At 58.5% G+C, this 455,547-nt stretch carries 427 protein-coding genes, 6 tRNA genes, 2 pseudogenes and 1 other annotated feature (2 of these 436 running past the window's edge); of the genes and pseudogenes, 245 read left to right on the top strand and 190 right to left on the bottom strand.

The annotated features are described in order from the left end of the window. Positions 1-1,297, top strand: partial view of a fimbrial adhesin EcpD gene (ecpD, locus tag ACJ8MK_RS03650; protein WP_442517505.1) — the 3' portion only. 338 nt of this gene lie to the left of the window's left edge; 1,297 of the gene's 1,635 nt are visible here — the last part of the coding sequence; the start codon falls outside the window, past its left edge; the stop codon is at positions 1,295-1,297. Positions 1,298-1,315: 18 nt separating this feature from the next. Then, positions 1,316-1,975, top strand: coding sequence for a hypothetical protein (locus tag ACJ8MK_RS03645; protein WP_442517605.1), 660 nt, complete (start codon positions 1,316-1,318; stop codon positions 1,973-1,975). Here ACJ8MK_RS03645 and ACJ8MK_RS03640 read toward each other — a convergent pair. Then, positions 1,972-3,438, bottom strand: coding sequence for a sensor histidine kinase (locus tag ACJ8MK_RS03640; RefSeq protein ID WP_049196265.1), 1,467 nt, complete (start codon positions 3,436-3,438; stop codon positions 1,972-1,974). The genes ACJ8MK_RS03645 and ACJ8MK_RS03640 overlap by 4 nt on opposite strands. 3 nt (positions 3,439-3,441) lie before the next feature. After that, positions 3,442-4,155 (bottom strand): response regulator transcription factor, encoded by a 714-nt coding sequence (locus ACJ8MK_RS03635; protein WP_033646834.1) that lies wholly within the window; start codon positions 4,153-4,155, stop codon positions 3,442-3,444. 150 nt (positions 4,156-4,305) lie between these two features. Here ACJ8MK_RS03635 and ACJ8MK_RS03630 point away from each other — a divergent pair, with 150 nt between their 5' ends. From ACJ8MK_RS03630 to ACJ8MK_RS03615, 4 genes are all read left to right on the top strand, one after another. Next, a complete protein-coding gene (locus ACJ8MK_RS03630) occupies positions 4,306-4,917 on the top strand; it encodes a cytochrome b/b6 domain-containing protein (protein WP_033646833.1) in 612 nt (203 codons plus the stop codon). 10 nt (positions 4,918-4,927) lie between these two features. Further along, the gene (locus ACJ8MK_RS03625) at positions 4,928-5,704 is read left to right on the top strand and encodes a molybdopterin-dependent oxidoreductase (protein WP_442517504.1); all 777 of its coding nucleotides are present in this window, start codon (positions 4,928-4,930) and stop codon (positions 5,702-5,704) included. A 59-nt stretch (positions 5,705-5,763) separates the two neighbouring features. Further along, positions 5,764-6,054 carry a pentapeptide MXKDX repeat protein gene (locus tag ACJ8MK_RS03620; RefSeq protein WP_442517503.1) on the top strand — a complete coding sequence of 97 codons (291 nt, stop codon included), beginning with the start codon at positions 5,764-5,766 and terminating at the stop codon, positions 6,052-6,054. Between the two features lie 65 nt (positions 6,055-6,119). Then, complete coding sequence (locus ACJ8MK_RS03615; protein ID WP_033637683.1) at positions 6,120-6,590, top strand: YkgB family protein; 471 nt, start codon at positions 6,120-6,122, stop codon at positions 6,588-6,590. Positions 6,591-6,634: 44 nt separating this feature from the next. On the opposite strand, the gene ACJ8MK_RS03610 is transcribed toward ACJ8MK_RS03615, so the two are convergent. After that, a complete protein-coding gene (locus ACJ8MK_RS03610) occupies positions 6,635-8,674 on the bottom strand; it encodes a choline transporter (RefSeq protein ID WP_004939112.1) in 2,040 nt (679 codons plus the stop codon). A gap of 399 nt (positions 8,675-9,073) precedes the next feature. Between ACJ8MK_RS03610 and betI the strand changes: the two genes are divergently transcribed. From betI to betA, 3 genes are all read left to right on the top strand, one after another. Beyond that, a complete protein-coding gene (betI, locus tag ACJ8MK_RS03605; RefSeq protein ID WP_004939107.1) occupies positions 9,074-9,676 on the top strand; it encodes a transcriptional regulator BetI in 603 nt (200 codons plus the stop codon). Between the two features lie 14 nt (positions 9,677-9,690). Beyond that, on the top strand, positions 9,691-11,163 hold the full coding sequence (gene betB, locus ACJ8MK_RS03600; protein ID WP_033653381.1) for a betaine-aldehyde dehydrogenase: 1,473 nt from the start codon (positions 9,691-9,693) through the stop codon (positions 11,161-11,163). A 137-nt stretch (positions 11,164-11,300) separates the two neighbouring features. After that, positions 11,301-12,968: a choline dehydrogenase gene (gene betA / locus ACJ8MK_RS03595; RefSeq protein ID WP_033646828.1), complete on the top strand. Its 1,668-nt coding sequence runs from the start codon at positions 11,301-11,303 to the stop codon at positions 12,966-12,968. A 109-nt stretch (positions 12,969-13,077) separates the two neighbouring features. Here betA and ACJ8MK_RS03590 read toward each other — a convergent pair whose 3' ends face one another. The 3 genes from ACJ8MK_RS03590 to ACJ8MK_RS03580 form a co-directional block, all read right to left on the bottom strand. Beyond that, complete coding sequence (locus tag ACJ8MK_RS03590; protein WP_442517502.1) at positions 13,078-14,703, bottom strand: FMN-binding glutamate synthase family protein; 1,626 nt, start codon at positions 14,701-14,703, stop codon at positions 13,078-13,080. A gap of 186 nt (positions 14,704-14,889) precedes the next feature. Beyond that, positions 14,890-15,480, bottom strand: coding sequence for a LuxR family transcriptional regulator (locus tag ACJ8MK_RS03585; protein WP_004939094.1), 591 nt, complete (start codon positions 15,478-15,480; stop codon positions 14,890-14,892). 21 nt (positions 15,481-15,501) lie between these two features. Beyond that, positions 15,502-16,218: an EAL domain-containing protein gene (locus ACJ8MK_RS03580; RefSeq protein ID WP_033637688.1), complete on the bottom strand. Its 717-nt coding sequence runs from the start codon at positions 16,216-16,218 to the stop codon at positions 15,502-15,504. A 512-nt stretch (positions 16,219-16,730) separates the two neighbouring features. Here ACJ8MK_RS03580 and ACJ8MK_RS03575 point away from each other — a divergent pair. Genes ACJ8MK_RS03575 through ACJ8MK_RS03560 form a run of 4 tightly spaced genes read left to right on the top strand, consistent with a single transcriptional unit; the run spans position 16,731 to position 21,697 of the window. Then, a complete protein-coding gene (locus ACJ8MK_RS03575) occupies positions 16,731-17,273 on the top strand; it encodes a fimbrial protein (protein ID WP_033647475.1) in 543 nt (180 codons plus the stop codon). A gap of 48 nt (positions 17,274-17,321) precedes the next feature. Then, on the top strand, positions 17,322-18,008 hold the full coding sequence (locus tag ACJ8MK_RS03570; RefSeq protein WP_033646826.1) for a fimbrial biogenesis chaperone: 687 nt from the start codon (positions 17,322-17,324) through the stop codon (positions 18,006-18,008). A 12-nt stretch (positions 18,009-18,020) separates the two neighbouring features. Next, positions 18,021-20,615 (top strand): fimbria/pilus outer membrane usher protein, encoded by a 2,595-nt coding sequence (locus ACJ8MK_RS03565; protein WP_033646825.1) that lies wholly within the window; start codon positions 18,021-18,023, stop codon positions 20,613-20,615. A gap of 14 nt (positions 20,616-20,629) precedes the next feature. After that, the gene (locus tag ACJ8MK_RS03560; RefSeq protein ID WP_033647471.1) at positions 20,630-21,697 is read left to right on the top strand and encodes a fimbrial protein; all 1,068 of its coding nucleotides are present in this window, start codon (positions 20,630-20,632) and stop codon (positions 21,695-21,697) included. A gap of 73 nt (positions 21,698-21,770) precedes the next feature. On the opposite strand, the gene ACJ8MK_RS03555 is transcribed toward ACJ8MK_RS03560, so the two are convergent. The 5 genes from ACJ8MK_RS03555 to ACJ8MK_RS03535 all read right to left on the bottom strand — a co-directional run bounded on the left by ACJ8MK_RS03555 (position 21,771) and on the right by ACJ8MK_RS03535 (position 27,502). Next, a complete protein-coding gene (locus ACJ8MK_RS03555; RefSeq protein WP_033646824.1) occupies positions 21,771-22,229 on the bottom strand; it encodes a helix-turn-helix domain-containing protein in 459 nt (152 codons plus the stop codon). 206 nt (positions 22,230-22,435) lie between these two features. Further along, positions 22,436-24,016: a malate:quinone oxidoreductase gene (locus ACJ8MK_RS03550; RefSeq protein WP_033637693.1), complete on the bottom strand. Its 1,581-nt coding sequence runs from the start codon at positions 24,014-24,016 to the stop codon at positions 22,436-22,438. A gap of 461 nt (positions 24,017-24,477) precedes the next feature. Then, positions 24,478-25,905, bottom strand: coding sequence for an alkaline phosphatase (gene phoA / locus ACJ8MK_RS03545; RefSeq protein ID WP_033646822.1), 1,428 nt, complete (start codon positions 25,903-25,905; stop codon positions 24,478-24,480). A gap of 131 nt (positions 25,906-26,036) precedes the next feature. Beyond that, on the bottom strand, positions 26,037-26,744 hold the full coding sequence (locus tag ACJ8MK_RS03540; RefSeq protein ID WP_060425565.1) for a glutathione S-transferase N-terminal domain-containing protein: 708 nt from the start codon (positions 26,742-26,744) through the stop codon (positions 26,037-26,039). Positions 26,745-26,818: 74 nt separating this feature from the next. Further along, on the bottom strand, positions 26,819-27,502 hold the full coding sequence (locus ACJ8MK_RS03535) for an ArsR/SmtB family transcription factor (protein ID WP_442517501.1): 684 nt from the start codon (positions 27,500-27,502) through the stop codon (positions 26,819-26,821). 175 nt (positions 27,503-27,677) lie between these two features. Between ACJ8MK_RS03535 and ACJ8MK_RS03530 the strand changes: the two genes are divergently transcribed. Beyond that, a complete protein-coding gene (locus ACJ8MK_RS03530) occupies positions 27,678-28,025 on the top strand; it encodes an antibiotic biosynthesis monooxygenase family protein (protein ID WP_442517500.1) in 348 nt (115 codons plus the stop codon). Positions 28,026-28,056: 31 nt separating this feature from the next. Here the strand turns inward: ACJ8MK_RS03530 and ACJ8MK_RS03525 are convergent, their stop codons facing one another. After that, entirely contained in the window at positions 28,057-28,788 is a 732-nt protein-coding gene (locus tag ACJ8MK_RS03525) for an isochorismatase family protein (protein WP_033637699.1), read from the bottom strand. A gap of 132 nt (positions 28,789-28,920) precedes the next feature. On the opposite strand from ACJ8MK_RS03525, the gene ACJ8MK_RS03520 reads away from it, so the two are divergent. After that, the gene (locus ACJ8MK_RS03520; RefSeq protein WP_033637701.1) at positions 28,921-29,817 is read left to right on the top strand and encodes a LysR family transcriptional regulator; all 897 of its coding nucleotides are present in this window, start codon (positions 28,921-28,923) and stop codon (positions 29,815-29,817) included. Between the two features lie 167 nt (positions 29,818-29,984). Further along, positions 29,985-30,482 (top strand): AAA family ATPase, encoded by a 498-nt coding sequence (locus ACJ8MK_RS03515; RefSeq protein ID WP_033653370.1) that lies wholly within the window; start codon positions 29,985-29,987, stop codon positions 30,480-30,482. Between the two features lie 118 nt (positions 30,483-30,600). Here ACJ8MK_RS03515 and cynS read toward each other — a convergent pair whose 3' ends face one another. Together cynS and ACJ8MK_RS03505 are read right to left on the bottom strand one after the other, a co-directional pair. Beyond that, the gene (gene cynS, locus ACJ8MK_RS03510) at positions 30,601-31,071 is read right to left on the bottom strand and encodes a cyanase (protein ID WP_033637703.1); all 471 of its coding nucleotides are present in this window, start codon (positions 31,069-31,071) and stop codon (positions 30,601-30,603) included. Between the two features lie 19 nt (positions 31,072-31,090). Continuing rightward, on the bottom strand, positions 31,091-31,744 hold the full coding sequence (locus ACJ8MK_RS03505) for a carbonic anhydrase (protein ID WP_101427959.1): 654 nt from the start codon (positions 31,742-31,744) through the stop codon (positions 31,091-31,093). A 114-nt stretch (positions 31,745-31,858) separates the two neighbouring features. On the opposite strand from ACJ8MK_RS03505, the gene cynR reads away from it, so the two are divergent. Continuing rightward, a complete protein-coding gene (cynR, locus tag ACJ8MK_RS03500) occupies positions 31,859-32,758 on the top strand; it encodes a transcriptional regulator CynR (protein ID WP_039566852.1) in 900 nt (299 codons plus the stop codon). A 22-nt stretch (positions 32,759-32,780) separates the two neighbouring features. Here cynR and ACJ8MK_RS03495 read toward each other — a convergent pair whose 3' ends face one another. Continuing rightward, positions 32,781-34,085 carry an MFS transporter gene (locus ACJ8MK_RS03495; protein ID WP_047568534.1) on the bottom strand — a complete coding sequence of 435 codons (1,305 nt, stop codon included), beginning with the start codon at positions 34,083-34,085 and terminating at the stop codon, positions 32,781-32,783. A gap of 677 nt (positions 34,086-34,762) precedes the next feature. On the opposite strand from ACJ8MK_RS03495, the gene ACJ8MK_RS03490 reads away from it, so the two are divergent. Continuing rightward, positions 34,763-36,355: an ABC-F family ATPase gene (locus tag ACJ8MK_RS03490; protein WP_033637709.1), complete on the top strand. Its 1,593-nt coding sequence runs from the start codon at positions 34,763-34,765 to the stop codon at positions 36,353-36,355. A gap of 51 nt (positions 36,356-36,406) precedes the next feature. On the opposite strand, the gene moeB is transcribed toward ACJ8MK_RS03490, so the two are convergent. Continuing rightward, positions 36,407-37,162: a molybdopterin-synthase adenylyltransferase MoeB gene (gene moeB / locus ACJ8MK_RS03485; RefSeq protein WP_442517499.1), complete on the bottom strand. Its 756-nt coding sequence runs from the start codon at positions 37,160-37,162 to the stop codon at positions 36,407-36,409. A 2-nt stretch (positions 37,163-37,164) separates the two neighbouring features. After that, positions 37,165-38,403: a molybdopterin molybdotransferase MoeA gene (gene moeA / locus ACJ8MK_RS03480; RefSeq protein WP_253337097.1), complete on the bottom strand. Its 1,239-nt coding sequence runs from the start codon at positions 38,401-38,403 to the stop codon at positions 37,165-37,167. A gap of 157 nt (positions 38,404-38,560) precedes the next feature. Between moeA and ACJ8MK_RS03475 the strand changes: the two genes are divergently transcribed. The 8 genes from ACJ8MK_RS03475 to ACJ8MK_RS03440 all read left to right on the top strand — a co-directional run bounded on the left by ACJ8MK_RS03475 (position 38,561) and on the right by ACJ8MK_RS03440 (position 46,418). Then, complete coding sequence (locus ACJ8MK_RS03475) at positions 38,561-39,097, top strand: DUF924 family protein (RefSeq protein WP_234721159.1); 537 nt, start codon at positions 38,561-38,563, stop codon at positions 39,095-39,097. A 357-nt stretch (positions 39,098-39,454) separates the two neighbouring features. Then, on the top strand, positions 39,455-40,411 hold the full coding sequence (locus ACJ8MK_RS03470) for an isoaspartyl peptidase/L-asparaginase family protein (protein WP_033654974.1): 957 nt from the start codon (positions 39,455-39,457) through the stop codon (positions 40,409-40,411). Positions 40,412-40,430: 19 nt separating this feature from the next. Continuing rightward, positions 40,431-42,308 (top strand): dipeptide ABC transporter ATP-binding protein, encoded by a 1,878-nt coding sequence (locus ACJ8MK_RS03465; RefSeq protein WP_253337095.1) that lies wholly within the window; start codon positions 40,431-40,433, stop codon positions 42,306-42,308. A gap of 23 nt (positions 42,309-42,331) precedes the next feature. Further along, positions 42,332-43,867, top strand: coding sequence for a glutathione ABC transporter substrate-binding protein GsiB (gene gsiB, locus ACJ8MK_RS03460; RefSeq protein ID WP_033646792.1), 1,536 nt, complete (start codon positions 42,332-42,334; stop codon positions 43,865-43,867). 52 nt (positions 43,868-43,919) lie between these two features. Then, complete coding sequence (gsiC, locus tag ACJ8MK_RS03455; RefSeq protein WP_038880960.1) at positions 43,920-44,840, top strand: glutathione ABC transporter permease GsiC; 921 nt, start codon at positions 43,920-43,922, stop codon at positions 44,838-44,840. A 9-nt stretch (positions 44,841-44,849) separates the two neighbouring features. Beyond that, a complete protein-coding gene (gsiD, locus tag ACJ8MK_RS03450; protein WP_442517498.1) occupies positions 44,850-45,758 on the top strand; it encodes a glutathione ABC transporter permease GsiD in 909 nt (302 codons plus the stop codon). Positions 45,759-45,864: 106 nt separating this feature from the next. Continuing rightward, positions 45,865-46,101 carry a type II toxin-antitoxin system CcdA family antitoxin gene (locus ACJ8MK_RS03445; protein WP_039566839.1) on the top strand — a complete coding sequence of 79 codons (237 nt, stop codon included), beginning with the start codon at positions 45,865-45,867 and terminating at the stop codon, positions 46,099-46,101. A gap of 2 nt (positions 46,102-46,103) precedes the next feature. Then, positions 46,104-46,418: a CcdB family protein gene (locus ACJ8MK_RS03440; protein WP_019454426.1), complete on the top strand. Its 315-nt coding sequence runs from the start codon at positions 46,104-46,106 to the stop codon at positions 46,416-46,418. A gap of 39 nt (positions 46,419-46,457) precedes the next feature. Here ACJ8MK_RS03440 and fghA read toward each other — a convergent pair whose 3' ends face one another. From fghA to ptrR, 3 genes are read right to left on the bottom strand one after another with little or no spacing between them, the layout of a single operon-like run. Then, positions 46,458-47,300 (bottom strand): S-formylglutathione hydrolase, encoded by an 843-nt coding sequence (fghA, locus tag ACJ8MK_RS03435; RefSeq protein WP_041034184.1) that lies wholly within the window; start codon positions 47,298-47,300, stop codon positions 46,458-46,460. 14 nt (positions 47,301-47,314) lie between these two features. Beyond that, positions 47,315-48,439: an S-(hydroxymethyl)glutathione dehydrogenase/class III alcohol dehydrogenase gene (locus tag ACJ8MK_RS03430; RefSeq protein WP_033637718.1), complete on the bottom strand. Its 1,125-nt coding sequence runs from the start codon at positions 48,437-48,439 to the stop codon at positions 47,315-47,317. A 29-nt stretch (positions 48,440-48,468) separates the two neighbouring features. Further along, complete coding sequence (gene ptrR, locus ACJ8MK_RS03425; protein ID WP_033654969.1) at positions 48,469-49,389, bottom strand: putrescine utilization regulator PtrR; 921 nt, start codon at positions 49,387-49,389, stop codon at positions 48,469-48,471. A 105-nt stretch (positions 49,390-49,494) separates the two neighbouring features. Here ptrR and ACJ8MK_RS03420 point away from each other — a divergent pair, with 105 nt between their 5' ends. The 7 genes from ACJ8MK_RS03420 (at position 49,495) to mglC (ending at position 57,866) form a co-directional block, all read left to right on the top strand. Then, positions 49,495-50,652 (top strand): YbfB/YjiJ family MFS transporter, encoded by a 1,158-nt coding sequence (locus ACJ8MK_RS03420; protein ID WP_033654978.1) that lies wholly within the window; start codon positions 49,495-49,497, stop codon positions 50,650-50,652. A 244-nt stretch (positions 50,653-50,896) separates the two neighbouring features. Next, positions 50,897-51,562 (top strand): GTP cyclohydrolase I FolE, encoded by a 666-nt coding sequence (gene folE / locus ACJ8MK_RS03415; protein ID WP_004938969.1) that lies wholly within the window; start codon positions 50,897-50,899, stop codon positions 51,560-51,562. A gap of 79 nt (positions 51,563-51,641) precedes the next feature. After that, a complete protein-coding gene (gene yeiB / locus ACJ8MK_RS03410; protein ID WP_060421502.1) occupies positions 51,642-52,814 on the top strand; it encodes a DUF418 domain-containing protein YeiB in 1,173 nt (390 codons plus the stop codon). Between the two features lie 127 nt (positions 52,815-52,941). Further along, complete coding sequence (gene galS, locus ACJ8MK_RS03405; RefSeq protein WP_033646782.1) at positions 52,942-53,979, top strand: HTH-type transcriptional regulator GalS; 1,038 nt, start codon at positions 52,942-52,944, stop codon at positions 53,977-53,979. A 264-nt stretch (positions 53,980-54,243) separates the two neighbouring features. Next, positions 54,244-55,236 carry a galactose/glucose ABC transporter substrate-binding protein MglB gene (mglB, locus tag ACJ8MK_RS03400; RefSeq protein ID WP_039566832.1) on the top strand — a complete coding sequence of 331 codons (993 nt, stop codon included), beginning with the start codon at positions 54,244-54,246 and terminating at the stop codon, positions 55,234-55,236. Between the two features lie 99 nt (positions 55,237-55,335). Next, positions 55,336-56,844 carry a galactose/methyl galactoside ABC transporter ATP-binding protein MglA gene (gene mglA / locus ACJ8MK_RS03395; protein WP_033637724.1) on the top strand — a complete coding sequence of 503 codons (1,509 nt, stop codon included), beginning with the start codon at positions 55,336-55,338 and terminating at the stop codon, positions 56,842-56,844. A gap of 11 nt (positions 56,845-56,855) precedes the next feature. Continuing rightward, entirely contained in the window at positions 56,856-57,866 is a 1,011-nt protein-coding gene (gene mglC / locus ACJ8MK_RS03390; RefSeq protein WP_004938953.1) for a galactose/methyl galactoside ABC transporter permease MglC, read from the top strand. A gap of 66 nt (positions 57,867-57,932) precedes the next feature. Here the strand turns inward: mglC and sanA are convergent, their stop codons facing one another. The 8 genes from sanA to metG form a co-directional block, all read right to left on the bottom strand. After that, positions 57,933-58,676, bottom strand: coding sequence for an outer membrane permeability protein SanA (gene sanA, locus ACJ8MK_RS03385; protein WP_039566829.1), 744 nt, complete (start codon positions 58,674-58,676; stop codon positions 57,933-57,935). A 169-nt stretch (positions 58,677-58,845) separates the two neighbouring features. Further along, positions 58,846-60,543 (bottom strand): NAD-dependent malic enzyme, encoded by a 1,698-nt coding sequence (locus tag ACJ8MK_RS03380; RefSeq protein WP_033637726.1) that lies wholly within the window; start codon positions 60,541-60,543, stop codon positions 58,846-58,848. 221 nt (positions 60,544-60,764) lie between these two features. Then, complete coding sequence (gene cdd / locus ACJ8MK_RS03375) at positions 60,765-61,649, bottom strand: cytidine deaminase (RefSeq protein ID WP_049233460.1); 885 nt, start codon at positions 61,647-61,649, stop codon at positions 60,765-60,767. 137 nt (positions 61,650-61,786) lie between these two features. Further along, entirely contained in the window at positions 61,787-62,482 is a 696-nt protein-coding gene (locus ACJ8MK_RS03370) for a CidB/LrgB family autolysis modulator (protein WP_033646779.1), read from the bottom strand. After that, positions 62,479-62,886 (bottom strand): CidA/LrgA family protein, encoded by a 408-nt coding sequence (locus tag ACJ8MK_RS03365; RefSeq protein WP_033654965.1) that lies wholly within the window; start codon positions 62,884-62,886, stop codon positions 62,479-62,481. Before ACJ8MK_RS03365 ends, ACJ8MK_RS03370 begins: the two co-directional genes overlap by 4 nt. Before the next feature lie 138 nt (positions 62,887-63,024). Further along, a complete protein-coding gene (locus ACJ8MK_RS03360) occupies positions 63,025-64,239 on the bottom strand; it encodes an MFS transporter (RefSeq protein ID WP_033646776.1) in 1,215 nt (404 codons plus the stop codon). 130 nt (positions 64,240-64,369) lie between these two features. Continuing rightward, positions 64,370-65,437: a sugar ABC transporter substrate-binding protein gene (locus ACJ8MK_RS03355; protein ID WP_442517497.1), complete on the bottom strand. Its 1,068-nt coding sequence runs from the start codon at positions 65,435-65,437 to the stop codon at positions 64,370-64,372. Positions 65,438-65,659: 222 nt separating this feature from the next. Beyond that, positions 65,660-67,687, bottom strand: coding sequence for a methionine--tRNA ligase (gene metG, locus ACJ8MK_RS03350; protein ID WP_442517496.1), 2,028 nt, complete (start codon positions 67,685-67,687; stop codon positions 65,660-65,662). 159 nt (positions 67,688-67,846) lie between these two features. Here metG and apbC point away from each other — a divergent pair, with 159 nt between their 5' ends. Next, positions 67,847-68,959: an iron-sulfur cluster carrier protein ApbC gene (gene apbC, locus ACJ8MK_RS03345; protein WP_033637733.1), complete on the top strand. Its 1,113-nt coding sequence runs from the start codon at positions 67,847-67,849 to the stop codon at positions 68,957-68,959. A 45-nt stretch (positions 68,960-69,004) separates the two neighbouring features. On the opposite strand, the gene ACJ8MK_RS03340 is transcribed toward apbC, so the two are convergent. Continuing rightward, positions 69,005-69,634 carry a phosphatase PAP2 family protein gene (locus ACJ8MK_RS03340; RefSeq protein ID WP_060428326.1) on the bottom strand — a complete coding sequence of 210 codons (630 nt, stop codon included), beginning with the start codon at positions 69,632-69,634 and terminating at the stop codon, positions 69,005-69,007. Positions 69,635-69,865: 231 nt separating this feature from the next. Between ACJ8MK_RS03340 and udk the strand changes: the two genes are divergently transcribed. The 4 genes from udk (at position 69,866) to dcuC (ending at position 74,620) form a co-directional block, all read left to right on the top strand. Beyond that, entirely contained in the window at positions 69,866-70,507 is a 642-nt protein-coding gene (gene udk / locus ACJ8MK_RS03335) for a uridine kinase (protein ID WP_004938922.1), read from the top strand. Between the two features lie 126 nt (positions 70,508-70,633). Next, on the top strand, positions 70,634-71,215 hold the full coding sequence (dcd, locus tag ACJ8MK_RS03330) for a dCTP deaminase (protein WP_004938917.1): 582 nt from the start codon (positions 70,634-70,636) through the stop codon (positions 71,213-71,215). A 44-nt stretch (positions 71,216-71,259) separates the two neighbouring features. Next, positions 71,260-73,092: an outer membrane assembly protein AsmA gene (gene asmA, locus ACJ8MK_RS03325; protein WP_442517495.1), complete on the top strand. Its 1,833-nt coding sequence runs from the start codon at positions 71,260-71,262 to the stop codon at positions 73,090-73,092. Between the two features lie 175 nt (positions 73,093-73,267). Continuing rightward, positions 73,268-74,620 carry an anaerobic C4-dicarboxylate transporter DcuC gene (dcuC, locus tag ACJ8MK_RS03320; protein ID WP_033637736.1) on the top strand — a complete coding sequence of 451 codons (1,353 nt, stop codon included), beginning with the start codon at positions 73,268-73,270 and terminating at the stop codon, positions 74,618-74,620. Positions 74,621-74,651: 31 nt separating this feature from the next. Here the strand turns inward: dcuC and ACJ8MK_RS03315 are convergent, their stop codons facing one another. Beyond that, positions 74,652-76,235, bottom strand: coding sequence for a TerC family protein (locus tag ACJ8MK_RS03315; protein ID WP_033637737.1), 1,584 nt, complete (start codon positions 76,233-76,235; stop codon positions 74,652-74,654). A 609-nt stretch (positions 76,236-76,844) separates the two neighbouring features. Between ACJ8MK_RS03315 and galU the strand changes: the two genes are divergently transcribed. Together galU and ACJ8MK_RS03305 are read left to right on the top strand one after the other, a co-directional pair. Further along, positions 76,845-77,741 carry a UTP--glucose-1-phosphate uridylyltransferase GalU gene (gene galU / locus ACJ8MK_RS03310; RefSeq protein ID WP_033638708.1) on the top strand — a complete coding sequence of 299 codons (897 nt, stop codon included), beginning with the start codon at positions 76,845-76,847 and terminating at the stop codon, positions 77,739-77,741. Positions 77,742-77,794: 53 nt separating this feature from the next. Then, a complete protein-coding gene (locus ACJ8MK_RS03305; protein ID WP_033637738.1) occupies positions 77,795-78,688 on the top strand; it encodes a UTP--glucose-1-phosphate uridylyltransferase in 894 nt (297 codons plus the stop codon). A 201-nt stretch (positions 78,689-78,889) separates the two neighbouring features. On the opposite strand, the gene ACJ8MK_RS03300 is transcribed toward ACJ8MK_RS03305, so the two are convergent. Then, a complete protein-coding gene (locus ACJ8MK_RS03300; RefSeq protein ID WP_162091248.1) occupies positions 78,890-79,201 on the bottom strand; it encodes a hypothetical protein in 312 nt (103 codons plus the stop codon). Between ACJ8MK_RS03300 and ACJ8MK_RS03295 the strand changes: the two genes are divergently transcribed. The 16 genes from ACJ8MK_RS03295 to ACJ8MK_RS03220 all read left to right on the top strand — a co-directional run bounded on the left by ACJ8MK_RS03295 (position 79,137) and on the right by ACJ8MK_RS03220 (position 99,233). Beyond that, entirely contained in the window at positions 79,137-80,273 is a 1,137-nt protein-coding gene (locus tag ACJ8MK_RS03295; RefSeq protein WP_033637739.1) for a polysaccharide export protein, read from the top strand. The genes ACJ8MK_RS03300 and ACJ8MK_RS03295 overlap by 65 nt on opposite strands. Positions 80,274-80,287: 14 nt before the next feature. Next, the gene (locus ACJ8MK_RS03290; RefSeq protein ID WP_103773825.1) at positions 80,288-80,722 is read left to right on the top strand and encodes an arsenate reductase/protein-tyrosine-phosphatase family protein; all 435 of its coding nucleotides are present in this window, start codon (positions 80,288-80,290) and stop codon (positions 80,720-80,722) included. Between the two features lie 12 nt (positions 80,723-80,734). Then, positions 80,735-82,882 carry a tyrosine-protein kinase Wzc gene (gene wzc / locus ACJ8MK_RS03285; RefSeq protein WP_033637741.1) on the top strand — a complete coding sequence of 716 codons (2,148 nt, stop codon included), beginning with the start codon at positions 80,735-80,737 and terminating at the stop codon, positions 82,880-82,882. A gap of 88 nt (positions 82,883-82,970) precedes the next feature. After that, positions 82,971-83,660, top strand: coding sequence for an acylneuraminate cytidylyltransferase family protein (locus tag ACJ8MK_RS03280; protein WP_033637742.1), 690 nt, complete (start codon positions 82,971-82,973; stop codon positions 83,658-83,660). Positions 83,661-83,663: 3 nt separating this feature from the next. Then, complete coding sequence (locus tag ACJ8MK_RS03275; protein ID WP_033637743.1) at positions 83,664-85,904, top strand: N-acetylneuraminate synthase family protein; 2,241 nt, start codon at positions 83,664-83,666, stop codon at positions 85,902-85,904. After that, the gene (locus ACJ8MK_RS03270) at positions 85,905-87,143 is read left to right on the top strand and encodes an oligosaccharide flippase family protein (protein ID WP_039566814.1); all 1,239 of its coding nucleotides are present in this window, start codon (positions 85,905-85,907) and stop codon (positions 87,141-87,143) included. Beyond that, complete coding sequence (locus ACJ8MK_RS03265; protein WP_071998120.1) at positions 87,140-87,646, top strand: acyltransferase; 507 nt, start codon at positions 87,140-87,142, stop codon at positions 87,644-87,646. Before ACJ8MK_RS03270 ends, ACJ8MK_RS03265 begins: the two co-directional genes overlap by 4 nt. Positions 87,647-87,693: 47 nt before the next feature. After that, positions 87,694-88,710 (top strand): hypothetical protein, encoded by a 1,017-nt coding sequence (locus ACJ8MK_RS03260; protein WP_033646768.1) that lies wholly within the window; start codon positions 87,694-87,696, stop codon positions 88,708-88,710. Between the two features lie 28 nt (positions 88,711-88,738). Next, positions 88,739-89,878 carry a glycosyltransferase family 4 protein gene (locus ACJ8MK_RS03255; protein ID WP_103772482.1) on the top strand — a complete coding sequence of 380 codons (1,140 nt, stop codon included), beginning with the start codon at positions 88,739-88,741 and terminating at the stop codon, positions 89,876-89,878. After that, positions 89,878-91,212, top strand: a complete 1,335-nt coding sequence (locus tag ACJ8MK_RS03250; protein WP_033646766.1) for an O-antigen ligase family protein — start codon at positions 89,878-89,880, stop codon at positions 91,210-91,212. Before ACJ8MK_RS03255 ends, ACJ8MK_RS03250 begins: the two co-directional genes overlap by 1 nt. Before the next feature lie 31 nt (positions 91,213-91,243). Continuing rightward, positions 91,244-92,305: a glycosyltransferase family 4 protein gene (locus ACJ8MK_RS03245; RefSeq protein WP_103772481.1), complete on the top strand. Its 1,062-nt coding sequence runs from the start codon at positions 91,244-91,246 to the stop codon at positions 92,303-92,305. Next, complete coding sequence (locus ACJ8MK_RS03240; protein ID WP_103830112.1) at positions 92,302-93,366, top strand: glycosyltransferase family 4 protein; 1,065 nt, start codon at positions 92,302-92,304, stop codon at positions 93,364-93,366. Before ACJ8MK_RS03245 ends, ACJ8MK_RS03240 begins: the two co-directional genes overlap by 4 nt. A gap of 68 nt (positions 93,367-93,434) precedes the next feature. Then, positions 93,435-94,850 carry a mannose-1-phosphate guanylyltransferase/mannose-6-phosphate isomerase gene (locus ACJ8MK_RS03235; protein WP_033637751.1) on the top strand — a complete coding sequence of 472 codons (1,416 nt, stop codon included), beginning with the start codon at positions 93,435-93,437 and terminating at the stop codon, positions 94,848-94,850. 63 nt (positions 94,851-94,913) lie between these two features. Next, positions 94,914-96,287, top strand: coding sequence for a phosphomannomutase CpsG (gene cpsG / locus ACJ8MK_RS03230; RefSeq protein ID WP_103798767.1), 1,374 nt, complete (start codon positions 94,914-94,916; stop codon positions 96,285-96,287). Positions 96,288-96,414: 127 nt separating this feature from the next. Beyond that, positions 96,415-97,809, top strand: coding sequence for an undecaprenyl-phosphate glucose phosphotransferase (wcaJ, locus tag ACJ8MK_RS03225; protein ID WP_033638709.1), 1,395 nt, complete (start codon positions 96,415-96,417; stop codon positions 97,807-97,809). 98 nt (positions 97,810-97,907) lie between these two features. Beyond that, positions 97,908-99,233: a cellulase family glycosylhydrolase gene (locus ACJ8MK_RS03220; protein WP_060387819.1), complete on the top strand. Its 1,326-nt coding sequence runs from the start codon at positions 97,908-97,910 to the stop codon at positions 99,231-99,233. A gap of 206 nt (positions 99,234-99,439) precedes the next feature. On the opposite strand, the gene ACJ8MK_RS03215 is transcribed toward ACJ8MK_RS03220, so the two are convergent. Next, positions 99,440-102,430 (bottom strand): beta strand repeat-containing protein, encoded by a 2,991-nt coding sequence (locus tag ACJ8MK_RS03215; RefSeq protein ID WP_033646762.1) that lies wholly within the window; start codon positions 102,428-102,430, stop codon positions 99,440-99,442. A 636-nt stretch (positions 102,431-103,066) separates the two neighbouring features. On the opposite strand from ACJ8MK_RS03215, the gene ACJ8MK_RS03210 reads away from it, so the two are divergent. From ACJ8MK_RS03210 to galE, 4 genes are all read left to right on the top strand, one after another. Then, positions 103,067-104,839, top strand: coding sequence for a type I secretion system permease/ATPase (locus ACJ8MK_RS03210; protein WP_033637754.1), 1,773 nt, complete (start codon positions 103,067-103,069; stop codon positions 104,837-104,839). Between the two features lie 52 nt (positions 104,840-104,891). After that, positions 104,892-106,223, top strand: coding sequence for an HlyD family type I secretion periplasmic adaptor subunit (locus ACJ8MK_RS03205; protein WP_033637755.1), 1,332 nt, complete (start codon positions 104,892-104,894; stop codon positions 106,221-106,223). 2 nt (positions 106,224-106,225) lie between these two features. Next, positions 106,226-107,602: a TolC family outer membrane protein gene (locus tag ACJ8MK_RS03200; protein ID WP_016928415.1), complete on the top strand. Its 1,377-nt coding sequence runs from the start codon at positions 106,226-106,228 to the stop codon at positions 107,600-107,602. 405 nt (positions 107,603-108,007) lie between these two features. Then, positions 108,008-109,024 carry a UDP-glucose 4-epimerase GalE gene (galE, locus tag ACJ8MK_RS03195; RefSeq protein ID WP_086579354.1) on the top strand — a complete coding sequence of 339 codons (1,017 nt, stop codon included), beginning with the start codon at positions 108,008-108,010 and terminating at the stop codon, positions 109,022-109,024. Positions 109,025-109,084: 60 nt separating this feature from the next. On the opposite strand, the gene ACJ8MK_RS03190 is transcribed toward galE, so the two are convergent. Genes ACJ8MK_RS03190 through ACJ8MK_RS03170 form a run of 5 tightly spaced genes read right to left on the bottom strand, consistent with a single transcriptional unit; the run spans position 109,085 to position 114,862 of the window. After that, positions 109,085-110,224 (bottom strand): glycosyltransferase family 4 protein, encoded by a 1,140-nt coding sequence (locus tag ACJ8MK_RS03190; protein ID WP_442517494.1) that lies wholly within the window; start codon positions 110,222-110,224, stop codon positions 109,085-109,087. 30 nt (positions 110,225-110,254) lie between these two features. Next, entirely contained in the window at positions 110,255-111,343 is a 1,089-nt protein-coding gene (locus ACJ8MK_RS03185; protein WP_079656377.1) for a glycosyltransferase, read from the bottom strand. A gap of 6 nt (positions 111,344-111,349) precedes the next feature. After that, positions 111,350-112,243, bottom strand: a complete 894-nt coding sequence (locus ACJ8MK_RS03180; RefSeq protein ID WP_133160027.1) for a glycosyltransferase family 2 protein — start codon at positions 112,241-112,243, stop codon at positions 111,350-111,352. A gap of 50 nt (positions 112,244-112,293) precedes the next feature. Beyond that, positions 112,294-113,565 (bottom strand): oligosaccharide flippase family protein, encoded by a 1,272-nt coding sequence (locus ACJ8MK_RS03175; protein WP_079656378.1) that lies wholly within the window; start codon positions 113,563-113,565, stop codon positions 112,294-112,296. Continuing rightward, on the bottom strand, positions 113,546-114,862 hold the full coding sequence (locus tag ACJ8MK_RS03170) for a hypothetical protein (protein WP_230122067.1): 1,317 nt from the start codon (positions 114,860-114,862) through the stop codon (positions 113,546-113,548). The genes ACJ8MK_RS03175 and ACJ8MK_RS03170 overlap by 20 nt, the downstream gene beginning before the upstream one ends. 265 nt (positions 114,863-115,127) lie before the next feature. Between ACJ8MK_RS03170 and gndA the strand changes: the two genes are divergently transcribed. Next, positions 115,128-116,534 carry an NADP-dependent phosphogluconate dehydrogenase gene (gene gndA / locus ACJ8MK_RS03165; RefSeq protein WP_004938815.1) on the top strand — a complete coding sequence of 469 codons (1,407 nt, stop codon included), beginning with the start codon at positions 115,128-115,130 and terminating at the stop codon, positions 116,532-116,534. A 74-nt stretch (positions 116,535-116,608) separates the two neighbouring features. Here the strand turns inward: gndA and hisIE are convergent, their stop codons facing one another. The 9 genes from hisIE to hisL form a co-directional block, all read right to left on the bottom strand. Next, a complete protein-coding gene (gene hisIE / locus ACJ8MK_RS03160) occupies positions 116,609-117,229 on the bottom strand; it encodes a bifunctional phosphoribosyl-AMP cyclohydrolase/phosphoribosyl-ATP diphosphatase HisIE (RefSeq protein WP_033654609.1) in 621 nt (206 codons plus the stop codon). Continuing rightward, positions 117,223-117,999 carry an imidazole glycerol phosphate synthase subunit HisF gene (gene hisF, locus ACJ8MK_RS03155; RefSeq protein ID WP_033637764.1) on the bottom strand — a complete coding sequence of 259 codons (777 nt, stop codon included), beginning with the start codon at positions 117,997-117,999 and terminating at the stop codon, positions 117,223-117,225. Before hisF ends, hisIE begins: the two co-directional genes overlap by 7 nt. After that, positions 117,981-118,718: a 1-(5-phosphoribosyl)-5-[(5-phosphoribosylamino)methylideneamino]imidazole-4-carboxamide isomerase gene (gene hisA / locus ACJ8MK_RS03150; protein ID WP_033654610.1), complete on the bottom strand. Its 738-nt coding sequence runs from the start codon at positions 118,716-118,718 to the stop codon at positions 117,981-117,983. The genes hisF and hisA overlap by 19 nt, the downstream gene beginning before the upstream one ends. A 5-nt stretch (positions 118,719-118,723) precedes the next feature. Continuing rightward, positions 118,724-119,314: an imidazole glycerol phosphate synthase subunit HisH gene (gene hisH / locus ACJ8MK_RS03145; RefSeq protein WP_033637766.1), complete on the bottom strand. Its 591-nt coding sequence runs from the start codon at positions 119,312-119,314 to the stop codon at positions 118,724-118,726. Beyond that, complete coding sequence (gene hisB, locus ACJ8MK_RS03140; protein ID WP_033637767.1) at positions 119,314-120,381, bottom strand: bifunctional histidinol-phosphatase/imidazoleglycerol-phosphate dehydratase HisB; 1,068 nt, start codon at positions 120,379-120,381, stop codon at positions 119,314-119,316. The genes hisH and hisB overlap by 1 nt, the downstream gene beginning before the upstream one ends. Continuing rightward, the gene (gene hisC / locus ACJ8MK_RS03135; RefSeq protein ID WP_041034253.1) at positions 120,378-121,466 is read right to left on the bottom strand and encodes a histidinol-phosphate transaminase; all 1,089 of its coding nucleotides are present in this window, start codon (positions 121,464-121,466) and stop codon (positions 120,378-120,380) included. Before hisC ends, hisB begins: the two co-directional genes overlap by 4 nt. Next, positions 121,463-122,770, bottom strand: coding sequence for a histidinol dehydrogenase (hisD, locus tag ACJ8MK_RS03130; protein ID WP_103773830.1), 1,308 nt, complete (start codon positions 122,768-122,770; stop codon positions 121,463-121,465). The genes hisC and hisD overlap by 4 nt, the downstream gene beginning before the upstream one ends. A gap of 4 nt (positions 122,771-122,774) precedes the next feature. Next, a complete protein-coding gene (gene hisG, locus ACJ8MK_RS03125; protein ID WP_033637770.1) occupies positions 122,775-123,674 on the bottom strand; it encodes an ATP phosphoribosyltransferase in 900 nt (299 codons plus the stop codon). Positions 123,675-123,743: 69 nt separating this feature from the next. Then, positions 123,744-123,870 (bottom strand) — a sequence feature (His leader region). Continuing rightward, positions 123,846-123,893: a his operon leader peptide gene (gene hisL, locus ACJ8MK_RS03120; RefSeq protein ID WP_100396937.1), complete on the bottom strand. Its 48-nt coding sequence runs from the start codon at positions 123,891-123,893 to the stop codon at positions 123,846-123,848. It overlaps the preceding feature by 25 nt. 229 nt (positions 123,894-124,122) lie before the next feature. On the opposite strand from hisL, the gene ACJ8MK_RS03115 reads away from it, so the two are divergent. Beyond that, positions 124,123-124,947 carry an SDR family oxidoreductase gene (locus ACJ8MK_RS03115; protein WP_033654614.1) on the top strand — a complete coding sequence of 275 codons (825 nt, stop codon included), beginning with the start codon at positions 124,123-124,125 and terminating at the stop codon, positions 124,945-124,947. Here ACJ8MK_RS03115 and ACJ8MK_RS03110 read toward each other — a convergent pair. Next, positions 124,940-125,869 carry a LysR family transcriptional regulator gene (locus tag ACJ8MK_RS03110; protein ID WP_060429813.1) on the bottom strand — a complete coding sequence of 310 codons (930 nt, stop codon included), beginning with the start codon at positions 125,867-125,869 and terminating at the stop codon, positions 124,940-124,942. The genes ACJ8MK_RS03115 and ACJ8MK_RS03110 overlap by 8 nt on opposite strands. Before the next feature lie 249 nt (positions 125,870-126,118). On the opposite strand from ACJ8MK_RS03110, the gene speB reads away from it, so the two are divergent. The 3 genes from speB to ACJ8MK_RS03095 all read left to right on the top strand — a co-directional run bounded on the left by speB (position 126,119) and on the right by ACJ8MK_RS03095 (position 129,425). Then, the gene (speB, locus tag ACJ8MK_RS03105; protein ID WP_103772466.1) at positions 126,119-127,051 is read left to right on the top strand and encodes an agmatinase; all 933 of its coding nucleotides are present in this window, start codon (positions 126,119-126,121) and stop codon (positions 127,049-127,051) included. A gap of 76 nt (positions 127,052-127,127) precedes the next feature. After that, positions 127,128-128,513, top strand: coding sequence for a sodium:solute symporter (locus tag ACJ8MK_RS03100; RefSeq protein WP_442517493.1), 1,386 nt, complete (start codon positions 127,128-127,130; stop codon positions 128,511-128,513). 99 nt (positions 128,514-128,612) lie between these two features. Then, positions 128,613-129,425, top strand: a complete 813-nt coding sequence (locus ACJ8MK_RS03095; RefSeq protein ID WP_442517492.1) for a nitrilase-related carbon-nitrogen hydrolase — start codon at positions 128,613-128,615, stop codon at positions 129,423-129,425. Positions 129,426-129,488: 63 nt separating this feature from the next. Here ACJ8MK_RS03095 and corA read toward each other — a convergent pair whose 3' ends face one another. After that, positions 129,489-130,472: a magnesium/cobalt transporter CorA gene (gene corA / locus ACJ8MK_RS03090; protein WP_033637778.1), complete on the bottom strand. Its 984-nt coding sequence runs from the start codon at positions 130,470-130,472 to the stop codon at positions 129,489-129,491. Positions 130,473-130,483: 11 nt separating this feature from the next. Continuing rightward, positions 130,484-130,903, bottom strand: coding sequence for a GNAT family N-acetyltransferase (locus ACJ8MK_RS03085; protein ID WP_060419837.1), 420 nt, complete (start codon positions 130,901-130,903; stop codon positions 130,484-130,486). A gap of 131 nt (positions 130,904-131,034) precedes the next feature. Between ACJ8MK_RS03085 and ACJ8MK_RS03080 the strand changes: the two genes are divergently transcribed. Beyond that, positions 131,035-132,135: a PQQ-dependent sugar dehydrogenase gene (locus tag ACJ8MK_RS03080; RefSeq protein ID WP_161764254.1), complete on the top strand. Its 1,101-nt coding sequence runs from the start codon at positions 131,035-131,037 to the stop codon at positions 132,133-132,135. 13 nt (positions 132,136-132,148) lie between these two features. Here ACJ8MK_RS03080 and ACJ8MK_RS03075 read toward each other — a convergent pair whose 3' ends face one another. Continuing rightward, the gene (locus ACJ8MK_RS03075; protein ID WP_033637781.1) at positions 132,149-132,769 is read right to left on the bottom strand and encodes a glutathione S-transferase family protein; all 621 of its coding nucleotides are present in this window, start codon (positions 132,767-132,769) and stop codon (positions 132,149-132,151) included. An 89-nt stretch (positions 132,770-132,858) separates the two neighbouring features. Further along, the gene (locus tag ACJ8MK_RS03070; protein ID WP_033646717.1) at positions 132,859-133,515 is read right to left on the bottom strand and encodes an HAD family hydrolase; all 657 of its coding nucleotides are present in this window, start codon (positions 133,513-133,515) and stop codon (positions 132,859-132,861) included. Between the two features lie 288 nt (positions 133,516-133,803). Between ACJ8MK_RS03070 and ACJ8MK_RS03065 the strand changes: the two genes are divergently transcribed. Then, the gene (locus tag ACJ8MK_RS03065) at positions 133,804-134,826 is read left to right on the top strand and encodes an isopenicillin N synthase family dioxygenase (RefSeq protein ID WP_440481318.1); all 1,023 of its coding nucleotides are present in this window, start codon (positions 133,804-133,806) and stop codon (positions 134,824-134,826) included. Positions 134,827-134,885: 59 nt separating this feature from the next. Here the strand turns inward: ACJ8MK_RS03065 and ACJ8MK_RS03060 are convergent, their stop codons facing one another. Both ACJ8MK_RS03060 and ACJ8MK_RS03055 read right to left on the bottom strand, forming a co-directional pair. Then, positions 134,886-136,031, bottom strand: coding sequence for a trans-sulfuration enzyme family protein (locus ACJ8MK_RS03060; RefSeq protein WP_033637784.1), 1,146 nt, complete (start codon positions 136,029-136,031; stop codon positions 134,886-134,888). Positions 136,032-136,043: 12 nt separating this feature from the next. Continuing rightward, positions 136,044-137,411 (bottom strand): pyridoxal-phosphate dependent enzyme, encoded by a 1,368-nt coding sequence (locus tag ACJ8MK_RS03055; RefSeq protein WP_442517491.1) that lies wholly within the window; start codon positions 137,409-137,411, stop codon positions 136,044-136,046. A 466-nt stretch (positions 137,412-137,877) separates the two neighbouring features. Here ACJ8MK_RS03055 and ACJ8MK_RS03050 point away from each other — a divergent pair, with 466 nt between their 5' ends. After that, on the top strand, positions 137,878-139,083 hold the full coding sequence (locus ACJ8MK_RS03050; protein WP_033637786.1) for a serine hydrolase: 1,206 nt from the start codon (positions 137,878-137,880) through the stop codon (positions 139,081-139,083). Between the two features lie 98 nt (positions 139,084-139,181). Here the strand turns inward: ACJ8MK_RS03050 and ACJ8MK_RS03045 are convergent, their stop codons facing one another. From ACJ8MK_RS03045 to ACJ8MK_RS03035, 3 genes are all read right to left on the bottom strand, one after another. Next, positions 139,182-139,673, bottom strand: coding sequence for a fimbrial protein (locus ACJ8MK_RS03045; protein ID WP_223181936.1), 492 nt, complete (start codon positions 139,671-139,673; stop codon positions 139,182-139,184). 19 nt (positions 139,674-139,692) lie between these two features. Continuing rightward, positions 139,693-140,610 carry a fimbrial protein gene (locus ACJ8MK_RS03040; protein WP_103830106.1) on the bottom strand — a complete coding sequence of 306 codons (918 nt, stop codon included), beginning with the start codon at positions 140,608-140,610 and terminating at the stop codon, positions 139,693-139,695. Positions 140,611-140,743: 133 nt separating this feature from the next. Continuing rightward, positions 140,744-141,073, bottom strand: a complete 330-nt coding sequence (locus tag ACJ8MK_RS03035) for a hypothetical protein (protein WP_033646709.1) — start codon at positions 141,071-141,073, stop codon at positions 140,744-140,746. A 665-nt stretch (positions 141,074-141,738) separates the two neighbouring features. Between ACJ8MK_RS03035 and ACJ8MK_RS03030 the strand changes: the two genes are divergently transcribed. The 9 genes from ACJ8MK_RS03030 (at position 141,739) to ACJ8MK_RS02990 (ending at position 150,111) form a co-directional block, all read left to right on the top strand. Continuing rightward, positions 141,739-142,260 carry a fimbrial protein gene (locus ACJ8MK_RS03030; RefSeq protein WP_025302212.1) on the top strand — a complete coding sequence of 174 codons (522 nt, stop codon included), beginning with the start codon at positions 141,739-141,741 and terminating at the stop codon, positions 142,258-142,260. A 78-nt stretch (positions 142,261-142,338) separates the two neighbouring features. Beyond that, complete coding sequence (locus tag ACJ8MK_RS03025) at positions 142,339-142,875, top strand: fimbrial protein (protein ID WP_033654626.1); 537 nt, start codon at positions 142,339-142,341, stop codon at positions 142,873-142,875. A 46-nt stretch (positions 142,876-142,921) separates the two neighbouring features. Further along, complete coding sequence (locus tag ACJ8MK_RS03020) at positions 142,922-145,456, top strand: outer membrane usher protein (protein ID WP_442517490.1); 2,535 nt, start codon at positions 142,922-142,924, stop codon at positions 145,454-145,456. Between the two features lie 81 nt (positions 145,457-145,537). Further along, entirely contained in the window at positions 145,538-146,302 is a 765-nt protein-coding gene (locus ACJ8MK_RS03015; protein WP_101455797.1) for a fimbria/pilus periplasmic chaperone, read from the top strand. Positions 146,303-146,373: 71 nt separating this feature from the next. Then, positions 146,374-147,012: a fimbrial protein gene (locus ACJ8MK_RS03010; protein WP_060421603.1), complete on the top strand. Its 639-nt coding sequence runs from the start codon at positions 146,374-146,376 to the stop codon at positions 147,010-147,012. Between the two features lie 50 nt (positions 147,013-147,062). After that, positions 147,063-147,617, top strand: a complete 555-nt coding sequence (locus tag ACJ8MK_RS03005; protein WP_033646700.1) for a fimbrial protein — start codon at positions 147,063-147,065, stop codon at positions 147,615-147,617. A gap of 24 nt (positions 147,618-147,641) precedes the next feature. Further along, entirely contained in the window at positions 147,642-148,064 is a 423-nt protein-coding gene (locus ACJ8MK_RS03000; protein WP_047568423.1) for a hypothetical protein, read from the top strand. Next, positions 148,061-149,449 (top strand): FKBP-type peptidyl-prolyl cis-trans isomerase N-terminal domain-containing protein, encoded by a 1,389-nt coding sequence (locus ACJ8MK_RS02995; RefSeq protein ID WP_442517489.1) that lies wholly within the window; start codon positions 148,061-148,063, stop codon positions 149,447-149,449. The genes ACJ8MK_RS03000 and ACJ8MK_RS02995 overlap by 4 nt, the downstream gene beginning before the upstream one ends. Beyond that, on the top strand, positions 149,446-150,111 hold the full coding sequence (locus ACJ8MK_RS02990; protein ID WP_041034282.1) for a response regulator transcription factor: 666 nt from the start codon (positions 149,446-149,448) through the stop codon (positions 150,109-150,111). Before ACJ8MK_RS02995 ends, ACJ8MK_RS02990 begins: the two co-directional genes overlap by 4 nt. 54 nt (positions 150,112-150,165) lie before the next feature. On the opposite strand, the gene ACJ8MK_RS02985 is transcribed toward ACJ8MK_RS02990, so the two are convergent. The 4 genes from ACJ8MK_RS02985 to deoC all read right to left on the bottom strand — a co-directional run bounded on the left by ACJ8MK_RS02985 (position 150,166) and on the right by deoC (position 155,501). Further along, positions 150,166-151,533 carry an L-serine ammonia-lyase gene (locus tag ACJ8MK_RS02985; protein WP_033646691.1) on the bottom strand — a complete coding sequence of 456 codons (1,368 nt, stop codon included), beginning with the start codon at positions 151,531-151,533 and terminating at the stop codon, positions 150,166-150,168. A 92-nt stretch (positions 151,534-151,625) separates the two neighbouring features. Further along, positions 151,626-152,924: an HAAAP family serine/threonine permease gene (locus tag ACJ8MK_RS02980; RefSeq protein ID WP_004938697.1), complete on the bottom strand. Its 1,299-nt coding sequence runs from the start codon at positions 152,922-152,924 to the stop codon at positions 151,626-151,628. Positions 152,925-153,903: 979 nt separating this feature from the next. Then, positions 153,904-154,668 (bottom strand): DNA-binding transcriptional repressor DeoR, encoded by a 765-nt coding sequence (gene deoR, locus ACJ8MK_RS02975; protein ID WP_033637797.1) that lies wholly within the window; start codon positions 154,666-154,668, stop codon positions 153,904-153,906. 152 nt (positions 154,669-154,820) lie between these two features. Then, entirely contained in the window at positions 154,821-155,501 is a 681-nt protein-coding gene (deoC, locus tag ACJ8MK_RS02970; protein WP_033637798.1) for a deoxyribose-phosphate aldolase, read from the bottom strand. A gap of 212 nt (positions 155,502-155,713) precedes the next feature. Between deoC and ACJ8MK_RS02965 the strand changes: the two genes are divergently transcribed. After that, on the top strand, positions 155,714-156,550 hold the full coding sequence (locus ACJ8MK_RS02965) for a hypothetical protein (protein ID WP_342135601.1): 837 nt from the start codon (positions 155,714-155,716) through the stop codon (positions 156,548-156,550). A 37-nt stretch (positions 156,551-156,587) separates the two neighbouring features. Here the strand turns inward: ACJ8MK_RS02965 and ybjG are convergent, their stop codons facing one another. Then, positions 156,588-157,193: an undecaprenyl-diphosphate phosphatase gene (gene ybjG, locus ACJ8MK_RS02960; RefSeq protein ID WP_033637800.1), complete on the bottom strand. Its 606-nt coding sequence runs from the start codon at positions 157,191-157,193 to the stop codon at positions 156,588-156,590. 5 nt (positions 157,194-157,198) lie between these two features. Continuing rightward, entirely contained in the window at positions 157,199-157,933 is a 735-nt protein-coding gene (locus ACJ8MK_RS02955) for a phosphatase PAP2 family protein (protein ID WP_060438905.1), read from the bottom strand. A gap of 147 nt (positions 157,934-158,080) precedes the next feature. On the opposite strand from ACJ8MK_RS02955, the gene ACJ8MK_RS02950 reads away from it, so the two are divergent. Both ACJ8MK_RS02950 and eco read left to right on the top strand, forming a co-directional pair. Then, positions 158,081-158,926: a 5'-methylthioadenosine/S-adenosylhomocysteine nucleosidase gene (locus ACJ8MK_RS02950; protein WP_442517604.1), complete on the top strand. Its 846-nt coding sequence runs from the start codon at positions 158,081-158,083 to the stop codon at positions 158,924-158,926. Positions 158,927-159,068: 142 nt separating this feature from the next. Further along, positions 159,069-159,581, top strand: a complete 513-nt coding sequence (gene eco, locus ACJ8MK_RS02945) for a serine protease inhibitor ecotin (RefSeq protein WP_033637803.1) — start codon at positions 159,069-159,071, stop codon at positions 159,579-159,581. Positions 159,582-159,636: 55 nt separating this feature from the next. On the opposite strand, the gene ACJ8MK_RS02940 is transcribed toward eco, so the two are convergent. Beyond that, complete coding sequence (locus ACJ8MK_RS02940) at positions 159,637-160,542, bottom strand: LysR family transcriptional regulator (RefSeq protein WP_442517488.1); 906 nt, start codon at positions 160,540-160,542, stop codon at positions 159,637-159,639. A 58-nt stretch (positions 160,543-160,600) separates the two neighbouring features. Between ACJ8MK_RS02940 and ACJ8MK_RS02935 the strand changes: the two genes are divergently transcribed. The 6 genes from ACJ8MK_RS02935 (at position 160,601) to ACJ8MK_RS02910 (ending at position 166,658) form a co-directional block, all read left to right on the top strand. Further along, positions 160,601-161,770 (top strand): four-carbon acid sugar kinase family protein, encoded by a 1,170-nt coding sequence (locus tag ACJ8MK_RS02935; RefSeq protein WP_442517487.1) that lies wholly within the window; start codon positions 160,601-160,603, stop codon positions 161,768-161,770. Beyond that, positions 161,767-162,768, top strand: coding sequence for a 4-hydroxythreonine-4-phosphate dehydrogenase PdxA (pdxA, locus tag ACJ8MK_RS02930; protein ID WP_442517486.1), 1,002 nt, complete (start codon positions 161,767-161,769; stop codon positions 162,766-162,768). The genes ACJ8MK_RS02935 and pdxA overlap by 4 nt, the downstream gene beginning before the upstream one ends. A 32-nt stretch (positions 162,769-162,800) precedes the next feature. Beyond that, positions 162,801-163,493, top strand: coding sequence for a 4-hydroxythreonine-4-phosphate dehydrogenase (locus tag ACJ8MK_RS02925; RefSeq protein WP_049234288.1), 693 nt, complete (start codon positions 162,801-162,803; stop codon positions 163,491-163,493). A 184-nt stretch (positions 163,494-163,677) separates the two neighbouring features. Further along, the gene (locus ACJ8MK_RS02920) at positions 163,678-164,028 is read left to right on the top strand and encodes a hypothetical protein (protein WP_133160401.1); all 351 of its coding nucleotides are present in this window, start codon (positions 163,678-163,680) and stop codon (positions 164,026-164,028) included. A 378-nt stretch (positions 164,029-164,406) separates the two neighbouring features. Further along, positions 164,407-165,888 carry a hypothetical protein gene (locus tag ACJ8MK_RS02915; RefSeq protein ID WP_049213128.1) on the top strand — a complete coding sequence of 494 codons (1,482 nt, stop codon included), beginning with the start codon at positions 164,407-164,409 and terminating at the stop codon, positions 165,886-165,888. Next, entirely contained in the window at positions 165,885-166,658 is a 774-nt protein-coding gene (locus ACJ8MK_RS02910) for an ankyrin repeat domain-containing protein (protein WP_049213127.1), read from the top strand. Before ACJ8MK_RS02915 ends, ACJ8MK_RS02910 begins: the two co-directional genes overlap by 4 nt. Positions 166,659-166,707: 49 nt before the next feature. Here ACJ8MK_RS02910 and sigJ read toward each other — a convergent pair whose 3' ends face one another. The 6 genes from sigJ to ACJ8MK_RS02880 all read right to left on the bottom strand — a co-directional run bounded on the left by sigJ (position 166,708) and on the right by ACJ8MK_RS02880 (position 171,705). After that, a complete protein-coding gene (gene sigJ / locus ACJ8MK_RS02905) occupies positions 166,708-167,604 on the bottom strand; it encodes an RNA polymerase sigma factor SigJ (RefSeq protein WP_049213126.1) in 897 nt (298 codons plus the stop codon). A gap of 1 nt (position 167,605) precedes the next feature. Further along, entirely contained in the window at positions 167,606-168,046 is a 441-nt protein-coding gene (locus ACJ8MK_RS02900; protein ID WP_049213125.1) for a carboxymuconolactone decarboxylase family protein, read from the bottom strand. 231 nt (positions 168,047-168,277) lie between these two features. Beyond that, entirely contained in the window at positions 168,278-169,312 is a 1,035-nt protein-coding gene (locus tag ACJ8MK_RS02895; protein WP_406903472.1) for a phage integrase, read from the bottom strand. Positions 169,313-169,411: 99 nt separating this feature from the next. Then, positions 169,412-170,089 carry a hypothetical protein gene (locus tag ACJ8MK_RS02890; protein ID WP_406903474.1) on the bottom strand — a complete coding sequence of 226 codons (678 nt, stop codon included), beginning with the start codon at positions 170,087-170,089 and terminating at the stop codon, positions 169,412-169,414. Continuing rightward, the gene (locus ACJ8MK_RS02885) at positions 170,089-171,120 is read right to left on the bottom strand and encodes a hypothetical protein (RefSeq protein WP_406903476.1); all 1,032 of its coding nucleotides are present in this window, start codon (positions 171,118-171,120) and stop codon (positions 170,089-170,091) included. Before ACJ8MK_RS02885 ends, ACJ8MK_RS02890 begins: the two co-directional genes overlap by 1 nt. 21 nt (positions 171,121-171,141) lie before the next feature. Then, complete coding sequence (locus ACJ8MK_RS02880; RefSeq protein WP_442517485.1) at positions 171,142-171,705, bottom strand: phage repressor protein CI; 564 nt, start codon at positions 171,703-171,705, stop codon at positions 171,142-171,144. Positions 171,706-171,832: 127 nt separating this feature from the next. Here ACJ8MK_RS02880 and ACJ8MK_RS02875 point away from each other — a divergent pair, with 127 nt between their 5' ends. From ACJ8MK_RS02875 to ACJ8MK_RS02845, 7 genes are all read left to right on the top strand, one after another. After that, on the top strand, positions 171,833-172,054 hold the full coding sequence (locus ACJ8MK_RS02875; protein ID WP_100396482.1) for a regulator: 222 nt from the start codon (positions 171,833-171,835) through the stop codon (positions 172,052-172,054). A 32-nt stretch (positions 172,055-172,086) separates the two neighbouring features. Beyond that, entirely contained in the window at positions 172,087-172,596 is a 510-nt protein-coding gene (locus ACJ8MK_RS02870) for a phage regulatory CII family protein (RefSeq protein ID WP_079451006.1), read from the top strand. Between the two features lie 9 nt (positions 172,597-172,605). Then, a complete protein-coding gene (locus tag ACJ8MK_RS02865) occupies positions 172,606-172,809 on the top strand; it encodes a phage filamentation protein Fil family protein (protein ID WP_406903479.1) in 204 nt (67 codons plus the stop codon). Between the two features lie 2 nt (positions 172,810-172,811). Beyond that, the gene (locus tag ACJ8MK_RS02860) at positions 172,812-173,231 is read left to right on the top strand and encodes a hypothetical protein (protein WP_060437281.1); all 420 of its coding nucleotides are present in this window, start codon (positions 172,812-172,814) and stop codon (positions 173,229-173,231) included. A 2-nt stretch (positions 173,232-173,233) separates the two neighbouring features. Continuing rightward, positions 173,234-173,683 (top strand): hypothetical protein, encoded by a 450-nt coding sequence (locus ACJ8MK_RS02855; protein WP_237726285.1) that lies wholly within the window; start codon positions 173,234-173,236, stop codon positions 173,681-173,683. A gap of 78 nt (positions 173,684-173,761) precedes the next feature. Beyond that, a complete protein-coding gene (locus ACJ8MK_RS02850) occupies positions 173,762-174,001 on the top strand; it encodes a DUF2732 family protein (RefSeq protein WP_161764261.1) in 240 nt (79 codons plus the stop codon). 97 nt (positions 174,002-174,098) lie between these two features. After that, positions 174,099-176,150: a replication endonuclease gene (locus tag ACJ8MK_RS02845; RefSeq protein WP_442517484.1), complete on the top strand. Its 2,052-nt coding sequence runs from the start codon at positions 174,099-174,101 to the stop codon at positions 176,148-176,150. Positions 176,151-176,429: 279 nt separating this feature from the next. Here the strand turns inward: ACJ8MK_RS02845 and ACJ8MK_RS02840 are convergent, their stop codons facing one another. The 3 genes from ACJ8MK_RS02840 to ACJ8MK_RS02830 are packed head-to-tail and all read right to left on the bottom strand — an operon-like array spanning position 176,430 to position 179,580. Continuing rightward, positions 176,430-176,756, bottom strand: coding sequence for an ogr/Delta-like zinc finger family protein (locus tag ACJ8MK_RS02840; RefSeq protein ID WP_192973994.1), 327 nt, complete (start codon positions 176,754-176,756; stop codon positions 176,430-176,432). Continuing rightward, a complete protein-coding gene (locus ACJ8MK_RS02835) occupies positions 176,753-177,802 on the bottom strand; it encodes a phage portal protein (protein ID WP_126171501.1) in 1,050 nt (349 codons plus the stop codon). The genes ACJ8MK_RS02840 and ACJ8MK_RS02835 overlap by 4 nt, the downstream gene beginning before the upstream one ends. Continuing rightward, positions 177,799-179,580, bottom strand: coding sequence for a terminase large subunit domain-containing protein (locus tag ACJ8MK_RS02830; RefSeq protein ID WP_442517483.1), 1,782 nt, complete (start codon positions 179,578-179,580; stop codon positions 177,799-177,801). The genes ACJ8MK_RS02835 and ACJ8MK_RS02830 overlap by 4 nt, the downstream gene beginning before the upstream one ends. A 165-nt stretch (positions 179,581-179,745) precedes the next feature. On the opposite strand from ACJ8MK_RS02830, the gene ACJ8MK_RS02825 reads away from it, so the two are divergent. The 24 genes and pseudogenes from ACJ8MK_RS02825 to ACJ8MK_RS02710 all read left to right on the top strand — a co-directional run bounded on the left by ACJ8MK_RS02825 (position 179,746) and on the right by ACJ8MK_RS02710 (position 199,485). Then, a complete protein-coding gene (locus tag ACJ8MK_RS02825; RefSeq protein ID WP_442517482.1) occupies positions 179,746-180,585 on the top strand; it encodes a GPO family capsid scaffolding protein in 840 nt (279 codons plus the stop codon). A 48-nt stretch (positions 180,586-180,633) separates the two neighbouring features. Continuing rightward, complete coding sequence (locus ACJ8MK_RS02820) at positions 180,634-181,650, top strand: phage major capsid protein, P2 family (RefSeq protein ID WP_160204515.1); 1,017 nt, start codon at positions 180,634-180,636, stop codon at positions 181,648-181,650. A 5-nt stretch (positions 181,651-181,655) separates the two neighbouring features. Next, entirely contained in the window at positions 181,656-182,360 is a 705-nt protein-coding gene (gene gpM / locus ACJ8MK_RS02815; RefSeq protein ID WP_342095642.1) for a phage terminase small subunit, read from the top strand. Positions 182,361-182,459: 99 nt separating this feature from the next. Further along, the gene (locus tag ACJ8MK_RS02810) at positions 182,460-182,912 is read left to right on the top strand and encodes a head completion/stabilization protein (RefSeq protein ID WP_442517481.1); all 453 of its coding nucleotides are present in this window, start codon (positions 182,460-182,462) and stop codon (positions 182,910-182,912) included. Beyond that, positions 182,909-183,412 carry a phage tail protein gene (locus ACJ8MK_RS02805; RefSeq protein WP_060423271.1) on the top strand — a complete coding sequence of 168 codons (504 nt, stop codon included), beginning with the start codon at positions 182,909-182,911 and terminating at the stop codon, positions 183,410-183,412. The genes ACJ8MK_RS02810 and ACJ8MK_RS02805 overlap by 4 nt, the downstream gene beginning before the upstream one ends. Next, on the top strand, positions 183,409-184,119 hold the full coding sequence (locus tag ACJ8MK_RS02800; RefSeq protein WP_161764264.1) for a hypothetical protein: 711 nt from the start codon (positions 183,409-183,411) through the stop codon (positions 184,117-184,119). The genes ACJ8MK_RS02805 and ACJ8MK_RS02800 overlap by 4 nt, the downstream gene beginning before the upstream one ends. Further along, positions 184,116-185,240 carry a DUF2586 domain-containing protein gene (locus ACJ8MK_RS02795; RefSeq protein WP_164070534.1) on the top strand — a complete coding sequence of 375 codons (1,125 nt, stop codon included), beginning with the start codon at positions 184,116-184,118 and terminating at the stop codon, positions 185,238-185,240. Before ACJ8MK_RS02800 ends, ACJ8MK_RS02795 begins: the two co-directional genes overlap by 4 nt. Next, the gene (locus ACJ8MK_RS02790; protein WP_047730038.1) at positions 185,237-185,692 is read left to right on the top strand and encodes a DUF2597 family protein; all 456 of its coding nucleotides are present in this window, start codon (positions 185,237-185,239) and stop codon (positions 185,690-185,692) included. Before ACJ8MK_RS02795 ends, ACJ8MK_RS02790 begins: the two co-directional genes overlap by 4 nt. Before the next feature lie 9 nt (positions 185,693-185,701). After that, a complete protein-coding gene (locus ACJ8MK_RS02785; RefSeq protein WP_073528772.1) occupies positions 185,702-186,004 on the top strand; it encodes a phage holin family protein in 303 nt (100 codons plus the stop codon). Further along, the gene (locus ACJ8MK_RS02780) at positions 185,991-186,332 is read left to right on the top strand and encodes a M15 family metallopeptidase (protein WP_442517480.1); all 342 of its coding nucleotides are present in this window, start codon (positions 185,991-185,993) and stop codon (positions 186,330-186,332) included. The genes ACJ8MK_RS02785 and ACJ8MK_RS02780 overlap by 14 nt, the downstream gene beginning before the upstream one ends. Then, positions 186,332-186,676, top strand: coding sequence for a hypothetical protein (locus tag ACJ8MK_RS02775; protein ID WP_060437265.1), 345 nt, complete (start codon positions 186,332-186,334; stop codon positions 186,674-186,676). The genes ACJ8MK_RS02780 and ACJ8MK_RS02775 overlap by 1 nt, the downstream gene beginning before the upstream one ends. Before the next feature lie 147 nt (positions 186,677-186,823). Next, entirely contained in the window at positions 186,824-187,093 is a 270-nt protein-coding gene (locus ACJ8MK_RS02770; protein ID WP_123061536.1) for a putative phage tail assembly chaperone, read from the top strand. Positions 187,094-187,101: 8 nt separating this feature from the next. Continuing rightward, the gene (locus tag ACJ8MK_RS02765; RefSeq protein ID WP_071845368.1) at positions 187,102-187,281 is read left to right on the top strand and encodes a DUF6890 family protein; all 180 of its coding nucleotides are present in this window, start codon (positions 187,102-187,104) and stop codon (positions 187,279-187,281) included. Further along, a complete protein-coding gene (locus ACJ8MK_RS02760; RefSeq protein WP_262942357.1) occupies positions 187,281-189,812 on the top strand; it encodes a phage tail tape measure protein in 2,532 nt (843 codons plus the stop codon). Before ACJ8MK_RS02765 ends, ACJ8MK_RS02760 begins: the two co-directional genes overlap by 1 nt. Beyond that, a complete protein-coding gene (locus ACJ8MK_RS02755; RefSeq protein ID WP_047730045.1) occupies positions 189,812-190,159 on the top strand; it encodes a DUF2590 family protein in 348 nt (115 codons plus the stop codon). Before ACJ8MK_RS02760 ends, ACJ8MK_RS02755 begins: the two co-directional genes overlap by 1 nt. Next, positions 190,137-191,321, top strand: a complete 1,185-nt coding sequence (locus tag ACJ8MK_RS02750; RefSeq protein ID WP_442517479.1) for a baseplate J/gp47 family protein — start codon at positions 190,137-190,139, stop codon at positions 191,319-191,321. Before ACJ8MK_RS02755 ends, ACJ8MK_RS02750 begins: the two co-directional genes overlap by 23 nt. After that, on the top strand, positions 191,314-191,919 hold the full coding sequence (locus tag ACJ8MK_RS02745) for a phage tail protein (protein WP_047730047.1): 606 nt from the start codon (positions 191,314-191,316) through the stop codon (positions 191,917-191,919). The genes ACJ8MK_RS02750 and ACJ8MK_RS02745 overlap by 8 nt, the downstream gene beginning before the upstream one ends. A 5-nt stretch (positions 191,920-191,924) precedes the next feature. Continuing rightward, positions 191,925-192,878, top strand: a pseudogene (locus ACJ8MK_RS02740) (phage tail-collar fiber domain-containing protein); the annotation flags it as partial. A gap of 33 nt (positions 192,879-192,911) precedes the next feature. After that, on the top strand, positions 192,912-195,077 hold the full coding sequence (locus tag ACJ8MK_RS02735; protein WP_442517603.1) for a tail fiber protein: 2,166 nt from the start codon (positions 192,912-192,914) through the stop codon (positions 195,075-195,077). Then, positions 195,077-195,823 carry a hypothetical protein gene (locus ACJ8MK_RS02730; protein WP_442517478.1) on the top strand — a complete coding sequence of 249 codons (747 nt, stop codon included), beginning with the start codon at positions 195,077-195,079 and terminating at the stop codon, positions 195,821-195,823. The genes ACJ8MK_RS02735 and ACJ8MK_RS02730 overlap by 1 nt, the downstream gene beginning before the upstream one ends. Continuing rightward, positions 195,798-196,358, top strand: coding sequence for a baseplate complex protein (locus tag ACJ8MK_RS02725; protein ID WP_442517477.1), 561 nt, complete (start codon positions 195,798-195,800; stop codon positions 196,356-196,358). Before ACJ8MK_RS02730 ends, ACJ8MK_RS02725 begins: the two co-directional genes overlap by 26 nt. Beyond that, positions 196,355-198,010, top strand: a complete 1,656-nt coding sequence (locus ACJ8MK_RS02720; protein ID WP_342095648.1) for a hypothetical protein — start codon at positions 196,355-196,357, stop codon at positions 198,008-198,010. Before ACJ8MK_RS02725 ends, ACJ8MK_RS02720 begins: the two co-directional genes overlap by 4 nt. A 687-nt stretch (positions 198,011-198,697) precedes the next feature. Continuing rightward, positions 198,698-198,982 carry a biofilm development regulator YmgB/AriR family protein gene (locus ACJ8MK_RS02715; protein WP_234213086.1) on the top strand — a complete coding sequence of 95 codons (285 nt, stop codon included), beginning with the start codon at positions 198,698-198,700 and terminating at the stop codon, positions 198,980-198,982. A gap of 194 nt (positions 198,983-199,176) precedes the next feature. Continuing rightward, positions 199,177-199,485, top strand: coding sequence for a hypothetical protein (locus ACJ8MK_RS02710; protein ID WP_442517476.1), 309 nt, complete (start codon positions 199,177-199,179; stop codon positions 199,483-199,485). Between the two features lie 136 nt (positions 199,486-199,621). On the opposite strand, the gene ACJ8MK_RS02705 is transcribed toward ACJ8MK_RS02710, so the two are convergent. Then, positions 199,622-200,641, bottom strand: coding sequence for a hypothetical protein (locus ACJ8MK_RS02705; protein WP_342095649.1), 1,020 nt, complete (start codon positions 200,639-200,641; stop codon positions 199,622-199,624). 335 nt (positions 200,642-200,976) lie between these two features. Next, the gene (locus ACJ8MK_RS02700) at positions 200,977-202,665 is read right to left on the bottom strand and encodes an aspartate:alanine antiporter (protein WP_004938680.1); all 1,689 of its coding nucleotides are present in this window, start codon (positions 202,663-202,665) and stop codon (positions 200,977-200,979) included. Positions 202,666-202,959: 294 nt separating this feature from the next. On the opposite strand from ACJ8MK_RS02700, the gene ACJ8MK_RS02695 reads away from it, so the two are divergent. Further along, positions 202,960-203,349 (top strand): inner membrane protein YbjM, encoded by a 390-nt coding sequence (locus ACJ8MK_RS02695; protein WP_033637808.1) that lies wholly within the window; start codon positions 202,960-202,962, stop codon positions 203,347-203,349. A gap of 45 nt (positions 203,350-203,394) precedes the next feature. Here ACJ8MK_RS02695 and ACJ8MK_RS02690 read toward each other — a convergent pair whose 3' ends face one another. Then, a complete protein-coding gene (locus ACJ8MK_RS02690) occupies positions 203,395-203,658 on the bottom strand; it encodes a GrxA family glutaredoxin (RefSeq protein ID WP_004938676.1) in 264 nt (87 codons plus the stop codon). 230 nt (positions 203,659-203,888) lie between these two features. Between ACJ8MK_RS02690 and ACJ8MK_RS02685 the strand changes: the two genes are divergently transcribed. The 9 genes from ACJ8MK_RS02685 to rlmC all read left to right on the top strand — a co-directional run bounded on the left by ACJ8MK_RS02685 (position 203,889) and on the right by rlmC (position 212,145). After that, complete coding sequence (locus ACJ8MK_RS02685; RefSeq protein ID WP_033646672.1) at positions 203,889-204,191, top strand: YbjC family protein; 303 nt, start codon at positions 203,889-203,891, stop codon at positions 204,189-204,191. Positions 204,192-204,245: 54 nt separating this feature from the next. Continuing rightward, a complete protein-coding gene (gene rimK, locus ACJ8MK_RS02680; protein WP_033637810.1) occupies positions 204,246-205,148 on the top strand; it encodes a 30S ribosomal protein S6--L-glutamate ligase in 903 nt (300 codons plus the stop codon). A 135-nt stretch (positions 205,149-205,283) separates the two neighbouring features. After that, positions 205,284-205,763, top strand: coding sequence for a YbjN domain-containing protein (locus ACJ8MK_RS02675; protein ID WP_004938666.1), 480 nt, complete (start codon positions 205,284-205,286; stop codon positions 205,761-205,763). 406 nt (positions 205,764-206,169) lie between these two features. Next, positions 206,170-207,279 (top strand): spermidine/putrescine ABC transporter substrate-binding protein PotF, encoded by a 1,110-nt coding sequence (potF, locus tag ACJ8MK_RS02670; RefSeq protein WP_033637811.1) that lies wholly within the window; start codon positions 206,170-206,172, stop codon positions 207,277-207,279. A 122-nt stretch (positions 207,280-207,401) separates the two neighbouring features. Continuing rightward, positions 207,402-208,535, top strand: a complete 1,134-nt coding sequence (potG, locus tag ACJ8MK_RS02665) for a putrescine ABC transporter ATP-binding subunit PotG (RefSeq protein ID WP_033637812.1) — start codon at positions 207,402-207,404, stop codon at positions 208,533-208,535. A 24-nt stretch (positions 208,536-208,559) separates the two neighbouring features. After that, positions 208,560-209,522, top strand: coding sequence for a putrescine ABC transporter permease PotH (potH, locus tag ACJ8MK_RS02660; protein ID WP_033646669.1), 963 nt, complete (start codon positions 208,560-208,562; stop codon positions 209,520-209,522). Next, positions 209,519-210,364 carry a putrescine ABC transporter permease PotI gene (potI, locus tag ACJ8MK_RS02655; RefSeq protein ID WP_016928360.1) on the top strand — a complete coding sequence of 282 codons (846 nt, stop codon included), beginning with the start codon at positions 209,519-209,521 and terminating at the stop codon, positions 210,362-210,364. The genes potH and potI overlap by 4 nt, the downstream gene beginning before the upstream one ends. 104 nt (positions 210,365-210,468) lie before the next feature. Beyond that, complete coding sequence (locus ACJ8MK_RS02650; RefSeq protein WP_048321404.1) at positions 210,469-210,948, top strand: YbjO family protein; 480 nt, start codon at positions 210,469-210,471, stop codon at positions 210,946-210,948. A 69-nt stretch (positions 210,949-211,017) separates the two neighbouring features. Further along, positions 211,018-212,145, top strand: a complete 1,128-nt coding sequence (gene rlmC / locus ACJ8MK_RS02645) for a 23S rRNA (uracil(747)-C(5))-methyltransferase RlmC (protein WP_442517475.1) — start codon at positions 211,018-211,020, stop codon at positions 212,143-212,145. On the opposite strand, the gene ACJ8MK_RS02640 is transcribed toward rlmC, so the two are convergent. From ACJ8MK_RS02640 to ACJ8MK_RS02605, 8 genes are all read right to left on the bottom strand, one after another. Continuing rightward, positions 212,142-212,426, bottom strand: a complete 285-nt coding sequence (locus ACJ8MK_RS02640) for a type II toxin-antitoxin system RelE family toxin (protein WP_033654647.1) — start codon at positions 212,424-212,426, stop codon at positions 212,142-212,144. The two genes, rlmC and ACJ8MK_RS02640, sit on opposite strands and share 4 nt — an antisense overlap. Next, positions 212,416-212,667, bottom strand: coding sequence for a type II toxin-antitoxin system Phd/YefM family antitoxin (locus tag ACJ8MK_RS02635; RefSeq protein ID WP_004928423.1), 252 nt, complete (start codon positions 212,665-212,667; stop codon positions 212,416-212,418). The genes ACJ8MK_RS02640 and ACJ8MK_RS02635 overlap by 11 nt, the downstream gene beginning before the upstream one ends. A gap of 101 nt (positions 212,668-212,768) precedes the next feature. Then, positions 212,769-213,503 carry an arginine ABC transporter substrate-binding protein gene (gene artJ / locus ACJ8MK_RS02630; RefSeq protein WP_033637816.1) on the bottom strand — a complete coding sequence of 245 codons (735 nt, stop codon included), beginning with the start codon at positions 213,501-213,503 and terminating at the stop codon, positions 212,769-212,771. Between the two features lie 199 nt (positions 213,504-213,702). Continuing rightward, positions 213,703-214,371 (bottom strand): arginine ABC transporter permease ArtM, encoded by a 669-nt coding sequence (gene artM, locus ACJ8MK_RS02625; protein ID WP_033637817.1) that lies wholly within the window; start codon positions 214,369-214,371, stop codon positions 213,703-213,705. Beyond that, a complete protein-coding gene (gene artQ, locus ACJ8MK_RS02620; protein ID WP_033637818.1) occupies positions 214,371-215,087 on the bottom strand; it encodes an arginine ABC transporter permease ArtQ in 717 nt (238 codons plus the stop codon). The genes artM and artQ overlap by 1 nt, the downstream gene beginning before the upstream one ends. Positions 215,088-215,096: 9 nt before the next feature. Continuing rightward, entirely contained in the window at positions 215,097-215,828 is a 732-nt protein-coding gene (gene artJ, locus ACJ8MK_RS02615; RefSeq protein WP_033637819.1) for an arginine ABC transporter substrate-binding protein, read from the bottom strand. 32 nt (positions 215,829-215,860) lie between these two features. Next, a complete protein-coding gene (artP, locus tag ACJ8MK_RS02610) occupies positions 215,861-216,589 on the bottom strand; it encodes an arginine ABC transporter ATP-binding protein ArtP (RefSeq protein WP_016928352.1) in 729 nt (242 codons plus the stop codon). 264 nt (positions 216,590-216,853) lie between these two features. Further along, complete coding sequence (locus ACJ8MK_RS02605; RefSeq protein WP_033637821.1) at positions 216,854-217,396, bottom strand: lipoprotein; 543 nt, start codon at positions 217,394-217,396, stop codon at positions 216,854-216,856. Positions 217,397-217,555: 159 nt separating this feature from the next. Between ACJ8MK_RS02605 and ACJ8MK_RS02600 the strand changes: the two genes are divergently transcribed. Next, positions 217,556-217,879 (top strand): heavy metal-binding domain-containing protein, encoded by a 324-nt coding sequence (locus tag ACJ8MK_RS02600; protein ID WP_004928400.1) that lies wholly within the window; start codon positions 217,556-217,558, stop codon positions 217,877-217,879. A gap of 119 nt (positions 217,880-217,998) precedes the next feature. Continuing rightward, on the top strand, positions 217,999-218,835 hold the full coding sequence (locus ACJ8MK_RS02595; RefSeq protein WP_060419785.1) for an N-acetylmuramoyl-L-alanine amidase: 837 nt from the start codon (positions 217,999-218,001) through the stop codon (positions 218,833-218,835). On the opposite strand, the gene ACJ8MK_RS02590 is transcribed toward ACJ8MK_RS02595, so the two are convergent. After that, a complete protein-coding gene (locus ACJ8MK_RS02590) occupies positions 218,836-219,846 on the bottom strand; it encodes an NAD-dependent epimerase/dehydratase family protein (protein WP_033646660.1) in 1,011 nt (336 codons plus the stop codon). It lies immediately after the preceding gene. 158 nt (positions 219,847-220,004) lie between these two features. Further along, the gene (locus ACJ8MK_RS02585) at positions 220,005-221,444 is read right to left on the bottom strand and encodes a DUF2867 domain-containing protein (protein WP_334282443.1); all 1,440 of its coding nucleotides are present in this window, start codon (positions 221,442-221,444) and stop codon (positions 220,005-220,007) included. Between the two features lie 150 nt (positions 221,445-221,594). On the opposite strand from ACJ8MK_RS02585, the gene ACJ8MK_RS02580 reads away from it, so the two are divergent. Next, complete coding sequence (locus tag ACJ8MK_RS02580; protein ID WP_033654657.1) at positions 221,595-221,942, top strand: DUF1294 domain-containing protein; 348 nt, start codon at positions 221,595-221,597, stop codon at positions 221,940-221,942. On the opposite strand, the gene ACJ8MK_RS02575 is transcribed toward ACJ8MK_RS02580, so the two are convergent. Beyond that, positions 221,943-222,770, bottom strand: a complete 828-nt coding sequence (locus tag ACJ8MK_RS02575) for a MurR/RpiR family transcriptional regulator (protein ID WP_103798749.1) — start codon at positions 222,768-222,770, stop codon at positions 221,943-221,945. 167 nt (positions 222,771-222,937) lie between these two features. On the opposite strand from ACJ8MK_RS02575, the gene ACJ8MK_RS02570 reads away from it, so the two are divergent. Together ACJ8MK_RS02570 and ACJ8MK_RS02565 are read left to right on the top strand one after the other, a co-directional pair. Then, positions 222,938-224,494: a PTS transporter subunit EIIC gene (locus tag ACJ8MK_RS02570; RefSeq protein WP_442517474.1), complete on the top strand. Its 1,557-nt coding sequence runs from the start codon at positions 222,938-222,940 to the stop codon at positions 224,492-224,494. Then, on the top strand, positions 224,491-225,186 hold the full coding sequence (locus tag ACJ8MK_RS02565) for an N-acetylmannosamine-6-phosphate 2-epimerase (protein WP_033646654.1): 696 nt from the start codon (positions 224,491-224,493) through the stop codon (positions 225,184-225,186). Before ACJ8MK_RS02570 ends, ACJ8MK_RS02565 begins: the two co-directional genes overlap by 4 nt. Positions 225,187-225,216: 30 nt before the next feature. Here the strand turns inward: ACJ8MK_RS02565 and ltaE are convergent, their stop codons facing one another. From ltaE to ACJ8MK_RS02540, 5 genes are all read right to left on the bottom strand, one after another. After that, a complete protein-coding gene (gene ltaE, locus ACJ8MK_RS02560; RefSeq protein ID WP_197806589.1) occupies positions 225,217-226,233 on the bottom strand; it encodes a low-specificity L-threonine aldolase in 1,017 nt (338 codons plus the stop codon). A gap of 76 nt (positions 226,234-226,309) precedes the next feature. Beyond that, positions 226,310-228,031, bottom strand: coding sequence for a ubiquinone-dependent pyruvate dehydrogenase (gene poxB / locus ACJ8MK_RS02555; protein WP_089187069.1), 1,722 nt, complete (start codon positions 228,029-228,031; stop codon positions 226,310-226,312). A gap of 199 nt (positions 228,032-228,230) precedes the next feature. Further along, the gene (hcr, locus tag ACJ8MK_RS02550; RefSeq protein WP_442517473.1) at positions 228,231-229,232 is read right to left on the bottom strand and encodes an NADH oxidoreductase; all 1,002 of its coding nucleotides are present in this window, start codon (positions 229,230-229,232) and stop codon (positions 228,231-228,233) included. 56 nt (positions 229,233-229,288) lie between these two features. Beyond that, complete coding sequence (hcp, locus tag ACJ8MK_RS02545; RefSeq protein ID WP_442517472.1) at positions 229,289-230,938, bottom strand: hydroxylamine reductase; 1,650 nt, start codon at positions 230,936-230,938, stop codon at positions 229,289-229,291. 180 nt (positions 230,939-231,118) lie between these two features. Then, on the bottom strand, positions 231,119-232,015 hold the full coding sequence (locus tag ACJ8MK_RS02540) for a lysine exporter LysO family protein (RefSeq protein ID WP_004928363.1): 897 nt from the start codon (positions 232,013-232,015) through the stop codon (positions 231,119-231,121). A 187-nt stretch (positions 232,016-232,202) separates the two neighbouring features. Here ACJ8MK_RS02540 and ACJ8MK_RS02535 point away from each other — a divergent pair, with 187 nt between their 5' ends. Further along, entirely contained in the window at positions 232,203-233,861 is a 1,659-nt protein-coding gene (locus tag ACJ8MK_RS02535; RefSeq protein ID WP_033637834.1) for an ATP-dependent endonuclease, read from the top strand. Between the two features lie 17 nt (positions 233,862-233,878). Here the strand turns inward: ACJ8MK_RS02535 and ACJ8MK_RS02530 are convergent, their stop codons facing one another. Continuing rightward, on the bottom strand, positions 233,879-234,832 hold the full coding sequence (locus tag ACJ8MK_RS02530; RefSeq protein ID WP_060428369.1) for a VirK/YbjX family protein: 954 nt from the start codon (positions 234,830-234,832) through the stop codon (positions 233,879-233,881). Positions 234,833-235,026: 194 nt separating this feature from the next. On the opposite strand from ACJ8MK_RS02530, the gene macA reads away from it, so the two are divergent. Next, positions 235,027-236,142, top strand: coding sequence for a macrolide transporter subunit MacA (gene macA, locus ACJ8MK_RS02525; protein ID WP_033637836.1), 1,116 nt, complete (start codon positions 235,027-235,029; stop codon positions 236,140-236,142). Beyond that, positions 236,142-238,088, top strand: a complete 1,947-nt coding sequence (gene macB / locus ACJ8MK_RS02520; RefSeq protein ID WP_442517471.1) for a macrolide ABC transporter ATP-binding protein/permease MacB — start codon at positions 236,142-236,144, stop codon at positions 238,086-238,088. Before macA ends, macB begins: the two co-directional genes overlap by 1 nt. 87 nt (positions 238,089-238,175) lie before the next feature. Here the strand turns inward: macB and cspD are convergent, their stop codons facing one another. Then, on the bottom strand, positions 238,176-238,397 hold the full coding sequence (gene cspD, locus ACJ8MK_RS02515) for a cold shock-like protein CspD (RefSeq protein ID WP_004928349.1): 222 nt from the start codon (positions 238,395-238,397) through the stop codon (positions 238,176-238,178). Between the two features lie 355 nt (positions 238,398-238,752). Here cspD and clpS point away from each other — a divergent pair, with 355 nt between their 5' ends. Together clpS and clpA are read left to right on the top strand one after the other, a co-directional pair. Beyond that, on the top strand, positions 238,753-239,073 hold the full coding sequence (gene clpS / locus ACJ8MK_RS02510; protein ID WP_004928347.1) for an ATP-dependent Clp protease adapter ClpS: 321 nt from the start codon (positions 238,753-238,755) through the stop codon (positions 239,071-239,073). Between the two features lie 27 nt (positions 239,074-239,100). Continuing rightward, positions 239,101-241,380, top strand: a complete 2,280-nt coding sequence (clpA, locus tag ACJ8MK_RS02505; RefSeq protein WP_025302261.1) for an ATP-dependent Clp protease ATP-binding subunit ClpA — start codon at positions 239,101-239,103, stop codon at positions 241,378-241,380. Positions 241,381-241,585: 205 nt separating this feature from the next. Here clpA and infA read toward each other — a convergent pair whose 3' ends face one another. From infA to trxB, 5 genes are all read right to left on the bottom strand, one after another. Next, positions 241,586-241,804 carry a translation initiation factor IF-1 gene (gene infA, locus ACJ8MK_RS02500; RefSeq protein ID WP_002211347.1) on the bottom strand — a complete coding sequence of 73 codons (219 nt, stop codon included), beginning with the start codon at positions 241,802-241,804 and terminating at the stop codon, positions 241,586-241,588. Positions 241,805-241,909: 105 nt separating this feature from the next. Beyond that, positions 241,910-242,635 carry a leucyl/phenylalanyl-tRNA--protein transferase gene (aat, locus tag ACJ8MK_RS02495; RefSeq protein ID WP_442517470.1) on the bottom strand — a complete coding sequence of 242 codons (726 nt, stop codon included), beginning with the start codon at positions 242,633-242,635 and terminating at the stop codon, positions 241,910-241,912. Positions 242,636-242,664: 29 nt separating this feature from the next. After that, positions 242,665-244,404 (bottom strand): heme ABC transporter ATP-binding protein/permease CydC, encoded by a 1,740-nt coding sequence (gene cydC, locus ACJ8MK_RS02490; RefSeq protein WP_442517469.1) that lies wholly within the window; start codon positions 244,402-244,404, stop codon positions 242,665-242,667. A 2-nt stretch (positions 244,405-244,406) separates the two neighbouring features. Further along, positions 244,407-246,173 carry a heme ABC transporter permease/ATP-binding protein CydD gene (gene cydD, locus ACJ8MK_RS02485; protein WP_164134100.1) on the bottom strand — a complete coding sequence of 589 codons (1,767 nt, stop codon included), beginning with the start codon at positions 246,171-246,173 and terminating at the stop codon, positions 244,407-244,409. 240 nt (positions 246,174-246,413) lie between these two features. After that, the gene (gene trxB / locus ACJ8MK_RS02480; RefSeq protein ID WP_103830087.1) at positions 246,414-247,385 is read right to left on the bottom strand and encodes a thioredoxin-disulfide reductase; all 972 of its coding nucleotides are present in this window, start codon (positions 247,383-247,385) and stop codon (positions 246,414-246,416) included. A 654-nt stretch (positions 247,386-248,039) separates the two neighbouring features. Between trxB and lrp the strand changes: the two genes are divergently transcribed. From lrp to serS, 5 genes are all read left to right on the top strand, one after another. After that, positions 248,040-248,534 (top strand): leucine-responsive transcriptional regulator Lrp, encoded by a 495-nt coding sequence (lrp, locus tag ACJ8MK_RS02475; protein WP_004928318.1) that lies wholly within the window; start codon positions 248,040-248,042, stop codon positions 248,532-248,534. A gap of 120 nt (positions 248,535-248,654) precedes the next feature. After that, positions 248,655-252,305 carry a DNA translocase FtsK 4TM domain-containing protein gene (locus ACJ8MK_RS02470; protein ID WP_342098526.1) on the top strand — a complete coding sequence of 1,217 codons (3,651 nt, stop codon included), beginning with the start codon at positions 248,655-248,657 and terminating at the stop codon, positions 252,303-252,305. Between the two features lie 198 nt (positions 252,306-252,503). After that, positions 252,504-253,115, top strand: coding sequence for an outer membrane lipoprotein chaperone LolA (lolA, locus tag ACJ8MK_RS02465; RefSeq protein WP_019454555.1), 612 nt, complete (start codon positions 252,504-252,506; stop codon positions 253,113-253,115). Positions 253,116-253,182: 67 nt separating this feature from the next. Beyond that, the gene (locus ACJ8MK_RS02460) at positions 253,183-254,469 is read left to right on the top strand and encodes a replication-associated recombination protein A (RefSeq protein ID WP_049212668.1); all 1,287 of its coding nucleotides are present in this window, start codon (positions 253,183-253,185) and stop codon (positions 254,467-254,469) included. A 109-nt stretch (positions 254,470-254,578) separates the two neighbouring features. Next, a complete protein-coding gene (gene serS, locus ACJ8MK_RS02455; RefSeq protein WP_033637847.1) occupies positions 254,579-255,871 on the top strand; it encodes a serine--tRNA ligase in 1,293 nt (430 codons plus the stop codon). A 51-nt stretch (positions 255,872-255,922) separates the two neighbouring features. Here the strand turns inward: serS and ACJ8MK_RS02450 are convergent, their stop codons facing one another. After that, complete coding sequence (locus tag ACJ8MK_RS02450; protein ID WP_060419734.1) at positions 255,923-256,288, bottom strand: DUF1801 domain-containing protein; 366 nt, start codon at positions 256,286-256,288, stop codon at positions 255,923-255,925. Between the two features lie 163 nt (positions 256,289-256,451). On the opposite strand from ACJ8MK_RS02450, the gene ACJ8MK_RS02445 reads away from it, so the two are divergent. Continuing rightward, positions 256,452-257,603: an MFS transporter gene (locus tag ACJ8MK_RS02445; protein ID WP_033637849.1), complete on the top strand. Its 1,152-nt coding sequence runs from the start codon at positions 256,452-256,454 to the stop codon at positions 257,601-257,603. Between the two features lie 48 nt (positions 257,604-257,651). Here the strand turns inward: ACJ8MK_RS02445 and pflA are convergent, their stop codons facing one another. The 4 genes from pflA to ycaO form a co-directional block, all read right to left on the bottom strand. Further along, the gene (gene pflA / locus ACJ8MK_RS02440; RefSeq protein ID WP_033637850.1) at positions 257,652-258,392 is read right to left on the bottom strand and encodes a pyruvate formate lyase 1-activating protein; all 741 of its coding nucleotides are present in this window, start codon (positions 258,390-258,392) and stop codon (positions 257,652-257,654) included. Positions 258,393-258,671: 279 nt separating this feature from the next. Beyond that, the gene (gene pflB, locus ACJ8MK_RS02435) at positions 258,672-260,954 is read right to left on the bottom strand and encodes a formate C-acetyltransferase (protein WP_004928286.1); all 2,283 of its coding nucleotides are present in this window, start codon (positions 260,952-260,954) and stop codon (positions 258,672-258,674) included. Between the two features lie 54 nt (positions 260,955-261,008). After that, positions 261,009-261,869 (bottom strand): formate transporter FocA, encoded by an 861-nt coding sequence (gene focA, locus ACJ8MK_RS02430; RefSeq protein ID WP_019454548.1) that lies wholly within the window; start codon positions 261,867-261,869, stop codon positions 261,009-261,011. Positions 261,870-262,329: 460 nt separating this feature from the next. Then, positions 262,330-264,093, bottom strand: a complete 1,764-nt coding sequence (gene ycaO / locus ACJ8MK_RS02425) for a 30S ribosomal protein S12 methylthiotransferase accessory factor YcaO (RefSeq protein ID WP_193169094.1) — start codon at positions 264,091-264,093, stop codon at positions 262,330-262,332. A gap of 148 nt (positions 264,094-264,241) precedes the next feature. Between ycaO and ansB the strand changes: the two genes are divergently transcribed. The 9 genes from ansB to lpxK all read left to right on the top strand — a co-directional run bounded on the left by ansB (position 264,242) and on the right by lpxK (position 276,549). Next, positions 264,242-265,288: an L-asparaginase 2 gene (ansB, locus tag ACJ8MK_RS02420; RefSeq protein WP_060429855.1), complete on the top strand. Its 1,047-nt coding sequence runs from the start codon at positions 264,242-264,244 to the stop codon at positions 265,286-265,288. A gap of 302 nt (positions 265,289-265,590) precedes the next feature. Next, positions 265,591-266,676 carry a 3-phosphoserine/phosphohydroxythreonine transaminase gene (gene serC, locus ACJ8MK_RS02415; protein WP_033637853.1) on the top strand — a complete coding sequence of 362 codons (1,086 nt, stop codon included), beginning with the start codon at positions 265,591-265,593 and terminating at the stop codon, positions 266,674-266,676. Between the two features lie 114 nt (positions 266,677-266,790). Continuing rightward, complete coding sequence (aroA, locus tag ACJ8MK_RS02410; protein WP_033637854.1) at positions 266,791-268,077, top strand: 3-phosphoshikimate 1-carboxyvinyltransferase; 1,287 nt, start codon at positions 266,791-266,793, stop codon at positions 268,075-268,077. Between the two features lie 266 nt (positions 268,078-268,343). Beyond that, positions 268,344-269,033, top strand: a complete 690-nt coding sequence (gene cmk, locus ACJ8MK_RS02405; RefSeq protein ID WP_004928270.1) for a (d)CMP kinase — start codon at positions 268,344-268,346, stop codon at positions 269,031-269,033. Between the two features lie 184 nt (positions 269,034-269,217). Continuing rightward, on the top strand, positions 269,218-270,891 hold the full coding sequence (rpsA, locus tag ACJ8MK_RS02400; protein WP_004928267.1) for a 30S ribosomal protein S1: 1,674 nt from the start codon (positions 269,218-269,220) through the stop codon (positions 270,889-270,891). Positions 270,892-270,953: 62 nt separating this feature from the next. After that, positions 270,954-271,238: an integration host factor subunit beta gene (gene ihfB / locus ACJ8MK_RS02395; RefSeq protein WP_004928264.1), complete on the top strand. Its 285-nt coding sequence runs from the start codon at positions 270,954-270,956 to the stop codon at positions 271,236-271,238. A gap of 276 nt (positions 271,239-271,514) precedes the next feature. Beyond that, positions 271,515-273,785, top strand: a complete 2,271-nt coding sequence (locus ACJ8MK_RS02390; protein ID WP_080431148.1) for a ComEC family protein — start codon at positions 271,515-271,517, stop codon at positions 273,783-273,785. Between the two features lie 35 nt (positions 273,786-273,820). Beyond that, positions 273,821-275,569 (top strand): lipid A ABC transporter ATP-binding protein/permease MsbA, encoded by a 1,749-nt coding sequence (gene msbA / locus ACJ8MK_RS02385; protein WP_442517468.1) that lies wholly within the window; start codon positions 273,821-273,823, stop codon positions 275,567-275,569. Further along, positions 275,569-276,549 (top strand): tetraacyldisaccharide 4'-kinase, encoded by a 981-nt coding sequence (lpxK, locus tag ACJ8MK_RS02380; RefSeq protein WP_041034430.1) that lies wholly within the window; start codon positions 275,569-275,571, stop codon positions 276,547-276,549. The genes msbA and lpxK overlap by 1 nt, the downstream gene beginning before the upstream one ends. A gap of 2 nt (positions 276,550-276,551) precedes the next feature. Here the strand turns inward: lpxK and hglS are convergent, their stop codons facing one another. Then, positions 276,552-277,958, bottom strand: coding sequence for a 2-oxoadipate dioxygenase/decarboxylase HglS (hglS, locus tag ACJ8MK_RS02375; RefSeq protein WP_049213666.1), 1,407 nt, complete (start codon positions 277,956-277,958; stop codon positions 276,552-276,554). 525 nt (positions 277,959-278,483) lie between these two features. On the opposite strand from hglS, the gene cspE reads away from it, so the two are divergent. The 6 genes from cspE (at position 278,484) to ACJ8MK_RS02345 (ending at position 282,748) form a co-directional block, all read left to right on the top strand. After that, on the top strand, positions 278,484-278,693 hold the full coding sequence (gene cspE / locus ACJ8MK_RS02370; protein WP_019454537.1) for a transcription antiterminator/RNA stability regulator CspE: 210 nt from the start codon (positions 278,484-278,486) through the stop codon (positions 278,691-278,693). Between the two features lie 221 nt (positions 278,694-278,914). Further along, positions 278,915-279,136 (top strand): cold-shock protein, encoded by a 222-nt coding sequence (locus ACJ8MK_RS02365; RefSeq protein ID WP_004928241.1) that lies wholly within the window; start codon positions 278,915-278,917, stop codon positions 279,134-279,136. 113 nt (positions 279,137-279,249) lie between these two features. Beyond that, positions 279,250-280,476, top strand: a complete 1,227-nt coding sequence (locus tag ACJ8MK_RS02360; protein WP_033646612.1) for a winged helix-turn-helix domain-containing protein — start codon at positions 279,250-279,252, stop codon at positions 280,474-280,476. 296 nt (positions 280,477-280,772) lie between these two features. Beyond that, positions 280,773-280,955 carry a Trm112 family protein gene (locus ACJ8MK_RS02355; RefSeq protein WP_004928237.1) on the top strand — a complete coding sequence of 61 codons (183 nt, stop codon included), beginning with the start codon at positions 280,773-280,775 and terminating at the stop codon, positions 280,953-280,955. After that, positions 280,952-281,701, top strand: coding sequence for a 3-deoxy-manno-octulosonate cytidylyltransferase (gene kdsB, locus ACJ8MK_RS02350; protein WP_049195847.1), 750 nt, complete (start codon positions 280,952-280,954; stop codon positions 281,699-281,701). The genes ACJ8MK_RS02355 and kdsB overlap by 4 nt, the downstream gene beginning before the upstream one ends. Before the next feature lie 150 nt (positions 281,702-281,851). Beyond that, positions 281,852-282,748, top strand: coding sequence for a YcbJ family phosphotransferase (locus ACJ8MK_RS02345; protein WP_440481230.1), 897 nt, complete (start codon positions 281,852-281,854; stop codon positions 282,746-282,748). A 7-nt stretch (positions 282,749-282,755) separates the two neighbouring features. On the opposite strand, the gene elyC is transcribed toward ACJ8MK_RS02345, so the two are convergent. Beyond that, on the bottom strand, positions 282,756-283,529 hold the full coding sequence (elyC, locus tag ACJ8MK_RS02340) for an envelope biogenesis factor ElyC (RefSeq protein ID WP_033654239.1): 774 nt from the start codon (positions 283,527-283,529) through the stop codon (positions 282,756-282,758). A gap of 152 nt (positions 283,530-283,681) precedes the next feature. Between elyC and cmoM the strand changes: the two genes are divergently transcribed. From cmoM to ACJ8MK_RS02305, 7 genes and pseudogenes are all read left to right on the top strand, one after another. After that, positions 283,682-284,467, top strand: coding sequence for a tRNA uridine 5-oxyacetic acid(34) methyltransferase CmoM (cmoM, locus tag ACJ8MK_RS02335; RefSeq protein WP_033646604.1), 786 nt, complete (start codon positions 283,682-283,684; stop codon positions 284,465-284,467). Continuing rightward, the gene (gene mukF / locus ACJ8MK_RS02330) at positions 284,464-285,786 is read left to right on the top strand and encodes a chromosome partition protein MukF (RefSeq protein ID WP_004928228.1); all 1,323 of its coding nucleotides are present in this window, start codon (positions 284,464-284,466) and stop codon (positions 285,784-285,786) included. Before cmoM ends, mukF begins: the two co-directional genes overlap by 4 nt. Then, positions 285,767-286,495, top strand: a complete 729-nt coding sequence (mukE, locus tag ACJ8MK_RS02325) for a chromosome partition protein MukE (RefSeq protein ID WP_033637863.1) — start codon at positions 285,767-285,769, stop codon at positions 286,493-286,495. Before mukF ends, mukE begins: the two co-directional genes overlap by 20 nt. After that, the gene (mukB, locus tag ACJ8MK_RS02320; RefSeq protein ID WP_442517467.1) at positions 286,492-290,940 is read left to right on the top strand and encodes a chromosome partition protein MukB; all 4,449 of its coding nucleotides are present in this window, start codon (positions 286,492-286,494) and stop codon (positions 290,938-290,940) included. The genes mukE and mukB overlap by 4 nt, the downstream gene beginning before the upstream one ends. Before the next feature lie 220 nt (positions 290,941-291,160). Then, positions 291,161-292,969, top strand: a pseudogene (gene ldtD / locus ACJ8MK_RS02315) (L,D-transpeptidase). 180 nt (positions 292,970-293,149) lie between these two features. Continuing rightward, positions 293,150-293,698 (top strand): YcbK family protein, encoded by a 549-nt coding sequence (locus tag ACJ8MK_RS02310; protein WP_033637866.1) that lies wholly within the window; start codon positions 293,150-293,152, stop codon positions 293,696-293,698. A 64-nt stretch (positions 293,699-293,762) separates the two neighbouring features. Beyond that, the gene (locus ACJ8MK_RS02305) at positions 293,763-294,410 is read left to right on the top strand and encodes an MBL fold metallo-hydrolase (protein WP_033646596.1); all 648 of its coding nucleotides are present in this window, start codon (positions 293,763-293,765) and stop codon (positions 294,408-294,410) included. Between the two features lie 76 nt (positions 294,411-294,486). Here ACJ8MK_RS02305 and ACJ8MK_RS02300 read toward each other — a convergent pair whose 3' ends face one another. The 5 genes from ACJ8MK_RS02300 to ACJ8MK_RS02280 all read right to left on the bottom strand — a co-directional run bounded on the left by ACJ8MK_RS02300 (position 294,487) and on the right by ACJ8MK_RS02280 (position 302,126). Then, the gene (locus ACJ8MK_RS02300; protein ID WP_039566691.1) at positions 294,487-295,677 is read right to left on the bottom strand and encodes an amino acid aminotransferase; all 1,191 of its coding nucleotides are present in this window, start codon (positions 295,675-295,677) and stop codon (positions 294,487-294,489) included. Between the two features lie 244 nt (positions 295,678-295,921). Further along, a complete protein-coding gene (ompC, locus tag ACJ8MK_RS02295) occupies positions 295,922-297,049 on the bottom strand; it encodes a porin OmpC (protein ID WP_043147158.1) in 1,128 nt (375 codons plus the stop codon). 301 nt (positions 297,050-297,350) lie between these two features. Then, complete coding sequence (asnS, locus tag ACJ8MK_RS02290) at positions 297,351-298,751, bottom strand: asparagine--tRNA ligase (RefSeq protein WP_033637870.1); 1,401 nt, start codon at positions 298,749-298,751, stop codon at positions 297,351-297,353. Positions 298,752-298,964: 213 nt separating this feature from the next. Next, positions 298,965-300,170: a nicotinate phosphoribosyltransferase gene (pncB, locus tag ACJ8MK_RS02285; protein WP_033654234.1), complete on the bottom strand. Its 1,206-nt coding sequence runs from the start codon at positions 300,168-300,170 to the stop codon at positions 298,965-298,967. A gap of 255 nt (positions 300,171-300,425) precedes the next feature. Continuing rightward, a complete protein-coding gene (locus ACJ8MK_RS02280) occupies positions 300,426-302,126 on the bottom strand; it encodes a GGDEF domain-containing protein (RefSeq protein ID WP_442517466.1) in 1,701 nt (566 codons plus the stop codon). A 336-nt stretch (positions 302,127-302,462) separates the two neighbouring features. Between ACJ8MK_RS02280 and pepN the strand changes: the two genes are divergently transcribed. Further along, the gene (gene pepN, locus ACJ8MK_RS02275) at positions 302,463-305,081 is read left to right on the top strand and encodes an aminopeptidase N (RefSeq protein ID WP_308333141.1); all 2,619 of its coding nucleotides are present in this window, start codon (positions 302,463-302,465) and stop codon (positions 305,079-305,081) included. Positions 305,082-305,137: 56 nt separating this feature from the next. Here the strand turns inward: pepN and ssuB are convergent, their stop codons facing one another. From ssuB to ssuE, 5 genes are read right to left on the bottom strand one after another with little or no spacing between them, the layout of a single operon-like run. Beyond that, a complete protein-coding gene (gene ssuB, locus ACJ8MK_RS02270; RefSeq protein ID WP_033637874.1) occupies positions 305,138-305,911 on the bottom strand; it encodes an aliphatic sulfonates ABC transporter ATP-binding protein in 774 nt (257 codons plus the stop codon). Beyond that, on the bottom strand, positions 305,908-306,702 hold the full coding sequence (gene ssuC / locus ACJ8MK_RS02265; RefSeq protein WP_033646585.1) for an aliphatic sulfonate ABC transporter permease SsuC: 795 nt from the start codon (positions 306,700-306,702) through the stop codon (positions 305,908-305,910). The genes ssuB and ssuC overlap by 4 nt, the downstream gene beginning before the upstream one ends. 11 nt (positions 306,703-306,713) lie before the next feature. Next, positions 306,714-307,862, bottom strand: coding sequence for an FMNH2-dependent alkanesulfonate monooxygenase (ssuD, locus tag ACJ8MK_RS02260; protein WP_049195838.1), 1,149 nt, complete (start codon positions 307,860-307,862; stop codon positions 306,714-306,716). A gap of 20 nt (positions 307,863-307,882) precedes the next feature. Beyond that, a complete protein-coding gene (locus tag ACJ8MK_RS02255; RefSeq protein ID WP_049195836.1) occupies positions 307,883-308,848 on the bottom strand; it encodes a sulfonate ABC transporter substrate-binding protein in 966 nt (321 codons plus the stop codon). A 24-nt stretch (positions 308,849-308,872) separates the two neighbouring features. Next, positions 308,873-309,451 carry an NADPH-dependent FMN reductase gene (gene ssuE / locus ACJ8MK_RS02250; RefSeq protein ID WP_033654227.1) on the bottom strand — a complete coding sequence of 193 codons (579 nt, stop codon included), beginning with the start codon at positions 309,449-309,451 and terminating at the stop codon, positions 308,873-308,875. A 258-nt stretch (positions 309,452-309,709) separates the two neighbouring features. Between ssuE and pyrD the strand changes: the two genes are divergently transcribed. Together pyrD and ACJ8MK_RS02240 are read left to right on the top strand one after the other, a co-directional pair. Further along, positions 309,710-310,720, top strand: a complete 1,011-nt coding sequence (gene pyrD / locus ACJ8MK_RS02245; RefSeq protein ID WP_047568298.1) for a quinone-dependent dihydroorotate dehydrogenase — start codon at positions 309,710-309,712, stop codon at positions 310,718-310,720. A 176-nt stretch (positions 310,721-310,896) separates the two neighbouring features. Then, entirely contained in the window at positions 310,897-311,445 is a 549-nt protein-coding gene (locus tag ACJ8MK_RS02240; RefSeq protein ID WP_033637882.1) for a cell division protein ZapC, read from the top strand. Between the two features lie 6 nt (positions 311,446-311,451). Here ACJ8MK_RS02240 and ACJ8MK_RS02235 read toward each other — a convergent pair whose 3' ends face one another. Next, positions 311,452-312,555 (bottom strand): YcbX family protein, encoded by a 1,104-nt coding sequence (locus ACJ8MK_RS02235; protein WP_049213679.1) that lies wholly within the window; start codon positions 312,553-312,555, stop codon positions 311,452-311,454. A 103-nt stretch (positions 312,556-312,658) separates the two neighbouring features. On the opposite strand from ACJ8MK_RS02235, the gene rlmKL reads away from it, so the two are divergent. From rlmKL to rmf, 6 genes are all read left to right on the top strand, one after another. Next, positions 312,659-314,785 carry a bifunctional 23S rRNA (guanine(2069)-N(7))-methyltransferase RlmK/23S rRNA (guanine(2445)-N(2))-methyltransferase RlmL gene (gene rlmKL, locus ACJ8MK_RS02230; protein WP_103798941.1) on the top strand — a complete coding sequence of 709 codons (2,127 nt, stop codon included), beginning with the start codon at positions 312,659-312,661 and terminating at the stop codon, positions 314,783-314,785. 5 nt (positions 314,786-314,790) lie between these two features. Beyond that, positions 314,791-316,695: an ABC transporter ATP-binding protein gene (locus tag ACJ8MK_RS02225; protein WP_033637886.1), complete on the top strand. Its 1,905-nt coding sequence runs from the start codon at positions 314,791-314,793 to the stop codon at positions 316,693-316,695. Between the two features lie 73 nt (positions 316,696-316,768). Beyond that, positions 316,769-318,085, top strand: coding sequence for a membrane integrity-associated transporter subunit PqiA (gene pqiA / locus ACJ8MK_RS02220; RefSeq protein WP_071883795.1), 1,317 nt, complete (start codon positions 316,769-316,771; stop codon positions 318,083-318,085). After that, positions 318,072-319,718 (top strand): intermembrane transport protein PqiB, encoded by a 1,647-nt coding sequence (gene pqiB / locus ACJ8MK_RS02215; protein ID WP_442517465.1) that lies wholly within the window; start codon positions 318,072-318,074, stop codon positions 319,716-319,718. Before pqiA ends, pqiB begins: the two co-directional genes overlap by 14 nt. Further along, positions 319,715-320,275 carry a membrane integrity-associated transporter subunit PqiC gene (gene pqiC, locus ACJ8MK_RS02210; protein ID WP_033654223.1) on the top strand — a complete coding sequence of 187 codons (561 nt, stop codon included), beginning with the start codon at positions 319,715-319,717 and terminating at the stop codon, positions 320,273-320,275. Before pqiB ends, pqiC begins: the two co-directional genes overlap by 4 nt. Positions 320,276-320,545: 270 nt before the next feature. After that, positions 320,546-320,716: a ribosome modulation factor gene (gene rmf / locus ACJ8MK_RS02205; protein ID WP_004928150.1), complete on the top strand. Its 171-nt coding sequence runs from the start codon at positions 320,546-320,548 to the stop codon at positions 320,714-320,716. A gap of 63 nt (positions 320,717-320,779) precedes the next feature. On the opposite strand, the gene fabF (ACJ8MK_RS02200) is transcribed toward rmf, so the two are convergent. The 4 genes from fabF (ACJ8MK_RS02200) to ACJ8MK_RS02185 form a co-directional block, all read right to left on the bottom strand. Continuing rightward, positions 320,780-322,057 carry a beta-ketoacyl-ACP synthase II gene (gene fabF / locus ACJ8MK_RS02200; RefSeq protein WP_033654222.1) on the bottom strand — a complete coding sequence of 426 codons (1,278 nt, stop codon included), beginning with the start codon at positions 322,055-322,057 and terminating at the stop codon, positions 320,780-320,782. Further along, complete coding sequence (locus ACJ8MK_RS02195; protein ID WP_033637890.1) at positions 322,054-322,581, bottom strand: winged helix-turn-helix transcriptional regulator; 528 nt, start codon at positions 322,579-322,581, stop codon at positions 322,054-322,056. Before ACJ8MK_RS02195 ends, fabF (ACJ8MK_RS02200) begins: the two co-directional genes overlap by 4 nt. A 316-nt stretch (positions 322,582-322,897) precedes the next feature. Then, positions 322,898-323,416: a bifunctional 3-hydroxydecanoyl-ACP dehydratase/trans-2-decenoyl-ACP isomerase gene (gene fabA, locus ACJ8MK_RS02190; RefSeq protein ID WP_004928144.1), complete on the bottom strand. Its 519-nt coding sequence runs from the start codon at positions 323,414-323,416 to the stop codon at positions 322,898-322,900. 68 nt (positions 323,417-323,484) lie between these two features. Next, complete coding sequence (locus ACJ8MK_RS02185) at positions 323,485-325,233, bottom strand: AAA family ATPase (RefSeq protein ID WP_033646573.1); 1,749 nt, start codon at positions 325,231-325,233, stop codon at positions 323,485-323,487. A 210-nt stretch (positions 325,234-325,443) separates the two neighbouring features. Between ACJ8MK_RS02185 and matP the strand changes: the two genes are divergently transcribed. Beyond that, a complete protein-coding gene (gene matP / locus ACJ8MK_RS02180; protein ID WP_004928138.1) occupies positions 325,444-325,902 on the top strand; it encodes a macrodomain Ter protein MatP in 459 nt (152 codons plus the stop codon). Positions 325,903-325,990: 88 nt separating this feature from the next. Here the strand turns inward: matP and ompA are convergent, their stop codons facing one another. After that, positions 325,991-327,070 (bottom strand): porin OmpA, encoded by a 1,080-nt coding sequence (gene ompA / locus ACJ8MK_RS02175; protein ID WP_033638719.1) that lies wholly within the window; start codon positions 327,068-327,070, stop codon positions 325,991-325,993. 357 nt (positions 327,071-327,427) lie between these two features. Beyond that, on the bottom strand, positions 327,428-327,934 hold the full coding sequence (sulA, locus tag ACJ8MK_RS02170) for an SOS-induced cell division inhibitor SulA (RefSeq protein WP_033654220.1): 507 nt from the start codon (positions 327,932-327,934) through the stop codon (positions 327,428-327,430). Between the two features lie 229 nt (positions 327,935-328,163). Between sulA and ACJ8MK_RS02165 the strand changes: the two genes are divergently transcribed. Next, positions 328,164-328,820 carry a TfoX/Sxy family DNA transformation protein gene (locus tag ACJ8MK_RS02165; RefSeq protein WP_033646570.1) on the top strand — a complete coding sequence of 219 codons (657 nt, stop codon included), beginning with the start codon at positions 328,164-328,166 and terminating at the stop codon, positions 328,818-328,820. Positions 328,821-328,824: 4 nt separating this feature from the next. Here ACJ8MK_RS02165 and yccS read toward each other — a convergent pair whose 3' ends face one another. Together yccS and ACJ8MK_RS02155 are read right to left on the bottom strand one after the other, a co-directional pair. Continuing rightward, positions 328,825-330,960 (bottom strand): YccS family putative transporter, encoded by a 2,136-nt coding sequence (gene yccS / locus ACJ8MK_RS02160; protein WP_033646568.1) that lies wholly within the window; start codon positions 330,958-330,960, stop codon positions 328,825-328,827. Positions 330,961-330,986: 26 nt separating this feature from the next. Then, positions 330,987-331,439, bottom strand: coding sequence for a YccF domain-containing protein (locus tag ACJ8MK_RS02155; RefSeq protein WP_033637896.1), 453 nt, complete (start codon positions 331,437-331,439; stop codon positions 330,987-330,989). Between the two features lie 166 nt (positions 331,440-331,605). On the opposite strand from ACJ8MK_RS02155, the gene helD reads away from it, so the two are divergent. Further along, on the top strand, positions 331,606-333,660 hold the full coding sequence (gene helD, locus ACJ8MK_RS02150; RefSeq protein ID WP_033637897.1) for a DNA helicase IV: 2,055 nt from the start codon (positions 331,606-331,608) through the stop codon (positions 333,658-333,660). 32 nt (positions 333,661-333,692) lie between these two features. Here the strand turns inward: helD and ACJ8MK_RS02145 are convergent, their stop codons facing one another. Next, positions 333,693-334,151, bottom strand: a complete 459-nt coding sequence (locus tag ACJ8MK_RS02145) for a methylglyoxal synthase (protein WP_015377363.1) — start codon at positions 334,149-334,151, stop codon at positions 333,693-333,695. 123 nt (positions 334,152-334,274) lie between these two features. Beyond that, positions 334,275-334,940 carry a DUF2057 family protein gene (locus ACJ8MK_RS02140; RefSeq protein WP_049235528.1) on the bottom strand — a complete coding sequence of 222 codons (666 nt, stop codon included), beginning with the start codon at positions 334,938-334,940 and terminating at the stop codon, positions 334,275-334,277. A gap of 255 nt (positions 334,941-335,195) precedes the next feature. Between ACJ8MK_RS02140 and ACJ8MK_RS02135 the strand changes: the two genes are divergently transcribed. Then, positions 335,196-335,609, top strand: a complete 414-nt coding sequence (locus ACJ8MK_RS02135) for a CoA-binding protein (protein ID WP_033637899.1) — start codon at positions 335,196-335,198, stop codon at positions 335,607-335,609. Positions 335,610-335,666: 57 nt separating this feature from the next. Here ACJ8MK_RS02135 and hspQ read toward each other — a convergent pair whose 3' ends face one another. Next, a complete protein-coding gene (gene hspQ / locus ACJ8MK_RS02130) occupies positions 335,667-335,984 on the bottom strand; it encodes a heat shock protein HspQ (protein WP_033637900.1) in 318 nt (105 codons plus the stop codon). Between the two features lie 60 nt (positions 335,985-336,044). Then, complete coding sequence (rlmI, locus tag ACJ8MK_RS02125; RefSeq protein WP_033637902.1) at positions 336,045-337,229, bottom strand: 23S rRNA (cytosine(1962)-C(5))-methyltransferase RlmI; 1,185 nt, start codon at positions 337,227-337,229, stop codon at positions 336,045-336,047. Between the two features lie 379 nt (positions 337,230-337,608). On the opposite strand from rlmI, the gene ACJ8MK_RS02120 reads away from it, so the two are divergent. The 3 genes from ACJ8MK_RS02120 (at position 337,609) to yccX (ending at position 339,782) form a co-directional block, all read left to right on the top strand. Then, a complete protein-coding gene (locus ACJ8MK_RS02120; protein ID WP_442517464.1) occupies positions 337,609-337,989 on the top strand; it encodes a hypothetical protein in 381 nt (126 codons plus the stop codon). A gap of 394 nt (positions 337,990-338,383) precedes the next feature. Then, positions 338,384-339,346 carry an acyltransferase family protein gene (locus ACJ8MK_RS02115; protein WP_060445613.1) on the top strand — a complete coding sequence of 321 codons (963 nt, stop codon included), beginning with the start codon at positions 338,384-338,386 and terminating at the stop codon, positions 339,344-339,346. A gap of 157 nt (positions 339,347-339,503) precedes the next feature. After that, a complete protein-coding gene (gene yccX / locus ACJ8MK_RS02110; RefSeq protein WP_033646563.1) occupies positions 339,504-339,782 on the top strand; it encodes an acylphosphatase in 279 nt (92 codons plus the stop codon). Positions 339,783-339,816: 34 nt separating this feature from the next. On the opposite strand, the gene tusE is transcribed toward yccX, so the two are convergent. Together tusE and yccA are read right to left on the bottom strand one after the other, a co-directional pair. After that, a complete protein-coding gene (tusE, locus tag ACJ8MK_RS02105) occupies positions 339,817-340,146 on the bottom strand; it encodes a sulfurtransferase TusE (protein ID WP_004928095.1) in 330 nt (109 codons plus the stop codon). Between the two features lie 111 nt (positions 340,147-340,257). After that, positions 340,258-340,917 (bottom strand): FtsH protease modulator YccA, encoded by a 660-nt coding sequence (yccA, locus tag ACJ8MK_RS02100; RefSeq protein ID WP_004928091.1) that lies wholly within the window; start codon positions 340,915-340,917, stop codon positions 340,258-340,260. 230 nt (positions 340,918-341,147) lie between these two features. On the opposite strand from yccA, the gene ACJ8MK_RS02095 reads away from it, so the two are divergent. Together ACJ8MK_RS02095 and ACJ8MK_RS02090 are read left to right on the top strand one after the other, a co-directional pair. Continuing rightward, a tRNA-Ser gene (locus ACJ8MK_RS02095) sits at positions 341,148-341,235 on the top strand. 227 nt (positions 341,236-341,462) lie between these two features. Then, a complete protein-coding gene (locus tag ACJ8MK_RS02090) occupies positions 341,463-341,678 on the top strand; it encodes a hypothetical protein (RefSeq protein ID WP_016928277.1) in 216 nt (71 codons plus the stop codon). Between the two features lie 93 nt (positions 341,679-341,771). On the opposite strand, the gene ACJ8MK_RS02085 is transcribed toward ACJ8MK_RS02090, so the two are convergent. Together ACJ8MK_RS02085 and ACJ8MK_RS02080 are read right to left on the bottom strand one after the other, a co-directional pair. Then, positions 341,772-342,254 carry a hypothetical protein gene (locus ACJ8MK_RS02085; protein WP_442517463.1) on the bottom strand — a complete coding sequence of 161 codons (483 nt, stop codon included), beginning with the start codon at positions 342,252-342,254 and terminating at the stop codon, positions 341,772-341,774. Next, a complete protein-coding gene (locus ACJ8MK_RS02080) occupies positions 342,255-343,052 on the bottom strand; it encodes a winged helix-turn-helix domain-containing protein (RefSeq protein ID WP_051917629.1) in 798 nt (265 codons plus the stop codon). A 403-nt stretch (positions 343,053-343,455) separates the two neighbouring features. Between ACJ8MK_RS02080 and ACJ8MK_RS02075 the strand changes: the two genes are divergently transcribed. From ACJ8MK_RS02075 to ACJ8MK_RS02055, 5 genes are all read left to right on the top strand, one after another. Beyond that, entirely contained in the window at positions 343,456-344,067 is a 612-nt protein-coding gene (locus ACJ8MK_RS02075) for a response regulator transcription factor (protein WP_442517462.1), read from the top strand. A 181-nt stretch (positions 344,068-344,248) separates the two neighbouring features. Beyond that, positions 344,249-344,833: a fimbrial protein gene (locus ACJ8MK_RS02070; protein WP_442517461.1), complete on the top strand. Its 585-nt coding sequence runs from the start codon at positions 344,249-344,251 to the stop codon at positions 344,831-344,833. Between the two features lie 49 nt (positions 344,834-344,882). Next, positions 344,883-345,578, top strand: coding sequence for a fimbrial biogenesis chaperone (locus ACJ8MK_RS02065; RefSeq protein ID WP_033637911.1), 696 nt, complete (start codon positions 344,883-344,885; stop codon positions 345,576-345,578). A 15-nt stretch (positions 345,579-345,593) separates the two neighbouring features. Then, entirely contained in the window at positions 345,594-348,086 is a 2,493-nt protein-coding gene (locus ACJ8MK_RS02060; protein WP_103772764.1) for a fimbria/pilus outer membrane usher protein, read from the top strand. A gap of 18 nt (positions 348,087-348,104) precedes the next feature. Further along, complete coding sequence (locus tag ACJ8MK_RS02055; RefSeq protein ID WP_049212751.1) at positions 348,105-349,175, top strand: fimbrial protein; 1,071 nt, start codon at positions 348,105-348,107, stop codon at positions 349,173-349,175. Positions 349,176-349,223: 48 nt separating this feature from the next. On the opposite strand, the gene ACJ8MK_RS02050 is transcribed toward ACJ8MK_RS02055, so the two are convergent. Then, on the bottom strand, positions 349,224-349,484 hold the full coding sequence (locus ACJ8MK_RS02050) for a DUF1471 domain-containing protein (RefSeq protein ID WP_033637916.1): 261 nt from the start codon (positions 349,482-349,484) through the stop codon (positions 349,224-349,226). A 150-nt stretch (positions 349,485-349,634) separates the two neighbouring features. Between ACJ8MK_RS02050 and ACJ8MK_RS02045 the strand changes: the two genes are divergently transcribed. Further along, positions 349,635-350,564 (top strand): LysR substrate-binding domain-containing protein, encoded by a 930-nt coding sequence (locus ACJ8MK_RS02045; RefSeq protein WP_103772763.1) that lies wholly within the window; start codon positions 349,635-349,637, stop codon positions 350,562-350,564. 7 nt (positions 350,565-350,571) lie between these two features. Here ACJ8MK_RS02045 and soxR read toward each other — a convergent pair whose 3' ends face one another. After that, entirely contained in the window at positions 350,572-351,042 is a 471-nt protein-coding gene (soxR, locus tag ACJ8MK_RS02040; RefSeq protein WP_033637918.1) for a redox-sensitive transcriptional activator SoxR, read from the bottom strand. 144 nt (positions 351,043-351,186) lie between these two features. Between soxR and ACJ8MK_RS02035 the strand changes: the two genes are divergently transcribed. From ACJ8MK_RS02035 to ACJ8MK_RS02025, 3 genes are read left to right on the top strand one after another with little or no spacing between them, the layout of a single operon-like run. Next, entirely contained in the window at positions 351,187-351,615 is a 429-nt protein-coding gene (locus ACJ8MK_RS02035) for a DoxX family protein (protein WP_033654208.1), read from the top strand. Then, positions 351,612-352,697, top strand: coding sequence for an efflux RND transporter periplasmic adaptor subunit (locus ACJ8MK_RS02030; protein ID WP_033646555.1), 1,086 nt, complete (start codon positions 351,612-351,614; stop codon positions 352,695-352,697). The genes ACJ8MK_RS02035 and ACJ8MK_RS02030 overlap by 4 nt, the downstream gene beginning before the upstream one ends. Before the next feature lie 10 nt (positions 352,698-352,707). After that, positions 352,708-355,788 carry a MexW/MexI family multidrug efflux RND transporter permease subunit gene (locus ACJ8MK_RS02025; protein ID WP_442517460.1) on the top strand — a complete coding sequence of 1,027 codons (3,081 nt, stop codon included), beginning with the start codon at positions 352,708-352,710 and terminating at the stop codon, positions 355,786-355,788. 49 nt (positions 355,789-355,837) lie between these two features. On the opposite strand, the gene ACJ8MK_RS02020 is transcribed toward ACJ8MK_RS02025, so the two are convergent. From ACJ8MK_RS02020 to ACJ8MK_RS02000, 5 genes are all read right to left on the bottom strand, one after another. Further along, a complete protein-coding gene (locus ACJ8MK_RS02020) occupies positions 355,838-356,638 on the bottom strand; it encodes a DNA/RNA non-specific endonuclease (RefSeq protein ID WP_015377376.1) in 801 nt (266 codons plus the stop codon). Between the two features lie 152 nt (positions 356,639-356,790). Further along, on the bottom strand, positions 356,791-358,251 hold the full coding sequence (locus ACJ8MK_RS02015; protein ID WP_033654205.1) for a TrkH family potassium uptake protein: 1,461 nt from the start codon (positions 358,249-358,251) through the stop codon (positions 356,791-356,793). Between the two features lie 117 nt (positions 358,252-358,368). Then, positions 358,369-358,683: a hypothetical protein gene (locus ACJ8MK_RS02010; RefSeq protein WP_033646551.1), complete on the bottom strand. Its 315-nt coding sequence runs from the start codon at positions 358,681-358,683 to the stop codon at positions 358,369-358,371. 236 nt (positions 358,684-358,919) lie between these two features. Then, the gene (gene wrbA / locus ACJ8MK_RS02005) at positions 358,920-359,519 is read right to left on the bottom strand and encodes an NAD(P)H:quinone oxidoreductase (protein WP_442517459.1); all 600 of its coding nucleotides are present in this window, start codon (positions 359,517-359,519) and stop codon (positions 358,920-358,922) included. 158 nt (positions 359,520-359,677) lie between these two features. Then, a complete protein-coding gene (locus tag ACJ8MK_RS02000) occupies positions 359,678-360,253 on the bottom strand; it encodes a helix-turn-helix domain-containing protein (RefSeq protein ID WP_060445610.1) in 576 nt (191 codons plus the stop codon). A gap of 67 nt (positions 360,254-360,320) precedes the next feature. Between ACJ8MK_RS02000 and ACJ8MK_RS01995 the strand changes: the two genes are divergently transcribed. Then, positions 360,321-361,244, top strand: coding sequence for a DMT family transporter (locus tag ACJ8MK_RS01995; protein WP_033637926.1), 924 nt, complete (start codon positions 360,321-360,323; stop codon positions 361,242-361,244). A 50-nt stretch (positions 361,245-361,294) separates the two neighbouring features. On the opposite strand, the gene cycA is transcribed toward ACJ8MK_RS01995, so the two are convergent. Further along, positions 361,295-362,695, bottom strand: a complete 1,401-nt coding sequence (cycA, locus tag ACJ8MK_RS01990) for a D-serine/D-alanine/glycine transporter (RefSeq protein WP_033637927.1) — start codon at positions 362,693-362,695, stop codon at positions 361,295-361,297. Positions 362,696-363,044: 349 nt separating this feature from the next. Here cycA and ACJ8MK_RS01985 point away from each other — a divergent pair. Then, positions 363,045-363,120: transfer RNA gene (locus ACJ8MK_RS01985), tRNA-Lys, on the top strand. A gap of 220 nt (positions 363,121-363,340) precedes the next feature. On the opposite strand, the gene ACJ8MK_RS01980 is transcribed toward ACJ8MK_RS01985, so the two are convergent. Then, entirely contained in the window at positions 363,341-363,844 is a 504-nt protein-coding gene (locus ACJ8MK_RS01980; protein ID WP_060456891.1) for a DedA family protein, read from the bottom strand. Between the two features lie 74 nt (positions 363,845-363,918). Continuing rightward, positions 363,919-365,232: an MFS transporter gene (locus tag ACJ8MK_RS01975; RefSeq protein ID WP_033646546.1), complete on the bottom strand. Its 1,314-nt coding sequence runs from the start codon at positions 365,230-365,232 to the stop codon at positions 363,919-363,921. A gap of 383 nt (positions 365,233-365,615) precedes the next feature. On the opposite strand from ACJ8MK_RS01975, the gene ACJ8MK_RS01970 reads away from it, so the two are divergent. Next, entirely contained in the window at positions 365,616-365,918 is a 303-nt protein-coding gene (locus tag ACJ8MK_RS01970) for a putative quinol monooxygenase (protein WP_033637930.1), read from the top strand. A 111-nt stretch (positions 365,919-366,029) separates the two neighbouring features. On the opposite strand, the gene ACJ8MK_RS01965 is transcribed toward ACJ8MK_RS01970, so the two are convergent. The 7 genes from ACJ8MK_RS01965 to ACJ8MK_RS01935 all read right to left on the bottom strand — a co-directional run bounded on the left by ACJ8MK_RS01965 (position 366,030) and on the right by ACJ8MK_RS01935 (position 373,122). After that, positions 366,030-366,590: a hypothetical protein gene (locus ACJ8MK_RS01965; RefSeq protein WP_033654200.1), complete on the bottom strand. Its 561-nt coding sequence runs from the start codon at positions 366,588-366,590 to the stop codon at positions 366,030-366,032. Further along, the gene (locus tag ACJ8MK_RS01960; RefSeq protein WP_193169153.1) at positions 366,574-367,140 is read right to left on the bottom strand and encodes a GNAT family N-acetyltransferase; all 567 of its coding nucleotides are present in this window, start codon (positions 367,138-367,140) and stop codon (positions 366,574-366,576) included. The genes ACJ8MK_RS01965 and ACJ8MK_RS01960 overlap by 17 nt, the downstream gene beginning before the upstream one ends. Positions 367,141-367,263: 123 nt before the next feature. Continuing rightward, positions 367,264-367,983: an enoyl-CoA hydratase-related protein gene (locus ACJ8MK_RS01955; RefSeq protein ID WP_442517458.1), complete on the bottom strand. Its 720-nt coding sequence runs from the start codon at positions 367,981-367,983 to the stop codon at positions 367,264-367,266. Beyond that, a complete protein-coding gene (locus ACJ8MK_RS01950) occupies positions 367,976-369,148 on the bottom strand; it encodes an MFS transporter (protein WP_442517457.1) in 1,173 nt (390 codons plus the stop codon). Before ACJ8MK_RS01950 ends, ACJ8MK_RS01955 begins: the two co-directional genes overlap by 8 nt. After that, positions 369,145-370,356, bottom strand: coding sequence for a 5-aminolevulinate synthase (gene hemA / locus ACJ8MK_RS01945; RefSeq protein WP_033637936.1), 1,212 nt, complete (start codon positions 370,354-370,356; stop codon positions 369,145-369,147). Before hemA ends, ACJ8MK_RS01950 begins: the two co-directional genes overlap by 4 nt. A 15-nt stretch (positions 370,357-370,371) precedes the next feature. Beyond that, positions 370,372-371,583, bottom strand: coding sequence for an acetyl-CoA C-acyltransferase (locus ACJ8MK_RS01940; RefSeq protein ID WP_060429047.1), 1,212 nt, complete (start codon positions 371,581-371,583; stop codon positions 370,372-370,374). 9 nt (positions 371,584-371,592) lie between these two features. Further along, positions 371,593-373,122 carry a 3-hydroxyacyl-CoA dehydrogenase NAD-binding domain-containing protein gene (locus ACJ8MK_RS01935; RefSeq protein WP_334282463.1) on the bottom strand — a complete coding sequence of 510 codons (1,530 nt, stop codon included), beginning with the start codon at positions 373,120-373,122 and terminating at the stop codon, positions 371,593-371,595. A gap of 335 nt (positions 373,123-373,457) precedes the next feature. Here ACJ8MK_RS01935 and ACJ8MK_RS01930 point away from each other — a divergent pair, with 335 nt between their 5' ends. From ACJ8MK_RS01930 to ACJ8MK_RS01920, 3 genes are all read left to right on the top strand, one after another. Further along, a complete protein-coding gene (locus ACJ8MK_RS01930) occupies positions 373,458-374,174 on the top strand; it encodes a LuxR family transcriptional regulator (protein ID WP_033637939.1) in 717 nt (238 codons plus the stop codon). 181 nt (positions 374,175-374,355) lie between these two features. Then, complete coding sequence (locus ACJ8MK_RS01925) at positions 374,356-374,784, top strand: universal stress protein (protein WP_033637941.1); 429 nt, start codon at positions 374,356-374,358, stop codon at positions 374,782-374,784. A 177-nt stretch (positions 374,785-374,961) separates the two neighbouring features. Then, entirely contained in the window at positions 374,962-375,642 is a 681-nt protein-coding gene (locus ACJ8MK_RS01920) for a hypothetical protein (protein ID WP_033637942.1), read from the top strand. Positions 375,643-375,687: 45 nt separating this feature from the next. On the opposite strand, the gene ACJ8MK_RS01915 is transcribed toward ACJ8MK_RS01920, so the two are convergent. The 5 genes from ACJ8MK_RS01915 to ACJ8MK_RS01895 form a co-directional block, all read right to left on the bottom strand. After that, positions 375,688-376,701 carry an Ldh family oxidoreductase gene (locus ACJ8MK_RS01915; RefSeq protein ID WP_033654194.1) on the bottom strand — a complete coding sequence of 338 codons (1,014 nt, stop codon included), beginning with the start codon at positions 376,699-376,701 and terminating at the stop codon, positions 375,688-375,690. A 19-nt stretch (positions 376,702-376,720) separates the two neighbouring features. Beyond that, positions 376,721-378,286, bottom strand: a complete 1,566-nt coding sequence (locus ACJ8MK_RS01910) for an APC family permease (protein WP_033646537.1) — start codon at positions 378,284-378,286, stop codon at positions 376,721-376,723. Between the two features lie 44 nt (positions 378,287-378,330). Beyond that, positions 378,331-379,947 (bottom strand): aldehyde dehydrogenase (NADP(+)), encoded by a 1,617-nt coding sequence (locus ACJ8MK_RS01905; protein WP_442517456.1) that lies wholly within the window; start codon positions 379,945-379,947, stop codon positions 378,331-378,333. A 54-nt stretch (positions 379,948-380,001) separates the two neighbouring features. Then, a complete protein-coding gene (locus ACJ8MK_RS01900) occupies positions 380,002-380,922 on the bottom strand; it encodes a dihydrodipicolinate synthase family protein (protein WP_033654192.1) in 921 nt (306 codons plus the stop codon). Between the two features lie 208 nt (positions 380,923-381,130). Then, the gene (locus tag ACJ8MK_RS01895; protein WP_033637947.1) at positions 381,131-381,985 is read right to left on the bottom strand and encodes an AraC family transcriptional regulator; all 855 of its coding nucleotides are present in this window, start codon (positions 381,983-381,985) and stop codon (positions 381,131-381,133) included. A 389-nt stretch (positions 381,986-382,374) separates the two neighbouring features. Between ACJ8MK_RS01895 and ACJ8MK_RS01890 the strand changes: the two genes are divergently transcribed. Genes ACJ8MK_RS01890 through ACJ8MK_RS01875 form a run of 4 tightly spaced genes read left to right on the top strand, consistent with a single transcriptional unit; the run spans position 382,375 to position 385,964 of the window. Further along, entirely contained in the window at positions 382,375-383,322 is a 948-nt protein-coding gene (locus ACJ8MK_RS01890; RefSeq protein WP_033654191.1) for a 4-hydroxyproline epimerase, read from the top strand. After that, positions 383,322-384,446 carry an NAD(P)/FAD-dependent oxidoreductase gene (locus tag ACJ8MK_RS01885; protein WP_039566646.1) on the top strand — a complete coding sequence of 375 codons (1,125 nt, stop codon included), beginning with the start codon at positions 383,322-383,324 and terminating at the stop codon, positions 384,444-384,446. The genes ACJ8MK_RS01890 and ACJ8MK_RS01885 overlap by 1 nt, the downstream gene beginning before the upstream one ends. Then, complete coding sequence (locus ACJ8MK_RS01880) at positions 384,443-384,703, top strand: (2Fe-2S)-binding protein (protein WP_033637952.1); 261 nt, start codon at positions 384,443-384,445, stop codon at positions 384,701-384,703. The genes ACJ8MK_RS01885 and ACJ8MK_RS01880 overlap by 4 nt, the downstream gene beginning before the upstream one ends. After that, the gene (locus ACJ8MK_RS01875; RefSeq protein ID WP_060424879.1) at positions 384,696-385,964 is read left to right on the top strand and encodes an NAD(P)/FAD-dependent oxidoreductase; all 1,269 of its coding nucleotides are present in this window, start codon (positions 384,696-384,698) and stop codon (positions 385,962-385,964) included. The genes ACJ8MK_RS01880 and ACJ8MK_RS01875 overlap by 8 nt, the downstream gene beginning before the upstream one ends. Positions 385,965-386,005: 41 nt before the next feature. Here ACJ8MK_RS01875 and ACJ8MK_RS01870 read toward each other — a convergent pair whose 3' ends face one another. Then, positions 386,006-386,365, bottom strand: coding sequence for a hypothetical protein (locus ACJ8MK_RS01870; RefSeq protein ID WP_033637955.1), 360 nt, complete (start codon positions 386,363-386,365; stop codon positions 386,006-386,008). A gap of 544 nt (positions 386,366-386,909) precedes the next feature. Here ACJ8MK_RS01870 and ACJ8MK_RS01865 point away from each other — a divergent pair. Together ACJ8MK_RS01865 and ACJ8MK_RS01860 are read left to right on the top strand one after the other, a co-directional pair. After that, positions 386,910-387,224 carry a hypothetical protein gene (locus tag ACJ8MK_RS01865; RefSeq protein ID WP_033637956.1) on the top strand — a complete coding sequence of 105 codons (315 nt, stop codon included), beginning with the start codon at positions 386,910-386,912 and terminating at the stop codon, positions 387,222-387,224. Between the two features lie 171 nt (positions 387,225-387,395). Continuing rightward, a complete protein-coding gene (locus ACJ8MK_RS01860) occupies positions 387,396-387,827 on the top strand; it encodes a hypothetical protein (protein ID WP_033654185.1) in 432 nt (143 codons plus the stop codon). Positions 387,828-387,845: 18 nt separating this feature from the next. Here ACJ8MK_RS01860 and ACJ8MK_RS01855 read toward each other — a convergent pair whose 3' ends face one another. Both ACJ8MK_RS01855 and ACJ8MK_RS01850 read right to left on the bottom strand, forming a co-directional pair. Then, positions 387,846-388,187 (bottom strand): GlpM family protein, encoded by a 342-nt coding sequence (locus ACJ8MK_RS01855; RefSeq protein WP_033637958.1) that lies wholly within the window; start codon positions 388,185-388,187, stop codon positions 387,846-387,848. Positions 388,188-388,308: 121 nt separating this feature from the next. Next, positions 388,309-388,533 carry a DUF2594 family protein gene (locus tag ACJ8MK_RS01850; protein WP_004927950.1) on the bottom strand — a complete coding sequence of 75 codons (225 nt, stop codon included), beginning with the start codon at positions 388,531-388,533 and terminating at the stop codon, positions 388,309-388,311. Between the two features lie 703 nt (positions 388,534-389,236). Between ACJ8MK_RS01850 and uvrY the strand changes: the two genes are divergently transcribed. From uvrY to ACJ8MK_RS01820, 6 genes are all read left to right on the top strand, one after another. Continuing rightward, positions 389,237-389,893, top strand: a complete 657-nt coding sequence (gene uvrY / locus ACJ8MK_RS01845; RefSeq protein WP_004927947.1) for a UvrY/SirA/GacA family response regulator transcription factor — start codon at positions 389,237-389,239, stop codon at positions 389,891-389,893. Continuing rightward, a complete protein-coding gene (uvrC, locus tag ACJ8MK_RS01840; RefSeq protein WP_033637959.1) occupies positions 389,886-391,718 on the top strand; it encodes an excinuclease ABC subunit UvrC in 1,833 nt (610 codons plus the stop codon). Before uvrY ends, uvrC begins: the two co-directional genes overlap by 8 nt. Positions 391,719-391,776: 58 nt before the next feature. Next, the gene (gene pgsA / locus ACJ8MK_RS01835; RefSeq protein ID WP_033637960.1) at positions 391,777-392,325 is read left to right on the top strand and encodes a CDP-diacylglycerol--glycerol-3-phosphate 3-phosphatidyltransferase; all 549 of its coding nucleotides are present in this window, start codon (positions 391,777-391,779) and stop codon (positions 392,323-392,325) included. 144 nt (positions 392,326-392,469) lie between these two features. Continuing rightward, a tRNA-Gly gene (locus ACJ8MK_RS01830) sits at positions 392,470-392,545 on the top strand. A gap of 674 nt (positions 392,546-393,219) precedes the next feature. Beyond that, positions 393,220-393,293: transfer RNA gene (locus tag ACJ8MK_RS01825), tRNA-Cys, on the top strand. A gap of 10 nt (positions 393,294-393,303) precedes the next feature. Continuing rightward, positions 393,304-393,389, top strand: a tRNA-Leu gene (locus ACJ8MK_RS01820). Between the two features lie 178 nt (positions 393,390-393,567). Here the strand turns inward: ACJ8MK_RS01820 and ACJ8MK_RS01815 are convergent. After that, positions 393,568-394,908: an anaerobic C4-dicarboxylate transporter gene (locus ACJ8MK_RS01815; RefSeq protein ID WP_033646470.1), complete on the bottom strand. Its 1,341-nt coding sequence runs from the start codon at positions 394,906-394,908 to the stop codon at positions 393,568-393,570. A 231-nt stretch (positions 394,909-395,139) separates the two neighbouring features. Between ACJ8MK_RS01815 and ACJ8MK_RS01810 the strand changes: the two genes are divergently transcribed. From ACJ8MK_RS01810 to ACJ8MK_RS01800, 3 genes are all read left to right on the top strand, one after another. Further along, the gene (locus ACJ8MK_RS01810) at positions 395,140-395,592 is read left to right on the top strand and encodes a PaaI family thioesterase (RefSeq protein WP_074026547.1); all 453 of its coding nucleotides are present in this window, start codon (positions 395,140-395,142) and stop codon (positions 395,590-395,592) included. A gap of 141 nt (positions 395,593-395,733) precedes the next feature. Then, positions 395,734-396,015, top strand: coding sequence for a hypothetical protein (locus tag ACJ8MK_RS01805; protein WP_033638003.1), 282 nt, complete (start codon positions 395,734-395,736; stop codon positions 396,013-396,015). Next, positions 395,981-396,532, top strand: a complete 552-nt coding sequence (locus ACJ8MK_RS01800) for a hypothetical protein (RefSeq protein WP_033638004.1) — start codon at positions 395,981-395,983, stop codon at positions 396,530-396,532. The genes ACJ8MK_RS01805 and ACJ8MK_RS01800 overlap by 35 nt, the downstream gene beginning before the upstream one ends. A gap of 67 nt (positions 396,533-396,599) precedes the next feature. Here the strand turns inward: ACJ8MK_RS01800 and ACJ8MK_RS01795 are convergent, their stop codons facing one another. The 6 genes from ACJ8MK_RS01795 to ACJ8MK_RS01770 all read right to left on the bottom strand — a co-directional run bounded on the left by ACJ8MK_RS01795 (position 396,600) and on the right by ACJ8MK_RS01770 (position 403,645). Continuing rightward, positions 396,600-396,869, bottom strand: coding sequence for a hypothetical protein (locus ACJ8MK_RS01795; RefSeq protein WP_033646469.1), 270 nt, complete (start codon positions 396,867-396,869; stop codon positions 396,600-396,602). A gap of 91 nt (positions 396,870-396,960) precedes the next feature. Continuing rightward, positions 396,961-397,098: a hypothetical protein gene (locus ACJ8MK_RS01790; protein ID WP_162062229.1), complete on the bottom strand. Its 138-nt coding sequence runs from the start codon at positions 397,096-397,098 to the stop codon at positions 396,961-396,963. A 140-nt stretch (positions 397,099-397,238) separates the two neighbouring features. Beyond that, a complete protein-coding gene (proP, locus tag ACJ8MK_RS01785) occupies positions 397,239-398,741 on the bottom strand; it encodes a glycine betaine/L-proline transporter ProP (RefSeq protein ID WP_033638006.1) in 1,503 nt (500 codons plus the stop codon). 417 nt (positions 398,742-399,158) lie between these two features. Then, positions 399,159-400,526 (bottom strand): TolC family protein, encoded by a 1,368-nt coding sequence (locus ACJ8MK_RS01780; protein ID WP_442517455.1) that lies wholly within the window; start codon positions 400,524-400,526, stop codon positions 399,159-399,161. A 3-nt stretch (positions 400,527-400,529) separates the two neighbouring features. Continuing rightward, positions 400,530-402,467, bottom strand: a complete 1,938-nt coding sequence (locus ACJ8MK_RS01775; protein ID WP_033646466.1) for a MacB family efflux pump subunit — start codon at positions 402,465-402,467, stop codon at positions 400,530-400,532. Continuing rightward, positions 402,464-403,645, bottom strand: a complete 1,182-nt coding sequence (locus ACJ8MK_RS01770) for an efflux RND transporter periplasmic adaptor subunit (protein WP_442517602.1) — start codon at positions 403,643-403,645, stop codon at positions 402,464-402,466. Before ACJ8MK_RS01770 ends, ACJ8MK_RS01775 begins: the two co-directional genes overlap by 4 nt. A 239-nt stretch (positions 403,646-403,884) precedes the next feature. Here ACJ8MK_RS01770 and cho point away from each other — a divergent pair, with 239 nt between their 5' ends. From cho to ACJ8MK_RS01745, 5 genes are all read left to right on the top strand, one after another. After that, complete coding sequence (gene cho / locus ACJ8MK_RS01765) at positions 403,885-404,733, top strand: excinuclease Cho (RefSeq protein ID WP_049213179.1); 849 nt, start codon at positions 403,885-403,887, stop codon at positions 404,731-404,733. 112 nt (positions 404,734-404,845) lie between these two features. Then, positions 404,846-404,942: transfer RNA gene (locus ACJ8MK_RS01760), tRNA-OTHER, on the top strand. A 185-nt stretch (positions 404,943-405,127) separates the two neighbouring features. Then, positions 405,128-405,427, top strand: coding sequence for a sigma-S stabilization anti-adapter protein IraP (locus tag ACJ8MK_RS01755; RefSeq protein ID WP_016928230.1), 300 nt, complete (start codon positions 405,128-405,130; stop codon positions 405,425-405,427). A 123-nt stretch (positions 405,428-405,550) separates the two neighbouring features. Continuing rightward, positions 405,551-406,054, top strand: a complete 504-nt coding sequence (locus ACJ8MK_RS01750) for a YlaC family protein (protein WP_033638009.1) — start codon at positions 405,551-405,553, stop codon at positions 406,052-406,054. 69 nt (positions 406,055-406,123) lie between these two features. Beyond that, positions 406,124-406,255: a hypothetical protein gene (locus ACJ8MK_RS01745; RefSeq protein ID WP_015377413.1), complete on the top strand. Its 132-nt coding sequence runs from the start codon at positions 406,124-406,126 to the stop codon at positions 406,253-406,255. A gap of 62 nt (positions 406,256-406,317) precedes the next feature. Here ACJ8MK_RS01745 and ACJ8MK_RS01740 read toward each other — a convergent pair whose 3' ends face one another. The 5 genes from ACJ8MK_RS01740 to mdoC all read right to left on the bottom strand — a co-directional run bounded on the left by ACJ8MK_RS01740 (position 406,318) and on the right by mdoC (position 411,588). Then, positions 406,318-406,446, bottom strand: coding sequence for a hypothetical protein (locus tag ACJ8MK_RS01740; RefSeq protein ID WP_033638010.1), 129 nt, complete (start codon positions 406,444-406,446; stop codon positions 406,318-406,320). A 249-nt stretch (positions 406,447-406,695) separates the two neighbouring features. Continuing rightward, positions 406,696-408,417, bottom strand: a complete 1,722-nt coding sequence (locus ACJ8MK_RS01735) for a potassium/proton antiporter (RefSeq protein ID WP_033638011.1) — start codon at positions 408,415-408,417, stop codon at positions 406,696-406,698. A gap of 283 nt (positions 408,418-408,700) precedes the next feature. Then, the gene (locus ACJ8MK_RS01730; protein ID WP_033638012.1) at positions 408,701-408,925 is read right to left on the bottom strand and encodes a hypothetical protein; all 225 of its coding nucleotides are present in this window, start codon (positions 408,923-408,925) and stop codon (positions 408,701-408,703) included. A gap of 301 nt (positions 408,926-409,226) precedes the next feature. Further along, the gene (locus ACJ8MK_RS01725; RefSeq protein ID WP_033646465.1) at positions 409,227-410,243 is read right to left on the bottom strand and encodes an acyltransferase family protein; all 1,017 of its coding nucleotides are present in this window, start codon (positions 410,241-410,243) and stop codon (positions 409,227-409,229) included. Between the two features lie 214 nt (positions 410,244-410,457). Continuing rightward, on the bottom strand, positions 410,458-411,588 hold the full coding sequence (gene mdoC, locus ACJ8MK_RS01720) for a glucans biosynthesis protein MdoC (protein ID WP_103798677.1): 1,131 nt from the start codon (positions 411,586-411,588) through the stop codon (positions 410,458-410,460). 259 nt (positions 411,589-411,847) lie between these two features. Here mdoC and mdoG point away from each other — a divergent pair, with 259 nt between their 5' ends. The 3 genes from mdoG (at position 411,848) to ACJ8MK_RS01705 (ending at position 416,377) form a co-directional block, all read left to right on the top strand. After that, positions 411,848-413,416 (top strand): glucans biosynthesis protein MdoG, encoded by a 1,569-nt coding sequence (gene mdoG, locus ACJ8MK_RS01715; RefSeq protein ID WP_170310366.1) that lies wholly within the window; start codon positions 411,848-411,850, stop codon positions 413,414-413,416. Further along, positions 413,409-415,967 carry a glucans biosynthesis glucosyltransferase MdoH gene (mdoH, locus tag ACJ8MK_RS01710; RefSeq protein WP_033638017.1) on the top strand — a complete coding sequence of 853 codons (2,559 nt, stop codon included), beginning with the start codon at positions 413,409-413,411 and terminating at the stop codon, positions 415,965-415,967. The genes mdoG and mdoH overlap by 8 nt, the downstream gene beginning before the upstream one ends. A 164-nt stretch (positions 415,968-416,131) precedes the next feature. Then, a complete protein-coding gene (locus ACJ8MK_RS01705; protein ID WP_033638018.1) occupies positions 416,132-416,377 on the top strand; it encodes a YceK/YidQ family lipoprotein in 246 nt (81 codons plus the stop codon). 6 nt (positions 416,378-416,383) lie between these two features. On the opposite strand, the gene ACJ8MK_RS01700 is transcribed toward ACJ8MK_RS01705, so the two are convergent. Together ACJ8MK_RS01700 and ACJ8MK_RS01695 are read right to left on the bottom strand one after the other, a co-directional pair. Further along, a complete protein-coding gene (locus ACJ8MK_RS01700; RefSeq protein ID WP_074026545.1) occupies positions 416,384-416,929 on the bottom strand; it encodes a GNAT family N-acetyltransferase in 546 nt (181 codons plus the stop codon). A gap of 33 nt (positions 416,930-416,962) precedes the next feature. Continuing rightward, entirely contained in the window at positions 416,963-417,340 is a 378-nt protein-coding gene (locus ACJ8MK_RS01695) for a MysB family protein (RefSeq protein ID WP_033638020.1), read from the bottom strand. 210 nt (positions 417,341-417,550) lie between these two features. Between ACJ8MK_RS01695 and leuA the strand changes: the two genes are divergently transcribed. Further along, positions 417,551-419,239: a 2-isopropylmalate synthase gene (leuA, locus tag ACJ8MK_RS01690; protein WP_440481249.1), complete on the top strand. Its 1,689-nt coding sequence runs from the start codon at positions 417,551-417,553 to the stop codon at positions 419,237-419,239. Here leuA and ACJ8MK_RS01685 read toward each other — a convergent pair. Continuing rightward, positions 419,190-419,990, bottom strand: a complete 801-nt coding sequence (locus tag ACJ8MK_RS01685) for an AraC family transcriptional regulator (protein WP_079656420.1) — start codon at positions 419,988-419,990, stop codon at positions 419,190-419,192. The genes leuA and ACJ8MK_RS01685 overlap by 50 nt on opposite strands. A gap of 135 nt (positions 419,991-420,125) precedes the next feature. Between ACJ8MK_RS01685 and ACJ8MK_RS01680 the strand changes: the two genes are divergently transcribed. The 4 genes from ACJ8MK_RS01680 to ACJ8MK_RS01665 are packed head-to-tail and all read left to right on the top strand — an operon-like array spanning position 420,126 to position 421,686. Next, entirely contained in the window at positions 420,126-420,443 is a 318-nt protein-coding gene (locus ACJ8MK_RS01680) for an ArsR/SmtB family transcription factor (protein ID WP_033638023.1), read from the top strand. Beyond that, positions 420,433-420,867, top strand: a complete 435-nt coding sequence (locus ACJ8MK_RS01675; RefSeq protein ID WP_440481250.1) for a YeeE/YedE family protein — start codon at positions 420,433-420,435, stop codon at positions 420,865-420,867. The genes ACJ8MK_RS01680 and ACJ8MK_RS01675 overlap by 11 nt, the downstream gene beginning before the upstream one ends. Position 420,868: 1 nt before the next feature. After that, positions 420,869-421,297, top strand: coding sequence for a DUF6691 family protein (locus ACJ8MK_RS01670; RefSeq protein ID WP_442517454.1), 429 nt, complete (start codon positions 420,869-420,871; stop codon positions 421,295-421,297). Continuing rightward, a complete protein-coding gene (locus tag ACJ8MK_RS01665) occupies positions 421,288-421,686 on the top strand; it encodes a VOC family protein (protein WP_440481251.1) in 399 nt (132 codons plus the stop codon). The genes ACJ8MK_RS01670 and ACJ8MK_RS01665 overlap by 10 nt, the downstream gene beginning before the upstream one ends. A 51-nt stretch (positions 421,687-421,737) precedes the next feature. Here ACJ8MK_RS01665 and ACJ8MK_RS01660 read toward each other — a convergent pair whose 3' ends face one another. From ACJ8MK_RS01660 to ACJ8MK_RS01645, 4 genes are all read right to left on the bottom strand, one after another. Continuing rightward, a complete protein-coding gene (locus ACJ8MK_RS01660) occupies positions 421,738-423,291 on the bottom strand; it encodes a peptide MFS transporter (protein ID WP_033638027.1) in 1,554 nt (517 codons plus the stop codon). 473 nt (positions 423,292-423,764) lie between these two features. Then, the gene (gene mdtG, locus ACJ8MK_RS01655) at positions 423,765-425,003 is read right to left on the bottom strand and encodes a multidrug efflux MFS transporter MdtG (protein WP_442517453.1); all 1,239 of its coding nucleotides are present in this window, start codon (positions 425,001-425,003) and stop codon (positions 423,765-423,767) included. A gap of 201 nt (positions 425,004-425,204) precedes the next feature. Next, positions 425,205-425,489 (bottom strand): YciI family protein, encoded by a 285-nt coding sequence (locus ACJ8MK_RS01650; protein WP_033655070.1) that lies wholly within the window; start codon positions 425,487-425,489, stop codon positions 425,205-425,207. A gap of 101 nt (positions 425,490-425,590) precedes the next feature. Continuing rightward, the gene (locus ACJ8MK_RS01645) at positions 425,591-426,511 is read right to left on the bottom strand and encodes a Kdo(2)-lipid IV(A) acyltransferase (protein WP_033638030.1); all 921 of its coding nucleotides are present in this window, start codon (positions 426,509-426,511) and stop codon (positions 425,591-425,593) included. A 261-nt stretch (positions 426,512-426,772) separates the two neighbouring features. Between ACJ8MK_RS01645 and ACJ8MK_RS01640 the strand changes: the two genes are divergently transcribed. Both ACJ8MK_RS01640 and trhO read left to right on the top strand, forming a co-directional pair. Beyond that, complete coding sequence (locus tag ACJ8MK_RS01640) at positions 426,773-426,931, top strand: histidine kinase (protein ID WP_442517452.1); 159 nt, start codon at positions 426,773-426,775, stop codon at positions 426,929-426,931. A 119-nt stretch (positions 426,932-427,050) separates the two neighbouring features. Then, a complete protein-coding gene (gene trhO / locus ACJ8MK_RS01635; protein ID WP_033646457.1) occupies positions 427,051-428,118 on the top strand; it encodes an oxygen-dependent tRNA uridine(34) hydroxylase TrhO in 1,068 nt (355 codons plus the stop codon). 45 nt (positions 428,119-428,163) lie between these two features. Here trhO and ACJ8MK_RS01630 read toward each other — a convergent pair whose 3' ends face one another. Continuing rightward, entirely contained in the window at positions 428,164-428,742 is a 579-nt protein-coding gene (locus ACJ8MK_RS01630; protein WP_016928208.1) for a YceI family protein, read from the bottom strand. A gap of 23 nt (positions 428,743-428,765) precedes the next feature. Further along, positions 428,766-429,320 (bottom strand): cytochrome b, encoded by a 555-nt coding sequence (locus tag ACJ8MK_RS01625; RefSeq protein ID WP_004927830.1) that lies wholly within the window; start codon positions 429,318-429,320, stop codon positions 428,766-428,768. A gap of 442 nt (positions 429,321-429,762) precedes the next feature. Between ACJ8MK_RS01625 and ACJ8MK_RS01620 the strand changes: the two genes are divergently transcribed. Then, the gene (locus ACJ8MK_RS01620) at positions 429,763-430,821 is read left to right on the top strand and encodes an AI-2E family transporter (RefSeq protein WP_033646455.1); all 1,059 of its coding nucleotides are present in this window, start codon (positions 429,763-429,765) and stop codon (positions 430,819-430,821) included. Here the strand turns inward: ACJ8MK_RS01620 and ACJ8MK_RS01615 are convergent. The 8 genes from ACJ8MK_RS01615 to pyrC all read right to left on the bottom strand — a co-directional run bounded on the left by ACJ8MK_RS01615 (position 430,769) and on the right by pyrC (position 436,342). Next, the gene (locus ACJ8MK_RS01615) at positions 430,769-431,773 is read right to left on the bottom strand and encodes a zinc-dependent alcohol dehydrogenase family protein (protein ID WP_164104791.1); all 1,005 of its coding nucleotides are present in this window, start codon (positions 431,771-431,773) and stop codon (positions 430,769-430,771) included. The two genes, ACJ8MK_RS01620 and ACJ8MK_RS01615, sit on opposite strands and share 53 nt — an antisense overlap. 3 nt (positions 431,774-431,776) lie before the next feature. After that, positions 431,777-431,893 (bottom strand): DUF2770 family protein, encoded by a 117-nt coding sequence (locus ACJ8MK_RS01610; RefSeq protein ID WP_033638034.1) that lies wholly within the window; start codon positions 431,891-431,893, stop codon positions 431,777-431,779. Between the two features lie 122 nt (positions 431,894-432,015). After that, positions 432,016-432,642: a LuxR C-terminal-related transcriptional regulator gene (locus tag ACJ8MK_RS01605; protein ID WP_033655066.1), complete on the bottom strand. Its 627-nt coding sequence runs from the start codon at positions 432,640-432,642 to the stop codon at positions 432,016-432,018. Positions 432,643-432,858: 216 nt separating this feature from the next. Beyond that, positions 432,859-433,974: an N-methyl-L-tryptophan oxidase gene (gene solA / locus ACJ8MK_RS01600; RefSeq protein WP_442517451.1), complete on the bottom strand. Its 1,116-nt coding sequence runs from the start codon at positions 433,972-433,974 to the stop codon at positions 432,859-432,861. Positions 433,975-434,115: 141 nt separating this feature from the next. Next, complete coding sequence (gene bssS / locus ACJ8MK_RS01595; protein ID WP_004927812.1) at positions 434,116-434,370, bottom strand: biofilm formation regulator BssS; 255 nt, start codon at positions 434,368-434,370, stop codon at positions 434,116-434,118. A gap of 201 nt (positions 434,371-434,571) precedes the next feature. After that, positions 434,572-434,850 (bottom strand): hypothetical protein, encoded by a 279-nt coding sequence (locus tag ACJ8MK_RS01590; RefSeq protein ID WP_033646451.1) that lies wholly within the window; start codon positions 434,848-434,850, stop codon positions 434,572-434,574. 130 nt (positions 434,851-434,980) lie between these two features. Continuing rightward, the gene (gene dinI / locus ACJ8MK_RS01585) at positions 434,981-435,220 is read right to left on the bottom strand and encodes a DNA damage-inducible protein I (protein WP_033638037.1); all 240 of its coding nucleotides are present in this window, start codon (positions 435,218-435,220) and stop codon (positions 434,981-434,983) included. A 75-nt stretch (positions 435,221-435,295) separates the two neighbouring features. Then, entirely contained in the window at positions 435,296-436,342 is a 1,047-nt protein-coding gene (gene pyrC / locus ACJ8MK_RS01580) for a dihydroorotase (RefSeq protein ID WP_047568077.1), read from the bottom strand. Positions 436,343-436,555: 213 nt separating this feature from the next. On the opposite strand from pyrC, the gene ACJ8MK_RS01575 reads away from it, so the two are divergent. Beyond that, positions 436,556-436,843, top strand: coding sequence for a putative quinol monooxygenase (locus tag ACJ8MK_RS01575; RefSeq protein ID WP_033647446.1), 288 nt, complete (start codon positions 436,556-436,558; stop codon positions 436,841-436,843). Between the two features lie 63 nt (positions 436,844-436,906). On the opposite strand, the gene rne is transcribed toward ACJ8MK_RS01575, so the two are convergent. Then, positions 436,907-440,266 (bottom strand): ribonuclease E, encoded by a 3,360-nt coding sequence (gene rne, locus ACJ8MK_RS01570; protein WP_442517450.1) that lies wholly within the window; start codon positions 440,264-440,266, stop codon positions 436,907-436,909. A gap of 552 nt (positions 440,267-440,818) precedes the next feature. Here rne and rluC point away from each other — a divergent pair. After that, positions 440,819-441,778: a 23S rRNA pseudouridine(955/2504/2580) synthase RluC gene (gene rluC, locus ACJ8MK_RS01565; RefSeq protein ID WP_033646448.1), complete on the top strand. Its 960-nt coding sequence runs from the start codon at positions 440,819-440,821 to the stop codon at positions 441,776-441,778. Between the two features lie 6 nt (positions 441,779-441,784). Here the strand turns inward: rluC and ACJ8MK_RS01560 are convergent, their stop codons facing one another. Next, entirely contained in the window at positions 441,785-442,366 is a 582-nt protein-coding gene (locus ACJ8MK_RS01560; RefSeq protein WP_052475412.1) for a Maf family protein, read from the bottom strand. Between the two features lie 141 nt (positions 442,367-442,507). Between ACJ8MK_RS01560 and yceD the strand changes: the two genes are divergently transcribed. From yceD to ptsG, 14 genes are all read left to right on the top strand, one after another. After that, the gene (gene yceD / locus ACJ8MK_RS01555; RefSeq protein WP_004927780.1) at positions 442,508-443,029 is read left to right on the top strand and encodes a 23S rRNA accumulation protein YceD; all 522 of its coding nucleotides are present in this window, start codon (positions 442,508-442,510) and stop codon (positions 443,027-443,029) included. 16 nt (positions 443,030-443,045) lie between these two features. Continuing rightward, positions 443,046-443,213, top strand: coding sequence for a 50S ribosomal protein L32 (rpmF, locus tag ACJ8MK_RS01550; protein ID WP_004927778.1), 168 nt, complete (start codon positions 443,046-443,048; stop codon positions 443,211-443,213). 11 nt (positions 443,214-443,224) lie between these two features. After that, positions 443,225-444,259 (top strand): phosphate acyltransferase PlsX, encoded by a 1,035-nt coding sequence (plsX, locus tag ACJ8MK_RS01545; RefSeq protein ID WP_071883797.1) that lies wholly within the window; start codon positions 443,225-443,227, stop codon positions 444,257-444,259. A gap of 6 nt (positions 444,260-444,265) precedes the next feature. After that, positions 444,266-445,219 (top strand): beta-ketoacyl-ACP synthase III, encoded by a 954-nt coding sequence (locus ACJ8MK_RS01540; protein WP_060418432.1) that lies wholly within the window; start codon positions 444,266-444,268, stop codon positions 445,217-445,219. A gap of 18 nt (positions 445,220-445,237) precedes the next feature. Next, positions 445,238-446,167 (top strand): ACP S-malonyltransferase, encoded by a 930-nt coding sequence (gene fabD / locus ACJ8MK_RS01535; protein WP_015377451.1) that lies wholly within the window; start codon positions 445,238-445,240, stop codon positions 446,165-446,167. A gap of 11 nt (positions 446,168-446,178) precedes the next feature. Continuing rightward, positions 446,179-446,913 carry a 3-oxoacyl-ACP reductase FabG gene (fabG, locus tag ACJ8MK_RS01530; protein ID WP_016928193.1) on the top strand — a complete coding sequence of 245 codons (735 nt, stop codon included), beginning with the start codon at positions 446,179-446,181 and terminating at the stop codon, positions 446,911-446,913. A 154-nt stretch (positions 446,914-447,067) separates the two neighbouring features. Then, positions 447,068-447,304, top strand: coding sequence for an acyl carrier protein (gene acpP / locus ACJ8MK_RS01525; protein ID WP_004719003.1), 237 nt, complete (start codon positions 447,068-447,070; stop codon positions 447,302-447,304). An 82-nt stretch (positions 447,305-447,386) separates the two neighbouring features. Then, positions 447,387-448,628, top strand: a complete 1,242-nt coding sequence (gene fabF / locus ACJ8MK_RS01520; protein WP_033638042.1) for a beta-ketoacyl-ACP synthase II — start codon at positions 447,387-447,389, stop codon at positions 448,626-448,628. Between the two features lie 145 nt (positions 448,629-448,773). Next, positions 448,774-449,571, top strand: coding sequence for an aminodeoxychorismate lyase (pabC, locus tag ACJ8MK_RS01515; RefSeq protein ID WP_015377453.1), 798 nt, complete (start codon positions 448,774-448,776; stop codon positions 449,569-449,571). 13 nt (positions 449,572-449,584) lie between these two features. Further along, positions 449,585-450,610, top strand: a complete 1,026-nt coding sequence (mltG, locus tag ACJ8MK_RS01510; protein ID WP_033646443.1) for an endolytic transglycosylase MltG — start codon at positions 449,585-449,587, stop codon at positions 450,608-450,610. Next, positions 450,600-451,238 (top strand): dTMP kinase, encoded by a 639-nt coding sequence (gene tmk, locus ACJ8MK_RS01505; protein WP_033646442.1) that lies wholly within the window; start codon positions 450,600-450,602, stop codon positions 451,236-451,238. Before mltG ends, tmk begins: the two co-directional genes overlap by 11 nt. Beyond that, entirely contained in the window at positions 451,238-452,245 is a 1,008-nt protein-coding gene (gene holB / locus ACJ8MK_RS01500; RefSeq protein ID WP_033655059.1) for a DNA polymerase III subunit delta', read from the top strand. Before tmk ends, holB begins: the two co-directional genes overlap by 1 nt. A gap of 19 nt (positions 452,246-452,264) precedes the next feature. Next, entirely contained in the window at positions 452,265-453,041 is a 777-nt protein-coding gene (locus ACJ8MK_RS01495; protein ID WP_016928186.1) for a metal-dependent hydrolase, read from the top strand. Positions 453,042-453,384: 343 nt separating this feature from the next. Then, complete coding sequence (gene ptsG, locus ACJ8MK_RS01490) at positions 453,385-454,818, top strand: PTS glucose transporter subunit IIBC (protein ID WP_016928184.1); 1,434 nt, start codon at positions 453,385-453,387, stop codon at positions 454,816-454,818. A gap of 56 nt (positions 454,819-454,874) precedes the next feature. Here ptsG and ACJ8MK_RS01485 read toward each other — a convergent pair whose 3' ends face one another. Then, positions 454,875-455,240, bottom strand: a complete 366-nt coding sequence (locus ACJ8MK_RS01485) for a DUF4180 domain-containing protein (protein WP_033655058.1) — start codon at positions 455,238-455,240, stop codon at positions 454,875-454,877. Beyond that, a protein-coding gene (mntR, locus tag ACJ8MK_RS01480) for a manganese-binding transcriptional regulator MntR (protein WP_060429075.1) crosses the window boundary here: on the bottom strand, positions 455,237-455,547 show its 3' portion. The gene runs 178 nt beyond the window's last position; 311 of the gene's 489 nt are visible here — the last part of the coding sequence; its start codon lies off the right edge, out of view; the stop codon is at positions 455,237-455,239. Before mntR ends, ACJ8MK_RS01485 begins: the two co-directional genes overlap by 4 nt.

The raw sequence follows: 455,547 nt of genomic DNA, 5'->3' as shown, positions 1-455,547 counted from the left end.
TTGCATCAACTGGTATGCCGGTTGCAATATGGATACCAGCTTGATTCTGCCGCAGACCACCGACGAAAAGGGATTTTACGGCGCCGTGGTCACGCCAGGCGGCGCAAAATGGATGCACGGCATGATGTCGCCGAGCTTCTATCAGTATCTGAAGCAGATGGCGGCGGGTGACGCTTTCAGCATGCAGATCAACGGTTGCCAAACGTCGGTGGCTTACGATGCCGCGGCCGGCGGCCGCTGCCAGGATCAGGCCAGCGGCAGCTGGTACAAGCGCACCGTCACGCACAGCAAGGCCGCCCACCTGCGCTTTATCAATACCAACGCCGTATCGGAGGTGTTCGTCAACAGCGATGGGGTGCCGATCATCGGCGAGGGCAATGCCGATTGCAAGAACCAGACTATCGGCGCCCGCTCGGGCATCATGTGCAAGATGGTCAGCTATGATTTGCAGACCGACGGCAGCGTCAGCAATACCTCGATTCATGTTTTCCCGGCGATTAACCATGCGGCGCTGTCATCCGCGGTGAACGCCGCCGATCTGCAGTTCAGTCTGAACGGCAACACCTGGAAAAACACGTCGGGCACCGGCAGCTACTATACCTTTAACGAGCTGAAGAGCAGCAATGCCGTCTATGTGTTCTTCTCCAGTAACTTCTTCAAACAGATGGTCGCGCTGGGGATTTCCGACAGCGGCACCCGCGATCTGATCAATTTCCGTTTTCAGAACACCACCTCGCCGGAGTCGGGATGGTATGAGTTTTCCACCTCAAACCAGCTGATTATCAAGCCGCGCGATTTCAGCATCAGCATTATTTCCGATGATTATGACAACAGCCCACATCGTGAAGGTTATGTCGGCCCGGCGGAGCTGGCGCTGGAGTTCGGCTACCTGGTGACTACCAGCGGCAAAACCGCCGCCGATCAGGTGAGGGTGATGGCGACCGGGCCGACTCGGGCGATCAACGGGGTGAACTATTGCCTCTTTTCTTCCGCGGATAACAGTACCCAGGTGCCGTTTCCCGCCACCCTCGGCATCACCACCAGCACCAACGGCCAGCAGAGCTTCGCCGCCGGCTGCGATGGCCAGTGGCACGACATGACCAATGCGCTCTGGAGCAGCACCCCGTGGAATGATATTTCCGGCGAAGTGGGGGTGCTGAACAAGACTCGCGTGACCTTTAGTATTCCGATGAATAATCCGATCTCGCTGAAAACCGTCGACGGCAACGGTTGGTACGGCGACGTCAGCGCCGCCGGTGAAATTCATGTCGAAGCCACCTGGCGCAACATCAATTGAGGGCAGAGCGTGAAACTTATGCTGATAGGGTTGCTGTGTTTGTCCTTCCCCTTTACTGCCGCTGCAATCAATGTCGGTACCCTGACGTTTGCCATGGATCAGGATCGCTCATTCACCGCCAAGCGGGTGTTGAATAACAACCGCAGCGCGCGTCTGTATCAGGTGAGCATTCGCGCCATCGATCGGCCGGGAGAGCGCGAGGTACGCAGCCGGCCGGCGGACGGCGAGCTGCTTTTCGCACCGCGCCAGCTGACGCTGCAGGCCGGGCAGGCGGAGTACTACAAGTTTTTCTACCGCGGGCCGCAGGATAATCGCGAGCGTTATTACCGGGTGTCATTTCGCGAAGTGCCGACCCGATTGTTCGAGCCGGGGCCGCGTCGGGGCGCCGGCGTCAACCTGGAGCCGATCGTGGTGATGGACACCATTCTGGTGGTGCGCCCGCGTCAGGTAAACTTTGCCTATCGGCTCGATACCCAGCGCGGTACGCTCACCAACACCGGCAACACCTACTTCAAGTTCCTGCTCAAGCCGGGCTGCAACAGCACGGATGAAGAGGGCGTCACCGAATACCTGCGCCCCGGCGATACGCTGACCCATGCCGGTATTCGGCTGAAGGGGCAGAAATTCATTATCTATAACGACAAGTTTATTAGCGTCGATCGCAACTGCCTCGATTAACGCGGCGGAATGGCAAAGCGGAAGCAGGCGCCGCTTTGCGCTTGTTCGATCAGCTGAATATCGCTGTCGTGCAGCTGCAAAATGCGCCGCACGATCATCAGGCCCAGTCCGCCGGAAGGGCGCCGGGCGCCGCTCAGGACAGACGGGCGCACGAACAGATCGGCGCGCAGCGTCTGCGGAATACCGGGGCCGCTGTCGCTGACCTGCACCATCACCCGATCGTCCTGCCGCCACAGCCGCACGCCGATGTCGCCGCCGGGCGGCGTATGGCGAATGGCGTTGTCCAACAGGTTGGTCAGCACCCGCTCAATCATGCTGAGATCGGCGAACACCGGCGGAATGCCGGGGGGAATGTCGGCGTGCAGCCGCTGGTTGCGCGCCTCCGCCGCCAGTTCGAACTTTTGGAACACGTCCTGCAACAGCTCGCTGAGGGAGAAGGGTTCTTTCTGCGGTTTCACCACGCCGTACTCCAGCCGCGCCAGCTCGAACAGCTCCTGCGCCAGCTTGCCCACCTTGCGGCTCTGCGCCAGCGCGATCTCCAGGTAGCGCTGCCGATCGGCTTCGCTCAGGGTGGCGGCTTTGACCGACAGCGTCTCCAGATAGCCGTGCAGCGAGGTGAGCGGGGTGCGCAGATCGTGCGAGACGTTGGCGATGAACTCGCGCCGCAGCCGATCCTGCTGCGCCAGCGTTTGCCACTGTTCGGCAAGGCGCTGCGCCATGCGGTGGAAGGCCTGCTGCAGCTGGCTGACTTCGTCGCGCCCGGCCCTGACCGCCGGCAGCGATGCGTAGGCCTGCACCGCCTCGATGCCGCCGCTGTCCAGCGCGCTGACCTGCCGGGTCAGGCGACGGATAGGGCGCGTCACCCAATAAAACGCCAAACCGCCGGCCAGCAGGCTGAACAGCACCATCAGCCCGGAGGTCCACAGCGCCATCCTGACCGCCGAGTTGAACTGGGCGTTGCTGGCCAGCGCCGTGTACTCTTCGCCGAGCAGCACCACGTACAGATAGCCTTCGATCCGGCCATCAACCTTTAGCGGCGCGACGCTGAACACCTTGCGCCCGTCCGCGCTGCGCGGATCGTCGCCATACACCGGCATCGGCGCGCCACCGAGCAGCGCCTGCAGCGGTGGCAGCGCGACCCGCTGCCGCTTCAGATGCCCGGCCGGCGCGGCGTTGCCGATAATCGTGCCCTGTTTGTCGAGCAGGTAAACCTCAACGCTGGGATTCACCGCCATCAGTTGATCGAACAGGGTATGCACCGCCTGCGGATCCGGCCCGTTCACCCCCAGCAGCGGGTTGCTGTCGGCAATATGCTGCGCCAGGTTGCCGGACAGGCGCTGGATCACCGCCTGGCTATATTGGGTGCTGCTGCGCACCTGCATCCAGCCGGAAAAGGCGCAGCCGATGACGATCAGCAGCGCGAAGATCAGCGTGAGGCGTTGCGCTAACGTAAGGTTTTTCATGGCTCACTCTTGCGGCGCGGCCGCGAATTTATAGCCCATGCCCCACACCGTGAGGATGCGCTCGGGTTCCGCCGGGTTGCGCTCTATCTTGATGCGCAGCCGGTTGATATGGGTGTTGACGGTGTGCTCATACCCCTCGTGCTGATAGCCCCAGACCTGATTCAACAGGCTCAGGCGCGAGAACACCTGACCCGGGTGGCGGGCAAAAAAGTACAGCAGGTCGAATTCGCGCGGCGTCAGCTCGACCGGCTGCTGGTGCAGGTGCACTTCGCGGGCGATGGGATCGATAGTCAGATCGTTGAAACTGAGCACGCCGGCGTCCATGCGCAGGTTGCGGCTCATCGCTTCCTGGCGGCGGAACAGCGCCTTGACCCGCGCCACCAGCTCCAGCATGGAGAAGGGCTTGGCCAGATAGTCGTCGGCGCCCAGTTCCAGCCCCAGCACGCGGTGTACCTCGCTGGAGCGCGCGCTGATGATGATGATCGGCGTGTAGCGCGTCATGGTGCGCGCCCGGCGGCAAATTTCCAATCCGTCCACGCCCGGCAGCATCAGATCGAGGATGAGGGCGTCCCAGCCGCCCTGTTCCAGCATCGCCATGCCCTGGTTGCCGTCGGCGGCGTGGCTGATGGCGTAACCCTCGTCGCGCAGATGCAGCTGCAGCAGTTCGGCGATGTCGCCGTCGTCCTCGACGATCAAAATTCGTTTTGGCTTGTCCATTCTCATTACCGCTGATTGCCCGTTTCTCTCTGAAGTCTACACAACCCCCACCGGCGGAGTTATCACATTTTATTTAACTTTGCGTGAGGTCTTGGGGAACAAATCCGGGGAATACTCGGCTCATCGCCTCATTGGTCGCCAGGAGTTCGCATGAGCCTCATTCTCACCCCGGAACAACGACAGACGGTGCATCCGCTGTGGCTGCGGTTGACGCACTGGCTGAATGCGCTGGCGATGCTGATCATGGTGACCAGCGGCTGGCGCATCTACAACGCCTCGCCGCTGTTCAACTTCAGCTTTCTCAATGAGCTGACGCTCGGCGGCTGGCTGGGCGGCGCGCTGCAGTGGCACTTCGCCGGCATGTGGCTGTTCGGCGTCAACGGGCTGTGCTACCTGCTGATCAACCTGGCCAGCGGGCGTTTCAAACGCAAATATTGGCCGCTCAGCCCACGGCAGTTTCTCGCCGATATAGGCGCCGCGCTGCGCGGCAGGCTGCAACACGCCGACCTGCGCCACTACAACATGGTGCAGCGCGTGGCCTATCTGTCGGTGATGATCCTCGGCGTGTTGAGCGCGCTGTCCGGGCTGGTGCTGTGGAAATCGGTGCAGTTTCCGCTGCTGCGCACGCTGCTCGGCGGCTATGAGGCAGCGCGCTATATCCACTTTTTTGCCATGTCGGCGCTGGTGGCCTTCGTCGCGATTCACCTGGTGATGGTGGCGCTGGTGCCCCGGACGCTGCTGGCCATGCTGCGCGGACGCTAAGGAGTGAATGATGGAAAAGGATAAACAGATCATGACGATCGGTGAAGGGCAGGCGATCGTCAAAGAAGCGCAGCGGCTGTTGAGCGCGTCATCCCGCCGCCGCTTTCTGCGCAATGGCCTGACGCTGGGCGGCATCGCCATGCTCACCGGCTGCGATCTCAGCGACAACGCCAACGTCGAACAGGCGCTTAGCCGCATGTCGCGCTTCAACGATCGGGTGCAGGGCTGGCTATTCGACGGCGAGCGCCTGGCGCCGGTCTACCCGGAATCGATGATCACCCGGCCGTTCCCGTTCAACGCTTTCTACGCCGAGGAGGACGCGCCGGACATCAACGGCGACGACTACCGGCTGGATGTGGCCGGACTGGTGCAGGACAAACGCGCCTGGAGCCTGCCGCAGCTGCACCGGATGGCGCAGGTCAGCCAGGTGACGCGCCATATCTGTGTCGAGGGCTGGAGCGCCATCGGCAAGTGGGGCGGCGTGCCGTTCGCGACCTTCCTCAAGGCGATTGGCGCGGATCTGAGCGCCCGCTACGTCAGCTTCAAATGCGCCGACGACTACTACACCAGCATCGACATGGCCACCGCGCTGCATCCGCAGACGATTATCGCGCTGACTTATGACGGCCAGATCTTGCCGCGCAAGTACGGCTACCCGATGAAGCTGCGCATGCCGACCAAGCTGGGCTACAAGAACCCGAAACACATTCAGGTGATCGAGGTCACCAACCGCTTCCCGGGCGGTTACTGGGAAGACCAGGGCTACAACTGGTTTGGCGGCAGCTGAGGCGGCCGCCGGCCATTCTCCGGCACTCCGGTGCCTTTGACATGACGGAAGGAAATACCATGAAAAAGTTACTCGCAATGATGATGTGCAGCGCGCTGATGCTGGGCGTAGCCGGCGCCAACGCCGCTGATGGCATGAGCAAAGACACGATGAAAAAGGACGGCATGAGCCAGATGTCGCACGACGGCATGGCGAAAGATGGGATGAAGAAAGAGTGCATGGGCAAGGACTGCATGAAGAAAGACAAGATGGGCAAAGACGCCATGAAAAAGGATGGCATGGCGAAAGACGGTATGGCCAAAGACGGCATGAAGAAAGACGAAATGAAGAAGGACGCGATGGGGCACTAAGCCGCCACACTCCGCGGCCGCCAGCGGGTGATCCGCGGCGGCCGCGGGCAACATAAGGAGAGAGGATGATGCTGGCGACATGGCTGCGGCGCTTTCAGCGCTCGAACGGGGACGTTATCTTTATGCGCGCGGCGCTGGTGGTGATCTTCGCCGCCTTCGGCTACGCCAAATGGTTTGATTACGAGGCGCAGGGGCTGGTGCCGCTGATCGGCAACAGCCCGCTGCTGAGCTGGATGCATCAGGCGTTCGGCATCCGCGGCGCCAGCTATGCGCTGGGCGTCGCCGAGTGGAGCTTCGGTTTGCTGCTGCTGGCGGGATTCTGGTCGCGGCGGCTGGGGTTGCTGGGGGCGATCGGTTCGACGGTGACCTACCTGACTACGCTGACGCTGATCTTTTCCACGCCGGGTGCCTGGGAGCCTTCCGCCGGCGGTTTTCCGGCCATGGCCGGCGCCACCAGCTTTTTGATCAAGGATCTGGTGTTGCTGGCCGGTTCCCTGGTGCTGCTGAAAGCCGATTTGCCGGCCGAGCAGGCATAAAAAAGGGCGTAGCCTGGCTACGCCCTCTGGTTATTGATCGACCGTCACATATCCGGGAAGGTCAGGGTGCCCCCCGGCGCTTCGCGATGAATGTGCAGGAAGTTCAGGTGCTTCTCGTACTGGTCGAGGATATCGCCAATCACCTGTTCCTTGCTGTAGTCCATCAGGTCGTTGCCCTGGGTGCCTTCCATCAGGAAGGTTTCTAGCCGGTAGTAGTGCGATTTACCGGAGCGGGCGCGATAGGTGAAGCCCGGCACCGAGTAGCGCATCGGCCAGATCTGATAGATAAAGTTCTGTTCCTCGCCCAGGTGCACCAGCAGCTCCAGGTGGTTCAGGCGCTCGTCTTCGGTCGGCGGCACTTCGCTGAACTCCACTTTCGCACCGCGCAGCTCCAGCTCGCGCGCCACGTCCTGCATTGCCGGGCGGCAGACTTTATCCAACATTTTCTGCGTGTACTGGGTGCCCGGGTAGTTCATCACCCGCGACAGGCGCTGTTTCCAGTTGAGCACGTCGTGGCTGGAGACCGGCACCGGCGCCAGGGTGCTGAGCGCGCTGGCCTTGCGGTAGTCTTCCACCCGCAGCGATTTATACAGCCCGGCCATCACGAAGAAGATCACGAAGCTGAACGGCAGGCCCATGATCACCGTGGTTTTCTGCAGCGCCGGCACGCCGTCGGTCATCAGCATGCCGATGGTCAGCAGGCCGATGGCCACCGACCAGAAAATCCGCAGCCAGTTTGGCGCATCATTATTGATGTCGGCCAGGCGCGAGGTGAAGTTGCCCAGCACCAGCGAGCCGGAGTCCGCCGAGGTGACGTAGAACAACAGGCCGGTGATGGTGGCCACCGAGGCGCTGAAGGTGAAGCCGGGGTATTGCGCCAGCAGGCTGTAGAAGCCGCGCTCCGGGAACTGCATCACTTCCTGCGCAAACTCGGCGTTGCCGTGAATGATCTGGTACAGCGCGCTGTTGCCGAAGATAGACAGCCACAGCAGGGTGAACACGAACGGAATGATCAGCGTGCCGACCACGAACTGGCGAATGGTGCGCCCGCGCGAGATGCGCGCCAGGAACAGGCCGACGAACGGCGACCACGCCACCCACCAGGCCCAGAAGAACAGCGTCCAGTTGTTCATCCACTCCACCGGCCGATCGAAGGCGAAGCTGTTGAGCGTCATGCCCATAAAGCGGTTGACGTAATCGCCGACGTTGAGCACCAGCGCATTGAGCAGGAACTCGGTGTCGCCGAAGAACAGCACGAACAGGATCAGGCCCAGCGCCAGCAGCACGTTCAGCTCGGACAGGATGCGGATGCCCTTGTTGACGCCCGAGGTGACCGAGATGGTGGCCATGATCACCGACAGCAGGATCAGCGAGCCCTGCACCGTCAGGTTTTCCGGGATCTCGAACAGCACCTTGAGGCCGTAGTTGAGCTGCACCACGCCGATGCCCAGCGTGGTGGCGATGCCGAAGATGGTGCCGAGCACCGCGGCGATGTCCACGCTGTGGCCGATCGGGCCATTGATGCGCTTACCGAAGATCGGGTACAGCGCCGAGCGGATGGTCAGCGGCAGATTGTAGCGATAGCTGAAGTAGCCGAGGGCGATGCCCATCAGCGCATACATCGACCAGCCGGTCAGGCCGTAGTGGAACAGCGTCCAGACCATCGCCTGGCGCGCGGCCTCCAGCGTTTGCGCGTCGCCTTCCGGCGGCATCATGTACTGGGTCACCGGCTCGGCGACCGAGAAGAACATCAGGTCGATGCCGATGCCGGCGGCGAACAGCATCGCCGCCCAGCTCATCAGGCTGAACTCCGGCTTGGACTGCTCCGGCCCGAGCTTGATCGAACCGAAGCGCGAAGCGGCGATAAACACCACGAACACGATGTACAGCGTCGCCGCCAGCAGGTAGTACCAACCGAAGGTGGTCGACACCCAATTCAGCGTGCGGGTGATCCACTGCCCGGAGAAGTCGGTGAAAAAGATGGTCATCAGCGAGAAGGCCAGGATCAGCCCCGCCGAGGTGAAGAAAACCACAGGGTTGAGGCGGTCCTGCTGCGGTTTGGAGGAGGTTTCGCGTGTTGTCATCGTCATCCTCTGAACTGAGTAAAATCGTGCCGCTCCGCATTTCGGGGCGCGTTGGCGCCGCCGGAAAACGGGCGAATGAAGGCTGCGGCCACCCCATCAGGAGGGCCTGAGTAACGCCGCTTTCGCCTGTTAACGAAGCGCCGGCGCGCTTCGCGGCGGGAACCGCTTACAGCCACTGATTTTGGTCAGATTCGTTAATTACCTCACAAAAATCAGCCAGTTCCACAACCAGATAGTACAAATTTTTAACCAGGCGGCAATAAAATATATGCAATTTTTATTGAACGTTCAATCAAAAAAAAGTTTAATAGTCCCCATGATGACCTGAATCACGGGCGAAACGGCAGTGAAATTTGCCCGCTGAGATAAGGCCGAAGTCGGTTTTGTGAGAGTCGAAATATGCCAAAGGTAGGAATGCAGCCAATCAGAAGGCAGCAGTTGATTGATGCCACGCTCGCCGCGGTAAACGAAGTGGGAATGCATGACGCCACCATCGCGCAGATCGCGCGGCGGGCCGGCGTTTCCAACGGCATCATCAGCCATTATTTCAAGGATAAGAACGGCCTGCTGGAAGCCACGATGCGCTATCTGATCAGCCATCTGGGTGAGGCGGTGAAGCTGCGTTTGCAGGCGCTGACCGATAACAGCCCGGCGGCGCGGCTGCAGGCGATCGTCGCCGGCAACTTCGACGACAGCCAGATCAACAGCGCGGCGATGAAGACCTGGCTGGCCTTTTGGGCCAGCAGTCTGCACCAACCGCAGCTCAACCGGCTGCAGCAGGTGAACGGCCGCCGGCTCTATTCCAACCTGTGCGCCGAGTTTCGCCGAGTCATGCCGCAGCCGCAGGCGCGGTTGGCGGCCAAGGGGCTGGCGGCGCTGATCGACGGACTGTGGCTACGCAGCGCGCTGCGCGGCTCGGCGTTCAATCAGGCGCAGGCGCTGGCGCTCACGACCGAATACATCACGTTCCAACTCCGGGGGCAGACGCCGCCCGGAGGATAACTCAAGGAGATCCTATGTCCCGTTTTGGCTTGCAGAAGCTCTATATTCATGGCGCCTATGTAGACAGCACCGCTGGAAAAACCTTCAACGCCATCAACCCGGCGAACGGCGAAGTTCTGGCAGAAGTCCAGGCCGCCGGCGCTGAAGACGTCGATCGTGCAGTGGCCAGCGCGGCCAGCGGGCAGAAGGTGTGGGCGGCGATGACGGCGATGGCGCGTTCGCGCATCCTGCGCCGCGCGGTGGATATTCTGCGCGAGCGCAACGATGAGCTGGCGGCGCTGGAAACGCTGGATACCGGCAAAGCGATGTCGGAAACCACCGCGGTGGACATCGTCACCGGCGCCGACGTGCTGGAGTATTACGCCGGCCTGATCCCGGCCATTGAAGGCGAACAGATCCCGCTGCGCGAAACCTCATTCGTCTACACCCGCCGCGAACCGCTGGGCGTGGTGGCCGGCATCGGCGCCTGGAACTACCCGATTCAAATCGCGCTGTGGAAGTCCGCGCCGGCGCTGGCGGCGGGCAACGCGATGATCTTCAAGCCGAGCGAAGTCACCTCGCTGACGGCGTTGAAGCTGGCGGAAATTTACACCGAAGCCGGCCTGCCGGACGGCGTCTTCAACGTGGTGACCGGCAGCGGCGCGGAAGTTGGGCAGTACCTGACTGACCATCCGGGCATCGCCAAAGTCTCTTTCACCGGCGGGGTGAAAACCGGCAAGAAGGTGATGGCCAACGCGTCGGGGTCGACGCTGAAAGAAGTCACCATGGAGCTGGGCGGTAAGTCGCCGCTGATTATCTTCGACGACGCCGATCTGGATCGCGCCGCCGATATCGCCATGATGGCCAACTTCTACAGCTCCGGCCAGGTGTGCACCAACGGCACCCGCGTCTTCGTGCCGGCGGCGCTGCAGGCGCAGTTTGAGGCGAAAATCCTCGAGCGCGTGAAGCGCATTCGCCTCGGCGATCCGACCGATCCGCAGACCAACTTCGGGCCGCTGGTCAGCTTCGCGCACATGGAATCGGTGCTGCGCTTTATCGAAAGCGGCAAGAACAGCGGCGCGCGCCTGCTGTGCGGCGGCGAACGCGTCACCCACGGCGAATTCGGCAAGGGCGCTTACGTGGCGCCGACGGTATTCAGCGACTGCCGCGACGACATGGAAATCGTGCGCGAGGAGATCTTCGGGCCGGTGATGAGCATTCTCAGCTACCAGAGCGAAGAGGAAGTGGTGCGCCGCGCCAACGATACCACCTTCGGCCTGGCCGCGGGCGTGGTGACCAACGATCTGGCGCGCGCGCACCGCGTGATCCACCAGCTGGAAGCCGGCATTTGCTGGATCAACACCTGGGGCGAGTCGGCGGCGGAAATGCCGGTCGGCGGCTACAAGCAGTCCGGCGTTGGCCGCGAGAACGGCCTGACTACGCTGGAACACTACACCCAGATCAAATCGGTGCAGGTTGAGCTGGGCGAATACGCCTCGGTATTCTGATCTTCCCGCCGTCTTTCGAGCCGCAGCCGCGTTGGCTGCGGCCGACAATCTCTAGAGAGCCAAAATACACCGCCTGTTGCCGAGTCGCGCTTCGCGTCTTTGCCTGACCAGGCCTCTATAAAGTAAGGAGATAATGAATGGAATTTGACTACATCATTATCGGTGCCGGTTCCGCCGGCAACGTGTTAGCCACCCGATTGACCGAAGACGCCGACGTCAGCGTCCTGCTGCTGGAAGCCGGCGGCCCGGATTACCGGATGGATTTCCGTACCCAGATGCCGGCCGCGCTGGCGTTTCCGCTGCAGGGCCGCCGCTATAACTGGGCGTATGAGACCGATCCTGAGCCGCACATGAACAATCGCCGGATGGAATGCGGCCGCGGCAAAGGGCTGGGCGGTTCGTCCCTGATCAACGGTATGTGTTACATTCGCGGCAACGCGATGGACTTCGATAACTGGGCCAAGGCGCCGGGTCTGGAAGACTGGACCTATCTGGACTGCCTGCCGTATTTCCGCAAGGCGGAAACCCGCGATATCGGCCCGAACGACTATCACGGCGGCGAGGGCCCGGTGAGCGTCACCACGCCGAAAGCCGGTAACAACGAACTGTTCCACGCTATGGTGGAAGCCGGCGTGCAGGCGGGTTACCCGCGCACCGACGATCTGAACGGTTACCAACAAGAAGGCTTCGGCCCGATGGATCGCACCGTGACGCCGAAAGGGCGCCGCGCCAGCACCGCCCGCGGCTATCTGGATCAGGCGCGTTCGCGGCCGAACCTGAAGATCGTCACCCATGCGCTGACCGACCACATTGTGTTCGACGGCAAGCGTGCGGTGGGCGTCAACTATTTGCAGGGCGACAGCAATCAGCTGACCCACGCCAAAGCGCGGCGCGAAGTGCTGCTTTGCGCCGGCGCCATCGCCTCGCCGCAGATCCTGCAGCGTTCGGGCGTCGGCCCGGCGGCGCTGCTGAACAGCCTGGATATCAAGGTGGTGCACGATCTGCCGGGCGTCGGGGAAAACCTGCAGGATCACCTGGAGATGTACCTGCAGTACGCCTGTAAGAAACCGGTGTCGCTGTACCCGGCGCTGCAATGGTTCAACCAGCCGAAGATCGGCGCGGAATGGCTGTTCAACGGTACCGGCGTTGGCGCCAGCAACCAGTTCGAGGCCGGCGGCTTCATCCGCAGCCGCGCAGAATTCGCCTGGCCGAACATTCAGTATCACTTCCTGCCGGTGGCGATTAACTACAACGGCAGCAACGCGGTGAAAGAGCACGGCTTCCAGGCGCACGTCGGCTCAATGCGTTCGCCGAGCCGCGGCCGGGTGCAGGTGAAGTCGAAAGATCCGCGCCAGCACCCGAGCATTCTGTTCAACTACATGTCGACCGAACAGGATTGGCAGGAGTTCCGCGACGCTATTCGCATCACGCGCGAGATCATGGCGCAGCCGGCTTTGGACGAATACCGCGGCCGCGAGATAAGCCCGGGGCCGGAAGTGCAGACCGACGAGCAGCTGGACGCCTTCGTGCGCGAGCACGCCGAAACCGCCTTCCACCCGTCCTGCTCGTGCAAGATGGGCGAGGATGAGATGGCGGTGGTCGACGGCCAGGGCCGGGTGCACGGCATGGAAGGATTGCGGGTGGTGGATGCGTCAATCATGCCGCTGATCATCACCGGCAACCTGAACGCCACCACCATCATGATCGCCGAGAAGTTAGCCGATCGCATTCGCCAGCGCGCGCCGCTGCCGCGCAGCACCGCCGACTATTACGTCGCCGGCGATGCGCCGGTGCGCAAACAGTAACCGACACGCCCTCTCGCCGTTGAGGGGGAGGGCCGCCGTAGCAAGCAACCCCTCTCCATATGCTCTTCCCCAAGGCGAGGGGGCAACTCTCTTTTTATTCCTTATCCCATCATGCCGCCGGCAGCGAGATCGCCTGATCGAAACTGGTGGGCGTCGCCATGCGCCACATGCGGGCGTAGAACTCGCTTTTGATCTCCGGTTGCAGCAGCGCGCCCGGCTCCAGGTAGTAATAGATATCGGCGTACACCTTGATCTCGGTCGGCGTGATGCGGCGCAGCATATGGTGCGAGGTCAGCTGCTCCGGGCGGCTGACGCCGGCCGCCGCCAACATGTCCGCCAGCGCTTTCACCGTATTTTGATGGAAGTGGTAGACGCGTTCCGCCTTGTTCTGCACCACCAGCGCCTTTTGCCGCAGCGGATCTTGCGTCGCTACGCCGGTTGGGCAGTGGTTGGTGTGGCAGCTCTGCGACTGGATGCAGCCGACGGCGAACATAAAGCCGCGTGCCGAGTTCACCCAGTCGGCGCCGAGCACCAGCACGCTGGCGATGTCGAACGCGCTGATGATCTTGCCGCTGGCGCCTACCTTGATCTGGTCGCGCAGGCCGCAGCCTACCAGCGTGTTATGCACGAACAGCAGCCCTTCGCGCAGCGGCATGCCCATATAGTTGGAAAGCTCAAGCGGCGCGGCGCCGGTGCCGCCTTCCTTGCCGTCCACCACGATGAAATCCGGCAGGATGCGGGTGTGCAGCATCGCCTTGACGATGGCGACGAACTCCCACGGGTGGCCGATGCACAGCTTGAAACCGACCGGTTTGCCGCCTGACAGCTCGCGCAGCTGTTGGATGAAATGCATCATTTCCAGCGGGGTGGTGAAGGCGCTGTGCGACGCCGGCGAGATGCAATCGACCCCTTCCGGCACGCCGCGGGTGGCGGCGATTTCCGCATCCACCTTTTTCGCCGGCAGAATGCCGCCGTGGCCGGGTTTGGCGCCCTGGCTGAGCTTGATTTCAATCATTTTCACCTGCGGGCTTTGCGCCTGTTCGGCAAAGCGCCGCGGATCGAAATGGCCGTCGGCGGTGCGGCAGCCGAAATAGCCGCTGCCCAGCTCCCACACCAGATCGCCGTTGTTTTCGCGGTGATAGCGGCTGATGCTGCCCTCGCCGGTGTCGTGGTAGAAATTGCCCTTGGCCGCGCCGAGGTTGAGCGCGCGAATGGCGTTGGCGGAGAGCGCGCCGAAACTCATGGCAGAAATGTTGAAGATCGACGCGGAGTAAGGCTGGCGGCAGTCGGCGCCGCCGATGGTGATGCGGAAACTGGTCGGGTCGGCGGCTTCCACCGGCCGCATGGAGTGGCCGATGCACTCATAGCCGGTTTGGTAGACGTCCAGCAGGGTGCCGAACGGTTTGTCGCCCATCTCGTTTTTCGCCCGGCGATACACCAGCGTGCGCTGGGTGCGCGAAAACGGGATCTCTTCATTATCCTGCTCGAGGAAATACTGGCGCAGTTCCGGGCGGATGAACTCGAAGAAGAAGCGCATGCGGCCGATGATCGGGTAGTTGCGGCAGATGGCGTGGCGCTGCTGGGTGAGATCGTAGATACCCAACACCATCAGGCAACCGCAGGCCAGGGCCGGCAGCCAGAACCACGGATAGTTGTGCATCATGATCAAGAAAGCCAGGGTGAGCAAGATGCTCAGTACAAAGCAGGTATAGCGGCTGAATAAGGACGACTTCATAACATCTCCTGATGTTTATTTTAATCCACACGACATGACTCACGGATAATCCGTGTGCGAATCGTAGCCAACAGGAGGAGATGTTGTGTGTCTGTTGCTGCTTTGTCGCCGGTTGTTACATTAATTTAACGCAGCGGCAGGGGAGACGGGTTGCCGCGCGGCGTACCGCGCAACAAGCCAGGATGTTTATTTGCCGGCGACGAAGATGGTGCTCATGCTGCGCAGCCGCAGCTTTTTCATCGCGCTGTATTTTTGCGAGAAGATGGTTTTTGGGTGCGTGCCGCGCTTTTCCGCAATGTGCAGCAGGCTGTCGCCGCGCAGCAGATTGAAGATCACGTCGCTTTCCGCCGGGCTGAGCTCGCGGGTTTTCTGCACTCTGATGCCGCCCGGCTCCTTGCTTTCCAGCAGCCGCTGGATTTTTTCCTGCAGCGAATAAAGCGGAATGCGGGTAGAGACCAACTCAACGGAAATTCCCAGGATCGACAGCAGTTTCACCACGCGCTCGTCGTCGTAGAACACCAACAGGCGCGTTTTGCTGTTGTACTGCTGGTGCAGGGACACCAGGCTTTCGATCACGTTAACGCTCTGCTCCAGGTTTTGCGAGGTGAAAATCAGCGCGATATCGTGCTTGGTGATCTTCTCTGCTTTGGCGCCGCCGTGCATGAAATCGGAAAACAGGCGGATATCGTACGCGCCGTAGTGTTTCTTCAGCAGCACCGACAGGCCAACATAGCTGTACTTACACTCACTAATCACAAGAACGTTGTTTTTAGACATAGGGCAAACACCAATACCGAGTTAAAAGTATTCAGCTGTAAGAAGCGAGTTCAAATCCTTGATGCTGGATTCCTTCCACAGCTTTCCCTGCAGTGCGTAATATGGCATTTCATCCAGCCATTTCTTGTGTTCGGGAGTTTCAACTCCTTCGATAATTACCTTGTAATGATTAAGGTAAAAGAAGCGCAGTAATGCGCGCATCAAGCCCTCGCCGCCGGACTTTTTCATGAAGTCCCAGAGCAGAAAACGGTCGAGCTTAACGAAGCGGAACTGGCTGTTGTACAACGCGGAAAAACCCGCATAGCCAGAACCAAAATCATCGAGCCAAAATGAATAACTATTCAATGACGGATCGCCGTGCACGCGATCTTTCACCAGCCGGGTTGAATTCTCGCTGATCTCGAAATGAATACAGCGCATGGCATTAATTCTTTCGGCAAAGTGAGTATTCGCCAGCGATTGCAGAGAATAATCGTCAACATTCAAAGTGGCTATCACTTGGTTTTCATGAAACCAGTGTTTGTATTTATCGATCAGATTGATCTGATCCATCAAAATCTCAATCCGGGTGGCGCTATCGGCGTGGCGAAAGAACTGTTCAGGAGAAAAATGAGCGTATTCGCTATTAAACGTAAAGCGAGACAGACATTCAACGGCCAGCAATTGTCCCGATTTCGCGAACATTGGCTGAAAAACATAATTAATGCCGTTATTTTTCTCTCTGAAAGAACCGCTCATTTCCCAATCCTTGGATTGATATTTAACTTGTTGATTTTAAATGATTAAAAAGAAAGTTACTCCAGGTTTATTGGTAAATTTCTTATTTAAAGCGCCAGAATGGCCGAAGCGTGTCGACAGACCATTTAACGTGTAATTCGTGCCAAAGTCCAAATGTCGCAATCTGTTACTAAATGTAAATATTCGGGATAATATGCTGATTTTCAGGCCTTAATGCAAAATCTTGAACTCTGCAGCTTTCCCAAACACAGATTATTCCTATTCATATGAATCGTCAACATCGATCGATAGGTATTCGCCGATAGTTTATTCCTATCAAGAGGGGCCTTATGAATGTTTTAAACGATTTAACATTAAGAATATGCTTAGTCTATATTTCGTCCGGCAATGAGTTCATCGAGGCAACGCTCCTTTTCAGCAAGGGAGTGCTATCGCTGAGTGTATGCTCAGTGGCGGCAATATATATAAGCCCGCCACTGAATCGATTATTTTATTGTTCTATGGAGCTGGAAATGAAAAAAGTATTATTGCCTTTGGCTGCCCTGGTATTGTCTGCAACTGCTTCCAACGCAATGGCAGCAAACGGCACTGTTAAATTCACCGGTGAAATCAAACAGTCTACCTGCCAGGTAACTAGCGATACTCAGAATAAAGAAGTTTACCTGGGTACTTACCCAACTTCTGCTTTCCCAACCGTGGGTTCTAAATCCGCTTCTAAAGCTTTCCAGATCTCTCTGGAAAAATGTGATGCCGGTGATTACAGCCTGCGTTTCGACGGTAACACCGTTGCCGGCAACCCAGACCTGCTGTCCGTAAGCAACGTTGGCGGCACCGGCGCTGCAGCTACCGGCGTGGGTATCGAAATCACCGATAACAACGGCAAGCCATTCGCTATCGGCGACGGTTCCAACATCAACGACGACGTAGCGAAAGTCACCATCGCTGCTGACGGTAAAGCGACCTTCAACCTGCAGGCTCGTTACCGTTCATTCGACAGCAACGTAACTGCAGGTCTGGCTAACGCCACCAGCCCGTTCACTATCGAATACAAATAATCGTCTTTCAGGACACACACGGCCAAGGATGGCCCGTAGAGGAAACCGATGAAAAAGTTCTTTGCTGCTCTGCTGATGCTGGGCACCTTTAACAGCTACGCCGGTATCCAGGTAGATGCCACTCGCGTGATCTATAAAGGCGACGACAAATCCGCCTCTCTGCCGATTCATAACGATGCTTCAGAAGCTTATATGGTGCAGACCTGGCTGGACACCGGTGACAGAAACCAAGTGCCGAAAAATCTGCCTGTCGTTGTCGTTCCACCGATTCTGAAATTGGACGCTGCCAAAACTGCAGTTCTGCGCTTTATCTATTCCGGTAATGGCTTACCTCAGGATAAAGAAACCCTGCTGTGGATTAACGTGCAGGAAATTCCGCCGGCGCCGAAGCAAGAAAACGTGCTGCAGGTTGCGGTGCGTACTCGAATCAAACTTTTTTACCGGCCGGTGGCGTTGAAAACGACGCTGGACGAGCAAGTACAAAACTTGCGTTGGCAGCGTGAAGGTTCACGTCTGCAAGTGATTAACGATGGCCCGCTGCATATTACCTTTGGGGCGCTGCATTTGAAAAACAGCGCGGGCAAGACCGTGGATGTGGACGCCAACATGGTGAGCCCGAAAGATCGCTTATCGATCAGCATCCCGGCGGGCGTCAGCGTCGGCAACAAGATTGCTTTCAGTTATATCAACGATTTTGGCGGTAGAACGGAAGTCAAGGACGTTCCAGTACAATAAGAGAGACAGGGAATGGCAAATCAACGAAAAGTAGCAGGCGGAACGACGCGGCTGACACAGCTGATCCGAATTGCAATCATTGCCGCCAGTGCGCCGATGTTCTGGAGTGAAGCGGCGCTGGCAGAGTTTAACATGTCGTTTATTCACGGCGATGAAAACCTGAGCAACGCGGAAGCGGTCGCTCAGGGCGATGCTTTGCAACCGGGCGTTTACCCATTCGACATCTACGTCAACCTGACTCAGGTCGATCATAAGGATGTTACTTTTCGTCAGGTTAAAGGCCAGACCGCGTCTCAACCCTGCCTGAAAGTTGAAGACCTGCGCAACTACGGCATCAAACTGCCGGAAACGCTGCAGGCCGGCAGCTGCGTTGATCTGCCTGCGTTGGTTAAAGACGCCACTGTCAGCTATGACGCGGCGGTGCAGCAGATCAACATTTCCGTACCTCAGACCATGATGGATCTGAGCGCTATCGGCGCGATCCCGCCAAGCATGTACGATGAAGGCATCAACGCGCTGTTCGCCAACTATAACTTCAACTACAACAAGAACAGCTATCGCAAAGATGACGCTGACGACAGCGAGTACATGTTCCTCGCGTTGAACAGCGGCCTTAACCTGGGCAGATGGCGCCTGCGCAACAACTCCACCTGGGACAAACAGAGTGGCAGCAGCAGCAACTGGACCAACGTCTCTTCCTGGGCCGAGACCGACATCGTGCCATGGCGCAGCCGTTTGGTGATGGGGCAGGCGAGCACCAACAACAGCGTGTTCAACAGCTTCCAGTTCCGCGGGGTACAACTCTCCAGCGTTGACGACATGCTGCCGGACAGCCTGCGCGGTTATGCGCCGGTGGTGCGCGGCGTGGCGGCGACCAACGCCCGCGTCGAGATTCGCCAGAACGGTTACGTCATCTACAGTACCAACGTCGCGCCGGGTCCTTTCGAGATCCACGACGTCTATCCGCATACCAACAACGGTGACCTGCAGGTGACCGTCAACGAGGCCGACGGTTCGCACAAAACGTTCAGCGTCGCCTACTCTTCCGTGGCCAACATGCTGCGCGAAGGCATTTGGAACTTCCAGCTGACCGCCGGTAAATACCATAACGGTAACGGTGGCTATCAGCCGAAGCTGATTCAGGGTACTGCGGCATACGGCATGAACTATGGCCTGACGCCGTTCGGCGGCGCCATCATTGCCGAGCACTACCGTTCCGCTGCCGTGGGTATCGGTAAGAGCCTGGGATCGTGGGGTGCCATCTCCGTGGACGGTTCGATCTCCGATACCGAGCTGGCGAACGGCGATCGCAAGCAGGGGCAGAGCTTCCGTTTCCTGTACTCCAAATCGCTCAACCAGATGGGCACCAACTTCCAGTTGGCGGGCTATCGCTATGCGACTTCCGGTTACTATGATCTCAGCGATGCGGTCCAGGAGCGCAACAGCTGGCGCAACGGCATTTATGCCAATGATTACTGGGATCCGAACGATTTGCAGCCGGGCCAGCCTTCCTGGAGCAACAACCAGAAACGTACCCGATACACCGCGCGTTACGGCAACAAGCGTGAACGCGTCGAGCTGTCGCTCAGCCAGCAGCTGTGGGCGGGGGCCAGCCTGTACGCCAACGTGAGCCATCAGAACTACTGGGGCGTATCCGGTAACGATCGTACGATTCAGCTGGGTTACAACGACGGCTTCAAGCGCATTTCCTACGGCGTTTATCTACAGGATACGCGCGGCCAGTACGGCTATTCCGATCGCAGCGTGAACTTCACGATGTCGATCCCGTTGGATTGGGGCCAGAGCAACAATTCGACCACTGCCAACTTCAGCGCGGCGCACAGCAAACAGAGCGGCGACAGCTACTCGACCGGCATCAGCGGCACCATGCTGGACGATCGTCGCATGAACTATTCGGTTTCCACCGGGCATACGCAGTCCTCCGGTCAGAGCAGCAACCTGAACCTGGGCTACAGCAGCAGCATCGGTAACATCGACGGTAGCTATGCCTACAGCTCGAAATACCGTCAGGAAGGGGTGGGCCTCTCCGGCGGCCTGCTGGTGCACTCCGGCGGCGCGACGCTGACGCAGCCGTTGCAGAACACTATCTTGCTGGTGGAAGCGAAAGACGCCAAAGGCGTGCGTCTGGAAAACCAGCCGGGCGTGACCATCGATCGCTTCGGTTATGCGGTTGTGCCGTCGGCCAACCCGTACCGCTACAACTATGTGGCGCTGCGCACCGAAGATTTCGGCCCGGGCCTGGATGTGCCGGTGGCCAGTAAGCAAGTGGTGCCGACCGAGAAATCGGTGGTGAAGGTGAGTTTCGATACCTTCAAGGGCGTCAGCCTGCTGATTCATGCTCGTCTGGGTGACAACGGTTATCCGGCCATCGGCGCCGGCGTGTTCAACGAGTCCGGCCGCAACAGCGGCACCGTGGGCCTGGAAGGCGCAACCTATGTTTCCGGCGTGAAAGCGGGTGAGAAACTGACGATCAAATGGGGGCCGAAAGCCGACCAGCAATGCGTACTGCCGATCCCGGCGGACGTGGGCGATAAACAAGCGGCCATGGGATATCAGGAACTGACCCTGCAATGCCAAAAACTGTAAGGTACACCATGAACTTGAGCAAATTAGCACGTAACACACTTCTGTCGGTGGTGGGGCTGGCGGGGTTGGCGATGGCGCAACAGGCGGCGGCGATGCAGTGCCGTTTCGGCAACTCGACCGGCAGTAGCAGGCCAACCGGCAGCGTGACGCAGGATATCGACGTCGGCCGCCCGATCGTGTTGGCTGCCAGCGACTTTGTTAAAGGCAACCTGATTTGGCGTTCGCAGAACTTTACCTCCACCTTTACCTGCTGGGATACCGACAACTACCCGCGTGGAGAGAACGCTTACATCTATTGGAACCCGCAGAACTCGTTCGGCGCACTGGATAAGTCGTTGGAGATTGGGGTGTCGATCAACGGGCGTGATTATGATGCGATCAACCTGAAGCAAAGTTCCAACCGGCCGACGGGCCCTGATTTGGGGCCGGGTACCAAACCGGGCAGTAATAGAAGGAAAGCCGATCCTCAGGCGGTGACCGCCACTTATTCGGTGTATATCAAAGCCACCGGGGTGAAACCGCCGGCGGGTAACTTCCCGCCGCTGGCGCGCGCTTCGCTGTTCCAGATCGATGGTGAGTTGGGCCTGAACGCCACCAAAGACAGCAACTTTAACGCTTATATCAAAGGTTTGGACAAGATCCGCGTGATCCAGTGCAATCCGCAGATCACCGTGTTGGCCAACAACGGCGCCAGCGTCGATTTCGGTGTGTTGACGACGTCCAGCGCCAAAACCGGCACTATCGCCAAGCAGGTGCCGTTCGATATCAAGGCGACCTTGAGCGGCGGCGAGTGTGCCGGCCAGTCTCTGCAGGCCAGTTTCAGCAGCACCAACGCCGATCCGTCAGATAACACGCAGATCCTGCCGACCACCAAACCGGGCGTGGCGATCTTCCTGACTCAGCAACGCGACACCAACAAAACGCCGATCCCACTGCAAACCAACGTGGATTTCGGCGGCGTGCTGCAGGATAAGCAGAACGAAGTGAAAGAGACCTTTATCGCGAACCTGAAGTGGTTGACCAATACGCCGAAGACCGGGGTGTTCAACGCCACCGCCAACGTTGACGTCACCTTCAAATAATCCGGTGTCGCTTCAATTAAAAAGGGTTCAGTTCGCGAGAACTGAACCCTTTTTACGTGTTATGCCGCGTTTATCAGCGCAGCCCCATCCAGGTGGTGCAAACGCCTTCCGGCGGTTTGCCTGCATACCAACGAGGCAGCGTGGGGGCATCGTGGCGTGGCTCGGCCTCCACTTCCACCGGCTGCGCCGGCCATTCCGCCACGTCCCAGCGGGTGGTGCGGCGATACACCGCCGGGGTTTTGCCGAACTGTTTCTTGAAGGCGCGTGAGAACGAAGGCTGAGAATCGAAATGGTATTGCAGGGCGATATCCAGGATCGGGCGCGGGGTGGAGCGCAGCGCCTGCGCCGCCTGCGACAGGCGCCGCTCGCGGATATAGCTGCCGAGCGCGTGGCCGGTGGTGCTGCGGAACATGCGCTGCAGGTGCCATTTGGAGTAGCCCGACTTGGCGGCGACGTTATCCAGCAGCAGCGGCTGGTCCAGATGAGTTTCAATCCAGTCTAGTAAATCGTGAATGATATTGACGCGATCCATGGTTTTAGTTCTCCCGCAAAAACGACATTCAGGTCACAGTGACTTAGCTTAATTATCCAAGAATATACTTTGATAATAGGCGCGAGTGCGCCGTTACGCAAGGGTAAACCGGGGGGAAAAAGGTGACCAAAAATGCTCTTTGAATCGCAGGGGGATAAAAGAAAGGCCGCATAAAGCGGCCTTTCCAGCAGGAAACGAGTGGAAAATCAGTTGGTTTCCGGTTTCACTTCAATGTAGTTCAGACCCAGCACGCTGCTGGTGTAGCCGCGGATCTTGTTGGTCATCTCGATATCGCCGTTCAGCTTGTGGCCGTAGGACGGGATGATCTCTTTCAGTTTGCTCTGCCATTCCGGCGTCGCCACTTTGTCTTTGAACACGGTTTCCATCAGGTGCAGCATGATCGGCGCAGCGGTGGAAGCGCCCGGTGACGCGCCCAGCAGAGCGGCGATGCTGCCGTCTTCAGAGCTGACGACTTCGGTGCCGAACTGCAGCACTCCGCCTTTATCCGCGTCTTTCTTGATGATCTGCACGCGCTGGCCTGCGGTCCACAGCTTCCAGTCTTCCTGCTTGGCGTCCGGGAAGTACTCTTTCAGCGCGGCGAAGCGATCGTCGTCGTTCATCATCAGCTGGCCGACCAGGTATTTCACCAGATCGAAGTTATCCAGACCGACGTGGGTCATCGGCATCAGGTTCGAGGTGCTCAGCGAGTGCAGCAGATCGAACAGCGAACCGTTCTTCAGGAACTTGCTGGAGAAGGTGGCGAATGGCCCGAACAGCAGCACGCGCTTGCCGTCCAGCATGCGGGTATCCAGGTGCGGCACGGACATCGGCGGCGAACCTACGCTGGCCAGGCCATACACTTTGGCCAGGTGCTGGTTGGCGATCGCCGGGTTGGTGGTGACCAGGAACTGGCCGCCGACCGGGAAGCCGCCGTAGCCGTCGGCTTCAGGGATGCCGGATTTCTGCAGCAGGGTCAGGGAGGCGCCGCCTGCGCCGATGAACACGAACTTGGCGTTAACGGTGGTTTCTTTACCGTCGCGGTTCAGATCGGCAACGGTCACGCTCCAGGTCTGATCGGCGTTGCGCTTGATGTCGCGCACTTCGTGGCTCAGGTTCAGCTTGAACTTGTCGCTGGTGCTCAGCGCGTCAACCAGCTGATGGGTGATCACGCCGAAGTTGACGTCGGTACCCAGCGGCATGCGGGTCGCGGCGATTTTCTGCGCCGGATCGCGGCCGTTCATCACCAGTGGCGCCCACTGTTTGATTTGCGCAGGATCTTCGGAGTATTCCATGCCGCGGAACAGGGTGCTGTGCTGCAGCGCCGCGTAGCGTTTACGCAGGAAGTTGACGTTGTCGTCGCCCCACACGAAGCTCATGTGCGGCACGCTGTTAATGAAGGATTTCGGATCTTTCAGGACATTGTTTTTCACCTGATAAGACCAGAACTGGCGAGAGATTTCGAAAGACTCGTTGACCTTCACCGCCTTGCTGATGTCGATGGTGCCATCGGCTTTTTCCGGCGTGTAGTTCATTTCGCTGAAGGCGGAGTGGCCGGTGCCGGCGTTGTTCCAGCCGTTGGAGCTCTCTTCCGCCACGCCGTTCATGCGCTCGTACATGTCGATGGTCCAGGTCGGCTCCAGCTCATGCAGATAGGTGCCCAAGGTGGCGCTCATAATGCCGCCGCCGATCAACACCACGTCGACGGTTTTATTCTTCTCTTCAGCCGCTGCCTGCTGCGTAACGCTAAACAGGCTGAGGCTGAAAATCAGGACGAGTAATTTTCTCATTGAATTAAATCTCTTGTGTGTAAATTCTACTCATTGCAGGTGAAAGAATTTAGCGGGAGTTACCCTGGAAAATAGTGAAGCCGACCGCCCGGCGTGAGCCGATAGGCAGCGATAATGCCTTTTTGTTAATAGGGTTTTTAACGAAAAGTGAACTATTGCAGGCCGTCCGGATGCAAATTGATCGGTTCACGTTACTGGAGGGGTATTATTGTTTGCGAGAATGTTAAAAACTACTTTTGTAACTAAAAAAAATGAATATAAGCAAAAATAGGCCGGTTGCTGTCGCAGGAATAAACAGAGAGGGGAGTAAGGCCATATAACCGCGTTATTTTCAGGGGCTAATTGTCGCGTAATTAAACGTTATTTCGTTATCACACAATAATTGCGGTTAAATTGCAAATACGCATCGGTAACCAATAATAAACGGCCGCCGTTGCGGGCGGCCAGGATTCACATGGCGGTTACTTGATGCCCATCGCATCGCGCATGGTGAAGAACAGATCGGTCTGATCGGTCAACCCCACCACGTTGGCGGCGTGCGGGCCGTAGGCCGCGACGCGCAGCTGGGTGCCGGTGTGCCCCTGCGATTCCTCTTCCGAGTTGCCGTAGCTGAGGGTCATCGGCGCGCCGTCTTTGGTGGTCAGTGTCTGGGTCAGGCCCGGCGCTTTGGCGTCGGCGGCGACGATCTGGCTGGAGTGCGCGTGGTCGGCGGTGACGATCACCAGCGTGTTGCCGTCGGCGCGGGCGAAGGCCAGCGCTTTTTGCACCGCCTCGTCCAGATCGACGGTCTCACCAATCTGCCCGCACGGGTTGGCGGCGTGATCCTGCTTATCGATCGACGCGCCCTCTACCTGCAGGAAGAAGCCGTTCGGGTTGTCTTTCAGCAGCGCGATCGCTTTTTCGGTCATCGCCGCCAGCGTTGGCGTGGCCGCGGTGCGCGCCGGGTTGTTTTCGCAGGTCACCGCCGGTTTGTCGAGGTTGCCGTGATAGCTGGCTTTCGGCCCCAGCCAGCGCACCGGCATGTTGCCGTCGGCGAACAGGCCCAGCAGCGGTTTTTGCTGATTGGCCAGGGTAACGGCCTGCAGTTCATCCGCGTTGCTCACCCACTGATAACCTTGCGCCGCCGCTTGATCTTTCAGCGATTTTCCTTGCCATTCGCCGCTTTTCGCCAGTTGGTTGAAGGATTTCGCGCCGCCGCCCAGCGTGACGTCGGCACGGGTTTTCAGCAACTGCTCGGTGATGGAACCGCGGCCGCCGTTTTCCAGCGCGTTAGCGGCGCATTTCTCGCTGGTTTCCTCCGGGCCGTAGCATTTGCGCGAGGTAACGTGCGACACCAGCGCCGCCGGCGTGGCGTCCTGCAGTTCGGCGGTGGAGACGTTGCCGGTGGCCTTGCCGGCCGCCTTGGCGATCTCCAGCAGCGTCGGCTGGTCTTTGCCGTTCACGTCCACGCCGAGCGCGCCGTTATAGGTTTTCACCCCGGTGGCCCAGGCGGTGGCGGAAGCGGCGGAGTCGGTCACGTAATCCGGTTTGTGGGTTTTCTTGTCCAGCGAGTAGTGGGTGTATTGCCCGGTCAGCGGCAGGGCGTCGATGCCCTTGAAGTAACCGCCTGCGCCCTCGGCATAGTTGCGGGCGGCGGTGATCTCGGAATCTCCCATGCCGTCGCCAATCAGCAGGATCACGTTTTTCACCGTTTTGTCCGACAGCGACGCCTTCAGCGCGGCGGTCTGATCGCCGGCCAGACGACGGGCGCCGCCCGGTTCGGTGAGGGTGCCGCGCGCGGCGCGCTCGGTCAGGCCATCGGCATTGGCCGAGGTTTCCGCCGCGATGGCGGAGGAACAGAGCAGGGCGGACAGCACGGCGCCGGCGATCAGGGATACAGCAGGTTGCATGGGGCAAGCTCCTTGTCGTAATACAACAATGTAAATAACATCAAATTGTTACGTAAGGAGAGTAGAGCAGAGGGATGACAATTTTATGACAGCGGAATGCGGGACGGCCCGGCGGCCATCCCGTTTGACGATCAGGCCGCGCGCGCCGGTATAGTGAGCCCACGCTGCACCGCCGGCCGCGCCAGACCGCGCTCCAGCCACTGCGCGACGCGGGGGAAACTGTCGAACTCTACCAGTTCGCGCGCCTCATAGAAGCCGATCAGGTTGCGCACCCAGCCCAGCAGCGAGATATCGGCGATGGTGTAGTCCGAGCCCATGATCCAGTCGCGGCCTTCCAGGCGCGTTTCCAGCACGCCGAGCAGGCGTTTCGATTCGTTTTTGTAGCGCTCCAGCGGCCGCTTATCTTCATACTCGCGCCCGGCGAATTTGTGGAAGAAACCGAGCTGGCCGAACATCGGGCCGACGGCGGCCATCTGGAAGAACACCCACTGAATGGTTTCGTAACGCTGCGCCGGATCCTGCGGCAGGAAACGGCCGCTCTTTTCCGCCAGGTAGAGCAGAATGGCGCCGGATTCGAACAGCGGCAGCGGCCGGCCGCCGGGGCCGTCGGGATCGATGATCGCCGGGATCTTGCCGTTCGGGTTCAGCGCCAGGAATTCCGGCGTCCAGGTTTCGTTGTTGCCGATGTCGATCAGGTGCGCTTCATAGGGCAGGCCGATCTCTTCCAGCATGATGGACACTTTGACGCCGTTCGGCGTCGGCAGGGAATAGAGCTGCAGCCTTTCAGGATGCTGAGCCGGCCAGCGTTTGACGATCGGGAATTGGGTGGAATCGAGCATGGAAACTCCTCGGATTGGCGGGGTGGCTTAAGCGTACCCCTTGAGTATTGCAGTAAAACTACCCCGCCGCCGGGTTACACCGTGAGCTCAAAATGTGCTGCCAGCGCTTTTTTACCGGCAGGGGTCAGCTGCAACTCGCGGCTGTCGAGCCGGCGGACGATCCAGCCGCGGTGGATAAAGGCGGCCAACAGCGCGGCACCCAGCGCGCCACCGAGGTGAGAGCGGCGTTCGCTCCAGTCCAGGCAGCCGCAGGCGAAGCGGCGGCGGGTGGGGGCGGGGGAGCAATCGACGCCCAGCCGCGCCAGCGCGGCCTGACCGGCGTCGCTTAAGCGGTAGTCTTCCTCACCGCTCAGCCAGTTCAGCGCATGCAGCCGATCGTGCAGTTTCACCGCCACCTCGCCCGCCATATGGTCGTAGCAGGTGCGGGCATATTGCAGCGTGGTGGGCGTGCTGCTTTTCACCGACGGGCGCGGCACGCCCGCCAGCGCCATCAGGCCTTCCAGCGCTTCGGCCACCGGTTGCCCGGCCAGCCGAAAATAGCGGTAGCGCCCCTGTTTGACGCAGGCGATCAGCCGCTGCTCCAGCAGTTTCGCCAGATGTGCGCTGGCGGTGGACGGGGCGACCTCGACCGCCGCGCTGAGCTCGGTGGCGGTGTAGGCTCGCCCATCCATCAACAGGCACAGCATGCGCGCCCGGGTGCGGTCGGCGATGGCGGCGCTCAGCGCCGCCAAACGATCTTCTAAGTTGATGTTATGCATACTTCGAGGTTAGACGAAGTATGACTGCGCGTCCATTGCTAACCTGTGGCTGTCGCATTCTGGTGCTGTGCGTCTGTGTTCGCTGGATATTGATAAGCGGGCGTTGGAATCGGTGCGGTGGCGCCCTTCCTGCAATGCGCGCGTACCTGAGTTTTACCGTTGAGAGGAGACGATAATGATCGCCGTGATTTTTGAACTGCAGGCCGCCGACGGGCAGCGTGATACCTATCTGGCGTTGGCGACGGAGCTGAAGCCGCTGCTGGCGCAGATCGACGGATTCATCTCCATCGAGCGCTTTCAAAGCCTGGCCGATCCTGCGCGCCTGCTGTCGCTCTCCTTCTGGCGCGACGAGGCGGCGGTGCAGCAGTGGCGCAATCTCGAGCAGCACCGGGCGGCGCAGGCGCGCGGACGTGGCGAGGTGCTGGCGCAGTATCGGCTGCGGGTGGCGGAGGTGGTGCGGGACTACGGGCTGGAGAGTCGCGACCAGGCGCCGCAAGATAGCCGTTGTTATCACCGCACCTGAAGAAAGCCCGCCGGCGGCGGGCTTTCGTCCGTTATTTCGCTTCGCTGCCCACCTTCATTGCCCCGGCGTAGCTGGCGCCCATCCCCCAGGCGGCGCCGTGGTCGCGGGCGATCTGCAATACGCCTCCCGCCGTGGCTTTGCGGCTCCAGTCCTGCTGCCATTCCAGCATCAACGCCACCCAGTTGATGGGCGTGGCGCCCGCCTGTACCAGACGCTGCATGGCGTTGTTTTGGCTGTCTGGCGTAATGTCGCCGGTGACGTCCGACAGGATATAAACCTCATAACCCTCGCCCAGGGCGGACAGCGCCGGCAGCATCACGCAGCTGGCGGTCCACAGCCCGCCGATGATGATTTTCTTGCGGCCGGATTGTTTGATCAGATCCACCACGCGCCGATCCTGCCAGACGTTGATGGCGGTGCGGTCGTATACCTGCAGGTCCGGGCGTGCCTGCGTCACCTGCTGGAATACCGGCCCGGCGAAGCTTTTGGCGTTGGCTGAGGCCAGAATGGTCGGCACGTTGAACACCTTGGCGGCCTTGGCGATGCCGGCGGCGTTATTGACCAGGTTGGTTTGATCGATAGAGGAAATGGTCATGCCGAACATGTCCTGCAGATCGACCAACAGCAACAGGCTGTTCTCGGCGGTCAGCGGCTGCACATAACCCGCCTGGCGGCTGTCGGCGGCGGGGGATTGCGCCAGCGCGGCGACGGGGGCGGCGGCTGCGCTCAGGCCGAGCATCAGGGCGAACAGGGTCTTTTTCATTATTAACTCCATGATTATCAGTAGATTAAATTCACCTCTCACTCAGGGAGGCGGTTGAATAAAGTCTACTGAGGTTGTTGAAGTTAATAATCTGTGTTTTATTGAATTTATAATTAACTATCAGGACATAATATGGACGTGCTACTGACGATGCGCGCCTTTCGTCGCGTGGTTGAGCGCAACAGTTTTTATAAGGCGGCGGAGGATCTGGCGATCACGCCGGCGGCGTTGAGCAAGCAGATTAAGCAGTTGGAAAACCGGTTGGGGACGCTGTTGCTGGTGCGTACTACCCGTAGCATGAGCCTGACCGAAGCCGGGCAGCTCTATTACCAGGAAGCCTGTCGGTTGCTCGGCGAGTTCGACGCGCTGGAGCAGACGGTTGCCGCCAGCGCGCAGCAGGTCTCCGGCACGCTGCGGGTCAATGCGCCGCTTTCGTTCGGCCTGACGGTGTTGTCGCCACTGCTGCCGCCGTTTATGCAACGTTACCCGCAGCTGCAGGTGGAGCTGACGCTCGACGACAGGGTATTGGACGTGGTGGCGGCCGGTTTCGATATTTCCTTGCGCATTCGCCGACGGCTGCCGGATTCTTCCCTCAGCGCCCGGGCGCTGGGTGAAGTGCACCAGCGAATTTGCGCCGCGCCCGGCTATTTGGCGCAGCACGGCGTGCCGCAAACGCCGAATGAATTGCAGCGACACAGCTGTCTGGCCTATTCCCTGGCGGAAAGGCCGGGGCAGTGGCAGTTCACCGCCGGCGAGGAGAGCCTGAGCGTGACGTTCACTCCCCGGTTGATCGCCAACAACAGCCTGATGCTGCGGGATATGCTGGTGGCGGGACTGGGCATCGGTTCGCTGCCGTCGTTCGTGGCGGATCCCGAAATCGCCGCCGGCAGGCTGGTGCGGCTGTTCCCTGAACAGATTGCCGACGTGCATCAGGTTTTTGCGGTTTACCCGACGCGCCGGCATGTGCAGCAGAAAGTGAGTTTATTCACCGAGTTTGTGCGAGAACAGGGATTGATGACGGCGAATTGACAACGGCGCACGATTGTCATATTCATTAGCTATGAAAAAATCCTACCGTCCATTCGCGCAAATTATTATCACCCTTCTCCAAAGGGTGGGATAGCGCGTGTGTCGCCAATAAAAACCCGCCGGCAGGCGGGTTTTTTATCCCCTTCCGGCAACGACCGGAGAGCGTCATGAAAACCTACCCTGCAGTTTTACACCTGATGTGCGGCAAGGCCGGCGCAGGCAAATCGACGCTGGCGCAGCGTTTGGCGCAGCAACCGCAAACGCTGTTGCTGGTCGAAGATGCGTGGCTGGCGACGCTGTATGAACAGGAGATGACCAGCCTGCAAGACTATGCGCGCTGTTCCGACCGGTTGCGGCGGGCGCTGGGCGGGCACCTCGTTCAGCTGCTGCGCGGCGGCTGGTCCGTGGCGCTCGATTTCCCGATGAATACGCCGGACAGGCGGCGCTGGGCCAAAGCGTTGGCGGAGGAGGCCGGCGTTGCGCACTGTCTGCATTTTCTCGACGTCAGCCATGCGCAGTGCCTGAGCCGGATAACGCTGAGAAACGCGCGCGGCGAGCACCCGTTTACACTGAGCGAAGCGGAGTTTGAGCGCCTGGCGCAGTACTTTGTTCCCCCGGCGGAAGAGGAAGGGATGACAGTCTTGCGTTATGGCGAACAGGACTGAAAACCGGCGCCATAACGGCGCCGGCAACAACAGGGTTAGGCTTCGGCGTTAAACGCGTTGTGGAAGGCGACTTCCGCGCACGGCAGCGCGCCCTGGAAGGCGATGGCGCGGAAGTAGATTAGAAAGGCTTGGTCGGCAGGTATTTGCCGTCCAGGGTGATCACCGCGCGTTCGCCGCCTTCCGGATCGGCCACCTTCTTGATATCCAGCTTGAAGTTGATGGCGCTGATGATGCCGTCGCCGAACTGCTCGTGCACCAGCGCTTTCAGCGTGGAGCCGTAAACCTGCAGCATTTCATAGAAGCGATAAATGGTCGGATCGGTCGGCACGCCGCCGGGAATGCTGCCGCGCAACGGGATGGTTTGCAGCAGCTGTACCGCCTCTTCGTCCAGCCCGAGCTTGGCCGCCACGGTGCGTGCCGCTTGTTCCGGCAACGCATGCTGCCCCAGCAGCGCGGCGGTGACGAACGCCAGGCTGAGTCCGGTGCCCTCAGCCAGCGCGTCGAAAGTCAGGTTATGGCGGATCTTGGCGGCCATGATGGTGTCGGTGAGCGCTGCGCGCGGGGCGGCGTTGTGCAGAGAGTGTGTCATGTTAGCTCCTTTTGTTGACTTAAAAACGGGCGAGCGCCGGGGTGGCGGTCACCTCGGGATGGGTGGCGAGCGGCACGAAGCGGCGGGTTTCGCCGTCCAGCGCGTCGATAGCGCCGCTGGCGATGTCATAGACCCAACCGTGCAGCGTCAGGCGTCCCTGATCCAGCGCCAGGGCGACGGAAGGGTGCGTTTTGATGTTGTTGAGCTGGGCGATGACGTTTTCGCGCACCATCGATGCGACCCGCGCCTCTTTGGAAGCGTGCGGATAAGCCTGATTGACCGCCTTCGCGGAATCGGCGTAACGCAGCCAGCCAGCGACCGTGGGCAGGTGGTCCAGACACTGGCAGGTGGCGATGGCGGTCATTGCGCCGCAGTCGGAATGGCCGCAGATCACGATATCTTCCACGCCCAGCGCGGCGACGGCGTACTCGACCGAGGCGGTAACCCCGCCGGGTTCGGGGCCGAAAGAAGGCACGATGTTGCCGGCATTGCGGATCACGAACAGATCGCCCGGCTCGCGCTGGGTGACAAGCTCCGGCACCAGACGGCTGTCGGAACATGAGATAAACAGGGTGCGCGGGTTTTGGCGGGTCGCCAACTGCTGAAACAGCGCCGTGCGTTCAACAAAGGCTTCGCGCTGGAACTTCAGGAAGCCTTCAATCACCTCTTTCATCCGTTTCTCCATTGGGTGTCGTTATGCGATGGCGGCATGATGAACGCTTCTGGCTATAGGGTCTAAGACCCATTTATAATGCCAGCTATAGGTTTTAATAATAGCTGGGGCGTTATGCTGCTGCGACACATCCGTTATTTTCTGGCCGTTGCCGAACAGGGCAACTTCACCCGCGCCGCCGAAGCGCTGCACGTCTCGCAACCGACGCTGTCGCAACAGATCAAGCAGCTGGAAGACACATTGGGAGCGCCGCTGTTCGATCGCAGCGGCAGAGCCGTGCGCCTGACCGACGCCGGTGAGGCGTGGATGCGCTATGCGCGCTTGGCGCTGCAGGATCTGGATGCCGGCGCGCGGGCGATCCATGACGTGGCGACGCTGGCGCGCGGCCATTTGCGGCTGGCGATGACCCCCACGTTCACCGCCTATCTGGTGGGGCCGGCGGTCGATGCCTTCTACCGCCGCTATCCGGGGATTACGCTGAGCATTGAAGAGATGGCGCAAGAGCGAATGGAGGCGCTGCTGGCGCAGGATAGGCTGGATCTGGGCATTGCCTTCGAGATGGCGCAGTCGGCGGAGGTGGAAGCGGCGCCGTTGTTCAATGAGTCGCTGGAGCTGATGGTCGGCACCGATCATCCCTTGGCATCTCATCGCCGGCCGCTGACGCTGGCGGAGTGGCAACATCTGCCGCTGGCCTTGCTGAGCGGCGACTTCGCCACGCGCCAGTTTATCGATCGCTACTGCACGCAGCTGGGTTTCCGGCCGCAGGTGGCGGTGGAGGCCAATGCGCTGGGCGCCATCGTCGAGATCGTGCGGCGCGGGCAGCTCGCCACGCTGCTGCCGGCCGCCATTGCGCGCGAGAACCGGCAGTTGAAAAAAGTGGCTTTGGCCAACGCCATGCCGGTGCGGCAGGCGGTATGGCTGCAGCGTAAAGGCGCTTACCGCAGCGCCGCCGCGCAGGCGTTTATCGCCCTCTTGCAGGAACAGGGCATTACGCCGGCGCCGGGCAGCCGATAGCCGCACGGCCCGGCAGCAGGCGCTATTCTTTATGACGTTCGCGGAACAGCAGAGTGGCGATCAGGCTGACGGTCAACATGCCGGTGACGTACCACGCCGGCGCCATCGGATTGCCGCTGACGTCCAGCAGCCAGGTGACGACCAACTGCGCCGATCCGCCGAACAGCGTCACGCCAAAGGCGTAGATCATCGAGGTGCCGGTGGCGCGCACGTGGCGCGGCAGCGCCGAGACGATCAGCATAGTGCTGGCCAGCATGTTGATGCCCAGTGCGCCGATCAGCAGGATGCGGAAAACGATCGCCAGCCACAGGGTTTGCGTGGCGCTGAGGAACCAGAAGGTCGGGTAAATCAGGATCAGTGCTGCAAAGATTGAGAACAGCAGCGGCCTTTTGTAGTTCTGCACCCGATCGACGTAACGGCCTGCGCAATAGACCGCGATGATCTGTACCACAGAGGCGATACAGCTGAACAGGTAGGCGGTCGGGCCGGCGATGTGATAGGTCTGCATCATGTAGGTCGGCATATACAGCAGCACCACGTAGACCATCACGGTGCCGGACATGATGATCAATACGCCCAGCAACAGATCTTTGGCATGATTGCTCACCAGATCCCATACCGGATTCAGCGGCGGCCGCGCGTGAGCCGGCGCCTCTCCACTGTAGGTCTCTTCCAGATGTTTGCGAATATAGATGCCGACGGGAATGATCAACAAACCGATGATGAACGGCACGCGCCAGCCCCAGGCATACAGTGCCTGCTCCGGCAGAAAATAGGTGAGCGCCAGGCCTAAAGAGGCGCCAAGCAGGGCGCTGATGCCCTGGCTTATCGCCTGCCAGCTGACGAAGAAGCCGCGTTGGTTGGCCCCTGCCGACTCCAGCAGCAGCGTGGTGGCCGAGCCCACTTCACCGCCGGCGGCAAACCCCTGAATCAGGCGGCCAACCACGATCAGCACCGGCGCCAGAACGCCGATTTGCGCATGGGTGGGCGCGAAGGCGATCAGCGCGGTACCGACGCCCATCAGCACGATGGTCATCAGCATGGCGGCCTTGCGGCCGACCCGATCGGCATAGGCACCCAGCACCATGCTGCCCAGCGGGCGCATGATAAAGCCGACGCCGAACACCGCCACCGACATCAACAAGGAGCCGTAGGCGCTGTCGCTGGGAAAATAGAGTTTGCCGATAATGGCGGCAAAGAAGCTGTAGACGGTGAAGTCGAAAATCTCCAGGCCGTTGCCCAGGCTGGCGCCGACAATGACTTTGTAATTTACCGCGCCCTTCTGCGCCGTTTGGCTTTTGGGCAATGCGTTTTCAGCAGTGTTCATCGTTGTCTCTCGCGATAGGTGGACGGTGTGTTGTTATTATTTTCTGGCCGGGGTGGCGTTATCCGGGGCGGCGATAACCGAGCCCCGAAACGCCAACAAAACGGCAACGTCACGTTTACATATACTTGTATGTACAATCATATGCAATATGAGAGTAGTTAGCGGGATAACGGTGGTTTGATTTTCACATCTTTCTGTATTTAATTGTTTTTATTTGATTTTTTCTTCAGCTGGAACGAATGTGCCATGTCGATTTAGTGAGCTGTAACGCATTAATCCTCTAAAAAACCTTGGTATTTAAGAAGGCGGTCACAAAATGTCGCGTATAGCAGAATGTGTGGCGATAGTCGGAAAAAACTAGAATTAAATAGAGACGTATTGGCTGTATTAATGATTTTCATAAGGTGAACAGATACGATTTATTCGTGCCTGGGGCAGTTCTGAGGAGAATAAATGTCATTTTTAAGTTTAATTAATATATTTGGCGAATTGGTTTCAAATATTGTACGGCTTGCTGCGTGAAATCTCGCCGTGAATTTTATCGGTGTTATTCAACCCAACTATGACTCATTCGTCGTCACCGCTCAAAATGTCACCAAAACTTCCCGCGATCTCTTAACCCCGTTGTGGCATAATGCGCGCCAAATCACATTCCCTATGTATAAAGAGCGAGCGCTGTGTTAAGCACCAACAACATCACCATGCAGTTCGGCAGCAAGCCGTTGTTTGAAAACATCTCTGTTAAATTCGGCGGCGGCAACCGTTATGGCCTGATCGGCGCCAACGGCTGCGGCAAGTCCACCTTTATGAAAATCCTCGGCGGCGATTTGGCGCCGACCGGCGGCAACGTGTTCCTCGATCCGAACGAGCGCCTGGGTAAACTGCGTCAGGATCAGTTCGCCTTCGAACAGTACAGCGTGCTGGACACCGTGATCATGGGCCATACCGAGCTGTGGGCGGTGAAGGAAGAGCGCGACCGCATCTACGCCATGGCGGAGATGAGCGAAGAAGACGGCTATAAAGTGGCCGATCTGGAAGTCGCCTACGGCGAGATGGACGGTTACACCGCCGAAGCGCGCGCCGGCGAACTGCTGCTTGGCGTCGGCATTCCGGTGGAACAGCACTATGGCCCGATGAGCGAAATCGCGCCGGGCTGGAAGCTGCGCGTGTTGCTGGCGCAGGCGCTGTTCTCCGATCCGGAAATCCTGCTGCTCGACGAACCGACCAACAACCTGGACATCGATACCATTCGCTGGCTGGAGCAGGTGCTGAACGAACGCAACAGCACCATGATCATCATCTCGCACGACCGTCACTTCCTGAACATGGTCTGCACCCACATGGCGGATCTGGACTACGGCGAACTGCGCGTTTATCCTGGCAACTACGACGAATACATGACCGCCGCCACCCAGGCGCGTGAACGTCTGCTGGCCGACAACGCCAAGAAGAAGGCGCAGATCAACGAGCTGCAATCGTTCGTCAGCCGTTTCAGCGCCAACGCCTCCAAATCCAAGCAGGCCACCTCGCGCGCCCGCCAGATCGACAAGATCCAGTTGGAAGAAGTGAAGGCCTCCAGCCGCCAGAACCCGTTCATCCGTTTCGATCAGGACAAGAAGCTGTTCCGTAACGCGCTGGAAGTGGAAGCGCTCACCAAGGGCTTCGACAACGGCCCGCTGTTCAGCAAGCTGAACCTGATGGTGGAAGTGGGTGAGAAGGTTGCGGTGCTGGGTGCCAACGGCATCGGTAAAACCACCCTGCTGAAAACGCTGGTGGGCGACGCGCAGCCGGACAGCGGCACCGTGAAGTGGTCGGAAAACGCCCGTATCGGTTACTACGCGCAGGATCACGAATACGAGTTCGACGATACCCTGACCGTGTTCGACTGGATGAGCCAGTGGAAGCAGGAAAAAGACGACGAGCAGGCGGTGCGCAGCGTGCTGGGCCGTTTACTGTTCAGCCAGGACGACATCAAGAAGAAAGTGAAGGTGCTGTCCGGCGGTGAGAAGGGCCGCATGTTGTTCGGCAAGCTGATGATGCAGCGCCCGAATATTCTGGTGATGGACGAACCGACCAACCACCTGGATATGGAATCCATTGAATCGCTGAACATGGCGCTGGAGATGTACGAAGGCACGCTGATCTTCGTCTCCCACGACCGTGAGTTCGTCAGCTCGCTGGCGACGCGCATTCTGGAAATCACCCCGAACAAGGTGATCGACTTTACCGGCAACTACGAAGACTATCTGCGCAGCCAGGGCATCGTGTAACCCTCGCGGCAACGCATCAGGGCGGGAATTATCCCGCCCTTTTTTTATCCGTCATTCCTCGCCGCACACCTCGCAGTGCGGATCCTTCGGCAGCTTCATCTCGCGGAACTGCATGCTCATCGCATCGAACATCAACAGCTTGCCGCGCAGCGGCTGACCATAGTCGGCCAGCAGCTTGATGGCTTCCATCGCCTGCAGGGTGCCGATAGTGCCGACCAGCGGCGCCATCACGCCCGCTTCGACGCAGGTGAGGGCGCTGTCGCTGAACAGCCGGCTCAGGCAGCGGTAGCAGGGCTCGCCCGGCTGATAGGTGAACACGCTGAGCTGGCCTTCCATGCGGATCGCCGCGCCGGAAACCAGCGGCCTCTGCTGCGCGTGGCACAGGCGATTCAGGGCATCGCGCGCCGCCACGTTGTCGGTGCAGTCCAGCACCAGATCGCAGGCGGCGATTTCTGCTGCGACCGCGTCATCTTCCAAACGGCCGTCGATCGCGTCGATGTGGATATGCGGGTTGATGGCGCTTAGTTCCTGCCTGGCGGAGGCGACCTTGCTCTGGCCGATGCGATCGTCGCGGTGCAGGATCTGGCGCTGCAGGTTGGAGAGCGAGACGGTGTCGAAATCCACCAGCACCAGATGGCCGACGCCGGCCGCTGCCAGATATGGCGCGGCGGCGCAGCCCAGCCCGCCCAGCCCGGCGATCAGCACGCGGGCTGCCTTCAGCTTCTCCTGGCCGTCGAAGTCAAAGCCGCGCAGCACGATCTGGCGGTTGTAGCGCAGCGCTTCGGCGTCGGTCAATTCCGGCAGCATGCTCAGCTCCTCAGCAGGGCGTTGAACGGCTCGATCTCCACCGTTTCGCCTACCGCCACCGAACCGCGTTCGCGCTCCAGCACGATGAAGCAGTTGCCCTGGCTGTAAGAGCTGAAGACGTGCGAGCCCTGGTGGCCGGTGGTGCTGACCTCCAGTTCGCCCGCGGCGTTGCTGCTGAACACGCCGCGCTGGAAATCGAGGCGGCCCGGCGATTTCTTCAACGGGGTCAGCGCCCGTGCGCGCAGGCGCGGCGGCAGGCGCCAGTCGCTGTGGCCGGCCAGCTTCGCCAGCAGCGGTTGCACCAGTTGGTAGAAGGTCAGGGCGGCGGAAACCGGGTTGCCCGGCAGGCCGCAGAACCAGGCGTGGCCCAGTTTGCCGAAGGCGAAGGGTTTGCCGGGTTTGATCGCCAGCTTCCAGAAGCTGACCTGGCCCAGTTCGTCGAGCATTTGTTTGGTGTAGTCGGCCTCGCCGACCGAAACGCCGCCGCTGCTGATGACCACGTCGGCCTGGCTGTCTGCCCGTTCGAAAGCGGCGCGCAGCGCATCGCGATCGTCGCGGATAATGCCGAGATCGAGCACCTCGCAGCCCAGCTGTTCCAGCATCAGGCGCACCGCGAAGCGGTTGGTGTCGTAGATTTGGCCCGCCTGCAGCGGCTGGCCGACCGGCTGCAGTTCGTCGCCGGTGGAGAACACCGCCACCTTCAGCTTACGCATCACCTGCACCTCGGCGACGCCAAGCGAAGCCAGCAGCGGCAGCTGCGCGGCGCCCAGCTTCACGCCGGCCGGCAACACGCTCGCGCCGCGGCGAATGTCTTCACCCGCCAGACGGATATTCTGTCCGGCTTCAACCGGCGCGGTAAAACGCACGCCTTGGTCGCTCACCTCGGCCAGCTCCTGCATCACTACCGCGTCCGCCCCGGCCGGGATCGGCGCGCCGGTCATGATGCGCACGCAGCTGTTGGCTGGCCATTGGCCGTCGAACGGCGCACCGGCGAAGGCCTTACCGGCGACCGGCAGCGGCGCATCGGCCGCCAGATCGGCGAGGCGCAGCGCATAGCCGTCCATCGCCGAGTTGGCGAACGGCGGCACGTCGAGCGGCGAGACCACCGGCGCGGCGGTGATGCGGCCGGCGGCGGCGGTCAGGGCGACGGATTCGGTCTGCTGCAGCGGGGCGATCTGCCCGAGCATTTTTTCCAGCGCTTGCTCCAGGGAAATGAGATCGGAAGTATGGCAATGATCCATAAAGGGAACTCCGTAATCAGGGTGCGCTAAAATAGCGACAAAGTGCGGGTATTATGGCAGAGAACGCCGGGGGGGAGAACGGGTTATGCCCGCCATCTTTCGCACTGCGGCGCTGGGGCGATCGGGTATAAACTGCGTAAAACAGAGGAGAATCATGATGTATAAACAGGTTATCGACTTCTGGTTCGACGAGATCGAACCGATCATGTGGTTCAAAAAGGACGACGATTTCGATCGTCTGCTGCACAGCCGTTTCGGCGAAATCTGGCGCGCGGCGGCGGCGGGGGAGTTGGCGCACTGGCGCGACACCATCGAGGGGCGCCTGGCGGAGGTGATCGTGCTCGATCAGTTCAGCCGCAACCTGTTCCGCGGCACGCCGCAGTCGTTCGCCTGCGACGGCATGGCGCTGATCCTGGCGCAGGAGGCGATCCGCAGCGGCGAGTGCGAACGGCTGAGCCGCGAGCAGCGCGGTTTCCTTTATCTGCCGTTCATGCATTCGGAATCGCCGCTAATCCACCAGCAGGCGCTGGTGATGTACACCGAGCTCAATAACGGCGACCAGCTGGAGTTCGAGCTTCGGCACAAGGCGATCATCGATCGTTTCGGCCGCTACCCGCATCGCAATGCGATATTGGGGCGCACCAGCACGCCGGAAGAAGAGGCTTTTTTACAGCAGCCCGGATCGGGTTTTTAATCTCGGATCATCTGCGCCCGGCCGGGGAAAAAACAGCAGGCCGGGCGCCGCAATAAGCGTTATTCAGCGCGAACGTTTATTTCCTTACGCCATGCCGCTATTTCCGCACGCGGAATTACCAATAATCTCGGCCGTACGATCGGCGGTTTACGGCTTTTTATAACCTGCTGTTTTTATTCCAATAAGCTATTTCAAGGTGCGAAACGGTCTAAGCGGACTACGCTAAAAGCGGGACGTGGACGTTATGCTGTACTTCCACTGTAGGACTAAATAGAGTCGAAAAAGACTGAATAATAATGATACCGCGCTCAGCTTATTCGCTGCGCAACGGCGGGATTAACACAGGGTGTCAGGCAAATGAGCAAACCAGTGATTGCCATTCATGGCGGCGCGGGCGCAATTACCCGGGCGGCGCTGAGTGCGGAAAAAGAACGGCAGTATATCCAGGCGCTGTCCGAGATCGTGACCGCCGGGCAGGCGATACTGGCCCAGGGCGGCAGCGCGCTGGACGCGGTGACCGAAGCGGTGCGGCTGCTCGAAGAGTGCCCGCTGTTCAACGCCGGCAAAGGCTCGGTGTTTACCCATCAGGGCACTCACGAACTGGACGCCTGCGTGATGGACGGCCGCACCTGCGATGCCGGCGCCGTCGCCGGCGTCAGCCGCATCCGCAACCCGGTGCTGGCGGCGCGCGCGGTGCTGGAAAACAGCGAACACGTGCTGTTTGCCGCCGAAGGCGCCGAGAAGTTTGCCGCCGCCCACGGCCTGGAAATGGTTACCCCTGACTTCTTCTTTACCCAAGAACGTTTCGATCAGCTGCACCGCGCCCAGGCGGAGCAGGGCCGGGTATTGCTCGATCACGACGGCGCGGCGCAGGCCGGCGATCCGCTCGATCCCGATCGCAAATTCGGCACCGTCGGCGCGGTGGCGCTGGATGCGCTGGGCAACCTCGCCGCCGCCACTTCGACCGGCGGTATGACCAACAAGCAGGCCGGGCGGGTAGGCGACACGCCGATTATCGGCGCCGGCTGCTATGCCAACAACGCCACCGTGGCGGTTTCCAGCACCGGCACCGGCGAAATCTTCATGCGCGGCGTGGCGGCCTATGACGTCTCCGCCCTGATCGAATACGGCGATCTGAGCCTGCAGGCGGCCAGCGATCGGGTGGTGATGGAGAAGCTGCCGGCCCTCGGTGGCAGCGGCGGCATGATCGCCGTCGATCGCCACGGCAATATCGCGCTGCCGTTCAACTGCGAGGGGATGTATCGCGGTTTTGGCTATGTCGGCGATGCGCCGTCCGTCGGGATTTACCGCTAAGCGTTCACCGGGAGGGTGCATGACCGACGTTTTACTTCGACCCGCCGCCAGCGGCGGGCCGTCATTGCCGCCGCAGCGGGTGCTGACGGTGCGCGATCTGAGCATCAGCTTTCCTCAACCGGACGGCGCCGTAGAAGCGGTGCGCAACCTGTCGTTCGATCTCGATCGCGGAGAGACGCTGGCGATCGTCGGTGAGTCCGGCTCCGGCAAATCGGTCACTTCGCTGGGGCTAATGCGGTTGGTGGAGCAGGGCGGCGGGCGCATCGTCAGCGGCGCCATGACGCTGCGCCGGCGCGACGGCGCGCTGCTCGATCTGGCGCAGGCCTCGCAGAGCACGCTGCGCACGGTGCGCGGCGCCGACATGGCGATGATCTTCCAGGAGCCGATGACCTCGCTCAACCCGGTATTTCCGGTCGGCGAGCAGATCGCCGAATCGCTGCGCCTGCATCAGGGCATGGATCGCCGCAGCGCGCGCCAGGAGGCGCTGCGCATGCTCGATCTGGTGCGTATTCCGGAGGCCAAAGAGGTGCTGGGGCGCTACCCGCACCAGCTTTCCGGCGGCATGCGCCAGCGGGTGATGATCGCCATGGCGCTCTCCTGCAAGCCGGCGCTGCTGATCGCCGATGAACCCACCACCGCCCTCGACGTCACCATTCAGGCGCAGATCCTGCAGCTGATCCGCGTGCTGCAACGGGAGATGCAGATGGGGGTGATCTTCATTACTCACGACATGGGCGTGGTGGCGGAGATAGCCGATCGGGTGCTGGTGATGCGCCGCGGCGAGCAGGTGGAACAAAATCGGGTGCGCGAGCTGTTTGCCGCGCCGCAGCAGGCCTATACCCGGGCGCTGTTGGCGGCGGTGCCGAAGCTGGGGGCGATGGCCGATCGGCCGTTGCCGGCGAAGTTTCCGTTGCCGGGCGGCGAGGGGGATACGGCGCCGCAGGATACCGTGCCGCCCGGTGCCGCGCCGATCCTGCAGGTGGAGCATCTGGTTACGCGCTTTGATCTGCGCGGCGGGTTGTTCAATCGGGTCACTCGCCGGGTGCACGCAGTGGAAAACGTCAGTTTCGATCTTTACCCCGGCGAGACACTGGGGCTGGTGGGCGAGTCCGGCTGCGGCAAGTCCACCACCGGGCGCTCTTTGCTGAAGCTGGTGGACAGCCAGAGCGGCACCATCACCTTCGCCGGGCGGCGGATAGATCAGTTGAAGGGGCCGGCCCTGCAGCACCTGCGGCGCGATATTCAGTTCATTTTTCAGGATCCATACGCTTCGCTTGATCCGCGTCTGACGGTCGGTTTTTCCATCATGGAGCCGCTGCTGGTGCACAACGTGATGCGCGGCCGCGAGGCGGAGCAACGGGTGGCCTGGCTGCTGGAGCGCGTCGGCCTGCTGCCGGAGCATGCGCGCCGCTACCCGCACGAATTTTCCGGCGGCCAGCGCCAGCGCATCTGCATCGCGCGCGCGCTGGCGCTGAACCCGAAAGTGGTGATCGCCGACGAGGCGGTGTCGGCGCTGGACGTGTCGATTCAGGCGCAGATCGTCAATCTGCTGCTCGACCTGCAGCGCGAGTTCGGCATCGCTTTTCTGTTTATTTCACACGACATGGCGGTGGTGGAGCGCATCAGCCACCGGGTGGCGGTGATGTACCTCGGGCAGATCGTCGAGATCGGCCCACGGCAGGCGGTGTTCGACAATCCGCAGCACCCTTACACCCGCAAATTGATGGCTGCGGTGCCGGTGGCCGATCCCGCCCACGCCCACAAACGGCAGCCGCTGCCGGCCGATGAGATCCCGAGCCCGGTGCGCGCGCTGGGCGATGAACCCGTTACCGCACCGCTGGTGCAGGTTGGCGCCGGGCACTTTGTCGCCCGCCACCCGATCGCCGGTGCTTTTTAAAGACCTCAGGAGAGACAAGCGACATGAAGCACACATTCAAACGCAATGCGCTGTTGGCCGCCGTACTGCTGGCGGCGGGAACCGGCCCGGTCTGGGCGGCGAAGGACGCGGTGATCGCCGTGGCCTCCAACTTCACCACCCTCGATCCTTACGACGCCAACGATACGCTGTCGCAGGCGGTGGCCAAGTCTTTCTATCAGGGGCTGTTCGGCTTCGACAAGGACATGAAGCTGGTGAACGTGCTGGCGGACAGCTATGAGGTCAGCAAAGACGGCCTGACCTACACCGTCAAACTGCACCAGGGGATTAAATTCCACGACGGTACCGCGTTCAACGCCGAGGCGGTGAAGGTAAACCTCGATCGCGCCAGCAACCCGGACAGCCACCTCAAGCGCTACAACCTGTTCAAGATGATCGACAAAACCGAAGCGGTGGACGCCAATACGGTGAAGATCGTGCTGAAAGCGCCGTTCTCGGCGTTCGTCAACAACCTGGCGCACCCGGCGGCGGCGATCATCTCGCCGGCGGCGCTGAAGCAATACGGCAAGGAGATCGGTTTCCACCCGGTCGGCACCGGGCCGTATCAATTCGTCACCTGGAACCAGACCGATTTCGTCAAGGTGAAGAAGTTCGACGGCTACTGGCAGCCGGGGCTGCCGAAGCTCGACAGCATCACCTGGCGCCCGGTGGTGGATAACAACACCCGCGCGGCGATGCTGCAAACCGGCGAGGCGACCTTCGCCTTCCCGATCCCTTACGAGCAGGCCAAGGTGCTGGAAGGCAACGCCAAGCTGGACGTGGTGGCCGCGCCGTCGATCCTGCAGCGTTACATCAGCATGAACGTCACTCAGAAGCCGTTCGACAACCCGAAGGTGCGCCAGGCGCTGAACTATGCCATCAACAAGGACGCGCTGATCAAAGTGGCGTTCGCCGGCTACGCGGTGCCGGCGGAAGGGCCGGTGCCGCCGGCCATTGACTTCGCCGCCCGCTATAAGCCGTGGCCGTACGATCCGGCCAAGGCGCGCGAGCTGCTGAAAGAGGCCGGCTACCCGAACGGCTTCACCACCACGCTGTGGTCTTCCCACAACCACAGCACCGCGCAGAAGGTGCTGCAGTTCACCCAGCAGCAGCTGGCGCAGGTGGGGGTGAAAGTGACGGTGACGGCGATGGATGCCGGGCAGCGTGCGGCGCAGGTGGAGAGCGTCGGGGTGAAGGACACCGGCGTGCGGCTGTTCTACACCGGCTGGTCGGCCTCGACCGGGGAAGCGGACTGGGCGCTGTCGCCGCTGTTCTCCACCCAGGCGGCGCCGCCGAAGCAGTTCAACACCGCGTTCTACAGCAACCCGCAGGTGGATAAGGATCTGACCGACGCGCTGGCGACCACCGATCGCGCCGAGAAGCAGAAGCTGTATCAGGACGCGCAGGATCGCATTTGGGCCGATGCGCCCTGGATCTTCCTGGCGACCGAACGTCTGTTGTCGGCCAACAGCAAACAGCTGAGCGGTTTCTACGTGATGCCGGATACCTCGTTCAACTTTGATAACGCCGATCTGAAATAAGGCGCCCATCCCCGCCTGCGGCCAAGCGTCGGCGGGCGGGGGAAGGAATGAGATGCTCAATTATTTTCTGAAACGACTGCTGGGTCTGATCCCGACGCTGCTGATCGTGGCGGTGCTGGTGTTCCTGTTCGTCCACCTGCTGCCGGGCGATCCGGCGCGGCTGGCGGCGGGGCCGGAGGCCGACGAGGCGGTGGTGCAGCTGGTGCGCAAGGATTTGGGGCTGGATAAGCCGCTGCCGCAGCAGTTCGCACACTTCTTCGTCAACGCGCTGCGGGGCGACTTCGGCATCTCGATGGTGTCCAAGCGCCCGGTGAGCGAAGAGATTGCCTCGCGCTTTATGCCGACCTTTTGGCTGACCGTCACCAGCATGCTGTGGGCGGTGGCGTTCGGCCTGGCGATCGGCGTGGTGTCGGCGGTGTGGCGCAACCGCTGGCCGGATCGCCTCGGCATGACGCTGGCGGTGTCGGGGATCTCGTTCCCGGCCTTTGCGCTCGGCATGCTGCTGATGCAGGTGTTCTCGGTCGAACTGGGGTGGCTGCCGACGGTGGGCGCCGACAGCTGGCGACACTACATTCTGCCTTCGATCACCCTGGGGGCGGCGGTGGCAGCGGTGATGGCGCGTTTCACCCGCGCTTCGTTCGTCGAGGTGCTGCAGGAAGACTACATGCGCACCGCGCGCGCCAAGGGCGTGCGGGAAAGCGTGGTGGTGATGAAACACGGCCTGCGCAACGCGATGATCCCGGTGGTGACCATGATGGGGCTGCAGTTCGGCTTCCTGCTCGGCGGTTCGATCGTGGTGGAGAAGGTGTTCAACTGGCCGGGATTGGGGCGGTTGCTGGTGGACTCGGTGGAGATGCGCGATTACCCGGTGATCCAGGCCGAGGTGCTGCTGTTCTCGCTGGAATTCATCCTGATCAACCTGCTGGTGGATATGCTGTACGCGGCGATCAACCCGGCGATTCGTTATCAATGAGGACGCGGCATGATTAAGCATTGGCGGCGCAACGCCGCACTGAAGGCGATGCCGCTTATCGATCCCAACGCGGTACGCACGCCGTGGAGCGAGTTTTGGCGGCGTTTTCGCCGCCAGCGGGCGGCGCTGGTCGCCGGTCTGTTGGTGCTGCTGCTGATTGCGGCGGCGCTGCTGGCGCCTTATCTGGCACCGTTCGATGCGGAAAACTATTTCGATTACGATCGGCTGAACGAGGGGCCTTCGCTGATGCACTGGCTGGGCGTGGATTCTCTCGGGCGCGATATCTTCAGCCGCATCCTGATGGGCACGCGCATTTCGCTGGCGGCCGGGGTGTTCTCGGTGCTGGCGGGCGGGGCGATCGGCACCCTGCTGGGGCTGCTGGCCGGCTACTATGAGGGCTGGTGGGATCGCCTCATCATGCGCGTCTGCGACGTGCTGTTCGCGTTTCCCGGTATTCTGCTGGCGATCGGCGTGGTGGCGATCATGGGCAGCGGCATGGCCAACGTGATCGTCGCGGTGGCGATCTTCAGCATTCCGGCCTTCGCCCGCCTGGTGCGCGGCAATACGCTGGTGCTGAAGCACCTGACCTATATCGAATCGGCGCGCAGCATCGGCGCCTCGGACTGGACCATCATCCTGCGGCACATTCTGCCGGGCACTCTGTCTTCGATCGTGGTCTATTTTACCCTGCGCATCGGCACCTCGATCATCACCGCCGCCAGCCTGTCGTTTCTGGGCCTGGGCGCCCAGCCGCCGACGCCGGAGTGGGGGGCGATGCTCAACGAGGCGCGCGCCGATATGGTGATCGCGCCGCACGTGGCGATCTTCCCCAGTCTGGCGATATTCATTACCGTGCTGGCGTTCAACCTGTTGGGCGACGGACTGCGCGACGCGCTCGATCCTAAGCTGAAGGGATGATGCTTTAACGTATGGCGCATATTTGAACGGGCTCAAATGACGTCTCAATGCTACTATCGTTCAATAAACCGTGTTGTTTGCACGAAAATGAGTGAGAGAGGTGCCGATGCCAGTAAAACAACGAACGACGCAAAGTGTGACCATGACGGTGGAACGCAGTTTGTTGAGCCGTGCGCGTGAGGCGGGGATTAATCTCAGCGCGACGCTAACTGCTGCTTTAGATGCTGAGTTACGTCAGCATGAGAGGATAAAATGGCAGGAAGAAAACCGAGAGGCGCTTGAAGCGCTTAACCGATTTAATGATGAGCATGGTTGCTTTAGCGACGAATACAGGACGTTTTAGCGATGCAATTTACGGTGTATGCGAATAGGGGGAACAGCGCGGTTTATCCCCTGCTGCTTGATGTGACGAGCGATATCATTGGGCAATTAAATCGTCGAGTTGTGATCCCTTTGTTGCCCGTTGAAAAATACCCTGGGAGTACGCGACCGGAACGCTTGATCCCGTTGATCAGATTGATTGATGACAACGAGTACGCCGTGATGACATATGAAATGGCCAGCATCCCGGTTCGGGCTTTGGGGGCCGAGTTTTGTGATGTTTCCCAGTATCGGACCAGGATAAAAGCCGCCATCGACTTTCTTCTTGACGGTATTTGAAGAAATCCGGGCGCTTTAATAACCGCCCGGATTTTTTTATCAGCGGAACAGGTGCTCGGCGTGGAAGCGCAGGTGATCTTCCACGAAGGTGGCGATGGTGAAGTAGCTGTGATCGTACCCCGGCTGAATGCGCAGCGTCAGCGGCCAGTCGCGCTGGCGCGCCAGCTCCGCCAACCGCGCCGGCTGCAGCTGGTCGGCCAGGAACTGGTCGTCGTCGCCCTGGTCGATAAGGACCGGCATTTTTTCCGCGCCGCTGGCCAGCAGATGGCAGCTGTCGTACTGCAGCCACTGGCTTTCGTCGCTGCCCAGATAGGCGGTGAACGCCTTGCGGCCCCACGGCACCTGGCACGGGTTAACGATCGGCGCGAACGCCGATACCGAGCGGAAGCGCTGCGGATTGCGAAACGCCATCATCAGCGCGCCGTGGCCGCCCATCGAGTGGCCGAAGATCGACTGACGACCGCTGACGCTGAAGTGCTGTTCGATCAGCGCCGGCAGTTCGGCGCTGATGTAGTCGTACATGCGGAAGTGGCGATCCCACGGCGCCTGGGTGGCGTTCAGGTAGAACCCGGCGCCCTGGCCCAGATCGTAGCCTTCGTCGTTCGGCACTTCGTCGCCACGCGGGCTGGTGTCCGGCATCACCAGCACCAGGCCCAGCTCGGCGGCGATGCGCTGCGCGCCGGCTTTCAACGTGAAGTTCTCGTCGTTGCAGGTCAGCCCCGACAGCCAGTACAGCACCGGCGGCGGGTTGTCATCGCGCGGCGGCGGCAGGTAGATGCTGAATGTCATGTTGCAATTCAGGCTCTGCGCCGCGTGGCGATAGCGCTGCTGCCAGCCGCCGAACATGCGGTGCTCTTCGAGAAGTTCCAATGACAACGTCATCTCTGCCTCCTGGCTTATTGGTCGAAGTGGATGACGGAACGGATCGATTTGCCTTCGTGCATCAAATCGAACGCTTCGTTGATCTGCTCCAGCCCCATGGTATGGGTGATAAAGTCGTTCAGCGCGAATTCACCGTCCAGATAGCGTTCGACGATGCCCGGCAGCTGCGAACGGCCCTTGACGCCGCCGAACGCCGAACCGCGCCAGACGCGGCCGGTGACCAGCTGGAACGGACGGGTCGAGATCTCTTCGCCAGCGCCCGCGACGCCGATGATCACCGATTCGCCCCAGCCCTTGTGGCAGCACTCCAGCGCGGAACGCATCACGTTGACGTTGCCGATGCACTCGAAGGAGAAGTCGACGCCGCCGTCGGTCAGCTCGACGATCACGTCCTGAATCGGCTTGTCATAGTCTTTCGGGTTGATCAGATCGGTAGCGCCCAGTTTGCGCGCCAGATCGAACTTGCTGGTGTTGATGTCGATGCCGATGATGCGGCCCGCGCCGGCCATCTGCGCGCCGATGATCGCCGACAGGCCGATGCCGCCCAGGCCGAAGATTGCCACGGTGTCGCCCGGCTGCACTTTGGCGGTGTTCATCACCGCGCCCATGCCGGTGGTCACGCCGCAGCCCAGCAGGCACACTTCTTCCAGCGGCGCTTCCTTGTTGATTTTCGCCAGTGAGATTTCCGGCACCACGGTGTACTCGGAGAAGGTGGACGTGCCCATGTAGTGGAAGATCGGCTTGCCATCTTTGAAGAAGCGGGTGGTGCCGTCCGGCATCAGCCCTTTGCCCTGGGTGGCGCGGATCGCCTGGCACAGGTTGGTTTTGCCGGATTTACAGAATTTGCACTCGCCGCACTCCGGGGTGTAGAGCGGGATCACGTGATCGCCGACCGCCACGCTGGTGACGCCTTCACCGACCGCTTCCACCACGCCGCCGCCCTCGTGGCCGAGGATCGCCGGGAACACGCCTTCCGGATCTTTGCCGGACAGGGTGTAGGCGTCGGTGTGACAAACGCCGGTGGCGACGATCCGCACCAGCACTTCGCCTTTTTGCGGTGGCATCAGCTCGACTTCTTCGATCTTCAGCGGCTGGTTCGGGCCCCAGGCAACGGCGGCGCGGGTTTTGATCATCTCCATCATAGTCTCCTCAGTGGTTTTCTTTTAAATCAGGCGATATCGACAACGTCTGATAAATCGTTGGGGGTGCTTTCATCAACAGCGGCGGTTTCCGTCTGTTCAATAATCAACTCTTTCAGCGCGCGCACGTTCGGGCCGAACGCGTCGCGGCGCCACAGCAGCCAGGTGGCGGTGTCGGCCACGTCCGGCGGCAGGGGGTGAACCCGGACCCGCTCATGGCCCGGCAGCAGGCTGAGCACCGAATGCGGGATCATCGCCAGCCCGGCGCCGCTGGCGACGCAGGCCAGCATGGCGTGATAGGACTGGATCTCCATAATCTGCCCCGGCCGCGCGCCTTCGCGCTTGAACCAGGCCTCCAGCCGCAGGCGGTAGGAGCAGCTGGCGCGAAAGGCGAACAGCGTTTCGCCGTTGGCGTCTTTGGCGCTGTGGATCGGCGCGTGATCGAGACAGGAGATCACCACCATATGTTCAGGATAGGCGATACAGCCGTTCAACTCGTCATAGGGCACCGGGCCGTCGACCAGCGCCGCGGCCAGCGTGCCGGCGCGCACCCGATCGGCGATTTCGCCGGAGGTGCCGGTGGTCAGCGACAGCGAAACCTGCGAGAAGCGCTGGTGGTAAGCCGCCAGCAGCGAGGGCAGGCGGGTGGCGGCGGTGCTCTCCATCGAGCCGAGGGCGAAGTTGCCCGCCGGTTCGCCGGCGTGGGTGATGCTCATCGCCTCGTCGCTCAGCGCCAGGATGCGGTTGGCGTAGCACAGAAAGTTATGGCCCATCGGCGACAGGCGCAGGCGCTGTTTTTCGCGGATAAACAGATCGGCGCCCAGCTCCTGCTCGAGCTGTCGCAGCCGGGTGGTCAAATTCGACGGCACGCGGTGCAGCTGCTCGGCGGCGCGGGCGACCGAGCCGGTTTCCGCTACGCAGCAGAACATGCGAAGCTGGGTCAGATCCATAATATTCTCGTTTCGTGATGAACTTGATTAGTATTATTCAGTTTTTGTGAGTTTAATACTGCGGCATGATACTGGCAACTTTCTTTTAACCTTTTGGATGCCGATATGGCTTTACGTATTGCCTTGAGCGGTTTTGCCGCGCTGATCGTTGCGATGGGCATTGGCCGCTTCGCTTTCACCCCCCAGGTGCCGCTGATGATCGCGGAACATCAGTTCACCCTGACCGGTGCCGGGCTGGTGGCGGCGATCAACTATTTGGGCTATCTGTGCGGCGCCTACGACGCGATGCGCGCCACGCGCCACGTCGAGCGGCGCCTGTGGCTTGGCGTGTGGGGCGCGGTGGCGCTGACGCTGCTGTCGGCGCTGGCGCAGGATGAATGGACGCACGGCGCGCTGCGCTTCGTCATCGGCTGGGCCAGCGGCTGGGCGATGGTGCTGGTGGCGGCCTGGACCAATGAGCGGTTGGCGCACTACGGCCGGCCGGCGCTGAGCGCGGCGGTGTTCGCCGGGCCGGGCGCCGGTATCTTCCTCAGCGGCATGCTGGCGGTGGGCATCAACACGCTGGGGCTGACGGCGGCGCAGGCCTGGCTGGTGTATGGCGTGCCGGCGCTGGCGTTGGTGGGGGCGATTAGCGCCTTTCTGCCGCGCAGCGGCGAGCTGCATCGCCCGGACGTGGCCCCGGAGCCGCTGCTGCTGACGCCGGCGCTCAAACGCCTGGTGTGGAGCTACAGCCTGGCCGGGTTCGGCTACATCCTGCCGGCGACGTTCTTGTCGCAGATGGCGGCGGCGCGTTTTCCCGGCAGCCTGTTCGCGCAGTTCGTCTGGCCGGTGTTCGGCGGCGCGGCGGTGCTGGGGATCGTTATCGGCATTTTGACCCGCCATCGGCTCACTACCCAGACCCGGTTGGCGATCACGCTGTGGATACAGGCGCTGGGCGTGCTGAGCGCCGAAGTGGTGCCGGGCGTGGCCGGCCTGGCGCTCGGGGCGTTGCTGACCGGCGGCGGCTTCCTCTGCGTGGTGCAGCTCGCCCTTCAGCACGGCCGTGAACTGGCGCCGCGCCATGCGCGTTACATGGCCGGATTGCTGACCACCGGTTATGCGATCGGCCAACTGGTCGGGCCGATGCTGTCGGCGCTGTCGACCGCCTTGACCCATCGGCTGGAGCCGGCGCTGTACGTGGCGGTGGCGGCGCTGTTGGTGGCCGGTGCGCTGGTGGTGAATACCCCGGCGCGGCGGTTGGCGCAAAAAACGGCGATGCGGTGATTGAAATCCATACAAAAAGCGTGGAATCCCGCAGCCGGCCTGATTGTGCTAAATGCGAATATTTCACCTGCGGATGAAGCACAATCACTGGATAATCGCCGCGCTCTCATCTACAGTGGGGGCAAAATCTTGACCGGGTTCACGTTATCCACCACGAAAACTCTGCCGTCACGAGAGCAAGCAATTCGCCGGCCGCACGCCCTACCAGGCCGCCGGCGGGTTCCGTCCGCAGGAGAACAAATACATGACATCATTAAGTAAAGAAGCCGCGCTGGTGCATGCGGCGCTGGAAGAGCGTGGTCTGGAGACGCCGCTGCGCGGGGAAGTGCTGGATCGCGAAACGCGCAAGCGCCGCATCAAAGAGCACATGACCGAAATCATGCAGCTGCTGAACCTCGATCTGTCCGATGACAGCCTGGCGGAGACGCCACATCGCATCGCCAAAATGTATGTCGACGAGATCTTCTCCGGGCTGGACTACGCCAACTTCCCGAAAATCACCGTTATCGAGAACAAGATGAAGGTGGATGAGATGGTGACGGTGCGCGATATCACGCTGACCAGCACCTGCGAACACCACTTCGTGACCATCGACGGCAAGGCCACCGTGGCCTATATCCCGAAAGACTCGGTGATCGGCCTGTCGAAGATCAACCGCATCGTGCAGTTCTTCTCCCAGCGTCCGCAGGTGCAAGAGCGCCTGACCCAGCAGATCCTGGTGGCGCTGCAGACCCTGCTCGGCACCAATAACGTGGCGGTATCGATCGATGCGGTCCATTATTGTGTCAAGGCGCGCGGCATCCGCGACGCGACCAGCGCCACCACCACCACTTCGTTGGGGGGGCTGTTCAAGTCCAGCCAGAATACCCGCCAGGAGTTCCTGCGCGCGGTGCGTCATCACCAGGGGTGATGGCGTTGCGGGGCGACCCGCACGACGACAACAGGCGCCTGCGGGCGCCTTTTTCATGAGCGGAAGACAGCGATAAAAAATGAACAGTCATCCTCTGCCGCGCATCGCCACGCTGGACTGCGTGCGCGGCATCGCCATCCTCGGCATTTTATTGCTGAACATCAGCGCCTTCGGCTTGCCGAAGGCCGCCTACCTCAACCCGGCCTATTTGGGCATGCCGTCATCGCGCGACGCCTGGACCTGGGCGCTGCTCGATCTGTTCGCCCAGGCCAAGTTCCTGGCGATGTTCGCGCTGCTGTTCGGCGCCGGGCTGCAAATGCTGCTGCGGCGCGGCAAAAGCTGGATCCGCGCGCGGCTGTCGTGGCTGCTGCTGTTCGGCCTTGCGCACGCCATCTTCCTGTGGGACGGCGACATTCTGCTGGCCTACGGGCTGATCGGCCTGGTGTGCTGGCGCATGATCCGCGAAGCCAAAGAAACCTTCCAACTGCTGAAAACCGGCGTGGTGCTGTATTTGATCGGCGTGGCGGTGCTGCTGTTGCTCGGTTTTATCTCGCACGGTGAGCCGGGCAGCTTCTGGCAGCCGGGCGCGGCGGAGCTGCAGTACGAGAAGTTCTGGAAGCTGCAGGGCGGTTTCGAAGCCTGGCGCAGCCGCGCCGATCTGCTCTCGTCCAGCCTGCTGGCCATCGGCGCGCAGTATGGCTGGGAGCTGGCGGGGCTGATGCTGTTCGGCGCCGGGTTGATGCGCAGCGGCTGGCTGCGCGGCAGTTATTCCTCCGGTTATTATTTGCGGCAGGCGGCGTGGCTGCTGCCGCTTTCGGTGCTGATCCAGCTGCCGGCGGTGGCGCTGCAATGGCAGGTGCATTGGGACTATCGCTGGAGCGGTTTCCTGCTGCAGGTGCCGCGCGAGCTGGGCGCCCCGCTGCAGGCGATGGGCTATCTGGCGCTGTGTTACGGTTTCTGGCCCGCGCTGTCGCGCATGCGCATCGCCCACTGGCTGACCCTGGTGGGGCGCATGGCGTTGAGCAACTACCTGCTGCAAACGCTGATCTGCACCACGCTGTTTTATCGCTTTGGCCTCTATGAGCAGTTCGACCGGCTGCAGCTGTTGGCGTTCGTGCCGCTGGTCTGGCTGGCCAACCTGGCGTTTTCCGCACTGTGGCTGCGTTATTTCGAACAGGGGCCGATGGAGTGGCTGTGGCGCAAGCTGACGCAGCTGGCCGCCGGCGAAGCGGAACCCAAAACGCTGAAGTGAGCGCCTGCCGGCAGGTTAAAAAAATGTATGTAAACGTTTTCTTTCCTGTGACGTAATTCACGCAGAGCAGCGGGCCAATCGGGGTAGGATAGCGCCACCGGCCACTACCCAGATTTCAGGATCCCGCATGCCTCCAGTTCATCCGATCACCATCCGCGACGTGGCGAAACGCGCCGGGGTCTCCGTGGCGACCGTCTCCCGCGTGCTGAACCACAGCGCGCTGACCAGCAAGGAGACGCGCGAGCAGGTGCTGCAGGCGGTGGCGGAGCTGGGCTATCGCCCCAACGCCAACGCGCAGGCGCTGGCGACCCAAAGCAGCGATACCCTGGGCGTGGTGGTGATGGACGTCTCCGATCCGTTCTTCGGCGCGCTGGTGAAAGCGGTAGACACGGTGGCGCAGAAACACCACAAATACCTGCTGATCGGCAACAGCTATCATCAGGCGGACAAAGAGCGCCACGCGATCGAAGTGCTGATTCGCCAGCGCTGTAACGCCCTGATTGTTCACGCCAAAGCCCTGAGCGACGCCGAGCTGATCGGCTTTCTGGAGCAGGTGCCGGGCATGGTGCTGATCAACCGGATTATTCCCGGCTATGAGCCGCGCTGCGTCGGGCTGGATAACGTCTGCGGCGCGGAAATGGCGATGCGTCTTTTGCTGTCGCAGGGCCATCGGCGCATCGGCTATCTGGGCTCCAATCACCCGATCGAAGACGGGCCGCTGCGCCAGCAGGGCTATGCGCAGGCGATGGCCGCCGCCGGGCTGGCCACGCCCGACAACTGGCGCGCCTACGGTTCGCCGGATCTGCAGGGCGGCGAGGCGGCGATGGTGGAGCTGCTGGGGCGTAACTTACAGCTGAGCGCGGTGTTCGCCTACAACGACGCCATGGCCGCCGGCGCCATGGCGGTGCTGAAAGAAAACGGTATCACGGTGCCGCAGCATTTCTCGCTGATCGGCTTCGACGACATCCCCATCGCACGTTACACCAGCCCCAAGCTTACCACGGTGCGCTACCCGATCGTCTCGATGGCCACGCTGGCCACCGAGTTGGCGTTGCAGGGCGCGGCAGGCCTGACGGAGCCGCAGGCCGCTCATCTGTTCATGCCGACGCTGGTGCGGCGCCATTCTGTCGCCCCCTGGCAAAGTGAGGCGACGGTCACTCTCTGACGATTTAATCTTGTGTAACCGTTTTCAATCTGTGAGAAAATTCACAGAATATTAACATCACGCCGTCTATGCTCTAGGCGTTTTCCGGCGCAAAGGCCCTTGCCGCTGCAACCTTTATCTCGCGCTGACACAGCATTTCTCGGAAATAACAAAATCCACGGACGGCAGGTGTTGAGTGGAAATCGCCTGGCCTGGGGTGTGCGCACTGCCGGTGACCATTGGCTCAAAGACGAGTAATACCCTACACAGAACCGGAGACTGACAATGAATAAGAAGGTTTTCACCCTGGCCGCCATGGCCGCAGCCATGATGTTTGGCGCCGCAGCCCATGCTGACACCCGTATTGGCGTCACGATTTACAAGTACGACGACAACTTCATGTCGGTGGTGCGCAAGGCGATAGAGAAGGACGCCAAGGCTTCACCGGACGTCACCCTGCTGATGAATGACTCGCAGAACGACCAGTCCAAGCAGAACGATCAGATCGACGTGCTGCTGGCCAAGGGCGTGAAAGCGCTGGCGATCAACCTGGTCGACCCGGCCGCGGCGCCGGTGGTTATCGATAAGGCGCGCGCAAACGATATCCCGGTGGTGTTCTACAACAAAGAACCTTCCCGCAAGGCGTTGGACAGCTATGACAAGGCGTATTACGTCGGCACCGACTCCAAAGAATCCGGCGTGATCCAGGGCGAGCTGATCGCCAAACACTGGCAAGCCAACCCGGCCTGGGATCTGAACAAAGACGGCCAGATCCAGTTCGTGCTGCTGAAAGGCGAGCCGGGCCACCCGGATGCCGAAGCGCGCACCACCTACGTGGTGAAAACGCTGAACGAGAAAGGCATCAAGACCCAGCAGCTACAGATGGATACCGCGATGTGGGATACCGCGCAGGCGAAAGACAAGATGGACGCCTGGCTCTCCGGCCCGAACGCCAACAAGATTGAAGTGGTGATCGCCAACAACGACGCCATGGCGATGGGCGCGGTGGAAGCGCTGAAGGCGCATAACAAGACCACTATCCCGGTATTTGGCGTCGATGCCTTGCCTGAGGCGCTGGCGCTGGTGAAATCCGGCGCGATGGCGGGCACGGTGCTGAACGACGCCGACAACCAGGCGAAAGCCACCTTCGAGCTGGCGAAGAACCTGGCGGCGGGCAAACCGGCCACCGAAGGCACCCAATATAAAATCGAAAATAAAGTCGTGCGTATTCCTTACGTCGGCGTAGATAAAGACAACCTGTCTCAGTTTGTTAAATAAGAATTGAGATCCCGCTAAGACCCCGCCTGCGGCGCCAACACCAGGAATACCGCCGGCGGGGATGTTTACGACTGCAAGACAGTTAAGCCAGGTGTATTTATGGCCGATAGCTCACGCGAATTTCTGCTGGAAATGACGGATATCTGTAAGTCATTTCCCGGCGTCAAAGCCTTGGACAATGTCAATTTACGCGTCCGCCCGCACTCGATTCACGCCCTGATGGGGGAGAACGGCGCGGGTAAATCGACGTTGCTGAAATGCCTGTTCGGCATTTACAAAAAAGACAGCGGCAGCATTGTGTTTCAGGGCCGGGAGATCGATTTCAAGAGTTCGAAGGAAGCGCTGGAGCACGGCGTTTCCATGGTGCACCAGGAGCTGAACCTGGTGCTGCAGCGCACCGTGATGGACAACATGTGGCTGGGGCGCTATCCGACCAAAGGCCTGTTCGTCGATCAGGAAAAAATGCTCAAAGACACCCAGGCGATCTTCGACGAGCTGGATATCGACATCAACCCGCGCGAAAAGGTGGGCAACCTGTCGGTGTCGCAGATGCAGATGATCGAGATCGCCAAGGCATTTTCCTACGACGCCAAAATCGTCATCATGGATGAACCGACCTCCTCGCTGACGGAGAAAGAGGTCAATCACCTGTTCACCATTATCCGCAAGCTGAAAGAGCGCGGCTGCGGCATCGTTTATATCTCGCACAAGATGGAAGAGATCTTCCAGCTGTGCGACGAGATAACGGTGCTGCGCGACGGGCAATGGATCGCCACCCAACCGCTGGAAGGGCTGGATATGGACAAGATCATCGCCATGATGGTCGGCCGTTCGCTCAGCCAGCGCTTCCCCGACAGGCAGAACACGCCGGGTGAGGTGATCCTCGAGGTGAAAAACCTGACGTCGCTGCGTCAACCCTCGATCCGCGATGTGTCCTTCGATCTGCATCAAGGCGAGATCCTCGGCATCGCCGGGCTGGTGGGCGCCAAACGCACCGATATCGTCGAGACGCTGTTCGGCATTCGCGAAAAGGTGGCGGGCACCATCAAGCTGCACGGCAAAGCGATCGATAACCATAGCGCCAACGAAGCGATCAACCACGGTTTTGCGCTGGTGACCGAAGAGCGCCGATCCACCGGGATTTACGCCTACCTCGACGTGGGCTTCAACTCGCTGATCTCCAATATCCGCAATTATAAAAACAAGCTCGGCCTGCTGGATAACGCGCGGATGAAGAGCGACACCCAGTGGGTGATCGACGCCATGCGGGTGAAAACGCCGGGGCATCACACCCATATCGGCTCGCTGTCCGGCGGCAATCAGCAGAAGGTGATCATCGGCCGCTGGCTGCTGACGCAGCCGGAGATCCTGATGCTGGATGAACCGACGCGCGGCATCGACGTGGGCGCCAAGTTCGAGATTTATCAGCTGATGACCGAACTGGCGAAGAAGGGCAAGGGGATCATTATCGTCTCGTCCGAAATGCCGGAGCTTTTGGGGATCACCGACCGTATTTTGGTGATGAGCAATGGTCAGGTTGCGGGCATCGTTAACACCAAACAGACCTCGCAAAATGAAATCTTACGTCTCGCCTCCCTGCACCTTTAAGGATCGGAATTATGAACGCGCTAAATAAAAAAACCTTATTTACCTATTTCAAGGAAGGCGGCATTTACGTGGTGTTGCTGGTGCTGTTGGCCATCATCATCATTCAGGATCCTACCTTCCTCAGCCTGATGAACCTGAGCAACATCCTGACGCAGTCTTCGGTGCGCATCATCATCGCGCTGGGCGTGGCGGGGCTGATCGTGACCCAGGGCACCGACCTGTCCGCCGGGCGGCAGGTGGGGCTGGCGGCGGTGGTGGCGGCCACGCTGCTGCAGTCGATGGATAACGTCAACAAGGTGTTCCCGCACATGGAAACCTGGTCGATTCCCCTGGTTATCCTGCTGGTGTGTGCGGTCGGCGCGGTGATCGGCCTGGTTAACGGCCTGATTATCGCCTATCTCAACGTGACGCCGTTCATCACCACCCTGGGCACCATGATCATCGTCTACGGCATCAACTCGCTGTATTACGACTCGGTCGGCGCTTCGCCGGTGGCGGGCTTCGATCCGAAGTTCTCCACCTTTGCCCAGGGCTTCTTGCGCTTCGGCGACTTTAAGCTGTCGTACATTACCTTCTATGCGCTGATCGCCATCATATTCGTCTGGATCCTGTGGACCAAGACCCGCTTCGGCAAGAACATTTTCGCCATCGGCGGCAACCCGGAAGCGGCCAAGGTGTCCGGGGTCAACGTGCCGCTGAACCTGATCATGATCTATGCGCTGTCCGGCGTGTTCTACGCCTTCGGCGGCCTGCTGGAAGCGGGGCGCATCGGCAGCGCCACCAATAACCTCGGCTTTATGTACGAGCTGGACGCCATCGCCGCCTGCGTGGTGGGGGGCGTCTCCTTCGCCGGCGGGGTGGGTACGGTGTGGGGCGTGGTGACCGGGGTGATCATCTTCACCGTCATCAACTACGGCCTGACCTATATCGGCATCAACCCGTACTGGCAGTACATCATCAAGGGCAGCATCATCATCTTCGCCGTGGCGCTGGACTCGTTGAAATACGCCAAGAAGAAGTAGATTTACCGCAGTACAGACGACAAGGCCGGCAAAATATGCCGGCCTTTCTGTTGGGCGTTTGCCGCGTCAGGGCTGTTTGGCTTTTTGCTTCTCTTCTTTCAGCTTGTGCTCCAGCTCCACCAACTGTTCCGGCGAAACGGCGGGATAGCCCTGGGCGTCTTCCGGCACGGTGTGCATGGCGGAGATCGGGATCAGCGGGCCGAGGAAGCGCGGTTCGCGCTTGAGGATATAGAGATCGGTCAGTGCGCCCAGGCGGGCGAAGATCTCGCGGGCGCGCACCGTCATCATGTCTTTCGGCGACGGCACCGCGTAGCACTGCGCCTGAATGCCCATGTGCAGGGCGATGAACAGCGCGCGCTCGCAGTGGAAGCGCTGGGTGATGATGATGAAATCGTTGGTGTCGAACACCTTGCGGGTGCGCACGATGGAGTCCAGGGTGCGGAAGCCGGCGTAGTCCAGCACGATATCGCTCGGCGCCACGCCGGCGGCGATCAGATCGCGGCGCATGGTCATCGGCTCATTATAGCTTTGCTGGGCGTTGTCGCCGCTCAGCAGCAGGTATTTCACCTTGCCGCTGTTATAGGCGTTGATCGCCCCCTGAATGCGGTAACGGTAGTACTGGTTGATCACCCCGGTGCGGTAATACTTGGCGGTGCCGAGCACCACGCCGACCTGGCGGTGCGGCAATGCCTGCAGTTCGTCGTAGACGTAAGGCGCGGTTTTCCAGCTGATCCAGCGATCGAGCGCAATAGCCGAACCCATCAACACCGCAATGATGATGAACAGGCTGATGATCAGGCGTTTCCACATGTTGTTGCCTTACGCGCGCCGGGCTGAAAAAGATGGATCAAGGCTACTTTACCTGACCGACCTACGCAAGACGCGAACCGCCTGAAGCACGCGCGCCGCCGCATTTTTCGGCGTTTTTGCCGCACAAAAAAGCCCGGCGGAGCCGGGCTGGGTCATTTCAGCGCGCCATTCAGAACGAGGTGCGCTTGTAGCTGCGGTACTGCGGCCGCCAGAAGTTGTGTTCGATGGCTTTCGACAGCGCATCTTCGGAGGTGACGATCGCCACGCCCTGCAGCTGCGCGGCTTTACCCACTTCCATGGCGATGCACTTCGACACGCCCTGAATATCGTCGATATTCGGCAGCAGTGCGCCGTGGCCGTCGGTGGCCAGCGGCGAGCAGTCCGCCAGCGCGCGGCTGGCGGCCATCAGCATGGCGTCGGTGACGCGGGTGGCGCCGGAGGCCAGCACGCCGAGGCCGATCCCGGGGAAGATATAGGAGTTGTTGCACTGGGCGATCGGGTACAGCTGATCTTTATAGCTCACCGGCGCGAACGGGCTGCCGGTCGCCACCAGGGCGGCGCCGTCGGTCCAGTTGATGATGTCTTCCGGACGGGCTTCCACGCGCGAGGTCGGGTTGGACAGCGGCATCACGATAGGGCGTTCACAGTGCTTGTGCATCTCGCGGATCAGCTCTTCGGTAAACAGCCCCGGCTGGCCGGACACGCCGATCAGAATGGTCGGCTTGGCGTTGCGCACCACGTCCAGCAGCGAGATGGCGTCGCTGGCGGTTTCCCAGCCGGCCAGGTTGTCGCTCTTCTGCACCAGCTTGCTCTGGAAGTCGAGCAGGTTCGGCAGTTTGTCGGTCAGCAGGCCGAAGCGGTCGACCATGAACACGCGGGCGCGCGCTTCGTCTTCGCTCAACCCTTCGGACTTCATCTGCGCGATGATCTGCTCGGCGATGCCGCAGCCGGCGGAACCGGCGCCGAGGAAGGTGACGGTCTGATCGCGCAGCTGGCTGCCGGCGGCGCGGCTGGCGGCGATCAGGCTGCCGAGGGTCACCGCGGCGGTGCCCTGGATGTCATCGTTGAAGCAGCAGATCTCATCGCGGTAGCGATTCAACAGCGGGGTGGCGTTGTTCTGCGCGAAGTCTTCGAACTGCAGCAGCACGTTCGGCCAGCGGCGTTTGACCGCCTGAATAAACTCTTCGACGAAGGCGTGGTACTCCTCGCCGGAGATGCGCGGATGGCGCCAGCCCATGTACAGCGGATCGTTGAGGCGCTGCGGGTTGTTGGTGCCGACGTCCAGCACTACCGGCAGGGTGTAGGCCGGGCTGATGCCGCCGCAGGCGGTGTACAGCGACAGCTTGCCGATAGGAATGCCCATGCCGCCGATGCCCTGATCGCCCAGGCCGAGAATGCGCTCGCCGTCGGTGACCACGATCACCTTGACGTTCTGCTTGGTGGCGTTTTGCAGCATGTCATCGATGCGATCGCGGTTTGGATAGGAGATGAACAGCCCGCGCGCGCGGCGATAGATATCGGAGAAGTGCTCGCAGGCCTCGCCGACGGTCGGGGTGTAGATGATCGGCATCATCTCGCTCAGGTGCGAGTCCAGCAGGCGGTAGAACAGGGTTTCGTTGGTGTCCTGGATGTTGCGCAGGTAGATGTGCTTGTCGTTATCGTTCTTGAAATCCTGATACTGACGGTAGGCGCGTTCCACCTGTTCTTCGATGGTTTCCACCGCTTCCGGCAGCAGGCCGTGCAGGTTGAAGTGGCTACGTTCTTCCTCGGTGAAAGCGCTGCCTTTGTTCAGCAGCGGAAATTCCAGCAGAATCGGGCCGGCGTAAGGGATGTAGAGCGGGCGTTTGCTTTCGTATTCTAGTTCCATCAGTTTTACTCTTCACGTATCAGATAACTTTATTGCCGACGATCCTAAGAGATAAAGAGCAGATGTACAGCATTTGTTGCCAGATGATGAACCAGGTTGGCGTAATTATCGACAATCAAATGATTTTTTAACTAAAGAAAGTGTCTCCGGCGGCGTCGGGGCATTGTATTTGGCGGGCGGGGCTGTTAGCGGCGGAACCGGATGGCTCCGCCGTTGAGCGCTTAGAACGCGGCGCGGCTGACGTTTTGGCAGCCCAGCGCCGCCAGGGTGACGCGGGTGGCGTCCCATTGGCTGATGATCGCCTCCTGCGGTTCGGCCAGCACGGCGCGGCGGATGTTCAGGCAGTCGCCGCCGGAGAGGTTCAGCAGGATCAGCGCGGCCTGCAGCGGCGGCAGGCTCGGGTTGAAGGCGGCGTTTTCCGCATAGCGGCCGGCGTAGATGATGCCGTCCGCCGTTTCCAGCGCCACGCCGCTGTGGGCGTTGCTGTACGGCGCGTGGCTTCGGTTGGCTGCCGCCAGCGCCGCTTGTGCCAGCGCATCGTTCAGCGCCAGCTGATGGCCATGATCGACCTCGTCCATCAGCAGCGAGGCGACATCCAGATCTTTCGGGCCGAAGGCGTCCGGCAGATAGTCCGCCAGCGTGGCCGGCGCGCGGCCCGGCAGACGGATCTGCAGCTCGCCGCCGCTGTTCAGTTCATTCATAAACTGGCGGCAATGGCCGCACGGCGTGTAGTTGACGGTGACCGAGGCCAGCGCTTTTTCGCCGCGCAGCCAGGCGTGCGTTACCGCACTCTGTTCCGCATGCACGGATTGCTGCAGCGGCGCGCCGCTGAATTCCATATTGGCGCCGAAATAGAGGTTGCCGCTTTGCCCGCGCGCGATGGCGCCGACGTGGAAGTGCGATATCGGGGTTAACGAGCAGGCCGCCGCCAGCGGCAGCAGCGCGAATGCCAGCGCATCATCGTCCAGCCCGCAGCCTGTGCGGATCGCCGCCGCTTGCTCGGCCGTGAACATCGCCGGAAAGTCAGGCGCGTCCAGATAGGGCTGCAGGGCGGATTGCAGTGTCGCGGGCAGTGCGCTGAACGCGGTGTGAAAACGCGGATGCATAGAAAGTCTCTCTACAGGTTAACGGGATAACATTCTAGGCAGGCCAGAGACATTAAAGTGTGATTAATATCTCTTAATTGATGAAATTAGTGCAATGAGATACATAAATGCGAGATGTATCGCAAGTTTCACCCTGTTCAACTAAACAGGTGCAGCAGCACCGGGAACAGGAACGGTGCCAGCAGCGAGGTGATGATGCCGCAGATCACCAGCGCCAGCGAGCCGAAAGCGCCTTCCTGGTAGTCCATCTCCGCGCAGCGTGCGGTGCCCAGCGCGTGGGACGCGGTGCCCATCGCCAGGCCGCGCGCCGAGTGGGTGGTGATTTTCAACAGGTTGAACAGCGTATGGCCGAACACGGCGCCGAGGATACCGACGAAAATGACGCAGACCGCGCTGATCGCCGGAATGCCGCCGAGCGAGTCCGCGACGGCCATGGCGATCGGCGTAGTGACCGATTTCGGCAGGATAGAGGCGGCGATTTCCGGCGTGGCGCCCAGCCACAGGGCGATGGCGCCGCCGCTGATCATGGCGGTCAGGCTGCCGATGAAGCACACCGCGATAATCGACTTCCAGCGCGCGCGGATCTGGTGCAACTGCTCATACAGCGGGAAGGCCAGTGCGACGACCGCCGGCTGCAGCAGATCGTTGAGGATTTTGCTGCCCAGGAAGTAACGCTCATAGGGGATGCCGGTGAGCAGCAGCAGCGGGATGATCACCGCCATGGAAACCAGCAGCGGGTTGAGCAGCGGCATATTCAGCTTGCGCGCCAGCCAGCGCGCGGCGAAATAGACCGCCAGCGTCAGCGGCAGCGACCACCAGATTTCATGGATCATGAGTTACCCTCCGTGTCGTCGGGTTTGCCGGCGATGCGGCGCTCGCGATGAAAATAATGTGAGGTATAGCCGACCACCACCAGCACCATCAGCGTACTGATCAGGCAAGAGATAACCAGCGGGCCCAGATGCGCGACGATCTGGTCGTAGTATTTCATCACCCCGACGCCGATCGGCACGAACAGCAGCACCATGTAGCGGATCAGCAGATGGCAGCCGGGTTTAACCCATTTGGCCGGCATAATCTGGGTAGAGAGCAGGGCGAACAGCAGCAGCATGCCGAGGATGCTGCCGGGAATGGCGAACGGCAGCAGCGCCGCCAGCGCGTTGCCGACGAACAGACAAAGGTAGATGAGGAGCAGAGCCCTTAGGTATTTCCAGCATAGTGTGAGCACGTTGGCCATTGTCTTTTCCCGTTTAACCGATGCATTCATCATACAATTAAACTGTGAGCCATGCCACAGATCGCGCCATGAATTCTCGCTATGGGCGCCATGCCCGATCGGCGGGTTGACAGCCCGGAATGGCCGCTACGCGCGGATTCAGCGCGCGTCTTCGGCGGTTGCCGCAGCCTGTTCTGCCAGCCGATGGCCAAGGAAGAAAAACAGCAGGCTAAGCAGCGCGCAAACGATCAACATCACGAACATCAACGGCGGCGCGGCATAGCTGAGCAGCATACCGCTCAGAACCGGGTTGATGGCGCCGCCCAGCGCGCTGAGGTTTTGCACGCCATAGTAGCTGCCTTTCAGATGCGGCGGCGCGATAAAGTCGATGAACATGTATTCCACCGGAATGACGATGATTTCGCCGAGGGTAAACACCGCCATCGCCACCATCCACAGCCAGACCGCCTGGCCGGCCATCATGAAACCGAGCAGCCCGACGATGAAAAACAGCGTGCCCAGCACCAGCCAGCGCAGCATGTTTTCCTGGCGCATGCCGCGGCTGAGCAAGTATTGCAGGGCGATAACGATGCCGGCGTTGACGATCATTACCAGCCCGATGATTTTGTAGGCGAACTCGGCGCTGGAGACGGTGATCAGGTACTGCGACAGATAGCCGGTGAACTGACCGAACACCACGGCGCCCAGGGTGCTGCCGAGAGTGAAGTAGATAAGCCGCCGATCGCTGCGCAGGATAGTCACCGTCTGGCGGAAGTTGGGGAGCGCCGCCGGTGCGGCGGCGGTTGGCGCCGGGCGCTGTTCCCGGCCGCGCAAGCGCAGGCTCAGCGCAGCCACCGTCGCCAGCGCCAACCCGCCTGACAGATAAAACGGCAGCAGCGGGCTAAGCCCGGCCACCAGCACGCCGAGCGCAGAGCCGATCGCCCAGCCGACGTTGACCAACGTATAGTTGATAGAGAAAGCCTTGATGCGCTGCTCGACCGGCAGCCAGTCGGCGAAGCAGGCCTTGATGGTGATACTCAGCACCGAATAGCAGGTATGCAGGATCGCCAGCACCACGATGACGCCGCCGGGGCGCGGGATCCAGGGAATGGCGAAGAAGCTCAGCGCAAACAAGACAATCGACAGCAGGATCAGGCGGTTTTTGCTGAATTTGTCCACCAGATAGCCGCCGTACAGGCTGGCAAGGATGCCGAGGGTCAGGCTGACGCCCAGGATCACGCCCACGCTCTTCGGCAGCAGATGGAAATGCTCGGTGAGGTAGATGGTGATGAACGGCAGCGTCACGCCGCGGCCGATGGTCAACACCAGCGAACTGGCCAGCAGTACGTTGATCAGCGAGGGGAATCCCTTCATTCGAAGCCTGTTTATGCATACAGTTATGGGCGATGCAGATAACATAGCGTATTTTGGCGAGGACGGAAGGGGAAAGCCGATAATTAGGTTAAAAACAGAGGCTGCGTCGCCAGCCTCGTCAAAAACAGCACTATTTACCGTGTTCGGCCTGCAGCGTGGCGAACCACGGCTGGACGAAATCGCTGCTGCTGCCCCAGCCGGGGATGATTTTCGCCAGCCCGGCGACGTTGACCGGCCCCGGCTGCGCCAGCAGCAGCGCTTGCGGAATGACCGTCGCTTTGAACTGATAGCTGTCCGGCGTGCTTTCCCCGGCGATCTTGTTGGCCACCAGGCGCAGGTTGATCGCGCCGATAAGTTTCGGATCCACCGCCACGCTGACCTGCCACGGGCTGCCGGCTTCGCGCATCAGCTGCAAGTCCTGGTTGGAGATATCGATGCTGTACAGCTTGATTTCGGTGCGGCCGTTCTCTTTCAGCGCCTTGTAAGCGCCTTGGGTAAAGGCATCCCAGGTGCCCCAGATGGCGTCAATCTTGCCTTTCGGGTATTTCGCCAGCACCGCGCCCACCTTGTTGGCGGTATCGCCCTGCACGTCGGAGGAGACCGCGCCGATCGATTCCAGCTCGTGAATGCCCGGATGCTGTTTCAGCAGCTGCTGATAGGCGGCCTGGCGGCGTTCCATCGGCGGGAAGCCGGCCACCCAGAGTTTGATGATGTTGGCCTGGCCGTTGAAATCCTTCACCAGCTGGCCGAAGGAGGCGTTGGCCAGCGAAGCGTCGTCCTGCTGCGAGACGGTGACGCCGGGAACGCTGCCGCTGACGTCGGTATCGAAAGCCGCGACGGCGATGCCGGCCGCCGCGATGCGTTTGACCAGCTCGGTGGAATAGGGGGCTCGCCCCTGCGAGAGAATGATGCCGTCATATTTCTGGCTGATAGCCTGGTTGACGAAGTCCTGGAAGCGCGCGTCGTCGCCGTTGCTGAGGAAAGTGTCTACCTTGAAGCCCAGCTTGCGCCCTTCCTGAATGGCGCCCGCCAAGAATTGCGTGGTGTTGTCGTCGGAGCCGAGATTGCGGATCACCGCGATGCGCACCGGCCCCTGATGCTGAGCGATGGCGGCCGGCACGGCGGCATTTTCCGCCGCCTGCAGCGGCAGGGCAGCCAGCAGGCTGAGGGCGAGCAGCGAAGTCTTGAGGTTTGTCATTATTATAGGCTCCAAAAAAGCGGGTAAAGGGTCCCGGTGAAGGTCTGTTATAGCAGTCTTTCTGTCTGGACGTCTATTTGTTGTTGCTGAGCATCATAGCGGGATACGGCGGGCGAGGGAATCAGAGCGGTTATGACGTTTTCTTACTGTTTATAACCTTGGGTTTGAGGCATTAAAAAAGGGCCGAGCAAGCTCGACCCTTGATGTAACGCGCCGGCGCGGTTACTTGACCTGCATGCCGGGCTGCGCGCCGCTGTCCGGGCTCAGCAGGAAGATCTCTTTCCCGCCGGGGCCTGCCGCCATCACCATGCCTTCCGAAACGCCGAAACGCATTTTGCGCGGCGCCAGGTTGGCGACCATGATGGTCAGGCGGCCTTCCAGCGCTTTCGGATCCGGGTAAGCGGAGCGAATGCCGGAGAAGATCTGGCGCGATTCGCCGCCCAGATCCAGCTGCAGTTTCAGCAGTTTGTCGGAGCCTTCGACAAAGTCGGCGCTCTTGATCAGGGCGATGCGCATGTCCACCTTGGCGAAGTCGTCGAAGGTGATGGTTTCCTGAATAGGATCATCGGCCAATGGACCGGTCACCGGTTTGGCGGCGGCCATGTCTTCCTTCGAGGCGTTGACCATCTCGCTGACCTTGTCCAGATCGATGCGGTTGAACAGCGCTTTGAAGGCGTTCACCTGATGACCCAGCAGCGGTTGCGGGATTGCGTCCCAGCTCAGCTCGGCGTTGAGGAACGCTTCGGCGCGCTCGGTCAGCGAAGGCAGCACCGGCTTCAGGTAAGTCATCAGCACGCGGAACAGGTTGATGCCCATCGAGCAGATGGCCTGCAGATCGGCGTCGCGGCCTTCTTCCTTCGCCACCACCCAAGGTGCCTGCTCATCCACGTAACGGTTGGCCAGATCGGCCAGCGCCATGATTTCGCGGATCGCGCGGCTGAACTCGCGGCCGGCGTAAGCTTCAGCGATGCTCTGCGCCGCGTCGACGAAGGTCTGGTACAGCGCCGGATCGGCCAGGCTGTCGGCCAGCTTGCCGCCGAAGCGCTTGTTGATAAAGCCGGCGTTGCGCGACGCCAGATTCACCACCTTGTTGACGATATCGGCGTTTACGCGCTGCACGAAGTCTTCCAGATTGAGATCGATGTCATCAATGCGTGAAGAGAGCTTGGCGGCGTAGTAATAGCGCAGGCAGTCGGCGTCCAGATGCTGCAGGTAGGTGCCGGCCTTGATGAAGGTGCCGCGCGATTTGGACATTTTGGCGCCGTTCACCGTCACGTAGCCGTGCACGAACAGGTTGGTCGGTTTGCGGAAGTTGCTGCCTTCCAGCATCGCCGGCCAGAACAGGCTGTGGAAGTAGACGATGTCCTTGCCGATAAAGTGATACAGCTCGGTGGTGGAGTCTTTGCGCCAGAACTCGTCGAAGTCCAGATCGCCGCGCTTGTCGCACAGGTTCTTGAAGGAGCCCATGTAGCCGATCGGCGCGTCCAGCCAGACGTAGAAGTATTTGCCCGGCGCATCCGGGATCTCGAAGCCGAAGTAAGGCGCATCGCGGGAGATGTCCCACTGCTGCAGGCCGGATTCGAACCACTCCTGCATTTTGTTCGCCACCTGCTCTTGCAGCGCGCCGGAGCGCGTCCACGCCTGCAGCATTTCGCTGAAGGCCGGCAGGTCGAAGAAGAAGTGCTCGGAGTCGCGCATCACCGGCGTCGCGCCGGAAACCACGGACTTCGGATCGATCAGCTCCGTCGGGCTGTAGGTGGCGCCGCACACTTCACAGTTGTCGCCGTACTGATCCGGCGATTTGCATTTCGGGCAGGTGCCTTTCACGAAACGGTCCGGCAGGAACATGCCTTTCTCCGGATCGTACAGCTGAGAAATGGTGCGGTTCTTGATAAAACCGTTTTCTTTCAGGCGGCTGTAAATCAGGGTGGACAGCTCGTGGTTTTCATCGCTATGGGTCGAATGGTAGTTGTCATAGCTGATGCCAAAGCCGGCGAAATCCTGTTGGTGCTCCTGGCTCATCTCCGCGATCATTTCTTCCGGTTTCACGCCCAGCTGCTGCGCTTTCAGCATGATCGGCGTGCCGTGCGCGTCGTCCGCGCAGATGAAATGCACTTCGTGGCCGCGCATTCGTTGGTAACGCACCCAGATATCCGCCTGGATGTGCTCGAGCATGTGGCCGAGATGGATGGAACCATTTGCGTACGGTAGCGCGCACGTCACCAATAATTTTTTCGCGACTTGAGCCATAGTGAGAACTTGCTTTCTGTAATGAATAAAAGGGCCTTCGATGTTAACCGATCGCGCCCTTCGCTGCTAGGGCGGTTTCTTGCAGGTTATATGCGTCAGCGGCAGCGCAGTTCTGATATGCTTAGCCGGAAGCTACCCATTCAAAATCAAGGAGCCGGGATGAACGCAAAATCCCCTGAGCAGACCAACCCCGAAGTTCTGCGCGCCCTGGTGACCGGTGTACTGGCCGCCTTTGAACACCCGACGTTGAAAAACAACCTGACCGCATTGAAGGCCATTCATCACTGCGCGTTGCTGGACGATGTGCTGCATATCGAACTGACGATGCCGTTTGCCTGGCAGAGCGGTTTTGAGGCGCTGCAGGCGAGCGTCGGCCCCGAATTGCTGCGCGTGACCGGCGCTTCCGCCATCGACTGGAAGCTGAAACACGACATCACGACGCTGAAACGCGCCAACGGCCAGGCCGGCATCAAAGGCGTGCGCAACATCGTCGCCGTCAGCTCCGGCAAAGGTGGGGTGGGCAAATCCAGCACCGCCGTCAACCTGGCGCTGGCGCTGGCCGCCGAGGGTGCCAAGGTTGGCATTCTGGACGCCGACATTTACGGCCCGTCGATCCCCAACATGCTGGGCACCGAACATGAGCGGCCGACTTCACCGGACGGTCAGCACATGGCGCCAATCATGGCGCACGGCCTGGCGACCAACTCCATCGGCTATCTGGTGACCGACGACAACGCCATGGTGTGGCGCGGCCCGATGGCCAGCAAGGCGCTGATGCAGCTGCTGCAGGATACGCTGTGGCCGGATCTGGATTATCTGGTGCTGGATATGCCGCCGGGCACCGGCGACATCCAGCTGACGCTGTCGCAGAATATTCCGGTAACCGGCGCGCTGGTGGTCACCACGCCGCAGGATATCGCCTTGCTGGATGCCGCTAAGGGCATCGTGATGTTCGAGAAAGTGCATGTGCCGGTGCTGGGCATCGTGGAGAACATGAGCGTGCATATCTGCAGCAACTGCGGCCACCATGAGCCGATCTTCGGCACCGGCGGCGCCGAGAAGCTGGTGCAGAAATACCACAGCCGCCTGCTGGGGCAGATGCCGCTCCATATCTCGCTGCGCGAAGACCTGGATCGCGGTACGCCGACGGTGATCAGCCGCCCGGACAGCGAATTCGCCGAGAGGTATCGTCAACTTGCCGGCCGCGTGGCCGCGCAGATGTATTGGCAGGGCGAGGCGATCCCGACGGAGATCGCGTTCCGCGCGCTGTAATCTGCCTATCGCACTGCAAGAACCCGGCTTAAACGCCGGGTTTTTTTATGGGATGCGGGCAGGGTTGTGCAAATCTGCCCGGGTATAAGGGCGTTCGATCTGCGCCAGCGTTTTGGCGATATGCTCCAGCAATCCCTGGGTGGGGGCCGGCTGCCGCTGCCCCATCAGCGCCAATGGCAAGGCCAGCGCGATGGCGAAGTGCGGCCAGGAAAGATGCGGGCGCGCTTTGTTCCGCTGCAACCGCAGGAACAGTGCGCTGGCCAGGTAGCCTAAAATCAGCCCGCTGATCACCTCTGATACCGAGTGCACGCGAATTTCCAGCCGCGACACGCCGATGGCGAAAGGCAATATCCACCCGGTCAGCAAAGCGATGCTGCGTATCGGGTGGGAAAAGCGGCCGGTCAACGTCCAGAGCAGTGGCGGCCAGATGCTGGCCGCGAGGGCTGAATGGCCGCTGAATCCGGTGAAATCATAGCGCTCGCTGCCGATGCCCCAGCCCATAAAGGCCAGTTTGGACAGGCAGACCACCCCGCCGGTGAATCCGAAGATCAGCGCCCACTGCCAACCCGCCGCGCGGGTGGCGGGAGACATGAGCAGCAATAAAAACAGAATCAGCGCGCAGGGCAGCAGCAGCATGCTGTCGCCGAAAAAAGTCAGAAAATACCAATCCAGCACATCAATCTCCGATGAAAGGGGGGCGGGGAGCAAAAGTCAGCGCCGAGGAGTGTAACCCGTTACGGCGCGTTGCCCTAGCCGCGAGATTCTTAAAATGCCGCGTGCCCGTGGCGTGGCAGCCCGAATTCGCCCGCCGCCGCGCAATATACAGTGGCGCAATCCCCGGCGACTCCCTATAATTGTCGCGTTTTAGTTCCCCCCTTCACATTACGAAATCAGGTCTTTAATTTTATGACTGACAATCCGCATCAGTGCGTCATTATTGGTATAGCTGGCGCATCTGCCTCCGGAAAAAGCCTTATCGCCAGCACGTTGTACCGCGAACTCCGCGAGCAGGTCGGCGATGAGCACATCGGCGTTATTCCAGAAGACAGTTACTATAAAGACCAGACTCACCTGACCATGGAAGAACGGGTCAAAACCAACTATGACCACCCGAGCGCCATGGATCACAACCTGCTGTTCCAGCATCTGCAAATGCTGAAAGCCGGCAAGGCGATCGAGCTGCCGCTGTACAGCTACACCGAGCACACGCGCAAGAAAGAAACCGTCCATCTCGAACCTAAAAAAGTGATCATTCTGGAAGGCATCTTGCTGCTGACGGATATCCGCCTGCGCCAGGAGATGAACTTCTCGATCTTTGTCGACACGCCGCTCGATATCTGCCTGATGCGCCGCATGAAGCGCGACGTCAATGAGCGCGGCCGCTCGATGGATTCGGTGATGGCGCAATACCAGAAAACCGTGCGCCCGATGTTCCTGCAGTTTATCGAACCTTCCAAACAATACGCCGATATCATCGTCCCGCGCGGCGGCAAAAACCGCATCGCGATCGATATTCTGAAAGCCAAAATCAGCCAATTCTTTGAATAATGCCGCTTACATGGCCGGAAATGCGCATTTCCGGCCGGCGGCCAACTATTTGCACCCCGGCGTAGACCTTTCGCCCGTTGTGTGGCAATTTTTGTTTAGTTACGCGTTTTGATGGAGAAGAAAGACATGAGACTGTGCGACCGCGATATAGAAGCCTGGCTGGATAGCGAGAAACTGGTGATTTCCCCGCGCCCGCCGCTCGAACGCATCAACGGGGCCACAGTAGATGTCCGTTTGGGCAATCAGTTCCGCGTGTTCCGCGGCCATACCGCGCCTTTTATCGATCTTAGCGGGCCGAAAGACGAAGTCAGCGCCGCGCTGGATCGCGTGATGAGCGACGAGATTGTCCTGCCGGAAGGCGAGGCGTTCTTCCTTCATCCCGGTGAACTGGCCCTGGCGGTGACCTTCGAATCCGTGACGCTGCCGAACGATCTCGTGGGCTGGCTCGACGGCCGCTCTTCTCTGGCGCGTCTGGGGCTGATGGTGCACGTGACCGCGCACCGTATCGATCCGGGCTGGCACGGGCGCATCGTGCTGGAGTTTTACAACTCCGGCAAGTTGCCGCTGGCGCTGCGGCCGGGGATGTTGATTGGCGCCTTGAGCTTTGAGCCGTTGTCCGGCCCGGCGGCCCGGCCATACAACAGCCGGCAGGACGCAAAATATCGCGATCAGCAGGGCGCAGTAGCCAGTCGAATCGACAAGGACTAACGGCGCGGGATGCACCGTCGGTGTGGCGCTGACAAGAGGGTGGCATGAGAAGATTACTGACGACATTGGCGATTTTACTGGTGGTCGTGGTGGCGGGGATGTCCGCGCTGGTACTGCTGGTCAATCCGAATGATTTTCGCGGTTACATGGTCAAAAAGGTCGAGCAGAAGAGCGGCTACCAGCTGACGCTCGAAGGCGACCTGCGTTGGCATATCTGGCCGCAGCTCAGCATTTTGGCCGGGCGCATGACGCTGACCGCGCCGGGCGCCAAGGCGCCGGTGGTGAGCGCGGAAAACATGCGCCTTGACGTCAAACTGTTGCCGCTGCTGTCGCATCAGCTGTTTGTGAAACAGGTGATGTTGAAAAACGCCGTCATTCGCCTCACCCCCGACAGTGAAGAGCACTCGCAAGTGGACGCCCCGATTGCGCCGGCCGGCAGCGGCGCTGATGCGGCAGACGCGGCCTGGAAATTCGATATCGATAACCTGCGCGTCGTGGACAGCCTGTTGATTTGGCAGCGCGCCGACAACGAGCAAATCAATGTCCGGGACATCAATCTTACCCTGCAGCAAACGGAGAAACGGCAGGCGCGGCTGGACATCTCCAGCCGGGTCAACCGCGATCAGCGCGACCTGGCCTTCAGCATGGCGGCCGATATCGATCTGCAGCAGTTCCCGCACCAGATCGGTGCCAAGGTGACCCAGTTCAATTACCAATTGGCGGGGGCAGATATTCCGAACGGCGGTATTCAAGGCGAGGGCAATGCTCAGGTGGTCTATCAGCAGACGCCGGCGCAAATTGCCGTCAGCCAGCTGAACGTCAGTGCCAATAACAGCCAGTTGACCGGCGATATCAGCGCCAGCCTGGGGGCGGTGCCCGGCTATGTGGTGAACCTGAATTCGGCTAATCTCGATCTCGACGCGCTTTCCGGTTGGCAATCCAGCACCAATACCGCCGAGCAGCCCGCCGTGACCGCCGCGCCGGTGATCGCCAGCCAGGTTGACGATCGGCAGCAGAACCTGGAAGCGCTGCGCGATTTCAATGCACAGCTGAATCTGCAGGCGGCGCAGTTGACCTACCGCGGTATGAACGTTACCCAGTTGGCCGTCGCGGCGGATAATCAACGCGGCCTGCTGACGCTGCATAAACTTGCCGGGCAATTGGCCGGCGGCGATTTTTCCTTGCCGGGAACGCTCGACGCTCGCGGCAATAAACCGGTGATAAACGTGCAGCCGACCCTGAACCAGGTTGAGCTCGGCACGGTGCTCAAAGCCTTCGACATGCCGCAGATGCTGACCGGCAAATTCAGCATGAAAGGAGATTTGACCGGCGATCGCCTTTCTTCACAGTCATTTGAGCACCGTTGGCGCGGTACGGCGCAGTTGGCAATGCAGGATGCGCAGTTGCACGGCCTGAACATTCAGCAATTGATCCAACAGGCGGTGGCGCGCAATGATAACAGCGTGCGCGGGCAAGACAGCTATCAGCGCTATACCGAAGTCAAAAGCGTCTCGGCGCGGGCCAGCCTGAGCCAGGGCACTGTCAAGCTCAGCAGCCTGACGGCGGATTCGCCTTTGCTGGCGCTGACCGGCGCCGGCAGTATCGATATGCCGGGAAAACAGTGCGATATGGCGCTTAACGTGCGCGTTACAGGCGGCTGGCAAGGGCGCGGCGAACTGATCGAGCAACTGCAAAAAACGCCGATCCCGCTGCGGGTTTACGGGCCGTGGCAACAGCTGAATTACCAACTGCAGGTCGATCAGGTGCTGCGTAAAACGCTGCAGGATCGGGCTAAAGATGCGCTGAACAAATGGGCTGAAAAGAACAAGGATTCGCGCGAAGGCCAGGATCTGAAGAAGCTGCTCGACAAGCTGTAATCCCTCCTGACGCGGGCCGTTTTACGGCTCGCGTCAATATCGGTGTTTCCCGCGATAATTTCCCTCCGTTACCTTGATGAAGGTCATGAAGACTCACGCTCGATTTGTGCAGAGTAAGAGCATATTTTGCTATGACTATGCGCCTGAGCGCGAAAACATAACGAGTTGAGGAAACATGATAGAGCTTCTTATTGGCGCGGCGGTGGCGGCGGGCGTGGGCCGTTACATCATCAAAGGATATTCCGCCACCGGTGTCTTGATGGTGGGCGGGTTACTGCTGCTTGGCATCAGCGCCCTGATGGGGAAAACGCTGTTGCCGTCCGGCGCCGCGTCTACCGGCTGGCGCGCGACCGATATTATCGAATACGTCAAGATCTTGCTGATGAGCCGCGGCGGCGATCTGGGCATGATGATCATGATGCTGTGCGGTTTCGCCGCCTACATGACGCATATCGGCGCCAACGACGTGGTCGTCAAGCTGGCCTCGCGCCCGTTGCAGATGATCAACTCGCCTTATCTGCTGATGGTGGCGGCCTATTTTGTCGCTTGCCTGATGTCATTGGCGGTCTCTTCCGCCACTGGTCTCGGCGTATTGCTGATGGCGACGCTGTTCCCATTGATGGTGAACGTTGGTATCAGCCGCGGGGCGGCGGCGGCCATTTGCGCTTCGCCGGCGGCGATTATCCTGGCGCCGACCTCCGGCGACGTGGTGCTGGCGGCCAAGGCGGCGGAGATGCCGCTCGTGGACTTCGCGTTCAAAACCACGCTGCCTATCTCGATTGCCGCCATCGTCTGCATGGCCGTGGCGCACTTTTTCTGGCAGCGTTATCTCGACAGGAAAAGTGATGAACAGCATCACATCGTGGACGTCAGCGAAATCAAAACGCATGCGCCGGGGTTTTACGCGATACTGCCGTTTACGCCGATCCTCGGCGTGCTGATCTTCGACGGCAAATGGGGGCCGGAGCTGCACATCATTACCGTGCTGGTAGGGTGCATACTGTTGGCGGCCGCGATCGAGTTCGTGCGCAGCTTCAGCGCCAAACAGGTATTCAGCGGCCTGGAAGTGGCGTATCGCGGCATGGCGGACGCATTCGCCAGCGTGGTGATGCTGTTGGTGGCCGCGGGCGTCTTCGCGCAGGGGTTGAGCACCGTCGGCTTTATCAGCGGATTGATCGGGTTGGCGCAGTCGTTCGGCACCGGCGGTTTGATCATGATGCTGGTGTTGGTGGTGATCACCATGCTGGCGGCCATGACCACCGGCTCCGGCAATGCGCCGTTCTATGCGTTTGTCGAACTGATCCCGAAACTGGCGGCGCAGATGGGCGTGAATCCGGCCTACCTGGTGATCCCGATGCTGCAGGCGTCTAATCTCGGCCGTACGCTGTCGCCGGTCTCCGGTGTGGTGGTGGCGGTCTCCGGCATGGCGAAAATCTCGCCGTTCGACGTGGTGAAGCGCACTTCGGTGCCGGTGATTGTCGGGCTGGTGGTGGTGATCGTGGCGACGGAGCTGCTGGTTCCCCAGTAACACAAAGGCCGGGCAATGCCCGGCCTCAATGTTACACCTCGTAGTCCTCCGCTGGAGGAGGCGGGGTGATCTTCACTTTCAGAATGCGGTGGCTGTTGACCTCCAACGGCTCGAACAGGTAGTCACCGATCCTGATTTGTTCGCCTTCTTGCGGCACGCGCTGGCTGTGTTCCATCAATAGCCCCGCCAGCGTGTGGTATTCGCGCTTTTCTTCCAGCGGCATCGGCAGGTACAACACCAGATCTTCCAGCGGCATATAGCCGTTGGCGATCCAGCTGCCGTCCTCGTTTTGCTGAATGTCGTGGCGTGCGTCCACCTCTTCGCCGGCCTCCGGCAGGTTGCCGGCGATGGTTTCCATCACGTCCGTCAGGGTGACGACGCCTTCGACGGAGCCGAACTCATCGACCACAAAGGCAAAGTGCGTCTGCGCCTGGCGGAATTGTTCCAGGGCGCTTAACAGCGTGAGCTGTTCCGGGAAGATCAACGGTTGGCGTATCAGCGCACGCAGATCCAGCGGCGCCTGCGCCAGCTGCTGTTTGAGGACGTCGATGGTGTGGATCACGCCCAACGGCTCATCGCTGGCGCTGCTTTCTACCACCACGATGCGCGTGTGCTGATTACGCTCCAGCAACTGCGTCAGCTTTTCCTGCGGATCGTTCAGCTCAAGGTATTCGACGTCGTGACGCGAGGTCATGATGCTGCTGACGGTGCGCTGCGCCATGCCCAACACGCGTTCGATCATGCGCCGCTCTTGCTGGTTGAAGATCTCGCCGTTTTCGCTGTCGCTGTCCGCCAGCAGGTTGGCGGAATGGCTGTCGACCTCCGCTTCTTCATGTTTACCACTCAGCATGCGCAGTACCGCCTCGGCGGTGCGCTCGCGCAGTGGCCGCACCTTCGACAGGAAGCGCCGGCGGTTGAACTGGGCCAGTTGGTTCAAAGCTTCGATCATCACCGAGAAGCCGATCGCCGCGTAGAGGTAACCTTTCGGAATGTGATAGCCGAAGCCCTCCGCCACCAGGCTGAAACCGATCATCAGCAGGAAGCTCAGGCATAGAATAACGATAGTCGGGTGAGCGTTGACGAAACGCGTCAGCGGTTTGCTGGCCAGCAGCATCAGGCCGATGGCGATACAGACCGCGATCATCATCACCGCCAGGTGATCGACCATCCCAACGGCGGTGATCACCGAGTCGAGCGAGAAAACGGCGTCCAGCACCACGATCTGCGCCACCACCAGCCAGAAACGTGCGCCTTTGCGCGCGCCGTGCTGCTCTTCATCCTTGCCTTCCAGCCGCTCGTTCAGCTCCATGGTGGCCTTGAACAGCAGAAATATCCCGCCGACCAGCATGATCAGATCGCGGCCGCTGAAGGGGTGCTCCGCGACGATGAACATCGGTTTGGTCAGCGTCGCCAGCCACGAGATGGAGGCGAGCAGCGCCAGACGCATGACCAGCGCCAGCAACAGACCGACGACACGGGCCTTATCTCTTTGTTGTTTTGGTAGTTTGTCCGCCAGAATGGCGATGAAGACAAGGTTGTCTATACCCAGCACGATTTCCAGCACGACCAACGTGGCCAGGCCGGCCCAAATTGTTGGATCAGCGATCCATTCCATACGCCCAATTTCACCTGTAAGTTCTACGGCTTATGCCGCTCGGGAATGATGGGCGTTGAGGCGGCAAAATTCAACTTTAATCGGGAGGACGTGGATCAGAACAGGAGGATTGCCGCAAACATCGATCGGCGCCGAGTGGCCAACGGAGCCAGGGGCCGGAGGGCGCAAATATCTTCCGGGATGTATGCGCTCAGAAAAGAAACGCCTTATTAAATTTATTTAAATCAAAACATTAAAACAATTTTCCTTGACTATGATTCTTATCGGTATCAGGCATGAGTAGTCTTATTCTGAAAACGGCTGGCTGGGGGGATCTAAGGCTTGTATCACTTAGACATTAGTATAAGAATCTTAGTCATATAACGGCAGTAACTAGCATTGTTTGGTTATAAAGGCACCGGTTTTTTTACTTTTTTGTGAACGGCATGGCAGTTCAAACGAAGAATGAGAGCCGTTTTGCATAAAAATTGTTTGGCTCATGCAATGACGTGGTGGATACGTCATAACAGTACTTTGGTAGCTGCAAGCCAAGGGCGGTAGCGTGCCCGATTGAATCCCTTTGTTCACGCTGCGCAGGTGAATGCAGCGCTACGATGAATTGGAATGAAAATGCAAACAAGACTCAAGGCAGTGATCCCCGTTGCGGGGTTGGGAACCCGTATGTTGCCGGCGACCAAGGCGATTCCTAAAGAAATGTTGCCCGTGGTCGATAAGCCCTTAATCCAGTACATTGTTGCTGAATGCGTGGCGGCGGGGATTAAAGATATCGTATTGGTTACGCACTCATCGAAAAACGCGATTGAAAACCATTTTGACACTTCGTTTGAGCTGGAGGCCATGCTCGAAGCGCGTGTGAAACGCCAGCTCCTGAGCGAAGTGCAAAGTATTTGCCCGCCGGACGTCACCGTGATGCAGGTGCGTCAGGGACAGGCGAAAGGGTTGGGGCATGCGGTGCTGTGCGCCAAGCCAATGGTGGGTGATTCTCCTTTCGTTGTGCTGTTGCCCGATGTTTTATTGGATGATTCTACGGCGGATTTGCGTAAGGAAAATCTGGCTAAAATGATCCAGCGTTTTGGTGATACGGGTTACAGCCAAATCATGGTTGAACCGGTGCCGGAACAAGATGTGTCCAAATACGGTGTGGTAGATTGCGCTGGCGCGACGATCGCGGCAGGAGAAAGCGCGCCGATGACGGCGGTGGTTGAGAAGCCGGCCCGCGAGGATGCGCCTTCCAATCTGGCCGTCGTCGGCCGATATGTGCTTGCCGCCGATATTTGGCCGTTACTTGAGAAAACCCCTCCCGGCGCGGGCGATGAGATTCAACTGACCGATGCGATTGCGATGTTGATGGATGAGCAAACGGTGGAAGCATTCCACATGAGCGGCAAGTCCCACGATTGCGGCGACAAGTTTGGCTATATGAAGGCGTTTGTGCAGTATGGTCTGCGTCACGGTACGGAAGGTGAGAATTTCAGCCGCTGGTTGAAGCAGACGTTAGGAAAGTAACAGGTTGTCGCCACCGCGGCTGAAAGCGATCACGAGATTGAATGAGGTCTACCATGACGAAGTTGAAAGCGGTTATTCCCGTTGCCGGATTGGGCATGCGTATGCTGCCGGCGACCAAAGCGATTCCGAAAGAGATGTTGCCAATCGTTGATAAGCCGTTGATTCAATACATTGTCAACGAATGCGTCGCGGCGGGGATTAAAGAGATCATCCTGGTGACGCATTCTTCCAAGAACGCCATTGAAAACCATTTCGATACCTCATTCGAGCTGGAGGCGATGTTGGAGGCGCGCGTGAAACGGCAATTGCTGGATGAGGTGCAGTCGATAACGCCAAAAGGCGTGACGCTGATGCACATTCGCCAAGGGCAGCCGAAAGGACTGGGGCATGCCGTTCTCTGCGCTAAGCCGTTGGTCGGTGATTCTCCGTTTGTCGTGCTGTTGCCGGACATCTTGCTGGATGACGCGAAAGCCGATTTGAAGAAAGACAACCTGCCACACATGATTGCGCGCTTTGAGCAGACCGGTCTGAGCCAGGTTTTGGTGCAAAAGGCAGACGAACACGTACTGCACGATTATTCCGTGGTGGAGTGTGAGGCCAGCAGCCTGGCTCCTGGCGAAAGTGCTCGTATCACATCAATTATCGAAAAACCGGCGCCGGAAACCAAGTTGGAATCCAACTACTCGGCGGTGGGGCGCTATGTCTTGTCTGCAGATATTTGGCCGCTGCTGGAGACCACGGAACCGGGAGCCTGGGGGCGCATTCAACTGACCGATGCGATAGCAGAATTGTTGAAACGCAAACCGGTAGAGGCGACAGAGCTGGTGGGGGAATCGTTCAACTGCGGCGAAAAACTGGGTTACCTGCGCGCTTTTGTCACTTATGGCTTGCGTCACCCGACCCAAGGCAAAGCGTTCCGCGAGTGGGCTGAACGGCTGTCGCTTTGAGTAAAACTTATCGCTTCTCTCGATGAGGGCCGTTGCCATCATGGCGGGAGAAGCTAGAATAGTTGTTGAATTTTGGGGAATTTCACTGTTCCAATTTTTATTTTAGTATACATTCTACTGCGAGTAGCCAAGTTGCTATGGCGAGAGAATTTTATGCGTATGGCCGTCTGATTCTGACAAGTCGCTGTTATTTTTAAAAAATTAAAGCTTTAAACTTGCCTCCGCACTGATTTTTACCGGTGCCGGGCATTTCAGTTTATTTACCTCGCTCATAATAGCTTTGCTCTTATCAACGGCAGATAAACGTTCTTGATAATTGCAAACAGAGCTTATGTTTTGAGACGGCACAGCAAGCGACAGACAGTTTGATAAGGTTACAGAGACGCTGCCACGGTTGGCGCGCATAGTAGCTTTGCAGATACATTTACCTGAAAGTGATGATAATTTGATGGCAAAACGACAATTGAAAGTGATATCGCTATTGATATCGATCAGCGTAATCAGTGGATGCACCGTGTTTCCTGGAACCCATTTATCGACCAGCGGAAAAGAAGTCGTAAAACAAGAAGATGCTGACTTCGATATCGATAAGATGGTTAACATTTACCCGATGACACCGAAGTTGTTGGACTCGATGCGTCCGACAAAGGTGGTTGCTCAGCCGAATGCGCAGTTGGACGCATCGCTGCGCACGTATGAATACCGGATCGGGGTAGGTGACGTCCTTAATGTCACCGTTTGGGACCATCCAGAATTGACCACGCCTGCGGGCCAATACCGCAGCGCCAGCGACACAGGCAACTGGGTACACTCCGACGGCACGATTTTCTATCCTTATATCGGTAAGGTTAACGTGGTGGGTAAAACCGTTACCCAAATTCGCGATCAGATCGCCTCCCGTTTGGCTCAGTACATCGAAAGCCCGCAGGTTGACGTTAATATCGCCGCTTTCCGCTCGCAAAAAGCTTACGTGACGGGCGAAGTTACCAAATCCGGGCAGCAGCCTATCACCAACGTACCTTTGACGGTGATGGATGCGATCAACGCCGCCGGCGGGCTGACGGAGAATGCCGACTGGCGCAACATCATCCTGACCCACAACGGCAAAGAACAGCGTCTTTCATTGCAGCAATTGATGCAGAATGGGGATTTGACTCAGAACCATCTGCTCTATCCTGGGGATATTCTGTATATTCCGCGCAACGACGATCTTAAAGTGTTCGTCATGGGTGAAGTTAAAACCCCATCGACGCTAAAAATGGATCGCAGCGGCATGACGCTGACGGAAGCGCTGGGCAATTCTCAGGGGATAAGCCAAGCTGCGGCAGATGCGACCGGTGTCTTCGTTATCCGCCCACTGCACGGAACACAGGGCGACAAACTGGCTAATATTTATCAGCTCAACATGTCCGATGCGACAGCATTGGTGATGGGGGCTGAATTCCATCTGCAACCGTATGACATTGTTTACGTGACGGCAGCGCCTATCGCGCGTTGGAACCGCCTGATCGTTCAGCTGGCACCAACCATCGATAGCTTCAACAATCTCACGGAAGGCTCACTGCGTATCCGTAATTGGCCGTAGTAGGGAGGCTAGCCATGTTTGATTCTATCTTGGTTGTCTGCGTAGGTAATATTTGCCGCTCCCCTACGGGGGAGCGTCTCTTGAAGCAGCATCTGCCGAACAAAGAGATCGCTTCCGCAGGCATCGGTGCCTTGGTTGGCAAAACCGCGGATAAGAGCGCTATTTCCATTGCGGAAAAACATCAGCTGTCGTTAGAAGGGCATGAAGCCAGGCAGTTGACGAAAGAAATGTGCCGGGAATATTCATTAATTCTGGTTATGGAGAAAGGGCATATTGATGCTGTTTGCCGCTTGGCGCCGGAGGTCAGAGGCAAAACCATGCTTTTCGCCCATTGGTTGGGGCAGAAAGAAATTCCCGATCCTTACAGAAAGAGCGCCGAAGCGTTTGAGTTTGTTTACCGCCTTCTTGATGATGCAGCCCAAAAATGGGCCCAGGCATTAAATCGTTAACCAGAGATTACAATGACTGATAATACGAAACCAGGCTTATCAACAGCCAATAATCATGATGAGATTGATCTAAGTCGCTTGCTGGGAACTTTAATTGATCACCGCTGGCTCATCATCGGGATTACAGCGTTATTCTCTGTTGCCGGTATCATTTATTCCCTGTTCGCCACGCCTATATATCAAGCTGACGCCATGGTTCAGGTTGAGCAAAACGTCGGGAACTCGTTGGTCAACGACCTATCTCAAATGCTGCCTAACAGTCAGCCGGGTTCTTCCACGGAGATTGAACTGATCAAGTCACGCATGGTGACGGGTAAGACTGTCGATGATCTGAATCTTGAAACGGTGGTGCAGCAGAAGTACTTCCCGATTTTTGGCCGCGGCTGGGCTCGTTTGACGGGTACCGAACCTGCCAAAATTGCGCTGTCCCGTCTCAATGTGCCTGCCAACTCTGACGATGTTGAGTTGGAATTGACCGTGATTGATGCCCAGCAATATGTGCTGAGCAACAACGGCACCGAGATTATCAAGGGGAAAGTTGGCGCGCTGGAGAGTGGCCATGGGATTTCTTTGCTGGTTAGCGAAATTTCGGCGGAGCCAGGCACTGTCTTTGAAATCGCCAAGTTGCCGCGTTTGGTGGCGACCAACAATCTGCTGGATGCTTTGACGGTTGAAGACAAAGGTAAAGACACCGGCGTGCTGGCGTTGAGTCTGGTCGGGGATGATCCTGTCTTGGTGCGAAACATTCTTGACAGCATCAGCAAAAATTACCTGTTGCAGAACGTCGAACGTAAATCGGAAGAGGCGGCTAAAAGTCTGGACTTCCTGAAAGATCAGTTGCCTGAAGTTCGTAGTTCTTTGGATAGTGCCGAAGATAAACTCAACCGTTTCCGTCAGGCGAATGATTCTGTCGATTTGTCCCTTGAAGCGAAGTCTGTTTTGGACACGATTGTGGGGGTTGAGGCTCAACTGAACGAGCTGACGTTCAAAGAGGCGGAAATTTCCAAGCTTTATACCAAAGAGCACCCGGCTTATCGTGCATTGATGGAAAAACGCGCCACGTTGCAACAAGAAAAAGATAAGCTGAACAAGCGCGTTAGCGTTATGCCGAAGACCCAGCAGGAAATCTTGCGTTTGACCCGTGATGTACAGGCTGGGCAAGAGATCTACATGCAGTTGCTGAATAAACAGCAAGAACTGGGCATCACCAAGGCAAGCACAGTCGGTAACGTACGTATTGTGGATCCTGCCGTTACGCAGCCTCGTCCGGTTAAACCGCAAAAAACCATTATCGTTCTGATAGTCACGTTGCTAGGCGGTCTATTCTCCACCGGTTTCGTTTTGCTTAAAACCATGCTGCATCGCGGCATCGAAAGTCCGGAACAGTTGGAACAGCAGGGGATCAACGTTTACGCGAGTATTCCGCTGTCCGAATGGCAGCAAAAGAGCGACCGCGAGACCATGCTGTCCGGCAAGCGCAGCAGTAACAGGAGTTACACCCTACTTGCCGTGGGCAACCCGGCGGACTTGGCGATTGAAGCCGTCAGAAGCTTGCGTACCAGTCTGCATTTTGCCTCGCTGGAAGCCAAAAATAACGTTCTGATGATTTCCGGTGCCAGCCCAAGCATCGGTAAAACGTTTGTCAGCATTAACCTGGCGGCGGTGATCGCCCAGGCGGGTCAGCGCATTTTGGTCGTTGACGCCGATATGCGCAAAGGTTATGCCCACTCGTTGTTGAACTGTGAATTGGGATTGGGGTTGTCTGACGTGTTGTCCGGCCAGGCGTCGGCGCAGCAAGCGATCAAGCAAACATCGATCGAGAATCTCAGCTTTATCTCGCGCGGCAAGATTCCTCCGAACCCATCGGAGTTGTTGATGCACAACCGCCTGACAGAGTTCCTGGAATGGGCGGGCAAAGAGTATGACATCGTGTTGGTCGATACCCCACCGATCCTGGCGGTAACGGATGCCGCTATTGTGGCGCGCAATGTCGGCACGACGCTGTTGGTTGCACGTTACGGCGTGAACTCGCTGAAAGAGATTGAGGTGAGTATTCGTCGCTTCGAACAAAATGGCATGGAAATTAAAGGTATTATCCTTAACGCCGTTGAAAATAAATCGGGTAGCGCCTACGGCTACTACGCTTACGAATATAAATAAACTCCCTTCTATGTAAAAGCTCCTCATTATGAGGAGCTTTCTGATTCATTCAAAAGTAATGCATAAAATCCAATTTCGGAGAGAATAAATGAGTAATCTTGCAATTATTCCGGCAAGGGGTGGGTCGAAAGGTATTCCCAAAAAAAATATTAAAGAAATTGCAGGTAAACCATTAATCGCTTGGAGCATAGAGCAGGCATTAAATTCTTCGAGTATTGATCGTGTTATTGTTTCTACAGATTGTGAAGATATCGCTGCCGTAGCCAGAGAATATGGCGCGGAAGTCCCGTTCATGCGTCCGGCCCATCTGGCGAACGATACCGCTGCGACTGAGCCCGCGCTTTTGCATACGCTGGAGTGGTTGGCTGAACATGAGAGTTACCACCCTGAGTATACCGTCCTGTTGCAGGCTACTTCTCCTGTTCGCAAAGATGATGCGATTGATTCTGCAATCAGAAAGATTATTGAAAAGAAAGCCGATTCACTGCTGAGCGTATGTGAGTTTTGGCATTTCTTGTGGGAAAATGAAGATAATCCGAAAGCCTATTACGACTACTTAAACCGTCCGCGTCGGCAAGATATTAAGCCTGAAAATATCAAACTTAAAGAAAATGGTTCAATTTACGTTACGAAAAGCGAAATTCTCCTCAGTACCGGTAATCGTCTTGGTGGCAAAGTTGTAGCGCATAAGATGTCGGAAGAGGAAAGCTTTGAAATTGACACCATGCTGGACTGGGCGGTTGTTGAAGTAATTTTGAAAAATTGGAGTGGGAGATAATTTATGTTAATTCAGAAAAAAATATCTGACTTTTTAGTGTTTGAAACCGAATCAATCATTAAAGCCTTAGAAAAAATCAACTCGAATAAAAAGCGCATTATTTTTGTTGTCACTGAAGACGGCAAGCTGTGCGGTTCTTTCTCAGACGGTGATTTCCGTCGTTGGATCACTAACGGCGACTTCGATCTGAGCCGCGAAATGTCGGAAGTGATGAATCAGAACGTCCGCTATAAAAAAGTGGATGCGCCACGCAATGAGATTGAATCGCTGTTTTCGAATGGCGTTGACGTTCTGCCGCTGGTTGATGATTATCGTCGTTTGGTCGCCGTTGCGCTGCAAAGCGAAAAAGGCCTGACGATTGGCAAACACACTATCACGGAAACCTCGCCGACTTACATTATTGCTGAAATTGGCAACAACCATAATGGCGATATTAAGCTGGCTAAGCATCTGGTTGACCTGGCGGTTGACGCTGGCGCCGATTGCGTCAAGTTCCAAATGCGCGATCTGAGCTCTTTGTATAAGGGCGGCAACGATAAAGACAAATCCGCCGATCTTGGCGCACAGTACACGCTGGATCTGCTGAGAAAATTCCAGCTCAGCAATGAAGAACTGATTGAAGTGTTCGATTATTGCAAGGAGAAGGGGCTGACCCCGCTGTGTACTCCTTGGGATCTGAAGAGCCTGGAAGTGTTGGAAAACTACGGCATGGAAGGTTATAAGGTCGCTTCCGCTGACTTCACTAACCACGAAATGTTGGCCGCGTTGGCCGCTACGGGCAAACCGCTGATTTGTTCTACCGGTATGTGCAGCGAAGCAGAAATCAAAAGCTCGGTAGACTTCTTGAAATCGAAAGGTGCCGAGTTTGTGATCCTGCATTGCAACTCTACGTATCCGACGCCGTTCAAAGACGTCAACCTGGCCTATATCAAACGTCTGCAGCAGGTGACGGGTTGCTTGGTCGGCTATTCTGGCCATGAGCGTGGCATTTCAGTGCCGATCGCCGTGACCGCGCTGGGCGCAAGAGTAATCGAAAAACACTTCACCATCGACAAATCCATGGAAGGCAACGACCACAAGGTGTCGTTGTTACCCCCTGAGTTCAAAGAGATGGTCGTACGTATCCGCGAAGTTGAAGAGTCCATGGGCAACGCCGGCGAACGTACTATCACCCAAGGGGAAATGATCAACCGCGAAACTCTGGCAAAAAGTTTGATTATCAATCGCGATCTGAAAAAAGGTGAAATCATCACTCGCGAGATGGTTGAAGTGAAGAGTCCGGGGCAGGGTCTGCAGCCTCTTTATCTGGAGCAATTGGTCGGTAAGAAAGCCAATCGTGACCACGAAAAAGGCGGGTATTTCTATGAGTCGGATCTAAATGATGTGGCGATAGAAGCCAAGGACTATGATTTCAATCGTCCGTTCGGCATTCCAGTGCGCTACCACGATTACGGCAAGTTGAAGAATAAATCCAATCTGGACTTCGTCGAGTTCCATCTGAGCTATCAGGATATGGAACTCGATTTGACAGAATTCTTCTCCGGCGCTGAAAATATCGGTTTTGCGGTACATAGCCCCGAGCTGTTCGCCAACGATCATATTTTGGATCTGGCGACGGATGATCCCGTTTATCTTGCTCATTCGATCAAACAGCTGCAGCGTGTCTGCGATGTGACTCGCGCGTTGAAGCAATATTTCCCGAAAACTGAGCGTCCGGTCATCGTGGTGAATGCAGGCGGTTTCAATACCACCGGTTTCTTGCCAAAAGAATCACGTCAGGCGATGTACGAACGCATTGGCGCCGCTCTGGGTGAAATCAATCAAGAAGGCGTTGAAATCATCATCCAGACGATGCCTCCGTTCCCATGGCACTTTGGTGGTCAAAGCTACCATAACCTGTTTGTCGATCCGGACGAGATTAAAGCGTTCTGTGAGAAATACGGCTACCGCATCTGCTATGACACGTCGCATTCCATGATGGCTTGTAATTACTACCAATGGGATCTTCATGAGTTTACCCAGAAGGTCGGCCCTTACACCGCACATATGCATATTGTTGATGCTTTGGGAGTGGATGGTGAAGGGGTACAGATCGGTAAAGGCGATGTGAACTTTGACGAGCTGGCTGATGATCTGCGGCGTCATGCGCCGGGAGCGCAGTTTATTCCTGAAGTGTGGCAGGGGCACAAAAACCAAGGGGAAGGGTTCTGGCATGCGCTTAACTTCCTGGAAAAGTATCTGTAAATGAGTAAAGCCATTATGGGGGCTGCGGCCTTGTCGGTAGGGGACATTCTCGGCAAGGTCATCGGCTTCATCATATTGCCTTATTTGACAGCACACCTAGGCGCGTCGGGGTACGGCGCGCTGACTCTTTATTTGTCCGTTATTCAGATCTTGATCATTTTCATTTCGTTCAGTGGTCAAGGTCTGTTGCCGGTCAAATACATGCAGGAGGGGGAAGGGAGCTCCCTGGTGTTCCGCAGAGATAACATCGCCTTGGCTTTCGCGTCGAGCGCGCTACTGGTGGCTATATTCTACATTGTCACACTGGTCGCCAAGATCTCTGTTTCTTTCAGCGACGGTTTTCTGGTTGTTTTGGCATCTCTGGCGCAGGCGCTGAACTTTATCAATTTATCGCATTTGCGCATTAGTCAGACCTATAAAGTTGCCGCTATCGGCCAATTTTTGCTTTCCGCATTCAACGTTTTATTCACTATCGCTCTTTTTGAAATGATAGCGTCGACGCCAGGACAACGTTTGATAGCGATCGCGGCATCATTTTTCAGCATTCAGCTGGCCTACGAGTTCTTTGTTTACAGAAAAATAGCGGTTGAACGCAGCGTGCTCCAACCGTTGCGTAAGCGTTATAAGGAAATCATTAGCTACGGGGTATCCCTATTGCCACATCATGGCAGTTATTGGATTAAATCCTCGGTGGATAGATTCTTCATAGCGCATTACATGAGTACGGCGGTAGTCGGGGTTTATGGCTTGGCGTTTCAGCTAACCTCTATCGTTATGCTCTTTTTCGGCGTAATCAACCAGGCGTTCCAACCTTTCATTTATCGCAAGCTTAAAGCGAACGATTTTAGAGGGGTCGAGCTCATTCAATATGGTTACACAGCTCTGGTTATCGTTTCGTGCATTATTTACTTCTTTATTTTGCCATTTGCTTTCCCGTATCTGTTTAATGCTGAGTTCAATCGCGCCATTTATTACTTCAACATTCTTTTGCCTGGAACTGCATTTTTATCGATTTATTATATTTTTACGCACTCACTGTTTTACTATCGTAAAAATAAATTAATCTCAATTATTACCATGGGTTCGATGATAACGCATTTGATTGGTATATTTGTCATCACCATGACAGAAATCAAAGTTGAGTATTTCTGCCTGGTTTATGCAATTTCTAGTTTTTATGCGTGTGCAGTGACTTTTTATTGTGGCAAGCGACAGATCAGTATTGAGAGGAAAAGATGATAGCAAGTCTTAAACGATGGTTGCGAAACTTACGTAAGCAGCGTTATCGTTCAAAAGTTATCAGAATGGCTGAAAGATGTGGTCAAGATCCGAAAATTAACTTTTTAACTATCGTTAATAATAAAACCCGACTTGGTGATAACTTTAACTCCAATGGTTTGACGGTGGTTGGAAAGGGCGGTGTTACTATCGGTGATAATTTCCACTGTGGTTTTGGTTGTGTATTGATCACAGAAAATCACAATCATCATGGGAATGCGATTCCCTACGATAACACTTATGTGATTAAGGATACGCATATCGGGGATAATGTTTGGCTTGGGATCAATGTGATTGTTCTGCCCGGGGTTTCCATTGGGGAAGGGGCCATTATCCAAGCCGGCAGCGTGGTGGTTAAAGATATAGAGCCCTACGCTATAGCCGGCGGCCATCCAGCGAAACCCTTTTCGCAACGCGATGTTGCTCACTATCTGCAGCTTAAGGCTGAAGGCAAATTTCATTGAACGGCAGTTATACATTCATGCCCGTAGCTTAATCGGATATTAGAAATATGAGTAAATACATTGCGTATATTGAGTCACCGCTTCAGGCTTTTAATCTCATTGAGTATCTTGATGCGAAGAACATTGTGCTCGATCTGCTGATTGTCAATAAGCGTTCGGCCAATTCTGCGTTGAATCACGGGCAGATTGTTTATCTGTTGAACATGATTAAGCATCGCTCCCTGGAAACCATTGATGTTGAAGGGAAACTGGGTAATGCTTTTGATATTAAACGGCAATTGAAGAGTGTAACATCGGTGGTGAGTGCGAAGGAAACTGTCACTTTGATTGCCGGTGAGTATCGCGCGAGGGTTTTTTGGATTTTAGCGCATAAATATTCGAGAAGAAATGTGGTCCTGCTGGATGATGGTACGGCAACGCTCAGAATTAAACGCTACAATAATCTCACTGCTCGGGGCGTCGTGAAGTCGGTTTTCCTCAAGTCACTTGGTATGACCAATAATGAGAGAGAAAAAATAACCTTTTTCTCTGTTTATGACATCGAAGGTAATGTTTCAAAAAGAGATGTGGTCGTTAAGCACAGTTACCAAAATTTTAAGGCTAAACTGGCCAGTCTTCCTGATGGAAAGAACAGGGTCTTCATTATAGGTACGCCGCTTTATGAGGCAGGGGTAACGTCTGTTGATGATATTGACTTGACGCTAAGAATGATAAATGACTTAAAGTCAAATCAGATGGGTGCCGAGCTTGTTTATATTCCCCACCGCCGCGAGCGTGAAGAGAAAATAGATGAAATCAGAAAGTCTGTAGAGGTCCGTCGGTTGGATTTTCCCTTTGAGGTTTATCCCATTGTGGCTGGTGAAAACGTCAGTTGTATAGCCGGATTTTATTCATCATTGTATGACAATCTCGTAAAAATATATGATGAAAAAATTAAAATAATCGCTTACGTTCTTGATGAGAAAGTTTTATCGCCAGAGTGGAGTGGATTTGTTAACGCGATTTATAAAAACTATGAGAGTTATGAAAACGCGGATATTACGCTGATTAAAAACAAATTTTAATTTTATAAATTTACCGTGGTGATGGAAAATGAAGATTGCTTTAATTAACACACTTTATGCTCCTTATAAAATCGGTGGTGCTGAAGTATCAGTTCAGTTGTTGGCTGAAAGCCTGCAACGAGCCGGGCATGAAGTTGGTGTGTTTTGTCTTCATGAATTTGATGAGATAAAATATGACACTCTTAATGGCGTTCATATTGCTTATTTACCTCTCAAAAATATGTACTGGCCATTTCAGGCTTCTTCGGCAAGCAAATTAAAGAAAGCGGTGTGGCATCTGCTTGATTCTTATAATCCATTTATGGCTCGTGCCATGCGTAAGGAGCTGCGCAAATTTTCTCCGGATGTGGTGCATACCAACAACCTCAGCGGTTTTTCCGTCGCAGCGTGGCGAGTGGCCAAGAAGCTGGGGGCGCGCGTGGTACACACGACTCGCGATTATTATCTATTCCATCCGAACGGCACGTTGTTTAAACATGGTCAAAATATGGACGTACAGTCGCCTGCAGTGCGCATCGCATCTTTTCTGAAGAAAAAAGCCAGTCAGCGCGTAGACGTTTTTGTTGGCATAAGTAAATATATTTCCGCCTTGCATCGGGAAAATGGATTTGCGCGCAACGCGGTACATACGCATATCTACAACCCTGTCGCCGCGATAGAGTATGTACCGACCGTCAACGAAAAGGTCAGGATCGGTTTTGTCGGTCGCCTCACCGAAGACAAAGGTTTTGATGAGTTTTGTGCTCTGGCAAAACAGGCCAGCGGCGATCCGCAGGTTGCATTCTACGCCGCCGGCAGATTCAATGGTGACGCCGCTGGCGAGAAGTTGAAGGTGTTAGCGTTGGAGGCAGGTATTCATTTGCTTGGCTTTATCAAGATTGAAGAGTTTATGACGCAGGTTGACGCCGTTGTTCTACCAACGCGATGGAATGAGCCCTTTGGGCGAACCGTTGCGGAATCGGCCATCTCTGGTAAGGTTGTGTATACGCCTTTCAATGGCGGAGTGGCAGAAATCGCAGCTTTTTATGATAATATTTTCGAGCTAAAAGATTTTTCTGTCGCCAGTGTGGTTAGCGTCGTGAGAGAAAATAACAACAAACCGCGTCGTTCGTTTTTTGAACTAGAAAAAATAACCGATGCTTATGAGAGCGTGTATAGAGGGTCATAATGAGGGTATCGACAAAGTCGTTGGTTGTTTTTCTTTTGCTGATGTACATGACATTGCTCTCATTGAATGGCGTTGTGACCGTCGCTGCGTATATGTCGACCAGGGCACTTTTATTATATAAAGACTTTTTTGCCATGGCAGTGCCGGTTTTCGTCCTAATCTTGCTTTTTGCGCGTAACCCTAACGTGTCAAAACAGTGTAGAAGCGTAATGATCTTTTTCCTGTCGATGGTGATCTTCTCGTTAGTTTATGTACTTTTAAGTATGATCACCGGCAGGTTTGATTTCTTCCGCTCTATCGTTCAGTTTCGCTTAGAGTTACTGACATTCGGTTCTTTTTTCTTTGCCGCCGTTTTACTTCTTTTTGAATATAATGAGCGTGTCGAGATTGTTAATAAAATCATTAAGTACTATATTTTCTTTGCCGTATTGAATGCGCTCTTTGCGGTTGCCGAATCCAGTTTGGCAGGCCTGCTTTATGCGCTAATCGGTTTTGACCCTGGCCCACAGTTGACACAGTTTGGTAAAGAATATGGTCTTCTGTTACGCACCATTCAGGGGCAATTACGTGCTTTTGGTCTGCTCACCGGGCCATTCAGCCTCAGTGAATATCTGTTTTTTGCACTGGTATTATCGCCTTATGTAAGCGAAAAAAATCGCAAGAAATATATTCTTCTCATTATGGTTGGGATCGCATTTTCAACATCGAAAACGGCGATTATCATGGCACTGCTTTATATCATGTTCCTGATGCTGAGACGCTTTTTCTCTCAACGTTTTAGTCTGAATTCAGTCACTATGGTAACGATGGTCTTGTCACTGTTCTTTTATATTACGACGACCAATTACAGTATTTATGAGATGATATTCCCGAAGGAGAATGCTTACGCGGAGAACAGCATTTTACTTCGTACGGTCAATATAGAAGCCGTGCGAGCTGACAGTGAGTATTCGCCATTTATCGGTGCTGGGTACGCTGTGAATGGCAACGCGGTGGTTGGTGATGACAATACGAACTCAATCCCGCTTGATAGTATGTATATCTACATGTTGTCGAATTACGGTAATGTTGGCATTATCCTTCTGGTTATTGTCGCTACGTTAATTCTTGGCATTCTTTATCAGCGTACTCGTCTTGGCCTTAATCCCAGTGTTTACCTATACTGGATGATCTCGCTTTCGATGAATTTCGTTTATAATAACCCGTTGACAAACTATCCAGGCTATATATTCGCAATCATAATATCGATTTTGTTATTATCGATTAGAACGCCGGAGACGGGTTCCGTGAGTCGCTCAAGAAAAAATGTAGGTTATGTTCAATCGCTACATTGACACGGTATTATTTAAAATTGCGAGGTAATTAATGATTTATGTCAATGCGCGATTCTTAACGCAGGATTTGACAGGGGTTCAGCGGTTCGCTCAGGAAATATGCCTTGCGCTGAGTAAGATTAGGCATGATGTCGTTTTTGTCTCGCCACCTAACATTATTCACCACGATATCGCGTCGCAATTGAATGTTCAGGTGGTGGGTAAGAAAAGCGGTCACTTTTGGGAGCAGGTAGAGCTTCCTGCTTTTTTAAAGAAAAATAAAAGCCCACTTCTAATAAATCTTTGCAATACGGCTCCGATCTTTTATCGTAATAAAATTGTTACTCATCACGATGTTATATATAAACGCTATCCGCAAAGTTACTCTGCAAAGTTTCGTTTCGTTTATAATAACTTTGTTCCCCTGATGTTGCGTCACAGTAAGGCGTTGATTACAGTTAGCGAATTTTCTAAAAAAGAAATTAGCCAGGCGTTTGACTACCCATTAAATAATATTTACGTAATCTATAATGCGGTGTCCGAGCAGTTTAAACCCATAGCGTCGGCATCCAATACAGAGCGCCCTTATTTATTGGCCGTTTCGTCTCCAAATTATCATAAGAACTTTCATGGTCTGATTGCCGCTTTCTCTCAAATGGCAAACGGCCAGGAAGTGACACTGAAAATCATTGGGGCCGCCAACAAGAACTTCGCGGATGTTGGGTTTTCGACGGAAGGAACTGCAACGAACGATAACATACAGTTTTTGGGGCGTGTGAGCGATCAACAGCTTGTAGAACTCTATTCTCATGCTCGCGCCTTTGTGTTCCCCTCTTTATATGAAGGGTTCGGCATTCCTCCGTTAGAAGCGCAGGCTTGTGGTTGTGCGGTAGTAGCGTCCAATCGGGCTTCTATGCCCGAGGTATTGTCGAAGAGTGCATTGTACTTTGATCCGGAAAACATCCTGGAAATGAAACAGGCACTGGAGCGGATTATGCAGGATGAAGCGTTGCGCCAAATTTTAATCGCTGAGGGATTTACGAATGTCAAACGTTTCGATTGGATGCGTTCGGCAGCAGCGTTGAGCGAGATAATGACGAGATCTATGCAATGAAAAAAAAAGTGCTGCATGTCGCCGAGACAGTGAAGGGTGGCGTCGCTACGGTAATTAGACAACTTGTACAGCAAAATGATGAATTTGATTTTTACTGTGTGTTGCCCGATAGTCAATACCGTGAGATTGGCGCTTTCCCCGCAGAAAAAATGAAGGTATTTACGCGGACAGGGAGAAATATTTCTTCGTTTATCTCTTTGGCTATTAACTATATCCAGATGGTGCGTAAAGAAAAACCGGATGTCATTCACGTCCACAGTACTTTTGCGGGGGTTGTTTGCCGGCTGTTAACGCCATTGGTAAGAATGACATGCAGGCCTAAAATTATTTATTGTCCGCATGCTTTTTCTTTCCTGATGGACACATCAGAAAAGAAAAAGAAGGTTTATGCCAAGATAGAAAAAATTCTGCAAAAGAATACCGATGTTATCATCTGTACCAGCGAATATGAGAAACGAACGGCACTGATGGCCGGATTGAGTCCTGATAATTTGACTGTGGTGTATAATGGCGTTGAACCCCCTGTAACGCTGTCGGATGATACCAATCCTTATCGCCAAGATAAAATAAATATATTGTTTGTCGGCCGTTTTGATTATCAAAAAGGATTTGATTTGGTTCAGCGGATTGCCGACGAATTGGATGACAGATTTCTAATCACGATCGTCGGTGGCAATGTGCACGCAAAAGAGCAACCGGCGCCACATGCCCGGATGGATTTTAAAGGTTGGTTGACTTCGGCAGAGATGGCGCCTTATTTCACCTACGCCGACGTGTTGTTGATGCCAAGCCGATGGGAGTCGTTCGGTCTGGTCGCCGTTGAAGCTGAAAGCTATGGGTTGCCCGTTGTCGCCAGCCGCTGCAGTTCATTGCCGGAGGTGGTGAGCGAAGGCGTTACGGGGTATCTGTTTACGACCAATCAGACCGATGAGGCCGTTGAGATATTGAAAGCTCGCGACCAACGCGATTGGAGTGCAATGAAAGTTGACTGTGTCGATTTCTACAATGCTAATTTTACTTCAGAAAAAATGATATCCAATACTTATCGTCATTACAGATAATCGATACATCCGTTTTTTGGAATGAAAATAATTTTTTTACTATTTATATTTAATCGGTGAGAGTAAAAATGAGTAACCTTTATCCTGTTATTATGGCTGGGGGAACAGGGAGTCGCCTGTGGCCGCTTTCTCGTGAATTATTCCCCAAACAGTTCTTAGCGCTGTGCAATGAATTTTCCATGTTGCAAACGACAGTCATGCGGCTTAAAGGGTTAGAGATTATTAATCCTCTTGTTATATGTAACGAAGAGCATCGTTTTATCGTGGCCGAACAACTGCGCCAAATCACGCGTTTATCGCATAATATTATTCTGGAGCCGGTAGGGCGTAATACGGCGCCGGCGATTGCGCTTGCCGCTTTGCAGGCGGTTTCCAGCGGTGACGATCCGCTTATGTTGGTATTGGCCGCGGATCACGTCATTCAGGACGAAGCGATTTTCCGCGATGCGGTCAATCAGGCAATTCCCTATGCTGAAGCGGGAAAACTGGCTACTTTCGGCATCGTTCCGACGGGCCCGGAAACGGGCTATGGGTATATTCAAAAAGGTACCAGCGTCGACGGTTCCAGTATCTGCGGCGTTTCGCGCTTTGTCGAAAAGCCTAATCTTGAAACGGCGCAGCAGTATCTGGCCAGCGGCGACTATCTCTGGAATAGCGGTATGTTTTTGTTCAAAGCCAGCCGTTACCTGGAAGAATTAGGCCGTTTCCGCCCAGATATTCTGGACGCGTGCAAGCAGTCGCTTGCGCATTTGACCCCCGATATGGACTTTATCCGCGTTGACCGAGATGCATTCATTGCCTGCCCGGATGAGTCTGTCGATTATGCCGTGATGGAACAGACTGCCGATGCTGTCGTCGTACCCCTGGATGCGGGATGGAATGACGTTGGATCATGGTCTGCGTTGTGGGAAATCAGTGAAAAAGACACAAAAGGGAACTCTACTTTCGGTGATGTTCTTGAGCATAACTGTTCAAATAACTATATTCGCGCGGAGCATAAATTGGTGGCCGCTGTCGGGGTGACCAATTTGGTTGTGGTTGAAACCAAAGATGCCGTGTTGATTGCCGATAAAGATAACGTCCAAGACGTAAAAGAAATCGTCAACCAACTGAAGCGACAAAAGCGTTCCGAAAGCAAACAGCACCGTGAAGTTTATCGTCCGTGGGGCAAACATGATGCGATTGCGCAGGGCGATCGCTTCCAGGTGCGCCGCATTACTGTAAAGCCAGGCGAGAAATTGTCCTTGCAGATGCACCATCATCGTTCGGAACACTGGGTGGTGGTGTCAGGCACTGCCAAAGTGCATACCAATGGTAAAATGCAACTGATCAGTGAAAACGAATCCGTTTATATCCCTCTTGGGGTCGAACATTCTCTCGAAAACCCGGGAAAAATCCCGCTGGATTTGATTGAGATTCAGTCGGGTGCCTATTTGGGAGAAGACGATATCGTGCGAATCGGCGACTCCGCTCAGCATAATTAATCATTTTGGTGCGGTGGATATTTGAGCCGCATCACTGTATTTACGTTTGGTAAGGATCTCAACATGTCTCAATCATTGACTTGTTTCAAAGCATACGACATTCGCGGGCAGCTGGGTGAAGAGCTGAACAACGATATTGCCTATCGTGTCGGCCGTGCATATGGGGAGTTTTTGCAACCTAAAAGCGTTGTCGTCGGGGGAGACATCCGTTTGACCAGCGAGGAACTGAAACTCGCGTTGGCGGAAGGGCTGCGCGATGCCGGGGTTAATGTTCTGGATATTGGCGTCAGTGGGACGGAAGAAATTTATTTTGCCACTTTCCACTTAGGTCTCGATGGCGGCATAGAAGTGACGGCCAGTCATAATCCTATGGATTACAACGGAATGAAGCTGGTGCGTAGCCAGGCTAAACCGATCAGCGGCGATACCGGTTTGCGTGATATTCAGCGTTTGGCAGAAGATAATAACTTCGCTGCGGTGGATCCGACCCGACGCGGCAGCTACGAAACAATATCGATTGAAAAAGAATATGTGGATCATCTGTTGAGCTATGTGAATACGGTTAACTTCAAACCGTTGAAGCTGGTCGTCAACTCCGGCAACGGCGCTGCAGGTCACGTTATCGATGCTGTCGAATCGCGTTTCAAGCAGCTTCAGGTGCCGGTTGAATTTATCAAGGTTCACCACCAGCCTGACGGCAATTTCCCCAACGGTATCCCTAACCCGCTGCTGCCGGAGTGTCGGGAAGATACGGCGCAAGCAGTGCGTGCGCACAAGGCGGATATGGGAATCGCGTTTGACGGTGATTTCGATCGCTGCTTCTTGTTCGATGAACACGGCGGATTCATTGAAGGTTACTATATCGTTGGCTTGTTGGCGGAGGCGTTCCTGGAGAAAGACGCTGGGGCGAAGATCATTCATGACCCGCGCTTGAGCTGGAACACCATCGACGTGGTCAAGCAGGCAGGCGGGGTGCCGGTGATGTCGAAAACGGGCCATGCATTCATTAAAGAGCGTATGCGCCTGGAAGATGCCGTTTACGGTGGTGAGATGAGCGCCCACCATTACTTCCGCGACTTTTCATATTGCGACAGCGGCATGATCCCATGGTTGTTGGTTGCTGAGTTGCTGTGCATTAAAAACAAGACGCTCGGGGAGTTGGTCGGGGATCGAATGATCGCTTATCCAGCATCGGGTGAAATTAACAGCAAACTGCAAGATCCAAAAGCTGCAATTGAAAGAGTACTCAATCGCTATCAGCCTTCGGCACTGGAATTTGACACGACCGATGGCATTAGTCTGGAATTTGCAGACTGGCGATTTAATTTACGTAGCTCAAATACTGAGCCGGTGGTGCGTTTGAATGTCGAATCACGAGCCAATCCTGCACTGATGCAGCAAAAAACAGAGGAAATACTGGCCTTGCTTCGACGCTGATCTCTGGTTTTAAAGCTATATTTTAATGCTGGGCGAGCGGTATATGCCCAGCGTTGTGAAGCGATATAGGTACCAGAGAAAACTAACAAAAGGCATCTATACTATGATAGTTAATAGGCAGTTATCTATGAACGGTTTCCGTCGGGGCGTGTTGCATACTAATGCGTCTCTTACTTCAATGCTTCAGCGCTTCTCTGATATTTTCGTTATCTTTAGCGGGCTGTACTTGTCTTGCCTAATCTCCGGTGCCGCATTTAGCGTGCAACACTGGATTATGGTATTAATATCGATCGTTATCTTCCAAATGATTGGTGGGATTACTGACTTTTATCGTTCGTGGCGTGGTGTGCGTGCGGGGCTGGAGATCCAGCTCATTTTGCAAAACTGGTCGCTGAGCCTGCTGTTGACCTCAGGAACGGTGGCGTTGATAAATGTCTTCAATAACGAGTATTCCGTCTATATCCAATGGTATCTGCTGGTCTGCTGCGGTTTGGTCATTACGCGCAGCGTGATCCGGCTGCTCTTGGGATACATGCGCAATATTGGCTTCAATACCCGTAATGTGGCCATCATGGGCGCGATGCCCGTCGGTATTCGTCTGGCAGAATCTTTACGTGACGCGCACTGGATGGGATTTAAAGTGTTGGGCATTTACGACAACGATAATTCTCCGTTGAACAGCAAAATCGAACGCTGCGGCGACTTGTCTCAGCTCGTGAGCGACGCGAAAAGTGGGCGTATCGATAGGGTCTATATCGCAATGTCGATGGAGCAGGAAAAATTGATCAAAGATACGATCGCGGATCTTTCTGATACGACCTGCTCAGTGATGCTGATCCCGGATATCTTTACGTTCAACATATTACAGTCGCGATCGGAAGAGATTAATGGCGTTCCCGTCGTTTCGTTATTCGATACGCCAATGAGCGGGATTAATCAGGTAATTAAGCGTATTGAAGACATCATTCTGTCAATATTTATTTTGCTGTTCATTTCTCCGGTTCTGTTGCTGATCGCCTGCATGGTCAAATTTACCTCTTCCGGGCCCATCATTTTCAAACAAAGGCGTTATGGCATGGATGGCAAGGCCATCGAGGTATGGAAATTCCGCTCGATGACCGTGATGGAAGATGGCGATAAAGTCGTTCAAGCGAAAAAAGGGGACGCGCGCCTGACGCCGGTCGGCTCCTTCTTGCGTCGTACCTCTCTGGATGAATTGCCGCAATTTGTCAATGTACTGAAAGGCGACATGTCGATTGTAGGCCCAAGGCCGCATGCCGTGGCACATAATGAACAGTATAGAAAGTTGATCAACGGCTATATGCTGCGCCATAAAATGAAGCCGGGTATCACGGGGTGGGCGCAGATCAACGGTTGGCGTGGCGAGACGGATACGTTGGAAAAAATGCAAAAGCGCGTTGAGTTCGATCTCGACTACATCCGTAACTGGAGCGTTTGGTTGGACATTAAAATCGTCTTCCTGACCATTTTCAAGGGATTCATTAATAAAGCGGCGTATTAGATTTTCTTTAAGGATGTCGCGCCTGGGAAATGTGGATTTCCTGATCTCTGGGGATGTTGAGACAGTTCATTTTTCTTTTAAAACTGGAGGTCGGTCAGATGTTGACTAAAACAAACCGTAAACTGAGGTGCTGGAAGGGGGCGGCTTCATCGCTGGCCCTCGCATTGCCGCTGATGTTTATCAGTGCGAACGCGTTGGCTTTCGAAGTCGGGGTTCATGCGCATTTTCGCTGGTACCCCAACGATCCGGATAAATATTTGGATCTGATTAAGCGTTACGGTTTCACGTCGTATCGAGCGGATTTTCCCTGGAGCGGATTGGAACAGCAAAAAGGGCAGTATGTCATAACCGGCAATATGCAAAAGGCCGACCAAGCGTTTAACGATGCCCAGGCAAAATTTGGTCTGAATGGGTTATTAGTATTGGCGTACGGTAACAAACTCTACGATCCATCGGGTTATCCAACGACGCCTGAAGCCATTCAGGCTTTTGCCAACTACGCGTATTGGACGGCCTCCAAATATAAAGGCAAGATCAAGTATTACGAGATCTGGAACGAATGGACGAATGCCACTGCGATTAAGCCGAAGCCGCGCACGCCACCGCCGCCGGAGATTTTCGTCGCGTTGGTGAAAGCTACGGCTGCTGCGGTTCGAAAGGCCGATCCCAACGCAATTGTCATTACGGGAACGGCCAACCCAACAGGAACCCGCGATCCTTCCTGGGTTGATAACATCGTTAAACTCGGCGTGTTGAATTACGTCGATGGTTTCTCCATCCACCCTTACTCCTATGGCAACGATAATTACGCTATACGGGCCCCTGAGGGGAACCTCGGCGTCGTGGATAAATTCGAGGCCCGGCTTGCAAAGGCAGCAGGTAAGACGGTGCCGATTTATATCACGGAAATCGGCGTGCCAACCTATGACGGTAAAGGCGGGTTATCAAAAGATGTGGCTGCGCAATATGTGGTGAAATATACTTTCCTGGCCAAATCGCGGCCCTTTATCAAAGGGATATGGTGGTACGATTTGCTCGATGATGGAGACAACCCGAAAATCAATGAACATCGATTTGGGCTGCTGACGAGAAACGGTCAACCGAAGCCGTCGATGCTGGCTTTAAGTAAGGTCGCAGATGTTGCGCGATCGTATTCCGTTGAGAAATACCAAGTGCTGCCGGGCGGTAAAATTTCCATCGCATTGAAAGGGAATAATCAACATGCGATGCTATTCTGGCAGGAAAAACCGGTGGCTAAGCCTGCCAGCGGTATTTCTTCAGGCTTGCGCAGTTTTATGGCGAGTGAGGCGCCGCAAAACCAAAGTGCTACGCCGCTCAAAGAGGTTCAGGGGAATACGGCTGCGCCCGATGGCGATGTACCGGTAATGATGCGCTCCAGTGCTCCGATTGCCTCGCCCTGGTAGGCAGGCTGTGAGTAAAAAACCGCAAGCTTATTAAGCTTGCGGTTTTTTTTTGTCCAGCGTCATAAGCGGCTTGCTGCTTCGTCATTCGCCTGCATTTGCCGCCTATAAAAAAGCCAGCCGGCATAGCCGGCTGGCATCAGTATATAACTGCCGTTCTCCATGCGGCCCTGAATAAATAATCAGGGCGCTTGGTGAAGGCGTTACGCTTACGCGTAGTGCAGCGTATCCACCAATTGCTGGTGGTTTTGCCCAGTCAGGTATACCACGGTATCGTTGAGGTCCAGCGAGTGGTTATCGTTGTTGTCGATAATCACGTAAGAGCTGGCAGTGTTACCGCCACCGCTGAATACAACGGATGCCACACCTACTTTTGACGTCAGCGAGTTGCTGCTATCCAGGCCAAGAATACCGCCCAGCAGGCCGATAACGCCATTGGTCAAACCGCCCACCAGTGTCCCCAACAATGCATCCAACGTGTCGGCAGAACGCGTACCGTAGTTCGCTACCGCGGTGCCGCTGGCGTCATCGGAGATAGTCAGGCCGCCATGGTTCACGTCGACAATCGAGTCCTTGAGGCTATTAAAGTCCTTGATGGTCACACCCGCCTGCGTGTTACTGGCCTTGATGTCGTAGGTGTTGGCACCTGCGCCGCCGGTCAGCGTGGTGTTGCCAATCACGCCCAGAGTATCGGCAGCACTGGAACCTTCTACGGTCATTTGGTAACCGTTCAGGCCCAACGCCGTCAACACCGGTGCCAACAGGTTGGTGGTGACAACGCTCAGCGGCAGAATGTTCAGCAACTGAATGATGATACCGTCACCGGTACCGCCATGGCTGGAGTCGAGATTCAGCCCCGCGGTATTGGTGGACGCATTGATATCACGCACGTTGCTGAAACCGCTGCCCACCGTCAGATCCAGCGCGTGATCACCGGTCACGTTGATGGTCTGAACCTGCGCATTGGTACCGGCCAATGACAGAATATTGTCAAAGCTGCCGGTACCGCCCGAGGCCACGTTCACCGTACTCAATGCAGTACCGCCAATCAGGCTGCTGCTGCTGTTGAGGGTGATGGCACCGGCGTTCACATTGGCGGAACTCACCGCATCGAAGTTGATGTCGAAGTGATTGGTGGCGTTCTGGACAAAGGTAAAGTTCAGCGTGCTGGCAGCGGTCGCGTCCCCTTTCACTGCCAACTGCGCGGCGTTGCCGCCGGCGGCGTTGATGACGTTGACGTTAGCCAGACCGGAGACCACAAACCCCTGAGTGCCGAGATTGGTGGCCGCTGCGTTCTGCGTAACCGTGCCGCCGGTGGTGCCTTCGACCGTGGACGTGCCGTTGGTCAGGCCAAAGTCAAAGGTGTTGTTTGGCGTGGTCACGCTGGTGGTAGTCGGTGAACCGATCAGCGGCGTCGTAATCAGCGTGCCGACGGACTTGCCGATATAGCCGGTCAGGTCGATCTGCTCGAAGTTCGAGAAGTTGTTGGCGTTGCTGGTCACGGTGCTGGTACGAACGCCCAGGGCGTTTTGGTTGGTCACCACGGTTTTGGTGATGAAGTTGGCGGAGATGGAGTCCGTACCCGCGCCGCCATTAGCGGAGATGCCGGCGCCGACGGTGTTGGCTGCGCCGGTTGCCGCATTCCCCGCCCATTTCAGCGAGTCGTTGCCGTTGCCAAGGTTAAAGTCGCCGGTGCCCGTGGCGATATTGGCCGTCGACGTTACGATGACATCATCATTCCCGGAACTGGCGTTCAGAATCACGTTGCCATTGTTAACGGTAATATCGACACCAGGGTTAACCCCGTTGTCAGACAGGTTGACCGTTGCTGCACTGGTGCCGTTGATGGTCAGATTCGCCAGGTGGTCGGCGAACTTCAGGTTCACGATGCTGGCGGCATTGGCGTTCAGTTGCACATCCGTCAACACTGCCGTTTCGGCATTGCTAATTTGGTGAGATGCGCCAGTGTTGACGGTGCCCGTCGCGTTGCCGCCGGCGGCCGTTGCCGTCAGAGACGCCGCGGTTTTGTACAGCAGGCTGGTACCGATATCGTATTCGAAGCCATGCTGCTGAGTGACGGTGGCACTGTCAGTGGCGACGGAGCTGCGCAGGTCGTTGATAATAGCCTGCGTGATGGCCGTTTTGCTCCCCAGCGCACCATAGCTGGCTAATTGCGCAGCGGTGGCGGCGGTGCCATGCACCAGGGTAAAGATATGCTGAACAAAATCATCGCCAGTCAATTGAGCGCCTTTCTTTTGCGACTCTGCTGAATTGATCAGGGTAGTGATGACCTGTGCATAAGTTTTACCGGCAAACAGTTCTTTGCTCCAGGTGTCCAGCCCGCGGGCATCGACGCCACGGCCAGGAATTGCCAGGAAGGCCGCTGCGACTTGTTCTTGATAGTTCAGAGCCGGCAGTTCACCCGGTTGCCACACGTGTGTCGCCGCCTGGAAGTGCTGTTGGGCCGTGGTATCGCCGGCGGCAACGGTGCCCTTCAGTGCTGCGATCACTTGAGCTACGACGTCGCCGCGAGTCGAGCCGCCACTCAGCAAGGCGAGATAGCTGCTGCTTTCGGCCGAAGTTGGTGCGCGTTCATAGCTGTTTTGGAAGATGGCGTTGATGAAATCGCTATCGCTTAACGTTTTCAGCGGGCTGTTGTTCACGAAGGTTTGTGCGACCGCCGCCAGCGTTTTGCTGCCCTGCGCCAATACGGTTCCCCAGTAGGTAATGCCGTCCTGAGTTTGCGTTAAGCCCACGACATGGAAAACACCCTGAACGTCAGCTGCGCCGGCCGACGATGCGGCTGTCGCGACAGGGAACAGGGTTTTTTCGACTTGAGCTTCGAAATTGCTCTGTGCTGTCAGCAGCGTTGAATCAAAACCGCTGTAGCTAAGTACGTCGTTAATCACCTTGGCAACAACGGATGCCGTGGTGGGGTTGCCCGCTAAAAGATCGGCAAGCACGCTGCTGCTGGGGGCACTGCCGTTCACTGCGGTGTAGACCTTGGTTACGATTTGAGAAGCCGTCAGACCGTTCAGGCTTGAGGTGCCGGTAATGAATTTTTGCGCAACTTGCTCCAGAGAAAGTGCAGAAGTTTCAATTTTCTGCGAGTAGTAATCTAACGCCGCGGTATCAATATTCTTTCCAGAGATTGCAAGGAAAAAAGCAGCCGCTTTTTGCTGTGCTACTAATGTGGCCATACGTTACCCCTTTGGATGTACCCATTTTCTACGGACATAAGAAAGATGTGACCGGCCCCCCATAGCCGTGCCAGGAAGAGGTTTGGTCAGATTTTTTAGTATTAAAGCTTGTGAAAACAACGGCATATAAAAATGACATACTAATGCCAATTGTTGCTTTCACGTTTTAATCAAAGGAGCTGATGAGATTTTTGTCAAGGCTATAGGATTTTTTTTATTTCTATTGTTTTGGTTTTTCTATAACTAATTGTGTTGTCAATTAATCCCGCGTTTTTGTCGCAGTTGATTAATATTTTTTATGAGTGCAATGATTTTGGTTGTTTTTTTAACGGTGGGGATTATTAGATTTCTAATTATTTCCAGTGGTGGCGGTGTGACTTTGCCGGGGCGTGGGAAAGGGGGGCGGTGTCCTGTCATTCAGGTTTAGATAACTTTTTGCTTTATATTGGTTTTTTTTTGAATTTTTGAGGAATGTTTTTTTCGTCTGCCGCCTTGCTGGAATTCCAAATGTGTATCTATAGTTAATGAAAAAGCAGCTGCAGTCTTGAGCATGTTTGGGGGCTTTTTTTGTGAGGTTAATCTCATAAAAATCAATGCGGATTTTGACTGACAGTGCACATGATGTAAGGGCAGAAAGTGAATCAATTTATACCGCGCAATGAAATTGCGGATGTTATACGGACTCGCAGCAAGGTTTTCTGGACCGTTGGCATATTTACCGCATTTATTAATTTATTAATGCTAGTTCCTTCTATCTATATGCTCCAGGTTTATGACCGGGTGCTTCCTTCTCGCAATGAAATCACGCTGTTGATGCTGACGCTGATCATGCTGGGCATGTTCGGCATGATGTCGCTGTTGGAATACGTGCGCAGCATGGTGGTGATCCGCATCGGCAGCCAGCTGGATATGCGGCTCAACACGCGAGTCTATACCGCGGCCTACGAGGCGAATCTGAAAAACGGCTCGTCTGATGCCGGCCAGATGCTGAGCGATTTGACCAATCTGCGCCAATTCCTCACCGGCAGCGCGCTGTTCGCCTTCTTTGATGCGCCGTGGTTTCCAATCTATCTGTTGGTGATATTCCTCTTTAACCCTTGGTTGGGGCTTTTCGCTCTGGTCGGTGCGCTGTTGCTGATCGCATTGGCGGTGATCAACGAAATGGTGTCGAAAAAGCCGCTGGCGGAAGCCAGCAAGCTGTCGATTATGTCCGGGACGCTGGCCAGCACCAATTTGCGCAATGCCGAAGTGATCGAAGCTTTGGGGATGTTGCCCAACCTGAAACGCCGGTGGTTCGGTCTGCACCAGCGGTTCTTGAACAGTCAGCGCATCGCCAGCGAACGCGCATCGCGGGTCACGTCGATCACCAAGTTTGTGCGCATGTCGCTGCAATCATTGGTGCTGGGGCTGGGGGGCTGGCTGGCGATCGATGGGCACATCACGCCCGGTATGATGATCGCCGGTTCCATTCTGATGGGGCGAACCCTGGCGCCGATTGAGCAGGTTATTAACGTCTGGAAGAGCTACAGCGCGGCGAAGCTTTCTTATGGCCGGTTGGTCAAGCTGCTGGAAACGCATCCGCAACGGGGTACCGGCATGTCCTTGCCGCGCCCGGAAGGGGTGCTGGCCGTAGAAGGCGTCACCGCCACGCCGCCGGGATCCCAAGGCGATGCGGTATTGCATAACGTGAGTTTTGCCATCCAGCCCGGTGACGTGCTGGGGATCATTGGCCCGAGCGCGTCGGGGAAATCGACGCTGGCGCGTTTGCTGGTCGGCATTTGGCCGGTCAGCGAAGGGATTGTTCGGTTGGATAATGCCGACATCTATCAGTGGAACAAGGATGAGTTGGGGCCGTATATCGGCTATCTGCCACAGGACATTGAGCTGTTTGCCGGGACTATCGCCGAGAATATCGCCCGCTTTAACGATATTGACTCAGAGAAAGTCATTGAAGCCGCCAAGCTGGCCGGCGTGCACGAACTGATCCTGCGTTTCCCTAACGGCTACGATTCGGTGCTCGGCAACGGTGGCGCTGGGCTTTCCGGTGGACAGAAACAGCGTATCGGCCTGGCGCGCGCATTGTATGGCGACCCTTCGCTGGTGGTATTGGATGAGCCTAACTCCAACCTGGATGATGCGGGCGAGAAAGCGTTGAACCAGGCCATTATGTTCCTCAAGCAACGTAATAAAACGGTGGTTCTGATTACCCATCGCACCAATTTGCTGTCGATGACCAGCAAGCTGTTGCTCCTGGTAAATGGCAACGTCAACGCATTCGGCCCGACTCAACAAGTGCTTCAGGCGTTAGCCAATGCGCAAAAAGCGCAGGCGCAACCGCCTCAGCAAGCGGTGAGGGCGGTAAATTCCGAGCCGGATGAAGGCAATATCCCGAAAACGCAAATTAATTAAGCCGTGAATTGCCTGACGGCTTTATTGCCGTCCGCAGTTTAAAGGAGTTGGTATGTCGACGCACATTGGCGAGCCGCAAGACTCGTATATTGAAGAGATCCCGCAGGATGAACGGCGGTTTACCCGGATGGGCTGGCTGGTCGTGGGAATTGGTCTGTTCGGATTTTTGGCCTGGGCAGCGTTCGCGCCTCTGGATAAAGGGGTGGCATCGCCGGGATCGGTAACCGTTTCCGGCAACCGCAAAACGGTGCAGGCCCCGGCCAGCGGCATCATCAAGAATATCGCGGTGAAAGACGGCGACAAGGTGAAAGCCGGAGAAGTCCTGGTGCAGTTGAGCCAGGTGCAGGCACAGGCGCAGGTCGATTCCCTGCGCGACCAGTACTACACCACGCTGGCCACCGAAGGGCGTTTACTCGCCGAGCGCGACGGTCTGAGCAACGTCACTTTTTCCCCTATTTTTGCCCAGATCAAAACTCAGCCGCGCGTGGCTGAAATCATCGCGTTGCAAACGCAGCTGTTCGCCTCCCGCCGGCAGGGGCTGCAAAGTGAAATTGATGGTTATAAGCAGTCGATGGACGGGATTCGTTTCCAATTGAAAGGCCTGCAGGATTCGCGCGCCAACAAGCAGATTCAACTTTCCAGCCTGCGTGAGCAGATGAACAGCATGAAGCAACTGGCGGCGGACGGCTACCTGCCGCGCAACCGCTACCTGGAAGTGCAGCGTCAGTTTGCCGAGGTGAACAGCAGCATCGATGAAACCGTCGGGCGGATTGGCCAGCTGCAAAAGCAGCTGCAGGAATCTCAGCAGCGTATCGACCAGCGTTTCGCCGACTATCAGCGCGAGGTCAGAACGCAACTGGCGCAAACCCAAATGGACGCCAGCGAGTTTCGCAATAAGCTGCAAATGGCCGATTTCGATCTGGGCAACACTGCCATCACCTCACCGGTGGACGGCACCGTGGTCGGATTGAATATCTTCACTCAGGGGGGCGTCGTGGGAGCGGGTGACCACCTGATGGACGTTGTACCCAGCCAGGCGACATTGGTGGTGGATTCTCGCCTCAAAGTCGACCTGATCGACAAGGTGTACAACGGGTTGCCGGTGGATCTGATGTTTACCGCCTTCAACCAAAACAAAACCCCGAAAATTCCGGGAACGGTCACGTTGGTTTCCGCCGATCGCCTGGTCGACAAAGCCAACGGCGAGCCTTACTACCAGATGCAGGTCACGGTCTCGCCGGAGGGCATGAAGATGCTCAGTGGCGAGGACATCAAGCCGGGGATGCCGGTGGAGGTGTTCGTGAAAACGGGGTCGCGCTCGCTGCTGAGCTATCTGTTTAAACCTATTTTGGATCGCGCTCATACTTCATTAACCGAGGAATAATTTTGATTCAATCAAAACGACAGGCTGCCGGTCTGGTTATCGGCACCCTTTTGTTTGCGATATCTGCGCCGGTTTATTCGATAGGGATTTTAGACGCATATTCGCTGGCATTAGAAAAGGACCCGACTTTCCGGGCGGCTATAAAAGAGAAAGAAGCGGGAGATGAGAACGAAAACATCGGCAGGGCGGGGCTGCTGCCGAAAGTGTCGCTGAACTATCAGAATTCGCCGCGCAACTGGCAGACGCAAAAATATCCGCAGAGCGACTTTTTCGGCAATGTTTCGGAGGTCACCCGGCGGCAGCAATATCGCAGTTATTCCAGTTCGATCACGCTGACGCAGCCGCTGTTCGATTATGAAGCGTACGCGCGCTACAAAGCCGGCGTCGCGCAGACGATGATGTCGGACGAGCGCTATCGCGGTAAGTTGCTGGATCTTGCGGTTAGGGTGATTAACGCCTATGTCGAAGTCGCCTATTCCAAGGATCAAATCGCGTTGGCCGAAGCGCAAAAGGCGGCTTACAAGGAACAGCTGACCTTGAACGATCGCCTGATGAGCGCCGGTGAAGGCACCATTACCGACGTATCGGAAACCCAGGCGCGCTACAGCCTGGCCGAAGCGCAGGTCATCGAAGCGCGCGATGCGCTGGATGCCGCGCAGCGCGAATTGGAAGTGATTATCGGCATGCCGCTGAACCAGCTGGATGAATTGCAGGTGTTGCGGCCGGGCAAGTTCAAGGTGGCGCCGCTGATCCCGTCCAAGTTTGAAGAGTGGCAAAAGATCGCGCTGGAGAATAACCCGGTGCTGGCCGCCTCGCGTCATGGCGTGGATGCCGCCAAGTATGACGTTGAAAGGAATCGGGCGGGCTTTATGCCGCAGGTTCAGCTGTATGCTTCGCATTCGGAAAACGACTCCAGCAGCGATAACACGGTTAACCAGAAATATCGCACCGACAGCATCGGCGTGCAGGTCAGCATGCCTATTTATTCCGGCGGCGGCGTTTCGGCGTCGACCCGGCAGGCGGCGGCGCGCTATGGCCAGGCGATGTATGAGATGGATGCGCAGACGGGCACCACGCTCAACGATCTGCGCAAGCAGTACAATCTGTGCATCAGCAGCCGCGCCAAGGTGGCGGCCTATGAGTTGGCGGTACAATCGGCCACCACACAGGTGACGGCGACCCGGCAAAGCGTGCTGGCCGGGCAACGTGTCAACGTTGACGTGCTCAACGCCGAACAGCAGCTCTATAGTGCCCAGCGCGATCTGGCCTCCGCCAAGTACGCCTACATCAAGTCGTGGATTACCTTGCTGAGCGACTCCGGTACGTTGGATGAAAAAGATGTTATGCGGGTAGCGCAGTATTTTGCCCGCAGTCGCTAGCAACATATTCACTATAAGCATTAATCTGAAAGAGCAGCGTTGAGCTGCTCTTTTTCGATGGATGTGCCCTTTCATCACGCGACGCTATTTGATTAGTGGAGCGGTTCTCCTTGCCTGAAGAGGCGTCTATGCCCCAAACGCCATTGATAGGGAACGGCTTGTCCCTTTGGGTGTCGAATCGTGTGCGATATAGCGTTAAAGCAAGAAAATGGCCGAGGGAGAGTGTTGCACCTGACCCCATCGGGCAAGGCTGTGGGCTGCCGTTTTCTCTTCATGCATGAACCATTGAGCTGTATTATGCGTATCGAAATCAATGGATGGCCTGCTTAAACGTCCTACGAAAAAACGGCCTTCTTATAGAACGAGTAACTAGGCTTTGATGCTGTCGAAGCGTAAGGGGGGGATATGGCAATTTTAGTTACCGGTGGCGCTGGTTATATTGGATCTCACACTGTGTTATCGCTGCTGGAGCGCGGTGAAGAGGTAGTGGTGTTGGACAATCTGTCGAACTCGTCAGCGGAATCTTTACACCGCGTAGAGAAACTGACGGGAAAAGCCGCCGTGTTTTACCAAGGCGATGTTCAGGATGCTGAATGCCTGCATCGCATCTTTGCAGCGCACACGATTACCGCTGTGATCCACTTCGCCGGCCTTAAGGCCGTTGGGGAATCTACGCGTAAACCGCTGGAATACTACCAGAATAATGTTACCGGAACGCTGGTGTTACTGGACGCCATGCGCCGTGCCGGCGTGCATGATTTCATCTTCAGTTCCTCCGCCACTGTCTATGGCGCCAATTCGCCGGTGCCCTATGTGGAGACGACACCGATCGGCGGGACAACCAGCCCTTATGGCACGTCCAAGCTGATGGTGGAGCAGATCCTGCAAGATTTCGCTAAGGCTGAACCGCAATTTTCGATTATTGCCTTGCGTTACTTCAATCCGGTGGGGGCTCACGAGTCCGGACTCATTGGCGAAGATCCTAACGGTATCCCCAACAACTTGCTGCCTTACATCTCACAGGTGGCTATCGGCAAGTTGGAAAAGCTGGGCATTTTCGGCGGAGATTATCCGACGAAGGACGGCACGGGAGAGCGCGATTACATCCATGTCATGGATTTGGCTGAAGGCCACCTGAAAGCCATGGATCATTTGCCGAAGATCAACGGATTCAAGGCTTATAACCTGGGGGCTGGCGTAGGACACTCGGTGCTGGCGATGGTTCAGGCGTTTGAAAAAGCGTCCGGCGTAACTATCCCTTACCAAATATTACCTCGCCGTGACGGCGATCTGCCTGCTTTCTGGGCGAACGCCGATCTGGCTTATCAGGAGTTGGGTTGGAAAGTCAGTCGGGGTATCGATGACATGATGCGTGATACCTGGAACTGGCAGAAGAAAAATCCTAAGGGTTACCGTGACTGATTGTCTCCGGTATCACGACCTGAATGATGCCGACCGGCATCATTCAGGTTTGGCTTGACATCACCGAGTTTGAGGAATCTCCAGCAACTCCAATAGACGATTATTGACTTTATTTGCGTCAAACCTTTCTTGGGCCAATTGATAACTGGCAAGCCCCATATCCGTTATCTTTTGTGGGTTTTCGATCAATTCGCACATCTTTTCCGCTAGCTCAGCATGTGACCAGCGTTTGACTAAATAACCGTTAACGCCTTGAACTACTGTTTCCCGACAACCCGGCACATCCGTGCTTAAAACGGCACGTCCCATGGCCATGGCTTCCTGAGTACTACGCGGGATCCCTTCGCGATAGTAGGAAGGTAAAACGAAAACGCTGGACTTCGCAATCCATTCTGCCACGTTTGATACATGGCCTGGGGCGATGATGATATCGTCTTCAATTAAATTATTCAGGCATTTTCCTGTTAGGCTACCTGGGTTTTGCGTATCTATCGCGCCTAACATATAGAAACGAGTTTCTGGGTATTTGGCTTTAACTATTTTTGCGGCGGCGACGTATTCGTGAACCCCTTTTTCGGCCAACAAACGGGCGATAAAGATGAAGGAAACGGGGGACGTCGGAGGAGGCGTGAAAGGATAGTCAGCCAGATTCAAACCGATACCGCCTAAGACATGTGCCTGCTTGACGTTGATTTTGCAGTTAACCAGCAGATCATGACGATCGTCAGGATTCAGAAGAATGAGCGCATCAAGGCTTGGGAAGATACAACGGTAGAGCATGACCTGAATCTTTTTCAAAAGCCTTACTTTCCTGCTCACACCTTGCGGCTGTTCTGTAAATAGGTAGCCCAAACCTTCCAGCATTGCGTAACGTTTTTTAACGCCCGCCATGACTGCTGCCAAAGTGCCAAATATGCTGGGTTTAGAAAAGTAGGAAAAAACCAGGTCGGGAGCTAAACGCTTTAACTGTTTGCTAAGCGTATAGGTATCCAGGAAATCTTTTAGCGGATTGAGGCCTGTCCGGCTGAATTTATAGTCAACCGGGATCGCTCCTAGATTTGTAACCTGCATGCGGGTGTTGTCATCATAATCCAGAGCCAGGGCGTAAACCGTATGCCCCTGCTGGTGCAATGACTTTATCAGATCGGCCCTAAAGCCAACCACACAATTTGCTGCTGTACCTATTAGTGCTATTTTCATAAAAACCTTATCAATATACCGCCAAAGCCATTAATTATTGTTTTTTAGCTCTGTATAAATACATTCCCACTGTGTAACTATTTCATCTAAAGCGTATTTTTCTTTGACACGACGTCGAGCATGCTGACCTAAATGTCGTCTATCTTGCAAGGACATCCTTTCTATCGAAGCCATGGCATTGGCGAGCGCTTCAGGGTCTTTGATCGGAACCAGCAAACCATTCTCGCCCGTATTGCCGATGATTTCTCCGGGGCCGCCGCTATTGGTGACCACGACAGGAAGTTCAGAAGCCATCGCTTCAGCGACGACCAAGCCATATCCTTCCCATTCCGATGACAAGACAAAACCATCCACCTGGCGATACAGTTGCTCAATATCATTACGAACGCCAAGAAATTCAATGCGTTTTTCCAATCCGGCCTGTTCAACCTGTCGTTGTAAAGCTTCAAGCAATGGGCCTTGGCCGGCGATCAGTAGTTGGCTGTCTGAGAGTTTGCCAAAGGCTGCAATCAGCGTTGGGTAATCTTTCTGTTCGACCAGACGCCCGACGGCCAGCCAGCGGAAAGGGTGCTCTAACGAGGAGCTGTGTGCTTTCCCTGGGCTGAATTTGGCAGTATCAATGCCATTGGGAATGGTACGAGTATTGCGAGCCTTGAAAACACGTTCGCCAATAAACCGGCGTGTGGCCGCTTCGCTGATCGTTGTGTTCAACTGGCTGAGTGGGTTGGTCAGCCGATATGCCCAATCGCGAATTTTTCCGCCTTCATGAGTGTTGTGCGCTGTGCAAACTAATTTCAAAGAAGGCGTGAACAACCGCACCAGGCGAGCCAATAGGTTCGCGTGCACCATATGGCTGTGTACGACATCCGGCCGAGTGCGCAAAAGTTCCTTGCGCAAGCGGAGCAGTGCGAGCGGCAAGTCTTTACCTGAACGCATGCCCAGATCATGGAGTGGAATGCCGGCGGTGGCCAGTCGATCGACAAATACTGCAGATGTCGGTGGTATCAATGAGATCAGGCGTACTTGATGGCCGCGCTCGGCCAATTTCTCGAGCAGCGTGACAACTTGATATTCGGCGCCGCCGATCTCAAGACCGGTGATCACGTAGTCTATACGCATCGCTGTTTACCCTTGGCGCTGACGATAAGAAATGAATAACTTCTTGATCAGAGAATGCGGTAACCAACTGATCGTCCATAAAGCTATTTTTAACTTGTCGCCGAGCGGAGCATTTTTTAACGATTGGCGTGCCGTCGCACGCTGTCGGTTAAGCAAGCTATAGGTAACATGCGCCAAACGTATCCGGCGAAACTCCTCGGGATGATCGCGCTGCAGCCGCTCGCCGAAATCGGCCAGCGCCATTTCAGCCAGTTGCTGGTGGTCGGCGGCTTTGCTGATTTGCGATGAAAAATGCGTCAAGCGCACTGTGGCATCGTTGGAAACCCGAACCAACGGCCGATCATACGAAGGAATACCGAATTTCTCCGCAACTTTCCACCACAGCAGGTGTTCGCCACCGGCGCGATTTTCAGGATAGCGTAAGCCGGTACCTAAAAATTGTTCACGATCAAAAACGGGCGTGAAATCGCCGGTAATGGTTTTGTTTACGTAGTCATCGAAAGTGATCAGACGAAATTCTTCTTTCTGATTTTGCTTGCTGACGGCAAATTGATACACCGGATACGCCGACGTTTCAGGTTCGGGTAGACGTGTGGCCAAATACTCAGCCGTACCGGGTTCGAGCGTATCGTCATCGTCAAGCATCAAGACCCAAGGGGAGCTAGCCAACGCTAAGCCTTGCATGCGAGCGGGGCCAGGGCCGCCGTTGACGGGCATTCGATGAAAGATCAGGTCGTCTATAGCAAGTTCCGGCTGCGCTGTCGTGGACGCGTCGTCAACCACTATGATTTGTATCTTGTTGTGCCTACTCCTTTCGGTCACAACGGAATCCACTGCGCGTGCGAGCAGATCTGGGCGGTTATAGGTAGTTATAACTACGCTTAGGGCAAAGTTACTCAAACTGGCTTCCTTCACAATCGAGAATAAAGCAATGACTCATGACTATCCTGTTACTGTCGGTGCCGCAATCGGGCAAGTGTAGGTGTTTGTGGCGCGACACCTGACGGTTTTCGACAGAATAAAAAAAGCAATAAGGAAAACATGGTTATCTCTGCAACCAAGAAGGCGATAGTCATGCCCAACCCGCCTAATGTAGGAACCAGGAGGAAGGCAAGCAGGCAGATAATCGCTATATTGATCATCATGACCCGGCTGGCAACTTGCTCTTTACCGCCAGGAATAAACCACAATATGGCCAACGCCATGCTGCAAATGCGTAAAGGGACAACCCATACCAAAATGCTTAATAGCTCAATAGCATCCTGATAGCCGGGGCCGAAGATGGTATTCACCAGCCAACCGGCTAGCCAGACGGTCAGCAGAGCGAAGGCGACCGTTACGGTGAACAACGCTCCCAGTGCGAGGGTAACAACCCGTTTTGCGGTATGCGTCGAGTCGGATTGCAGTCTGACCAGATGGGGAAACGCAGCATTCAGAACGGGGGCAGCTAAACCGCTCGCAGCTCGAACCAGTTTTTCGGCGGGTACAAAGGCGCCAACCGTACGAGCTCCACCCAATAATCCCAGTAGGGTAGAAGCGATCGACCCCATGATGCTTTGAGCCCCTTTGTATAAAAAGAGTTCCCAGCTTTCACGCAGAACGGTAACGGCGCCGCGAAAGCTGATGCGACCTAAACCAGTGGAGCGCATCATCAGCAAGGTTGGAAGTAGGGTGTTAATGATGCCCACAGTAGCTTGAATCATGAGTACACGTTGAGCATGTTGTGGTGAGGACACCAGCAAAATGGTAAATAAAAGCCCCGTGCTGCGTAAGCCTAAATCCAGCAATGCCGGCAAAACCAGTTTTTCGATCCCGACGTAGTACCATAATGGTGTAAAACCGAACGCCAGAATGAATAGCGATATCCACACGAACCAATGGTGAGGGATCGTCGTGGCACCGGATCCTGTCAGGATCAGGACGGCTACGGCGACACCAACGGCCATACTGAGCAGCAGTTTGGCAAACAACACATTGCTTACCAACTGTGCCAGTTGTTGCTTGTTTTCTCTGATCTTGACAACGGTACGCGCGGCGCTGAAGTTGAAGCCGAATTCAACAAACACCGAGGCTGTCAGAGAGATGCCTAGCGCATAAAGCACTTGCCCGTAGTTTTGTTGGCCTAGCGCGCGAGCCAGTACGGGCAATTCGATAAGCGGAATGAACAACCCGCCTATTTGTGCCAGCATTAACCAAAAGGTATTAGTCGCGACGCGGGACATGGCATATCACAATAGAAATTGCGGTTAAAACGATGGCCCATTCGGTTAACTCATTGCTGAGAGGGTGGAAACATCCCATGAACAAGAACAGAGCCAGCACCGATAAGGGACTCAACATAGACTCGAAACGTTCGACAAAAAGCTCCCGCTTTTCGAAGACGAATTTCAGACCGTAATAGAGAGGAGTCAAAATAAACAGCAGGTAGCCGATGAACGATAAAACGCCCTCATCAGCCAATAACTGAAGATAGGTCATGTGAATCACGCTGTCGGTGCCAAAATCATCGACCCGGGTGCTGCCAAAACCGCCTCCCCATGGGAATTTATCTACGGTTTGCTGCCACCCTGTGTGCAGCATTTGCAAACGTATACTGTTGTCGCCTTTGACCAAACGGTCTGCCGTCGTTTCTTTTGGCGCGGCCAAAGTTTCTTCGAGAGTATGACTAATACTGAGATTGGCCGTATCGGGATGATCGCTCGTTTGCTTCTCCATCAATTGAACAAGCAGTTTGTCATAATCTCCTGAAACCCAGCCCAGGAGTACGGGCTGAATAAGTGAGAACGACAGCAAGGTCACGACTATCAGGCTAAAATGACCGCGCACAGGCTGGGTTTGCACGCGAGCAAAGAAGGCAATCATTGCCAGGGCACCCCATACTAACGCCAGCCACAGCATAGAGGTGCGGCTACCGTCGAGCGCCATAACAAGCACTGCGCCGAATGCTAACAGCACATTGATAAAATTGGCTTTTTTTAAGCAACGCCAAACAGCAAAAGGCCATACAAAGGCGCCGATTTTCCAAATGACACCGGGCCAACTGGCGAGCCACCCCATGCGTCCGTCGCCTAAAATCACCAGCGTGTCAAGTTGGCGGAAGAGCGCCAAAAGTATCAGCGGCACCAATGAAATGACGAGTGTGATGCTAAGCGCCTTTTCAAGCAAAGCGGATGAGAGGGGGGAAATTAGCAACAGGCAGAGAAGTGCAAACATGAAAGCGACGTATTTCGCCAAAGTATATAGCCCTGTGCCGTGATTCATCACCGCCGCTATAGCTATGCCTGCCATAAACAGCACCCAGCCTATCATCATGGGCTTGTAGTTGCGTAGGTTGCTCAGCCGTGCGCGAACCGTTTGCGCCGGCGAAAGAGGTGAGGCCATCAATGAGCTGGCAACCGCAGCGGACAGCAACATCAACTGGATGAGCCAATTAAAATTGCCGCCAATATAAATCTTAATTGTTCCCAACATTGAGAACACGATGAAAATAATAGAGAAAATGCAGGAAATGACGCGCACTTTTGCCCCCAACTGTGATTTAACTGCGAGATTGTACAGGATCCGTGCTCGTCATCAATAAACCTTCACCTTCAACACGTAATCTTCCTGCATTTTTTAGTGACTTCAGTAGCTGTGCTTGACTGTTTTGGCAGCATTCTTTGCCAACCGTCTATCGCACCAATCACTACCCACACGAGGCAATCCTGAGTTAACATGTGTGCCACATCACAAAACCTGCTGGCCGACGTTGCCGGCGGGGTCATCCTCAGACAGGAGTTCCTAAATGTCCAAGCAACAAATCGGCGTTGTCGGCATGGCGGTAATGGGCCGCAACCTCGCGCTGAACATCGAGAGCCGTGGTTACACCGTTTCCATTTTCAACCGTTCTGGCGACAAAACTGACGAAGTGATCGCTGAGAACCCGGGCAAGAATCTGGCGCCGTATTATACCGTTGAAGAGTTTGTCGAATCGCTGGAAAAACCGCGCCGCATCCTGCTGATGGTGAAAGCGGGCGAAGCAACGGATAAAACCATTGCCTCGCTGACTCCGCACCTGGACAAGGGCGATATCCTGATCGACGGCGGCAACACCTACTATCAGGACACCATCCGTCGTAACCGCGAACTGTCCGACCAGGGCTTCAACTTCATCGGTACCGGCGTTTCCGGCGGTGAAGAGGGCGCGCTGAAAGGGCCTTCCATCATGCCTGGCGGCCAGAAAGAAGCTTACGAGCTGGTGGCGCCGATCCTGGAGAAAATCGCTGCGGTTGCCGAAGGCGAGCCTTGCGTGACCTACATCGGCGCAGACGGCGCCGGCCACTATGTGAAAATGGTGCACAACGGCATCGAATACGGCGACATGCAGCTGATTGCCGAAGCCTATTCCCTGCTGAAGCAGGCGCTGAACCTGAGCAACGAGCAACTGGCCGAAACCTTCGCCGAGTGGAACAAGGGCGAACTGAACAGCTACCTGATCGACATCACCAAAGACATCTTCACCAAGAAAGACGAAGAGGGTAAATACCTGGTCGATGTGATCCTGGACGAAGCCGCCAACAAAGGCACCGGCAAGTGGACCAGCCAGAGCTCTCTGGATCTGGGCGAACCTCTGTCGCTGATCACCGAGTCGGTGTTTGCGCGCTACCTGTCCTCGCTGAAAGACCAGCGCGTTGCCGCGTCTAAAGTGCTGACCGGCCCGAAAGTGGCGCCGTTCACCGGCGACAAAGCCGAATTCATCGAGAAAGTGCGTCGCGCGCTGTATCTGGGCAAGATCGTGTCCTACGCGCAGGGCTTCTCTCAGCTGAAAGCCGCGTCTAAAGAAAACAACTGGGATCTGCACTACGGCGAAATCGCCAAGATCTTCCGCGCCGGCTGCATCATCCGCGCCCAGTTCCTGCAGAAGATCACCGACGCTTACGCGGCGGATGCCGATATCGCCAACCTGCTGCTGGCGCCATACTTCAAGCAAATCGCCGACGAGTACCAGCAGGCGCTGCGTGACGTGGTGGCCTATGCCGTGCAGAACGGTATTCCTACGCCGACCTTCTCCGCTGCGATCGCCTACTACGACAGCTACCGCTCCGCGGTGCTGCCGGCGAACCTGATCCAGGCGCAGCGCGACTACTTCGGTGCGCACACCTATAAACGCATCGACAAGGAAGGCGTGTTCCATACCGAATGGATGGAATAAGCCCGCCCGTTGAGCGATAAAAAAAGCCGCCGAGGTTAACGCCCGGCGGCTTTTTTATTGGGCGCGAGTTAGCGTCACGCTTTTTTCTGATGCCGCTCGCGCAGCCGGCCGATCACCACGCTCAGGTCCAGATCCTGGTCCTGCAGCAGCACCAGCAGGTGATAGATCAGATCCGAGGCCTCGTTGGTCAGCTCTTCGCGATCGTTGACCGTGGCGGCCAGCGCGGTTTCCACGCCTTCTTCCCCGACCTTCTGCGCAATGCGCTTGGTGCCGCTGGCATACAGGCTGGCAGTGTACGAGCTGTCCGGGCTGGCGTGCTTGCGCTCCGCCAACAGCTGCTCCAGCTGATAGAGGAACGTCCAGTCGCTGGCGGCCGGGTGGAAGCAGCTGCTGTTGCCGAGGTGGCAGGTCGGGCCGATCGGGTTGGCCAATACCAGCAGCGTGTCGTTATCGCAGTCCGGCGTGATGCTGACCACCTTGAGGAAGTGGCCGGAGCTTTCACCCTTGGTCCACAGGCGCTGCTTGGTGCGCGAGAAGAAGGTGACGTTGCCGCTCTGCTCGGTGGCCGCCAGCGCTTCCGGCGTCATGTAACCCAGCATCAGCACTTCGCCGGAAACGGCGTGCTGCACGATGGCCGGCATCAGGCCGTCGGTTTTTTCCCAGTCCAGCTGGTTGTTCTGTTGTTCTGTCAGCACACGCGAATCTCCACGCCTTGTTCAACCAGGAACCTTTTCAGCTCGCCGATATTGATGATTTGTTTGTGGAACACCGACGCCGCCAGCGCGCCGTCGACGTCCGCATCGCGGAACGCTTCCAGGAAGTGCTCCATGGTGCCCGCGCCGCCCGAGGCGATCAGCGGCACCTTGCAGGCCTCGCGCACCCGGCGCAGCTGCTGCAGATCGTAACCGTTGCGCACGCCGTCCTGGTTCATCATGTTCAGCACGATCTCACCGGCGCCGCGGCGCTGCACTTCCTGTACCCAGTCGAGGGTTTCCCACTGGGTGATGCGGGTGCGGCTCTCGTCGCCGGTATATTGGTTGACGTGATACTTGCCGGTTTCACTGTCGAACCAGGTGTCGATGCCCACGACGATGCACTGCACGCCGAAGCGTTCCGCCAGGCGGCTAATCAGCTCGGGATCGGCCAGCGCCGGCGAGTTGATCGAAATCTTGTCGGCGCCGAAAGACAGGATCTGGCTGGCGTCCTCGGCGCTTTTAATGCCGCCGGCGACGCAGAACGGAATATCAATCACCTCCGCCACGCGCGATACCCAGCTTTTGTCCACCACCCGGCCGTCGCTCGAGGCGGTGATATCGTAAAACACCAGCTCGTCCGCACCTTCTTGCGCATAGCGCTGCGCCAGCGGCACGATGTCGCCGATGATTTCGTGGTTGCGGAACTGCACGCCTTTCACCACTTGCCCGTCTTTAACATCCAGGCACGGGATTATCCGTTTTGCCAGCATGCGATCGCCTCCTCAACGCTAAATTTACCTTCCAGCAGGGCGCGCCCCACGATCACGCCGGCAACGCCGCTGCCGCGCAGCTGGGCGATGTCGTCCAGATTGCCGATGCCGCCCGAGGCCTGGAAGGCCACCTGCGGATAGCGGCGGCTGATCGCCTGATACAGCGCCACGTTGGAACCGGCCAGCGTGCCGTCGCGCGAAATGTCGGTGCACAGCACGTGCTTCAGCCCGTAGGGCAGGAACTGCTCCACCACCTGTTCCAGCGTGGCGTCGGAATCCTCCTGCCAGCCGCTGATGGCCACGCGTTTCACGCCCTGCGCGTCGATGCGCACGTCCAGCGCCAGCACCAGCGCGTCGGCGCCGTAGCGCTCGAACCAGCTCTGCACCAATTGCGGCTGTTTCACCGCGGTGGAGCCGATCACCACGCGCGTGGCACCGGCCTCCAGCAGGGCGCTGACGTCTTGCTCGTTGCGGATGCCGCCGCCGACCTGCACCGGCACATTAACCCCCGCCAGCAGTTTGCGCAGCAGCGGGATCTGGCGCGCCGCCGGATCCTTGGCGCCGGTCAGATCGACCAGGTGCAGCGCCTGCGCGCCCTGTTGTTGATAGTCCTGCAGGCGTAACAGCGGATCGTTGCCGTAGTCGCGCTGTTGGCCGTAATCGCCCTGATGCAAACGCACCACGTTGCCGTCGATCAAATCCAAAGCCGGAATAATCATGCTGCCTACATCTCCAGAAAGTTTTTCAACAGTTGCGCGCCGGCCGCTCCAGAACGTTCTGGATGAAACTGCACGCCGAAGAAGTTGTCTTTTTGCACGGCGGCGGTGAAGGGCTCGCCGTAGTTCGCCTGGGCGATGGTGCTGGGGCATATCGGCATCGCATAGCTGTGAACGAAATAGAAGTAGGCGCCGTCATCGATGCCGCGGAACAGATGGTGGCCCGCCTGCGCGGACACCTGGTTCCAGCCCATGTGCGGCAGCGGCAGGCCAAAGTCGGTCATCTGCTTGACCGGCGTATCGATGAGGCCGAGCGTGGTCACGCCGCCGTTCTCTTCGCTGCTGGCCGCCAGCAGCTGCATGCCGAGGCAGATGCCCAGCACCGGCTGCGTGCAGGCCTTGATCAGCTCGATCAGATCGCGCTCGCGCAGTTGATCCATCGCCGCCTGCGCGGTGCCGACGCCTGGCAGGAACAACTTGTCGGCGCGCAGCACGATCTCCGGATCGCGGCTCACCTCCGGCTGGTAACCCAGGCGCCGCACCGCGTAGGTGACGGAGGCCAGGTTGGCGCAGCCGGTATCCAAAATCACCACGTTCATCACAGCACTCCTTTCGAGCTCGGCAGGGTATTGCCCTCGACGCGGATCGCCTGGCGCAGCGTGCGGCCAAACACTTTGAACAGGCTCTCGACCCGGTGGTGGTCGTTTTTGCCCTTGGTCTTCAGGTGCAGCGTGCAGCCCATGGTGTAAGAGAGCGAACGGAAGAAGTGCTCGACCATTTCGGTGCTGAGATCGCCGACGCGCTGATAGTTGAACTCGGCCTTGTATTCCAGGTGCGGGCGGCCGGAAATATCCAGCGCGCAGCGCGCTAGGCACTCGTCCATCGGCAGCACGAAGCCGAAGCGGGCGATGCCGCGCTTGTCGCCAAGCGCCTTGTTCAGCGCTTCACCCAGCGCCAGACCGGTGTCTTCCACCGTGTGGTGATCGTCGATATACAGATCGCCTTTGACGTCGATCTCCATGCGGAAGCCACCGTGGGTGGCGATCTGATCCAGCATGTGATCGAAGAAGCCGACGCCGGTTTTGATCTTGCTGCCGCCTTCGCGATCCAGCCAGACGTTGACGTCGATCTGCGTCTCTTTGGTCACGCGGTTAACCCGCGCGTGGCGGTCGCGCAGGGTCAGCTGGCGCACGATCTCTTTCCAGCCCAGCACGCCGCGCTGGTAGCGCAGCCCCTGGATGCCCATGTTTTCCGCCAGCTGCACGTCGGTCGGCCGATCGCCGATCACGTAGCTGTGGGCGGCATTCAGCACGCCGGGTTCGAGGTAGCCCTTCACCAGCGCGGTTTTCGGCTTGCGGCAGTCGCAGTTGTCCGCCGGCAGGTGCGGGCAGATCAGCACATCGGCGAACTGAATGCCCTGCGAGCTGAGGATCTGCATCATCAGGTTGTGCGGCGGATCGAAGGTTTCCTGCGGGAAACTGGCGGTGCCGAGCCCATCCTGATTGGTGATCATCACCAGCTGATACCCCGCCTGTTGCAGCGCCAGCAGGGAAGGGATCACGTCCGGCTCGAGCGCCAGCTTGTCCAGGCGGTCAACCTGGAAATCTTCCGGTGGCTCGGCGATCAGCGTGCCGTCACGATCGATAAAGAGGATTTTTTGGCTCACATTGGCTCCTGGCGAGTCTGGTTGGCGCCGGGCAGGGCGGACAAGGCGTCCACCACGCGTTGACATTCGTCGCGGGTGCCTATGGTGATGCGCAGGCAGCCGGACAACCCGGGCTGTTTGTTTTGGTCTCGTAAGATAATGCCCTGATCCCACAAGCTTTTAAACACATTACTTGAGGCGGTGAAGCGGGCCAGCAGGTAATTGCTGTCGCTGGCGAAAACCTGCTCGACGCAGGCGCATTTTTCCAGCTGTTGCTGCAGCCAGCTGCGGGTGGCGGCGATGTCGGTGACGCGCTGACGCATGGTGCGGATACCTTCTTCGCTCAGCGCCTGCGCGGCGATATCCGCCACCGGCGTCGAGAGCGGGTAAGGCGCGATCACCTTCAGCAGCAGGGCGATCAGATCTTCGTTGGCGAGCGTAAAGCCGCAGCGCAGGCCGGCCAGCGCAAAGGCCTTCGACAGCGTGCGCAGGATAGCCAGATGCGGATAGTCGCTCAGCCACCCGGCCACCGAGGCCTGCGGGCAAAACTCGATATAAGCTTCGTCCACCGCGACGATCGCCTTGCCTTTGGCCAGCTCCAGCAGGTTGCGCAGCGAGTCCGGGTCGATCAGGTTGCCGGTCGGGTTGTTCGGGCTGCAGACGTAGATCAGCTTCACGTTGTCCATGCTGTCTGCGATGGCCGGCAGATCCAGCTGCCAGTCCTCTTTGGCGGCCACGGTGCGGCGCTCCACGCCGAAAGTTTCGGCGCTGACGGCGTACATGCCGTAGGTCGGCGGGCAGAACAGAATGGCGTCTTTACCCGGCTCGCAGAAGGCGCGGATCAGCAGTTCGATGCCTTCATCGGCGCCGCGGCTGACCAGCACCTGCTCTTTCTTCACCCCGGCGTAGGCGGCGTAGCGTTCGATTACCTGCGCCGGCTGGCACTCCGGATAGCGGTTGAAGGTTTGCGCGGTCAGCTGGAACTCGGGCGCGATCGGGTATTCGTTGGCGTTCAGCCATACGTCGCCCTTACCGCCGAGGCGGCGCGCCGATTGATAAGGGGTCAGCTCGCGAACGTTGGCGCGCGCCAGTTTTTCGATGCTCATGCTTGCTCCTTCAGGGCGGCGACGCGCAGGGTCACGGCGTTCTTGTGGGCGATCAGCTGCTCGGCGGCGGCCAGCGTCTCGATGGTGGCGGCCAGGTTGCTGAAGCCCTGCGGCGTCAGCTCCTGCACCGTCATGCGTTTTTGAAAATCGGCCAACCCCAGGCTGGAGCAGGTGGCGGTGTAGCCGTAGGTCGGCAGCACGTGGTTGGTGCCGGAGGCGTAATCGCCGGCGGACTCCGGCGACCAGTCGCCGAGGAACACTGAGCCGGCGCTGGTGATGCCGTCCACCAGCTCGCGCGCATTGCGGGTCTGAATGATCAGGTGCTCCGGGCCGTAGCGGTTGCTGATGGTCACGCACTCTGGCAGATCGCGCGCCACGATCAGGCGGCTGCTCGCCAGCGCCTGGCGGGCGGTCTCGGCGCGCGGCAGCTCGGCCAGCTGGCTTTCCACCGCTTCGGCCACCGCCTGCGCCATCGCCGCGTCCGGCGTCAGCAGGATCACCTGCGAATCCGGGCCGTGTTCGGCCTGCGACAGCAGATCGGAAGCGACGAATGCCGGGGTGGCGCCGGCATCGGCGATCACCAGCACCTCCGAAGGGCCGGCCGGCATGTCGATAGCCGCGCCGTCGAGACGCTGGCTGACCTGCCGCTTGGCTTCGGTCACGAAGGCGTTGCCCGGCCCGAAGATCTTCGCCACGCGCGGCACGCTTTCGGTGCCGAACGCCAGGGCGGCGATCGCCTGCGCGCCCCCGACCTGAAACACTTCCTGCACGCCGCACAGCTGTGCCGCATACAGGATCTCATCGGCGATCGGCGGCGGCGAGCACAGCACCACCCGGCGGCAACCGGCGATGCGCGCCGGCGTCGCCAGCATCAGCACGGTGGAGAACAGCGGCGCCGACCCGCCGGGAATATACAGGCCCACCGAGTCGATTGGGCGGGTCACCTGCTGGCAGCGCACGCCCGGCTGCGTTTCGACGTCCACCGCCGGCAGTCGCTGCGCGTTGTGAAAGGTGTCCACGTTGGCGACGGCCACCGCCATCGCCTGTTTGATGTCATCGCCCAGCCGCGCGCTGGCGGCGGCGATCTGCTCGGCGCTGACGCGCAGCGCGGCGACTTCCGCCTTGTCGAAGCGGGCGCTATAGTCGCGCAGCGCCCGATCGCCGTTGGCCTTCACGTTGTCGAGGATCTCGCTCACCGTGCGGGTGATGCTGTCGGAAGCGGCGATTGCCGGGCGCATCAGCAGCTCGGCCTGGCGTTCGGCGCTGCACGTTGCCCAGTCGATCGGCGTGTTGAAGGTCGACATGGCGTTACTCCATCATCTTTTCAATCGGCAGCACCAGAATCGAGCTGGCGCCGAGCGCTTTCAGTTTTTCCATGGTTTCCCAGAACAGGGTTTCGCTGCTCACCATGTGCATCGCCACGCGGTTCTGCGCGCCGGCCAGCGGCAGGATGGTCGGGCGTTCGGCGCCCGGCAGCAGCGCGACGATCTCGTCCAGCTTCTCGCTCGGCGCGTGCAGCATGATGTATTTGGATTCACGCGCCTGGATCACGCCCTGAATGCGGGTCATCAGGCGGTCGATCAGCTGCTGTTTGGCTTCCGGCATTTCGCCGTCGCGCTGGATCAGGCAGGCCTTGGAGCGGTAGATCACCTCCACCTCGCGCAGGCCGTTGGCCTCCAGCGTGGCGCCGGTAGAGACCAGATCGCAGATGGCGTCGGCCAGGCCGGCGCGCGGCGCCACTTCCACCGAACCGTTCAGCAGGCAAGATTTGAAGCGCACGCCCTGCTTGTCGAGGTATTGCTTCAGCAGGTGCGGGTAAGAGGTAGCGATGCGGGCGTCCTGCAGGCTTTGCGGGCCGGCGTATTCGGCGTCGAGCGGGGTGGCCAGCGACAGGCGGCAGCCGCCGAAATCGAGGCGGCGCAGGGTGAAGTAACGCGGGTCTTCGCCCTGAGCGCGGCGGCTGAGCAACTCTTCTTCCAGCACGTTTTCGCCGATGATGCCCAGATCGACCACGCCGTCCATCACCAGGCCCGGAATGTCGTCGTCGCGCACGCGCAGGATATCGATCGGCATGTTTTCCGCGAAGGCGATCAGGCGCTGCTGCTGCAGGTTGATCTTGATGCCGCAGCGCGCCAGCAGTTCCTGGGATTCCTCGCTCAGGCGGCCCGACTTCTGCATTGCGATCCGTAAACGTGTCTTGTCCAGCATGGTAACCTCTGTTTAATCTGTAATTTTATGAATTTGTTGTAAAAATATTCTTTCTGTCTGTCCGAAGCCAAAAAAAAACCCTCGGAAGAAATCTTCCGAGGGCTCTCTCTTGCGTTCTGCGCGCCACTGGAAGATTAACAAACCGTCTTCCAGCACACATCGCCTGAAAGACTAGTCAGGGTGATGGTGATGATGGTGGTTGAACTGAACGCGTGTCATGGTGTTTTTCTCTAATCAAAAGCCGGTAAAAACCGTATGCCAATTAAGCTAAACTATCCGCTGTCCACCGCGCAACCCTTTTTTAACGTCATAAATTTAATTTATTGAAACAGGTTAGGTTATTAGCCACACACGGCTTTACCTAACCTTAAGCCGGGCAGATTGTATCGCCGTGCACAGTGGCGTAGCCTTAGGGGTAGGGCGCTGCGATCTTCAGGAGAGGAAGAGGATGAAAAAGGTAGCCATTATTGGTTTGGGTTGGCTGGGCATGCCGTTGGCGCTGTCGCTGATGGGGCGCGGGTATGACGTGGTCGGCAGCAAAACCACGCCGGACGGCGTCGAGGCCGCGCGCATGAGCGGCATCGAATGCTATCAACTGGAGCTGACGCCGGAGCTGGAGTGCGATCCGGACGATCTGGAATCGCTGCTGCGCGTGGATGCGCTGGTGGTGACGCTGCCCGCACGGCGCACCGTCGAAGGCAGCGAGAACTATTTCAATGCGGTGCGCATGCTGGTGGACAGCGCGATGGCCTTCGGCGTGCCGCGGGTGATCTTTACCAGTTCCACCTCGGTGTACGGCGAAACCGCCGGCACGCTGCGCGAAGAGTCGCCGCTGCGGCCGGTCTCGCCGTCGGGCCGGGTGCTGGCCGAGCTGGAGCGCTGGCTGCATGAATTGCCGAATACCTCAGTGGACATTCTGCGGCTGGCGGGGCTGGTGGGCGCCGACCGCCACCCCGGCCGCTTCCTGGCGGGCAAACTCGACGTGAAGGGCGGTTCGCAGGGGGTGAATCTGGTGCATCAGGACGACGTCATCGCCGCCATCCAACTGCTGCTGAAGCTGCCGAAGGGCGGCCATGTGTACAATCTGTGCGCGCCGCATCATCCGGCCAAACGCGAATTTTATCCGGCGCTGGCCGAGCAGCTGCACCTGGAGCCGCCGCAGTTCGCCGACGAAGCGGAGCAGGATGAGCGGCTGGTGGATGGCAACCGCATCTGCAACGAGCTGGGTTTTGAGTATCAGTATCCCGATCCGGCGCGCATGCCGGTCAGCTAACGTCCGTCAGGCCCCGCGCATGCGGGGCTTTTTTTTCGCCGGCGCGCGCCAAATCCTCCAGCAGCGCGTTCAACGCCTCGTCGGGCTGAACGGGGCGGCTGACCAGGCTGAGCGTGGCGCGGTATGAGAGCGCCGCGCCGCCCAGTTGCCGCAGCAGCCCCTGTTCCACCCAGCGTGCCGCGTAGTGGGTGGGCAGATAGCCGAGACAGGTGCCGCTCAGCACCAGATGGGCGACGCTTTCCATATGGTGGGCCACCGCCGCCAGGTGAGGCGGCGCGATCGGGCACAGCTGCTGCGCCAGCAGGTAGCCGCGCTTGACCCAGCGCGCGTTTTCAATCTGCTCGCGCTCCGGTTCTTCCACCGCGAACAGCGGGTGATCCGCGCTGCAGTAGATAGCCTGCGTCTCCTCCAGCCACGGCTGATAACGCAACGCCTCCAGCTGCTGGCCAAAGTAGCCGATGCCCAGATCGAGCTGCCGGTGCAGCAGCCCTTGCTCAATCTCGTTCGGCGAACAGATGCGGCACTGCAATTGCACGTCCTGGTGGCGGCGCTGGAAGTGTTTGATGGCCTGGCTGAACGGATTGCCTGGCAGCGAAACCAGATTATCCACCAGACCGATCTGCAGATCGCCGGTCAGCAGGCCGTTCAGCGACTGGCTGACTCGGGTGAAGTCGCGGGCGGCGTTGAACAGCGAGCGGCAGGCGATCAGCATGCGTTCGCCCTTGGGCGTCAGCCGGAAGCCGGAGCGGCCGCGCTGGCACAGGCGAAAACCCAGCCGGGTTTCCAGCGAGGCCAGGTGAGTGCTGATGGTGGACTGGTTCATCAGCAGCGCTTCCTGCGCGGCGCTGACACCCTGAGCTTCCGCCACCGCGACGAATACCCGCAGCAGTTTCAGATCGATATCGCTTAGGTTGGTGAGCATCGTCCCCTCCGCAGAACGTCGGCCGGTTAACCCATTTTTAACATCGAGAAAATAGGTGCGGCGCTGAAGATATGGCCTCCCTTATGGCATGAAGTTGAAATAAAAATCAATACTTCAATAGGTTAGTTGCATCGCGTTTTTCGATGTTTACATGCAAAAGCGGGAATGGTAGCCGGGGTGGCCAGCGGGGTAGTCTGCGAATGTTGCTCAAATGTTTCAATTCATCGCAGATCAAGACAAGGAAACGCCATGCTGAACCAACCCCAAAGCGGTAACGATATGCCGCGCTTTGCCGGTATCCCCACCATGATGCGCCTGCCCGCCGCCGAACAGGCGCGCGGTCTGGATGCCGCCTTTGTCGGCATTCCGCTGGATATCGGCACCTCCAACCGCAGCGGCACCCGCTATGGCCCGCGCCAGATCCGCCAGGAATCGGTGATGATCCGCCCCTACAACATGGGCACCGGCTCCGCCCCGTTCGAACGGCTGCAGGTGGCCGATCTGGGGGATGTCGCCATCAACCCTTACAGCCTGGCGGACAGCGTGCAGCGCATCGAGGCGGCTTACCACGAGATCCTGGCGCACGGCTGCATGCCGTTGACGCTCGGCGGCGACCACACGCTGACGCTGCCGGTGCTGCGCGCCGTCGCCCGTCGACATGGCCCGGTCGGGCTGATCCACGTCGATGCGCATTCCGACACCAACGAGGAGATGTTCGGTGAACAGCTGGCGCACGGCACCACCTTCCGCCGCGCGTTCGAGGAAGGGTTGCTGGCGCCGGAAAAAGTGGTGCAGATCGGCCTGCGCGGCAGCGGCTATGCGGCGGACGATTTCGACTGGTCGCGCCGTCAGGGCTTTCACGTGGTGCCGGCCGAGGCCTGCTGGCACCGATCGCTGACGCCGCTGATGGCGGAGATCCGCGAACAGATGGGCGATGCGCCGGTTTACCTCAGCTTCGATATCGACGGGCTGGATCCGGCCTTCGCGCCGGGCACCGGCACGCCGGAGGTCGGCGGGCTGTCGGTCTGGCAGGGGCTGGAGATCGTGCGCGGCTGCCACGGGCTGAACCTGGTGGGCGGCGATGTGGTGGAAGTGTCGCCGCCTTACGATCGCTCCGGCAACACGGCGCTGCTGGCGGCCAACCTGCTGTTTGAAATGTTGTGCGTGCTGCCGGCCCGCTGAGGCGGCGCACTGACCCTACCGGCGGAGCGGTTGCGTCGGGGCCCCTGATAACAATAACAACGGAGTGGAGGTACCCATGAATCTCGATCTGCTGGTCGTGGTGTTTTACTTTCTGGTGATAGGCGCGGTGGGGTGGATGGGCATTCGCCGCGCCAATTCCAAAGAGGCGTATCTGGTCGCCGGGCGCAACCTGGGGCCGGGGCTGTATCTGGGCACGCTGTCGGCGGTGGTGCTCGGCGGCGCGTCGACCATCGGCAGCGTCAAGCTCGGCTACACCTACGGCATCTCCGGCGTCTGGCTGTGCGGCGCGCTGGGGCTGGGCATCGTGGTGTTGAGCCTGGTGCTGGCCAAGCCGCTGCTCAAGCTGAAGCTGTATACCGTCAGCCAGGTGTTGTCGCGGCGCTATCATCCGGCGGCGCGGGTTACCAGCGGCGCGATCATGCTGGCGTATGATCTGATGGTGGCGGTGACTTCGATCATCGCCATCGGCAGCGTGATGCAGGTGATGTTCGGCCTGTCGTTCAGCGCGTCTATCCTGCTCGGCGGCGGGCTGGTGGTGCTGTATTCGACGCTGGGGGGCATGTGGTCGCTGACGCTGACCGACATCATTCAGTTCATCATCATGACCGTCGGCATGATGCTGGTGCTGATGCCGATGAGCATCGTCAAGGCCGGCGGTTGGGAGGCGTTCACCAGCCTGCTGCCCGCCGGTTATTACCAGCTGTCGTCGATCGGGCTGGACACCATTCTGGTATTTTTCCTGATCTACTTCTTCGGCATTCTGATCGGCCAGGACATCTGGCAGCGGGTGTTTACCGCCCGCAGCGCCAACGTGGCGCGCTTCGCCGGGCTGGGGGCGGGCGTCTACTGCGTGCTGTACGGCGTAACCGGCGCGCTGATCGGCATGGCCGGCAAGATCGTGCTGCCGGCGCTCAGCAACACCGACGGCGCCTTCGCCGCTATCGCGCAGGCGGTGTTGCCGGTCGGCGTCAGCGGGCTGGTGGCCGCCGCGGCGTTGGCGGCGCTGATGTCCACCGCCAGCGCCTGCCTGCTGGCCTCTTCCACCATCGCGCTGGAGGACGTATTGCCGGCCATCCGGCGCAAACCTTCCGGCGGGTTGGCCGCCGGGCGCTTCACCACGCTCCTCATGGGCGCGGTCATGCTGGGGCTGGCATTCGTGGTGCGCGACGTGCTGGCGGCGCTGACCCTGGCTTACAACCTGTTGGTGGGCGGCATGCTGATCCCGCTGGTGGGGGCGATCTTCTGGCCGCGCGCCACCAGCGCCGGCGCCATCGCCAGCATGCTGACCGGCAGCCTGTGCGTGGTGGGGCTGATGGTCTGGCACGGCATCGACGCCAACAGCCCAATCTACGGCGGCCTGCTGGGCGGCGGCGTCGCCTTCGTGCTGGGCAGCCTGTTGAGCCGCCCGGCAGCGCAGCTGCAGACCCAAACCGAGCGCTGAAACGTACTGAGCTTTTATCGCGGCGCCTTTGCTGCTTTACTGGAGGGCGGGGCGCACGGCTCCCGAATGGGTTTAACGGCGGTCGTAAGGAGATTGGGAGTGAAGGAAATAATCAGCGTCGCATGCTGCCAGTTAGCGTTGCGGGTCGGGGAAGCGGAACATAATCGGGCGCTGTCCGCCCAGGCTATCCGCCGGGCGGCGCAGCGCGGTGCCAACGTCATCGTGCTGCCGGAGTTGGTGAACAGCGGCTACGTGCTGCGCGATAAGGCGGAGGCGCGGGCGTTGGCCGAGGCTGAAGACGGGCCTAGCCTCAGCCTGTGGGGAGCACTGGCGCGCGAGTTGGATGTGGCGATCGTCGCCGGTTTCTGCGAGCGCCTGCCCGATGGCGAGGTGGCCAACAGCGCGGCATTGATCGATGCGCAGGGGGTGAGGGCGATTTATCGCAAAGCGCACCTGTGGCATGAAGAGAGCACCATCTTTACCGCCGGCGATCGGCCGCCGCCGGTCATCGAGACCCGCTTCGGCCGATTGGCGATGATGATCTGTTACGATCTCGAATTCCCTGAGTGGGTACGGCTGCCGGCGCTGGCCGGCGCTCAGCTGTTGTGCGCGCCGGTCAACTGGCCGCTGGCGCCGCGCCCGCAGGGCGAACGGCCGGCGGAGATGGTGAAGGCGCAAGCCAACGCCGCCGTCAATCGGCTGTTCATCGCAGTGTGCGATCGTTGCGAAACGGAGCGCGGCGTTGCGTGGATCGGCGGCTCGGTGATCGTCGACGCCGACGGCTATCCATTGACGCAGAGCCTGGCAGGCGAAGGCATGGTGCTGGCATCGATGGATATCGGCTCGGCCGATGACAAGCACATCGGCCGCCACAATCACGTGCATCGCGATCGGCGGCCGATGCTGTATTGAAGCGGCGGGGCGGGCTGCCCCGCAGAGGGTTTTTGCCGGCGGGAAAACCCGTTGTTTTGGCGCTTACAGCCAGCCCGATTTCTTCAGCTTCTGATACAGGAAAATGCAGCCGACGGCGGTCACCCCCAGCGTGGCGTGATAGGCCCACGGGAACTTCAGCTCCGGCATGTCGGCGAAGTTCATGCCGTACAGGCTGAAGATCACCGTCGGGATGGCCAAAATCGCCCCCCAGCCCGCCAGGCGTTTCACCACTTCGTTCTGTTTGACCGTCACCAGCGCCAGGTTGACGTGCATGGCGTTGGTCAGCATTTCGCGCATGTCGTCGATATTGCTGACCACCTGATGCGCGTGATCCTGCACATCACGCACATAGGCGCGCAGCTCTTTCGGGATCACCTCTTCGTGCAGGCGGATCAGCTGGTTGCAGATTTCATCCATCGGCAACGCGGCGTTGCGCAGCGCCAACAGGTGGCGGCGCAGGGTATAGACGTTCTCGATCGCCGCCTGATCGAACTCCGACTGAAACATGTTGGCTTCGATATTCTCGATGGTGCTCTCGAAGCGCGTCACCACGCTGCGGTAGTTGTCCACCACGAAGTCCAACACCGAATAGAGGGCGAAGCCCGGCCCGCGGCACATCTGCTTGCGGTTCTCCTCCGCCTTGGCGCGGATCGGCGCGTAGCTGGGCGAGGCGCCGTGGCGCACCGTCACCAGAAAATTTTTGCCGACGAAGAAATGGGTTTCGCCGTATTCGATTTCGTCGTTCTCGCCCCACTGCGCGGTTTTCACCACGATGAACAGCGAGTCGCCATAGGTTTCCAGCTTCGGCCGCTGGTGCGCGCACAGCGCGTCTTCGATCGCCAGATCGTGCAGGCCGAACTCTTCCTGCACCTTGCGCATAAACGCCGGCTCCGGCTGCCGCAGCCCCAGCCAGATGAAGGTATCCGGCTGTTTGACCACCTCGCTGATATCGTCGATAGTCACTTCGCCCAGCCGTTGGCCGGCTTTGTACGCCACACAGTTCACCACCATGCTTTTGCTGTCCATCCGTCCATCCATTAATCAGTCAGGGTTTTGGTAAGAAAATAACACTCATGTTCCACCGGATACTCTTTCAGCGTCATTTGCAGCTGATAGCCGAGCTTTTCGTAGAACGGCCGCGCCTGGAAGCTGAAGGTATCCAGGCGAGCGTAGCGGCAGCCGCGCGCCTGCGCCTCGCGTTCGGCGGCGCGCATCAACCGGCCGCCGAGGCCGCTGCCGCGCTGGGAATCCGCCACCCACAGCCATTCGACGCTCAGCCAGTTGCCCCAGGTTTCGGCGGTCAGCCCGCCGATCACCGTGCCGGCCTCGTCTCGCGCATAGACGCTGAGCGGCTTGCGGTGACGGGCATCGATATGCGGCAGGTTGTAAGCGCGCAGGCCTTGCCTGATCGCATCGAGGGTGTCTTCGTCAATCGCGTCGGTAACGGTAATGTCCATGATTCCTCCTGGGTGATGGGTTAACTTAAGCACACTGCGGCTAAAAGGCAACCTGTTGAAATGTAATGCAAACGACCGCGCCCGCTGAGTGGGCTACACTAAACGGGTCATTTCACCCCCAGGAGGATGCCATGCCCCGATTGACTTTGCTGGCCGGTTTGCTGCTGTGCAGCGGCCTGCTGCACGCCGCGCCGACGGTCAGCCAACTGCAGGACGGCCTGGAACACCCGTGGTCGCTGGCCTTTTTGCCGGCGGAACAAGGCTTGCTTATCACCGAGCGGCCCGGCCGGCTGCGGCTGTGGCAGCAGGGCAAAGGCCTGTCGCCGCCGATCGCCGGCGTGCCGCAGGTTTACGCCGAGGGGCAGGGCGGCCTGCTGGAGGTGTTGCCGGCCCCCGACTTCGCCGCCAGCCGCCGGGTGTACCTCAGCTTCGCCGAACCAGGCGAGGGCGGCAAAGCCGGCACGGCGGTCGGCTACGGCCGTTTGAGCGAAGACGGCGCGCGGCTGGAAAACTTCAAGGTGATCTTCCGCCAGCTGCCCAAGCTGTCGGTCGGCAATCACTTCGGCGGCAAGCTGGCGTTCGACAGGCAGGGCTACCTGTTTATCGCGCTGGGCGAAAACAACCAGCGGCCGACGGCGCAGGAGACCGACAAGCTGCAGGGCAAGCTGGTGCGACTGACCGCCGAAGGCGCGGTGCCGTCGGACAACCCCTGGGTCGGCCAGGCCGGCAAACGGCCGGAGGTTTGGTCCTACGGCCACCGCAATCCGCAAGGGCTGGCGCTGAACCCGTGGAGCGGCGCGATTTGGGAACACGAGCACGGCCCGCGCGGCGGCGATGAGCTCAACCTCCCGCTGCCGGGTAAAAACTACGGCTGGCCGCTGGCCACCTACGGCATCAACTATTCCGGCCAGCCGATCCCCGAGGCCAAAGGGGAACGGGTGCCTGGCACCGAACAGCCGCTGCACTATTGGCGGGTATCGCCCGGCCTCAGCGGCATGGCGTTTTATGACGGGCAGCGCTTCCCCGCCTGGCGGCACTCGCTGTTCATCGGCGCGCTGGCGCAAAAGGAACTGATTCGCCTGACGTTGGAAGGCGACAAGGTGGTGGCGGAAGAGCGGCTGCTGGGCGATCGCGGCGAGCGCATTCGCGAGGTGCGCAGCGGGCCGGATGGTTATCTGTATCTGCTGACGGACGAGCGGGACGGCAAGCTGCTGAAGGTCGGGGCGTCGTAACGCCCCGCAGCGATCAGGTGAGTTCGCTCATCACGCCGCGCTGATAGGCCGGGCGGGCGCGCAGCTGTTGATACCAGCGCTCCATGTTCGGCCGCGGGCGGCGGGCGATCGGCATTTCGAACCAGGCGTAGGCGAAGCTGCCGAGCGGGATATCGCCGAAGCCGAACGCGTCGCCGGAGAGGTAAGGCTGGCGCGCCAGCGTCTGTTCGATGACGTCGAAGTGCTTTTCCAGCGTGGCGATCGCCGCTTCGATTTTCGCCATGTCGCGCAATTCCGGCGCGGTGCGGATCAGGCCCCAAAAGACGATGGTGAAGGCCGGGACGATGGTTGAGGTGGTCCAGTCCATCCACTTCTCGGCGGCGGCGCGCGCCTGCAGATCTTGCGGATAGAACGTCGCGTCGCCGAATTTCGCCGCCAGATAGCGCACGATGGTGTTGGATTCCCACAGCACGAAGTCATCGTCCTGCAGCAGCGGCACCAGGCCGTTCGGGTTCAGCGCGCGGTAACTCTCTTCGTTCACCTTGCCGAACGCGCCGCCGGCGTTGATGTGGGTATAGCTCAGCCCCAGTTCGGCGGCGCACCACAGCACCTTCCTGACGTTGTTCGAATTCTCACGGCCCCAAATGGTCAGCATTGCGCAACTCCGTTAGTGGATTAAGGACCCTCTATACCTACGCCACAAAACGCTATTTGTCACACCGCAGGGCACTTTTTGCCTGCCGCTCAGCGTTCCCAGCGGCACACTTCCCAGCCGTGCTCCGCCGCCAGCGCGCTCAGTTCGCTGTCGGGGTTGATCACCGTGGCGCTGTCGACGAATTGCAGCATCGCTTTATCGTTGAGGGAGTCGCTGTAGCCGTGGCTGTGTTCGAATTTCAGGTGCGGATGCTGCGCCAGCCAGCGTTGCAGGCGGATCACCTTGCCCTGTTGATAGGTCATGGTGCCGTAGGTGTTGCCGGTGAAGCGGCCGTCGCTGATTTCCACGCCGATCGCCAGCGCATCGTCGGCGCCGAGCTGTTCGGCGATCGGCGCCACCAGATGCTCGCCGGTGGCGGAAATCACCAGAATGCAGTCGCCGCGCTCGCGGTGCCACTGCAGGCGTTCACGGGCGGCGGGATAGACGCGCGGCAGGATATCGCGCCGGATGTAACGCTGTACCCAGCCGGCCACGGTTTGCACGCTCAGGCCGGCCAGCGGCGCCAGCGTGGCCTGCATGTAGTCCTCCATCGACAGCTTGCCCTGATAATAAAGCTGCATCAGCTGCTGCTCCTGCAGCTCCAGCTCCGCCGGCGCGAAGCCCTGGCCGACCAGCCAGCGGATCCACAGGCTGGCGCTGTCATCGTCAATCAGGGTTTCATCCAGGTCGAATAAGGCTAAATCCATCAGTATTTCTCCGGCAGGCAGGGTATGAGGTCGTTTACAGGATAGCGGATAGCGCCCGTCGCCAGCCAGCGGCGTCGGCGAAATTGCGCAGAGCATAAGAAACATTGATGACGGTTTTGCGACAGTTTGTTGAACGTTTGCATAACTTAGAATGCAACAATATTGGCCACCCCGGCGAGCGCGGTGATAACTATGGAACAAATGCAGCTACCCGGTAGGGAGTGAAAATGTTGATTATTCGCCTGTATGGCAGCCCGATCGTGATTGGGGAAGAAGAGGAACCGCATGATGACGCATCTGACGACGCTGAAGACGCTGCCGTTGCTGGATCTTTCGCTGCTTGACGGCGATGCGCGCCAGCGGCGCGCCTTTCTTGACGATCTGCGCGCGGCGGCCCGCGACGTCGGCTTTTTCTATCTGCGCGGGCACGGCGTGGACAGTGCGCTGAATGCGCGGCTGCAGCAGGGCGCGCGGCAATTTTTCGCGCTGCCGGAAGCCGACAAGCTGGCGGTGCAGATGGTGCATTCGCCGCACTTTCGCGGTTACAACCGGGCGGCGGCAGAGCTCACGCGCGGCCAGCCGGACTGGCGCGAGCAGTTCGATATCGGTGCCGAACGCCCGGCGCTGACGCTATCTGACGACACCCCGCGCTGGGCGCGTCTGCAGGGGCCAAACCAGTGGCCGGCGGCGCTGCCGACGCTGAAACCGCTGCTGCTGCAGTGGCAACAGGCGATGACCGCCATGTCGCTGCGGCTGTTGCGCGCTTTCGCTTTGGCGCTGTCGTTGCCGGAGCAGGCTTTCGATCGCTTGTATGGCGATAAGCCCAACGAGCACATCAAACTGATTCGCTATCCGGGGCGGGACGCTACCGCCAGCGCACAGGGCGTCGGCGCGCACAAGGATTCCGGTTTTCTCAGCTTCCTGCTGCAGGACGAGCAAAAAGGGTTGCAGGTGGAGGTGAGCGAAGGGCGGTGGCTTGACGCCCAGCCGCGTGAAGACACCTTCGTGGTGAACATCGGCGAGCTGCTGGAACTGGCGACCAACGGCTATCTGCGCGCCACTGTGCACCGGGTGGAAACGCCGCCGGCGGGGCGCGACAGGCTGTCGATCGCTTTTTTCCTCGGCGCGCGCTTGGACGCGGTGGTGCCGCTGTATCAACTGCCGCCGCCGCTGGCGGCGCAGGCGCGCGGCCCGGCCAGCGATCCGCTCAACCCGCTGCTGCGCGACGTGGGGTATAACTACCTGAAAGGCCGCATCCGTTCCCACCCCGATGTGGCGCAGCGCTTTTATCGGGACGTCATCGGCGTCTGAATAGCGGGCACAAAAAAGCCCGGCGCGCCGGCCGGGCTGATGGCGCTTGATGCAGGCGATTATTCCGCCAGCGCCTGCTGCAGATCGGCGATCAGATCTTCCACATCCTCAATCCCCACCGACAGGCGCACCAGCTGCGGCGTGATGCCGGTTGCCAGGCGCTGTTCCAGCGGAATGGAGGCGTGCGTCATGCTGAACGGCTGGCTGATCAGGCTTTCCACGCCGCCCAGGCTTTCCGCCAGGGTGAACAGGCGCGAGCGCTTGATGACCCGGCGCGCATAGGCGTCGTCGCCTTTCAGCCGCACCGAGATCATGCCGCCGAAGCGCGTCATCTGGCGCGCCGCCAGCGCGTGCTGCGGATGGCTAGGCAGGCCGGGATAGTAGACGTTTTCCACCTGCGGCTGGCTCTCCAGCCACTGGGCGATGCGCAGCGCGCTGTCGCTGTGGCGCTGCATGCGCAGTGCCAGGGTGCGAATGCCGCGCAGCGTCAGGAAGCTGCTGAACGGATCGAGAATGCCGCCGACCGCGTTTTGCAGGAAACCGAGCTGTTCCGCCAGCGCCGGGTTATCCCCCACCGCCGCGACGCCGGCCACCACGTCGGAGTGGCCGTTGAGGTATTTGGTGGCGGAGTGCACCACCACGTCAAAGCCCAGATCCAGCGGGCGCTGCAGATACGGCGAGGCGAAGGTATTGTCCGCCACGCTGATGAGCCCATGCTTTTTGGCGATCGCGGCAATGGCGCTCAGATCCGCCAGCTTCAGCAGCGGGTTGGTCGGGGTCTCTACCCAGATCATTTTGGTGTCCGGCTCGATCGCCTGCTCCAGCCCGGCGAGATCCGCCGGCGACACGTAGGTGACGCGCAGGCCGGCGGTGCGGCTGCGCACTTTTTCCAGCAGGCGATAGGTGCCGCCGTACAGATCGTCTACTGCGATCAGGTGGCTGTCCTTATCGAGCAGCTCCAGCACCGTGGAGCAGGCCGCCAGGCCGGAGGCGAAGGCGTAGCCGCGGCTGCCGCCCTCCAGTTCGGCGATGGCGCTTTCCAGCGCGGTGCGCGTAGGGTTGGCGCTGCGGGAGTATTCGTAGCCGGTATGCTCGCCCGGCGCCGGTTGGGCGTAGGTGGAGGTGGCGTAAATTGCCGGCATCACGGCGCCGGTGGCGTCCGGGGTGTAACCGGCGTGAACGGTCAACGTATCAAACTTGGCCATAATGGATCCTTATTAACGTAATTTTTGGCGCCAGGCGTTAAGCACGTCTGTGCGGGTAATCAGGCCGAGGAAGCGCTCGCCGTCGAGCACCACCGCGACGTGGCCATGGTTGAAGGTGGCCTGCAATTCGTCGTAGCCGGCTTCCTTTTGCAGCGTATGGACCTGCTTGGTCATCGCGCTGCCGGCCGGCAGGCTGAAGTGGGCGGCGTCGGCCTGGACGGCGTTCAGCAGATCCCACTCATCGATCAGGCCGACCACCCGATCGCCTTCCAGCACCGGCAGCTGCGAGATGTCGTACAGCCGCATGCGGGCGTGCACGATCGCCAGCGTGTCGTCCGGCGCGGCGGAGACGGCGGCACCTTCGTCGTGGCGGTAGGCGATCAGATCGCGCAGATCGCCATGCTGCGGCTTGCTCAGCAGGCCCTGTTCCAGCATCCAGTGGTCGTTATACATTTTAGACAGGTATTTGTTGCCGCTGTCGCAGACGAAGGTCACCACCCGCTTGGCTTCGGTCTGTGCGCGGCAGTAACGCAGCGCGGCGGCCAGCAGGGTGCCGGTGGACGATCCCGCCAGCACGCCTTCCTTGCGCAGCAGATCGCGCGCGGTGGTGAAGGCTTCGGCGTCGCCGATGCGGTAAGCGTGGCGGACCTGGTCAAAGTCGCTGAGCGGCGGGACGAAGTCTTCGCCGATGCCTTCCACCAGCCAACTGCCCGCTTCGCCGATGTGGCCGCTGTCGAGGTAGTCCGCCAGGATCGAGCCAGCAGGGTCGGCCAGCACAAATTCCGTCTGCGGCGAAACCTCGGCGAAATAGCGGCTCAACCCGCCCAGCGTGCCGCCGGAGCCGACGCCAACCACGATAGCGTCCACGTCATGCTCCATCTGCCGCCACAGTTCGGGCGCGGTGGTGGTGGTATGGGCCGCCGGATTGGCCGGGTTGTTGAACTGATCGATATAAAAGGCGCCGGGGATCTCCCCGGCCAGGTGTTTGGCGTAATCCTGATAGTAAGCCGGATGCCCCTTGCCGACGTCCGAGCGGGTCAGCAGCACTTCCACGCCCAGCGCGCGCAGGTGGAAGATCTTCTCGCGGCTCATCTTGTCCGGCACCACCAGCAGCAGCTTATAGCCTTTCAGCGCCGCCACCAGCGCCAGCCCCAGGCCGGTATTGCCGGCGGTGGCTTCGATGATGGTGCCGCCCGGCTGCAGCTTGCCGTCGCGCTCGGCCTGTTCGATCATCGACAGCGCCACGCGGTCTTTGATCGAACCGCCGGGGTTTTGATTCTCCAGCTTGACGAACAGCCGGCACGGGCCGGTATCGAACCGGGTCAGTTCCAGCATCGGGGTATTGCCAATCATCTCGATGACGGAATGGGGGATCGCCATGACTCATCTCCAGGATTATTCGGTATAAAAGTCGTTATGTGGATGATAGCGCTGAGAATAAGCGCTTTAAAAAGAACAAATAACGGTTATATATGCCATTATGGAATATATTAATCTTTTTTAGACGTATGGATGCGCAGATGTTTAGCGGTGCAGATGCTTGGCCGTGTAGCCGTGGGTGGGTGCAAAAATGCGCGTCGCGATGCTTTTTTGAACGATAAGCGGGGGGCTGCGTACAGTTATGTAAAAATGCTGAAAATTCACGCTAAACCCTGCAAAAATAAGATAAATCACATAAACTCACAGCAAGGGCATTTTCGGTGCGCTGCGTTACCCGCTACGGGCGCCGCAGGGGGTTGCGGCCGGCACGCGCGCACCGGGCCACTCTCGCTGGTTGGCTTAAAACGTGAACATGTTTGAAAGTTAACGCTATTTCAATGATTTGAATGGACACTCTGGCGACGTCATGATGAAAAAAAACTTATCCACTTCCCTGAAAAAACTGACCTTCAGCGTAGGCATCCTGTTGCTGGCCGCCCCGGCCGTGCATGCGGCCGAGCCGCCGGCGCCGCCGCAGGTAGACGCCAAGGCCTTCATTCTGATGGATTACAACAGCGGCAAGGTGTTGACCGAAGGCAATGCCGACACCCGCCTCGATCCCGCCAGCCTGACCAAGATCATGTCCAGCTACGTGATTGGGCAGGCGATCAAGGCCGGCAAGATCAAGCCGGAAGACATGGTCACCGTCGGCAAAGATGCCTGGGCACCCGGCAACCCGGCGCTGCGCGGTTCTTCGCTGATGTTCATCAAGCCGGGCGATCAGGTGCCGGTGCTGGAGCTGAATAAAGGCATCGTGATCCAGTCGGGCAACGACGCCAGCATCGCGCTGGCGGATTACGTGGCGGGCAGCCAGGATTCGTTCGTCGGCCTGATGAACAATTACGCCAAATCTCTGGGGCTGCAGAACACCCACTTCCTGACGGTGCACGGCCTGGATGCGGAAGGGCAGTACAGCACCGCGCGCGACATGGCGCTGCTGAGCCAGGCGCTGATCCGCGACGTGCCGGACGAATACGCGCTGCATAAAGAGAAAGAATTCACCTTTAACAAGATCCGCCAGGTTAACCGCAACCGCCTGCTGTGGAGCAGCAACCTGAACGTCGACGGCATCAAGACCGGTTACACCAGCGGCGCCGGCCACAACCTGGTGGCATCGGCCACCGACGGCCCGATGCGCCTGATCTCGGTGGTGCTGGGCGCGCCGAGCGATCGCGTGCGCTTTAGCGAAAGCGAAAAGCTGCTGACCTGGGGCTTCCGCTTCTATGAAACCGCGACGCCGATCAAGGCCGATAAGCCGTTCGTCACCCAGAAAGTGTGGTTCGGCGACGTCAGCGAAGTGCCGCTCGGCGTGGCGAAAGACGCCTCGGTCACCATTCCGAAAGGGCAGATGAAAAATCTGAAGGCCAGCTACAAGCTGACCCAACCGACGCTGGAAGCGCCGTTGGCGAAAAACCAGGTGGTCGGCACCATCGATTTCCAGCTGGACGGCAAGACCATCGAACAGCACCCGCTGGTGGTGATGCAAGAGGTGAAAGAGGGCAACTTCTTCAGCCGCATCTGGGATATGGTGATGATGAAGCTGAGCCAGTGGTTCGGCGGGATCTTCGGCTGAATACCCTGATGTGAGGAGCGCGCCCCGGGCGCACGATCCTCGACCAGGCCGCAACTGCGAGGTTGCGGCTTTTTTTTCGCGATTTTTTGGGGCGGTGATTAAAAGTAGTCCACCAGCATGGTGGCGCCGCTGGTGAAATCGCCTTCCGCCAGGGTGACGGCGCTGTTTTTCACCGGCACCGCATCAAGCGTCGGCGGATTGGCGTAGTCGATGTTCAGCGGCGTATTGATGGCGAAGGCCTTACCGTTGGCCAACAGTTTGATGCCCAATCCATTGACGCTGCTGGTTAACACGCTGCCGTCGAAGGCCGCCGCGCTGCCCATGATCTTCATTTTCAGCTGGCGGCTGTTATCCAGAAACTCGCATTTGATGCTGTAATCGATGCGTTGCATATAGCGATTGCCATCGATGCGCTTGATGCCGACCTTGCCGAAGTCGATATCGATGGTGCGCCCGTCGTTGATCACGCAAGGCGGAGGCGCCACCACGGTGGCGGTGATGTTGACCTTGGTACCCTGGTCGGCGGCCTGAGCCGCGGCGCTAATCAGGCTCAGTGCCCACAGCAGAGCGCAGCGCGTTTTACTCGTCATGTTCATTCTGGCTCCCGTCTCAAGGTGCGCTGAAGATCAGCGTGGCCGAACCCGACAGCGGGCCGGTGGCGATGCTGGTGTAAGGGACATTGTTCTTTACCGGTACAAAGGTCACGGTATCGTTGCCCTGGCCGTTGACGATGCGCGTTCTGAAGGCATTGTTCGGCTTCACCACCGCGCCGTTGTACATCATCGCCACGCCGACGTTAGGATTGGTGGTCTTGATAAAATCGCTGGAGAAGTCGCTGGCATCGCTGACCATGCGGATCAGAATATCCTGCGTCGCGCTCTGGTCGTCGCATTGGTAGCTGAGCGCTTTGTCCTGTTTTATCTGGGCATCATTGGCGCTCTGGGTCAGAAAGTCCTGACGGATCTGGCCGAAGTCGACGTTAATCTGCTGGCCGTTGTTGATGGTGCAACTGGTGGTGACGAAGTAAGCGTCGTTGTCGGCGATCAGGCGCCAGCGATAAACGCCGCACTGTGGGCAACCCGGCTGATCGTTGGTCTGAATAAAGTTGATTTGGCCGATGACGTCGCCCTTGTTCACCTTGATGTCCGGCGTTGGGAAACGGTTCAACACGATATAGACCCGGATGGCGACCGACTGGGTTTGCAGGCCGGTAAGGCTGAGTACGCTGATGCCTGATGGCACCGGGGAGTTGTAATCGCTGCCGTTGATGGTGGTGCCGCTGCCGATGGCGCCAAAAATCGCACTGTTCATCGACAGCGCCGGGCTGTCGGTTTTGAGATAGTCATACCAGCTCGCGACGTCGTTTTTACAGGTGACCTGGCTGACGTTGACGATTTCGTTTTTGCCATAAGAAAGCTGTGGCCCGATGCGTACCCGGACGTCAACCGGCGTGGTCGAGCCCCCGGGTGGAATCAGTCCGCCATCGGACGTGCGGCAGGTAAACGCGTTGGCGTTGCCAAACAGCATGAAGAAAGATAATGCCAGGCAGCAACGTAAAAATAGCAGGGCTGTTTTTCTCACGATAATATCCCAATATATATAAATAGTGTGCGGCGTTACTCCGCAATGAAATATTGCCAATCAGGCCGGCTGGCCATATTTATTCCGTTAAAGGGGAGTGAGGGGCATCGCTGTTGGAGATGCCGTCGTTATCACCGTTCAGCAACGCGGTGGGATACCACCTCAATGAGTTGTTGATAGAGCCGTCCGTCACAATCACTTTTTTCCGGGAGACAAGATCTAGCAATAGCCGCCGCGCCCGGTAAACACCGACGTTGACGGCATTGGCCAGTTGCCGCGTCGATAGCCATTGCTGCTGTGGCGGCAACCCGCCGATAGGGCACTTACGGGGCGACTGCGCGAATAATGTTTGCAGCAGATCGTGCTGCAATTGCCGTATTTCCTTTTGTTTCGGAGATAACGCTTCCATAGCACTTCCTCTGTATTCCGATTGCCGTATTCCTAAGAAAAAACAAACTTTCGCTGCCTACCAACAACGAGGTAAAACGCGAACAAAGAAAATTCCTATCTATTTATCAGGATTGAAAAAAAAGGCGTTGCCCGCCCCGTTTTTACCTATGCTTAGGCAGGGGTGGCGTCACGCTGAAACCTAAAATTTTGGTTTATTATATTCACAAAGCGCCACTTTGCGATCTGATTACTTGGGAATCAAAGAAAAACAGGATATTGCTCTATAAAAGCATCTTTTACGATCTATGAGGCTAAAAATAACAGTAAATTAACTTCAATTAGGAAATAAATTGCGAATGTTCGCCTTGATCAAAAAAAGCCTTTTTTTGCTGAGAGGCATTTGCCAGAATATTCATCGCCGGACAAGAAGGACGGATTAGAAAGTATTGGCCTCTGCTTGTTGTGATTTCGTTTATTTTTATATGACGGATTCATTAATAGGTGGGCCGCTGCAGACTTGCCGTTATCGACGTATTTATTGTCGATGCCTTTGGGTTTTGGCAGTTAACCAACCAGCAAGATGCTAAAGAATCAGGGCTGCGCACATATAAGCGCGAGCAGGTTTCCTGTTGCTCTTTTTCTTGATTGGAATATGCATTTTTTCTTATAAGGAATATAGGTTCTATGAAACTTAACAAAATCATGATGGCTGCAGTGATTGCATTTGGCGCAAGTTCTTTTGCACAGGCAGCCGATCAGGGACACGGTAAGGTCACCTTCACGGGCTCTATTATTGATGCGCCATGCTCTATTGCGCCCGAGTCGATCGATCAGACCGTAGATCTGGGCCAGGTTTCCAACGTGGCGTTGAAAAACGGCGGCAAATCCAACCCGCGTCCGTTTGAAATCAAACTGGAGCAGTGCGACATCACCACGCTGAAAACCGTTAAAACCACCTTCAGCGGCGTCGCATCGTCCACCGACAAGGATCTGTTGGGTATCGCGGGCACCGCCAGCGGCGCCGGCGTAGCCATCTCTTACAATGGCCAGCCGATCAAACTGGGTGAAGCGACTACCGCGCAGACCCTGAATACCGGCAACAACACCCTGCATTTCGCCGCCTACCTGCAGGGCGAAGGCGCTTCCGCCGCCATCGTTCCGGGCGATTTCACTGCCGTAGCCGATTTCACCCTAGCTTATCAGTAAGTGAGCCCGAAGGCTTAATCAACCAGGCATGGGGTTCGCCGCATGCCTGGTGAATCTCCCTGTCAAAGGAATGTCGCGATGTTTTTACCAAGGAATCGAGCGGGTGCCGTTCTTTTGGCGTCGTTGGCGTTTGCGCCCGGCCATGCAACTTCCGCCGCGCAGGGGTGGGGCAAAGTCAACATGCACGGCGCCATTATCGACACCGCCTGCGCCATTGCCGCCGGCAGCCGCGATCAGACGATCGATATGGACACTATTCCTCTCGGGCAGATCATTCGTGACGGCCAGGGGATGACCAAACCTTTCAGTATCGAATTGGTCAATTGCATTTTGGAACGGCCGGAAAACAAGCCTGACTGGAAATTCTTTCAGGTCACGTTTGATGGTTATGCGGAAGGCGCTCTGTTTGGCGTACAGGGCGATGCGCGCGGCGTTGCATTGGAGATAAAAGACAGCAGCGGCACGGCGGTTATTCCAGGGAAACCTTTGCCGATGGAGGGAATAATACCGGGGAACCGAGTGCTGAATTATTCCATGACGTTGATGCCGAATCACCAGCCGTTGAAGGTGGGAGCGTATTTTTCCACAGTGCGTTTTAAGCTGGATTATTTTTGATTTTTTCTCGTACTGACGGTTAATTCGTTATTGAAAGGACTTTATTATGCTTTCACCGGCAGGGAAGTTATTTCGTCTTCAGGCCTTGGGGCTTTGCGTTGCCCTTTCTCTGGGAAATCCAATCGCGTTGGTCTATGCCGCCGACGTGATTCAATTCAATACCGACGTATTGGACATCAACGATCGCAAAAATATCGATCTGAGCCAATTCACGCGCAGCGGCTACATCATGCCGGGCGTTTATACCATGGTGGTGCATGTCAATAAGAACGATCTGCCGGAACAGCCGGTGACGTTTATGGCGCCCGAGAACGATCCTAAAGGCAGCGAAGCCTGTCTTTCGCCGGAGTTGGTCAACCAACTGGGGCTGAAAGAAAAACTGTTAAGCACGCTGAACTGGACGCACGGCGGCCGTTGCCTTGACGCCTCCAGCCTGGCGGGGATGGAAGCCCGCGGCGATCTTGCCAGCTCTTCGCTGTATCTCAACATTCCTCAGGCCTATCTGGAATACAGCTCGGAAAACTGGGACCCGCCTTCGCGCTGGGATGATGGTATTCCTGGGCTGCTGTTTGACTATAACGTCAACGCCCAAACGCAAAAACATCAGAAGGGCGGCAGCAGTTACAGCCTGAGCGGCAACGGCACCGGCGGCGCCAACCTGGGCGCCTGGCGTCTGCGCGCCGACTGGCAGGCCAACCTCAACCATCAGACCGGTTCTTCTCAGCCGACCGACAAACAGTTCGACTGGAGCCGCTATTACGCCTACCGGGCGATCCCGGCGCTGCGTTCGCGGCTGACAATGGGTGAGGATTACCTGAACTCCGACATTTTCGACAGCCTGCGCTTTACCGGCGTCAGTCTGCGATCCGACGACAGCATGTTGCCGCCCAACCTGCGCGGCTATGCGCCGGAAGTGACCGGCGTGGCGAAAACCAACGCCAAGGTGGTGGTCAGCCAGCAGGGGCGCGTGCTGTATGAAACGCAGGTGGCGGCGGGGCCGTTCCGCATTCAGGACATCAACGATGCGGTTTCCGGCGAGCTGGACGTGCGCGTCGAAGAGCAGGACGGCAGCGTGCAGGAGTTCAAGATGAACACCGCCAACATCCCTTATCTGACGCGGCCGGGTACGGTGCGTTACAAGCTGGCGACGGGCAAGCCGTCGGAGTGGGGGCACCATCTGCGCGGGCCGATGTTCGGCACCGGCGAGTTCTCCTGGGGGATCAGCAACGGCTGGTCGCTGTACGGCGGGGGCATCGCCGGCGGCGATTACAACGCGCTGTCGCTGGGGATCGGGCGCGATCTGATGGCGCTGGGGGCGTTGTCGTTCGATGCCACGCAGTCGCGTGCGCGTCTGCCGCAGGATGGCACGTTGACCGGCGGTTCGTACCGGCTGAGCTATTCGAAGAACTTCGATGAATACGACAGCCAGGTCACCTTCGCCGGTTACCGCTTCTCTCAGGAAGACTTCATGAGCATGGGGGACTACCTGGATGCGCGTTACGAAGGGGGGCGCAGCGGCAAGAGCAAGGAGATGTACACCATCACCTTCAACAAACAGTTCCGCGATCTGGGGCTGAGCACTTATCTCAACTACAGCCACCAAACCTACTGGGATCGGGCACCGAACGATCGTTACAACCTGATGGTGTCGCGCTACTTCGACATCGGCGATTTCAAGAACGTCAGCGTGTCGCTGTCGGCCTATCGCAACCGTTACAACGAGCGCAACGACGACGGGATGTATCTGTCGCTGTCGCTGCCCTGGGGCAGCGCGGGCACGCTCAGTTACAACATGACGCTCGATCGCGAAGAGAACGCCCACCGGGTCGGGTACTACAACCGGGTCGATGAACACAACAACTATCAGATCAGCGCCGGCGCCGCACGCAGCGGAGCGACGGCCAGCGGCTATTACAGCCATCAGGGCGACATGGCGCAGATCAACGCCAACGCCAGCTACCAGGCCGGCCGCTACAGCGCCGTCGGTATCGGCGCGCAGGGCGGCCTGACAATGGCGGCGGAAGGGGCGGTGCTGCACCGCGTCAATACGCCGGGTGGCACGCGTTTGCTGCTCGATACCGAAGACGTCGCCGGTGTGCCGGTGCGTGGCTACGGCAGTACGGTGCTGACCAACCGTTACGGCAAGGCGGTGGTGGCGGATGTAAACAGCTACTACCGCAACAAGGCCAGTATCGATCTCAACAGCCTGAGCGACAACGTCGAGGCGACGCGTTCGGTGGTGCAGGCCACGTTGACCGAGGGGGCCATCGGCTACCGCAAGTTTGAGGTGATTGCCGGCGAGAAGGCGATGGCGATCGTCAAGCTGGCGGACGGCAGCGAGCCGCCGTTCGGCGCCACGGTGCTGAATGCCCGCAAACAGGAGACCGGCATCATCAATGACGGCGGCAGCGTTTACCTGTCCGGCCTCAATCCCGGTGAGCGCATGAGCGTGCACTGGAACGGCGCGGCGCAGTGTGAAATCCAGCTGCCGGCGCCGCTGCCGGCCGAAATGTTGATGAACACGTTGCTGCTGCCTTGCCGTCCTCTTGCCGGCGACAAGCCGGCGGCCGACGCCAACTGACATACACCCGGCGGAGTGCGCTCCGCCGCTAAACCGCCGGGGCGGGCTCGTCCGCTTCCGGCCGACTGGAACCGTGAAGACATGATGAATCTGACTATGACCAGAAAGACCGTTTTCCTTGTGGGCCCGCTCGCCGCCGCGTTGACGATCGGCGCGGTCAGCCTGCCCGCCCATGCGGCCATCGCGCTGGATCGCACGCGCGTGATTTTCGACGGCGACCTGAAAACGGTCAGTCTTAACATCAGTAACCAGAACAAACAGTTGCCGTATCTGGCGCAGGGATGGATCGAAGACGATCGCGGCAACAAGATCCAAAGCCCTTTCACCGTGCTGCCGCCGGTGCAGCGGGTGGAACCGGGCAAACCGAGCCAGGTGAAGATCCAGTCGCTGCCGGCGGCGCGTCAGCTGCCGCAGGACAGGGAGACGCTGTATTACTTCAACCTGCGTGAGATCCCGCCGCGCAGCAATAAGCCGAACACGCTGCAGATAGCGCTGCAGACGCGCATCAAAATGTTTTATCGCCCGGCGGCGCTCGCCCCGAAAAAGAATGCCGCACCGTGGCAGGAGCAGCTGACGCTGACCCGGCAGGGCGACAAGTACGTGGTGAACAACCCGACCCCGTATTACGTGACGATCGTTGAGGCGAGCGCCGGCAAGGGCGAGAAAGGGGCGGCGGGCTTTGAACCGTTGATGGTGGCGCCGAAGGCCAGCGCCCCGCTGAACGTCTCCGCCGCGAGCCTCGGCAACGGGCCGTCGCTGGCGTACATCAACGATTACGGTGGGCGGCCGCAGTTGAACTTCCGCTGCGCCGGCAATGCCTGCCAGGTCGTGCCGGTCGCCAAATGACGATCCGCGCGCCAGCAGGGAAGACAGAGTGAACACAGCGGAGTGAACGAATCATGCAACGAAAGATCCCCATGCTGTTGGGAAAAGCCTATGAACGTCATCAGCGACGCACTATCGGCCTGACGGTGTTGGCCGCGCTGATGGTGCCGCTGACGGCGGGCACGATGCTGGTGCTGATGCCACCGGCCCGCGCGGTGGACAACTGGGAGGTGGAGGGCGCGAACGGCACGCTCCACGTCTACGGCGCGTTGACGGAAAGCGCCTGCAGTCTGGAAATGACCACCGCGCGTCAGGAAGTGTGGCTGGGGGAGACGGGAACGGCGCATTTTCAGCGCCCGGGCGATCGCGGCACGCCGGTGGCGTTCGAGCTGACGCTGAAAGACTGCCTGCGGGCGCCGGCGAGCAACCGCGACGCCTGGACCGGGGTGCTGGCCTGGAGCGGCAGCCAGCCTGCGGTGTCCGTGGCGTTTGCCGCGCCGACGGATGACGACGCGCCGAGCCTGGTCAGGGTCGCCGGCGTCACCGGCTTGGGGCTGCAGTTGGCGGATGCCAGCGGCCTGCCGGTGCGCCTCGGCGCGCGTAACAAACCGATCTTGCTGACGCCGGGACAAAACACCCTGACGTATACGGTGACGCCGGTGCGCACCCCGGCGACGCTGAGCGCCGGCGCCTACCGTGCGGCGATCGATTTCCGCCTTTATTACGACTAATACGCCGCTTGCGCCGAGCCGGCGCAAGCCTAACCAAAGGGAGTGGCGTCATGCGCGCGACAGAGACGAACCGGCGCCGGAGCGCGCTGTTGGGGGCAGGCATGGTCATGGTGGCCGGCATGATGGCGCAGCCGGCGGACGCGGCGGAAAACATGCGCTTTCACGGGACGCTGGTGGCCGAGCCGTGCGTCATTCAGCCGGGAGATGAGGATATCCAACTGGATTTCGGCACCATCGTCGACAAATACCTGTATCTGAACACCCGCACCCATAGCCAAACCTTCGCGTTGCACCTGACCGAGTGCGATCTCAGCCTGGGCAATACGGTGGCCATTACGTTTACCGGCACCGAGAACGCCAAACTGCCCGGCCTGCTGGCGCTGGATGCCGGCAGCCTGGCCTCGGGGATCGGCATCGGGTTGGAGGACAGCAGCGGCAAGGCGCTGCCGCTCAATCGCGCCAGCGATAAATTCCGCCTGAATGCCGGCAACACCACGCTCACGCTGCAGGCCTATGTGCAGGGGGAGCCGGAGGCTATCCAAACGAAGACCATTGGCCGCGGCACCTTCAGCGCGGTGGCCACTTTTACGCTGGAATACGAATAAGCGTCTACAAGGACAAAAAACGCAATGATGATAAAGCCCCTCAATCGCACCCTGCGCATGGGCCTGCTGTGCCTGTTGGCGTTGAGCGCCGCCGCCTGTCAAAACCAAAAATCGGGCAAACCCGCCGTGAACACCCAAAATCAGGCTGTGCAAGCGCCGTCAGAAGAGGCTTTGCGCAAGCAGCGTGAGGCCGAGCAGCTGCAGCAGTGCCAGCAGCAACTGGGCGCATTGCGCACCATCAACGAGAAGCAGTATCAGCGCTATAAACAGGCCTTCGACAGCCTGATGAGCGGCGCTTCGCAGTACGCCAATCTGCGCGCACGGGTAAACGGCGACACGCAGGAGACGGTGGATGCGCTGTATCGCTACAAGGTCAACTATCTGTGCGCCGGGGTGAATCAGGCGGTGTTGACCGGGCTGGCGGATCGCGGAGAGCAGGTTAAATGAGGATGCGTCTGCTCGGCTGTGTCGCTCTGCTGTTCACCGGCGTTGCGCAGGCGGACGACGGCGTGCCGGCGCTGCTGCAGTTTGCCGAACAGTATCAACGGCAGAGCACCGAGCCGAAGAGCGAAAACGCGGCGCCCGCCGACCGCGCGTCGGGGCAAAAAAAGCGTGAGCCGGCGAAGCGCCCGTTGGACACCCACCAGCCGGCTTCACCGGCCAAAGCTTTTACGCTGAGCCAGGCATTATTGGCGCGTGACCAACAGCTGGCGCGCCAGCGAATGGAACTGACGATGTTGCGCCAGGAACTTGCCGCGCTGCGGGCGGAGAAAGCGGCGCCACCCGTCGCGACGTTGCCTGATTCGTCAACGCTGCAGCAGTGGATCGCCGGGCTGGGCGCCGCCTGGCGCGGTTCGCCCGATGCCCAGCGCGCCGAGGCGCTGCTGCGTCAGGCGACGCAGGAAACCGCTAAAACCAAAGCGGCGGCGATGCAGGCCGAACGGCGCGCCAGCGAGCTGGAGTCCGCCGCACAGGCATCGGCACAGACGCTTGCACAACGCCAACGCGAGCACCAGGAGGCGCTGCACGCTCTGCGCGCCGCGTTGGAAGCGAGCGAGCAGAAGCGAGCTGCTGAGCAGAAGGCGACTCAGCAGGCGCGCGAGGCGCTGTTGGCGCTGCATCAGCGGCTGCAATGGGAGATAACGCCGGAACAGTTGAAGGATGAACGCAAGCGTTTGTCCTACGCGGCGGGCAGTGCGCTGGGGCGCGACATTCAGGGGGTAGTGGCGGAGCGTCAAAGCTGGGGCGTACTGGTGGATCGCGACAGCCTGTTGGCGGGCGTCATCGATAGCGTGTCGGGGCGTTTGCAGCTGCCGCCGGATGAACTGAATGCGCTGACGGCGCAGGCGGATGCCGCCGCCGTGGCCGCGCGTGAGAAACGCGTTAACCAACAGCGGCGGCGTGACGAAGATTACCTGGCGCAGTTCCGTCAACAAAAGGGCGTTAAGCCGTCGGCGATGGGCTTCTGGTATCGGGTGGATTACGCCGGGGAGGGGGCGTTGGCGCCAACGGCGGTGGTCGATGTGGTGGTGAAGGAGAAACTGACCGACGGCACGGTGATCCAGGATATGGAACTGAGCGGCAAGGTGCTGTCGCAACCGCTGTCCGAATATCCGCCGCTGTTTCGGGAGGCGATAAGCCATCTGCATAACCACGGTTCGCTGACGATGGTCGTGCCGCCGGCGCTGGCCTACGGCGAAACCGGCTATCCGCCGAAGGTGCCGCCCAACGCCACCATGGTTTATGAATTACGCATCGACAACAGCCAGGCACCGGCAAAGGGTGCCAAGGCGGTTAAACGGGAAGCCGACACGGCGGGAGGGCAGGGATGAACACCATGATAAAAATCGCGCTATTTGATGAAAACCGTTACTTCAGCGCCGGTTGGCAGGAGGCCCTGGCGCTGCACTTCAGCACTTACGGCAAGCGCACGCTGTTACTGGATGCGCAGCAGGTTCACGAAGCCGATCTGGTGTTCTGCTATTTTCCTCCCGGCGTGCAAAGCTGTTTTTGTCACTTCTTTGAGGCGCAGGCTGCGGGGCGCCAAACGCTGTATTTCTCGTTGCGAACGCCGGAGGGGCGGCATAAACGCACCGCCGGCACCCGCTGCGCGCTGGAGGCCGGCGTCATCTACCACGATACGCCGCTGGTATCGGCGCTGTATCAGGTGAACGCCGAGTTGGAGCGGCGCAGCAAATGGCCGGGCAGGCCGAGTTGTGGCATGAACTGCGTATGCCAGCACCGAGGCCTGACGCTGCGCGAACAGGAGATCATGCGCTGCATGACGCGGGAGATGGGAGTGACGCAAATCGCACGGATGCTGGACATCAGCGTGAAAACCGTCAGCAATCACAAGATGAGCGTTATGCGCAAGATGGGGTTCCGGCGTAATGCCGAACTTTACGGCTGGCTGCGGCACAGCGCCCGTCCCGGCGCCGTGGGGGCGCGAGCCGGCATTCAGCCTGGCATTGCGGCAGGGAAGGCGCAGCACTGAGACGGCGCCGGCCCAATCGGAGCGGCCGGCGCCTTAAGTGCCTCGCCGTGGCGGTCAGTTGCAGGCCACGACCTTGATCGCCAGCCCGCCCTGCGAGGTTTCGCGGTATTTGGCGTTCATGTCTTTGCCGGTTTCGTACATGGTTTCGATCACCTTATCCAGACAAACTCGCGGTTCGCTGGTGCGGCGCATCGCCATGCGTGCGGCGTTGACCGCCTTGACGGCGGAAATGGCGTTACGCTCGATGCAGGGCACCTGAACCTGGCCGGCGAGCGGATCGCAGGTCAGCCCCAAATGGTGCTCCATGGCGATCTCCGCCGCGATGCACACCTGCGCTGGGCTGCCGCCCAGCAGCTCGGTCAACCCGGCCGCCGCCATCGAACAGGCCACGCCCACTTCCCCCTGGCAGCCCACTTCGGCGCCGGAGATCGAGGCGTTCATCTTGTACAGCGCGCCAATCACGCCGGATGCCAGGAAGTAACGGGTGTAGGAGTTGGCGTTTACCGGACGGATGAACTTGTCGTAGTAAGCCAGCACCGCAGGAATGATGCCGCAGGCGCCGTTGGTCGGCGCGGTGACCACGCGGCCACCGGCGGCGTTCTCTTCGTTGACCGCCAGCGCGAACATGTTGATCCAATCGACCACGTTCATCGGGTCGATATTGTTCTTGTCTCCGGTCACCAGAATGCGGCGCAGCGCGGCGGCGCGGCGCGGCACCTTCATCGGGCCGGGCAGCAAGCCTTCGGTGTTGATGCCGCGTTCGATACCGGCGCTCATCACCTGCCAGACGTCGGCGAAGTGCGCGTCGATATCGGCCTTGCTGCGCAGCGCCAGCTCGTTCTGCATCACCAGGCCGGACAGCGACAGCCCGGTGTCTTTGCAATGCTGCTGCAGATCGTGCGCCGATTTGAACGGGTAGGGCACCGGCGTGGCGCCCTCGGCAGACTGGCCGAAGTGCTCTTCGTCGACGATGAAACCGCCGCCGATCGAGTAATAGGTTTTGCTGTGCAGCAGGCGCTCACCGGCGAAGGCGCGGATGCGCATGCCGTTTTCGTGCAGCGGCAGGTTATCGCTGTGGAAATTCATGCCGCCGTGCTGCGGGAAATCCACCTCGTGATGGCCGTTGGCCAGCGGCAGGCGGCCGCGCTGTTCGACGTCGCGGATAAAGCCGGGAATGCTGTCGATGTCCACGTCGTGCGGCAGGTTGCCGGCCAGGCCCATGATGATGGCGATATCGGTGTGGTGGCCTTTACCGGTCAACGACAGCGAACCGTACACGTCGACCACCACGCGGGTGGTGTCCTGCAACTGCTGGTGGGCGATCAGATCGTCGACGAACTGTTTGCCGGCTTTCATCGGGCCAACGGTGTGGGAACTGGATGGGCCGATGCCAATTTTGAAAATATCGAAAACGCTGACCATGGTCTCGCCTCCTTCTTCAGGTTTCAGGCGGTGAATACGGGAAATGGGGGAGTGCGGGAGGGCCGGCGCGCAGCGGCGCCGGCCGGACGTGATTAGCCGAGCAGGCTGAACACGATAGCAGAGATGGCGATCAGACCCATCACAACCACGAACACGTTGCTGATGTGGCCGCTGTACTTGCGCATGGCAGGCACTTTACGGATGGCATACATCGGCATCAGGAACAGCAGCATGGCGATGATTGGGCCGCCCAGGGTTTCGATCATGCCCAGGATGCTTGGGTTCAGGGTGGCGACGATCCAGGTGGTCACCAGCATGAAGATAGCGGTCATGCGGTTCAGCTTGGCGGTGCTGACGGTTTTGCCGCGGCTCTTCATCGACTTGGCAACCAGGCCGTTGAAGCCTTCACGCGCGCCCAGGTAGTGGCCCAGGAACGATTTGGTGATGGCGACGAAGGCGATAACCGGCGCGATGTACTCGATCATCGGGTTATTAAAGTGGTTAGCCAGGTAAGACAGAATCGAGATGTTCTGCGCCTTGGCTTCCGCCAGGTTTTCCGGCGTCAGGCTCAGCACGCAGCTGAACACGAAGAACATCACGGTCAGCACCATCATGATGTGTGCATAGGCCAGAATGCGGGAGCATTTCTTCTCGGCGTCTGCGCCGTACTCTTCGCGTTTGGCGACGGCGAAGGCGGAGATGATCGGCGAGTGGTTGAAGGAGAACACCATTACCGGGATCGCCAGCCACAGGGTCATGATCAGGCCGTGGCCCATGCCGGTACCGCTGCCGGACAGCGACACGTTTTCGAAGATGGCGCCGGTCCAGTTAGGGATCAGATACACCGCCAGCAGCATCAGCACCGCGACGAACGGGAAGACCAGGATGCTCATGGTTTTCACGATGGCCTGCTCACCGAAGCGCACGATGGTCATCAGGCCGACGATCAGGATCAGCGACAGGATGGCGCGCGGTGGCGACGTCATACCCAACTGGTGGGTGATGAAGCTGTCGACGGTGTTGGTGATCGCCACGCTGTAAACCAGCAGAATCGGGTAGATGGCGAAGAAGTACAGCAGGGTGATCAGTTTACCGGCGGTGATGCCGAAGTGCTCTTCTACCACGGCGGTGATGTCTTCACCGGGATTCTTGCCGGACAGAACGAAACGGCACAGGCCGCGGTGGGCAAAGAAGGTCATCGGAAAAGCGATGATGGCCATGATGATCAGAGGAATCAAACCGCCGATGCCGGCGTTGATTGGCAAGAACAGGACGCCTGCGCCGATGGCGGTGCCGTACAGGCCCAACATCCACATGGTATCCGTTTTACGCCAGGTACTGCTGGAGCCCGAGGCCGCAGAGGCAATTGTGCCGGTCTGTGTAGTGTCCATAAATATCTCCGAAGTGAACACGAATTTAAAATTAAAAGGCAAAACTTAAGGTTAAACCGTCAAACGTCCTATTCAGGCAACGCTTGCGGTAAGAATCAGGTGTTGCTTGCGGGGATGTTTTGGCGTCCCCCTGGTTGTTTATTGTGTTCATTACCAAGGCACAGCGCCGGGTAATTCACTAAAGACTTTTCACCGTCACGGGCGATAAAAGTCGTTACCGCTGCCGACAGGTCTTTGCCTGTCGATTTTTGTTGGCGGCAAGATAACGATTTACAGTAGAAACAACCGTGATCCTGCTCTCAAATGCGCAATATGTGCAGTTATCTGCTTTTTTATCGATTTTTCGCGCATTTGTTGCACATTTGTGTAAGATTTTGTGCTGAGAACGCTCTCATAATAATTTCTGCGATTATGCGGTTTGTACAATAATTAGCCGGATAAAGCGCTGTGCTCAGCAGCAAGCCGAGCAATATATTTTATGCGTGGTTTTGGATCTAGCGAAAAACCCGGATTAAGCAGTTTTAGTGATGTGGATCACATTGTATTTTTAAGTAAAATTTCATTCATCGATTTGTTTTTAAATGGTTTTTAATGAAAATCGCCGTTAATAACGAAGGGAAATTACTTACGTGGTTAGCGGATAGAAATGCGTAACCATTCATCATATAAATAACAGATGCCTAACAGGTATTGGCGATATTTGCTGCAACCGCTTAAACCGCCGTTTATTTAAACATCGCGGCCTTTGGCGCGATTTATCATATAAAAGCCATAAATAGTCGTTAATTCACCCAGCCGGCAGCGGGTTTAGCCTGCGAGAAAATAATCACCCGGGTGACCTGTTGCATTTTATTAACCTGATGTTGCGTGCGGATAAGCGAAAAACGCGAATCGATTGCGCATTATTTGTTCATTTTCGGGCGGGGAAAGAAGGGGATTGCAGCGGTGCGCCGTCGGTTTCGACGGCGCAGAAGGCGAATTAATAGCGGGTAGCGATGGCGTTGTCGTTGAAGAACGCCATGAAGTCGGCGTCCGGTTGGCGGTCACTGATCACCCGATCGAACTGTGTCAGCGGGCCGATGCAGGCCGGTTTGGTTTTGCCGAACTTGCTGTGATCCGCCACCAGGATCTTTTGCTGCGCCATCGCCATGGCGCGATGCTTCATCTCCAGCTCGTCGAAGTTGAAGCAGGTGGCGCCATGCTGCAGGCTGAGGCCGGCGGCGGAGATAAAGGCGATGTTCGGGCAGATGTGATCGAGCTCGTTGCGGCCGCCGACGCTGGAAAAGATGTAGTTGTTCGGCTTGAACTCACCGCCGCACAGGACCACTTTGCAGTTCGGTTTGTCCTGCAGCGCCAGGAAGGTGTTCAGCGAATGACACACGGCGGTGAAGATCAGCTCGTCGGCGATGGCGTCGATGATCGCCGGGGTGGTGGTGCCGCAGTCGAAAAACACCGTGTCGTTTTCATTGATCAAGGGGGCCGCCAGCAGGCCGATGCGCCGTTTCTCCGTCACCTGCTTGGCTTTTTGATCGGAAACGAAGTAGTTGGTGACGCCGTTGCTGCGCGGATCGGTCACCACGTAGCCGCCGAGCAGCACCACCGCCGCCGGTTCGGCGCTCAGATCGCGGCGAATGGTCATCTCCGAGACCCCCAGCAGCACGGCGGCTTCTTTCAGGTGGATCTTGTCAGCGCGTTTTAACGCCTGAACTAACCGGTTGATACGTTCTTCGCGCCGCGTTTCCATAGATCCGTCTTCCCACAGGTAGTAGAGGTAAAGGGCGTGCCGGCGTTTCCGGCGTTAAACACAACGATGCGGGGCAATATCGGGCCGCATTGGCCGCCCGTATTGTCCCGCATCGTTGTGTATTGGCTATGCCCGTTAGGGCATGCCGACGATCAGTAGCTGCCCGCCGCCGGCTGGGCGCCGGATACGATGGCGACGCCGGAGCTGGTGCCGATACGCGTGGCGCCGGCGTTGATCATCTTCTCGGCGGTGGCGCGATCGCGCACGGCGCCGGAAGCTTTCACGCCCATTTCGCTGCCCACGGTCTCGCGCATCAGTTTGACGTGCTCTTCCCGAGCGCCGCCGGTGCTGAAGCCGGTAGAGGTTTTCACGAAGGCGACATCGAGTTCGCGACACATTTCACAAACCTGGACGATCTGCGCATCGCTGAGCAGGCAGGTTTCCAATATTACCTTCAACGGGATCGCCGCGCAAACCTCGCGCACGGCGGCGATGTCGGCTTTCACTTCGTCCAGCAGGCCGCTTTTCAGCCAGCCGACGTTGATCACCATATCGATCTCTTGCGCGCCGGCGGCGATCGCCGCTTTGGCTTCAAAGGCTTTGGCGACGGTCAGGCCGGCGCCCAGCGGGAAGCCGATCACCGAGCAGACTTTCACGGTGCTTTCCTGCAGCAGCTGGGCCGCCAGCGGCACGTAGCCGGAGTTGACGCATACCGCATAGAAGTTGTGCTGCTGCGCTTCTTCGCACAGTTTGGCGATCTGCAGTTCGGTGGCGTCCATCGCCAGCAGGGTGTGGTCAACGTAGCTGGCGTAATCGATGTTTTCGGTGGTCATCGCGATTCCTTAGTGAAGTTAAGACAGTAAGCCGGATGGATAATGTGAAAATAATAACATTCAGATGCCGATAAACCTAGCGATGTTTAAAAAATGTCGACGAGATCGTCGCGAACAGGCCGTTATACGTATAACTTAAAGGCGTAGTTTTGTTATTTAAATAACATTTAACGGCTCGCGGCCTGCGCGGGCGCAACGTCGAGGGAAAAAAGATGAAGATCAACATCGAACTGGATCCTGAAGCTTTCGGGGCGCATCGGCAGGAACTGTTCCGCAATGCGGATTTCGCGGTGAGCGCGCATCGCTGCGCAGAACGCGGGCCGATGCTGACGCTGGCGAACTGCCGCGGCGCGCTGACGGTCTTGCCGTATGAGGGTCTGGCGATTTGGGACGCCGAGTTTGACGGTTATTCATTGAAATCGGGCCGCCGCAGCGCCCGCGGTCTCGGGAGAAAGCGCGCTGACGACGCGGCGTTCTGCCCCGCCTGGCCGAGCCACGACGGCGCGCCGCTGCAGATGCAGCGCGTGTGGCTGCAGCTGACAGGCGATGAGCTGACGTTGCATGGCGAAGGCGAGCGGTTGGGCGGGCGTTGGCGCATCGGCCCGGCGCTGCGTTTGGCAGCCCAGAGCGCGCAGTTCGTCATAGAGATGAAGGTCACTAACCTGGCCGAGCGGCCGCAGCCGCTGCGTTATGTGTGTCGCCTCAACTATGATTGCATTCCCGACGCGGTATTCCGCCAGAATCTGCCGACGCCGGCTTTGTTAGGGGATGCGATCGGGCAAGAACTGCTGTGCTCCGACGATCTGACGCGCTATGTGGATCAGGCCGAGTTCTTTATGCTGACGCCGCAAGGCCGGCGTTATGTCACGCGCTTCGCTACCGGGCAATTCAACTATGGCCTGCGGCGCATCGCCGTTCAGGGCAACCGGCGGCTGCTGGCCTTTGTTCAGCCGGCGAACTGTCGCCCGAATGCGCCAGAGGGTGAGGCGGGGGTGATGCTGGGAGCGGGAAAAACGCGTGCGTTCTGCGTGACCACCGGCGTGGTGTGAAATCACGGGGCGGTAATGCCCCGGTCATGTTGTACGGTTACTCTTTCACCCAGCCGCGGCGAATGGCGAAGGCGAACAGGAAACGATACAGGCGCGACAGCTTGTCGGCGAGGGCATCGCCGAACAGATTCCACACCAGCTGGGCGAACAGGCAGCCGACCAGACCGAGCAGGAAACCGCCGACCATATCCAGCGGCCAGTGTACGCCGAGGTAAACGCGTGACCAGGCGATGCCGACGGCGACAATCATCAGCAGCGCACCGGACCAGACCCGGTGCCAGAACAGGAACGCCAGCGCAAAGGTAAAGATGGCGGTGCCGTGATCGCTCGGGAACGAGCTGTCCGGCGCGTGCGCCAGGAAGGTATACCCCACGCCGGCGACGAATGGGCGCTCATGCGGCAGCAGCGCGCCGATAGCGGAGGCGGCAAGCATGGCGAACAGCAGCGCGATCGTGGTTTTCGCCACCACTTCGCGCTGCGAAACCAGCTGGCTTTGCGGCCCCCACAGCCACAGGCCGACGATCAGCAGCGGCACGATAATGATCAGATCGCGCGCCAAAAAGGTGGCGAAATCAATCATCCACTCGGGAGACGCCGGGGTCGCATTGATCCAGGCGAAAAGAACATGGTTTAACTGCTCCATAACCGTTACCTCATCTTGCGGCACCAATAGCCGCTAACCATCCAATAAATAACCAACTGGCTTAACCAAACCCACCAACCCGCCCACAGGTTATGGGTAAGAAAATGTGCGCCGCGCATGATCTGACCAAAGCCCATCAGCATGCCGAGCGCAATGCCGCCGCACCAGCACCACCAGGCCAGGCGCGGGCGCTGCGGATAAAACAGGAAAAACAACGCCATGATCGCGAAACCGCTCGAGGCGTGCCCGCCGGGGAAACAGCGGCCGGGGCCCGGCAGTGCCGGCACCGCACCGAACAACGGGAAGGACATCGCCTTGCCGCCGTACTCGATCAGATCCCACGGACAGGAGTGCGCGCTGGTGGCCTTGAGAATGCCCACTACCAACGGGCCGATCCCGATCAACAGCATGGTCACGATCAGGCGCGCGCTGCGGCGATAGATGCCCCAAAACAGCGCCAGTACCGCCCCGACGATCACTATTTGCTTCAGCAGGCGGTGGTTGATCAGATCCAGCCAATAATTGTTTTGCCACGGGAAATGCCCGCTGGCGGCATCGTACCAAAAGTTGCCGATCGCCCAGTCCAGCTGTTCGCTGCGGGAAAGCCACAGGAACAGCAGGCCGCTGATCAGCAGGCCAAAAACCTGCCAACGGTAAAAGGATGCCGGTAGGGAGTAAAGAGCGGTTGTCTTAATTTGCGGTGCCGTTGAGGATTGATTTAATGACGATTCTGGATTCACGCGCAGGCTCGGTGGCAGGATTGAATAACGCCACTGTAATCATTCCGTCTTAAGAAAACCTTAGTCCACCGGTAAGAAAACCCTATCCGAGGCCACCGCCTTCGGCTAAGGTAATCGTTTGCTTTTTTTCGGGATGAGAGTGTGGTGATGCAGAATAACGCGCGTGTCTTACTGTTGGCGGCTGCCGGTGCGGCCTTTTCTCCGCTGAGCTTTGGCCAACCTGCGGCCGCCGGGCCGATCGTGGTGCAGGGCGCCATGCCGGTGGAGGCGGAACGTTTTGCCCAGCGATTGGAAAACCCGCGCGAGGAGCAGATTGGCGGCTGGCGCTTTTGGCACGGCACCGTAGACGGCTACCCGGTGGTGGTGTCGGAGACGCTGAAGGGCATGTCCAACGCCGCGGCGGCCACGGCGATCGCCGCCACGCAGTTCCGCCCGGTGGCGATCATCAACCAGGGCACCGCCGGCGGCCATGATCCGGCACTGAAAGTATATGACATCGTGTTGGGCAAATATTCGGTCAATCTCGGCGCGTTCAAAACGCCGGCCAAGGCGTTGGGGGCAGGCAGCGACTCGCGGCAGTGGCAGCCGATGGATCTGTTGGCTTCCAAAGGCAGCGCCGGCGAGGACAAAAAGGCGCACAGCCTGCGTCAGTTTCCCGCCGACCCCAACCTGCTGGCGATTGCGCAAAGCGTTAAGGGCGATTACCGACAGGGCAAGGTCGTGGAAGGGGTGATCGGCTCGGCCGACGTGTGGAACAGCGAGCTGGATCGCATTCGCTATTTCCACGACAGCTATCAGACTTCGGTCGAAGAGATGGAGACCGCCTCCGCCGCGCAGATCGCCGCCGAATTCAAGGTGCCGTTCGTCGGCATTCGCGTGTTGTCCAACAACATCACCAATCAGGGCAAATACGATCCGCAAACCGGGCTGGCATGCCAGGATTATGTTTATCAGGTGGTGAAGGCCTATATCGCCAACCTGAAGAAACACTGAGCCATTGCTTCGGTTAATCGGCGATATCAGGCGATTGTCACTATTTATCGCCTATTGTAAAGAAGATTAAACCTGTGGCGGGCTTGGCGGTAGTGTATTAGTTTATAGGCGGATTATTTGACAAAAAGTGTAGGGATAAAACATGAACAAGGCATCCGTTGTATTTTCCGGCCTGCTGATGGCCGTTTCCGCCGGCGCTATGGCGGCTACCTCTGGCGATGACGCGGATATCAGCAAACAGCCGCTGGAAAAGGTCGCGCCTTACCCGAAAGCCGAAAAGGGCATGAACCGCCAGGTGATCTACCTGCCGAAGCAAGAGCACGAAGAGAACTACAAGGTGGAGCTGCTGATCGGCAAGACGCTGGAGGTGGACTGCAACCGCCACATGATCGGCGGCACGCTGGAAACCAAAACCCTGTCCGGCTGGGGCTACGATTATCTGGTGCTGGAGAAGCTCTCTGAACCGGCCTCGACCATGATGGGCTGCCCGGACAACACCAAGACCAAGCAATTCATCGCCGCCAACCTGGGCGACGCCGCGATGCAGCGCTACAACAGCCGCCTGCCGATCGTGGTGTATGCGCCGAAAGACGCGGAAGTGAAATACCGCATCTGGAAAGCCGAAGATACCGTAAGCCAGGCCGAGCAGAAGTAATCGCCGCCTGACGCCGCTCCGCTTGCCCTGCGCGGCAGGCGGAGACTTTTCCCCGTTACGTTTTCTTTCCGCCCGCCAATACCGCCCGTTCGGTTTCTTCCCCCATGGCGATCAGCCAATCCAACACCGTTGAGAATATCGCATCCTCCTGGCCGTCGGCCTGGGTCATCAGCACGTAATCCGTCCCGTCAGGCGCAAAGCCATATGGCGCCACCAGCGCGCCGTTGACGATGTCATCCGCCACCAGCGCCAAAGGGCCGATGCCGATACCGGCGCCGGCGACCGCCGCCTGCAGGCTGAGATAGAAATGTTCGAAACGCAGCTCGTTGCCCGGCCCGATCTCGAAGCCGCTGTGGGCGCACCAGTCGCGCCAGGCGTACGGTCGCGTCTCGGTGTGGAGCAGGGTGCCGCGCAGTTCACGCCCCGCCGCGGCATGCTCCCGGCGGCATACCGGGCCGACCCGTTCTTTGAGGAACGGGCGGGCGACCACGTCGTCGGCGATCGGGAAATCGTTGCGGCGAATCGCCAGATCGATGCCTTCGCGCGAGAAGGCGACGGCGCCGCCGGCGGAGACCAGCTGCAGATCGCGCTCTTTCCCCACCGCCTGCTGCAAACCGGCCAGGCGCGGGATCAGCCAGCGGATCAGAAAGGTCGGCTCGCAGGAGATCACCAACGGGCGATTCTGATGATGCCGACAGGCGCGGTCGATCGCCGACTGCAGGTTGTCCAGCCCCCGGCCGATCTCGCTCGCCAGCTCTTGCGCCTGCGGCGTCGGATGCACCATGCGGCTGGTGCGTTGAAACAGCGCGAATCCCAGGGTCTGCTCGAATTCGCGCACCGCACGGCTGACGGCGCCGTCGGTGACGTTGAGTGATTTGGCAGCTTTCGACACGCTGCCGTACCGCACCGTAGCTTCGAAAGCCCGTAATACCGCCAGGTTAGGCAATCTTCGTTGACGCACTGCGCCCCCTTTTGATTGAGTTTTTGTCAATCATCGATACTACGCAAATCGTTTTTTATTGCCAGCCAAATCCGCCAAAGTGTGCATCACTTTCCACTTACGGGTAACTGCGATGATTGCCATTCTCGCCGATGATCTTACCAGCGCGCTCGACGGCGCGGCCCCGTTCGCCGCGCGCGGACTGAGCGCCTGCGTCATGCTGCGCCTGCCCGATACTGCGTTACAGGGCGCGGAGATCGTCGCCTTCGATTTAGATTCCCGCTTCGTTTCGCCGGAGCAGGCGGAGCGGCGTTTTCGCCATGCCGCCGCCAGTGTGAAGCCGGCGCGCCTTATATACAAAACGATCGATTCCACCCTGCGCGGCAATCTGGGGCCGGAAACGCGCGGGGCGCTGACGGGCAGCGGGCGCCGTCTCGCCATCGTTGCGCCGGCCTTCCCGGATGCCGGCCGCACCACGGTGGGCGGCCGGCAATACGTCGACGGCGTCGCGCTGGAGCAGACCGCCTTTGCACGCGATCCGAAGAACCCGATCGTCACCGGCTACGTCATGGAGCGCATGGCGGGGCTGGAGCCGACGCGTTTTCAGGTATTCGACGCCGCAGACAACGGCGAGTTGGATGAGGTCGTGAGGCGGATCGGCATTGCTGAACCGGTGGTGTGGGTGGGATCGCCGGGCCTGGCGGCGGCGTTGTCGCGTGCGTTGTCTCTTGAGAAGAACGCGCCGCCCGCTCAACCGCCGCTGAGAGCCAGCAAAGTGCTGGTGGCGATTGGCAGCCTGCATCCGGCGAATGACGCCCAGCTGGCAAGCCTGCGGCAGGCGGGCGCGGTGCTGGTCACGGTGCCTGAAGCGGCCGATCCCGAGGCGGTAGCGCAAGAGGTGCGAGCGGCGTTTGCGCGTGCCGATGTGGTTTGCCTGATTTCGCCCCGGGCGCGAGCGGGTGCGGCGGACCATGCCGCTGTGCTGGGCGCGGTCGTCAGCCGTTGCACGCCAGCCTTCGACGGGCTGGTGGCGACCGGCGGCGATACCGCGCGGCGCATCGTCGACGCTATGGCGGCCGGCTCATTGACGCTGTTCGGTGAGGTGGAACCCGGCGTGCCTTTCGGTTTGTTGAATCTGCCGGGCCGCAGGCTGCCGTTCGCCACCAAGGCGGGCGGTTTTGGCCGGGCCGGTACGTTGTTGAACTGCGTAACCCGGTTGCGCGCTGACCGAGAAGGAGAAGAACAATGACCCTTTCCACCTTGCCGCTGGCGATAACCATGGGCGATCCCGCCGGCATCGGGCCGGAGATCATTGCCAAACTGGCGGCCACAGAGCGATTGAGCACGCCTTATGTGGTGATTGGCGATGCCGGCGCACTGGCGCGCGCGGCGGCCAGTCTGGGGCTGACGCTGCCTATCCGCGAACTGCCCGCCTTGCTGGCGGGATGGGACGAAGCCTGGCGGCGGGGGGAGACCGCCGTCTATTCCGCCGGCGTTGCGCTGCCGGCGGACTTGCCCCTCGGCAGGCTCGATAAGCGCGCGGGCGCGGCGTCTTATGCCTGGGTGGTTGCCGCCATCGATCTGGCGCTGACGGGGCGCATCGCCGGCATCGTCACTGCGCCGCTGAACAAGGAAGCGATGCGCCTGGCGGGGATCGATTATCCGGGGCACACCGAGATCCTGGCGGCGCGCTCGGGCACCCAGGACTTCGCCATGATGCTGGCCAACGACGAGCTGCGGGTGATCCTGGTTTCCATTCACGTTTCGCTGCGGGACGCCATCGACGCGGCGACCGTGGAAAACGAGCTGCGCGCGTTTCATCTGGCGCAAACGGCCTGCCGGGCGTTGGGTATAGCGAAACCGCGCATTGCGGTGGCCGGCCTGAATCCGCACGCCGGGGAGAACGGCCTGTTCGGCCGCGAAGATCTTGACGTCATCGTGCCCGCCATCACCCTGGCGCGGGAACAGGGGTTGGACGTCAGCGGCCCCTGGCCCGGCGATACCGTTTTTATGCGCGCCCGGCGCGGGGAGTTCGACATTGTGGTCGCCCAATATCACGACCAGGGCCTGATCCCGGTGAAATATCTCGGGGTGGATCACGGCGTTAACGTCACCGTCGGCCTGCCGTTTATCCGCACCTCGGTCGACCACGGTACGGCGTTCGATATCGCGGGCAGCGGACGGGCGGAACACGCCAGCCTGCTGTACGCCTTCCGGCAGGCGGAAAAAATGCTGCGCGCCCAATAACTCACATCACCTGAAGACAATAAGGAAACACCATGCACACACCCGAGTTTATTTTCATGCTGACGCGCAACGACAGCACGGTGCCCGATGCGCAAGCGCGGCTGCCAGAAGTGCTGGCTGCCGGCGTGAAGCATATCGGCTTTAAGGATATCGGCCTGCCGCTGGATCAACTCAAACAGTTGGCGCAGGCGATCCACGCCGGCGGCGCCACCGCGTACCTGGAAGTGGTCAGCCTGGATGAGGAAAGCGAGATGAATTCGGCGCGCGCGGCGCTGGAATTGGGCGTTGATGTATTGATGGGGGGAACGCGCCCGGAAAGCGTGCTGCCGATCATTCGTCAGTCTGGCCTGCGCTACTATCCGTTCGCCGGCCGCATCAGCGGCCACCCCAGCGTGCTGGAAGGTGACATTGACGATATTGTCGCCAGCGCCCGCCAGCGCGCCGCTTTACCGGGCGTGACAGGGCTGGATCTGCTGGCCTACCGCTTTGCCGGCGACGTGCCGACGTTGATTCGGCGGGTGTGCGATGCGGTCGACAAACCGATTTATATCGCCGGGTCTATCGACCGGGAAGATCGCATCGCCGCCGTGGTGACGGGCAATGCGGTTGGTTTCACCGTCGGTACCGCGGCGCTGGACGGCGTGTTTCCCGCCGATAAGCCGGGGCTGACGGCGCAAATCAACGCGGTGAAATGCCTGATTGGCAATGTGATCCGCAAACTGTAACGCGTCTCCATTCGGTTCTTTCCAGGGCGATGAGGCAGTTATCTCATTCGTAGAAACATTAATTTGCATGGCTCCTCTTTTTTAATGCTCTTGCGAGCAGGCACGCCCTTGGGCGCTCGCCGACGTTTACCCGGCAACACAGCGTAATTGCCGCCAGGTTCAATATATATAGAGGGAGTGAAAAATGATTAAAGGGTTAGGGAGTGCCGTTGTGGCGGTGAGCCTGTTGTTAACCGGCTGCGATACCTTCAGCCTGCTGCGCGATCAAAAGATCGCCGACGCTTTTCACGTCGGCGCCGACAAGCGCTCGGTCAGCCGGGATTTCGGCGCGCCGATCGCCACCCTGCCGACGCTGAACGGCCAGGGGGTGTGCCACGACTATAACCACCGCTTGCCGAACGGCACCGTGACGCCGTTCTACGTCGGCTTCAGAAACAGCGACGGCAAAGTGGTGGCCTTTGGCCCCACCACCTGCGGGGAAGCGCAGGCCAACGGCAATCTGAACAGTGATGAACCTATCAAACAGCGGTTCTAAACGGGCGTTGCTGCGCCGGCCTGTGGCCGGCCCAGCAAAAGCAGCCCAGCAACGTTGGGTGTGCCATTTTTTTTCTCTATATCCCTTCTGATTTTCCGCCAGACTTTTATCTGAGATTTATTTTCCTATGGCGTTTGCCAGACGCCGCTGCCGAAAAACACCATTACATGAATTCTCTCCACCGGGTCTTACGGTGTGAACAGCAAGACAACAAAGCAATCTTTGCTGAATTATGCTAGTTTTTCGAACATTCACGGGCATACAGTGACTTGCAAGATAAGGATATCCAATGCGTTATCGTTCGCTAAATCTCGGCGAGGTGACAAGGAAAGGGGCTGGAACGCCGCCCCAGGGAACCGACGTACGGGCTGGTGCCGTATGAAGCTGCTCTCTCTCTTTTCTGAACACACGGCGCCGGAAAGTTTCTCCCGGATACTCACCCCGACACAAGCGCACCATGAGCTGGAACGGCATTATCTGTTCGGCGGCGCAGCCGGCATATCGATAAGCAGCCGGTACTCCATAACCCGCAATACTCAATCCGGTATTGGCGTCACCGGTTATCGTGAGGACGCGATTGTGAAGCGCAGCGTGTTCGATGATCTCAATCGGGGCGGCTTGCTGGCGATTGATGAGGGAATGGGCGCCTGGACGCCGACGAAATACGCGTTTTACGTCGACGCGGAAGGCCGATTACAGCGCTATCCCGGCAGCTCTCTTCCTGCCTTTTATCCAACTGGGCGCGTGATCGCCCGCTATGAAGAAATGGTCAGCCGCTATGGCCGGCGGGCAAAACCGACGGTGCTGCCGGCGAGGCAGAATACGACCCGGAATCCCCCTCTGCAGCAAGCCATCGCTACCGCAGTGGCAACCGTTGCCGCCACGGTACAGGCCATCCGTCCGATGACCAAGGCAGAACGCTGGCAAGAACGCCAGTACCTGATAGGGCGAGGCAACCGCAGCATTTACCCGGATGCGCGCATGGCGGCACAGCGATTGGCGGAGAACAACGTCGCGGTCGAAAAGGCGAAGTTGGCTGAGAATGTTTACAAGACCACTAACCCGCTCAAGGACACGATAGACATCCCTGAAGGCTGGAAGGACATTAGTAACAATGATGGGGCGCTGGGCCGGCTTGGTTTGAGCAGTAACATGCTTTATGACAAACCAATGAATCCTGACTTTTTAGCCCGAGTTTATCAGCCAGACGAAAGTGTCTTTGGCAAGGCGATGAACCCGACGGTGGTATTCCGCGGATCGCGGGCACCAGAATTCCCGGAGGGAATAAGCCGCGCAACCCAAAAAGCCTTAATAAGGGGTGACTTATCAGGCATTAAAAATCTCAGTGACTGGAAAAACAACGGTGCTCAGGGAATAGGGATTAATTCTGAATACTACAAAAAAGCGGTTGGTATTGGCGATAAAATTTCAAAGGTATCCAATATCGACGTTGCAGGTCACTCATTAGGCGGTGGCATGGCGTCTGCTGCCTCCATGGCCAGCGGCAAGCCAGCTTGGACGTTTAATGCCGCTGGATTGCATGCGGGAACCGTAGAAAAATACGGCGGCTCTATAATAGGCAGTGTCGATAATATTCAGGCGTATCGCGTGAAAGGGGAGCTGTTGACCAAGCTGCAGGAGGTTGATTTGTGGGAGGATGCCAAAGACCTCAAATTTTATCCGCCGGCGGTGATGGCGAAAGAACGGTTGTCCATGTTGGCGCCTGACGCCGTGGGAGTAAAACACACGCTTTCCGGTGGAACAGGCTCACTGCTGGATAAGCACGGTATAGACCAGGCGATACAATGCATTGAAAATGAAAAAGACGATGACATTGCCACAATCAAGGGAAGAATATGAAAAAACTTATTCTCATTATCACGATGGTAGTGTCTACGCTCATCATGCAGGGGTGCGAAAAAGGTATGGATTTACAACCGCAGGATTATTTTGACGGTCAGCAATTGGACATTGCCAAAGCCATTTATGATGGTGATAGGCCGCAGTTGGATAAACAGTTATCATCAGTAAACAAAGAGATCTTAAATCGTCCAGCTAAGGAAGAAATGACCTTATTGTTCTGGGCAATAAACAATGCCATCTATGATAAAACCACACCTGAAAGGCTGAAAATTATCACTGATTTGGTAAAAGCCGGCGCAGATCCTTTACAGCCTCAACCCAACACGCCAGGTAGCCCAGCTGAATTTGTTATGAAAGCGGATAAAGGTATCTGGATACAGGCTATGTTAGAGGGCGGACTTTCTCCAAATGCTAGGGATAAGGTTCATAATCAACCCATTATATTTAATAGCATCTTTGCAAAAAACACAGAAACATTAGAGGTCATGTTGGATTATGGTGCGGATATAAATATAAGAAATTCACTGGGTGATACGCTGCTCATCGATGCTTTAGACTATCACTCCTATGACCACGTCATTCTTCTTTTAGAAAAAGGTGCCGATAGCGATATAAGAGGCAACTCGGGTTGGACGATGGGCAATCAGCTGCAACGGCTGATTAATAGAAGTCAGGACGGCAGTGAGGCGAAAGCGTCTCTTGAACGCATCAAAGACGAGCTAATTAAGCGTGGCGGGAAATGGCCGCCTGCCCCGGTCAGTCAATAAACCGTCTCGCTGTAATACCAGAAAATTGGCACATGTTGTAAGGGTATTCTTACCGCAGAGGCATTGTCCACAGACGGTCGAGTTGCGAAAGTTTGCTTGGGTTGCGCACGATAAATACCTGAGCCAGTCGGCCTTCGGCATTCAAGCTGAGACTGACAGACGCCGTAATACGGCCTTGTTCGGATAGCAAGGCGCCTGGCACGCCATTGATGAGCGCGTGTTGCCAGAGATAGGCTCGCCAAAATACGGGCAATTTACCGCCGATAAATTCGAGCACGTCACGTTTGCCGACGAGTTCAGCCAGGTTGGCGGGCACTTTGCCGCCGCCGTCCGCACTGAGCTTAACGTCTTCGGACAACAGGGTCGAAAGCGGTTCGATATCTGCCGTTTCCACCGCCGTTTTGAAAGCGATAAGCAAGGCTTCCTGCCGCTCTGTGGGCTGGGTTTTACGCTCCTCTGGGCGGCCAACTTTTTCGCGCGCGCGTGACACCAGTTTACGACACGCCGTTTCTTCTCCACCTAATGTCATGGCGAGATCCGCGTAGGGCAAGTCAAAGATGTCATGCAGCAAATAGGCTGCGCGCTCGCGGGGAGTGAGTCTTTCGAGCAACAGCATAAAGGCCGTCGACAGCGACGATGAGAGTTCCAACGTTTGCTCGGGCGTTTTGGCTACGGCGGTTTGAATGGGTTCTGGTAGCCAAATACCGACATAATCGACGCGAGCCTGCTGCGCGGCGCGCAGCAGGTCAAGACAACGACGAGTGCAGACGGTGGTCAGCCAGGCAGCAGGATTCAGAATGCTGTGGCGATCCGCATTTAACCATTTGATATAGGTATCTTGCACGGCATCTTCCGCGTCGGCCAGAGAACCTAAAATACGATAGGCGAGGCCGATCAGAAACGGTCTTCTCGATTCGAACAGTGCTGCATACTTGTCGTTTTTCATATTAGTGGCCGGAAATATGAATTCTATTCCACAGATTTATCATAGTGATATTTGCGGTTAGCGCGCTGATTTCTTCCTCGGAATAGTACGCGCGCAATGCCGCGCGCAGTGGGCCATACTCGGTATGGCGTTCAAGCCGCGTTAACGCTTCTGTCCAGGCAAATGCGGCGCGCTCGCGAGGCGTGAAATCATCAACGTGTTCCCATACCACCAGCCTGTCCAGACGTGCGTTGGTTTCACCGTCCTCACGCGCTTCTTTGGTATGCATCTCGACACAGTAACCGCAGCCATTGATTTGCGAAGCGCGCAGGAGGACGAGATGGTAGATCTTGCGCTCCAGATTGTGCGCGTCGATAGCGCCATGCACTTTCAGCAGCGCGGAAAAAACGTTGGCAATGGTTTGCGCATGATTGACAGGGTCGGTATTCACTGGCGTAGTCATAAGAACTCCTCATTTATCGGGTTAACACATATAGATGACGAATGAGAAGAGGGATGTGTGACCGAACCACAGCAAAAATGTGCATTTCGGGGTCGTGGGCCGTTGATGTAATACGTTTTTCAGGCAACAAAAAACCCGATTTCCTCACTACAATAATAAAATCAATAAGTTATTTGTTTTATAAAGAGTTTTTATACCGAAGAAGAGGGAGGAAATACGGGGATTGCCATCCTATGCCGCCACTTTGTCGCCACCTGGCATAGTCGCCAGCGGATTGAAGTGCAGGGCTGTTTCGAGGTGCTCCGGTGCAAGGTGAGCATAACGCATAGTCATTTTGATATCATGATGGCCGAGGATGCGTTGCAACACCAGAATGTTGCCGCCAGACATCATAAAGTGCGCCGCAAAGGTATGGCGTAGCACATGCGTTAGTTGACCTTTGGGCAATTGAATGCTGGTGTTCTCAAGCGCGGCCATAAAGCGAAAATAGCATTCGCTGAATAGACGATCATCGCCCCGCGTTACCAACTTCTTGTACAGTGCTTTACTGATCGGAACGCTGCGATTCTTTTTGCCTTTGGTTCGGATGAACGTGATTTTATGCGGTGTTATCTGTGACCGGGTGAGGTTTTCCGCTTCTCGCCAGCGAGCACCAGTACTGAGGCATACCTCGACCACGAGCGGCAAATCAGAATCGCCTTTGCTGCAGGCTGCAAACAACTCTGTGATTTGTGAGTGCGTCAGCCACGCCATTTCCTTTTCTGCAACGGCAAACTTGCGCATGTTTTCCAACGGATTGGGTTGGTTCCATTCGCCTAGCCGCGCCAGCTCGCTAAACATGCCGCTTAGGTAGCTTTGCTCAAGATTGACGGTCACAGGTTCTGCGCCGTTTTTCCACTTCTCTGAAAAGTAGATTTCACCGGACAGACGCTTATCACGATAATGCGCGAAGTCTTTTGCGGTGAAGGTGGTAGCAGGGGGATCGCCTAGGGCTTCGATGACAAGGCATAGTTTTTTGTAGGTACGTTCACCAGCGGTGAGGGATTGTCCGTGTAGGTTGTACCAAAGTTTGGCGATATCGCTCAGCTTGCGGCGGTCAATTGCCTCACCTAACCACGGCTTATTGTCCACCTGTTCCATAGTGAAGCGCTCAAACGCCAAGGCCTCGCCTTTGGTCGCGAACTGCTTACGTACTCTGCGGCCTTCTCGACCAGCAGGATAGCACTCACATAACCACTTGCCGGATGATTGTTTGCGTACAGCCATTGTAGCCTCCTTTGATGAGGCTGTATTTAACTGTATATAAAAACAGTAGTCAATGTATGGTAAGTTTGAATACATACATAATTAATTGGGTATTTACTCCTATTTATTTTCCTGTTCATTAATTTCAGACTGTGCCGATTTCTCATATTCCCATCGGATTGAAGTCATGACTATTGCATATATATTATAAATAAACGTTTTAATTGTAAGAAGAAGGTGAACTAAACTCGTGCCCACTAATACATATATCGCCATTACGCCATATTTCTTGATTAAATCACTATGTGGTAACAATCTCGTTATATTTCCTGCCATTCCATTAGTTTGCCCAAATAGCATAACAAATAAATATATGAAGGAACATGATATGAAAATTATAAACACTTTCATAAATGCCATGAAGTTATATTTAAGGGTGGGGATTTGGGCTTCCTTGTTTTTATGCAGCATCATAGCGATCATCATTTCTGGCTTGGATAATGTTGCAAAAATGGTGAAGCCTGCAATAAGAAAGCCTAAGGTTGTTATAGTGAAATTAAATCCGAAACTTGACCAGGTTCTTATGTCTGAAATTGCATGGTTGATATTTTTATCGACAAAAAAAATATTAATAAATAATAATGCGGCAGATAGGCTACATATAACCCTATGAAGAAAGCTGGTTGTTATTTTCTTAGCCAGCTTGAAAACTTGCCAAAGGTTCTTCTCTTTGGTTATTTCGGCTCCGTTAATATGGTGCCGTAAAGTCTTATCCTTCGCATTATTATTGTTTTCCATTATTTAAACCTTTCAAATATATTTATTATTTTTCTTAGTGTCCCTCTGTCTTTTGCTTGAGGTAGGGTTATTCTACCATCAGCAACCATCTCAGAGAAACTTGCATAGCTCTCTTGCGCAGCGACTGTTGTATCTTTAGATAAATTGTCTGCTTCAGTAGATAGGTTGAAATTATCATTACTACCTTTCATAATATCACCCATTTCGTCATAACCGCGCATCCTAAATTCGGAGTTTGCGAGATTTGTTGCTGCATTTAATTCTTCTAAAACAGCGTTGTGACTAAGTCCTTCCTCTGGGTTTGTGAATAGAACACTTGCTTGGTTACTATTAAGTTTTTCATTGCGCTGACCAAACTCTTGCCAGAAAAAATCATCATTATCAATTTCTTCCTGATTGGTTGGAAGTAATTTTATAGAAAGTCTGTCTATTTTTTCAAATAGCTCAATGAATTCTGCTAAGGTTTTTCTATCGGTGAGGGTCGTAATTCTTAATTTAGGGGCTGGGATCTCTGCACGGATAGATTTTTTAGTTATTCTAGGTAGTTCAGGGTTCTTCTCTCTGAATTCCTTCTCTTGCTCATAAACGGCATCAATATAATCATTCCAACTTTGTGTTAAGCAGTATTGACTCGTGCTTTTGAAGTTTTCTATCGTAGGTGCGCCGCTAACTTCTTTACATAGAATTAATCGATGAGAGTTTAATATTAACAAGAAGAATGAGCTGGGGGCCGTTTCCAGCTCATCATAGTCATCTACTAGTTTATTCCCATGAAATACTTGCTCTCTAGTTAAAACAGTATTTTTAACTATTTTACCTTTTATTCCAAGTACTGGGTTCTCTTTATTGTCATCTAAAACGATCATTTCCGTGTCAATGAAGAAATACTCCCCACGATCTTTTATCGCTCGAATATAGTTCATTTCAAAAAACGATGGCATGACTATTTCATCGATAAAATCCATTAGGACCAAGTTATCACCAAATTTTAGTGTGTAGTTTCCAAATTCTAACTTTTTAATAAAATCCATGCTTAGACTCCGAATGCTGAATTAAATATTATTAATTATAATGTTAAGATTTACGTGAAACTCAATATCATCTAATGAACAATCAAAATCTGTTTTTTCACTAATTACCCGGATTCTTTTTCCTGGTAACAGTGCAATATCTCTAATCATAAATTTTCCATCGATATCAATCAGCCATTTCCCATCTTCAATATCAATGAATTTTGTATCGCCAATATATGTCACTTTTTCGTCAATAATGACTACAGGCTCTTTAAAGTTAGTTGCTAAAAAAGCTTTGTCAAAAGTGTAATGATTTGAGTCGTATAATTTCCCGTCTAATAATTTCTTTCGTGGGATAATTATATGATCAGACTCCTCGTTTTCGAACATAACACCAGCACCTGTTGCAAGCCACCGCAGAGATACACCTGTTTCTAAAGCACATTGAATCACCCAATCAGAAGGAAATGAGTCCCTCATGTATCGGGTCGCGAGAGTGCTTTTTGAGACTCCCAGCTGTTCGCATAGCTGTTGACGTGTACTAAAACCGTAGGCTTCCATCATTCGCTCGATCGCTCCACGACCGCCTTTCTCTAAATTCATGTGATTTCACCATGTGAACTTTTATGTTGACGATTTCTTTTTGTGACCCTATAGTTCGCATGATTTCAAAATGTGAACCATCACTGTTCGTCACTAATAAACACTGCTAAACAAGGGATGTTGCATCATGCGACCTAACATTTCAATCACTCTGATCACACCTCACGTCACGATAGAGCGTTACAGCGAACTTACTGGTTTGGCTGAGGATACTATCAATGACATGTTGGCCGATGGGCGTTTGCCTCGTCATCGCCTGCGTAAAGATAAAAAACGCGAAAAAGTCATGATCAACATTGCGCAGTTGACCGTTGATGCTCTCTCAAATTGTGACATTGCTACTGCATAGTTCGATTTTGCGATAGGGGGAGGGAAACCGCTATGTTTGATTACCAAACGTCCAAACACTCACACTTAAGCAGCGCTTGCCGCCGATTCGCTCAGGCCCACAACTTGGCAGAGCTGGCCCCGGCGCTGAATGTCTCGCCGCAGGTGCTACGCAATAAGCTGAACCCTGAGCAGCCGCACGAACTGACGCTTTCCCAACTGGTGACGCTCACTGCGATCACTGACGATGCGGCAATCCTTGATGGCCTGTTGGCGCAACTGAATTGCTTGCCGGCGGTGCCAACCAACGAGGCAAAGCCCAACAGCTTGCCAACTCACACGTTAAGCGCCACTGCGGCGATCGGCGCTATCGCCGGCGAAACCGCATCCAATGCGCCTATGACGCAATCCCGTAAAAACGCCATTCTCGACCGTGCCAACCAGGCAATTCGTGATCTGTCGCTGATCGTCGTGTCGGTAGAAGCGCGTTTCCAATCTACGCCAGTGCTGGCCGCCGCTGTTGATGTGTTCAACACCTGCGCGCCGGCATTCGGCATGAGCTGAGGTAACTACATGAAAGCTTTTGCGCAATACCTGAAACGACAATCACCGGCCCCGCAGCTGGCCAGCTTTGGCCACGGTTGGATTGAGCTGCCGAACGGCCAGCGCTGGCAGCCATGCGCCAGCCGAGTGGTGTTTTCAGGGGATTCCGTTGCACCAAGTAAGCAGGCCAAGCGCCGCCCCTGGTGGTTCCGCTTGATGGGTATGAGGGGGTAACGATGGCGGATAACAACTATTGGTTGGCCAAAATCCGCGCCCAGGTTTGCCCCGAACATTCAGAGGCCGCCGACTTTTGGAATGGCCTATCACCAGAGTGGCGCGGCGTAGTGATCCACGCTGCGGCGCTGGAAGGGAGGGAGGAGTTAAAAGCCAGTTTGAGCAATTGCCTTTGGCGCGAGCTGTTCGAGCGGCTACCCCCTCAAGCAATCATGCAGATTCGTGCCGGCATCCAAAAGGCGCGGAATGTGTTTGGTGGGTTTGGATCTCTGCGTGAATCGGATTTTCAGCGGAAGGGAACGCGCCGAAATATGAAGGAGCATCACCCGGTGCGCAAGCAAGTGGAAATGGTGGCAGCGCCGCACATTATCAGGATTTTAGAGCAACAAGAAAGCCTGCAAGGCCAGGCAGAGGAAAGGTAAACATGAAAGTGATCGCAGTTGAAAAGCAGGGGCTTATGGACGATTTGGCCGCTTGGGGAGTAGCGCCGAACTATGCCCGCTTTTTCCTGGCCAAATGCCAAGAAGTTGATGGCCTTGTTGCCCTGGAACCGTTTGTTTTCAATGACTCCATGCATTTGACCAGCCCTTACCAGTGGTTTGCCTCCAATGCGGCGTTTTGGTGTCGCGCATACCGTGAAGCCGGCACCGCCGAAGAACAAGCGGAAACCCTGGCATCTATCCGCGCCCTGTTCTATGTGGCGGGGATGTTGGGCCAGGGCAGCATTACCGCGCTGATCATCCAATGGTGGTCGGCAACCTATGAGCTGCACCGCCTACCAGCGCCGAACGTTTCCCCAGCTGACTCGCTGATTTTTCGGGACGGCAGCGCGTCACGCTTTATCGATATAACTACCGGCCAGCGTCGACACTAAAACCCATTAATCACAAACGCCCCACGGCTTCCACCTGGTAGCCGGGGGATTCTTTTTGCCCAAATCGGAGAAAACACCATGCCAACTATCGGCCAAGACATTAGCAACCGCGCCGCGCGCGCCTCCCTTAAACATGCGCTCGACCTGGCGCGCCGCGAAGCCCAGGCGGATGCCGCCGTGAAGTTTTCCGGTCACTTAGACCGTATGGCCACCGCGATGGCCAACCAAGAGTTATCCGCCGTTGAGATCGTGGAGCTGCTGCGCCAGGACGCTGAGAAATGGAAAAACGAGGGGTTCTCATGTGCTGGGTACTGCTGATCGGCGGCTTTTGCGCCGTTTGGGTGTGGATGGGGCGCGCGGCTGACAAAAAGGCGGCGCAGCGTCCTGAAAATCAAAATTACGATTAGGGAAGAATGTGAGTCTGCATCTACAGCAGGAAAGAAACGGCGATTACCACGCTGCCACCCGTTGGCAGCGTGAGCAATTCGCGCCTGGTGCGCCGGATGATATAAGCATCACCGAGCGCCAATTGTGGCAGCTGGATAAAACCGATCACAAGTGGCGCAGTCAGTACCTGGGCGAAATGCCCGATTACCTGGCGGGCTACTTTGGCCGCCGGTATGAGCAGCTTTTCAAAAAGGGCGAGGACGGCCGACGCCGCGCCAATGCATTTTTGCGCACCACGGTGGGCGAAAATATATTGCCGCGTCTACAGCAAGTTACCCAGCGATACGAAACCCGCTTCCATACAGCGGGTTTTATGCCTTTCCCCTTCAATGACGATCTGGCCCGCTTGCCTACCCTGGGCCGCGATGACCTGCGCAACCTGGCGCACCGCGTGGCTGATTTTCTGGCGGCCAGCTTTTCCGACTATATCGACCGCAAATTTACCGGCCAGGCTACCACGGATAAAGAAATGCGCGCCCGCACCTGGGCCGCCTATCGCAACCTGGCGGGGCTATGCCAACAGGTGGGCACTGAGCCGCCTTACTGGCGGCAGGCAACCGGGCGCGGCATCAACCTGGCGCAAATGGAATCCGGCTTATTGCGGATGATGGCCCCGGAGTGGTGGCGCGCGCGGTTGAAGCGTCGCCGTGATCTGATGCGTGAACACCTGGCCATTGCAGTGGGCCAGGTGCAAAAAGCAGCGTCGGCCTATGTCAGCCGTTCAACCCTGGGCGAATGGATAGAGCAGAAGAAACGCAACCGCGAATTTTTCAATTCGTTTGAGCTGGAAAACGAGGACGGCGATCGGGTGTCGCTGGCCGACATGGTAAACGGCAGCAATGCCAACCCTGCAATTCGGAGGTGTGAACTTATGGTAAGAATGCGCGGCTTTGAAGATCTGGCCGCTGAAATGGGGTGTGTGGGCGAGTTCTACACCATAACGGCCCCGTCAAAGTATCACGCGGTGCATAGCGCCGGCGGTTTTGTGTCGCAGTGGAACGGCGCAAGCCCGCAGGAAACGCAAAAATATCTGTGCGGCGTTTGGGCCAAGGCCCGCGCGGCGATCGCACGCGCCGGCATTCACGTTTTCGGTTTCCGCGTGGTGGAGCCGCACCACGACGGCACCCCGCACTGGCACATGCTGTTATTCATGCTGCCGGGCGACGTTGACCAGGTGCGCGATATTCTTTGCTATCACGCCCGCCTGGCGGAGTCTGAGGAGTTGCAGACCGCCAAGGCGCTGAAAGCACGTTTCCACGTTGAGCCGATCGATCCGGCAAAGGGGAGCGCTACGGGCTACATCGCCAAATACATTTCCAAAAACATCGACGGTTACGCCCTGGACGGTGAGGCCGACGACGAAACCGGCGAGAACATGAAGGACATGGCCAAGGCGGTTAGCGCCTGGGCAAGCCGCTGGCGCATCCGCCAGTTTCAGCAGATAGGCGGCGCGCCGGTGACCGTTTGGCGCGAACTGCGCCGGATGCGTGGCCAGCAGTTGGAAAACCCGCAGATGGATGCCGTGTTGGCGGCGGCAGATATTGCCGGCGATTGGGCGGCTTACACCCAGGCCCAGGGCGGCCCGTTAGTGGCGCGCGATGATCTGGTCGTGCGCCTGGCGTATGAAATTATCGAACGGGGCAACGTGTACGCCGAGGACGTCCAGCGGATCACCGGCATCTATTCCCCGCGTTTGGGGGAGGCATCGGCAGTTTGCACGCGGCTGGTAACGTGGACAATTGTCCCGAAGTTGGCCGAAAGCGAAGCGGAGGCCGGTTTACCTGGCGGCAACGCCGCCCCTTGGAGTTCTGTCAATAACTGTACGCCAGAGGAGTGGCGGCGATTATCGAGGGAGTTACAGCGGCGTGGTTTTGCCGGTGATCAGTATGAGATAGACATACTCACTAGGGGCAGCGCCCTGCGGATATATGGCGACCGGGCGTTAAAAATGCGCAATGGACGACTGGAGGAAATGGCCAGCGATCCGGCGTGTGAGTTGTGGCCAGGCTGGAATGGGTGATGTCTTAATTATTCATTTTGCTAAATATTATGTATACTGTACGAATATACAGTATCAAATTGCTAAACCTAGAATAAGATGGAGGGAGCCGTGAGGGATTTTTTCTTTGAATCACTGGCTATACAGCGCATTGAACTTGTGGCGCGCTTAGTCGCTAACGGTCGTTGCAGCAGCGACGATCGGGAGTTGGCTTTATCATGGATTTCTGAAATGACGACTACACTGGCCGCAGACGTTGACCGGCAGTTACAAAAACGCCCCCAGGACGGAGGCGTTAATTCAGGCGGCGGAGGCGGCACCCTGCAATAAATCGAGCATCATTTGCCGTTGTTGCGGGTTCATACTGTCAACAACGGTTTTCAGCAGCTTATCCCCGGTCTTGGCGCTGGGGCTAAGCGTATGAGAAAAGGTTACATTCATCACAAAAGTGTGGCCACATTCCACGTCAGTGCAAGCGCAATACAGATCGGAAATCTGGCGGTGTTTACGGGCCGTTTTTCTGATAATCGCGTTAGCGCCGCATTCCGTGCATAAGACTTTCATCACGCGCATGTTTCTGGCTCCAAAAGTGGCAAACTTCTGGAATTTTAACGTTTTTCGCCTCATAGCGCACCCGATTGTGACGGTTCGACGCTGAAATTTAGGTGTAGGTGCGCTGGCACGTCCGGATCGCTATTGATGGCATCCGTAATCATGCGTTGCACGGGGATCACCTCGTCTTTTCGGTAGGTTTCGCGGGCTTTCTCCGGATCGCCCAGGCCCGCCGTGTTGCCTGGAATAATGCCGGCCAGGCCCGCCGGGAAACGATGCGCCGCCAGAACGTCCTGGGCGCTGATGTTTTTCACGTTGGCAAACTCATCCTTTGCGCTGATGTCGCCGATCGGGATGAATTTAATTCCGTCCGGGTCACCTTTCGGGATATTCACAAACAGCGTGCTGAAATTGCCGATCCCTTTGCTTTGCTCCAGGCTTTGCACGATTTCATCTTCAACCTCGGTGCTTAAATTGGGGTCGTTGGTGTAGATGATGCCGCCGGTGTGTGCGCCGTTGTGGTAGTAGCGACGGCGAAAGATAGTGGCTTCACTGTTTAGCAGCGCGGAATGGATGCCGCCGATGTAGTCCGGCAGGCCGTAAACCTGTTGCTGCGGATCGTACTGGCGTAAAAAAATCACATCCTCTTCCAGGAACGGCAGCGGCTCCCCCTTTTGCAGAACAACAAAAGAGCCGTCCTTGCGGCGGCGGGTATAGAGCGACGGCAGCGGGGCCAGGGCGCACACGTCGCCCCAGCCGTTGCGCACTTTCGCAATGGCCAGATCGCCGAAGGTGAAGTAATCAAAAATCCCTCCTTTCAGCGCCTGATGCGTCAGGCCGCCGCCCTGGTAATCCGCCGCCACCATGTTATGGCGCGCGTACAGCACGCCGCCATGCTGGCCGTTCAGGTTGACCAGCTGCGCCAGCGCCAGGCGGTCAATCGGCAGCGTGTAATGGTCAAAATCATTGTCATACCAGATCTCCCGATAATCGGTGCCAGTGGTGAGGACCGGCTCCGGCTTGCCCAGGGTGGTGATGCTCATCTTGCGCGCCGGTGTCGTCTCGGCGGCGCGTTGGTGGTTTGCCGCTGCACGGCGCTGGCGTTGCTTGTTCTTTTTCATGCGGCCTTTCTCGTTTTCCATGTTGATTTGCGTTGGTTCTCAAAGTTGAGCGGTTCGTTATCCACGGCATGAGCGATGGCAAAAAACACGTCCGCGTGTCCCGTTTCCTGGGTGCGATCCGCAACAAAGGTCATGCTGTTGCCTTTGGTCGTACTGGTGCGCCGGATGGCCAGGAAGCTGGCCGGGATCTCTTTCTGCTCGCTGTCCCATTCGATGCGCTGGCTTTCCACCACATCCACCATTTTCAGCACCAGGCGCGTTTTGCTCTCCAGCCCGTAATGGATGGCCACCGCCTGGCGCATGGCGAAGCCCTGCACCATTTCAAACACGCCGCTGCCGATGCCGGTAATGTCGATCCCGATGTGCGTCATGTTGTAGCGCTCAAACAGCGCCTTTATCTGGTTGGCCTGGTGCTTCCAGTTCATCCCCTGCCAATAGAACGTGGCAAGGACGCGGAAGCGCTCCCCCTCATAGAGCGGCGGCGCGATGATCACAAAGGTGGACGTGTCGCCGCTGCGCGCCGGGTCGAAGCCGGCCCACACTTCACGATTGCCGAACGGGCGCGCGGCGGTGGGGTCGTGGTCTTGCCAGAGCGACACCTCAACCCCGCAGCGCTCCAGCTCGTTGAAGCGGAAAACGCTGTCGCCGCTGTCCACGAACACGCACATGTAAAGCATGTTGAACGTGTCACGGTTGTACTTGTTGCGCAGCTTGTCGATGCTGGCCAGGTTAAACCCGCCGGCGATCGCATCTTCCATTGTGATGACGTAGCGCCATTGCTCATCGGGACAAAGCCGCCCGCCGTCGCGCAGCTCCTTGAACGTTGGAAACTCCACCTTTTTGCGCTTGGCGTCGCCGTGCTTCCAATCCTCACCCGTCCAAAACGGGTAAGCCTGGTGTGTCTTACTGCTGGGCGTGGAAAAGTAGGTTGTGCGCCACCGGTCATGCGTGGCCATTGCGCTGGCCACCTCGTTAAGGCGCGCAAAGTTCTGTATCCAAAAATACTCATCCACATACAGGTGGCCGCTGTAGGATTGCGCCGTGTTGGAGTTGGTGGAAAGAAAACGCAGCTCCGCGCCGTTGCTCAAGCGGATCGGGTTGCCGGTCAGCGTCACGCCGAAATACTGCTCCGCGATGTTGACGATGTACGAGCGGAACACCTCGGCCTGCGGCCGTGAAGCCGAGAGGAAAATTTGCGGATCGCCGGTCATTACCGCGTTTTCCAATGCCTCAAACGCGAAATACCAGGTTGCGCCGATCTGCCGGCTTTTCAGGATGTTGCGGATTTGCTGGGTGATATTCAGGCGCAGGTGTTTTTGGTAGCCGAAAAGGTGCTCATCGGCGAACGCGTCGAAATCCTCCTGAGTCAGCGCGGAAATATCATTTTTGCGGTATTTGCGCTTTTTCTTGCCCCCATCCTGGCCACTGTCGCCGGCAGCGGAATAGTCGCCATTTCCCTGGGAAGCGGCGGCGGCAAGTTTCTCTGCATGTTTGGCTTGCTGAATACGCAGTTTGCAATGATGCGCGATCAGGCTATCAAGTTCTTTATGCTCCAGTTCTGTTTTACCGTCGCGGTGGGTTAATACCTGAATGCGGCGGTTGATTGTCTCCTCAATGCTTTCATGGCTGAGCATATCCGCCCAGCTCCATTTTGTAGCCCAATAGTAAATAATTCGCGCATTCGGCAAATTAAGTTCGTTGGCGATCTCTTTAGGCGTCCAATGTCTTAAGTACAGCGAACGCGCAACGCCGATTAGTTCATCTGAATATTTAGCCATGTGCCAATTATGCAGGCTTTATTCTCGGTTAACTTCGGGTGTTAATCGGTATGGTTCGGTTAATAGCGCTTATCCGAATTCATAAGATATTTAGGCCGTGCGGGATGTGAATTAATTGGCGATACTGCACCTGTCGAAACAAACACGAAATTGAAAGTAGGGTTTATGTCAGATTCGCAATTAATGACGAACTGGATTTGTGTTTGCGCCGAAGGTGACACGGTTGATGGACGTTATATTAAAAGTCAATGGATAACGGATGCCGCCGAGCTATACGACCCTAATTTGTATACCGCGCTTTTATGGCCGGAACACTCCCGAAATTACGGTAATCGGGGGCGGGTGTTAGAGCTAATGAGCCAGGAAGGTGATGATGGGGTTATGCGGCTTTATGCGAGGCTGTGCCCGAATCTATCACTCATGCAGGCAAATGCAGACGGGCAGCTACTCTTTTGCTCCGCAGAATTTACGCCTGATGGCAATTTTCGTGGAACGGGTAAGAGCTACCTGGAAGGGCTGGGCGTTACCGATGAACCGGCTAGCGTTTACACGGAGCGAATGCGTTTTAGCAAACGCCACAAAAATAAACGGTATGGCGCATTAAAGCCGCTGGCTTTTGATGAGGTCAAAGAAATTAAAGAGGAAGTGAAGATGTCAGGAAATAAAAAGAAAGGCTGGCGCAGTATGTTTTCCATTGAGGAAGAACCGCAGCAGCCAGAAATCCCCGAAGATGGCGATAAATTGCAGGCGCTGGCGGAAGCCTTGGCCGAGATTGAAACGCGCCTTTCTGCGCTGGAAGGTAAAGCCGCAGAAACTGCAACCGCCGTTGAAGAAGTCCAGGAAGATGTGGACACCGTAAAAGAAGTTGTGGATACCCAGGAATTTAAAACCCTGCGCGATAATATCGGCGGTATCGTGAAAAACTTCAGCAAGCTGGACAAGCGCGTAACCCAATTGCCGAGCCGCAATCCGGGTAAAGGTCGCCAGCCGTTCAAATTCCTGTAATTCGCCAGGGCAATAGAAATTAAATCACTCTGAGGGTGAGGGGTAACTATGTTTTTAAATCAGCGTGCGCGTGAATTACTCCGCGCATATAGCATGGGGTTGGCGGCGGAATATGGGCAGGATTCTGCCGAGCGTTATTTCTCGCTGACTGACCCAAAAGAAACGGATTTGCGGGCGGCGCTGCTGGAGTCCGTGGATTTCCTGTCCATGATCACCGTTGCCGATGTTGACCAGCTTACCGGTCAGGTGGTGAACGTGGGCAATCCGGGCATCTTCACCGGGCGTAAAGAGGGCGGCCGCTTTATCCGTAATACCGGCGTCGATGGCCTGGAATACAAGCTCTCGGAAACCGACTCCGGCGCGGCGCTGACCTGGGCCATGTTGTCCGTTTGGGCGAACGCCGGTGACGAAAACGAATTTTTCCAGCGTATGCAGGAATTCACCAACCAATCCTTTGCCCTGGATATGTTGCGCATCGGTTTCAACGGTAAATCCGTGGCGAAAAGCACTGACCCGGAGAAATACCCGAACGGCGAAGACGTCAATATCGGCTGGCAACAGTTCGTTAAGAACTATGACGAAAACCAGATCATCACCGATGCGGTGAGCCTGGGGGCTGGCGGTGATTATGTGTCGCTCGATGCGATGGCGTCTGACCTTATCAACAGCAAGATCCCGGCGCAGTTCCGCAACGACCCGCGTTTAACCGTGCTGGTTGGTGCTGACCTGGTGGCAGCGGAGCAACACCGTTTGTACCAGGCCGCCGACCGCCCAACGGAAAAAATCGCGGCCCAAATGCTGGGAACGTCCATCGCTGGCCGTCCGGCGATCGTGCCGCCGTTTATGCCGGGCAAGCGCATGGTGGTGACGCCGCTGAGCAACCTTCACATCTACACCCAGCGCGGCACTCGCCAGCGCAAGGCGGAGTTTGTGGAAGATCGTAAGCAGTACGAGAACAAGTATCTGCGCAACGAAGGTTACGCCGTGGAATACCCGGAAATGTACGCCGCCTTTGATGAATCCGCCGTGACCATTGGCAAGGTGGAAGCGCCGAAAGGGGAGTAAGCGCAATGTCACTTTCCCCCGCGCAGCGTCACACGGCCAGGGTTCAGGCCGAGCGCAAACTTGAACGCCAGCAGGCGCTGGCAGGTTGGGACAGTCTGCACCTCCAGGTGCAGGCAATGGAGCGGGATATTCGCCGGCTGCGAGAGCTGCCGCGCACCGCTGACCGCATCGCCATGAAACGCGATGAGCTGTTGCCGCGCTGGTTGCCGACCGTGGAAACCTACCTGGCGGACGGCGAGGTTTACGCCAACCCCATTTTTGCCTGGTGCGTGATCTGGCTGTTTGACGTGGGGGATTTTGATAAGGCGTTGGATTGGGCCGACCTGGCGATCGCCCAGCGGCAGCAGACGCCGGACAGGCTAAAACGCAGCTTTGCCGCGTTTGTGGCGGATACGGTGTTGAGCTGGGCAGAGGAGGAGGCCAGCCGGGGCGAAAGCCTGGAGCCGTACTTCTCCCGCACCTTTGCCAACGTGCGGGATAACTGGCGACTGCATGAGGAAATCAGCGCCAAGTGGTTCAAGTTTGCCGGGCTGATGCTGTTGCGTGATGACAACGGCCAGCCGCTGGCTAGCGCCGTGGAGGATGTGGCGACGCTGAAACAGGCGGATGCATTGTTGGCCCAGGCACAGGCATTTAACCCCAGAGGTGCCGGCGTTAAGACGCAGCGGCAGCGAATTGCGGCCAGGCTGCGGGCGCTGGAAAAAGAATAAAAGACTACCGCAAGCCAAAGCGGGCGCGGTGGAGGCAAGGCACTTCGGTGCGATGTGCTATGGAAACCGGTCTGCCCGCTTTTTTTCCCAGGAGCAACGATGTTTAACGGCAAGACGACGGATTACCAGGATGAGACGCTTACCAACAACGGGTTTTGGCCAGATTTGAGCCTGGCGGCGTTCCAGAAGCGCCGCAACATTCCGCCGGATATTGATGCGGAAACCCTGGGGGCGGCCCTGGTGGCCAGCGTGGCCGAGATTAATTTAGACCTGGAAAAGTTGGCGGCCCAGCACCAGGCGAAGGGATACACCACGGCCAAGGATGTGCCAGGCGTGGCGATCGGTGAGAAAAGCGCGCTGATCGCGCAGTACGAAAAAGCCGTTTTTGCCAGGGCAAAGGCGGATTTGCTGGGTGAGTACTCGACGCAGTTTAGCCGGGCGCCGAACGCCGGCCAGGAAAACCCGGAAACCCGCAGCCGGCTGTTAGCGGAAGCCGCCACGGTGCTGCGCAACATGAAGGGGGCGCGGCGATCGTCGGCGCGGCTGGTATGAGCAAGTTAGAGACGCTAACCGCGTTCCTCCAGGCCAATTTGCCGGCGCGCGTGGCCAACCTGGAATTTAACAGCGACATGGAAGAAGTGAGCTTTATCAACGCGCAGAAGGATTTGGGGCTGAACCAATACCAAATGGCGGTGATGGAGTACGAGGCGGTGTTGTCCTGGGGGCGCTTCCCGTACCGCCAATTTGACCCGCGCAACCTGTGCGCGCTGTTGCTGGCCTGGCTGATTGAGAACGCCGACCAGGGGCTAATTGAACAGGGGTTCGAACCGGTGTTGCCGGAGCTGGCGATCGTGGTCACGGACGATAAAACCGCGTTGGTGGAAATCGCGCTCAAGATGGCCGAGCCGCTCACGCTGACCCAGGACGAAGAAGGGCTAATCCCTTTCGACGGGAAGCGATGGCGATTGGCCGATCCGGAAATTTGGTGGGCCTTGGAAGGGCGCGTGTATGGCGTGGGCAGCACCGGCGCGCCGATCGGTGAAACGCCGTGATTATCAACGGTGAGCTGAGCCGCCCGCAGCTGCGGGCGCTGCGCAAGGAGTTGGCCAAGCTGGAAATGCCCCAGGCCAAACGCCAGCGCCTGCTATGGCGCATGGCCAAATACGGGGTGATAGCCGCGGCTAAGCGCAACGTGCGCAACCAGCAGCAACCGGACGGCACGCCCTGGGAAGGGAGGAAGACCCGGCGACGCGGCAAGATGCTGCGCAACATGCCCAATTTGCTGCATATCCGCGACATGCCAGAGCGGGAGGCCGTAAGGCTTTACCTCCAGGGCGGTGGATACCGCAACGGCAATAAGGCCGTGCCGGCGGGCGTGGTGGGGTTTTCGCAATCGGCAGGTATGCGAGTTTCCATCAAGCGGGAACAGGTGGCCGGCAGGAAAGCCGACACCGAGCGGCAAGCCACGCTGCGCCAGGCTAAGAAGCTGCGCCAGCTGGGTTATCAGGTGAGGCGCGGGAAGCGCTGGCGAAAGCCGCCGCTCAAGGAAATTGTGGGAAATATGTCATTCGCGCAGGCCGGCTTGCTGATCCGCAAATTGAGCGGCAAGGCGGCCAAAACGGCCTGGACGGTCGATTTACCGTCCCGCCCGTTCCTGGGCATGAGTGACGCGGATTTTAACAAAGCGTTGGCGCGTCAACTTCAGGCAATAGGGTTTGGCTGGAATGTGAAAGCGCAAGACATTAAGGGGAAACAATGAGTTGGCCAACGATTCAGGTTAACCAGGTAAACCGGCACCAGGGCGAAACCAAAGAGATCGAGCGGGTATTGCTGTTTGTCGGGGCCGGTAAAACCAATATCGGCAAAACGCTGCCGGTGAACACGCAAACCGATCTGGATGTGCTGTTGGGCGTGGGGGATTCGGTGCTGAAAAGCAACCTCCAGGCCGCCAAGCTGAACGCCGGGCAAAACTGGTTCGCGTATGTGCATGTGCTGGCGGAAGCCGACGCCGCCAAAAACTGGCCGGCGGCGGTACTGACCGCGCAGCGTGTGGCGAGTGTAGAGGGCATCGTTAACCTGGTGCCGGCAACGCTCGATGTAGTGAAGCAGGCGCAGAGCCTGCGGGCGGAGATTATCGCCAAGTTTGGCCGCTGGCAGTGGTTCATTCTGTCGGTGGAATCGCTGCAAAAGGGAGAGGGTTGGGCCGAGTATGTGGGCCGCATCAACGACCTGCAAAAAGGCGTTGCCGAGCCGGCGATCCAGTTGGTGCCGCGTCTGTGGGGCAATGAGCCGGGCGTTTTGGCGGGCCGACTGTGTAATCGCGCTGTGACGATCGCCGATAGCCCGGCCCGTGTGGCTACCGGGGCGCTGGTCGAAATGGGCAGCACGTCCACACCGGTGGACGGTTCCGGGGAAGTGTTGGAGCTGGCGACGCTCCAGGCGCTGGAGGCAAACCGCTTTAGCGTGCCGATGTGGTATCCCGATTACGACGGCCTTTACTGGTCTGACGGGCGCACCCTGGATGTGGAGGGCGGCGATTTCCAGGCGATTGAAAGCCTGCGCGTGGTGGATAAGGCGGCGCGCCGTGTGCGACTGCTGGCAATTCCTAAGATTGCCGATCGGTCACTGAACAGCACGCCAACCAGCATTGCGGCGCACCAACAGTATTTTGCCAAGACGCTGCGAGAAATGGCGCGCAGTACGCAGATTAACGGCGTGACGTTCCCCGGCGAAGTCAAAGCGCCGCTGGAGGGGGATGTGCAAATTACCTGGCGCACCTCCACCAAGGTGGAAATTTACCTGGTGATCCGTACCTACGAATGCCCGAAAGGCATCACGGTTAGCCTGATGTTGGATAACTCGCTGGAGGGCGCGGCATGACAAAACGAATTTCTGGCCAGTCGGTTGATTTCAACATGGACGGTGATTTAGTCCATGCGGAAAAAGTGAGCCTGAGCATTACCGACAACACCGCCGCAGCCCAAACGGGCGGCGTGCCTGATGGCTGGGTTTCCGGCGACGTGGCCGCCGAGGGGGAAATGGAGCTAAGCACCAAATCCCTGGCGCAGGTGACCGCCAAGGCGCGGGCCGCCGGCAGCTGGCGCGGCATCCCGCCGATTGATCTGATGTGGTACGCCAAGGCCGGCGGGGAGGAGCTGAAAGTGGAGGCGTTCGGCTGCAAGCTGATTTTGAGTGACATTCTGGATGTTGATCCGAAGGGCGGCAGCATCATGACGCACAAGATTAAGTTTGTGGTGACGGACGCGGATTTTGTGCGTCTGGGCGGCATTCCTTACCTGGAAGCGGAAGTGACGCAGAACCTGATCGGGTAAGGGTGACAGATGCAAGAGCATGAAAAAACGTTCTGGAGCCTGCTGTTATTGGGCGCGCTGATTGCTATCGGCAAGGTGTTAAGTAGCGATGAGCCGATCACCCCGCGATTGTTTATCGGTCGGGTGATCCTGGGAACGGGCACGGCAATGGTGGCAGGCGCGGCGCTGATTTGGGTGCCAGGTCTGCCCACCCTCGGGGTGGTGGGGGTAGGGGCGGCCCTGGGCATCGCCGGCCACCAGGCCGTTGAGCTGTGGCTTAAACGTAAGGGCAGCAATCTGTTAGCGGGGAAGATGAAAGATGACGTTAAGTGAAAAGCAGCAGCTGTTTACCGCCTTGATCGGCCAGCTGATCACCTGGGCCGGCGATCATGGCTACCGGCTGACGTTCGGCGAAGCCTACCGCACGCCTGAGCAGGCCGCGCGCAATGCCAAGACCGGCGCAGGCATCGCCAATAGCCTGCACACGCAGCGCCTGGCGGTGGATTTCAACCTGTTTATTAACGGCGTGTACCAGACCCAAACCGAGGCATTTACACCGCTCGGCGAGTATTGGGAAAGCCTTGGCGGTGCCTGGGGGGGCCGCTTCAAAGACCGCCCGGACGGCAACCATTTTAGCCTGGCGCACGACGGGCGGCGCTGATGGCCAAGGGGGCATGGTTGGGCCTGCTGGCCCTGGTGGCCAGCTTTGCCGGCGGCTGGCAGGCCAATGGCTGGCATCGGGATAGCCTGGCGTTGGCCGTAGAACGGGCCGCGCAGCGGGCCGGGGAGGAATCCCGCCAGGCATCGGAGAACGTGGCCAGCCGTTCGGCCCGGCAGTTGGAAAGCAAGCTGGAGGCGTTGCGCGATGCTCAACCGAAAGAGATCCGCACCGAAGTGGTTAAGCCGGTATTTACCCGCGTTTGTGTGTCTGATGAGTTTGTCAGGATGTACAACGATGCCGCAGATAAAGCCGAACGTGCCATTTCAGGAAAGTTTGCTCGTTAAATGCCCGGAGCAATTACCCAGGATAAACGGGGTAACCGGTAAAGACGTTAGCGAGCCGTTATTAACCTATTTAGATATTTATCCGCTGTGCGCTGCGCGGCATAACCAATTAGTAGATGAAATAAACCAACGTAAGGAATTGCAGCAATGAGCAAAGCAGAAAATAAAATTACTTTGACTATCCAGGGCAAAGACGTGGCTTTTGAGCCAAACACCACGGCCTATAACAGCCTGATTAACGATATGGCGATGGATAATAAAGTCGCCCCGCATGTGACCTATTTGCGCCGTATCGTTGCGGCGGAAAGTAAAACCGATCTGGATGAGCTGCTTAAACTGCCTGGCGCTGCATTGCAAATCGCGGAAGCGGTAAACGCGAAATATGCGCCGAAACTGGAAATTGAAGTAAAAAACTAACCAACCGGCTGCGGGCTATTGATAACAATTTCATTGAACAAGCGCTAACGCTGCGGCGTTATTACTTGCCGGCTGAAAATGATAGCTCTGAGAACTTAGCCCGCGCCATTTGGCTGGATAACCGGCATTGGGAAAATATGCGCGTGGCCACCGCAAACGGCATTTCTTTGGCATTTAAAGGCGAATAATGAAACAGCTAGATTTTACCCTGAGCCTGATCGACAAACTGACGCGGCCCCTGAAACAGGCCCAGGCATCGGTTACCGGTTTCGCGGAAAAATCGCAAGCGGCCTTTGGCAAGATTGCCGTGGGTGGGGCCGGGTTGGTCGGCGTCGGGTTGTCGATTAAGGGGGCGTTAGGCCCAGCTATCGAGATCACTGACGCGCTGAACGCGGCGGCCACGAAAGGGATTGATGACAGCACCTTGCAGAAGGTGGCGGGCGATGCGCTGGCCTTTGCCGCCAAATATGGCAAGTCGTCGGTGGACTTTATCACGTCCACCGAAGCGATCCGCAGCCAGGTGGGATTGCTGACCAACCAGGAGTTGCCGGCGTTTGCCGTGGCGACCAATACCCTGGCAGCGGCCACGAAAGCCAGCGGCGCAGAGGCGGCGGAGTACATGGGCAGCATGTACAACAAATTCAGCAGCTACGCCGAGAAGATGGGCCGCGTGAATTTCGCCGAGCAACTCGCTGGCAAAACGGCCTACATGGTCAAAGCCTTTGGCACCAACATGGGGGCGATCTCTGACCTGATGGAGGGCGCCAGGGGCGTGGGGGCAAACTACGGCGTCGGCATTGATGAGCAGTTAGCCGTGATGGGGCAACTTGAGCGCACGTTAGGATCGGAAGCGAGCAGCGTTTACGAGTCGTTTTACCAAACGGCCCAGGACGGGGCCAAAAAGCTGGGGATGAGCTTTGTTAACGCGGCGGGCGGCATGGTCAGCTTGCCGGAAATGCTGGAGAAATTACAGGCGCGCTACGGCAAGAGCATCGAGGGGAACCTCAAGGCGCAAGCCGCGCTGGATGATGCTTTTGGCGATTCGTCGGTACTGATTAAACAGCTTTACGGCAATGTGGATCTGCTGAAACGGCACATTACCGAGCTGGGCAGCAATGACGGGATGAAGCGCGCGACGGAAATGGCGGAGCGCATGGCCAATCCGTGGGAACGGCTTACCGCGATCTGGTATTCCATCCGGGCGGCGATGGGGTTAACGCTGTTGCCGGTGCTCTATCCGATGATTAACAAAATGGCGGACGCGGGCCAAACCCTGGTGCGCTGGTTGAAGCTGTTCCCCAACCTGGCGCGGGCCATTGGCCTGGCGGTGCTGGCGTTCCTGAGCCTGGCGGCGGCGGGGGCGATAGCCAACCTGGCGATCGGCGTCCACATGTTCCTGATGCTGGGGTTACGCAACCTGCTGGGGCCGGTGGCCAAATTGCTGGGCCTCAATCGCCTGGCCATGCTGGCCGGCGGCGCGGCCACGGCGGTGTTTAACCGTGGCCTGGTGATGCTGCGCGCGGGCCTGCTGGCGGCGTCGATTGCCGCCCGCACCGGTGCGGTGTCGTTCCTGCTGATGAGCTGGCCGATCGCGCTGTTGGTGGCCGCTATCGGTGCCGTGGTGGCGGCGGTGTGGATGTTCTGGAAGCCGATTAAGGCGTTTGTGTCCGGGTTTATTGCCGGCTTTAAAGAGGCCGCCGGCGCGCTGTCACCCTTTGCCGGCGCGTTTGACCTGGTGAAGCGGGCGGCGGCTGGGGTATGGGATGCGATTAAAACGCTGTTTGGCTGGTTCGTTAACCTGCTAACCCCTGTCCAGAGCACGGCGGCGGAGCTGCAAGCCGTCACCACGGCCGGCCAGCTGTGTGGCCAGATCGTTGCCGGCGCGATCGGCTTGTTGCTGTCGCCGATTGAGCTGGTGATCAAGACTGTCGGCCACTTGTTCGATGCGTTCGGCATCGTTAAGCAAGGCTGGCTGGACGTGGTGGCCGCGTTTGATCCGTCCTCGCCGATTGAATCATTTATGACGATTGGCCGTGTGGTATCGGGCGTATTTACCAAGCTGTGGGGCGTGTTCCGGTCTGCGTTTGCCGACACCTACAACTGGATCATCGACAAAATCAACATGCTGCCGGGCGTCAGTATTGACCCCATGCATGTGGATGTGGTGCCGACGGTGACCGAACCCCAGGGAATGGTAAACGTGCCGCCGGTGACGGTGCCGGCGATTGATGCGGGCGCGTTGCCCACGGGCCTGGCCACGTTGGAGGGTAGCAGCGCATTGCCGGCAGCTGCCCAGGCTGCGGCAGTGGCCCCGGTGGCGGTGCCACAACCTGCGCCGGCGCTGATGCCGGCGGCGGGGGCGCGCAAAACGCTGATTGAGGATGTGCGCGATCCTATCGTGGTGCCCAGGGCGATGCAGGGAACGGCGGCGACGCCCGCACCAAAGGTGCCGGTGGTGAAGGTGCCGCAGCCCCCGGCGCAGCAGGTGCAGGTGCTGGCCCAGGTGCAGACCGAGAAAAGCGCGCCGCCACCGCCCGCGCCGGATAAGTTGCTGAGTGGCGGCAGGTTAAAAGGAATTGGCCCCGGTGGGATTAATAAGGAAATTAACAATAATTCCCGAACCATTACCGACAACCGCAAAAATATTGAGAATGTCCATATTAACGTTAAGCAGGGTATGACGCCCGAGCAGCTAATGGAATGGCAGGAACTAAGTTAATGAGCGAACCCCTTTATATAGACCTGCTAATTGAAAATGGCGATTTCTCGCTAAATACAGGCCGGGAGCCGGTGTTATGTCATAACCGGGTAAGCATTGGGCAAGATTGTGTCCATGCCATTTTAGAAAGTGGATTGGTCACGCAATTAGTGGCGGAAAGAAGCCCAACACTTCGCGCTGACGTCATTATGCAAATGGTGTTGTTGCTGGAAGACGATACGCGAATTATTCCGGGTACGGTCGTGATTAGCGAGGAAACGTTAAAGCGGCTTTGGGTGACCGCAGAAACTTATGATTTCGGCAAAGTGGAGGCCAGCGTTAATTATGACAACGAAACCGCAGGTTGATTACGAGAAAGCCTTAACAGAAAGCGGAATGCCCATTACCACGGAGCAAGTTAATTCCAAATTTAACGAGTTGGTGACCGCCGAAGGGTTAATTACCAATACGTCAAAAATGTCGCCGTTTTGGCGGCTTATCCAGGCGATTATTACCGCCCCGGTGATGTGGTTAAAGGATGTTCTGGTGTCGGTCGTCATGGCCAACATGTATTTGGCCACCGCCGGCGGCACCTGGCTGGAAATGTTCGCCTGGGGCGTCAACGTGAAGCGCAAGCCGGCGACGGCAGCCGAGGGTGTTTTTCGGTTCGACAAGGAAAACGCCAGTGTCATGGTCACGATCCCCGCCGGCACGGTGGTGCAAACCGAGCGGCTTAACGGCCATGTTTACAGTGTGGCGGTGGTGAAGGAAACCACGTTGGCCGCCGGCACCGCCGGCGGGCTGGTGCCGGTGAAAGCGACCGAGCCAGGCGGCGCGCATAACCTGGCCCCCGGTTACTACCGGATTTTACCCCAGGCGGTGCCGGGCATTGTGCGGGTGGAAAACGAGGAGGGTTGGTTACTGGCCCCCGGCGCTGACCAGGAATCCGACGACGATTTACGGGACAGGGCGCGCAACCAATACAACCTGGCGGGCAACTATCACACGGATGCGGTTTACCGCAGCATGATCGCCAGCGTCGCCGGGCTGAGTATCGACCGAATTTTTTTCCAGCACGACGCCCCGCGCGGGCCAGGAACGGCAAATGCTTATCTGCTGCTGGATTCCGGCGTGGCCTCGCAGCCGTTCATTAACGCGGTCAATGACTACATCACCAACAAGGGGAACCACGGCCACGGCGATGATATGCAGTGCTTCGCCATGCCGGAAACCCAACACAACCTGGCCGTGACGCTGTTTGTGGAGAACAAAGCCAACTTTACGGCGGATGCGCTGGCCGCGCTGACGCGAAACAGCGAAACCTTGATCCGCTGCGCGTTCCGGCAAAACGCCGAGTACGACGTAAAGAAAACCTGGCCTTATGCGCGCTTCTCGTTTTCGAACCTGGCCAGGGAGTTACACCGCGCTTTCCCCGAGCTGGAATCTATCGCGTTTTCCCTGAGCGATATTGTTAGCGAGCTGAACGTGCCGCGTTTGAAAACCTTGAAACTGGAGGTTGCCGATGCCTGATTTTAAAGAACGCCTGGCGGGGATGCTGTTGCCGTCTTGGATGAATCGCGGGGAGCCGGCCAAGCTGCTGCGCGCCTGCCGCCATTTCTGGTTGTGGGTGTATGGCTGGCTGACCTGGCCGCTGAAACAGCTGGATGCGGCCACCTGTGCGGTGCCGTTGCTCCAGGTGCTGGCGTACCAGCGAGACATTACCCGCTTCAACGGGGAACCGCTGGAGCTGTTCCGCAAGCGCGTGCAGTACGCCTTTATCAACGCCCGCGATGCGGGATCGGTGGCCGGCTTTATCGCCATTTTTGAGCGCCTAGGCGTGGGTTATGTGGAAATCCTGGAGCGCCAGCCGGGCATAGATTGGGACGTGATCAGCGTCCGCGTGACCGATGGCCAGGTGGCCAGTAATCCCGATCTGCTGATGCAGGTTATCCGGCAGTATGGCCGCACCTGTCGCCGCTATCGATTTGAAGTGATTAACAATTCTGTCCTGCAATTACGCGCTGGCTGGGCGGGATGTGAATACGTGACTTACAGCGCCGCCAGCGCGGTGGCCAGTATCAATAACCAACATTCCGCCACCGTGGCGAGCGCAACACTGAAAGGATAATCAACATGTCACAAACCGCGATCACCTTTGCCTTTGAGCAATGGAAAGCAAAAGAAGCCGTGAACGGTTCCCGCGTGGTGCTGGACGAGTTCGTTTTCGCCAACGTGCCGGGCCTCGATGCCGGCAAGCCGATCGACCGTAAAGAAGGGATGCCGCCGGCGGGCCAGATTGTGCACCGCCAGGCAGTGAACAAAACCGGCGTCGTGAACAACAACGCCGTGGTGTATTCGGTCACCCTGGGCACCGATGTACCCGAATCTGGCGATTTTGACTTCAACTGGATTGGCCTGGTGAACAAAGCCAGCAATACGGTGGCGATGATTGTTCATGCGCCGACGCAACGCAAGGTGGCCAACCATGCCGGCCAGCAGGGCAACGCGATCACCCGCTCCTTTGTGATGGAGTATGACGGCGCGGCCAGCGAGACGGCGATCACTACGCCGGCGGAAACCTGGCAGATCGACTTTACCGCGCGCCTGGGCGGTATTGATGAAATGCAGCGCCTGATTAACCGCGATCACTACGGTGCCGGCGCGTTCTTTGGTAATGGGTTCCTGGTGGCCAAGGCCGGCGCGCAGTATTTCGTGACGGCGGGCACCGGCTATGTGGGCGGGCTGCGCGCGGTGCTGGCGGCCAACCAAAACATTACCGTGACGGCCAAGCCTATCAAGGTGTGGGCTGATGTGAGTTTGCAGGGCAACGTGGTAAGCCAATGGGCGGCTGCGGTGAAATTTACCGTTGCGGCTAACGCAGCGGATTACAAGGATAACGCCGGCTTTAAGCACTATGTGTTTGCGGTGGCCAGTATCGACGCCGCCGGCAACATTACCGACCTGCGCCCTAAAGGTTCCCTGTCCGACCAGGCCGGCAATGATGCCTACTTGCGTAAGGATGATAACTTGGCCTCCCTCAAGGACAAGGCGAAAAGCCGGGGGAGTTTGGGCCTGGGCACTGCCGCCACGCGCAACGTGGGCGTGGAAGGTGGCAATGTGATGGAGGTCGGGGCGTTTGGCCTGGGCATGGGGGCGCGGCATCGTGATGATGCTTACTGTAACCAGGGCGAAATCTACCGGTTAAACAACACCTCGAAAAATGCCCCCGGCAATCAGGTTTATGGCGTCTTGAGTCTGCCGTGCGACGGTGGCCCGTCAGGCGGCTATCTGGCAGTGCAAAACAACGCTGATGCTTTTATCGGTCGGTCGAATATTCCCGATAACGGGGTGACCTGGTTCCAGGTCTACACCACGCGATTTAAGCCGAAAGCGCAGGATGTGGACGCGGTATCGGCCACGCAGGGCGGCGAGTTTAAGCGCGAAATTCAAGCCACGGGCGGCGTAACCGTTTCGAACGGTTGGAACAGCCGTCCCGGTGGGATTTTCCCCGGCAACGGGGATTATGCCAGCTATGACGTGTGCAACCTGGATATTAAAAGCTGGTTCGGGATCGGGTTTTATAATTCTTGCCCGAATGCTGGCATCCAAGGCCGAACAGCTTTCATGAATGTGCGTACCGGTGATTTTAGCGCCAAAGGCCGGATCACGGGGGCGCAAGTTTGGGATGGTGCTGCCCGCGTTTACTCGCCGGCGAACAAGCCCACGGCGGCGGATGTTGGCGCGCTGACCGATGCCCAGGCGACGAAGAAATATGCCCTGCGCTCTATTCGTGTGAACGGCAAGCCGCTAAGCGCGGATGTGAATTTGTTGGCGTCGGACGTGAACGCCTGGAACAAGACCGAGGCAGACGGGCGTTTTGTTAAACAGTCCGGCGATACCATGAGCGGCCCTCTCGCATTGCCCCGCGTGGTATTTCCTAGCGAGGGTATGCAGGCATTAAACGCCGATAGCGACCTGACGCGGCCTGATGGTTTTATGCTCGAACAGTTGGGTGATAAATCAACCGGTTACCCACTGAAAAAAGGCAACCTGGGCAATTTGATGACGTTCAAACTCAACAAATACCGGCATGTCCAGTTTGCGATCGGGTCAGGCAATACAGAATTTTGGTTGCGCTCTTTGCGGGAAGATAATCCGGATACTTCCAAAAAATGGGCGCAGGTCTATACCACGGACTCTAAGCCGACTATTAGCGATGTGGGGGCCGCAGACCAGAGCAATAATTTTGCCGCCAGAATGGGCACTTCCCGCGTATTGGCTGGCAATAATGCGCCGACGTCGCCAGGTGTATGGAGCGCCGAAAATAGTTCCTGGGCGGCGGTGCCGTGGGGATCGGTTTTGTGTACAACCAATGGGAGCGATCTGTCTACTGCGCCAGGCAATGGCAAGTTCCAGCACTACTTGCAGCTATCGCACGAAATGGGCGGCAAACCTGGCTTGCGTGCGGCGGTCAACGTCAACGGCACGTTTAGCGGCTGGGATCGGGTCATGATGGCCAGCGGAGGAAACTTTACCGGTCAACCTATCGCCCCTTCTTTTGCCAGTACACCCGAAGTTAGGCCAAACGGTGCCGGGGCGTATGCCGACCAGTTGAGTACTCAGGCTCCGTTCTTCCAACCTAACTGGCAGTGGGATGTGAACACTGGCGGGGTATTTGTGCCTATCGCAAAAGGGACATCAACCCTTAAGGGGCGGGGCTATCCGACGGCGGTCAGTTATGGATATTTGAGAACCGGTAACAATGAGTTTGCTCACCCCGTCATCCATGCGCGCGGGGATAACAACTTTGATTGCATCTGGGATTTCAACCCCCAGGATGGGGGGATTCGGAGCAAGGCGGGCGAATTCGCCACCAGAGAATGGGTAAATCAGCACTGCCCGTTTCCAGTGGGCTATGTGATGTTAATGGGCAATGGGAGCGATCCGAATGGCCTCTATCCTGGCACCAAGTGGCAGGATTTGAACGGTACAGGTTATGACGGTCGAGTTATCAGCCTTGGTTATGACGTCATGCAAACCGGTGGTAGCAACCAAGTAACGATCGGGGCGCATAACTTACCAGACCACTCCCACCGGGGTGGTATGCGTGGCCCAGGGGCGGAATACGGTAGCACTATCTCGGGAACGGATAACGATGGACGCCACTCGCTCAACATCACTACGGGAACATATACGAACGGCAATGGTAATGAGTTTGTCCGTAATGAGCCTATCAACGTCACCAACGCCTATGTGCATGTTCGTGGCTGGATGCGTGTTGCATGATGAAACAGGAACGAAATGAGGGGGCATGGCGTCGGGCGGTGCTGCGGATGCCTGGTGATATGCAGGCGCTGACGTGCTCGATGGTGCCGGCGCATCCGTGGGTTTATGGTGTAGGGCGGCAAGAGGCATCCGGCAGTTACCTTAGCCCGACCAACGCCGTGGATTACCTGGCGGGCAAGCTGGCCGGCCAGGGGGCCGAAATCACCGCCACCGTGTTTATGATCTGCGCCAACTCACACGCCGAGTTTATGCCGTTGGTTGCGTCGTTGTCGGGGGTGCTGCCGCTGCCGGCGTTAAACCAGGTGCAGCGCATGGCGCAGACGGCGGCCACGCAGGCCGTTACCCGAATGCAACTGCCTGGGAAGATGGGCGGCGGCTTACCGGCGGCGGCGGTGCTTTCGACCAGTGCGCACCGCCTGGCGCTGAATGCGCAGCGTATCGCAGAAGCCAAGGCGGGCGCGGCGCTTGGGGCGAGTATTGGCGGCTTGAAGTCGGCTTTGGCCGGCTTTGCCGAGGCTCGCCAATCCGCCCTGGCGATGGTGAGCGATGCCATGACGGCATTACAGGGAAAAAGCGCGCCGGCGTGGGTGTTTACGGCGAAGGGGGCCGCCGCCAGCGTAGGCGCGGCGATGAAAAAGGATGTTCCTCGCCAGGATGCAGTTTTTACCCTGGCGGTGTTGTTCGTAGGCAAGGATTTAGAGCAGTTGGAGGCGATGATCCATGACGATAGTCACGCTGGCGCTTAATGGTGAAGCTATCCCGCTTAAAGGGATCATGGTGACGCCGATGATGCAGTTTCAGGATAAAGACCAATCCGGGCAGACCTCGAGCACGGCGAACGCCGAGCAGGGCATAAAGCCCAAGGAACTGCGCATTTCCGGCATGATCCCGTTCAGTGAAGCCAAGGTGTTAACGCGCCTGTTTGCCCTGGCGGAGGCCACGGAGGGCGGCAAGTTGAAACGCTACCGTGTGGCCAACCATACCGCCCAGGCCATTAACTTTAGGCTGGCGACGTTCACCGGTTCGATTGACGCGCCGAAACAGGACGGCAAGCAAGCCTGGCTGGTGACGTTCACGATGCGCGAGCATTTGAGCGTGCCGGAAAGGAAAGACGCGCGGGAGGGCAGCAAAACCGCCGCCAAAAAACAGACGCCAGGCGCGAATGGGCAGGTAAACGGGAAGGGCGCAGCGGCAGAAGACGAGCAGAAATTGAGTTGGTTTGAGCGCCGCGTTTTGAAGCCGGCGGATGATGCGTTGGCCGGCGTGGTGGGGGGCGAATGAAACCGATTAAGCGTCTGATGTTGTCCGGGGATGCGGTGCCGCTGGTTGATCTTAACCTGGTGCTGGAGTTGAACGGCTGCGGGCGCGGGTTTATCACCGCGCAGACCGAAACGGACTACACCGGCAAGCTGGTGCGCCTGGACGCCGGCTATACGGATAGCATTTTGCGTTGGTTCACCGGATATGTGGAGCGCGCGCAGCCGGCAGAGAACGGTTTTCAGCGGTTGTTTGTGCGAGAGCTGGCGGGCGTGTTCGAAAGGCTGTGGCCGTGTTCGTTCCAGCACCCGACGCTGCGCCAGGTGGCCAGCTGGTTGGAAGAAAACAGCGGAATAACGATCGCGCTGCCGGCGCAGGCGGATTACCTGGACAAGCCGATCCCCCATTTCACCCATAGCGGGACGGGTTATCAGCTGTTGGCCAACCTGGGGGCCGCTTTTGGCGTGCCTGATTACGTTTGGCAACCGTTGCCGGATGGCGGCGTGTTCCTGGGGAGCTGGGCGCATTCCATGTTTGCCAGCAAGCCGGTGGATATTCCCGCCGAGTTTAGCCAGGCGCGCGCCGGCGGCAACAGCATGACATTACCAATGGTGCAGGCGCTGCGCCCTGGTGTGGTGGTCAATGGCCGCCGGCTGTCGAGTGTTCGCCTGGAAAACGACGACACCACGATCACATGGCTGGCGGTAAACCCGCTGACGGGCAAGGCCGTGGCCATGACGCCGGCGCAGCGCCAGATTGATGCGGCTTACCCAGAGTTATCGGCGGGGCTGCATCTGCCAAAATTCGCCAGGGTAGAGGCCCACGCGGAGGCGGTGACCAGTGGTGACCTGGCCGATCCGTTCCGGCCACGCTACGCCGTGGATTTGCAGCTGTTGGACGCAGACGGCCAGCCGGCAAAAAACACGCCGATTTATCCGGCGGTGCCGCTGCCGGTGCCGATGGCGGGCCAGGATTCGGGCATGTTCCAGTTTCCGCCGGTGGGAACGCTGGTTGAGGTGGCTTTTACTGATGGGCGGCCTGATAAGCCGTTTATCCGGCAGACGCTGGCCCAGGGCAACACGCTGCCGGATGTGAAGCCCGGCGAGCAGCTACAGCAGCAGCGGGAGGAAGTTTCCCAGCGGGTGACGCAGGCAGGGGATTGGGAGCGGAAAACCGACCAGGCGATCCGTGAAAATTCCATGACCAGGGAAATCCAGGCCGATGAGGAAACACGCACCGTGGTGGTCAGGGACACAACCGTGCAGGCTAACGATAAAACCACGGTGCTGGGCACATCCACCTTGTTGGCCGGTGCGGTGCAGCACATCGCAGAGGGCGATTACAGCGTAGCGACGCAGGCCAACGCAGTGGCCAGCGTGGGCGGCGATGCCACCACGGCGGTGGCCGGCAGCCTGATGGAGAAGATTGGCAAAATCCGCAGCAGCATAGCGGCAGCACGCCAGGAAGTGATCGCCCCGGTGGTGTGGGTGGGGAGCCAGCAAATCAACGTGATGGCCTTGATGCTGGAAACGTTGGAGGTGGTGCAGGAGCTGGCGCAGCAGACTGCGGCCCACACCCACAGCAACACCGGCGCACCGCAGAACGCGCAGGCAATCAGCGCCGCCGGCACGAAGTCCAGCCAGCTGAAAACCAAATACGCGCCCGTGATTGGGTAGGACAGAATATTGATCGCCCGCACCGATCAATAATGAGTAATTGATCTACACAACCAATTATCATTTGAGCGCGTAACCGTGTAAAAATTAAACAAACAAGAAAGCCAGCACCAGGAAACACCAGCCCGCCCGGTGTGCAATGCCGTTCACTTAAGGAGTCGAGGCCTGAAAATTCGGGCCTCGGAAGAATGAAACAGAGCTGTAGGCCTGATTTCTTCGTTATCCTTATGAGTATTGGTATGAATTTTTATTCAGAAAAATGCTTAATTGACTGACATTGCGCATCGCTGCGGGCTTTTTTCATGGTGCTAACGGCATTAGTTCGAAAGCACGGGCTTTCGAATGGCACTTTTCCTAAGATTTCTCACTTCAGCACTTTTTGCTTGTTCATCCTGCTAAACTACTATAGTGTCGCCAATAGACGACACATGCCTCTAATCGTCACATGCAGTAGTTCATGTAGCTATCATCACCAAATTTCGCCCCGCCGTGGGGCATTTTTTTAAGTATTTGTCCTAAATTCGTTCCTCACCGTTCGTAATCACTTGCCATGAATTAAGAACATTCCTAACCTGAAAGCGTTATTAAGGGTTCGCAATCCCTTATAACAACCTTTGTAACGCTTGCTACACCAGAGACAATCTTTGCCCGCTTCGGTGGGCTCTTTCAACCAAACTAGGGATGGGAATGCCTGCTCTAAAGACGACATCTGGATTAACGGCCAAATCCGAAAAATCATTGATTGGAGGGCTTATGAGTATTCATTACCTTACCGATAGTGAAACACAGAACTTAGAAAAGGTGAGCACGGTTCTGGGCAGATGTGTCATAGATCTTCTTGTTCGCAAAAAAATAGTCAACACCGATAATATTCTTTCTCAAATAGTCGCAGAAATGGAAAAAGCATCTGATAACGATGAATTCCAGTTATACCGCGACACATTGGAGTTTGTAGGTACGCTTTCAAAATAACAGGGGAAATGCCACTATGAAGAATGAACTCGCAACAGCAATTACCATAGGAAGCATACTACTGTTCGTTATCCTAATTGGTGCACCCAATGTTGTAACAACCATGGTGCCATGACCATTTTCCGTTAACTACTAAAATAAAAGTCCCGCGTTGCGCCCTGCGCGGGCTTTTCCATCCCGCAATCTGGCCGCCTGTGCGCCATTCTGAGCCGCTTTCCTGCCCGGCGACAATCCACGCGAATAAATCCGAACACCGCAGCAGCGTGCCGCCAGCGTGGCAGAAACCCCACGAAATAAACATCTTGCCCACGAAAACGGCACTACACCGCACCCGCCTGCGCAATTTGGATCAGGAAATTTTTTCAGTTCTGAATTTCTACAAAACACCCAGCCGGGCCGCGCCACGCCTGGGGCTTTGCGAGCAAACCCAAACTGAAAAGATTGAAAAGAATTTCAGTGTTTTTCATTTTTTGGATCGCGTAGTGTTATGGGTTTTCACCTAATTACTTGAAAAACATACAATAAATATAAATTACTCGGATCGCGATGCTAGGTGGGAGTGTAAGAGGTATAGCCAGCATCCTAGGCGTGATACTGGCTGTGATGTTCCAACTAATACCTTATGAACTGAAAAAATAGTTAGTCGTTCTTAAATGACATGTGGGAGTGATACCCGCATAAGCCATTATTCTCTTGATCATCTTGGCCAAGGCGTTCCTCACAGATTGTGCATTGTTCATAGTCAAGTGTGGCCTCACACCAGACGCAACATTGCTCAAATATTAGAAATGTATCACGCCCGCATTGGTAACAAGTTTCATGGGCTGGTTCGCCCCCATCGCGTGGGTCGAAATAGTTTTCTAAATGCAATGCCTCGTATAACTGTGGAACTATAAGGTCGCTGTAAGAACAAGATAAACAGCGATATCTGAATCCATCTTCATCGTCTACCACCGTCAGGTTTGAATCAATATCATCTTGATTAGCTGCAAGAAGCTTTGAACTGCACATATCGCAGACGCATTGAGTTAAGTAGGTTTTCATTCCCTCCGGCACACCTGCGGATTCCCAGGATTCTTCACACTGCGCAAGTTTTTGGTTGTAGAAGTCTTGGTGGGCTAACATTTTCTCCCAGGCGCTACCCAAAACATCGGATGGAGCTTGCTCTAATTGATTTGTTATAAAATCACTTAGGACAGGGAAAAGATCAGCGACAAACCCACCTACCTCACCAAGTGTGTGCTGCGGATGTAAATGCTCTAGATGATTTCGACAGTCTTGTAATTTCTTTATGGCTGCCCAATCAACATCTATACCGAAACCATCGAAACGTTGCTTAATGCCTTGTACATCTATAGTTGAATTCTTAAATTTTCCATCAGGAACCCATTTCACTCCACCACTACCGTCGGATTTAGGCAGGATAAAAGGAGGGTTAAAAATCAACATATACGCATCCGCGGGATCATTTACGGACACTGCTATTTTGTATTTGAACAAAAGTAATAAGCCAGCAAAAAGGTTTCTTACAGATGAGAGCGTCCTTGCTGGGTTCTCTGAATTGGATTGTTCGAAGTCTTCAATACCTAGTTGGATAGAAATTACTGCGTTATTGTATAATTTTTCAGCATCAAGTGTTGGTGCGGCGGGTGTGCTCATTATGGATATCCATGTCGTAGGGTAACAAGTCGATTTTAAATGAAAATCCCTTAGAAGCCAGGGGGAATCGAAGTAAGAGAAAGTGGTGCCGCCATTTTGTCGCCAGACTAAGAAGTTGGTGTCGCAATATAAATGATTTATAAGGATATTATTTCATGCCAACAAAAAACCCGATAATCTTGAACCTAAAAGGCGGGATTATCGGGCTCCACAAAATGGGGACATCAAAGAAAAGCAGTGGCACTAATTCAGACTGCTGCCCCCAACGAAAGTTCTGGCCGGCGACAAAAAAATCAAAATATTTTTATCGCCGAACCATCTCTCCCGCTAATCGATCAGCCGAGTATCCCTGGCCATAGCACCACGATGAGTGAACCCGCCAGCGTTAACAGCACGTTAGCGATGGCGTAGGTGCCGGCATAGCCCAGCGCCGGGATATTGCTGCGTGCGGTATCGCTGATGATCTCCATCGCCGGTGCGCAGGTACGGGCGCCCATGATGGCGCCGAACAGCAGGGCGCGGTTCATGCGCAGCACGTAGGCGCCGAACAGGAAGCAGATAATCACCGGCACCAGGCTGACGATCAGCCCGGCGATCAGCATCTGGCCGCCGACCGCGCCCAGGCTGTGGCCGATGCCGGCGCCGGCGCTCAGGCCCACGCCCGCCATAAACACCATCAGGCCGAATTCTTTCACCATGTTCAGCGCGCCCTGCGGAATGTAGCCGAAGGTCGGGTGGTTGGCGCGCAGGAAGCCGAGCATGATGCCGGACATCAGCAGGCCGGCGGCGTTGCCGATGCCGAACGAGAAGTTACTGAACTGAATGGTGATCTGGCCGATCAGCAGGCCGATGATGAAGAAGGCGCAGAATGCCAGCAGGTCGGTCACCTGGCTGTGGATCGAGATAAAGCCAATCTTCTCCGCCACGCTCTTCACCCGGCGCGCGTCGCCGCTCACCTGCAGCACGTCGCCCTTGTTAAGCACGATGCTGTCGTCGATCGGCATTTCGATCTGGCTGCGGATCACGCGGTTGAGGAAGCAGCCGTGGTCGGTCAGCTTCAGCTGGCTCAGGCGCTTGTTCACCGCGTTGCTGTTCTTCACCACGATCTCTTCGGTGACGATGCGCATGTCGAGCAGATCGCGATCGAACACTTCCTTGCCGTTGCGGAAGCTCGGATCCAGCCGCGCGTGGGCGTCCGGGTAGCCGACCAGCGAGATCTCGTCGCCCACCTGCAGCACCGCGTCACCGTCCGGGTTGGCCAGAATGCCGTTGCGGCGGATGCGTTCGATGTAACAGCCGGTCTGGCGGTAGATGCCCAGTTCGCGCAGGTTCTTGCCGTCGGCCCAGGCCACCAGTTCGGGGCCGACGCGGTAGGCGCGGATCACCGGCAGGTAGACCTTGCGCTGGCTGTCGGTGTCCAGGCCGCGTTCGCGGGCGATCTGCTGGGCAGAGGTGGACAGGTCCTGGTGCTGCAGCTTCGGCAGGTAGCGCGCGCCGAAGATCAGGCTGACCAGACCGATCAGGTAGGTGAGGGCGTAGCCAAGGCTCAGATGATCCTGCGCCGCCAGCAGCGCCGGGCCGTTGACGATGGTGTTGCGCAGCGTGTCGCCGGCGCCCACCAGCACCGGCGTCGAGGTCATCGAGCCGGCCAGCATGCCGGCGGTCAGGCCGATGTCCCAGTGGAACAGTTTGCCGAGACCGATGGCGATCACCATCGCCGAGCCGACCATCACCAGCGCCAGCATCAGGTAGTTTTTGCCGTCGCGGAAGAAAATCGAGAAAAAGTTGGGCCCGGCTTCCACGCCGACGCAGAAAATAAACAGCATAAAGCCGAGATTCAGCGCCTCGGTGTTAATGGCGAAGTGTTGCTGGCCGAGCAGCAGCGAAACCACCAAAACGCCAATGGAATTACCGAGTTGGACGGAGCCCAGACGGAGTTTACCGAGGCACAGCCCCAGTGCGAGTACCACGAACAGTAACAGAATGTAGTTACCGTTTAACAAACTAGCGACGTTTATGTTCACGGAGGATAACTTATTGTTTACCAGTAAGTGCTTGATATAGATAACTATAAGAGATAAATTCAGCCTTAAAACGACGTCATAAATCACCACCAGCGTAAGGCAAAGCGAACCATCGTTCGGCGGCGTTCATTCTAGACGCTATGATCGATGACAGCCAGCACAGAAAGCTGATTTCCTGCGCCGCCGTGCGCATTTAACTCTCTTTTGACCAAGGAAAAAATTCGGTTCAGCGTCACCGCGCGGGTGAGCGGGCCGATTTCTATTGATGCGGTAATTGGGCGGGGGAGAATTCGCATGACGAGTTATAGATATTGGCTGGGCATTCTCAGCTGTTTTCTGTTGTTCAGCCTGGTGTTTCTCGGCCAGCAAACCGGCCTGTTCGGCAGCACCGATCATGAGCACCATGGCGAAACCGGCCTGCTGCTGTTTGTGATCCCCGGTGCGATCGCCAGCTATCTGTCGAGCCGCAAGCGGCTGCTTTGCCCGCTGCTCGGCGCGCTGTATGCGCTGCCGCTGTGCCTGTTGATCCGCCATTTCTGGCTGACGCCGTCCTCTTCGTTCTGGCAGGAGCTGGCGTACGCCACCAGCGCGGTGTTCTGGTGCGTGTTCGGCGCGATGCTGATGCTGTTCGCCCTCGGCCTGTTGCAGACGCTGCAGCAGCTGCACCGGCGGCAGCGGCAATAAAAAAAGGCGCGTTAAGCGCCTTTTTTGTCTTTGTCGTTCAAAAACTTACTGGAACAGGTTCAGGTGTTCTTTGGCGTAAGCTTCGAAATCGGTGCAACCGCCGATGTGCTTCTCATCCAGGAAGATCTGCGGCACGGTTTCAACCGGTTTGCCGACGGTTTTTTCCAGATCGGCCTTGGTGATGCCTTCCGCGTGGATGTCAACGTAACGGAAGTTGAAATCGTCGCGTTCTTCAGTCAGTTTTTCCGCCAGTTCTTTAGCGCGGACACAATAAGGACAGCCAGGACGCCCGAAGATTACTGCAAACATGCAACGCTCCTTAATTGGATTTTCAATAAATTGTTCGCTACCGCAACGACATCCCGTCACCGAAAAAGACATTACCTGCGTCAGATGGCGCCTACTATGCCCGTTGAGCTGGCGAAAAAAAAGCAGGAATTACCTGTTAGTTTGATTCATGTAACCAATTAGTCGGCCGGGGCTGTCGCCGCCGACGGGAATTCACTACACTGGAGGCAGACCTTCTGGAGAAGAAAAATATGCGTTCATTCGGTGACTTACCGCGCCCGGTGCTGGTGTTGGAAGGGCTGGGCATCGTGATGCTGGTGCTGGCCTACCTCAGCATTCACGGCCACCTGCAGCTGCCGGGCTGGCTGGCTTCGCAGCAGGCGGCGGTCGGCATGATTTTCCTCGGCGTGGCGCTGATGGTGCCGGCGGCGGCGTTTCTGGTGTGGCGCGTGGTGCAGGGCTTCGGGCCGCTGATGCGCGGCGGGTTGCCGCCGGAAAACGATCGCCGCAAACCGCAATCGAAAGATAATCAGGACAGCGATCCGCGCGCCTGAGCGCCGCGGCCGCTAACCCGCCTGCCGGGCAGGCGTTGGCCTTTGGGGTGACGAGTGAAAATTGCCATTCTTTCTCGCGACGGAACGCTCTACTCATGCAAGCGGCTGCGTGAAGCGGCGGAAGATCGCGGGCACAGCATCGATATCATCGATCCGCTCTCCTGCTACATGAACATCAATCCGGCGGCGCCGACCATTCATTATCGCGGCCGCCAACTGGAGCGTTACGATGCGGTGATCCCGCGCATCGGCTCCGCCATCACCTTTTATGGCACGGCGGTGCTGCGCCAGTTCGAGCTGCTCGGCAGCTACCCGCTAAACGAATCCGTGGCTATTACCCGCGCCCGCGACAAGCTGCGTTCGCTGCAGCTGCTGGCGCGGCAGGGCATCGATCTGCCGATTACCGGCTTTGCCCATTCGCCGGACGATACCGGCGATCTGATCGAGCTGGTCGGCGGCGCGCCGTTGGTGGTCAAGCTGGTGGAAGGCACGCAGGGCATCGGCGTGGTGCTGGCGGAAACCCGCCAGGCGGCGGAAAGCGTGATCGACGCCTTTCGCGGGCTGAACGCCCATATCCTGGTGCAGGAGTACGTGCGTGAAGCGCAGGGGCGCGACGTGCGCTGTTTGGTGGTCGGCGGCCGGGTGGTGGCCGCCATCGAACGGCAGGCCAAGCCCGGCGAGTTTCGCTCCAACCTGCACCGCGGCGGCACAGCCCGCAAGGTGACCATCACCGCCAGGGAGCGGGCGATCGCGGTGAAAGCGGCCAGCACGCTGGGGCTGGACGTCGCCGGGGTGGATATCCTGCGCGCCGAGCGCGGCCCGCTGGTGATGGAGGTCAACGCGTCGCCGGGGCTGGAAGGGGTGGAAACCACCACCGGGCTGGACATCGCCGGCATGATGATCGAATACATTGAGCAGCGCGGCCGGCCGGGCTTTCGCCTGAAATCCGGCGGTTGACGGGGCGGGGGCGCGCTTTTCCCGCCGTGCAATATCTGAATTAGTGAATTAAGCCGCATTGATCGTGGCGTATCGGGTGAATATTCCGTAAGCTATGCGCCTTTTCGCGTATTGAATATTGTGAGGCTGGTTATTATGGATTCACTCATTGTCCCCGATTTGGCGCTGTTGCGGCGCTGGCTGGATCAGTCGGGCATCTCTTTCTTTGAGTGCGATTCCTGCCAGGCGCTGCACCTGCCGCACATGCAGAACTTCGACGGCGTGTTCGACGCCAAGATAGATCTGGTGGACAACGTCATTCTGTTTTCCGCGCTGGCCGAGGTGAAGCCGACCGCGCTGATCCCGTTGGTGGCGGACCTGAGCCAGATCAACGCCAGTTCGCTGACCATCAAGGCGTTCGTCGACATTCAGGACGACAACCTGCCGAAGCTGATCGTCTGCCAGTCGTTGAGCGTGGCGGTCGGCATCACCTACGAGCAGTTTACCCACTTCATGCAGCAGGGCGAAGAGCAGGTCTCGATGGTGATCCTCGAGGCGCGGGCGAACGATCTGCTGTTTATGGGTGATGAAGAAGAGATCCCCGCTGGCGCCGTGCGTCAGCCGATGCTGCACTGATCCTCGTCGTACCTTAAGCATGCCGTCGCTCCGGCGGCATGCTGCCGTTATTCCCCTCCGCAATAAAATATTCTGCACTTTGGCCTTTGCCGCCCGATCTTTCTCGCCTTTTGTGCCGTTAATGGCGTATCACATAGAGAAAAACTGCATAAAAAATCGATAAAAGGCGTTTTTTACCCTGGGGGCTGGCGGGTTGCGATGGCAGCGGCTATGCTGCTGATTCTGCAAAGGGCTTGCGATTTCCCTTGTGGCCACGCGAGCAGGGCAGTGAAAAAAGGCGCATGCAATCATATGCATAGCCATTCAGTTCGCGGTTGCAACGATTGCGCTCGATCAGGAAAGGTTTTGTATCGCTGCAGATACAAGTTCAATTCTATGATTCACCCTGTTTTGGAGGAAGTTACGGATGGTCACCCAACGTAAAAAGTGGTTATCGGGTGTGGTTGCCGGCCTGTTGATGGCCGCGTCCGTCACGGCGTCAGCCGAAGAGAAAACGCTGCACGTGTATAACTGGTCCGACTATATCGCGCCGGATACCCTGGCCAAATTCCAGAAAGAAACCGGCATCAAGGTGGTGTACGACGTCTTTGACTCCAACGAAGTGTTGGAAGGCAAACTGATGGCGGGCAGCACCGGTTATGATCTGGTGGTTCCTTCATCCAACTTCCTCGAGCGCCAGTCGCAGGCCGGCATCTTCGAGCCGCTCGACAAGAGCAAGATGCCCAACTACAAGAATCTCGATCCCGAGATGCTGAAGCTGGTGGCGCACAATGACAAGGACAACAAATACGGCATCCCTTACCTGATGGTGACCACCGGCATCGGCTACAATGTCGACAAGGTGAAGGCGGCATTGGGTAAAGACGCGCCGGTCGACAGCTGGGATCTGATCCTCAAGCCGGAAAACCTCGAGAAGCTGAAAAGCTGCGGCGTCTCCTTCCTCGATGCGCCGAGCGAGGTCTACGCCACCGTGCTGCACTACCTGGGCAAAGATCCCAACAGCACCAACGCGGCGGACTATACCGGCGCGGCTAACGATCTGCTGCTGAAGCTGCGGCCGAACATCCGTTACTTCCACTCGTCTCAATACATCAACGATCTGGCGAACGGTGATATCTGCGTGGCGATCGGCTGGTCCGGCGACGTGATGCAGGCGGCCAATCGCGCCAAAGAGGCGAAGAACGGCGTGAACGTGGCCTACGCGATCCCGAAAGAAGGGGCGCTGACCTACTTTGACATGTTCGCCATGCCGGCGGACGCCAAGAACAAAGACGCCGCCTACCAGTTCCTGAACTTCCTGATGAAACCTGACGTGATGGCCGGCATCAGCAACTATGTCTATTACGCCAATGCGGTGAAGGACTCCACGCCGCTGGTGAACGCTGAGGTGCGCAATAACCCGAACGTCTATCCCCCGGCCGATCTGCGCGCCAAGCTGTTCACGCTTAACGTACAATCGCCGAAGCTGGACCGTGTCATTACCCGCGCATGGACTAAAGTTAAAAGCGGGAAGTGATGATGGGGGATATCCCCCGATCGTCGGTAAACCGGCAGGCGGGCGCTCCCCGCCTGCATTGCCGTTTTGGGCCACGGCGCTCGCCGTGGTTTTGTGCCGCTTTACGCCGGAGAGCACCCCGATTGAACGACGCCATCCCTCGTCCTCAAGCCAAGTCGCAGAAGGTTTTCACCCCTCTGCTGGAAATCCGTAACCTCACCAAAACCTTCGACGGGCAGAACGCGGTCGAAGACGTTAGCCTTACCATCTACAAGGGCGAGATCTTTGCGCTGCTCGGCCCGTCCGGCTGCGGTAAGTCCACCTTGCTGCGCATGCTGGCCGGTTTCGAGCAGCCCTCGGAAGGGCAGATCGTGCTCGATGGGCAGGATATGTCGCACGTGCCGCCGTACCAGCGGCCGATCAACATGATGTTTCAGTCCTACGCGCTGTTCCCGCACATGACGGTGGAGCAGAACATCGCCTTCGGCCTGAAACAGGACAAAATGCCACGGGCGGCGATCGCCGAGCGGGTGGCGGAAATGCTGGCGCTGGTGCACATGCAAGAGTACGCCAAACGCAAGCCGCACCAGCTTTCCGGCGGCCAGCGGCAGCGGGTGGCGCTGGCGCGCAGCCTGGCCAAGCGGCCCAAGCTGCTGCTGCTGGATGAGCCGATGGGCGCGCTGGACAAGAAACTGCGCGATCGCATGCAGTTGGAAGTGACCGACATTCTCGAGCGCGTCGGCGTCACCTGCGTGATGGTGACGCACGATCAGGAAGAGGCGATGACCATGGCGGGGCGCATCGCCATCATGAACCGCGGCAAGTTCGTGCAGATCGGCGAGCCGGAAGAGATCTACGAGCATCCGAACAGCCGCTTCAGCGCCGAATTTATCGGCTCGGTCAACGTCTTCGACTGCGTATTGCAAGAGCGCCACGACGATGCGCTGATCCTGCAAAGCCCCGGGTTGCGCCATGCGATCAAAGTCGATCCGGACGCCTCGGTGGTGGACGGCGTGCCGATCCAGGTGGCGCTGCGGCCGGAAAAGATCCTGCTGTGCGAACAGGTGCCGGAAGACGGCTGCAACTTCGCGGTGGGAGAAGTGGCGCATATTTCCTACCTGGGCGATCTGTCCATTTATCACGTGAAGCTGCACAGCGGGCAGATTATCAGCGCCCAGCTGCAAAACGGCCACCGTTTCCGCAAGGGGATGCCGACCTGGGGCGATGAAGTGCGTCTGTGCTGGGAAACCGACAGCTGCGTAGTGTTGACGGTGTAGTGGAGCCGGTGAGGAGTAACCCGTATGACCCTGCTTTCTGAACGCACGCCGGAACCGCCGGCCAAAACGCCCGGCACCCTCAAGGCGCTGTTCCACCGCCTGCTGATGGCTCACGGCCGCAAGCTGGTGATCGCGCTGCCGTATTTATGGCTGACGCTGCTGTTCATGCTGCCGTTCCTGATCGTGTTCAAGATCAGCCTGGCGGAGCTGGCGCTGGCGGTGCCGCCTTACACCGAGCTGATGAGCTGGGTGGACGGCAAGCTGAACATCGCGCTCAACTTCGCCAACTACCTGCAGCTGACCGACGATCCGCTGTATATCGACGCCTACCTGCAGTCGCTGCGCGTGGCGGCGGTCTCGACGCTGTGCTGCCTGATCATCGGTTATCCGCTGGCCTGGGCGGTGGCTCACAGCAAGGCGTCAACCCGCAACATTCTGCTGCTGCTGGTGATCCTGCCTTCCTGGACCTCGTTCCTGATCCGCGTCTATGCCTGGATGGGCATTCTGAAAAACAATGGCATTCTTAATAACTTCCTGATGTGGCTGGGTGTCATCGATCAGCCGCTGGTGATCCTGCACACCAACCTGGCGGTGTATATCGGCATCGTTTATTCCTATCTGCCGTTTATGGTGCTGCCGATCTACACGGCGCTGATCCGGCTGGATTACTCGCTGGTGGAGGCGTCGCTGGATCTGGGTGCCCGGCCGCTGAAAACCTTCTTCAGCGTGATCGTGCCGCTGACGCGCGGCGGCATCATCGCCGGTTCGATGCTGGTGTTCATCCCGGCGGTGGGGGAGTTCGTGATCCCGGAACTGCTCGGTGGGCCGGACAGCATCATGATCGGCCGCGTGCTGTGGCAGGAGTTCTTCAATAACCGCGACTGGCCGGTGGCCTCGGCGGTCGCCACCATCATGCTGCTGCTGTTGATCGTGCCAATTTTGTGGTTCCACAAACACCAGAACAAGGAAATGGGGGGGCAGGCATGAACAACTTGCCGGTAGTGCGTTCACCGTGGCGCATCGCCATCCTGACGATTGGCTTTACCTTCCTGTATGCGCCGATGCTGATGCTGGTGATCTACTCCTTCAACAGCTCCAAGCTGGTGACGGTGTGGGCCGGCTGGTCCACGCGCTGGTATACCGAACTGTTCCACGACTCGGCGATGATCAGCGCGGTGGGGCTCAGCCTGACCATCGCCGCCGCCTCCGCCACCGCCGCGGTGGTACTGGGGGCCATCGCCGCCGTGGTGATGGTGCGCTTCGGCCGCTTTCGCGGTTCGACCGGCTTCGCGTTTATGCTGACTGCGCCGCTGGTGATGCCGGACGTGATCACCGGCCTGTCGCTGCTGCTGCTGTTCGTGGCGATGGGGCACGCCTTCGGCTGGCCGTCGGAGCGCGGCATGTTCACCATCTGGCTGGCGCATGTCACCTTCTGTACCGCTTACGTGGCGGTGGTGATCAGCTCGCGCCTGCGCGAGGTGGATCGCTCAATTGAAGAGGCGGCGATGGATCTGGGGGCGCCGCCGCTGAAGGTGTTCTTCGTCATCACCTTGCCGATGATCGCGCCGGCGCTGATCTCCGGCTGGATGCTGGCGTTCACCCTGTCGCTGGACGACCTGGTGATCGCCAGCTTCGTCTCCGGCCCGGGCGCCACCACGCTGCCGATGCTGGTGTTCTCCAGCGTGCGCATGGGGGTGAATCCGGAAATTAACGCGTTGGCCAGCCTGATCCTGCTGGTGGTGGGCATTCTCGGCCTGATCGCCTGGTGGTTTATGGCGCGCTCGGAAAAACAACGATCGCGCGAATTGCAGCGGGCGGCCCGTAGCTGAATCGTAACAAACCTGCTATTTTTGCAATCAATAAGTATTGCAACTAACTACCTGACTTTACATGCGCCACCTGTATAGGTGGCGCGTCGTAGCGGAATACGGATATGTCAGACATGCTGAAAAGCGGGCAGGGAATGGGATCGACTTCGGATGCGCCGGTGCCGGTGATGGTGGCGGGTACCGCCATGGTCGCGATCAAGTGTATCAGCGTGGTGCTGCTGCTGGGCGAGCTGGGCGTCGACGGCGCGCAGGAGTTCGTCAACACCAGCGCGCAGGCGTGGGATTCTACCTTTATCTTTCTGGCCGGCCTGCTGCTGCTGTGCCTGCAAATCAGCTGCGGTTTTGCCGTGATGCGCGGCCGCAACTGGGGGCGCTGGGGGTATGTAGCCTGCCAGTGCATCGTGGTGCTTTACCTGCTGTTGGCCACCATCGGCAGCGTCTTTCCCGAGGTGTTCACCGTGGAAGGGGAAACCAGCGGCCAAATCCTGCACGTTCTGATCCTGCAAAAGATCCCCGACGCGGTGATCCTGGCGTTGCTGTTTGTTCCCACCGCCAGCCGCCGCTTCTTCGCCGCGCGCAAGTGAGATTTTAGGCGCGCGGAGTGGTAAACTCTGCGCCCTTGATTCGTCATCCTGAACTTCACGGTAATCTTCATGCATTGCGCTTTGTATACGGCGGGCACCTGCCGTTCCTGTCAGTGGCTGGAAAAGCCCTATCCGCAGCAACTGGCCGACAAACAGCATCACCTGCAATCGCTGCTGGCTGGGCGCGACGTCGCGCAGTGGCTGCAGCCGGTGGCGGGGGAACTGAGCGCATTTCGCAATAAAGCCAAGATGGTGGTCAGCGGCAGCGTGGAGCGCCCGCTGCTCGGCATGCTGCACCGCGACGGCACACCGGCCGATCTGAGCGACTGCCCGCTGTACCCTGCCGGTTTTGCGCCGATGTTCGCGGTGCTGAAAAGCTTTATCGCCCGCGCGGGCCTGACGCCGTACAACGTGGCGCGCAAACGCGGCGAGCTAAAGTACCTGCTGCTGACCGAAAGCACGCTCGACGGCGGCGTGATGCTGCGCTTCGTGCTGCGCTCGGAAACCAAGCTGGCGCAGCTGCGCGCCGCGCTGCCGTGGCTGCAGCAGCAGTTGCCGCAGCTCATGGTGATCTCCGCCAATATTCAGCCGGTGCACATGGCGATCATGGAAGGGGAGCGCGAGATTGCGCTGACCGAACAGCAGGCGCTCGAGGAACAGTTCAATCAGGTGCCGCTGTTCATCCGCCCGCAAAGCTTCTTCCAGACCAACCCGCAGGTGGCCGCCGATCTGTATGCCACCGCCCGCGACTGGGTGCGCGCGCTGGGTATCGACAGCATGTGGGATCTGTTCTGCGGCGTCGGCGGTTTCGGCCTGCACTGCGCGCAGCCGCAAACGCGGCTGACCGGCATCGAAATCAGCGCGGAAGCGATCGCCTGCGCGCGCCAGTCGGCGCAGCGGTTAGGGTTGTTGCACGTAGATTTTCAGGCGCTCGATTCCACCCGTTTCGCCACCGCCGAAGGCCAGGTGCCGCAGCTGGTGCTGGTCAATCCGCCGCGGCGCGGCATCGGCCAGGCGCTGTGCGACTACCTGAGCCGGATGGCGCCGGGCTATATTCTCTATTCCAGCTGCAACGCCGAGAGCATGGCGAAAGATATCGAGATGTTGCCGGGGTACCGCATCGAACGGGTGCAGCTGTTCGACATGTTCCCGCATACCGCGCACTACGAAGTGCTGACGCTGTTGGTGCGGCGTTAAAGGCGCTTTTTGGCAGCCGTATAAGCCGCTGAACGTTCGCGTTTGCCCACAGACAGGACCAGAACCACGATCTCCGTTTCCATGACGCGATACACCAAACGAAAGCCTGATGCTCTGAGTTTGATTTTGTAGCAATCGGGCAAACCGGCGAGTTTGTTGGCGGGGACGTGGGGATTAACCAATACCGATACCAGCTTTTTTTTGAACTGTTCCCGGATCACCGGGGACAGTTTTTTAAATTCCTTCAGCGCATGTTCTTCGAATTCAAGCTTATAAGTCATCCAAATTGACCTTAATGCGTTTGCCGTTCATCCGTGAACGAACGATTTCAGCGAGTTCGATATCTTCCAGGTACTCCGCGATAGCCTCCCAGGTTTCCGGTGAGACGTAATATCCCGAAATCTTACCGTTGGTCAGGACGGCGACCGGCTGCCCTTGTGCCTCTTTAAGGGCGGCGTTGGGCGATTTCTTAAAATCGCTGATGCTGACTGCGGAATCGGCAAGAATGGGTTGAACCGTCATGATGTTATCCTTGATGCTAAATTCAGTATCAAATTTAGCACTAACCGGATGGAGTGGCAATCGGATGGAGCCGCCAAAGGATGGCGGCTCCACATGCGGACTTACTGTGGGAACCATTTGTCGTTGATGGCCTTGTAGGTGCCGTCGGCCTTGATGGCGTCCAGCGCGGCGTTCAGCTTGGCCAGCAGCGCCTGGTTGTCCGGGCGCACCGCGATGCCGAGACCGGTGCCGAAGTATTGCGCATCGGTGATGTGCTCGCCGACCGGCGCCAGCTGCGGGTTGGTTTTCAGCCACTCGTTCACCACGGCGGTGTCGCCGAACACGCCGTCGATACGGCCGTTTTTCAGCTCCAGAATGGCGTTTTGGTAGCTGTCGTAAGAGACGGTGTTAATCTCCGGGTGCTTGTCCTGCATGTATTTCTGGTGGGTGGTGCCGTTTTCCATGCCGAGTTTTTTGCCTTTCAGATCCGCCAGCGAGCTGAACTTGCCTTTTTGCGCGATCACGATCGCCGAGTTGGCGTAGTAAGGCTGGGTGAAGGCGACCTGTTTGCTGCGCTCCGGCGTGATATCCATACCGGAAATCACCGCATCGTATTTCTTGAATTTCAGCGCGGCGATCAGGCTGTCGAACGCCTGGTTGGTGAAGGTGCACTGCGCCTGCATCTGCTTGCACAGCGCGTTGGCCAGATCGATATCGAAGCCGACGATCTGGTTATTGGCGTCGAGCGATTCGAACGGCGGGTAGGTGGCGGAGGCGGCGAAGCGGATGGTCTCGGCCGCGGTGGCGTTAAAGGTGATTCCGGCCAACATCGTCGCGGCAAGCAGCAGTTTTTTCATGCGTAGAGCTCCTGTCTGGATCCTGAAAGTGATTTTTCGCTATCGTTTGTTTTTACTGGTAATCGCCAGAGGTTTTTGCGAGGACACCTGCTGATAACCCTGCCATCGAGTGAATTAAAATGCAATGAAAATGATTAAATATTGCCTCAGGGATAAAAAAAGCCCCGCACGGCGGCGGGGCTCATGAGGGGAGGCGGCCTCAGTTGCGGCGCTCAAACGCCAGCGCGCGGCGCTCCACCAGCCGCATCAGCAGCGTCAGCAGGCCGTTGACGCACAGGTACACCAGGCCCGCGGCGCCGAATACCATGACGTCGTAGGTGCGGCCGTACATCAGCTGGCTGTAGCCCATCACTTCCATCAGCGTGATGGTGTAAGCCAGCGAGGTGCTTTTGAACACCAGCACCACTTCGTTGGAGTAAGACGACAGCGCGCGCTTGAAGGCGAACGGCAGCAGAATGCGCAGCGTCTGCCGGCGCGACATGCCCAGCGCTTCGCACGACTGCCATTGCCCGGCGGGAATGGCGCGCACCGCGCCGTAGAACAGTTGCGTGGTGTAGGCCGCGCTGTTCAGCGCCAGCGCTATCATCGCGCACAACCAAGGCTGCGACAGCAGATTCCACAGCCACGGGTAGTCGCGGATCGCCGGGAATTGGCCGGGGCCGTAGTAGATCAGGAAGATCTGCACCAGCAACGGCGTGCCGGTGAACAGCGTCACGTAGATCTTGACCAGCGGCGTCAGGATTGGCGTTTTCAGCGTCAGGATCACCGTCAGCAGCAGCGACAGCACCAGCGCGACGATCAGCGCGGCGACGGTCAGCGTCAGGCTGGTGTGCAACCCTTTGAGGATTTCCGGCAAATACTCAATCATCAGACCGGCCCCCGCTCAAAGCGCGTGGCGCGCAGCTCAATGCGTTTGATGACGTATTGGCTGAACAGCGTCACCAGCAGGTAGATGGCCGCCGCGATCACATACCAGGTAAAAGGCTCCTGGGTGCGGGTGGCGATGCTCTTGGTTTGCAGCATCAGATCGTTCACGCTGATCAGCGACACCAGCGCGGTGTCTTTCAGCAGCACCAGCCACTGGTTGCCGAGGCCGGGCAGAGCGTGGCGCCACATCTGCGGCATGATCAGGCGAAAGAAGATCGCCGCCTTGCCGAGCCCCAGCGCCTGGCCGGACTCCCACTGCCCCTGCGGCACCGCTTTGAGCGCGCCGCGCAGCGTCTGCGAGGCGTAGGCGGAATAGAGCAGGGCCAGAGCGATCACCCCGCACAGGAACGGGCTGACTTCGAAATTGTCGATCGCCAGCTGAATCGGCAGCTGGAACAGACCGAGGTTGAGGGTAAAGCCGTCGGAGAGCATCAGCAGCAGCTGCGACGAACCGAAATAGATAAACAGCACCACCAGGATTTCCGGCAGGCCGCGCAGCACGGTCACCCAGGCGGTGCCGAGCCAGCTGACCGCTTTCCAGCGGGACGATTCCCATACGGCGAACAGCATCGCCAGAATCAGCCCGAGGATCAGGGCGCAAACGGCAAGGCCGACGGTCATGCCGGCGGCGCTTGCTAAAGGTTGAAATTCATTCATCGGAGCGTATTACTGCTGGAACCATTTTTTGTAGATGGTTTCATAGGTCCCATCCTGCTTGATCTTGTCCAGAGCGGCGTTGAACTTGCCCTGCAGCTCGGTGTTCTTCTGGCGTACCGCGATGCCGAGGCCGGTGCCGAAGTAGTCTTTATCCGTGACTTTGGCGCCCACTGCCGCCAGCGCGTCATTCTGCTTCAGCCACTCGTTAACCACCGCGGTATCGCCGAACACCGCATCAACGCGGCCGTTCTTCAGATCCAAAATGGCGTTCTGGTAGCTGTCGTAAGGCACGGTGGTGATTTCCGGGTGCTTGTCGGTCAGGTATTTCTGGTGGGTGGTGCCGTTTTGCACGCCCACTTTCTTGCCTTTCAGCGCCGCCACGTCGGCGATTTTGCCTTTCTGCGCGATGAACAGCGCCGAATTATCGTAGTACGGCTTGGTGAACAGCACCTGCTTTTCACGTTCCGGCGTAATGTCCATGCCGGCCATCACCGCATCGAAACGCTTGAATTTAAGGCTTGGGATCAGGCTGTCGAACGCCTGGTTGGTGAAGGTGCACTCGGCCTGCATCTCTTTGCACAGCGCGTTGGCCAGATCGACATCAAAACCCTGAATCTTGTTGCCGGCGTCAATAAATTCAAATGGAGGATAGGAGGCTTCGGTAGCGAAACGGATGGTTTCGGCTGCGGAGGCGGAAACGCTGATGCCGGCCAGAACGGCGGCGATTATTAGTTTTTTCATCGCAAACTCCCCAAATTACAGCAAGTTAATTGTTAGTGTGATAAGTAGTTGGCAAACTCGGTGGTCCGCGGTTGCGCGAAGTGGCTGCTGTCGCCTTGCTCCACCACGTGGCCGTTTTCCATGTACACCACGCGGCTGGCGGTCTTGCGCGCCACTTCCACTTCGTGGGTGACGATCACCTGTGTGATGCCGGTGCCGGCCAGTTCGCGAATGATGCTGACGATCTGAGCGGTGATTTCCGGATCCAGCGCCGCGGTCGGTTCATCGAACAGCAGCACCTGCGGTTCCATCATCAGGGCGCGGGCGATCGCCACGCGCTGCTGCTGGCCGCCGGAAAGGTGCAGCGGGAAGCGATCGGCGAAGTCGGTCAGGCGCAGACGCTTGAGCAGCTTGTCGGCGCGCTCCATCGCCTGAGCCTTGGTCAGACCCAGCACGCGGCAAGGCGCTTCGATCAGGTTCTGAACCACGGTGAGGTGAGGCCACAGGTTGTATTGCTGGAACACCATGCCGACATTTTGACGCAGTTCGCGAATGGCTTTCTCGCCAGGCGCCTGCTTGAAGTCGAATTGGTTGCCGGCGATCTGCAGTTGGCCCGAACGCGGCATTTCCAGCAGGTTCAGCACCCGCAGCAATGAACTTTTTCCGGCGCCGCTTGGGCCAAGCAGCACCAGGGTTTCCCCGGCTGGACAATCCAGCGTGATGTCAAACAGCGCCTGGTGAGCGCCGTAATAGCAATTGATACCGTTAAGTTGAATACTCATGCGCCAGAATTGAATAGACATTGATGCCGCAAATGTTAACTTCCACAGAATACTTATGCAATCTTTGTGCGTTAAAATTTATGAGTGTGCGGCGGGACAGTAAAAGATTAGCACAAGATACCGCGACTCAAGCCGAGGGAGGGGATTTGTGGCGCAGGCTGTGAGATCGGTAGCGAAATTTTTTCTATTGGACGAAATCTGAGCGGCAGGCGGGAGGCGGGGATGGCCGACGCGGCAAACCCGCGTCGGCCGGGGGATCGCGGGTTACTGGTTTTCCAACACCTGGCGCACGCTGCCGTTGGTGGCATGCGCTGGAACATTCAGGTAGCGAATATCATCAACCACCCAGCAGGTGCCTTCGCGCACCATCAGCACTTCGTCCTGCCAGTTCACGGTGCTGTTGGCGTCTTTTTGGTAGCTCAAGTCGACGCGCAGCGGGATGTTTTTCGCATCGGTGTTAGGAATGGTCGAGGCGCTGGCGACGGACGCGCTGCCTGGCCCCTGCGCATTGCCGGAGAACAAGTCGCCGGTGATCCGATGCTTGCCCGGGTTCTGGGCGGCGCTGACCAGATCCTGATACAGCACTTTGCTCAGGTAAGGCTGCAGCTGCGCCAGGCGGTTGCTGTCCGGCAGGCCGGCGCCCTGCTGGATGCGCAGGTCATAGAACTTTTGCGCGACCGTATCCGGGCCGCCTTCCACACAGCTGCCGCTGCGGGTGCCGATATCCTTGTATGCCGGTTCCACCGTGGTACAGGCACTCAGCAACAGCGCTAAGGGTAAAACAGCCGCAATCGTTTTTGTTTTCATCTTATTACCTTATGTGAAAGTCTCTACCATGAAGACCGATAGCTTACAGTATAAATGCGTTTTTTGGCCTTGCATTCGTACTGCGTGCCATTGATTAAGCGAACATAACGCTAATCTTCTGGTCATAGATACGTTGAATTAATCAAACAAGGAATTCTGATGCAGCTTTCAACTACCCCGACCCTGGAAGGGTTCACCATCACCGAATACTGCGGCGTGGTCACCGGCGAAGCGATCCTCGGCGCCAACATCTTTCGTGATTTCTTCGCCGGCGTGCGCGATATCGTCGGCGGCCGCTCGGGCGCTTATGAGAAAGAGCTGCGCAAGGCGCGCTTGATCGCGTTCGAAGAGCTGGAAGATCAGGCGAAAGAGCTGGGCGCCAACGCGGTGGTCGGCATCGATATCGACTATGAAACCGTTGGCAAAGACGGCAGCATGCTGATGGTGACCGTCAGCGGCACCGCGGTGAAAGTCAGCCGCTAATCCCACTCCCCAACGCCCTGGCGCGTCCGGGGCGTTTTACTTTGTCCGACGGTGGCTTCCGTGGCGATTATTGATTAACGTTAACGCTATATCAGGTCATCACATCACAGGGAGGATAAGTGAAAATTTGGCCAGGGATCATCGCCGCCGCGCTGCTGGCGGGATGCCAAAATCCGCAGCAGGACACGCTCGTCGATCGCGGCGCTTACCAGCTCGAAACCCTGCATCAGGCGCAGGGCGCGGATCAACGCATCCGCTTTCTGGTGATGCACTACACGGCGGAAGACTTCCACTCATCGCTGAAAACGCTGACCGACGAACACGTCAGCGCGCATTATCTGCTGCCGGCGCATCCGCAGCGCGAACACGGTAAACCGACGGTGTTCCGCCTGGTGCCGGAAGCGATGCGCGCCTGGCATGCCGGCGCCAGCGCCTGGCGCGGCCGCAGCAACCTCAATGACACCTCGATCGGCATCGAAATCGTCAACAAGGGCTTCACCCGCAGCATGCTGTTCACCCACTGGCAGCCCTATACGGCGGAGCAGATCGCCGTGCTGGTCCCGCTGAGCCGCGACATCATCCAACGCTATGGCATCCAGCCGCAGGACGTGGTGGGGCACAGCGACATCGCGCCGCAGCGTAAACAGGATCCCGGCCCGCTGTTCCCCTGGCGGCAGCTGGCCCAGGCCGGCATCGGCGCCTGGCCGGACGAACGCGACGTGCAGCGTTTGCTGGCGGGGCGCGATCGCCATGCGCCGGTAGCGATGGCGCCGCTGCTCGAAAAGCTGGCGCGTTACGGCTACGCGATCGACCCGTCGTGGAATGCGCGGCAGCAGCGCAATGTGCTGGCGGCGTTTCAGATGCACTTCCGGCCCGACGATGTGCGCGGCGAACCGGATGCGGAGAGTGAAGCGATTGTCGATGCGCTGCTGGTGAAGTACGGCGCGGCGCGTTGATTACAGGCCGTGCAGCTTGCCGTGATCTTTCAGCCAGCGGGCGGTGCGCGCGATGCCTTCTTCCAGCGAGACGATCGGCTGATAGCCCAGCTCTTGCTGTGCGCGGGTGGTATCGAGCGTGAGGTCGAAATTGAGTTTGGCGACGCCGTAGTGGGTCAGCACCGGCTCCTTTTCGCTTTTGCTGCCGAGGCGCTCCATGCCGCGGGCCATCATGTCGAGCATCGGATAGGGGACGGAGCGGATATGGCACTTCATGCCCAAATCGTCGATCAGCTGCTGCACCACGGTGCGAAGCGGGCGCGGCTGCTGGTTGGTGATGTTGTAGGCGCGGCCGGACGGCGTATCTTCTTTTAGCGTCGCCAGCCACATGGCGTGCACCGCATTCTCCAGGTAGGTCATGTCCACCATCGCCGCGCCGCCGCGCGGCAGCAGCAGGTTGCCGTAGCGTTTGATCATCTGCAGCAGCCGCGGCAGCATCACCTTGTCGTGCGGCCCGAACAATCCCTGCGGGCGCAGAATGGTGAAATGGGTCTGCGGATTGGACAGCGCCAGCTGCTGGATCACCTGCTCGCCGGCGGCCTTGCTGCGCGCGAACTCGTTGGCGTAGCGCTGCGGGCGAAAGTCTTCGGTCACGTTGCGGTGATGGTGGTAATCGAAATAGATCGCCGGGGAAGAGATGTGAATGAACTGCGCCACGCCGTAGGCCGCCGCCCATTCGCCGAGGCGGCGGGTGGCGCGGACGTTGGCCAGTTCGAAGGCCTCTTCGGTGCCCCAGGGCGAGGTGAAGCTGGAGCAGTGCCACAGCACGTCGACGTCCGTCAGCATCGCCTTGGCCTGCGAAGAGATCAGATTGGTGAGATCGGCATGAATGAACTCCGCGCCCATTTTTTCCAGCAGGCCGCCCATCGCCTGGTTGCGGCCGGTGGCGCGCACTTTGATGCCCTGACGGCGCAGATATTCGACGGCGTTACGGCCTAACCCACTGGTGGCACCGGTGACCAATACCTTCATAACGGACTCTATTCTCACCCAAAATCGGAATACCGGCGGGCGCTTGCGGCGCTCCCAGCAAATAAGATGCCATTCTTCCGTGATTTCGTGCGCTATGCAATCGGAAAGCCCCGAAGCACAGCGGCAAACTGTGCGGTTGATCGACAAATGAACGGCGTTCAGCGCCGTTGGCGGTCGAGGCCCTCGGCAAGTTCGGCGATGCGCTTCGCCATGCCGCGGAAAATGAACAGATGCGCGGGCATCATGGCGAACCAATACAGCAGCCCGCTAAAGCCGGCCGGATGCCACCAGGCGCGCACGTCCAGCGTGCGGCGATCGCCGTGATCGGTAATGGTGAAGCTCAGCCGCCCCAGCCCTGGCGCCTTCATGCCGAACAGCAGCGCCAGTTGCCGCAGCGGTTTCAGCGTGATGACTTTCCAGCCGTCGATCTCGTCGCCCAGCGCCAGGCTCGCGCGCGCCGGGCGGCCATAGGCCACGCCGTTGCCGATCATGTCGTCCATGCGGGCGCGGATCCGCCACAGAATATTGGCGTAGAAATAGCCTTCTTCGCCCCCCAGCCGCTGCACCGTTTGCCATAGGGCCTCGCGGGTGGCGGTGGTGTCCAGCGAACAACCGGCCTGTTTCGGATAGTAACCGTAGCCGGGGCGCCAGCGGGCCCGCGCCGCCGGATCGTAGCCCCAGTCGGCGGAATCGACCACCTCCTGTTCGCGCTGCAGCGTGGTGGCGACCGCCTGATCGAAGGTGTGCAGCCGCTGCGGGATCAGCGCCTGCAGCGGCCGGCCGTCGGCGGGCAGATCGTGCTTCAGCCCCTGGATCAGCGCGCGGGCGATCGGCGTCGGCACCGAGGTGATCAGGCTGATGAACCACACCGAAATCAGCCGCGTCGGCAAGGGGATCGGGATCAGCCAGCGCCGTTTGCCGCTGATGGCGATAAAGCGTTGGAACATATCCTGATAGCTGAGGTACTCCGGCCCGGCAACGTCGAAGATGCGGTGCTCCTGCGCCGGGTGCGCCAGCAGATCGGCCAGATAAACCAGCAGGTTCTCCAGCGCCACCGGCGACGACTTCGAGCGCACCCAGCGCGGCGGCGTCAGCACCGGCAGGTTATAGACCATGTCGCGCATCACTTCGAACGCCGCCGAGCCGGGGCCGACGATGATGCCGGCGCGCAGTTCGGTCACCGGCACGCCGCTCTGGCGCAAAATCTCGCCGGTCAGGCGGCGGGCCGCCAGGTGCGGCGAACTGTCGTCGTTCGGCTGCAGCGCGCCGAGGAAGATCACCTGTTTGACGCCGGCATTGCGCAGCGCGTCGCGCAGGTTTTCCGCCGCCTGGCGCTCCTTCTCGATAAAATCGTCGCCGTCGCCCATCGCGTGCACCAGATAGTAAAGCGTATCTGTCTCCCACAGCGCCGCGCTCAGGGTCTCCGGGCGGTACAGATCGGCATACAGGCAGTTGACCTGCGGCCAGTTCCGCTCCTGCAGCCACTCGATGCGCCGCGCGGCGGCGGTAATCTGGTGCCCCTGTTCGATCAGGTGCGGGATCAGGTTCTGGCCTATATAGCCGCTGGCTCCAAGAACCAGTACGCGTTGGGGTGTCATCGGGCCGCCTTGTGCGGTAGAGGATTGGCAGAACGACAGGATGCCAAATTCAGGGTTTAAATGCACTTTTTGTATGGGTATAAGCCGGTTGCATCCATCGTGGCGCAGGTTCACACTACGCGCCCTTTATCGAACGAAAAACCGGATGCCATGAAGCTCAATGTGATTTGTTACGCCCTGCTGGGCCTGGCGCTGGTCGCCAGCCTGTTCTCGCTGCATCCGGTGTGGATGTGGTTGCTGCTGGCTAACCTGCTGACGTTTCTGATCTACGGCGGCGATAAGCTGGCGGCGCGCAAGGGGTGGCGGCGGGTGCCGGAGGCGACGCTGTTGCTGTTCGGCGCGCTGGGCGGGTGGTTGGGCGCACTGGCGGCACAGCAGCTGTTTCGCCACAAAACCCAGAAGCAGCCGTTTAAAACCTGGTTCATCCTCAGCGTGGCGCTCAACCTGGTGGCGGTGCTGGGGCTGTGGTACTGGGTTTATGGCCGCTGGATCTTCTGATTACAGCAGCAGCGGCAGGGTGGCGCTGGCGGTGGCCTGCATCGCCTGAGCGTAGGCGGGATCGCGCCGAGCCAGTTCGGCGATCATCAACTCCACCAGCAGCATGGCGCCGACCTTGGCCGGCAGGGCGCCGGCGGTCAGCGGCCCTTCCGGTTTGGCCGCCACCAGCAGCGTATCCGCCAGCTTGGCCAGCGGGCTGCGTTGGGTGTTGCTGACGGCGATCACGCGTGCGCCGCGCCCTTTGGCCAATGCCACCGCATGCAGCACGTCCTTGGTGGAGCCGGAGCTCGAGATGACGATCAGCAGATCCCGCTCACTCAGCGAGGTGGCGTTCATCGCCGCCCGGTGCATGTCGCTGAACAGCTGCGCCGGTTTGCCGAGGCGCAACAGTTTGTAGTGCAGGAAATCGCCGATGATGGCGCTGGCGGCGACGCCGTAAATCTGCACCGAAGCGCAACGCTGCAGGCTGTCCGCCGCCTGTTGCAGCGCCTGCGGATCCAACAGCGCGCCGGTATCCCGCAGCGCCTGAACGCTCTCTTCCAGCAAATTTTCCGTCGCGCTTTGCCGCGTCGTCGCCTCCGGCTGGCTTTGTTGCAGGCTGAGGGCCAGCGCCATTTTAAATTCGGTATAGCCTTTGCAGCCCAGATGGCGGCACAGCCGCGTGACGCTGGCTTCGCTGGTGGCGCTTTCACGCGCCAGTTCGGTGATGGTCAGGTAAACGGCGCGGGAGGGCTGCGCAAGAAGATAGTTGCCGAGCTTTTGCAGCGTGGGGCTGTACCCCGCCAAATCCTGCCGCAGCCGCAATAACAAGTTGCCTGTATTCATCACGTTACCTTTCTGAGTATTCCCGTTTCTATTGTGGCGGAAAGACGCCGCCGCTCGCCAGCGAAATCGACGGATTGTGAAGCCGATCATCGTTATGAATAAAATTTTCATTAAATTAATTTTAATGTGGTAAAAATTTTCATCATAAAAATGATAGCGGGGAAAAATTTATGTCAACACCAGAATTGTCGCGCTCCGGCGGCTGGTTCGAAAAAGCCCAGCTGTTCGGCAAATCGTTCATGCTGCCGATCGCCGTGCTGCCGGCGGCCGGCCTGCTGCTGGGGATCGGCGGTGCGCTGTCCAATCCCAATACCGTCGAGGCTTATCCCTTCCTCGATGTTGGCTGGCTGCAAAGCGTATTTACGGTGATGGCCAGCGCCGGCGCCATCGTGTTCGCCAACCTGGCGGTCCTGTTCGCGGTCGGCGTGGCGGTGGGGTTGGCCAAAAGCGACAAGGGCACGGCGGGGCTGGCCTCGCTGATCGCCTACCTGGTGATGAACGCCACCATCAATGCGCTGTTGAAAATCAACGGCACGCTGGCCGCGCAGAACGCCGGCGCGGTGGGGCAGGGAACGATTCTCGGGATCCAGACGCTGGAGACCGGGGTGTTCGGCGGGGTGGTCATCGGTCTGGTGACCTGGTATCTGCACGGTCGCTACAACAAGATAGCGCTGCCGCCGTTCCTGGGCTTTTTCGGCGGATCGCGCTTTGTGCCGATCGTCAGCTCGCTGGCGGCGATGGCGGTCGGCGCCCTGATGACCGTGGTGTGGCCGCCTTTCCAACGGCTGATCTTCGGCATGGGCGGGCTGGTGGACGCCAGCGGCTATCTCGGCACCTTTATCTACGGCTTCGTATTGCGCATGCTCGGGCCGTTCGGCCTGCATCACATCTTCTACCTGCCGTTTTGGACCACCGCGCTCGGCGGCAGCGAAGTGATCAACGGACAGCTGGTGGAAGGCACGCAGCGCATTTTCTTCGCCCAGTTGGCCGACCCGAATACGCAGCAGTTCTACATCGGCACGGCGCGCTTCATGTCCGGCCGCTTTATCACCATGATGTTCGGCCTGGTCGGCGCCTGCCTGGCGATGTACCAAAGCGCGCGCCCGGAGAACCGCAAACGCGTCGGCGGGCTGCTGCTGTCGGCGGCGCTGACCTCTTTCCTGACCGGCATCACCGAACCTATCGAATTCTCGTTCCTGTTCATCGCGCCGGCGCTGTACGTGGTGCACGCGCTGTTCGACGGCCTGGCGTTCGCGATCGCGCACATTCTGCATATCACCATCGGCCAGACGTTCTCCGGCGGTTTTATCGATTTCATGCTGTTCGGCGTGTTGCAGGGCGAAGCGAAAACCCACTGGATGTATGTGCCGCTGGTCGGGGTGCCCTGGTTCTTCCTGTACTACTTCACGTTCCGTTTCCTGATCCTGCGCTTCAATTTCAAAACGCCGGGGCGCGAGGTGGAAACCGCGCCGGAAGCGGTGACGACCGGCACCGAACGCTCGCAGCAGGTGCTGGCGGCGCTGGGCGGCAAAGAGAATATCGTCGAACTGGATTGTTGCGCCACGCGGCTGCGCGTGACGGTAGAACAGAGTCGGTTGCTGGACGAAAGCGGGCTGAAGGCCAGCGGCGCGCGGGCGGTGATCGTTCGCGGCAACGGCGTTCAGGTGATCTATGGACCGCACGTGACCATTATTAAAAACGAAGTCGAGGAGTTGTTGGATTTATGACGCTTTCCATTTTGCAGCAGATTAAGGGCCGGCTGGTGGTGTCTTGCCAGGCGCTGGACGACGAGCCGCTGCACAGCGATTTTATCATGGCGCGCATGGCGCTGGCGGCCGAGCAAGGCGGTGCGGCGGCGATCCGCGCCAACGGCGTCGAAGACGTTAAAGCCATCCTGCGCACGGTGGCGCTGCCGGTGATCGGCATTATCAAGCGCGATTATGCCGGCAGCGATGTCTATATCACGCCGACCCTGCGTGAAATCGATGAGCTGATGACTGCGGCGCCGCAGATGATTGCGCTGGACGCTACCGGCCACCGGCGGCCAGGGGAGCTGCAGCTGGCGGCGCTGGTTGCCGCGATCCGCGCCAGGTATCCCCGGCTGCTGTTGATGGCGGACATCGCCACCGTGGAAGAAGCGCAAGAGGCTGCCAGGTTGGGGTTCGACTGCGTGGGCACCACGCTGCACGGCTATACCGCCGAAAGCCGGGGCGCCCGACTGGCGGAGGACGATTTCGGCTTTCTGCGTGCGGTGCTGGCGGCGGTGCCGGTGCCGGTCATCGCCGAGGGCAATGTCGAAACGCCGGCGATGGCCGCGCGCTGCCTGGCGCTGGGGGCGCATGCGGTGGTGGTGGGCGGCGCCATTACGCGCCCGCAGCAGATCACCCGCCGCTTTGTCGAGGCCATCGGCGGGCGGTGAAGGGCTCCCCGGCGCGCCGGGGAGGGGAAATCAGGCGTGCTGCTGGAGGAACTCCCGCCACAGCTCGACCACCCGCTGCAGATCCTGACGGCTGACGTCGAGGTGGGTCAGAATGCGCGTCAGCGGGCCGCTGCTGATCAGCACGCCGCGTTCGCGCATCCACGGGCCGAATTTGGCCGCCAGCGCCGGCGATTGGCGCAGGTACAGCACGTTGGTCTGTGCGCCGGGTTCGGCAACCTCCACGCCGATCTGCCGCAGCTGTTGCTCCAGCCAGACCGCGTTGTCATGGTCTTCGCGCAGCCGCGCGACGTTATGCTCCAGCGCGTAGAGGCCGGCCGCCGCCAGGATGCCGGCCTGACGCAGCCCGCCGCCGGTCATCTTGCGCCAGCGCAGCGCGCGCTGAATGAAGGCCTCGCTGCCGCACAGCAGCGACCCGACCGGCGCGCCCAGCCCTTTCGACAGGCAAATGGTGAAGGTGTCGCAGTATTGCACGATCTCTTTCAGCGGCAGGTTCAGCGCCACGGCGGCGTTGAAGATGCGCGCGCCGTCGATATGCAGCGCCAGCTGCCGCTCGCGGGTAAACTGCCACGCCTGCTGCAGGTAAGCCTGCGGCAGGACTCGGCCGCCGATGGTGTTTTCCAGGCTCAGCAGCCGGGTGCGGGCGAAGTGGATATCGTCGGGTTTGATGGCGGCGGCGAGCTTGTCCAGCGGCAGCGTGCCGTCCGCGTCGGCCTCGATCGGCTGCGGCTGGATGCTGCCCAGCACCGCTGCGCCGCCGGCCTCGTATTTATAGTTGTGCGCCTGTTGGCCGACCAGATACTCGTCGCCGCGCTGGCAGTGGCTTAGCAGCGCCACCAGGTTGGCCTGGGTGCCGCTGGGCAAAAACAGCGCCGCCTCTTTGCCCGACAGGCGCACCGCCTCGGCCTCCAGCGCGTTGACCGTCGGGTCATCGCCGTAGACGTCGTCGCCGACCTCTGCCTGAGCCATCGCCTGGCGCATGGCGGCGCTGGGGCGGGTGACGGTGTCGCTGCGTAGATCGATAAGCATAGGGTTCCTGGAATGTAAGGGAGAGGAAAAGGGTACATGGCATCATATACCCTTATTTCACCGGGGGGCAGCTTGCTTAGCGCAGCCAGTTGGTTTTCGCCAGCTCGACCACTTCGTCGCCGCGGCCGTTGATGATGGCGCGCAGCATGTACAGGCTGAAGCCTTTCGCCTGTTCGAACTTGATCTGCGGCGGCATCGCCAGCTCTTGCTTGGCGGTGACCACGTCCAGCAGCGCCGGGCCGGGGTGCGCCAACATCTCCTGCAGCGCGCCGTCCAGATCCGAGGCTTTTTCCACGCGGATGCCCTTGATGCCGGCGGCGTTGGCGATCGCCGCGAAGTCCGGGTTATGCAGATCGGTGCCGTCGGTCAGGTAGCCGCCGGCCTTCATCTCCATCGCCACGAACCCCAGCACGCTGTTGTTGAACACCACGATTTTCACCGGCAGCTTGAGCTGCGCCAGCGACAGGAAATCCCCCATCAGCATGGTGAAGCCGCCGTCGCCGCACATGGCGATCACCTGTTTATCCGGCGCGGTGGCCTGGGCGCCGATCGCCTGCGGCATGGCGTTGGCCATCGAACCGTGGTTGAACGAACCGAGCAGGCGGCGCTTGCCGTTCATTTTCACGTAGCGGGCGGCCCACACCGTCGGCGTGCCGACGTCGCAGGTGAAGATGGCGTCGTCGCTGGCGTACCGGCTGAGCTGCTGCGCCAGATACTGCGGGTGGATCGGCTGGTCGTCGTTGGCGGTCGCCAGCCCGTCGAGATCCTTGCGCGCGTTGCGGTAATGCTCCAGCGCCTTGTCGAGGAACGCCCGGTCGCGCTTGGGCTCCAGCTGCGGCAGCAGGGCGGTGAGGGTGGTGTGGATATCGCCCACCAGCGCCATATTGACCGGGCAGTGTGCGCCGATGCTGCCGGGGTTGATGTCGATCTGAATGATGTTGGCGTTGGTGGGGTAGAACGCGCGGTAGGGGAACTGGGTGCCGAGCAGCACCAGCGTGTCGGCGTTCATCATCGCGTGGTAGCCGGAGGAGAAGCCGATCAGCCCGGTCATGCCGACGCTGTAAGGGTTATCCCATTCGATATGCTCTTTGCCGCGCAGCGCATGCACCACCGGCGCCTGCAGCAGCTCGGCCAGCTTGACCACCTCATCGTGCGCGCCGGCGCAGCCGCTGCCGCACATCAGGGTGATGTTCTTCGCCTTGTTCAGCGTCTCCGCCAGCTTGTTCAGCTCGCTCATCGGCGGCTGCACCAGCGGCAGCGCCGGGGTATGCCAGGTCAGGGTCGCGTCTTCCGGTGCCATGCGCAGCGCCACATCGCCCGGCAGGACCACCACCGAGACGCCGCAGTTGAGGATCGCCTTGCGCATGGCGATCTCCAGCACGCGCGGGAGCTGTTCCGGATTGGAAACCAGCTCGCAATAGTGGCTGCATTCGCGGAACAGCTCCTGCGGATGCGTTTCCTGGAAGTAGCCGCTGCCGATTTCGCTGGAAGGAATGTGTGCGGCGATCGCCAGCACCGGCACATGGTTGCGGTGGCAGTCGAACAGCCCGTTGATGAGGTGCAGGTTGCCGGGGCCGCAGGAACCGGCGCACACCGCCAGCTGGCCGGTGAGCTGGGCTTCGGCGCCGGCGGCGAAGGCGGCCACCTCTTCATGGCGGGTGCCCAGCCATTCGATGGTGCCCATGCGGTGCAGGCTGTCGCTCAGGCCGTTGAGCGAATCGCCGGTCACGCCCCAAATGCGTTTTACGCCGGCTTGATCCAGCGTTTTGGCGATCAGTGTGGCTACGGTTTGCTTCATGGTTCCCCCAAACATGGTTTAAAAAACGATGTGTACTCGATCCGGTGAGCGGCAGCAGAACAACTGCAAGCATAGCTTACCGGCGGTGGACGAGATGCGGTCAGGAAGGGTAAAGAGCGTAGGACGGGGGAAAGTGTAACCGGGCGGGGAGGGGGGAACTTGCCGATAAATGCCCCATCGCGGAGATGGGGCCAGGGGATCACGCCAGCGTGACGTCGCCCCGCAGCTGGCAACTGCAGGCCAGCACGTAGCCTTGCGCTATTTCTTCCGCGCTCAGCGTCATGGTGCTGGTGGTGATGTAGTCGCCCTCGAGGATGCGGGTTTTGCACGAGCCGCACACCCCGGCGCGGCAAGCGGCGTTGACCGGCAGGGCATTGGTCTCCATCGCCGCCAGCAGCGTGCTGCCGACCGGCACGCGGAATTCGCGCAGCGGGCGGGCGGCGCGCAGCGTCAGCCCTTCAGTGGCATCGACCTGCGTTGTCGGCGTGTGGAACTGCTCTTTATGGAAACGCTCGGCGGGCACGCCGAGCCGACGGCACAGCTGCTCCACCTGTTCCATGTAGGGCGCAGGGCCGCAGGTCATCACCGTGCGTTCGGCGATATCCGGCGCCGCCTGCCGCAGCGTCTGCTCATCGATGCGGCCGCTGAGGTAGCCGGGTTGCAGATCCCGCTCGGCCATCAGCGTCAGGCGCAGCTGCGGATGGGCAGCGCACAGCGCACGCCACTGATCGGCGAAAATCGTGTCGGCGGGGGTGCGCACGTTAAAGATCACGGCGATATCGCAGGCCGGACGGTTGGCGGTCAGCCAGCGGCACATCGAGACGATCGGCGTCACGCCGCAGCCGGCGGCCAGCATCAGATAACGATCGGCCGGGTGGCGCTCGCAGCTGAACTCGCCCTGCGCGTCGGACAGCCACAGCGTGTTGCCGGGCTTGACCTCTTGCGTCAGCCAGCGCGATCCGACGCCGTCCGGCAGGCAGCGCACGCTGATGCTGAGAAAGCGGCTCTGGCCGGGCGAGGAGGAGAGCGTATAGGCGCGCAGCGTCTCCTCGCTGTTGCGGATGCTGACCAGCGCAAACTGGCCCGCCTGATAAGGGTAGAAAACGTCGCAGATCAGGTTCAGCGTCCAGACGTCGGCGGTTTCGCGCCGGATGGAATGTACCTGCATGCGGTTCGGGCAAAGCGGAGTGGGTTGAGTCATCGGGGCACCTCAAAAAGCAAAGGGGCCGGCGCAGGCGGCCCCATAACGTAATGGCATCAGGCGAGCAGCGCGTTGATATCCTGCTCGACGGTGGTGATCGGACGCAGGCCGAATTTCTCGTTGAGGATCGCCATCAGGTTGTCGGTCAGGAAGCCCGGCGCGGTCGGGCCGGTGACGATGTTTTTCACCCCCAGCGACAGCAGCGTCAACAAAATGACGATAGCCTTCTGTTCAAACCACGACAGCACCAGGCTGAGCGGCAGCTCGTTGACGCTGCAGCCGAGCGTGTCCGCCAGCTTGACCGCCAGCATAATGGCGGAATAGGCGTCGTTGCACTGGCCGACGTCCAGCAGGCGCGGCAGCCCTTCCAGCGTGCCGAAGTCCAGCTTGTTGAAACGGTACTTGCCGCAGGCCAGCGTCATGATCAGGCAGTCTTGCGGCACGCTGCGGGCGAAGTCGGTGAAGTAGCTGCGCTCGTCGCGGCTGCCGTCGCAGCCGCCGACCAGGAAGACGTGGCGCAGTTTTTTCTGCGACACCAGATCGATCACCGTGTCGGCGGCGTTCAGCAGCGTCTGGCGGCCGAAGCCGACGGTGATCAGATGCTCGATCTCGGTATAAGGGAAGCCGTTCATCCCCTGCGCCTGGCGGATCACGGCGCCGAAGTCGTCGCCTTCCAGATGGTTGACGCCCGGCCAGCCGACGATGCTGCGGGTCCAGATGCGATCGCCGTAGTGGCCGACGTTAGGATCGATGATGCAGTTGGAGGTCATCACGATCGGGCCGGGGAATTTGGCGAATTCCGTCTGCTGGTTCTGCCAGCCGCTGCCGTAGTTGCCCACCAGGTGCTTGAATTTTTTCAGTTCCGGATAGCCGTGCGCCGGCAGCATTTCGCCGTGGGTGTAGACGTTGACGTTTTGCCCTTCGGTTTGTTCGAGCAGCATGCGCAGATCTTTCAGATCGTGGCCGGAGATCAGAATGGCTTTCCCGGCCACCGGGCGCACGTTGACCGCGCTGGGCTGTGGATCGCCGTAGGCCTGGGTTTCGCCGCGATCGAGGATCGCCATCACGTTGAAGTTCATCTTGCCGATGCCCATGGCGTTGTTCAGCAGGGTGTCGACGTCGCGCGGCCGGGTGCCGAGCCAGGCCATGAAGGCGTGGTAGTCGGCATAGAGCTGCTCGTCGAACTGGCCGAGCACGTGCGCGTGTTCCATATAGGCCGCCGCGCCTTTCAGGCCGTACAGGCACAGCATGCGCAAACCGTGGACGTCGTCGCCGACCTCGGCCTTGTCGCCGTTGAGGGCAAACTGCGCCGCCTGTTGCAGCAGCGCAGGCATATCGTCACCGGCCAGCTGCAGCGCCGCCATCGGGTGATCGACGCGCACGCCGGCATCCAGCAGCCGGCAACGGGCAGCCAGCGAATCGCGCAGCAGCAGGGTTTCGCGCGCGTAGCCGATGATGCGCTGGGAGTCGAAGTTGACGTTGGTCAGGGTGGAGAAGAAGGCGCGCGGGGCGAAGCTGTCGATCTCGTGATCGACGATGCCCAGCGAACGCGCCTGCAGTGCCCAGGCGGAGAGGCCCTGTAGCGCCGCCACCAGCAGATCCTGCAGATCGGAGGTTTCCGCCGTCTTGCCGCACATGCCCTGAGCATACGCGCAGCCGTTGCCTGCCGGGGTACGGATGGTTTGTTCACATTGCACACAGAACATAGTCGCTTCCTTTTATTTTTAAAGTTGCATTTGTAATGCTTGTTTAAAAGCATAGATCGGCGATCGGGGTTGCAAAAGGCTTTTGTGCGACTACTGCGGGCAAGTTTGATTTAGCGCAATTTTGCCGTGCGGATGGGAATTATTACGCTTTGGGGACCGGGCGGCCCCCAGGGGAGAGGATCAGGAGAACAGGGCGATCAGCACCGGCGCCAGCAGGCTCAGCAGGAAGCCGTGCACGATGGCGGGGGGCACCATGTCCAGCCCGCCGCTGCGCTGCAGCACCGGCAGGGTGAAGTCCATCGAGGTGGCGCCGCACAGGCCGAGGGCGGTGGAGCGGCTGCGGCGCACCAGCGTCGGGATCAGCATGATCGCCACCAGCTCGCGCGCCAGATCGTTGAAGAACGCGGCGCTGCCCATCACCGGGCCGTAGGCGTCGGTGATCAGAATACCCGACAGCGAATACCAGCCGAAGCCGGAGGCCATCGCCAGCCCGGCCTTGACCGGCAGCCCCAGCAGCTGCGCCGCCAGCGCGCCGCCGGCCAGCGACGCGACGGTCACCACCAACGCCACCAGCGTGCCGCGGCGGTTGAGCACGATCTGGCGCAGCGTCATGCCGCTGTTGCGCAGCTGAATGCCGACCAACAGCAGCAGGAAGATCAGCGCATATTCACTGCCTTTATGGGCGAACTGCAGCCATTGCCACTGTGTCAGGCCGAGCAGGAAGCCGCCGAGCACCACGCCGCACAGCTTGAGCGACTCCAGCGCCATGTGCACGCGCGAAGGCAGCTTTTCCTGTTTATGGCTGCTGCGCCACGGCATGCGCCGCTCCAGCAGCGCCAGCAACAGCAGATTGGCGCAGAGAATGCAGAAGAAGAACACCGCGCTGTATTGGAAGATCAGCACCAGGTTGCTGCTGAGATCTTCCATGAACGCCAGGCTGATACCCATGAAAAACAGGATCACGTACACCATCCAGCTCAGCAGCCGGTTGATCAGCACCAGCAGCGGGCGATGGCGTAAGGGAATGAGGTAACCGACAATCAGCGGTAACAGAATAATCAACAGTCCTGAGTACATGGTGCAGCTTGTGTCCTTGAGTTTTGACGCGCGCCGAACGGCGGCGAGGAGCACACGCTAACCAAAAGCCCGGCCGGAGTAAAGCGGCAGATTTGACGTTGGCCGCTTGACCTGCAAGGGGTTTTTTGACCATGCTCTGTGAAGGTTGCCTCATTGACGAGGCGACGGCGCGCACGGGAGGCGGCGGATGTTCTTGGAGCGTATCGAAATTGTAGGTTTTCGCGGCATTAACCGGCTGTCCCTGATGCTGGACGACAACACACTGTTGCTCGGCGAAAACGCCTGGGGTAAATCCAGCCTGCTGGATGCGCTGACGCTGCTGCTGGCGCCGGAGCAGAAGCTGTATCGGTTTGAGGCGCACGACTTTCATTTCCCCCCCGGAGAAGAGGCGGCCAAAGAGCGCCACCTGCAGGTGGTGTTCACCTTCTGCGAAAAAGACATCGGCCATGCGCACCTGCCGCGCTATCGCCACCTGACGCCGCTGTGGGTCAAGGGCGAAGATGGTCTGAGCCGCATTCATTACCGCTGCGAAGGCGAGCTGGCCGACGACGGCACGGTGTGCACCTGGCGCGGTTTTCTCGACGCCGACGGCAACGCCTTTCAACTGCACCATATCGAACAGCTGGCCCACGCCATCATCCGCATTCATCCGGTATTGCGCCTGCGCGACGCGCGCTTTATTCGTCGCCTGCGCCCCAGCAGCCTCGGCGATGAACGCAAACCCGATACCCAGGCGCTGGCGCAGCAGTTGGATCAGCTGACGCGCGAGCTGGTGCGCAATCCGCAGAAGCTGACCAACGGCGAACTGCGTCAGGGGCTGGCGGCCATGCAGCAACTGCTGGAGCACTACTTCGCCGAGCAAAGTTCGCAGGTGACGCGGCCGCGCCGCCGCGGCGGCGAACCGGAGCAGGATGCCTGGCGTGCGCTGGACGGCATCAACCGTATGGTGGCCGAGCCGAACAGCCGCAGCATGCGCCTGATCCTGCTGGGGATGTTTTCCACCCTGCTGCAGGCCAAGGGCGACGTTAAGCTGGATGCGCATGCACGGCCGCTGCTGCTGGTGGAAGACCCGGAAACTCGCCTGCACCCGATTATGCTGTCGGTGGCCTGGGGGCTGCTCAATCAGCTGCCGCTGCAGCGCATCACCACCACCAACTCCAGCGAACTGGTGTCGCTGGTGCCGGTGGAGCACGTCTGCCGGCTGGTGCGCGAGTCGGGGCGGGTCGCGACCTACCGTCTCGGGCCGCGCGGGCTGAGCGCCGAAGACGGGCGGCGCATCGCGTTTCACATCCGTTTCAACCGGCCGTCGTCGCTGTTCGCCCGCTGCTGGCTGCTGGTGGAGGGCGAGACCGAAGTGTGGCTGCTGAACGAGCTGGCGCGGCAGTGCGGCTACCATTTCGAGGCGGAAGGGGTGCGGGTCATCGAGTTCGCCCAGTGCGGCCTGAAGCCGCTGCTGCGCTTCGCTCGCCGCATGGGCATCGAGTGGCATGCGCTGGTGGACGGCGATGAGGCGGGCAAAAAGTACGCCAATACCGTGCGCAGCCTGCTGGACAATCATGAAGACAACGAACGCGATCGGCTGACCGCGCTGCCGGCGCCGGATATGGAACACTTCATGTTCCGCGAAGGGTTCGGCCCGGTCTATCACCGGATGGCGTCGGTGCCGATCAACGCGCAAATGCCGGTGCGCAAGGTGATCCTGAAAGCGGTCCACCACTCGTCGAAGCCGGATCTGGCGATCGAGGTCGCGATGCAGGCCGGCGAATGGGGCACGGACTCGGTGCCGCCGCTGCTGAAGAAAATGTTCTCACGGGTGATCTGGCTGGCGCGCGGCCGGGCGGACTGACGACGGCCCACCGGGCGTTATCGGGCGCAGAAATGCGCCGCCAATCCCTGTTCCAGCTCGTCCAGCAGCTGATAGCGGCGGCGATACTCAGCGCGCTTCTTGCTGGCAACCTCTTCGAGAGGTTTGCGGGCGATGCGCGCGGGCAGCAGGAAATAGCCGCTGTCGAGCGGTTTGGCGCCCATCGACAGCCAGAACTGATCGTAATCGGCGTGCAGTTGATCCTTCTTCTTACTCTGGTAACGCCAGTTTTGATAGATATGGGTGGCGTTGCCGACCGCTACGATCTGGCGGATGCCGAGGTGCCGCGCCAGCGTGCAGATGCCTTCCAGCACCAGCCGTTTGGGGAACAGGCCGTGACACTCTTTGGTGGTGTGCTGGATCTCGGCGTGCGGCACCTCATGGTTTGCGCCCTGCAGGCCGCCGATAAACAGCGTCGGCTGCTGCTGATAATGCATCAGCGCAAAAGTGATCTCCGCCAGCATCACGCCGTTGGCGTTGCGCAGCAGCAGCGTGGCTTCCCCTTCCTTATTCAGCTTGTCGATCGCCGCCAGTTCCAGCGCGATCGGCGCTTCGTTTTTGCCCATCGCGCGGGCCAGCACGAAAGGCTGCGGGCCGAGGTGGCCGAGGCGCATCTTCAGCGGCATGCGCTGCGCGATGAGATCGTAATGATCGCGCAGGGCGAACAGGCATTCTATCTTGCTCATGTTGGCCGCCAGGTACGGGCGATGCAGTTTGCACGGCAGGTTCGGCTGCGCGCTCAGGATCTCCTCCCGCAGCGGGTTGCTGGCCAGGGTGCTGAGCAGGCCGCTGGTGGTGCGCCAGTTGAGCAGCGAACGGCCGAGAAACTTCAGGCGAAACGCGGGCTTTTTCCAGGCGTTGCTTGGCGCCTTTTCGCCATTGATCAGCGCCGTCATCAGTTGCCAGCCGTTAAGCGGCCGGGCGGAGGCGAGTGGGTAGCTGAGCTGTGACATGATGAAATCCTTGGCTGTATTGAATGGCGCTATTTCATCAAGGCTTCACTAAACGGGAGTTCAATGCTGAACTGTAACCAGGCGTGTCTCCACATTGTGTTGAGCTAAGGTTTAGTTATTCCCTACGGTGCGTGCTAATTTAGCTCCGCCGCCGCAATGGGCGGTTGATATTCACAAGCACAGGCAGGTCAATTTTGACAGGGTTTACAGGACATAAACGCCGCTGGATACTCGTTCTGGCGGTCATTGCGGCGCTTGCCGCGGCGGCCGTTTGGCACTTTCGCCATCCGGCGCCAACCGATTTCAAAACGGTGAAAGCCAGCAAACGCGATCTGCAGCAGAACGTGTTGGCGACCGGCCAGCTGGACGCGGTGCGCAAGGTTGACGTCGGCGCGCAGGTCAGCGGGCAGTTGGAAAAGCTGTATGTCGAGATCGGCGACAAGGTGAAGAAAGGCCAGTTGCTGGGCGTTATCGATCCGCAACAGGCGCAGAACAGCATCCGCGAAGGCGAGGCGACGCTGCGTGAACTGCATGCGCAACTGCTGCAGGCGCAGGCCGAACAGCAGCTGGCGGCGGTCACGCTGCAGCGCAACCAGGCGCTGGCCAAGCTGCAGGCGGTGTCGCGCCAGGATCTGGATCAGGCGGCGACGCAGCTGGCGGTGAAGAAGGCGCAGGTGGGCACCATCAATGCGCAGATCGCGCGGAACCAGGCCAGCCTGGATACCGCCAAGATCAACCTGGCCTATACCCGCATCGAGGCGCCGATGGATGGCGACGTGGTGCAGATCACCACGCTGCAGGGCCAGACGGTGATCGCGGCGCAGCAGGCGCCGAACATTCTGACGCTGGCGGATCTCGGCACCATGCTGGTGAAGGCGCAGGTGTCGGAGGCCGACGTCATCAACCTCAAGCCGGGTCAGAAGGCCTGGTTCACGGTGCTGGGCGATCCGACCCGGCGCTTCGACGGCGTGCTGAAAGACATTCAGCCGACGCCGGAAAAGGTCAACAACGCCATCTTCTATTATGCGCGTTTCGAAGTGCCCAACCCGGAAAGGCTGCTGCGCTTGCAAATGACGGCGCAGGTGCATATTCAGTTGGCCGGCGTCGAGCAGGCGCTGGTGATCCCGCTGGCGGCGCTGGGCGATCAGATCGCCGACAATCGCTACCACGTCTCGGTGCTGAAGCAGGGCAAGGAAGAGAAGCGCGAGGTGGCTATCGGCCTGCGCAACAATATCGACGTGCAGATCCTCAGCGGCCTCGAGGCGGGCGATGAGGTGATCGTCAGCCGCGGCGGCGTGGAGGCCGGCTGATGGCGGCGCTGTTGCAGCTGAGCGGCATTCGCCGCAGCTACCGTTCCGGCGAGCAGACGGTGGAGGTGCTGAAGGGGATCAGCCTGAGCATCGATGCCGGTGAAATGGTGGCGATCATGGGGGCCTCCGGCTCCGGCAAATCGACGCTGATGAACATTCTCGGCTGTCTGGACAAGCCGAGCGCCGGCGTGTATCGGGTGGCCGGGCAGGATGTGGCGACGCTGAGCGACGATGCGCTGGCGCAGCTGCGGCGCGAGCATTTCGGCTTTATCTTTCAGCGCTATCATCTGCTGCCGCACCTGAGCGCGGCGCACAACGTCGAAGTGCCGGCGGTGTACGCGGGGCTGGGCAAAGCGGCGCGGCGCGAGCGGGCGGAGGCGCTGTTGCGGCGTCTGGGGCTGGGGGAGCGCGTCAACTACCGGCCGAGCCAGCTTTCCGGCGGCCAGCAGCAGCGCGTCAGCATTGCCCGCGCGCTGATGAACGGCGGGCAGGTGATCCTGGCGGATGAACCGACCGGCGCGCTCGACAGCCACTCCGGCGAAGAGGTGATGGCGATCCTCAAACAGCTGTGCGCCCAGGGCCACACGGTGATCCTGGTGACCCACGATCCGGCGGTGGCGCGCCAGGCGGAGCGGATCATCGAGATCCGCGACGGCGAGATTATCGCCGATTCGCGCCCGGCACCGCAGGAGAATGCGCAGGCCAAGCCGCTGGCGCTGGCCACCGCGGCACCTTCCTGGCGGCAGATAGGCGGCCGTTTCCGCGAGGCGCTGGTGATGGCCTGGCGCGCGATGGCGGCCAACAAGATGCGCACCGCGCTGACCATGCTCGGCATCATTATCGGCATCGCTTCGGTGGTGTCGATCCTGGTGATCGGCGACGCCGCCAAGCAGATGGTGCTGGCGGACATTAAATCTATCGGCACCAACACCGTCGATATCTATCCCGGCAAGGACTTCGGCGATGACGATCCGACCTACCGGCAATCGTTGAAATACGGCGATCTCGATGCGCTGCGCGAACAGCCGTACATCAGCGCGCTGTCGCCGAGCATCAGCAGCAGCATGCGGCTGCGCTTGGGCAACGTCGACGCGGCGGCCAACGTCAACGGCGTCAGCGAGCAGTTCTTCCGCGTGTACGGCATGAGCTTTACCCAGGGCGTCGGCATCGACTCGATGCAGGTGCAGTCGCAGGCGCAGACGGTGGTGATCGACGCCAATACCCAGCGGCGGCTGTTCCCGCACCAGAAGAACGTGGTGGGCGAGGTGATCCTGGTAGGCAACATGCCGGCGACGGTGGTCGGCGTGGCCAGGGAGAAGCAGTCGATGTTCGGCAGCAGCAAGACGCTGAACGTGTGGGTGCCTTACAGCACCATGGCCAACCGATTGATGGGCAACAATTATTTTGACTCGATCACCGTGCGCATCCGCGACGGCTACGACAGCAAGGAAGCGGAACAGCAGCTGTCACGCCTGTTGACGCTGCGCCACGGCAAGAAGGACTTCTTCACCTATAACATGGACAGCCTGGTGCAAACCGCCGAGAAAACCACCCGCACGCTGCAGCTGTTCCTGACGCTGGTGGCGGTGATTTCGCTGGTGGTCGGCGGCATCGGCGTGATGAATATCATGCTGGTGTCGGTGACCGAACGCACGCGCGAGATCGGCATTCGCATGGCGGTGGGTGCCCGTTCCGGCGACGTGTTGCAGCAGTTCCTGATCGAAGCGGTTCTGGTCTGCCTGGTGGGGGGCGCGCTGGGGATTACGCTGTCGTTCGCCATCGGCCTGGCGGTGCAGCTGGTATTGCCGGGCTGGCAGATCAGCTTCCCGCCGGCGGCGTTGCTGAGCGCGTTCCTCTGTTCTACCGGCATCGGCGTGGTGTTCGGCTATCTGCCGGCGCGCAATGCCGCGCGGCTGAATCCGATCGATGCGCTGGCGCGCGAGTAGGTAACAGGCATAAAAAATGCCAGTCACACGGCGGCTGGCATTTTTATCGCAGTCACGCTCAGTGCAGCGCGACTTTGCCGGAAGCGTTTAGGACAGCGCCTCGCTTTCCACCGGCACAATAAGACTGGCATGGTTCCCTTTCGGCCCTTGATGCACGTCGAAGCTGACCTGCTGGCCCGCCTTCAACGTTCTGTAACCATCCATCTTGATGGTGGAATAATGCGCGAAAATATCTTCGCCGCCGCCGGCTGGGCAGATGAAGCCAAAACCTTTGGCGTTGTTAAACCATTTAACAGTACCCGTCTCCATGCTTTTACATCCCTCGCAACGCTATTTTAAGTGAGATGAATAACTGATTTCGCACCCGCCGTGGGCGGGTAGCAGGGTGGACAAGGGGTGGTTAAAAGACCACCAGCCACGAATTTACACTCTAGAGCAAATGATCGGGGCGTCAAGGGATCGGCTTTTGTCGGCGGGGAGCAGTTCACCAAAGTTTGAAGCAGGTAACGCTATTGCCACGATTCAGTCACAATTGGCCCGTTTTTTTGCGCACGTTACAGTGCGGCGGGACGAAGCCGAAGATGATAAAATAGTAACTATCCCCACTTTGAATAACCGAAACCTGCCCCCATATCTGAGGGCAGAGCAGAGAAGATGAGCAGCGATGGGCAATAACAACGACTGGCTAAACTTTGAACACTTGGCCGAAGAAAAACAAATCGATGCGGTAAAACCGCCGTCTATGTATAAAGTTATACTTAACAACGACGATTACACACCGATGGAATTTGTGATTGACGTTCTGCAAAAGTTCTTTTCTTATGATATTGAACGCGCAACGCAACTGATGCTCACGGTCCACTATCAAGGCAAGGCGATCTGTGGTGTTTTTACCGCCGAGGTGGCGGAAACCAAAGTCGTCCATGTGAACCGGTACGCAAGGGAGAACGAGCATCCGTTGCTTTGTACGCTGGAAAAAGCCTGAATAAGGCAATCTATTGGGGAGGTGCTTATGCTCAATCAAGAACTGGAACTCAGTCTCAACATGGCTTTCGCCAGGGCGCGTGAGCACAGACACGAGTTTATGACCGTGGAGCACCTGTTGCTGGCGTTGCTGAGCAACCCTGCCGCGCGAGAAGCGCTTGAGGCATGTACGGTGGATCTGGCCGCGTTGCGCCAGGAGCTGGAAGCCTTCATCGAACAAACCACACCGACGCTGCCCGCCGGCGAAGAAGAGCGCGACACTCAGCCGACGCTCAGCTTCCAGCGCGTGCTGCAGCGCGCGGTCTTCCATGTGCAATCTTCCGGCCGCAGCGAAGTGTCCGGCGCCAACGTGTTGGTGGCCATCTTCAGCGAGCAGGAGTCGCAGGCGGCCTATCTGCTGCGCAAACACGACGTCAGCCGTCTCGACGTGGTGAACTTCATTTCACATGGCACGCGTAAAGACGAGCCGGGCCAAGCGCCGAATGCGGAAAACCCGGTGAACGAAGAGCAGTCCGGAGGGGAAGACCGTATGGAAAACTTCACCACCAACCTCAATCAGTTGGCCCGTGTGGGCGGCATCGATCCGTTGATCGGCCGCGATCGTGAGCTGGAGCGCGCGATTCAGGTGCTGTGCCGCCGTCGTAAAAACAACCCGCTGCTGGTCGGCGAATCCGGCGTCGGCAAGACCGCCATCGCCGAGGGCCTGGCCTGGCGTATCGTGCAGGGCGACGTGCCGGAAGTGATGGCGGACTGCACGCTGTATTCGCTGGACATCGGTTCACTGCTGGCCGGCACCAAATACCGCGGCGACTTCGAGAAGCGCTTCAAGGCGCTGCTCAAGCAGCTGGAGCAGGATCAGAACAGCATTCTGTTCATCGATGAAATTCACACCATCATCGGCGCCGGCGCGGCTTCCGGTGGGCAGGTGGATGCCGCCAACCTGATCAAACCGCTGCTGTCGAGCGGCAAGATCCGGGTGATCGGCTCGACCACCTACCAGGAGTTCAGCAACATCTTCGAAAAGGATCGTGCCCTGGCGCGCCGTTTCCAGAAGATTGACATCACCGAACCGACGGCGGAAGAGACCGTTCAGATCATCAACGGTCTGAAGACCAAGTATGAAGCGCACCACGACGTGCGTTATACCGCCAAGGCGATCCGCGCTGCGGTGGAGCTGTCGGTGAAATACATCAACGATCGTCATCTGCCGGACAAGGCGATCGACGTGATCGACGAGGCGGGCGCCCGCAGTCGGTTGATGCCGGCCAGCAAGCGCAAGAAAACCGTCAACGTGGCCGATATCGAATCCGTGGTGGCGCGCATCGCTCGCATCCCGGAGAAAACCGTGTCGGCCAGCGATCGCGACGTGCTGAGAAACCTGGGCGATCGCCTGAAGATGCTGGTGTTCGGCCAGGATCAGGCGATTGAAGCGCTGACCGAAGCGATCAAGATGAGCCGCGCCGGCCTGGGCCACGAGCGCAAGCCGGTCGGTTCCTTCCTGTTCGCCGGGCCGACCGGGGTCGGGAAAACCGAGGTCACCGTACAGTTGGCCAAGGCGATGGATATCGAGCTGCTGCGTTTCGACATGTCCGAGTACATGGAGCGGCATACCGTCAGCCGTCTGATTGGTGCGCCTCCGGGCTATGTCGGTTACGATCAGGGCGGGCTGTTGACCGATGCGGTGATCAAGCATCCGCATGCGGTGGTGCTGCTCGATGAGATCGAGAAGGCGCACCCGGACGTGTTCAACCTGCTGCTGCAGGTGATGGACAACGGCACGCTGACCGACAACAACGGCCGCAAGGCGGACTTCCGCAACGTGATCCTGGTGATGACCACCAACGCCGGGGTGCGGGAAACCGAACGCAAATCGATCGGCCTGGTGCAGCAGGACAACAGCACCGACGCGATGGAAGAGATCAAGAAGGTGTTTACGCCGGAGTTCCGCAACCGTCTGGACAACATCATCTGGTTCAACCATCTGTCTACCGAGGTGATCCAGCAGGTGGTCGACAAGTTTATCGTCGAACTGCAGGCGCAGCTGGATGCGAAGGGCGTCTCGCTGGAAGTGAGCGACGAAGCGCGCGACTGGCTGTCGGTGAAGGGCTACGACCGCGCGATGGGCGCTCGTCCGATGGCGCGCGTCATGCAGGAAAATCTGAAGAAACCGTTGGCCAACGAACTGCTGTTCGGCTCGCTGGTGGACGGCGGCTCCGTGAAGGTCGAGCTGGACAAGGACAAGAAACAGCTGACCTACCACTTCCTCAGCGCCGCCAAGCGCAAGGCGGACGAGGGCGCGGTGCACTAAGGCCGCCTTCAGGCAAAGAAAAAGCGATGCTTCGGCATCGCTTTTTTTATGGGTGAGATTCACCGTACAACAGAAACGAGTGAGCCCTCTCAGTTTACCTGCGCACCTGCAACCCGTTGTGTAACGTCGCTGCGGGGGTAAACGGAAAGGGCTCCCGAGGGATTACATCCTCGATGCCGCCAACGTGTGGCGCGCGGTGAGCCGATTAACGGCTACGGAAGACAATGCGGCCTTTGCTCAGGTCGTACGGGGTCAGCTCTACAGTGACTTTGTCGCCCGTCAGGATGCGGATATAGTTTTTACGCATTTTACCGGAGATGTGTGCGGTTACCACGTGCCCGTTTTCCAATTCAACGCGGAACATGGTGTTCGGCAGCGTATCAAGAACGGTGCCCTGCATTTCAATATTGTCTTCTTTGGCCATCGAATCCTCTAGGTCTAACTACCTTAGTTTTTAACCGGCAAGATAATGCCGAAAAACCCCCATTATGTAAAGATGTGTCGGTGAACATTGCACCGTTTCCACCAATTAGTTTACTGGAGAGGGCGGTTCAGCCGGCTGTGGGGATATGACTTGCGGCTCCCAGCACGCCGGCGCCAAAGGCCGCCGTTGAAGGGTGCTGAGCTGCTGCAAAAATTGACGGCGCGGAATTTCACGCGCGCCAAGGCGGGCAGTGTGAGCGTTCAGCACCTGGCAGTCAATCAATTCCCCGCCATAAGCGGCAAAATGGCGGCAAAAGGCCACCAATGCGCATTTTGAGGCGTTGGTGACGCGGCTGAACATCGATTCGCCGCAGAACAACGCGCCCTGCGCCACGCCATACATGCCGCCGACCAGTTGATTATCCTGCCATACCTCCACCGAGTGCGCGTAGCCGAGGCGGTGCAGATGCTGATAGGCGCGCTGTACCTCCGGGCCGATCCAGGTGCCTTCATCCGGCCGGTGGGCGCAGGCGGCGATCACCGCGGCGAAGTCGTGATTGAGCGTGATGCGAAACGGATCGTGGCGCAAAAAGCGTTTCAGGCTGCGGTTGAGATGAAACTCTGTCGGGAACAGCACCGCACGCGGATCGGGCGACCACCACAGGATGGCTTCCCCCGGCGAATACCAGGGGAAGATGCCGCGCTCGTAGGCCGCCAGCAGCCGCGGCGCCGTCAGGTCGCCGCCGATAGCCAGCAGGCCGTTAGGGTCGCGCAGGGCGCTTTCAGGCGAGGGGAACGCCAGCGACTGTGGGGAAAGCTTCACGATGCGCATACGGGGTCTCTGCGTCCTCTACGGGCCGATTACGGCGCCAGGTTGCTGATACGGTTGCGAAAGCGGGCATAGCGGCCCTGCCGGCGCATCAGGGTGGCGTGATCGCCCTGTTCGACAATCCGGCCGTCGTCCATTACGCAAATGCGGTCGAGATGCTCCAGGCCGTACAGACGGTGCGTCACCAGGATCAGCGTTTTACCCTGACAATGCCGGCGCAGCAGCGCCAGGATCTGCTGCTCGGTTTCGGCGTCCAGCCCTTCAGTCGGTTCGTCGAGCAGCAGCAGCGGGGCCGGGTGCAGCAGCGCGCGGGCGATGCCCAGGCGGCGCTGTTCGCCGCCGGACAGCTGTCGGCCGCCTTCGCCCAGCCAGGCGTTCAGCCCGCCGTCGCTGTCCCGCAATTTATCCAGCCCCACCTGCCGCAGCACTTCGCTCAGGCGAGCGTCGTCGGCATCCGGCGCGGCCAGCCGCAGGTTTTCCCGCAGCGTATCGCTGAAGATATGCACCCGCTGGCTGACGACCGTGGTCATCCGACGCAGCGTGGCTTCATCATAATCCTCCAGCGGTTCGCCGTTGAGCAGAATTTTTCCGCCGTCGGTGCGCCAGGCGCGGGTCAGCAGCTGCAGCAGGGTGGACTTGCCGCAGCCGGTGCGGCCGAGCAAAGCGATGTGTTCGCCGGCCGCGACCTCGAGCGTGACGTCGCGCAGCACCGGCTGCGGTTGGTCGGGGTAGGTGAAGCTCAGCTGCTGCAGGCTAAGCTGAGCCCGATCGGCGGCGGCCGGGCCGGCGGCCGGGAAGGTGACCTCCGGCTGACGATCGATGATCTGCTTGACCCGCGTGGCGGAGGCAATGACCTGGCCGAGGTGCTGGAAGGCGCCGGCGACCGGCATCAGCGCTTCGAACGACGCCAGCGCGGCGAAGACAAACAGCGCGATCAGCGCGCCGGGCTGGGTATCGCCGCCGATGCCGGCGGCGGTCAGCCACAGCAGCAGCGTCACCGTCAGCCCGCTGGCGAGGATCATCAGCGCCTGCGCCTTGCCGCTCAGCGAGGCCTGCTGCCACTGGCGGCGTTGCCACCGCTGTTCGGTGGCGTTCAGCGTCTGGCGGAAGTCGTTGACGGCGCCGAACACCACCAATTCCGCCTGCCCCTGCAGCCAGGCGGTCAGGTCGGTGCGGTATTGGCCGCGCAGCGCGGTAAGCTGGCCGCCGATCGGCTTGCCGGCGCGATAAAACACCGGCGGCACCAGCAGCAACAACAGCAACAGGATGCCGCCCAGCGTCAGGGCGAGTGCAGGATCCAGCCAGCTCAGGCCGTAGGTGACCACCAGGATCACCACCGCTGCGCTGATCAGCGGCGAGATCACCCGCAGATAAAGATGATCCAGCGTGTCCACGTCCGCCACCAGGCGGTTGAGCAGCTCGGCCTGGCGGAAACGGGCGATGCCGCCCGGCGTCAGCGGCAGGATCTTGCTGAAGGTGAACACCCGCAGATGCGACAGCACGCGGAAGGTGGCGTCGTGGCTGACCACGCGCTCGGCATAGCGCCCGGCGGTGCGGAAGATTGCCGCGCCGCGCACGCCGGCGGCCGGCAGCATGTAGTTAAAGGTCAGCAGGCCCGCCAGTCCGGCCAGCGACGAGGCGGCCAGGAACCAGCCGGAGAGCGCCAGCAGGCCGATGCTGGCCAGCAGAGTGACGATCGCCAAGAGGATGCCGAGGCTAATCAGCAGGCTATGGCGGCGGTACAACGCCAAAAAAGGCAGCAAAACGCGCATGATTAAAGCTCCCCGCGGCGATGGGCGATCAGAGTGGCGAACAGGCCCGGCTGGGCGCTGAGGGTGGCGTAATCGCCCTGTTGCACGATGCGCCCGTTATCCATCACCCAAATCTGATCGTAGTCTTCGGTGTCTTCCAACTGGTGCGTCACCAGCAGGGTGGTTTGCTGATGCGAAGCGGCGTTCAACGCCTGCATCACCCGCTGCTCGCTGTGGGCATCGAGGCTGGCGGCCGGTTCATCCAGCAGCAGCAGGCGGCGCGGGCCGATCAGCGCCCGGGCGACCGCCACGCGCTGCGCCTGGCCGACCGACAGGCGGGCGGCGTTGTCGCCCACTTCGGTGTCGAGCCCCTGCGGCAGATAAGGGAGCAATTCGCTGACGTAGGCGTGTTCCACCGCCTGCTGCAGCTGCGCTTCGTCGGCCAGCGGGCAGCCCAGCAGGATATTGGCGCGCAGGGTTTGCGCCGGCAGGTGCGGGTTCTGACCGACCCAGCTCAGCTGCTGGCGCCAGTTTTCTGCGGACAGGTCACGCAGCTCTACGCCGTTGACGGTCAGCGATCCGCGATAGGGCAGGAAGCCGAGCAGCAGATTCAGCAGCGAGCTTTTACCGGCGCCGCTCAGCCCGACCAGCGCCACGCGCTGCTGCGGTTGCAGGGTGAAGCTCAGCGGCCCGGCCAGCAGTACGCCGTTCGGCGACAGGATTTCCAACGCGTTCGCCTGCAGCGTCAGCGGTTGATCGGCGGGCAGTTGCCGCGTGCCGTTGCCCATCTGCTCGCCTTCTGCGCTGAGGAAGGTTTCCAGCGCTTCCGCCGCGCCGACCGCCTGCGCCTTGGCATGGTAGAAGGTGCCGAGATCGCGCAGCGGTTGGAAAAACTCCGGCGCCAGAATCAGCACCAGAAAACCGGAAAACAGCGTTACCCCGAGGCCGTAGCTGCCGAAGTTGAGTTCGCCGAGGTAGGAAAAGCCGAAGTACACCGCCACCACGGCGATGGAGATCGAAGCGAAGAACTCCAGCACGCCGGAAGAGAGGAAGGCCATGCGCAGCACTTCCATGGTGCGGCTGCGGAAGTCTTCGGAAGATTTGGCGATCTGCGCGGTTTCGGCCTGCGCGCGGTCGAACAGCCGCAGGGTGTCCAGGCCGCGCAGGCGGTCGAGGAAGTTGCCGCTCAATCGCGCCAGCGCCACGAAGTTGCGGCGGTTGGCGTCGGCGGCCCCCATGCCGACCAGCACCATGAACAGCGGGATCAGCGGCGCGGTCGCCAGCAGAATGATGCCTGCGGCCCAATTGATCGGGAAGACGGCGATCAGGATCAGCAGCGGGATGAAGACCGCCAGATACATCTGCGGCAGATAGCGCGAGTAATAGTCCTGCATATCCTCGATCTGCTCGACGATGATGCTGGCCCAACTGCCCGCCGGTTTGCCCTGGATCCAGGCTGGCCCGAGCTGCTGCAGCTTATCCAGCACCTGTTGGCGCATGCGCTGGCGGATCACCTGGCCACACCGGAAACCGACCCGTTCCCGCAGCCAGCTCAACAGCGCCCGCAGCGCGAACGCGGCTGCCAGCCAGATAAACGAAGGGATCAGCTGTTCGCGCGGGGTATGCTCGATGATCAGGGCGTGCAGCAGGCTGGCCAACAGCCACGCCTGCGCCACGATCAGCAGGCCGCTGAACAGCCCTAACAGCATGGAAAGGCGCAACCAACGCTGCGCTAACGAACTCTGGGTTTTAAGCCAACGGGTTAACTGTTGCTGTCTGGTTTTTTTCATCAGATATGCGTCTGCGTCGCCGGCGCCCGTTTGTTACGGGCTGGGTTAACGTACTGTTAAATAATAGTGTTTGGCGCAATCGGCGACAAACAAGCGAGGCCCCATGTTACCTCGTCACCCGGCAGACTGAAAATAATAAAGCGGCCAAATGTGGCTATAACAGACGCGAGAAGGGGAGTACGGAGGGGGGAAACAAAAAAAGCGGCTCGAGAGCCGCTTTTTGCTGATGAAGAGAACGTTTTAGCAGACTTCTGCGCCGGCGATGCCGTCCAGGTAACGCTCCGCGTCCAGCGCCGCCATACAGCCGGTGCCGGCGGAGGTGATCGCCTGGCGGTAGATGTGATCCATCACGTCGCCCGCGGCGAACACGCCGGGGATGGTGGTTTGGGTCGCATTGCCGTGAATGCCGGACTGCACTTTGATGTAGCCGTTTTCCAGCTCCAGCTGGCCGCCGAAGATGCCGGTGTTCGGGCTGTGGCCGATGGCGATGAACACGCCGGCCAGTTCCAGTTCACGGGTTTCGTTTTCCGCTTTGGTGCTGCGGATACGCACGCCGGTCACGCCCATTTCATCGCCCAGCACTTCGTCCAGCGTATGGTCGGTGTGCAGCACGATGTTGCCGCTTTTCACTTTTTCCATCAGCCGGTCGATCAGGATCTTCTCCGAGCGGAAGCTGTCGCGGCGGTGGATCAGGTGAACCTCGGCGGCGATGTTGGACAGGTACAGCGCTTCTTCAACGGCGGTGTTGCCGCCGCCGATCACTGCGACTTTCTGGTTGCGGTAGAAGAAGCCGTCGCAGGTCGCACAGGCGGAAACGCCTTTGCCCTTGAAGGCCTCTTCGGAAGGCAGGCCAAGATAGCGGGCGGAGGCGCCGGTCGCGATGATCAGCGCGTCGCAGCTGTATTCGCCGCTGTCGCCGAACAGGCGGAACGGACGCTGCTGCAGATCGACGCTGTTGATGTGATCGAAGACGATTTCGGTCTGGAACTTCTCCGCATGCTCGCGCATGCGCTCCATCAGCGCCGGACCGGTCAGGCCTTCGGCGTCGCCCGGCCAGTTTTCCACTTCAGTAGTGGTGGTCAGCTGGCCGCCTTGTTCCATACCGGTGATCAGCACCGGGCTCAGGTTGGCGCGCGCCGCGTAAACGGCGGCGGTGTAACCGGCCGGGCCGGAGCCCAGAATCAGTAATTTGCTATGTTTAGCCGTGCCCATGAATAACCTCTTTATTCCACAATGGCGGACAATGAAGCCGATTGTAGGGAAAATGACGCAGTAAAAAAAGCGCCGGGCGACGTTGTTAACGATTTGTATGATAGTTGTCGCCTATTAATGCACCCGCTGTCGGCAAATCGTACGCCGAACGCAGAAATTTACCTTATCAAAGTCGCATTAGGCCGCTGAATCGCCAAGCGCGCAAAAACGGCGCATTCTGCGACTTAGGCCGCTCCCTGCCGGGGTTTATCTGCCAGCGATTCATAACCAAAAATGGGATGCAGACTTTTCGTGACGGTACGTTGTTCTGATTTTGCTTCTTTTACTTTGACAATCCGCTGCGCATTTGCGAAAACATCATAGGAAGAAGAAATTATCCCCGTAACACCAGCAAATCGTACGTATTTGCGCCGCGAGGCGGCAATGCGCGGTGGATGTGCGGAGCAGGGCGCGCAAGCGTTTGCTGATTTTTTCTCGACCTTAACGTCGTTACCGGCGCCGCGCGGGGTTGGACAGACAGGCTGCGCGGCGTGGAATGATGGTAGTGAAGAAGCATATGACAGGCATCGGGTCTTCGCTTGGAACGAACCCTTACACATTGACGTTGGCTAGGGTGTGGCAAGTGCACGGAAGAAAATAAGAGAGACAATAATAATGGCAGACAACAAGAAACGCCCGGGTAAAGATCTTGACCGTATCGACCGCAACATCCTGAATGAGCTGCAGAAGGATGGGCGTATTTCGAACGTCGAGCTTTCGAAGCGCGTGGGGTTATCCCCGACACCATGTTTGGAACGCGTGCGCCGTCTCGAGCGCCAGGGTTTCATTCATGGCTATACCGCATTGCTTAACCCGCATTATCTGGATGCGTCCCTGCTGGTTTTCGTGGAGATCACGCTGAACCGCGGCGCGCCGGATGTGTTTGAGCAATTCAACTCGGCAGTGCAGAAGCTTGAAGAGATTCAGGAGTGTCATCTGGTTTCCGGTGATTTCGACTACCTGTTGAAAACCCGCGTACCGGACATGTCGGCTTACCGTAAACTGCTGGGCGAAACCTTGCTGCGTTTGCCGGGGGTCAACGACACCCGTACCTACGTAGTGATGGAAGAAGTGAAACAGAGTAACCGTCTGGTTATCAAAACACGGTAAGGTGCAGGTGCAAAACCTGATTAAATTGGTTACACTCCTGTTTATTCATACAGTTTCGGCGCCGGGGAAGCTTCTCGGCGCTGTTGCTATGTCAGCTAACAGGAACCTGGAGAGCCTTTCTTGAGCCAGGAATATACAGAAGATAAAGAAGTTACCCTGAAAAGACTCAGCAGTGGCCGGCGTTTGCTGGAGGCTGTGCTTATCGTGGTAGCGATTTTTGCCGTTTACCTCATGGCTGCGCTGGTCAGTTTCAACCCGTCTGACCCAAGCTGGTCGCAGACCGCGTGGCATGAGCCGATTCACAACTTGGGCGGCGGTGTTGGGGCCTGGTTGGCCGACACGCTGTTCTTCACCTTCGGGGTGCTCGCCTACGCGATACCACCGATCATGCTGGTTCTGTGCTGGGCGGCCTATCGCCAACGGGCCAACAGAGACTACGTCGACTATTTCGCGCTCTCCCTGCGCCTGATCGGCACCCTGGCGTTAGTGCTCACCTCCTGTGGGCTGGCGGCGCTGAACGTTGACGATCTCTATTACTTCGCTTCCGGCGGCGTGATCGGCAGCCTGCTGAGCAACGCCATGTTGCCATGGTTCAACGGCATCGGCGCCACGCTGGCGCTGCTGTGCGTGTGGGCGGCGGGGCTGACGCTGTTTACCGGCTGGTCCTGGCTGGTGATCGCCGAGAAGATCGGCGGGGCGGTGTTGGGCGTCGCGACCTTCATGACCAACCGTTCGCGTCGCGAAGCGCGTTATTTCGAGGATGAAGAGCGTTACGTTGACGACGAGCCTGAGCAGGCAGGGAAGGGCGCCGCCGCAGCGGTTGCCGCGACCGCCGCCGGAGCCGCGGCCGCCGATGACGACGTGTTGTTCTCCGCGCCTTCGGTCACCGAAAGCGCCAAAGAGGCGGTGGAAGACGCCGCCGATCCGTTGCTCAGCGGCCTGCGAGCCGACGATGGTGAGGTTGAAGCCGACGCCGCGCCAATCGCGCCGGTGGTTTCGCCTGCACCGGCGGTGAAGGCAGCGATCCACGAGCCCGTTGCAGCGCCGATCGCCGCTCAGGCGCCGTCGGTAACGGTGGCGCCGGCCGCGCCAGCTTCGGTCAATCAGCACCCGGTGAGCGCCCCGGCGCAAGACGCCACGCCGCCGCTATACTCCTTCGAAATTCCGGAAGAAACGCCTGCACCGAAGGCGACGCGCCCTGTCGATCCTTATCAGGATGACGATGAGCCGCGTCTCGGCAATTGGCAAGAGCCGGCTGCGCCGCAGCCGCCGGCGCGCTCTCCCTTTGATTTTACCGCCGCGCAGCGCGACAGCGCCGACGTCAGCGGAGCGGGTGGTTTCAGCGCTACCGGTGCCAAGCCACAGCTGGATACGGCAGCCGCTGCCGCTGCCGCTGCGGGCGCCGCAGCGGCGACCTTTATGCCGGCCTTCACGGCCACCAGCGACGGCAATCCGCAGGTTAAGCAGGGCATCGGCCCTGAGCTGCCGCGGCCGAACCCGGTGCGCATCCCGACCCGTCGCGAGCTGGCTTCTTACGGCATCAAGCTGCCTTCGCAGCGTGCGGCCGAGCAGGAACAGCGCCAGGCGGATCCTCAGCAGCCGACGGCGGTGAGCCCGCAGGAAGAAGAGGCGCTGCAGGAAGCCGCGCTGCGTCAGGCGTTTGCCGAGCAGCAAAGCCAACGCTACGGCGAAAGCTACGCGCCGGAGCAACAAGATGACGAGAGCGCCCTGCAGGAAACCGAGCTGAGCAAGGCGTTTGCCGAGCAGCAGAACCAACGCTACGGCGAAGGCTATCAACAGGACGACGAAGAGGCGCTGCAAGAGGCCGCGCTGCGACAGGCGTTCGCCGAGCAGCAGCAGGCGCGCTACGGCCAGCAAGCGGCTGCTCCGCAACCGCCGGCTGCCAGCCCGGTTGATACCCGCAATGCTTTCAGCTTCTCGCCGATGGCGGATCTGGTGGATGATGGCCCGAGCGAGCCGATGTTCACGCTGTCTCCGCAGCTTGAAGAGCGCATTGAACAGCAAAGCGAGCAACAGGACGACGTGCCGTTCGGCCAGTTTGAGCCTGCGGCGCCGGTTGCCCAACCTCAGCAACCGCACTCGCAGCCTCAGCAATACCAGCAGCCGCAGCAACAGCAGTATCAACAGCCGTCGCAGCCATATCAGCAGCCACAGCAACCGGTGCAGCAGCAGCTTCAGCAAACTCAGGCCGAGCAGCATCCGGCGATGGACAGCTTGATTCACCCGTTCCTGATGCGCAACGATCAGCCGCTGCAGAAGCCGACCACGCCGCTGCCGACGCTGGATCTGCTGACCGAGGCCCCGAAAGAGGTAGAACCGGTCGACTCCTTCGCGCTGGAACAGAAGGCGCGTCTGGTGGAGGCCAGCCTGGCCGATTACCGCGTGAAAGCCGACGTGGTGGACATCCTGCCGGGGCCGGTCATCACCCGCTTCGAGCTGGATCTGGCGCCGGGCGTTAAAGCGGCGCGCATTTCCAACCTGTCGCGCGATCTGGCGCGCTCGCTGTCGACGTCGGCGGTGCGCGTGGTAGAAGTGATCCCCGGCAAGCCTTACGTCGGTCTGGAGCTGCCGAACGCCAAGCGGCAAACGGTGTATCTGCGCGAAGTGCTGGATTGCCCGGCCTTCCGTGACAACCCGTCGCCGCTGTCCATCGTATTGGGTAAGGACATCTCCGGCGAACCGGTGGTGGCCGATCTGGGCAAAATGCCGCACTTGCTGGTCGCCGGTACCACCGGTTCCGGTAAGTCGGTCGGGGTCAACGCCATGATCCTGAGCATCCTGTATAAAGCCACGCCGAAAGAAGTGCGCTTTATCATGATCGACCCGAAAATGCTGGAGCTGTCGGTTTACGAAGGTATTCCTCACCTGTTGACCGATGTGGTCACCGATATGAAAGATGCCGCCAACGCGCTGCGCTGGTGCGTGGGGGAAATGGAACGCCGCTACAAGCTGATGTCTGCCCTGGGCGTGCGTAACCTGGCCGGCTACAACGAGCGCGTCGATCAGGCCGAAGCGATGGGGCGTCCGATCCCGGATCCGTTCTGGAAGCCGACCGACAGCATGGACATCACGCCGCCGGTGTTGGAGAAAGAGCCGTACATCGTGGTGATGGTCGACGAATTCGCCGATCTGATCATGACGGTCGGCAAGAAGGTCGAAGAGTTGATCGCTCGCCTGGCGCAGAAAGCGCGTGCGGCGGGTATCCATCTGGTGCTGGCGACCCAGCGTCCGTCGGTGGATGTGATCACGGGTCTTATCAAGGCCAACATCCCGACGCGTATCGCCTTTACCGTGTCGAGCAAGATCGACTCCCGCACCATCCTCGATCAGGGGGGCGCCGAGTCCTTGCTGGGTATGGGCGACATGCTCTATCTGGCGCCGAACTCCTCGATTCCGGTGCGCGTGCATGGCGCATTCGTGCGCGATCAGGAAGTGCACGCGGTGGTCAAGGATTGGAAAGCGCGCGAGCGGCCCCAATATAAAGAGGGCATTCTCAGCGGCGGCGAAGACGGCGAGGGCGGTGCCGGCGGTGGTATGGACGGCGACGAAGAGCTGGACCCTTTGTTTGACCAGGCGGTGGATTTCGTGGTGGATAAACGCCGCGCCTCCATCTCCGGCGTACAGCGCCAGTTCCGTATCGGCTATAACCGCGCGGCGCGCATCATCGAACAGATGGAAGCGCAGGGCATCGTCAGCGAGCAGGGGCACAACGGCAACCGCGAGGTGCTGGCGCCGCCGCGGCACGATTGATGGTCGTTTAGCCATTGCAATTCAATAAGAAAGGGCCGCTTAAGCGGCCCTTGTGCAAAGAAGCGTAAACCCGTTTCTTCTCGGAACATTGGCCTACCGGCCGATCGCCGGCTTCGGGTAAAGTAACGGGGTAAAGGGTTGATTTGACCCGCACGGCGTCGCCCTGCGGTTAACGCATTTCATAAGGTATCTGGAATAATGAAAAAACTGTTAGTTGCCTGCTGTCTGCTTTCGGGATTCGCTTCTACTTCCGTGCTGGCCGATGCCGCACAGGATCTGCAAAGTCGCCTGGCGAAGGTGAACAGTTTCCACGCCAGCTTCTCACAAACCGTGACCAGCGCCGACGGCGCCGCGGTGCAACAGGGGGAAGGCGAGCTGTGGGTGAAGCGGCCAAACCTGTTCAACTGGCATATGACCTCGCCCGATGAGAGCGTGCTGGTCTCCGATGGCCAGACCCTGTGGTTCTATAACCCATTCGTCGAGCAGGTGACGGCAACCTGGCTGAAGAACGCCACCGGCAATACGCCGTTTATGCTGATCACCCGCAATAATGCCAGCGACTGGAAACAGTACAACGTGAAGCAAAAGGGCGATGATTTCGAGCTGACGCCGAAGTCCGCCAGCGGCAACCTGAAGCAGTTCGCCATCAGCGTAACCAACAGCGGCACCATCCGCAGCTTCGCCGCGGTGGAGCAGGACGGCCAGCGCAGTTCCTACACGCTGAAAAGCCAGCAGAACGTCGCCGCCGATCCGGCCAAATTCAAATTTACCCCGCCGAAGGGGGTGACGCTGGACGACCAGCGCCAGTGAGGTGCAAGTGAGTAATAATCTGTCGCTCGATTTTTCCCAGAACGAGTTCCAGCCGTTGGCCGCGCGTATGCGGCCGACCACGCTGGCGCAGTATATCGGCCAGCAGCACCTGCTGGCCGCCGGCAAGCCGCTGCCGCGTGCCATTGAGGCCGGGCAACTGCACTCGATGATTTTATGGGGGCCGCCGGGCACCGGGAAGACGACGTTGGCAGAGCTGATCGGCCGTTATGGCCAGGCGGATGTCGAACGGATCTCTGCCGTGACCTCCGGCATCAAGGAGATCCGCGAGGCGATTGAGCGGGCGCGGCAAAACCGCGACGCCGGCCGCCGCACCATCCTGTTCGTCGACGAAGTGCACCGCTTTAACAAAAGCCAGCAGGACGCTTTCCTGCCGCATATCGAAGACGGCACCATCACCTTTATCGGCGCCACCACCGAAAACCCGTCGTTCGAACTGAACTCGGCGCTGTTGTCCCGCGCCCGCGTTTACCTGCTGAAGGCGCTGACCGCCGAAGATATCGGCCAGGTGCTGGATCAGGCGATGAGCGACAAGGCGCGCGGCTTTGGCAATCAGAACGTCGAGCTGCCGGCGGAAACGCGGCGCCTGCTGTCGGAGCTGGTGGGCGGCGACGCACGCCGGGCGCTGAACAGCCTGGAAATGATGGCCGACATGGCGGAGTTGGACGCCAAAGGCGTGCGGGTGCTGACGCCGGAGCTGCTGAAAGAGGTGTCGGGCGAGCGCAGCGCGCGCTTCGACAATAAGGGCGACCGTTATTACGATCTGATTTCCGCGCTGCATAAATCGGTGCGCGGCTCGGCGCCGGACGCCGCGCTGTATTGGTATGCGCGCATCATTACCGCCGGCGGCGATCCGCTTTACGTGGCGCGCCGTCTGTTGGCGATTGCCTCTGAAGACGTGGGCAACGCCGATCCGCGCGGCATGCAGGTGGCGATCGCCGCCTGGGATTGCTTCACCCGCGTGGGGCCAGCGGAGGGCGAACGCGCCATCGCGCAGGCGATCGTCTACCTGGCCTGCGCGCCGAAGAGCAATGCGGTTTACACCGCGTTCAAGGCCGCCATGCGCGACGCCAAAGAGCAGGCCGATTATGACGTGCCGGAGCACCTGCGCAACGCGCCGACCAAGCTGATGAAGGAAATGGGGCTGGGGGCGGAGTACCGCTACGCCCACGACGAGCCCAACGCCTACGCCGCCGGCGAGAACTATTTCCCGCCCGAAATGGCCCATACGCGCTACTATCAACCGACCTCGCGCGGGCTGGAAGGGAAAATCGGCGAAAAGTTGGCATGGCTGGCTGAGCAGGATCAAAATAGCCCGACAAAACGCTACCGCTAGCGAGGCCGTTGCGGTAAGGTTAGCGGGTATCACTCTTCTTTTATGCGGCTATAAATCAGCCGCATAGAACAACAACACTTCTTTCAATAACAACAAGCACAGGATTAGCATGCTCGATCCCAATCTGCTGCGTAATGAGCTAGACGCAGTCGCCGTCAAACTGGCTCGCCGAGGCTTTAAACTCGATCTGGATCTGCTGCGTTCGCAGGAAGAACGCCGCAAAGTTCTGCAGGTAGAAACTGAAACGCTGCAAGCGGAACGCAACTCCCGATCGAAATCCATCGGCGCGGCCAAAGCGCGTGGGGAAGACATCGAGCCGCTGCGTCGCGAAGTGAACGAGCTGGGTGACAAGCTGGATGCCGCCAAGGCGGCGCTGGATGCGTTGCAGAGCGAGATCCGCGATTACGCCCTGACGCTGCCTAACCTGCCGGACGACGCCGTGCCGGATGGTAAAGACGACAGCGAAAACCTGGAAGTTGCCCGCTGGGGCGAACCGCGCCAGTACGACTTCGCGGTGCGCGATCACGTCGATCTGGGCGAAATGGCCGGCGGGCTGGATTTTGCCGCCGCGGTTAAGCTGACCGGTTCGCGCTTCGTGGTGATGAAAGGGCAAATCGCCCGCATGCACCGCGCGCTGTCCCAGTTCATGCTGGATCTGCACACCGAGCAGCACGGCTACCTGGAGGCCTACGTGCCTTACCTGGTTAACCACGCCACGCTGTACGGTACCGGCCAGCTGCCGAAGTTCGGCGAAGACCTGTTCCATACCCGTCCGCTGGAAGAAGAAGCCGACAGCAGCAACTACGCGCTGATCCCAACGGCGGAAGTGCCGCTGACCAACCTGGTGCGCGACGAGATCGTGGAAGAGGAAACTCTGCCGCTGAAGATGACCGCACACACGCCATGCTTCCGCGCGGAAGCCGGTTCTTACGGCCGCGACACCCGCGGTTTGATCCGCATGCACCAGTTCGACAAGGTCGAGATGGTGCAGATCGTTCGTCCGGAAGATTCGATGGATGCCCTGGAAGAGCTGACCGGCCACGCGGAAAAAGTGCTGCAGCTGCTGAACCTGCCTTACCGCAAGGTGCTGTTGTGCACCGGCGACATGGGCTTCGGCGCGTGCAAAACTTACGATCTGGAAGTGTGGCTGCCGGCGCAGGATACCTACCGCGAGATCTCGTCCTGCTCCAACATGTGGGACTTCCAGGCGCGTCGCATGCAGGCGCGCTGCCGCAGTAAAGCAGACAAGAAACCGCGCCTGGTTCACACCTTGAACGGCTCCGGCCTGGCGGTTGGCCGTACGCTGGTGGCGGTGCTGGAAAACTACCAGCAGGCCGACGGCCGCATTCAGGTGCCTGAAGTGCTGCGTCCTTATATGGGCGGCCTGGAATATATCGGCTAAACGGCAAACCACGAAAAAAGCGCCTGCGGGCGCTTTTTTTATGTCGAGAATTCAGTCTGGCGCCAGCGTATAAGCCTGTTGAAGGTAGTCCGCCAGATGCTTGCTTTTCACCTCGGCGGGCGAGTGGAGCTTGATGTGTCGCCGATACTGGCCGCTGCCTTCGAGCTGGTGATAACGATCTTCCAATCGGTAGCCGTGGCCGAACTCCACCGTGACGTGGTGGCGATAGGCGAAAACGCCGCAGAAAAATTGGCTATGCGAGAACATGATGCCGCCGTATTTGACCGACTCGGTGACGCCGTTGCCGCTCGCCGCAGCGATTCGCCGCACCTGCTGCACAATGGCCAGCAGGTCACCTTGCGTGCTGCCGATGTCCGCCAGCAGGGCCTCTACCGCCGCATCATTTGCCTGACTCATCTTGCTTCTCCATCGTCAAATTCGCCCTGCGCTGAGCATAGCGCTTTTTCAGCCGGTTAGCCGGAAACAAATCGTGCGGTGCAATGATAAGAGGCGATTGACTTTTTTATCGCCAGTGGCATGATGCGCGCACTCTCATTGCGCGTTCGGTCACAATTTCACTATGTCCGCATACTCCCGCCCAGTGCTCTTATTGCTCTGCGGCCTTTTGTTGCTCACGGTATCCATTGCCGTTTTGAATACGTTAGTGCCTCTTTGGTTAACCCATGCTCAGCTGTCGACCTGGCAGGTGGGAATGGTCAGTTCCTCTTATTTCAGCGGCAACCTGTTGGGCACGCTGGTGGCGGGCAAACTGATCCAGCGCGTCGGTTTTACCCGCAGCTATCATCTTTCTTGTCTGGTGTTCGCCGCCGCGACTGCCGGCATGGTGCTGTCGATCGATTTTTGGAGCTGGCTGGGCTGGCGCTTCTTCGCCGGCGTCGGCTGCGCCTGGATCTGGGTGATCGTGGAGAGCGCGCTGTTGCGCAGCGGCAACCTGAGCAACCGCGGCCAGCTGCTGGCGGCCTATATGATCGTTTATTACCTTGGTACGGTGACCGGCCAATTGCTGTTGAGCATGACCTCGACCGAGTTGCTGCACGTGGTGCCGTGGGTGACCGCCATTGTGATCAGCGCCATGCTGCCGATGCTGTTCGCGCGGGTCAACCGCCATGAAGACGAGCCGCAGCAGGCGGCGGTATGGACCATGCTGAGACGCCGCAGCGCGCGCCTCGGCATCAACGGTTGCATCATTTCCGGCATCGTGCTCGGTTCGCTGTACGGCCTGATGCCGTTGTACCTCTCCCATCAGGGCATGAGCGACGCCAACGTCGGTTACTGGATGGCGCTGCTGGTCAGCTCCGGCATCGTCGGCCAATGGCCGGTCGGGCGCCTGGCCGATCGTTACGGGCGCCTGTTGGTGCTGCGCATTCAGGTGTTCGTGGTGATCCTCGCCAGCGTGGCGATGCTCGGCAACTACGCCATGGCGCCTTCGCTGTTCATCCTCGGCTGCGCCGGCTTTACCCTGTATCCGGTGGCGATGTCCTGGGCCTGCGAGAAGGCGCTGCCGCACGAGTTGGTGGCGATGAACCAGGCGCTGTTGATGAGTTACACCATCGGCAGCCTGCTGGGGCCGTCGATGACGGCGTTACTGATGCAAAACTATTCCGACCGCGTGCTGTTCGTGATGATCGCCGCCGTGGCGCTGGTTTACCTGCTGATGCTGCTGAAGAAACAGAAGCCGGATCACCATCACACGCCGTTCGCCGCCGCCTGAGCATGAAAAAACCGGCCATGAGCCGGTTTTTCTTTTGGCGTGCGCCAATCAGTAAATCACTTTGTGGCCGTAGCTTTCCAGGATGCCTTTGACGCGATCCATGGTCTCGGCTTTCGGCGGGTGCACGCCGTCCAGCTTGTACTCTTCCCCCATCGCTATCCATTTGTGCTTGCCCAGTTCGTGGTAGGGCAGCAGCTCGATTTTCTCGATGTTGGTCATGTCTTTGGTGAACTCGCCCAGCAGGTGCGCCGACTTATCGTCGTCTGACCAGCCCGGCACCACCACGTAGCGGATCCAGGTGCGCTGGTTGCGTTTCGCCAGGTAGCGGGCGAATTCCAGCGTGCGGTGATTGGAGACGCCGACCAGGTTCTGGTGGATCTCGTCGTTCATCTGTTTCAGATCCAGCATCACCAGATCGGTGGTGTCCAGCAGCTCGTCGATCACCGGATCGTAGCGGCGCACAAAGCCATTGGTGTCCAGGCAGGTATTGATGCCTTCGGCGTGGCAGGCGCGGAACCAGTCGCGCACGAATTCAGCCTGCAGGATCGCCTCGCCGCCGGACGCGGTCACGCCGCCGCCGGAGGCGTTCATGAAGTGGCGGTAGGCCACCGCGTCTTTCATCAGCTCTTCGACGGTCACTTCCTTGCCGCCGTGGGTGTCCCAGGTGTCGCGGTTATGGCAATAGAGGCAGCGCATCAGGCAGCCCTGGAAGAAGACGATAAAGCGGATCCCTGGCCCATCGACGGTGCCGCAGGATTCGAAGGAGTGGATGCGACCAATTGCTGACATTGCGGGGTTTTCTCCAATATTGACTGTCAAACGCAGTCTAAAAATAGGCGCGTGGCCGCCGGCCAGGTATCTGCGATGCAGCAGCGGGTGGAACCGCCACCGGGGTAATGATGCCTGTCGGCCGGTCAGTTGCCGGATAACTGTTTTGCCGGCTATCCATTCAGTATAGATGTCCGGCAAAACAGACTCGTACAGAGTCAGGGGAGAGCGGTGGGAGAAAAGGGCCGGCAAAACCGGCCCCTGCGTTGGTGCCGAGCGGTTTCCCGCCCGGCCGGCGTATTACATCGTTTGAGTGAAGGTACGAGTAATCACGTCCTGCTGTTGCTCTTTGGTCAGCGAGTTGAAGCGCACGGCGTAACCGGAAACGCGGATGGTCAGCTGAGGGTATTTCTCAGGGTTTTCCATCGCGTCCAGCAGCATTTCGCGGTTCATCACGTTGACGTTCAGGTGCTGGCCGCCTTCGATGGAGGCTTCATGGTGGAAGTAACCATCCATCAGGCCCGCCAGGTTGGCTTTACGCACGTCGTCGTCTTTACCCAGCGCGTTAGGCACGATGGAGAAGGTGTAGGAGATCCCGTCTTTCGCGTAGGCAAACGGCAGTTTGGCTACCGAGGTCAGGGAGGCGACTGCGCCTTTCTGGTCGCGGCCATGCATTGGGTTGGCGCCAGGGCCGAACGGTGCGCCTGCGCGGCGGCCATCCGGGGTGTTACCGGTTTTCTTACCGTACACCACGTTGGAGGTGATGGTCAGTACGGACTGGGTCGGTACCGCATTGCGGTAGGTGCGCAGTTTCTGAATTTTCTTCATGAAACGTTCCACCAGGTCGCAGGCGATGTCATCGACGCGGGCGTCGTTGTTACCGAACTGCGGATACTCGCCTTCCACTTTGAAGTCGATGGCCAGGCCGTCTTCGTCGCGAATGGTGGTGACTTTCGCGTACTTGATGGCAGACAGGGAGTCGGCTGCAACGGACAGGCCGGCGATGCCGCAAGCCATGGTGCGATAAACGTCACGGTCATGCAGCGCCATCAGCGCAGCTTCGTAGCTGTACTTGTCGTGCATGTAGTGAATGATGTTCAGCGCGGTCACGTACTGCTTGGCCAGCCAATCCATAAAGTGGTCCATGCGCGCCATGACTTTGTCATAGTCCAGCACTTCGTCCATCATCGGCGCTTCTTTAGGGCCGACCTGCATTTTCAGTTTTTCGTCAACGCCGCCGTTGATGGCGTACAGCATGGTTTTCGCCAGGTTGGCGCGGGCGCCGAAGAACTGCATTTGTTTGCCGACGATCATCGGGCTGACGCAGCAAGCGATGGCGTAGTCATCGTTGTTGAAGTCAGGGCGCATCAGGTCGTCGTTTTCGTACTGAACGGAAGAGGTGTCGATGGACACTTTCGCCGCGAATTTCTTGAAGTTCAGCGGCAGCTTCTCAGACCACAGGATGGTCATGTTCGGCTCCGGAGACGGCCCCATGGTGTACAGGGTGTTCAGGAAGCGGAAGCTGTTTTTGGTGACCAGGGTGCGGCCGTCGACGCCCATACCGGCCAGGGATTCCGTTGCCCAGATTGGGTCGCCGGAGAACAGCTCATCGTACTCAGGGGTACGCAGGAAGCGCACCATACGCAGTTTCATCACCAGGTGGTCGATCAGTTCCTGCGCTTGTTCTTCGGTCAGTTTGCCCGCCTTGATGTCGCGCTCGATGAACACGTCGAGGAAGGTGGACACGCGGCCGAAGGACATGGCGGCGCCGTTCTGGGATTTCACCGCGGCCAGGTAGCCGAAGTAGGTCCACTGCACCGCTTCTTGCGCGCTGGTGGCCGGGCCGGAGATGTCGTAGCCGTATTTGGCGGCCATCTCTTTGATCTGAGCCAGAGCGCGGTGCTGTTCAGCGATCTCTTCGCGCAGCTGGATGGTCATTTCCAGATCTTCGCCGTTTTCCAGTTTTTCCTGCAGCGATTTGAACTGGTTCAGCTTGTCGGCCATCAGGAAGTCGATGCCGTACAGCGCCACGCGGCGGTAGTCGCCGATGATGCGGCCGCGGCCGTAGGCGTCCGGCAGACCGGTCAGCACGCCGGATTTACGGCAGTTCAGGATGTCTTTGGTGTAAACGTCGAATACGCCCTGGTTGTGGGTTTTACGGTATTCGGTGAACACTTTTTTCAGCTGCGGATCCAGCTCGCGGCCGTACACTTTGCACGAACCTTCGACCATTTTGATGCCGCCGAACGGGATCAGCGCGCGTTTCAGAGGGGCGTCGGTCTGCAGACCCACGATGGTTTCCAGCTCTTTGGCGATGTAACCCGCGTCGTGAGAAACGATGGTTGAAGCAACGTTGGTGTCGAAATCAACCGGCGCGTGAGTGCGGTTTTCCAGTTTGATCCCTTCCATAACCTTGTCCCACAAGGTGGTGGTGGCCTGAGTTGCCCCAGCCAGGAAGGACTCGTCACCTTCATAAGGCGTGTAGTTTTTCTGGATGAAGTCACGAACGTTGACTTCATTCTGCCAGTCACCCTTGCTGAAACCTTCCCAAGCGTTGGCTAATTTCTCGTTAAGTTCGGTCATTGTACACCTACCTTTGATTGTGGATTTCTAACTCTGCGCGCGGTAACTCACAGCTTAGTGCTGTTCGCGACCCCCGCGCAGATAAATTACCCAGTAAGTCAACCCAACCAGCAGACCGCCACCGATGATGTTACCGATGGTGACCGGAATCAGGTTGTCGATGATGAAGTTGCTTACTGTCAGATGAGCGAATTGCTCAGGTACCGCCCCTACGGCTTGCCAGAATTCCGGCGTGGCGAAGTGTTTGACCACGATGCCCATAGGGATCATAAACATGTTGGCGATGCTGTGCTCGAAGCCGCTGGCGACAAACATCCCGACCGGCAGCACCATGGCGAGCATCTTGTCGGTCAGGGTGCGGCCGGAGTAGCTCATCCAGACCGCCAGGCAGACCATCAGGTTAGCCAGAATGCCGAGGCACACGGCTTCGATAAAGGTGTGATGCAGCTTGTGGTCTGCGGTTTGCAGGACATTCAACCCCCACTGGCCATTGGCGACCATATACTCGCCGGAGAACCAGATCAGCGCCACGAAGAACAGCGCGCCGACCAGATTGCCGAGATAAACGTTCAGCCAGTTGGCGCCCAGCTGGCCCCAGCTGATGCGGCCGCTGGCCTTGGCGATGACGATGAGCACGGTAGAGGTGAACAGGTCGGCGCCCGACACCACCACCAGCATTAACCCGAGAGAGAAGCAGATGCCGCCGACCAGTTTCGCCAGCCCGAAAGGCACGCCGGCGGTGCCGGTGGTCGCCGTGATGTAGAAGACGAAGGCGATGGAAATGAAGACACCGGCGGTGATCGCCAAATAAAACGTTTTCAGCGGATGTTTGGTGGCTTTATACACGCCGGCATCTTCAGCGATTTTCGCCGTTGCCGCAGGTAAAATCAGATCGAAGGGGCTGTCAGTTTTCAAACTAACTCTCGCTCTTAAGGGTTAAAACAACGCAATGAGATACTAGCAAAGCAGTATAGGGGAAAATTTGATTTGGATCATAAGGCGGGGAGGTAGAGCGGCAAAATGACGTGTTTTTTGTGTGGTTTTTGTGGTTAATCTATTGATTTTCAAGATAAAACAATTTTTTAATGTTTGCAAATTTTTTTGAATGAGCAGAGTGGGCCGCAGGCGCTAAAGTTAAATTTTTAGGCGTTTTGTCGCCGCGCAGCGCTGAAAGTTTAATTATCGGTTAATTATTATTTCACCGTCCGGCAACAATTGACGGTTTATTTATTTTTATGGTCGTTTAACCGCCTATTTTCCGGCGAAAAAATAAAACCGCATGCGTTGAAATAAACCGCAAAAATGAAAACGCCGCAACGGCGTGCGGCGTTTGGCAGCAGGGGTACTCCCAAAGTGGCAGTGCCCCTGATGACGCTTAGGCTTTGACCCAGTGGCGGCGTTTGGCCGCCTGCAGCTTCTCGTAGGCCGCCAGCAGCGCCTGATGGGCCGGCAGCGCCTTCAGATCGGCATCGACGGCGAACAGCCCGTTGAAGCGTTCTTCACCGCTGATGGCGGCGGAGGCGGCGTCGACCGCTTCCTGGCCATACATCTTCACGAACGCGGTATAGTATTGCGCCGCTTCGCGTTCAGGCTCCTGCGCCAGCAGCAGCAGCGTTTGCAGGCAGCGGTAGTAGTTGCTGCGCGCCGGGCTCAGCACCGAGGCGTTGAAGTCCTGCGTCCATTCGGTCCAGATCAGTGCCTGATCCAGATCGCCGCCCGCCAGCGCCAGCATCGCCTTCAGCTCGCCCACGCGCAGGGTATGCCAGGCGTTGTCTTTGCCGCTGGCAATGCCCAGCAGTTCGCGTACGCGGGTGAAATCGTCCAGCCCTTCGTCGTCCAACTGCTCGACCAGCGCCAGGTACTCTTCCGGTTCCCACTCGCTGCCCGGCAGCGCCAGCAGCGTGTCGCGCAGGTGCGCGCCCATGCTGTTGTTGGCCAGCAGCAGGTCTTCCGCCGGATAAATGTCGGACATGCCCGGCACGATGATGCGGCAAGCGTAGACGCCCAGGTGCTCGTAGTCGGCGATGTACACTTCCGCGTCTTCCTTGTCGAAGATGCTCATCAGGGTGGCGAACTCTTCCTGCGTGCTGCCGCTGAAGTTCCAGTCAACGAACGGGTAATCCGCGTCCTGTTTGAACAGATCCCAGGAGATCAGGCCGCTGGAGTCGATGAAGTGCGTTTCCAGGTTGGTGTGTTCCGCCACTTCTTCGTCATCGAAGGTCGGCGCGGTGAACACGTCGAGATCTTTCAGGCTGCGGCCCTGCAGCAGTTCGGTCACCGTGCGTTCCAGCGCCACGCCGAAGTCCGGGTGCGCGCCGAACGAGGCGAAGCAGGTGCCGTTGGTCGGGTTGAACAGCACCACGCAGATCACCGGGTAGTTGCCGCCCAGCGAGGCGTCATAGGAGAGGATCGGGAAACCTTCCTCTTCCAGTTTGGCGATGGCTTCCACCACGCCCGGGTAGCGGTTCAGCACTTCGTCCGGGATCGCCGGCAGGCTGATGGATTCGGCGATGATGCGGTTTTTCACATAGCGCTCGAACACTTCCGACAGGCCCTGCACGCGCGCTTCGTTGGCGGTGTTGCCGGCAGACATGCCGTTGGAAACATACAGGTTGCCGATGATGTTCATCGGGATGTACACGGTTTGCTGATCGGACTGGCGGGTAAACGGCAGCGCGCACACGCCGCGATCGGCGTTGCCGGACTGCAGATCGACAAGATCGCTGGCGCTCAGCTCTTGCTGCGGATCGTAGAAGGCGTGCAGGCGTTCGTCGAGGATGCCGGCCGGCAGCGCGTCGTCTTCAGGGATCGGGAACCATTTCTCATTCGGGTAGTGCACGAAGTCGCCTTCGGCGATCTGCCGGCCCAGATAGAAATCGGCGAAGAAGTAGTTGGTGGACAGGCGCTCGAAATATTCACCCAGCGCGGAGGCCAGCGCGGCTTTTTTGCTGGCGCCTTTGCCGTTGGTGAAGCACAGCGGGCAATCGCGATCGCGAATGTGCACCGACCACACGTGCGGCACCGGGTTCAGCCAGGAGGCTTCTTCGATGTTGAAACCGAGATCGCTCAGTTTCTGCTGGAAACGGGCGATGGAGTCTTCCAGGGCGGCGTCTTTACCGGGGATAAAAGTTTGCGTCATTGTCTTCACTTTTTGCGCGTACTAAAAACGCGCAATGATACGGGGTTTTACGCTGGAGCTCCACGTATTCCTAAAGCGGCGGCAAAGTCACAGTTTTTTTAAGGATAGGGGCCATAATTCAGCGAGTTATCTGTCACGGAGAAATCTAATGAAATCAGTGAAACTCAGCGCGTTAACCCTCTTGTTGACCGGCTTCAGCGCCTCGGCGCTGGCGCTGCCCAACATCACCCTGCTGGCGACCGGCGGCACTATCGCCGGCGGCGGCGATTCGGCGACGAAATCCAACTATACCGCGGGCAAGCTGGGCGTCGAGGCGCTGGTCGATGCGGTGCCGGAGCTGAAGAACGTCGCCAACGTGCAGGGGGAGCAGGTGGTGAACATCGGCTCGCAGGACATGAACGATCAGGTCTGGCTGACGCTGGCGAAGAAAATTGATGCCGACTGCGGCAAGACCGACGGCTTCGTCATCACCCACGGCACCGATACGCTGGAGGAGACGGCCTATTTCCTCGATTTGACGGTGAAATGCGACAAGCCGGTGGTGCTGGTGGGGGCGATGCGGCCGGCGACGGCGATGAGCGCCGACGGCCCGTTCAATCTGTACAACGCGGTGGTGACGGCGGCGGATCAGCAATCGGCCAACCGCGGGGTGCTGGTGGCGATGAACGACACCGTGCTGGATGCGCGCGACGTCACCAAGACCAACACCACCGCCGTGCAGACCTTCCAGTCGCCGAACTACGGCCCGCTGGGGTATATCCACAACGGCAAGATCGATTACCAGCGCTCGCCGCAGCGTAAGCATACCCGGGATACGCCGTTCGACGTCAGCAAGCTGAACGAATTGCCGAAGGTCGGCATCATCTACAACTATGCCAACGCCTCCGATGCGCCGGCCAAGGCGCTGATCGCCGAAGGCTACCAGGGCATCGTCAGCGCCGGGGTCGGCAACGGCAACCTGTATAAAACCGTGTTCGACACCCTGGCGACGGCGGCGCACAATGGTGTGGCGGTGGTGCGCTCATCGCGCGTGCCGACCGGCGCCACCACCGAAGATGCGGAAGTGGACGACGCCAAGTACGGCTTTGTGGCCGCCGGCACGCTGAATCCGCAAAAAGCGCGCATACTGCTGCAGCTGGCGCTGACGCAAACCAAAGACGCGAAGCAGATCCAGCAGATGTTCAATCAGTACTGATCGTTTTCTCTCCTGCGGGGGCCGGCCGGGCTCTCGCAGCCATCTTGGCTGAATACAGCATAAAACACCGCGTTAACCCGCTGAATTTCCCCATATCACAGGGTTTTATCGTCCAAACAATCGCGACGGCCGCAGAGCCTGTCATCACCCGGCGCGGCCGTTTGCCGCCGACGGGCGAATAAGCGTTGCAGCCATGGGGCGTGAGTGATAAAACCGATGGGTTGGTTAACGCGAGCGTTAACTTCGGGCGTCTTTTCGACAGGTCGCTTTTCTGCGGCGAACAGTGAATGTGGTGAGGGGAAATGACTCAGGTTTATAATTTTAGCTCTGGCCCGGCGATGCTGCCGGTGGAAGTGTTGCGTCGTGCGGAACAGGAACTGTGCAACTGGCACGGGCTGGGCACGTCAGTGATGGAGATCAGTCACCGCAGCAAAGAATTCATCGCCGTTGCCGAGCAGGCGGAACAGGATCTGCGCGATCTGCTGAAAGTCCCCTCCAACTATAAAGTGCTGTTTTGCCACGGCGGCGCCCGCGCGCAGTTCGCGGCGCTGCCGCTGAACCTGCTGGGCGACAAGGCCACCGCCGACTATATCGACGGCGGCTATTGGGCGCACAGCGCCATCAAGGAAGCGGAAAAGTATTGCGCCCCGAACGTCATCGACGTGAAAACCCGCATCGACGGCCTGAGCGGCATCAAGCCGATGAAAGAGTGGCAGCTCAGCGACGACGCGGCTTACGTGCACTATTGCCCGAATGAGACCATCGACGGCGTGGCCATCGATGAAACGCCGGACTTCGGCGACAAGGTGGTGATCGGCGATTACTCCTCGACCATCCTGTCCCGCCCGCTTGACGTCAGCCGCTTCGGCGTGATTTACGCCGGCGCGCAGAAAAACATCGGCCCGGCCGGCCTGACGCTGGTGATCGTGCGCGACGATCTTTTGGGCAAGGCGCGCAAAGAAGTGCCGTCGATCCTCGATTACACCGTGCTGGCCGAGAACGACTCGATGTTCAACACCCCGCCGACCTTCGCCTGGTACCTGTCCGGGCTGGTGTTCAAATGGCTGAAAGAGCAGGGCGGCCTGGTGGAGATGCAAAAACGCAATCAGGCCAAGGCCGAGCTGCTGTACGCGACCATCGATAAATCCGACTTCTACCGCAGCCAGGTGGCGATCGCCAACCGTTCGTGGATGAACGTGCCGTTCCAACTGGCCGATGCGGCGCTGGACAAGGTGTTCCTCAGCGAAGCCGAGGCCATCGGCCTGCAGGCGCTGAAAGGCCACCGGGTAGTTGGCGGCATGCGCGCTTCTATTTACAATGCCATGCCGCTGGCCGGCGTGCAGGCGCTGACCGATTTCATGGCCGACTTCGAACGTCGTCACGGTTGATTCCGTCAGCCCGCCAGGCGCGGGCTGCCTCAGGCTGTTGTCCTTTTGCATTAAAGCGGCTCCGGCATTATTCCGGAGCCGTTTCGTTTATCAGAATTGGAGAGTTTTGTTCACATGGTGGATTCCCTGACGTTACAACCGGTCGCCCTGGTCAATGGCACCGTCAACTTACCCGGCTCGAAGAGCGTTTCTAACCGCGCTCTGCTGCTGGCGGCGCTGGCGAAAGGCACGACCCGGCTGACCAACCTGCTGGACAGCGACGACGTGCGTCATATGCTGAACGCGCTGCAGGCGTTGGGCGTGAACTACCAGCTTTCCGCCGATCGCACCCTGTGCGAAGTGACCGGCGTGGCCGGGCCGCTGGTGGCCGAACGGCCGCTGGAACTGTTCCTCGGCAATGCAGGGACGGCGATGCGCCCATTGGCGGCGGCGCTGTGCCTCGGCGAAGGCGACGTGGTGCTGACCGGCGAACCGCGCATGAAAGAGCGCCCGATCGGCCATCTGGTGGACGCGCTGCGCCAGGGCGGGGCGCAGATTGATTACCTCGAGCAAACCGATTACCCGCCGATCCGCCTGCGTGGCGGCTTCCAGGGCGGCGACGTCACCGTTGACGGCAGCGTCTCCAGCCAGTTCCTGACCGCGTTGCTGATGACTGCGCCGCTGGCGCCGCAGGATACGCAGATCCACATCAAGGGCGAGCTGGTTTCCAAGCCGTACATCGACATCACGCTGCATCTGATGCGCACTTTCGGCGTATCGGTGAGCCACGACAACTATCGGGTGTTCCATATCCAGGGGCGCCAGACGTATATCGCGCCGGGCGATTACCTGGTTGAGGGCGACGCGTCTTCCGCTTCTTACTTCCTGGCGGCGGCGGCTATCAAGGGCGGGACCGTGCGCGTGACCGGCATCGGCCGCAAAAGCGTGCAGGGCGACACCAGGTTTGCCGACGTGCTGGAGAAAATGGGCGCGCGTATTACCTGGGGCGACGATTTCATCGAGTGCAGCCGCGGTGAACTGCGCGGCATCGACATGGACATGAACCACATTCCGGACGCGGCGATGACCATCGCCACCGCGGCGCTGTTCGCCGAGGGGCCGACCACCATCCGCAATATCTACAACTGGCGGGTGAAGGAGACCGACCGTTTGGCGGCGATGGCCACCGAGCTGCGTAAAGTGGGGGCGGAAGTGGACGAAGGGGAAGACTACATTCACGTCGTGCCGCCGGCCAAACTGCAGTTTGCCGAGATTGGCACCTACAACGATCACCGCATGGCGATGTGTTTCTCGCTGGTGGCGCTGTCGGATACGCCGGTTACCATTCTCGATCCGAAATGCACCGCGAAAACCTTCCCGGACTATTTCGAACAGCTGGCCCGCATCAGCCAGCCGGCGTAACCCGTCAAATCGTTTATTTTAAGGCCCCTTTGTGGGCCTTTATCGTTTTTAACCTTTGGCGGCCGGCATTTCTTCTATACTTTTTCGCGGTTGTGCGCTTATTTTCAACAACCGGACAGTTCCAGGGTAACAGATCGCCGTAGGGCAGCGTATAATACGCCACCGTATTTGCCCCTGATTGGGCAGGTGACAGAGAGTACGGCGCGCGGGCCTTGAGCCGAAGCGCACCGTGTCTCTGTGAGGTTTTCTACCTGAAGGAGAGAGAAATGACGGCTACAGCCCCGGTGATAACCGTTGATGGACCAAGTGGCGCAGGCAAAGGCACGCTGTGTAAAGCGTTGGCCGAGTCTCTGGGTTGGCGTTTGCTGGACTCCGGCGCGATCTATCGCGTGCTGGCGCTGGCAGCGTTGCATCATCAGGTGGATATCACTTCTGAGGAAGCGCTGGTTCCGCTGGCCGCACATCTCGATGTTCGCTTCGTTGCCCAGGACGGCAAGCTGCAGGTGATTTTGGAAGGTGAGGACGTCAGCAATGAGATCCGCACCGAAACCGTCGGCAACACCGCGTCGCAAGCGGCGGCGTTTCCGCGCGTGCGCGAGGCGCTGCTGCGCCGCCAGCGCGCATTCCGCGAGGCGCCCGGCCTGATTGCCGATGGCCGCGACATGGGCACGGTGGTGTTCCCGGACGCGCCGGTCAAGATTTTCCTCGACGCCAGCTCGGAGGAGCGCGCGCACCGCCGCATGCTGCAGTTGCAGGAGAAGGGCTTTAATGTTAACTTTGAACGTCTTTTAGCCGAGATAAAGGAACGGGACGACCGTGACCGTAATCGGCCTATCGCGCCTCTGGTGCCCGCTTCTGACGCCCTCGTGCTGGACTCTACCAGCATGTCGATCGAAGAAGTGATCCGGCAGGCGTTGACGTATGCACAGAAAGTGTTGGCGTTGCCGCAGCAATAAGCGCGGCGGCGCTATTGGCTTTTTGTCATATTTGTCATAGCGGTATCGCAATATATCGGGTAAAATTTTACCCCTGTAACCTTAAACCCTGTCGGCATGGAGCCAATGGCGGGGTATGTGAAACAACCCCATTCGGCGGGACGCTAAATGGACGTTAAACTAAAGAACCCTGAAGATTAACAACATGACTGAATCTTTCGCTCAACTCTTTGAAGAATCCTTAAAAGAAATCGAAACCCGCCCGGGTTCCATCGTTCGTGGCGTCGTTGTTGCTATCGACAAAGATATCGTGCTGGTTGACGCCGGTCTGAAATCTGAGTCTGCCATCCCGGCTGAGCAATTCAAAAACGCCCAGGGCGAGCTGGAAATCCAGGTTGGTGACGAAGTTGACGTTGCTCTGGATGCTGTTGAAGACGGCTTCGGTGAAACCCTGCTGTCCCGTGAGAAAGCTAAGCGTCACGAAGCTTGGATCACGCTGGAAAAAGCTTACGAAGAAGCTGAGACTGTAACCGGTGTTATCAACGGCAAAGTGAAGGGTGGCTTCACCGTCGAGCTGAACGGCATCCGCGCGTTCCTGCCAGGTTCCCTGGTTGACGTGCGTCCGGTACGTGACACTCTGCACCTGGAAGGCAAAGAGCTTGAGTTCAAAGTCATCAAGCTGGATCAGAAGCGCAACAACGTTGTCGTTTCTCGCCGTGCGGTTATCGAATCCGAGAACAGCGCTGAGCGCGATCAACTGCTGGAAAACCTGCAGGAAGGCATGGAAGTTAAAGGTATCGTTAAGAACCTCACTGACTACGGTGCATTCGTTGATCTGGGCGGCGTAGACGGCCTGCTGCACATCACTGACATGGCTTGGAAACGCGTTAAGCACCCAAGCGAAATCGTCAACGTTGGCGATGAAATCACTGTTAAAGTGCTGAAGTTCGACCGCGAGCGTACTCGTGTATCCCTGGGCCTGAAACAGCTGGGCGAAGATCCATGGGTTGCTATCGCGAAACGTTACCCAGAAGGCACCAAGCTGACTGGTCGTGTAACCAACCTGACTGATTACGGCTGCTTCGTAGAAATCGAAGAAGGCGTTGAAGGTCTGGTACACGTTTCTGAAATGGATTGGACCAACAAAAACATCCATCCGTCCAAAGTTGTTAACGTGGGCGACGTAGTGGAAGTGATGGTTCTGGACATCGATGAAGAACGTCGTCGTATCTCCCTGGGCCTGAAGCAGTGCAAATCCAACCCATGGCAGCAGTTCGCAGAAACCCACAACAAGGGCGACCGCGTTGAAGGTAAAATCAAGTCTATCACTGACTTCGGTATCTTCATCGGCCTGGACGGCGGCATCGACGGCCTGGTTCACCTGTCTGACATCTCCTGGAACGTTGCAGGCGAAGAAGCAGTTCGTGAATACAAGAAAGGCGACGAAATCGCAGCGGTTGTTCTGCAAGTTGACGCAGAGCGCGAGCGTATCTCCCTGGGCGTGAAGCAGCTGGCTGAAGACCCGTTCAATAACTACCTGTCTATGAACAAGAAAGGTGCTATTGTTACTGGTAAAGTCACTGCAGTTGACGCCAAAGGTGCTACAGTTGAATTGGCAGGCGGCGTAGAAGGTTACCTGCGTGCATCTGAAGCCTCTCGCGACCGCATTGAAGATGCAACTCTGGTTCTGAACGTAGGTGACGAAGTTGAAGCCAAATTCACCGGCGTTGACCGTAAGAACCGCGTTGTAAGCCTGTCCGTACGTGCTAAGGACGAAGCTGACGAGAAAGACGCCATCGCAACTGTTAACAACAAACAGGAAGAAGGCAACTTCTCTAACGCAATGGCTGAAGCTTTCAAAGCGGCTAAAGGCGAGTAATGACGGGGGGCGGTCTCTGACCGCCCCGATACGGTAGTTTAGCTGCAAAGCTTGGAGGTACTATGACCAAGTCTGAACTTATTGAAAGACTTGCTGGCCAGCAATCTCATATTCCGGCGAAGGCCGTTGAGGATGCAGTGAAAGAGATGCTTGAGCACATGGCCGCAACGCTGGCTGAGGGCGAACGCATTGAGATCCGCGGATTCGGCAGTTTTTCTCTTCACTACCGTGCCCCGCGTGTAGGCCGCAACCCGAAAACCGGCGACAAAGTCGAGCTGGACGGCAAGTACGTTCCTCACTTCAAACCAGGCAAAGAGTTGCGTGACCGCGCCAATATCTATGGCTAGTCGCTGACTGCCCATAGCGTTGTTGCTTGTAAAGAATATAAAACGGTGCCTTTAAGGCGCCGTTTTTTTTCGCCTGCAATTCCCCGAGCTCTGCTTGTGAATTGCGTACCGCGCCGCATTTGCGGTGTGGCTGCTGCATATGCCTCTCTTATCCTGCCGTGCTCGCCGCATCCTCACTAAAGCCCGCTGGCGGCGACATGTCGCTTGAATAATCCTGCTTGCTCTTCGTGACGCGTTTTTGCTCATGGTGAAGCCGATGGGAGAAGAGCGATCAAAATTTCGCTGGATCTGGCGATATTCGCCGTTATCTGCGGCATCCTGCCGCTGCTGCTTTTACCGCAGTTGCCAGAGCAATGGTTGCTGTGGCCGATGCTGCTGGTCGCCGGTTTACTGCTGCGCACCCGTTGGCCGTTCTGCCGGTATTTGGCCTGCCTGGGATTGGGATTCATATGGGCAGTTTTCAACGCCGGAAGCCTGCTCGGGCAAATGGATCGCTTAAGCCGCGTGCCGGAAGTGACGGCGGTGGTGCAGATAAGCAGCGTCGCACTGGAGCCTGCCGTCAGTAAGCAGACCCTGATGCGCATCGAGCGGGTCGACGGCCATTGGCTGGCGCCTGCGCTGGCGTTTACCACGACATGGGCTCCGAAAGAGCAACGGCTGTGTGCCGGGCAGCGTTGGCAATTGAAACTGCGCATGCGGCCGGTGCATGGCAAGCTCAATGAAGGAGGCTTCGACAGCCAACGTTGGGCGATCGCACAGCGCCAGCCGTTGACCGCTCAGGTCAGGCAGGCGCGCTTGCTGGAGGGGAATTGCGGCCTGCGCCAGCGCATTATCAGCCATGCTGAAGCCAACATTGGTGAATTGCGTTACAAGGCGGTGTTGCTGGCGTTGGCGTTTGGGGAAAGAACCGCGCTCGAACAGGCTTTGCGCACGCTGATGTTGAAAACCGGTATCGCTCATCTGATGGCCATATCGGGGTTACATGTTGCGATGGTCGCCATTTTGTTCTGGGCAGTGCTGCGCGCGCTGCAGTTTTTCCTCCCCGCCCATCTGATTGGTTATCGCTTTCCGTTGATCGCGGGCTGGGTGGCGACGCTGATCTATGTTTGGTTGGTGGGCGCCCAGCCGCCGGCGGTGCGTACCGCGTTGGCGATGACGCTGTGGATGCTGCTGCGTTTGCGCGGCGTGCATTGCTCTTCATGGCAAGTGTGGCTGTGGTGCATCGGGCTTATTTTGCTGTGCGATCCGTTGGCGGTCTTGTCAGACAGTTTCTGGTTGTCGGTACTGGCGGTGGGGTGCCTGATTTTTTGGTTCGAGTGGGCACCGCTCGGCGAGCGATTTCGTTCGGCGTGGTATTGGGCTCCGGTGCGCTGGCTGCATATTCAGCTAGGCATGACGTTGCTGCTGGTGCCGATGCAGGCCGCGCTGTTTCTGGGCCTGACGTTGACCTCGCTGCCGGCCAATCTCTGGGCGGTGCCCATCGTCTCATTGGTGACGGTGCCGTTGATTTTGCTGGCGTTGATTTGCGGCATCTTCCCCTCGCTAAGTTACGGGCTTTGGTGGTTGGCGGATTTCACGTTGGGATGGGTGTTTGTGCCGTTAAATTATCTGCAGCGCGGTTGGGTGGATTTGGGGGCTGCCTCGTTGCTTGCCAGCGCGTCGGGATGGCTTCTCGTTATCTGTTGGCGCTTTCATTGGTGGTGGCGCTATGCGCCTGGACTGGCAGCGATAGCCATATGCTGCGTGTTATGGCGAGGTAAAGCACCGGATTACCATTGGCGCGTCGACATGCTCGATGTCGGGCACGGCCTGGCAGTGGTGATCGAGCAAAACGGCAAGGGGATACTGTACGACACCGGCGATCGTTGGGCGACAGGCAGTGCCGCAGAACGGCATATATTGCCGATGCTGAACTGGCGGGGCATTGAGCTGGAGCAGATCATTATCAGCCATATTCATCTCGATCATATCGGCGGGCTCCCGACGATGCGGCGAGCGTTCCCGCAAGCTACCGTGCGCAGCCCGATACGCGGGGAAGGGCATTTACCCTGCATCGCCGGCGAGCGTTGGCGCTGGCAGTCGTTGCAATTCGAGGTGCTGTGGCCGCCGAAAATGCTCAAAAGGCCGGTTAATGACGACTCTTGCGTGATCCGTATCGACGACGGGAAATACAGTCTGCTGCTCACCGGCGATGCGGAAAAGAGGGCGGAGGCGCAGCTGCTCCGATTGCGGCGCGACCGCTTAACGGCCACGGTATTGCAGGTGGGGCACCATGGCAGCAAAACTTCCTCAACACCGCCTTTTTTGCGCGCGGTTAATCCCGAAGCTGCGCTGGCGTCCGCATCTCGTTACGGTAAATGGCGTTTGCCGGCGCGTAAAGTGGTCGCCCGATATCGGGCAAATGGCATTACATGGCATGATACGACGCGCTCCGGCCAGTTGTCGGTGCTTTTTTTCGACAACGATTGGCAAATTAAAGGCTTTCGCGAACAATTAATGCCCCGTTGGTACCATCAGCGGTTTGGCGTAGAGGGCGATAATGAGTAAAATAGGCCGCTATTTCTTCCGATGCTGGTATTTGCATGATGAATGATAAAGATCTCTCGACCTGGCAGACGTTCCGTCGACTCTGGCCGATGATCACTCCTTTTAAGACCGGGCTGATTGTGGCCGCCATTGCGTTGATTATGAACGCAGCGGGGGACACGCTGATGCTGTCTCTGCTTAAACCGTTATTGGACGATGGGTTTGGAAAAGCCGACAGCAGCGTGCTGGTGTGGATGCCGCTGGCGGTGATTGCGCTGATGCTGATGCGCGGCGTGACCAGCTTTGTTTCAAGCTACTGCATTTCCTGGGTTTCCGGCATGGTGGTGATGCAGATGCGCCGCCGCCTGTTTGGCCACATGATGAGAATGCCGGTGGCCTTCTTCGATCAGCAATCCACCGGGACGTTGCTGTCGCGCATTACCTATGATTCCGAGCAGGTGGCGTCTTCTTCTTCCAGCGCGCTGGTGACCGTGGTGCGCGAAGGGGCCTCGATCATTGGCCTGTTCATCATGATGTTCTACTACAGCTGGCAGCTGTCGGTGATCCTGATCGTGCTGGCGCCGATCGTTTCCATCGCCATTCGCCTGGTGTCCAAGCGTTTTCGCAACATCAGCAAGAACATGCAGAACACCATGGGGCAGGTGACCACCAGCGCCGAACAGATGCTGAAAGGCCATAAAGAAGTGCTGATCTTCGGTGGCCAGCAGGTGGAAACCGAGCGCTTTAACTCGGTGAGCAACCGCATGCGTCAACAGGGCATGAAACTGGTCTCTGCGTCTTCCATTTCCGATCCGATCATTCAGCTGATCGCTTCGCTGGCCCTGGCGTTCGTGCTGTTTGCCGCCAGCTTCCCAAGCGTGATGGAAACCCTGACCGCCGGCACCATTACCGTGGTGTTCTCGTCAATGATCGCGCTGATGCGCCCGCTGAAGTCGCTGACCAACGTCAATGCCCAGTTCCAGCGTGGGATGGCGGCCTGCCAGACGCTGTTCTCCATCTTGGATATGGAACAGGAAAAAGACACCGGCACCCGCGAAGTGAAGCGCGCGAAAGGCGACATCGAATTCCGCAACGTCACCTTCTACTATCCGGCTAAAGAAACGCCGGCGCTGCGTGATATCAACCTGAAAATCGCCGAAGGCAAGACTGTGGCGTTGGTGGGCCGCTCGGGTTCGGGTAAATCCACCATCGCCAACCTGCTGACGCGCTTCTACGATATTCAGGAAGGCGAAATCCTGATGGATGGCCACGATCTGCGTGAATATACCCTGGCCTCACTGCGTAATCAGGTGGCGCTGGTCTCGCAAAACGTGCATCTGTTCAACGACACCATCGCCAACAACATCGCCTATGCGCGCGAGAGCGAATACAGCCGCGAGCAGATTGAGAAAGCGGCCGAAATGGCGTACGCGATGGACTTCATCAACAAGATGGAAAACGGCCTGGATACGGTGATCGGTGAAAACGGCGTGATGCTGTCCGGCGGCCAACGTCAGCGCATCGCCATCGCGCGTGCTTTGCTGCGCGATTGCCCGATCCTGATCCTGGATGAGGCGACTTCTGCGCTGGATACCGAATCCGAGCGTGCCATTCAGGCCGCCCTGGACGAGCTGCAGAAAGACCGTACTTCGCTGGTGATCGCACACCGTCTGTCGACGATTGAGAAGGCGGACGAGATCCTGGTGGTGGAGGACGGTCGCATCGTCGAACGTGGCGAGCACGCCGAGTTGCTTGAACGGCAGGGCGCCTATGCGCAACTGCACCGCATGCAGTTTGGTCAATAATGATTGAGCGCATTTGGTCCGGCGGTTCGCTGCTTTATCTGGCGCTGCTGCCGCTCTCCTGGCTGTATGGCCTGTTCAGCTGGCTGATCCGCCTCAGCTACCGCTGTGGCCTGCGCAAAAGCTGGCGCGCGCCGGTGCCGGTGGTGGTGGTGGGCAACCTCACCGCCGGCGGCAACGGCAAAACGCCGATGGTGATCTGGCTGGTGGAACACCTGCAGCAGCGGGGCTATCGCGTTGGCGTGGTTTCGCGCGGTTACGGCGGTAAGTCGGCGGTCTATCCCCTGGTGCTCAATCAGAATACCTCGACCCGCGAGGCGGGCGATGAGCCGGTGCTGATTTATCAGCGGACCGGTGCGCCCGTGGCGATCGCGCCCAAGCGAGCAGAGGCGGTGCAGGCCTTGCTGCAACAACAGCCGCTGGATGCGATCGTCACCGACGATGGCTTGCAGCACTATGCTTTACAGCGTGACTTCGAGCTGGTGGTCATCGACGGCGTGCGTCGCTTCGGCAACGGCTGGTGGTTGCCGGCCGGGCCGATGCGCGAGCGTGCTGCGCGGCTTGGCAGCGTCAATGCGCGCGTCGCCAATGGCGGCGTGGCGCAGGCCGGGGAAATTGCCATGCGCCTGCAGGCGCGTGATGCGGTGAACCTGCTGAGCGGTGAACGTCGCCCGGCGGCCGAGCTGCCGTGCGTGGTAGCGATGGCGGGCATCGGCCATCCGCCGCGTTTCTTCGCGACGTTGGAAAAATTGAACGTCGAGGTGGTGCAGGAAGTGGCGTTTGCCGATCATCAGGAATATCAGCAGGCGCAGCTGGCGGCGCTGGCTGCTGCCGATCAAACGCTGTTGATGACGGAGAAGGACGCGGTGAAATGTCGCGCCTTTGCCCAGCCCAATTGGTGGTATTTGCCGGTTGATGCGGTGCTACCGTCCGCTCAGGCTGAGCAACTGCTGCAGGATATCGAATCTCTGCTGACCAAGTAACCTCAGGATGTCAGCGTGGCAAGCCCCAGGGCTTGCGCGCAGGCTTCCAGCGAACGCTGCTGGGTTTGCTGATACAGCGCCAGCTCGTCGATCACCTCACTGCCCAACGCTTGTTCAAACGCTGCCCGGCTGGAAGCGGCGTTGTACTGCGCGTGGCGGCTGTCCCCCAGATTCGACTGGAAAATCCCCGCGGCGCTGACCGGCAGAAAATCTTCATACACCAGCGGCTGGAAGCGAACGTGTTCTTTCTCGATCAGTTGCTCCAGAGTGCTGTGCTTATCCAGCGACTCTTTGGCCGCCAGGCCGCATTCGGTCGGGAAATAGCGGAACCAGGCCAGCTGTTGCTCGCGCAGCGTGGCGTAATCATCCGGAAACGCCCGGAAGTTTTCCTCCAGCAGTTGATAGTAGCGCTCGGCATTCTTCTCGCTCGGCGGCCCCTGCAGCGCATCGTTGGTGGCCTGCAGCAGACGGTCGTAGAGTTCTCGTCCTTTCGTCGTCAGCGCCACACCGCGCTGTTCGATCTCGCCGAAGCGCGCGGTATGGTGGCCGGCGACGGCACGGCCGTCATGCTCAACGAAATCGACGCGTTCTTCCAACGCCTTGAAGCTGGTTTGGCGCAGCAGGATCGCGCGACGACGGCGCGGCGGGCCCTCGATGACCGCCTTGGGCGTAATGCCGTGGCCGGGCATCGCCTGCTGAACGCGATCGATATCCAGCGTGCGCGGTGTCAGATGGTTGATATGCGGCCCTTTAAACGCCACCACGTCGGCGATCAGGCGATGCTGATCGTGCAGCTGCCGGTATTCTTCGGCGCTGACCGTCGCCTGGTTGTGCCAGCGGAAGGTTTCCAGCGCTTGTTCGACAAATTCTTGCGCCTGCACTTCATTCAGCCCGCCTTGCGCTTCCTGCAGCGCGATCAGCTCCAGCGCGCGATCGGTAAAGATGCGGCGGCGCGCCAGCAAGCGCTCGGCCAGCGCACGCAGCGCGGGATCTTCTATCAGTTCCAGGCGCAGCAGGGAGGTGAACACGCGGAAAGGGCTGATCTGCAGCGCGTCTTCGTGTACGGCGCGAAAAGCGGTGGAGTGCACCGGAACGCCCGCCACCGACAGGTCATAGTAACCGACCGGTGCCATGCCCATCACCCGGAACAGGCGGCGCAGGGTGGCCAGCTCGTCCGCGGTGCCGACCCGGATGGCGCCGTGGCGCTCCATCGCCAGGCGTTCTATCTCGCCGGTAATTTGCAGTTGATGAGCCAGTGCGGCATCTTCGCGCAGAACCTGTCGGTTGGTTTCCGCCACCAGCTCCAGCAGATCGCCGTACAGCGGCACCTCCTTTTGATACATGTCCGACATCGCGTGAGAGAATCTGGCGCGGATTTCATTAGGTGAAACGAACTGCTGGGCGGTCATGCGCATAGCTCCTTGATTCAGCATAATCTGAAAAATCGTGTTTTTAGCGGCAAAAGTGCTGGCGAAAAAGCCGTCTGCCTTGTTTTCCCCTCAAGTTTAGCTATCTGGTTTGGGATTTGTTATAGACGTGGCAAGCATATTAGAGTTTTATGCGTCAGCTCTCATTTGCAGCGCACAGACGGGCAAAAGATGCCCTGGCGAGCGGAGAGACGCGGTGGTTCGGCTGCGGCGACCATTAAATTAAGTCATGCATATTCAGGGAGATAAAAATAAATTCGGCTTATTTATGAATTTAAGGCAATAAACCTCTTGTGCATTCACCAGTTTTATGAGTAAATGCAAGTCGGCCTGTAATCCAGACCTATTTATGTTCGAGTTTAGAGTTAAGCAGTTCCTCCAAAAACGTTATCATCCGATTCCGCTTCAAAGACGAACCTTCTAAGTACCTCCCATAAGTAATGTTTCTGAAACGGCCCCAATTGCCTCTTATGGCAGGTTTTGTAAATATATTTAAAGGTAAATGTAATGTCTAAGAAGACTGGTCAGGTTAAGTGGTTCAACGAAAGCAAAGGTTTTGGTTTCATTGAGCAGAACGACGGCGGCAAAGATGTATTCGTACACTTCTCCGCAATCATGACCGACGGTTTCAAGACCCTGGCTGAAGGCCAGCGCGTCGAGTACACCATCCAGGACAGCCCGCGCGGGCCGGCTGCCGCCAACGTAGTTGCTCTGTAAGAATACAGGGAGCGCGTATAAGAGATCTTAATACAACCATGGTGATGCGTCAGCGCTGAGTCATGCGGAAGATATTAAGTTCAACAAGCCCGCCTTAGTGCGGGTTTTTTATTTTTTGCTCACGAGAGGTTTGTTACGAAAAACTTTAGGATGGGCTGGTAGCGTCCAGACAATATAAAAAATGACGTTGTCAAGGATGCTCAAGTAAAAGGATATAAGTTATGTTTAAAAATACTGTGTTAAAAATGGGCCGCGTGAAATGGTTTAATCAGGCCGAAGGCTATGGTTTTATTTCACCGGTAGATGGCAGCGACGAAATCTATGTCAATCGCAACGCTATCGCCAACACCAAAAATAAGTCGTTGAACGAAGGTCAGAACGTCGAGTTCTCGATCTATCGCAGCTCACATGGGCTGTCCGCGGCAGACGTTATCGCGTTCTGATCGCATCCACCTTCCTCGCCAGTGCCGGTGTCGCCACCCGCATGCACTGGCGAAGATAAATCCCTCGATATCCACTATTATCAGGCCATTGCCTACTTGCCACGGATATCAGGATGACCACCCCGATAATTTCCCTTACAGCCGCTCGCGCGTTGCACCTTGCCGCCCAGGGGCTGCTTTCTCCGCTTAAACGCCAGGCTCGGCCCGACGACGTCGTGAACGCGATCCAGCGCATGGGGTTGTTACAAATCGATACCATTAGCGTCGTCGCCCGCAGCCCGTATCTGGTGCTGTTCAGCCGTTTGGGGGCCTATCAACCGGAATGGCTGGAGCAGGCGCTCGCCGGCCGCAAGCTGTTCGAGTATTGGGCGCACGAAGCCTGTTTCCTGCCGATCGAGGATTTTGGTCTGCTGCGGCATCGCATGCTGGCGCCGCATGATATGGGCTGGAAATATTCCGCCGACTGGGTGCAGCAGCACCAGGCGGCGATGGACAACCTGCTGCGGCACATCGAACAACAGGGGCCGGTGCGCTCCGCCGATTTCAGCGCCGAGAAGAAAGGCAACAGCGGATGGTGGGACTGGAAACCGGAGAAACGGCATCTGGAGATCCTGTTTACCGCCGGCAAGCTGATGGTGGCCGAACGTCGCAACTTCCACCGGGTTTACGATCTGACCGAAAGGCTGCTGCCGGCCTGGGACGATGCGCGTCATGCGCTGCCTGCGGAGCGGGCGCGCCGGCAAATGTTGCATCGTACCTGCCGCTATCTGGGCATTTTCCGCGCCGAATGGTTGGCGGATTACTATCGGCTGAAACGCGTGGCGCCAAAAACTTTGCTGGCAGAGCTGCAGGATCAGGGGGAGATTTCGCCGGTGCGGGTAGAGGGGCTGGAAGGGCAGTTCTATGTGCACGGCTCACTGACGGAACTGCTGCCGCTGGCGGAACAGGGCAAGCTGAAATCGACGGTCACCAGCCTGCTGTCGCCGTTTGATCCGGTGGTTTGGGATCGCCGCCGGGCACTCGAGCTGTTCAACTTTGACTATCGGCTGGAGTGCTATACGCCGAAAGAAAAACGCCGCTATGGCTACTTCACCTTGCCGGTGCTGCATCGGGGTGAACTGGTGGGGCGCATTGACGCCAAGGCGCACCGCCGCCAGGGGGTGTTCGAGATCATCAGCTTTCATGCGGAGCCGCGGGTGCGCTTCGGCAAACGGCGGGCCCAGGATATTCGGCAGGCCATCGCGCGTATGGCCAAATGGCACGGCGCGCAACGCGTCGCGCTGGGCGACATTCCGGCGGCGTTGGCCGCTGAATGGGGAGCCGGCTGGGAAGTGGGATAACGAGCGACGCCGTCGGTGGGGTAAAACGAAGTTCAGCGCCGCTCGTTACAAAGGGGCTCAGTGGCTGAAGTTAGCGAACAGAGCGATGATTTTATGCAGACGTTTAATCACGTATCACGGCCTTTTTGTGATTTATATCACAAAATTCTACGCCGGGATGCGCCGCAGTTCAAGCTGTTGCGCCGGCGCGCTGAGGAAATATCGCTGGGTTGGCGCCGCCGGTGATTAACCTGAGGCCGGGCGTTATGCTATCCTCACTGCCTTTCCCAGATGACCAATCCCCTAGCGGAGGATGCATGGACCACCGTTTACTCGAAATCGTTGCCTGCCCGGTATGCAACGGCAAACTCTATTTCAATAAAGAAAACCAGGAACTGGTGTGCAAAGCGGACGGGTTGGCTTACCCGCTGCGCGACGGCATTCCGGTGCTGTTGGAAAATGAAGCGCGTGCGCTGTCGCTGGATGAGAAGCACGCATGAGTTTTATCGCTATTATTCCCGCCCGCTACGCCTCAACCCGTTTGCCGGGCAAACCGCTGGCCGATATTCACGGCAAGCCGATGGTGGTGCACGTGATGGAGCGCGCCCGCGAGTCCGGCGCCAGCCGCGTCATCGTGGCGACCGATCACCCTGAAGTCGCCAAAGCGGTGGAAGCCGCCGGCGGCGAAGTGTGCATGACCAGCCCGGATCACCATTCCGGCACCGAGCGTCTGGCGGAAGTGATCGCGCACTACGGCTTTGCCGACGATCAGATCATCGTTAACGTGCAGGGCGACGAACCGCTGATCCCGCCGGTGATCGTGCGTCAGGTGGCGGAGAACCTGGCGGGCAGCCAGGCCGGCATGGCGACGCTGGCAGTGCCGATCGAGAGCGCCGAAGAGGCTTTCAACCCCAACGCGGTGAAGGTCGTGATGGACGCGCAGGGCTACGCGCTCTATTTCTCACGCGCCACCATTCCGTGGGATCGCGAGCGTTTCGCCGTGTCGAAAGAGAGCATCGGCGACAGCCTGCTGCGTCATATCGGCATCTACGCCTATCGCGCCGGCTTCGTGCGCCGCTACGTCAGCTGGGCGCCGAGCCAACTGGAGCAGATCGAGCTGTTGGAACAGCTGCGGGTGCTGTGGTACGGTGAAAAAATCCACGTGGCGGTCGCGAAAGCGATCCCGAGCGTGGGGGTCGATACGCCGGAAGATCTCCAGCGCGTGCGCGACAGCATTCAACCCTGAGCCTGAGTTCGTCGGCGCGGCGCGCAACGCGCCGACGATGTAATACCCTCCATTATTGATCCCCGTTTTGTTGATCTGCGTTGAAGAATTTTTCCGCTCACCGTTCGATGATGTTACGCATCCCCCCTATTAGCCTGAGGTGAATGCCTTATGGAGCAGTTACGCGCCGAACTGAGCATTGTGCTGGGTGAGTCCATCAGCCGGCTGGAGCGGGTGAGCGAGCAGCCTTATGCGCATATGTATTCGCTGTATGATCGGCAGGGCAACGCGATCCCGCTGATGGCGAAAAGCTTTATCTGTCAGGGTGTCGCCCAGCAGGAGGCGTATAAGCTGTCAATGCTGGCGCGCGACGGGGATATTCGCCTGCCTACGGTGTACGGCGTGGTGTGTACCCACCAGGCGCCGTACAAGGAAATCCTGCTGATCGAGCGCCTGCGCGGCGTGTCGGCTGAAGCGCCGACGCGTTCGCCGGATCGCTGGAATATGCTGATGGAGCAGATCGTTGACGGGATATTGGCCTGGCACCGCATCGACAGCCACGGCAGCGTCGGCAGCGTTGACAGCACGCAGGAGAACGACTGGTTTTGCTGGTATCAACAGCGGGTCGAAGTGCTGTGGGCGACGGTGGTCAATCTCACCACCCCGCAGCTGACCATGGCGGATCGCCGTTTGCTGTACCGCACGCGCGAAGCGCTGACCCATTTTTTCGTCGGCTTCGACGATCCTTGCGTTCTGGTGCACGGCAACCTGTCGCTGCGCAGCATGCTGAAAGATCCCAAAAGCGATCAATTGCTGGCGATGCTCAATCCCGGCGTGGTGCTGTGGGCGCCACGCGAATACGATCTTTTCCGCCTGTGCGAGGCGGGTATGCCCAGCCAACTGCTGTTCAGCTATCTGCGGCGCGCGCCGGTCGCCGACGCTTTTCTGGCGCGGCGCTGGCTGTACGTGGTGTGGGAAGCGGTGGGGCGTTTGATCCATACCGGCAAGCTGGAGCGGCGGCCGTTCGATTATGCGTCGCAACAGCTGCTGCCCTGGCTGGCCGGTTGAACGGGCCTTACTCGGCGCCGGCGCGGTCCGCGCCTTTCAGCCATTGCCACAGGCTGCCCAGCGTTTCATACCAGGCGCGCTCGGTATGGCCGAGGAACATTGACGACGGCGTGGCGCGATCCCAGATATTCAGCGGCGAGTCGATCGCCAACTGGTTGGCCGGCGCCGGGATCGGGTGCAGGCCCTTGGCCTTGAAGAAACGCATGGCGCGCGGCAGATGGTTGGCGGAGGTGACCAGAATGAAGGGTTGCTCGCCGACCAACTTGGCGACCTGAGCGGCCTCTTGCTCGGTATCGCGCGGTTCCCCCAGGATCACCATATCACTGCGCGGCACGCCCAGGCTTTCGGCCACCAGCGCCGCAGTGGCGGCGTTGCTTTGCATGCGTCCGGCGGACGCGCCGGTAAACACCATCCTGGCACCGGGATGCGCAAGATAAAGCCGCACGCCTTCCGTCACGCGCGGCAGACTGTTGCCGAGCAGGTTCGAGCTGGGCGCCCAATCGGGATTGTAGGTATAGCCCCCGCCCAATACCACGATGTAGCTGACCGGATCGTTGCCGCGATAAGTCTGGTATTCGGCTTCGATCGGCCGCAGCAGCCGGTCGGCCACCGGTTGCAGGCTGAAAAGCAGTAAAAACAGCCAGCTCAGCGTGAAAATCGTCTTACCGCTTTTTTGCCAGCGGGTGAACCACAGCAGCAGCAGCGCCAGCCCCATCAGCAGCATCAACAGCGGCAGCGGCATCAGCAGGGCGCCAAAGAACTTTTTCAGGTTGAACAGCATCGAAAATCAGATCCTTTTGGGTGAAAAAGCGGCATCCAGGCATAAACGGGCCGCAAGAAGATACATTCTAAGCCAGTCTGTGCCAAAATAGCAGGTTTGAATGGGCGTGCGCTTTGCCGCCGACAAGAATGAGATCAGCGGAGCCGTTGTCCATGCAGGATCGCAATTTTGACGATATTGCTGAAAAATTTGCGCGTAATATTTACGGCACCACGAAAGGAAAAATCCGCCAGGCGGTGGTTTGGCAGGATCTGACCGGGCTGCTGGCGCAGTTGCCGCAGCGGCCGCTGCGCATCCTCGACGCCGGGGGCGGTGAAGGCCATATGGCCTGCCAGTTGGCAGAATTAGGACATCAGGTGTTGTTGTGCGATCTTTCTGGTGAGATGATCCAGCGCGCCGCGCAGCTGGCGGAGCAGAAAGGTGTGAGCCAGAACATGCAATTCGTACAAAGTTCTGCGCAGGATATCGCTCAACATTTGGAACAGCCGGTTGATCTGATATTGTTTCATGCAGTGCTTGAATGGATCGCCGAGCCCGAAGCGGCGCTGCGGGCGTTGTATGACTGCCTGACGCCGGGCGGCGCGCTGTCGCTGATGTTCTTCAACGCCAACGGCCTCTTGATGCGCAACGTGGTGTTGGGTAATTTCCAACTGGTGGATCCCGAGGTCAGGCGGCGCCGCAAGCGTTCGCTGTCGCCGCAATATCCGCACGATCCGCTATTGGTCTACGGTTGGCTGGAACAGCTGGGCATGCGCATCAGCGGCAAAACCGGGGTGCGGGTGTTCCACGACTATCTGCAGAGCAGACAGCTGCAAACACAAAAATTTGAAGAGTTACTGGCGCTTGAACAGCACTATTGCCGGCAGGAGCCGTACGTGAGTTTGGGGCGCTATATTCACGTCATGGCGCATAAACCAAACCTGAAGGACGAACTATGAGTGAATTTTCCCAGACAGTACCCGAACTGGTCGCCTGGGCACGGAAAAATGATTTCTCTATTTCGCTCCCTACTGAGCGTCTCGCATTTTTGCTCGCCATCGCCACCCTGAACGGCGAACGGCTGGACGGCGAGATGAGCGAAGGTGAGCTGGTTGATGCATTTCGCCATGTCAGCAAGGGTTTTGAACAGACGCATGAAACGGTGGCGATGCGCGCCAACAATGCGATCAACGACATGGTGCGCCAGCGCCTGTTGAACCGCTTTACCAGCGAACTGGCGGACGGTAACGCGATTTACCGCCTCACGCCGCTGGGCATCGGCATTACCGATTACTATATTCGCCAACGCGAATTCTCCACGCTGCGTCTGTCGATGCAGCTGTCGATCGTGGCGCAGGAGCTCAAGCGCGCCGCCGACGCCGCCGACGAGGGCGGCGACGATTTCCATTGGCACCGCAACGTGTTCGCGCCGTTGAAATATTCGGTGGCGGAAATCTTCGACAGTATCGACATGACCCAACGCGTGATGGACGAGCAGCAGCAGAGCGTGAAAAACGACATCGCGGCGCTGCTGAGCAAAGACTGGCGGGCGGCGATCTCCAGCTGTGAAATGCTGCTGTCGGAAACCTCGGGCACCCTGCGCGAGCTGCAGGATACGCTGGATGCGGCGGGCGACAAGCTGCAGGCCAACCTGCTGCGCATCCAGGACGCCACCCTCGGCAACGTGGAGCTGGGCTTCGTCGACAAGCTGGTGTTCGATCTGCAAAGCAAGCTGGATCGCATCATCAGCTGGGGCCAGCAGGCGATTGACCTGTGGATCGGCTACGATCGCCACGTGCATAAATTTATCCGTACCGCTATCGATATGGATAAAAACCGCGTGTTCGCCCAACGCCTGCGCCAGTCGGTGCAAACCTATTTCGACCACCCGTGGGCGCTGACCCATGCCAATGCCGATCGTCTGCTGGACATGCGCGACGAAGAACTGGCGCTGCGCAGCGAGGAAGTGACCGGGGAACTGCCGCCGGATCTGGAGTTCGAAGAGTTCAGCGAAATTCGCGAACAGCTGGCGGCGATGATCGAAGAGGCGCTGAAGGTGTATCAGGAACAGCAGATGCCGCTCAACCTTGCAGCGGTGATGCGCGATTATCTGGCGCAATATCCGCGTGCGCGTCATTTCGACGTGGCACGTTTAGTGGTCGACCAGGCTGTGCGCCTCGGTGTGGCTGAAGCAGATTTCTCAGGGTTGCCGGCGGAATGGCAGGCAATCAATGATTACGGAGCCAAGGTCCAGGCCCATGTCATCGACAAATATTGAACAAGTAATGCCAGTCAAGCTGGCCAAGGCACTGTCCAACTCGCTGTTCCCGGCGCTGGACAGCCAACTGCGCGCGGGTCGTCACATCGGTATCGATGAGCTGGACAACCATGCCTTTTTAATGGATTTCCAGGATGAGCTGGAAGAATTTTACACCCGTTACAGCGTCGAGCTGATTCGGGCGCCGGAAGGTTTCTTCTATTTGCGCCCGCGCTCTACCACGCTGATCCCGCGCTCGGTGCTGTCCGAGCTGGATATGATGGTGGGTAAGATCTTGTGCTACCTGTACCTCAGCCCCGAGCGCCTGGCGCACGAAGGCATTTTCAGCCATCAGGAGCTGTACGACGAGCTGCTGAGCCTGGCCGATGAGAACAAGCTGCTGAAGTTCGTCAATCAGCGCTCCACCGGTTCGGATCTCGATCGGCAGAAGCTGCACGAAAAGGTGCGCACCTCGCTGAACCGCCTGCGCCGCCTTGGCATGGTTTACTTCATGGGCAATGACAGCAGCAAGTTCCGCATTACCGAGGCGGTGTTCCGCTTCGGCGCCGACGTGCGCAGCGGCGACGATCCGCGTGAAGCGCAGCTGCGCATGATTCGCGACGGCGAGGCGATGCCGGTTGAAACCAGCCTGTCGCTGAACGATGAGAATGAGGCTGAGGATCAGCAGGTTGATAACGCTCCTGACGGTGCAGAGGATGAACAGGAATGATTGAACGCGGTAAATTTCGCTCGCTGACGCTGGTTAACTGGAACGGCTTCTTCGCCCGCACCTTTGATCTGGATGAGCTGGTGACCACGCTGTCCGGCGGTAACGGGGCAGGGAAATCCACCACCATGGCGGCTTTCGTCACCGCACTGATCCCCGATCTGACGCTGCTGCACTTCCGTAACACCACCGAAGCGGGCGCCACCAGCGGTTCGCGCGATAAAGGCCTGCACGGTAAGCTGCGCGCCGGCGTGTGTTACTCCACCCTCGACGTCGTCAACTCGCGCCATCAGCGCGTGGTGGTCGGCGTGCGTCTGCAGCAGGTGGCGGGGCGCGATCGCAAGGTCGACATCAAACCGTTCACCATTCAGGGCCTGCCGACCGCGGTGCAGCCGACCGAGCTGCTGACCCAGACCGTGGGTGAGCGCCAGGCGCGCGTGCTGTCGCTGCAGGAACTGAAGGATCGCGTGGAAGAGATGGAGGGCGTGCAGTTCAAGCAGTTCAACTCCATCACCGATTACCACTCGCTGATGTTCGATCTGGGCGTGATCCCGAAACGCCTGCGTTCATCCGCCGATCGCAGCAAATTCTACCGTCTGATTGAAGCGTCGCTGTACGGCGGTATTTCCAGCGCCATCACCCGCTCGCTGCGCGATTACCTGCTGCCGGAAAACAGCGGCGTGCGCAAGGCGTTCCAGGATATGGAAGCGGCGCTGCGCGAAAACCGCATGACGCTGGAAGCGATCCGCGTCACCCAGTCGGATCGCGATCTGTTCAAGCATCTGATCTCCGAGGCCACTTCCTATGTGGCGGCAGACTATATGCGCCACGCCAACGAACGCCGCATCCATCTGGACGGCGCGCTGGCGCTGCGCAGCGATCTGTTGGGCAGCCGCAAGCAGCTGGCCGCCGAACAGTATCGCCATGTGGAAATGGCGCGCGAGCTGAGCGAACAGAGCGGTGCCGAATCCGATCTGGAAACCGATTACCAGGCCGCCAGCGACCACCTGAATCTGGTGCAGACGGCGATGCGTCAGCAGGAGAAGATCGAGCGCTATGAAGCCGATCTGGAAGAGCTGACCTACCGTCTGGAAGAGCAGAACGAAGTGGTGGCCGAGGCGAGCGAGCAACAGGCCGAAAATGAAGCGCGCGCCGAAGCGGCCGAGCTGGAAGTGGATGAGCTGAAGAGCCAGCTGGCCGACTACCAGCAGGCGCTCGACGTGCAGCAGACCCGCGCCATTCAGTACCAGCAGGCGCTGCAGGCGCTGGAGCGCGCACGCGCGCTGTGCCAACTGCCGGATCTGACCGCAGACAACGCCGAACAGTGGCTGGATACCTTCCAGGCCCGCGAGCAGGAGGCGACCGAAACGCTGCTGATGCTGGAACAGAAGCTGAGCGTGGCCGACGCCGCGCACGGCCAGTTCGAACAGGCCTATCAGCTGGTGGGTAAAATCGCTGGCCAGGTCAGCCGCAGCGAAGCCTGGCAGTGCGCGCGCGAATTGCTGCGCGACTGGCCTTCGCAGCAGCACCTCGCCGAGCGCGTTCAGCCGCTGCGCCTGCGCCTGAGCGAACTGGAACAGCGCCTGCGCTCGCAGCAGGACGCCGAGCGCCTGCTGCAAGAGTTTTGCAAACGCCATGGCCAAGAGTACCAGCCGGACGATCTCGACATGCTGCAGCAGGAGCTGGAAGAGCGCCTGGAAGCGCTGTCGCAGAACGTCAGCGAAGCCGGCGAACGCCGCATGGAGATGCGCCAGGAGCTGGAGCAGATCCAGCAGCGCATCCGTGAGCTGACGGCGCGCGCGCCGGTGTGGCTGGCGGCGCAGGACGCTCTGAGCCAGCTCAGCGATCAGAGCGGAGAGCCGCTGGAAAACAGCCAGCAGGTGACCGAATACATGCAGCAGCTGCTGGAGCGCGAGCGTGAAACCACCGTCGAGCGCGACGAAGTGGCGACCCGCAAACGTGAAGTGGAAGCGCAGATCGAACGTCTCAGCCAGCCGGGCGGCGCGGAAGATCAACGCCTGGTCACGCTGGCCGAACGTTTCGGCGGCGTGTTGCTGTCGGAAATCTACGATGACGTCACCATCGACGACGCGCCTTACTTCTCGGCGCTGTACGGCCCTTCGCGCCACGCCATCGTGGTGCCGGATCTGTCGCTGGTGCGCGAGATGCTGGAAGGGCTGGAAGATTGCCCGGAAGATCTTTACCTGATCGAAGGGGATCCGCAGTCGTTCGATGACAGCGTATTCGCCGTCGAAGAGCAGGAAAAAGCGGTGGTGGTGAAAATCGCCGATCGCCAGTGGCGTTACTCCCGCTACCCGGAAGTGCCGTTGTTCGGCCGCGCGGCGCGCGAAAACCGCCTGGAAGTGCTGCATGCCGAGCGTGAAACGCTGGCGGAGCGCTATGCCACGCTGTCGTTCGACGTGCAGAAAACCCAGCGCTCGCACCAGGCTTTCAGCCGCTTTATCGGCACCCATCTGGCGGTGGCGTTCGACGCCGACCCGGAAGCGGAGATCCGCGGCCTGAACGCCCGCCGTGGCGAAATCGAACGCGCGCTGAACAATCACGAAGCGCAGAACCAGCAGCAGCGTCAGCAGTACGATCAGGCCAAAGAGGGCATTTCCGCGCTCAACCGCCTGATGCCGCTGGTGTCGTTGCTGAACGATGAAACGTTGCAGGACCGCGTCGACGAGATGCGCGAAGAGCTGGAAGAAGCGCAGGACGCCGCGCGTCATATTCAGCAGCACGGCGTGTCGCTGGCCAAGCTGGAGCCGCTGCTGTCGGTGCTGCAGAGCGATCCGCAGCAGCATGAACAGCTGCAGCAGGATTACGCGCAGGCGCAAAGCGTGCAGCGTCAGGCTAAACAGCAGGCGTTCGCGCTCACTGAAGTGGTGCAGCGTCGTGCGCACTTCAGCTACACCGACTCTGCCGGCATGCAGAATGCCAACAACGATCTGAACGATAAGCTGCGCCAGCGTCTGGAGCAGGCGGAAGCCGAACGCGCCCGCGCCCGTGAGCAACTGCGTCAGTATCAAACCCAGTTCACCCAGTACAGCCAGGTGCTGGCCTCGCTGAAAAGCTCGTACGACGCCAAGCGCGACATGCTGAAAGAGCTGAGCCAAGAGCTGGTGGACATCGGCGTGCAGGCCGACGCCAATGCCGAAGCGCGCGCCCGCGCGCGTCGCGACGAACTGCATGCGGCGCTGAGCAACAACCGCGCTCGCCGCAATCAGCTGGAGAAACAGCTGACCTTCTGCGAAGCCGAAATGGACGGCCTGCAGAAGAAACTGCGCAAGCTGGAACGCGATTATCATCAGCTGCGTGAGCAGGTGGTGACCGCCAAGGCGGGCTGGTGCGCGGTGATGCGCCTGGTGAAAGACAACGGCGTGGAACGCCGCCTGCACCGCCGCGAGCTGGCGTATATGGATGGCGACGAGCTGCGCTCGATGTCGGATAAGGCGCTCGGTGCGCTGCGTCTGGCCGTGGCGGATAACGAACACCTGCGCGATGTGCTGCGCCTGTCGGAAGATCCGAAGCGGCCGGAGCGTAAGATTCAGTTCTATATCGCGGTGTACCAGCACCTGCGCGAGCGCATCCGTCAGGACATCATCCGCACCGACGATCCGGTCGAGGCCATCGAACAGATGGAAATCGAGTTGGGCCGTCTGACCGAAGAGCTGACCGCGCGCGAGCAGAAGCTGGCGATCAGTTCGAAAAGCGTGGCCAACATCATTCGCAAAACCATTCAGCGCGAGCAGAACCGCATTCGCATGCTGAACCAGGGGCTGCAGGCCGTTTCCTTCGGCCAGGTGAAGAGCGTGCGCCTGAACGTCAATGTGCGCGAAGCGCATGCTACCCTGCTGGATGTGCTCTCCGAGCAGCAGGAACAGCATCAGGATCTGTTCAACAGCAACCGTCTGACCTTCTCCGAAGCGTTGGCCAAGCTGTATCAGCGCCTGAATCCGCAGATCGACATGGGGCAGCGCACACCACAGACCATCGGCGAGGAGTTGCTGGACTACCGCAACTACCTGGAGATGGAAGTGGAGGTATACCGTGGCTCCGACGGCTGGCTGCGTGCGGAAAGCGGCGCGTTGTCTACCGGTGAAGCCATCGGTACCGGGATGTCAATCCTGGTGATGGTGGTGCAGAGCTGGGAAGAAGAATCCCGCCGCCTGCGCGGTAAAGACATCTCGCCGTGTCGCCTGCTGTTCCTCGATGAAGCGGCGCGTCTGGATGCCAAGTCGATCGCTACGCTGTTCGAACTGTGCGACCGTCTGGAAATGCAGCTGATCATCGCGGCGCCGGAAAACATCAGTCCGGAGAAGGGCACCACCTATAAACTGGTGCGTAAAGTGTTCCAGAACCACGAGCATGTGCACGTGGTGGGGCTGCGCGGTTTCGCCGGTGAGCCGCCGGCGCTGGGTACTGCGCCGGTTGAAACGCCGTAACGCAGAAAAACGCCCTAAAAATCCGAAAATAGCCGCCGCAGGGTGGCTATTTTTTTGTGCGCGTGGATGATAGTCCTGCTTTTTTATCCGTTGAAAAGCGGTTAGTTTAATCACATAAACAGTTATTCGGCGCCCGCAGGGCGAAACGGCCTTTCTGTTTGTATACTGAAACTATATGCAGTTTTTGACGTTTTTTTTGTGAGCATACAGGGGGCAAGGGATGTTGCTTAAAAAGGGAAACTCTCTACGACGTTTGGCGCTGAGTGGCGCTATCGCCTGTAGTCTTGTGTCGTCGTTTTCCGCATCGGCCACCGTCCCGGCGTTGCCGGTGGCATCAGCAGGCATGTCCGTTGCGCAGAGCCGTTCTGAACTGCTGGCCGCGTTGCCGCGCGGCATGGATTTGCACTACCTGTCCACGCTGGCGCCGCTGTATGCGGCGAATCACATGCAGCCGATGTGGCAGGATCGCGAAGCCGTTCAGCAATTTCAGCAGCAGCTGGCCGAGCTGGCGATGTCCGGCGTGCAGCCGCAGTTCACCCAATGGGTGAAGATGTTGACCGATCCGGCGCTCAGTGAAGCGGGCCGCGATGCGGTGCTGTCCGATGCGATGCTGGGCTATTTGCAGTTCGTCTCCGCCATCGGTGCCAACGGCAACAACTGGCTGTACAGCAATATTCCCTACAAGCTTGGCTTGCCGCCCACCGCGGTGATCAACCAATGGCAGCTGGCGGTGCGCCAGGCGCGTACTCTGAGCTACGTGAATTCGCTCGCGCCGCAGCATCCGCAATACGCCAAGATGCATCAGGCGCTGCGCGACATGCTGGCGGATAATCGTCCCTGGCCGCAGGTGGGCAGCGGCCCGAGCCTGCGTCCAGGCCAAATGAGCAATGATATTCCGGCGCTGCGTGAGATCCTGACGCGCACCGGTATGCTCGCCGCCTCGGCGCCGGAAGCGGATCCGGAACCGGCGGTGGTCTCGGCGAAGATCAATGAGCCCGACGACGGCGGGCTGACGGTAGACGAAGAGAAAAGCCGCGTGACGGTCAGTCCATCGGCAGCGCCGGTGACGGAGCTGACCGCGGAACAGACGCCGCCGCAGATTGGCAGCGTGGTGAGCGATAACCTCTATACCGACGAACTGGTGTAGGGCGTCAAGCGCTTCCAGAAATGGCAAGGGCTGACGGCGGATGGTGTGATCGGCGTGCGCACCCGCGAGTGGCTCAACGTGTCACCGAAAACCCGCGCCGCGCTGCTGGCGCTGAATATCCAGCGCCTGCGGATCCTGCCGGGGCATGTCGGCACCGGCATCATGGTGAACATTCCCAACTATTCGCTGACCTACTACCAGAACGGCAATGAGGTGCTGTCTTCCCGCGTTATCGTCGGGCGGCCGAGCCGCAAGACGCCGCTGATGAGCAGCGCGTTGAATAACGTGGTGGTCAACCCGCCGTGGAACGTGCCGACTACCCTGGTGCGTGAGGACATCGTGCCGAAGGCGATGCGTGACGGTAACTACTTCCAGAAACACGGCTATACCGTGCTGTCGGGCTGGAGTAACGATGCGGAAGTGATCAACCCGGCGATGATCGACTGGAGCATGGTCTCTGCGCGCAACTTCCCGTATCGCGTGCGTCAGGCGCCGGGCGCCACCAACTCGCTGGGGCGCTTCAAGTTCAATATGCCGAGCTCGGACGCCATCTACCTGCACGATACCCCGAACCACAGCCTGTTCCAGAAAGACATCCGCGCGCTCAGCTCCGGCTGCGTGCGGGTGAACAAGGCTTCCGATTTGGCGAATATGCTGCTGCAGGACGCCGGCTGGAACAACAGCCGCGTGTCTTCCACGCTGAAAGAAGGGAATACCACTTATGTGAATATTCGCCAGCGTATTCCCGTAAAACTGTATTATCTGACCGCCTGGGTTTCGGATGACGGCCAACCGCAATTCCGTACAGATATTTACAATTATGATAATACGGTGCGATCGGGCGCACAAATTTTGGCTCAGGCCAAAAAATTAATGCAGTAAATGCAGTAATTATAAATAAATAACGGTCAGAATGTTTGGCTATACCGCAGGCCCTCGTAGCCGGGGGCCTGTAAACCTAGGCGTATCGCGGGTTGACTCAGCATACGCAGGCGGTTATGGTTCGGACAGTGCGCTGCTTTGTGCATTTATTTTGACATTCTTGCCGGGTTTAACAGAGTCATGGACAAAATTGATCATCACCGCCGTAAATGGCTGGCGCTAGGTGGCGCCGCTATGGGCATAGCGCTGCTTCCAGGGCAAGCGTTTGCCAGTATTTCCACCGCTCGACCGCGTATTTTAGTGTTGAATAACCTGAATACCGGTGAATCTATTAAAGCCGAGTTCTTTGACGGCAAAGGTTACAATAAAGAAGAGTTGGTGCGGCTAAATCATCTGTTCCGCGATTATCGCGCCAACAAGGTTAAATCGATCGATCCCCGCTTGTTTGATCACCTCTATCGTCTGCAGGGGCTGCTGGGCACCAGCAAGCCGGTGCAGCTGATCTCCGGATACCGTTCCGTAGACACCAACAACGAACTGCGTGCGCATAGCCGCGGCGTGGCTAAGCACAGCTACCACACCAAAGGCCAGGCGATGGATTTCCACATCGAAGGTATCCAATTGAGCAATATCCGCAAAGCGGCGTTAAAAATGCGCGCCGGTGGTGTAGGATATTACCCACGTAGCAACTTCGTACACATCGATACCGGCCCGGTTCGGACCTGGTAATCGCTGTGCCGTCAGTGAATAACGCCGCCCCTTGCGGAAGCGGCGTTATTGTCATTGGAGCCTTATGAAATACCATCTTATTCCCGTTACCGCCTTTAGCCAGAACTGCAGTCTGATTTGGTGTGAAAACACGCAGCAGGCGGCGTTGGTCGATCCCGGCGGTGAAGCGGAAAAAATCAAAGCGGAAGTCGCGCGTCAGGGGGTGACGGTCACCCAGATTTTGCTGACGCACGGCCATTTGGATCATGTCGGCGCGGCGGCGGAGCTGGCGGACCATTATCAGGTGCCAATCTATGGCCCGGATAAAGAAGACGCGTTTTGGCTGGACGGTTTGCCGGCGCAGAGCCGGATGTTTGGGCTGGAAGAGTGCGCGCCGCTGACGCCGACCCGCTGGCTGTCGGAAGGCGATGAGATGCAGGTGGGCGAGATGACGCTCAAGGTGTTGCATTGCCCTGGGCACACGCCGGGCCACATCGTCTTTATTAATGAGCAGGCGCGTTTGGCGCTGGTGGGCGACGTGCTGTTTAACGGTGGCGTGGGGCGCAGCGACTTCCCGCGCGGTGACCATCAGGCGCTGATCGCCTCTATTCGCACCAAACTGCTGCCGTTGGGCGACGACATGCGCTTTATTCCCGGCCACGGCCCGATGTCGACCTTCGGCCACGAGCGCCAGACCAACCCGTTCCTGCGCGAAGAGCCGGCGGTGTGGTAACGATTATTTCCCGGCAGAAATAATCAAGGGCGCATAGAGCGCCCTTTTTTACGATTTATGACCCGCGTCGATGCCTTTAGAGCACGGCGACGATGGCTTCACACAGCGGCGCCATGTTGTCCGGCGTCATGCCGGCCACGTTTACCCGGCCCGAGTTCACGGCGTAGACGCCGAACTCTTCGCGCAGACGCAGCACCTGTTCTTTGGTCAGGCCGCTGAACGAGAACATGCCGTTCTGTTGGATGATGAAGCTGAAGTCCTGCTGCGCGCCTTTCTCCTGCAGGGTGTTCACGAACAGCTGACGCATGCGGTGAATACGCTGGCGCATGTCGGTCAGTTCCTGCTCCCACATCGCGCGCAGCGCATCGTTGCCCAGAATGGTGGCGACAACCGCCGCGCCGTGTGACGGCGGGTTGGAGTAGTTGGCGCGAATGGCCGCTTTCACCTGGCTGAAGGCGCGATCGGCGGTTTCGGCATCGGCAGCCACAAGGGTGCAAGCGCCGACGCGCTCATTGTACAGGCCGAAGTTTTTCGAGTAGGAGCTGGCAACGATCAGCTCTTGATGTTTGGCGGCGAAAATACGCAGGCCCTGCGCATCTTCTTCCAGACCGTTGGCGAAGCCCTGGTAGGCGAAATCGAACAGCGGCAGCCAGCCATTGGCGACGGAAAGCTCAGCCAGCTGTGCCCACTGTTCCGCCGTTGGATCGATACCTGTCGGGTTATGGCAGCAGCCGTGGAACAGCACCACATCACCGGCCTGCGCCTGTTTCAGGCTGTTCAGCAGGCCGTCAAAGTCCAACGCGTGGTTGGCGGCGTCGTAGTAGGCGTACTCCAGCACTTCCAGGCCTACGGCGCTAAAGACGTTCTTGTGGTTTGGCCAGCTTGGGTTGCTGATCCAGATGCGCTTGGCGCTGGTCTGGTTGGCGATAAAGTCTGCCGCCACGCGCAGGCCGCCGGTGCCGCCGGGCGTCTGTGCGGTACGCGCGCGCCGCGCGGTAACGATCGGGCTCTCTTTGCCGAACAGCAGCTCTTGCGTGCAGCTGGCGAACGCCGGGATGCCTTCAATGCCGAGATAGTTTTTGGTGGTCTCGTTTTCCAGCAGATACTGTTCAGCTTTTTTTACGCTGGTCAGCACCGGCGTTTTGCCGGTTTCGTCTTTATAAACGCCAATCCCTAAATTGATTTTATTCGGGCGGGCGTCGGCGCGGAAAATGTCGGTCAGGCCCAGGATCGGGTCGGCGGGTGCGGCGGTGATTTTTTCAAACATGTCAGGTGCTTCCAAATCTCGGAGTTAAGCAGACAGAAGCATCAGGGTAGCGCCAGTTATCGGCTTTGCCAACCGTTTGCGATAAAAACACCGCGATCTTGTGAACGGGAAGGATTCGACAGAAAAAATGATGGGGAAGGGGAAATCTGCAGGATAAAACGTTACCGGGAGAAACAAATAAAAACAGGGCCGAAGCCCTGTTTTTTAACTTAGCCGACGGTAAACCGCCGTTAAGCGAGACAACTTAGAACTGGTACACCAGACCAACGGCTACGATATCGTCGGTAGCGGTGCCGGTTGCTTTGGTGAACTCGTTGTCATCCAGCAGGTTGATTTTGTAATCAACGTAGGTGGACATGTTTTTGTTGAAGTAGTAAGTGGTACCAACAGAAACATATTTAACCAGATCCTGGTCAGAGCTTACGCCTGGGACGTTCAGGTTCTTGCCTTTAGACTGCAGGTAAGACACTTCTGGACGCAGACCGAAGTCGAACTGGTACTGAGCAGTGACTTCGAAGTTCTGAGTTTTGCTCGCGAAGCCACCGCACTTGTCATCGGTAGCTGCACAGCCTGCACCGAAGTTACCGCCGCCGAACGGAGTCATGTTGCGGGTTTCTGCGTACATCGCCGCCAGGTAAACGTTGTTGGCGTCGTATTTCGCACCCACGGTCCATGCGTCAGCCTTGTCGCCACGTTCGTTGGAACGCAGTTTCTGGTCGTCGGTACGGTTGGAAGAAGCGTATGCAGCGCCGAAGCTTACGCCTTCGCCGATGTCATAAGTAGAGGAGATGCCCCAGCCGTCGCCGTTTTGTTTCTTGATGTCGCGATCGTCGTTCTGGTTCTTGCCCTGGTATTGCAGAGCGAAGTTCAGACCGTCAACCAGACCGAAGAAGTTGTTGTTACGATAGGTCGCAACGCCGTTGGTACGGCCGGTCATGAAGTTGTCGGAGTAGGTGTAGGTATCGCCACCGAACTCTGGCAGCATATCGGTCCAGCCTTCCACGTCGTACAGTACGCCGTAGTTACGGCCGTAGTCGAAGGAGCCGTAGTCAGCGAATTTCAGACCGGCAAAGCCCAGACGGGTTTTGGTGCCTTCGGTGCCCTGAGATTCGGCGTGGTTGGACTGAACGTTGTATTCCCACTGGCCGTAACCGGTCAGTTGGTCAGTAATCTGGGTTTCACCTTTGAAGCCGAAACGAACATAGGTCTGATCGCCGTCATTGCCTTTGTCGTCGGAGAAGTAGTGCAGACCGTCAACTTTGCCGTACAGATCCAGCTTGTTGCCGTCTTTGTTGTAGATTTCAGCTGCGTTTGCTGCACCAGCAGCCAACAGAGCCGGGATAACCACTGCAAGAATGTTGCGCTTCATCATTATTACCCTCATTGGTGTTATTCGGACACCTTTGCCACTGCCGCCAATAATTCTTTGGGAACTATTGTTGATAGATTGGTGTCGTCCTGTGTCTGAACGCAGTGTTCCATTCACAGGCGGGTTAATCTAGGACGAAAATGATACCAATGTCCCAATCAGGTTGCAAAAGGAAAGTATGTGTAACTAAATGTAATTTTTCGGGAACTTTGTGATGTGCGTCAATATTAAAAAATGCGAAAGGCCAGCGAGGCTGGCCTTTGTTTTGTAACGAAATCGTTTAAAAAACGTTTGATCGTATGAATTAGAAGCTTGCGTTACGTGGTGTGCGTGGGAACGGAATCACATCGCGCACGTTTTGCACGCCGGTGACATAGGCGATTAAACGTTCAAAACCCAGGCCGAAACCGGAATGCGGCACGGTGCCGTAGCGGCGCAGATCGCGATACCACCAGTAGTCTTCTTTATTCAGGCCCATCTCTTCCAGACGTTGATCGAGCATGTCGAGGCGTTCTTCACGCTGCGAACCGCCGATGATTTCACCGATGCCCGGTGCCAGCACGTCCATGGCCGCAACGGTTTTACCGTCTTCGTTCATGCGCATATAGAACGCTTTGATGTCTTTCGGGTAGTTCTTCACCACCACCGGCGCCTGGAAGTGTTTCTCCGCCAGATAACGTTCATGTTCGGAAGAGAGATCGATGCCCCAGGAAACCGGGTTTTCGAAGGTTTGGCCAGAGGCCAGCAGGATCTCAATGGCGTCGGTGTAGTCCACCTGGGCGAAATCGGAAGAGACGAAGCGCTCCAGACGAGAGATTGCGTCTTTATCCACGCGTTCGGCGAAGAATTTCAGATCGTCTGCACGTTCATCCAGCACCGCCTGGAACACATACTTCAGCATGCTTTCGGCCAGGCCGGCGACATCGTCCAGCGTCGCGAAGGCCACTTCCGGCTCGATCATCCAGAACTCCGCCAGGTGGCGGCTGGTGTTGGAGTTTTCGGCACGGAAGGTTGGGCCGAAGGTGTATACCTTGGACAGCGCACAGGCGTAAGTTTCGCCGTTCAGCTGGCCGGAAACGGTGAGGAAGGCTTCCTTACCGAAGAAGTCCTGGCTGAAATCGACGGCGCCCTTGTCGGTGCGCGGCAGGTTTTCCAGATCCAGCGTGGACACGCGGAACATTTCGCCGGCGCCTTCGGTGTCGGAGGCGGTGATCAGCGGGGTGGACACCCAGAAATAACCATTTTCATGGAAGAAGCGGTGGATCGCCTGCGCCAGGGTATGACGCACGCGCGCCACGGCGCCGATCAGATTGGTGCGCGGGCGCAGGTGGGCCACTTCGCGCAGGTATTCGATGCTGTGGCGTTTGGCCGCCATTGGGTAAGTATCCGGATCGTCGACCCAGCCGACCACGTTGATCGCGGTGGCCTGCAGCTCAAAGCTCTGGCCTTCGCCCGGTGAGGCGACGACCTTGCCGGTAACTTCAACTGAGCAACCGGTGGTCAGGTGCAGCACTTCATCCTGATAATTCGGCAGAGAATTATTAACGACGGCCTGTAACGGATCAAAGCAGGAACCGTCATAGACGGCCAGGAAGGAGATACCAGCTTTTGAATCTCTCCGGGTACGTACCCAGCCGCGTACGGTGACTTCACTGTCAACCGCAGCACGACCTTGCAGTACGTCGACTACAGGCACTACGCTCATAGATTTCTCTCTTTAATAATTTGGTTTAGAAATAGCTTACAACCCAAGAATATGGGGGTAATGGCTATGTTACTTGCCGCGGTGCAGAGCACAAGCAGAAATCATCGGATTGGCGCAACATTTATCGTGGCTGGCTGAAAAGAGGGCGGTCGGGATAAAAACAAAAAAGCCGGCGCCTGAACCGGGCCGGCTTTCTCTCTATATATAGAAGGCTCAGCTGGCTTTCTTCACCAGCGGCAGATCGAAGGCCTTGCGCAGGGCCCTGACGAACGCCTGATCCTGGCAAATGGTTTTGCCGGGGCTGTCGGAGAGCTTGGCCACCGGCTTGCCTTTGCACTCGACCAGCTTGATCACGATATTCAGCGGTTTGACGCCGGGAATATCGCAGGTCAGGCGCGTGCCGATGCCGAAGCCGAGATTGATGCGCTGGTAGAAATGGCGATAGAGCGCCAGCGCTTTTTCCAGATCCAGGTTGTCCGAGAACACCAGCGTTTTGCTCATCGGATCGATGCCCAGCTTTTGATAATGGGCAATGGCCTTTTCACCCCACTCGACGGGATCGCCAGAATCGTGGCGCAGCCCCTGATAACGTTCGGCGAACTGCGGGCCGAAGTCGCGCAGGAAGGCATCCATGGTGATACAGTCGGTGAGCGCGATGCCAAGCTGATCCGGGTATTCATCCAACCAGGCTTGCAAGGCGGCGCGCTGGCTGTTGGCCAGCACCGGGCTTATTTGCTGATGCGCCTGGAACCACTCATGCGCCTGAGTGCCGACCGGCGCCAGGCTGAGCTGATGCGCCAGATCGTAATTGCTGGTGCCCGACAGGTACGGGAATTCGGCCTGCAAGGTGCTGACGATGGCCTGTTGCACGCCCTGAGAGAAACGGCGACGGGTGCCGAAGTCCATCAGCTTGAAGCGCGAAAGATCCAGATCGCCCGCCAGCGTCTTGAACTGAGCCAGCTTGGTTTGCAGATGCGCCACCGCCTGTTCCGGCGTCGCCAGCGGAGAGCGCCGACGGTGCACCACTTCGCTGATCACCGCCAGCAACGGCACTTCCCACATGATCACTTCACGCCAGGGGCCGGCGATGCGGATTTGCAGCTTGCCGTCGCGGTTGTCTATGGTGACCTGCTGCGGATCGTAGCGGAACGTTCGCAGCCAGCTCAGGTAATCCTGACGGAAGAAGGGCAGGCCCGAAAGATAAGCGAATTCGGCATCGGTCAGCGCCAGCCGGCTCATCAACGCCACCTGCGCGCGGATCTCGTCGGCATATTCGCCCAGCAGTTCGTCGCCGCGGCAGCGGAATTCCGCCGCCACGCTGATCGCGGGATAGCGATGGAACACTGCTTGCTGCATATGAAGCTTATAAGCATCGGTATCAAGCAGTGATGTCAAAATCGGGGAAGCGTATTGAGTCATAGCGCGTTACAGCATCCTCGTCAGGCGCGTGTCCAAATCCGGATAATCATAAAAGTGGGGGTGGAGTATACCCGGATTATCCTGTTATTGAAGCTGCATCACACCATAAATCACCAAAGCGGGTCGAGGATTAAACGTGCCTTTATGGCGGCCTGATAGCGGCGGGGAGGAAAAAAAGCCAGATATGCCTGTAAGGTGAATGACTTAGCCTAATTAGTCATAAAAATTATAATGTTAATTATTTTAAACAGCGAATCAGATATAGCCGGTCTGGGTATGCACGCTGACCCGATCCTTGCCGTTCTTTTTGCAAAAATAGAGCGCTTCGTCCGCCTGTTTGATCGCCGCCTGCAGCGCGGTGAATGCGTTGACCGGCGCAATGCCGCAGCTGGTGGTGAAACGCACTTGCCGTCCATCGGCCAGATTTAGCGTCAGGCGAAGAGTGCGGGCACGCAATTGCTCCATGATGTCCCGCGCGTTGTCCAACGAACAGTTGCCCAGCAGCACCGCGAACTCTTCGCCGCCGTAGCGGCAGAAGATGTCGCTGGCGCGGAACGCGCGTTGCAGCAGGTGGCCGAATGCCACCAGCGCCCGGTCGCCCACGTCGTGGCCGTAGCTGTCGTTGAGCTGTTTGAAGTTGTCGATGTCGATCAGGCAAAAGGCCTGCGGGTAGCTGCCGTCGCCCAGCAGCTGACATTCAAGGAAGAATTTACGGCGGTTGTAAATATTGGTAAGCGGATCGAGGAAAGAAGAGGCCTCGAGCTCTTTAATCAGCAGTTGTTTCTCGCTTTCCAGCGAGACCTTGTCCAACTGGTATTGCCTGAGCTGCTGAATGGCGTCGCTGATGGCGATCAATTCCTGGCTGTAGAAGGCGTCGTTGCGATCGATATTTATCTCGCCGCGCGACAGCCGCACGATATTGTTGTGGGTCTTGGTCAGCCAGCGGTTGATGCTGGTGCAGAACACCAGCGCCGGCAAAATGAACAGCAACACCACCAGGCCGGCGAGTGCGATCATGCCGTAAATGGTCGTCTGGCTGTCGTAAATCTTGTGGCGCGACGCGAGGGTTTCCAGTTCGAAGCTGCGTTGATACAGCGCCTGCGACAGCCCGCTCACATCGTCGACATAGCGCGAAATAAGCGCGGTGGGGTAGGGCTGATGGGTATCGATAGCGGTGTACAGCCCATGGGTAATCTGTTGGAGGCGCTCAGCGGAAACCTGGGCGAGCAATGCATTGACGATGTTGGTGATTTGTCCATCGTCGTAGTTGATCTTCATGAAGATCAATCGGGTGCTCAGCGCGTTCAGTACGCCGGTCAGCTGAATGGACTTCAGGTAGGCGTCTTTGCGAACGAGCGGTCTGACGTTGACGTCGATAATCTGATCGCTCAATTCCGTCAGTGACATATTCAGCCGGTTATTAAGGCGGATGGCCTCGAGAAACATAAAAGAGTCGGTATCCACCATCCGGGTATCGTAGGTGTAGCGGTAATAGCTCTTACTGGTTTGCGAGATGTAATAGGCGCTGTTGATGTTGAACAGATTGGCGTTGGTGTTATTGACCTGCGAAAGCTGCAGGTTGTCATTATCCAGCAGCTGTTCCATCAGGCTGATCATCGACAGCGCGGCGATTTTTTGCCGAACCCCGAGCTGTCTGGCGACCTCATCGTCCAGATGTTCGCGGATGCGGGTAATTCTTTCGCGCGCCGCCCGATCGGCGGCCAAACATTGCGCTCGGGTGATTTGCGGATCGATCAGGCTCAAGCGTTTGAGGCGGTGCGCCTGCAAGGCAGCCTGAAAGGCTTCGGAGATTTCTTTGGCGCGATCAATTTTGTACAGATTGAGTTGGTTATCGCGGTAGTCGGTATGGGCTTCGAGCAGCTCATCGACGATGAACAGAGAGAAGGAAGTCATCAGGCACAGGGTAAAAAAATAGATTGCGTATTTAATTTTCATAGTGCGAGTCATCCTGAGCCTGATGCCGCAATTATACCACCATGCCGCCTGCGTCGCCTCAACTATGCCGGCGCCCTCCGGTGGCGGTTTTTTAGCATTAAATGCTGATTTTTATTTAGCCATTGGTCACCTGCGCTATCGCCTGGCGGGCGATTTATGATTTGCCTCTGATTTCTCTCTCGTGGTCGCCCGGCGGCTCTGGGCTTTTCGGCCAGCTGTGATACAGTTTATTCACAATTCAGGCCCACCGCGCGCCGCAGGGGAACACTCCGGCTGCGGTACGAAGCAGAAGAGCGGCCTGGCACCTATAACTCACCGAGACGTTTAAGGGTTTTTATGACACAACAGCCACAGGCAAAATACCGCCACGATTATCGCGCGCCCGATTACACCACGACCGATATCGATTTGGACTTCAGTCTGGACGCGGAAACCACGCGCGTGACCGCCGTCAGTAAAATCAAACGTCAGGGCGCGGCCGGCGCACCGCTGGTGCTGGATGGCGAAGATCTGACGCTGGTGAGCATTCAGGTGGACGGCCAACCGTGGAGCGCCTACCGCCAGCAGGATAACCAACTGATCATCGAAGCGTTGCCGGCACAATTCACTCTTACCATCGTCAACGACATTCACCCGGCGAAAAACACTGCGCTGGAAGGGCTGTACCTGTCCGGCGATGCGCTGTGCACGCAATGCGAAGCCGAAGGTTTCCACCACATTACCTATTATCAGGATCGCCCGGACGTGCTGGCGCGCTTTACCACTCGCATCGAGGCCGACAAGGCGCGCTATCCGTTCCTGCTGTCGAACGGCAACCGCATCGGCCAGGGCGAATTGGCCGATGGCCGCCACTGGGTGCAATGGCAGGATCCGTTCCCGAAACCTTGCTACCTGTTCGCGCTGGTGGCGGGAGACTTCGACGTGCTGCGCGACAGCTTCACCACCCGTTCCGGCCGTAAGGTCGCGCTGGAGCTGTTCGTCGATCGCGGCAACCTGGATCGCGCCGACTGGGCGATGACGTCGTTGAAGAACTCGATGAAGTGGGACGAGACCCGCTTCGGCCTGGAATACGATCTCGACATTTATATGATTGTGGCGGTCGATTTCTTCAATATGGGCGCGATGGAGAACAAAGGGTTAAACATCTTTAACTCCAAATACGTGCTGGCGAAGGCGGAAACCGCCACCGACAAGGATTACCTGAACATTGAAGCGGTGATCGGCCACGAATACTTCCACAATTGGACCGGTAACCGCGTAACCTGCCGCGACTGGTTCCAGCTCAGCCTGAAAGAGGGGCTGACGGTATTCCGCGACCAGGAGTTCAGTTCCGATCTGGGATCGCGTTCGGTCAACCGCATCGACAACGTGCGCGTGATGCGCGGCGCGCAGTTCGCCGAAGACGCCAGCCCGATGGCGCACGCCATCCGCCCGGACAAAGTGATCGAGATGAACAACTTCTACACCCTGACGGTGTATGAAAAGGGTTCCGAAGTGATCCGCATGATGCACACCTTGCTGGGGGAGGAGAACTTCCAGAAAGGGATGCAGCTCTATTTCGAACGCCACGACGGCAGCGCCGCCACCTGCGACGATTTCGTGCAGGCGATGGAGGACGCGTCCAACGTCGATCTGTCGCGCTTCCGCCGTTGGTATAGCCAGTCCGGCACGCCGCTGTTGACGGTGCGCGACGATTACGACGCGGAAACCCAGCAGTATCGTCTGCACGTCAGCCAGCAAACCGCGCCGACCGCCGAGCAGCCGGAGAAATTGCCTCTGCATATCCCGCTGGATATCGAACTGTACGACAGCGAAGGCAACGTCATTCCACTGCAAAAGGGCGGCCTGCCGGTCAATAACGTGCTGAACGTCACCGAAGCGGAGCAAACCTTCGTGTTCGACGGCGTGGCGCATAAGCCGGTGCCGTCGCTGCTGCGCGAATTCTCCGCGCCGGTGAAGCTGGACTATCCGTACAGCGATCAGCAGCTGACCTTCCTGATGCAGCACGCGCGCAATGAATTTGCGCGTTGGGATGCGGCGCAGAGCCTGCTGGCGACCTATATCAAGCTGAACGTGGCGCGGCACCAGCAGAAGCAGCCGCTGTCGCTGCCGCTGCACGTGGCCGATGCGTTCCGCGCAGTGCTGCTGGACGAAAAACTGGATCCGGCGCTGGCGGCGCAGATCCTGACGTTGCCGTCGGAGAACGAAATCGCCGAGCTGTTCGCCACCATCGATCCGGAAGCGATCGCCGCGGTGCATGAAGCGATCGTTCGCTGCCTGGCGCGGGAGCTGGCCGATGAGTGGCTGGCGGTATATCACGCCAACAAGACCGACGGCTACCGCGTGGAGCACGCCGAGATCGCCAAGCGCGCCTTGCGTAATGTGTGCCTGGGCTATCTGGCGTTCGGCGAAGATGTGGCGCTGGCGGATCAGCTGGTGAGCGAACAGTATCGCCAGGCGGACAACATGACCGACTCGCTGGCGGCGCTGTCTGCTGCGGTCGCGGCCCAGCTGCCGTGCCGCGATGCGCTGCTGGCGGCGTTCGACGAGCGCTGGCATCAGGATGGCCTGGTGATGGATAAATGGTTCGTGCTGCAGGGCAGCAGCCCGGCGGCAGACGTGCTGAGCAAGGTGCGCGCGCTGCTGCAACACCGTTCGTTCAGCCTGAGCAACCCGAACCGCACCCGTTCGCTGATCGGCGGCTTCGCTTCCGGCAACCCGGCGGCGTTCCATGCCGCGGACGGCAGCGGCTATCAGTTCCTGGCGGAGATCCTCAGCGATCTCAACCAGCGCAACCCGCAGATCGCCGCGCGCCTGATTGAACCGCTGATTCGCCTGAAGCGTTACGACGCGGGCCGCCAGGCGCTGATGCGCAAGGCGCTGGAACAGCTGAAAGGATTGGAAAACCTGTCCGGCGATCTGTACGAGAAGATCAGCAAGGCGCTCGACGCCTGATCTTTTCGCGCTGAATAGATCAAGGGACGGCCTGCGCCGTCCCTTTTTTCATCCCTTCAATTCGCCGCCCGACGGCCGCTGGCCGCTGTGGCCGGCGGTGATAACACCCGCTCCAGCACTTCGGCCTCCAGTTCCGCCAGCCGGGCCGAGCCTTTGCGGCGCGGCCGCGGCAGATCGAGAGTCAGATCCAGCCCGATGCGCCCCTCTTCGATCAGGATCACCCGATCCGCCAGCGCGATGGCTTCGCTGACGTCGTGCGTGACCAGCAGTACGGTAAAACCGTGCTGTTGCCACAGCGTTTCTATCAGCCCCTGCATCTCGATGCGCGTCAGGGCATCCAACGCCCCGAGCGGTTCGTCCAGCAGCAGCAGGCGAGGGCGGTGGATCAGCGCGCGCGCCAGGGCGACCCGCTGCTTTTGCCCGCCGGACAGCGCCGCCGGCCAGTCGCGGGCGCGATCCGCCAAGCCGACCGCGTCCAGCGCCTGCAGCGCCGCATCGCGCCACTGGCCGCGCAGCCCCAGGCCCACGTTGTCGATCACCGTTTTCCACGGCAGCAGGCGCGCATCCTGAAACATCAGCCGGGTATCCTCTTTAGCGGCGGCAAGCGGCGCGTTGCCGCTGAGCAGCGCGCCGCTGCTGGGCTGTTCCAGGCCGGCCAACAGGCGCAGCAGGGTACTCTTGCCGCAGCCGCTGCGGCCGACCACCGCCACGAACTGCCCGGCGGAAATGCGCAGCTGAATATTGTCCAGCACGGTGCGGTTGCCGTAACCTTTGCCGATGGACTCCAGCGTCACCGGCGTGCCTTGCGCAAGGCGAGCGGGAAGGGTCATAGCGCTTCTCCCTGTTTCAGTTGATAGGCCGGATGCCAGCGCAACCAGACGCGCTCCAGCAGTTGCGCGCCCACGTCCGCCAGCTTGCCGAGCAGGGCGTACAGCACGATCGCCACCACCACCACGTCGGTTTGCAGGAATTCACGCGCGTTCATCGCCAGGTAGCCGATGCCCGAATTGGCCGAAATGGTTTCGGCGACGATCAGCGTCAGCCACATGAAGCCGAGAGCGAAACGCACGCCGACCATAATCGACGGCAGCGCGCCCGGCAGCACCACCTGCGTAAACAGGCGGAAACCGCTCAGGCCGTAGCTGCGGGCCATCTCCAACAGGCCGCGATCGATGTTCTTGATGCCGTGATAGGTATTGAGATAAATCGGGAACAGCGTACCGAGCGCCACCAGAAAGATCTTGGCGGATTCATCGATGCCGAACCACAGGATCACCAGCGGGATCAGCGCCAGGTGCGGCACGTTGCGAATCATTTGCACCGAGCTGTCCAGCAGGCGTTCGCCCCAGCGCGACAGCCCGGTAATAAAGCCGAGGATCAGCCCGATGCTGCCGCCGATGGCAAAGCCGATCAGCGCGCGCTGGCTGCTGATGCTCAGGTGCTGCCACAGTTCGCCGCTTTGGCTCAGGCTCCAGAAGGCGGCCAGCACCGCGCTCGGCGCCGGCAAAATGCGGTTGGACAGCCAGCCGGTTTCTACGGCGATCTGCCAGAGGATCACCAGCGCCAGCGGCAGCGCCCAGGGGGCCAGCCGATACAGGATGCGTTGCGCGTTCTTTGCCATCGGGGCGCTCCTCAGCTCTGCGACACTTTTTGCGGAACATAAATGTTGGCCACCACTTCGCCCTGCGGGCGCACCGGCTGAAGGCGCGCGGGCGTTTCCTCCTGCGCCAGATCGAGGTGCGGGAACAGCAGTTCGCCGACGCGGTAGGCCTCTTCCAGATGCGGATAGCCGGAGAGAATAAAGGTGTCGATGCCCAGATCGGCATATTCCTGCATGCGCGCCGCGACCGTCGGGCCATCGCCCACCAGCGCGGTGCCGGCGCCGCCGCGCACCAGGCCGATGCCGGCCCACAGGTTCGGGCTGATCTCCAGGTTGTCCTTCTTGCCGCCGTGCAGCGCCGCCATGCGCCGTTGGCCGACGGAGTCGAAGCGCGCAAAGGCCTGCTGCGCGTCGGCGATGGTTTCCTCATCGAGGTGGGCGATCAGCCGATCGGCGGCGCGCCAGGCCTCTTCGGTGGTTTCCCGCACGATGACATGCAGGCGGATACCGAAGCGTACCTGGCGGCCTTTCGCCGCCGCTTTGGCGCGCACCTCTTCGATTTTCTCTTTAACCTGCGCCGGCGGCTCTCCCCAGGTGAGATACATTTCTACCTGTTCGGCGGCCAGATCCTGCGCGGCGGCGGAGGATCCGCCGAAATAGAGCGGCGGGCGCGGCTGCTGCACCGGCGGGAACAGCAGTTTGGCGCCTTTCACCTGAATGTGCTTGCCGTCGAAATCGACGGTTTCGCCTTCCAGCACCCGGCGCCAGATGTGGGTGAACTCGGTTGAGGCTTCGTAGCGCTCTTCATGATTGAGATGCAACCCCTCCGCCGCCAGCTCTTCCGGATCGCCGCCGGTGACCAGATTGAACAGCGCGCGCCCGTTGGACAGGCGATCCAGCGTCGCCGCCTGGCGCGCCGCCAGCGTAGGGGAGATGATGCCCGGCCGCAGCGCGACCAAAAACTTCAGCCGCCGGGTGACCGGGATCAGCGAGGCGGCCACCAGCCAGGAGTCTTCGCACGAGCGGCCGGTGGGGATCAATACGCCGCCGAATCCCAGCCGATCCGCCGCCTGGGCGATCTGCTGCAAGTAACCGTGATCGACGCTGCGCGCCCCCTGTGCGCTGCCGAGATAGTGGCCATCGCCGTGGGTGGGTAAAAACCAGAAAACGTTCAGGCTCATCGTCAATGTTCTCCCATTGTTTATTGCGCGCTTGGGCGCCAGATGCGTTGCGAGATGTCGACCTTCACCGGCACCAGCCGGTTGGCGTAAAACAGGTCAGCGGTTTGCTGCTGCGCGGCGATCGTCTGCGCATCGAGCGGTGTGATGGCGGTCGGCGGGCGGTGATCCAGATAGCTGGCGATCACCGGTTCGGGCAGCCCCATGGCGTTGGCCAGCAGGGTCACGCTTTGCGCCCGGTCGCTGCGGGTGAGCGCATCGGCCTGGGTCAGCACGGTCAGAACCTGGCTGATAAAGCTGCCGTTGGCTTCGGCGTAGGGGCGCGCCGCCAGATAGAAGGAACCGGTCTGGTTCAGATCGGTGCCGTCGCCGAGCACCCGTACGCCGCCCTGCAGCAGCGCGGCGGAATAATAAGGATCCCAGATGGCCCAGGCATCGACGTTGCCCTGCTGGAAGGCGGCGCGCGCATCGGCGGGGGTCAGATAGGCAGGCTGGATATCCGTAAATTTCAAGCCGGCCTTTTGCAGCGATCGCAGCAGCAGGTTGTGCGAGCTGGATCCTTTCTGGAAAGCGACCTTATGGCCTTTCAGATCGGCGACGGTTTTGATCGGGCTGTTTTCCGGCACCAGGATCACCTCCGCCTTCGGTTTGGGCGGCTCAACGCCGACATACAGCAGGTCCGCGCCAGCGGCCTGCGCGAAGATCGGCGGAATATCGCCGGTGCTGCCCAGATCGATGCTGCCGACGTTCAAGGCCTCGAGCATTTGCGGGCCGGCGGGAAACTCGATCCAGCTGATGCGGGTAGCGGGGAAACGTTCCTCCAGCAGCCGGTGGCTCTTCGCCAGCACCAGGCTGACCGATCCTTTTTGGTAGCCGATGCGGAACTGCGCCGGATCCTGCGCGGCGGCGGCAGTGGCCCAAACCAACGACAGTAGGCCGGTGAGGGTAGCGGCGCTCAGCCAGCGCCGTAAAACGATGCGTTTTTTCATTCAGGCTCTCCTTTTCCAGGCGTTTCAGGCGGTCTGACGCGCCGCCAGCGGCGAGGCGACGCGCAGCGCGGGTGGTTTGCGGCGGCCAAGCGCCAGATAGAAACTGGCGAGCGCCTCTTCCAGCCGGGCGGCGACGGCGTCGGTGAGCGTGGCGCCTTCACCGGCCAGTTGGATCTGGCTGTCGTCGGCGAACACGCCATGCAGCACCTCTTGCGCTTTCAGCGCCGCCAGCACCGGTTTCAGCGCGTAGTCCACCGCCAGCATGTGGCCGATCGAACCGCCGGTCGCCAGCGGCAGCACCACCTTATGATCCAGCGCGCGTTCCGGCAGCAGATCCAGCAGGGTTTTCAGCGCGCCGGAGAACGACGCTTTATAAACCGGCGTGGAAATCAGCAGGCCGTCGGCCTGCGCCAGCTGCTCGGCAAACGCCTTGATCGCCGGGCTGTTGAAGTTGGCGTACAGCAGGTCTTCGGCATCGAAGTCGTGCAGGGTATAAGCCGTCACTTCCACCCCTTGCTGCCGCAGCCAGTTCTGACTCAGCGCGAGCAGCGCGGCGGAACGTGATGGGATGCGTGGGCTGCCGGCCAGTGATATAACGCGCATTGCCACTCCTTATAACTAAAAGTTAGGTTTAATTAGAAAATCAAAAAGAAGTGTTTTAAACCTACCAGTAACCGGGCGCGTTTTTTAAATCTCATTTTTTGATTTCGATATGCGCAAAAGCGGATTGGCGCCGATTTGGCGGTGAAGAGAGAAAACGATTGCGTAAAAACGGCTTTTTTTGCCTTTAATCAATTCCAATTGGGCGGGGGATACCGGATAATACGCCCCCGGTTTGCAACCGGGAAATCAGGAGAGTCCATGTACTACCCCCTCATCAGGAAAGCGTTGTTCCAGCTCGATCCCGAGCGCGCGCACGAAGTGACCTTTCGTCAGCTCAGCCGTATTGCCGGCACCCCATTAGCGTTTCTTGTCCGTCAGTCCGTGCCGACCAAACCGGTCAGTTGCATGGGGCTGTCGTTTAAAAACCCGTTGGGATTGGCCGCCGGTCTGGATAAAAACGGCGAATGCATCGATGCGTTCGGCGCGATGGGCTTCGGCCATGTGGAAGTCGGCACCGTGACGCCACGCCCGCAACCGGGCAACGACAAGCCGCGCTTGTTCCGCGTGGTTGAGGCGGAAGGCCTGATCAACCGCATGGGGTTCAATAACCATGGCGTGGACAATCTGGTTGAAAACGTTAAGAAATCCCATTTCGGCGGCATTCTTGGGATCAATATCGGCAAGAATAAAGACACCCCGGTCGAACAGGGTAAAGACGATTATTTGATCTGCATGGATAAAGTTTATCCGTATGCCGGTTATATCGCGATTAACATCTCTTCACCGAATACCCCGGGGTTACGATCCTTACAGTATGGCGAAGCGCTGGATGATCTTTTGGCCGCGATTAAAAATAAGCAGCAGGAATTACATGCGCGCCATCACAAATATGTGCCGGTGGCGGTAAAGATCGCGCCGGATCTTTCAGAAGAAGAATTGATCCAAATTGCCGACAGCCTGGTGCGGCATAATATCGATGGCGTGATCGCCACCAATACCACCTTGGATCGAAAATTGATCCAGGGGTTAAATTACTGCGAACAAGCGGGCGGGTTAAGTGGGCGTCCGTTGCAATCACGCAGCACGGAAGTGATCCGTCGTCTTTCCACCGAACTGCAAGGGCGCCTGCCGATTATCGGCGTGGGCGGCATCGATTCGCTGACGGCGGCGCGCGAAAAAATGGAGGCCGGCGCGAGCCTGCTGCAAATTTATTCCGGATTTATCTATCACGGCCCGCGTTTGATTAAAGATATCGTTACCCATATCTAATATTTTTCCTCTCATTTTATTCCGGGGGTTTATTTCTGCCCCCGGCTCGTCTATATTTTGTTCGTTAGCATAAATATCGTTCGCGGAATTATCCGATGTTTAAGCTATTTTATCGGTGATAAAATCGCCTTTTAGGGTGAGTGCGGCGTTGGCATAGGCAGCGAGAAGGATACGAAATGAAGATAAAACCTGACGATAATTGGCGTTGGTATTTTGATGCCGAACACGATCGGCTAATGCTGGATTTAGCTAATGGTATGATCTTCCGTTCACGTTTCCCGGCCAAAATGTTAACGCCGGACGCCTTCGATGAATGCGCTTTTTGCGTGGATGACGCCGCCCTTTATTTCACCTATGAAGAACAGTGCAAGCAGATCAAACTCAGCCATGAGCAGCGCGCCGAGCTGGTGTTGAATGCGCTGGTCGCCTACCGCTTCCTGAAACCGCTGATGCCGAAGAGCTGGCATTTCTCGCAGCAGCATTACCCGCTGCAGCCGAAAAACGGCGAGCTGGCGGCGGTGAAGGTGATGGAAAGCGGCGTGGAAGCGCGCTTGCTGGTGGTAGAGGCCGGGGATAACGCCAGCCTGTGCCTGCTGGCGCAAAATCAACTGACTGTCGCCGGCCGCACCATGGTATTGGGCGACGCCATCAAGGTGATGCACGATCGGCTGAAACCCTGCGCGCAGGATGAAAGCGCCGCCCCGGCTTACGACAGGGCGGTATAGGGCGGATTACGCCAGGGTCAAATCACTTTTCGGGATACAGCTGCAGCACAGGATGGTGCCGTTGTCGCCCAGCGCGCTTTTCTTCAGGGGCGCGACTTCACCGCTCAACAACGTAATGCGGCAGCTGCCGCAAATCCCGGCGCGGCAGGAGTAAGGCACGCGAATGCCTTGCTGTTCCAGCTGTTCGAGCAGGATCTGCTGGTTGTTGCCGGTAAACACCTTTCCTTCGTATTCGATAGTGACGCTGTGCTCGCTGTCTTGCGGCGCTTGCACGCTCTCCACCACTTTGCCGGCGCCATAAGGGCGCGGCGGCTTGGTCGACAGCACTTCCACCGTATCGCCCACGCGGATGATGCCGCTGCTGCGCGCGATCATGTTCTGGCCGAAATCGATATCGCCGTTGTCGGCGGAGCGGAATTTTTGCAGCGTACTCAGCGGTTCGCCGCTCGGGTGCTTGCGGCCGCGCTCGGTGCTGACGGTGGTGAGCACGCAGCGGCTGCAGGGTTTCACCAGATCGAACATCACATCGCCGACGCGGATAACCTGCCAACCGTCCTCGGCCCAGGCGGCTGCGCCGCTCACCACCAGATTGGGGCGGAACTGCTCCAGCTTGATGCTGCCGGGGCAACGCCGCTGCAGATCGTTGAACGAAGCCTGGTTAATCAGCAGATAAGGATAGCCATCGGCAAAGGTCAGCGGGATTTCGGGGTGCTTCTTCACCCGGCGGGTCAACTCCGGCCCCAGCCAGCGCAGCTGAACGTCGCGCTGGAAATAGCCGCTCAGCCAGCGGTTGATCTCATCCGGCGCGATCAGTGCGGTGAAATGGTTGCCCCACACCTCGGTCGGCTGCGGCGCGGCGGTGAAGTCGCTGAAGCGAATGGCGGCGCTTTCGCCGTCCGGCGCGCTCAGGAACAGCCCGTCCGGCAGCAGCGCCGGCGTGAACAGCACCATCTGCGGGTATTGGCGCGCGGTAATAAAGGTGCCATCCGGCTCGGTGATCATAAAGTTGCGGTCGAAGGCCAGACCGCTGCTGCCGACCTGGGCGTAAGAAAGCTGCAGACCGCGCAGTGATTTAACCGGATGGACGTAGAGTCTGGAAAGCGTGATCACCCTCATCTCCGTGCGATTATTAAATAGAAGGGAGCAACTTTATGACAAGCGGTGCGGATTAGCTATAATGCGCAACAATTTTCTTTTTGGTGATAAGCACGATATGAACTCTCTGTTTGCCAGCACGGCGCGTGGATTGGAAGAACTGTTAAAAAGCGAGCTGGAAGCGCTTGGCGCTCACGACTGCAAAGTGGTGCAGGGTGGGGTACATTTTCAGGGTGACGATCGTCTTCTGTACCAAAGCCTGCTGTGGAGCCGCCTGGCTTCGCGCATTCTGTTGCCGCTGAACGAATTCCGCGTGCACAGCGATCTGGATCTGTACCTCGGGGTACAAGCGATCGACTGGCCGAGCATTTTTGGCGTGGATAAAACCTTTGCCGTGCATTTCAGCGGCGTGAACGAAGAGATCCGCAACAGCCAGTATGGCGCGCTGAAGGTGAAAGACGCCATCGTCGACAGCTTCACCCGCAAACTCGACCAACGCCCGACGGTTGCCAAGCAGCAGCCGGATATTCGCGTTAACGTCTTCCTGCAACGCGATATGGCCAGCGTGGCCCTCGATCTGAGCGGTGAAGGCCTGCATCAGCGCGGCTACCGCGATCTCACCGGCCAGGCGCCGCTGAAGGAAAACCTGGCGGCCGCCATCGTGCTGCGTTCCGGCTGGCAGCCGGGCACGCCGATGCTCGATCCGATGTGCGGCTCCGGCACGCTGTTGATCGAAGCGGCGATGATCGCCGCCGATCGCGCGCCTGGCCTGCACCGCCAGCACTGGGGCTTCAGCGCCTGGAATGGCCACAACGCCGAACTGTGGCGTGAAGTCACCGCCGAAGCGCAGGTGCGCGCGCGCCGGGGCCTGCAGGAAACCTCCTCTCGCTTCTTCGGTTCCGATATCGATCGCCGGGTGATTGAGATGGCGCGCGGCAACGCCCGCCGCGCCGGCGTCGCCGAGCTGATCACCTTCAACGTCGGTGACGTGGCGCGGTTGACCAATCCGCTGCCGGAAGGCCCGCACGGCACCGTGATCAGCAATCCGCCGTACGGTGAGCGTCTGGAAAGCGAACCGGCGCTGATCGCGCTGCACAACATGCTGGGCCGCGTGATGAAAAGCGCCTTCGGCGGCTGGCAACTGTCGCTGTTCAGCGCCTCGCCGGAGCTGTTGAGCTGCCTGCAGCTGCGCGCCGAGCGACAGTTCAAGGCGAAGAACGGCCCGCTGGAGTGCGTGCAGAAAAACTATCAGCTGGCGGCGAACCCGGCCGGCGCCACTACCGGCGGCGTGCAGGTGGCGGAAGATTTCGCCAACCGTCTGCGCAAAAACTTGAAGAAGCTCGACAAGTGGGCGAAACAGCAGGGCATTGAATGCTACCGCCTGTACGATGCCGATCTGCCAGAATACAACGTCGCGGTGGATCGTTACGGCAGCAAGGTGGTGGTGCAGGAGTATGCGCCGCCGAAAACCGTCGATGCGCAGAAAGCGCGTCAACGCCTGTTCGATGTGATCAACGCGACGCTGGCGGTGCTGGAATTGCCATCGAATCAGCTGATCCTGAAAACTCGCGAGCGGCAGAAGGGCAAGAATCAGTACGAGAAGCTGGCGCAGAAGGGCGAGTTCCTGCTGGTGGAAGAGTATAACGCCAAGCTGTGGGTTAACCTGACCGACTATCTCGATACCGGCCTGTTCCTCGATCACCGTATTGCGCGCCGCATGCTGGGCGAGATGAGCGGCGGCAAGGACTTCCTCAACCTGTTTGCCTATACCGGCACCGCCAGCGTGCACGCCGGGCTGGGCGGCGCGCGCAGCACCACCACGGTGGACATGTCGCGCACCTACCTGGAATGGGCGGAGAAGAACCTGCGCGCCAACGGCCTGACCGGCCGTCAGCATCGGCTGATCCAGGCCGACTGCCTGTCGTGGCTGAGCAACGCCAACGAACAGTTCGACGTGATCTTCATCGATCCGCCGACGTTCTCCAACTCCAAGCGGATGGAGAACACTTTTGACGTGCAGCGCGATCATCTGGCGCTGATGAAAGATTTGAAACGGTTGCTGCGCCGCAACGGAATCATCATGTTCTCGAACAACAAGCGCGGTTTCCAAATGGATATGGCAGGGCTGAGCGCGCTGGGCCTGGAGGCGAAAGAGATCACCGCCAAGACGCTGTCGCAGGACTTTGCTCGTAACCGTCAGATCCACAACTGCTGGCTGGTGACTCACGCCGGCGAAGGAAAATAATTACTATGTCGTTAATCAGCATGTCCGGCGCCTGGCTCTCTTTCAGCGATGCGCCGCTTTTAGACAACACCGAAATTCATATCGAAGACAACGAGCGCGTGTGTCTGGTCGGGCGCAACGGCGCCGGCAAATCCACGCTGCTGAAGATCCTCGGCAAAGAGATCCCGCTGGACGACGGCCGGGTGATCTACGAGCAGGATCTGATCGTGGCGCGCCTGCAACAGGATCCGCCGCGCAATATCGGCGGCAGCGTGTTCGACTTCGTGGCCGAAGGCGTCGCGGAGCAGGCGGAACACCTGAAGGCGTACCATGCGATTTCCCATCTGGTGGAGAGCGACCCGAGCGAGAAAAATCTGGCGCGCATGGCGCAAATCATGGAGATCCTCGATCACCAGGGGCTGTGGCAGCTCGACAGCCGCATCAGCGAAGTGCTGTTGCAGCTGGGGCTGAACGGCGACGCCGAGCTTTCCTCGCTGTCGGGCGGCTGGCTGCGTAAAGCGGCGCTGGGCCGCGCGCTGGTGAGCTCGCCGCGCGTGCTGTTGCTCGACGAACCGACCAACCACCTGGATATCGAAACCATCGACTGGCTGGAAGGCTTCCTGAAAGAGTTCGACGGCAGCATCGTCTTCATCTCGCACGACCGTTCGTTTATCCGCAACATGGCGACGCGTATCGTCGATCTGGATCGCGGCAAGCTGGTTTCCTGGCCGGGCAATTACGATCTGTATCTGCAGAGCAAAGAAGAAGCGCTGCGGGTGGAAGAGCTGCAAAACGCCGAGTTCGATCGCAAGCTGGCGCAGGAAGAGGTCTGGATCCGTCAGGGCATCAAGGCGCGCCGTACCCGTAACGAGGGCCGCGTGCGTGCGCTGAAGGCGCTGCGCGTCGAGCGTTCGCAGCGCCGCGAAGTGATGGGCACCGCCAAGATGCAGGTGGAAGAGGCGACCCGCTCCGGCAAAATCGTGTTCGAGCTGGAAAACGTCAATTATCAGGTGGGCGAAAAAGTGCTGGTGCGCGATTTTTCCGCCCAGGTACAGCGCGGCGACAAGATTGCGCTGGTGGGGCCGAACGGCTGCGGCAAAACCACGCTGCTGAAACTGATGCTCGGTCAGCTGAAAGCCGACAGCGGCCGCGTGCACTGCGGCACCAAGCTGGAAGTGGCCTATTTCGATCAGCACCGCGCGGATCTCGATCCGGAGCGCACGGTGATGGACAACCTGGCGGAAGGCAAACAGGAAGTGATGGTCAACGGTCGTCCTCGTCACGTATTGGGCTACCTGCAGGACTTCCTGTTCCACCCGAAACGCGCGATGACACCGGTGAAGGCACTTTCGGGCGGTGAGCGTAACCGCCTGCTGTTGGCTAAGCTGTTTCTGAAACCGAGCAATCTGCTGATCCTCGATGAACCAACCAACGATCTCGACGTCGAAACGCTGGAGCTGCTGGAAGAGCTGATCGACGGCTATCAGGGCACCGTGCTGCTGGTCAGCCACGATCGTCAGTTCGTCGACAACTCGGTGACCGAGTGTTGGATCTTCGAAGGCAACGGCGTGATCAACGCCTTCGTCGGCGGTTACTACGATGCGCATCATCAGCGCGCCACGGCGAAACCGATTCGTCAGGCGGCGCCGAGCGCGAGCAAACCGGCGGCGGAGAAAAAGGCCGAGCAGCCGAAGAAAGCGGCGGCCAAGCTGAGTTACAACCTGCTGCGCGAACTGGAACAGTTGCCGCAGCGGCTCGAACAGCTGGAGGCGGAAATCGAAGCGCTGCAGGCGCAGATGAGCGATGCCGACTTCTTCACGCGGCCGCACAGCGAAACGCAACAAGTGCTGACGGCGCTGGCTAACGCCGAGCAGGCGCTCGAGCAGGCCTTCGCCCGCTGGGAAGAGCTGGAAGCGATGAAAAACGGCTGACCGTTGCGATACCGCCCGCGCGCTGCTGCGGGCGGTATCGACGTGCCGGTGAGCAACGTTATTTAGGAGGAATATGGTGTGTTCCCACAACAATCATCAGCAGCATAGTCATTCCGCACCTTCGGCGGAGCACCAGGATAACCTGATGCTGTGCCCGCAGTGCGACATGCTGGTGGCGCTGCCGCCGCTGGCCTATGGCAGCAAAGCGGTCTGCCCGCGCTGCAAAACCACGCTCAGCGCCCGCTGGGACGAGCCGCGCAAGCGGCCGATCGGTTACGCCCTCAGCGCCCTGTTCATGCTGGTGCTGGCCAACATTTTCCCGTTTATCAACATGCGCGTCGCCGGCATCGGCAATGAAATCCGGCTGATTCAAATTCCGGAAGTCATGGTGGCGGAAGACTACGCCAGCATGGCCACGCTGTTTATGGTGTTCGTGCAGCTGATCCCGGCGTTTTGCATGGTGGCGATCATTCTGCTGTGTGCCAAAGTGCGTTTGCCGCTGGGGCTGAAAGAGTGGATGGCCCGGGTGCTGTTCCAGTTCAAGACCTGGTGCATGGTGGAAATTTTCCTCGCCGGGGTGCTGGTCAGCTTCGTCAAGCTGATGGCCTACGGCGATATCGGCATCGGCAGCAGCTTCGTGCCTTATTGCCTGTTCTGCCTGCTGCAGGTGCGCGCCTTCCAGTGCGTGGATCGGCGCTGGCTGTGGCAGGACATCGAACCGGCGCCGCGTCTCGATCGCCCGCTGACGGTGGGGCGCACCGGCATGCGGCAGGGCGTGCGCTCTTGCGCCTGCTGCACGGCGATCCTGCCGGCCAATCAGGTGCGCTGCCCGCGCTGCCACACCAACGGCTACGTGCGTCGCCGCCACAGCCTGCAGTGGACGCTGGCGCTGCTGGTGACCTCCGTCATGCTGTACATTCCGGCCAACCTGATGCCGATCATGGTGACCGAGGCGCTGGGCAACAAAATGAACTCCACCATCATGGCGGGGGTGATCCTGCTGTGGGGCGACGGCTCTTATCCGGTGGCGCTGGTGATTTTCATCGCCAGTATCATGGTGCCGTCGCTGAAAATGCTGGCGATCGGCTGGCTGTGCTGGGATGCCAACGGCAGGAAGAAACCGCGCGCCGACAGCGAGCGCATGCATCTGATTTATGAAGTGGTCGAATTCGTTGGCCGCTGGTCAATGATCGACGTGTTTGTGATCGCCGTATTGTCGGCGCTGGTGCGAATGGGGCAGTTGATGAGCATTTACCCCGCGACGGGCGCCGTGCTGTTCGCGCTGGTGGTGATCCTCACCATGTTCGCCGCCATGACATTTGATCCCCGGCTGACCTGGGATCGCGCAAGTGAAACAATCAACAAGGAGCCGCAAGGTGACGGAAAATAATCATAGCGTCGCGGACGTCGAGAAGATCAAGCGCTGGTCGCCGGTGTGGATCATTCCCATCGTGACCGCGCTGATCGGCGCCTGGATCCTGTTTTACCACTTCAGCCATCAGGGGCCGGTAGTGACGCTGGTCACCACGACGGCGGAAGGGCTGGAAGCGGGTAAAACCAAAATCAAAAGCCGCAGCGTGGACGTCGGCGTGGTGGAAACCGTCACGCTGAGCGAGGATCTGAGCAAGGTGATGGTGCAGGCGCGCCTTAATTCCGGCATGGAGAAATTGCTGCGCCAGGACTCCGCCTTCTGGGTGGTGAAGCCGCAGATCGGCCGTGAAGGCGTCTCCGGGCTGGGCACGCTGCTCTCCGGCGCCTATATCGAACTGCAGCCGGGCAACAAGGGCAAAGACGGCAAAGACAACTATCAGCTGCTCGACGCGCCGCCGCTGGCCTCTCCGGATGCCAAAGGGCTGCGCATCGTGCTGGACAGCGAAAAATCGGGCCAGCTCAACGCCGGCGATCCGGTGCTGTTCCGCGGCTACCGCGTCGGCTCGGTGGAAACCAGCTATTTCGATCCTAAAACGCGCGCCATGCGCTATCAGCTGTTCATTACCGCGCCTTACGATCAGTTGGTCACCACCAACGTGCACTTCTGGAAAGACAGCGGCGTGGCGTTCGACATGTCGGCGCAGGGCATGCGGGTGGAGATGGGGTCGCTGACCACCCTGTTCAGCGGCGGCGTCAGTTTTGACGTGCCGGAGGGCTGGGATCGCGGCGAACAGGCGAAAGAGAAGGCGGAGTACCAGCTGTTCGACAACCAGCGCAGCACGCAGGATTCGCTGTATACCGTGCATAAGGACTACTTGCTGTTCTTCTCCGATTCGGTGCGCGGCCTGCAGCCGGGCGCCCCGGTCGAGTTCCGCGGCATTCGTCTGGGCACGGTGGCGCAGGTGCCGTTCTACAAAGAGGGCATGGCGCAGCGCCTGGACAACGATTACCGCATTCCGGTGTTGATCCGCATCGAGCCGGATCGCTTCCAGAAAGAGCTGGGCGGCAATTTCGATATCGAAGGGCATTTGAAAGACGCCGAGTCCCGCGGCATGCGTGCCTCGATGAAGTCCGCCAACCTGCTGACCGGTTCGCTGTACATCGATCTCGACTTCTATCCGCAGGAGAAACCGTGGAAAGGGCCGCGCGAGCTGTTCGGTTATCCGCTGATGCCGACCACCAGCGGCGGTCTGGCGCAGATCCAGCAGAAACTGATGCAGACGTTGGATAAGATTAATTCGATGCCGATCAATCCGATGATCAACGAAGCGACCAAGACGCTGGCGGAAAGTCAGAAAACCATGAAATCGACGCAGCAGACCATGAAGTCGCTGAACGACATCATCGCCAGCAAAGAGATGCAGGCGCTGCCGCAGGACATGCAGAAAACCCTGCTGGAGCTGAACCGCAGCATGAAAGGGTTCCAGCCTGGTTCGCCGGCTTACAACAAGATGGTGGGCGATATGCAGCGCCTCGACCAGGTGTTGCGTGAGCTGCAACCGGTGCTGCGCACCCTGAATGAGAAGAGCAACGCGCTGGTGTTTGAAGCCGCCGGCAGCACTGACCCTCAGCCGAAGAAGGCCACGAAATGATGAAATGGATCCCGGTAGCCCTGGCGCTGTTGCTCAGCGCCTGCAGCAGTTCGCCACAGAAGACCTACTATCAGTTGCCGGCGCTGGGTGCGCCGGCCGCGGCCGGCAGCAGCGGTGCCTCCACGCGCCAGCTGTGGCTGGAGCACGTGAGCGTGGCGGATTATCTGGCGCAGAGCGGCGTGGTGTATCAGACCAACGACGTGCAGTATGTGATAGCGCAGAACAATCTGTGGGCCAGCCCGCTCGACCAGCAGCTGCAGCAAACGCTGGTCACCAACCTGAGCAGTGCGCTGCCGGGCTGGGTGGTCTCTTCGCAGCCGATGAGTAGCGATCAGGATGTGCTCAACGTCACCGTCAGCGGCTTCCACGGCCGTTTTGACGGCAAGGCGATCGTTCGCGGCGAGTGGGTGCTGAACCGCCAGGGGCGCTTGATCAAACGGCCTTTCAGCCTGGAATTGAAACAGGGCGAGGACGGCTATGATGCCCTGGTGCGCACCCTGGCGCAGGGCTGGCAGCAGGAAGCTCAGGCTATCGCAGCACAGATGGGCGGCATTTAGTCATAATTTGGTCTAAAATCGTCTAATCCCTGTCAGCGTGAAAATTCGTTTTTTTTCGCTGGCAGGGATTTCTATTTAATTTCAAAAAGTTAAACCCTTCCCCGGCAGATCAGCCACTTAGCACTTTCCTCGGGCGTAGCTCACAAATATGACATTGGCGTGAATTTTGCGCATTGATCTTCTCTTCTTTTAGCGCTATTGATTACTCGTGGCTGCGCAAAAAGCAGCCATTGTTTTCTTTCCACCAGACCAAAATGAGGGAAACGAGGCATGAAGAGACAGAAACGCGATCGTCTGGAAAGGGCGCATTCGAGAGGGTATCAGGCAGGTATTTTAGGGCGTTCCAGGGAACATTGTCCCTACCAATCATCGGTGGACGCCCGGTCTCAATGGCTGGGAGGTTGGCGAGAAGCCATGGAAGACAGGGCTGTGACCGCTTAAGCGGCTCCCTGTCAAATAAAAGGAATAACCTCCGCCTTTGGCGGAGGTTTTTGTTTGTGCCGTTTATTTGTCCTGCCAGCGTTTCAGTAAAATACTCGCATTCACGCCGCCAAAGCCGAAGCCGTTTGATAAGGCGTAGGTCATGTCCATCGATTCAGCCCGTTTCGCGACCAGATGCAAGCCTGCCGCCGCCGGATCGGGATTGTCCAGATTCAGCGTTGCAGGAGCTATCTGATCGCGCAGAGCCAGGGCGGTAAAGATGGTTTCCAGCCCGCCGGCGGCGCCGAGCAGGTGCCCGGTCGCTGATTTCGTCGAGGTCACGGCGACAGTCCCGGCAGTGCCAAACAGGTGCTTGATGGCATTGATTTCGCCTAAATCGCCTACGGGTGTCGAAGTCGCGTGCGCGTTTAAATGCTGAACCTCTTCTGGGGCGACATTCGCCTGCTTCAACGCGATTTTCATCGCCCGATAGGCGCCGTTGCCGTCTTCAGCGCCGGAGGTCATGTGGTAGGCGTCGGCGCTGGTGCCATAGCCGACGATTTCCGCGAGCGGCGTAGCGCCGCGCGCCCGCGCATGCTCCAGCGTTTCAATCACCAGCATGCCGGCGCCTTCCCCCATGACAAAACCGTCCCGGGCGCTGTCGAAAGGCCGGGAGGCCTGTCGCGCCAACTCGGCCGGTGCGGTGGACATGGCGCGCGCGGCGGCGAATCCGCCCAGGCTTACGGTGTCGATAGCGGCTTCGGTACCGCCGCACAGGGCGATATCGGCCTCATCATTGCGGATCATACGCACCGCGTCGCCAATGGCCTGCACGCCGGCCGCACAGGCGGTGACCGGTGCGCCAATCGGGCCTTTGAAGTGATGCTTGATGGAAACGTGACCGGCCGCCAGATTGACCAGGAAAGAGGGGATGGTGAATGGCGACAGGCGCTTGGCGCCGCGGCTGTCCGTAGTGCGCACCGCCTGGGCAATGGCCGGGAAGCCGCCAATGCCCGAGGCGATGACGGTGGCGGTTCGCTCTTGTTTTTCCTCCGTATCGGCTATCCAGCCGGCCTGACGAACGGCTTCATCCGCCGCCGCCATGGCAAACAGTATAAAGCGATCCATTTTCTTTTGGTCCTTGGGGGCGACGGACGCGTCTAGGTTGAATCCCGCCTCGGCATCTTGCGCCAGTTCGGGGACTTGCCCCCCGACCTTGACCGGCAAATCTGCAACGATCTCGTCAGGCAAAGCCCGAATGCCGGACTCTCCTTTTAATAAACGTTGCCAGATGGTCTCCACGCCGCACCCTAACGGTGAAACGGCGCCCATGCCGGTAATAACGATACGACGATTGCTCATGACTGCTCCTTGGTGAGTTCGGATAAATCGGCGAGGCGCCGCTGCCGCATCAGTTCGGCGCGTTGACGTATGCCGTCATTTGCCGCAGGCCCCGGTGCCAACGTAATAAACTGCGGCGGCACCTGCTGTTGGGTCTCGACGTTGATCAACTGGACCTGGATCGGCCGATCGGTGCGGCCGTCGACTAACAAGGCGCTAATGTCACCGTCGATCAAATGGCGATTGCCCCATTGTGAGAGAGCGGCCAGTACGGGAAGAAAATCGTTGCCGCGTTCGGTGAGCAGATATTGATAGCGAACCGGCCGCGTTTGATAACGTTGCTTATGCAGAATGCCGTGGGCCACCAAATCCTTCAGGCGTCGGGCCAGGAGAGTGGGTGAGATCCCCAGACTTTGTTGGAATTCGTCGAACTTGGACAACCCCTGAAAGGCATCACGCAGGATCAGGATGCTCCACCATTCTCCGACGCGATCTAACGAACGTGCGACGGGGCAAGGTGTATCGCTAAAGCGGGTTTTTTGCATATCGCCTCTTTGTGGATACATTTATTGTAGTTACATGATGACTATACTAGGCGATTTTGAGGGGCAAGAAAATGACCGGATGCAAAAAACCGCTATCGCGTCGGTGCGGGCTGCAGGGAGGGGCCTCGCTCAACTGGCCTGCGTTCGGGTAGGAATAGGGTGGAGACAGGGGGGGAGAAAAACGTTTCGGCAGCGGGCAATTAAAGGAGGTGAGTAGTCTTTAAACGAGAAGAGAAAGAAATGCCATCACGCTGGGCGTGATGGCATGCGAAGAGGATTAGAAAACAAGACGATGACCGCCTTCTCCTCAGCGTGATCAGAACGCCGTGGTGTCCTTGAACAGGCCCACTTTCAGATCGGTGGCGGTATAGATCACTTCGCCGTCAACCAGCACTTCGCCATCGGCGACGCCCATGATCAGCTTGCGGGTGATGACGCGTTTGAAGTTAATGCGGTAGGTCACTTTCTTCGCGGTTGGCAGCACTTGGCCGGTAAACTTGACTTCACCGACGCCCAGCGCGCGGCCTTTGCCTTCGCCACCCAGCCAACCGAGGTAGAAACCGACCAGCTGCCACATCGCATCCAGGCCCAGGCAGCCTGGCATGACCGGATCGCCGATAAAGTGGCAACCGAAGAACCATAGGTCCGGATTAATATCCAGCTCCGCTTCCACATAACCTTTGTTGTGAGTTCCGCCGTCTTCGGTCATCTTGACCACGCGGTCCATCATCAACATGTTACCTGCCGGCAACGGTGGGCCACCGGCGCCGAACAGCTCGCCACGGCCGGATGCTTCGAGGTCTTCTTTCGTATAGGAATCGCGTTTATCTACCATGTTCTCAGTAAGCCTTATTTTAATGAAGGACGCAGGTTAGCTAACACGTGTACGCTGAACAAGTCCGATCAGCCGTGGTTGAACCAGTTGAGCCAGCGCAGCGGCCACGGACGACGGCGTTCCTGCAGGCTCACCTGCGCAATCCGTTCCTGAATGGCCGCCAACAAGTTCGGCTGTTGTTCGTCAGAGTAGAGGCAACCTGTGAGCAAAGGCAAGGCTTCCGCCGCGCTCTCTACCGCCCACAGATGGAATTGCCCTTCGCGTACCGCGTCGACGACATCCTGGCGCAGGCACAGGTGGCGCACGTTGGTCGCGGGCAATACGACGCCCTGTTTACCCGTCAGGCCGCGGCGCAAACAAACCTCGAAGAAACCTTCGATCTTTTCGTTAACGCCACCTATCGGCTGTACGTTGCCGAATTGGTCGACGGAGCCGGTGACGGCGATCTGCTGGGTGATCGGTTGCTGTGACAGGGCGCTGATCAACGCGCACAGTTCAGCCAGTGAGGCGCTGTCGCCGTCTACTTCACCGTAAGATTGCTCAAAGACGATGGAAGCGGAGAAGGGTAACTGCTGATCCAGATCCAGCTCGGCGATCAAAAACGCCTGCATGATCATCATGCCTTTAGCGTGCAGGTTGCCACCCAGTTCGGCTTTGCGCTCGACGTCGGTGAACTCGCCATCGCCGAGGTGCACAACGCAACTGATGCGCGACGGTTCGCCAAAACTGCGTGGATGGCCGGGATAATCCAGGACTGACAGGCCGTTGATTTGCCCGATCACTTCACCCTCGGTCTCAATCAGAATCTGGCCCAGCTCGATTTCATCCTGCATACGTTCGGCCAGATAGCTTTCACGCCATTCGCGGGCATTTAACGCCGCTTCGAACGCTTTGGCCGTAATGCGATCTTCTTCGGCATACAGTGCGGCTTCGGACAGCTGCTGGCCAAGCCAAACCGGCGAGAGTGGCAGGATGCCCTGGTCGCCACTGTAACGCACGGCCTGAACGATCAGCGGCGCCCAGGCGTCGCTCGCCAGCATCGGCAACTGCTGGTCGGCAATCACGCCGTTGACGTAGCCGCACCACTGCGCCATATCATCAACTTCAGTCAGCTGCAGATCGTCTTCGAATTCACCGTAGACCGCTTGTTCACTCAGTTCCGGCTCGATATCGTGAAAATCGGCCAGGCCGTGGCGATCGCCGACCACAATCAGCCGCAGCTCCAGCGGCATTGGCGGAATGGCTACCGGCAGCGGGCGGGTTTCGTCTGGCGAAACCCAATGGAACTGACGTTGGCCGATCATTTGCTTCAGCCGCAGCCATAGCAACGGCTGAGCCAACAGGGCGCGGGCCGACAGAATCAAAATGCCGCCGTTGGCCTGGTGCACCAGACCCGGCTGCAGGGTGATGTCGCCATTGTGGATCCGTACGCAGCCAAACAGTTGCTCCGGCTCAACCCACTCCTGGAACAGGCAAGCGCCGCCGGCGGCAAAAGGTTCATCGCCACGGCTGGCCGGCTCTACGCTGACTTTGCCATCCTGAATGACATAGTGGCTGCCGCGGCATGCCGTGTTTTTCGGCAGCAGTGGCGTGACGGCGTGAGCGATCAGTTCCAGATACTCTCGTGTTTCTTGCGCCTTCAACAGCATGAAACGCGGCGGCGATTGGGGGTGGCAAAATAGCGTCAGGGCATTTTCCAGCCGAGGCTGAATGGCGGAAAAGGGCACGGGTGCCAACTGAGCGGCGGTATCAAATATCGCCTGATAAGGCGTTACGTCCGGCAATAAAGATTGCCATTCAAGTCGGTTATTGGTCAAAGTGTTAGATGCAATCGTTAAAAAGGGAAAGGGCGATTATACAAGAATAACGGCGGCTTGATACATGCGGAGTGCCAGTTGGCATCAGGGAGTTTGACATCGCGCGGTGACTGTGCAAAAAACAGTCTAAAAGACGGCTTAATTGCCGGGGAAATTTGGCGCAAAGCTGTTATGCTTATTTGAAGTTACGCGGTCACTGAAGAGCTCAAGATGAAATATCAGCAACTGGAAAATCTGGAGAGCGGTTGGAAATGGAAGTACCTGGTGAAGAAACATCGGGAAGGGGAACTCATTACCCGCTACATTGAAAACAGCGCTGCTCAGGAGGCGGTTAACGAGCTGCTGAAGCTGGAAAATGAGCCGGTAAAGGTACTTGCATGGATTGCCGCTCACATGAATCCGGAACTGGATAACCGGATGAAACAAACGATCCGCGCCCGCCGTAAACGTCATTTTAACGCAGAACATCAGCATACGCGTAAAAAATCTATCGATCTGGAGTTTTTGGTTTGGCAACGATTGGCTGCCCTAGCGCGCCGACGTGGCGTTACGCTGTCGGAAACCGTCGTGCAGCTTATCGAAGACGCTGAACGCAAAGAAAAGTATGCGAACCAGATGTCGTCGTTGAAAGAAGACTTGAAGGCGATTCTTGGCAAAGATCCCAAGTAAGTGCGTGAGCGCGCCTTTGTTGCGCTTGGTTTCAACAATAGGACGAAAAAAAACCCCGCTATGCGGGGTTTTTATTAGGCGAGTAAACTTAGCCCTGAGGCTGAGTTACAACGTCTTTGATACCTTTAACTTCGATCTCTACGCGACGATCTGGTGCCAGGCAAGCGATCTGAGCTTTGGTAGCGCGGCCAGATTTGTAGCCACAGGTGTTGCCAGTAACTGCATCTGCTTCACCCATACCACGTGCAGAGATTTTGTCTGACGGGATGCCTTTGGAGACCAGGTAGTCAACAACGCTCTGTGCACGTTGTTCGGACAGTTTCTGGTTGTACTGGTCAGAACCAACGGCGTCGGTGTAACCCAGAACAACTACGGAACCGTCTTTAGGATCCATGGAGCTCAGCTGGCTGTACAGCTGATCCAGAGCCTGTTGGCCTTCTGCTTTCAGAGTAGACTTGTTGAAGTTGAACAGCACGTCAGACTTCAGAGTGAAACGCTTGGTTTCAACAACTGGAGCTGGAGCCGGAGCTGGTGCTGGAGCAACTACGTCATCCTGACCGAAGCGGTAAGAAACGCCCAGGCTCAGCATGGTGTTGTCTGGACGTGCGCCAACGGTACCTGCGTCACCGATGTTGCTTACGAACTGGTAATCCAGGCGAGTAGCCCAGTTTTTGGTCAGTGCGTATTCAACACCAACAGCAGCCAGCGGAGAAACGCCGGTGTCGTGGTCGCTCAGACGCTGACCAGTACGGCCGTAGTTAGCTTTGGAATCTGCACGCCATACCATACCACCCAGACGAGTGTAGATGTCCAGATCGTCAGCAATTGGGTAGCTCAGTTTAGCGGCCAGTTGAACGCCCTGCGCTTTGAAAGCACCGTTGTTCACGCTGCCTTTGTAAGGCATGCGGCCGAGCCAGTCATAGCCCAGTTCGAAGCCCAGGTATTGGTTTGCCTGGTAGCCCAGGAACGCGCCGGCACCCAGCTGATCTTTGTGGGTAGGACCGTTGCCGATACCGTTCTGGTAACCGTTGCCGTAGAAGCCAACGTCATGGTACTGGGACCAGCCCAGTTTAGCACCGGTGTACCAAGTGTTATCTTTTGGAGCGGCTTGCGCTACGGTAGCGAAACCTGCCAGTGCCACTGCTAATGCGATAGCTGTCTTTTTCATTTTGCGCCTCGTTATCATCCAAATAGGCAATGAGCTTTAAAGCTGTTTTAAGCCCTTGGTTAAATTCCTTCGCCAAGGTTTAAGCCCTCGTTTGTTACTCGCCAGTTTTTCTGACGTTATAGAGCAACCTTGGCGATGTAAAGTCTACAACGTGGCGCGAAAGTTACAAGTGTGATGTGATAAGGCTCTAAAAAAAAACGCGGAATCGTACATATTTGCTAACATTCTTAGCCTAAAAAAACGGCGATTCCTTGGGCGTTTTTACTTGCCAAACCGCAGCCGGACTAGCTTTGTGCCTTCCACCGCAAAGGTTCCGCTTATGGGGTGCGAAAATGATGGGAAAAATCCTAAATTTACTTAATGATACAAAGAAGAGTGAATTTTTAGGGTGGAACAGTGTCCGTGAGTCGGGTTAATGTCACGTTGAGGGCGCATGATAAACCCATAGGCATTACCCAATTCTGCCGCACGTCTTAATTTTAGACGATCCTCCTCCGTTAGCTCGGGCAACCAGCCAAGAACCACGCTGTAATTTCCCGTTTGCAGCGCTTTTTCCATAGCCTCGACCGTATTCACCGGGCTGATTTGGCTCAATTGCACCATCTTATCTACAGGCAGGCCGGATTGCTGCAGCCATTGCTTGCTTAATTTTTGCTGCGGTGTCAGCCACAGAAGCCAGCGAGACTGCTTGCCCAGTTGCAGCAGCAGGGGCAACAGCAATTGAGCCACTGCGGGCTGGCGCTCGTTGTAAACAAGTTCACTGATCAAGCCATTCTCTTTGCCGACATCCGTGTTCTTCTCAACATTGCGCGCTGTAAAAGAGCCTTGGCTGAAATGAGGTTGGTAGAGTGATTGAGTACGCATAAAGTTCCCGCCCGTCGTGTTACTGTATGTTTATACAGTATCCCTGATTTGGGATAAGATCAACCCAAATTTTCGTAGCGGCTCGCATAATTGCGATCATTTTTTGTACCGGTGTTTTTTGTGATTGGCATGCGGGTGGATAGTGCGTATTTTCCTAATTAGTTGTTCACGTTACTCTTTTCATTGATAAGAGAAATAATACGACCGGAACCTAAAAAGGAGAAACGCTATGAAAAGGATGTCGATACGAAGGATCGCACAGGCTAAAAATTGCTTCGCGGCGCTGGGCGCCATCACCACGCGGTCACAGTTTGGCGGCTACGGCCTGCTGGCCGAGGGGGTAATGTTTGCAGTGATAGCGGAAGGAGAGTTGTACCTGCGGGCTACGGCGAGCATGGAACCGGCTTTTCGCGCCAGAGGGATGGTCAATATGGTCTATTCCAAGCGTGGAGTGCCCATCACTTTGCGTTATTACTGGGTTGACGAGTCGCTGTGGCGGGAACGCAACGAGCTGGTGGGGCTGGCCTGGCAGGCCGTCAGGGAAGCGCGTCGAGAGCAGCGGCTTAAGGCCGGCGATCACGGTCGATTGAAGGCGTTGCCGAATATCGATGTCAACATGGAGCGCTTGCTATGGCGAGCGGGTATCCGCAACGCCTATGACCTGCGGCTGCAAGGCGCTAAACGCAGCTATCTCCGCCTGCTGCAACAGCAGACCAATCTGGGGCTGCGCGTGCTGCTGTCGCTGGGCGGCGCGATAGCCGGTTATCATCAGGCGGCGTTGCCGGCCGAATTGCGCAACGAACTGGTGCGCTGGTTCGATCATACGATGGCGATGCGCCGCCATGGGCATGAGCCAGTGGTTCAGGGCCCATCGAGCGAGCCCTGAATAATTAGATTGCCTTATTGATTTGGGCGTGGAGTGCGGTGAGCTCCGGCAGCAGTTCGAGCATCAACCCCACCTGTTGCAACACCAACTGCTCTTTGCTTTCAGGTTCCGGAACGGCTCTGCGAATGCGCTCCGCCAGCTGTTCCAGCGCTTGCGCAATGCGCTGGCTGTTCCGTTCTTCCTGATGCAAGGCGCCGTCCACGTAACACACGGCATCATTGAGCAGATCGAGGGTGACAGGGGTATTCAGCCGCTCGCGGTGCGCCCCCAACGCCGAGATATAACTCAGGAGAGTGTGGTTGAGGCAAAGCAGGCGGAAGGCGGCTTCCTGCAATTCCTTGTCGGCCTTGGGATCGGCGGACATGTTGGAGATGACCGAAGCCAGTTCGGCATCGCTGTTGTGGGCATCTCGCCGCGCAATGCGGTAGGCGAGGCCGTTATCCTTACCCTGGTGGTATTGCACCAGAATGGCGTCCAGATAACGGCAGTTGGCATTCAGGGTTTTATCCACCACCGCCGGCAGTTGGCGGAATTTCCAGTCCGGCCAGATAAAGCTGACCGCCGCCCAGGCGATGGCGCAGCCCAACAAGGTGTCGTAAACGCGCGGGGCGGCTACTTCGAATCCTTCACCCAACAGGTTAAAGCATAACAAGACCAGTAGCGTGATGAACATGGTGGCGTGGGCATACTGGACGGTGCGGAAAGCGAAAAATAGAACGCCGGTGATGACGATCAACACCAGCTGTCCTTCCAGTGAAGGCACGAAATAGAGGATCGGCAGGCCGATCAGGATACCGGCCAGGGTGCCGATGATGCGCAGCGCCAGGCGTCGGCGGGTAGCGTTGTAGTTCGGTTGACAGACGAACAGGCTGGTCAACAGGATCCAGTAACCGTGTTGCATGCCGGTGAACTGGATGAAAGCGTAACCCACGCACAGCACCACCGACATGCGGATCGCGTGGCGGAACAGGGCCGATTGCGGCGTCAAATGGCGGCTGATGCGCAGGCGGATATCGCTCCAGCCGGTTAAGCGATCGTCGGCCAGGCTGTTCTCTTCCGCTTGCCCGCTTGCCAGCGTCTGCTCTGACTCAATATTGGCCAGCTGCGCATCGATCGCATGCAGGTTTTTCAGCAGGTGCGCCAGCGCCTTGGTTTGTTCTGAATTGCCCTGGGTTTCGGCGATGCGCGCCAAGGCCTCCTGAATGCGGCTGAAGGCCGGCTCAAAACGCGGGTTGTGCTGGTATTTTTGCCGCAGCAGGATCGATTGTGCCAGTTGGCGGCAGGCGCGCGCCTGCATGCTCAGCAAACGCTGGAAGCGGAATAAAATATCGCTGTGGCGGAATTGCCGGCTGAGCGCGTGATACTGAACGTGGGAAGAGCTGGCACGTTCGTGGATATCCTGCGCGACAAAGTAGTAGTGCAGGGTGCGGCGGGTGCCGCGCTGGCCGCGATCGCCTTTCAGGCGCGTCAGCAGCGAGGCTTTGGTCTGGTTAAGCAACGCGACCAACGCGCTGTTGGCCATCGCAACATCCATCCATGGCAGGTCGGCGTCGCGTTCGGCGTCGGGATCGAACAGGTTGGCTTTGGCATCCAGATAGTTGGCCAGTTGATCGTAGCAGCGCGCCAGGTTCTCTTGCAGTGGCCGGATAGGGAACAGCAAGTGGCCCGCCAGCGTCAGCAGGTTGTACCACAGCGCACCGATCACCAGCAGCAGCGGTTGCTGATACCAGGCATCGTACATGGCGGTGCCGAGCATGGTGTAAACCGCGATCAGCAGTGCGCCGAAGGCGATGGTGGCGTAACGTTGCCCCAAGGCGCCCAGAAGGATAAAACCGCAGGTCGACGTGGTTAAGCCAAGGGCGAACAACCAGGGATAGGGGAACAGCAGCTCGATTGAAGCTGAGGCGACAAAGAAGCACACCAGCGTGATCAGCAGGTTGCGTAACCTGCCGGCCAGGCGGTCATCCAAGTCGGTCAGGGCCGCTGCCACCACGCCCAGCGTCAGCGGGATGGTCAGCTTGGGAATGCCCAGCCACCAGGGAACGGCGGTGGTGCCGATCAGCGCAATAAGGATGCGCAGGTGATACAGCAGATTGCTGTTATAGGTGTAACGACGTACTGCGGGTGCAAAAGAGCGCACGAAAAACTCCTCAAACGGAGAAAAAATTAACGCTGATGATAGTGGCGGCGAGCATTCTCAATACGCGCTTGCTGAGCCATTTCTACCGAGACGACGCGGCGCCCCACCGGCCACAGCGCGATGGCGGCAATTTTGAAATTGGCGATGCCGACCGGAATGCCGATGATCGAAACGCACTGCACGATACCGGCGGCGATGTGTGACAGGCACAGCCACCAGCCGAACAGCACCAGCCAGATAACGTTGAGCAGTGAGCCGCCGGCGGAGAGCAGCGCATTGCTTTTTTCCGGGTAGAGCTCATCGACGTGGATTGCCTCATTGCCGAACGGCACCAGCGACAGCTTGGTGATTTCCCAGCAGGAGCGGGTGAGCGGCAGCGTGATGACCAGCAGCACGCTGAACACCGTGGCGATGAGCCAACCCAGCGTGGTGAAGAAACCGCCCAACACAAAATTAAGAATATTCAGTACAGTACGCATAGACGTCATTCTGCTCTAATGTTGGCCAAACCGCGATGCGGGCGTATTCACGATAAAAACGCAAAATCTATTCTACCCTTTTTTTAGCGCTAGAGTGCCACTGCTTATCGCAGGTAAACTGGCAGATATCCGTTATTTAATCTCAACATAGTCATGGCGCGACGATATGGAACTTAAAGCGACATCGCTGGGGAAACACCTGGCTCAGCACCCTTATAACCGCGTGCGGTTGCTGCACGCCGGCGTTGAGGTGAGCGGGGAAAAACATGAGTACCTGATCCCCTTCAATCAACTGATTCAGGTCAGGTGCAAGCGCGGCATCGTCTGGGGCGAGCTGGAATTTGAATTGCCGGACGAAAAAGTGGTGCGACTGCACGGTACCGAGTGGCAGGAAACGCAGCGTTTTTATCACTATCTGCAGCAGGCGTGGCAGCAGTGGAGCGCCGAAATGAGCGAGGTCAGTGCCGGCGTGTTGCAACAGCAGGTGGCACAGATTCAGCGCATTGAGCAGCAAGATAAATGGTTCAAAAAGTCTGAGCTGGGCAAGCTGCAGCAGCAAATCCGTGAAGCCTTCTCCGCGCTGCCAATGCCGGTGGCGCGCCTGGAGGAATTCGATAACTGCCGGGCCGATTACCATCTGTGTCTGCAATGGCTGCAGCAGGGGCAACGCAGTGTCGACCAACGCAACCGGCAGTGGACCGATCGCATGCTGGAGCAACATCACGACTTCTTCCAGACCGTCGAGAGCTCACCGCTCAATGACTCTCAGAGCCGTGCGGTGGTCAACGGCGAGGATTCCGTCCTGGTATTGGCGGGGGCCGGCAGCGGCAAGACGTCGGTGCTGGTGGCGCGCGCCGGCTGGCTGCTGCGCCGTCAGGAGGCGGAGCCGGGCCAAATCTTGCTGTTGGCGTTCGGCCGTCAGGCTGCGAGTGAGATGAATGATCGCATCAAAGAACGTTTGGGCGATGTCGGTATTCAGGCCAAAACATTCCATGCATTGGCGCTGCAGATCATTCAACAAGGCAGCCGCAAAGCCCCGGCCATCAGCCGGTTGGAAACCGATGCCAGCGCGCGCAAAGCGTTGCTGATTGCCCATTGGCGCGAGCAATGTGCAGAGAAAAAAGCCCAGGCGAAGGGGTGGCGTCAATGGTTGACCGAGGAGCTGGAATGGGACGTGCCGGAAGGCGACTTCTGGCAGGATAAACGCCTGGCGGACCGGCTGGCGGGCCGGTTGGAACGCTGGCTGGGGCTGATGCGCATGCACGGCGGCAGCCAGGCGGAAATGATTGAGCAGGCGGATGAAGAAATCCGCGATCTGTTTTCGAAACGCATTCGGCTGATGGCGCCACTGTTGAAAGCCTGGAAAAGCGCCTTGAAAGAGGAAGGAGCGGTGGACTTCTCCGGCCTTATTCATCAGGCGGTCAACATTCTCGACAAGGGGCGCTTCGTCAGCCCGTGGAAACATATTCTGGTCGATGAGTTTCAGGATATCTCGCCGCAGCGTGCGCTGTTGCTGGCGGCGCTGCGTCGGCAGAACAAGCAGACCTGCCTGTTTGCGGTGGGGGATGACTGGCAGGCGATTTATCGCTTCAGCGGCGCTGAGTTGACGTTAACCACGGCTTTTGCCACCCACTTCGGCGAAGGGGCGCAGTGCGCGCTGGACACCACTTATCGCTTCAACGAACGTATCGGCGAGGTGGCCAACCGGTTCGTGCAGCAGAACCCGCACCAGCTGAAAAAACCGCTCAACAGCCTGAGCAAGGGCAATAAAAAATCGGTGGCGATCCTGCCGCACGAGCAGCTGGAGCCCTTGCTGGATAAATTGAGCGGTTACGCCAAGCCGGATGAGCGCATCCTGGTGCTGGCGCGCTACCATCATCTGAAACCGGAAGCGCTGGCGAAGGCGGCCACCCGCTGGCCCAAGCTGGATCTGGAATTTATGACCATCCACGCCAGCAAGGGGCAGCAGGCGGAATACGTCATCATCGCCGGTTTGCATGATGGGCGTGACGGCTTCCCCGCCGTGGCGCGCGAGTCAGTGTTGGAAGAGGTGCTGCTGCCGCAGCCGGAGGATTTCCCGGATGCCGAAGAGCGCCGTCTGCTGTATGTCGCGTTGACGCGCGCTAAACATCAGGTGTGGCTGTTGCAGGATCGTGAACGTCCTTCGGTGTTCGTTGAACACCTGCAAGATCTTGGCGTACCGGTGCAGAAAAAACCGTAAGCCTGGGCCTGGCGGCTGCCAGGCCGCGAGGACTATTTCAGGCGGTCTTGCAGGTAGCGCTGATAGTCGGGGATGGCGATCTCCACCTCGCTTTTGAACAGCGGAGAGTCGATCAGAAAGTCGGCGGTCGAGCGGTTGGTGGCCACCGGAATATTCCATACGGTCGCCAGCCGCAGCAGCGCCTTCACGTCCGGATCGTGCGGCACCGCGTTCAGCGGATCCCAGAAGAAGATCAGCATGTCTATCTTGCCTTCCGCAATCAGTGCGCCAACCTGCTGATCGCCGCCCATCGGGCCACTCAGCATGCTGGTGACGGGAATGCCGCTGGCGCGCTGGATCAGATTACCGGTAGTGCCGGTGGCGTACAGCTGGTGCTGCGCCAGAATGGTCTTGTGGCTTTCTACCCACTCCAGCAGGGCCTGTTTGCGGTGATCGTGCGCCACCAGCGCAATGTGTTTGCGCGCGGCGATAGTGCGGGTGGTCAATTCCATCTCGGTGTCCTTCGCTAATCGGGGAATGTGCGACAGATTACTGAAACTGTTTTTCACTGCCTAGCGTTTGCGCTTGAAAATGCGAAGAAAAGACGCCTTTACGGGGAAAGGCGCCGGGAGGGATCAGCGAATCGGTTGTTTATTGGCCCAGCGCAGAAAACGCTTCTGTGTTTCCTTGTCGGCCTGTTGAAACCAGTATTGCAGCATTTGTTCCGACACGTTTTCACCTTTCAACGTCACCGTCGGGGCGTTTATCGGCGCGCCGGCCAACGCGAGAGCTGAGGCATTGCCCGCGTTCGCCTGAACAAAGCTCGGAACGGAGGCCGGGCGGTTCTGGCGGTTGTAATCGGTCATCACCTTTTCCAAATCGGTATTGAAGGTGACGCTGTCGGGATGCAGCACATCATGCCGGAACGGCAGGGCGTTGCCGTCTTTATCGACCACCAGATAATTCAACGTTCTGTCAAAGCGTTGCGCATCACGATCGTTCTCGATGCGTGGCAGTTCGATCGCCACCTGGCTGATCTTTTGCGTATTGAAGGTGGCAACCAGCGGCAAGGAAGCATAGGCCTGCGTATGCTGGCCGGAACGTACGGTTTTGGTCACTTTAAACAGCAACTGGTGCTGCCCGCCATCCAGTTCAAGGCTGTCGGCGCCTTTTAACAACGAACCTGTCATTTTCTTGCCGTCGACCACCAGCAGGTCGATGTCCGGGGAGAGTTTCAGGGTCGTAGCCGCGGCAGGTATGCTGATGCTGAGCAACGCCGCAACCACCAGACCAAATTTCATCATTATCTCCTTATAAAGTGGCGTAACGCTAAGTGTTGAACACGGCATAGGTTGTGTCAAAATTTTTCAATCGGGTATTTTGTTTACATTTTTACATATTTTATCGCGATTAGACATGACCATGCGCAGCTGAACCGCGACAGCCTCTGACCATAAGATTGCGGTGAAGTTTCCCTTGCGTTGCGTTTAACCGAACGAATGCCGATCGGTTACACTCGAAATGGAAAGTGACGCAGTGATAAACGGGAGTTGAAGATGCAAGATCAAGAGATTGTTGAGCTGTTGCAACAGGTGAAAACTATCGCGCTGGTCGGTGCCAGCGATAACCCATCACGGCCCAGCTATGGGGTGATGGCGTATCTGTTGGCGCAAGGGTATCAGGTGATCCCGGTCAGCCCAAAACTGGCGGGGCAGACGCTGCTGGGGCAGCAGGTTTACCCTACGCTGGCCGCTATCCCGCAGCCGGTGGATATGGTTGACGTGTTTCGCAATTCAGAAGCGGCTTACGGCGTGGCGCAAGAGGCGATAGCGATCGGCGCCAGGGCGCTCTGGCTGCAGATAGGGGTGATTAACGAGCAGGCGGCAGCGCTGGCGCAACAGGCCGGGTTGCGTGTGGTGATGGATCGCTGTCCGAAAATCGAAATCCCGCGCTTAGGGTTGGAGCGCTAAATAAAAAGGGCCAGGCGCGATGCCAGGCCCTCTCGGGTTTCTCAGGTCTTGGCGCGGTCAATTGCGCAAGCGTGGCGCCTGTAGCTGGTGACGGATGGATTCCGCCAGTTCATCCAGCGATGGTTGCTCGGGGTGTGCCTCCTGGGCTTCGCTATCCAGCTGCGCTTCCGCCAGATAGGTGTGTACCGGTTGGCCTTCCTCGTCTTCCATCACCACGTGGTACCAAGGGGCTGAACGCAGTTCATCGTTCGCCGCTATTTCGTCAGCTTTGGGTTGTTCCAAAGAGTATTCCGGGTCGATATCGATCACGACGCCCAAATACCCCAGCAGTTTATGCCTAACCTGTTGTCCGATACCGAATTTGCTGGCAATCATGATGACCTCCTGAGAAACAATGCCTTGCTCATATATGGGGGCAGGGCAGCGCATTTCAAGTTACATCACCCGACAAGCGAATCCTTTCAGATACAGTCCCTCAGGGTATGTGGCGATCACCGGGTGATCGGCAGCCTGTCGGAACTGCTCTATAAATTGTACATCACGTCCGGCATCTACAGCGGCGTCGGCCAAAATTTTCTGGAACAGGTCGGTCGGCATCAGGCCGGAGCAGGAGAAGCTGAGCAGAATGCCGCCCGGATTCAGCAGCTGCAGCGCCAGCATGTTGATGTCTTTGTAGCCGCGGCAGGCGCTGGCCAACTGATTCTTGTTCTCGACGAATTTCGGCGGATCCATGATGATCAGATCGAATTTTTCGCCTTGAGTGCGGTAGTTGCGCAGCAGCTGGAACACGTCATCGCGAACGAACTCCGCTTTGTTCAGATCCAGCTTGTTGAGCTCGACGTTCTGTTTGGCGATATCCAGCGCCGCCTGCGAGGTATCCACGCTGATCACCTGCGCGCAACCGCCCATCAAAGCGGAAACGGCGAAGGCGCCGGTGTAGGAGAAGCAGTTCAGCACCCGACGGCCGGCGGAGTAATTGCGCGCCGCCAGGCGGCTGTCGCGCTGGTCGAGGTAGAAACCGGTCTTGTGCCCCTGCTGAATGTCCACCAGCAGCTTCATGCCGTGTTCGGTGATCGGCAGCAGTTCCGGCGGCAGATCGCCCAGCACCGGGCCCTGCGCCAGCGGCAGGCCTTCTTTTTTACGTACCGCAACGTCGGAGCGATCGTAGATCGAACATTCCGGGTAGCAATGCTGCAGGGCGGAAAGCAGGGCCGGGCGCTGGTATTCGGCACCGGCGGACAGCAGCTGCAGCACCAGGAAATTCTGGAAGCGATCGATAGTGATGCCCGGCAGGCCGTCGGACTCGCCGGCGATCAGGCGGTATCCGTCCAGACCGTCGCGCTGTGCGACCCAATCGCGCCAGCTTTGCGCTTGCTGCAGGCGGCGAATGAAGAAATCGATGTTAATCTCTTCATCTTGCTGGAAGGTCCAGACGCGTGCGCGGATCTGCGACTCGGGCGAATAGGCGCCGCGTGCCAGCCACTTACCCTGGCTGTCGAGGATATCAATGGTTTCACCGGAGTGGGCTTTGCCCTCAACGCGTTGAACGGCGCCGGAGAACACCCAAGGGTGGCGACGGAGTAAGGACTTTTCACGTCCTTTGGCGAGATGTAAGCGCATGGTTAAACTACTTTTTATTCAATGGGTTAATTGGCTGGATTAAGCGTTTGCCAAAATAAGTTCGTCATCATAGCTGAATCTGACAGCGTTCACTACCGCGTTGGCTCGGATTGTATCGCGTTATCTCTGCGGGCGTCGCACCGAAGAGAGAGAAAGTGCAGCCTTCAAACTGAAGAAATGGCAGCTTAAAAAGGTGTATTATAGCAAGCCAGAGATGAAAGCATGTTGATCAGTGCGTGAAGGCGCTTTGTTACCTGCAGGATTAGATGTTTGACAGGGGATTATGCTTTATAGGGCATAAGGCTACAGAGTGATATATTTATTCTTGTTAAGAGTATTTTTGGCTGTTTTTGTAATATAAAGTGAAGGGAGTGCACCAGTGAGATTCTTTTTGTTTTTCATTTTTTTTATGACGACTCACACAGTATTGGCTAACGAGTGGGTTTTTAGTGATGATGAAAACGCTATAAGTGATGGGGTATTAAAGATTTCGGTTCAGGCTGGGCATTATAAAATTTCATTTCCACCTACTGCGAACCCAAACTCAGGTGCTGTGTCGATTAACGGCGAGCAGTTTTACGGTAACCGTTCTTTTGGATTCGACGGCGAGCAAGCGGACATAATGATTGATAGGTTATTAAAGGTAAAGAGTGCTCAGGTTGAATATGATGATCGTTTTAAAACGAAAGTCGTTCGCAAGTTGGTTGATTTTTCTGACATTACATCATCCCTCGATAGCTTGAAAAATAAAAGTCATTGACACCTCTCACATCATCGACGATAGAGCAGATGGCTTTACTCGAAATAGGAATAGCGCTGTCGCTTGGTTGCCCGGCGGTATGTTTAGCCACGACGGCTGGCCGGCGGTACGCTTTCTTGTGAGCAAGCAGAGCCCATCATTCAAGAGTGTGGATTGAAGATTACCGTTTTGTTTTTAACTAATTGATTATTATTATCTTTTGTGAAGTTTCATAGTGATTGACTTCAGGCTGAGGTTCGCCTCACGGAAGAAAGCCTATCTCCGGGCAGATGGGGATGTAAGCTTTTTGTAAGTTTTTTGTGAGTTTTAGGTTTTTTCGCATTGACAAAAATCTTAACTTAATCTGTTATTGAGCACCTGATGTTTATTATGCAGATATTAGGATTTTTCTTAAATGTCTAAAGAAAGAAGCTTGTCGTTTGATTTTTTGAAAGGGTTGCTTATCTTGCTCGTCATCGTGGGACATTTATTGCCAGGCAGCGCTGATGTCGGTTTGCGTGGGGCAATATATTATTTCCATATGCCGCTTTTTCTAGGGGTGACGGGCTACTTTGTTCGGCGTTATTTTCTTGATGGCGGTGTGATTAGCGTGCTGAAAAAGTATCAGTGGCGCATGATAATTCCTTATATGTTGGCGTTCGTTGTTTACAGCGTTTATTCTCTTTACTCCTCAGAAGAAGTCGGTTTAAAGCAGTTCATCGGTCTATTTCTTTACCCCTACTATCATCTTTGGTATATCCCAGCAGTGATCATATTCGTGCTATATACTATGGTCATTTACAAGAGTAATTTCTTAATTGGTTTCTTTCTGTTCACTTCCGCGGTGTTATCTATTGTCTGGTACTGTTACGCCGACACGCTGGAAAACCAATATGCCTGGCTGAAATTCATTGGTGATAAGCGTTTCTATTATTACTACTCCTTCTTTTTATTAGGTTTCCTGATCGGGGATAAGAATTTTCACGGTAACCCGCTGGCGTTGTTCGCTATCGCGTCGGTCGTAGGCATATTAGGGTACTATGAACCGAACGGGGCACTGCTGGATGCCGCCTCATGGTTTGCCTTTAATGCTGCGCTGTTGCTGTTGATGGTGAGTTTGTGTAAACGCCTGAAGCTGAGAATTGAGGGCTTTGTGGTCAAAATGGGGCAGGTATCTCTACCTATTTATCTTTGGCATGTGTTACCCATTTTGCTTGTCGGAGCAATGGTCGATAAGGATACGCTAGGTTTTTATCTCAGCGTAACGGCCATTATTTTCGCTCTGGTCATCATATTTATCCGCTTGCGTGGCAAAAGCAGATTTATCGACTCTTTCTTTTACGGGGAAAGGGCCAACTGGCTACCTGCCGAAAAATAGCAAGTCTGTCCCGGCCGAGGGAGCTCGGCCGTCTACTTTTTACGTAAGCCTCTATTATACAAATTGTTGTCCTCTGGCTCCCTGCCTCTTTATCTTTTGATTGAGTTTCTATACTCAATACATACTTATTCTTTAGACAAGATAACAGGGGGCGATTATGACACAAGTTTGCATTGCTGCGTATGTGTATGGCGTGGTGCAGGGGGTTGGGTTTCGCTATTCCACCCAGCGGCAGGCCGAGGCGTTGGGGGTGACAGGCTATGCGCGCAATCTCGATGACGGCAGTGTTCAGGTGGTGGCCTGCGGCACACAGGCGCAGGTGGACAAGCTGTTGGAGTGGTTGAAACAGGGCGGCCCGCGCAGCGCGCGCGTCGAACGTGTGCTGGTGGAGCCGCAGGGCCTGGCTGATTACAGCGGGTTTGGCATTCGTTATTAAACGCTCGCCTGCAGCGGCGCTGCGGGCAGAGCGGTCAAATGCATTTTACCGGTTTCGGCAATCCGGCGATTTTGGTGGCTTGTTTGGCCGGCCCTTTCGGGAACAGGCGATACAGATAGCGGCTGTTGCCTTTTTCTTCGCCGTATTTCTGCGCCATCGCTTTGACCAGCATGCGGATAGCCGGTGAGGTATTAAATTCCTGATAGAAGTCGCGCACGAAGCGCACCACTTCCCAGTGTGCTTCGGTGAGCACGATCTCTTCCTGCGCGGCCAGCAGCGGCGCCAGCCCTTCATGCCAGTCGGCGCTGTTTTTCAGATACCCCTGCGCGTCAGTGTCGATAACCTGACCTTCAAACTCCAACATACTGCCTCGATAACGGATAATTCGGAACGGCCGCCAGTTTAGCAAATTTTTTCAGCCGCAAAAAACAAAGCCCCGCCGGAGCGGGGCCTGGAAAGCTGGTGTAACGTGCAATCAGTTGCTGCGGGCGAAGCCCAGAATGCTCAACAGGCTGATGAACATGTTGTAGAGCGACACGTACAGGCTAACGGTGGCGCGAATGTAGTTGGTCTCGCCGCCGTGAATGATGTTGCTGGTTTCCCACAGGATCGCGCCGGCGGAGAACAGGATGAACAGCGCGCTGATGGCCAGGTGCAGGGCAGGGATCTGCAGGAACAGGTTGGCGATCACCGCCACCAGCAGTACCACAAAACCTGCCATCATCATGCCGGACAGGAATGACATGTCTTTACGTGTGGTCAGCACATACGCCGAGCAACAGAAGAACACCGCTGCGGTGCCGCCCAGCGCCAGCATGATCAGATCGCCCGCGCCGGCGTTCAGGAACGAGCTGAGAATGGGGCCGAGGGCATACCCCATGAAACCGGTCAGCGCAAACGCCGCCAGAATGCCTGCCGGGCTGTTGGCCAGTTTATGGGTCAGGAACATCAGGCCGTAGAAACCAACCAGCATCAGCAGCAAGCCCGGCGCCGGCAGCCCCAGCATCGTGCTGGCGGTCGCGGTCAGCGCCGAGAAAGCCAACGTCAGGGATAACAGGAAATAGGTGTTGCGCAGGACTTTATGCGTGCTGAGCAGCGAGTCGCGCGAAGAAGATGAGACGACAATGCGGTCCATAATGCTCTCTCTTATCAAGCCATCACAAAATAATCCCGATGATAGGCAGCGCAAGCGCTTGATTAAAGTTTGTTTACCAATCTTTACCCTTAGTTATCATTGTTGCAACAGCAGGGAGGAGCGGACGCGCGTTTGTTCGCCGTTTGCTGCGTCTTCGCCGATTTTTCGCGCGGTTGAACGCGCCCGGGCTTTACAAGCGAATGAGGTCTGTTTATAGTGCGCGTCGTTGCGGAGGGGTGGCCGAGTGGCTGAAGGCAACGGTCTTGAAAACCGTCGACGGGAAACCGTTCCAGAGTTCGAATCTCTGCTCCTCCGCCATACATTCTGACCCCGTGCTCTCTGAGCACGGGGTTTTTGCTTTTGCGTGCGCAGAAACCGAGGCGCTTTTGCAGGAAACGCGATCGGCTATTGATAAGGGCCACGCATCGGTGAGATTATGCGGTCATCAAGGTTGGCTGCTCGGATGCCTGCTGCTGTCAGGCACCGCCGGGGTGATAAACAACGCCGCCTTATCGATTTCGCTTAATGCTCTTATGGAGACAGAGATGAACTGGTATCAAGTCGCCCTATGGACCATGATCTTTCTGAAGTCCGGCGCTTTCCTGGTATTCGTGTGGTGGTGGATGTTCAAACGCGCAACCAAACCTTATGTGCGCCCGCAAGACGTCGTGGTGGACGATACGCCGTATGATGAGAACCTCACCATGGAAGAGGTGATGAAAAACCATGGCATCGTCCGTACGGATATGTCGGTAAAATAGCCCTTCCTCCCCAATCGGTATCTGGGGCGTGTTTGCCATAAGCGCGCCCCGTTGCGATCCTTCGCTGTCTCTCTATGGCATTCTGTTCTCAGGTTAACGGCATAGCGTTACCGGGAAAAGCACGCCATGAACGATGTACGCATCTTGCCGAGCTTTACGCATCGAAAAAACGCCGTTCTTAATGCCGAGAGAGATCATGGGGATTTCCTGGGTCAGCTCATCCGGCGCGTTGTCGTCGGGCGTTTTGCTGATTTCTCGGTGGGTGGTCATGTAAAACCCGTGATCTAACCTCTTTATATCAAAGTTTATTTTCCTATCCAGGCTGTAGGTTTTGCCTCTCACGGTGATGTCCCCACGCTGCACAATCATGGCATGATGTTCGTCATAGATGAATAAACTGCCCGTCACTTTTAATTCCAGGTCATCGCCTGAAGCTAATCGTTTTTTAGTGATCGTATCGGCCTGGCAATTCATATGCACAGGCGCGTCGGGGGTTAAAACGCGAAACAGGACAATGAAGAGAATCACTGCCAAAAATCCGATAGTCAGCATTTTGGGGTTGAGCAATGCGGCCATTTATTTTCCGTTGAGAATTTTGTAGGTAACACACTGGGTATATCGATCTTGTGAGCCGAGATAACACACACCGAGGAAGGTGTTATAAGTCAACGTGTGTTTTACGGAGGAAAAATAGATGTCCGCTTTACTGGCTATACAATCCACACCGCTCTCTTCTAGCGCCTGGTTGACCATGCGCTTTTCCAGTTCGTCATCAATATGCTTGTCTGCATCCAGAGAATACAAGGTGCAGCGGTCTTTTTTCCCTAACGAGATTAAATTTTCTCTGGGTTGATCAGGCGGTTCAACAGGATAGAACGCCGCGACGAACAACAGCGGAATAAATGCGCCGCAGATAGCGGCAATAGCGCGAATATTTACCTGTTTCTGCGGCGGCGTGTTATGTGATTCGGCAACCGACGGGAAAGAAGAAAGCGGCACTGAGGCGGAAGAAGGGGGAGTTTCGTTAACGGTTGCCTGCGGTGATGGGTAAATATCAATCATGGCGGTAAAGCAAAAACCGACTTTCGCCAGGGTCTTTATCGGCGAGGTTTCTCTCCCCAGCAGTTTGAACGCTTTCCTTATTTCACTGACGGCCACATTGAGGCTGATCGATGAGCCTGAAAAACCATACTCTTCCCATACCTTTTTTATCAATACCTCACGTTTCAATGGGATATTCGGATGAGTCAGCATTTCAATTAACAGGCGCGAGGCCGGATTGGATATCCGTATCGATGACTCATCGTTATCAATGAGTTGGAGACGACACGCATTTGCGTCATAGATTACGCAGAGGTCGATAATATATTTCATGTATTCAGGTTTTTATAATGGTATAGGCTTCCAGGTCGCGGCTAGTATTTAGTGAAACGTCGGTCAGGTCAAGGTTCTGGGAGGGAAACATAAATAATTCAGGGTGTTTTTTATTTCTTCGACGAACAGAATGCATGGTGCATTGCTCTTTTTATTATGCTTAACAGAGTTAAATTCTGAAAAAATCTAATTTATTAGATTATAATAATTAAAATTTGCGTTAATAAAAATAATGTTCCTGTTGTTAATGATTTGATGCAGAATTATCTTAGTGTTTTACGGCGCCTGCTTATGTGCCGGGCGCTTATTGATGGCTCCCAAACGGCAATGCGATTTTTCCAAGAAAACGGCAGGTATTTAGTGCAAGGCATCGCCGTTTTCTTTAGCCATGGATGGAGGAAGTATGCTCAGTATCGGTATCGTATCTGAAAACATCTTTTTCAGAGAGGCGATGAAAAAGATATTGGCGCCAAGGATTTTTCATAAGGATCACGTTATTGCTTACTACGACGATCTGCCTTTGGCCATGGGGCGAAATTGCCAGGATATTCTGATCGTCGATGATGCGATAAAAAGCCTGTTGCGTTTCAGCATGGCGGCAGCGTTATTGTCTGCTATTCATGGCGTGAAAATTTTTTTGACGACAGAAGAGAAGCGTCGTCTGTTATTTCGTTCTGTCACGCGTGATGTGGTGGTGCTCGATAAAAGAGTGCGAGTTCCCGACATGAATAAGGAATTGTCTTTGCTGCTGGCTAATATTGCGCAGCATTCTGCATTAAATGGAAACGTTGAGGGTGGGGCGGCCCGCAATACGAAAAGTTGCTTGACTGAAAGTGAAGTGAAAACGCTTCATTTGCTTTCTTTCGGCTATACGGTGACCCAGATATCCCGAATGCTTGATAAAAGCGTAAAAACGGTCAGCACGCAGAAATGCAGTGCATTACGCAAAATGGGATTGAAGAATCGGGTGCACAATTTATTGGGAATTTCATCCGGTTTCTCAGCGGTTATCTAGGATTTCGTTATTTTGTCGCTTTTATTATCGGCTGATGAATAACGCTATGGCTTGATTTTATAAAAACAGGAATGTGTTCACCCTTTTGCCTCTGTATTACGGGGAGGGATTGTTTCATCCCGCCAGCAGCGGCTGCTTTTTATTTATTCTCTCAAACCAAACTGTTATGGAGTTTTATCTCATGATGAAGAAGATGCTTTCTGTTGCAATCATGGCGGCCGCGGTCGCTGCGCCGGTGGCTTTTGCTGAAGACAATTCCGCCGGTGGCGTGATTAACTTTACCGACGCCATTACCGACACCACCTGTACGATTAACGGCGGCAAGAGCGCGGATTTCACCGTAGCGCTGAGCCCGATCTCGGTGACCGATGCGGGTAACACCGTCGGGCCAATCACCAAGAACAAGAAGTCCTTCTCGTTGACCTTCTCCGGCTGTTCGCCGGCGGCCGGTACCGCGGGCACCCCGCTGAAAATCTACTTCTCCTCCGCGGATAACATCTCCACCGACGGCAAATATTTGCTGAACAACTCGGTCAACGAGAACGACGCTTCCGTCGCGAAGAACGTAGGCTTCTCTCTGGCGGAAACCGGTTCTTCCACCCCGATCCAGCTGAACGTGCCTTATGTCACCGACATCATGGGCGACAAAGAGGCGCCGGATTCAGAAACCCTGACGCTGGACGCGTACTACTACAAAACCAACGCCGAAGCGGCAAAAGTGGGCGCTCTGAGCTCCAACGTGACTTACACCATTTCTTACCTGTAATCGCGCTGACAGCCAGGCCCTTGATAGGGCCTGGCCACCCGGGGGAACGATGAAAAAATACATGATGATAGCGGCGCTGTTGCTGGGTTCCGTTGGCGCGCAGGCCAATGTGGTGGTTAACGGCACGCGGGTGATCTACCCGGCAAACAACAAGGACGTGATTGTCCAATTGCTGAATAACGGTACCGACCCCTCGCTGGTTCAGGCCTGGATCGACGACGGCGATATCAATTCCACCCCGGAAACCGCCAATGTGCCGTTTTTGCTGTCGCCGCCGGTGGTGAAAGTGAACGGCAACAGCGGGCAGCAGCTGCGTATTCAGAAAGTTGGCGCCGCGTTGGCGGCGGATCGTGAATCGGTGTTCTACCTCAACGTGCTGGATATCCCGCCGACGCCGGAAAACCTGCAGGGCACCAATACGCTGCAGCTGGCGATCAAGTCGCGCATCAAACTGTTCTACCGCCCGCAGGCGTTAACCCGCGGCGTGGAAAATGCGTTGGAAGAACTGACGCTGCAAGCCAATGGCAAAGGCTTCAACGTCATCAATAAAAGCCCGTATTTCATTACGGTAGCGAATATAGGCCAGGGTGCGGACAAGCATCTGCTGGTTGATTCGCTGATGGTCGCGCCGTTTTCCACCCAGTTTGCCGCCAGCAAACGAGCGGTCAGCAAAAACGCCCGTTATGACCTGATGTATATCGACGATCTGGGGGCTTACAAGTCTAAAGCCATCACCGCACACTAACCTGAAAGAACAACAATGAAGCTGAATAAAAAAGTCCTCTCGCTGCTGACCGCCTCTTCATTCTTGTTGCCGGATACGGCCTGGGCGGTGACGTTCGATACGTCGCTGTTGGCCGGCGAATCGCGCGATTCCGATCTCTCGCGTTTTTACCTCAATAATGACATGCCTGCCGGCCGGCAGGAGATCGATGTGTATGTCAACCATGACTGGAAAGGGCGCTATGCGCTGCTGTTTGGCACCCAACGCGACGATGTCCAAATCGACTACCAGGATGCGCAGCGGCTGGGCATCGATCTGAGTCAATTGCCGACGTCTCAGGCGCCCCAGACGACGCTGTCGATCGCTACGCTGGTGCAGGGCGGCCGGTTCGATATGGACGTCGGCGCGCTGAGCCTGCGGCTGACGGTGCCGCAGGCGCGGGTCAACCGATCGGAGGCGGGATACGTGGATCCGGCCTTCTGGAATCGCGGCATCTCCGCATTGACGCTGGCCTACAACGCGACGTACTACCACGCCGAGGCGCGCGGCGACGGCAATCGCAGCAACAACGACGATTTTTATACCGGGCTGGAATCCGGGATCAATCTGGCCGGTTGGCAATTTCGCGACAGCAGCAGCTTTCGCCACGGCAGCGGGCGGGGGAGCCACTGGCAGAACAACACGCGCTATCTGCAGCGCGGCTTCGCCGACATCAAATCCAACCTGACCGCCGGCGATTTTTATTCGCCGGGGGATCTGTTCGACTCGGTGCGCATCCGCGGGGTGGCGCTGGCGTCGGACATCAGCATGCGCCCCAACTCGCAGCAGGGCTTTTCACCGATCGTGCGGGGCGTGGCGCAAACCAACGCCCTGGTGAAAGTGGTGCAGAACGGCAACGTGATCTACCAGGAAAACGTGCCGCCGGGCGCCTTTACCCTCGACAGCATTCAGCCGACCGGCTCGGCGGGCGATCTGTGGGTAACGGTCAAAGAGGCGGATGGGCGTGAACAGTCGTTCAGCGTGCCGTTTTCCGCCGTACCCAACATGTTGAAACAGGGCGTCAGCCAATACAGCGTGCTGGCCGGCAAGGTGAACGAAAGCAATACCGATTACGATCCCGGCTTTGTGCAGGGCACCCTGCAGTACGGTTTCAACAACCTGGTAACCGGCTATGCCGGCAGCATTTTGAGCGACGACTATCAGGCCTGGCTGCTCGGCAGCGGCTGGAACCTGCCGATAGGGGCGGTGTCCATCGACCTGACGCATGCCGATACCCGCCTGAAAAACCGCCGTGAAAGCGGGCAGAGCTTCCGTATCGCCTACAGTAAATTTCTCGATGCCACCGCGACCAACTTCACGCTGGCGGCCTACCGTTACTCCACCCGCGGTTACTACAGCTTTACCGACGCCATTTACTCTAATGACGGTTACCGCCAGCTGGAACGGCAGTTTGACCGCTGGCGCGACGAGGAGGGTTTGTCCGAACTGGATATGAACACCTGGGATGCGCTGCGGTCCGCCCGGCCGAAAAATACCTTTACGCTTAACCTGAACCAGCGTCTTAACGAAGGGTGGGGCACGCTGTTCTTCTCCGGCTCCCAGCGCGATTACTGGACGGCCAACGCGAAAAGCCGCGAATACCAGTTGGGGTACTCCAACAATCTGGGGCGCGTCAGCTACTCCGTTTCCGCCAGTCGGGTGCGCAACAGCCAGCGTGAGGAAGAGACGCGTTATTACCTGTCGTTCAGCCTGCCGCTGTCGGTGTTCGACAACAACGCCTACCTCAGCACCGGCCTGTCGGCGACGGACTCTCACTATCAGCAGAGCACGGTCAGCCTGAGCGGCAACGCGCTGGAGTCCAACCGTCTGAGCTACTCGCTGAACGGCAGCAATCGCAGCGGCGGCGACAACATGGCCGCTGTCAATGCGGCCTACCGCACCCGTGTCTCGACGCTTGGCGTCTCCTACAGCGAAGGCAACGATTATCGCCAGAGTGGCCTCAGCGCGCGCGGCAGCCTGGTGGCGATCCCCTGGCATGTGCTGGCGTCGAACGAAATCGGCAACACCATGACGGTGGTCGAGGCGCCGCAGGCCGAAGGGCTGATGGTCAACGGCGACGAAAGCATCGTGACCAACGCCCAGGGCCTGGCGCTGGTGCCCTATGCCACGCCATACCGGCAAAACTCGGTCACGCTGTCGGATACCGGCCACAGCAGCGGGGCGGAAATCAGCGGCAACGTCGCCAACCACGTGCCTTACTACGGCGCGGTCAGCTACCTGAAATTCGAAACCGATCAACGTCAGCCATTCCAGCTGCGGGCGCAGCGCGCCGATGGTGCACCGCTGCCGTTCGGCGCCGAAGTGCTGGATGAAAACGGCCGGTCGATAGGCTTTGTCGGCCAGGCCAGCGTGCTGTACCTGCGCGTCGAACAGCCGCCAACGGCGTTGACGGTGCAACTGCGCGACGGCCGTTGCCGCATCGCCAAACCGACTCTGGCGCTCGACGCGTCGCCCGGCGTTTGCCGCTAATACAGGATAACCGAACCTATGATCAGGCTGATTTTTTTGCTGCTGCTGTCCGGGTTGTTCAGCGGCTATAGTTATGCCACCTGTTTTGGCAAAGGGATCTCATTTGCACCGGCTTTGAATGTCGATCTCTCCGATAAGCTGAATGCCAACACCCCGGTGTGGGAGGAGCAATACAGCACCCAATATGTCGGCACTTTTGACTGCAGTTCTTCAAAGAGCAAATTTACCTATACGCTCAAGCTGTCGCCCGATAATAAGAATGCGGCTATTTTTGGTTTTAACAACGGCACGCAGTGGATACGCGCGCAAATCGTCAATAAGATTGGCGATCGTGAACTGTCAAAGCGCGGCGAACATTCCGCCGCCGAGTTAAATACGCCGATGACCGTGCGCTACTCATTAGAATCGAAGCCCAAAAATGGCCGTGTGGTGCCGGGGGATACGCTGATGCTGGATGACGCGCTGATGGTCTCGGACATTACCGGCATAAAGATATGGGAATTGCCGATTTGGCTGTTGCAGCAAGTCGGGAAAATACTCAGTTGGCTCCTGACCGGCAACTGGCCATATGACGAACGCGATATGTACGGCCAGCCGATGAACATCAAATACGCGCCCAAAACCACCACCTGCCGTTTCGACAACGCCGGCCTGACGGTCAGATTGCCGAAAATGGGCGTGGCGCAGGTGCTGAATAACAACCAACCCGGCTACACGCCGTTCTCGCTGAACATCAGCTGCCAGAACATGCAGCAGGAAGGCATCGCCGATCGCACCGTCGAGATGTTCCTGTCCAGCAATAACCTGCTGGCCTCCGACGCCAGCGTGCTGACCAATGCCAACGCGGGCGGCGCGCAAGGGGTGGGGCTGCGCCTGGTCAAACGCGATATGCCGAGCTCGCCGGTGGTACTGTCGCCCTCCAATGTCGATCGCGGCAGCGCCACCTCATTGTTTCACGTCGCCGCCGGCGGCAGCCTGAACAGTCACTTTATCATCGGCATGGGCGCTTATTATTACCCTTATCAGCGCGATGGCGTGACGCAGGGTGAAATCAACACCTCGGCCACGCTGAACATTATTTATCCCTGATGAATGGGTTGGTGCAAAAAAACCGGCAGCCGCCGCTGCCGGGGTTGGTTATTGATAAGTCATCGCGCTGGCGTGCAGCTTGTTATTGCCTACGATCGCGATGATTTTGTAGTAACGGGCGCCAGCCTTGGCGGTTTTGTCCGCCAACATCTTTTCCGCATCGCTCAGATTCGCGGCACCGCTAACGGTAATCACCTGGCGCGGCGTCAGGGCGTCCGCCTGTTGACTATTGATTTGCGTTGCCGCGACTGTTGCGCCTGAAAAGACAAAAGCCCCTAGCAGCATCGTTTTCAACATGACGTTCTTCATGATGTTCTCCCCAAGCGCAATACGCTTGTTCTTTGCTATGGTTGAATCTTTTTGTTTCGTTATGCTAAAGGATAAGCAGCGAGGTGCCGGCGCGGTAGTGCCTGAAAGCGTAATGCATCGTTTCCAAACTGGAAACGATAAGGAGGGGGCATGCAGGATTTGAACGATCTTCAACTGTTTGCTTTGGTGGTGCGACATGGTGGTTTCGCCGCAGCCGAGCGGGCGAGCGGCGAAGCCAAATCCAAACTCAGCAAACGCGTGGCTCGTCTGGAGGCGAGTTACGGTGCGCGGTTAATCGAACGTTCGACGCGCAGTTTCCGCGTCACGGATATTGGCCGCGATGTGTATCGGCAGTGTGAGGCGATTATCGAGCGGTTGGAGGCGGCCGATGCCATTGTCGCCCGTGCGCGCGACGAAGTGAGCGGCTGCCTGCGCATCAGTTCGCCGCCCGGTTTGATGCAGTATTATAATTCCCATCTGCTGTTGGGGTTTATGGCGCGTTACCCGGACGTGCGCGTACAACTGTTGATCCATGAGCGCCATGTGGATCTGATCAACGAAAAGATCGATGTGGCGTTTCGCATTACGAGTCATTTCGACCAGGATCAATCATTGATAAAGCGCGATCTTGGCGTACGGCAACGCATTTTGGTCGCCGGCGCGCAGCTGGTGGAGAAAGCCGGCGGCTTACCGCAGTCGTTCGAACAGCTGGCCAGCTTGCCGACGTTGTCGATGGGGGAGTGGCTGGATCGCGATCGATGGGAATTCGAGGATATTGCAGGCAATCAACGTACTTTCGTACACGTCCCCCGGCTGTGTTGCGGGGATTACAGCACGTTGCATAGTGCGGCGATTGCCGGGATGGGCGTCGCGTTTTTGCCGATCCATTTGTGTGCCAACGAATTGCGAACGGGTCAACTGCTGCGTCTGCTGCCACAGTGGCGTGCGCCGAGCAGCATTGTTCATCTGGTGTTCACCAGCGGCAAAGGCCTGTTGCCGCCGGTGCGGGCGTTTATCGATCACAGCGTCGCGGTATTCGCCGAAGCCAATCGCCGCCTCTCGATGATGCCGGTTGCCTAGCCGCCTGTCACTGCCCATCCGGGTGTTCGAAAATATGCGCGCCGGCTCCTTGCCGGCCCAATATATCGTTCGGGTTGCGCAGCGGGCAGTCGGCGAGCGACAGGCAGCCGCAGCCGATGCAGCTATCGAGATGGTCGCGTAGTACCGTCAGCCGTTGAATACGCTCATCCAGCGTTTTGCGCCAGGCGGAGGACAGCACTCCCCATTGTTCTGAGGTCAGCTTGCTGCCGATGGGGAAACGGCTCAGCGCGGCGCGGATCTCTTCCAGCGGAATGCCCGCGCGCTGTGCGATCTTGATCACCGCGATATAGCGCAATACCACCGACGGATAACGCCGCTGATTGCCGGCGTTGCGCGTCGCCTGAATCAGCCCTTTACTCTCGTAGAAGTGCAGCGCGGATATCGCCACGCCGCTGCGTTTCGCCACTTCCCCGACGGTCAATAGCCGATTGGCGTCAATCGGTTCATTTCTTGCCATTTTATCTTCCTCAACTTGACCTCAAGTTAACCTGAGGTTTTATAGTTCAGCCTGCCGGGCTTGGCAACCGGCATCTCTCGAGACCTGCCCCCGTCTTATTGGGGAGAAGGATGTCTTTGGCTGTAAAATCAGGAAGAAACCGTTATGCAACGCTTTATCAACACCGCTCTGGACAGTTATTGGCTTTGGCTGCTCGCACGTCTGTGCTTGATGGTGATTTTCATCTCGTCGGGGCTCGCCAAGCTGTTCGACATCGAAGGGAGCCTGGCGGAGATGCGCGCCGCCGGTTTGCATCCGGCCTGGCTGTTCAACCTGGCGTCGGCGGCGGTGCTGCTGACAGGTTCGGTATTGATCCTGCTGAACCGGTGGGTGTGGCTGGGCGCCGGCATGCTGTCGGTGTTTCTGATCCTGACTATCGCGATCGTCCACACCTTCTGGAATATGTCCGCTCCCAATATGCAGATTTCTCTCTACTTCGCGCTGGAACACATCACGGTGATCGGCGGGCTGTGGGTGACGGCCATCGCCAGCCGTTTGCGTCAACGTCTGGCCAACACGCGTGAGGCTGCATGATGAAACGATATCTCATTATCGCGGCGCTGCTGGCGGTACTCGTCGTCGCTGCGGTAGCGATGCGTTCCACCGCGCGGCAAAGCGAAGGCGCGCCGGCCTATCCGCCGGTGAAAGTGGCGCTGGCGCCCGCACTGCGTGAACAGGCGGCGCGCAGCTACGCCGGCGTGGGCGAGCTGGAGGCGGCCAGCCAGGTGGAGGTGGCGGCGGAAACCAGCGGCCGCATCACGCGTATCCTGTTCGAATCCGGCCAAACGGTGCGGCAGGGGCAGTTGCTGGTGCAGCTCAACGATGCGGTCGAACAGGCTGAGCTGGTGCGTCTGCAGGCGCAATTGCGCAACGCCGATCTGCTGCTGGGGCGCATGCGAAAACTGATGAACCTCAACGCCACTGCGCGGCAACAGTTGGACGATGCGCTGGCCGAGCGGGATATGGCGCTTGGCGCGGTGCGGGAAACGCAGGCCAAAATTGCGCAGAAGGCGATCCGCGCGCCGTTTTCCGGCGTCATCGGCATTCGCCGCGTGCATGAAGGGCAATATCTTAACGCCGCCGAGGCGGTGGCGAACCTGGTGGACGCCGATACGCTGCGCGTCAACTTTTCGCTGGACGAACAAAGCAGCGCCGGGTTGGCGCCAGGCCAGGCGGTGTCGGTGCAGGTTGGGGCGTATCCCGATCGCGCTTTCCCCGCCGTCATTACCGCTATCGACCCGATGATCGGCAAATCCCGCACCGTGCAGGTGCAGGCGACGTTGACCAACCGTGAGGGATTGCTGAAGGCCGGCATGTACGCCGGCATTCGCGTCACGCAGCAGCAGCGCGTGGCGGTGCTGACGGTGCCGGAAACGGCGCTGACCTACACGGCCTACGGCGATACCGTGTTTCTGGCCCAGCAGGGTGAAAAGGGCATGACGGTCAAGCGCGTTTCGGTCACCGTGGGTGAGCGCAACGACGGGCGCGTCGAGATCGTCAATGGCCTGCAGGAAGGCGATCGGGTGGTGACTTCGGGCCAGCTCAAGCTGAGCGACGGCATGGCGGCCGAGCCGGTGGCGCAGGATACCCTGAACGCCGCCCAGGCCGGTTCCTGAGGAGAGACCGATGACATTTACCGATCTGTTCGTGCGCCGGCCGGTGCTGGCGCTGGTGGTCAGCACCCTGATCCTGCTGTTCGGCGCGCTGGCGCTCAGCAAGTTGCCGATCCGCCAATACCCGCTGCTGGAAAACTCGACCATCACCATCAGCACCGACTATCCCGGCGCGTCGTCCGAGCTGATGCAGGGCTTTGTCACGCAGCCGATCGCCCAGGCGGTGTCCTCCGTCGAGGGCGTTGACTACCTTTCTTCCTCTTCGGTGCAGGGGCGCAGCGTGGTGACGGTGCGCATGGTGCTGAACCGCGACTCCACCCAGGCGCTGACCGAAGTGATGGCCAAGGTCAATCAGGTGCGCTACAAGCTGCCGGAGCAGGCTTACGATCCGGTGATTGAGCGCTCTGCCGGTGAGGCCACCGCCGTGGCCTATGTCGGCTTTTCCAGTAAAACGCTGTCCACGCCGGCGCTGAGCGAATACCTGACGCGGGTGGTGGAGCCGATGTTCACCACCATCGACGGCGTCGCCAAGGTGGAAGTGTTCGGCGGGCAAAAAATGGCGATGCGCCTGTGGCTGGACAGCGATCGGCTGGCCGGCCGCGGCCTGACTGCCGCCGACGTGGCCGACGCGGTGCGGCGCAACAACTACCAGGCGGCGCCGGGCAAGGTGAAAGGGCAGTATGTGGTTGCCAACGTGCGGGTGAATACCGATCTCACCAGCGTTGAGGAATTTCGCAATCTGGTGGTGCGCAACGACGGCAATGGCCTGGTGCGTTTAAAAGACGTCGGCACCGTGGAGCTGGGCGCCGCGGCCACGGAAACCAGCGCCCTGATGGATGGCGAACCGGCGGTGTTCCTCGGCGTCTTCCCTACGCCGACCGGCAACCCGCTGGTGATCGTCGACGGCATTCGTCACCTGATGCCGGCGATCGACAAGATGCAGCCGCCGGGCGTGAAGATGGCGCTGGCGTTCGAAACCGCGCGCTTTATTCAGGCCTCGATCGATGAAGTGGTGCATACCCTGCTTGAAGCGCTGGTGATCGTGGTGGCGGTGATCTACCTGTGTCTGGGGTCGCTGCGCACCGTGTTGATCCCGGTGGTGACCATTCCGCTGTCGATCCTTGGCGCTGCCGGGCTGATGTTGGCCTTCGGCTTCAGCGTCAATTTGCTGACGCTGCTGGCGATGGTTCTGGCGATCGGCCTGGTGGTGGACGACGCCATCGTGGTGGTGGAGAACGTGCATCGTCATATCGAAGAGGGGAAAACGCCGCTGGCGGCGGCGATGATCGGCGCGCGCGAGGTGGCGGGGCCGGTGATCGCCATGACCCTGACGTTGGCGGCGGTCTATGCGCCGATCGGCCTGATGGGCGGGCTGACCGGCGCGCTGTTTCGCGAGTTTGCATTGACGCTGGCCGGGGCGGTAGTGGTGTCCGGCGTGGTGGCGCTGACGCTGTCGCCGGTGATGAGCTCGCTCCTGCTGCCGGCCAAACAGAGCGAAGGGCGCGTGGCGCACGCCGCCGAGTGGTTCTTCGGCGGTCTGACGCGGCGCTATGCGCGCGCGCTGGATTTTTCGCTGCGCCACCGTTGGTTGACCGGCGCGCTGGCGTTGCTGGTGATGATCAGCCTGCCGCTATTGTACCTGATGCCGCAGCGCGAGCTGGCGCCGACCGAGGATCAGGCCATCGTACTGACCGCCATCAAGGCACCGCAGCACGCCAACCTGAACTATGTCGAACGCTTTGCCTACAAGCTGGACGAGGTTTACAACCGCATGCCGGAAACCGAAAGCCGCTGGATCATCAACGGCAGCGACGGCACGGCGTCCGGCATCGGCGGCATCAACCTGACGCTGTGGCAGGCGCGCCAGCGCTCGGCGTCGGCGGTGCAGGCCGATCTGCAGCAGGCGGTGAATGACGTCGAAGGCACCAGCATTTTCGCCTTCCAACTGCCCGCCTTGCCGGGCTCCACCGGCGGGCTGCCGGTGCAGATGGTGCTGCGCACGCCGCAGGACTACCCGCAGCTGTATCGCACCCTGGAAGAGGTGAAGCAGAACGCCAGAAACAGCGGCCTGTTTATGGTGGTGGACAGCGATCTGGACTACAACAACCCGCTGGCGGAGGTGCATATCGATCGCGCCAAGGCCAACAGTCTGGGGATCCGCATGAGCGACATCGGCGAATCGCTGGCGGTGCTGGTGGGGGAAAACTACCTCAACCGCTTCGGCATGGACGGCCGCGCCTATGACGTGATCCCGCAGAGCCTGCGCGAACAGCGGCTGACGCCGCAGGCGCTGGCGCGACAGTACGTCCGCACGCAGGACAATACGCTGGTGCCGCTCTCCACCGTGGTGTCGGTGGCCGTTAAGGTCGAGCCAAACAAGCTGACCCAGTTCAACCAGCAGAACGCCGCCACCCTGCAGGCCATTCCCGCGCCCGGCGTTTCGATGGGCGAAGCGGTGGCCTTCCTCGAACGGCAGGCCAATGCGCTGCCGGCCGAGTTTAGCCACGACTGGCAGGGGGATTCGCGCCAATATACCCAGGAAGGCAGCGCGCTGGCATTCGCGTTCCTGGCGGCGTTGGTGATCATCTATCTGGTGCTGGCGGCGCAGTACGAGAGCCTGAAAGATCCGCTGATCATCCTCATCACCGTGCCGCTGTCGATCTGCGGCGCCTTGCTGCCGCTGGCGCTGGGCTACGCCACGATGAACATCTATACCCAGGTCGGGCTGGTGACCCTGATCGGGCTGATCAGCAAGCACGGCATTTTGATGGTGGAGTTCGCCAACGAGTTGCAGATGCATCAGGGGCTGACGCGGCGCGCCGCGATTTTGCAGGCGGCGCAAATTCGCCTGCGGCCGGTGTTGATGACCACCGGGGCGATGGTGTTCGGCTTGATTCCGCTGCTGTTCGCCAGCGGCGCCGGCGCCGCCAGCCGCTTCGGCCTGGGGCTGGTGATCGTATCCGGCATGCTGGTGGGCACGCTGTTCACCCTGTTTGTGTTGCCGACAGTGTATACGCTGCTGGCGCGCGATCACGCGGTGGCGTCGCCCCGGCAGCGTGAACTGGCCGCGGCGCAAAAGGCGCTGACGGAATAAACCGCCGGCGCCCGTATGAAAAATAAACCCGCCGCGGCGGGTTTTTTCGTCAGTTTTTGCAGCCCATCAATTCCGGCAGGACGCCGGGCTTGCTCTTCAGCGAGGCCTGCACGTCGTCCGGCAGACCGGCCCAGATGATCAGACCGGTGCGTTTCTCGATCTCGTCCACCGTCACGCGGAATTGGCAAAAATCGGCGCCCTTCGGCGTGTTCTGATCGAACAGGAAAGCGGCATAGTGGTTCACCGCCGGGCTGTTGTTGATGAAAATCACTTTCCAGTAGGCGCTGGGGATGGTGTGCGCTTTCTGGGTGCCCGGCAGTTTGCCCATATCGCGCTCATACAGCGGGCCGGTCACGGTATAGACCGAGGAGATATCGGCGCGATCGATCAGCTTGCGTTCCTGATCTTCCAGCCGCGCCCAGGCGCCCTGGTTCAGATCGGACTTTTGCGGCGTGATGTTGGACAGGTAGTTCAGCGACTCCCAGTCGGAAACGCCCGCCAGCGAGGCCAGCGGCGCCTGATGACCGCGATCGACCTTCAACGCCGCATTGGCGCCGGTGTAATCGGCGGGGGCCAAAGTGTCCGCCGGGTTGAGCGCCGGATCGGTTTTCCAGTTGCGCGTCTTGCCGCTGGCCGGCGTGTCTTTGGTGATGTGATAGGCCACCCAGTTGGCGAACTTGGTGGTGCTGTTGTTGTTCAACGTATAAGCGTGACGCACGATCGATACGTTGCTGCTGCCGCCGGTCGGGCAGCCGACCGCGCAGTTGTCGATGGATTCGAGCGTGTCGGCCGACGCCTGCGCGGCGAACAGCAGGGCGGCCAGGGCCAACATCTTGTTGTTAAAACGCATATTCATATCCTCAATAAGTTAAAAAACACTGTATATATTTACAGTGAATTAAACTTATCGCAGTGAAACGAATACAACAATGCAACACATTCATGTTGTGAATGTGTCGGCGTTGACAGAGCGGAACGGCGCCCTGTACGCCGCTCGGACTATCAAAAACGCCAAAACGCGCGTGAACAGAGGATCAACATCGGATAGATCTCGAGGCGGCCGAGCAGCATGGCGGCGCACATCAGCCATTTCGCCGCGTCGTTCAGCGTGCCGAAACCGGCGGCGGTTTCTCCGTACCCCAGCCCCATATTGTTGATGCAGGCGGCGACGGTGGCGAAAGCGGTGACCAGATCATAGCCCATCAAGTTCAGCAGCCAGATAAACAGACAGGTGAACAGCACGTAAAGGAAGAAGAAGCTCCAGACGGAGCGCAGCGTCCGATCCTGGATCGGCGCATTGCCGACCTTGATGGTGTACATGGCGTTGGGATGCACCAGCTGGTTGATCTCGAGCCGGCTTTGTTTGTACATGATCAGAAAGCGCAGCGCTTTAATGCCGCCGCAGGTGGAGCCGACGCAGCCGCCGAAGAAACTCGCCGCCAGCAGCAGCATGATGGTGTGGGACGGGATCCGGGTGTAATCGGCGATGGCCAGACCGTTGTCGGTCATCATCGAACTGGTGAGGAAAAAGCCGTGCACGAAGGCGTCTTTGACGCCGTACATGCCCGAGCGGTACAGCTCGATACACACGATCGCCACGACGATGGCCAGAATCAACAGGAAAAAGCGCAGCTCGGGGCTGCGGTACAGCGGTTTCAGGCTGCGACGGCCGACGGCAATGAAATAGAGCGTGAAGTTCACCGCCGCCAGAATAGAGAAAATGCCGCCGACCATTTCCACCGCCGAACTGTCGTAGTACCCCAGGCTTTCGTTACGGGTGGAAAATCCGCCGAGCGACACGGTGGAAATGCCGTGGCACAGCGCATCGAACCACGGCATGCCCGCCAGACGAAAGGCGACGGTACAGGCCAACCCCAGCCCAAGGTAGATCAACCACAGGTTTTTCGAGGTATCGGCCAGGCGTGGCGTCAGGCGTTCCTCCTTGAACGGGCCGGGCATTTCCGACTGGTAAAGTTTGGCGCCGCCGATGCCCAGCAGCGGCAGCACGGCTACGGCCAACACGATAACCCCGAGGCCGCCGATAAAATTGAGCTGGGAACGGTAATAGAGGAACGATTTGGGCACGTTCGAGACGTCATTCAGCACCGAGGCGCCGGTGGTGGTGATGCCGGAGACTCCCTCAAACATCGCGTCGACCAGCCGGACGTTCAGCGTGTCATCCAGCCACAGCGGCAGGGCGCTGATCGCGGAAAACAGCAGCCAAAACATCACGATGATCAGAAAACCGTCCTGGGTGCGCAGCTGCACTTTCGACTGCCGGGTGCTGAACCAGCCCAATCCGCCGAGCGTGGCGGCCACCACCAGGGTATAGAAAAATGAGAAGGCGCTTTTTTCTTTATACAACAGCCCCATCAGCAGGGGCGGGATCATTGAAAGGCTGTAAAGAAGGACCAAAAAGCTGCAAAGATGAATAACGACCAGGATCTGTTTGGTTCTGACCATACTGTTGCTCGGAATGCCTGCCGACAATGCGTCAATTTATTGAAGTGTATCAAGCATAAAGCAGGCGATATAAAAATAACGTAAAAATTCATATCGCCTAATAAGTATGGCGGGGCGTTATTCCAGCAGGTTGTTGACCGTACGGCGCACATAGTGCGTCATCTGCGCCAGATCGTCCGGCGACACCGGGCCGCCGCCGGCGCGCACCACCTGCTGTTCGATCTGGGTAATCTCCTGCTCGACCTTGTTGGCGATCTGCACTTTGACTATTTTGTCCACCGAAGACAGCAGCACCTTCAAGACCACTTTCAGCGCGATGTTCTCGCAGAACGAGTCGTAGTGATGAACCGGCGGCGGCGGGGCCGGAGCCGGCTCGGGCGCGCGCGGAGCCAGAGCCTTGAAGCTGTCTACATTTTCAATAATAAGATCCATGTCTCTTATTAGTTCATCAAAATCTTTAGACACTGACTTATTCCCTTCGCTGTGCGCAAAAAACAGAACGCCCGTCCTCGGGCTGAAAGCGGATGAGCGACGGGCAGAACGAATTCGGGCCTGGCCTTCAGACGCTGAATGGCCGGGGGAGGGGCATTCTAACCTTGCGGCGGGTCGGCAACAAGATGGGGCCGTGCGAATGCGCGGCCCTTTGAATCACAGGCGCAGGAGGGGGCTTAACTTTTCAGCTTGGCGGTGATTTTTGCCACGTGCTCGCCCTGATAGCGGGCAATGGTCAGCTCTTCGTTGCTCGGCTGGCGCGAGCCGTCGGCGCCGGCGATGGTGGTGGCGCCATACGGGGTGCCGCCGCGCACCTGCGAAACGTCAAACAGCTCTGGCGTCGCATAGCCGATCGGCACGATGATGAAACCGTGGTGCGCCAGCGTGGTCCAGGTGGAACTGATGGTGTGTTCCTGGCCGCCGCCGGTGCCGGTGGAGGAGAAGACGCTGCCTACCTTGCCGTACAGCGTGCCGGAAGCCCACAGACCGCCGGTCTGATCGAGGAAGGTGCGCATCTGCCCGGCCATATTGCCGAAGCGGGTCGGCGTGCCGAAGATAATGCCGTCATAGTCCGCCAGCTCTTGCGGGGTGGCGACCGGCGCCTGTTGATGTTGTTTGCCCCCGGCTTTGGCGAAGGCCTCCGGCGTCATGGTTTCCGGCACGCGTTTAATCGTCACGTCCACGCCGTTAACCCGATTCGCGCCTTCGGCCACCGCCTGCGCCAGGCTTTCGATATGGCCGTACATTGAGTAATAAAGCACCAACACTTTCGTCATGTTCCGTACTCCCGCTCAGATGATTAACAAAAACCCTTGATAAGCATAGAAGCGAATGACGAACTTGGTTTTGTTGGATGGCGGATTCAGGGCAAGCGCCGCAGCTTGTGCGCCAGCCGCTGTTCGCCGCCAGTGTGCCGGCGCGGGGCGGCGGGCAGTCAGAAGGCGACGTTGCGGATAAAGCGCAGGGGCAGGTCGCCGTGGTTGGCGTAAGCGTAGCGTTGATCGCTGTTGAAGGTTTGTGCGGCGCCGGCGCTGAGCGTCAGCGTGCCTTGTTCCAGCTCCAGCGTCAGGGTACCGGCAATCACGTAGATCATTTCGCTCCAGCCTTCGGCGTCCGGCGCAGAGTCATAGCGCTCGCCCGGCATCAGCGTCCATTCCCACAGCTCGGCCCGCTGCCGTGCCGGCACACTGGCGGCGAACAGCGCCTGGCTGCCCGGCTGCGCGCCTTGCCAGGCCAATTCCCCGACCATGTGGCTGCCGCGCGCCTCCGGCGCCTGGATCAGATCGGTAAAGGAAATCGCCAGGGCGGCGGCGATCTTGTCGAGCACCGCCAGGCTGACGTTGCGATCGCCGGCCTCGATGCCCGCCAGCATGCGGCGGCTGACGCCGGAAAGCTCGGCCAGCGCCATCTGGCTCAGGCCCGCCCGTTGGCGGTAGCCGCGCAGATTGCTGCTCAGGTATTGCAGCACCTTGGGGGGATCGGTTTTTGCGTTATGCGCCGTATTGCTCATCGCCGGACTTTATCTCATACTGGCAGGATCTGTGCATTATATTGCACTCAGCAGGAAGGGCAAGCCGGTGTCAGCAGCAAAAAAATCCTTTATTTCCGCCGTGGTTCCGCAAATCAGGTTGCCGGAAGCGGTGTTGATTTTCATCACCATGATCTGGGGCGGCACCTTTTTGGCGGTGCATCACGCGATGCAGGTCAGCGGGCCGTTCTTTTTCGTCGGCCTGCGTTTCGCCACCGCCACGCTGGCGCTGACGCTGTTTTCGCTGCGCGTGCTGCGCGGCCTGACCCGGTATGAACTGAAGGCGGGCGTGCTGATCGGGCTGGCGATCATGTTCGGTTACAGCATGCAAACCGTCGGCCTACAGACCATCACCAGCAGCCAATCGGCGTTTATCACCGCCATGTACGTGCCGATCGTGCCTCTGTTGCAATGGCTGGTGCTGGGGCGCTTCCCCGGCATCATGTCGTGGATCGGCATTCTGCTGGCCTTCACCGGCCTGATGCTGCTGGCGGCGCCGAGCAGCACCGACATGACGCTGAGCCTCGGTGAAATTCTGACGCTGGCCGGCACCCTGGGCATGGCGGCAGAGATCATTCTGATCGGCGCCTTCGCCGGCAAGGTCAATATCCGCCGAGTGACCATTGTGCAGCTGGCGACCGCCTCGCTGGCCTCCTTTTTGATGATGGCGCCGACCGGCGAGTCGCCGCCGCCGTATTCGGATTACCTGCTGTACAGCGCCATAGGGCTGGGGCTGGCCAGCGCCTTGATTCAGCTGACCATGAACTGGGCGCAGCGCAGCGTTTCGCCGACGCGCGCCACGGTGATTTACGCCGGCGAACCGGTCTGGGCGGGCATCGTCGGGCGGTTGGCCGGCGAGCGTTTACCGGGCGTGGCGTTATTGGGGGGCGCGTTGATTGTAATCGGGGTGGTGGTCAGCGAGCTGCGCGTGCGGCGCAGGGATAAAGCGGCGGTGGCGACGGAAGCGGATTAGCGCAGAGACATAGAAAGCAGGAAGGGGCGGAGATATCCGCCCCTTTTGCATCACGCGGTTTTCTTCTTGCGCAGGAACACGTAAGACAGGCCGAGCACGATGAACCACAGCGGGGTGACGATCAGCGCCTGGCGGGTGTCTTCGCGCAGCGACAGCAGCACCAGCACGAACACGAAGAACGCCATGCACACCCAGCACATCAGTTTGCCGGCCGGCATCTTGTAGATCGATTTCTGGTGCAGCGCCGGGCGCTGTTTACGGTAGACCAGGTACGAGCACAGGATGATGGTCCAGACGAACATGAACAGAATCGCCGATACGGTGGTCACCAGGGTGAAGACCGTCATCACGTTCGGGATCAGGTAAATCAGCACCACGCCGCCCAGCAGGCAGATGCAGGAGAAGGTAAGGCCGTTGGCCGGCACCGCGCGCTTGGACAGGTTGGCGAACGATTTCGGCGCGTCGCCTTCCTGCGCCAACCCGAACAGCATGCGGCTGGTGGAGAATACGCCGCTGTTGGCGGAAGAGGCGGCTGAGGTCAGCACCACAAAGTTGATCACGCTGGCCGCGGCCGGCAGGCCGATCAGCACGAACAGCTCAACGAACGGGCTCTTGTCCGGCACCACGGAGCTCCACGGCGTCACCGACATGATGACGATCAGGGCGAACACGTAGAACATGATGATGCGGATCGGAATCGAGTTGATGGCGCGCGGCAGCGATTTCTCCGGATCCTTGGTTTCCGCGGCGGTGGTGCCCACCAGCTCAATGCCGACGAAGGCGAATACCGCAATCTGGAAGCCGGCGAAGAAGCCGCTGATGCCTTTCGGGAACATGCCGCCGTCATTCCACAAATGGGTGAATGAGGCCACGGTGCCGGTCGGCGATTGGAACTGCATGGCGATCATCACCAGCCCGGCGACGATCAGCCCGACGATGGCGACGATTTTGATCATCGCAAACCAGAACTCCATTTCACCGAACATTTTCACCGTCGCCAGGTTAAGGCCGAGCAGCAACAGCACGCACAGCAGCGAAGCGATCCACTGCGACAGTTCGGGGAACCAGAACTGGGCGTAGGCGGTGATCGCCACGACGTCGGCGATGCCGGTGACCACCCAGCAGAACCAGTAGGTCCAGCCGGTGAAGAAACCGGCCCACGGGCCGAGCAGGTCCGCGGCGAAATCGCTGAACGATTTGTATTCCAGGTTGGACAGCAGCAGCTCGCCCATGGCGCGCATCACGAAGAACAGCATAAAGCCGATGATCATGTACACGAAGATGATCGAAGGGCCGGCCAGACTGATGGTTTTACCGGAGCCCATAAACAGACCGGTGCCGATGGCGCCGCCGATGGCGATCAGTTGAATATGTCGGTTAGTGAGGTTTCGCCGTAGATGATCTTCTGAAGCGGGCGTCGCGTCAGTCGCTATTTTAGAGTGATCTACCATCTGATGATGTCCTGTTTTACCTGTCATTAGTGAAGTCGCGAGCTCTGAAGTGGCTCTTTTTTATACATTTATCCGGTTGGTCCGGCTTTAGTAAGGTAGTGCAATAACGCCACCTTTGTGCAACATGTTTACAACATTTATACGCAGGATAAAAGTCGATCAATCTTTACACGGAGGAGGCAAATCGGACGTTCAGGGAGCGGAAGATTACTCTTCAAAACGTGGGATTAACAGACCTTATGCGGCTTATCTCGTTGATTAAACAAAGGGTTGTAAAATTCGCATGAGAAAAAGTAATGGGTGTAAGCGTTCGACAGCGGCGCCGGCGAGGAAGACAGTTTAGCGCGTTGAGTTGTTCGATCAGTCGCTAGAGCCGTTGACTTTTAATCAATGGGGCGCAGGTTCGAACTCTGTACGACCCGCCAACCAAATCAGCGTGTTACGCTCGGACTTTTCTCTGTTTGTTTCCTCATTGCGCCGTTTTAAGTGCGCATTCTGCAAAAAAATTCGCATTTTTCGACTGATGTTCAGAAAGGTGATCTGGCGCAAACTGCGATGTTGCACCGCAGTTTATACGGCAAGAGAGGCTGTGCGCTGGCGCAACGTCGGCGCATGGGCCGAACATTTGCCCAAGAATCTTTCAGGTCAAGGTACGGGGAATACATGCGCAGCCGACATCAAGATCAGCGCCCAGGCGGCAGCCGAGAGCGCGGCGGTGGCATAGACGCGCCCCAGCGGCAGTTTCAGCATGCCGGCCATCAGCGGTACGGTATAGCGCATCACCGCCAGAAAACGCGAGGCGAACAGCAGCGGCAGCCCTCTCTTTTGCAAGGCGCGCTGGGCTTTGCGCAGCGGCGCGTGAAAGCGTGCCGGCAGCCGGCGGCGTAGATCGCGGCGGCATAGCAGCGCGCCGCAGTGGAACGACAAGATCGATCCCAGCGCGGCGCCGAGGGCGATGGCCGCCCAAACGGCGCCGAGGGGCAGCGCGTGCTTGCCCGCAACGATGCCCATCAGCAGCGTGATCGAAGCGGGCGGCAGGATGGAGGAAACGAAGATCACGGATTTACCCAGCGCAAACAGGAAAATCAGCAGCAGCAACATCTCCGGCTCCGGACTGTATTTGGCGATAATGTGCGTCAATTCATCCATTTAACACCTGCGGGCGAGGGGGCTGAGTGCCAGTGTCCCATCCGCAGGTTCAATAAGGGTTAAATAACGCGCCGCTATCCGGCAATCTCTGCGTCTTGCTTGCTCACCTCGGCGCGCCGGTTTCTGAGCGCCCACAACAGTGCGGCGCACAGCAGCGAGAAAGCGGCCAGCACCAGCGGCCCGGCATGCGGGCTGTGAAAACGCTGTTCCGCCTCGGTGCGGATCAGCGGGGCTAAAAAGCTGAACGCGGCGCCGAGCGTAGTGCAAAAGCCGATGCCGGCCGCCAGCGCCGGGCCGGTGAGCACCTGAGCGGGAAACGTCCAGAAAATCGGCTGTACCGCCAGGAAACTGACTGCGCAACAGCTCAGGGCGACGATAGCGAGCAAAGGGCCGGCATAGGAAGAGACCACCAATCCCAGCGCCGCCGCGATCATGCAGCCGACGGCGATCGGTAATCTTCTGGCGGTGTTTCTGTCGGCAAAGCGCGGCAGGAAATAGACGCCCAGCGCGGAGAACGCCCAGGGAATGGCGGCCACCAGCGAGGCTTTGAAGCCGAGATGGGTGCCCATCAGCGAGGCGACCTGCGACGGCAGGAAAAACATCAGGCCGTACACGCCGATTTGCAGGGTGCCGTAGATCAACGCCAGATGCCAAACTTTGCCGCTTCTCATCGCCGCTTTGACGCTGCTGGTTTCGGTCTGCTGCTGTTCGGCGGCCAACTGTGCCACCAGCGCCGCACGCTCTTCCTCGGTCAGAAAGCGGGCCTGCTGAGGGCTATCGTCGAGATAGAAAAAGGCGAAGACGCCGAGGGCGACGGCCGGCAGCCCCTCCAGCACGAACATCCAGAACCAGCCGGGTTTGCCCAGCACGCCGTGCATCTCCAGCAAGGCTCCCGACAGCGGCGAGCCGAGCGTCAGGGCCGCCGGCACGCCGAGCACGAAAATGCCAATGACCGAGGCGCGCACCTTATTGGGAAAATAGATCGACGCGAGCAGCAGGATGCCGGGGTAAAAGCCGGCTTCGGCGATCCCCAGCAGAAAGCGCAAGACGATAAACTGCTGTTCGTTGGTCACCAGCCCGGTACAGGCCGACAGCGCCCCCCACAGCGCGGTGGTGGCGCTGAGCCAGCGTTTGGCGCCCCAGCGGTTCATCAGCAGGTTGGCCGGGATGCCGAACAGCGCATAGGCGGCAAAAAATATCCCGGCGCCCAGGGCAAAGGCGGATTGCGACAGCGCGATATCGATGGCCATCGCGTCCTTGGCAAAGCCGACGTTAACCCTGTCGATAAAGGCGATGAAGTACATGGCGAACATCAAGGGCACCAGTCTGCGCCAGGTTTTGCGGATGGCGGCGTTGAGCGCTGGAGCGGCATAGGTGGCGTGATTCACTGGCGATAACCTCTCTTCTGAGAATGACAAACGTCGGTCACAGGACCGTCCTGATGCCGTTGCCCGCAACACGGCGGTAACCACGGATTTTTTCGTGAGCCTTAAAGGTCTAAAGGACTAATGGTCAGGCCTTTAGGGGCGAAAAAAAACGCCGCGTATCGAGCCGGCAGGTTGATGCAGACATCACCACGGTGAATGGTGTGTTGCTTTCTTGTTAATTAAAAGTTCACACAGGGCTATGGCGCGTTCAAGCGCTTTGATCGCGATCTGTGTGCGCTATCACCGAATTGGCAACCCGGTGGTAGACCCGGAGAAAGGCGCTTTCATCTCGTGAGGGGGGGATATAAGGTGAAACGCGGCAAAACAAAATACAGGAGCGCTACATGCTGAAGGTTATCGCTGAAGATTTTATCCACCCGGAACACATTGCAACCGTTATGCCATGGTATCGCGAGCTGGTGGAGAAAACCCGGCAGGAACCTTTGTGCATCAGTTATGAGCTGTGTATCGACCAGCAGGATCCCGGGCATTTTATTTTTATCGAAAGCTGGCCGGATCGCGCCGCCCTGGATGCGCATTGCCAGACCGAGCATTTCACCCGGCTGGTGCCGCAGATCAACCAGCATCAGCGCAAGCCTTGCACCTTCCTGTTTATGCAGGTATTTCCTGAAACAGGTGATAAATAGGCGAAAAAATCCCCGCAGGGGGCGGGGTCAATGGCTTCTCACTACTATCTTGTTGTGATTAAAAAATAGGCTGATAATGATTTTCATTCTCTAAGAATGCTCTTAAATAAATCAGCCTGGTGAATGATTCACCGCCGGCTTTTCGCTGACTGTTTTAATGGCGCGCAACATACGGCGGCGTATCAGCCCGCTGACCAGGCGAATCGCATACCAATAGGGAGTAAACCGCCGCCGGCTGGCGTCGTCGGGGCAGAAGATGCGCGTTTCCGTCACCAGGCGGCAGCGGCCGTCCGGCAGAGGGCTCACGACATAACCCAGCGCCAGTTTGGCGACGCCGGGCTTAACGAAGGCCAGAAAGCCCGCCCCGTCAGCGACCTGCTCCAGACCGTATTCAGCCTGCCAAAAGCGGCCGATCAGGCCATAGACCAACGCGCTGTCATCCTGCTCAAGCAGGCAAAAGTTATGCAGGCCAAACGGCGGCGGGCTGGGTTTATTGCGTGGCATCAGCCGCGCGGGCAATTCGCGCAGCGCTATCATGCTGCGGAAAAAACGGTCGTGCTTGGGATCGTAAGCGGCCACGGCCGCCAGGATCCGCGCCTGTGGCGCGGCGATGGCGATCGCATGCCGCTCCGAGAACTGGTATTGCCCAAGGTATTTATTCAGCAGCGTCATGCTTTGCATTCTCCCGCCATTCGCTTTGCAGCAGAGCGAAACCGAATTCGTCGCCCCACGCGCCTTTGAAAAACACGTTTTGCCGCCAATAGGCCTCGCGCCGAAAACCCAGTTTGCCGAACAGCGTGGCGGCGGCAAGATTACGCGCGTCCACCACCGCAGTAATACGGTGCTTCGCCAGCGGCCCGAACAGCAGGGCGATGACGGCGTTCAGCGCCTCGCGCGCCAGCCCTTGACGCTGGTAGCTGGGCGCGAAGGTCACGCCCAGTTCAGCCTGGCGCCCCTCATCGAAGAAATGCACCGCGATATCGCCGAGCAACGCGCCGTCCTCGCGGCGTTCGACCGCCAGTTGAAACCAGCTGTCGTCACGGTTGAATTCGAGCCGCCGTTGCTGTGCGAAAAAGGCCTGCGCATCGGCGGCGCTGTAGTCGCTCCAGCTTTGATAGCGCGCCACGTCCGGGTGGCTGCGGTAGGCGGTAAAGTGGGGCAGATCGTCGGCGGTGAACGGGCGCAGGCGAAGTCTGGGGGTCAGCAGAGGCAAATGGCGCATTGTTTTTCCTTATCAGCGCATTAGGGCTAACGGCAGTGTAGCCCAGCGCCAAGAGGCGGGCTGCGTAAAATGAGCGGTGGCGGAAAAGCGGGAAATGCCGGTTCAGGCGAACCGGCGGGAGAATTATCGGCGGGCGGCAGCCTGGCGCAGGCGCTCGACCGGGCCTTGTTGAAAAGCGAATGAGGGGGCTTCTTGCCGTGCCAGCCCCTGGCGCACGATGGCCTTCACCGTTTGGCTGGCGGCAAGATCTTTTGCGGCGATCTGTTCGGCGATGCGCAGCGCCTCTTCCCGGGCCGCCCCCTCGCTGATACGGGAAATGGCGCCGTGTGACAGCGCCTCCCGTGCGCCGACGGTTCTGCCGGTCAGCAGCCAGTCGAGTACGACATAGGGGGAAATGCGCGTCGGCAAGCGCGCGCATCCACCTTGTGCGGCGACTAACCCGAGCCCGGTTTCGGGGAAACTGAAGCGCGCGTTCTGGCCGGCGACGATCAGATCGCACGCCAGCGCCAGCTCAAAGCCGCCTCCGTACGCGATGCCGTCAACGGCGGCGATGATCACCTTGGCGATCTGCGCATGGATCAGCCCGCCAAACCCCTCCGGCGTGACGATGGGCAGTTCGCCCTGACGGAAGGCGTCGACATCCATGCCGGCGGAAAATACCGCCGGTTGACCGGCCAGAACGATCGCGCGCACCGAGTCATCGTTATCCGCCTGCCGCAGGTAAGTGCGGATCAGCTCGGCCATCTGCAGGTTGATGGCGTTCTTTTTTTCCGGCCGATTGAGGGTGATGACCGCAACCTGCTCGCCATGGCGCTCATAAAGCACCGGGAGGGCTTTACTCATTGCCGGTCTCTCCCCGGAAAAACAGCAGTGTCAGCAGCAGGGCGATGGCGCCGAGCGGCAGCGAAAACAGCGGCAGGTAATGGGCCGGCAGCGCGTAGAGCGTCAGGCCGCCCAGCATGCCGCCCGCCGCGATGCCGGCGTACAGCACCGAGCTGTTGAGCGACACGGTCAGCGCGCCAAAGCGTTTCGACAGCGACAACAGGTGATGCTGGATCGGCACCAGGTACATCCAGCCGGTGATGCCCCAGACCAGGAAGATGGCCAGCACCCACCAGGGGGAAGTGACATAAAAGGCCAGCAGAAACAGGGACAGCGTCTGGATCGCCACGGAAAACAGCAGCACGAACTTGCTGCCGAGGGCATCGGTTAACGCGCCGGAGACAAAGTTGCCGATCACCGCGCCAATGCCGAACACCAGCAGCGCGAGGGGCAGGATCGCCTGCGGGCCGAACTGGGTGTTTTTCAGCAATACGCTGACGTAGCTATAGACGATGTGTTCCGAGCAAACGGCGAAAAAGGTGATCAGCAGCGTGGTCAGCACCGCCTTTTGCCGCAGCGGGGCGAGCCGCTCTTTCAGCGAATGCTTGCCCGGCGGCGCGATGGCGCGCAGCGCCAACGACAGGCCCAGCAGCGCAATCGCCCCCAGCAGGGCGATGAACAGGAAGATTTCACGCCAGCCGATCAGTTTGGCGAGAAAGGTACCGAACGGAATGCCGAGCGCAATAGCCAACGTCATGCCGCCATAGACGATGGAAATGGCCAGGCCGCGGCGTTTTTCCGCCACCAGCCCCACCGCGGCGGCGGCGGCCTGCGGCGTGTAACAGGCTGCTCCCAATGCGGCCAGCACTCTGCCGAGCGAGATCTGCAGGTAGCTGGTGGCCCAGGCGCAGGCCAGGTTGCCGGCGATGAACAGCACCAGCGCCAGCTGCAGGATATGCTTGCGGTTGACGTTGCCCAGCAGCCAGGCGGTCAGCGGCGCGAACAGCATATAAGCCAGTGCGAATACCGATATCAACTGCCCCGCTTGCGCGGGGCTGACGGCAAAGGTGTCGGAAATGTCGCTGAGCACGCCGGCGACGATAAAGGCGTCGGTGCCGATGGCGAACGTGCCGGTCGCCATCAGACAGAGCGTGACCAGATGGCCGTTATAATCCGCTAACGTCATCCCGCCCTCCGCAGATCGTTCGCCGCCCAGACCCGCCCCAGCGCGGCCAGGAACGTCTCCACGTCGGCATGGGAGTGCGCCGAGGTCGGCGTCACCCGCAGCCGCTCGCTGCCTGCGGGCACCGTCGGCGCATTGACCGGTTGCACGTAAATATCATGCTCATCGAGCAGCACTTTGCTGATGTGTTTGTTGCGGTGCGGATCGCCGACCCGCAGCGGCAGGATATGGCTGTCGGCCGACACCAGCGGGATGCCGGCGGCGCGCAGGCCGGTTTTCAGGTGATCGACGATCGCCAGCAGGTGCTTGCGCTGGGTGTCATGCTCGAGGTTGTATTTAAAACTGGCCAGCGCGGCGGCCACCACCGGCGCCGGCGACGAGGTGCTGAAGACGAATGCCGGGGCCCAGCTGCGCACCGCCTCCACCACCGAGCGGGGCGCGGCGATATAACCGCCCGCCGCACCGTAAGATTTGCCGAACCCACCCTGAATAATGGTGATTTTATCCAGCAGGCCCAGCTGTTCGGCGTAGCCCAGCCCCCGTTCGCCATAGACGCCGGCGGAGTGGATCTCGTCGAGATAGGTCAGCGCCTGATATTGCTCCGCCAGCGCCACGATCTGCGCCAGCGGGGCGAAGTCACCGTCCATGGAATACAGCGACTCGAAGGCGATCAGCTTTGGCCGCGCCGGATCGGCGGCCTGCAGCAGTTCGGCAAGGTGTGCCACGTCGTTGTGGCGGAAGATCTTTTTCTCCGCTTTGCTGTAGCGGATACCGTAAATCATCGAGGCGTGATTCAGCTCGTCGGAGAACACGATCAGATCGGGAATGGCGTCGCACAGGGTGGACAAGGTGGCGTCGTTGGCGCCGAAACCGGTGGTGAACAGCAGCGCCGACTCTTTGCCGTAGGCGCTGGCCAACAGCGTTTCCAGCTCACTGTGGTAGACCGAGGTGCCGGAAATGCTGCGGGCGCCGCAGGTGCCCAGCCCGACCCGGTTAACCGCTTCGGTGGTGGCTAGCAGCACTTTGGGGTGGTGGCTCATCGCCAGATAATCGTTCGAGCACCAGACGTTGAGGCGGCGCTCACCGTGGTGCCCGTGGCTGGTGGCCCAGGGTTTGTCCTGCACGCCGCGTTCAAGGTTGAGGAACTCGCGAAAACGCCCCTGTTTTTTGGTTTCCGCCAGCTTTTCTTCAAGAATGTTCAGTACGCTCATCGTATGTTCCTTGTGTTAAACGGCTTTAAGGTTTAATGACAGACCCTGACCGACGCCGACGCACATCGTCACCAATGCGTTGCCGGCCTGCCGATCGCGTAGTTCCAGCGCCGCCGACAGCACCAGGCGCGCGCCGGACATCCCCAGCGGGTGACCGAGCGCGATGGCGCCGCCATTCGGGTTGACCCGCGCGTCGTTGGCGTCGATGCGCCAGTGTTTCAGCGCCGCCAGAACCTGTGAGGCGAAGGCTTCGTTAATCTCGATGATGTCGAAGTCGTTCAAGGTGAACCCGCCGCGCTGCAGCAAGCGCTCGGTGGAGGCGATCGGCCCCAGCCCCATCAGCGCCGGTTCAACGCCGGCGGCCGCGCTGTCGCCGATCTCCGCCAGCGGTTGCCACCCCTGGCGTTTCACGTAGCGCCCGGAAGCCAGCAGCAGCGCGGCGGCGCCGTCGTTGATGCCGGAAGCGTTGCCCGCGGTGACCGAACCGCCGGCGGAGAACGCCGGTTTCAGCGCCTGCAGCTGCTGCAGCGTGCTGAGGCGCGGGAACTCATCCTGCGCGAATGTACGCGTGGTCTTGCGATCCGCCGGCACGTCCACGGGCGTGATTTCCCGCGCCAGCCGGCCGCTGTCGATCGCCCGGCGGGCCTTTTGCTGCGAGGCCAGCGCGAACAGATCCTGTTCCTCGCGCGAGATGTGCTGCCGTTGGGCCACGTTTTCCGCCGTGATGCCGAGCGGATCGCTGCCGTAGCGCTCCGCCAGCCGCGGGTTAACAAAGCGCCATCCCAGCGTGGTGTCATACAGCTTCACCCCCTTGTCGAACGGCGTGTCGCCCTTGCTCAGCACATAGGGCGCGCGGCTCATGCTTTCCACGCCGCCGGCCAGAATCAGTTCGCTAAGGCCGCTGCGGATTTTCGCCGCGGCGTAGATCACCGCATCCAACCCAGAGGCGCAAAGGCGGTTGAGGGTGATGGCCGGCACCGACGGATCCAGCCCGGAAAGCAGCGCCGCCATGCGGGCGACGTTGCGGTTGTCCTCGCCGGCCTGGTTGGCGCAGCCCAGCACCACTTCGTCCAGCTTCGCTTCCGCCGCCGGATGGCGCTGCAGCAGACTGCGAATGATCGTTGCCGCCATGTCGTCGGGGCGGGTATGCGCCAGGCTGCCGCCATAGGCGCCAATCGCCGTGCGCGTGCCGTCGATCAGATAAACGCCGTCATCGTTAATGCTCATCATGGATCCTTAAGGCGTGGTCGTCAGCGCCGGTTGCGCGGCGTGCAGAAGGGTGTAATGCGGCGCATAACGTGCCGCGTGCAGCAGCTGCGCCAGGTTGCTCAGCGTCGTCCTGACGTTTTTCTCCCCCAGGCTATCGAGCCAGCCGAAAATGCCGTCGGCGTAGTTAACGCCGGCGACGGCGGCGACATCAATGTCTTCCCGGCTGCAGACGCCGCTTTCCACCATGATCACCGACTCGTTGATCAGGCTGCTGAGGACGCGGGCGACGATCAGCGCCGGGGAGTCCTTGATAAATTCAACCTGCGGGATTGCCGTGTGCAGCAGGCGTAAAAACAGCGCCTTATTGGCCGCAGAGGCGTGGCGGTTGTGCGCTGCCACTAGATACGCCGTGTCGGCGTAGTTCAGGGCGACATCGACCACAAAGGCATCCGCCGCCGTCTGCTCCGCCAACTGGCTCGCCGTGCGGCCATCGGTGACGCTGACGGTGAAAGCCTCATTGATCTGGACGGCCGGCCCCAGGCCCGGTAAGGCCGGCCGTTGCTCCACGCGCAGCCGTGGCCACTGAAGCGCGGCCCGCTGTTGCAACAGGGTAAAAAAAGGGTGTTCGCCGTAAATGCGCAGCGTCTCGACGTCTGCATCGGTGGCGGCCGTTACCGGTAAGGCGTTTTCTTCGGCGGCAAAATAGGAGCGGCCGTTCTTTTTCCCCAACAGACCGGCATCGACCAGCGAACGCTGCAGATGGCCGGGGGTATAGCGCGGATCGTATTGCATGTCCTGCCAGATTTGCCGGCTGACCTGATAGTTGATGTCCTGGCCGATAAAATCGGTCAGCTCGAGCGGCCCCATGCGAAAGTGCCCGCCGGCCTTGAGGGCGCGGTCGATCTGCGGCGCGCGCGCCACGTGTTCTTCCAACAGGCGGAACCCTTCCAGGTAGTAGGGGCGGGCCATGCGGTTGACGATAAACCCCGGCGTGGCCTGGCAGACGACATCGCGTTTCCCCAACGCGGCCACCAGCTGACGGCAACGTTCGGTGGTGGCGCGTGCGGTAAAGTAGGCCGGGATGATTTCAATCAGTTTCATCAGCGGCGCGGGATTGAAAAAGTGCAAACCGATAAACCGCTCGCTGTGCGTCACCGCGGTTGCCAGCTTGTTAAGCGACAGTGAGGAGGTATTGGTGGCGATCAGCGTGTCGGGCTTGACCGCCGCGGCGATGGCCGCCAGCACCTCAAGTTTGGTTTGCTCTTGCTCGGCGATGGTTTCTATCACCAGATCGCTGTCGGCGATAGTCTCAAACACCGAGGTGAACACCAGATTGGCCAGCACTGCGCCTTTATCCTGCAGCGCGATCTTGCCCTGTTCGACTTTCTTGTTCAGGTCTTGCGCGATATATTCGCGAGCCTGATTGAGGGTATTGCCGTTGCGATTATAAAGCACCGTGCGAATGCCTTTTTGCGCGAAAAGATAAGCGATGCCTCTGCCCATCGTTCCCGCGCCGATAATCGCAGCCGATTGAATTGCCGCATTACTTTCTGCCATAGAAAATCCCCGTCACTGTATGCCATGCGAAATTCGCAAATGCTTATTATCTCTTTGGATTTACGGCGGCACCGGGTGCCTGTCTGGAAAGTAATTGGTGGTGCCTTGGCTGTCTAACGGTAGAAATGACAGGTTTACGCGCCGAGGATATTATGCTATTCGCGTAGTTTTCCTGTGCGGCGCAATAAAAAGGCTTATTTTAAGGGGAATAGCTGTTTTCGTTATAGCGTTGGTATTTTTTATTATATGAAACGGCTACTGACGTCGGACGGCGATATTCTATAGTGAGTCTGACCTATCGATAAATCGGCATCGCTATCTGGAGAACCTGCGTTATGGATACCCGCACTCAACGGCTCATGGCGGAGGTGATTGGCAGCCTGGCCGATCGCGAACGTTTTCTGACGCAGCTGGGGCCCTGCGCTGAGGCGTTGGGGTTTGATTATTTCTCCTACATCGTGTTTTCCTGTTATCCGGCCAGCCGCCCCAAGATGCTGATCGAAGGGAATTTTTCAGCGAACTATCTCGAAGATTATCGGCGGCAGCGGGTGTATTTGCAGGATCCGGTTATTGAGCGCGCTCACCATTCCACGCTGCAGTTTCAGTGGGACGAAAGCTTTTATCACGAGCGGCCGCTGCTTTGGCGGCATATGGCGCAGTTCGGCCTGTGCGCCGGTTGGTCGCAGTCGGTCAAGGATTGCTATGGCCGGCTGGGGATCCTGACGTTTGCCGGCAAAGCGCTACCCGAGCAAACGCCGCAAGCGCGGGCGGCAAATGAAACCTTCTTCCTTTGGCTGGCGCAAACCGCCCATAAAACGCTGCGTGAAGCCTTGATCTCGGTGAACGACGACGCGATAAAAGATGTGCTGACGCTGCGCGAAAAAGACATCCTACGCTGGTGCAGCGAAGGGAAAACGGCGGAAGAGATCGCGCTGTTGATGGGGGTGAGCGAGCGCACGATCAATTTCCATATCGGCAACTCGATTAAAAAACTTTCTGTCGCTAATAAGACCGCCGCCACCGCCAAAGCGGTTTATTTGCAGCTGATTTAATCTTGAGTAATAAATAATTAAGTCCCTATCCGTTATCGGCGTGATGTTTATATTTTGTTAAATTAAGAACTGTCCTTATTCAGTATTTACCCCCCGATCACAAAAGCGTGATAAAGCGATTCACCGCCGCCGTGCGCGGCAGTATTCTGTAGGCACCCGGTTTACATAGAAAGGACGTGATATGTACAAGACTATTTTAGTGCCGATCGATATTGAAGAGGATCTGTTGACTGAGCATGCGCTGAAGCATGTGGAATATTTGGCGAAGCTGTCCGGCGCTAAAGTGCATTTCTTCCATGCGCTACCGGATGCCTCGGCGTTTGTTACTGCCTATTCGTTCGGTCTCAAGGAGTTTGAGAATCAGGCGGAAGTGAAGGCGGTGGACAAACTGAAGAAAATCATGTCTGAAATCGATCTGCCGTTGGATCGCCTCAATTACACCGTCAGCTTCGGCTCTGCACGCGATCAGGTGTTGGAACTGGCGGAAGAGATCGACGCCGATCTTATCATCATCGGTTCGCGTCGCCCGAGCGTGAAAACCTATCTGCTGGGATCTAACGCCGCCGCTATCGTTCGCCATGCCAATATTTCGGTAATGGTGGTCAGATAATCCGTCTTAAGCCCACCGTTTTCGGGCGCGTTCTGCGGTTGCCGGCCGGCAGCAGAGCGTGCCTTGCGCTTTATTGCCATCTCAGCCTGAGCTGCTACGATTTTAGCTGACGTTTTTATGCCAACCGGGCCACCGGCCTTGCGCATATTCTTCATCTCAGCCAGAAGAGGGGCAGCTATGCCATTAGAAGTCGATGGGATTATCAGAGGCGATCGGGGCAGTGAACCGAGCCGTTGGCAACATGCGTCAACCAAACCGCTTATTACGCTGACCTGGCATCACACCATTCCCTGGAACTGTTTGCGTAATGTCTGGAATGGTCTGGTGGCGGGGCAGCATTGGGACGCGCTGGACGAGTTTATGAACCTGATCGGTGTGCCAAACCGCGCCGAAGTGCTCAAACAGATCAAGAATAAAAACCTGCAGGATCGTGATGGATTACACACTCTGGTGACCTGGCAAGGATGGAATATCGTCGAGGGGCCAGGTAATGAGTATCGCGCGCAGGGGGACGATCCCGGCGAAAACTTCGACGGTTGGTCGGGTAAGGGGATGAGCACTAATCAGCAGGCGACGCTGCAGCAGGTCAACGTGTTGTATCAGGTGATGGCACCGTTGGGAAGCCGGGCGCTGGATGCCGCCAGACAGGCGCCGCCCATTACCGCTGAGGAAGCGGGCGTCTTGCAACGGACGATTAAACAGACCCGCCCAACGTTGCGAGGAAAGGAACCGATCCGGTGGCAAGAAGATATGTGGCATCAGGTGCAGCCGGGTAAAGAGGCGAAACACTTTGCCCGCTGGGACACCAAACCGGTGTGGCGCAAGCGCCTGCACAGCGATCTGGCTCAGGCAGGATAAGCCTTTCCCCGCGCCGGGTTGCCGGCGCGGGGCATTAACCCGGCGCTAATCGCACAGCGCCACGATTTCGTCGTACAACGTCCTGGGGATTTCCACGCCGTATTGCTCGCTCTGGCGCCGCTGCCGATAACGGCGTTCGCCGGGGATGCGTGCGCCTTGCGCCTGCATATCGGCAAACATCGCCTCTGCTCCGGCGAAATATTTCGCCTTATCCGCACCGAGAAAACGCTCGGGATCCAACGCGATGATCAGCTCACCGCCGTAAGGCGACGAACCGGTGCCGTCGTCATAGGCCAGCGATTCCTTGCTGGTCATATCGCCGATCAGCGGCCCGGCCAACAATTCAACCATCGCCGCCAGCGCCGAGCCCTTATGCCCGCCGAAGGTCAGCATTGCACCCTCCAGCACGCTGGCGGCATCGGTGGACGGATTGCCCGCCTTATCAATGCCCCAGCCTTCAGGCAGCGGGGTGCCGGCGCGGCGATGCAGTTCGATTTCGCCGCGCGCCGCCGCGCTGGTGGCCATGTCGAACAAAAACGGCGGCCGATCCGCACGCGGCCAGCCAAAGGCGATGGGGTTGGTGCCGAACAGCGGTCGCGAACCGCCGGCCGGCGTCACCCACGCGTGGCTGGGTGTGCAGGCCAAGGCCACCAACCCCTGTTCGGTCAGCGGTTCGATGTCGGCCCACAGCGCGGAGAAATGCACGCAGCGGTTGATCGCCAGCGCGGCGATGCCATTGGCGCGCACCTTCTCGATAAAGACCGGCAGAGCGGTGCGGTAGGCCAGCAGGGAAAACGCGCCGCCGGCGTCGGCGCGCAAGATGGCCGGCGCCTGGTCGAACAACCTGGGCATCGCATCGGCAGAGACCTTGCCTGCCCGCAGCGATCGCACGCAGCCCAACAGCCGGTATAGCCCGTGAGAAGCGCAGCCGTCGCGTTCGCCCTGGGTGACATTTTGCGCCACCGCCTCGGCATGCGCCGGATTGAAACCGTTGCTGCGCAGCGTACGCAACGCCAGTTGATAAGCCTGTTCCAGCGACAGCACGTGCATGGATGTCATTTCGATGTCCTCCCCGAGTTCATTCTTCTTCATCGCCGATAAAATTGGCCTGGGGTAAACAGGTATAGGCGCCCCAGTAGTAAATCGCCAGCGCAATCACCGCCATGGTGAGGGTATCCCACGGGTGGGCAATAGCGCCGATGCCGCCGAAGCTGCTGAGATAGGAAAGCCCGATCACCAGCGCATAGAAGACGATCAGCCACAGCGAGGACCAAATTTGCTGCCGGAGGCTAACGGCATGGGTCGGCACCTGATTCTTGAACAGGATGTAGATGAAGAACATCAGGATCTGCAAGCCGAGCAGCCAGGAGACGGTGTCCCAGCCGGACCAGAAGACGATCAGCGCCGAAATGATAAACGACAGCGGGCCGAGCACGCAGAAACCGCGCACCCGGAACGGACGCGGCATATCGGGCGCATTGCGCCGCAGCCCGGCGGCGGTGACCGGGGCGATGGCGTAGCTCAGCACCAGGGCGGCGGACACCACGCCGATCAGCTTTTCCCACGACGGGAACGGTAGCGTCCAGAATACCGAGAGAGCGAAGGTCAACCACAGCGCCGGGCGGGGGATGCCGGAGTCGCCATCCACCCGGGTGAACAGTTTGAAGAAGGTGCCGGCGCGTGCCCAACCGTAGATCACGCGAGGCGTGGCGTTCATATAGATGTTGCCGGTGCCGCTCGGCGAAACGATCGCGTCGCTGACCACCAGAAACGCCAGCCATCCCATGCCGAGCGTGATGGCGATGTCGCGGAACGGCAGGGAGAACTGTTGGCTGATGCCGGCCCAACCGCCGCTCAGCATCTCGCTGGGGATGCTGCCGAGAAACGCTATCTGCAGCAGTACATAGATGATGGTGGACAGCACCACCGACAGGATCAGCGCGATGGGAATGGTGCGCTGCGGCCGTTGCACCTCGCTGGCGACCGAAATGATCGGCGTCAGGCCGAGGTAGGCAAAGATGATGCCGCCGGCGGAAATGGCGGCCTCAACGCCGGCGGAACCGAAGGGGGCAAAGCCCTGGCTGTGCAGGTTTTCCGGTTTGAAAAAGCTGAACAACACCACGATCACCAGCAGCGGCACCAGAAACTTCAGCACGCTAATCAGGTTATTGGATTTGGCGAAGGTTTTGACGCTGTAATAGTTGAGCGCGAAGAAAAAGCACAGCAGCGCCAACTGCACCAGCCAGCCGACCGGGGTCGGGTCGCCGGAACCCGGCTGGCTGAGGAACGGGAACCAGGCGGCGGCGTACTGCCGGGCGGCGACGACTTCGATGGCGATCAGGCTGGAGAAGGCGATCAGCGTGATAAATCCCAGCAGATAACCCATCAGTTCGCCGTGTGAGAATACCGGATAGCGAATGATGCCGCCGGCGCGCGGCAGGGCGGCGCCCAGCTCGCAGTAGACGATGCCGAGCAGCAGCACCGCCAGGCCGCCGATCAGCCAGGAATAGATGCCGGCCGGGCCGGCGATGGAGGAGACATGGCTGGCGGCGAACAGCCAACCGGAGCCGAAGATGGCGCCCAGACCGATGAACGTCAGATCGGTGAGCGTAAGCTGCTTCTTGAATTTGCCTTGGGTTGTCATGGTATTACCCTTTTGTTATTGAGTGGCAGGCAGATGCGGCCGGGCTAATTTTGGGCAGGTGAAACCAGGGGATCTCGGGTGTAAACGCCGTTCACCAGCCGTAGCAGGTTGAGCGGGTTGGCGTCCTGCAGCGCCGGCGGCAACAGCGCTGCGGGGGTGTTTTGCAAACAGACCGGCCGCAGGAAACGCTCGATGGCCAGCGTGCCTACCGAGGTGCCGCGCGCGTCGCTGGTGGCCGGATAAGGGCCGCCGTGCACCATGGCGTCGCACACCTCCACCCCGGTCGGATACCCGTTGAACAGCACCCGACCGGCTTTGCGCGCCAACAGGGACGTCAGCCCGGCGGCCATCGCGAGATCGTCGTCGTCCGCCAGCAGCGTGGCGGTCAACTGGCCTTGCAATGCCGCCAGCGCCGCATGCAGCTGCGCTTCGTCATCCATCGCCACCAGGATGCTGACCGGGCCGAAGACCTCTTGTTGCAGCAGCGGGTCGGCCTGCAGCAGCAGCGCCCCCTCCGCCTGATAAAGCTGCGCTGCCGCGCGAAGAGCGGGCGTTTCGCTGCGGCCTGCCAGACGCCGCATACCCGGGTGGGCATCGAGGGCCGCCAGCCCGTGACGGTAGTGCTCCAGCGTGCCGGCATTCAGCATCGGCTGCGGCTCGGCGGCGTTGACCAGGGTGCTCATCGTTTCGGCCAGCCGATCGAAGGCGGCGCCGCGCAGCGCGACGATCACGCCGGGCTTGGTGCAGAACTGACCGCAGCCGAGCGTGAAGGAAGAGACCAGTTCCTGCGCGATGCGCTGCTCGCGCCGCGCCAACGCCTTGGGCAGGATCACTACCGGGTTGATGCTCGACATTTCGGCGAAGACCGGGATAGGTTGAGGGCGTTGCGTCGCCAGATCGAAGAGCGCCCGGCCACCTTGCAGCGAGCCGGTGAATCCCACCGCCTGAATCGCCGGATGTTGTACCAAATCGGCCCCCACGCGGTTGCCGAAGATCATGTTGAAGACGCCGGCGGGCATCCCGGTGCGTTCCCGTGCGCGCTCGATCGCCTGAGCGGCCAGCTCCGCGGTGATCATATGGCCGCTGTGCGCCTTGAACACGATCGGGCAGCCGGCGGCGAGCGCGGCGGCGGTGTCGCCGCCCGCGGTGGAAAACGCCAGCGGGAAGTTGCTGGCGCCGAAGACCGCCACCGGGCCGAGCGCCGTGCGGTATTGACGCAGATCGGGGCGCGGCAGGGGGGAACGCTGCGGCAGCGCGCAGTCGATGCGCACGCCCTCGACGTCGCCGCGCCGCAGCAGCGTGGCGAACAGCCGCATCTGGCCGCTGGTTCTGGCGCGTTCGCCGCTCAACCGCGCCAGGGGCAAGGCCGTTTCCTGCATGGCGAAGGCGAAGAAAACATCATCCAACGCGTCTATCTCCTCGGCGATGGCGTCGAGAAAGTTAGCGCGTTGTTCCGCGCTGAGCTGCGAATAGGGCGCAAAAGCCGCGGCGGCGGCTTCGGCGGCGGCGGCGGTTTCTGCCGCCGTGGCCTGGTGGAAGCGGTAACCGGTCGGCTGACCGTCGTCGGCGCGCAGGCTGAGCAGCGCCGCTTCCCCTTCGGCGCGGCGCTGGCCGCCGATAAATTGTTGGCCGCTGATGGCGGCATAGCGAGCGTTGGGCATCGGTTCCCCCGGTAGAGAAAGCATGACGCCCGGCATGGCCGGGCGGTGAAGGCGTTACAGGCCGACGTTCGGCAGCGCCGGGCGAGTGGCCAGCGCTTTATCGATCATGGCGTTGATCTCGCTGAGCGTTTCCCCCTGCAGCGCCAGGCGCGGCGGACGAGTGACGGCGCTGCCGCGGCCGACTCGCTGTTCGCAAAGCTTGATGCACTGCACCAGGTCAGGGCGGGCATCGAGGTGCAGCAGCGGCATGAACCAGCGGTACAGCGCCAATGCTTCCTCATAGCGTTTTTCCTTCGCCAGCCGGAACAGGGTTTCCCCTTCGCGCGGGAAGGCATTGGACATGCCGGAGATCCAGCCTTGCGCGCCGACGGCGATGCTTTCCAGCACCACATCGTCCAACCCGGCGAACAGCACGAAGCGATCACCGACTTCGTTGCGCAGATCGATAAAGCGGCGGGTGTCGCCCGACGAGTCTTTGAAGCACACGATGTTCTCGCAGTCGACCAGCGAGGTCAGGATGTCGGGCGTGACGTCATTTTTGTAAATGGGAGGGTTGTTGTAGACCATGATCGGCAGATCGGTCGCGCCGGCGACGCTGCGGAAATGCGCGGCGGTTTCGTGCGGCTTGGCGGAGTAGACCAGCGCCGGCATCACCATAATCCCGTCGACGCCGGCCTTTTGCGCTTCACGCGCCATATTCTGCGCGAAGGCGGTGGTGAACTCGGCGATGCCGGCGATCACCGGCACTTTACCGTCGGCGGCGTCTCGCGCCACTTCGATCACCGCCAGCTTTTCCTGCACCGTCATTGAGGTATTTTCACCGACGGTGCCGCACACCACCAGGCCGGAGACGCCGTCGCGCACCAGGTTTTTGATCACCGTATGAGTGGCGTCGAGATCCAGAGAGAAATCGTTGCGGAACTGGGTCGTCACCGCCGGGAATACGCCGCTCCAGCTTATGGCTTTATGGCTCATCGTCTTTGTCCTGTCGTCCGTAAGTGTTAATGAAAAGTGAATCTTTGGTAAGGCTCACCGACAGATTGACCGGTATTGCGCAGGGAGGCTTGACGCTTTTCGCCGATTGCCGCGACGAAATTGGCACAATGCCGGCGGAACGCGGGCGTGAAAAATCCGGGCGCCGGCGCACCTTGAAAAGAGGGGGGTAACCAGATAAATCAGCGCGTTAAGCGGAAAGCGTCAGGCGGAAATCGCGCGGCGTGGAGCCGGTCATCGCTTTGAACTGACGGCTGAAGGCGCTGTGATCGGTGTAGCCGCACTGCAGCGCGATGTCGGTGATCGGCAGATCGCCGGCCAGCAGTTCCGTGGCCTTTTCCAGCCGCACTTTATGGATCATCTGGCGCGGGGTGAGGTGGAAGATACGTTTGCAGTAGCGTTCGATCTGCGCCACCGACAACCCGGTCAGCGCCGTCAGCTCCTCAAGCGCGATCGGCCGGGCATAGTGGCGGCGGATGTGTACGTCGATCGCCGCCAGCCGTTGGTAGGCCGGGTGATTGGCCCTGGCCTCCTGCAGATCGTGAGAAATACCCGCCATACCGATGATTTTTCCCTGCGCATCATACAGCGCCAGCTTTTGCGTCAGGCACCAGCCGGTTTCTCGGCCGTTGTACAGGTGCATTTCCAGCTGATCCTGGATCAGCACGCCGTGGCGCAATACCCGCAGATCCTGCTCGGTATAGCCGGATCCGAGCTGAGCGGGAAAAACGTCGGCGGAGGTTTTGCCCAGCAGCGGCGTGACGGTTTTGAAACCGCAGCGCCTGGCCAGCGTCAGGTTGGCCAGCAGGTAGCGGGCCTGGGCGTCTTTGATAAAGAACACCACGTTGGGGATCGCGTTCAGCAACGGCGCGATCAGCGCCAGCGTATTCAGCAAATCGCGCAGGTTGTTCGGGCGCTGCTGCGCCAGCCCGTCGCACAGGCGTGACAGATGTTCGACGGCAAAAACGTCCTCCTGCTCCGGCAGCCCCACGAGTGAAGGCGGCGAGAGAGAAACCGGAGGCTGATAGTCTGAAGTGGATCTCATAGCAGTCCCTTTTCGGTCGTTAGCCGGGAAAACAGGCGGGTCAGGTTGATGTCTTCGCATCAATATTAACTTTTCTGTAACGAATCAAGCGCTATTTCCGGCCACCTGCCAAATATGCGGATTGCCGCATACTTTTGCCGGACGGCGCGTGGCGGTTGCTTGAAAACTGCGGCGTTTCTCGTCATGCGGAGATTTAGCATGAAAGTAACGCCATGATAAATAAGTTATTGTTATGGCATTCGTTAATATCATGCCCGCAACGCGTCAGGCCTGACTTTTGTCACTATGCTGATTTCTTCATTCGCCGTGCCGAAACGCATCAAGCCGTTAAGCCCACATTCGTTCAGGCTAACGCTATTGGTAACATCTCATTAACTCAGGAGACGCCGATGGCACTTTCTGCGCATATCACCGCTTTGCGGGCGATCGATTCTCATACCGGCGGAGAGCCGACCCGCCTGATCGTGGAAGGTTTTCCCGATCTCGGCGCGGGCAGCATGGCGGAACGGCGGGCGCGCTTCGCGCAACATTATGATGATTGGCGCTGCGCGGTGATGCTCGAACCGCGCGGCAATGACGTGCTGGTGGGGGCGTTGCTGTGCCGACCCTGCTCGCCACAGGCCACCGCCGGGGTGATCTTCTTTAACAACAGCGGCTATCTGGGCATGTGCGGGCACGGCACTATCGGGCTGATCGCTTCGCTGGCGCACCTGGGGCGCATCCACGCCGGGCGCCATCTGATAGAAACCCCGGTCGGCCCGGTAAACGCCACGCTGCACGAGGACGGCAGCGTCACGGTAGAGAACGTGGCGGCTTATCGTTACCGCCGCCAGGTGCGGCTTGAGGTGGCGGGTTACGGGCCGGTGACCGGTGACATCGCCTGGGGCGGCAACTGGTTCTTCCTGATCGGCGAGTCGCCGTTGTCCATCGATAAACAAAATCTGGAGGCGTTGACCGCGTTCACCTGGGCGGTGCGGCAGACGTTGGAACAGGCGGGCATTCACGGTGAAGACGGCGGAGCGATAGACCATATCGAACTGTTCGGTGACGATCCGCAGGCCGACAGCCGCAGCTTCGTGCTGTGCCCCGGTAAAGCCTATGATCGTTCCCCGTGCGGCACCGGCACCAGCGCCAAACTGGCGTGTCTGGCGGCGGACGGCAAACTGCCGCCGGACACGCAGTGGCGGCAGGCCAGCGTGATCGGCAGCGAATTCCAGGCCTATTATCGTTGGAACGGCGATCGCATTGCCCCCTTTATTCGCGGGCAGGCCTACGTGTGCGCCGATAGCCAGCTGCTGCTCGACGAACGCGATCCCTTCGTCTGGGGAATACGCTGATGGGTGCCGAGCGGGGAGCCGATGTCATCGTGGTCGGCGCCGGCATCATCGGCGCCGCCTGCGCCTGGCGGTTGGCGCGGGAAGGCTATCGCGTCTCGGTGGTGGACGATCGCCGCGCCGGCGCCACCGCCGCCGGCATGGGGCATCTGGTGTGCATGGACGATAATCCGGCCGAGCTGGCGTTGAGCGCTTATTCGCTGCGGTTATGGCGTGAAGTGACGGGGCGCATGCCGCAAGCGTGTGCCTGGCGCGGCTGCGGAACGCTATGGCTGGCGGATAAAGCGGATGAAATGGCCATCGCCGAGCAAAAGCGGGTGCGGCTGGCGGAGCAGGGCGTGGCCGCGGAATTGCTGACGGCGGAACAGATCGCCGCCATGGAGCCGATGCTGCGGCACGGCCTGGCCGGTGGGCTGCGGGTGCCGGGCGACGGCATTCTGTATGCGCCGCTCGCGGCTCGCTGGCTGTTGGCCGACGGTGGTGCGGCAATCGACGTGGTGCACGGCGAAGCGGCAGCGCTGGAAGAGGGAGCCGTGCGGCTGGCGGACGGCAGACGCCTGGCCGCGCCGGTGGTGCTCCTGGCGTGCGGCCTTGGGGCCAATGGCCTATTGCCGCAGACTTTGCTGTACGCCAAAAAGGGCCATCTGGCGATCACCGATCGCTACCCGCTGCGGGTGCGGCATCAACTGGTGGAGTTGGGGTATGGGGCCAGCGCGCATGCCAGCGACGGCACGTCGGTGGCATTCAATGTGCAGGCACGGCCCACCGGGCAATGGCTGATCGGTTCTTCTCGCCAGTTCGGCGCCGTCGATTCGGCGTTGGACATGCCGCTGTTGGCGGCGATGCTTGCGCGTGCGCAGCATTTCTTGCCCGCACTGGCGCAGATGAACATCATTCGCTGCTGGACCGGGCTGCGCGCCGCCTCCGCCGACGGGCTGCCGCTGTTGGGCGCGCATCCACGGTATTCCTGGCTGTGGCTGGCACTGGGGCACGAGGGATTGGGCGTCACGACCGCCCTCGGCAGCGCTGCGCTGATCGCTGCGCAGATCGGCCGGCAAACGCCGGAGATTGACGATTCCCCGTATTTGGCGGCGCGGGCGTTTGCCGCCGAGGAGCTGCCTGTATGAATGAAAGACAAAACACGATCACGTTGAGCATCGATGGCGAGCACCGGCGGGTGCCGGTTGGTCTCAGCGTTGCTGCGGCGCTCAGCCTGTGCGGCGACGATCGTTGTCGGTTGTCTGTTTCACATCAACCGCGCGCTCCCTTTTGCGGCATGGGCGTTTGTCAGGAGTGCCGCGTGACCATTAACGGTCTGCGTCGCCTGGCGTGCCAAACGCTGTGCCAAGCCGGCATGCGCATTGAGAGGAGCGATGATGAGTAACTTAGACTGTGAGGTGCTGATCGTCGGTGCCGGGCCGGCCGGCATGGCGGCGGCGCTGGCCGCGGCGGAAAGCGGTGGCCAGGTGCGAATGATTGATGATAATCCGCATCCCGGCGGGCAAATTTGGCGCGATGGGCCACAGGTGGTTTTGCCTGAAACGGCGAACCGCTATCGGCAGGCGGTGGCGACGAAGGAAAATATTGCGCTGCAGCCCGGTTGCAAGCTGGTGGCGCAGTGTGGCGCTAACCGATTGGCATATGAAGACGCCGAAGGCTGCGGCGTGATTCGCTATCAAAAGCTGATTCTATGCAATGGCGCGCGTGAACTTCTGCTGCCGTTCCCCGGCTGGACGCTGCCGGGGGTGACCGGCGCCGGTGGTCTACAGGCGCAAATCAAGCAAGGGCTGGCTATCCGCGGCGAGCGAGTGGCGATAGCCGGCAGCGGGCCGCTGCTGTTGGCGGTGGCGAACAGCGTGAAACAGGCCGGAGGCGAGGTGGTGCTGGTGGCTGAGCAGGCGCCGCTTTGGCGGTTGGCGGCGTTCGCCGGCGGCCTGTGGCGTTGGCCAGGCAAGCTGCGTCAGGCGCTTTCTCTGATGCCGCATCGTTACCGTGCCGGTAGCCGGGTGCAGGCGGCGTTGGGGCAAGAACGTTTAACCGCGGTGCGCGTCAATAACGGCGGGCGGGAAAGAACGATCGCCTGCGACAGGTTGGCCTGCGGTTTTGGTCTGGTGGCGAACATTGAGTTGGCGATGCTGCTGGGGTGTCGGATAGAACACGACGCCGTAGCGGTGGATCATTGGCAGCAAACCAGCCAGGTGCAAATTTTTGCTGCTGGGGAATGTACCGGCATCGGCGGCAGTGAATTGGCGCTCACCGAGGGCGCCATCGCCGGTTATGCTGCCACCGGGCAGCAGGAAAAGGCGGATCGCCTGGCGGCGCAGCGGCGGCGATGGCGGCGTTTCGCCACGGCGGCGGCCAGTGCCTTCGCTCTCGATGAGCGCTTGGATTCGCTGGCCAAACCACAAACGCTGCTGTGCCGCTGTGAAGACGTCATGCTGGAACAGGTGCGTCATCAGCCGGATTGGCACACGGCTAAGCTGGGCAGCCGCTGTGGCATGGGGGCATGTCAGGGTAAAGTCTGTGCGACGGCGGCGAGGCAGCTTTTTGGCTGGCCTTTGCCGCCGCCGCGTGTGCCTTTAACGCCGGTCAGAGCGGAAACGTTGGTTGCGCTGGGGCTGCTTGGCGATGACGACGACGGCTGAATGGGTTAGCGGGCATTCCGCACCCGGCAAACGCCGCTATATCACCATTGCGGCCAATAGTAGGTTTTCTCTCGCCAGCCTTTGCCGTACATGCAGGCTTCGATGGTGGCGTCTCGTGCGGACTGATTGCGATCGGTTTGCACTGTTTTAATCGACGGTTCCTTGTCATAGCGGTATCCCGATGGACAGTCTTTCTTATTTTTCTCGCAAGGAATGTATTTGTTTTCGTAGCTGAACTCCACGTCCCGCACTACGTCCGGCGGAAAACGTTCGTAGCCGCGACTGCGGCATTCGGCATATTCGGCATTTCGGGTACTCTCAACCGCGCCGGGCCTTTCCCATTGGGTGCAGGCGGTCAACATCAATAACGGCAAGGCAATCAAACAACGGCAATTCTTCATGGTGTCCCTAACTCTTTCTCTATCCTGAGGCTCGCTGACTAGGAATGTTCCTAACCGGTGAGGTAGGGCAGTGTAATAAACTGGCGCAATAATTGGAAATGATAATGGTTATTGTTTAGGTATGATTGAGGAAGTGCCGCGTTGAGAGAGGATGTGGCGCATTGAGTGAAGTCTGTAGGAAGCGGCGACCTCATGGCGAGGGTAGGCCGATGTGGCGCTGGTTTTATTCATTCTCTTTTTGCCGCAAGGATCCGAGCATCATTGCATCGTTATGAGTAGAGAAATAATATGCAGGCTAAGTATGTTCTTAGCTGGTTTGAATATTATCTTTATTTAGGATATTTACCTATGCCAAGAATTTAATTCTCGGTATTAATACCCTATTTTTTTATTTCTGTTTTTTTAATGGGGTTTTATTTTCGGATTTTATCCAGAAGAGAATTTTTAGTTACAGGGAATTCATTTGCATTTTAATTTTGGATTTTTTAAATTCAGTTCAGAGGCAGGATAACCGTTCGCGACAGCTACAAAAAAGGAGTTTATTTTGTCAGGGATAAAGAAAACGCCTGAAAGTCATGACGGTTTACCTGCACCATCAGAGGATTATGATACTTTTAAGCACCTCTCCGATGTTGGCTCCGTGTTGGGATATGGGCGAACTCGCTTCTATCAGTGGTGCCGTAGCCGCGGATTTCTAACTCCGATGAACGTTCCGTCTCATGAAATGATCGCCCTGGGATATATGGTGGCGGTGTTATCAGAGACCGGCCATACTCGGGTTTACGTCACGCAGGATGGTTTCAGTTACGTCAGTGGCGCTTTTGCTGCAGATATCCAACGTGGCATGATCAAGTTTTAAATCTGCAAGAATCGCCTTTATTTCAATGGCTTTAATGCAGAATCTTCTTATCCCTGCAGGTTCGTGGGAGGAGTGGGAAGTTATCCGATTTTTTCGTCTCTGCGGTATGAATGCTACTGGAGACAGCTATTCTCTTGTTACGATAAGCATTATTTTCTTCAGGAGCCAAGGATGAAGCATTACGCCGCGTTGTTATTTGCCTCTGCACTGTTGACGGGATGTGCGACCCAAGCCGTGCCGCCGCAACAGGCTGAGTTGCCCCCCCCAAGCCGTCTGATGCTCTATCAGAATATCCCGGATACGCCTTACGCCACGGTGGTGGTGGTGCGCGACAGCGGAATGCTGGCGGGCAGCTGCCGCACCGGCGTCTATGTGAATGGGGAGTTTGCCGCTTCGCTGGAGGCGAAAGAAAAAGCAGAGTTTCGCGTGCCGCCAGGCAATGTTTCGGTCAGTATCGGGCAAGATATGATCGAGAATCACCTGTGTATTTGGCGTGAGACCGGCGGCAGTATACCGATGACGCTGCGCGCCGGTGAAAGCCGCTATCTGCGTATCGCCGGCGATCGGCAGCGTGGCTTCATTTTGCAGGCGGGGCGACCGTAATCTGCCCTGGCAAGGGCGTTAACGCCCTTGCCACCATCCCCACAGCGTAATGAGTAGCCACGCTGCCGCAATCCAGCACAGTACCGCCGCCCCCAGAGCCAACGACAGCCGCAGACTGTTGATCAGGAAATACAGCGAGATCAAATACACCAGGTAGGGTAGCACCGCCCACATGCCAAAAATCAGCGTGGTTTTCAGCGCCGCAATGGAACGCTCGTTGCCGACAATGTAATGCGCAATCAGGGCGAAAGTGGGAAAGAGCGGGACTAAACCGGCGATATAATAGTTGCGCGTTTTGGCCAACAGGCCGATCAGAACCACGACCAGCGCGCCGATCAGCGCTTTGACAAGGATGGCCATAACGGTCTCGGATGTGGGGGAAAGTCAACACACTGCCCGAAAGCACGTGCAAGATCAATGGGGTGTGGCGTAGCGCGGTGAAAAGCAGACCCACAAGAAGTGCGGGTCTGGGATGCAACGCTTACTGACGGTAAGCGTGCTTGATTTGCTGAATGCTGTTCTTGAAGATTTCCGCCTGGGTAGGATCTTCAATCTGGGCGATGAAACGTTCCATGTTGATGATGACTTTCCCGGCGTCGGCCTGGCCGATCGACTTCAAGATCAGCGTCAGCGTAGCTTTGAGGCAGGCAACCTCGGTCGCCAAGATTTCCGGGTTTGCAGACGTAGTGAAATCAACGTTGCTCATTTTCTCTCCTGATTTTTTGAGGCCGTAGCCTGATACAAGCTGCTTTGGCGCACCGCGCGCGGGCTAAACGTTGCCCCGCGCGCAGCGGCGAATTTAACTGGGCGCGGAGTATAGCATAGCATGCGTCCGTCATCTGCACCGGGCTTGCTCCGGTCATGCGGGTGGGCAACGTTCGCTCATTGCCATGCTGAATCATCCGCTGTCGGCCAGTTATTTCGAGGTGGTTAACAAGTATTTGTCCGGCACGTTATTGTTGAACAATGGGGGGGATTATAATTATTTGGGCGGGGAACACCGATTTTACCGGCGTTTGCCGGGAATAATAGTTTCGAACGCGGGTTGCCAAACCCACGTTGGCGGCGGATTTCGTTACGCCTTTAAATATCAAATGATTACAAACAGCCAATGGCCGTGTTAATATTATGCATGTCGCGATTGCTTACACAGATTTCTCACGCGCAACATGATTGTCGCGCTATCCTGTGTTTGGTGCAGCGCCGCGCAATTATTTTCGTCGTCCGATCTTTTCCAACGTGACGATTTATCGGCGGCATAGACGGCTAAAATTGAAAAATCAGCTCTGCTCCGCAAAGTTATTCGAAAGTATGTATTAATCTGTGTTCATTCTTGTCTGAAAAACAAGTAATATCTCTGGCGAAAACAGAGGCCGATTGCGTTACTCCCTTTTTTTGGAGATTTTTCCTTGATTAGCGTTCTTCTTGTTGATGACCACGAACTGGTGCGCGCAGGGATACGACGCATTCTTGAAGATATCAAAGGTATAAAAGTTGTCGGTGAGGCTCAGTGCGGTGAAGACGCCGTAAAATGGTGCCGTGGCAACGCTGTCGATATCGTGCTGATGGACATGAATATGCCGGGCATTGGCGGGCTGGAAGCCACGCGCAAGATTGTGCGTTATGCACCCGACGTCAAAGTCATCATGTTGACCATCCATACTGAAAATCCTTTGCCCGCGAAGGTGATGCAGGCGGGTGCCGCCGGTTACCTGAGCAAGGGCGCCGCGCCGCAGGAAGTGATTAACGCCTTGCGTTCCGTGCATGCGGGGCAGCGCTATATCGCGTCTGATATCGCCCAGCAGATGGCCCTGAGTCAGCTGGAGCCGCAGGCTGAAACGCCGTTCAGTTGCCTGTCTGAACGCGAGTTACAGATCATGTTGATGATCACCAAAGGCAAAAAGGTGAATGAGATCTCGGAGCAACTGAGTCTCAGCCCGAAAACGGTGAACAGCTACCGTTACCGCATGTTCAGCAAACTGAATATCAGCGGCGACGTCGAATTGACTCACCTGGCCATCCGACATGGATTGTTCAATGCGGAGACGTTGTTAAGCAGTGAATGACCGTTTTGATGCCAAAGCCTTCCTGAGTACCGTCACTAGCCAGCCCGGCGTCTACCGTATGTACGACGCCACGGGTACGGTGATCTACGTCGGTAAAGCCAAAGACCTGAAAAAGCGTCTCGCCAGCTATTTTCGGCAGCAGGTCAGTAGCCGTAAAACCGAGACGCTGGTTAAAAATATCGCGCAAATAGACGTAACGGTTACCCACACCGAAACGGAAGCGCTGCTGTTGGAACATAACTACATTAAATTGTACCAACCGCGATATAATGTTCTTTTGCGAGACGATAAATCTTACCCGCTGATTTTTCTCAGTGCGGATACCCATCCCCGTTTGGCGGTGCATCGCGGCGCCAAACACGCCAAGGGCGAATATTTCGGGCCTTTTCCCAACTCTTACGCCGTACGCGAAACGCTGGCGCTACTGCAGAAGCTGTTCCCGATCCGCCAGTGCGAAAACAGCGTATATCGCAACCGGTCGCGCCCGTGCCTGCAGTATCAGATCGGCCGCTGTCTGGGGCCTTGTGTTGCCGGCCTGGTGAGCGAAGAAGAATACCGGCAGCAGGTGGACTACGTACGGCTGTTTCTTTCGGGCAAAGATCAGCAGGTATTGCACCAGCTGATTGCGCGTATGGAAGAAGCCAGCAAACTGCTTAATTTCGAAGAGGCGGCGCGCATTCGCGATCAAATTCAGGCCGTGCGCCGCGTCACTGAGCGGCAGTTCGTGTCGGGCGACAGCGACGATCTGGACGTGATCGGCGTGGCGTTCGATGCCGGTATGGCGTGCCTGCACGTGCTGTTCATCCGTCAGGGCAAGGTGCTGGGCAGCCGCAGTTATTTCCCTAAAGTGCCGGGCGGCACGGATATGGGCGAAGTGGTGCAGACCTTTGTCGGTCAGTTCTATCTGCAGGGCAGCCAAGCGCGCACGCTGCCCGGTGAGATCCTGCTGGATTTCAGCCTGCCGGAAAAAGACCTGCTCGCGGAGTCGCTCTCCGAGTTGGCGGGGCGCAAGATCCAAATTCAAAGCAAACCGCGCGGCGACCGCGCCCGTTATCTGAAGCTGGCGCGTACCAACGCGGCAACGGCGTTGACCACCAAGCTTTCGCAACAGTCGACTATTCATCAGCGGCTGGCGGAATTGGCCAAGGTGCTGAACCTGACTGAAATCAACCGCATGGAGTGCTTCGATATCAGCCACACTATGGGCGAACAGACCGTGGCTTCGTGCGTGGTGTTCGACGGTAACGGCCCGGTGCGAGCGGAGTATCGGCGCTACAATATCAGCGGCATCACTCCCGGCGATGACTACGCGGCGATGACGCAGGTGCTGAAGCGCCGTTACGGCAAGGCGCTGGAAGAGAAAAAGATCCCGGATGTCATCTTTATCGACGGCGGTAAAGGGCAGCTCGGCATGGCGATCGACGTCTTCAAATCGCTGAACGTTACCTGGGACAAGAATAAGCCGCTGCTGATTGGCATCGCCAAAGGCGCCGATCGCAAGGCCGGATTGGAAACGTTGTTCTTCGTGCCGGAAGGCGAGGGGATTTCGCTGCCGCCGGATTCGCCGGCGCTGCATGTGATCCAACACATCCGCGACGATTCGCACAATCATGCGATTACCGGCCACCGGCAGAGAAGGGCGAAAGTCAGAAATACCAGCGCATTGGAGCTGATTGAAGGCGTAGGGCCGAAACGGCGCCAGGTGCTGTTGAAGTATATGGGCGGACTGCAACCTTTGTTGAACGCCAGCGTGGAGGAAATTGCAAAAGTGCCGGGTATTTCACAAGCATTGGCAGAAAAGATCTACAATGCATTGAAACACTGAGGGCAATGTAGCAACATACTCTTAATTTCCACTCTAGCCAGATAGTTACCGTAGCATTATGCAATTGAATATACCGACTTGGCTTACCCTGTTTCGCGTAGTTCTGATCCCATTCTTTGTGCTGGCGTTTTATCTGCCGTTCAACTGGGCTCCGATGGTTTGCGCCGTTATCTTTGTGTTCGCCGCCGTCACCGACTGGTTTGACGGCTTTCTGGCACGCCGCTGGAAACAAACGACGCGCTTCGGGGCGTTTTTGGATCCGGTCGCGGACAAAGTGATGGTGGCGGTGGCGCTGGTGCTGGTGGCGGAGCACTACCACAGCTGGTGGATCACGCTGCCGGCGGCCACCATGATCGCCCGTGAAATCATCATTTCGTCGCTGCGCGAGTGGATGGCGGAAATTGGCAAGCGCAGCAGCGTGGCGGTATCCTGGATCGGCAAAGTGAAAACCATGGCGCAGATGATGTCGCTGGTGGGTTTGCTGTGGCGGCCGGATCGCTCCGTAGAGTATGTGGCGATTGGCTTGCTGTATATCGCGGCGGTGCTGACTTTCTGGTCGATGTTCCAATATTTGAAAGCGGCGCGCAACGATCTGCTGGAACCGTGATCGATACGCTGCAAAAATCGGCAAACGATCGTGATGAGCCAACAATTTTATTGACTCATCACGTCAGGCAAGTAGAATGCATCGCATCAGACGACAACGATGAATTGCCGAAAGATAGCAAATAAATCAGTCAGTTCTGGTAATGCGGGAATAGCTCAGTTGGTAGAGCGCAACCTTGCCAAGGTTGAGGTCGCGAGTTCGAGCCTCGTTTCCCGCTCCAAACATTAGCCTGTTGAATCCCCGTGATTCGGCAGGTAAGCGAAAAGGGGCTTTGGGCCCTTTTTCGTTTTCTATTCCTTTGCCGTCCGGTGAAACCCTTCTTCATCCTGCTACCTCGATTATTGCCACTATATCTGCTGTCGTTTTCATACCCCAGGATGCATCCGTTGCATGGTGCAATCAGGCACATTTGATTGGGCGCCGTACGGTGCACAATCTGACGTCAGTCTCCAGCCTTGCAGTTGCGTTGGCCGTTCGGGGCAGCGGCACCGGAGATTCATGATAATGTTATGCCTGATATCCCATCACCATAAGCAAGTGAAAAGCCGCAGAGGGCGCGGGTAAGCGATTCCTGCTGAGAAAAAAGATCCGATTTGCCCGTGAATCCCTGAACCGATGCATATAAAATCAACATTTCGCTTGCCTTTCCGTTGGCATTGTGAACAGTGCGCCCACAAAATAAGCAGTTGAAAGCGTTAGAGAACTTTTTGCTATTTCGGGGGGTTGCCAAGGTGGGGGGTTTAGTCCATAATGCAGTCCATCGATTCGGCGGTAACGAAATAAATTACTTAAGAATCAGATGATTAAGATAAGCGATTTCAACATCGCCGATCAAAAGAACAAAACGAAGTGGGTGAATCACCGGCTTTGGCCTGAAAAGGCAAACAGAATAAAGGCGCGTTAACAAAGCGGTTATGTAGCGGATTGCAAATCCGTCCAGTCCGGTTCGACTCCGGAACGCGCCTCCAACTTTCCCGAGCCCGGGTGGTGAAATCGGTAGACACAAGGGATTTAAAATCCCTCGGCTTATGGCTGTGCGGGTTCAAGTCCCGCCCCGGGTACCAGGGAACGAAAATACCGAATAATCAAAGCAATAAGTAGTAATGTCGTAGACCGCCGAGAGGCGGTTTTTTTGTGCCTGAAATTCGCGTTACACCTGTATTCTTCCCTTTTTTGTCATACCCCATGCCCATGGATTGTCATCCTGCTTGCAGGGAGCCCCGCAGGGCTCCGCAGTACCAATTATAAGAAACCGAACGCCGCAGCGAGGATCCAGCCGAAGACGCAGGAGACGCTAACACCGATCAGGCCGGGCAGAATAAAGCTGTGGTTGATCACGAAGCGGCCGATGCGGGTGGTGCCGGAGCGGTCGAACTGGATTGCCGCCAGATCGCTGGGATAGGTTGGCAGAATGTAATAGCCGTAGCAGGCCGGCGCCGAAGCGACGATATAGGCCGGGTTGACGCCGATCGCCAGCGCCACCGGCACCAGTGCCGCCAGCGCGGCGGCCTGCGAGTTGACGAATTTCGACACCAGCAGCAGGATCAGCGCATAGGCCCAGGGGTACTCTTTCACCAGCACGCCCAGCGTGGCTTCGATCTGCGCCAGGTGCGCGCCGAACATGGTTTCCGCCATCCAGGCGACGCCATACACCGCCACAATGGCGATCATGCCGGAGCGGAACACTTCGTTTTTAGAGATAGACGCCGGGTTGGTGCGGGTGATGATGACGATCAGCGCCCCGGCCATCAACATGCACATCTGGATCACCAGGACCATGGAGAGCGGCTTGCCGCCAAAGCTGGGCCGCAGCTCGGAAAATGCCCCCAGCACCGCCACCAGGGCGATGGTAGCGAGGAAAATCCACATGGCGATCCAGTTGCTGCGCGGCAGCACCCGGTCCAGCAAGGTGGCAGCATCGCCATAGACGTAGCGATGGTTCTCCGGCACCGAGATGAATTTCTGGAACTCCGGATCTTTGTCCAGGTCTTTGCCGCGGAACCAGCTGAAGATGCCGATCGCCAGAATGCCGCACAGGGTGGAAGGAATGGTGATCGACAGCAGATCGAGGAATTCCAGATGGCGGCCATTGAAGGTATAGCTGCTGAGCATCGCCACCAGTGAAACGACCGCTACCGAAACCGGGCTGGCGATAATGCCCATCTGCGCGCCGATCGAACTGGCCGCCATCGGCCGTTCCGGGCGGATGTTATTTTTGATCGCCACGTCATAAATGATCGGCAAGATGGTGTACACCACGTGCCCGGTGCCGCACAGAATAGTGAGAATGCAGGTCACGAACGGTGCGATGATCGAGACGTAACGTGGGTTGCGCCGCAGCATCCGTTCGGCGATTTGCAGCATCACGTCCAGCCCGCCAGAGGCCTGCAGGGTGGCGGAGGCCGCCACCACCGCGATGATCACCAGCATTACGTCTACCGGTGGTTTGCCGGGCTGCAGGTGAAAGCCGAACACCAGGATCATCAACCCGATACCGCCCAGTAACCCCAGCGCAATGCCGCCCTTGCGCGCCCCATACAGCAGGCATGCCAATATAACCGCTAATTGCAGAAAGAAATCCATGATAGATACGCCTTAATAATGTTGAACTTAACTGCGTTCAGTTTCCGGCGGCGGTTACAACAGAAAGTTGTTTTAAATCTAAAGGCGCTAAAAAACTGTGGTTATTAACGCTAAAGAGTGATGGTGCTCACACTCAGTGAATCAAGGGGGAAGAAGCCACCAGCACGAAAAAGCAAGCCAACAGGTCAGACCTCTACTATATGAGAGGTTTACTGATCCGAGGAGAAAACCATGGACCCGACAAAAATGACCGGGCTGGCGCTGTTACAGGCTGCAATGGCCGGCAAGATCCCAGCGGCCTCGATCGCTGAAACCGTGCCCATGAAGCCGGTTGCGGTGGAAGAAGGGTATATCCGCATCGTGGCGCGGGCAGACGGGCGCCATCTGAATCCGCTGGGTGGCGTACATGGCGGCTTTGCCGCCACGGTATTGGACTCGGTGACCGGTTGCGCGGTGCACAGTACGCTGGGCGCAGGCGTAGGTTACGGCACCGTCGATCTGCAGGTAAAAATGCTGCGCCCTGTGCCGAAGGAGAGTGACCTGATCGCCGAGGGGCGTCTGGTCTATGCGGCGAAGCACGTCGCTTTCGCTGAAGGCACGCTCAAAACGGCGGAAGGGAAGCTGCTGGCTTCGGCAACCGCCACTTGTTTTATCATTCGCCCCACCGAACAAGCACCGCAATAACCTGCTCGTTATCGGGCTTCGGGCTATCAACCCGAGGCCCGATGCATTTCTCTTCGGCTACATAGATTGCTACGCTACGATGACAGGCGCGATACGCCATTGTGGTCTAGTATTCTTGGGTAAAAATTTATCGGAGTGATTATGCAGCCGTATAAAGAGGTTGAGTTTGATCATGAGCTTTGTCTGGCGATCGGCAAAGCCGTATTAGACGTGGTGGCGCAGGGGGAGGAAACCAGCGCTCCGGCGGTGATGAACGCGATTGAGCGGTCGGTGGAACAGGGGTTGAATGACGACGAAACGGCCATCGCCGACGACGCCCTGGATTTGATGGCTCGTCTCGTCCACGGCTTCAGCTTCATAAATCTAGCGGATGAAGAGGATACTTCCCATGCATTGGTTGAATTTCAAACGCTACAAGAGTGACGTTGCCAAACAGGCCGTGCCGCCGCATTTGAATGCGGCTGAATTTGCGCGGCATTACGCCGACAAGCCGCAAGCCGATACGGAAGAGTATCTTTCGCTGAGCGGGGAGATGTGCTGGGATGCGGTGGTGCTGTGCGCCCACCGTTCAGGCGCGCTCAGCAAGGCGAAATACAAGCAGCTGTGGCAGACGGTGTTCGATAAGCAATACAAACATTTCGTCAGCCCGGACGATACCGAGATCCGCACCATGGCCGATATGTTGCGCGCGCCGCAGGGATGTTTTATCGGCATATTTTCCCTGCGTGACGCGACGGCGCCCCGTTTGCTGCATGCCATGATCGGCACCGGTGCAGGCTTTGCCGCCGGCAATAAAAATCTTTGCATCGGCGTGGGGGGCGCGGTCGGCTGGGAAAATCTCAATCTGGCGCGCGATCTGCGCTGGCAGCCGGAAGGCGGTTTTTTACGCCAGGGTGACAACGAAGTGCTGCGCATTTTTTACCGGCCTTTCCCCGCCTGAGCCGGTTCGCCCGCTTTTAGAGTAAAAAAACCGCCGTCTGGCGGTTTTTTGTTGGCGGGTATCCCCCTTATTTGAACCCGCCGTTGCGAATGAACTCGAGACCGGCGGCGGTGATCCGCGTTTGATGCGGGTCGATATCATAGTTGTTCTCGTCGATGTCGCTCATCACATAGGCCTGTATCAGGCCCTTGGTTTTGAGATAGGCGAAGGGATCGGCGAAGGCGTGCGGGCTGGTGGCGTCTTGTTTCCACAGTTCATAGGTTTTTTCATCCAGCGTGCCGGGGTGATTGGCGGCCAGCCGGGTCAGGATCTGATTGTAGAACGCATAGTCGGTCATGATGCGGTCCTCTTTATCGCGAGCGACAGTCTCGGAAAATGGCGGTAAGGTCTTTCAATCATAGCCGATGTTTTCCGCCGTCGGCATGGGGTTAGCCGCGTTGGCTTTCAATCCAGTGGAACAGACGTGAAATGCTCAAGGTGATATCACCGATGTTGAAGAGTGCGCCAAGCCACAGGGCGAGCATAACCAGGATGCCGATGATGATGGAAAGGTCCATCGTGCTCATGATTATGTTCTTCATTAATAAAGGTGTGCGGCAAAGCGTGCCATCAATCCCGCTTGCCATAAAATGCGCTGCGCATTATTCCGTTTGAAATCAAAGTAAAAAAGCCACCCAAACGGGTGGCCTTTGTGTTTTCGCGCCGATCAATCCAGCTTGGGATGCTGGTCGATCAGGATCTGCTTTTTCTTTTCCAATTCGGCGATCTGCGCGTTGATGTCCTCGACTTTCTGTTCGATGTTGTCGTAGGTCTCCTGCAGCAGCTCTTTCGCTTCTGAGCGATCCGAAGCGGCCGGCGTCGCGCCGCGCAGCGGCTTGTTGGCGGTTTCTTTCATGTACAGACCGGTGATAAGACCGATCACCGCCACAACCATCAGGTAGTAGGCCGGCATGTACAGGTTGCCGGTCGCTTCGACCAGCCAAGCGGCGGCGGTCGGCGTCGCACCGGCGATCAGCACTGAAATGTTGAACGAAATCGCCAGCGCGCTGTAACGGATGTGCGTCGGGAACATCGCCGGCAGAATCGAGGCCATCACCCCGGTGAAGGAGTTGAGCAGCACCGCCAGCACCAGCAGACCGACGAAGATCAGGCCAATCACGTTGCTGTTGATCAGAATGAAGCACGGGATCGCCAGCGCCAACAGGCCGATGCTGCCGCCGATAATGAACGGCTTACGGCCGATGCGGTCGCTGGTCAGGCCGATTACCGGCTGTACGAACAGCATGCCGATCATGATGGCGATGATGATCAGAACGCCGTGATCTTCCGAGTAGTGCAGGTTATGCGACAGGTAGCTCGGCATGTAGGTCAGCAGCATGTAATAGGTCACGTTGGTGGAGATGACGATACCGACGCACACCAGCAAACTTTTCCAGTGTTTGGCCGCGATCTCTTTGAACGAGGTTTTCGGCGGATTTTCGATGGCGTTGCGGTCATCTTTTTCCATCTTGTCCACGTGCTGCTGGAACGCCGGGGTTTCTTCCAGCGCATGGCGCAGATAGAGACCGATCAGGCCCAGCGGTGCGGCGATGAAGAACGGGATACGCCAGCCCCAGTCGAGGAAGTTGGCTTCGCCGACGATGCTGGAGATCAGCACCACCACGCCTGCACCCATCACAAAGCCGGCGATGGAGCCGAAGTCTAACCAGCTACCCATAAAACCGCGTTTGCGATCCGGCGAGTATTCGGCGACGAAGATTGCCGCACCGGAATATTCACCGCCGACGGAGAAGCCCTGCGCCAGTTTGGCCAGCAGCAGCAGGATCGGCGCCCAGATGCCGATCGACGCATAGGACGGGATCAGGCCGATACAGAAGGTGCTGACCGCCATAATGATAATGGTGATCGAGAGCACTTTCTGGCGACCGAACTTGTCGCCCATGGCGCCGAAGAACAGGCCGCCGAGCGGACGCACCAGGAAGGGCACGGAGAAGGTCGCCAGCGCGGCGATCATTTGCACGCCGGGAGAGGCGCCTGGGAAGAAGACCTGGCCAAGCGCATAGGCGACAAAGCCGTATACGCCGAAGTCGAACCACTCCATCGCGTTGCCCAGGGCCGCCGCGGTGATCGCCTTCTTGAGTTTGCTGTCATCGATGATGGTGATGTCGTTAATGTGCATCGGTTTATGTCGTTTTTTTCTTAACTTCATATAATCATCCCTTAATGAATTATTCGTTGTTCGTGAAAGCGTAATCTCCGTTCACTGTTGTTTTCGAGTTATCAAATCGGCTAATCGAATCGCGGTTCAAGACGATTCATTATCCACATTTAAGTTGGGATGTGGATCACAAAATATCGTCGTTTATACCAAGGTTATGTCATTTAGGTGACTAATTATTTTGCATCTATAGCTTAACGTTATATCTTGCGCCGATCAAATCCAGCAGTTTAACTTAAGTGTTTGCACCGATTTGGTGCGAGAATGGTCTAATAATTGTGCGATTTGACGGTTTTTCGTCTGATTAGGAATGTTTGAAGTATAGAGAGTACGGGAGATAAAACAGGAAAAATTGATGTGTTCACCGCTAAAAAATCACCTGGCCGGAGGATGGCCAGGCTGTTTGGTTTAGGGTGCCGACGAACCGCCGAATTCCAGATAAATTTTCGCCAGGTTCTGGTACTGCGCGAAGCGGTTCTCGTCCACCGCCAGTTCCGCCTGACGGCGCTGCTCCTGAGCATTTAGCCAGTCGGTAATGGTGACGGCGCCCTGCCGGTAACGCACCTCGTTCAGCCGCTCCGATTTGCGCGCCAATGCCAGCGAGGCCTGCAGCTGCTTCTCTTGCGCCCGCAGCTGTGCGCGCAGCGACAGGGCGTTATTCACATCGCCCATCGCCTTGTACAGCGCCTGCCTGAACTCCAGCACCTGCTGTTCGTAGTCGTTACGGGCGATCTTGATATCCACCCCCATTTGCCGCCATTGCAGGAACGGCAGCGTCAGGCTGGCACCGAGGCTGCCCGTCGGGTTGCGCAGGAACTCCAGCAGCGCGCTGCTGCTGGCGCCCAGCGAACCGGTCAGGCTGAACGCGGGATAGTACTGCAGACGTTTCTCGTCGACGTTGGCCAGGGCGGCGCGCAACCGCAGCTCTTTGGCGCTGAGATCCGGGCGCCGGCTCAAGACGCTGGCGGGAATGCCGGTGTTGATCTGCGGCATCGCCGTCGTCGGCAGGCGTGCGGGCGCTATGGTGGCCTGGCCTGAAGGCGCGCCCAGCAGCACCGCCTGTTCGTTCAACGCCTGTTGACGCTCGTGTTGCAGCGTCAGCAGCCGGCTTTCCTGCGTCAGCACGTTCTGTTCCGCGTTCACCACGTCCAGCGCCGAGATGCTGCCGGCCCGGTAGCGGGCGTTGGCCAGCCGCAGCGTCTGTTTGGCGTAGGCGATGCTCGCCTGGCTGACGCCGATCTGCTGATTGAGGAAGCCGATGCGCCAGTAATTCGTGGCGGCGTTGGCCAGCAGCGTCAGGCGCGCCGTCTGCAGATCCTGCGCGGAAGCCTGGCTGGCCCACTCGGCGGCATCGCGCTGGCGCGCCAGTTTGCCCCAAAGGTCGACTTCATAGCTCGTAGAGAGCGTCGCGCCGCTGGTTTTATTCCAGGCGGAGGACTCCGACAGCGGGCGATTGATGCCGCTGTTCAACGAGGCGTTGACGTCGGGGGCGGTGCTGATGCCGACGCGTTCCGCCTCGAGCCGCGCACGGTAGACGCGCAGCACGGCGACGGCCAGATCGTTGTTGCTGGCCATCACCTGTTGCAGCCAGCGATCGAGCTCGGGATCGTGGAAATCGCGCCAGTCGAACGGCGTCGGCGCGGCATTGTCGGCGGCGTGCTGCCAGCTCGTCGGATAGTTGACCTGCGGCGCCCGGTAGTCGCTTTTCAGGGCATTGCCGCAGCCGGCGGTGAGCAGGGCGGCGAGGCTTAACGCCAGGGGAGATAAAATTTTCATGGGTTACTCGCTGGCCAATGAAACGACCGGATCCATCCTTGCCGCTTTGCGGGCGGGGAGATAACCGAAGATCATGCCGATTAAGGTTGAACAGAAAAACGCCGTCGCGGCGGCTTGCCAGGAATAGATGGCGGTGAACATGCCGCCCGCCAGCGAGGTGAACAGCGACCCGGCGGCGAACGACAGTGCGATGCCCAATGCGCCGCCGATCAAACAGACCAGCACCGCCTCGATCATGAACTGTTGCATGATGTCGCCGCGCCTTGCGCCGACCGCCATGCGCACGCCGATCTCATGGGTGCGCTCGGTCACCGAGACCAGCATGATGTTCATCACGCCTAGGCTGCCGATCACCAGCGAGATCGAGGCCACCATCAGGATCAGCAAACTGAGCGTCATCGAGGTGCGCTCGATCGATTTACGGAACTGATCGCGGTTGAACGTCATGAAATCTTTTACGCCATGGCGCTGAGTCAGCAACTGCGTGATGGCGCTGACGGCGGCTTCGCTGGCGACATCATCCTTCAAGCGCACGGTGATGCCGCTGAGCGTGGTTTTGCCGACCATACGGTACATCACCGTGCTGTAGGGCATCCAGACGCTGATGCGGTTGGGCGCGTAGCTGTGTTCGCTTTTGGCGACGCCGACCACCCGCGCCGGCACCGAGCCGAGAAACACGATCTGGCCGAGCGGCTCGACGCCGAAATCGCCGAACAGCGCCTGGCGCGCATTGTCGTCGATGATCACTTCCTGCAGCGCGTTGCGATCGTCGCGGAAGGTGGCGCCTTGCACCAGCGTGATGCCGTTGACGCGGAAATAGTCGCGGCCGACGCCGGTGATTGACGCGGTGGCGGATTTGCTGCGAAAACGGATGCTGTCGGACGCGCTGACTTCCGGGCTGACGCTATCGACGAAGCTTTGCTGCGCCAGCGCGTCGGCATCGGCCGGCACCAGGGTGCGGATGCTGTCGATGGCGTCGTCGAAGAAGTCGCGCCCCGGATAGATGCTCACCACGTTGGTGCCGAGCCCCTTGATATTCTCCAGCGTGCGCTGTTTGGCGCCTTCGCCCAGCGCGACTACCGTAACCACGGCGGCGATGCCGAAGATAATGCCGGTCATGGTCAACGCGGTGCGCAGGCGGTGGGCGTTCATCGCCTTCAGCGCCATGTGCAGCGACTCGCGGGTGCGGTCGATAAGACTTTGCCAGCCGCTTTGCCGGCTGCGGTTCGGCGGCGGTAACGCGACGGCGGGTGCCGATTGGCGGCCGCTGTCAGCGATGATTTTGCCGTCTTGCAGTTCGATGACGCGCTGCGCATGTTGCGCCACTTTCATATCGTGGGTGACGATCACCACGGTGTGGCCGCGTTGGTTCAGCTCGCTGAGGATCGCCAGCACTTCCTGGCCGGATTGGGTGTCCAGCGCGCCGGTCGGTTCGTCCGCCAGGATAATTTCGCCGCCGTTGATCAGCGAGCGCGCGATGCTGACGCGCTGCTGCTGGCCGCCGGAAAGCTGGCCGGGCTTGTGGTCTTCGCGCCCCTCCAGGCCCAACCGCGCCAGCAGTTGCGCCGCTCGCTGCCGCCGCTGATCGCGCCGGGCGTTGGCGTAGATGGCCGGAATTTCAACGTTGCCCAGCGCGCTGAGATCGGGCATCAGGTGGTAACGCTGGAAGATAAAGCCGATATGCTCGCGGCGCAGGCGGGCCAGTTCGTCCGGCGACAGGTGGGCGGCGTTCTGGCCGCTGATGTAATAGTCGCCGCGATCCGGCACGTCGAGGCAGCCCATGATGTTCATCAGCGTCGATTTGCCGGAACCGGAGGCGCCGATGATCGCCACCAGTTCGCCGGCGGCGATGGTCAAATCGATGTCTTTCAACACCGTCAGCGCCTGGCCGCCGTTGGTGTAGGTTCGGCTGATGCCTTTTAGCTCGATGATCGCGTTCACAGGAAGATGCCATCCTCAGCCGGCTTGGCGGCGGGCTGCGACAGCACCACGGTTTCACCGGCTTTCAAGCCGCTGAGGATCTGAATGTCGACGTTGTTGGTGATGCCGGTGGTCACTTTGCGCGTTTCCAACCGCTGGTCTTGGGTCAGCACCTGCACCTGCTGCTCTTTGCCATCGATTTTATGCACTGCCTGGATCGGCACCAGCAGGGTGTTCTTCGCTTCGCCGAGCAGCAAGGACACCTGCGCGGTCATGGCGATGCGCAGGCGGTTTTCCGGGTTGGGCACGTCCAGCAGCGCGTTGTAATAGACCGACGCGTTCGAGGTGCCGGAACCGGAGGCGGAGCTGGTGCCGGCGAGCGAGTCGTCTTTCATTACCGATTCCGGTGCCAGTTCGATGGTGCGCAGCGTGGCGTCGTAGCGTTTATCCGGATCGGAAAAAATAGTGAAGTACGCCTTTTGCCCCGGTGAAATGCGGGTGATGTCGGCTTCGGAGATCTGCGCCTTGATGGTCATCATATCCAGCCGCGCCAGCTTGACGATGGTCGGCGCACTTTGGCTGGAGTTGACCGTTTGCCCCTGCTGCGTAACCACGGCGATGACGATGCCGTCCATCGGCGCGACCACGCGGGTATAGCCCAGATCGATTTTTTTCTTGTCGACTTCAATCTGCGCCTGCACCAGGCGGGCATTGAGCGAAAGCTGCTCGGCGCGGGTGGTGGCGAGCGTGGCTTCGGCGGTTTCGAAGTCCTCCCGCGAGCTGGCTTCGTCGTTCAGCATGCGGCGCTGGCGTTTGAAACGCGACTCGGCCTGTTTCAGCTGCGCCTGTTTGGCCTGCAGTTCGGCCTTGATGACGTTCAGCGCCGCCTCGGCGTTGCGCAGATCGTTGCGCTGTTGCAGATCGTCGATGTCGGCGATCGGTTGCCCTTTGGTGACGCGATCGCCCAGTTTGACCTTCAGCGATTTCACTTCACCGGAGACCCGCGCCCCGACGTTAACGCGTTCGACGGCATCCAGTCGCCCGGTGGCCAGCACGGCGTTCTCGATATCGCCCAGGCGGGCCGTTGCGGTAACGTAATCCTGCTGCGGCGGGCGTTGCCAATAGAGGGCCAGCGCGATGGCGGCGCAGATGAAAATGATGACGGCGATCAGCGTCAGACGACGGGGTGTGAGTTTCAGTGAAGTCATGCCCAGGTTTTCCATAACGATAAAAGCGGCGGTTCCAGTCTGCCATCATGGCAGCGCCAGCTTGAACTGGCGCTAAACGTGAGGCGCTTTCCCGCTGGAAAGGGGATAGTAAAGGCTTTCCCGCTAAAGATCACGGCGAGTTATTATCCTTCGGGGTGCAACCGGCTGTGTGGCGCGTTATACTGGCTAAAAAACCAGTATTCATTCATCAGCAGGATAACGCCGCCGCCATGATGCCAAACCGCCTCGAGCCGGAACTCGACATTTACCAATACCCGGAGCACCTGCGCGCCTGTCTGGCGCCGTTGCCCAAGGGGCCGGGCGTCTATCTGTTCCACGGCGAGAGCGAAAGCCTGCCGCTTTACATCGGTAAAAGCGTCAACGTACGCAGCCGCGTAATGGCGCATTTTCGCGCGCAGGACGAGGCGAAAATGCTGCGCCAAACCCGGCGCATTAGCTTTATCGAGACCGCCGGCGAGTTGGGCGCATTGCTGCTGGAGGCGCAGTTGATCAAGCAGCAACAACCGTTGTTCAACAAACGCCTGCGGCGCTCGAAACAGCTGTGTGCGCTGCGTCTGCAGGCGGACACGGTGACGATTGCCCACGCCAAAGAGATCGATTTCGCCGTCACTCCCCACCTCTACGGGCTGTTTGCCAATCGCCATGCCGCGCTGGAAAAACTGCGCGCCATCGCCGACGAGCACCGTTTATGTTATGGCAAGCTGGGGATCGACAAGCTGCCCGCGGGGCGAGCCTGCTTCCGCTACAGCCTGCGCAAGTGCGCCGGCGCCTGCTGCGGCGTGGAGTCGGCGCAGGAACATGCGCAGCGGCTCAGCGCGGCGCTTGAACAGCTGCGCATCGCCTGTTGGCCATTCGCCGGGCGCGTAGCGTTGGAAGAACAGGGCGAGACGCTGCGTCAGTACCATGTGATTCACAATTGGTTTTATCTGGGCTCGGTCAGCAGCCTGGCGCAGGCGCAGCGGCTGCAGAGTGCGGCCAGCCATTTTGACAGCGATGGCTACAAGATTTTGTGCAAGCCGCTCATGGCCGGCGATTATCGGATTATTGAGCTGCCGTAATGCCATAACGCTGTCGATAGCCTAAGACTTATCTGTAAATTCAGCGCATTATGCTAAAAAAGCTTGAGTCCATAATGTTGTTATGGATAATGGCGCCCCGAAGCGAAGGAACGCGCTATTAACTCAGTTGGCAGAGTGATTGGTTTTATAATGGCTTGTTTTGGCTTGAAAATTGATAGACGCGGGTTCGAGTCCTGCATAGCGCGCCAGCTTTCTTCCCTTCATCTTACCGCGCTTACCGTAAAGCGCACCCGGGTTGATTTGCACTATCGGCTCCTCGTTGGGATTTTCGGGTGTGCTTTACCGTAACCGCTGGCTTTCCTTCCTCTTTCTCTTTCGATCCTTTGCTAAACTGTAATCAGGCAGGCTTGCTGCCCGGCAACAGGAGGTCGATATGTCTCACTCCGAGCAACTGCAGGAACTCTTGCAACGCGTCGCCGCCCTCGAGGCGAGAGAGAAAGCGCTGAGCGCCGCGTCCAACGCTTATCAGGCGATTATCACCACCATGTTGGGCAATATGGAAAAGACCGAACGCGATCGGATCATCGCGATGATCGATCAGGCCCATGAAATCGCCTACGCCCGCGCCATTCAACGCAGCAACGAACCGCAAAAGCAGAAAATCAAACAGGCCGACGATGTGGCCCAGCGCATGTTCATGTTTGCGCAAGGCAAGGCCGCCCAACCGCGCTGAAGCCGAACTATAACAGTTGCAGCCATTAAGTTGGCTAACTGATCTACCTGGCGAAACTGTACTTGTGTTACTTTTAGCGGTGAGATTTGATGGCAATGCTGTTTCCAGCATAAGGTTGTAACGATGGACGCGATTAAAAGCATCTTGGTTAAAGAGATTGAACAGATCAATCGGCGCGAAGGGCGTGACGGCAAGCCGCGCTTCAACAGCGAATTCGCTCGCACTCACCGCTATCTGTGCCTTGCCATGTTCGCCGGTTATTTCGCGGTGATCGCCGTGATGTACCAGGTGCCGTACATGGGGATATATGCTTTCCTGGGCTTCACCGCTTTTGTGCTGTTCATGTTCGCCATGCTGCTGATCGAGATCCGGCCGGTATACCGCTTCGAGGACATCGGGGTGCTCGATCTGCGGGTTTGCTACAACGGCGAGTGGTACTTTACCCGCGCGCTGTCGCCCTATGCGGTGCAGCAACTGCTGGAGGAGCCGTCCATCGGCGCCGCGCTGAAACAGAAGATGCGCGTGATCATCGGCAACAAGGGCGAAATCGACTTCTACGACGTGTACGACATGGCGTACGGAAAAAAGCCGCAGGATGAGCAGCCGCAGCTGGCGGCGGCAAACTGAAAGGTTTCCGGCCGGCGGCTTGTCGATTATACTCAGCGTTTGAACGCGAAGCAGAATGAGGACCAAGCGATGAGTGATGATATTTTCGATTTTGATATCGATGCCGAACTGGCGAAAGCCGAAGAAAAAGCGGCGCAAAAGGTAAAAGAGGTCCCTGAGTTCCTTGAAGACGAAGCGGACTGCGAAGGTTGCAAGATCTGATCGCCTGCCCCATAAAAAAAACCGCCGCGGCGGTTTTTTTTATGTCTGAGCGTCGTGGGGTGTCAATCCAGCACGAATCCCCAGATCAGCAACGTCGCCACCAGAATCAGGCAAAGCGCGGACACCGTCACCAGTATTTTCCCCAGAATGTCTTTTTCTTGTTCCTGCTGCGTCACGTTGAAATTATCCAATTAAAAGTCTATGGACCAAACCGGCGATGCTGAGATCGAGCGCCGCTACGCCCAGCGCCATAAGCATCATTACCGAAAGAAATCGAGTCTTGCCGTTCACGTCCTTAATCCCTGTGGACGCCGCTGTTAAGTTTTTATATCAAAGGGATATAATTCAGCGACGCCCTATTTCATGCATCATGATAGTGATTAAGAACGTTCTTAAGGCCAGAAGTTCCCTCGTCTGATAGCGCAGCCGGTGCGGCAGCGTCAGTCGGTTACGATCCGCACGCCTATCTTGCTGACTTGATTGCCGTCCATTTCGGCGATGGTCCAGGTCAGGCCGTCCCATTCCACCTGGTCGCCGATCACCGGTTCGCCGCCGATCAGCTGAATGACGAACTGGCCCAGCGTCTGCTGCTCGTCCACGTCGTCTTGCAGATTGAGGCCATAAAGCTGCGAGATGTCGCTTAAACGGGCATCGGACTGCAGGATAAAGTCGCCGAAGAAGCGCTCGTCGAGCGTCACGGCCGGCGCCTGGCTGAACAGTTTGCCGAGGATGGGCAGGTCGTGCTCATGGCCGATAACGCACAGAATATCGTTCTCCCGCAGGCGGGTACTGCCGCTTGGGTGCAGCAGTTCTTTGCCGCGGAACAGGGCGGCGATGCGGGTATTGGGTGGCATCTTCAGCTCTCGCAGCGCCGCGCCGACGCACCAGTTTTCCGCCGAAAGCTGATACACGAACTGTTCCCACTGGTTTTCCGGGTGCACGTCCAGCCCAACGCGGGAGATCGGCGTCAGCGCCGGCGGCACGATCACCTTGGCTTTTTTGGCGGCAAACGACAGCGTGGTGCCTTGCAGCAGCAGGGAGACCAGCACCACGAAGAACGCCACATTGAAAAACAGCTGGGCGTTGGGCAGCCCGGCCATCATCGGGAACACCGCCAGGATCACCGGCACCGCGCCGCGCAGGCCGACCCAGGAAATAAAGCCGCGCTCGCGCAGGGTAAAGCTGCGGAACGGCAGCAGGCCGATAAACACCGACAGCGGACGGGCGAACAGGATCATCCACAGCGACAGCAGCAGGGCAGGGATGGCGATCGGCAGCAGCTCGTGCGGGTTGAGCAGCAGGCCAAGCACCAGGAACATGCCGATCTGGCTGAGCCACGCCAGGCCGTCGAAGGTTTGTACGATGCCGTGCCGGTTGCGGATCGGCCGGTTGCCCAGCAGCAGGCCGCACAGATACACCGCCAGAATGCCGCTGCCGTCCAGCGCGGTGGTCAGCGCAAAAATAAGAATGCCGCCGCTCACCGCCAGCAGCGGATAGAGGCCGTCCGCCAGTTTGATGTGGTTGATCAGCGTCAGCAGCAGCCAGCCGCCGCCCAGACCGAAGACGATGCCCATACCGAACTGCTGCATCAGATGCAGCGGGAAGGCCCAGCTCAGCGCGGTTTCCCCGGCGGCGATCATCGCAATCAGCGTGATGGTGAGAAACACCGCCATCGGATCGTTGCTGCCGGATTCGATCTCCAGCGTGGCGCTGACGCGTTCGTTCAAACCTTTGCCCCCCAAGAGGGAGAATACCGCGGCGGCGTCGGTGGAACCGATAATGGCGCCGATCAGCAGCCCCTGCAGCAGATCGAGATTGAACAGCCAGGCGGCGGCCATGCCGGTCAGACCGGCGGTGATCACCACGCCGATGGTGGCGAGAGACAGCGCCGGCCACAGGGCGACGCGGAAAGAGCTGACCCGGGTACGCATGCCGCCGTCGAGCAGGATCACCGCCAACGCGAGGTTGCTGACCAGATAAGCGACGGGGTAATTACTGAAGACGATGCCGCCGGGGCCATCGACGCCGGCCAACATGCCGATCGCCAGGAAGATCACCAGGATCGGAATGCCGAGCCGGGAAGAAAATGAGCTGAGCAGAATGCTTGCCCCCACCAGCACGGCACCGATGACGAACAAACTGTTAATGGTGCTGGCATCCAAAATATCGCTCTCCTGAGGCTGGGGGATAGGGGGCACTGCGAGTGTGTCGATGATAACGTGTTTAGTGGGTAAAACGCCAAGGCTGATTGCGAAAACAACCAATCAATTATTGCCCTTTGGTGTGATTAAACGAAGAAAGTGAGGAGAAGAGGGAGATTCCTGCCTTTTATCCAACATTATCAGGCTGCTGTATTTCTGATTCGGCAATAATGTTCGATCGTGGCTGAGGGAAAAACCATTAAGCCCGCGCAGGCAGGCTTAATGGTTTGCAGGCGCGGTAGGATTAATGATCGAGCGATTCCAGCGCCCGTTTGATCAGCTCGGAGGCCAGCTTGCTTTCCGCTTCGGAAATGCCGTCGAGATTGAAGTTGGAGAGCTCAGCGACCAGAATGCTGCGTTCTTTGCCGCTGATCGAAGCGTCCAGCGCGGACAGCAACCTGCCGAGGATCTTCAGCAGGGTGGCGTTTTCCGCTATGGCTTCCTGAGCCGGAGTGTTCTTGTCGGTCATTCAAAATCCTCTCTGTCGTGACGGAAGGGAGATGCAGCTAACGCCATCGAATGAATTAAACGATCGCGCAGCCCTTCGGGGGTGTTGAGCCCAATCACTACCGTAAGCAGGGATCCGGATTTCTACTTATGCATTGCAGTTATAACGGCTAGGTTATCTATGCAGCCGTATCACTTTGCCCTAACGGGCGACGTCAGGCTGAGCAATGTGTGCTCTGCATGGCAAGAGAGATGGCGCAACCGCGAGGTTGCGCCATCAAGTATAGCGTCGGGAGGAAAATGTGAAGGCGGCGGAACCGCCCTCAGGAGATTTTTTCTTTTCGCAGACGGTTATTGAAGCGAGGACGATCCAAGAGAAAAGTAAGGTGCAGACGCTGTATCAGCGCATAGGCGATAACAGGGGCGATCAGCCCGAATAGCGTGCCGGCGATCGCTTGTGTTGGCCAATGGCTGATATGCATAAATTTGGTCAGTATGATGCGTAAGCCGCTGGCCGCGAGGATATGCATCAAATAGATGACCATGCTCAATTCGCCGAGTCGTCTCAGCCAGGAAAGATTCGTCTTGGCCAGCAGAACCGACAGGCTGACGATCAAGAAGATGGCTTCAACCGCCAGTAACAGGGAGAAACTTCCGGTATCGGTATACAGCAAGCCAGAATAGCCGTGGAATCCCCACTGCAGCGCGATGAACGCGATCAAGGAGGCCAGCAGCGAACCGAAACCCAGATTGGCGATGAGGGAAGCGTAGCGAATGGCAAAAGCGCCAAGCAGGAAGAAGATCAAGAATCGGGTAATGTAATCAAAATGGAAGGCTTTGGTTAGGCTGTCTTGGTAGAGATACAGCCCCGCGCTGATAACGATCAATACCGGCAGGAGATAACGGTATTTTTCTTTGCTGTACAACAAGGTGGCCAAAACAAAGACCATGAACAAGGCGTACAGGAACCAAAACTGCGCGCGCGGATGCGTAAACAGCGACAGGACATCGCCCAGGCTGGAAGGGTTATTGGTATAGCGCGACAACAGTACTTCCACCATGCCTTGCAGTAGCGACCAGACGACATAGGGATAAACGATGGTGTCTATCTTGCTGATCACAAAGCTGGTTTTTCCCTTTTTATCCAAGGATTGCGTAAAAAACAGACCGGAAAGGAAGAAAAACAGCGGCATATGAAAACTGTAGATAATGCTGTCCGTCAGTAGATAGGATGAACCGGAAAGCTGAATGCCCGCGCTGTATAGACCCCGATTGACGTGGCCAAAAACCACGAGAATGATGCCGATTCCCTTGGCATAATCGACCCATGCTTCTCTCATATGTGTACCTAGCCCAGAAGTAACGCAACTGATTTATAAGTATGAATATGAGCGTAACAGGCAGTTGCCGTTTTGCAATGTATCCCGGGGATTAGGAATAATATTAGGAAAATGCTCAGGGCAGCTACCGCCGTGCCGAGGTAGTGAGGCGTATTATCATTGATGAGGTTAATTTCTGGATGAAAAATCATCACCCAGAAATGGGGTGGGAAGCCTAACGCGGCTTGCCGGAGAACAGGAAGCGCAGCAGCGGAACGCGTTTGTGCAGTTCATATAACGCGAAGGCCAGCGAGAACACAAACAGCAGGCCCAGCAAGAATCCCAACAGGTTGTTGCCGATATAAGGCGTCACGAAAGCGCCATATATCAGGGTCAACGGATGGTGCACCAGATATATAAACAGCGAGGCGTTGACCAGATAGGTGATGCGCGGCGAGTGATAATTCAGCAGGTTATGCCCGAAAGAGAACGCCACGTTGGTCATCAGGATCCCCATTAGGGTTTTGATCACCACTTCCAGCTCGAACATATAGCTGCTGTGCGCCAGCAGCTTTTGGTTCAGCATATATGCGATAAACAGCAGCAGCGAACCGAGCAGCGCCAGCGGTGAGCGGCGCAGAAAAATCTCCTTAAGCCACACATACTTAAACGCATAAGCGCCGAGGATGAAGAACGGCAGGTAGAACATCGTCTCCATCACCACGAAATTGAACAGGCCGTTGGATAATAGCTGCGGTGCAAAAATTAAAATAATGCGGTGCGCGGCCGAATAGCATATCGCATAAATAAAGAAATACAGTGAGATGTTTCCTAATCCACGCATTCTGTTTATTAATGCAGGAATATGTTCACGGGGTTGACGCTTGATGTTGCGGAACACATAAAAGCAGGCGCAGGTTAACAATGACAGGGTCAATAAGAACCAAAGATGAGACACCAATTCCCAAACTGTTACATTTATTTTCTGATAGAGAGAAAACTCATCCCAGCCGTTTAATTTATCGGTGAAATATTTCAGCATGAAAAACTGCGGCACCGTGATTAGCGGGATGGAACTCAACAGCGGGATCGCCACCCGCTCCAGCCTGACCTTCAGCCACTGGTGGCGCTCGTAGCGCTCGTAAAGCATGTAGGAGAAGTAGCCGGAGATCACGAAGAACACCTGCATGCGGAAGGCGTGGATGAAGTCGTTCAGCACCGTGAGCGAGAAAGAGGGCGACGGGCTGTTCACCGCCCAGGCGTGGCTGGAATAGATCAGGGAGAGGTGAAACGGGATGCCGAGCAACATCAAATAGGCTCTGATGGAGTCGAGAAAAAACTCGCGCTGTTTGCTGCCTTTAGTCATAGATTACCGCTGGTGATTTAATCGAGTGTTCATTAACACGCTTAATAAGTCGTCAAACGTTAAATTGTTATCCGGAACCCTACTATAGCCCCCCGCATTTTTCCATAGCGTCTTGTTGCGCGGCTTGCTACGCTGGTGTTCCATCAGCTGCTTAAACAATGAGCCGTAAACATGAACCATCCATTTATCATGTTGTCGGAAAGCTGAGTAATCCATTAATATGGATTTAAATGATTTGAGCACACGAATAGGGGGGGATGTGCTAGTTAATATATTATCCGGACAACCACGCGCCGCGAGCGTTCGTTGGTTAGGTGCTACCGTATTGTTCACGCTGTTCAGTTCGCCGGCATGGGCCTTTTCTATTGATGATGTGGCCAAGCAGGCGCAGGATCTGGCGGCGAAAGGTTTCGAAGCCCCGAAGAGCAACCTTCCTTCTCAGTTCCGCGAGATGAAGTTCGCAGACTATCAGCAGATTCAGTTCAATCACGATAAAGCCTATTGGAGCAAGCTGAAAACCCCTTTCAAGCTTGAGTTTTATCACCAGGGGATGTATTTCGACACGCCGGTGAAAATCAACGAAGTCACCTCCACCAGCGTAAAACAGATCAAGTACAGCCCGGATTACTTCAACTTCGGTTCGGTCAAACACGACCCTGAATCGGTGAAAAATCTCGGTTTTGCCGGCTTTAAGGTGCTCTACCCGGTCAACAGCGCCGACAAAAACGATGAGATCATGAGCCTGCTTGGCGCGAGCTATTTCCGCGTGGTGGGTAAAGGGCAGGTTTACGGGCTTTCCGCTCGCGGCCTGGCCATCGATACCGCTTTGCCGTCCGGCGAAGAGTTCCCGCGTTTCCGCGAATTCTGGGTTGAGCGTCCGAAGCAGGGCGACAAGCACCTGGTGATCTATGCGCTGCTGGATTCCCCGCGCGCCACCGGCGCTTACCGTTTCACGGTGATCCCGGGCCGCGACACCACCGTGGACGTCGAGTCCAAAGTGTTCCTGCGCGACAAGGTGGGCAAACTGGGCCTGGCGCCGCTGACCAGCATGTTCCTGTTCGGGCCGAACCAGCCGTCGCCGACGTTGAACTATCGTCCGGCGTTGCACGACTCCAACGGCCTGTCTATCCATGCCGGCAACGGCGAGTGGATCTGGCGCCCGCTGAACAATCCTAAACACCTGTCCGTCAGCACCTATACCGTCGAGAATCCGAAAGGCTTCGGTCTGCTGCAGCGCGGCCGCAACTTCAAAGAATATGAAGATCTGGACGATCGTTACGATCTGCGCCCGAGCGCCTGGATTGAACCGAAGGGCGACTGGGGCAAAGGCAAGGTTGAGCTGGTGGAGATCCCGACGGCGGATGAAACCAACGACAACATCGTCGCGTTCTGGACGCCGGATACGCTGCCGGAAGCCAAAAAGCCGCTGACGCTGAGCTACCGCCTGAACTTCACCCGCGATGAAGACAAACTGCATTCGCAGGACATCGCCTATGTGGCCCGCACCATGCGTTCTACCGGTGACGTGAAGCAGTCCAACCTGATTCGCGAGCCAGACGGCAGCGTGGCCTTCCTGGTCGACTTCGTCGGCCCTGTGCTGAAAGGGCTGGACGCCAATACCCCGGTCGCCTCTCAGATCAGCATCGGCGACAACGGTGAAATGGTGGAAAACAACGTCCGCTATAACCCAGTGACCAAAGGCTGGCGCCTGACGGTGCGTCTGAAAGTGAAAGACGACAAGAAGCCGGTAGAAATGCGCGCGGCGCTGGTCAATGGCGATAAGACTCTGTCGGAAACCTGGAGCTATCAGCTACCTGCCAATGAATAAGCCTACTCAACCCGCCCAGGATTATCTTGCGGCGCTGCCTCTGACCGCCGAGCGGTCGGAGGCGCTCAACCCTCAAACGGCGGATGACGCTCAGGCACTGGAGGCGCTCCATCGGCAGATGGGCGCCGCCGACGCCAACGTCAATAGCCTGTCGGCGGATGACGTGGCGCTGGCCTCGGTCAAACCGCGTATCGAAAACGCCTGGCCGGATGCGGTCAGCGATGACGACTTCGATACCGACGCCGAAGGGCGCGCCATTCTGAAGGCGACGCCGCCGATCAAACGAACCACCATGTTCCCGGAAGCCTGGCGCACCAACCCAGTGGCGCGCTTCTGGGATTCTCTCTTGGGGCGTTCGCCGCACAACCGGCACGCCACCAAAGAGGAGGCCGAGGCCGAGAACCGCTGGCGTACCGTCGGCTCCATGCGCCGTTATGTGCTGCTGGTGCTGATGCTGGTGCAAACCGGCATCGCCACCTGGTACATGAAAACCATCTTGCCTTATCAGGGCTGGGCGCTGATCGATCCTATCGCCATGCTGGATCAGGATCTGATGCAGTCGGTGCTGCAGCTGCTGCCATATGTGCTGCAAACCGGCATTCTGATCCTGTTCGCCGTACTGTTCTGCTGGGTCTCGGCCGGTTTCTGGACCGCGCTGATGGGCTTCCTGCAGCTGCTGATCGGCAAGGACAAATACAGCATTTCTTCCACCATCAAGGGCGATGAGCCGATCAATCCGGCGCACCGCACCGCGCTGATCATGCCGATCTGCAACGAAGACGTCGAACGCGTGTTCGCCGGCCTGCGTGCGACCTATGAGTCCGTCGCCGCGACCGGTCAGCTGGAACACTTCGATATCTACGTCTTGAGTGACAGCTACGATCCGGACATCTGCGTGGCCGAGCAAAAGGCGTGGATGGAGCTGTGCCGCGATGTCGACGGCCACGGCCGCATCTTCTATCGCCGTCGCCGCCGCCGCGTCAAACGCAAGAGCGGCAACATCGACGACTTCTGCCGTCGTTGGGGTGGTGAGTACAGCTACATGGTGATCCTGGACGCCGACAGCGTGATGAGCGGCGAATGCCTCACCGGGCTGGTGCGTCTGATGGAAGCCAACCCGAACGCCGGCATCATCCAGTCCGCGCCGAAGGCGTCCGGCATGGATACCCTGTATGCGCGCGTGCAGCAGTTCGCTACCCGCGTTTACGGGCCGCTGTTTACCGCTGGCCTGCATTTCTGGCAGCTGGGCGAGTCACACTACTGGGGCCATAACGCCATCATCCGCGTGAAGCCGTTTATCGAGCACTGTGCGCTGGCGCCACTGCCGGGCGAGGGCTCCTTCGCCGGTTCAATCTTGTCGCACGACTTCGTTGAAGCGGCGCTGATGCGCCGCGCCGGTTGGGGCGTGTGGATCGCTTACGATCTGCCGGGCAGTTACGAAGAGCTGCCGCCAAACCTGCTGGACGAGCTGAAACGCGACCGTCGCTGGTGCCACGGCAACCTGATGAACTTCCGCCTGTTCCTGGTGAAGGGCATGCACCCGGTGCACCGCGCGGTGTTCCTCACCGGCGTGATGTCCTACCTGTCGGCGCCGCTGTGGTTCATGTTCCTGGCGCTCTCCACCGCGTTGCAGGTGGTGCACACCCTGATGGAACCGCAATACTTCCTGCAGCCGCGGCAGCTGTTCCCGGTCTGGCCGCAGTGGCGGCCCGAGCTGGCGATAGCGCTGTTCTCCACCACGCTGGTGCTGTTGTTCCTGCCGAAGCTGCTCAGCATCGTGCTGATCTGGGCCAAGGGCGCGAAAGAGTACGGCGGGGCGTTCCGTCTGTTCATTTCGATGCTGATGGAAATGCTGTTCTCGGTGCTGCTGGCACCGGTGCGCATGCTGTTCCATACCGTGTTCGTGGTGAGCGCCTTCCTCGGTTGGGAAGTGGTGTGGAATTCGCCGCAGCGTGACGACGACGATACGCCGTGGGGCGAAGCCTTCCGCCGCCATGGCTCGCAGATGTTGCTGGGCCTGGTGTGGGCCGGCGGCATGGCGTGGCTGGATCTGCGCTTCCTGTGGTGGTTGGCGCCGATCGTGTTCTCGCTGATCCTGTCGCCGTTCGTGTCGGTGCTGTCGAGCCGCGCGACGCTGGGCATGAAGAGCAAACGCGCCAAGCTGTTCCTGATCCCGGAAGAGTACAACCCGCCGCGTGAGCTGTTGGCGACGGAAGAATACCTGCATCTCAACCGCAATCGCGCGCTGACCAACGGCTTTATGCATGCGGTGGTCAACCCGTCCTTCAACGCGCTGGCGACGGCGTTGGCGACGGCGCGTCACCATCTGCGCGCGACGCTCGATCGCAACCGCGAGGAGCGGGTGAACGAAGCGCTGCAGCTGGGGCCGGAGAAGCTGGCGAAGGGCAAACGTCTGGAGCTGCTGAGCGATCCGGTCACGCTGGCTCGTTTGCACCAGCGCGTCTGGCTGTTGCCGGAAGGCGCCGCCTGGCGTGAGCACTATCAGCAGTTGCCGCACAACCCGCTGGCGCACCCAACGGGCCGGCGTTAATCGCTGAACGGCAACGCCCAGACGGGGAATGCGCATGGCGCATTCCCCGTTTTTTTTACCTTTTGCTTACGTGCGCCGGTGCCGGCGGAGAAAGGGAACTGTGGTAGACTGCGGCCGATGCGTTGTTCACTCGCGAAACAACCCCCTTGCTCAGAGTCAATGTCGTGAATCTCTCTTCCTACCTTCGGCTGGCCTGCGTGGCGGCCGGCGTGATGGCCCTGACCGGCTGCGGCAGCATTATCAGCCGCACCGTGCCCGGCGCGGGGCATGGCCACCAGTACTATCCCGGCGTGCAGTGGGATCTGCGCGATACGCCCTGGCGCTACGTCACGGTGATAGACGTGCCGCTGTCGATGGTGGTGGACACCTTTATGCTGCCGTTCGATGCGCAGCACGGCCCCTATGAATAAACCCGCTCAGCGGGTGGCGAACACCACCAGCTGATAGCCTTTCTGCCCGCAATGGAAAGGCGCCAGCGCCGTCATGCCCAGCCCTTGCACGTGAGCGGCCAACGAATGCGGATTGTCGTCGTCGATAAACAGCGCGCCCACGTCGTAGTCATGGCTGGTATGCGCTTTGACCGCGGCGTAAAGGCGCTTCAGCACGCCTTTGCCGCGCCAGGCGGCGGCGAGGCAGACCGGGCCGTAGAGAAACACCCGCAGTTCATTCAGCGCGCGTCCGGCGAAGGATTGCGTGGCGAGCGTCTCCAGCATCGCGTCCACCACCGGCGGGCGCGGTTGCACGTTGGCGGGCATCAGGCAAACAAACCCCGCCAGTTGGTTTTCCTGTTCAGCCACTAGTATGCCGATGCCGCGGTTGATCGCCGCCAGCTGCGCCTCATTCATGCGCGATACGATAAATCCCTGCCGTTTTTGGCGCTCGTCGAGCGCTTCCGGCACGTTTTCCCCCTGCAGCTGCAAAATGGCGGGGTAGTCGGTGGTACGAGCCCGGCGAATATTCATGCTGCCTCCTTGGCGATGAGTGCGTAGTGCGGGTTAACGTTCATCCCATTCATCGGCCGCGGCCTGGCCTTCTTCGGTATCCAGCGGCGGCTCGAGTTGGAAGTCGCCTTCTTCCCATTCGTACAGGGTGTTTTCATCTATCCACTCGGCGGTGATCTCCACCTCGTCGTAGTCACCGTCGAAGATCGCCTGCGCCGCCGCACCGCTGCGCAGCGGCAGGCACTCCACCGCTTCGCCTTCTTCCTCGAAGAACTCGGCCTGCCACATCGTGTCGCCATCCTGCATCACGTACTTTTGCAGATTGAACTGCTGCGGCACCGGCGGTTCGTCATCGCCGCCGCCTTCGGCGGTGTCGATAAACTCTTCGCGTGCGGCCTCGATGGCTTCTTCCAGGGTTGCATACAGGCTCATGTTCGCCTCCGTTGACAATGAGAGTAGAGCGCCCGGCGGCACTGCCGATGCGGTGGGGTAAACGTCAAACCTAATTGTTGTCTCACTGGCGCAGGATGCAAATTTTTTTGTTGTCCGCATTGCGACGATGGTTGTCCGCAAAGCGGGAGAAGAGGCGGCGAGGGCGGGAAATAATGGCGTTATCGTTCACTCAGGCGTCAGGAGAAGCCCATGTTAATCGACCCTTCAAGCAAATATCGACCGTTCCCGCCGGTGGCTTTGCCGGACCGCCAATGGCCTGCGCGTACGCTGCGGCAGGCGCCGCGCTGGTGCTCCAGCGATCTGCGCGACGGCAACCAGGCGCTGGCGGAACCGATGGATAACGCGCGCAAGCGCGAGTTCTATCAATTGCTGTTGCAGTGTGGTTTTAAAGAAATTGAAGTGGCTTTTCCTTCGGCGTCGCAAACGGATTTCGATTTTGTGCGCACGCTGATTGACGAGCAGCTGATCCCGGACGACGTCACGATTCAGGTGCTGACGCAGTCGCGCGACGATCTGATCGACCGCACCTTCGAGGCGCTGCAGGGGGCGCCACGGGCTATCGTGCATCTGTACAACGCCACGGCGCCGATGTTTCGCGACATCGTGTTCCGCCAGGATAAGGCCGCCACCGTGGCGCTGGCGGTGAACGGCGCGCGGCGCATTCGCCGGCAGTGCGAGGCACAGCCCGATACCGCCTGGTGCTTCGAGTATTCGCCGGAAACCTTCTGTTTTACTGAATTGGCGTTCGCGCTGGAGATCTGCGAAGCGGTGGCGGCGGTGTGGCAACCGGGGCCGCAGCGGCCGATGATCATCAATCTGCCAGCGACGGTGGAAGTGAGCACGCCCAACGTGTATGCCGATCAGATTGAATGGTTCTGTCGCCACTTCAGCCGCCGCGCCGATGTAACGATCAGCGTGCATCCGCATAACGATCGCGGCACCGGCGTGGCCTGCGCGGAGCTGGCGCTGTTGGCCGGCGCCGATCGGGTCGAAGGTTGCCTGTTCGGCAACGGAGAGCGCACCGGCAATGTCGATCTGGTTACGCTGGCGTTGAATCTCTATACCCAGGGCATGGCGCCGGGCCTGGACTTCAGCCGCCTGAAGCAGGTGGTGGAGGTGGTGGAGCTGTGCAATCAGCTGCCGGTGCACCCTCGCCATCCTTATGCCGGCGAGTTGGTGTTTACCGCCTTCTCCGGTTCGCATCAGGATGCGATTAAAAAAGGCTTCGCCGCCCAGCGCCAGCGCCAGGATGGCTGGTGGCAGGTGCCTTACCTGCCGCTCGATCCCGTCGATGTCGGCTGCAGCTATGAGGCGGTGATCCGGGTCAACAGCCAGTCCGGCAAAAGCGGGGCCGCCTGGCTGTTGGAACAAAATCACGGGCTGGCGTTGCCGCGCGGTTTGCAGATTGATTTCAGCCAGGTGGTGCAGCGCGCGACCGACGGCAGCGGCAAGGAAATGAGCGGCGCGCAGCTGTGGCGCTTATTCCGCGACACCTATGGGCTGGTGGAGCAACCGCGCTTGCAGCTGCTGAGCTACCAGACGGAAAGCCACGGCGTAGAGGCCTACAGCTTCAATGCGCGGATTGCCTGTGAGGGAGAGCCGCTGCGGCTGCAGGGCGCCGGCAATGGCCTGCTTTCCAGCGCGGTGGATGCGCTGCGCCAGCGCTTCGGCTTGCCGCTGGCGATCGAGGATTACCACGAGCATACGCTGGGGCACCAGAGCGACAGCCGGGCGGTGGCCTATATTCGCTGCTCGTTGCCGCAGGGTGAGGCGACCTACGGCGTTGGCATCGACGTCGACTCCGCCAGCGCCTCGCTGCAGGCGCTGCTCAACGTCGCCGGGCGCTATCTGGCGTCAACGTCGGCGCGGCCGGGCTGAAATAGTCGCTGGGCGCGACCCCCAGCACCCGGCGAAACATGGCGCTGAACGCGCTGGGGCTGTCATAGCCGAGATCCAGCGCCACTTCCAACACCGAGCGGCCGGTCGCCAGCGCGTTCAGCGCCGCCAGCAAACGGGTGCGTCGCACCCAATCGCTAAAATGCAGCCCGGTTTCGCGCTGGAAGCGCCGCGACAGGGTGCGTCCGCTGACGCTGAGATGAGCGGCCGCCTGTTCCAGCGTCCAGGGCTGCGCCAGCGTAGCCTGGATATGGCGGCACAGGGCGAGCAGCGAGGCCTCACGCGGTTCAGGCAGGTGCAGCGGCAGGATCGGCAGCATCCGCAACTCATCCAGAATCAGTTCCATGACGCGTTCTTCGCGTCCGCCGCTCGGGTAATCGGGCGCAATCTCCATCGCACAGATAATCAACTCGCGCAGCAGCGGAGAAACCTGCACCACCTGGCATTGGGCCGGCAGATCGGCGCGCGCCAGCGGATCGACGAACAGCGTTCTGGCCGCCACCTGGCCGGTAATGCGCAGACTGTGCACCACCTTAGCCGGCACCCAGACGCCGCGGCCGGGCGGTACCACCCAACTGCCGAGCCGGGTCGTGACCTGCACCACGCCGCTCAGGCTGTGAATCAGCTGCGCGCAGTGATGGTAGTGATCCGGCTCGCTGTCGCCGTGGCGATAATCCTTGGCCAACGGCCGGACAGGCTGGTCGGGCGGCAGAACGTCGTGAAACAACAGCATCGTAAGCAGGCTCCGCGCGGCAAAAGGGGGAAGACAGCATGCCATGCGGCGCTGTTTCACACCAGTCTGTGGCGCGGTACGGCGAAATGGTTTATAAAATAATATTATATGATTTTATAAATTGATGGAGGAGCAATGGATATTGACGCGATGCGCAAGGCGGCGGCGCAGGCTGGCGCGATGCTGCGCACCTTGGGCAACGAAGATCGGCTGCTGCTGCTGTGCCGGCTCAGCCAGGGCGAGATGGCGGTGAGCGAGCTGGCGCAGGCGCTGGATATCCGCCAGCCGACGCTGTCCCAGCAGCTTGGCGTGCTGCGCGAGGAGGGATTGGTCTCCACCCGACGCGCCGGCAAGCAGATTTACTATGCGGTGGCCGATGCCAAAGCGCTGGCGCTGCTCCATACCCTGTATCAACTCTATTGCCCACAGCCGGAGAACCGCGATGACCATTGACTGGCAACACTTCACGCCGTATTCCGCGCTGGCGGGCGGAACCATTATCGGCGCAGCGGTGGCGCTGCTGCTGCTGTTCAACGGCCGGATCGCCGGCATCAGCGGCATTACCGGCGGTTTATTGAGCGCGGGTGGCCGCGAGCGGGGCTGGCGCGCCGCATTTCTTGGCGGGTTGCTGATTTCCCCTTGGCTGTATGCTGCCGCAGCGGCTTTGCCGTCTGCTGAGATCGCGGCCGGCAGCGGCGGGCTGGCGGTAGCAGGGCTGTTGGTGGGGGTGGGGACTCGATTGGGCAGCGGTTGCACCAGCGGGCACGGCGTGTGCGGCGTCGCGCGGCTGGCACCGCGTTCGCTGGCCGCCACGGCGGTGTTTATGCTGCTGGGTTTTATGACCGTGTGGCTGATGCGCCACCTGCTGGGAGGGTGAGATGTTTAAATCCCTGTTGGCGCTGCTGAGCGGCGTGATTTTCGGTCTGGGGCTGATCGTCGCCGGTATGGCCAATCCGGCCAAAGTACTGGCGTTTCTCGATATTACCGGCCAGTGGGATCCTTCGCTGGCGTTGGTGATGGTTGGGGCGATTGCAGTGGCGGCGCCGGCCTTTATGTGGGCGCGTCGACGCCAGCGGAGCCTGTTGGGGGAACCGCTGCAGATCCCGGCCGTCGGGCGTGTGGATCGCCGTTTGCTGGTGGGCAGCGTGCTGTTCGGCATCGGTTGGGGCATGGCGGGCATTTGCCCTGGCCCGGCCTGGGTGTTGGCGGGGGCGGAGATACAGCGGGTATGGCCGTTCCTGCTGGCGATGCTGGTGGGCATGGCGCTGTATGAGATTATCATGAGGCGGAGGCGTACATGTCGATAGCCAAGGCGGTGTTGCGCATCGCGCGCCCGACCGATCGGTTGCAAGAGATTGCCGTGCTGTATTGTCGCGGGCTGGGGTTCGAAAAGCTGGGCGAGTTTGTCGATCATCAGGGCTTTGACGGCATAATGATCGGCCATCCGCAGCATGCCTACCATCTGGAGTTCACGCAGCATCGCGGGGTGCGGGTCGGGCAGGCGCCGACGCAGGATCATCTGCTGGTGTTTTATCTGCCGGATGAGAACGCATGGCGAGCCGCGTGCGAGCGGATGCGGGCGGCAGGATTCCTGGCGGTCACCGCCTATAACCCCTATTGGGATAGGGCGGGGCAAACCTTTGAAGATCCTGACGGCTACCGGGTGGTCCTGCAACATCAGGCCTGGCAAGGATAAAAAAAACCGGCGCCTTGAGCGCCGGTTTGCGAGATAAAAAAGGGGTATCCGTCAGGCGCTGGTCGCCGGTTTCTGCGCGCTCTTGGTCTGGGTATTTTCCAGCATGCGGCGAATCGGCACGATCAGCACGATAAGCACGGCGGCGCAGATCAGCAGCGCGACTGAGCAGCGAGCGAACAGATCCGGCAGCATATCCAGTTGGTCGGCCTTGACGTGACCGCCGATCAGACCGGCCGCCAGGTTGCCCAGCGCGCTGGCGCAGAACCACAGCCCCATCATTTGCCCGCGCATTCTCTCCGGCGCCAGCAGCGTCATGGTGGCCAGGCCGATCGGGCTCAGGCACAGCTCACCCAGCGTCAGCATCAGGATACTGCCCACCAGCCACATCGGCGATACGCCGGCGCCGCCGTTGCTCAGCACATTCTGCGCGGCCAGCATCATCAGGCCGAAACCGCCGGCGGCGCACAGGATACCGATCACGAACTTGGTAATGCTGCTCGGGCGCACGTTATTGCGCGCCAGCGCAGGCCAGGCCCAGCTGAACACCGGCGCCAGCAGGATGATGAACAAGGCGTTGATCGACTGGAACCACACCGCCGGGATCTCGAAGCCGCCGACCATGCGATTGGTGTAATCGTTGGCGAACAGGTTGAACGAGGTCGGTTTCTGTTCAAACGCCGACCAGAAGAACGCGGCGGAGATCAGCAGGATAAAGCACACCAGCAGGCGTGCGCGCTCTTTGCGGCTCAGGCCGGCAAAGGCGAACAGATAGATGAAGTACAGGGTGACCGACGCGGCGATCACGTACACCAGCACGCTGGCTACTTCGACCGGGTTGATGACGATGGTGCCCTGAGCGATCAGCACGATGACCGCAGCCAGGCCTACCGCCAATGCCAGCAGCCAGGCGCCGACGCCTTTTTTCTTCGCGACCGGGCTGTTCCAGGTGGAATCCAGGCCCACTTCGCGGTCATAGCGTTTCATCGCCGGGACGGCGAACACGCGGAAGATCACCAGCGCCACCAGCATCCCGATACCGCCGATGCCGAAGCCCCAGTGCCAGCCGTGTGACTTGATCAGCCAGCCGGAGATCAACGGGGCGATGAACGAACCGATGTTGATGCCCATGTAGAACAGCGAGAAACCGCCGTCGCGGCGCGCATCGCCTTTCTTGTACAGCGTGCCGACCATCACCGAGATACAGGTCTTGAACAGGCCGGAACCGAGCACGATGAACATCAGGCCGATGAAGAACAGGTTGGTGCCCATCACCGCGGACAGGGCGATCGACAGGTGGCCGAGGGCGATCAGGATAGAACCGTACCAGACTGCCTTGCGTTGGCCGAGCCAGTTGTCCGCCAGCCAGCCGCCCGGCAGTGCCGCCAGGTACATGCTGCCGGCGAAAATGCCGACGATCGCCGACGCGTTCTCACGCGCCAGACCCAGGCCGCCGTCGTACACGGTGGCGGCCATAAACAGGATCAGCAGCGGACGGATGCCGTAGAACGAAAAGCGTTCCCACATTTCGGTGAAGAACAGAGAACCCAGCGGATAGGGATGGCCGAAGAAGGTCCGGCTTTCTGACTTATTGACAGAGGATTGCATAACGATTTCCCAATAAAAAGGCGCTGCATGGCTGCAGCCCGTACTGTGGTTGTATGTGTATTTAATGAAGGCGATCCGCCCAATGCGGATTACCCGACAAAACCGCGGCTGCAACGCTGATAAACCGTGGAAAGCGTGCTGACCTTTTTTCACTTGGCCGATGGTTCACATCTGGCGTGATATTATTTAACCATTTGATAACTGGTCGTTGGTTTTGTCTAGTACCTGTATCCCATTTTTTAGACGAAAAGTCGACAAGCATCTACTTTTCTGGTTTTTCTGTTGGTTGTGGCGGGAATATGATTGACAGCGGGTTTTATGCGCTGAAAGTTAATTAATTGTTGATAAACAAGATGTTGAGGTAAGAATGTTCCGAGTGGGCCGAAAATTCGCAGGCCTGAAGGAAGCATTATTAAAAGTAGGGGAAACGCGGCGTTGATCCGGCCAATGGCGGAAATTGGCGATAAATGCAGCTATTGTTCTTCCTGCAGCGTGTCTTCCCGCATGTAGCCCGGCCGCCGCCGCAGACACCACCAGGAATAACCGGCGTTGAACAGCACCACCAAAGCGGTGACGCCGAAGACCGCGCGAAAACCGTAGCCGGCGGAGACCGCGGCCCCAAGCAATGGGCCGCTGACGTTGCCGACGTCGCGGAACGATTGGTTATAGCTGAAAATGCGGCCGGCCACCTGATTGGTGCAGTTGTAAATCAGCAGCGTCTGTACCGCCGGCAGCAGCGCGCCGTCGGCCGCCCCCAGCAGAAAACGCAGCACTCCGAGCTGCCACGGCGTTTGCACGAAGGCCATCGGGATCAGCAACAGCACCGAGACGATCAGCATACATATCAGAATGCGCTCCGGACCGATGCGATCGCCCAGCTTGCCCAGACGTGGGGCGCTCATCAACGCCGCGACGCCGGGCACCGAGGCGATCAGCCCGCTGATAAACGCCAGGTTATGGGTGGCGCCGGCCAGATCGCGCACATACAGCGTCAGGATCGGCGCAATCGAGCCGGTGGCGATCTGGATGATCATGGTAGTGACGAACAGGCTGAGCACCAGCTTCGGGTTCTTCAGCGAGGCGAACACCTGTTTTGCGTGCAACATGTCGCGTTTTTGTACCGGGGTGAACTGCTCTTTGACATACAGCAGCGTCAGCACGAAGCAGACGAACAGCACCGCGGCGGTGATGTAAAACACCGGGCGCAGACCATAGAGGTCGGCCAACAGGCCGCCGATCAGCGGGCCGATCAGCGCACCGCCTACGCCACCGGTTGACAGGGTGCCGAGCGCCCAGCCGCTGCGGTTGCGCGGCACCTGGGTGGCGATCAGCGCGTTGGCGTTGGGAATGAACCCGCCGAGCAACCCCAGCACCGCACGCAGCGCGAGAAACTGCCAGACCGTTTGCGCCATGCCCATCAGCACCATGACGATCGCCATGCCCAGGGCGGAGCGCAGCAGCATCAGTTTACGGCCGCGTCGGTCGGCCAGGGCGCCCCAGAACGGCGCGGCGATAGCGGAAAACAGGAAGGTAATGCTGAACAGCAGACCGGACCACATGTTGAGCGCCTGATGGCCGGTTACGCCCAGGGTCTCGACGTACAGCGGCAGAAACGGCATCACCAGGCTGAAGGCGGCGCCGGTGAGAAAGCACCCTACCCAGGCGACGAAAAGGTTGCGTTTCCAGTTAACGGGTTCTGCTGCCGAAGCCATAAATGTCCATTGCCGAAAGGTGACGCGTTTTGCCGGCGGCAAAAAGATGAGGGGCAAAACGTGAAAGTTAGCCTGATAAGTATGCGCCGCCAGCGCGGCTACGGCAAACCAGAGGACGGGAATAGGGCAAAAAATGAAATAAAGTTTTAAAAATGACGCTTAAACCTTATTCCGCGCTTGGCGCGCGGAATTTTCAGCGTTTTATAGGCCGGCCAGCGCCTCGAAACCGGCGGCGGTGGTGGTGGCGCTAAAGTCAGTGACCTCGTAGTGAGCCACGGCGTTGAACGGATCTTCGGCCAGGATGGCGTCCAGCCGCGCGCGCTCAATGCCCTTGGCCAGGATCACGCCGCCGGTGCGGGGATTCTTGCGGCCGGAGGCGATGAAGGTGCCGTCCTGAAAATATTTCTTAAGCCAGGCGATGTGCCCGTCAAGGTGGCTGTCGACGTCGGCGATCGGGCGATGGTAGGTCAGGCTGACAATGTACATGGCGGCTCCGGGGTTGGTGGCAAAGGCTTTACCATCCCACCCTCGCCGTCGATTCTCAAGAGGCGCGCAATAAAAAACCCGCCGGCGGCGGGTTTGCTTTATCAGTAGAGCGAAGGCTCGCCTTCCGGGCGGGTCTTGAAGCGGCGATGCAGCCACATGTATTGATCCGGCGCCATCAGGATCTCTTTTTCCACCACTTTATTCATAAAGGCGGCGGCATCGAGTTCGTTATCCAGCGGGAAGTTTTCCACCGCCGGCTGCATGATCAGCTCATAGCCTTTGCCGTCCGGCAGGCGGCGCGGGGTGAACGGAATGATCGCCGGTTTGCCCATCCGCACCAGCACGTAACTGCCGGTGGTGGTGGCGGCTTTGTCTACCGCGAACAGCGGCACGAATACGCTGCTGCGCGGGCCGTAGTCGTGATCCGGCGCATACCAGATGATATCGCCCTGTTTCAGGGCGCGGATCATGCCTTTGATGTCTTTGCGATCCAGCATCGATTTGTTGGAACGCATGCGGCCCCAGGTTTGCAGCCAGTCCATCAGCTTGTTGTCGTGCGGGCGGTAAACGCCGATGCCCGGGTTGTGAATGCCGAAGATGCGCGCGCCCAGCTCCAGCGTCAAAAAGTGCAGGCCAATCAGCAACACGCCCTGCTGGTTGTCGCGCGCCTTTTGGATGTGCTCCAGGCCGCTGACCTTGAACCAGCGCTCGATGCGCCAGTTGGGCCAGAACCACGCCATGCCGGTTTCAAACAGCCCCATGCCGACCGATTCGAAATTCTTTACCACCAGCGCATCGCGTTCGGCCTGCGGCATGTCGGGAAAACAGAGCTCGAGGTTACGCTGGGCGATAGCGACGCGTCGCTTGAGAAAGCGCATGGAAAATCGCCCAATCGAGGTGCCGAGCCAGTAGATGACGGGATAAGGCAGCAACACCAGCAGATACAGCAAGCCGATGCCGACCCAGGTCAGCCAGTAGCGCGGGTGCAATAAGGAACGATTGAAAGTAGGAACTTGAGTCATGGGTTCTCTGTTTGAATACGGTTGTTTAAGTGTAATGACAGAGTCATAGCATGGTCTGGCAGCCGGGTGAGCTCGGCGGCAAGGTTCGTTTCTGCCGTTTGTTTGCGACTATTGTGGCATTTTTCTGGCGATCCGGGAAAACACAACGCATTAAAATCCCTTTTTGGGCGTTAAATATGCATCGAATGCCGAATTTTTCCACAATCTTTCCTGCCAAAGATAATGGCGATATTATTGCTGGTAATTATTCAGAGGGTAAATATGTTGGCACCATGGATCAGTGCGGGGCTGCTGGTTTTGGGCGCGGCGGTCGGCAGCGTCGGCGCGCATCTGCAGGTGAACGCGATATTGGCGCTCGCCGGCATGATGATGGCGCTCGGTATGCTGGCTTCCGCGTTTACCGAAGGCGGCGGACGCTGAACGGGGCGTTTGCGTCAGGGCTGCGCGGCGGCGGTTTTTCGGGTATGATGTGCGCCGCGCGCGGGCCGGCAGGCTGCGCGCGATAATCAGTCACCTCCCGAAAGACAGGAAAGTACACCATGCCAGTGTTACATAACCGAATTTCTAATGAGGAACTGAAGGCGCGCATGCTGGCAGAAACCGAGCCGCGCACCACAGTTTCTTTTTACAAATATTTCTCCATCGACGATCCCAAAGCGTTTCGCGACAGCCTGTACGTTCAGTTCGAAAAACTGAAGGTGTTCGGCCGCATCTACGTGGCGAAAGAGGGCATCAACGCGCAGATCAGCGTGCCGCAGCATAACTTCGACGCGTTCAAAGCCGCGCTGTTCGCCTCGCACCCGGCGCTGGATCAGGTTCGCCTGAATATCGCGCTCGAAGACGACGGCAAATCCTTCTGGGTGCTGCGCCTCAAGGTGCGCGAGCGCATCGTGGCCGACGGCATCGATGACGAGAGCTTTGACCCAAGCAACGTCGGCGAATATCTGCAGGCCGATCGCGTCAATCAGATGATCGACGATCCGAATACGGTGTTCGTCGACATGCGCAACCACTATGAGTACGAAGTCGGTCACTTCGAAAACGCCATCGAGGTGCCGTCGGATACCTTCCGCGATCAGCTGCCGATGGCGGTGGAGATGCTGCAGGACAGCAAAGACAAAAACATCGTCATGTACTGCACCGGCGGCATTCGCTGTGAAAAAGCCAGCGCCTATATGCTGCACAACGGCTTTAAAAACATCTACCACGTGGAAGGCGGGATCATCGAGTACGCCCGCAAAGCGAAAGAGCAGGGGTTGCCGCTGAAGTTTATCGGCAAAAACTTTGTGTTCGATGAGCGTATGGGCGAGCGCATTTCCGACGATGTGATCGCCAACTGCCACCAGTGCGGGGCGCCGTGCGATACCCACACCAACTGCAAAAACGACGGCTGCCACCTGCTGTTCATTCAGTGCCCGAGCTGCGCCGCCAAGTTTGAAGGGTGCTGCAGTGAAATTTGCCGCGAAGAGCTGAAGCTGCCGCGCGAAGAGCAGCGCGCGCGCCGTGCCGGCCGTGAAAACGGCGTCAAGATCTTCAATAAGTCGAAAGGCCTGTTGCAGACTACGATGCACATTCCGGCACCGGAAGAAGAAGGCCCAGCCCGCTGAGCCTGAGGAAATGAGAAGCCCGGCCGCCAAGCCGGGCTTTTTTACTTATTTCTCGCGCACGCCTTCTACGGAGATGATCAGCTCAACGTCTTGCGACGCCGGGCCCAGATCGGTGGTGATGCCGAAATCTTTCAGCTTGATCTTGCCGTTGGCTTCAAAGCCGGCGCGGTAGCCGCCCCACGGATCGTTGCCCTGGCCAATCAGTTTGGCGTCCAGCGTAACCGGTTTGGTCACGCCGTTCAGCGTCAGGTTGCCGACCACCGCATAACCGTCGCCGCTTTTCTTCACTTCGGTGGATTCAAACTTGGCCTGCTTGTTCTTCTCCACGTTGAGGAACTCGGCGCTGCGCAGGTGCTTGTCGCGTTCGGCGTGGTTGGTGTCGACGCTGGCGGTATTGATGGTCACGTTGACCTTGTCCTTCGAAGGATCTTTTTCGTCGAAGGTGAAGCCGCCGTCGAAGTCTTTAAAGCTGCCGTACAGCCAGCTGTAACCCAGGTGCTGGATGCGGAACTCGATAAAGGCGTGCTGGCCCTGTTTGTCGATCTTGTAGTCCGCCGCCAGTGCGGAACCGGCGCTCAGCAGCAGGGCGCCTGCGGTCAGGCCCAATACGGTCTTTTTCAACATAGCAATCTCCATAAATCCAAAGGTTAATCGGCGCTGCTACCCAGCATCCGTTTCAAAGTGACATCACGATCGATAAAGTGATGTTTAAGCGCGGCCAGCCCGTGCAGTACCGAGAGCACTACCACGGCCCAGGCCAGGTAAAGGTGAATGGCACCGGCGGTATCGGCTTGCTCCGCCATGCCGGTCACGGTGGCGGGCACGTCGAACCAGCCGAATACGCTGATCGGTTGGCCGTCGGCGGTCGAGATCAGATAGCCGCTGATCAGAATGCCGAACAGCACGGCATACAGCGCCAGATGCGCGAGAATGGCGCTGACGCGAGTGAGGCGGCCATAGCTGGCCAGAGGCTTGGGCGGCGGCGAGACAAAGCGCCAGATCACGCGGATCACCATCACGATGAACAGCAGCGTGCCGATGCTTTTGTGGATCTCCGGCGCCTGGTGGTACCAGACGTCGTAATAGCCCAACGTGACCATCCACAGGCCGAGGGCGAACATGCCGTACACCGTCAGCGCCACCAGCCAGTGGATCAACACTGACACATGGCCGAAACGATCGGCGGTATTTTTCCAGAGCATCCTGTTTCCTTCGATTACCGATTGGCTGGCTGCAATAATTAAACTTTAGGAAACATAAAATCAATAATAAATTTAACTATGTTACTTCTTAGAAATATTAGTCAGTGAATTTGTTTGAGATGTTCGGAGTTCATCAGATAAATCGTTGAAGATGATATGATTTCTTTCACGTGGCGATTATGCTAGTTGTTGAAAATTAGGCTTATTATCTATTAATGTCAGCTTTTGTCATTTTACGTAAACCGTTCATGGATTGCTGGGCGGGATTATTGGTTGGCAAAGGTTATGCCTATTTCTTGCGGTGAAGAGCAGGGCGGAAAGATTAAATTATTCGAACGGTTACGCTAAATCCTCTGCGGCGTGACGGCCGACTTTGCTACCATTAGCGCCAAGAGTCGGCTCTTTGTGGCCGGTTAACCCAGTGAAATAACAAGGAAACGTCATGGGCCGAACCCGAGTAACCGACAGCAGCCTGCGTTTGGCCGTCCTGTTGGCGATGTTGGTGATCATTTTGGCCGGGGTGAAAGCCGCCGCCGACATCGTGGTGCCGTTTCTACTGGCGGTATTCCTCGCCATGGTGCTGAACCCGCTGGTGACGATGCTGGAACGCCGCCGGGTGCCGCGCATCCTTGGGGTGACGCTGCTGGTGACGGCGGTGATCGTGGTCGTGATGCTGTTTATCGGCATGCTGGGCGCTTCGCTGAACGAGTTCGCCCGCTCGCTGCCGCAGTACCGCGGCATGATGATCGAGAAACTGCGCGAGCTGCAGCATTACGCCGATCGCTTCAATATCAGCCTCTCCAGCGAAGCGATGCTGCAGTATGTCGATCCCAGCGCGGCGATGAATCTGGTTACCCGCATGCTGGGGCACCTGTCTGGCGCCATGACCAACGTCTTCCTGCTGCTGATGACCGTGGTGTTTATGCTGTTTGAAGTGCAACTGCTGCCTTATAAGCTGCAGCAGGCGTTGGATAAGCCGAATGAAGGCCTCGCCGCGATGCGGCGGGCGCTGGACGGCGTGACGCGCTATCTGGTGATTAAAACCATCATCAGCCTGGCCACCGGCGTGATCGTCTGGATCTTCCTGGCGGCGGTCGGCGTGCGCTTCGCCTTTATCTGGGGGCTGCTGGCGTTTCTGCTCAACTATATCCCCAATATCGGCTCGGTATTGGCCGCCATTCCACCGTTGATTCAGGCGCTGCTGTTCAACGGATTGGGCGATGCGCTGGTGGTGGCGGGCGGCTTTATCGCTGTCAACATGGTGATCGGCAATATCCTCGAACCGCGGGTGATGGGGCGCGGGCTGGGGTTGTCGACGCTGGTGGTGTTCCTGTCGCTGATCTTTTGGGGTTGGCTGCTCGGCCCGGTGGGCATGTTGCTGTCGGTGCCGCTGACGATCGTGGCGCGCATCGCGCTGGAGACCACCGAGGGCGGCTATCGGCTGGCGGTTATCCTGGGGGACGGCCGCCCGCCGCGCCAGCCTCCGGCGGCGCCGGAGTGAGGAAGATTTTTCCGTTGACGCCGGGCTGCGCGGCGTGTTGCAGCGCCGCTGCGTACTGATGCAGAGGGTAAATCGCGGCGGGCGGGCGCAGCGCCAGCTGGCCGCGGCGCAGCAGCTGGAATAGCTGATAAAACGCCGTTTGCCACTGCGCCGGCGCCGCATGCGCATTCCATTTACGCAGGTGGAACAGCGAAGCGCGCAGCTTTAACTCATCCACTACGCGCCGCCAGTCCACCTGGCGCCCGCCTAAAAGGCCCAGCGCCACGAAATCGCCGCCGGAGCGAACCGCTCGCGCCAGCTGCAATCCGTCTTCTCCGCCGATGCAGTCGATGGCGGCGCGGGCGCCAAAATGGGTCATCTGCGCCAGCTGCGGCGCTTCGATAACGCGCCAGGCGCCGGCGGCCAGCAGCGCCTGGCGATGGGCGGCGTTGCGCACCGCCACCGCCAGACGAATACCACGCAGCGCCGTCAGCTGCGCCAACAGCAGGCTAACGGCGGAGCCGCCGCCGTTGAGCAGCAGCACGTCGCCGGCGTTGAGCGGCAGCCATTGCGTCAGCAGCACCCAGCAGGTGAGCGGGTTGATGTAAATCTGTGCCGCGTCGTTGTCGTCGATGTCGTCCGGCACCCACACCACCCGATCCTCAGGCAGCGTGACGAAGGTTTGCCAACTGCCGTCACCCGCTACCGCCAGCGCGCGTCGGCCGGTCGAGCGCCCGCTCTGCGGATCGACGATGACGCCTGCGCCTTCATAGCCCGGCACCTGCGGCAGGGCGATACGGTGCGCGTATTGGCCGTGAATCGGGATCAGGTCGGAAGGATTGATCGGGGCATAGCGCATCTGCAGCAGCAGCCGGCCGGGGCGCAGCGGCGGCCTGTTCACCTGCTGCAGCGTCAGCACCTGGGCGGGATCGCCGAAGCGGTTGAAGCTCAATCGGGGAAATGACGACGGCATGGGTTACAGTACGAAGAAAAAGTAGACATCCAGCGCCAGCAGCACCAGCCACAGGCAAAGATACAGCACCAGGTGCTCACGCACGTTGTTGACGATAGCCGCCAGTATTCGGTTTAACATTTCAGCCGCCAGAAGAAAGAGACCTTTGATTATAGTCCTTTTCTCTGCGTCTTTTATAGCGCGCCGCGCATGAGCGCTGGAAGAATGGCGATAAAAAAGCCTGCGTTATCGCAGGCTTGATGTCATACCGCCAGCAGCGCCAACGGCGTCGAGTTCGTTGGCGTGTTCGGCGGGTAGAAATAACGCAGCACGTTATACAACGAGTAGAACTCCAGCCGGTTGCGCGCGTTGATCTTCTCCGTGATGTGCCGCTTGTGCACGTACACCGTATGCGAGCTAATTTGCAGTTTTTTCGCGATGCGGTAGTTGGGCATCTCCGCCATCCAATATTTCATCACCGTCAGTTCCTGCGGGCTGAACAGGGAACGCTCTTCGCCGTCATCGGCCAGCGCCAGCGGATTTTCGCGCAGCGTGCGTAAGGTGAGCGGCAGAATGCTTTTATTGAACAGAAACGCGTTATCGGCGATGCGCATTGGCGTTTCGCTATAAGGGTAAGGCGTATCGAGATAGATAAACATCAAGGCAGACTGGCTGGCCTCCATAAACGCCAGCAGCTGTGCGTCCGCTTCGTTATAGCGGCACTGATTGCTGAGGTTCACCAGAATGTGGCTCGGCTGAAAGCTGGCCAACAGCGGCGTAGCGTACTCAATGCTGTGGCAGCACTTGATCGTCGTAATCCCACTATCAGCAAAGTAGCTGGCTATACCGACCCGGGTGAAGCAGCATTCGTCCACGACAAGTAGTTTCATGGTGACGTCCTTGTTGAAAGCCGATGGAGCATATCTTCTGTAAAATAGGACTTACACTGCAAGTGTTCAATTCGGAAATTCAACTGCTGAATGCAAGAAATTTCCGTTATAAGAATTTTTACTTGGTATTTAAAAGAGTTAGCAGGTTAAGAAATTGTAACCGTCAGATTTCGCTGCCCAGGGCTCGACGGGAACCAGGACAGCGACAGCCTTTGCTTAGCTAAATCGTTTCAGACCAAAGCTGGAGACGTCGACCGGCGGCGCTTTGTCCTGCGCGAACAGCGCGGCAATCTCGCCCAGTGCGCTGGCGAACTTGAAGCCGTGGCCGCTCAATCCGCTGATGACCATCAGGCGATCGCACTCCGGCAGGGTATCGATAATAAAGTCTTCGTCGGGGCTCATGTCATAACTGCAGGCTTCGCCGTGTAAACATACGCCTACACCCGGTAAAAACTGCCGCAGGAAGGTGAAGACTTCGGTACCGTCGCTGGCGTGGCTGCCGAAAGGTTTACGCTGCTCGGGGGCATCCATCGGCTGGCCACCGTCGTGTTTGCCCACTTTCAGGCCGTCGTTATCCGCCGGGAAGCCGTAATAGTGCGTGCCGTCTTGCGCTTCAACGGTAAAGGCCGGGAAGCGATTGTTCACGCTGTAGCGGCCATCCGCCTGATGCCAGGAGAATACCTTGCGCAATGGCGCAACCGGCAGCTGCGGCAACAGCACTTTCACCCAGGTGCCGGCGGTGACCACCGCTTTTCGCGCCGTGAAACGCCCTTCGCCGGTGACGACTGCAACGCCGCCATCGATAGGCTCCACCGCACTGACCGGACAGTTGAACAACTGGCTGCAGCCGGCCTCTTTCGCCAGCTTGATCAGGCTGGCCACCGCCAGTTCGGAACGTAGGAAGCCGGCGTCCGGCTCGAAAACGCCGACGTAACCTTCCGGCGTGCGGAATTCCGGCCAGCGTTGAGCAATCTGTTCGGCGCTGAGGGTTTGTGCGTTCAGGCGGAATTTTTGCGCGCTCTGCTGAGCATTGCGAATGAATTCGGAGTGCTGCGGCCCCAGGTTGAGTACGCCGCACGACTGGAACAGTTCCTCGCCGGAATGTTGAATCAGCGCATTCCACAACGCCTGCGCGCGCAGCACCAGCGGCACGTACTTTTCACCTTCGCCGTAAGCGTGACGGATGATGCGGGTATCGCCGTGATGGCTGCCGTTGCGGTGCGGGGGAATGGCGCTGTCGATCATCAGCACTTTCAAGCCGGCGCGGGTTGCGTAATACCCTGCCGCTGCGCCGACTGAACCGCTGCCCACCACAATCAAATCATATTCCACGTGCCCACCCTCTCTGATAGCGAATTCTTATCGCCCCATGATAAAAGGTTGGCGGGCGCAATGCACTGATTGAACGGCGAAAGGCAAAGAAAAAGGCGCCGGGGATGGGGCGCGGCGCCTTAGGGGTTAGGGGACGATGAATCAATGTTTTCTGCGATCAAGATCCTGATAATCCGTAGCTTCAATCTTGGCGATGCCGGCCTCTAAGATATTGATTAATTGACGGGCGACATCTGTGGTCAGCCAAAGCGTTCTGTCTACTTGGGCTTCTTCGGGCGTTTGGTCTAGTGAAGACAGGTAATGAAGGCGTATCATCATGGCGTCGTAAACGTCGACAGTACTGATATCCCAACCGACAAGCGGGTGCGTCTGAATTACTTCATCATTTCTGTCCATAAAGACCCCTTATTGAGTAGTAACTACCGTGAGTGACTAACGAGGATCAATGCGGCTCATCATCATGAGAGCAATTACAGTATACGCATCCGCTTTCATCGGTGGAGGGGGTTGTCACCAAAATTTGCAAAATAAATATTTATTTGAGCAATTATTCTACAAATTTGTATGTGTTGCAGTGGGTGAGTACAGCGCGGCGCGTTATTCCGCGTCGGCAGGTGGCGATGCACCATACAGACATTTTTCCAGCTCTTCGGCCAAATGGGCGAAATGCTTTTGCGTTTCGGCGTCGCGATTCTGGCTGTGCGATTCCAGCTTCAGGCTGTGGATCAGCCGCTGGTTGGCTTTGTCATCCAGGCTGAAGGCCAGATAAGAGAAAGCCACTTCCAGTACGTTCAAGCGCCTTTTCTGATCGGCAATCAACGCCAGCAGTTCGCCAAACGTCATTGCGTCTTCGGATTTCACCTTGTCCGGGGCCATGCTTACTCCTTTGCGTTAAATACAGCGCTGAGGCGGATTTTGTTCCAGAGTAAGGGTAAGCGATGAATGGGCTGGGCGCCAGAAACAAAAAAGCCGGAGAGCGACCCCCGGCAAAAACAGCATTGCAGTGTTATTCTGCGCTGAACCACTCGTCCGCGCTTTCCCAGGTTTCCTGAAGGATTTCCTCGATCAGATCCCGGTCGGTTTTGGCGCCCCCCAGCACGGAGAGCCCGTTGGCGCCGGCATAACGTACGTGCACGACGGCGTCTGGAAACTGGCGATTGACCCGTTTGCCCAGTTCACCGGTCAGCGCCTCAATGGCGCCCGACGGCAGCGGCCGGGTTTTATCTATAGTGACTTCAACACGCATAATTGCCCCCGAAGCGATTTACTGTTTATTTATACAGTTAACCGACTGCGGGGGCAAGAGGGCGAAGAAAAAATATCAGTCTTTCAGCGACCAGTTCAGGGTTTCACCGGCCAGGAAGGGGATCACGGATTCATTGCCCAGGGCGATCTCTTCCGGCTGGGTGGTCGGCACGCGCTGCAGCTCGATGAAGTCTTCGTTGAGCGGCAGGCCATAGAAACGCGGGCCGTTGAGCGAGCAGAAGGCCTCAAAGTGCGCCAGCGCGCCGAGCTGTTCGAACACCGCGGCGTAAGCCGGGATGGCATTCGGCGCGTTGAAACAGCCGGCGCAGCCGCAGCTGGACTCTTTGCGATGCTTGAGGTGCGGCGCGGAGTCGGTACCGAGGAAGAAACGATCCGAGCCGCTGGCGACCGCCTGACGCAGCGCTTCCTGATGGACATTGCGCTTGAGGATCGGCAGGCAGAACAGGTGTGGGCGAATGCCGCCGACCAGCATGTGGTTGCGGTTGAACATCAGGTGCTGCGGCGTGATGGTGGCGCCGAGGAAACGATTGCCTGCCTGCACATATTGCGCCGCTTCTTTGGTGGTGATGTGCTCGAAGACGATCTTCAGCTCCGGGAACTGCTGGCGGATCGGTTCCATCACCTGCTCGATAAAGCGCGCCTCGCGGTCGAAGATATCGACGGCAGGGTCGGTCACTTCGCCGTGGATCAGCAAAGGCATGCCGATTTTTTGCATCTGTTCGAACAGCGGGTAAATGCCGGTCACGTCGCTGACGCCGTGGCTGGAGTTGGTGGTGGCGTTGGCCGGATACAGCTTGGCGGCAGTAAACACCCCTTGCTCAAAGCCGTTGACCAGTTCACTGGCCGCCAGGGAGTTGGTCAGATAGCAGGTCATCAGCGGAGTGAAGTTGTGACCCTGCGGGACCGCCGCCAGAATGCGATCGCGGTAGGCGCGCGCGGCGGCCACGGTCGTTACGGGCGGAACTAGGTTCGGCATCACGATCGCCCGGCCAAATACCTGGCTGGTATAGGGCACCACCGTTTTCAGCATCTCGTCGTCACGCAGGTGGATATGCCAGTCGTCTGGGCGGCGGATTTTCAGAACTTGAGGTTGTGCGGTCATCTAGCTAGGCTCCGGCGGTCAAATACGTCTAATGAAAAGCGAATAATGGGTTTATTCACGCCGGGGTGTAAGGATAAGCGGAAAGCGCCTGAGATGCATCTGTTTGTTGGCGACAAGTTGAAATCAATAGCGCGGCGGGCGCATAGTAACAGGGATTTCAACGATGCCGACGCCAATACCGTCGACCTTCATCAAGTGGAAAGGGAGAAAGCAATGGAAGTACGCGTTATCGCCACCCTGCAAGCGAAAGCGGGATTTGAAGACGCCGTCAGCGAAGCGGTGCACGACATTCTCGAGCCGAGCCGCCAGGAGTTGGGCAACCTGCAATATGATTTGCATCGCGATCTGGAAAAGCCGGGCGTTTTCGTGTTCTTTGAGCGTTGGGCCAGCAGCGAAGCGCTGGATAAGCATAATGAGACGGCGCATTTTCAGCAGTTCGTCAGCCGGCTTGACGGCAAGTTGGATGTTTTAGACATCAAAAAACTGAAAAAGATAGCCTGAGCCTTTTTGCAGGCAAGAAAAAACCCGCCGATGGCGGGTTTTTTTTTAGAGCTGCAGATTAACTTATTCGTTAACCGGCTGCGGCTTGGTGGCCGGCGCGGTGGCCTGGCTCACCGCCGAATGGCCGCCTGCCGAGCCTTTGCCTTCAAAGTTGAAGGAAGGGCGCTGCCAGTCGCTGTGCTTGCGTTCTTCCGGCACGTAGGCCGGCGCAGGCGCTTTGGTCATCGGCGCAGTGGCGATGTGTTTGTACAGTACGTCCTGCACGGCTTTCACCGGTGCCGGCTGCTGAGCAACCACTGGCGCAGGTTCTGCGGCGATTGGCGCCGGGGCTTTTTCGACCGGAGCGGCTTCCACGGCGGCTGGCGCAGGCGCTGCTTCTGCCACTGGCGTTTCTTCCGCTTGCGCAGCTTCTGCCGGCGCAGCGTCGACCACAGGCTCGTCTTCAACCACAGGTTCTGCCGCAACGGTTTCAGCTACCGGCTCGGCTTCCACTGCCGGGGCAGTCTCTTCCGCTTTCGGTTCTTCAACTGCGACAGGTGCCGGCGCGGCTTCCACCGGCGCCGGGGTTTCCTCGGCCGGGGTGGCAACGACAGGCGCTACGGCTGCAGCTTCTTCCGTTACGGTAACGGCCGCAGTTTCAACGGCGGCTTCTGGTGCCGGCTCGTTGACGCTGGCCGCAGCCTGAGTTTCTTCCACGGCAACGCTGTGCTGTTCAACCGCTGCGGCAACAACCGGTGCCGCTGCCTGTTCTACTTCTACGGCTTCGGCCTGCACTTCGGCTTCTTCAACCTGAGCAACCGGGTAGCTTACCCAGACTTTGCCCGATGCCATTTCCGGCGAAGCGAACGCGCCCGCCAGCGGCATTGGGGACTGCAGCGGGTAACGCTCATCGCGGTAACGACGACGACGCTGGCCGCTGACGCGCAGGTGGCGCGGTGAACGACGGGAACGGCGCGGCATGCCTTCGCCGTTGCCACGGTTTTCGCCCTGGGCATCGTCTTCCGGCTGAGCGGCAACGGTTTCCGGCAGCAGCTTGACGCTGTCGTCGGCGGTCGGCTGCGCGACTTCGGCTTTCGCTACCGGCGCTTTCGGCGCCAGCAGCTCTTCCGCTGCACGCTGCAGTTCTTCTTCCGCGGACAGGATGCGCACCTTCTGCGACAGAGGGCGGCGCTGGCGGCGCTGCATGTTCTGCTGCTGGCGTTCTTCCTGCTCTTCGTCGGTGCTCTCGACCGCTTCAACGCTTTCCAGCGCTTTCACTTCCTGCTGAGCCTGACGTTTTTCTTCCTGACGACGACGCTGGCGCTCAGCGCGCTGCTCACGGCGTTGCTGCTGATCTTCGCGCGGCGCTTTAGCGCTGTCTTCCGAGGCGGTTTCCTCCGCTACCGGCGCGTTCTGCTGCTGGTTGCGGCGGTTACGGCGCTGTTCATCGCGGGATTCACGCGATTCACGGCCTTCGCGGTTCTCACGCGGCTCACGGTTGTCGCGCTCGCGATTGTCACGGCCTTCACCGCGCTCTTTACGCTCGCCGCGTTCCGGACGGTCACCACGCTCACCGCGCTCTTTACGGCCGGTGCCTTGGCGACGCTGACCGCGACGATCCTGACGACGGTTTTCACCGTTGCTTTCCGCCTTCGGCGTTTCGGCCGGTTTGGTTTCTTCGACGGCAGGTTGTTCCTCACCGGCGAACAGGCTCTTCAGACCACCGAACAGGCGGCCCAGGAAGCCCGGCTTGGCGGCGGCCGGCGCTGCGGCTTTAGCTTTGGCGGCGGCAGGCTTGGCCACGGCGACAGGTTCTTCAGCCGGCGGTGGCGCATCGGCGGACAGGGAGAAGGAAGCCAGGGCCGGTTGCTCCGGACGCTTGCGTTCCATCGGCGCGTCTTCCAGCGGGCGCTCCATGTCTTCTTCGTGCAGCTTCGGCAGCAGGTAGCTGAGGGTAGAGGTTTCCTCGCCCTTGCGCACGCGCAGCACCGAGTAGTGCGGGGTTTGCATTTCATCGTTAGGCACGATGACGGCTTTCACGCCACCCTGACGTTTTTCGATCGCGCTGACGGATTCGCGCTTTTCGTTCAACAGGTACGAAGCAACCTGAACCGGCACGATAGCGTGAACTTCTTTGGTGTTTTCCTTCAGCGCTTCTTCTTCGATCAGGCGCAGGATGGACAGCGCCAGCGATTCGTTGTCGCGAATGGTGCCGGTGCCGTTACAGCGTGGGCACACGTGGTGGCTGGATTCGCCCAGCGACGGGCTGAGGCGCTGACGGGACATTTCCAGCAGGCCGAAACGGGAAATGCGGCCGATCTGGATGCGCGCGCGGTCTTGGCGCACGGCATCGCGCAGGCGGTTTTCCACTTCGCGCTGGTGGCGAACCGGCGTCATGTCGATGAAGTCGATGACGATCAGGCCGCCAAGGTCACGCAGGCGCAGCTGGCGAGCGATCTCGTCCGCCGCTTCCAGGTTGGTGTTGAACGCCGTCTCTTCGATGTCGCCGCCGCGGGTGGCGCGGGCGGAGTTGATGTCGATGGCGGTCAGCGCTTCGGTGCTGTCGATGACGATCGAGCCGCCGGACGGCAGGCGCACTTCACGCTGGAAGGCGGATTCGATCTGCGATTCGATCTGGTAGTGGCTGAACAGAGGGATTTCACCGCTGTACAGTTTGATTTTGCTGCTGAAATCCGGGCGGCCCAGCGCAGCGATGTGCTCTTTGGCCAGATCGAGAATTTTCGGGTTGTCGATCAGGATTTCGCCGATGTCCGGGCGCAGGTAATCGCGGAAGGCGCGCACGATAACGTTGCTTTCCTGGTGGATCAGGAACGGCGCGGGGCGGCCTTCGGCGGCTTTTTTAATCGCTTCCCAGTGCTTCAGGCGGAAGGAGAGATCCCACTGCAGTGCGTCGGCGGATTTGCCTACGCCCGCGGTGCGAACGATCAGGCCCATGCCGTCCGGCAGTTGCAGCGAGGAGAGCGCTTCTTTCAGCTCGGTGCGATCGTCACCCTCGATGCGGCGGGAAATACCGCCGGCGCGCGGGTTGTTCGGCATCAGCACCAGATAACTGCCCGCGAGACTGATGAAGGTGGTCAAGGCGGCGCCTTTGTTGCCACGTTCTTCTTTGTCTACCTGAACGATGACTTCCTGGCCTTCGCGCAGCACATCTTTGATGTTCGGGCGGCCATGGGAAGAGTAATTGCTAGGGAAGTATTCGCGGGCGATTTCTTTAAGAGGGAGGAAACCATGTCGTTCTGCGCCGTAGTCCACGAACGCTGCTTCAAGACTTGGTTCAATGCGGGTGATTTTGCCTTTGTAAATATTCGCTTTTTTCTGCTCATGACCCGGACTTTCGATATCCAAATCATACAGCCGCTGTCCATCTACGAGGGCAACACGCAACTCTTCCTGCTGAGTTGCGTTAATCAACATTCTTTTCATCTTAACTTACTCGTTATTTTTACATTATCGACAAAGCTGCGGGCAAAATAACCTCATGGCCGGAGTTAAACCGAAAGCCCCGTGTCTTCTCGCAAAGCCGTCAACCTCACGGTTGTCGCCTGCATAGGGGCGCATTATCTCGGTAAGCCTGCTTTTCTTTGTGAAAGACAGCACTTTTACTAGGGGAATAGCCTCTGATTTACGTCGACAGATCTGATTCCATTTGCCGGCCAAGCTGCAACCCGCAGCCCGCTAATTGTTTGATTTCGCATTACGTCTTACGCCATTGCTGCGTTTTTGCGCGATCAGACAAATTTTATAATTCCACCGTTTTCCCTGTTTAACGAGAATCAACGCGGAAAGTGACTGCATTATTCCACTGCTGATGCCGTTATAGCAAGGTGACTTTTCCTTAACTGCGGAAGAAATCGCAAACGTTCAAACCGGCTTGCTGCCTTATTGTCCGCTGGGGTTTCGCCCGCCGTCAGAGAGACAGTTAAGCACAGAAAAAGATGTGGCGCTATTTACGCGCTCTATTTAGAATCCCGCACCATGAAAACGAACAATCCAGCAGTACAATTCATCACGATTTCCGACGACGAAGCCGGTCAGAGAATCGACAACTTTCTGCTCGCTCGCCTGAAAGGCGTGCCGAAGAGCATGATTTACCGCATCGTGCGCAAAGGCGAGGTGCGGGTCAATAAAGGGCGCATCAAGGTCGAATACAAATTGGCGGCCGGCGACGTGGTGCGCGTGCCGCCGGTGCGGGTGGCCGAGCGCGAAGAGACGCCGGTGTCGGCCAAGCTGGATAAGGTAGCCGCACTGGCCGATTGCATTCTGTATGAAGACGACCACCTGCTGATCCTCAACAAGCCTTCCGGCACCGCGGTGCACGGCGGCAGCGGCCTGAGCTTCGGCGTGATCGAAGGGCTGCGCGCGCTGCGCCCGGAAGCCCGCTTCCTCGAGCTGGTGCACCGTCTGGATCGCGATACCTCCGGCGTGCTGCTGGTGGCCAAGAAGCGCTCCGCGCTGCGCTCGCTGCATGAACAGCTGCGGCTGAAGGGGATGCAGAAGGATTATCTGGCGCTGGTGCGCGGCCAGTGGCAGTCCCACTGCAAGGCCGTACAGGCGCCGCTGCTGAAAAACATCCTGCAAAGCGGTGAGCGCATCGTGCGCGTCAGCAGCGAAGGCAAGCCTTCGGAAACCCGCTTCAAGGTGGAAGAGCGTTACGAATTCGCCACGCTGGTGAAGGCCAGCCCGATCACCGGGCGCACTCACCAGATCCGCGTGCACACGCTGCATGCCGGGCATCCGATCGCCTTTGACGATCGCTATGGCGACCGCGAGTTCGATCGCCAGCTGGCGGGTACCGGCCTGAAGCGGCTGTTCCTGCACGCCGCGGCGCTGCGCTTCGAGCATCCGGCCACCGGCGAAACGATGCGCATCGAAGCGCCGATGGACCAAGAGCTGCGCCACTGCCTGCAGGTGCTGCGCCGGCAGGTGGCCAAGTAATCCGCGTCAGACCAGCGGGTTGATGCCTTCAGCCCGCAACATCTCAAACAGCGCGATCAACGGCAGGCCGATCAGGGCGTTCGGGTCCCGGCCTTCCAACCTGTCGAACAGCGCGATCCCCAATCCCTCGCTCTTGAAACTGCCCGCGCAGTTCAGCGGTTGCTCCAGACGTACATAGGCGGCGATCTCCGCTTCGCTCAACGCGCGAAAATGCACGTGGAACGGCTCGCACAGGGCCTGCACCTGCTTGCTGCGGCCGTTGTACAGCGCCAGGCCGGTATAGAAGGTCACGGCCTGGCCGCTGGCCTGGCGCAGCTGCGCCCGGGCGTTTTCCTCGGTATGGGGCTTGCCGGTGATGTTGCCATCGATCACGCAGACCTGATCGGAGCCGATGATCAGATGCTCGGGATAGGCGAGGGCCAGCGCCTGAGCCTTCGCCGCCGCCAGGCGCAGCACCAGCGCTTCGGCGCTTTCGCCCGGCAGTGGGGTTTCATCCACCTCGGGTGCGGCGCAGTCGAAGGGCAGCCGTAACTTCTCCAGCAGCATTTTTCGATAGGGTGAGGTGGAGGCTAAAAGCAATCTCTGCATAATTTTTTTCGCAAACCGTAGCGTAAATGGGTATGGCATTTTAAACTGTCGGCCGCTGTGGAAGCGAATATTGGTGAAAGGAGCCGTTTTACGGCCTTTTTCTTTGACTCTATGTCGTTACAAAGTTAATATGCGCGCCCTATGCAAAAGGTAAAATTACCCTTGACCATTGATGCGGTACGTACCGCTCAGAAACGCCTGGACTATGCTGGTGTCTATGCGCCTGAGCAGGTTACTCGTGTTGCCGACTCCGTGGTCAGTGTGGACAGTGATGTCGAGGTGTCGTTGTCGTTCAATATCGACAATCAACGCCTCGCGGTGATAACAGGGCATGCGGACGTCACGGTAACGTTGATGTGCCAACGCTGTGGAGTCCCGTTCGAACATCAGGTTCACACAACATATTGTTTTAGCCCGGTCGTCAATGATGAGCAGGCTGAGGCATTACCGGAAGCGTACGAACCGATCGAAGTTGACGAGTTTGGCGAAGTCGATCTGTTGGCGATGATTGAAGACGAAATTATTCTTTCACTGCCTGTCGTTCCGGTACATGAATCTGAACACTGTGAAGTGTCCGAAGCGGACATGGTATTTGGTCAACTGCCTCCCGAGGCGGAGAAACCGAATCCGTTTGCCGTATTAGCCAGTTTAAAGCGTAAGTAATTGAGGAGTAAGGTCCATGGCCGTACAACAGAATAAACCAACCCGTTCCAAGCGTGGCATGCGTCGTTCTCACGATGCTCTGACCACGACTACTCTGTCTGTAGACAAAGTATCCGGTGAAACTCACCGTCGTCACCACATCACTGCCGACGGTTTCTACCGCGGTCGCAAGGTTATCGGCTAAGTAGCGATACCTTGACTCGTCTAACCCTGGCGTTAGATGCAATGGGCGGGGACTTCGGTCCCTGCGTCACAGTGCCTGCTTCGTTGCAGGCACTGGCCTCTAATTTACAGCTTCACCTCCTGCTGGTCGGCAATCCCGACGTCATCTCCCCTTTGCTTGCCCACGCCGATCCGGTTCTTCTGGAGCGTCTGCAAGTCGTGCCCGCCGAGTCCGTGATCGCCGGCGACGCCAAACCTTCACAAGCGATACGCGCCAGCCGCGGCACGTCGATGCGCATTGCGCTCGAGCAGCTCAGCAGCGGTAAAGCGCAGGGCTGCGTCAGCGCCGGCAATACCGGTGCGCTGATGGGATTGGCGAAGCTGTTGGTCAAGCCGCTGGAAGGCATCGAGCGCCCGGCGCTGATGACGGCGATCCCGAATCAGCAACGCAGTAAAACCGTGGTGCTGGATTTGGGGGCCAACGTCGAGTGCGACAGCACCATGCTGGTGCAGTTTGCCGTGATGGGCGCGGTGATGGCGGAAGAGGTGATCGGCATTGCGCAACCGCGGGTGGCGCTGCTGAATATTGGCGAAGAAGAGACCAAAGGCCTGGATAATATCCGCGAAGCGGCCGCTGTGCTAAAAAATACTCCGGCAATCAACTATATTGGTTACCTGGAAGGAAACGAGCTGCTCACCGGCAAGACCGACGTGTTGGTATGCGATGGCTTCGTGGGCAACGTCACCCTGAAAACCATGGAAGGGGTGGTCAGGGTGTTCTTATCGCTGCTGAAATCGTCCGGCGACGGCAACAAGCGAGCGTGGTGGCTGAAATTGTTGGGCCGTTGGTTGCAAAAACGGGTGGTTAAGCGGTTCGGCCACCTGAACCCCGACCAGTATAATGGCGCATGTCTGTTAGGATTGCGCAGCACCGTAGTCAAGAGCCACGGCGCTGCGAACCCTCACGCGTTTGCAGTCGCAATCGAACAGGCTGTGCAGGCGGTGCAGCGGCAAGTCCCGGAAAGGATTGCTGCGCGCCTTGAGGCTGTATTACCTAAGAGTGACTGATCGTACATGTATACAAAGATTCTCGGTACGGGGAGTTATTTGCCCGTACAAGTGCGCACCAATGCTGATTTGGAAAAAATGGTGGATACCTCTGACGAATGGATCGTCACGCGTACCGGTATCCGCGAACGTCGCATCGCCGCTGCGGATGAAACCGTCGCGACGATGAGCTTCCAGGCCGCTGAGAAAGCGCTGGAAATGGCAGGTGTGGCTAAAGAAGACATTGGGCTGATCGTCGTGGCGACCACCACGACCACTCACGCGTTCCCGAGCGCGGCGTGCCTGGTGCAGCAAATGCTGGGCATCAAAGACTGCGCGGCGTTCGATCTGGCTGCGGCCTGTGCCGGCTTTACTTACGCGCTCAGCGTGGCCGATCAGTACGTGAAGAACGGCGCGGTCAAACATGCGCTGGTTATCGGCGCGGACGTCTTGTCGCGCACGCTGGATCCTGAAGATCGCGGCACCATCATTCTGTTTGGCGATGGCGCAGGGGCGGTGGTGCTGGGGGCTTCTGAAGCGCCGGGCATTCTGTCTACCCATCTGCATGCCGACGGCAGCTACGGCAACCTGCTGACGCTGCCGTACAAGGATCGCCAGAATCAAGACAAGCCGGCCTATGTCACCATGGCGGGCAACGAAGTCTTCAAGGTTGCGGTTACCGAGCTGGCGCGCATCGTCGACGAGACGCTGCAGGCCAACAACCTGGACCGCAGCGAGCTGGATTGGCTGGTGCCGCACCAGGCCAACCTGCGCATCATCAGCGCAACGGCGAAAAAACTGGGCATGGGGATGGACAAAGTGGTGGTGACGCTCGATCGTCACGGCAACACCTCTGCCGCCTCGGTGCCTTCCGCACTGGACGAAGCGGTGCGCGACGGGCGAATTCAGCGTGGCCAACTGGTGCTGCTGGAGGCCTTCGGCGGCGGCTTTACCTGGGGCTCGGCGCTGGTTCGTTTCTGATTTGGACAGGAAGAAAAAATGACGCAATTTGCTTTTGTTTTCCCGGGCCAGGGGTCGCAGACCGTTGGCATGCTGGCCGAGTTGGCCGCACAGTTCCCGATCGTCGAAGAAACCTTCGGCGAAGCCTCTTCCGCCCTGGGTTACGACCTGTGGCAGCTGGTGCAGCAAGGCCCGGCGGAAGAGCTGAACAAAACCTGGCAGACCCAACCGGCTCTGCTGGCCGCCTCGGTGGCGATTTTCCGCGTTTGGCAACAGCAGGGCGGTAAAGCGCCGGCGCTGATGGCGGGCCACAGCCTGGGCGAATACTCGGCGCTGGTCTGCGCCGGCGTGCTGGACTTCAAGGCGGCGATCCGTCTGGTCGAGCTACGCGGCAAGCTGATGCAGGAAGCGGTGCCGGAAGGCACCGGCGCGATGTACGCCATCATCGGTCTGGACAACGACGCGATCGCCAAGGCGTGTGAAGAGTCTGCGCAGGGGCAGGTGGTTTCTCCGGTCAACTTCAACTCGCCGGGCCAGGTGGTCATCGCCGGCAACAAAGAAGCGGTTGAGCGCGCAGGCGCCGCCTGCAAAGCCGCAGGCGCCAAGCGCGCGCTGCCGCTGCCGGTGAGCGTGCCTTCGCACTGCGCGCTGATGAAACCGGCCGCCGACAAGCTGGCCGTGGCGCTGCAGGACATCACCTTCAACGCGCCGCAGGTGCCGGTGGTGAACAACGTCGACGTGCGCACCGAAAACGATCCGGAAGCGATCCGTAGCGCGCTGGTGCGTCAGCTGTACAGCCCGGTGCGTTGGACCGAGAGTGTAGAATTTATCGCAGCACAGGGAGTGACGTCGCTGCTGGAAGTGGGGCCGGGCAAAGTGCTGACCGGTCTGACTAAACGTATTGTTGACACCCTGACGGCTGCGGCGGTGAACGACACCGCCAGCCTGTCGGCGGCGCTTGAACAATAAAGAGGAAAATGATGAGCTTCGAAGGTAAAATCGTTCTGGTCACCGGCGCGAGCCGCGGTATTGGCCGAGCTATTGCAGAAACGTTTGTGGCACGCGGCGCCAAAGTGATCGGCACCGCGACCAGCGAGAGCGGCGCTGAAGCGATCAGCAGCTACCTGGGCGCAAACGGCAAAGGGTTTATGTTGAACGTTGTTGATGCGCAATCTATCGACAGCGTGCTGGCATCAATTCGCGCCGAATTTGGCGAAATCGACATTTTAGTGAATAATGCCGGCATCACGCGTGATAACCTGCTGATGCGTATGAAGGATGATGAGTGGGAGGATATCCTCGACACCAACCTGACTTCCGTATTCCGCCTGTCAAAAGCGGTAATGCGCGCTATGATGAAAAAGCGGTTTGGCCGTATCATCACCATCGGTTCCGTTGTCGGCACCATGGGGAACGCAGGGCAGGCGAACTACGCGGCGGCTAAAGCCGGTCTGATTGGTTTTAGCAAATCTTTGGCACGTGAAGTTGCTTCGCGTGGCATTACGGTCAACGTCGTGGCACCTGGCTTTATTGAGACGGACATGACACGGGCGTTGACAGATGATCAACGCGCAGGCATTTTGTCATCAGTTCCAGCCAACCGGCTGGGCGATGCTAAAGAAATCGCCAGCGCTGTTGCATTTTTGGCCTCTGATGAGGCCGGCTATATCACCGGTGAAACGTTACATGTCAATGGCGGCATGTACATGATTTAAAAAATGTGAAAACCATTTGCGTTATTTGAGGCAAAAACCGCAAAATAGCGTAAAATCGTGGTTTGACCAGCCGGGATTTAGTTGCATCTTTTTCAGCATTTTATACACTACGAAAACCATCGCGAAAGCGAGTTTTGATAGGAAATTTAAGAGTATGAGCACTATCGAAGAACGCGTTAAGAAAATCATTGTTGAGCAACTGGGTGTTAAACAGGAAGAAGTTTTGAACAACGCTTCTTTCGTTGAAGATCTGGGCGCTGATTCTCTTGACACCGTTGAGCTGGTAATGGCACTGGAAGAAGAATTCGACACCGAGATTCCAGACGAAGAAGCTGAGAAGATCACTACTGTTCAGGCAGCTATTGATTTCATCAACGCTAGCCAGCAGTAAGAGAACATATCTAGGCGGTCGCTCGACCGCCTAAGTTTTTTCTATCCCTAGTGTCATATTTTTCCCTCCCTGGAGGACAAACGTGTCTAAGCGTCGAGTAGTTGTGACCGGACTGGGCATGTTGTCTCCTGTCGGCAATACGGTAGAGTCCACGTGGAACGCTCTTCTTGCCGGTCAGAGTGGCATCAGCCTGATCGACCATTTCGATACCACTGCCTATGCGACCAAGTTTGCTGGCCTGGTAAAGAATTTTAATTCCGAGGATTTCATCTCGCGCAAAGATGCGCGCAAGATGGACGCCTTTATCCAGTACGGTATCGCTGCCGGCATGCAAGCCATGCAGGATGCAGGCCTGGACATCACCGAGGCTAACGCCAGCCGCATTGGAGCCGCGATCGGTTCCGGCATCGGCGGCCTGGGTTTGATCGAAGAAAACCACAGTTCACTGGTTAACGGTGGCCCACGGAAAATCAGTCCGTTCTTCGTGCCATCCACCATCGTGAATATGATTGCCGGTCACCTGACAATCATGTACGGCATGCGTGGCCCAAGTATTTCCATCGCCACCGCCTGTACTTCAGGTGTGCACAACATCGGCCATGCGGCGCGTATCATTGCCTACAATGATGCGGACGTGATGCTGGCCGGTGGGGCAGAGAAAGCCAGCACCCCATTGGGCGTCGGCGGCTTTGGCGCAGCGCGCGCTCTGTCCACCCGTAATGACAACCCGCAGGCGGCGAGCCGTCCGTGGGATAAAGACCGCGACGGTTTTGTGCTGGGCGACGGCGCCGGCATGATGGTGCTGGAAGAGTACGAGCACGCGAAAAAGCGCGGCGCGAAAATCTACGCCGAAGTGGTGGGCTTTGGGATGAGCAGCGATGCTTATCACATGACGTCGCCACCGGAAAACGGCGCAGGCGCTGCGCTGGCGATGGAAAATGCCCTGCTTGACGCCGGTGTGACCCCGTCACAAATCGGCTATATCAACGCGCACGGCACCTCTACGCCGGCGGGCGACCAGGCGGAAGCGCAGGCGGTGAAATCCGTCTTCGGCGCCGATGCAGAGCGCGTGCTGGTGAGCTCGACCAAATCGATGACTGGCCACCTGTTGGGTGCGGCAGGCGCGATCGAGTCTATCTTCACCGTGCTGGCGCTGCGCGATCAGGCGGTACCGCCAACCATCAACCTGGATAACCCGGATGAAGGTTGCGATCTGGACTTCGTGCCTCACGAAGCGCGCCAGGTCAGCGATATGGAGTTCAGCCTGTGTAACTCCTTCGGCTTCGGCGGCACCAATGGCTCGCTGATCTTCCGCCGAGTGTAACTCGCGCTGTGGATAGCTGATGAAAAGCCCGGTTTTTTAACCGGGCTTTTTTACGCCTATCGTCTGGACACCAACAGGGCTGCGTATCGCCTCGTCGCCTGCTATTCTGCGAGCGTAATGAAATCACCCGGCAACAGGAGGAAGCATGTACTGGATTAACGGACAACGCCACGATGCGCTGGCGCCGAGCGATCGCGGCCTGCAGTTCGGCGATGGCTGCTTTACTACTGCCCGGGTTATCGATGGTAAAATCGAGCTGCTGCCCTGGCATCTGGAGCGGCTGCAGCAAGCGGCGCAGCGGCTGATGCTGCCCGCCACCGATTGGCTGGCTTTCGAGCGGGAGATGGCGCTGGCGGCCGAATCAATTCCGCTCGGCGTGGTCAAAGCGATACTGACGCGCGGCAGCGGCGGGCGGGGTTACAGCCCGACGGGGTGCGAAAACCCGACGCGCATCGTGGCCCGCAGCAGCTACCCTGCGCACTATTTGCAGTGGCGCGAGCAGGGCATCACGCTTGCGCTCAGCCCGGTGGCGCTGGCGCGCAATCCGTTGCTGGCGGGGTTGAAGCATTTGAACCGCCTGGAGCAGGTGCTGATTCGCGCGCATCTTGACCAGACGGCCGCCGACGAGGCGCTGGTGCTTGACACTGCCGGTATGCTGGTGGAATGCTGTGCGGCTAATTTGTTCTGGCGTAAGGGAAAAGCGGTATTTACCCCGGATCTGAGCCAGGCAGGCGTCGCCGGCCTGATGCGGCGGCGGGTGATCGCGCTGCTGGCAGGCTCGGAATATCGTCTGCACTGCGTCAGTGAACCGCTGGAGACGCTGGCCGATGCCGACGAAGTCCTGGTGAGCAATGCGCTGATGCCGCTGCTGCCGGTAAACGCTGCGCAATCATGGCGCTATGCTTCGCGCCAGCTGTATGATTTTTTGCGTCCACACTGTTAACCATGGCTGATTGATGAAGAAAAGAAAGCTGAAGGTCCTGTCTATTATTGTTGTTCTAGTATTGGCGCTGCTGTTTTGGGGCTACCAGAAGATCGAACGCTTTGCCGATACGCCACTGGCTATCCAACAAGAAACCATCTTCAAACTGCCGGCCGGCACCGGTCGGGTAGCGCTGGAAGGGCTATTGGTGCGCGATAAGCTGGTGCGCAACGGCCGCTGGTTCCAGTGGCTGCTGAAGCTGGAGCCGGAGCTGGCGGAGTTTAAAGCCGGCACCTACCGGTTCACGCCGGGCATGACGGTGCGCCAGATGCTGAAACTGTTGGCCAGCGGCAAAGAGGCGCAGTTCACCGCACGCTTTATCGAAGGCTCACGCCTGCGTGACTGGCAGCAGGTGCTGCAGCAGTCCAAATACCTGAAACACACCCTGGCGGGCAAGAGCGAAGCGGAGATTGCCGCAGCGCTCGGCATTCCTGCGGGAGAAACGCCGGAAGGGCATTTGTACCCGGATACCTATCAGTATACCGCCGGCATGAGCGACATCGCGCTGCTCAAACGCGCACACGTGCGCATGAACAAAGCGCTGCAGGCCGCCTGGGCCGGCCGCGACACCAGCCTGCCGTATAAAACGCCGGAAGAGCTGCTGACCATGGCCTCGATCGTCGAGAAAGAGACCGCGGTGCCGGAAGAACGCAGCAAGGTGGCGTCGGTGTTCGTCAACCGCTTGCGCATCGGCATGCGCCTGCAGACCGATCCGACGGTGATCTACGGCATGGGCGAAAGCTATAATGGCAACATCACGCGCAAGGATCTGGAGACGCCGACACCGTACAACACCTATGTGATCGCCGGCCTGCCGCCAACGCCGATCGCCATGCCGGGTGAGGCCTCGTTGCAGGCGGCCGCCAATCCGGCCAAAACGCCTTATCTCTATTTTGTCGCCGACGGCAAGGGTGGGCATACCTTCACCACCAATCTGGCGAGCCATAACCAGGCGGTGCGCGTGTACCGTCAGGCGTTAAAGGAAAAGAATGAAAAGTAAATTCGTTGTTATCGAAGGGCTGGAAGGCGCGGGTAAAACCACCGCGCGCGATACGGTGGTCAATGTGCTGCGCGAACACGGCGTCAGCGACATCGTCTTCACCCGCGAGCCGGGCGGCACGCCGCTGGCGGAGAAGCTGCGCGATCTGTTCAAGCGCGGCATCGACGGCGAATTGCCGACCATCAAGGCCGAAGTATTGATGCTGTACGCCGCGCGCGTGCAGCTGGTGGAAACCGTGATCAAACCGGCCCTGGCGCGCGGCGCCTGGGTGGTGGGCGATCGCCACGATCTCTCTTCACAGGCTTACCAGGGCGGCGGCCGCGGCGTGGATCCGCAGCTGATGAGCTCGCTGCGCGACACCGTGCTGGGGGATTTTCGCCCGGACTTGACGGTGTATCTCGATCTGCCGCCGCTGGTCGGCCTGCAACGCGCGCAGGCGCGCGGTCAGCTGGATCGCATCGAACAGGAGGCGCTGCCGTTCTTCGAACGCACCCGCGCTCGCTATCTCGAGCTGGCGGCGCAGGATAAAACCATCGTCACCGTCGACGCCGCCCAGCCGCTGGAGCAGGTGACCGCGGCGATCCGCGACTGCGTCGGCCACTGGCTGCGGCAGCAGGAAGGCGCATAATGAACTGGTACCCGTGGCTGAACGGCCCTTATCGCCAGCTGATTGGGCAGTACGCCGACGGCCGCGGCCATCATGCGCTGCTGCTGCACGCGGCGGCGGGCAACGGTGACGATGCGCTGGCCTACGGCCTGAGCCGCTGGTTGATCTGCCAGCAGCGCAACGGTGAAAAAAGCTGCGGCGAGTGCCACAGCTGCCGGCTGATGCTGGCGGGAAACCACCCGGATTATCACGTGCTGGCGCCGGAAAAGGGTAAGAGCAGCCTGGGCATCGAGCCGATCCGCCAGGTGATTGAAACGCTGTACGCCCACGCGCAGCAGGGCGGCGCTAAAGTGATTTGGCTGCCGCAGGCGGAACAGCTGACCGAGGCGGCGGCCAACGCGCTGCTTAAAACGCTGGAAGAGCCGCCGGAGAAAACCTATTTTCTGCTGGGCTGCCGTGAGCCGTCGAGGCTGATGGCGACGCTGCGCAGCCGTTGCCTGTATTGGCATTTGGCCAGCCCGGATGAGCAGCTCAGCCTGCAGTGGCTGGGCCGACAGGCGGCCGGCTCTCAGACGGACCGCCTCACGGCGCTGCGCCTGCACGACGGCGCGCCGCTGGCCGCCGAACAGCTGTTGCAGCCGCAGCAGTGGCAACAGCGCAGCGCCCTGTGCGCCACGTTGAGCGCCGCGCTGCCGCAGCGCGATATGCTGTCGCTGCTGCCGGTGTTGAACCATGAAGACGTCGCCGAGCGCCTGCACTGGCTGTGCGCGTTGCTGGTGGACGCGATGAAGTGGCAGCAGGGCGCGCATCACTATGTATTGAATCAGGATCAGCAGCCGCTGGTGCATCAACTGGCCAGCCTGCTGAGCAGCGCCTCGCTGCAGCAGATCGTGCAGCAGTGGCTGAACTGCCGCCATCAGCTGCTCAGCGTGGTGGGCGTCAACCGCGAGCTGCTGCTGACCGAACAGTTACTTCGCTGGGAACAGATGCTTGGCGCCGCCGGCTATTCCCAACCTCATTCGCTGTAAAGTAAAAGAGTTAAAAATTATGTTGTTAGTCGATTCTCATTGCCACCTTGACAGTCTGGATTATCAAACGCTGCACCAGAATGTGGACGATGCGCTGGCCAAAGCCAAGGCGCGCGACGTCGGCTATGTGCTGGCGGTTGCCACCACGCTGCCGGGTTACCGTTCCATGACCGAGCTGATCGGCGAGCGCAACGACGTGGCCTTCTCCTGCGGGGTGCATCCGCTCAATCTGGAAGAGGGGTATGATTACGCCGAACTGCGTCGCCTGGCGGCGGCGGAGCAGGTGGTGGCGCTGGGGGAGACCGGGCTCGATTACTTCTACCAGAAAGACAACCTTGAGCTGCAGCAGGACTCTTTCCGCGAACATATCCGCATCGGCCGGGATCTGAACAAGCCGGTGATCGTCCACACTCGCGATGCGCGCGCGGACACGCTGGCGATCCTGCGTGAAGAGAACGCACAGGACTGCGGCGGCGTACTCCACTGCTTCACTGAAGATCTGGCCACGGCCGAAGCTCTGCTGGATCTGGGCTTCTACATCTCCTTCTCGGGCATCGTCACCTTCCGCAACGCCGAACAGCTGCGCGAGGTGGCGCGCTATGTGCCGCTGGATCGCATTCTGGTGGAAACCGACTCGCCTTATCTGGCACCGGTGCCGCATCGCGGCAAAGAAAACCAACCCGCCTATGTGCGCGATGTGGCTGAATACATGGCGGTATTGAAGGGCGTCAGCCTGGAACAACTGGCCGAAGCCACCACCGCCAACTTTTCACGTTTATTTCACCTCGAACTGTGATCTTTGACCTAGGCTATAGCTGTAGGTCATTGTCTGCGTAATTTTTTTTAAGCTCGTAATTAATCACTGAAACGGGTAAGGTTCCCTCCCGTTTCAAGGTGATTGATGCGTGTTTTTTGGTCTGTTTCGCCAAAAAACAGCCGGTTTATGCAAAGTTACCGCGGCTCGATCATCGAAACGTGATTGTCATCAAACATTGCGCAGGCTATTTATTTTACTCTGCGTAATAAATTCAAGGGGTGCTCAGACACCCTGAATTGCAGGGGTTTTTCTCCCCCCCTTGCAGCGCGAATCATCGCGAAAAGAAGTAGCAAAGCATTATTACTCAGGAGCACACTCAACTATGTTCAAGAACGCATTTGCAAACCTGCAAAAAGTAGGTAAATCGCTCATGCTGCCGGTGTCCGTGTTGCCTATCGCAGGTATCCTGCTGGGCGTCGGCTCCGCCAACTTTAGCTGGCTACCTGCGGTAGTCTCCCACGTGATGGCGGAAGCGGGCGGTTCGGTCTTCGCCAACATGCCGCTGATTTTCGCCATCGGCGTCGCTTTGGGCTTCACCAACAACGACGGCGTTTCCGCGCTGGCGGCGGTGGTGGCCTACGGCATCATGGTGAAAACCATGGCGGTGGTTGCGCCGCTGGTGCTGCACCTGCCGGCTGAAGAGATTGCGGCCAAACACCTGGCGGATACCGGTGTGCTCGGGGGGATTATCTCCGGCGCCATCGCGGCCTATATGTTCAACCGCTTCTTCCGCATTCAACTGCCGGAATACCTGGGCTTCTTTGCCGGTAAGCGTTTCGTGCCGATCATTTCCGGTCTGGCGGCGATCGTTCTGGGCGTAGTGCTGTCCTTCATCTGGCCGCCGATCGGTACGGCTATCCAGACCTTCTCGCAGTGGGCGGCTTATCAGAACCCGGTCGTGGCCTTCGGCATTTACGGCGTGGTTGAACGTGCTCTGGTGCCATTCGGTCTGCACCACATTTGGAACGTACCGTTCCAAATGCAAATCGGTGAATTCACCAACGCGGCGGGCCAGGTATTCCACGGCGACATCCCTCGCTACATGGCGGGCGACCCTACCGCGGGCAAACTGTCCGGCGGCTTCCTGTTCAAAATGTACGGTCTGCCTGCTGCGGCCATCGCCATCTGGCACTCGGCCAAGCCGGAAAACCGCGCGAAAGTCGGCGGCATCATGATCTCCGCCGCGCTGACCTCGTTCCTGACCGGTATCACCGAGCCGATCGAGTTCTCCTTCATGTTCGTCGCGCCGATCCTGTACGTGATCCACGCTATTCTGGCTGGCCTGGCGTTCCCAATCTGCATCCTGTTGGGCATGCGCGATGGCACCAGCTTCTCGCACGGCCTGATCGACTTTATCGTACTGAGCGGCAACAGCAGCAAAATCTGGCTGTTCCCGATCGTCGGCATCGTCTACGGTCTGGTGTACTACACCATCTTCCGCGTGCTGATCGCCAAGCTGGATCTGAAAACCCCGGGCCGTGAAGACACCGCTGCCGAGCAGACTGCGCAGGGCGGTTCCGAAATGTCCGCGGCGCTGGTTCAGGCCTTCGGCGGTAAAGAAAACATCACTAACCTGGATGCTTGTATCACCCGTCTGCGCGTCAGCGTGGCCGACGTGTCCAAAGTTGACCAGGCGGGCCTGAAGAAACTGGGCGCAGCCGGCGTAGTCGTCGCTGGCTCCGGCGTGCAGGCCATCTTCGGCACCAAGTCCGACAACCTGAAAACCGATATGGACGAATACATCCGTAATCACTGATTCAGGCAGGGGAGTTACCAAGGGAGGCGAAAGCCTCCCTTTTTTATTGCCTGCCGTCAGGCGCCCAGGCGCTGTTCGAGTTCGGCGAGAGAAGGGAGGAACCAGACCTGTTCGCCGCGGTTGGCTTCACGCACGAAATCTTGCAGCGCGTTGCTTTGCGCCAGCCAGGGGGAGATATCGCCCAGCAGCGCAACGCGCAGGCGGTAGTTGATAAATTTCTGCAATACGGCGCCGGCAATGCCGCTTCTGAGCTGGAAAAAGGCGGCGTCGAGGCGGTTGACAGGGAGGGCAATCATCCCGGCATCGTGTTCAAAGGCGGGCGCGATAAACAGGCTGACGTCATTTTCGTCTTTCAATGGCGGCCCGGCTTCGGCGAACACCACCAGGCGCAGATCGTGGATTTGCTGCACGGCGTAGCTCATCGGCGCTCCGGGGGGCAGGGCTTGGCGTGCTTTTGCAGGTAATGCTCGAACACCGCCAGCGTTTCGTCCGAGATATGGTGCTCAATCCCTTCGCTGTCCAGCTCGGCGGTTTCGCTCGGCACCCCGACGCACATCAGCAGATCGACCACGATGCGGTGACGGCGGCGCACCTTCTGCGCCAGCAGCTCGCCTTCCTCGGTTAAAAACACCCCGCGATAAGGGCGCGATTCCACCAGCCCGGCGCTTTTCAGCCGCGCGATATTTTTGATCGCCGTCGGGTGAGACACGCCGAAGCGGCGCGCGATGT

The sequence above is a fragment of the Serratia sp. CY38905 genome (assembly GCF_052168875.1).
GTDB lineage: Bacteria > Pseudomonadota > Gammaproteobacteria > Enterobacterales > Enterobacteriaceae > Serratia > Serratia sarumanii.
This window is presented reverse-complemented; position numbering and strand designations above follow the sequence as displayed.

Coding starts and splice junctions, on each gene's coding strand:
- ACJ8MK_RS03110 (WP_060429813.1), bottom strand. CDS start 125,869: ATGCTCACCAACCTAAGCGATATCGATCTGAAACTGCTGCGGGTATTC.
- lolA (WP_019454555.1), top strand. CDS start 252,504: ATGAAAAAACTGTTAGTTGCCTGCTGTCTGCTTTCGGGATTCGCTTCT.
- ACJ8MK_RS03505 (WP_101427959.1), bottom strand. CDS start 31,744: ATGAAAGAGGTGATTGAAGGCTTCCTGAAGTTCCAGCGCGAAGCCTTT.
- rmf (WP_004928150.1), top strand. CDS start 320,546: ATGAAGAGACAGAAACGCGATCGTCTGGAAAGGGCGCATTCGAGAGGG.
- dinI (WP_033638037.1), bottom strand. CDS start 435,220: ATGCGTGTTGAAGTCACTATAGATAAAACCCGGCCGCTGCCGTCGGGC.
- moeB (WP_442517499.1), bottom strand. CDS start 37,162: ATGCTGCCGGAATTGACCGACGCCGAAGCGCTGCGCTACAACCGCCAG.
- ACJ8MK_RS02085 (WP_442517463.1), bottom strand. CDS start 342,254: ATGGCCGCATTGCTCAACCCCAAAATGCTGACTATCGGATTTTTGGCA.
- rluC (WP_033646448.1), top strand. CDS start 440,819: ATGAAAACGAACAATCCAGCAGTACAATTCATCACGATTTCCGACGAC.
- ACJ8MK_RS01925 (WP_033637941.1), top strand. CDS start 374,356: ATGTACAAGACTATTTTAGTGCCGATCGATATTGAAGAGGATCTGTTG.
- ACJ8MK_RS02980 (WP_004938697.1), bottom strand. CDS start 152,924: ATGGACACTACACAGACCGGCACAATTGCCTCTGCGGCCTCGGGCTCC.
- ACJ8MK_RS02850 (WP_161764261.1), top strand. CDS start 173,762: ATGCCAACTATCGGCCAAGACATTAGCAACCGCGCCGCGCGCGCCTCC.
- ACJ8MK_RS02145 (WP_015377363.1), bottom strand. CDS start 334,151: ATGGAATTGACCACCCGCACTATCGCCGCGCGCAAACACATTGCGCTG.
- ACJ8MK_RS03085 (WP_060419837.1), bottom strand. CDS start 130,903: ATGGACATTACCGTTACCGACGCGATTGACGAAGACACCCTCGATGCG.
- ACJ8MK_RS02885 (WP_406903476.1), bottom strand. CDS start 171,120: ATGGATTTTATTAAAAAGTTAGAATTTGGAAACTACACACTAAAATTT.
- hisF (WP_033637764.1), bottom strand. CDS start 117,999: ATGCTGGCAAAACGGATAATCCCGTGCCTGGATGTTAAAGACGGGCAA.
- cmoM (WP_033646604.1), top strand. CDS start 283,682: ATGCAGGATCGCAATTTTGACGATATTGCTGAAAAATTTGCGCGTAAT.
- ACJ8MK_RS03550 (WP_033637693.1), bottom strand. CDS start 24,016: ATGAGAAAATTACTCGTCCTGATTTTCAGCCTCAGCCTGTTTAGCGTT.
- rpsA (WP_004928267.1), top strand. CDS start 269,218: ATGACTGAATCTTTCGCTCAACTCTTTGAAGAATCCTTAAAAGAAATC.
- ACJ8MK_RS02280 (WP_442517466.1), bottom strand. CDS start 302,126: ATGAAAATTAAATACGCAATCTATTTTTTTACCCTGTGCCTGATGACT.
- ACJ8MK_RS02690 (WP_004938676.1), bottom strand. CDS start 203,658: ATGTTTGCAGTAATCTTCGGGCGTCCTGGCTGTCCTTATTGTGTCCGC.
- ACJ8MK_RS03540 (WP_060425565.1), bottom strand. CDS start 26,744: ATGCTCGATTCCACCCAATTCCCGATCGTCAAACGCTGGCCGGCTCAG.
- ACJ8MK_RS01605 (WP_033655066.1), bottom strand. CDS start 432,642: ATGAAACTACTTGTCGTGGACGAATGCTGCTTCACCCGGGTCGGTATA.
- ACJ8MK_RS01885 (WP_039566646.1), top strand. CDS start 383,322: ATGGGTGCCGAGCGGGGAGCCGATGTCATCGTGGTCGGCGCCGGCATC.
- ACJ8MK_RS03020 (WP_442517490.1), top strand. CDS start 142,922: ATGCTTTCACCGGCAGGGAAGTTATTTCGTCTTCAGGCCTTGGGGCTT.
- ACJ8MK_RS01895 (WP_033637947.1), bottom strand. CDS start 381,985: ATGAGATCCACTTCAGACTATCAGCCTCCGGTTTCTCTCTCGCCGCCT.
- betB (WP_033653381.1), top strand. CDS start 9,691: ATGTCCCGTTTTGGCTTGCAGAAGCTCTATATTCATGGCGCCTATGTA.
- serC (WP_033637853.1), top strand. CDS start 265,591: ATGACTCAGGTTTATAATTTTAGCTCTGGCCCGGCGATGCTGCCGGTG.
- betI (WP_004939107.1), top strand. CDS start 9,074: ATGCCAAAGGTAGGAATGCAGCCAATCAGAAGGCAGCAGTTGATTGAT.
- wcaJ (WP_033638709.1), top strand. CDS start 96,415: ATGAACGGTTTCCGTCGGGGCGTGTTGCATACTAATGCGTCTCTTACT.
- leuA (WP_440481249.1), top strand. CDS start 417,551: ATGTTAATCGACCCTTCAAGCAAATATCGACCGTTCCCGCCGGTGGCT.
- soxR (WP_033637918.1), bottom strand. CDS start 351,042: ATGGCAAGAAATGAACCGATTGACGCCAATCGGCTATTGACCGTCGGG.
- cydC (WP_442517469.1), bottom strand. CDS start 244,404: ATGCGCGTTTTGCTGCCTTTTTTGGCGTTGTACCGCCGCCATAGCCTG.
- pdxA (WP_442517486.1), top strand. CDS start 161,767: ATGACCCTTTCCACCTTGCCGCTGGCGATAACCATGGGCGATCCCGCC.
- trxB (WP_103830087.1), bottom strand. CDS start 247,385: ATGGGCACGGCTAAACATAGCAAATTACTGATTCTGGGCTCCGGCCCG.
- ACJ8MK_RS03040 (WP_103830106.1), bottom strand. CDS start 140,610: ATGCTGTTTGGCAACGCCAACGCGTTTACCTGCCGCACGTCCGATGGC.
- ACJ8MK_RS02570 (WP_442517474.1), top strand. CDS start 222,938: ATGTCAACACCAGAATTGTCGCGCTCCGGCGGCTGGTTCGAAAAAGCC.
- hisH (WP_033637766.1), bottom strand. CDS start 119,314: ATGAACGTGGTGATTTTGGATACCGGCTGCGCCAACCTGGCCTCCGTC.
- ACJ8MK_RS02580 (WP_033654657.1), top strand. CDS start 221,595: ATGAAGCTCAATGTGATTTGTTACGCCCTGCTGGGCCTGGCGCTGGTC.
- ACJ8MK_RS02785 (WP_073528772.1), top strand. CDS start 185,702: ATGCAAGAGCATGAAAAAACGTTCTGGAGCCTGCTGTTATTGGGCGCG.
- ACJ8MK_RS03015 (WP_101455797.1), top strand. CDS start 145,538: ATGATGAATCTGACTATGACCAGAAAGACCGTTTTCCTTGTGGGCCCG.
- ACJ8MK_RS02540 (WP_004928363.1), bottom strand. CDS start 232,015: ATGTACTCAGGACTGTTGATTATTCTGTTACCGCTGATTGTCGGTTAC.
- ACJ8MK_RS03430 (WP_033637718.1), bottom strand. CDS start 48,439: ATGGAGATGATCAAAACCCGCGCCGCCGTTGCCTGGGGCCCGAACCAG.
- ACJ8MK_RS02695 (WP_033637808.1), top strand. CDS start 202,960: ATGACGAGTTATAGATATTGGCTGGGCATTCTCAGCTGTTTTCTGTTG.
- ACJ8MK_RS03360 (WP_033646776.1), bottom strand. CDS start 64,239: ATGAAGGGATTCCCCTCGCTGATCAACGTACTGCTGGCCAGTTCGCTG.
- pqiA (WP_071883795.1), top strand. CDS start 316,769: ATGGTGTGTTCCCACAACAATCATCAGCAGCATAGTCATTCCGCACCT.
- ompC (WP_043147158.1), bottom strand. CDS start 297,049: ATGATGAAGCGCAACATTCTTGCAGTGGTTATCCCGGCTCTGTTGGCT.
- ACJ8MK_RS02830 (WP_442517483.1), bottom strand. CDS start 179,580: ATGGCTAAATATTCAGATGAACTAATCGGCGTTGCGCGTTCGCTGTAC.
- wzc (WP_033637741.1), top strand. CDS start 80,735: ATGACTGATAATACGAAACCAGGCTTATCAACAGCCAATAATCATGAT.
- ACJ8MK_RS02225 (WP_033637886.1), top strand. CDS start 314,791: ATGTCGTTAATCAGCATGTCCGGCGCCTGGCTCTCTTTCAGCGATGCG.
- ACJ8MK_RS02985 (WP_033646691.1), bottom strand. CDS start 151,533: ATGGTCAGCGTTTTCGATATTTTCAAAATTGGCATCGGCCCATCCAGT.
- yccA (WP_004928091.1), bottom strand. CDS start 340,917: ATGGACCGCATTGTCGTCTCATCTTCTTCGCGCGACTCGCTGCTCAGC.
- dcuC (WP_033637736.1), top strand. CDS start 73,268: ATGATAGAGCTTCTTATTGGCGCGGCGGTGGCGGCGGGCGTGGGCCGT.
- cmk (WP_004928270.1), top strand. CDS start 268,344: ATGACGGCTACAGCCCCGGTGATAACCGTTGATGGACCAAGTGGCGCA.
- ACJ8MK_RS03570 (WP_033646826.1), top strand. CDS start 17,322: ATGAAAAAGTTCTTTGCTGCTCTGCTGATGCTGGGCACCTTTAACAGC.
- ACJ8MK_RS03215 (WP_033646762.1), bottom strand. CDS start 102,430: ATGGCCACATTAGTAGCACAGCAAAAAGCGGCTGCTTTTTTCCTTGCA.
- ACJ8MK_RS01900 (WP_033654192.1), bottom strand. CDS start 380,922: ATGAGCCATAAAGCCATAAGCTGGAGCGGCGTATTCCCGGCGGTGACG.
- rlmC (WP_442517475.1), top strand. CDS start 211,018: ATGCATTGCGCTTTGTATACGGCGGGCACCTGCCGTTCCTGTCAGTGG.
- gsiD (WP_442517498.1), top strand. CDS start 44,850: ATGATTAAGCATTGGCGGCGCAACGCCGCACTGAAGGCGATGCCGCTT.
- ACJ8MK_RS03115 (WP_033654614.1), top strand. CDS start 124,123: ATGAAAAAGGTAGCCATTATTGGTTTGGGTTGGCTGGGCATGCCGTTG.
- ACJ8MK_RS02895 (WP_406903472.1), bottom strand. CDS start 169,312: ATGGCTGTACGCAAACAATCATCCGGCAAGTGGTTATGTGAGTGCTAT.
- hisG (WP_033637770.1), bottom strand. CDS start 123,674: ATGCTGGACAAGACACGTTTACGGATCGCAATGCAGAAGTCGGGCCGC.
- ACJ8MK_RS01860 (WP_033654185.1), top strand. CDS start 387,396: ATGAAGCATTACGCCGCGTTGTTATTTGCCTCTGCACTGTTGACGGGA.
- ACJ8MK_RS03255 (WP_103772482.1), top strand. CDS start 88,739: ATGAAGATTGCTTTAATTAACACACTTTATGCTCCTTATAAAATCGGT.
- ACJ8MK_RS01685 (WP_079656420.1), bottom strand. CDS start 419,990: ATGCTGTTGTTTCACGACGTTCTGCCGCCCGACCAGCCTGTCCGGCCG.
- ACJ8MK_RS02030 (WP_033646555.1), top strand. CDS start 351,612: ATGATGAAACGATATCTCATTATCGCGGCGCTGCTGGCGGTACTCGTC.
- ptsG (WP_016928184.1), top strand. CDS start 453,385: ATGTTCAAGAACGCATTTGCAAACCTGCAAAAAGTAGGTAAATCGCTC.
- ACJ8MK_RS02090 (WP_016928277.1), top strand. CDS start 341,463: ATGAACTGGTATCAAGTCGCCCTATGGACCATGATCTTTCTGAAGTCC.
- mdoC (WP_103798677.1), bottom strand. CDS start 411,588: ATGACTAAAGGCAGCAAACAGCGCGAGTTTTTTCTCGACTCCATCAGA.
- ACJ8MK_RS01575 (WP_033647446.1), top strand. CDS start 436,556: ATGGAAGTACGCGTTATCGCCACCCTGCAAGCGAAAGCGGGATTTGAA.
- artM (WP_033637817.1), bottom strand. CDS start 214,371: ATGATTGAGTATTTGCCGGAAATCCTCAAAGGGTTGCACACCAGCCTG.
- tmk (WP_033646442.1), top strand. CDS start 450,600: ATGAAAAGTAAATTCGTTGTTATCGAAGGGCTGGAAGGCGCGGGTAAA.
- ACJ8MK_RS01920 (WP_033637942.1), top strand. CDS start 374,962: ATGCCATTAGAAGTCGATGGGATTATCAGAGGCGATCGGGGCAGTGAA.
- fghA (WP_041034184.1), bottom strand. CDS start 47,300: ATGACGTTGTCATTGGAACTTCTCGAAGAGCACCGCATGTTCGGCGGC.
- ACJ8MK_RS03645 (WP_442517605.1), top strand. CDS start 1,316: ATGCTGATAGGGTTGCTGTGTTTGTCCTTCCCCTTTACTGCCGCTGCA.
- ACJ8MK_RS03440 (WP_019454426.1), top strand. CDS start 46,104: ATGCAATTTACGGTGTATGCGAATAGGGGGAACAGCGCGGTTTATCCC.
- ACJ8MK_RS01675 (WP_440481250.1), top strand. CDS start 420,433: ATGACCATTGACTGGCAACACTTCACGCCGTATTCCGCGCTGGCGGGC.
- ACJ8MK_RS02585 (WP_334282443.1), bottom strand. CDS start 221,444: ATGACACCCCAACGCGTACTGGTTCTTGGAGCCAGCGGCTATATAGGC.
- ACJ8MK_RS01630 (WP_016928208.1), bottom strand. CDS start 428,742: ATGTTGAAAAAGACCGTATTGGGCCTGACCGCAGGCGCCCTGCTGCTG.
- galE (WP_086579354.1), top strand. CDS start 108,008: ATGGCAATTTTAGTTACCGGTGGCGCTGGTTATATTGGATCTCACACT.
- moeA (WP_253337097.1), bottom strand. CDS start 38,403: ATGGATCATTGCCATACTTCCGATCTCATTTCCCTGGAGCAAGCGCTG.
- lrp (WP_004928318.1), top strand. CDS start 248,040: ATGGCAGACAACAAGAAACGCCCGGGTAAAGATCTTGACCGTATCGAC.
- mukB (WP_442517467.1), top strand. CDS start 286,492: ATGATTGAACGCGGTAAATTTCGCTCGCTGACGCTGGTTAACTGGAAC.
- ACJ8MK_RS03280 (WP_033637742.1), top strand. CDS start 82,971: ATGAGTAATCTTGCAATTATTCCGGCAAGGGGTGGGTCGAAAGGTATT.
- ACJ8MK_RS02635 (WP_004928423.1), bottom strand. CDS start 212,667: ATGACGGTTCAACCCATTCTTGCCGATTCCGCAGTCAGCATCAGCGAT.
- ACJ8MK_RS02920 (WP_133160401.1), top strand. CDS start 163,678: ATGATTAAAGGGTTAGGGAGTGCCGTTGTGGCGGTGAGCCTGTTGTTA.
- ACJ8MK_RS02950 (WP_442517604.1), top strand. CDS start 158,081: ATGCAGAATAACGCGCGTGTCTTACTGTTGGCGGCTGCCGGTGCGGCC.
- ACJ8MK_RS03010 (WP_060421603.1), top strand. CDS start 146,374: ATGCTGTTGGGAAAAGCCTATGAACGTCATCAGCGACGCACTATCGGC.
- clpA (WP_025302261.1), top strand. CDS start 239,101: ATGCTCAATCAAGAACTGGAACTCAGTCTCAACATGGCTTTCGCCAGG.
- ACJ8MK_RS02135 (WP_033637899.1), top strand. CDS start 335,196: ATGCAAGATCAAGAGATTGTTGAGCTGTTGCAACAGGTGAAAACTATC.
- ACJ8MK_RS03005 (WP_033646700.1), top strand. CDS start 147,063: ATGCGCGCGACAGAGACGAACCGGCGCCGGAGCGCGCTGTTGGGGGCA.
- hemA (WP_033637936.1), bottom strand. CDS start 370,356: ATGAGCGTACTGAACATTCTTGAAGAAAAGCTGGCGGAAACCAAAAAA.
- speB (WP_103772466.1), top strand. CDS start 126,119: ATGCTGAACCAACCCCAAAGCGGTAACGATATGCCGCGCTTTGCCGGT.
- fabA (WP_004928144.1), bottom strand. CDS start 323,416: ATGGTAGATAAACGCGATTCCTATACGAAAGAAGACCTCGAAGCATCC.
- cpsG (WP_103798767.1), top strand. CDS start 94,914: ATGTCTCAATCATTGACTTGTTTCAAAGCATACGACATTCGCGGGCAG.
- ACJ8MK_RS02165 (WP_033646570.1), top strand. CDS start 328,164: ATGAAAAGGATGTCGATACGAAGGATCGCACAGGCTAAAAATTGCTTC.
- ACJ8MK_RS02820 (WP_160204515.1), top strand. CDS start 180,634: ATGTTTTTAAATCAGCGTGCGCGTGAATTACTCCGCGCATATAGCATG.
- ACJ8MK_RS02730 (WP_442517478.1), top strand. CDS start 195,077: ATGAAACAGGAACGAAATGAGGGGGCATGGCGTCGGGCGGTGCTGCGG.
- ACJ8MK_RS01650 (WP_033655070.1), bottom strand. CDS start 425,489: ATGTACATTGTCAGCCTGACCTACCATCGCCCGATCGCCGACGTCGAC.
- potH (WP_033646669.1), top strand. CDS start 208,560: ATGACCCTGCTTTCTGAACGCACGCCGGAACCGCCGGCCAAAACGCCC.
- yceD (WP_004927780.1), top strand. CDS start 442,508: ATGCAAAAGGTAAAATTACCCTTGACCATTGATGCGGTACGTACCGCT.
- ACJ8MK_RS02685 (WP_033646672.1), top strand. CDS start 203,889: ATGCGTTCATTCGGTGACTTACCGCGCCCGGTGCTGGTGTTGGAAGGG.
- ACJ8MK_RS03240 (WP_103830112.1), top strand. CDS start 92,302: ATGAAAAAAAAAGTGCTGCATGTCGCCGAGACAGTGAAGGGTGGCGTC.
- ACJ8MK_RS03370 (WP_033646779.1), bottom strand. CDS start 62,482: ATGATCCATGAAATCTGGTGGTCGCTGCCGCTGACGCTGGCGGTCTAT.
- ACJ8MK_RS02925 (WP_049234288.1), top strand. CDS start 162,801: ATGCACACACCCGAGTTTATTTTCATGCTGACGCGCAACGACAGCACG.
- poxB (WP_089187069.1), bottom strand. CDS start 228,031: ATGAAGCAAACCGTAGCCACACTGATCGCCAAAACGCTGGATCAAGCC.
- ACJ8MK_RS02605 (WP_033637821.1), bottom strand. CDS start 217,396: ATGAAAACAAAAACGATTGCGGCTGTTTTACCCTTAGCGCTGTTGCTG.
- ACJ8MK_RS01695 (WP_033638020.1), bottom strand. CDS start 417,340: ATGAGCCTGTATGCAACCCTGGAAGAAGCCATCGAGGCCGCACGCGAA.
- ACJ8MK_RS03580 (WP_033637688.1), bottom strand. CDS start 16,218: ATGAGCGGTTCTTTCAGAGAGAAAAATAACGGCATTAATTATGTTTTT.
- ACJ8MK_RS03220 (WP_060387819.1), top strand. CDS start 97,908: ATGTTGACTAAAACAAACCGTAAACTGAGGTGCTGGAAGGGGGCGGCT.
- ACJ8MK_RS02965 (WP_342135601.1), top strand. CDS start 155,714: ATGAAGATCAACATCGAACTGGATCCTGAAGCTTTCGGGGCGCATCGG.
- ACJ8MK_RS02855 (WP_237726285.1), top strand. CDS start 173,234: ATGAAAGTGATCGCAGTTGAAAAGCAGGGGCTTATGGACGATTTGGCC.
- ACJ8MK_RS03615 (WP_033637683.1), top strand. CDS start 6,120: ATGATGCTGGCGACATGGCTGCGGCGCTTTCAGCGCTCGAACGGGGAC.
- ACJ8MK_RS01910 (WP_033646537.1), bottom strand. CDS start 378,286: ATGACAACCCAAGGCAAATTCAAGAAGCAGCTTACGCTCACCGATCTG.
- gndA (WP_004938815.1), top strand. CDS start 115,128: ATGTCCAAGCAACAAATCGGCGTTGTCGGCATGGCGGTAATGGGCCGC.
- ACJ8MK_RS03535 (WP_442517501.1), bottom strand. CDS start 27,502: ATGCATAACATCAACTTAGAAGATCGTTTGGCGGCGCTGAGCGCCGCC.
- ACJ8MK_RS01755 (WP_016928230.1), top strand. CDS start 405,128: ATGTCTCACTCCGAGCAACTGCAGGAACTCTTGCAACGCGTCGCCGCC.
- ACJ8MK_RS03190 (WP_442517494.1), bottom strand. CDS start 110,224: ATGAAAATAGCACTAATAGGTACAGCAGCAAATTGTGTGGTTGGCTTT.
- aroA (WP_033637854.1), top strand. CDS start 266,791: ATGGTGGATTCCCTGACGTTACAACCGGTCGCCCTGGTCAATGGCACC.
- mglA (WP_033637724.1), top strand. CDS start 55,336: ATGGCCGATAGCTCACGCGAATTTCTGCTGGAAATGACGGATATCTGT.
- mukE (WP_033637863.1), top strand. CDS start 285,767: ATGTCATCGACAAATATTGAACAAGTAATGCCAGTCAAGCTGGCCAAG.
- apbC (WP_033637733.1), top strand. CDS start 67,847: ATGAACGCAAAATCCCCTGAGCAGACCAACCCCGAAGTTCTGCGCGCC.
- artQ (WP_033637818.1), bottom strand. CDS start 215,087: ATGAATGAATTTCAACCTTTAGCAAGCGCCGCCGGCATGACCGTCGGC.
- holB (WP_033655059.1), top strand. CDS start 451,238: ATGAACTGGTACCCGTGGCTGAACGGCCCTTATCGCCAGCTGATTGGG.
- sulA (WP_033654220.1), bottom strand. CDS start 327,934: ATGCGTACTCAATCACTCTACCAACCTCATTTCAGCCAAGGCTCTTTT.
- ACJ8MK_RS01750 (WP_033638009.1), top strand. CDS start 405,551: ATGGACGCGATTAAAAGCATCTTGGTTAAAGAGATTGAACAGATCAAT.
- gsiB (WP_033646792.1), top strand. CDS start 42,332: ATGAAGCACACATTCAAACGCAATGCGCTGTTGGCCGCCGTACTGCTG.
- ACJ8MK_RS03000 (WP_047568423.1), top strand. CDS start 147,642: ATGATGATAAAGCCCCTCAATCGCACCCTGCGCATGGGCCTGCTGTGC.
- ACJ8MK_RS03290 (WP_103773825.1), top strand. CDS start 80,288: ATGTTTGATTCTATCTTGGTTGTCTGCGTAGGTAATATTTGCCGCTCC.
- ACJ8MK_RS03495 (WP_047568534.1), bottom strand. CDS start 34,085: ATGAACACTGCTGAAAACGCATTGCCCAAAAGCCAAACGGCGCAGAAG.
- ssuC (WP_033646585.1), bottom strand. CDS start 306,702: ATGGCAAAGAACGCGCAACGCATCCTGTATCGGCTGGCCCCCTGGGCG.
- ACJ8MK_RS02600 (WP_004928400.1), top strand. CDS start 217,556: ATGCAGCTTTCAACTACCCCGACCCTGGAAGGGTTCACCATCACCGAA.
- ACJ8MK_RS02735 (WP_442517603.1), top strand. CDS start 192,912: ATGGAGGTCGGGGCGTTTGGCCTGGGCATGGGGGCGCGGCATCGTGAT.
- ACJ8MK_RS01965 (WP_033654200.1), bottom strand. CDS start 366,590: ATGACGCTGCTGAATAAATACCTTGGGCAATACCAGTTCTCGGAGCGG.
- mltG (WP_033646443.1), top strand. CDS start 449,585: ATGAAGAAAAGAAAGCTGAAGGTCCTGTCTATTATTGTTGTTCTAGTA.
- ACJ8MK_RS02140 (WP_049235528.1), bottom strand. CDS start 334,940: ATGAAATTTGGTCTGGTGGTTGCGGCGTTGCTCAGCATCAGCATACCT.
- cdd (WP_049233460.1), bottom strand. CDS start 61,649: ATGCATCCGCGTTTTCACACCGCGTTCAGCGCACTGCCCGCGACACTG.
- ACJ8MK_RS02055 (WP_049212751.1), top strand. CDS start 348,105: ATGATCAGGCTGATTTTTTTGCTGCTGCTGTCCGGGTTGTTCAGCGGC.
- ACJ8MK_RS01890 (WP_033654191.1), top strand. CDS start 382,375: ATGGCACTTTCTGCGCATATCACCGCTTTGCGGGCGATCGATTCTCAT.
- pyrC (WP_047568077.1), bottom strand. CDS start 436,342: ATGACCGCACAACCTCAAGTTCTGAAAATCCGCCGCCCAGACGACTGG.
- serS (WP_033637847.1), top strand. CDS start 254,579: ATGCTCGATCCCAATCTGCTGCGTAATGAGCTAGACGCAGTCGCCGTC.
- gsiC (WP_038880960.1), top strand. CDS start 43,920: ATGCTCAATTATTTTCTGAAACGACTGCTGGGTCTGATCCCGACGCTG.
- ACJ8MK_RS02360 (WP_033646612.1), top strand. CDS start 279,250: ATGACCACCCCGATAATTTCCCTTACAGCCGCTCGCGCGTTGCACCTT.
- ltaE (WP_197806589.1), bottom strand. CDS start 226,233: ATGCTTATCGATCTACGCAGCGACACCGTCACCCGCCCCAGCGCCGCC.
- cho (WP_049213179.1), top strand. CDS start 403,885: ATGATGCCAAACCGCCTCGAGCCGGAACTCGACATTTACCAATACCCG.
- hspQ (WP_033637900.1), bottom strand. CDS start 335,984: ATGATTGCCAGCAAATTCGGTATCGGACAACAGGTTAGGCATAAACTG.
- ACJ8MK_RS03575 (WP_033647475.1), top strand. CDS start 16,731: ATGAAAAAAGTATTATTGCCTTTGGCTGCCCTGGTATTGTCTGCAACT.
- ACJ8MK_RS02155 (WP_033637896.1), bottom strand. CDS start 331,439: ATGCGTACTGTACTGAATATTCTTAATTTTGTGTTGGGCGGTTTCTTC.
- ACJ8MK_RS03355 (WP_442517497.1), bottom strand. CDS start 65,437: ATGACAAACCTCAAGACTTCGCTGCTCGCCCTCAGCCTGCTGGCTGCC.
- ACJ8MK_RS03045 (WP_223181936.1), bottom strand. CDS start 139,673: ATGACGAGTAAAACGCGCTGCGCTCTGCTGTGGGCACTGAGCCTGATT.
- ACJ8MK_RS01960 (WP_193169153.1), bottom strand. CDS start 367,140: ATGCGCCATTTGCCTCTGCTGACCCCCAGACTTCGCCTGCGCCCGTTC.
- folE (WP_004938969.1), top strand. CDS start 50,897: ATGACATCATTAAGTAAAGAAGCCGCGCTGGTGCATGCGGCGCTGGAA.
- hisC (WP_041034253.1), bottom strand. CDS start 121,466: ATGAGCATCGAAAAACTGGCGCGCGCCAACGTTCGCGAGCTGACCCCT.
- ACJ8MK_RS02115 (WP_060445613.1), top strand. CDS start 338,384: ATGTCTAAAGAAAGAAGCTTGTCGTTTGATTTTTTGAAAGGGTTGCTT.
- ACJ8MK_RS02010 (WP_033646551.1), bottom strand. CDS start 358,683: ATGGATCTTATTATTGAAAATGTAGACAGCTTCAAGGCTCTGGCTCCG.
- ACJ8MK_RS02675 (WP_004938666.1), top strand. CDS start 205,284: ATGGATTCACTCATTGTCCCCGATTTGGCGCTGTTGCGGCGCTGGCTG.
- ACJ8MK_RS03100 (WP_442517493.1), top strand. CDS start 127,128: ATGAATCTCGATCTGCTGGTCGTGGTGTTTTACTTTCTGGTGATAGGC.
- ssuE (WP_033654227.1), bottom strand. CDS start 309,451: ATGCGCGTTATATCACTGGCCGGCAGCCCACGCATCCCATCACGTTCC.
- ACJ8MK_RS02035 (WP_033654208.1), top strand. CDS start 351,187: ATGCAACGCTTTATCAACACCGCTCTGGACAGTTATTGGCTTTGGCTG.
- ACJ8MK_RS02720 (WP_342095648.1), top strand. CDS start 196,355: ATGAAACCGATTAAGCGTCTGATGTTGTCCGGGGATGCGGTGCCGCTG.
- ACJ8MK_RS01670 (WP_442517454.1), top strand. CDS start 420,869: ATGTTTAAATCCCTGTTGGCGCTGCTGAGCGGCGTGATTTTCGGTCTG.
- aat (WP_442517470.1), bottom strand. CDS start 242,635: ATGCGCATCGTGAAGCTTTCCCCACAGTCGCTGGCGTTCCCCTCGCCT.
- ACJ8MK_RS02530 (WP_060428369.1), bottom strand. CDS start 234,832: ATGTCACAGCTCAGCTACCCACTCGCCTCCGCCCGGCCGCTTAACGGC.
- ACJ8MK_RS02015 (WP_033654205.1), bottom strand. CDS start 358,251: ATGGTCAGAACCAAACAGATCCTGGTCGTTATTCATCTTTGCAGCTTT.
- hglS (WP_049213666.1), bottom strand. CDS start 277,958: ATGACCGCCCAGCAGTTCGTTTCACCTAATGAAATCCGCGCCAGATTC.
- hisA (WP_033654610.1), bottom strand. CDS start 118,718: ATGATTATTCCGGCTTTGGATTTGATCGACGGCAACGTGGTGCGTTTG.
- clpS (WP_004928347.1), top strand. CDS start 238,753: ATGGGCAATAACAACGACTGGCTAAACTTTGAACACTTGGCCGAAGAA.
- ACJ8MK_RS01940 (WP_060429047.1), bottom strand. CDS start 371,583: ATGAGCATTAACGATGACGGCGTTTATCTGATCGACGGCACGCGCACG.
- ACJ8MK_RS02240 (WP_033637882.1), top strand. CDS start 310,897: ATGAAGATAAAACCTGACGATAATTGGCGTTGGTATTTTGATGCCGAA.
- phoA (WP_033646822.1), bottom strand. CDS start 25,905: ATGCAACCTGCTGTATCCCTGATCGCCGGCGCCGTGCTGTCCGCCCTG.
- ACJ8MK_RS01610 (WP_033638034.1), bottom strand. CDS start 431,893: ATGTTAAACCGAATACTGGCGGCTATCGTCAACAACGTGCGTGAGCAC.
- ACJ8MK_RS02875 (WP_100396482.1), top strand. CDS start 171,833: ATGCGACCTAACATTTCAATCACTCTGATCACACCTCACGTCACGATA.
- rpmF (WP_004927778.1), top strand. CDS start 443,046: ATGGCCGTACAACAGAATAAACCAACCCGTTCCAAGCGTGGCATGCGT.
- rlmI (WP_033637902.1), bottom strand. CDS start 337,229: ATGCGCTTACATCTCGCCAAAGGACGTGAAAAGTCCTTACTCCGTCGC.
- ACJ8MK_RS01950 (WP_442517457.1), bottom strand. CDS start 369,148: ATGACGTTAGCGGATTATAACGGCCATCTGGTCACGCTCTGTCTGATG.
- yeiB (WP_060421502.1), top strand. CDS start 51,642: ATGAACAGTCATCCTCTGCCGCGCATCGCCACGCTGGACTGCGTGCGC.
- ACJ8MK_RS02000 (WP_060445610.1), bottom strand. CDS start 360,253: ATGAGCAATACGGCGCATAACGCAAAAACCGATCCCCCCAAGGTGCTG.
- ACJ8MK_RS03635 (WP_033646834.1), bottom strand. CDS start 4,155: ATGGACAAGCCAAAACGAATTTTGATCGTCGAGGACGACGGCGACATC.
- ACJ8MK_RS03365 (WP_033654965.1), bottom strand. CDS start 62,886: ATGGCCAACGTGCTCACACTATGCTGGAAATACCTAAGGGCTCTGCTC.
- proP (WP_033638006.1), bottom strand. CDS start 398,741: ATGAAGTTAAGAAAAAAACGACATAAACCGATGCACATTAACGACATC.
- ACJ8MK_RS01855 (WP_033637958.1), bottom strand. CDS start 388,187: ATGGCCATCCTTGTCAAAGCGCTGATCGGCGCGCTGGTCGTGGTTCTG.
- ACJ8MK_RS02025 (WP_442517460.1), top strand. CDS start 352,708: ATGACATTTACCGATCTGTTCGTGCGCCGGCCGGTGCTGGCGCTGGTG.
- ACJ8MK_RS02715 (WP_234213086.1), top strand. CDS start 198,698: ATGCCTGCTCTAAAGACGACATCTGGATTAACGGCCAAATCCGAAAAA.
- ACJ8MK_RS02460 (WP_049212668.1), top strand. CDS start 253,183: ATGCGGCCGACCACGCTGGCGCAGTATATCGGCCAGCAGCACCTGCTG.
- ACJ8MK_RS02760 (WP_262942357.1), top strand. CDS start 187,281: ATGAAACAGCTAGATTTTACCCTGAGCCTGATCGACAAACTGACGCGG.
- ybjG (WP_033637800.1), bottom strand. CDS start 157,193: ATGGAGCAGTTAAACCATGTTCTTTTCGCCTGGATCAATGCGACCCCG.
- ACJ8MK_RS02805 (WP_060423271.1), top strand. CDS start 182,909: ATGAGCAAGTTAGAGACGCTAACCGCGTTCCTCCAGGCCAATTTGCCG.
- hcr (WP_442517473.1), bottom strand. CDS start 229,232: ATGACTCAACCCACTCCGCTTTGCCCGAACCGCATGCAGGTACATTCC.
- deoC (WP_033637798.1), bottom strand. CDS start 155,501: ATGACCACCGAAAACATCGATTACGCCAGCTACGTTGACCACACCCTG.
- ACJ8MK_RS03475 (WP_234721159.1), top strand. CDS start 38,561: ATGTATAAACAGGTTATCGACTTCTGGTTCGACGAGATCGAACCGATC.
- ACJ8MK_RS01815 (WP_033646470.1), bottom strand. CDS start 394,908: ATGGATTTCTTTCTGCAATTAGCGGTTATATTGGCATGCCTGCTGTAT.
- ACJ8MK_RS02870 (WP_079451006.1), top strand. CDS start 172,087: ATGTTTGATTACCAAACGTCCAAACACTCACACTTAAGCAGCGCTTGC.
- ACJ8MK_RS03315 (WP_033637737.1), bottom strand. CDS start 76,235: ATGGAATGGATCGCTGATCCAACAATTTGGGCCGGCCTGGCCACGTTG.
- ACJ8MK_RS01915 (WP_033654194.1), bottom strand. CDS start 376,701: ATGACATCCATGCACGTGCTGTCGCTGGAACAGGCTTATCAACTGGCG.
- ACJ8MK_RS03065 (WP_440481318.1), top strand. CDS start 133,804: ATGACGCATCTGACGACGCTGAAGACGCTGCCGTTGCTGGATCTTTCG.
- pflA (WP_033637850.1), bottom strand. CDS start 258,392: ATGTCAGCAATTGGTCGCATCCACTCCTTCGAATCCTGCGGCACCGTC.
- ACJ8MK_RS01745 (WP_015377413.1), top strand. CDS start 406,124: ATGAGTGATGATATTTTCGATTTTGATATCGATGCCGAACTGGCGAAA.
- ACJ8MK_RS02780 (WP_442517480.1), top strand. CDS start 185,991: ATGACGTTAAGTGAAAAGCAGCAGCTGTTTACCGCCTTGATCGGCCAG.
- ACJ8MK_RS03270 (WP_039566814.1), top strand. CDS start 85,905: ATGAGTAAAGCCATTATGGGGGCTGCGGCCTTGTCGGTAGGGGACATT.
- ACJ8MK_RS02915 (WP_049213128.1), top strand. CDS start 164,407: ATGAAGCTGCTCTCTCTCTTTTCTGAACACACGGCGCCGGAAAGTTTC.
- ACJ8MK_RS03245 (WP_103772481.1), top strand. CDS start 91,244: ATGATTTATGTCAATGCGCGATTCTTAACGCAGGATTTGACAGGGGTT.
- ACJ8MK_RS03185 (WP_079656377.1), bottom strand. CDS start 111,343: ATGCGTATAGACTACGTGATCACCGGTCTTGAGATCGGCGGCGCCGAA.
- ACJ8MK_RS03080 (WP_161764254.1), top strand. CDS start 131,035: ATGCCCCGATTGACTTTGCTGGCCGGTTTGCTGCTGTGCAGCGGCCTG.
- sanA (WP_039566829.1), bottom strand. CDS start 58,676: ATGTGGAAACGCCTGATCATCAGCCTGTTCATCATCATTGCGGTGTTG.
- ACJ8MK_RS02890 (WP_406903474.1), bottom strand. CDS start 170,089: ATGGAAAACAATAATAATGCGAAGGATAAGACTTTACGGCACCATATT.
- ACJ8MK_RS03250 (WP_033646766.1), top strand. CDS start 89,878: ATGAGGGTATCGACAAAGTCGTTGGTTGTTTTTCTTTTGCTGATGTAC.
- cynR (WP_039566852.1), top strand. CDS start 31,859: ATGCTGCTGCGACACATCCGTTATTTTCTGGCCGTTGCCGAACAGGGC.
- ACJ8MK_RS02255 (WP_049195836.1), bottom strand. CDS start 308,848: ATGAAAAAACGCATCGTTTTACGGCGCTGGCTGAGCGCCGCTACCCTC.
- pgsA (WP_033637960.1), top strand. CDS start 391,777: ATGCAATTGAATATACCGACTTGGCTTACCCTGTTTCGCGTAGTTCTG.
- tusE (WP_004928095.1), bottom strand. CDS start 340,146: ATGTTGGAGTTTGAAGGTCAGGTTATCGACACTGACGCGCAGGGGTAT.
- ACJ8MK_RS03235 (WP_033637751.1), top strand. CDS start 93,435: ATGAGTAACCTTTATCCTGTTATTATGGCTGGGGGAACAGGGAGTCGC.
- ssuB (WP_033637874.1), bottom strand. CDS start 305,911: ATGACCCTTCCCGCTCGCCTTGCGCAAGGCACGCCGGTGACGCTGGAG.
- ACJ8MK_RS02705 (WP_342095649.1), bottom strand. CDS start 200,641: ATGAGCACACCCGCCGCACCAACACTTGATGCTGAAAAATTATACAAT.
- ACJ8MK_RS01640 (WP_442517452.1), top strand. CDS start 426,773: ATGTTGGCACCATGGATCAGTGCGGGGCTGCTGGTTTTGGGCGCGGCG.
- ACJ8MK_RS01790 (WP_162062229.1), bottom strand. CDS start 397,098: ATGAGCACGATGGACCTTTCCATCATCATCGGCATCCTGGTTATGCTC.
- elyC (WP_033654239.1), bottom strand. CDS start 283,529: ATGCTGTTCAACCTGAAAAAGTTCTTTGGCGCCCTGCTGATGCCGCTG.
- ACJ8MK_RS02775 (WP_060437265.1), top strand. CDS start 186,332: ATGGCCAAGGGGGCATGGTTGGGCCTGCTGGCCCTGGTGGCCAGCTTT.
- mdtG (WP_442517453.1), bottom strand. CDS start 425,003: ATGGCTTCGGCAGCAGAACCCGTTAACTGGAAACGCAACCTTTTCGTC.
- ACJ8MK_RS03380 (WP_033637726.1), bottom strand. CDS start 60,543: ATGGAACTAGAATACGAAAGCAAACGCCCGCTCTACATCCCTTACGCC.
- ACJ8MK_RS03525 (WP_033637699.1), bottom strand. CDS start 28,788: ATGAAAAAGACCCTGTTCGCCCTGATGCTCGGCCTGAGCGCAGCCGCC.
- fabF (WP_033654222.1), bottom strand. CDS start 322,057: ATGAGCAATCGTCGTATCGTTATTACCGGCATGGGCGCCGTTTCACCG.
- ACJ8MK_RS03530 (WP_442517500.1), top strand. CDS start 27,678: ATGATCGCCGTGATTTTTGAACTGCAGGCCGCCGACGGGCAGCGTGAT.
- ACJ8MK_RS03470 (WP_033654974.1), top strand. CDS start 39,455: ATGAGCAAACCAGTGATTGCCATTCATGGCGGCGCGGGCGCAATTACC.
- ACJ8MK_RS01970 (WP_033637930.1), top strand. CDS start 365,616: ATGCTGAAGGTTATCGCTGAAGATTTTATCCACCCGGAACACATTGCA.
- ACJ8MK_RS03515 (WP_033653370.1), top strand. CDS start 29,985: ATGAAAACCTACCCTGCAGTTTTACACCTGATGTGCGGCAAGGCCGGC.
- ACJ8MK_RS02020 (WP_015377376.1), bottom strand. CDS start 356,638: ATGCGTTTTAACAACAAGATGTTGGCCCTGGCCGCCCTGCTGTTCGCC.
- ACJ8MK_RS02795 (WP_164070534.1), top strand. CDS start 184,116: ATGAGTTGGCCAACGATTCAGGTTAACCAGGTAAACCGGCACCAGGGC.
- fabD (WP_015377451.1), top strand. CDS start 445,238: ATGACGCAATTTGCTTTTGTTTTCCCGGGCCAGGGGTCGCAGACCGTT.
- ACJ8MK_RS01800 (WP_033638004.1), top strand. CDS start 395,981: ATGCATTGGTTGAATTTCAAACGCTACAAGAGTGACGTTGCCAAACAG.
- ACJ8MK_RS01850 (WP_004927950.1), bottom strand. CDS start 388,533: ATGAGCAACGTTGATTTCACTACGTCTGCAAACCCGGAAATCTTGGCG.
- asnS (WP_033637870.1), bottom strand. CDS start 298,751: ATGAGCGTAGTGCCTGTAGTCGACGTACTGCAAGGTCGTGCTGCGGTT.
- dcd (WP_004938917.1), top strand. CDS start 70,634: ATGAGACTGTGCGACCGCGATATAGAAGCCTGGCTGGATAGCGAGAAA.
- ACJ8MK_RS01700 (WP_074026545.1), bottom strand. CDS start 416,929: ATGAATATTCGCCGGGCTCGTACCACCGACTACCCCGCCATTTTGCAG.
- ACJ8MK_RS03275 (WP_033637743.1), top strand. CDS start 83,664: ATGTTAATTCAGAAAAAAATATCTGACTTTTTAGTGTTTGAAACCGAA.
- ACJ8MK_RS02810 (WP_442517481.1), top strand. CDS start 182,460: ATGTTTAACGGCAAGACGACGGATTACCAGGATGAGACGCTTACCAAC.
- pncB (WP_033654234.1), bottom strand. CDS start 300,170: ATGACTCAATACGCTTCCCCGATTTTGACATCACTGCTTGATACCGAT.
- ACJ8MK_RS02305 (WP_033646596.1), top strand. CDS start 293,763: ATGAAATACCATCTTATTCCCGTTACCGCCTTTAGCCAGAACTGCAGT.
- potI (WP_016928360.1), top strand. CDS start 209,519: ATGAACAACTTGCCGGTAGTGCGTTCACCGTGGCGCATCGCCATCCTG.
- ACJ8MK_RS03070 (WP_033646717.1), bottom strand. CDS start 133,515: ATGGATTTAGCCTTATTCGACCTGGATGAAACCCTGATTGACGATGAC.
- yccX (WP_033646563.1), top strand. CDS start 339,504: ATGACACAAGTTTGCATTGCTGCGTATGTGTATGGCGTGGTGCAGGGG.
- ACJ8MK_RS03075 (WP_033637781.1), bottom strand. CDS start 132,769: ATGCTGACCATTTGGGGCCGTGAGAATTCGAACAACGTCAGGAAGGTG.
- ptrR (WP_033654969.1), bottom strand. CDS start 49,389: ATGGATCTGACCCAGCTTCGCATGTTCTGCTGCGTAGCGGAAACCGGC.
- trhO (WP_033646457.1), top strand. CDS start 427,051: ATGCCAGTGTTACATAACCGAATTTCTAATGAGGAACTGAAGGCGCGC.
- ssuD (WP_049195838.1), bottom strand. CDS start 307,862: ATGAGCCTGAACGTTTTCTGGTTTTTACCCACCCACGGCGATGGCCAC.
- ACJ8MK_RS01935 (WP_334282463.1), bottom strand. CDS start 373,122: ATGGCAGAAAGTAATGCGGCAATTCAATCGGCTGCGATTATCGGCGCG.
- ACJ8MK_RS01870 (WP_033637955.1), bottom strand. CDS start 386,365: ATGAAGAATTGCCGTTGTTTGATTGCCTTGCCGTTATTGATGTTGACC.
- ACJ8MK_RS02910 (WP_049213127.1), top strand. CDS start 165,885: ATGAAAAAACTTATTCTCATTATCACGATGGTAGTGTCTACGCTCATC.
- ACJ8MK_RS03590 (WP_442517502.1), bottom strand. CDS start 14,703: ATGAAGTCGTCCTTATTCAGCCGCTATACCTGCTTTGTACTGAGCATC.
- ACJ8MK_RS01590 (WP_033646451.1), bottom strand. CDS start 434,850: ATGGCCCCGGACAAGGTGAAATCCGAAGACGCAATGACGTTTGGCGAA.
- ycaO (WP_193169094.1), bottom strand. CDS start 264,093: ATGACGCAAACTTTTATCCCCGGTAAAGACGCCGCCCTGGAAGACTCC.
- ACJ8MK_RS01875 (WP_060424879.1), top strand. CDS start 384,696: ATGAGTAACTTAGACTGTGAGGTGCTGATCGTCGGTGCCGGGCCGGCC.
- acpP (WP_004719003.1), top strand. CDS start 447,068: ATGAGCACTATCGAAGAACGCGTTAAGAAAATCATTGTTGAGCAACTG.
- ACJ8MK_RS01665 (WP_440481251.1), top strand. CDS start 421,288: ATGTCGATAGCCAAGGCGGTGTTGCGCATCGCGCGCCCGACCGATCGG.
- ACJ8MK_RS02065 (WP_033637911.1), top strand. CDS start 344,883: ATGAAAAAATACATGATGATAGCGGCGCTGTTGCTGGGTTCCGTTGGC.
- ACJ8MK_RS01730 (WP_033638012.1), bottom strand. CDS start 408,925: ATGACCGACAAGAACACTCCGGCTCAGGAAGCCATAGCGGAAAACGCC.
- gpM (WP_342095642.1), top strand. CDS start 181,656: ATGTCACTTTCCCCCGCGCAGCGTCACACGGCCAGGGTTCAGGCCGAG.
- ACJ8MK_RS03555 (WP_033646824.1), bottom strand. CDS start 22,229: ATGGATCGCGTCAATATCATTCACGATTTACTAGACTGGATTGAAACT.
- ACJ8MK_RS01625 (WP_004927830.1), bottom strand. CDS start 429,320: ATGCTCTGGAAAAATACCGCCGATCGTTTCGGCCATGTGTCAGTGTTG.
- ACJ8MK_RS03055 (WP_442517491.1), bottom strand. CDS start 137,411: ATGGCGATCCCCCATTCCGTCATCGAGATGATTGGCAATACCCCGATG.
- metG (WP_442517496.1), bottom strand. CDS start 67,687: ATGGCTCAAGTCGCGAAAAAATTATTGGTGACGTGCGCGCTACCGTAC.
- ACJ8MK_RS02790 (WP_047730038.1), top strand. CDS start 185,237: ATGACAAAACGAATTTCTGGCCAGTCGGTTGATTTCAACATGGACGGT.
- ACJ8MK_RS02060 (WP_103772764.1), top strand. CDS start 345,594: ATGAAGCTGAATAAAAAAGTCCTCTCGCTGCTGACCGCCTCTTCATTC.
- ACJ8MK_RS03630 (WP_033646833.1), top strand. CDS start 4,306: ATGAGCCTCATTCTCACCCCGGAACAACGACAGACGGTGCATCCGCTG.
- ACJ8MK_RS01905 (WP_442517456.1), bottom strand. CDS start 379,947: ATGCCCAACGCTCGCTATGCCGCCATCAGCGGCCAACAATTTATCGGC.
- asmA (WP_442517495.1), top strand. CDS start 71,260: ATGAGAAGATTACTGACGACATTGGCGATTTTACTGGTGGTCGTGGTG.
- ACJ8MK_RS01955 (WP_442517458.1), bottom strand. CDS start 367,983: ATGAGTAAAGCCCTCCCGGTGCTTTATGAGCGCCATGGCGAGCAGGTT.
- ACJ8MK_RS02825 (WP_442517482.1), top strand. CDS start 179,746: ATGTCAGATTCGCAATTAATGACGAACTGGATTTGTGTTTGCGCCGAA.
- deoR (WP_033637797.1), bottom strand. CDS start 154,668: ATGGAAACGCGGCGCGAAGAACGTATCAACCGGTTAGTTCAGGCGTTA.
- hcp (WP_442517472.1), bottom strand. CDS start 230,938: ATGTTCTGTGTGCAATGTGAACAAACCATCCGTACCCCGGCAGGCAAC.
- ACJ8MK_RS02345 (WP_440481230.1), top strand. CDS start 281,852: ATGGAGCAGTTACGCGCCGAACTGAGCATTGTGCTGGGTGAGTCCATC.
- ACJ8MK_RS02835 (WP_126171501.1), bottom strand. CDS start 177,802: ATGAAAAAGAACAAGCAACGCCAGCGCCGTGCAGCGGCAAACCACCAA.
- udk (WP_004938922.1), top strand. CDS start 69,866: ATGACTGACAATCCGCATCAGTGCGTCATTATTGGTATAGCTGGCGCA.
- ACJ8MK_RS03445 (WP_039566839.1), top strand. CDS start 45,865: ATGCCAGTAAAACAACGAACGACGCAAAGTGTGACCATGACGGTGGAA.
- ACJ8MK_RS03060 (WP_033637784.1), bottom strand. CDS start 136,031: ATGGCCAAGTTTGATACGTTGACCGTTCACGCCGGTTACACCCCGGAC.
- ACJ8MK_RS02300 (WP_039566691.1), bottom strand. CDS start 295,677: ATGTTTGAAAAAATCACCGCCGCACCCGCCGACCCGATCCTGGGCCTG.
- ansB (WP_060429855.1), top strand. CDS start 264,242: ATGAAATCAGTGAAACTCAGCGCGTTAACCCTCTTGTTGACCGGCTTC.
- ACJ8MK_RS02995 (WP_442517489.1), top strand. CDS start 148,061: ATGAGGATGCGTCTGCTCGGCTGTGTCGCTCTGCTGTTCACCGGCGTT.
- ACJ8MK_RS03420 (WP_033654978.1), top strand. CDS start 49,495: ATGGCTTTACGTATTGCCTTGAGCGGTTTTGCCGCGCTGATCGTTGCG.
- ACJ8MK_RS01560 (WP_052475412.1), bottom strand. CDS start 442,366: ATGCAGAGATTGCTTTTAGCCTCCACCTCACCCTATCGAAAAATGCTG.
- ACJ8MK_RS02990 (WP_041034282.1), top strand. CDS start 149,446: ATGAACACCATGATAAAAATCGCGCTATTTGATGAAAACCGTTACTTC.
- macB (WP_442517471.1), top strand. CDS start 236,142: ATGGCGGCGCTGTTGCAGCTGAGCGGCATTCGCCGCAGCTACCGTTCC.
- artJ (WP_033637819.1), bottom strand. CDS start 215,828: ATGAAAAAACTAATAATCGCCGCCGTTCTGGCCGGCATCAGCGTTTCC.
- ACJ8MK_RS02745 (WP_047730047.1), top strand. CDS start 191,314: ATGCCTGATTTTAAAGAACGCCTGGCGGGGATGCTGTTGCCGTCTTGG.
- corA (WP_033637778.1), bottom strand. CDS start 130,472: ATGGACAGCAAAAGCATGGTGGTGAACTGTGTGGCGTACAAAGCCGGC.
- galS (WP_033646782.1), top strand. CDS start 52,942: ATGCCTCCAGTTCATCCGATCACCATCCGCGACGTGGCGAAACGCGCC.
- ACJ8MK_RS03265 (WP_071998120.1), top strand. CDS start 87,140: ATGATAGCAAGTCTTAAACGATGGTTGCGAAACTTACGTAAGCAGCGT.
- ACJ8MK_RS03305 (WP_033637738.1), top strand. CDS start 77,795: ATGACGAAGTTGAAAGCGGTTATTCCCGTTGCCGGATTGGGCATGCGT.
- infA (WP_002211347.1), bottom strand. CDS start 241,804: ATGGCCAAAGAAGACAATATTGAAATGCAGGGCACCGTTCTTGATACG.
- helD (WP_033637897.1), top strand. CDS start 331,606: ATGGAACTTAAAGCGACATCGCTGGGGAAACACCTGGCTCAGCACCCT.
- ACJ8MK_RS01660 (WP_033638027.1), bottom strand. CDS start 423,291: ATGCAATCCTCTGTCAATAAGTCAGAAAGCCGGACCTTCTTCGGCCAT.
- ACJ8MK_RS02445 (WP_033637849.1), top strand. CDS start 256,452: ATGTCCGCATACTCCCGCCCAGTGCTCTTATTGCTCTGCGGCCTTTTG.
- ACJ8MK_RS02725 (WP_442517477.1), top strand. CDS start 195,798: ATGACGATAGTCACGCTGGCGCTTAATGGTGAAGCTATCCCGCTTAAA.
- lpxK (WP_041034430.1), top strand. CDS start 275,569: ATGATTGAGCGCATTTGGTCCGGCGGTTCGCTGCTTTATCTGGCGCTG.
- ACJ8MK_RS02450 (WP_060419734.1), bottom strand. CDS start 256,288: ATGAGTCAGGCAAATGATGCGGCGGTAGAGGCCCTGCTGGCGGACATC.
- ACJ8MK_RS02195 (WP_033637890.1), bottom strand. CDS start 322,581: ATGCAAAAAACCCGCTTTAGCGATACACCTTGCCCCGTCGCACGTTCG.
- ACJ8MK_RS02865 (WP_406903479.1), top strand. CDS start 172,606: ATGAAAGCTTTTGCGCAATACCTGAAACGACAATCACCGGCCCCGCAG.
- mdoH (WP_033638017.1), top strand. CDS start 413,409: ATGAATAAGCCTACTCAACCCGCCCAGGATTATCTTGCGGCGCTGCCT.
- ACJ8MK_RS02355 (WP_004928237.1), top strand. CDS start 280,773: ATGGACCACCGTTTACTCGAAATCGTTGCCTGCCCGGTATGCAACGGC.
- ACJ8MK_RS02565 (WP_033646654.1), top strand. CDS start 224,491: ATGACGCTTTCCATTTTGCAGCAGATTAAGGGCCGGCTGGTGGTGTCT.
- ACJ8MK_RS02045 (WP_103772763.1), top strand. CDS start 349,635: ATGCAGGATTTGAACGATCTTCAACTGTTTGCTTTGGTGGTGCGACAT.
- ACJ8MK_RS03205 (WP_033637755.1), top strand. CDS start 104,892: ATGTCGACGCACATTGGCGAGCCGCAAGACTCGTATATTGAAGAGATC.
- ACJ8MK_RS03625 (WP_442517504.1), top strand. CDS start 4,928: ATGGAAAAGGATAAACAGATCATGACGATCGGTGAAGGGCAGGCGATC.
- mukF (WP_004928228.1), top strand. CDS start 284,464: ATGAGTGAATTTTCCCAGACAGTACCCGAACTGGTCGCCTGGGCACGG.
- cspE (WP_019454537.1), top strand. CDS start 278,484: ATGTCTAAGAAGACTGGTCAGGTTAAGTGGTTCAACGAAAGCAAAGGT.
- ACJ8MK_RS02590 (WP_033646660.1), bottom strand. CDS start 219,846: ATGAAGGTATTGGTCACCGGTGCCACCAGTGGGTTAGGCCGTAACGCC.
- ACJ8MK_RS03585 (WP_004939094.1), bottom strand. CDS start 15,480: ATGTCTAAAAACAACGTTCTTGTGATTAGTGAGTGTAAGTACAGCTAT.
- ACJ8MK_RS01980 (WP_060456891.1), bottom strand. CDS start 363,844: ATGGATGAATTGACGCACATTATCGCCAAATACAGTCCGGAGCCGGAG.
- ACJ8MK_RS01880 (WP_033637952.1), top strand. CDS start 384,443: ATGAATGAAAGACAAAACACGATCACGTTGAGCATCGATGGCGAGCAC.
- pqiC (WP_033654223.1), top strand. CDS start 319,715: ATGATGAAATGGATCCCGGTAGCCCTGGCGCTGTTGCTCAGCGCCTGC.
- ACJ8MK_RS02365 (WP_004928241.1), top strand. CDS start 278,915: ATGTTTAAAAATACTGTGTTAAAAATGGGCCGCGTGAAATGGTTTAAT.
- artJ (WP_033637816.1), bottom strand. CDS start 213,503: ATGAAAAAACTGCTGCTTGCCGCGACGATGTTGGCCGGAATCACCTTT.
- ACJ8MK_RS03295 (WP_033637739.1), top strand. CDS start 79,137: ATGGCAAAACGACAATTGAAAGTGATATCGCTATTGATATCGATCAGC.
- cydD (WP_164134100.1), bottom strand. CDS start 246,173: ATGAAAAAAACCAGACAGCAACAGTTAACCCGTTGGCTTAAAACCCAG.
- ACJ8MK_RS03620 (WP_442517503.1), top strand. CDS start 5,764: ATGAAAAAGTTACTCGCAATGATGATGTGCAGCGCGCTGATGCTGGGC.
- potF (WP_033637811.1), top strand. CDS start 206,170: ATGGTCACCCAACGTAAAAAGTGGTTATCGGGTGTGGTTGCCGGCCTG.
- eco (WP_033637803.1), top strand. CDS start 159,069: ATGAACAAGGCATCCGTTGTATTTTCCGGCCTGCTGATGGCCGTTTCC.
- ACJ8MK_RS02650 (WP_048321404.1), top strand. CDS start 210,469: ATGTCAGACATGCTGAAAAGCGGGCAGGGAATGGGATCGACTTCGGAT.
- cspD (WP_004928349.1), bottom strand. CDS start 238,397: ATGGAGACGGGTACTGTTAAATGGTTTAACAACGCCAAAGGTTTTGGC.
- ACJ8MK_RS01495 (WP_016928186.1), top strand. CDS start 452,265: ATGTTGTTAGTCGATTCTCATTGCCACCTTGACAGTCTGGATTATCAA.
- cynS (WP_033637703.1), bottom strand. CDS start 31,071: ATGACACACTCTCTGCACAACGCCGCCCCGCGCGCAGCGCTCACCGAC.
- ACJ8MK_RS02050 (WP_033637916.1), bottom strand. CDS start 349,484: ATGAAGAACGTCATGTTGAAAACGATGCTGCTAGGGGCTTTTGTCTTT.
- ACJ8MK_RS01485 (WP_033655058.1), bottom strand. CDS start 455,240: ATGAGCTACGCCGTGCAGCAAATCCACGATCTGCGCCTGGTGGTGTTC.
- msbA (WP_442517468.1), top strand. CDS start 273,821: ATGATGAATGATAAAGATCTCTCGACCTGGCAGACGTTCCGTCGACTC.
- ACJ8MK_RS03175 (WP_079656378.1), bottom strand. CDS start 113,565: ATGTCCCGCGTCGCGACTAATACCTTTTGGTTAATGCTGGCACAAATA.
- rne (WP_442517450.1), bottom strand. CDS start 440,266: ATGAAAAGAATGTTGATTAACGCAACTCAGCAGGAAGAGTTGCGTGTT.
- ACJ8MK_RS01725 (WP_033646465.1), bottom strand. CDS start 410,243: ATGAGAGAAGCATGGGTCGATTATGCCAAGGGAATCGGCATCATTCTC.
- galU (WP_033638708.1), top strand. CDS start 76,845: ATGCAAACAAGACTCAAGGCAGTGATCCCCGTTGCGGGGTTGGGAACC.
- ACJ8MK_RS03260 (WP_033646768.1), top strand. CDS start 87,694: ATGAGTAAATACATTGCGTATATTGAGTCACCGCTTCAGGCTTTTAAT.
- ACJ8MK_RS02860 (WP_060437281.1), top strand. CDS start 172,812: ATGGCGGATAACAACTATTGGTTGGCCAAAATCCGCGCCCAGGTTTGC.
- ACJ8MK_RS03035 (WP_033646709.1), bottom strand. CDS start 141,073: ATGGAAGCGTTATCTCCGAAACAAAAGGAAATACGGCAATTGCAGCAC.
- ACJ8MK_RS01540 (WP_060418432.1), top strand. CDS start 444,266: ATGTATACAAAGATTCTCGGTACGGGGAGTTATTTGCCCGTACAAGTG.
- ACJ8MK_RS02750 (WP_442517479.1), top strand. CDS start 190,137: ATGACAACGAAACCGCAGGTTGATTACGAGAAAGCCTTAACAGAAAGC.
- kdsB (WP_049195847.1), top strand. CDS start 280,952: ATGAGTTTTATCGCTATTATTCCCGCCCGCTACGCCTCAACCCGTTTG.
- ACJ8MK_RS02900 (WP_049213125.1), bottom strand. CDS start 168,046: ATGACTACGCCAGTGAATACCGACCCTGTCAATCATGCGCAAACCATT.
- ACJ8MK_RS03610 (WP_004939112.1), bottom strand. CDS start 8,674: ATGACAACACGCGAAACCTCCTCCAAACCGCAGCAGGACCGCCTCAAC.
- pflB (WP_004928286.1), bottom strand. CDS start 260,954: ATGACCGAACTTAACGAGAAATTAGCCAACGCTTGGGAAGGTTTCAGC.
- ACJ8MK_RS02310 (WP_033637866.1), top strand. CDS start 293,150: ATGGACAAAATTGATCATCACCGCCGTAAATGGCTGGCGCTAGGTGGC.
- pepN (WP_308333141.1), top strand. CDS start 302,463: ATGACACAACAGCCACAGGCAAAATACCGCCACGATTATCGCGCGCCC.
- ACJ8MK_RS03030 (WP_025302212.1), top strand. CDS start 141,739: ATGAAACTTAACAAAATCATGATGGCTGCAGTGATTGCATTTGGCGCA.
- bssS (WP_004927812.1), bottom strand. CDS start 434,370: ATGGACAGAAATGATGAAGTAATTCAGACGCACCCGCTTGTCGGTTGG.
- wrbA (WP_442517459.1), bottom strand. CDS start 359,519: ATGACGAAAGTGTTGGTGCTTTATTACTCAATGTACGGCCATATCGAA.
- ACJ8MK_RS02070 (WP_442517461.1), top strand. CDS start 344,249: ATGATGAAGAAGATGCTTTCTGTTGCAATCATGGCGGCCGCGGTCGCT.
- pyrD (WP_047568298.1), top strand. CDS start 309,710: ATGTACTACCCCCTCATCAGGAAAGCGTTGTTCCAGCTCGATCCCGAG.
- ihfB (WP_004928264.1), top strand. CDS start 270,954: ATGACCAAGTCTGAACTTATTGAAAGACTTGCTGGCCAGCAATCTCAT.
- betA (WP_033646828.1), top strand. CDS start 11,301: ATGGAATTTGACTACATCATTATCGGTGCCGGTTCCGCCGGCAACGTG.
- ACJ8MK_RS02880 (WP_442517485.1), bottom strand. CDS start 171,705: ATGAATTTAGAGAAAGGCGGTCGTGGAGCGATCGAGCGAATGATGGAA.
- ACJ8MK_RS01645 (WP_033638030.1), bottom strand. CDS start 426,511: ATGACTCAAGTTCCTACTTTCAATCGTTCCTTATTGCACCCGCGCTAC.
- ACJ8MK_RS03520 (WP_033637701.1), top strand. CDS start 28,921: ATGGACGTGCTACTGACGATGCGCGCCTTTCGTCGCGTGGTTGAGCGC.
- ACJ8MK_RS01680 (WP_033638023.1), top strand. CDS start 420,126: ATGGATATTGACGCGATGCGCAAGGCGGCGGCGCAGGCTGGCGCGATG.
- ompA (WP_033638719.1), bottom strand. CDS start 327,070: ATGAAAAAGACAGCTATCGCATTAGCAGTGGCACTGGCAGGTTTCGCT.
- ACJ8MK_RS03050 (WP_033637786.1), top strand. CDS start 137,878: ATGATGAAAAAAAACTTATCCACTTCCCTGAAAAAACTGACCTTCAGC.
- ACJ8MK_RS02640 (WP_033654647.1), bottom strand. CDS start 212,426: ATGACTTATAAGCTTGAATTCGAAGAACATGCGCTGAAGGAATTTAAA.
- rlmKL (WP_103798941.1), top strand. CDS start 312,659: ATGAACTCTCTGTTTGCCAGCACGGCGCGTGGATTGGAAGAACTGTTA.
- artP (WP_016928352.1), bottom strand. CDS start 216,589: ATGAGTATTCAACTTAACGGTATCAATTGCTATTACGGCGCTCACCAG.
- sigJ (WP_049213126.1), bottom strand. CDS start 167,604: ATGAAAAACGACAAGTATGCAGCACTGTTCGAATCGAGAAGACCGTTT.
- cycA (WP_033637927.1), bottom strand. CDS start 362,695: ATGGTAGATCACTCTAAAATAGCGACTGACGCGACGCCCGCTTCAGAA.
- mglB (WP_039566832.1), top strand. CDS start 54,244: ATGAATAAGAAGGTTTTCACCCTGGCCGCCATGGCCGCAGCCATGATG.
- ACJ8MK_RS02535 (WP_033637834.1), top strand. CDS start 232,203: ATGTTCTTGGAGCGTATCGAAATTGTAGGTTTTCGCGGCATTAACCGG.
- ACJ8MK_RS02755 (WP_047730045.1), top strand. CDS start 189,812: ATGAGCGAACCCCTTTATATAGACCTGCTAATTGAAAATGGCGATTTC.
- ACJ8MK_RS03025 (WP_033654626.1), top strand. CDS start 142,339: ATGTTTTTACCAAGGAATCGAGCGGGTGCCGTTCTTTTGGCGTCGTTG.
- ACJ8MK_RS01780 (WP_442517455.1), bottom strand. CDS start 400,526: ATGAAAATTTTATCTCCCCTGGCGTTAAGCCTCGCCGCCCTGCTCACC.
- ACJ8MK_RS01805 (WP_033638003.1), top strand. CDS start 395,734: ATGCAGCCGTATAAAGAGGTTGAGTTTGATCATGAGCTTTGTCTGGCG.
- ACJ8MK_RS02080 (WP_051917629.1), bottom strand. CDS start 343,052: ATGAAATATATTATCGACCTCTGCGTAATCTATGACGCAAATGCGTGT.
- ACJ8MK_RS01795 (WP_033646469.1), bottom strand. CDS start 396,869: ATGACCGACTATGCGTTCTACAATCAGATCCTGACCCGGCTGGCCGCC.
- matP (WP_004928138.1), top strand. CDS start 325,444: ATGAAATATCAGCAACTGGAAAATCTGGAGAGCGGTTGGAAATGGAAG.
- ACJ8MK_RS02840 (WP_192973994.1), bottom strand. CDS start 176,756: ATGAGGCGAAAAACGTTAAAATTCCAGAAGTTTGCCACTTTTGGAGCC.
- ACJ8MK_RS01810 (WP_074026547.1), top strand. CDS start 395,140: ATGGACCCGACAAAAATGACCGGGCTGGCGCTGTTACAGGCTGCAATG.
- ACJ8MK_RS03465 (WP_253337095.1), top strand. CDS start 40,431: ATGACCGACGTTTTACTTCGACCCGCCGCCAGCGGCGGGCCGTCATTG.
- ACJ8MK_RS01620 (WP_033646455.1), top strand. CDS start 429,763: ATGGGCCGAACCCGAGTAACCGACAGCAGCCTGCGTTTGGCCGTCCTG.
- ACJ8MK_RS03565 (WP_033646825.1), top strand. CDS start 18,021: ATGGCAAATCAACGAAAAGTAGCAGGCGGAACGACGCGGCTGACACAG.
- pabC (WP_015377453.1), top strand. CDS start 448,774: ATGTACTGGATTAACGGACAACGCCACGATGCGCTGGCGCCGAGCGAT.
- hisD (WP_103773830.1), bottom strand. CDS start 122,770: ATGTCGACCTTCAACACGCCGATCGACTGGGCAACGTGCAGCGCCGAA.
- ACJ8MK_RS01615 (WP_164104791.1), bottom strand. CDS start 431,773: ATGCCGTCGTCATTTCCCCGATTGAGCTTCAACCGCTTCGGCGATCCC.
- ACJ8MK_RS02770 (WP_123061536.1), top strand. CDS start 186,824: ATGAGCAAAGCAGAAAATAAAATTACTTTGACTATCCAGGGCAAAGAC.
- ACJ8MK_RS01930 (WP_033637939.1), top strand. CDS start 373,458: ATGGATACCCGCACTCAACGGCTCATGGCGGAGGTGATTGGCAGCCTG.
- ACJ8MK_RS02075 (WP_442517462.1), top strand. CDS start 343,456: ATGCTCAGTATCGGTATCGTATCTGAAAACATCTTTTTCAGAGAGGCG.
- mglC (WP_004938953.1), top strand. CDS start 56,856: ATGAACGCGCTAAATAAAAAAACCTTATTTACCTATTTCAAGGAAGGC.
- fabG (WP_016928193.1), top strand. CDS start 446,179: ATGAGCTTCGAAGGTAAAATCGTTCTGGTCACCGGCGCGAGCCGCGGT.
- ACJ8MK_RS03640 (WP_049196265.1), bottom strand. CDS start 3,438: ATGAAAAACCTTACGTTAGCGCAACGCCTCACGCTGATCTTCGCGCTG.